Source organism: Staphylococcus sp. FSL W8-0304 (genome assembly GCF_038006565.1).
GTDB lineage: Bacteria > Bacillota > Bacilli > Staphylococcales > Staphylococcaceae > Staphylococcus > Staphylococcus epidermidis.
The window spans coordinates 1,557,131-2,018,503 of sequence record NZ_JBBOVL010000001.1 but is presented as its reverse complement, the minus strand read 5'-3'; the positions used below and the strand labels follow the sequence as shown (position 1 = coordinate 2,018,503).

At 32.0% G+C, this 461,373-nt stretch carries 448 protein-coding genes, 3 tRNA genes, 12 pseudogenes and 3 riboswitches (2 of these 466 only partly in view); of the genes and pseudogenes, 361 read left to right on the top strand and 102 right to left on the bottom strand.

What is annotated here, in order from left to right:
- The 3 genes from NST35_RS09575 to NST35_RS09565 form a co-directional block, all read left to right on the top strand.
- On the top strand, positions 1-309 hold the 3' portion of the coding sequence (locus NST35_RS09575; RefSeq protein WP_002490761.1) for a DUF1433 domain-containing protein. Its footprint begins 78 nt before the window's first position; the window shows 309 of its 387 coding nt (coding positions 79-387); its start codon lies beyond the left edge, outside the window; its stop codon occupies positions 307-309.
- Between the two features lie 170 nt (positions 310-479).
- Positions 480-542, top strand: coding sequence for a hypothetical protein (locus NST35_RS09570; protein WP_229378760.1), 63 nt, complete (start codon positions 480-482; stop codon positions 540-542).
- 173 nt (positions 543-715) lie between these two features.
- Positions 716-856: a hypothetical protein gene (locus tag NST35_RS09565; RefSeq protein WP_002457240.1), complete on the top strand. Its 141-nt coding sequence runs from the start codon at positions 716-718 to the stop codon at positions 854-856.
- A 98-nt stretch (positions 857-954) separates the two neighbouring features.
- Here NST35_RS09565 and NST35_RS09560 read toward each other — a convergent pair whose 3' ends face one another.
- On the bottom strand, positions 955-1,308 hold the full coding sequence (locus NST35_RS09560) for a hypothetical protein (RefSeq protein ID WP_002457239.1): 354 nt from the start codon (positions 1,306-1,308) through the stop codon (positions 955-957).
- An 11-nt stretch (positions 1,309-1,319) separates the two neighbouring features.
- On the bottom strand, positions 1,320-1,787 hold the full coding sequence (locus NST35_RS09555) for a hypothetical protein (protein WP_002457238.1): 468 nt from the start codon (positions 1,785-1,787) through the stop codon (positions 1,320-1,322).
- A gap of 484 nt (positions 1,788-2,271) precedes the next feature.
- Between NST35_RS09555 and NST35_RS09550 the strand changes: the two genes are divergently transcribed.
- Positions 2,272-3,009: an amidohydrolase family protein gene (locus NST35_RS09550; RefSeq protein ID WP_340747303.1), complete on the top strand. Its 738-nt coding sequence runs from the start codon at positions 2,272-2,274 to the stop codon at positions 3,007-3,009.
- A 416-nt stretch (positions 3,010-3,425) separates the two neighbouring features.
- Here NST35_RS09550 and NST35_RS09545 read toward each other — a convergent pair whose 3' ends face one another.
- On the bottom strand, positions 3,426-4,733 hold the full coding sequence (locus tag NST35_RS09545) for a TrkH family potassium uptake protein (RefSeq protein WP_325990453.1): 1,308 nt from the start codon (positions 4,731-4,733) through the stop codon (positions 3,426-3,428).
- Between the two features lie 225 nt (positions 4,734-4,958).
- On the opposite strand from NST35_RS09545, the gene NST35_RS09540 reads away from it, so the two are divergent.
- Positions 4,959-5,303, top strand: coding sequence for a DUF4260 domain-containing protein (locus NST35_RS09540; protein ID WP_002438947.1), 345 nt, complete (start codon positions 4,959-4,961; stop codon positions 5,301-5,303).
- Positions 5,304-5,522: 219 nt separating this feature from the next.
- Here NST35_RS09540 and NST35_RS09535 read toward each other — a convergent pair whose 3' ends face one another.
- The 3 genes from NST35_RS09535 to NST35_RS09525 form a co-directional block, all read right to left on the bottom strand.
- Complete coding sequence (locus tag NST35_RS09535; protein ID WP_002438949.1) at positions 5,523-5,939, bottom strand: hypothetical protein; 417 nt, start codon at positions 5,937-5,939, stop codon at positions 5,523-5,525.
- An 815-nt stretch (positions 5,940-6,754) separates the two neighbouring features.
- The gene (locus NST35_RS09530; RefSeq protein WP_002438952.1) at positions 6,755-6,931 is read right to left on the bottom strand and encodes a hypothetical protein; all 177 of its coding nucleotides are present in this window, start codon (positions 6,929-6,931) and stop codon (positions 6,755-6,757) included.
- 507 nt (positions 6,932-7,438) lie between these two features.
- Positions 7,439-7,942: a YagU family protein gene (locus NST35_RS09525; RefSeq protein ID WP_002438954.1), complete on the bottom strand. Its 504-nt coding sequence runs from the start codon at positions 7,940-7,942 to the stop codon at positions 7,439-7,441.
- Between the two features lie 286 nt (positions 7,943-8,228).
- Between NST35_RS09525 and NST35_RS09520 the strand changes: the two genes are divergently transcribed.
- On the top strand, positions 8,229-9,170 hold the full coding sequence (locus NST35_RS09520; protein WP_001829688.1) for a cation diffusion facilitator family transporter: 942 nt from the start codon (positions 8,229-8,231) through the stop codon (positions 9,168-9,170).
- Positions 9,171-9,567: 397 nt separating this feature from the next.
- Here the strand turns inward: NST35_RS09520 and NST35_RS12535 are convergent, their stop codons facing one another.
- Positions 9,568-9,642, bottom strand: coding sequence for an epsilon family phenol-soluble modulin (locus NST35_RS12535; protein ID WP_095658922.1), 75 nt, complete (start codon positions 9,640-9,642; stop codon positions 9,568-9,570).
- A gap of 893 nt (positions 9,643-10,535) precedes the next feature.
- Here NST35_RS12535 and NST35_RS09515 point away from each other — a divergent pair.
- Positions 10,536-10,736, top strand: coding sequence for a cold-shock protein (locus tag NST35_RS09515; RefSeq protein WP_001829681.1), 201 nt, complete (start codon positions 10,536-10,538; stop codon positions 10,734-10,736).
- Positions 10,737-11,356: 620 nt separating this feature from the next.
- Here NST35_RS09515 and NST35_RS09510 read toward each other — a convergent pair.
- The 3 genes from NST35_RS09510 to NST35_RS09500 form a co-directional block, all read right to left on the bottom strand.
- Positions 11,357-11,581 carry a hypothetical protein gene (locus NST35_RS09510; protein ID WP_001829613.1) on the bottom strand — a complete coding sequence of 75 codons (225 nt, stop codon included), beginning with the start codon at positions 11,579-11,581 and terminating at the stop codon, positions 11,357-11,359.
- A gap of 23 nt (positions 11,582-11,604) precedes the next feature.
- A complete protein-coding gene (locus NST35_RS09505; RefSeq protein WP_001829635.1) occupies positions 11,605-11,889 on the bottom strand; it encodes a hypothetical protein in 285 nt (94 codons plus the stop codon).
- Between the two features lie 98 nt (positions 11,890-11,987).
- Positions 11,988-12,734, bottom strand: a complete 747-nt coding sequence (locus NST35_RS09500) for a poly-gamma-glutamate hydrolase family protein (RefSeq protein ID WP_002438959.1) — start codon at positions 12,732-12,734, stop codon at positions 11,988-11,990.
- Positions 12,735-13,017: 283 nt separating this feature from the next.
- On the opposite strand from NST35_RS09500, the gene NST35_RS09495 reads away from it, so the two are divergent.
- On the top strand, positions 13,018-13,251 hold the full coding sequence (locus NST35_RS09495) for a hypothetical protein (protein WP_001829664.1): 234 nt from the start codon (positions 13,018-13,020) through the stop codon (positions 13,249-13,251).
- Between the two features lie 59 nt (positions 13,252-13,310).
- Here NST35_RS09495 and lnsA read toward each other — a convergent pair whose 3' ends face one another.
- From lnsA to tsaA, 3 genes are all read right to left on the bottom strand, one after another.
- The gene (gene lnsA / locus NST35_RS09490) at positions 13,311-13,865 is read right to left on the bottom strand and encodes a lipoprotein N-acylation protein LnsA (RefSeq protein WP_001829566.1); all 555 of its coding nucleotides are present in this window, start codon (positions 13,863-13,865) and stop codon (positions 13,311-13,313) included.
- 189 nt (positions 13,866-14,054) lie between these two features.
- Positions 14,055-14,243 (bottom strand): type II toxin-antitoxin system toxin TsaT, encoded by a 189-nt coding sequence (tsaT, locus tag NST35_RS09485; protein WP_001829569.1) that lies wholly within the window; start codon positions 14,241-14,243, stop codon positions 14,055-14,057.
- Positions 14,244-14,267: 24 nt separating this feature from the next.
- Positions 14,268-14,525, bottom strand: coding sequence for a type II toxin-antitoxin system antitoxin TsaA (tsaA, locus tag NST35_RS09480; RefSeq protein WP_002438963.1), 258 nt, complete (start codon positions 14,523-14,525; stop codon positions 14,268-14,270).
- 408 nt (positions 14,526-14,933) lie between these two features.
- Between tsaA and NST35_RS09475 the strand changes: the two genes are divergently transcribed.
- On the top strand, positions 14,934-15,137 hold the full coding sequence (locus NST35_RS09475) for a sterile alpha motif-like domain-containing protein (RefSeq protein WP_002438966.1): 204 nt from the start codon (positions 14,934-14,936) through the stop codon (positions 15,135-15,137).
- Here NST35_RS09475 and NST35_RS09470 read toward each other — a convergent pair.
- Positions 15,129-15,365 (bottom strand): hypothetical protein, encoded by a 237-nt coding sequence (locus NST35_RS09470; RefSeq protein WP_002457224.1) that lies wholly within the window; start codon positions 15,363-15,365, stop codon positions 15,129-15,131. The genes NST35_RS09475 and NST35_RS09470 overlap by 9 nt on opposite strands.
- Positions 15,366-15,578: 213 nt before the next feature.
- Here NST35_RS09470 and NST35_RS09465 point away from each other — a divergent pair, with 213 nt between their 5' ends.
- On the top strand, positions 15,579-16,166 hold the full coding sequence (locus NST35_RS09465; protein ID WP_001829615.1) for a histidine phosphatase family protein: 588 nt from the start codon (positions 15,579-15,581) through the stop codon (positions 16,164-16,166).
- Between the two features lie 270 nt (positions 16,167-16,436).
- Here the strand turns inward: NST35_RS09465 and NST35_RS09460 are convergent, their stop codons facing one another.
- Positions 16,437-16,937, bottom strand: a complete 501-nt coding sequence (locus NST35_RS09460; protein WP_001829623.1) for a GNAT family N-acetyltransferase — start codon at positions 16,935-16,937, stop codon at positions 16,437-16,439.
- A 386-nt stretch (positions 16,938-17,323) separates the two neighbouring features.
- Between NST35_RS09460 and NST35_RS09455 the strand changes: the two are divergent.
- Positions 17,324-17,511: pseudogene (locus NST35_RS09455) on the top strand (hypothetical protein).
- 29 nt (positions 17,512-17,540) lie between these two features.
- Entirely contained in the window at positions 17,541-17,678 is a 138-nt protein-coding gene (locus NST35_RS09450) for a hypothetical protein (RefSeq protein ID WP_162161215.1), read from the top strand.
- Positions 17,679-17,861: 183 nt separating this feature from the next.
- Here NST35_RS09450 and NST35_RS09445 read toward each other — a convergent pair whose 3' ends face one another.
- Positions 17,862-18,284, bottom strand: coding sequence for an organic hydroperoxide resistance protein (locus NST35_RS09445; RefSeq protein ID WP_002457221.1), 423 nt, complete (start codon positions 18,282-18,284; stop codon positions 17,862-17,864).
- A gap of 160 nt (positions 18,285-18,444) precedes the next feature.
- On the opposite strand from NST35_RS09445, the gene aroD reads away from it, so the two are divergent.
- The gene (aroD, locus tag NST35_RS09440; protein WP_001831974.1) at positions 18,445-19,161 is read left to right on the top strand and encodes a type I 3-dehydroquinate dehydratase; all 717 of its coding nucleotides are present in this window, start codon (positions 18,445-18,447) and stop codon (positions 19,159-19,161) included.
- 80 nt (positions 19,162-19,241) lie between these two features.
- Positions 19,242-19,784 carry a nitroreductase family protein gene (locus NST35_RS09435; RefSeq protein WP_001831981.1) on the top strand — a complete coding sequence of 181 codons (543 nt, stop codon included), beginning with the start codon at positions 19,242-19,244 and terminating at the stop codon, positions 19,782-19,784.
- A gap of 182 nt (positions 19,785-19,966) precedes the next feature.
- Here NST35_RS09435 and NST35_RS09430 read toward each other — a convergent pair whose 3' ends face one another.
- Complete coding sequence (locus NST35_RS09430) at positions 19,967-20,290, bottom strand: thioredoxin family protein (protein ID WP_001831907.1); 324 nt, start codon at positions 20,288-20,290, stop codon at positions 19,967-19,969.
- A 142-nt stretch (positions 20,291-20,432) separates the two neighbouring features.
- Between NST35_RS09430 and NST35_RS09425 the strand changes: the two genes are divergently transcribed.
- From NST35_RS09425 to NST35_RS09395, 7 genes are all read left to right on the top strand, one after another.
- Positions 20,433-20,786, top strand: coding sequence for an arsenate reductase family protein (locus tag NST35_RS09425; RefSeq protein WP_001831965.1), 354 nt, complete (start codon positions 20,433-20,435; stop codon positions 20,784-20,786).
- 173 nt (positions 20,787-20,959) lie between these two features.
- Positions 20,960-21,340 carry a glycine cleavage system protein GcvH gene (gene gcvH, locus NST35_RS09420; protein ID WP_002438979.1) on the top strand — a complete coding sequence of 127 codons (381 nt, stop codon included), beginning with the start codon at positions 20,960-20,962 and terminating at the stop codon, positions 21,338-21,340.
- A 259-nt stretch (positions 21,341-21,599) separates the two neighbouring features.
- Positions 21,600-21,986: a toprim domain-containing protein gene (locus NST35_RS09415; protein WP_001831968.1), complete on the top strand. Its 387-nt coding sequence runs from the start codon at positions 21,600-21,602 to the stop codon at positions 21,984-21,986.
- Entirely contained in the window at positions 21,979-22,275 is a 297-nt protein-coding gene (locus NST35_RS09410; protein WP_001831936.1) for a thioredoxin family protein, read from the top strand. The genes NST35_RS09415 and NST35_RS09410 overlap by 8 nt, the downstream gene beginning before the upstream one ends.
- Before the next feature lie 56 nt (positions 22,276-22,331).
- Positions 22,332-22,434, top strand: a riboswitch (SAM riboswitch).
- A gap of 93 nt (positions 22,435-22,527) precedes the next feature.
- On the top strand, positions 22,528-23,553 hold the full coding sequence (locus NST35_RS09405; RefSeq protein ID WP_002456122.1) for a methionine ABC transporter ATP-binding protein: 1,026 nt from the start codon (positions 22,528-22,530) through the stop codon (positions 23,551-23,553).
- Positions 23,546-24,241: a methionine ABC transporter permease gene (locus tag NST35_RS09400; protein WP_002438988.1), complete on the top strand. Its 696-nt coding sequence runs from the start codon at positions 23,546-23,548 to the stop codon at positions 24,239-24,241. Before NST35_RS09405 ends, NST35_RS09400 begins: the two co-directional genes overlap by 8 nt.
- Before the next feature lie 20 nt (positions 24,242-24,261).
- On the top strand, positions 24,262-25,074 hold the full coding sequence (locus tag NST35_RS09395) for a MetQ/NlpA family ABC transporter substrate-binding protein (RefSeq protein ID WP_002438990.1): 813 nt from the start codon (positions 24,262-24,264) through the stop codon (positions 25,072-25,074).
- Positions 25,075-25,343: 269 nt separating this feature from the next.
- On the opposite strand, the gene NST35_RS09390 is transcribed toward NST35_RS09395, so the two are convergent.
- Positions 25,344-25,502, bottom strand: a complete 159-nt coding sequence (locus tag NST35_RS09390; RefSeq protein ID WP_001831893.1) for a hypothetical protein — start codon at positions 25,500-25,502, stop codon at positions 25,344-25,346.
- Positions 25,503-25,676: 174 nt separating this feature from the next.
- Here NST35_RS09390 and NST35_RS09385 point away from each other — a divergent pair, with 174 nt between their 5' ends.
- Positions 25,677-25,868, top strand: coding sequence for a CsbD family protein (locus tag NST35_RS09385; protein ID WP_001831967.1), 192 nt, complete (start codon positions 25,677-25,679; stop codon positions 25,866-25,868).
- A gap of 65 nt (positions 25,869-25,933) precedes the next feature.
- Here the strand turns inward: NST35_RS09385 and NST35_RS09380 are convergent, their stop codons facing one another.
- Positions 25,934-26,794 carry a DUF368 domain-containing protein gene (locus tag NST35_RS09380; RefSeq protein ID WP_001831939.1) on the bottom strand — a complete coding sequence of 287 codons (861 nt, stop codon included), beginning with the start codon at positions 26,792-26,794 and terminating at the stop codon, positions 25,934-25,936.
- 321 nt (positions 26,795-27,115) lie between these two features.
- On the opposite strand from NST35_RS09380, the gene sufC reads away from it, so the two are divergent.
- The 13 genes from sufC (at position 27,116) to NST35_RS09315 (ending at position 40,255) form a co-directional block, all read left to right on the top strand.
- Entirely contained in the window at positions 27,116-27,877 is a 762-nt protein-coding gene (sufC, locus tag NST35_RS09375; RefSeq protein ID WP_001831944.1) for a Fe-S cluster assembly ATPase SufC, read from the top strand.
- A 94-nt stretch (positions 27,878-27,971) separates the two neighbouring features.
- Entirely contained in the window at positions 27,972-29,279 is a 1,308-nt protein-coding gene (gene sufD, locus NST35_RS09370) for a Fe-S cluster assembly protein SufD (RefSeq protein WP_002438995.1), read from the top strand.
- Between the two features lie 67 nt (positions 29,280-29,346).
- Positions 29,347-30,588, top strand: coding sequence for a cysteine desulfurase (locus tag NST35_RS09365; RefSeq protein WP_002438997.1), 1,242 nt, complete (start codon positions 29,347-29,349; stop codon positions 30,586-30,588).
- Complete coding sequence (gene sufU / locus NST35_RS09360; protein WP_001831954.1) at positions 30,578-31,042, top strand: Fe-S cluster assembly sulfur transfer protein SufU; 465 nt, start codon at positions 30,578-30,580, stop codon at positions 31,040-31,042. Before NST35_RS09365 ends, sufU begins: the two co-directional genes overlap by 11 nt.
- A gap of 205 nt (positions 31,043-31,247) precedes the next feature.
- The gene (gene sufB / locus NST35_RS09355; protein WP_001831980.1) at positions 31,248-32,645 is read left to right on the top strand and encodes a Fe-S cluster assembly protein SufB; all 1,398 of its coding nucleotides are present in this window, start codon (positions 31,248-31,250) and stop codon (positions 32,643-32,645) included.
- A gap of 549 nt (positions 32,646-33,194) precedes the next feature.
- Entirely contained in the window at positions 33,195-33,338 is a 144-nt protein-coding gene (locus NST35_RS09350) for a hypothetical protein (protein ID WP_172952458.1), read from the top strand.
- Positions 33,339-33,499: 161 nt separating this feature from the next.
- The gene (locus NST35_RS09345; protein WP_032594163.1) at positions 33,500-33,805 is read left to right on the top strand and encodes a hypothetical protein; all 306 of its coding nucleotides are present in this window, start codon (positions 33,500-33,502) and stop codon (positions 33,803-33,805) included.
- Between the two features lie 385 nt (positions 33,806-34,190).
- On the top strand, positions 34,191-35,216 hold the full coding sequence (locus tag NST35_RS09340; RefSeq protein ID WP_002457208.1) for a hemolysin family protein: 1,026 nt from the start codon (positions 34,191-34,193) through the stop codon (positions 35,214-35,216).
- Positions 35,217-35,582: 366 nt separating this feature from the next.
- Entirely contained in the window at positions 35,583-36,431 is an 849-nt protein-coding gene (locus tag NST35_RS09335; protein ID WP_002446022.1) for a DUF72 domain-containing protein, read from the top strand.
- Between the two features lie 12 nt (positions 36,432-36,443).
- Positions 36,444-37,271 carry a sulfite exporter TauE/SafE family protein gene (locus tag NST35_RS09330; RefSeq protein WP_340747302.1) on the top strand — a complete coding sequence of 276 codons (828 nt, stop codon included), beginning with the start codon at positions 36,444-36,446 and terminating at the stop codon, positions 37,269-37,271.
- Positions 37,272-37,356: 85 nt separating this feature from the next.
- A complete protein-coding gene (locus tag NST35_RS09325; protein ID WP_002457207.1) occupies positions 37,357-38,676 on the top strand; it encodes a bifunctional metallophosphatase/5'-nucleotidase in 1,320 nt (439 codons plus the stop codon).
- An 88-nt stretch (positions 38,677-38,764) separates the two neighbouring features.
- On the top strand, positions 38,765-39,679 hold the full coding sequence (gene lipA / locus NST35_RS09320) for a lipoyl synthase (RefSeq protein ID WP_001831979.1): 915 nt from the start codon (positions 38,765-38,767) through the stop codon (positions 39,677-39,679).
- A gap of 186 nt (positions 39,680-39,865) precedes the next feature.
- Positions 39,866-40,255, top strand: a complete 390-nt coding sequence (locus NST35_RS09315; RefSeq protein WP_001831895.1) for a YutD family protein — start codon at positions 39,866-39,868, stop codon at positions 40,253-40,255.
- Positions 40,256-40,314: 59 nt separating this feature from the next.
- Here NST35_RS09315 and NST35_RS09310 read toward each other — a convergent pair whose 3' ends face one another.
- Entirely contained in the window at positions 40,315-40,581 is a 267-nt protein-coding gene (locus NST35_RS09310) for a DUF3055 domain-containing protein (RefSeq protein WP_002439025.1), read from the bottom strand.
- Between the two features lie 118 nt (positions 40,582-40,699).
- Here NST35_RS09310 and NST35_RS09305 point away from each other — a divergent pair, with 118 nt between their 5' ends.
- From NST35_RS09305 to dltD, 8 genes are all read left to right on the top strand, one after another.
- Positions 40,700-41,134 carry a DUF86 domain-containing protein gene (locus tag NST35_RS09305; protein WP_002457204.1) on the top strand — a complete coding sequence of 145 codons (435 nt, stop codon included), beginning with the start codon at positions 40,700-40,702 and terminating at the stop codon, positions 41,132-41,134.
- Positions 41,134-41,913, top strand: coding sequence for a TIGR01457 family HAD-type hydrolase (locus NST35_RS09300; RefSeq protein ID WP_002457203.1), 780 nt, complete (start codon positions 41,134-41,136; stop codon positions 41,911-41,913). Before NST35_RS09305 ends, NST35_RS09300 begins: the two co-directional genes overlap by 1 nt.
- Before the next feature lie 41 nt (positions 41,914-41,954).
- The gene (locus NST35_RS09295) at positions 41,955-42,926 is read left to right on the top strand and encodes a 2-hydroxyacid dehydrogenase (protein ID WP_002457202.1); all 972 of its coding nucleotides are present in this window, start codon (positions 41,955-41,957) and stop codon (positions 42,924-42,926) included.
- Positions 42,927-43,330: 404 nt separating this feature from the next.
- Positions 43,331-43,477 carry a teichoic acid D-Ala incorporation-associated protein DltX gene (locus NST35_RS09290; RefSeq protein ID WP_001831913.1) on the top strand — a complete coding sequence of 49 codons (147 nt, stop codon included), beginning with the start codon at positions 43,331-43,333 and terminating at the stop codon, positions 43,475-43,477.
- 15 nt (positions 43,478-43,492) lie between these two features.
- Entirely contained in the window at positions 43,493-44,950 is a 1,458-nt protein-coding gene (gene dltA / locus NST35_RS09285; protein WP_002457201.1) for a D-alanine--poly(phosphoribitol) ligase subunit DltA, read from the top strand.
- Positions 44,947-46,161, top strand: coding sequence for a D-alanyl-lipoteichoic acid biosynthesis protein DltB (gene dltB, locus NST35_RS09280; RefSeq protein ID WP_002501086.1), 1,215 nt, complete (start codon positions 44,947-44,949; stop codon positions 46,159-46,161). Before dltA ends, dltB begins: the two co-directional genes overlap by 4 nt.
- 17 nt (positions 46,162-46,178) lie before the next feature.
- Entirely contained in the window at positions 46,179-46,415 is a 237-nt protein-coding gene (gene dltC, locus NST35_RS09275; RefSeq protein ID WP_001831996.1) for a D-alanine--poly(phosphoribitol) ligase subunit 2, read from the top strand.
- Entirely contained in the window at positions 46,412-47,650 is a 1,239-nt protein-coding gene (gene dltD / locus NST35_RS09270) for a D-alanyl-lipoteichoic acid biosynthesis protein DltD (RefSeq protein WP_002457200.1), read from the top strand. Before dltC ends, dltD begins: the two co-directional genes overlap by 4 nt.
- A gap of 296 nt (positions 47,651-47,946) precedes the next feature.
- Here the strand turns inward: dltD and NST35_RS09265 are convergent, their stop codons facing one another.
- Positions 47,947-48,189 (bottom strand): NifU family protein, encoded by a 243-nt coding sequence (locus NST35_RS09265; protein WP_001831958.1) that lies wholly within the window; start codon positions 48,187-48,189, stop codon positions 47,947-47,949.
- Positions 48,190-48,288: 99 nt separating this feature from the next.
- On the opposite strand from NST35_RS09265, the gene NST35_RS09260 reads away from it, so the two are divergent.
- Positions 48,289-48,609, top strand: a complete 321-nt coding sequence (locus tag NST35_RS09260) for a YuzD family protein (RefSeq protein WP_002446032.1) — start codon at positions 48,289-48,291, stop codon at positions 48,607-48,609.
- 193 nt (positions 48,610-48,802) lie between these two features.
- Here NST35_RS09260 and NST35_RS09255 read toward each other — a convergent pair whose 3' ends face one another.
- A complete protein-coding gene (locus NST35_RS09255; protein ID WP_002501085.1) occupies positions 48,803-49,867 on the bottom strand; it encodes an NAD(P)/FAD-dependent oxidoreductase in 1,065 nt (354 codons plus the stop codon).
- A gap of 286 nt (positions 49,868-50,153) precedes the next feature.
- Between NST35_RS09255 and NST35_RS09250 the strand changes: the two genes are divergently transcribed.
- The 6 genes from NST35_RS09250 to NST35_RS09225 all read left to right on the top strand — a co-directional run bounded on the left by NST35_RS09250 (position 50,154) and on the right by NST35_RS09225 (position 55,967).
- Entirely contained in the window at positions 50,154-50,399 is a 246-nt protein-coding gene (locus NST35_RS09250) for a YuzB family protein (RefSeq protein WP_001831896.1), read from the top strand.
- Positions 50,400-50,428: 29 nt separating this feature from the next.
- Positions 50,429-50,788, top strand: a complete 360-nt coding sequence (locus NST35_RS09245) for a HesB/IscA family protein (RefSeq protein ID WP_002446034.1) — start codon at positions 50,429-50,431, stop codon at positions 50,786-50,788.
- A 269-nt stretch (positions 50,789-51,057) separates the two neighbouring features.
- Entirely contained in the window at positions 51,058-52,266 is a 1,209-nt protein-coding gene (locus NST35_RS09240) for an NAD(P)/FAD-dependent oxidoreductase (protein ID WP_002457198.1), read from the top strand.
- Between the two features lie 320 nt (positions 52,267-52,586).
- A complete protein-coding gene (locus NST35_RS09235; protein WP_002457197.1) occupies positions 52,587-54,068 on the top strand; it encodes a M17 family metallopeptidase in 1,482 nt (493 codons plus the stop codon).
- Positions 54,069-54,253: 185 nt separating this feature from the next.
- On the top strand, positions 54,254-55,570 hold the full coding sequence (locus NST35_RS09230) for a Na+/H+ antiporter family protein (RefSeq protein WP_002446037.1): 1,317 nt from the start codon (positions 54,254-54,256) through the stop codon (positions 55,568-55,570).
- Positions 55,571-55,592: 22 nt separating this feature from the next.
- Positions 55,593-55,967: a hotdog fold thioesterase gene (locus NST35_RS09225; protein ID WP_001831899.1), complete on the top strand. Its 375-nt coding sequence runs from the start codon at positions 55,593-55,595 to the stop codon at positions 55,965-55,967.
- A gap of 58 nt (positions 55,968-56,025) precedes the next feature.
- Here the strand turns inward: NST35_RS09225 and NST35_RS09220 are convergent, their stop codons facing one another.
- From NST35_RS09220 to NST35_RS09180, 9 genes are all read right to left on the bottom strand, one after another.
- Entirely contained in the window at positions 56,026-57,180 is a 1,155-nt protein-coding gene (locus NST35_RS09220) for an NAD(P)-binding domain-containing protein (protein ID WP_002457196.1), read from the bottom strand.
- Between the two features lie 379 nt (positions 57,181-57,559).
- Positions 57,560-57,916: a Na+/H+ antiporter Mnh1 subunit G gene (gene mnhG1, locus NST35_RS09215; RefSeq protein ID WP_002446039.1), complete on the bottom strand. Its 357-nt coding sequence runs from the start codon at positions 57,914-57,916 to the stop codon at positions 57,560-57,562.
- Positions 57,894-58,187 carry a Na+/H+ antiporter Mnh1 subunit F gene (gene mnhF1, locus NST35_RS09210; protein ID WP_001831940.1) on the bottom strand — a complete coding sequence of 98 codons (294 nt, stop codon included), beginning with the start codon at positions 58,185-58,187 and terminating at the stop codon, positions 57,894-57,896. The genes mnhG1 and mnhF1 overlap by 23 nt, the downstream gene beginning before the upstream one ends.
- Positions 58,187-58,666, bottom strand: coding sequence for a Na+/H+ antiporter subunit E (locus NST35_RS09205; protein ID WP_002457195.1), 480 nt, complete (start codon positions 58,664-58,666; stop codon positions 58,187-58,189). Before NST35_RS09205 ends, mnhF1 begins: the two co-directional genes overlap by 1 nt.
- A gap of 1 nt (position 58,667) precedes the next feature.
- Positions 58,668-60,164 carry a Na+/H+ antiporter Mnh1 subunit D gene (mnhD1, locus tag NST35_RS09200; protein WP_002457194.1) on the bottom strand — a complete coding sequence of 499 codons (1,497 nt, stop codon included), beginning with the start codon at positions 60,162-60,164 and terminating at the stop codon, positions 58,668-58,670.
- On the bottom strand, positions 60,151-60,498 hold the full coding sequence (mnhC1, locus tag NST35_RS09195; protein ID WP_001831949.1) for a Na+/H+ antiporter Mnh1 subunit C: 348 nt from the start codon (positions 60,496-60,498) through the stop codon (positions 60,151-60,153). The genes mnhD1 and mnhC1 overlap by 14 nt, the downstream gene beginning before the upstream one ends.
- The gene (gene mnhB1 / locus NST35_RS09190) at positions 60,498-60,926 is read right to left on the bottom strand and encodes a Na+/H+ antiporter Mnh1 subunit B (protein ID WP_002446042.1); all 429 of its coding nucleotides are present in this window, start codon (positions 60,924-60,926) and stop codon (positions 60,498-60,500) included. Before mnhB1 ends, mnhC1 begins: the two co-directional genes overlap by 1 nt.
- Positions 60,919-63,324 carry a Na+/H+ antiporter subunit A gene (locus NST35_RS09185; RefSeq protein ID WP_002457193.1) on the bottom strand — a complete coding sequence of 802 codons (2,406 nt, stop codon included), beginning with the start codon at positions 63,322-63,324 and terminating at the stop codon, positions 60,919-60,921. Before NST35_RS09185 ends, mnhB1 begins: the two co-directional genes overlap by 8 nt.
- A gap of 193 nt (positions 63,325-63,517) precedes the next feature.
- Positions 63,518-63,898, bottom strand: a complete 381-nt coding sequence (locus tag NST35_RS09180; RefSeq protein ID WP_002446044.1) for a kinase-associated lipoprotein B — start codon at positions 63,896-63,898, stop codon at positions 63,518-63,520.
- A 65-nt stretch (positions 63,899-63,963) separates the two neighbouring features.
- Between NST35_RS09180 and NST35_RS09175 the strand changes: the two genes are divergently transcribed.
- From NST35_RS09175 to NST35_RS09155, 5 genes are all read left to right on the top strand, one after another.
- A complete protein-coding gene (locus tag NST35_RS09175; RefSeq protein ID WP_001831922.1) occupies positions 63,964-64,557 on the top strand; it encodes a peptidylprolyl isomerase in 594 nt (197 codons plus the stop codon).
- A 464-nt stretch (positions 64,558-65,021) separates the two neighbouring features.
- Entirely contained in the window at positions 65,022-65,402 is a 381-nt protein-coding gene (ygs, locus tag NST35_RS09170; protein WP_001831918.1) for a S1 domain-containing post-transcriptional regulator Ygs, read from the top strand.
- A gap of 321 nt (positions 65,403-65,723) precedes the next feature.
- Positions 65,724-66,851: an NADH-dependent flavin oxidoreductase gene (locus NST35_RS09165; protein WP_002457192.1), complete on the top strand. Its 1,128-nt coding sequence runs from the start codon at positions 65,724-65,726 to the stop codon at positions 66,849-66,851.
- A gap of 334 nt (positions 66,852-67,185) precedes the next feature.
- Positions 67,186-68,376, top strand: coding sequence for an ornithine--oxo-acid transaminase (locus NST35_RS09160; protein WP_002457191.1), 1,191 nt, complete (start codon positions 67,186-67,188; stop codon positions 68,374-68,376).
- Positions 68,377-68,484: 108 nt separating this feature from the next.
- Positions 68,485-69,729, top strand: coding sequence for a Glu/Leu/Phe/Val family dehydrogenase (locus NST35_RS09155; RefSeq protein WP_001831995.1), 1,245 nt, complete (start codon positions 68,485-68,487; stop codon positions 69,727-69,729).
- A gap of 191 nt (positions 69,730-69,920) precedes the next feature.
- Here the strand turns inward: NST35_RS09155 and NST35_RS09150 are convergent, their stop codons facing one another.
- The 3 genes from NST35_RS09150 to NST35_RS09140 all read right to left on the bottom strand — a co-directional run bounded on the left by NST35_RS09150 (position 69,921) and on the right by NST35_RS09140 (position 73,706).
- A complete protein-coding gene (locus NST35_RS09150; RefSeq protein ID WP_002457190.1) occupies positions 69,921-70,970 on the bottom strand; it encodes a glycerophosphodiester phosphodiesterase in 1,050 nt (349 codons plus the stop codon).
- 149 nt (positions 70,971-71,119) lie between these two features.
- Entirely contained in the window at positions 71,120-72,511 is a 1,392-nt protein-coding gene (gene argH, locus NST35_RS09145; RefSeq protein WP_002457189.1) for an argininosuccinate lyase, read from the bottom strand.
- Complete coding sequence (locus tag NST35_RS09140) at positions 72,501-73,706, bottom strand: argininosuccinate synthase (RefSeq protein ID WP_002457188.1); 1,206 nt, start codon at positions 73,704-73,706, stop codon at positions 72,501-72,503. Before NST35_RS09140 ends, argH begins: the two co-directional genes overlap by 11 nt.
- Before the next feature lie 345 nt (positions 73,707-74,051).
- Between NST35_RS09140 and NST35_RS09135 the strand changes: the two genes are divergently transcribed.
- The 9 genes and pseudogenes from NST35_RS09135 to NST35_RS09095 all read left to right on the top strand — a co-directional run bounded on the left by NST35_RS09135 (position 74,052) and on the right by NST35_RS09095 (position 87,239).
- Positions 74,052-75,383, top strand: coding sequence for a glucose-6-phosphate isomerase (locus tag NST35_RS09135; RefSeq protein ID WP_001831993.1), 1,332 nt, complete (start codon positions 74,052-74,054; stop codon positions 75,381-75,383).
- A gap of 276 nt (positions 75,384-75,659) precedes the next feature.
- Positions 75,660-76,147, top strand: a pseudogene (locus NST35_RS09130) (transposase); the annotation flags it as partial.
- 293 nt (positions 76,148-76,440) lie between these two features.
- Positions 76,441-77,016, top strand: a complete 576-nt coding sequence (locus tag NST35_RS09125; RefSeq protein WP_002446053.1) for a TVP38/TMEM64 family protein — start codon at positions 76,441-76,443, stop codon at positions 77,014-77,016.
- A gap of 3 nt (positions 77,017-77,019) precedes the next feature.
- Complete coding sequence (gene lepB / locus NST35_RS09120) at positions 77,020-77,541, top strand: signal peptidase I (protein ID WP_002457186.1); 522 nt, start codon at positions 77,020-77,022, stop codon at positions 77,539-77,541.
- Positions 77,542-77,559: 18 nt separating this feature from the next.
- Positions 77,560-78,135: a signal peptidase I gene (lepB, locus tag NST35_RS09115; RefSeq protein WP_002457185.1), complete on the top strand. Its 576-nt coding sequence runs from the start codon at positions 77,560-77,562 to the stop codon at positions 78,133-78,135.
- A 120-nt stretch (positions 78,136-78,255) separates the two neighbouring features.
- On the top strand, positions 78,256-81,726 hold the full coding sequence (addB, locus tag NST35_RS09110) for a helicase-exonuclease AddAB subunit AddB (RefSeq protein ID WP_002457184.1): 3,471 nt from the start codon (positions 78,256-78,258) through the stop codon (positions 81,724-81,726).
- Positions 81,723-85,379: a helicase-exonuclease AddAB subunit AddA gene (gene addA, locus NST35_RS09105; protein ID WP_002457183.1), complete on the top strand. Its 3,657-nt coding sequence runs from the start codon at positions 81,723-81,725 to the stop codon at positions 85,377-85,379. Before addB ends, addA begins: the two co-directional genes overlap by 4 nt.
- A gap of 198 nt (positions 85,380-85,577) precedes the next feature.
- Positions 85,578-86,483, top strand: a complete 906-nt coding sequence (locus NST35_RS09100) for a fumarylacetoacetate hydrolase family protein (protein WP_002446058.1) — start codon at positions 85,578-85,580, stop codon at positions 86,481-86,483.
- 354 nt (positions 86,484-86,837) lie between these two features.
- Positions 86,838-87,239, top strand: coding sequence for a YisL family protein (locus NST35_RS09095; protein WP_001831989.1), 402 nt, complete (start codon positions 86,838-86,840; stop codon positions 87,237-87,239).
- A 202-nt stretch (positions 87,240-87,441) separates the two neighbouring features.
- Here NST35_RS09095 and NST35_RS09090 read toward each other — a convergent pair whose 3' ends face one another.
- On the bottom strand, positions 87,442-88,758 hold the full coding sequence (locus tag NST35_RS09090) for a CoA-disulfide reductase (protein WP_002457182.1): 1,317 nt from the start codon (positions 88,756-88,758) through the stop codon (positions 87,442-87,444).
- Between the two features lie 77 nt (positions 88,759-88,835).
- Entirely contained in the window at positions 88,836-89,657 is an 822-nt protein-coding gene (locus tag NST35_RS09085) for a Cof-type HAD-IIB family hydrolase (protein WP_002457181.1), read from the bottom strand.
- Positions 89,658-89,769: 112 nt separating this feature from the next.
- On the opposite strand from NST35_RS09085, the gene NST35_RS09080 reads away from it, so the two are divergent.
- The 3 genes from NST35_RS09080 (at position 89,770) to clpB (ending at position 95,104) form a co-directional block, all read left to right on the top strand.
- Entirely contained in the window at positions 89,770-90,078 is a 309-nt protein-coding gene (locus tag NST35_RS09080) for a metal-sulfur cluster assembly factor (protein ID WP_001829290.1), read from the top strand.
- Positions 90,079-90,460: 382 nt separating this feature from the next.
- Entirely contained in the window at positions 90,461-92,284 is a 1,824-nt protein-coding gene (locus NST35_RS09075; RefSeq protein WP_002457180.1) for an acyltransferase family protein, read from the top strand.
- A gap of 210 nt (positions 92,285-92,494) precedes the next feature.
- Positions 92,495-95,104, top strand: a complete 2,610-nt coding sequence (gene clpB / locus NST35_RS09070; RefSeq protein ID WP_002457179.1) for an ATP-dependent chaperone ClpB — start codon at positions 92,495-92,497, stop codon at positions 95,102-95,104.
- 178 nt (positions 95,105-95,282) lie between these two features.
- Here the strand turns inward: clpB and NST35_RS09065 are convergent, their stop codons facing one another.
- On the bottom strand, positions 95,283-95,477 hold the full coding sequence (locus NST35_RS09065; protein ID WP_002457178.1) for a YjzD family protein: 195 nt from the start codon (positions 95,475-95,477) through the stop codon (positions 95,283-95,285).
- Between the two features lie 280 nt (positions 95,478-95,757).
- Between NST35_RS09065 and NST35_RS09060 the strand changes: the two genes are divergently transcribed.
- Positions 95,758-96,699 carry a beta-ketoacyl-ACP synthase III gene (locus tag NST35_RS09060; RefSeq protein ID WP_002457177.1) on the top strand — a complete coding sequence of 314 codons (942 nt, stop codon included), beginning with the start codon at positions 95,758-95,760 and terminating at the stop codon, positions 96,697-96,699.
- Between the two features lie 11 nt (positions 96,700-96,710).
- Complete coding sequence (fabF, locus tag NST35_RS09055) at positions 96,711-97,955, top strand: beta-ketoacyl-ACP synthase II (RefSeq protein ID WP_002457176.1); 1,245 nt, start codon at positions 96,711-96,713, stop codon at positions 97,953-97,955.
- 70 nt (positions 97,956-98,025) lie between these two features.
- Here fabF and NST35_RS09050 read toward each other — a convergent pair whose 3' ends face one another.
- The gene (locus NST35_RS09050) at positions 98,026-98,397 is read right to left on the bottom strand and encodes a DUF3899 domain-containing protein (RefSeq protein WP_002446065.1); all 372 of its coding nucleotides are present in this window, start codon (positions 98,395-98,397) and stop codon (positions 98,026-98,028) included.
- A 239-nt stretch (positions 98,398-98,636) separates the two neighbouring features.
- Between NST35_RS09050 and opp3b the strand changes: the two genes are divergently transcribed.
- From opp3b to NST35_RS09025, 5 genes are read left to right on the top strand one after another with little or no spacing between them, the layout of a single operon-like run.
- The gene (gene opp3b / locus NST35_RS09045; protein ID WP_001829338.1) at positions 98,637-99,563 is read left to right on the top strand and encodes an oligopeptide ABC transporter permease; all 927 of its coding nucleotides are present in this window, start codon (positions 98,637-98,639) and stop codon (positions 99,561-99,563) included.
- The gene (gene opp3C, locus NST35_RS09040) at positions 99,563-100,633 is read left to right on the top strand and encodes an oligopeptide ABC transporter permease (protein WP_002446066.1); all 1,071 of its coding nucleotides are present in this window, start codon (positions 99,563-99,565) and stop codon (positions 100,631-100,633) included. Before opp3b ends, opp3C begins: the two co-directional genes overlap by 1 nt.
- 14 nt (positions 100,634-100,647) lie before the next feature.
- Positions 100,648-101,727: an ABC transporter ATP-binding protein gene (locus NST35_RS09035; RefSeq protein ID WP_340747301.1), complete on the top strand. Its 1,080-nt coding sequence runs from the start codon at positions 100,648-100,650 to the stop codon at positions 101,725-101,727.
- Complete coding sequence (locus tag NST35_RS09030; RefSeq protein ID WP_032604437.1) at positions 101,720-102,661, top strand: ABC transporter ATP-binding protein; 942 nt, start codon at positions 101,720-101,722, stop codon at positions 102,659-102,661. Before NST35_RS09035 ends, NST35_RS09030 begins: the two co-directional genes overlap by 8 nt.
- Before the next feature lie 23 nt (positions 102,662-102,684).
- Positions 102,685-104,328 (top strand): peptide ABC transporter substrate-binding protein, encoded by a 1,644-nt coding sequence (locus NST35_RS09025; protein WP_002457174.1) that lies wholly within the window; start codon positions 102,685-102,687, stop codon positions 104,326-104,328.
- Between the two features lie 54 nt (positions 104,329-104,382).
- On the opposite strand, the gene trpS is transcribed toward NST35_RS09025, so the two are convergent.
- Complete coding sequence (gene trpS / locus NST35_RS09020) at positions 104,383-105,372, bottom strand: tryptophan--tRNA ligase (protein WP_002446070.1); 990 nt, start codon at positions 105,370-105,372, stop codon at positions 104,383-104,385.
- Between the two features lie 290 nt (positions 105,373-105,662).
- On the opposite strand from trpS, the gene spxA reads away from it, so the two are divergent.
- From spxA to pepF, 4 genes are all read left to right on the top strand, one after another.
- Positions 105,663-106,058, top strand: a complete 396-nt coding sequence (gene spxA, locus NST35_RS09015; RefSeq protein WP_001829294.1) for a transcriptional regulator SpxA — start codon at positions 105,663-105,665, stop codon at positions 106,056-106,058.
- A 353-nt stretch (positions 106,059-106,411) separates the two neighbouring features.
- Positions 106,412-107,134, top strand: coding sequence for an adaptor protein MecA (gene mecA, locus NST35_RS09010; RefSeq protein ID WP_002446071.1), 723 nt, complete (start codon positions 106,412-106,414; stop codon positions 107,132-107,134).
- Positions 107,135-107,229: 95 nt separating this feature from the next.
- The gene (locus NST35_RS09005) at positions 107,230-108,210 is read left to right on the top strand and encodes a competence protein CoiA (protein ID WP_002495796.1); all 981 of its coding nucleotides are present in this window, start codon (positions 107,230-107,232) and stop codon (positions 108,208-108,210) included.
- Positions 108,211-108,259: 49 nt separating this feature from the next.
- A complete protein-coding gene (gene pepF, locus NST35_RS09000) occupies positions 108,260-110,068 on the top strand; it encodes an oligoendopeptidase F (protein ID WP_002446073.1) in 1,809 nt (602 codons plus the stop codon).
- Positions 110,069-110,530: 462 nt separating this feature from the next.
- On the opposite strand, the gene yjbH is transcribed toward pepF, so the two are convergent.
- From yjbH to NST35_RS08985, 3 genes are all read right to left on the bottom strand, one after another.
- Positions 110,531-111,328 carry a protease adaptor protein YjbH gene (yjbH, locus tag NST35_RS08995; protein WP_002457172.1) on the bottom strand — a complete coding sequence of 266 codons (798 nt, stop codon included), beginning with the start codon at positions 111,326-111,328 and terminating at the stop codon, positions 110,531-110,533.
- Positions 111,329-111,350: 22 nt separating this feature from the next.
- On the bottom strand, positions 111,351-111,716 hold the full coding sequence (locus NST35_RS08990) for a truncated hemoglobin YjbI (protein ID WP_002457171.1): 366 nt from the start codon (positions 111,714-111,716) through the stop codon (positions 111,351-111,353).
- A gap of 81 nt (positions 111,717-111,797) precedes the next feature.
- Complete coding sequence (locus NST35_RS08985) at positions 111,798-112,388, bottom strand: CYTH domain-containing protein (RefSeq protein WP_002457170.1); 591 nt, start codon at positions 112,386-112,388, stop codon at positions 111,798-111,800.
- Between the two features lie 284 nt (positions 112,389-112,672).
- Between NST35_RS08985 and NST35_RS08980 the strand changes: the two genes are divergently transcribed.
- The 9 genes and pseudogenes from NST35_RS08980 to NST35_RS08940 all read left to right on the top strand — a co-directional run bounded on the left by NST35_RS08980 (position 112,673) and on the right by NST35_RS08940 (position 120,460).
- Positions 112,673-113,020, top strand: coding sequence for a UPF0738 family protein (locus NST35_RS08980; RefSeq protein WP_002457169.1), 348 nt, complete (start codon positions 112,673-112,675; stop codon positions 113,018-113,020).
- 16 nt (positions 113,021-113,036) lie between these two features.
- The gene (locus tag NST35_RS08975) at positions 113,037-113,672 is read left to right on the top strand and encodes a GTP pyrophosphokinase (protein WP_002457168.1); all 636 of its coding nucleotides are present in this window, start codon (positions 113,037-113,039) and stop codon (positions 113,670-113,672) included.
- A 13-nt stretch (positions 113,673-113,685) separates the two neighbouring features.
- Positions 113,686-114,495, top strand: coding sequence for an NAD kinase (locus NST35_RS08970; protein ID WP_001829306.1), 810 nt, complete (start codon positions 113,686-113,688; stop codon positions 114,493-114,495).
- Entirely contained in the window at positions 114,492-115,346 is an 855-nt protein-coding gene (locus NST35_RS08965; protein ID WP_002457167.1) for an RluA family pseudouridine synthase, read from the top strand. Before NST35_RS08970 ends, NST35_RS08965 begins: the two co-directional genes overlap by 4 nt.
- 24 nt (positions 115,347-115,370) lie before the next feature.
- A complete protein-coding gene (gene mgtE, locus NST35_RS08960) occupies positions 115,371-116,756 on the top strand; it encodes a magnesium transporter (RefSeq protein WP_002457166.1) in 1,386 nt (461 codons plus the stop codon).
- Between the two features lie 9 nt (positions 116,757-116,765).
- On the top strand, positions 116,766-118,610 hold the full coding sequence (locus NST35_RS08955) for a monovalent cation:proton antiporter family protein (protein WP_002457165.1): 1,845 nt from the start codon (positions 116,766-116,768) through the stop codon (positions 118,608-118,610).
- Between the two features lie 695 nt (positions 118,611-119,305).
- Positions 119,306-119,920 (top strand): DUF443 family protein, encoded by a 615-nt coding sequence (locus NST35_RS08950; protein ID WP_002457164.1) that lies wholly within the window; start codon positions 119,306-119,308, stop codon positions 119,918-119,920.
- A 69-nt stretch (positions 119,921-119,989) separates the two neighbouring features.
- A pseudogene (locus NST35_RS08945) lies at positions 119,990-120,238 on the top strand (DUF4176 domain-containing protein).
- A gap of 126 nt (positions 120,239-120,364) precedes the next feature.
- Complete coding sequence (locus NST35_RS08940; RefSeq protein WP_141562933.1) at positions 120,365-120,460, top strand: type I toxin-antitoxin system Fst family toxin; 96 nt, start codon at positions 120,365-120,367, stop codon at positions 120,458-120,460.
- A 189-nt stretch (positions 120,461-120,649) separates the two neighbouring features.
- Here the strand turns inward: NST35_RS08940 and NST35_RS08935 are convergent.
- Positions 120,650-120,766 (bottom strand): annotated as a pseudogene (locus tag NST35_RS08935) (IS3 family transposase); the annotation flags it as partial.
- Between NST35_RS08935 and zwf the strand changes: the two are divergent.
- From zwf to NST35_RS08900, 8 genes and pseudogenes are all read left to right on the top strand, one after another.
- Positions 120,755-122,200: pseudogene (zwf, locus tag NST35_RS08930) on the top strand (glucose-6-phosphate dehydrogenase). The pseudogenes NST35_RS08935 and zwf sit on opposite strands and share 12 nt — an antisense overlap.
- A gap of 98 nt (positions 122,201-122,298) precedes the next feature.
- Entirely contained in the window at positions 122,299-124,557 is a 2,259-nt protein-coding gene (locus tag NST35_RS08925; RefSeq protein WP_002457159.1) for an ATP-binding cassette domain-containing protein, read from the top strand.
- A gap of 236 nt (positions 124,558-124,793) precedes the next feature.
- The gene (locus tag NST35_RS12530) at positions 124,794-124,907 is read left to right on the top strand and encodes a winged helix-turn-helix transcriptional regulator (RefSeq protein WP_002457157.1); all 114 of its coding nucleotides are present in this window, start codon (positions 124,794-124,796) and stop codon (positions 124,905-124,907) included.
- 197 nt (positions 124,908-125,104) lie between these two features.
- Complete coding sequence (locus NST35_RS08920; protein ID WP_002457156.1) at positions 125,105-125,245, top strand: hypothetical protein; 141 nt, start codon at positions 125,105-125,107, stop codon at positions 125,243-125,245.
- A gap of 67 nt (positions 125,246-125,312) precedes the next feature.
- On the top strand, positions 125,313-125,750 hold the full coding sequence (locus NST35_RS08915; RefSeq protein ID WP_002457155.1) for a hypothetical protein: 438 nt from the start codon (positions 125,313-125,315) through the stop codon (positions 125,748-125,750).
- 176 nt (positions 125,751-125,926) lie between these two features.
- Positions 125,927-126,225 (top strand): annotated as a pseudogene (locus tag NST35_RS08910) (replication protein A); the annotation flags it as partial.
- A gap of 331 nt (positions 126,226-126,556) precedes the next feature.
- The gene (locus tag NST35_RS08905) at positions 126,557-127,015 is read left to right on the top strand and encodes a DUF1307 domain-containing protein (RefSeq protein WP_340747300.1); all 459 of its coding nucleotides are present in this window, start codon (positions 126,557-126,559) and stop codon (positions 127,013-127,015) included.
- Between the two features lie 291 nt (positions 127,016-127,306).
- The gene (locus tag NST35_RS08900; RefSeq protein WP_002457153.1) at positions 127,307-127,498 is read left to right on the top strand and encodes a hypothetical protein; all 192 of its coding nucleotides are present in this window, start codon (positions 127,307-127,309) and stop codon (positions 127,496-127,498) included.
- Positions 127,499-127,525: 27 nt separating this feature from the next.
- Here the strand turns inward: NST35_RS08900 and NST35_RS08895 are convergent.
- The 3 genes and pseudogenes from NST35_RS08895 to NST35_RS08885 all read right to left on the bottom strand — a co-directional run.
- A pseudogene (locus NST35_RS08895) lies at positions 127,526-127,753 on the bottom strand (plasmid mobilization protein); the annotation flags it as partial.
- Between the two features lie 411 nt (positions 127,754-128,164).
- A complete protein-coding gene (locus tag NST35_RS08890; protein ID WP_002457151.1) occupies positions 128,165-128,686 on the bottom strand; it encodes a hypothetical protein in 522 nt (173 codons plus the stop codon).
- A gap of 403 nt (positions 128,687-129,089) precedes the next feature.
- Positions 129,090-129,512: a DUF1433 domain-containing protein gene (locus tag NST35_RS08885; RefSeq protein WP_002457150.1), complete on the bottom strand. Its 423-nt coding sequence runs from the start codon at positions 129,510-129,512 to the stop codon at positions 129,090-129,092.
- Between the two features lie 191 nt (positions 129,513-129,703).
- Between NST35_RS08885 and NST35_RS08880 the strand changes: the two genes are divergently transcribed.
- The 11 genes and pseudogenes from NST35_RS08880 (at position 129,704) to fabI (ending at position 136,663) form a co-directional block, all read left to right on the top strand.
- Positions 129,704-130,660 carry a hypothetical protein gene (locus NST35_RS08880; protein ID WP_002457148.1) on the top strand — a complete coding sequence of 319 codons (957 nt, stop codon included), beginning with the start codon at positions 129,704-129,706 and terminating at the stop codon, positions 130,658-130,660.
- 96 nt (positions 130,661-130,756) lie between these two features.
- The gene (locus NST35_RS08875) at positions 130,757-131,068 is read left to right on the top strand and encodes a hypothetical protein (RefSeq protein WP_002457147.1); all 312 of its coding nucleotides are present in this window, start codon (positions 130,757-130,759) and stop codon (positions 131,066-131,068) included.
- Positions 131,069-131,902: 834 nt separating this feature from the next.
- Entirely contained in the window at positions 131,903-132,289 is a 387-nt protein-coding gene (locus NST35_RS08870; RefSeq protein ID WP_002457145.1) for a hypothetical protein, read from the top strand.
- 6 nt (positions 132,290-132,295) lie between these two features.
- Complete coding sequence (locus NST35_RS08865) at positions 132,296-132,922, top strand: DUF443 family protein (protein ID WP_002457144.1); 627 nt, start codon at positions 132,296-132,298, stop codon at positions 132,920-132,922.
- Positions 132,923-132,932: 10 nt separating this feature from the next.
- Positions 132,933-133,232, top strand: a pseudogene (locus NST35_RS08860) (DUF4176 domain-containing protein).
- A 128-nt stretch (positions 133,233-133,360) separates the two neighbouring features.
- Positions 133,361-133,462: a type I toxin-antitoxin system Fst family toxin gene (locus NST35_RS08855; protein ID WP_000228874.1), complete on the top strand. Its 102-nt coding sequence runs from the start codon at positions 133,361-133,363 to the stop codon at positions 133,460-133,462.
- Between the two features lie 149 nt (positions 133,463-133,611).
- Complete coding sequence (locus NST35_RS08850) at positions 133,612-134,028, top strand: hypothetical protein (protein ID WP_032604433.1); 417 nt, start codon at positions 133,612-133,614, stop codon at positions 134,026-134,028.
- Positions 133,992-134,672, top strand: coding sequence for a hypothetical protein (locus NST35_RS08845; protein ID WP_002457143.1), 681 nt, complete (start codon positions 133,992-133,994; stop codon positions 134,670-134,672). Before NST35_RS08850 ends, NST35_RS08845 begins: the two co-directional genes overlap by 37 nt.
- Before the next feature lie 59 nt (positions 134,673-134,731).
- Positions 134,732-135,364: a DUF443 family protein gene (locus NST35_RS08840; protein ID WP_002457142.1), complete on the top strand. Its 633-nt coding sequence runs from the start codon at positions 134,732-134,734 to the stop codon at positions 135,362-135,364.
- A gap of 1 nt (position 135,365) precedes the next feature.
- The gene (locus NST35_RS08835; protein ID WP_002457141.1) at positions 135,366-135,680 is read left to right on the top strand and encodes a DUF4176 domain-containing protein; all 315 of its coding nucleotides are present in this window, start codon (positions 135,366-135,368) and stop codon (positions 135,678-135,680) included.
- 212 nt (positions 135,681-135,892) lie between these two features.
- Positions 135,893-136,663 (top strand): enoyl-ACP reductase FabI, encoded by a 771-nt coding sequence (fabI, locus tag NST35_RS08830; RefSeq protein ID WP_002457140.1) that lies wholly within the window; start codon positions 135,893-135,895, stop codon positions 136,661-136,663.
- A 395-nt stretch (positions 136,664-137,058) separates the two neighbouring features.
- Here fabI and cozEa read toward each other — a convergent pair whose 3' ends face one another.
- Positions 137,059-138,144, bottom strand: a complete 1,086-nt coding sequence (cozEa, locus tag NST35_RS08825) for a lipoteichoic acid biosynthesis protein CozEa (RefSeq protein ID WP_002457139.1) — start codon at positions 138,142-138,144, stop codon at positions 137,059-137,061.
- A gap of 224 nt (positions 138,145-138,368) precedes the next feature.
- Here cozEa and NST35_RS08820 point away from each other — a divergent pair, with 224 nt between their 5' ends.
- Positions 138,369-139,124 (top strand): esterase family protein, encoded by a 756-nt coding sequence (locus tag NST35_RS08820; RefSeq protein ID WP_002457138.1) that lies wholly within the window; start codon positions 138,369-138,371, stop codon positions 139,122-139,124.
- Positions 139,125-139,277: 153 nt separating this feature from the next.
- Positions 139,278-139,787, top strand: a complete 510-nt coding sequence (locus NST35_RS08815) for a YjcG family protein (RefSeq protein WP_002457137.1) — start codon at positions 139,278-139,280, stop codon at positions 139,785-139,787.
- 263 nt (positions 139,788-140,050) lie between these two features.
- Here NST35_RS08815 and ltaA read toward each other — a convergent pair whose 3' ends face one another.
- The gene (ltaA, locus tag NST35_RS08810; protein WP_002490070.1) at positions 140,051-141,244 is read right to left on the bottom strand and encodes a lipoteichoic acid biosynthesis MFS flippase LtaA; all 1,194 of its coding nucleotides are present in this window, start codon (positions 141,242-141,244) and stop codon (positions 140,051-140,053) included.
- Complete coding sequence (locus NST35_RS08805; protein ID WP_002458034.1) at positions 141,222-142,397, bottom strand: diglucosyl diacylglycerol synthase; 1,176 nt, start codon at positions 142,395-142,397, stop codon at positions 141,222-141,224. The genes ltaA and NST35_RS08805 overlap by 23 nt, the downstream gene beginning before the upstream one ends.
- A 521-nt stretch (positions 142,398-142,918) precedes the next feature.
- Here NST35_RS08805 and NST35_RS08800 point away from each other — a divergent pair.
- The 7 genes from NST35_RS08800 to NST35_RS08770 all read left to right on the top strand — a co-directional run bounded on the left by NST35_RS08800 (position 142,919) and on the right by NST35_RS08770 (position 152,365).
- Positions 142,919-144,403, top strand: a complete 1,485-nt coding sequence (locus NST35_RS08800; protein ID WP_002458035.1) for a UDP-N-acetylmuramoyl-L-alanyl-D-glutamate--L-lysine ligase — start codon at positions 142,919-142,921, stop codon at positions 144,401-144,403.
- The gene (locus NST35_RS08795) at positions 144,393-144,638 is read left to right on the top strand and encodes a YueH family protein (RefSeq protein WP_002499277.1); all 246 of its coding nucleotides are present in this window, start codon (positions 144,393-144,395) and stop codon (positions 144,636-144,638) included. Before NST35_RS08800 ends, NST35_RS08795 begins: the two co-directional genes overlap by 11 nt.
- 3 nt (positions 144,639-144,641) lie before the next feature.
- The gene (locus tag NST35_RS08790) at positions 144,642-146,204 is read left to right on the top strand and encodes a peptide chain release factor 3 (protein ID WP_002446117.1); all 1,563 of its coding nucleotides are present in this window, start codon (positions 144,642-144,644) and stop codon (positions 146,202-146,204) included.
- A 113-nt stretch (positions 146,205-146,317) separates the two neighbouring features.
- A riboswitch (yybP-ykoY riboswitch) is annotated at positions 146,318-146,441 on the top strand.
- A gap of 71 nt (positions 146,442-146,512) precedes the next feature.
- Positions 146,513-147,319: a TerC family protein gene (locus NST35_RS08785; protein ID WP_002446118.1), complete on the top strand. Its 807-nt coding sequence runs from the start codon at positions 146,513-146,515 to the stop codon at positions 147,317-147,319.
- A 206-nt stretch (positions 147,320-147,525) separates the two neighbouring features.
- A complete protein-coding gene (locus NST35_RS08780; RefSeq protein ID WP_002458037.1) occupies positions 147,526-149,346 on the top strand; it encodes a S1C family serine protease in 1,821 nt (606 codons plus the stop codon).
- 17 nt (positions 149,347-149,363) lie between these two features.
- On the top strand, positions 149,364-150,722 hold the full coding sequence (locus NST35_RS08775; RefSeq protein ID WP_002446120.1) for a TrkH family potassium uptake protein: 1,359 nt from the start codon (positions 149,364-149,366) through the stop codon (positions 150,720-150,722).
- Positions 150,723-150,859: 137 nt separating this feature from the next.
- On the top strand, positions 150,860-152,365 hold the full coding sequence (locus NST35_RS08770) for a bifunctional metallophosphatase/5'-nucleotidase (RefSeq protein ID WP_002458038.1): 1,506 nt from the start codon (positions 150,860-150,862) through the stop codon (positions 152,363-152,365).
- Between the two features lie 102 nt (positions 152,366-152,467).
- Here the strand turns inward: NST35_RS08770 and NST35_RS08765 are convergent, their stop codons facing one another.
- A complete protein-coding gene (locus NST35_RS08765; RefSeq protein WP_002458039.1) occupies positions 152,468-153,070 on the bottom strand; it encodes a CPBP family glutamic-type intramembrane protease in 603 nt (200 codons plus the stop codon).
- 5 nt (positions 153,071-153,075) lie between these two features.
- Positions 153,076-153,261, bottom strand: a complete 186-nt coding sequence (locus NST35_RS08760) for a YkvS family protein (protein WP_001829339.1) — start codon at positions 153,259-153,261, stop codon at positions 153,076-153,078.
- Positions 153,262-153,465: 204 nt separating this feature from the next.
- Here NST35_RS08760 and NST35_RS08755 point away from each other — a divergent pair, with 204 nt between their 5' ends.
- The gene (locus NST35_RS08755; protein ID WP_002458040.1) at positions 153,466-154,452 is read left to right on the top strand and encodes a lipoate--protein ligase; all 987 of its coding nucleotides are present in this window, start codon (positions 153,466-153,468) and stop codon (positions 154,450-154,452) included.
- Positions 154,453-154,529: 77 nt separating this feature from the next.
- On the opposite strand, the gene NST35_RS08750 is transcribed toward NST35_RS08755, so the two are convergent.
- Positions 154,530-154,748, bottom strand: a complete 219-nt coding sequence (locus tag NST35_RS08750; protein ID WP_001829292.1) for an IDEAL domain-containing protein — start codon at positions 154,746-154,748, stop codon at positions 154,530-154,532.
- A gap of 214 nt (positions 154,749-154,962) precedes the next feature.
- Between NST35_RS08750 and NST35_RS08745 the strand changes: the two genes are divergently transcribed.
- From NST35_RS08745 to NST35_RS08710, 8 genes and pseudogenes are all read left to right on the top strand, one after another.
- Positions 154,963-155,538: a competence protein ComK gene (locus NST35_RS08745; RefSeq protein ID WP_001829272.1), complete on the top strand. Its 576-nt coding sequence runs from the start codon at positions 154,963-154,965 to the stop codon at positions 155,536-155,538.
- A gap of 181 nt (positions 155,539-155,719) precedes the next feature.
- A tRNA-Asn gene (locus tag NST35_RS08740) sits at positions 155,720-155,794 on the top strand.
- Between the two features lie 3 nt (positions 155,795-155,797).
- Positions 155,798-155,886 (top strand) — tRNA-Ser (locus NST35_RS08735).
- 721 nt (positions 155,887-156,607) lie between these two features.
- Positions 156,608-157,065, top strand: a pseudogene (mobV, locus tag NST35_RS08730) (MobV family relaxase).
- 81 nt (positions 157,066-157,146) lie between these two features.
- The gene (locus tag NST35_RS08725) at positions 157,147-157,263 is read left to right on the top strand and encodes a hypothetical protein (RefSeq protein WP_002458042.1); all 117 of its coding nucleotides are present in this window, start codon (positions 157,147-157,149) and stop codon (positions 157,261-157,263) included.
- 20 nt (positions 157,264-157,283) lie between these two features.
- Positions 157,284-157,505 (top strand): hypothetical protein, encoded by a 222-nt coding sequence (locus NST35_RS08720; protein WP_002446125.1) that lies wholly within the window; start codon positions 157,284-157,286, stop codon positions 157,503-157,505.
- A 224-nt stretch (positions 157,506-157,729) separates the two neighbouring features.
- On the top strand, positions 157,730-158,677 hold the full coding sequence (locus tag NST35_RS08715) for a fatty acid desaturase family protein (protein WP_002458043.1): 948 nt from the start codon (positions 157,730-157,732) through the stop codon (positions 158,675-158,677).
- A 3-nt stretch (positions 158,678-158,680) separates the two neighbouring features.
- The gene (locus NST35_RS08710; protein ID WP_151368292.1) at positions 158,681-159,298 is read left to right on the top strand and encodes a LysE/ArgO family amino acid transporter; all 618 of its coding nucleotides are present in this window, start codon (positions 158,681-158,683) and stop codon (positions 159,296-159,298) included.
- Positions 159,299-159,367: 69 nt separating this feature from the next.
- Here NST35_RS08710 and NST35_RS08705 read toward each other — a convergent pair whose 3' ends face one another.
- The 3 genes from NST35_RS08705 to NST35_RS08700 form a co-directional block, all read right to left on the bottom strand.
- The gene (locus tag NST35_RS08705) at positions 159,368-159,526 is read right to left on the bottom strand and encodes a replication/maintenance protein RepL (protein WP_002446129.1); all 159 of its coding nucleotides are present in this window, start codon (positions 159,524-159,526) and stop codon (positions 159,368-159,370) included.
- 431 nt (positions 159,527-159,957) lie between these two features.
- Positions 159,958-160,074, bottom strand: coding sequence for an SAR1012 family small protein (locus NST35_RS12525; protein WP_350481929.1), 117 nt, complete (start codon positions 160,072-160,074; stop codon positions 159,958-159,960).
- Between the two features lie 102 nt (positions 160,075-160,176).
- Positions 160,177-160,392 (bottom strand): TM2 domain-containing protein, encoded by a 216-nt coding sequence (locus tag NST35_RS08700; RefSeq protein ID WP_001831694.1) that lies wholly within the window; start codon positions 160,390-160,392, stop codon positions 160,177-160,179.
- A 230-nt stretch (positions 160,393-160,622) separates the two neighbouring features.
- On the opposite strand from NST35_RS08700, the gene NST35_RS08695 reads away from it, so the two are divergent.
- A complete protein-coding gene (locus NST35_RS08695; protein ID WP_002458045.1) occupies positions 160,623-161,180 on the top strand; it encodes a GNAT family N-acetyltransferase in 558 nt (185 codons plus the stop codon).
- A gap of 353 nt (positions 161,181-161,533) precedes the next feature.
- Here the strand turns inward: NST35_RS08695 and NST35_RS08690 are convergent, their stop codons facing one another.
- The gene (locus tag NST35_RS08690) at positions 161,534-162,472 is read right to left on the bottom strand and encodes a 1,4-dihydroxy-2-naphthoate polyprenyltransferase (RefSeq protein WP_002446131.1); all 939 of its coding nucleotides are present in this window, start codon (positions 162,470-162,472) and stop codon (positions 161,534-161,536) included.
- A gap of 178 nt (positions 162,473-162,650) precedes the next feature.
- Between NST35_RS08690 and NST35_RS08685 the strand changes: the two genes are divergently transcribed.
- The 6 genes from NST35_RS08685 to tnpA all read left to right on the top strand — a co-directional run bounded on the left by NST35_RS08685 (position 162,651) and on the right by tnpA (position 168,008).
- Positions 162,651-164,012, top strand: coding sequence for an isochorismate synthase (locus tag NST35_RS08685; protein WP_002458046.1), 1,362 nt, complete (start codon positions 162,651-162,653; stop codon positions 164,010-164,012).
- Positions 163,999-165,672, top strand: a complete 1,674-nt coding sequence (gene menD, locus NST35_RS08680) for a 2-succinyl-5-enolpyruvyl-6-hydroxy-3-cyclohexene-1-carboxylic-acid synthase (RefSeq protein WP_002458047.1) — start codon at positions 163,999-164,001, stop codon at positions 165,670-165,672. Before NST35_RS08685 ends, menD begins: the two co-directional genes overlap by 14 nt.
- Complete coding sequence (menH, locus tag NST35_RS08675) at positions 165,659-166,462, top strand: 2-succinyl-6-hydroxy-2,4-cyclohexadiene-1-carboxylate synthase (RefSeq protein ID WP_002458048.1); 804 nt, start codon at positions 165,659-165,661, stop codon at positions 166,460-166,462. The genes menD and menH overlap by 14 nt, the downstream gene beginning before the upstream one ends.
- Complete coding sequence (menB, locus tag NST35_RS08670; RefSeq protein ID WP_001831706.1) at positions 166,455-167,273, top strand: 1,4-dihydroxy-2-naphthoyl-CoA synthase; 819 nt, start codon at positions 166,455-166,457, stop codon at positions 167,271-167,273. The genes menH and menB overlap by 8 nt, the downstream gene beginning before the upstream one ends.
- Positions 167,274-167,410: 137 nt before the next feature.
- Positions 167,411-167,536, top strand: a complete 126-nt coding sequence (locus NST35_RS08665; RefSeq protein ID WP_002458049.1) for a hypothetical protein — start codon at positions 167,411-167,413, stop codon at positions 167,534-167,536.
- The gene (gene tnpA, locus NST35_RS08660; protein WP_002458050.1) at positions 167,526-168,008 is read left to right on the top strand and encodes an IS200/IS605-like element ISSep3 family transposase; all 483 of its coding nucleotides are present in this window, start codon (positions 167,526-167,528) and stop codon (positions 168,006-168,008) included. Before NST35_RS08665 ends, tnpA begins: the two co-directional genes overlap by 11 nt.
- A gap of 347 nt (positions 168,009-168,355) precedes the next feature.
- Here the strand turns inward: tnpA and NST35_RS08655 are convergent, their stop codons facing one another.
- A complete protein-coding gene (locus NST35_RS08655) occupies positions 168,356-169,540 on the bottom strand; it encodes an aminotransferase class I/II-fold pyridoxal phosphate-dependent enzyme (RefSeq protein WP_002458051.1) in 1,185 nt (394 codons plus the stop codon).
- A 142-nt stretch (positions 169,541-169,682) separates the two neighbouring features.
- The gene (locus tag NST35_RS08650) at positions 169,683-170,690 is read right to left on the bottom strand and encodes an acyltransferase family protein (RefSeq protein ID WP_002446136.1); all 1,008 of its coding nucleotides are present in this window, start codon (positions 170,688-170,690) and stop codon (positions 169,683-169,685) included.
- Positions 170,691-170,843: 153 nt separating this feature from the next.
- On the opposite strand from NST35_RS08650, the gene NST35_RS08645 reads away from it, so the two are divergent.
- Complete coding sequence (locus NST35_RS08645; RefSeq protein WP_001831691.1) at positions 170,844-171,263, top strand: MarR family transcriptional regulator; 420 nt, start codon at positions 170,844-170,846, stop codon at positions 171,261-171,263.
- Positions 171,264-171,501: 238 nt separating this feature from the next.
- Here the strand turns inward: NST35_RS08645 and NST35_RS08640 are convergent, their stop codons facing one another.
- From NST35_RS08640 to NST35_RS08625, 4 genes are all read right to left on the bottom strand, one after another.
- Positions 171,502-175,509: an N-acetylmuramoyl-L-alanine amidase gene (locus NST35_RS08640; protein WP_002458052.1), complete on the bottom strand. Its 4,008-nt coding sequence runs from the start codon at positions 175,507-175,509 to the stop codon at positions 171,502-171,504.
- Between the two features lie 239 nt (positions 175,510-175,748).
- Entirely contained in the window at positions 175,749-176,171 is a 423-nt protein-coding gene (locus NST35_RS08635) for a GNAT family N-acetyltransferase (protein WP_002458053.1), read from the bottom strand.
- A 556-nt stretch (positions 176,172-176,727) separates the two neighbouring features.
- Positions 176,728-177,198: a DUF2538 family protein gene (locus NST35_RS08630; protein ID WP_002458054.1), complete on the bottom strand. Its 471-nt coding sequence runs from the start codon at positions 177,196-177,198 to the stop codon at positions 176,728-176,730.
- Between the two features lie 47 nt (positions 177,199-177,245).
- Positions 177,246-178,484 carry an LCP family protein gene (locus NST35_RS08625; RefSeq protein ID WP_002446140.1) on the bottom strand — a complete coding sequence of 413 codons (1,239 nt, stop codon included), beginning with the start codon at positions 178,482-178,484 and terminating at the stop codon, positions 177,246-177,248.
- Positions 178,485-179,290: 806 nt separating this feature from the next.
- Between NST35_RS08625 and NST35_RS08620 the strand changes: the two genes are divergently transcribed.
- The gene (locus NST35_RS08620; RefSeq protein WP_002446141.1) at positions 179,291-180,493 is read left to right on the top strand and encodes a serine hydrolase domain-containing protein; all 1,203 of its coding nucleotides are present in this window, start codon (positions 179,291-179,293) and stop codon (positions 180,491-180,493) included.
- A 155-nt stretch (positions 180,494-180,648) separates the two neighbouring features.
- Here the strand turns inward: NST35_RS08620 and rihC are convergent, their stop codons facing one another.
- The 7 genes from rihC to folD all read right to left on the bottom strand — a co-directional run bounded on the left by rihC (position 180,649) and on the right by folD (position 187,820).
- Positions 180,649-181,557, bottom strand: coding sequence for a ribonucleoside hydrolase RihC (rihC, locus tag NST35_RS08615; protein WP_002446142.1), 909 nt, complete (start codon positions 181,555-181,557; stop codon positions 180,649-180,651).
- 180 nt (positions 181,558-181,737) lie between these two features.
- Positions 181,738-182,028 carry a cytochrome aa3 quinol oxidase subunit IV gene (gene qoxD, locus NST35_RS08610; protein ID WP_002446143.1) on the bottom strand — a complete coding sequence of 97 codons (291 nt, stop codon included), beginning with the start codon at positions 182,026-182,028 and terminating at the stop codon, positions 181,738-181,740.
- Entirely contained in the window at positions 182,025-182,630 is a 606-nt protein-coding gene (gene qoxC / locus NST35_RS08605) for a cytochrome aa3 quinol oxidase subunit III (protein WP_001831738.1), read from the bottom strand. The genes qoxD and qoxC overlap by 4 nt, the downstream gene beginning before the upstream one ends.
- Positions 182,620-184,608, bottom strand: a complete 1,989-nt coding sequence (gene qoxB / locus NST35_RS08600; RefSeq protein ID WP_002446144.1) for a cytochrome aa3 quinol oxidase subunit I — start codon at positions 184,606-184,608, stop codon at positions 182,620-182,622. The genes qoxC and qoxB overlap by 11 nt, the downstream gene beginning before the upstream one ends.
- Complete coding sequence (qoxA, locus tag NST35_RS08595; RefSeq protein ID WP_001831736.1) at positions 184,608-185,732, bottom strand: cytochrome aa3 quinol oxidase subunit II; 1,125 nt, start codon at positions 185,730-185,732, stop codon at positions 184,608-184,610. The genes qoxB and qoxA overlap by 1 nt, the downstream gene beginning before the upstream one ends.
- 536 nt (positions 185,733-186,268) lie before the next feature.
- On the bottom strand, positions 186,269-186,586 hold the full coding sequence (locus tag NST35_RS08590) for a DUF5011 domain-containing protein (protein WP_001831741.1): 318 nt from the start codon (positions 186,584-186,586) through the stop codon (positions 186,269-186,271).
- A 373-nt stretch (positions 186,587-186,959) separates the two neighbouring features.
- On the bottom strand, positions 186,960-187,820 hold the full coding sequence (folD, locus tag NST35_RS08585; protein WP_002457465.1) for a bifunctional methylenetetrahydrofolate dehydrogenase/methenyltetrahydrofolate cyclohydrolase FolD: 861 nt from the start codon (positions 187,818-187,820) through the stop codon (positions 186,960-186,962).
- Between the two features lie 204 nt (positions 187,821-188,024).
- Between folD and purE the strand changes: the two genes are divergently transcribed.
- Genes purE through purD form a run of 11 tightly spaced genes read left to right on the top strand, consistent with a single transcriptional unit; the run spans position 188,025 to position 199,256 of the window.
- Complete coding sequence (gene purE, locus NST35_RS08580; protein ID WP_002457464.1) at positions 188,025-188,507, top strand: 5-(carboxyamino)imidazole ribonucleotide mutase; 483 nt, start codon at positions 188,025-188,027, stop codon at positions 188,505-188,507.
- Positions 188,494-189,621: a 5-(carboxyamino)imidazole ribonucleotide synthase gene (purK, locus tag NST35_RS08575; protein ID WP_002457463.1), complete on the top strand. Its 1,128-nt coding sequence runs from the start codon at positions 188,494-188,496 to the stop codon at positions 189,619-189,621. Before purE ends, purK begins: the two co-directional genes overlap by 14 nt.
- Positions 189,622-190,326: a phosphoribosylaminoimidazolesuccinocarboxamide synthase gene (gene purC / locus NST35_RS08570; protein WP_002457462.1), complete on the top strand. Its 705-nt coding sequence runs from the start codon at positions 189,622-189,624 to the stop codon at positions 190,324-190,326.
- Positions 190,326-190,586 carry a phosphoribosylformylglycinamidine synthase subunit PurS gene (purS, locus tag NST35_RS08565; protein ID WP_001831728.1) on the top strand — a complete coding sequence of 87 codons (261 nt, stop codon included), beginning with the start codon at positions 190,326-190,328 and terminating at the stop codon, positions 190,584-190,586. The genes purC and purS overlap by 1 nt, the downstream gene beginning before the upstream one ends.
- Position 190,587: 1 nt before the next feature.
- The gene (gene purQ, locus NST35_RS08560; protein ID WP_002457461.1) at positions 190,588-191,259 is read left to right on the top strand and encodes a phosphoribosylformylglycinamidine synthase I; all 672 of its coding nucleotides are present in this window, start codon (positions 190,588-190,590) and stop codon (positions 191,257-191,259) included.
- Positions 191,252-193,441 carry a phosphoribosylformylglycinamidine synthase subunit PurL gene (purL, locus tag NST35_RS08555; protein WP_002457460.1) on the top strand — a complete coding sequence of 730 codons (2,190 nt, stop codon included), beginning with the start codon at positions 191,252-191,254 and terminating at the stop codon, positions 193,439-193,441. Before purQ ends, purL begins: the two co-directional genes overlap by 8 nt.
- The gene (gene purF, locus NST35_RS08550) at positions 193,420-194,904 is read left to right on the top strand and encodes an amidophosphoribosyltransferase (protein WP_340747299.1); all 1,485 of its coding nucleotides are present in this window, start codon (positions 193,420-193,422) and stop codon (positions 194,902-194,904) included. The genes purL and purF overlap by 22 nt, the downstream gene beginning before the upstream one ends.
- Positions 194,897-195,928 carry a phosphoribosylformylglycinamidine cyclo-ligase gene (purM, locus tag NST35_RS08545; protein ID WP_002457459.1) on the top strand — a complete coding sequence of 344 codons (1,032 nt, stop codon included), beginning with the start codon at positions 194,897-194,899 and terminating at the stop codon, positions 195,926-195,928. Before purF ends, purM begins: the two co-directional genes overlap by 8 nt.
- Complete coding sequence (gene purN, locus NST35_RS08540; RefSeq protein WP_032604452.1) at positions 195,928-196,494, top strand: phosphoribosylglycinamide formyltransferase; 567 nt, start codon at positions 195,928-195,930, stop codon at positions 196,492-196,494. The genes purM and purN overlap by 1 nt, the downstream gene beginning before the upstream one ends.
- 16 nt (positions 196,495-196,510) lie before the next feature.
- Positions 196,511-197,989 carry a bifunctional phosphoribosylaminoimidazolecarboxamide formyltransferase/IMP cyclohydrolase gene (gene purH / locus NST35_RS08535; RefSeq protein ID WP_002457458.1) on the top strand — a complete coding sequence of 493 codons (1,479 nt, stop codon included), beginning with the start codon at positions 196,511-196,513 and terminating at the stop codon, positions 197,987-197,989.
- A 25-nt stretch (positions 197,990-198,014) separates the two neighbouring features.
- Positions 198,015-199,256 (top strand): phosphoribosylamine--glycine ligase, encoded by a 1,242-nt coding sequence (purD, locus tag NST35_RS08530; protein WP_002457457.1) that lies wholly within the window; start codon positions 198,015-198,017, stop codon positions 199,254-199,256.
- A 133-nt stretch (positions 199,257-199,389) separates the two neighbouring features.
- Here the strand turns inward: purD and NST35_RS08525 are convergent, their stop codons facing one another.
- Genes NST35_RS08525 through NST35_RS08515 form a run of 3 tightly spaced genes read right to left on the bottom strand, consistent with a single transcriptional unit; the run spans position 199,390 to position 202,181 of the window.
- Positions 199,390-200,196, bottom strand: a complete 807-nt coding sequence (locus tag NST35_RS08525; RefSeq protein WP_002457456.1) for an energy-coupling factor transporter transmembrane component T family protein — start codon at positions 200,194-200,196, stop codon at positions 199,390-199,392.
- Positions 200,189-201,592, bottom strand: coding sequence for an ABC transporter ATP-binding protein (locus NST35_RS08520; protein WP_002457455.1), 1,404 nt, complete (start codon positions 201,590-201,592; stop codon positions 200,189-200,191). The genes NST35_RS08525 and NST35_RS08520 overlap by 8 nt, the downstream gene beginning before the upstream one ends.
- A 13-nt stretch (positions 201,593-201,605) precedes the next feature.
- Complete coding sequence (locus NST35_RS08515) at positions 201,606-202,181, bottom strand: ECF transporter S component (protein WP_001831663.1); 576 nt, start codon at positions 202,179-202,181, stop codon at positions 201,606-201,608.
- Between the two features lie 84 nt (positions 202,182-202,265).
- Positions 202,266-202,368, bottom strand: a riboswitch (TPP riboswitch).
- A 336-nt stretch (positions 202,369-202,704) separates the two neighbouring features.
- Here NST35_RS08515 and NST35_RS08510 point away from each other — a divergent pair.
- Entirely contained in the window at positions 202,705-204,480 is a 1,776-nt protein-coding gene (locus tag NST35_RS08510) for an oleate hydratase (protein WP_340747298.1), read from the top strand.
- A gap of 410 nt (positions 204,481-204,890) precedes the next feature.
- Here the strand turns inward: NST35_RS08510 and graF are convergent, their stop codons facing one another.
- Positions 204,891-205,025 (bottom strand): glycopeptide resistance-associated protein GraF, encoded by a 135-nt coding sequence (graF, locus tag NST35_RS08505; RefSeq protein ID WP_001831711.1) that lies wholly within the window; start codon positions 205,023-205,025, stop codon positions 204,891-204,893.
- Positions 205,026-205,176: 151 nt separating this feature from the next.
- On the opposite strand from graF, the gene auxA reads away from it, so the two are divergent.
- The 5 genes from auxA (at position 205,177) to ptsP (ending at position 210,689) form a co-directional block, all read left to right on the top strand.
- The gene (auxA, locus tag NST35_RS08500; protein WP_002457453.1) at positions 205,177-206,469 is read left to right on the top strand and encodes a lipoteichoic acid stability factor AuxA; all 1,293 of its coding nucleotides are present in this window, start codon (positions 205,177-205,179) and stop codon (positions 206,467-206,469) included.
- A 305-nt stretch (positions 206,470-206,774) separates the two neighbouring features.
- Positions 206,775-207,947, top strand: a complete 1,173-nt coding sequence (locus NST35_RS08495; RefSeq protein WP_002457452.1) for a class I SAM-dependent rRNA methyltransferase — start codon at positions 206,775-206,777, stop codon at positions 207,945-207,947.
- Between the two features lie 59 nt (positions 207,948-208,006).
- A complete protein-coding gene (locus NST35_RS08490; protein WP_001831644.1) occupies positions 208,007-208,546 on the top strand; it encodes a hypothetical protein in 540 nt (179 codons plus the stop codon).
- Positions 208,547-208,701: 155 nt separating this feature from the next.
- The gene (locus NST35_RS08485) at positions 208,702-208,968 is read left to right on the top strand and encodes a phosphocarrier protein HPr (RefSeq protein WP_001831726.1); all 267 of its coding nucleotides are present in this window, start codon (positions 208,702-208,704) and stop codon (positions 208,966-208,968) included.
- Positions 208,969-208,970: 2 nt separating this feature from the next.
- The gene (gene ptsP, locus NST35_RS08480) at positions 208,971-210,689 is read left to right on the top strand and encodes a phosphoenolpyruvate--protein phosphotransferase (RefSeq protein ID WP_002457451.1); all 1,719 of its coding nucleotides are present in this window, start codon (positions 208,971-208,973) and stop codon (positions 210,687-210,689) included.
- 273 nt (positions 210,690-210,962) lie between these two features.
- Here ptsP and NST35_RS08475 read toward each other — a convergent pair whose 3' ends face one another.
- Positions 210,963-211,199, bottom strand: coding sequence for a glutaredoxin family protein (locus tag NST35_RS08475; RefSeq protein ID WP_002457450.1), 237 nt, complete (start codon positions 211,197-211,199; stop codon positions 210,963-210,965).
- A 204-nt stretch (positions 211,200-211,403) separates the two neighbouring features.
- Between NST35_RS08475 and NST35_RS08470 the strand changes: the two genes are divergently transcribed.
- The 3 genes from NST35_RS08470 to NST35_RS08460 are packed head-to-tail and all read left to right on the top strand — an operon-like array spanning position 211,404 to position 214,487.
- Positions 211,404-212,759: a cytochrome ubiquinol oxidase subunit I gene (locus NST35_RS08470; protein ID WP_002457449.1), complete on the top strand. Its 1,356-nt coding sequence runs from the start codon at positions 211,404-211,406 to the stop codon at positions 212,757-212,759.
- Positions 212,756-213,772 carry a cytochrome d ubiquinol oxidase subunit II gene (locus tag NST35_RS08465; RefSeq protein ID WP_032604451.1) on the top strand — a complete coding sequence of 339 codons (1,017 nt, stop codon included), beginning with the start codon at positions 212,756-212,758 and terminating at the stop codon, positions 213,770-213,772. The genes NST35_RS08470 and NST35_RS08465 overlap by 4 nt, the downstream gene beginning before the upstream one ends.
- A gap of 55 nt (positions 213,773-213,827) precedes the next feature.
- Entirely contained in the window at positions 213,828-214,487 is a 660-nt protein-coding gene (locus tag NST35_RS08460) for a potassium channel family protein (RefSeq protein WP_001831652.1), read from the top strand.
- 970 nt (positions 214,488-215,457) lie between these two features.
- Here NST35_RS08460 and rnjA read toward each other — a convergent pair.
- The 3 genes from rnjA to def form a co-directional block, all read right to left on the bottom strand.
- Positions 215,458-217,140, bottom strand: coding sequence for a ribonuclease J1 (rnjA, locus tag NST35_RS08455; protein ID WP_001831649.1), 1,683 nt, complete (start codon positions 217,138-217,140; stop codon positions 215,458-215,460).
- Positions 217,140-217,358 carry a DNA-dependent RNA polymerase subunit epsilon gene (locus tag NST35_RS08450; protein WP_001831646.1) on the bottom strand — a complete coding sequence of 73 codons (219 nt, stop codon included), beginning with the start codon at positions 217,356-217,358 and terminating at the stop codon, positions 217,140-217,142. Before NST35_RS08450 ends, rnjA begins: the two co-directional genes overlap by 1 nt.
- A gap of 432 nt (positions 217,359-217,790) precedes the next feature.
- Positions 217,791-218,342 (bottom strand): peptide deformylase, encoded by a 552-nt coding sequence (gene def, locus NST35_RS08445; protein ID WP_002457448.1) that lies wholly within the window; start codon positions 218,340-218,342, stop codon positions 217,791-217,793.
- Positions 218,343-218,524: 182 nt separating this feature from the next.
- Between def and NST35_RS08440 the strand changes: the two genes are divergently transcribed.
- From NST35_RS08440 to NST35_RS08380, 13 genes are all read left to right on the top strand, one after another.
- Entirely contained in the window at positions 218,525-219,151 is a 627-nt protein-coding gene (locus tag NST35_RS08440) for a YkyA family protein (protein ID WP_002457447.1), read from the top strand.
- A 170-nt stretch (positions 219,152-219,321) separates the two neighbouring features.
- Positions 219,322-220,434, top strand: a complete 1,113-nt coding sequence (gene pdhA / locus NST35_RS08435; protein WP_001831653.1) for a pyruvate dehydrogenase (acetyl-transferring) E1 component subunit alpha — start codon at positions 219,322-219,324, stop codon at positions 220,432-220,434.
- 3 nt (positions 220,435-220,437) lie between these two features.
- Positions 220,438-221,415 carry an alpha-ketoacid dehydrogenase subunit beta gene (locus NST35_RS08430; RefSeq protein ID WP_002446171.1) on the top strand — a complete coding sequence of 326 codons (978 nt, stop codon included), beginning with the start codon at positions 220,438-220,440 and terminating at the stop codon, positions 221,413-221,415.
- A 130-nt stretch (positions 221,416-221,545) separates the two neighbouring features.
- A complete protein-coding gene (locus NST35_RS08425) occupies positions 221,546-222,847 on the top strand; it encodes a dihydrolipoamide acetyltransferase family protein (protein ID WP_002457446.1) in 1,302 nt (433 codons plus the stop codon).
- 4 nt (positions 222,848-222,851) lie between these two features.
- Positions 222,852-224,258: a dihydrolipoyl dehydrogenase gene (lpdA, locus tag NST35_RS08420; RefSeq protein WP_001831650.1), complete on the top strand. Its 1,407-nt coding sequence runs from the start codon at positions 222,852-222,854 to the stop codon at positions 224,256-224,258.
- A 311-nt stretch (positions 224,259-224,569) separates the two neighbouring features.
- Positions 224,570-224,848 (top strand): UPF0223 family protein, encoded by a 279-nt coding sequence (locus tag NST35_RS08415; RefSeq protein ID WP_002457445.1) that lies wholly within the window; start codon positions 224,570-224,572, stop codon positions 224,846-224,848.
- Between the two features lie 138 nt (positions 224,849-224,986).
- A complete protein-coding gene (locus NST35_RS08410; RefSeq protein ID WP_002446174.1) occupies positions 224,987-225,526 on the top strand; it encodes a helix-turn-helix domain-containing protein in 540 nt (179 codons plus the stop codon).
- 11 nt (positions 225,527-225,537) lie between these two features.
- The gene (locus NST35_RS08405) at positions 225,538-226,632 is read left to right on the top strand and encodes an ABC transporter ATP-binding protein (protein ID WP_002446175.1); all 1,095 of its coding nucleotides are present in this window, start codon (positions 225,538-225,540) and stop codon (positions 226,630-226,632) included.
- Positions 226,625-227,428, top strand: coding sequence for an ABC transporter permease (locus tag NST35_RS08400; protein WP_032604450.1), 804 nt, complete (start codon positions 226,625-226,627; stop codon positions 227,426-227,428). Before NST35_RS08405 ends, NST35_RS08400 begins: the two co-directional genes overlap by 8 nt.
- Before the next feature lie 5 nt (positions 227,429-227,433).
- Positions 227,434-228,246, top strand: a complete 813-nt coding sequence (locus tag NST35_RS08395) for an ABC transporter permease (protein ID WP_002457443.1) — start codon at positions 227,434-227,436, stop codon at positions 228,244-228,246.
- Complete coding sequence (locus NST35_RS08390) at positions 228,243-229,316, top strand: ABC transporter substrate-binding protein (protein ID WP_002457442.1); 1,074 nt, start codon at positions 228,243-228,245, stop codon at positions 229,314-229,316. Before NST35_RS08395 ends, NST35_RS08390 begins: the two co-directional genes overlap by 4 nt.
- 68 nt (positions 229,317-229,384) lie before the next feature.
- Entirely contained in the window at positions 229,385-230,536 is a 1,152-nt protein-coding gene (auxB, locus tag NST35_RS08385; protein ID WP_002446179.1) for a lipoteichoic acid stability factor AuxB, read from the top strand.
- Positions 230,537-230,842: 306 nt separating this feature from the next.
- On the top strand, positions 230,843-231,379 hold the full coding sequence (locus tag NST35_RS08380; RefSeq protein ID WP_002446180.1) for a DUF4064 domain-containing protein: 537 nt from the start codon (positions 230,843-230,845) through the stop codon (positions 231,377-231,379).
- A 283-nt stretch (positions 231,380-231,662) separates the two neighbouring features.
- On the opposite strand, the gene NST35_RS08375 is transcribed toward NST35_RS08380, so the two are convergent.
- Positions 231,663-233,024 carry an Nramp family divalent metal transporter gene (locus NST35_RS08375; protein ID WP_023474255.1) on the bottom strand — a complete coding sequence of 454 codons (1,362 nt, stop codon included), beginning with the start codon at positions 233,022-233,024 and terminating at the stop codon, positions 231,663-231,665.
- Positions 233,025-233,138: 114 nt separating this feature from the next.
- Positions 233,139-233,750: a YktB family protein gene (locus NST35_RS08370; RefSeq protein WP_002457440.1), complete on the bottom strand. Its 612-nt coding sequence runs from the start codon at positions 233,748-233,750 to the stop codon at positions 233,139-233,141.
- Between the two features lie 176 nt (positions 233,751-233,926).
- Here NST35_RS08370 and NST35_RS08365 point away from each other — a divergent pair, with 176 nt between their 5' ends.
- Positions 233,927-234,748, top strand: a complete 822-nt coding sequence (locus NST35_RS08365) for an inositol monophosphatase family protein (protein ID WP_002457439.1) — start codon at positions 233,927-233,929, stop codon at positions 234,746-234,748.
- 574 nt (positions 234,749-235,322) lie between these two features.
- On the opposite strand, the gene NST35_RS08360 is transcribed toward NST35_RS08365, so the two are convergent.
- The gene (locus tag NST35_RS08360) at positions 235,323-235,514 is read right to left on the bottom strand and encodes a DUF5325 family protein (RefSeq protein WP_002446184.1); all 192 of its coding nucleotides are present in this window, start codon (positions 235,512-235,514) and stop codon (positions 235,323-235,325) included.
- A 98-nt stretch (positions 235,515-235,612) separates the two neighbouring features.
- Here NST35_RS08360 and typA point away from each other — a divergent pair, with 98 nt between their 5' ends.
- Entirely contained in the window at positions 235,613-237,460 is a 1,848-nt protein-coding gene (typA, locus tag NST35_RS08355) for a translational GTPase TypA (protein ID WP_002446185.1), read from the top strand.
- Positions 237,461-237,559: 99 nt separating this feature from the next.
- Here the strand turns inward: typA and NST35_RS08350 are convergent, their stop codons facing one another.
- The gene (locus tag NST35_RS08350; protein ID WP_002446186.1) at positions 237,560-237,715 is read right to left on the bottom strand and encodes a DUF2197 domain-containing protein; all 156 of its coding nucleotides are present in this window, start codon (positions 237,713-237,715) and stop codon (positions 237,560-237,562) included.
- A gap of 1 nt (position 237,716) precedes the next feature.
- Positions 237,717-238,199 carry a hypothetical protein gene (locus NST35_RS08345; RefSeq protein ID WP_002457438.1) on the bottom strand — a complete coding sequence of 161 codons (483 nt, stop codon included), beginning with the start codon at positions 238,197-238,199 and terminating at the stop codon, positions 237,717-237,719.
- Between the two features lie 144 nt (positions 238,200-238,343).
- Between NST35_RS08345 and NST35_RS08340 the strand changes: the two genes are divergently transcribed.
- The 3 genes from NST35_RS08340 (at position 238,344) to NST35_RS08330 (ending at position 244,097) form a co-directional block, all read left to right on the top strand.
- Entirely contained in the window at positions 238,344-238,619 is a 276-nt protein-coding gene (locus tag NST35_RS08340) for a YlaN family protein (protein ID WP_001830079.1), read from the top strand.
- Between the two features lie 402 nt (positions 238,620-239,021).
- Positions 239,022-240,245: a cell division peptidoglycan polymerase FtsW gene (ftsW, locus tag NST35_RS08335; protein ID WP_002475923.1), complete on the top strand. Its 1,224-nt coding sequence runs from the start codon at positions 239,022-239,024 to the stop codon at positions 240,243-240,245.
- Between the two features lie 402 nt (positions 240,246-240,647).
- Complete coding sequence (locus NST35_RS08330) at positions 240,648-244,097, top strand: pyruvate carboxylase (RefSeq protein ID WP_002457436.1); 3,450 nt, start codon at positions 240,648-240,650, stop codon at positions 244,095-244,097.
- Positions 244,098-244,238: 141 nt separating this feature from the next.
- Here NST35_RS08330 and NST35_RS08325 read toward each other — a convergent pair whose 3' ends face one another.
- On the bottom strand, positions 244,239-245,147 hold the full coding sequence (locus NST35_RS08325; RefSeq protein ID WP_002457435.1) for a COX15/CtaA family protein: 909 nt from the start codon (positions 245,145-245,147) through the stop codon (positions 244,239-244,241).
- 302 nt (positions 245,148-245,449) lie between these two features.
- Here NST35_RS08325 and cyoE point away from each other — a divergent pair, with 302 nt between their 5' ends.
- The 4 genes from cyoE (at position 245,450) to NST35_RS08305 (ending at position 248,797) form a co-directional block, all read left to right on the top strand.
- Entirely contained in the window at positions 245,450-246,361 is a 912-nt protein-coding gene (gene cyoE / locus NST35_RS08320) for a heme o synthase (protein WP_002457434.1), read from the top strand.
- Positions 246,362-246,386: 25 nt separating this feature from the next.
- The gene (locus tag NST35_RS08315; RefSeq protein ID WP_002457433.1) at positions 246,387-246,848 is read left to right on the top strand and encodes a DUF420 domain-containing protein; all 462 of its coding nucleotides are present in this window, start codon (positions 246,387-246,389) and stop codon (positions 246,846-246,848) included.
- A gap of 441 nt (positions 246,849-247,289) precedes the next feature.
- On the top strand, positions 247,290-248,342 hold the full coding sequence (locus NST35_RS08310; protein WP_002456604.1) for a CAP-associated domain-containing protein: 1,053 nt from the start codon (positions 247,290-247,292) through the stop codon (positions 248,340-248,342).
- A gap of 20 nt (positions 248,343-248,362) precedes the next feature.
- Complete coding sequence (locus tag NST35_RS08305) at positions 248,363-248,797, top strand: YlbF family regulator (protein ID WP_001830091.1); 435 nt, start codon at positions 248,363-248,365, stop codon at positions 248,795-248,797.
- A gap of 514 nt (positions 248,798-249,311) precedes the next feature.
- On the opposite strand, the gene NST35_RS08300 is transcribed toward NST35_RS08305, so the two are convergent.
- Positions 249,312-250,238, bottom strand: a complete 927-nt coding sequence (locus tag NST35_RS08300) for a glycerophosphodiester phosphodiesterase (RefSeq protein WP_001830132.1) — start codon at positions 250,236-250,238, stop codon at positions 249,312-249,314.
- Positions 250,239-250,458: 220 nt separating this feature from the next.
- Between NST35_RS08300 and NST35_RS08295 the strand changes: the two genes are divergently transcribed.
- On the top strand, positions 250,459-250,710 hold the full coding sequence (locus NST35_RS08295) for a DUF2129 domain-containing protein (RefSeq protein WP_002439362.1): 252 nt from the start codon (positions 250,459-250,461) through the stop codon (positions 250,708-250,710).
- Between the two features lie 9 nt (positions 250,711-250,719).
- Here the strand turns inward: NST35_RS08295 and NST35_RS08290 are convergent, their stop codons facing one another.
- The gene (locus tag NST35_RS08290) at positions 250,720-251,109 is read right to left on the bottom strand and encodes a DUF7147 family protein (protein WP_001830114.1); all 390 of its coding nucleotides are present in this window, start codon (positions 251,107-251,109) and stop codon (positions 250,720-250,722) included.
- A 66-nt stretch (positions 251,110-251,175) separates the two neighbouring features.
- On the opposite strand from NST35_RS08290, the gene rsmD reads away from it, so the two are divergent.
- Positions 251,176-251,718, top strand: a complete 543-nt coding sequence (gene rsmD / locus NST35_RS08285; RefSeq protein WP_001830140.1) for a 16S rRNA (guanine(966)-N(2))-methyltransferase RsmD — start codon at positions 251,176-251,178, stop codon at positions 251,716-251,718.
- Between the two features lies 1 nt (position 251,719).
- Entirely contained in the window at positions 251,720-252,205 is a 486-nt protein-coding gene (gene coaD, locus NST35_RS08280) for a pantetheine-phosphate adenylyltransferase (protein WP_001830072.1), read from the top strand.
- 403 nt (positions 252,206-252,608) lie between these two features.
- On the opposite strand, the gene NST35_RS08275 is transcribed toward coaD, so the two are convergent.
- Positions 252,609-253,742, bottom strand: coding sequence for a nucleotidyltransferase (locus tag NST35_RS08275; protein WP_002486281.1), 1,134 nt, complete (start codon positions 253,740-253,742; stop codon positions 252,609-252,611).
- A 126-nt stretch (positions 253,743-253,868) separates the two neighbouring features.
- Between NST35_RS08275 and NST35_RS08270 the strand changes: the two genes are divergently transcribed.
- Complete coding sequence (locus tag NST35_RS08270; RefSeq protein ID WP_001830128.1) at positions 253,869-254,423, top strand: YceD family protein; 555 nt, start codon at positions 253,869-253,871, stop codon at positions 254,421-254,423.
- A 77-nt stretch (positions 254,424-254,500) separates the two neighbouring features.
- Positions 254,501-254,674 (top strand): 50S ribosomal protein L32, encoded by a 174-nt coding sequence (gene rpmF, locus NST35_RS08265; RefSeq protein WP_001830121.1) that lies wholly within the window; start codon positions 254,501-254,503, stop codon positions 254,672-254,674.
- 479 nt (positions 254,675-255,153) lie between these two features.
- Here rpmF and NST35_RS08260 read toward each other — a convergent pair whose 3' ends face one another.
- Positions 255,154-257,628 (bottom strand): YSIRK-type signal peptide-containing protein, encoded by a 2,475-nt coding sequence (locus NST35_RS08260; RefSeq protein WP_002486270.1) that lies wholly within the window; start codon positions 257,626-257,628, stop codon positions 255,154-255,156.
- A gap of 338 nt (positions 257,629-257,966) precedes the next feature.
- On the opposite strand from NST35_RS08260, the gene NST35_RS08255 reads away from it, so the two are divergent.
- From NST35_RS08255 to pheT, 3 genes are all read left to right on the top strand, one after another.
- Positions 257,967-258,707 carry a TrmH family RNA methyltransferase gene (locus NST35_RS08255; RefSeq protein WP_002446203.1) on the top strand — a complete coding sequence of 247 codons (741 nt, stop codon included), beginning with the start codon at positions 257,967-257,969 and terminating at the stop codon, positions 258,705-258,707.
- Positions 258,708-259,074: 367 nt separating this feature from the next.
- Complete coding sequence (gene pheS, locus NST35_RS08250) at positions 259,075-260,133, top strand: phenylalanine--tRNA ligase subunit alpha (RefSeq protein ID WP_002446204.1); 1,059 nt, start codon at positions 259,075-259,077, stop codon at positions 260,131-260,133.
- Positions 260,133-262,535, top strand: coding sequence for a phenylalanine--tRNA ligase subunit beta (pheT, locus tag NST35_RS08245; RefSeq protein ID WP_002446205.1), 2,403 nt, complete (start codon positions 260,133-260,135; stop codon positions 262,533-262,535). The genes pheS and pheT overlap by 1 nt, the downstream gene beginning before the upstream one ends.
- A 51-nt stretch (positions 262,536-262,586) precedes the next feature.
- Here pheT and rnhC read toward each other — a convergent pair whose 3' ends face one another.
- On the bottom strand, positions 262,587-263,513 hold the full coding sequence (gene rnhC / locus NST35_RS08240; protein WP_002446206.1) for a ribonuclease HIII: 927 nt from the start codon (positions 263,511-263,513) through the stop codon (positions 262,587-262,589).
- 258 nt (positions 263,514-263,771) lie between these two features.
- On the opposite strand from rnhC, the gene zapA reads away from it, so the two are divergent.
- The 13 genes and pseudogenes from zapA to NST35_RS08175 all read left to right on the top strand — a co-directional run bounded on the left by zapA (position 263,772) and on the right by NST35_RS08175 (position 276,969).
- The gene (gene zapA, locus NST35_RS08235) at positions 263,772-264,038 is read left to right on the top strand and encodes a cell division protein ZapA (RefSeq protein ID WP_001830081.1); all 267 of its coding nucleotides are present in this window, start codon (positions 263,772-263,774) and stop codon (positions 264,036-264,038) included.
- The gene (locus tag NST35_RS08230) at positions 264,039-264,560 is read left to right on the top strand and encodes a CvpA family protein (RefSeq protein WP_002446207.1); all 522 of its coding nucleotides are present in this window, start codon (positions 264,039-264,041) and stop codon (positions 264,558-264,560) included.
- A gap of 74 nt (positions 264,561-264,634) precedes the next feature.
- Entirely contained in the window at positions 264,635-266,344 is a 1,710-nt protein-coding gene (polX, locus tag NST35_RS08225) for a DNA polymerase/3'-5' exonuclease PolX (RefSeq protein ID WP_002486265.1), read from the top strand.
- 9 nt (positions 266,345-266,353) lie between these two features.
- On the top strand, positions 266,354-268,702 hold the full coding sequence (locus tag NST35_RS08220; RefSeq protein ID WP_002446210.1) for an endonuclease MutS2: 2,349 nt from the start codon (positions 266,354-266,356) through the stop codon (positions 268,700-268,702).
- A gap of 258 nt (positions 268,703-268,960) precedes the next feature.
- The gene (gene trxA / locus NST35_RS08215) at positions 268,961-269,275 is read left to right on the top strand and encodes a thioredoxin (RefSeq protein ID WP_001830148.1); all 315 of its coding nucleotides are present in this window, start codon (positions 268,961-268,963) and stop codon (positions 269,273-269,275) included.
- A gap of 97 nt (positions 269,276-269,372) precedes the next feature.
- Positions 269,373-271,157, top strand: a complete 1,785-nt coding sequence (gene uvrC, locus NST35_RS08210; protein WP_002486269.1) for an excinuclease ABC subunit UvrC — start codon at positions 269,373-269,375, stop codon at positions 271,155-271,157.
- Between the two features lie 31 nt (positions 271,158-271,188).
- Positions 271,189-271,382, top strand: a pseudogene (locus NST35_RS08205) (hypothetical protein).
- A 140-nt stretch (positions 271,383-271,522) separates the two neighbouring features.
- Positions 271,523-272,137: a succinate dehydrogenase cytochrome b558 subunit gene (locus NST35_RS08200; protein WP_002457415.1), complete on the top strand. Its 615-nt coding sequence runs from the start codon at positions 271,523-271,525 to the stop codon at positions 272,135-272,137.
- Between the two features lie 153 nt (positions 272,138-272,290).
- Positions 272,291-274,057, top strand: coding sequence for a succinate dehydrogenase flavoprotein subunit (gene sdhA, locus NST35_RS08195; protein ID WP_002446213.1), 1,767 nt, complete (start codon positions 272,291-272,293; stop codon positions 274,055-274,057).
- Positions 274,057-274,899, top strand: coding sequence for a succinate dehydrogenase iron-sulfur subunit (gene sdhB, locus NST35_RS08190; RefSeq protein WP_340747297.1), 843 nt, complete (start codon positions 274,057-274,059; stop codon positions 274,897-274,899). The genes sdhA and sdhB overlap by 1 nt, the downstream gene beginning before the upstream one ends.
- A gap of 162 nt (positions 274,900-275,061) precedes the next feature.
- On the top strand, positions 275,062-275,865 hold the full coding sequence (gene racE, locus NST35_RS08185; protein WP_002446215.1) for a glutamate racemase: 804 nt from the start codon (positions 275,062-275,064) through the stop codon (positions 275,863-275,865).
- Between the two features lie 14 nt (positions 275,866-275,879).
- The gene (locus NST35_RS08180) at positions 275,880-276,467 is read left to right on the top strand and encodes an XTP/dITP diphosphatase (RefSeq protein WP_002446216.1); all 588 of its coding nucleotides are present in this window, start codon (positions 275,880-275,882) and stop codon (positions 276,465-276,467) included.
- On the top strand, positions 276,460-276,969 hold the full coding sequence (locus NST35_RS08175; RefSeq protein WP_002446217.1) for a YfcE family phosphodiesterase: 510 nt from the start codon (positions 276,460-276,462) through the stop codon (positions 276,967-276,969). Before NST35_RS08180 ends, NST35_RS08175 begins: the two co-directional genes overlap by 8 nt.
- A 238-nt stretch (positions 276,970-277,207) precedes the next feature.
- Here NST35_RS08175 and NST35_RS08170 read toward each other — a convergent pair.
- A tRNA-Arg gene (locus NST35_RS08170) sits at positions 277,208-277,281 on the bottom strand.
- A gap of 351 nt (positions 277,282-277,632) precedes the next feature.
- On the opposite strand from NST35_RS08170, the gene NST35_RS08165 reads away from it, so the two are divergent.
- From NST35_RS08165 to NST35_RS08145, 5 genes are all read left to right on the top strand, one after another.
- Positions 277,633-277,764: a beta-class phenol-soluble modulin gene (locus tag NST35_RS08165; protein WP_001830076.1), complete on the top strand. Its 132-nt coding sequence runs from the start codon at positions 277,633-277,635 to the stop codon at positions 277,762-277,764.
- A gap of 55 nt (positions 277,765-277,819) precedes the next feature.
- Positions 277,820-277,954 carry a beta-class phenol-soluble modulin gene (locus NST35_RS08160; protein WP_002446218.1) on the top strand — a complete coding sequence of 45 codons (135 nt, stop codon included), beginning with the start codon at positions 277,820-277,822 and terminating at the stop codon, positions 277,952-277,954.
- Positions 277,955-278,005: 51 nt separating this feature from the next.
- Positions 278,006-278,140 (top strand): beta-class phenol-soluble modulin, encoded by a 135-nt coding sequence (locus tag NST35_RS08155; RefSeq protein ID WP_001830095.1) that lies wholly within the window; start codon positions 278,006-278,008, stop codon positions 278,138-278,140.
- A 55-nt stretch (positions 278,141-278,195) separates the two neighbouring features.
- Positions 278,196-278,330 carry a beta-class phenol-soluble modulin gene (locus NST35_RS08150; protein WP_001830095.1) on the top strand — a complete coding sequence of 45 codons (135 nt, stop codon included), beginning with the start codon at positions 278,196-278,198 and terminating at the stop codon, positions 278,328-278,330.
- 106 nt (positions 278,331-278,436) lie between these two features.
- Entirely contained in the window at positions 278,437-279,123 is a 687-nt protein-coding gene (locus NST35_RS08145; RefSeq protein WP_002446219.1) for a YjjG family noncanonical pyrimidine nucleotidase, read from the top strand.
- 106 nt (positions 279,124-279,229) lie between these two features.
- On the opposite strand, the gene NST35_RS08140 is transcribed toward NST35_RS08145, so the two are convergent.
- Positions 279,230-279,670, bottom strand: a complete 441-nt coding sequence (locus NST35_RS08140; RefSeq protein WP_002486263.1) for an N-acetyltransferase — start codon at positions 279,668-279,670, stop codon at positions 279,230-279,232.
- Between the two features lie 182 nt (positions 279,671-279,852).
- Between NST35_RS08140 and bshC the strand changes: the two genes are divergently transcribed.
- The 31 genes from bshC to NST35_RS07985 all read left to right on the top strand — a co-directional run bounded on the left by bshC (position 279,853) and on the right by NST35_RS07985 (position 314,705).
- Entirely contained in the window at positions 279,853-281,466 is a 1,614-nt protein-coding gene (gene bshC / locus NST35_RS08135) for a bacillithiol biosynthesis cysteine-adding enzyme BshC (RefSeq protein ID WP_002486271.1), read from the top strand.
- Between the two features lie 143 nt (positions 281,467-281,609).
- On the top strand, positions 281,610-282,041 hold the full coding sequence (mraZ, locus tag NST35_RS08130; protein WP_001830185.1) for a division/cell wall cluster transcriptional repressor MraZ: 432 nt from the start codon (positions 281,610-281,612) through the stop codon (positions 282,039-282,041).
- A gap of 14 nt (positions 282,042-282,055) precedes the next feature.
- A complete protein-coding gene (rsmH, locus tag NST35_RS08125) occupies positions 282,056-282,991 on the top strand; it encodes a 16S rRNA (cytosine(1402)-N(4))-methyltransferase RsmH (RefSeq protein WP_002446223.1) in 936 nt (311 codons plus the stop codon).
- Between the two features lie 12 nt (positions 282,992-283,003).
- A complete protein-coding gene (gene ftsL / locus NST35_RS08120) occupies positions 283,004-283,405 on the top strand; it encodes a cell division protein FtsL (protein ID WP_002446224.1) in 402 nt (133 codons plus the stop codon).
- The gene (locus NST35_RS08115; RefSeq protein WP_002446225.1) at positions 283,386-285,713 is read left to right on the top strand and encodes a penicillin-binding protein; all 2,328 of its coding nucleotides are present in this window, start codon (positions 283,386-283,388) and stop codon (positions 285,711-285,713) included. Before ftsL ends, NST35_RS08115 begins: the two co-directional genes overlap by 20 nt.
- Positions 285,714-285,901: 188 nt before the next feature.
- Positions 285,902-286,867, top strand: a complete 966-nt coding sequence (gene mraY / locus NST35_RS08110; RefSeq protein ID WP_002446226.1) for a phospho-N-acetylmuramoyl-pentapeptide-transferase — start codon at positions 285,902-285,904, stop codon at positions 286,865-286,867.
- Position 286,868: 1 nt separating this feature from the next.
- Entirely contained in the window at positions 286,869-288,218 is a 1,350-nt protein-coding gene (gene murD, locus NST35_RS08105) for a UDP-N-acetylmuramoyl-L-alanine--D-glutamate ligase (protein ID WP_002486280.1), read from the top strand.
- 15 nt (positions 288,219-288,233) lie between these two features.
- Positions 288,234-289,625 carry a cell division protein FtsQ/DivIB gene (locus tag NST35_RS08100; RefSeq protein ID WP_002486279.1) on the top strand — a complete coding sequence of 464 codons (1,392 nt, stop codon included), beginning with the start codon at positions 288,234-288,236 and terminating at the stop codon, positions 289,623-289,625.
- A gap of 105 nt (positions 289,626-289,730) precedes the next feature.
- Positions 289,731-291,125, top strand: coding sequence for a cell division protein FtsA (gene ftsA, locus NST35_RS08095; RefSeq protein WP_002446229.1), 1,395 nt, complete (start codon positions 289,731-289,733; stop codon positions 291,123-291,125).
- Positions 291,126-291,157: 32 nt separating this feature from the next.
- Positions 291,158-292,342: a cell division protein FtsZ gene (ftsZ, locus tag NST35_RS08090; protein WP_002446230.1), complete on the top strand. Its 1,185-nt coding sequence runs from the start codon at positions 291,158-291,160 to the stop codon at positions 292,340-292,342.
- Positions 292,343-292,757: 415 nt separating this feature from the next.
- A complete protein-coding gene (gene pgeF, locus NST35_RS08085; protein WP_002446231.1) occupies positions 292,758-293,549 on the top strand; it encodes a peptidoglycan editing factor PgeF in 792 nt (263 codons plus the stop codon).
- A gap of 25 nt (positions 293,550-293,574) precedes the next feature.
- Positions 293,575-294,243, top strand: a complete 669-nt coding sequence (locus tag NST35_RS08080) for a YggS family pyridoxal phosphate-dependent enzyme (protein ID WP_002486266.1) — start codon at positions 293,575-293,577, stop codon at positions 294,241-294,243.
- Between the two features lie 13 nt (positions 294,244-294,256).
- A complete protein-coding gene (locus NST35_RS08075; protein ID WP_002446233.1) occupies positions 294,257-294,850 on the top strand; it encodes a cell division protein SepF in 594 nt (197 codons plus the stop codon).
- A gap of 11 nt (positions 294,851-294,861) precedes the next feature.
- A complete protein-coding gene (locus tag NST35_RS08070; RefSeq protein ID WP_001830086.1) occupies positions 294,862-295,152 on the top strand; it encodes a YggT family protein in 291 nt (96 codons plus the stop codon).
- 141 nt (positions 295,153-295,293) lie between these two features.
- Positions 295,294-296,070, top strand: a complete 777-nt coding sequence (locus NST35_RS08065; protein ID WP_044555208.1) for a YlmH family RNA-binding protein — start codon at positions 295,294-295,296, stop codon at positions 296,068-296,070.
- Between the two features lie 22 nt (positions 296,071-296,092).
- Complete coding sequence (locus tag NST35_RS08060; protein WP_340747296.1) at positions 296,093-296,749, top strand: DivIVA domain-containing protein; 657 nt, start codon at positions 296,093-296,095, stop codon at positions 296,747-296,749.
- Between the two features lie 313 nt (positions 296,750-297,062).
- Complete coding sequence (ileS, locus tag NST35_RS08055; RefSeq protein ID WP_002490488.1) at positions 297,063-299,813, top strand: isoleucine--tRNA ligase; 2,751 nt, start codon at positions 297,063-297,065, stop codon at positions 299,811-299,813.
- Between the two features lie 768 nt (positions 299,814-300,581).
- Positions 300,582-301,379 carry a VOC family protein gene (locus NST35_RS08050; RefSeq protein ID WP_002446237.1) on the top strand — a complete coding sequence of 266 codons (798 nt, stop codon included), beginning with the start codon at positions 300,582-300,584 and terminating at the stop codon, positions 301,377-301,379.
- A 4-nt stretch (positions 301,380-301,383) separates the two neighbouring features.
- A complete protein-coding gene (locus NST35_RS08045; protein ID WP_340747295.1) occupies positions 301,384-301,854 on the top strand; it encodes a CHAP domain-containing protein in 471 nt (156 codons plus the stop codon).
- Positions 301,855-301,942: 88 nt separating this feature from the next.
- The gene (gene lspA, locus NST35_RS08040; protein ID WP_002457401.1) at positions 301,943-302,428 is read left to right on the top strand and encodes a signal peptidase II; all 486 of its coding nucleotides are present in this window, start codon (positions 301,943-301,945) and stop codon (positions 302,426-302,428) included.
- Positions 302,429-302,430: 2 nt separating this feature from the next.
- Positions 302,431-303,348 (top strand): RluA family pseudouridine synthase, encoded by a 918-nt coding sequence (locus NST35_RS08035; protein WP_002446240.1) that lies wholly within the window; start codon positions 302,431-302,433, stop codon positions 303,346-303,348.
- Between the two features lie 301 nt (positions 303,349-303,649).
- Positions 303,650-304,177: a bifunctional pyr operon transcriptional regulator/uracil phosphoribosyltransferase PyrR gene (gene pyrR, locus NST35_RS08030; RefSeq protein ID WP_002446241.1), complete on the top strand. Its 528-nt coding sequence runs from the start codon at positions 303,650-303,652 to the stop codon at positions 304,175-304,177.
- A 232-nt stretch (positions 304,178-304,409) separates the two neighbouring features.
- Positions 304,410-305,717 (top strand): uracil-xanthine permease family protein, encoded by a 1,308-nt coding sequence (locus tag NST35_RS08025; RefSeq protein ID WP_002446242.1) that lies wholly within the window; start codon positions 304,410-304,412, stop codon positions 305,715-305,717.
- Positions 305,718-305,742: 25 nt separating this feature from the next.
- Positions 305,743-306,624, top strand: coding sequence for an aspartate carbamoyltransferase catalytic subunit (locus NST35_RS08020; RefSeq protein WP_002475924.1), 882 nt, complete (start codon positions 305,743-305,745; stop codon positions 306,622-306,624).
- Positions 306,625-306,641: 17 nt separating this feature from the next.
- The gene (locus tag NST35_RS08015) at positions 306,642-307,919 is read left to right on the top strand and encodes a dihydroorotase (protein ID WP_002446243.1); all 1,278 of its coding nucleotides are present in this window, start codon (positions 306,642-306,644) and stop codon (positions 307,917-307,919) included.
- Positions 307,920-309,020: a carbamoyl phosphate synthase small subunit gene (locus NST35_RS08010; protein WP_002446244.1), complete on the top strand. Its 1,101-nt coding sequence runs from the start codon at positions 307,920-307,922 to the stop codon at positions 309,018-309,020. It begins immediately after the preceding gene.
- The gene (gene carB / locus NST35_RS08005; protein WP_002446245.1) at positions 309,013-312,186 is read left to right on the top strand and encodes a carbamoyl-phosphate synthase large subunit; all 3,174 of its coding nucleotides are present in this window, start codon (positions 309,013-309,015) and stop codon (positions 312,184-312,186) included. The genes NST35_RS08010 and carB overlap by 8 nt, the downstream gene beginning before the upstream one ends.
- 34 nt (positions 312,187-312,220) lie before the next feature.
- Positions 312,221-312,913 carry an orotidine-5'-phosphate decarboxylase gene (gene pyrF, locus NST35_RS08000; protein WP_002457397.1) on the top strand — a complete coding sequence of 231 codons (693 nt, stop codon included), beginning with the start codon at positions 312,221-312,223 and terminating at the stop codon, positions 312,911-312,913.
- Positions 312,914-313,525: an orotate phosphoribosyltransferase gene (gene pyrE, locus NST35_RS07995; RefSeq protein ID WP_002446247.1), complete on the top strand. Its 612-nt coding sequence runs from the start codon at positions 312,914-312,916 to the stop codon at positions 313,523-313,525. It begins immediately after the preceding gene.
- 25 nt (positions 313,526-313,550) lie between these two features.
- Positions 313,551-313,757, top strand: coding sequence for a hypothetical protein (locus NST35_RS07990; protein ID WP_002475937.1), 207 nt, complete (start codon positions 313,551-313,553; stop codon positions 313,755-313,757).
- 540 nt (positions 313,758-314,297) lie between these two features.
- Entirely contained in the window at positions 314,298-314,705 is a 408-nt protein-coding gene (locus NST35_RS07985; RefSeq protein ID WP_002446249.1) for a VOC family protein, read from the top strand.
- Between the two features lie 62 nt (positions 314,706-314,767).
- Here NST35_RS07985 and NST35_RS07980 read toward each other — a convergent pair whose 3' ends face one another.
- Entirely contained in the window at positions 314,768-316,465 is a 1,698-nt protein-coding gene (locus NST35_RS07980; RefSeq protein WP_002486276.1) for an Rqc2 family fibronectin-binding protein, read from the bottom strand.
- Positions 316,466-316,734: 269 nt separating this feature from the next.
- On the opposite strand from NST35_RS07980, the gene gmk reads away from it, so the two are divergent.
- The 4 genes from gmk (at position 316,735) to priA (ending at position 321,716) form a co-directional block, all read left to right on the top strand.
- Complete coding sequence (gene gmk, locus NST35_RS07975; RefSeq protein ID WP_002446251.1) at positions 316,735-317,358, top strand: guanylate kinase; 624 nt, start codon at positions 316,735-316,737, stop codon at positions 317,356-317,358.
- Positions 317,358-317,570, top strand: a complete 213-nt coding sequence (gene rpoZ / locus NST35_RS07970; protein WP_002446252.1) for a DNA-directed RNA polymerase subunit omega — start codon at positions 317,358-317,360, stop codon at positions 317,568-317,570. Before gmk ends, rpoZ begins: the two co-directional genes overlap by 1 nt.
- Before the next feature lie 538 nt (positions 317,571-318,108).
- Positions 318,109-319,308 (top strand): bifunctional phosphopantothenoylcysteine decarboxylase/phosphopantothenate--cysteine ligase CoaBC, encoded by a 1,200-nt coding sequence (coaBC, locus tag NST35_RS07965; RefSeq protein WP_002446253.1) that lies wholly within the window; start codon positions 318,109-318,111, stop codon positions 319,306-319,308.
- Positions 319,308-321,716, top strand: a complete 2,409-nt coding sequence (gene priA / locus NST35_RS07960; protein ID WP_002486278.1) for a primosomal protein N' — start codon at positions 319,308-319,310, stop codon at positions 321,714-321,716. The genes coaBC and priA overlap by 1 nt, the downstream gene beginning before the upstream one ends.
- A gap of 105 nt (positions 321,717-321,821) precedes the next feature.
- Here the strand turns inward: priA and NST35_RS07955 are convergent, their stop codons facing one another.
- Positions 321,822-322,025 (bottom strand): TM2 domain-containing protein, encoded by a 204-nt coding sequence (locus tag NST35_RS07955; RefSeq protein ID WP_001830141.1) that lies wholly within the window; start codon positions 322,023-322,025, stop codon positions 321,822-321,824.
- A gap of 221 nt (positions 322,026-322,246) precedes the next feature.
- Between NST35_RS07955 and NST35_RS07950 the strand changes: the two genes are divergently transcribed.
- The 9 genes from NST35_RS07950 (at position 322,247) to NST35_RS07910 (ending at position 331,277) form a co-directional block, all read left to right on the top strand.
- Positions 322,247-322,735, top strand: a complete 489-nt coding sequence (locus tag NST35_RS07950) for a peptide deformylase (protein WP_001830064.1) — start codon at positions 322,247-322,249, stop codon at positions 322,733-322,735.
- The gene (fmt, locus tag NST35_RS07945) at positions 322,728-323,660 is read left to right on the top strand and encodes a methionyl-tRNA formyltransferase (RefSeq protein ID WP_002446256.1); all 933 of its coding nucleotides are present in this window, start codon (positions 322,728-322,730) and stop codon (positions 323,658-323,660) included. The genes NST35_RS07950 and fmt overlap by 8 nt, the downstream gene beginning before the upstream one ends.
- Positions 323,657-324,964 carry a 16S rRNA (cytosine(967)-C(5))-methyltransferase RsmB gene (gene rsmB, locus NST35_RS07940; RefSeq protein ID WP_002446257.1) on the top strand — a complete coding sequence of 436 codons (1,308 nt, stop codon included), beginning with the start codon at positions 323,657-323,659 and terminating at the stop codon, positions 324,962-324,964. Before fmt ends, rsmB begins: the two co-directional genes overlap by 4 nt.
- Before the next feature lie 2 nt (positions 324,965-324,966).
- A complete protein-coding gene (gene rlmN, locus NST35_RS07935; protein WP_340747294.1) occupies positions 324,967-326,061 on the top strand; it encodes a 23S rRNA (adenine(2503)-C(2))-methyltransferase RlmN in 1,095 nt (364 codons plus the stop codon).
- 6 nt (positions 326,062-326,067) lie between these two features.
- Positions 326,068-326,811, top strand: coding sequence for a Stp1/IreP family PP2C-type Ser/Thr phosphatase (locus tag NST35_RS07930; RefSeq protein ID WP_002446259.1), 744 nt, complete (start codon positions 326,068-326,070; stop codon positions 326,809-326,811).
- The gene (pknB, locus tag NST35_RS07925) at positions 326,808-328,808 is read left to right on the top strand and encodes a Stk1 family PASTA domain-containing Ser/Thr kinase (protein ID WP_002486274.1); all 2,001 of its coding nucleotides are present in this window, start codon (positions 326,808-326,810) and stop codon (positions 328,806-328,808) included. The genes NST35_RS07930 and pknB overlap by 4 nt, the downstream gene beginning before the upstream one ends.
- Positions 328,809-329,116: 308 nt before the next feature.
- Positions 329,117-329,992: a ribosome small subunit-dependent GTPase A gene (gene rsgA, locus NST35_RS07920; protein WP_002486277.1), complete on the top strand. Its 876-nt coding sequence runs from the start codon at positions 329,117-329,119 to the stop codon at positions 329,990-329,992.
- Positions 329,993-330,637 (top strand): ribulose-phosphate 3-epimerase, encoded by a 645-nt coding sequence (gene rpe, locus NST35_RS07915; RefSeq protein WP_002446262.1) that lies wholly within the window; start codon positions 329,993-329,995, stop codon positions 330,635-330,637.
- 4 nt (positions 330,638-330,641) lie between these two features.
- The gene (locus tag NST35_RS07910; RefSeq protein WP_002446263.1) at positions 330,642-331,277 is read left to right on the top strand and encodes a thiamine diphosphokinase; all 636 of its coding nucleotides are present in this window, start codon (positions 330,642-330,644) and stop codon (positions 331,275-331,277) included.
- Between the two features lie 83 nt (positions 331,278-331,360).
- Here NST35_RS07910 and rpmB read toward each other — a convergent pair whose 3' ends face one another.
- Positions 331,361-331,549: a 50S ribosomal protein L28 gene (gene rpmB, locus NST35_RS07905; protein WP_001830107.1), complete on the bottom strand. Its 189-nt coding sequence runs from the start codon at positions 331,547-331,549 to the stop codon at positions 331,361-331,363.
- A 357-nt stretch (positions 331,550-331,906) separates the two neighbouring features.
- Here rpmB and NST35_RS07900 point away from each other — a divergent pair, with 357 nt between their 5' ends.
- The 17 genes from NST35_RS07900 to rplS all read left to right on the top strand — a co-directional run bounded on the left by NST35_RS07900 (position 331,907) and on the right by rplS (position 349,867).
- Positions 331,907-332,281, top strand: coding sequence for an Asp23/Gls24 family envelope stress response protein (locus tag NST35_RS07900; RefSeq protein WP_001830156.1), 375 nt, complete (start codon positions 331,907-331,909; stop codon positions 332,279-332,281).
- Between the two features lie 14 nt (positions 332,282-332,295).
- On the top strand, positions 332,296-333,954 hold the full coding sequence (gene fakA, locus NST35_RS07895) for a fatty acid kinase catalytic subunit FakA (protein ID WP_002457384.1): 1,659 nt from the start codon (positions 332,296-332,298) through the stop codon (positions 333,952-333,954).
- A gap of 203 nt (positions 333,955-334,157) precedes the next feature.
- Positions 334,158-336,206: an ATP-dependent DNA helicase RecG gene (gene recG / locus NST35_RS07890; RefSeq protein ID WP_002486268.1), complete on the top strand. Its 2,049-nt coding sequence runs from the start codon at positions 334,158-334,160 to the stop codon at positions 336,204-336,206.
- A 160-nt stretch (positions 336,207-336,366) separates the two neighbouring features.
- A complete protein-coding gene (gene fapR, locus NST35_RS07885) occupies positions 336,367-336,927 on the top strand; it encodes a transcription factor FapR (protein ID WP_001830099.1) in 561 nt (186 codons plus the stop codon).
- A gap of 1 nt (position 336,928) precedes the next feature.
- Positions 336,929-337,906 carry a phosphate acyltransferase PlsX gene (plsX, locus tag NST35_RS07880; RefSeq protein WP_002457382.1) on the top strand — a complete coding sequence of 326 codons (978 nt, stop codon included), beginning with the start codon at positions 336,929-336,931 and terminating at the stop codon, positions 337,904-337,906.
- Between the two features lies 1 nt (position 337,907).
- Positions 337,908-338,837, top strand: coding sequence for an ACP S-malonyltransferase (fabD, locus tag NST35_RS07875; protein WP_002486275.1), 930 nt, complete (start codon positions 337,908-337,910; stop codon positions 338,835-338,837).
- Positions 338,830-339,564 carry a 3-oxoacyl-[acyl-carrier-protein] reductase gene (gene fabG / locus NST35_RS07870; protein WP_001830161.1) on the top strand — a complete coding sequence of 245 codons (735 nt, stop codon included), beginning with the start codon at positions 338,830-338,832 and terminating at the stop codon, positions 339,562-339,564. Before fabD ends, fabG begins: the two co-directional genes overlap by 8 nt.
- Positions 339,565-339,726: 162 nt before the next feature.
- Complete coding sequence (locus tag NST35_RS07865; RefSeq protein ID WP_001830184.1) at positions 339,727-339,960, top strand: acyl carrier protein; 234 nt, start codon at positions 339,727-339,729, stop codon at positions 339,958-339,960.
- A gap of 114 nt (positions 339,961-340,074) precedes the next feature.
- Entirely contained in the window at positions 340,075-340,812 is a 738-nt protein-coding gene (rnc, locus tag NST35_RS07860; protein ID WP_002446271.1) for a ribonuclease III, read from the top strand.
- A gap of 126 nt (positions 340,813-340,938) precedes the next feature.
- On the top strand, positions 340,939-344,508 hold the full coding sequence (smc, locus tag NST35_RS07855; protein WP_002446272.1) for a chromosome segregation protein SMC: 3,570 nt from the start codon (positions 340,939-340,941) through the stop codon (positions 344,506-344,508).
- Entirely contained in the window at positions 344,505-345,731 is a 1,227-nt protein-coding gene (gene ftsY / locus NST35_RS07850; protein WP_002446273.1) for a signal recognition particle-docking protein FtsY, read from the top strand. Before smc ends, ftsY begins: the two co-directional genes overlap by 4 nt.
- Position 345,732: 1 nt before the next feature.
- Positions 345,733-346,065: a putative DNA-binding protein gene (locus tag NST35_RS07845; protein ID WP_002457379.1), complete on the top strand. Its 333-nt coding sequence runs from the start codon at positions 345,733-345,735 to the stop codon at positions 346,063-346,065.
- Positions 346,066-346,095: 30 nt separating this feature from the next.
- Positions 346,096-347,463 carry a signal recognition particle protein gene (gene ffh, locus NST35_RS07840; protein ID WP_002446275.1) on the top strand — a complete coding sequence of 456 codons (1,368 nt, stop codon included), beginning with the start codon at positions 346,096-346,098 and terminating at the stop codon, positions 347,461-347,463.
- 306 nt (positions 347,464-347,769) lie between these two features.
- Positions 347,770-348,045 carry a 30S ribosomal protein S16 gene (gene rpsP / locus NST35_RS07835; protein WP_002439483.1) on the top strand — a complete coding sequence of 92 codons (276 nt, stop codon included), beginning with the start codon at positions 347,770-347,772 and terminating at the stop codon, positions 348,043-348,045.
- 126 nt (positions 348,046-348,171) lie between these two features.
- The gene (gene rimM / locus NST35_RS07830; RefSeq protein WP_002446276.1) at positions 348,172-348,675 is read left to right on the top strand and encodes a ribosome maturation factor RimM; all 504 of its coding nucleotides are present in this window, start codon (positions 348,172-348,174) and stop codon (positions 348,673-348,675) included.
- Positions 348,675-349,412: a tRNA (guanosine(37)-N1)-methyltransferase TrmD gene (gene trmD, locus NST35_RS07825; RefSeq protein WP_002446277.1), complete on the top strand. Its 738-nt coding sequence runs from the start codon at positions 348,675-348,677 to the stop codon at positions 349,410-349,412. Before rimM ends, trmD begins: the two co-directional genes overlap by 1 nt.
- 104 nt (positions 349,413-349,516) lie before the next feature.
- The gene (gene rplS / locus NST35_RS07820) at positions 349,517-349,867 is read left to right on the top strand and encodes a 50S ribosomal protein L19 (protein WP_002436293.1); all 351 of its coding nucleotides are present in this window, start codon (positions 349,517-349,519) and stop codon (positions 349,865-349,867) included.
- 179 nt (positions 349,868-350,046) lie between these two features.
- Here rplS and NST35_RS07815 read toward each other — a convergent pair whose 3' ends face one another.
- Entirely contained in the window at positions 350,047-352,650 is a 2,604-nt protein-coding gene (locus tag NST35_RS07815) for a YfhO family protein (protein ID WP_340747293.1), read from the bottom strand.
- The gene (locus NST35_RS07810) at positions 352,643-355,243 is read right to left on the bottom strand and encodes a YfhO family protein (RefSeq protein ID WP_010959172.1); all 2,601 of its coding nucleotides are present in this window, start codon (positions 355,241-355,243) and stop codon (positions 352,643-352,645) included. The genes NST35_RS07815 and NST35_RS07810 overlap by 8 nt, the downstream gene beginning before the upstream one ends.
- Before the next feature lie 328 nt (positions 355,244-355,571).
- Between NST35_RS07810 and ylqF the strand changes: the two genes are divergently transcribed.
- The 42 genes and pseudogenes from ylqF to rny all read left to right on the top strand — a co-directional run bounded on the left by ylqF (position 355,572) and on the right by rny (position 407,097).
- Positions 355,572-356,435 (top strand): ribosome biogenesis GTPase YlqF, encoded by an 864-nt coding sequence (ylqF, locus tag NST35_RS07805; protein ID WP_002468554.1) that lies wholly within the window; start codon positions 355,572-355,574, stop codon positions 356,433-356,435.
- 4 nt (positions 356,436-356,439) lie between these two features.
- Complete coding sequence (locus NST35_RS07800) at positions 356,440-357,210, top strand: ribonuclease HII (RefSeq protein ID WP_340747292.1); 771 nt, start codon at positions 356,440-356,442, stop codon at positions 357,208-357,210.
- A 107-nt stretch (positions 357,211-357,317) separates the two neighbouring features.
- Positions 357,318-358,484 carry an ADP-forming succinate--CoA ligase subunit beta gene (gene sucC, locus NST35_RS07795; RefSeq protein ID WP_002439496.1) on the top strand — a complete coding sequence of 389 codons (1,167 nt, stop codon included), beginning with the start codon at positions 357,318-357,320 and terminating at the stop codon, positions 358,482-358,484.
- Between the two features lie 21 nt (positions 358,485-358,505).
- Positions 358,506-359,414 (top strand): succinate--CoA ligase subunit alpha, encoded by a 909-nt coding sequence (sucD, locus tag NST35_RS07790; RefSeq protein ID WP_002446283.1) that lies wholly within the window; start codon positions 358,506-358,508, stop codon positions 359,412-359,414.
- Between the two features lie 804 nt (positions 359,415-360,218).
- Positions 360,219-361,091, top strand: a complete 873-nt coding sequence (gene dprA, locus NST35_RS07780; protein WP_001829468.1) for a DNA-processing protein DprA — start codon at positions 360,219-360,221, stop codon at positions 361,089-361,091.
- Between the two features lie 182 nt (positions 361,092-361,273).
- Entirely contained in the window at positions 361,274-363,343 is a 2,070-nt protein-coding gene (gene topA / locus NST35_RS07775; RefSeq protein ID WP_340747291.1) for a type I DNA topoisomerase, read from the top strand.
- Positions 363,344-363,367: 24 nt separating this feature from the next.
- Positions 363,368-364,675, top strand: coding sequence for an FADH(2)-oxidizing methylenetetrahydrofolate--tRNA-(uracil(54)-C(5))-methyltransferase TrmFO (trmFO, locus tag NST35_RS07770; protein WP_001832560.1), 1,308 nt, complete (start codon positions 363,368-363,370; stop codon positions 364,673-364,675).
- A gap of 254 nt (positions 364,676-364,929) precedes the next feature.
- Positions 364,930-365,790 carry a tyrosine recombinase XerC gene (xerC, locus tag NST35_RS07765; RefSeq protein ID WP_002439503.1) on the top strand — a complete coding sequence of 287 codons (861 nt, stop codon included), beginning with the start codon at positions 364,930-364,932 and terminating at the stop codon, positions 365,788-365,790.
- A gap of 3 nt (positions 365,791-365,793) precedes the next feature.
- Complete coding sequence (gene hslV / locus NST35_RS07760) at positions 365,794-366,336, top strand: ATP-dependent protease subunit HslV (protein ID WP_002446288.1); 543 nt, start codon at positions 365,794-365,796, stop codon at positions 366,334-366,336.
- Positions 366,337-366,405: 69 nt separating this feature from the next.
- A complete protein-coding gene (gene hslU / locus NST35_RS07755; protein WP_002457367.1) occupies positions 366,406-367,809 on the top strand; it encodes an ATP-dependent protease ATPase subunit HslU in 1,404 nt (467 codons plus the stop codon).
- Between the two features lie 23 nt (positions 367,810-367,832).
- Positions 367,833-368,606 carry a GTP-sensing pleiotropic transcriptional regulator CodY gene (gene codY, locus NST35_RS07750; RefSeq protein ID WP_002446289.1) on the top strand — a complete coding sequence of 258 codons (774 nt, stop codon included), beginning with the start codon at positions 367,833-367,835 and terminating at the stop codon, positions 368,604-368,606.
- Between the two features lie 356 nt (positions 368,607-368,962).
- Positions 368,963-369,751 (top strand): 30S ribosomal protein S2, encoded by a 789-nt coding sequence (rpsB, locus tag NST35_RS07745; protein ID WP_002457366.1) that lies wholly within the window; start codon positions 368,963-368,965, stop codon positions 369,749-369,751.
- Positions 369,752-369,902: 151 nt separating this feature from the next.
- Positions 369,903-370,781: a translation elongation factor Ts gene (gene tsf / locus NST35_RS07740; protein ID WP_002446291.1), complete on the top strand. Its 879-nt coding sequence runs from the start codon at positions 369,903-369,905 to the stop codon at positions 370,779-370,781.
- Between the two features lie 140 nt (positions 370,782-370,921).
- Complete coding sequence (pyrH, locus tag NST35_RS07735) at positions 370,922-371,644, top strand: UMP kinase (protein WP_002439511.1); 723 nt, start codon at positions 370,922-370,924, stop codon at positions 371,642-371,644.
- 16 nt (positions 371,645-371,660) lie between these two features.
- Entirely contained in the window at positions 371,661-372,215 is a 555-nt protein-coding gene (frr, locus tag NST35_RS07730; RefSeq protein ID WP_002446292.1) for a ribosome recycling factor, read from the top strand.
- A gap of 220 nt (positions 372,216-372,435) precedes the next feature.
- Positions 372,436-373,206: an isoprenyl transferase gene (locus NST35_RS07725; protein WP_002457365.1), complete on the top strand. Its 771-nt coding sequence runs from the start codon at positions 372,436-372,438 to the stop codon at positions 373,204-373,206.
- Between the two features lie 3 nt (positions 373,207-373,209).
- Positions 373,210-373,992, top strand: a complete 783-nt coding sequence (locus tag NST35_RS07720; RefSeq protein ID WP_001829499.1) for a phosphatidate cytidylyltransferase — start codon at positions 373,210-373,212, stop codon at positions 373,990-373,992.
- 232 nt (positions 373,993-374,224) lie between these two features.
- Positions 374,225-375,511, top strand: coding sequence for an RIP metalloprotease RseP (rseP, locus tag NST35_RS07715; protein WP_002457364.1), 1,287 nt, complete (start codon positions 374,225-374,227; stop codon positions 375,509-375,511).
- 18 nt (positions 375,512-375,529) lie between these two features.
- Positions 375,530-377,233 carry a proline--tRNA ligase gene (locus tag NST35_RS07710; protein WP_002457363.1) on the top strand — a complete coding sequence of 568 codons (1,704 nt, stop codon included), beginning with the start codon at positions 375,530-375,532 and terminating at the stop codon, positions 377,231-377,233.
- Positions 377,234-377,482: 249 nt separating this feature from the next.
- A complete protein-coding gene (locus NST35_RS07705; RefSeq protein ID WP_100198935.1) occupies positions 377,483-381,793 on the top strand; it encodes a PolC-type DNA polymerase III in 4,311 nt (1,436 codons plus the stop codon).
- Positions 381,794-381,972: 179 nt separating this feature from the next.
- Entirely contained in the window at positions 381,973-382,440 is a 468-nt protein-coding gene (gene rimP / locus NST35_RS07700) for a ribosome maturation factor RimP (RefSeq protein ID WP_340747290.1), read from the top strand.
- Between the two features lie 21 nt (positions 382,441-382,461).
- Positions 382,462-383,685 (top strand): transcription termination factor NusA, encoded by a 1,224-nt coding sequence (nusA, locus tag NST35_RS07695; RefSeq protein WP_002457361.1) that lies wholly within the window; start codon positions 382,462-382,464, stop codon positions 383,683-383,685.
- A gap of 17 nt (positions 383,686-383,702) precedes the next feature.
- A complete protein-coding gene (gene rnpM / locus NST35_RS07690) occupies positions 383,703-383,987 on the top strand; it encodes an RNase P modulator RnpM (protein WP_002446299.1) in 285 nt (94 codons plus the stop codon).
- Positions 383,987-384,304: a YlxQ family RNA-binding protein gene (locus NST35_RS07685; RefSeq protein ID WP_002446300.1), complete on the top strand. Its 318-nt coding sequence runs from the start codon at positions 383,987-383,989 to the stop codon at positions 384,302-384,304. The genes rnpM and NST35_RS07685 overlap by 1 nt, the downstream gene beginning before the upstream one ends.
- 4 nt (positions 384,305-384,308) lie before the next feature.
- A complete protein-coding gene (gene infB, locus NST35_RS07680) occupies positions 384,309-386,471 on the top strand; it encodes a translation initiation factor IF-2 (RefSeq protein WP_002457360.1) in 2,163 nt (720 codons plus the stop codon).
- A 300-nt stretch (positions 386,472-386,771) separates the two neighbouring features.
- Positions 386,772-387,122: a 30S ribosome-binding factor RbfA gene (rbfA, locus tag NST35_RS07675; RefSeq protein WP_002457359.1), complete on the top strand. Its 351-nt coding sequence runs from the start codon at positions 386,772-386,774 to the stop codon at positions 387,120-387,122.
- Between the two features lie 137 nt (positions 387,123-387,259).
- The gene (truB, locus tag NST35_RS07670; protein WP_002446303.1) at positions 387,260-388,177 is read left to right on the top strand and encodes a tRNA pseudouridine(55) synthase TruB; all 918 of its coding nucleotides are present in this window, start codon (positions 387,260-387,262) and stop codon (positions 388,175-388,177) included.
- A gap of 15 nt (positions 388,178-388,192) precedes the next feature.
- A complete protein-coding gene (locus NST35_RS07665; protein ID WP_002457358.1) occupies positions 388,193-389,164 on the top strand; it encodes a bifunctional riboflavin kinase/FAD synthetase in 972 nt (323 codons plus the stop codon).
- 118 nt (positions 389,165-389,282) lie between these two features.
- Positions 389,283-389,552: a 30S ribosomal protein S15 gene (gene rpsO, locus NST35_RS07660; RefSeq protein WP_002439528.1), complete on the top strand. Its 270-nt coding sequence runs from the start codon at positions 389,283-389,285 to the stop codon at positions 389,550-389,552.
- Positions 389,553-389,683: 131 nt separating this feature from the next.
- Positions 389,684-391,789: a polyribonucleotide nucleotidyltransferase gene (gene pnp, locus NST35_RS07655; protein WP_002446305.1), complete on the top strand. Its 2,106-nt coding sequence runs from the start codon at positions 389,684-389,686 to the stop codon at positions 391,787-391,789.
- A 369-nt stretch (positions 391,790-392,158) separates the two neighbouring features.
- Entirely contained in the window at positions 392,159-393,832 is a 1,674-nt protein-coding gene (gene rnjB / locus NST35_RS07650; protein WP_002457357.1) for a ribonuclease J2, read from the top strand.
- A gap of 902 nt (positions 393,833-394,734) precedes the next feature.
- Positions 394,735-396,492 (top strand): annotated as a pseudogene (locus NST35_RS07645) (DNA translocase FtsK); the annotation flags it as partial.
- A 2-nt stretch (positions 396,493-396,494) separates the two neighbouring features.
- Complete coding sequence (locus NST35_RS07640; protein WP_002457355.1) at positions 396,495-397,208, top strand: GntR family transcriptional regulator; 714 nt, start codon at positions 396,495-396,497, stop codon at positions 397,206-397,208.
- A gap of 29 nt (positions 397,209-397,237) precedes the next feature.
- Positions 397,238-398,509: an EF-P 5-aminopentanol modification-associated protein YfmF gene (gene yfmF / locus NST35_RS07635; RefSeq protein WP_002457354.1), complete on the top strand. Its 1,272-nt coding sequence runs from the start codon at positions 397,238-397,240 to the stop codon at positions 398,507-398,509.
- Positions 398,509-399,798, top strand: coding sequence for an EF-P 5-aminopentanol modification-associated protein YfmH (gene yfmH / locus NST35_RS07630; protein WP_032604446.1), 1,290 nt, complete (start codon positions 398,509-398,511; stop codon positions 399,796-399,798). The genes yfmF and yfmH overlap by 1 nt, the downstream gene beginning before the upstream one ends.
- Positions 399,795-400,499 (top strand): elongation factor P 5-aminopentanone reductase, encoded by a 705-nt coding sequence (ymfI, locus tag NST35_RS07625; protein WP_002457353.1) that lies wholly within the window; start codon positions 399,795-399,797, stop codon positions 400,497-400,499. Before yfmH ends, ymfI begins: the two co-directional genes overlap by 4 nt.
- Positions 400,500-400,651: 152 nt before the next feature.
- On the top strand, positions 400,652-401,479 hold the full coding sequence (locus NST35_RS07620) for a YmfK family protein (RefSeq protein WP_002457352.1): 828 nt from the start codon (positions 400,652-400,654) through the stop codon (positions 401,477-401,479).
- An 18-nt stretch (positions 401,480-401,497) separates the two neighbouring features.
- Positions 401,498-401,890 (top strand): helix-turn-helix domain-containing protein, encoded by a 393-nt coding sequence (locus NST35_RS07615; protein WP_002457351.1) that lies wholly within the window; start codon positions 401,498-401,500, stop codon positions 401,888-401,890.
- A 28-nt stretch (positions 401,891-401,918) separates the two neighbouring features.
- Entirely contained in the window at positions 401,919-402,500 is a 582-nt protein-coding gene (gene pgsA, locus NST35_RS07610) for a CDP-diacylglycerol--glycerol-3-phosphate 3-phosphatidyltransferase (protein ID WP_002446313.1), read from the top strand.
- A gap of 447 nt (positions 402,501-402,947) precedes the next feature.
- On the top strand, positions 402,948-404,093 hold the full coding sequence (locus tag NST35_RS07605) for a CinA family nicotinamide mononucleotide deamidase-related protein (protein WP_002457350.1): 1,146 nt from the start codon (positions 402,948-402,950) through the stop codon (positions 404,091-404,093).
- Between the two features lie 170 nt (positions 404,094-404,263).
- Positions 404,264-405,313: a recombinase RecA gene (recA, locus tag NST35_RS07600; RefSeq protein WP_340747289.1), complete on the top strand. Its 1,050-nt coding sequence runs from the start codon at positions 404,264-404,266 to the stop codon at positions 405,311-405,313.
- Between the two features lie 224 nt (positions 405,314-405,537).
- Complete coding sequence (gene rny / locus NST35_RS07595) at positions 405,538-407,097, top strand: ribonuclease Y (protein ID WP_001829512.1); 1,560 nt, start codon at positions 405,538-405,540, stop codon at positions 407,095-407,097.
- Positions 407,098-407,185: 88 nt separating this feature from the next.
- Here rny and NST35_RS07590 read toward each other — a convergent pair whose 3' ends face one another.
- Positions 407,186-407,401 (bottom strand): hypothetical protein, encoded by a 216-nt coding sequence (locus NST35_RS07590; RefSeq protein WP_002457349.1) that lies wholly within the window; start codon positions 407,399-407,401, stop codon positions 407,186-407,188.
- Between the two features lie 162 nt (positions 407,402-407,563).
- Between NST35_RS07590 and NST35_RS07585 the strand changes: the two genes are divergently transcribed.
- The 17 genes from NST35_RS07585 (at position 407,564) to hfq (ending at position 427,802) form a co-directional block, all read left to right on the top strand.
- The gene (locus NST35_RS07585; RefSeq protein ID WP_002457348.1) at positions 407,564-408,358 is read left to right on the top strand and encodes a TIGR00282 family metallophosphoesterase; all 795 of its coding nucleotides are present in this window, start codon (positions 407,564-407,566) and stop codon (positions 408,356-408,358) included.
- Positions 408,359-408,470: 112 nt separating this feature from the next.
- The gene (locus NST35_RS07580) at positions 408,471-410,231 is read left to right on the top strand and encodes a 2-oxoacid:acceptor oxidoreductase subunit alpha (protein ID WP_002457347.1); all 1,761 of its coding nucleotides are present in this window, start codon (positions 408,471-408,473) and stop codon (positions 410,229-410,231) included.
- The gene (locus NST35_RS07575) at positions 410,232-411,098 is read left to right on the top strand and encodes a 2-oxoacid:ferredoxin oxidoreductase subunit beta (RefSeq protein WP_002457346.1); all 867 of its coding nucleotides are present in this window, start codon (positions 410,232-410,234) and stop codon (positions 411,096-411,098) included. It begins immediately after the preceding gene.
- A gap of 598 nt (positions 411,099-411,696) precedes the next feature.
- Positions 411,697-412,314 (top strand): poly-gamma-glutamate hydrolase family protein, encoded by a 618-nt coding sequence (locus tag NST35_RS07570; protein ID WP_002457345.1) that lies wholly within the window; start codon positions 411,697-411,699, stop codon positions 412,312-412,314.
- 56 nt (positions 412,315-412,370) lie between these two features.
- The gene (locus NST35_RS07565; protein ID WP_001829496.1) at positions 412,371-412,661 is read left to right on the top strand and encodes a thiamine-binding protein; all 291 of its coding nucleotides are present in this window, start codon (positions 412,371-412,373) and stop codon (positions 412,659-412,661) included.
- Positions 412,662-413,003: 342 nt separating this feature from the next.
- Entirely contained in the window at positions 413,004-414,557 is a 1,554-nt protein-coding gene (gene miaB, locus NST35_RS07560) for a tRNA (N6-isopentenyl adenosine(37)-C2)-methylthiotransferase MiaB (protein WP_002457344.1), read from the top strand.
- The gene (locus NST35_RS07555; RefSeq protein ID WP_032604445.1) at positions 414,550-414,915 is read left to right on the top strand and encodes a RicAFT regulatory complex protein RicA family protein; all 366 of its coding nucleotides are present in this window, start codon (positions 414,550-414,552) and stop codon (positions 414,913-414,915) included. Before miaB ends, NST35_RS07555 begins: the two co-directional genes overlap by 8 nt.
- A 23-nt stretch (positions 414,916-414,938) precedes the next feature.
- A complete protein-coding gene (gene thiW / locus NST35_RS07550; RefSeq protein WP_002457343.1) occupies positions 414,939-415,433 on the top strand; it encodes an energy coupling factor transporter S component ThiW in 495 nt (164 codons plus the stop codon).
- A gap of 197 nt (positions 415,434-415,630) precedes the next feature.
- Positions 415,631-418,252: a DNA mismatch repair protein MutS gene (gene mutS, locus NST35_RS07545; protein WP_002496220.1), complete on the top strand. Its 2,622-nt coding sequence runs from the start codon at positions 415,631-415,633 to the stop codon at positions 418,250-418,252.
- A gap of 14 nt (positions 418,253-418,266) precedes the next feature.
- Positions 418,267-420,204 carry a DNA mismatch repair endonuclease MutL gene (mutL, locus tag NST35_RS07540; RefSeq protein WP_340747288.1) on the top strand — a complete coding sequence of 646 codons (1,938 nt, stop codon included), beginning with the start codon at positions 418,267-418,269 and terminating at the stop codon, positions 420,202-420,204.
- 13 nt (positions 420,205-420,217) lie between these two features.
- Positions 420,218-420,751, top strand: coding sequence for a glycerol-3-phosphate responsive antiterminator (locus NST35_RS07535; RefSeq protein ID WP_002446323.1), 534 nt, complete (start codon positions 420,218-420,220; stop codon positions 420,749-420,751).
- A gap of 372 nt (positions 420,752-421,123) precedes the next feature.
- The gene (locus tag NST35_RS07530; RefSeq protein WP_002446324.1) at positions 421,124-421,948 is read left to right on the top strand and encodes an MIP/aquaporin family protein; all 825 of its coding nucleotides are present in this window, start codon (positions 421,124-421,126) and stop codon (positions 421,946-421,948) included.
- A 153-nt stretch (positions 421,949-422,101) separates the two neighbouring features.
- Entirely contained in the window at positions 422,102-423,601 is a 1,500-nt protein-coding gene (gene glpK / locus NST35_RS07525; protein ID WP_002446325.1) for a glycerol kinase GlpK, read from the top strand.
- A gap of 176 nt (positions 423,602-423,777) precedes the next feature.
- Positions 423,778-425,451 (top strand): glycerol-3-phosphate dehydrogenase/oxidase, encoded by a 1,674-nt coding sequence (locus tag NST35_RS07520; protein ID WP_002457340.1) that lies wholly within the window; start codon positions 423,778-423,780, stop codon positions 425,449-425,451.
- 221 nt (positions 425,452-425,672) lie between these two features.
- Complete coding sequence (locus tag NST35_RS07515) at positions 425,673-426,599, top strand: alpha/beta hydrolase (protein ID WP_002457339.1); 927 nt, start codon at positions 425,673-425,675, stop codon at positions 426,597-426,599.
- Between the two features lie 11 nt (positions 426,600-426,610).
- Entirely contained in the window at positions 426,611-427,609 is a 999-nt protein-coding gene (miaA, locus tag NST35_RS07510) for a tRNA (adenosine(37)-N6)-dimethylallyltransferase MiaA (RefSeq protein WP_002457338.1), read from the top strand.
- Complete coding sequence (gene hfq, locus NST35_RS07505) at positions 427,563-427,802, top strand: RNA chaperone Hfq (RefSeq protein ID WP_001829517.1); 240 nt, start codon at positions 427,563-427,565, stop codon at positions 427,800-427,802. Before miaA ends, hfq begins: the two co-directional genes overlap by 47 nt.
- A gap of 218 nt (positions 427,803-428,020) precedes the next feature.
- Here hfq and NST35_RS07500 read toward each other — a convergent pair whose 3' ends face one another.
- The gene (locus tag NST35_RS07500; protein WP_002446329.1) at positions 428,021-428,500 is read right to left on the bottom strand and encodes a glutathione peroxidase; all 480 of its coding nucleotides are present in this window, start codon (positions 428,498-428,500) and stop codon (positions 428,021-428,023) included.
- A 109-nt stretch (positions 428,501-428,609) separates the two neighbouring features.
- Between NST35_RS07500 and hflX the strand changes: the two genes are divergently transcribed.
- From hflX to glnA, 4 genes are all read left to right on the top strand, one after another.
- Entirely contained in the window at positions 428,610-429,851 is a 1,242-nt protein-coding gene (hflX, locus tag NST35_RS07495; protein ID WP_002457337.1) for a GTPase HflX, read from the top strand.
- Positions 429,852-429,866: 15 nt separating this feature from the next.
- Positions 429,867-431,105: a methionine gamma-lyase family protein gene (locus tag NST35_RS07490; RefSeq protein WP_002457336.1), complete on the top strand. Its 1,239-nt coding sequence runs from the start codon at positions 429,867-429,869 to the stop codon at positions 431,103-431,105.
- Between the two features lie 480 nt (positions 431,106-431,585).
- Positions 431,586-431,951 (top strand): MerR family transcriptional regulator, encoded by a 366-nt coding sequence (locus NST35_RS07485; protein WP_001829488.1) that lies wholly within the window; start codon positions 431,586-431,588, stop codon positions 431,949-431,951.
- 18 nt (positions 431,952-431,969) lie between these two features.
- Positions 431,970-433,310, top strand: a complete 1,341-nt coding sequence (glnA, locus tag NST35_RS07480; RefSeq protein WP_002457335.1) for a type I glutamate--ammonia ligase — start codon at positions 431,970-431,972, stop codon at positions 433,308-433,310.
- Positions 433,311-433,454: 144 nt separating this feature from the next.
- Here the strand turns inward: glnA and NST35_RS07475 are convergent, their stop codons facing one another.
- From NST35_RS07475 to NST35_RS07465, 3 genes are all read right to left on the bottom strand, one after another.
- The gene (locus NST35_RS07475; protein WP_002457334.1) at positions 433,455-434,579 is read right to left on the bottom strand and encodes a site-specific integrase; all 1,125 of its coding nucleotides are present in this window, start codon (positions 434,577-434,579) and stop codon (positions 433,455-433,457) included.
- A gap of 42 nt (positions 434,580-434,621) precedes the next feature.
- On the bottom strand, positions 434,622-434,993 hold the full coding sequence (locus NST35_RS07470; RefSeq protein ID WP_002457333.1) for a hypothetical protein: 372 nt from the start codon (positions 434,991-434,993) through the stop codon (positions 434,622-434,624).
- A gap of 169 nt (positions 434,994-435,162) precedes the next feature.
- Positions 435,163-435,513 (bottom strand): helix-turn-helix domain-containing protein, encoded by a 351-nt coding sequence (locus NST35_RS07465; RefSeq protein ID WP_002457332.1) that lies wholly within the window; start codon positions 435,511-435,513, stop codon positions 435,163-435,165.
- Positions 435,514-435,677: 164 nt separating this feature from the next.
- Here NST35_RS07465 and NST35_RS07460 point away from each other — a divergent pair, with 164 nt between their 5' ends.
- From NST35_RS07460 to NST35_RS07445, 4 genes are read left to right on the top strand one after another with little or no spacing between them, the layout of a single operon-like run.
- Positions 435,678-435,914, top strand: a complete 237-nt coding sequence (locus NST35_RS07460; protein ID WP_002457331.1) for a helix-turn-helix domain-containing protein — start codon at positions 435,678-435,680, stop codon at positions 435,912-435,914.
- Positions 435,915-435,941: 27 nt separating this feature from the next.
- A complete protein-coding gene (locus NST35_RS07455; RefSeq protein ID WP_002457330.1) occupies positions 435,942-436,220 on the top strand; it encodes a hypothetical protein in 279 nt (92 codons plus the stop codon).
- A gap of 21 nt (positions 436,221-436,241) precedes the next feature.
- Positions 436,242-436,397, top strand: a complete 156-nt coding sequence (locus NST35_RS07450) for a hypothetical protein (RefSeq protein ID WP_002457329.1) — start codon at positions 436,242-436,244, stop codon at positions 436,395-436,397.
- Positions 436,397-436,561: a hypothetical protein gene (locus tag NST35_RS07445; RefSeq protein ID WP_002457328.1), complete on the top strand. Its 165-nt coding sequence runs from the start codon at positions 436,397-436,399 to the stop codon at positions 436,559-436,561. Before NST35_RS07450 ends, NST35_RS07445 begins: the two co-directional genes overlap by 1 nt.
- Here the strand turns inward: NST35_RS07445 and NST35_RS07440 are convergent.
- Positions 436,550-436,753 carry a hypothetical protein gene (locus NST35_RS07440; protein WP_002457327.1) on the bottom strand — a complete coding sequence of 68 codons (204 nt, stop codon included), beginning with the start codon at positions 436,751-436,753 and terminating at the stop codon, positions 436,550-436,552. The genes NST35_RS07445 and NST35_RS07440 overlap by 12 nt on opposite strands.
- Before the next feature lie 65 nt (positions 436,754-436,818).
- Here NST35_RS07440 and NST35_RS07435 point away from each other — a divergent pair, with 65 nt between their 5' ends.
- From NST35_RS07435 to NST35_RS07400, 8 genes and pseudogenes are all read left to right on the top strand, one after another.
- A complete protein-coding gene (locus NST35_RS07435) occupies positions 436,819-437,028 on the top strand; it encodes a hypothetical protein (protein WP_002457326.1) in 210 nt (69 codons plus the stop codon).
- 14 nt (positions 437,029-437,042) lie between these two features.
- Positions 437,043-437,234, top strand: coding sequence for a DUF1270 family protein (locus NST35_RS07430; protein WP_002457325.1), 192 nt, complete (start codon positions 437,043-437,045; stop codon positions 437,232-437,234).
- Between the two features lie 62 nt (positions 437,235-437,296).
- Positions 437,297-437,563 (top strand): hypothetical protein, encoded by a 267-nt coding sequence (locus tag NST35_RS07425; protein WP_002457324.1) that lies wholly within the window; start codon positions 437,297-437,299, stop codon positions 437,561-437,563.
- Positions 437,564-437,576: 13 nt separating this feature from the next.
- The gene (locus tag NST35_RS07420; RefSeq protein ID WP_002457323.1) at positions 437,577-437,972 is read left to right on the top strand and encodes a single-stranded DNA-binding protein; all 396 of its coding nucleotides are present in this window, start codon (positions 437,577-437,579) and stop codon (positions 437,970-437,972) included.
- Positions 437,973-438,001: 29 nt separating this feature from the next.
- Positions 438,002-438,904 (top strand): DnaD domain protein, encoded by a 903-nt coding sequence (locus NST35_RS07415; RefSeq protein WP_002457322.1) that lies wholly within the window; start codon positions 438,002-438,004, stop codon positions 438,902-438,904.
- A gap of 5 nt (positions 438,905-438,909) precedes the next feature.
- A complete protein-coding gene (locus tag NST35_RS07410) occupies positions 438,910-439,257 on the top strand; it encodes an SA1788 family PVL leukocidin-associated protein (RefSeq protein ID WP_002504544.1) in 348 nt (115 codons plus the stop codon).
- A 50-nt stretch (positions 439,258-439,307) separates the two neighbouring features.
- Positions 439,308-439,607 carry a hypothetical protein gene (locus NST35_RS07405; RefSeq protein ID WP_002457320.1) on the top strand — a complete coding sequence of 100 codons (300 nt, stop codon included), beginning with the start codon at positions 439,308-439,310 and terminating at the stop codon, positions 439,605-439,607.
- A gap of 342 nt (positions 439,608-439,949) precedes the next feature.
- Positions 439,950-440,158: pseudogene (locus NST35_RS07400) on the top strand (MazG-like family protein); the annotation flags it as partial.
- A gap of 119 nt (positions 440,159-440,277) precedes the next feature.
- On the opposite strand, the gene NST35_RS07395 reads toward NST35_RS07400, so the two are convergent.
- Positions 440,278-440,502, bottom strand: a complete 225-nt coding sequence (locus NST35_RS07395; protein WP_002457319.1) for a hypothetical protein — start codon at positions 440,500-440,502, stop codon at positions 440,278-440,280.
- Between the two features lie 174 nt (positions 440,503-440,676).
- Between NST35_RS07395 and NST35_RS07390 the strand changes: the two genes are divergently transcribed.
- The 24 genes from NST35_RS07390 to NST35_RS07275 form a co-directional block, all read left to right on the top strand.
- Positions 440,677-441,177, top strand: coding sequence for a sigma factor-like helix-turn-helix DNA-binding protein (locus NST35_RS07390; RefSeq protein WP_002484781.1), 501 nt, complete (start codon positions 440,677-440,679; stop codon positions 441,175-441,177).
- 27 nt (positions 441,178-441,204) lie between these two features.
- Positions 441,205-442,047, top strand: a complete 843-nt coding sequence (locus tag NST35_RS07385) for a hypothetical protein (RefSeq protein ID WP_002458440.1) — start codon at positions 441,205-441,207, stop codon at positions 442,045-442,047.
- 54 nt (positions 442,048-442,101) lie between these two features.
- The gene (locus tag NST35_RS07380; RefSeq protein ID WP_002458439.1) at positions 442,102-442,458 is read left to right on the top strand and encodes an HNH endonuclease; all 357 of its coding nucleotides are present in this window, start codon (positions 442,102-442,104) and stop codon (positions 442,456-442,458) included.
- Positions 442,459-442,578: 120 nt separating this feature from the next.
- Positions 442,579-442,980, top strand: a complete 402-nt coding sequence (locus tag NST35_RS07375) for a hypothetical protein (RefSeq protein WP_002458438.1) — start codon at positions 442,579-442,581, stop codon at positions 442,978-442,980.
- Entirely contained in the window at positions 442,973-444,688 is a 1,716-nt protein-coding gene (locus NST35_RS07370; protein WP_002458437.1) for a terminase large subunit, read from the top strand. Before NST35_RS07375 ends, NST35_RS07370 begins: the two co-directional genes overlap by 8 nt.
- Before the next feature lie 14 nt (positions 444,689-444,702).
- Positions 444,703-445,929 (top strand): phage portal protein, encoded by a 1,227-nt coding sequence (locus tag NST35_RS07365; RefSeq protein ID WP_002458436.1) that lies wholly within the window; start codon positions 444,703-444,705, stop codon positions 445,927-445,929.
- Positions 445,919-446,563 carry an HK97 family phage prohead protease gene (locus tag NST35_RS07360; protein WP_002484782.1) on the top strand — a complete coding sequence of 215 codons (645 nt, stop codon included), beginning with the start codon at positions 445,919-445,921 and terminating at the stop codon, positions 446,561-446,563. Before NST35_RS07365 ends, NST35_RS07360 begins: the two co-directional genes overlap by 11 nt.
- Positions 446,556-447,806, top strand: coding sequence for a phage major capsid protein (locus NST35_RS07355; RefSeq protein ID WP_002458435.1), 1,251 nt, complete (start codon positions 446,556-446,558; stop codon positions 447,804-447,806). The genes NST35_RS07360 and NST35_RS07355 overlap by 8 nt, the downstream gene beginning before the upstream one ends.
- A gap of 13 nt (positions 447,807-447,819) precedes the next feature.
- The gene (locus NST35_RS07350) at positions 447,820-448,107 is read left to right on the top strand and encodes a hypothetical protein (protein WP_002458434.1); all 288 of its coding nucleotides are present in this window, start codon (positions 447,820-447,822) and stop codon (positions 448,105-448,107) included.
- Between the two features lie 9 nt (positions 448,108-448,116).
- Entirely contained in the window at positions 448,117-448,455 is a 339-nt protein-coding gene (locus NST35_RS07345; RefSeq protein ID WP_002458433.1) for a head-tail connector protein, read from the top strand.
- A gap of 52 nt (positions 448,456-448,507) precedes the next feature.
- Complete coding sequence (locus tag NST35_RS07340) at positions 448,508-448,804, top strand: phage head closure protein (RefSeq protein WP_002458432.1); 297 nt, start codon at positions 448,508-448,510, stop codon at positions 448,802-448,804.
- Positions 448,804-449,217, top strand: a complete 414-nt coding sequence (locus NST35_RS07335) for a hypothetical protein (protein ID WP_002484776.1) — start codon at positions 448,804-448,806, stop codon at positions 449,215-449,217. Before NST35_RS07340 ends, NST35_RS07335 begins: the two co-directional genes overlap by 1 nt.
- Complete coding sequence (locus NST35_RS07330) at positions 449,214-449,603, top strand: hypothetical protein (protein ID WP_002484779.1); 390 nt, start codon at positions 449,214-449,216, stop codon at positions 449,601-449,603. Before NST35_RS07335 ends, NST35_RS07330 begins: the two co-directional genes overlap by 4 nt.
- An 11-nt stretch (positions 449,604-449,614) precedes the next feature.
- On the top strand, positions 449,615-450,274 hold the full coding sequence (locus NST35_RS07325; RefSeq protein ID WP_002458430.1) for a major tail protein: 660 nt from the start codon (positions 449,615-449,617) through the stop codon (positions 450,272-450,274).
- Positions 450,275-450,297: 23 nt separating this feature from the next.
- Positions 450,298-450,648, top strand: coding sequence for a phage tail assembly chaperone G (gene gpG / locus NST35_RS07320; RefSeq protein ID WP_002458429.1), 351 nt, complete (start codon positions 450,298-450,300; stop codon positions 450,646-450,648).
- A gap of 172 nt (positions 450,649-450,820) precedes the next feature.
- Positions 450,821-455,311 (top strand): phage tail tape measure protein, encoded by a 4,491-nt coding sequence (locus tag NST35_RS07315; protein WP_002484786.1) that lies wholly within the window; start codon positions 450,821-450,823, stop codon positions 455,309-455,311.
- A gap of 1 nt (position 455,312) precedes the next feature.
- Positions 455,313-456,137, top strand: coding sequence for a phage tail domain-containing protein (locus NST35_RS07310; RefSeq protein ID WP_002458426.1), 825 nt, complete (start codon positions 455,313-455,315; stop codon positions 456,135-456,137).
- A 12-nt stretch (positions 456,138-456,149) separates the two neighbouring features.
- Positions 456,150-457,328, top strand: coding sequence for a phage tail protein (locus tag NST35_RS07305; protein WP_002458425.1), 1,179 nt, complete (start codon positions 456,150-456,152; stop codon positions 457,326-457,328).
- Positions 457,315-457,536: a hypothetical protein gene (locus tag NST35_RS07300; RefSeq protein WP_002484790.1), complete on the top strand. Its 222-nt coding sequence runs from the start codon at positions 457,315-457,317 to the stop codon at positions 457,534-457,536. The genes NST35_RS07305 and NST35_RS07300 overlap by 14 nt, the downstream gene beginning before the upstream one ends.
- A complete protein-coding gene (locus NST35_RS07295; RefSeq protein WP_002458424.1) occupies positions 457,520-458,116 on the top strand; it encodes a hypothetical protein in 597 nt (198 codons plus the stop codon). The genes NST35_RS07300 and NST35_RS07295 overlap by 17 nt, the downstream gene beginning before the upstream one ends.
- A gap of 12 nt (positions 458,117-458,128) precedes the next feature.
- Positions 458,129-459,145 (top strand): SGNH/GDSL hydrolase family protein, encoded by a 1,017-nt coding sequence (locus NST35_RS07290; RefSeq protein WP_002458423.1) that lies wholly within the window; start codon positions 458,129-458,131, stop codon positions 459,143-459,145.
- A 17-nt stretch (positions 459,146-459,162) separates the two neighbouring features.
- Entirely contained in the window at positions 459,163-460,440 is a 1,278-nt protein-coding gene (locus tag NST35_RS07285) for a BppU family phage baseplate upper protein (protein ID WP_002484785.1), read from the top strand.
- Between the two features lie 23 nt (positions 460,441-460,463).
- Complete coding sequence (locus NST35_RS07280; protein ID WP_002484783.1) at positions 460,464-460,859, top strand: phage holin family protein; 396 nt, start codon at positions 460,464-460,466, stop codon at positions 460,857-460,859.
- A 39-nt stretch (positions 460,860-460,898) separates the two neighbouring features.
- Positions 460,899-461,373, top strand: the 5' portion of a protein-coding gene (locus NST35_RS07275) for a peptidoglycan recognition protein family protein (RefSeq protein ID WP_002458419.1). Its footprint extends 443 nt past the window's final position; the window shows 475 of its 918 coding nt (coding positions 1-475); its start codon is at positions 460,899-460,901; its stop codon lies off the right edge, out of view.

Sequence of the window (461,373 nt, the reverse complement as noted above, 5' to 3'; positions counted from 1 at the left end):
GACAAACAAAAAGAACAAGAAGAGAAATACTATGATAAACAAAAAGAAAGAATTACTCTTTATATGAAGTATAACGTAAAAGACTTCAAAGCTATTAAATTCACAGAAATTAAGAAGAATCCAATGGATGGATATGCAATAATAGGTTACATAAACAACGATAAAGGTAAAATTTTCACTGCACACATAGGACAATTTGATAACTATCAATTTGAAGATGTGTTATCAACAAGTTCAGAATTGGAGTCAATGATGAAGTCTAAAGAAAAATCTGTTTCAGTAATCAAAAAAGAACAATCTAAAAATTGAACGAATAAAAATTGATTACACCACTTCTCATAGTGGTGTTTTCTACGCTGAGAAACGTATTGTGATGCATCGAGTTTTATTCTTGTGTAACCTATGTTTAAAGTGTAAATATAACTGCATGAAATACGAACAACATTGCTGGTCAATCGATATTTGAAATAGGTCGCAGATTGAAACATGTTAAAGAAAATGATTTAGCACATGGAGAATTTAGCAAGTGGTTAAAAATTTAAATTTAGATTGGAATACTGATAACAGATTTATGAAGGTTTCATCAGAATTACCAAATTCTGATACGTACCACAATTTAGGTTCAAGTGCTTTATATCTTATTACAACTCTCCCCGAACCAGAACGCACCAAAGAACACATAACGTCAAATTGAGAAACTAAAACACCAGACGAGATGACTGTTCGAGAATTGCGAGAGTTAAAGAAACAACTTAAACAACGAGATGAACAAAATGCTCAACTCCAATCACAAGTGGGACAAGCACAACGCTCTGAATCAATCGCACGTAAGAAAATAGAAGATGCTGAGAAATAAACGAAAAAAGTATCCTAATAGAACTAAAATTATAAATGATGTTCTATTAGAGGGTTAAAATTAAAAGAGCCTAGCAAATCAATGCTAAGCACTTATTTTTATACTCTTAAATCAAGATATAACTTTTCTGCATATGGTAATAATTCAGGTATATAATTTCTAGCGTAGCCTTCTATAAATCTTAAAGTTTGAGAGTCTGTTATTTCGTCATATTTACCCACATTTTCAATTAATATAGATTTAAATTCTTCAATGTTCATATCATCAGTACTTTTGTTATTAGACAACCTTATAAATGCCATAAATACTTTTTCAAATTCATCTAGAGTGATACCTAAATCTAAACATAAAAGACTTATTGATTTTGTATTGTAAGGATGATGTCCTACGATTTCAGCTAGTTCTGAAACTGCTTGATATAGTAACCTTATATCATCTTTATTTTCAAACATTATTTTCACTCCTAAACAAGTAATTTAATACCTTCTTTTACTGCAACTTTAACTTGACCAGCGAGGCCTTTTTTAACGCCAGCTTCTACTAATCCTCTATACACTGCATCAGCAACTGAGTTAGCTGGGACTTTAGATAATTTTAACAAAGGTCGTAGTTCTGCATCAATTGCGTCGAAATTTTTTGAAACAGCATTTGTTGCTTTTTGATTGCCAGTAAAAGTTTTAACTACACCTACTAATTTACCTTTATTATTTAATATACCCTTAATAGCTTTTTTAGTAAGATATGTCCCACCTACATAGGTTTGTACATCTTTTTTGTTTTCATTAGTTTGTTGATTTGTCTTGTTATCTAGAGGTTGTTGAACATTGCTATTTTGCGTTTGAACTTGTTCTTCTGCACTTGCTAAAGGTGAAACACATGTTAATAAAACAGCACTTAAGACTAGTGATCCAACAGTTTTTGTGATTTTCATTATACAGTGATCTCCTTTAATAGTGAATTTGCAAAAACAAAACTTTGCAATATAAGTATAAGACTAAGCAAACATAAAAAGTTTAATAATTTGTAAGTGTCTATGTTCTATGCCTAGTAGTCTAATGTAAAAAACACTACCATTAAATGAGAGAGTATGTCATTTTAAAAAGAAGTGCCCTAAAATTCTAATTGATCATTTACAGCAAGATAGATAACACCACTTAATTGTGGCGTTTTTTACGCTGAGAAACGTACTGTGTTGCATCGAGTTTTATTCTTGTGTAACTATGTGTTTTAAGTGATTGATAAACGCTCTGTAATATTCCTACAAACATCAATTTAAGCAACATTTTGCAGAGTTTTAGAAGTGGATGAAGTAAGGTGTAAACAACATTTAGATTTTTATTTGTATATTAAATAATTTTTTTTTCTATTAATATGATAGAGTTTTAATTAAGTAACTCTAAAAAAGGAGAAGAAAAATGAAAAAATTTGATGCTCATTTACATATAATAGATTATGAATATCAAATAAATGAAAATAACGGTTATATTCCACTTGAATATAAAAGCGAAGTTAATTCTTTAAATATTATAGGTGGCGCTATTGTTTCAGGATCTTTTCAAGGTTTTGACCAGTCATACTTAATTGATACATTAAATAAATTAAATGGTAATTATGTAGGAGTAACACAATTGCCTCATTCTGTTACTGATGATGAATTGATTTTTTTAAATAATCAAGGTGTTTCTGGCTTGAGGTTCAATGTAAAACGTGGTGGTTCAGAAGACTTATCAAAGCTTGAATATTTTGCAAAAAGAGTAAATGAAGTTGTTGGCTGGCATACAGAATTATATATTGATTCGAAGAAATTGTCTGATATTAAAACAACTATTAAAAAGTTACCTGCAGTTTCAATAGATCACTTAGGGCTGTCAAAAGAGGGATTACCACATATGCTTGATTTAGTTGAACAAGGTGTGAAAGTAAAGGCTACTGGCTTTAGCAGGACTGATTTAGATATTCCCCATACTTTGAGATCTATATATAATATTAATCCAGAAGCACTAATGTTTGGTACAGATTTACCATCGACCAGAGCACCATACAGGTTTAACGAGAATGATATTCAAATTATAGAAAATAATTTCACTAACGAAGAGTGTGAGAATATATTTTATAAAAATGCAACGAAGTGGTATAGGATAAAAGAAATTTAAGTTGATGTAAAATTATTGCTATTCTTTGCCCCAAATTACTTTTGTTTTTTCAATTTTACCATTTTACACACAACTGATTAGTCAATGTAAACGTTGATATGACAATACTTATAGCGATTATCATATCAATAGATAAACGGTTTAATGAATTCCCGCCGTCTCCACTATACAGAGGCTGGGACATAATTCCTAGCAAAATAGCCAGTAAATGAGTTTTTATAAATTCATTTACTGGCTTCTTTATATAATAAAAAAGAAGCGCTTTTGTAGGTTTATACTTAACAAATGCGCTTCTATATCCTTTCACAGTTAAAATTTTAGAACTTAAAATCCTTTCAATTACGCTTTAAATAACTTAGAAATTATGTACATATTTTTTAACCCTTGAATATTAACTCTACAGTAATTGGAACTCATTATAAGTGAATATGTCCTTTTGTATATCTATAGTTTTTAGGGTCTTTAGGTGGAACAAGCGCTCTACTAATATTCAGTAATCCAATTTTACCACATAACATTACGATAATAATAATAAACTCAGTCCAATTATAGTATTCGGAAGTTAAATCCATAGTGAGACCGACTGTACCGAATGCTGATACGACTTCGAAGAGTATTTTGATTAAAGGTATATTGGAATTGATTATGGTAAGTATAAACGTAACCATACCGATAAATGCAATAGAAATGAGAATAGTTACGAAAGACAACTGTATGTATCTTTCTGATATTTCTCGATTAAATATAGCGTTGTTTTTTTCTTTGCGTATTGTATTAAAAATAGCGATTGTTGCAACAACAAAAGTTGTAACTTTTATACCACCTGCAGCACTCAATGGTGCACCTCCAATAAACATGAGAGCCATAAGTAATAAAGCTGTCGGTGTTTTAATGTTTCCAACGTCAATTGTGTTAAATCCTGCAGTCCTTGTTGTCACCGATTGGAAAAATGCATTTCCTATTTTTTCAATTAATCCCATGTGTAACATAGAGTTTTGATTTTCTAGTAAAAAGAAGAAAACTGTGCCTATCAAAATTAATAAACCAGTGGTAGTTAACACGAGTTTAGAGTGTAGGGATAATTTTCTAAAACTTTTGGCGTTCCACAAATCAACCACAACTAAATGACCCAAGCCTCCCAAAATGATAAGTATTGGAATAGTGATAATGATTACCGGATCATTTGAAAAGTCGATTAAGTTGTTTTTAAAAAGGGCGAATCCTGCGTTGTTAAATGCGGAAACTGAAGTGAATAGACTTAAAAATAGACCTTTACCTATGCCAAATTTTGGAATAAACGATAAACATAGACTAAGTGTACCAAATAATTCAGTGGCGATGCTGTATATGGCTAGATGTTTAATAAGTTTAATTACACCACCGGGTTCGTCAATATTCCAAGTAATCATAAATAAAATTCTATTGTTAATTGATATTTTCTTATTTAAAAAGATGAGAGTTAGCATTGCTACTGTAACAATACCTAATCCACCAATTTGTATAAGTAATAAGATAATGATTTCTCCAAAAATATTAAATTGTGTTCCAACATCAACTGGTGATAGACCTGTTACTGTGAATGCGCTAGAAGCTACAAACAATGCGTCAATAAAGTTAATAGGTTTCTTCCCTGTATAGGGCAAATAGAGTAGAAAAGCACCAATTAAAGTTGTCAACAGAAATAACATAAGATAGAAATATAAAGGTTTATTTACTTTGCTCATAAATTTCCACCATTCTTTATATGAGTTATATAACAAAGATGATAATATCATAAGTGAATTTTAAAGTGTAATAACTTGTTAAACTTTTTAAATATTTACTATTCACAATGAGTATAACCACTATATCAGCTTTAAAAAGATGCTTAGCCTTAATAAGAGATAATTATTAAAATTGTAGTAGTAACTATTAAATTAAAATACTTCAAAGTAAAGTAGGGGGTTAATATGCGTAGTGTAATTAAGTTGGAAAATACATTTATATTCATAATCACAATCGCCGTTTATGTTAAATTAGAATTTTCTATATGGCTGTTTTTACTTTTACTATTAGTTCCAGATATATTTATGTTAGGATATGTGATTAATAGAAAAACAGGGAGTTATGTTTACAATATTGGACACACGTATATCACACCTATAATTATCGCGCTATTATATTTATACATTGATGAAAGGTTACTATTACAGATTGCTTTAATATGGTTAGCTCATATTAGTATGGATAGAACTTTAGGTTTCGGACTCAAATATTCATCAGATACTGATAAAACGATAATACAAAAGATGTAATCGTAGTTTCTGAATAGATATTTCAAGTTATACAAATCAATGGTATTAACAAATCTAATATAATCCAGTAATGGATAGTGATCATTAAATTTGTTGAATTACTTCATTAAATTAGAAATAAAGAGTGTGATATTATTATACTTTTAATTTAATTAAGGACTGTTAATAAATAAAATCCCCTAAATAATAATTATTGTCTAGGGGATTTATCTTAATAGTTTAAAATGTTTTTGAAGTATGTTGCATCAAAGCATTAAATTCTTCATTTTTTATGTTACTTTGTGTAAGCGTAATTAAATGATTATCTAAATCTTTAATTGTCATTTCAATAGAATTCCATGGTTTTTCTTCAAGATCTTCCACGATATATTGAGAAGGTATTCGTTGTTTTAAAATTCGAATATTTGGTACAAGTATATTTGTATAAACTGCATTACCGACTTCAAACTGTTTGCCAGAAATTAACATCAAATCTTGATATTTTGCTAATCGTAAATGCTCCATTAAAATTTGATTTTGTTCATTTTTAAATTTAAAAATACTTTTAAAACCTAAATTCTCTTGATACCATTCCGATGATTTATCTATGTCGTTAACTAAAAATTTATTAAACATAGGCATACTATATAATTCCATAGTTAATCCTCCTTTATTGGATTGGTAAGATTAACTTTAATCTATTACGTAACGTTAATGTCAAGGACGATAAAACAAATGAAGTCGGATAGTATTAACGGCTAATTTTAGTCTATTTCTAGGAGGTACTGTTGAAGTATCTTTAGTGATATTTTCAATACGATTATTCTAATAAATGTAGTTATGAGTGATTCATTATGGTTATATCTTTAATCCTTAAAAGTTGGGTATTAAAGGTAAGGCATATATAGTGACGTGACTACATTAGTAATAAATAATAACGTGTATGTTAAGATGACTAAATGAAAAAAAGCTATACATTAAATGATAGATTTTATCCGTCTATACATAAAACGTTAGCTCTTATTTTTTCGCTCAATTAAAAAATTTACGATTGTTGGTAAGTGTAATTGCTAGAGATAACTATATGCCTAAATAGTGTTTAGATACATAATGAACGAGATATCCCATTAAGCATAATACACCGAGTGATATAAAAACTGCAGAAAAATTTCTGCAATGACTTTTATAAGATAATCCTTGATTTTGTGCTAAAAAGAAACTAAAAATATATAGTCCGATTCCTATTATAAAAAAGCCTATAATTACGTATAACATATAAACCTCTTTCTATTTAGTTGAACTAAATTGTAAATTTTCAATTTTTATACTGATTTTTAGAATAATTATTTGCATCTAGAACTTTCTGTGCGTTATCTCTTCATAATTATCATTGAGAATTTCGTCACGAATTTGCATCTCACTAGATGATAGTCTATTCCTTGTTTTATTTCTCCATTCTTGATTTGACATGTTCAAATATTTGTTATTTGGATTGTAGTTAGGTTGTTATTGCGAATTGTTGAAGTTGTATTTGAATTTTGATTATATTGAGTATCTTTAGAATTATTACTTTCATCAATAGCTTGTTCTTGAGTTTGAATTGTATTTTGAGAGTTTTCAGAATCATAAGTCACTGTATTAATGTTCAATGAACTTATTCATTGCAATTCTTCTAGTTGAGATGCCTTGTTTTTAATTTGACTCCTCTTTTCAATATTTTTTGTGTTTTATTTAGAGTTTAGACCACATGCCGTTAAGAATAGTGATATTGATAAGAAAAACAACTAATGCTTTAACTTTCATTAGTAATTTTTCCCAATATTAAATTTATATAACTATTAATTTGAACATCGAACCGACAATAGCAAACGTATTCCATTTATTAATTCTTATATAAATACAGTATACAATTTAAATTTATAACCGACAATATTAGTACTAATTGCTACTATATTATAGAGAATATAAAATGTTGTCATTAACATATGATTTATCAAAGTAATTTAAAAAATAGTTTGATTGTTTATTGGTGTATGTAATAAGGGAAATTTAAAATCATAAAAGTATCTATACTATATTGTTTATAACGTTAGGAAATAAAATAGTTCCAAATGAATGCAAAAATGCAATTCTTTTGGAACTTTGTTTCTCATTGATTATTTATTTAATTGAATATTATAGAAATACCTTCTGACCATTTCTATAACCATCATCCAAACAATGTGTCCAAAAAATTCTGATAGGTGTTCTGAAAATGGTTGATCAAAAGCATTCGGTACGACATGCATAATTGGCATTAAGATTAAATGAAAAACAATCCAAATAACTATACCAAATAAAGCACCATAACCTAGTGTGATTTTTGTATATTTCTTTGCGATATAAATATAGATTATTGCAATAGCGATAGAAAAACTATAGTGTACGATAAAACTTATCCAAGGTAATGCATGCTCAGAAAAATTGTATGTGAGATGGGTAATATTTGACGGTATTCCTAGTAATTGTAAGAGTTGTTGAGGTGGGTTAGTGGCATCTCTACTAGGTGTTCGGGGTGGGAACATTACCTCCCAACCTAGTTTGACTACACCAGATAAAAGTCCTGCTATTATGCCAGCTATTAGTAGTTTAAACCTGCTCTGATTTTTTTGATGCTTCATTCTGCATGTCTCCTTATGTTCCTCCTATATATTTAAACACCATTAGCGTTGTTAAAAAGAGAAACTTTAATATAATTCAACCTAATTATATTACTTTTATGTTCTTTAAATGTTTAAATAATATGAGCTTTAATTTACAGGATATGTTAGTTTTATGACATATTAAAAAAATTGAGTTATAAAAAGTTAGAGAAGTTACAAACGAATACTCATTTAAGTTATTTAAATGGGATTAAGGGTATAATAACTTTAAAATTAAACAGACGTAAAAAGATGGAGGAAAGACATGGAAAATAAACCTGATTATTTTCACCACATTGAACATAGAAAGTTTCAAAGTAGCTCAAAAATTACATTATGGTTATCTTTAGTTATTACTATGATATTCACTGTAGTTGAGTTCGTAGGAGGTATTGTGTCGAATTCACTCGCGTTACTCTCTGACTCATTTCACATGCTAAGTGATGTTCTAGCATTAGGTTTATCAATGGTAGCGATTTATTTCTCGAGCAAGCCACCTACAAAGAACTATACATATGGTTTTTTACGCTTGGAAATTATCGTAGCTTTTCTCAATGGCTTAGCACTTATTGTTATTTCACTAGGAATTATGTATGAGGGTATCATGAGAATTATACACCCTAGACCTGTTGAAAGTGGCATTATGATTCTAATTGCGTTTATTGGTTTAATTGCCAATATCGTATTGACCATCATTTTAATGATTTCTCTAAAAAAAGAGAATAATATTAATATTCAAAGTGCATTATGGCATTTTATTGGTGATTTATTAAATTCTTTAGGTATTATTGTGGCGTTTGTGTTGATTCATTTTACTGGATGGAACATTGTTGACCCAATTATTAGTATTCTCATTTCATTGATTATTTTAAGAGGAGGATACAAAATTATTAAAAATGCTTCAAAAGTTCTGATGGAGCGTGTGCCGGATCGATATGATACAGATGAAATTATGGGAGCAATGAAAGATGTTGAAGGCGTGATAGATATTCATGAATTCCATTTATGGAGTGTTACAACGAATCAAAGTTCTTTAAGTGCACATGTTGTACTAAGTGATGACTACATTAAATCGCCTTATGCTACAATAAATAAAGTTTCGGATTTGTTAAAAACACAATACGGTTTAGAACATGTAACACTTCAAATTGAAAATATAAACCTCAATCATTTAGATGAGGAGTATTTCAAACAACTTCAAGAATAGGGGAATAGTATTTAACTTATTATGAGTTGTTTTGCATAAATAATGTATATGAAAAAGTTACTTACACTCTAATTATATAACTTTATCTTAATGAATTAAAAGGACTCCCAAATAAAGTTTGATGAGATTTATGTTATAGCTAATGGATACTAAATTTTATTATCCCAGTTTTATCTTTATGTCTTTTTGTGATGAAAGTTGATAACGTTGTAGAAATACTTTCACTAATACTATTTATAATTCTGCCGTTATGACTATAGTTCTACTTCATTTTTAAGAGTGCATTTTACACAGTTGAATTTTGAATAGTATTGATTGAGCTATGTTCAACGTCGTACAATCAATGACGTAAAAAACCCCTCTAACAGGAGGGGCGGAGTAGAGAATAGTTTAATTATTATTCGTTTTCGTTATTACCGAATAAACCTTTGATAAAAGAGATAACTTTTTTAACTAAGTTAATGATGAACATGTGACTCACCTCCTATGTATTTGTTAACTAAATTATAGTATTGAACTAAAGTAATTGGGTTTCTAGTTCTAAAGTAATCAAAAAATATTCTTAAGTGTAAAATGATTTCGAAAACAAAATAACTTTGAATTCATTTCTGTTGCAGAAAATATGATATAATTTATGTATTTTATAATTATTATATGTTTAGTAAGGATTAATATTTTAAAAGTAGGGAAAGAAAAAATTCTTGAAGAATTTTATTTCTTTCCCTAACTTTTTAACATGTAGAATATTCAAGTGAAATTCTATACGTTATGTCTAACAGTTGAAAAAGATTGATATAAATGTGTTTGTAATGTAGTCGTGTGCGACAAAATGCTTAAGGTTTAAGTATTAATTGTTCTCTTAAATGTTTTGATTATTTTTCATCAGTTTTAAAAACATCTTTAAAAAATTGAACACCTTTATTTAATAAATCAAAAATAAACATGAAATACACCTCCAATTCAATTGATTACAGTTACATTGTATTTGATTTATTTGGTTAAAAGTTTAAGTTTGCGTAGATAGAAATATTAATTGCCACGCTGTTAAAAAAATAAATGTAAGAAAAAATATAGTTCCTAATCGTTAAATGTATTTATGATTTTATGAAAAGTTCATTTTGATTATTAGTTTTAATAAACTATTAATCTATACAATGCCTTATTTAAATAGCTTTTGACATTATTAAGAGCTCTACAATTTATAAAATATAGAAAATCCTTTACTTTTCCAAAAATAAGCGTATAGTAGTGGTTAAGTAATAAAGTACGTGAAGTTGATTGTGGAATTATTTTTATAGAATATTCTCTTTTAATTAATGGATTTGTTACAAATATTTAGTGCAAAAGCACGTGGAGGTATTCTATATGAATAACGGTACAGTTAAATGGTTTAATGCAGAAAAAGGTTTTGGTTTCATCGAAAGAGAAAATGGCGGAGATGTATTCGTGCATTTCTCAGCAATCGTTGAAGATGGATATAAATCTTTAGAAGAAGGCCAAAGCGTTGAATTCGATATCGTCGAAGGTGAACGTGGTGAGCAAGCTGCAAACGTTGTTAAGATGTAATAATTATATATCTTTATTAAGTCTAGGACAGAAATAACTGTCTTAGGCTTTTTTGTTGATAACTAAATTAATATTAAGCCCTTTAGTCAGATTTTCAACTGGTAGTTCGAATACCAATTTATTATCTCTATAAAACATCTCTATTAAAATTCTCAATTTAGCTTTCTACGTTGCACTTTATAGAATTTCTTGTGTGTAATTATTTTTTTATTGTTGATGTATACTTATTAATATACTTTTATTTTGGTTTAGTTTTAGAGCAATTTTATCTATGATGATTATTGATGTATACCATAAGTTCATAAAATTAAATAAAAGATAACAATAAAAAGTGTATTTGTTTTATAACGATTACTATATTTCAAATGTTAATTCTATTATATTTGTAGTAAAAAATCTTTTTGAAATAAAAAAACGCCAATGCAGTTACTTTAATAATGACGAAAATTAAAGTCTGCACGGCGATAACAAGAAGTAATGTTAAACACTCACAGAGTGTAACATGTATAGGTTATCACAAAAATATATTTATATCTAACTAAATTGCTTTATAGTGATGTGTTTTTTAAAAATCTTCTAAATAATAATTGAAACAATTATAAATTAAATAGTTACTTACTTTAAATTGACTGTGAAGATCGATCAAACACACTAATCTCTTTCTCATGTATAGAAACAACAAGTGTGTGGTCATAAACTTGAATGTAATCTGTATTTAACGCATTAAATTCAGCAAGTATTTTAAAAGAACCATTTCGCAATGGTTCTATAATCGAAATATCATCATGATTACTTTGAATAATCAATTGTCGTTTGGAATGATTGTTAATTGTCCAGTCTTTCATATTCATCACCTTACTTGTACTTTTTAACCAAAGCTACGCTCAATTTCTGTAAAAGCTTTTGTTGTAACCTGAATATTATATATTTTGTTATCTTCAACCTCGCCATCTAAGTAACCTTCATTTATTAAGACTTTACAGTTATGAATGAAATCTTCATATTTTCTATCACAAAAATAATCATCTTGTGCCGTTACAGAATCTTTAAAATGATTAGCTTCTTCTTCTGGTTGCCCCGCATTAGATCTTTCCATATATAATTTATAAAATTTAGCTATTGTATATTTTTGTTCTTTTGTAAGGTTTTCCATCAAAATCTGCCTCCGACTATGTTAAATAAATATTATTCCACTTATTAGATTTTAAGTAAGTGCGATTTTTTTAAGTATTACAATATTTATTTTAAAATTTAATTTACCTTTTCGATACCTTTTTGCACTGCGTTCGCAAATTTGTAAAAATCTTTAGTATATTTATCTGAATCACTACGTGTATGTCGATCTAATTTATAATGTTTGAAAAACTGTTTTCGCAATGCAGTCGTGAGTTCTAATTGGACACCTGAGTTAGATTCATTTTTATTAGCTATGTTATCTGATGACTTTGCATCGATTTTGTTAGGACTTTCTTTTACAGTAAAGTCTTTTTTACGTAATTCTTTCGTGATAGAGTGAGACATCTCTTTATCTTTACCTCCGATATAAACAATAGGGTCATCTCCAGAGAATCCATGTATAGATAATGTTTCTTTAGTGTTTTTAAGTAACTTATCTAATATAGGTTCGTTAAAATGAGTGGATGTTACATGTAGTTGATCGTTATTAGACTTTCGAAGACCTTCAAAGGTATAAAAATTATATTTTCCAACATTGGAAATACGTCGTGCAATTTCAGTCGTACCTGGTTCGATACCTCCACCGTGAATTGCAGTGACTAAAATATCCTTATTTTTACGGTGTTTTGTTTTAATACGCCAATCTTTATTTTTTATCGTATCTTTTTTTAATTCAGTAAAATCTGCGTATCTATCGGTAGAATGAGAACGGTTTGTCTTTAAAGTATTAAAAAGTATTACAACAACAACGCAAATTGCGATAATAACGATTGTCAAAATAATATAATATAATCTCGAATGTTGATTGTCTTTGTCTCTCATAGTAACTCCTTTTTTATATAAACAATAAATGTTCTTAAATATTTAATAAGGTGATAAATTTAATTCCATTTAATTATTATATACTAACTTTTTACTATATATTTTCTATACCCATTTTAATAGATACTATTTAATAAATGAAAAGAATTCTTATAATAAAAGTAAAAAATTTATGAATCATCAAAAAGAAAGATTATAATCAAAAGGAATTAAAAGAATTCAAAATCTTCACATTGTTTTAACAATAATGTGGTAATTTATAGTAAAGGGATGTGATGTTGTGATGAATAAAAATCTATTAAAAAAATACTTGAATGATGATAGTTTCAAATCAGTTGTCGTTGTTATAGGGAATAAGAGAATCGTATTAGAGAATGATATTCATGTTGATTATGAAAACGAAGTTATTATTTATCCATGTAAAAATTGTACACGTATTATACCGTTTAGTTCAATTTCCTATTTAGAACTTATTGATAAGCAAGACCAATTTATTAACTATTTTAAAGAAGGATGACTATAAATCCCAATGGTGGTGTGAAATACGAGCATAAGTTCACATTACCATCGGGATTTTTAATATGTTTTTACTAATTTTAATTTATATTCATCTGTAAAATTATCTGTTAGCGCATAGGGTGAAATAATATATAAACCGTGATCACTTACGGAATTTTTATCTACGCCGTATTTATATGCTTGATATATAATTTTAGTGCAATATGTAAATGTTTCACTTTTTAAGTTGAATGTAACAAGATATTCGCTATCGCTATTCTCATAATGTTTCTTTGCCCATTGAGCTGCTTTTGTTCCAGCGTTAGGGTGTGAACATCGATAGACTTTTATCCATTCATTTTTACCTTTTCCATATCTGTCACGATAAGATTCAAAATCTTCCGTCATTGGTTTATCCCCTGGACCTTCAATTTGAAGTACAGTGTCATGATCAATTGCCAAACTACAGTGACCAAAAAAACCATTTAAAACAGGACCTTTTGTAACAATAATGTCACCTGGTTTTAGCTGAAAACGTTTATTATCATTAGCGAAACTTTGATTGGTAAATAACATGAGACTAAAAATAAAAAATATAAATGATAAGTATATGCTTTTAGATATTAATTTCATATATTTAAAGAAGCTCCTTGAATAATTCATAAAGCTAGTTGCAAAAATAATTGATTTACTTCAAATATAATCTAGTAAATCATAATCACGCTATTAAAAAGCATCTCAAAAAGAATACATTGTTTATCTCTTTGAGATGCATAATATAGTATAATGCCTTTTCATTAAAAGTGATTCTATTTCTACATATTATAAAATTCCGAATATAAAAGTATAAATTAAGATGGCAAAACCAAAGATTAAGAAAATTACAGTAAAGCCTAGATAAGATTCTTTTCGTTCTTCTTTTTTAGTTTTAAGCATTGTTACCAATAATATCGTTCCTGCGATGATAAATAAGATAGAAAGCCACAGCAAAATTTGGAAATGTAAGCTCATTGATATCCCTCCCTAGTCAAAAATTTAGACAAATTCATAAAAAATCGGATAAATGTAATACAGTGCTAAGATAATGTTGATAAAAAATAATATTTCACTGAATAAATCACTATAGATAATTACTAAGGTCAAGCTTGAAAAAAGAGCAAAACCACAAATTGCTAAACCAGGTATTAACCATAACTTATAATCTATATTTGCGTTATAGGTTATGAGAATGTTAAATGAAAAAAATAAAATGGTGAATATCAAATTGAATATATTTGCTTTGTTTAATTTCATAGGTGTTACACCTCAATAGATACTGCTTGATAGAACTAAGTTATTTATATACTATAATATCATTTATTTCGTACAGGTAAATATATTAACATTCATAAAAAATATTTTATTTGAGACATACACATCATTGTCGTTTTTATGGTGAAAATAAAAAAATTAGTAATACTTTATTATATGTGAATCAATTTAATGTTATAGTTATTTTTAAACCTCTAACAACTGTAATTTCATCACAAGAACAAAAATAAATGAAAATTATCATTATTAGCAAAAAAAGTTTATGTATATAGTGCAAAAAAGAATTTTTTGCACATAAAAACTCGAGCAATCTGGTATGATTAATAGGTGAAAGTATATAAGTAGGTGACTCAAGTGTTTTTAACACTTTAAAAAAGGGGCTGAAATCAAATGTCTTTTTATGATTTTATTTTAGGATTTATCAATGACGATACGCCACTAGGTCATTTAGCACAATACATTTTTAATGATGCTTGTTTCCCAAAGGAAGAGAAAAATAATAATTCTATAAGAACCTATGTGCTTCTTAATTATAATGATCGTCAGTTAATCGAAAGTACAAATCGTGCAATTAGTCTATATCAATTAATTTGAATAATACCAGTTATGGGTCTTAAGAGCATTCCAAACATCTTTAGTTTTAAAGTTTATTTCATTATTACGAACACAAAACGGCTCGATAACATTTTGATCTAACCAAGTATTAATTAATTCTTTAGGTACACCATCGAGTAGCATATCTGTTTTGCTTATAATTAAACATTCCCAATCTAAAGAAATTGAATTAGGATTGACATAGTTACATTGACTATGAGTAGACATCATTAATCCTCCTTTATTCCATGTAAATCTAATGTTAAGTTATACCCTAAACAAATTTTATTAAACAATTTGCTTTTAAATTGTATGATTTCTAATTTTTTAAATCATTGGTTTACTTTGTAATTTGGCAGTGATTAAATAAAAGTGTCATAAACAATGATGGGTGTATTCTTTGGTGAATATCTTAAATAATGAGTGAAGAGGTGTTTACAATTGGTTAAAACATTATATTTAATGAGACATGGTCAAACAGTATTTAACTTAAAAGGTAAAATACAAGGGGCTAGTGATTCTCCTTTGACTGCATTAGGTGTACAACAAGCGAATGCAGCACAACAATATTTTAAAACGAAAAATATTCATTTTGACTATCTTTATTCATCACCACAACAAAGAGCATGTGACACGTTAGAGAACGCTGTACCAAACCAACAATATTGGTGTGTAAAAGATCTTAAAGAGTGGGGGTTTGGATTATTTGAAGGGGAAAGTATCGAGTTATTAAGAGCTATTAAACAACCTAGATATTTGTATGGTGACGCTGTTGTACCATTTGGTGGAGAATCAAGATCTGAAGTTGAACACAGGGTTTATCGAGCACTCTATGAAATGATGGATACAACAGATGGAGAGACAATTCTAGCAGTGAGTCATGGTAGCACTATTGGTTTGTTTGTAAGAAATATATTAGGGTATGACAAGGGAAGTAAATTTGAAATAGGAAATTGTAACATTGTAAAATTTGAATACGATGGAGAAGAATTTATCTTTAAAGATTTAATTAATCCCATTAAAAAATAGTTTACTTACAAGATAGTTTTAATAATAAATGTACATTAATTGTTCAATAATTATAGAAAAATCAACATAGCCTCAAATGATTTGTGTAATTTCATTTGAGGCTAAATTTTTAACTTTTTTGTATATGGGAATCACTTAAATAATATATGTTTTGCTTTACTGATTTTTGAAATAGTCATTTTAAATATTCATATAAACTCATGATTAAAAAGCACTATATCGATGTATGAACATAATAATGAAAATGTTTAAAAGGTAAATATAAGCATTTTAATCTGATGACTCAGTTGTTGAATAAATGAGCCAATTTTCGTCAAAATATTCATTGCCAATTTTGCTAGCGTTTTTTTCAAAAGCAAGATTTTCAAAACCTATAGAACTAAAGAACACTTTAGCACTTATATTGTTTGATGCAATAGCAATCATCAATGTTTCAATATTTTGTTCTTTAGCGTATTGAATAATATGATTAATTAATTCTCGGTTAACAATTTCATCATTATTTTTAACAAAATTATTTTCAAGAATAGCTTTATGGCATTTACCTACATAATTCATTTGTTTTAAAGTGCATGTTGCAACAAGTTCATCATCTTCAAAAGCACCAAATATATTCCAATAATCAGTATGATTAGACAAGATAGTTTTGAGTCTATCAATGCTAACATTTTCTAAATAGTAACGATCCCATTCATAATTATGGTGACCAAATTTCATTAATTCAATATAGGAATCCAAATCGTTTTGATTCAATAAACGGATATTGTTCATGGTGACCTCCCATTAAAAGAAATAACATAAATAAAAATGATTTTTGAAATTAAGACTTATTAAATACATAATAAAAGAATTATTAAAAATACGCAATAATCGTTTTGTTACTATAAAAAACATTATTGACAACATATTTAAAAATTGTTTTTAAAATTAATTTTATATTTTTGTCAATTGGAAAATGATGACTTTGAAATGAATTTATCACATTTTATTTTATCAATATTTTGAAAAAACGAAAGGTATATTTTGAATCTTTACAAAAAATTATTGAAAAGTATGTTATAAAGGCCAATTAAACAAGTAAGATTGATAACATAAGAAATTTAAATTAAATAAAAAAACGAGGCTGGTACATAATTCCCTAGCATAATAGCCAGTAAATGAGTTTTCATAAATTCATTTACTAGCTATTTATTTATAATACTTCGTATTGTTGGCTCGCTTTCTTAGGGGACAGCTTCAGCCTGTAGTCTTCAGCTTGTCCTGTTCCCTCAAGAGTCTCGCCAAAATACTTTTAAAAAATAAAGCCCTTTCGTATAATGTAATAAATATCAATAAACTAAATTAACGAGGTGCCTTATGTATAAAGAATATAACTTGACTCAACATACTCTGCCAATGGAAACTTCAGTTCTTATCCCCACAAATGATATTTCACGACATGTAAATGATATTGTAGAAACAATTCCCGATACTGAATTCGATGAATTCAGACATCATTGTGGCTTAATATAAGAAAAGTAACAGCTCAACGAGCTGAAAATAATCAAAAAAATTATAAAAAAGACAATTTCTATATTTTTTCAATAGAAATTGTCTTTTTTACTTATCTTGAACCTTTTTGTCCCAGCCTCAAAAAACCACCCACAATTTGATAACACAAATTGTGGGTGGAGAATATAATTAATCGATAAAATGTTATTCTACTACTTCAACATTTAAGTTTACATCGATATTGCCACGTGTAGCTTTTGAATACGGACAAAAGTCGTGCGCATCTTGTAAATATTTTTCAGCATCTTCTTGTGATAAAACATTTTTAACTTTTGCATGAATATCAACGCTAAGTTTTGGGCTTTCGGCATCTGGATCGTCTTCCAAGCGTACCGTTAACGTTACTTCAGGTTCAGCATCGCGCACTTTATTTTGTTTTAAAATTAAATCAAATGCACCATTAAAGCATGAAGCGTAACCTGCAGCAAATAATTGTTCTGGATTAGTCGCTTTACCGTCAGCTTGTTGTGGTGGTAATACATCTACATTTATTGCATTATCGTCAGTATGGACATGACCTTTACGTCCACCTACGTTAGTCGCTTTAGTTTCATATTGAACTGCCATCATTATTACCTCCTCAAATTGTATGTATTTTATTGATACCCACCAGTAGATGTACTTAATCATTCGTTTTAAATTTTAATAATAAGTTTAGAGATATTTGTATGAATGAAAGAAAATCATATAAAATAAAATTACTATAGTGTACGAAATGAGGGATAGAATGACCCATGTAGATATTGCAGCGACAATTGCACCAGAAGACAAGCTTTCTAAAACTTTACTCAAAGATATAAAAGTAAACGAAGAATCAATAGATATCATTGAATTGCGCATTGACCAATGGCCATCATTTAATAAGGCATTATTAAATGAAGTGATTAAGCAATTAAAAATATTCCATTTGAAAATATTAGTAACATATAGAACTTCAGTTCAAGGAGGAAAAGGAGCTGTAAATGAGCAAGAGTATTTAAATATACTAGGTGAATTAATTGAGTGTCCACAATTTGATATGATTGATATTGAGTGGAGCAGTGCCGTCAAAATTGAAAAATATACGCATCTTGTTCAACGTGCACAACAAAAAGGGCTCGAAGTTGTTCTTTCGCATCATAATTTTCAAGAAACACCTGCTTTAGATGAACTTAAATTTATTTACTTTAAAATGCAAAAACTCAATCCTGAGTATTTAAAGCTTGCGGTTATGCCCAAATGTCAAGAGGACGTGTTACATTTATTAGAAGCCATGTCACTCACAGCGAAGCACACAACATGCCGAATTGTCGGTATATCGATGTCTAGTTTGGGTAAAGTCAGCCGAATTGCTCAAGGCGTATTTGGTGGAACGCTGTCTTATGGTTGCATAGAAGAACCACAAGCACCCGGACAGATACATGTCTCTAAGTTAAAATCCATGGTTTCTTTTTATGAGGATTAACTTGTAAGTTTGAATTCAATAACAATGTATCTTATAATTGATAATGGTTATCATGTATAAAATAAAGGGAGCGAAATACATTGGAATTACAAGAAGCTATATCTAATCGTAGAAGCGTCAAAAAATTTAAACACGATATGGTGGTTGATGATCAAACGGTTTACGATGCAATATATAAAGCTACTGACGCTCCAAATCATGGTATGAGAGAACCATGGAGATTGGTTCATATTTCAAAAGATAAACTCGGTGATTTTAGTAGGGATATCACAAGATTTGCTTTTCCAGATAGTCCGGATAAGCGAGAGGATCACTTTCATGCAGTAACAAATTTAGGTGGCATGTTGTTGTTGATTTTAAAAGATGATCCAAGACAACGTCAAAGTCGTGAAAATTATTTTGCATTTGGAGCTTTTGCTCAAAATTTAATGTTACTTTTATACGAAGCGGGTATTGGTACTTGTTGGAAGTCGCCACAATATATCTTTGATCCTAAAATACGAAAAGCTTTGGGTGTAAAGGATAATGAAATATTAGCAGGATTTTTGTATCTTACTGATTTAGAAGAAGTACCAACGAAGGCTAAACGTAAAAATAAAAATCTTATTACCGAATTTGAATAAATCATCCGTGATATTGAGCGTGTATTAAAATTTAAAATTAGGTGAGATGGAATTTGTGTTTATCGTTTCACCGATACAGTGAGTAACAGAGTTGAAAACATAAGTATTTACTTTAGTTACTGACGAATAATACAAGAAAAACCTGAGACGTTTGATGATGTCTCAGGTTTTTTAGTTAAATATTATTGATCTAAATGTTCAGTCAAGAATGATTCAACTTGTTCAGGTGATTTAGCATTTGCTGAATGCAAGTGTGCTAATTTTTTACCATTTTGGAATATTAAAATACTTGGGATACCCATAACATCATTTTCAGTTGTCACATCTTCTAATTCGTCACGATCGACCACATACCATTGATAATTATTATATTTTTCAACAATTGGATCTATCCACATATCCATCGCTTTACAATCTGGACACCAGTCGGCTTCAAACTTGATAATTACTGGATCAGTACTACCAATAGTAGAATTAAATTCTTCGGTTTGATGAATATTTTTCATCACTATCTACTCCTTTTGTAATTTGGTAAACTTATTATAACGAATGACTGCACATTAACAAAAATATTAGCTTGAAAATTAAAGCGTTCAATTAAATATCATGATATATTTAAGTTAATAGAGAGAAGGAGGTAAAAGGTAATTGATTAAATTTTATCAGTATCCGAAATGCACAACGTGCAAAAAGGCTGCAAAGTTTTTAGATGAGCACGATGTGAATTATGAATCCATTGATATTGTTCAACATACACCGACTAAAAAAGAATTCAAAAATATCGTAGATAAAACGGGTGTGAATATTAATAAGTTGTTTAATACACATGGTATCAAATATCGCGAATTAAATTTAAAAGAGAAACTTAAAAATATGTCTGATGATGAAAAACTAGAACTACTTGCTTCAGATGGAATGTTGGTTAAACGTCCATTAGCTATTTCTGGTAACCATTTGACTTTAGGATTTAAAGAAAATGAGTATCAACACCAATGGTTATAGGTGTGATATTAATTTAGAGAAAGTGAACATTAATAAAAAAATATAAATTAAAATGGTGTTTTGTATATTTAAAAACGAATTTTAATTCATTTATTCTTTGTAATAATAGTTGAATGAACAATATGTGTGTGGCATTATTAAATTGTAATTAAATTAATCAGGAGGGGATTCTCGTGGCAGTACCGAGCGAATTTAAATATTCTAAAGAGCATGAGTGGGTTAAAATTGAAAATAATGTAGCAACAATTGGTATTACAGAATACGCACAAAACGAATTAGGTGATATCGTATTTGTTGAGCTACCTGAAACTGACGATGAATTAAATGAAGGTGACACATTCGGTAGTGTGGAATCAGTAAAAACAGTATCAGAGTTGTATGCGCCAATTTCTGGGAAAATTGTTGAAGTTAATGAAGAATTGGAAGATAGCCCAGAATTTGTAAATGAATCGCCATACGAAAAAGCATGGATGGTTAAAATTGAAATTAGTGACGATAGTCAATTAGAAGAATTATTATCAGCAGATCAATACTCAGAAATGATTGGTGAATAATGATTGCAAACTCCTCGATTAGATTTAATCAAGGAGTTTTTTTATAAGGAACAACTTTAATCTGGAACGTAAGCCAAAGCCCATACATAAGTGACACTAGCAATTAAAAATTGCAGTGAAAAAGAGGAACGCCTGAGCAAAGCTCAAGCATAAGTGACACAAGCAATTAAAAATTGCAGTGTCACTAAATGTTTAGGTTTTGGGGATTTTGTGAATGATGATAGTGATAGTTACTTTGACGCTTAGAAGGTGGATTGACATGGCTATTGTAAATAAGGTTATTATTGTTGAAGGTAAATCGGATAAGAAAAGAGTACAACAAGTAATCGCTGAACCTGCAAATATCATTTGTACACATGGCACTATGAGTATAGATAAGATAGACAACATGATAGAAACACTTTATGACAAACAAGTTTATGTTCTTGCCGATTCTGATGATGAGGGTGAAAAAATTAGAAAATGGTTTAAACGTTATTTAAGCGAAAGTGAACATATTTATGTTGATAAAACGTTTTGTGAGGTTGCTAAGTGTCCTAAAAATTATTTAGCACATGTATTAAGTAGATATGGTTTTAATGTAAAAAAAGAAAAGAAACTTATGAATAATTTAAAAACTGAAAGGCTAGTTTTAGTAAATGAATAAATTGAAGGATATTGAAGACATAACTGTTAATTTTAATAAAGAAAAACATCTCATATTTGGTTATACACCAATGTGTGGAACATGTAAGATTTCTGAAAGGATGTTGGATATTGCTAATGAAATCTTACAATTGCCAATAAAAAAAATAGATCTTAATTTTTATCCTGAATGGAGTAAAGAGAAACAAATTATGTCTGTTCCTGTTTTGTTGCTTATGCGTAGAGAGGAAGAGATAAAAAGAATCTACGCATTTCAGTCAGTTACTTATTTGTTAGAAAATTTAAAATAATTATTGACGAAACATTAGTACGATGGTAGGATTAATACAAATTAAATATGCTTTAACTCTTATCGAGAGAGGTGGAGGGATGTGCCCTAAGAAACCCGGCAACCGTCTAAAATAGAAATGGTGCCAATTCACATAAAGTATAACTTTAGAAGATGAGAGAAAGAACATTTCAACAAATGCTTTCTCAAATTTTCTAAAAATTGAGAAAGCATTTTTAATTTGATTACTAAGCAACATAAGGAGGCTATTAACGTGATTAAGCTAAACCAAATTGTTAAACGCTATCATACCAAGGATAAAGATGTTCTTGCTGTTGATCACGTTGATTTAAACATTGAATCCGGCTCTATTTTTGGTGTGATTGGTTTCTCAGGAGCTGGCAAAAGTACGCTTATAAGAATGTTTAACAACTTAGAATCTCCAACGTCAGGTGAAATCATTATAGATGGTGACAATATAAGTCAATTATCTAAATCACAGTTACGAAAAAAACGACAAAAAGTGAGTATGATTTTTCAACATTTTAACCTGCTATGGTCAAGAAGTGTATTGAAAAATGTAACATTTCCATTAGAAATTGCTGGCGTTCCAAGTGGTCTAGCTAAACAAAAAGCATTGGAACTCATTGAACTTGTCGGCCTAAAAGGTCGAGAAAGTGCGTATCCGTCTGAATTATCAGGCGGACAAAAACAAAGAGTGGGTATTGCGAGAGCATTAGCTAATGATCCAGATGTATTGTTATGCGATGAGGCAACAAGTGCATTAGATCCACAAACTACAGATGAAATTCTAGATTTATTATTGAAGGTAAGGGAACAACAAAATTTAACTATTGTACTTATAACACATGAAATGCATGTTATACGAAGAATTTGTGATGAAGTTGCTGTAATGGAAAACGGTAAAGTTATTGAACAGGGAGCGGTAAGTAAAGTATTTGAGAATCCACAACATGAAGTAACAAAACGTTTTGTGAAAGATGATTTAAACGATGATTTTGAAGATTCTTTAGAGTATTTGGAGCCATTAGATCATGATGCATATATTGTGAGGTTAAACTTTACTGGTGAAAATACGACTGAGCCTATCATATCTTATATGACGACGACGCATAACATAGATGTGAATATTCTTGAAGCAGATATTAAGAATACTAAAAACGGTTCGTTTGGATTTTTAGTTATTCACATACCACATATAAGTGAAGAACATTTCAAGCAATTTAAACATAATCTTCACGAACAACACGTTAATGTGGAGGTGCTAAAACATGGGTAAATCTTACGGTGAAATATTTCACGAAATGGCGACAATGCCAAATGTTCAGTGGCCAGAGGTTTGGCAGGCAATTTTAGAAACTCTATATATGACTATTGTTTCGACGCTTTTTGCATTTGTCCTTGGACTTATATTAGGGGTATTACTCTTTTTATCTGCGAAAAGTAACTCATTGGCTGCTAAGATTTTCTACACGATTGTGTCATTCATTGTTAATTTATTTAGAGCAATTCCATTTATCATATTAATTTTACTGTTAATTCCATTTACAAGTATACTTCTCGGAACAATCAGTGGGCCAACTGGTGCATTACCAGCACTTATTATTGGTGCAGCACCATTCTACGCTAGATTGGTCGAGATTGCTTTTAAAGAAATTGATAAAGGTGTTATAGAGGCTGCTTGGTCAATGGGAGCGAACACTTCGATAGTTGTGAGAAAAGTGCTACTTCCTGAAGCAATGCCTGCTTTAGTTTCAGGTATTACCGTTACTGCAATTGCTTTGGTAGGTTCTACAGCTATTGCAGGTGTTATTGGCGCAGGCGGTTTAGGTAATTTAGCATATTTAACAGGATTTACTCGAAATCAAAATGATGTCATTTTAGTTTCAACAGTATTTATTTTAATTATTGTATTTATAATCCAGTTCCTAGGGGATTGGCTTACAAATAAAATCGATAAACGCTAAAGAAAAGGGGATTATATTCTATGAAAAAATTATTCGGAATTATTTTAGTATTGGCTTTAACGATTGCCTTAGCTGCATGTGGTGGAGGTAAAGATAAGGAAAAAACTATCACAGTAGGTGCATCTCCAGCACCACACGCTGAAATTTTAGAAAAAGCAAAACCATTATTGAAGAAAAAAGGTTATGATTTAAAAATCAAACCAATTAACGATTATACAACGCCTAATAAATTATTAGACAAAGGTGAAATCGATGCGAACTTCTTCCAACATACACCATACTTAAATACTGAAAGTAAAGAAAAAGGGTATAAAATTGAATCGGCTGGGAATGTTGAATTAGAACCTATGGCTGTATACTCAAAAAAATATAAAAGCTTAAAAGATCTTCCTAAAGGTGCAACAGTATATGTATCAAATAACCCAGCTGAACAAGGACGATTCTTAAAATTCTTTGTAGATGAAGGTCTTATTAAACTTAAAAAAGGCGTTAAAATTGAAAATGCTAAATTTGATGACATAACTGAAAACAAAAAAGATATTAAATTTAACAACAAACAATCAGCAGAATATTTACCAAAAATCTATCAAAATCAAGACGCTGACGCAGTAATCATTAATTCTAACTATGCGATTGACCAAAAATTAAGTCCTAAAAAAGATTCGATTGCTTTAGAATCTCCTAAAGATAACCCATATGCAAATTTAATTGCAGTTAAAAAAGGTCATAAAGATGATAAAAATATCAAAGTATTAATGGAAGTGCTACAATCTAAAGAAATTCAAGATTATATTAAAGATAAGTATGATGGAGCTGTCGTACCTGCTAAGTAAATAGCAAACAATTAATAATATTTAATCGCTTGTCACATGAATATACAAAAACACGTAGATGATTCAGTATAAAATCATCTACGTGTTTTTTGCTATTGAACCTTTAATTTTTAACTCACTTTTGTTATACGTTTTAACATCCATAAACATTTTTCTGTGATTATAGTTATCTAACAATGACTATAATTCACTAGCCATATTTTTTGAACAGGTAGTTTTGTAAAAGGTAAGATATATTGTCTTTATACGCACAACATATCTATAATTATTTAAATATTATCACGGTATAAAATACCAACACTTACACCGCTATATCCCATTTGGTAATCAAATTTGATAATTTCAATTTGTGGATGTGATTTTAAAAATTGATTTACTTTTTTATCTAACCCTTTCTCAGTAATCGCTTTAATAGTAATAAATTTCATAAAATATACCAACCCAACTTATAATTATTTTATATTCAATATACTATAATCTACTGTAAATTTATAGTTTCTTTCGTAAAATCATCTTTATGAGAAAAAAATTCATAAAAGATGTTTAGCTCATAAATAAGAGGGTAACAATATTAATAAGTTAAACATAAGGAGGAATTTTAAATGGCTGAAGATAAATTTGAACAAGCTAAAGGTAATATTAAAGAAACAGTAGGTAATGCTACTGATAATAAAGAATTAGAAAAAGATGGTAAAGGTGACAAAGCTTCTGGTAAAGCGAAAGAAGCTGTAGAAAACGTTAAAGAAAAAGCAAATGACGTTATTGATAAATTTAAAGGTAATAAAGGTGACTAATTAATAGTCCTTCTAATTTAGCCCTCATGTACTCTATGGTATATGAGGGCTTGTTTGTATATATATCAAAATGATGCTTCATTTTTTGCTGTAATTTTACCAAGAACATAACTTACTAAGAAGCCAGTGATCAATAGGAAAAATGATATGATCCATTGGATTAAGTCTTTCGGGAATCCAGGGAAAACTGCATACAACGATCCGATTACAAAGCCTATTATCAAAGCAAATGTCATTGTAGGGTGTTGATGTAGACAATATTGAATTAATCGACTTGAAATCATAAAACCAGTTACAATACCGAAACCTACTATTAATATGATAGGTAATGCATTTAAATTAAAATGAAGTAGTTCAGAAATAGCATACATTAGCGTCCCATATACTCCGAAGACAAGTAACATAAATGATCCAGAAATGCCTGGTAATAACATAGCACTTGAAGCGAAAACACCTGCGATAAAATATTTAATGATAAGACTGAAAGATAAAGTAAGTGTTTCACCTGAATGCTTGTCTCCATGATTAAGCAATGCGAAAACGACTATAATAGCAATACCTAATAATAGAATAAAATAATGTATTATACTGAAATTTTTTTTGAAATTTGAGATGGTTAATAAATAAGGGATGATACCGAGAATCAAACCTGTAAAAAATAACATAGTAGGAATATGATGTTGACTAAGCAAATAATTAAATAATTGACTTAATAGTCCTATAGCTATTAGCATCCCTACTAAAATAGGTAGTAAAAATTTTAAGCTAGGCCAAAATCGTCTTGAAAACAAACCACTAATTGAGCTAATAAAGTCATCATAAATTCCAAGTAATAAAGCGATAGTCCCTCCACTTACACCTGGGACGAGATCACTTGTACCCATACCAAAACCTTTAAATATATTTATCCATTTGAATTTTTTCATAATAATCTCCTTTCATGAAAATTTTAAAGGTTAAAGTGCATAATATCACATTATTTGAACTTCTTGGGATATTTTCTTTTTTGTCTAAAGATTGGCTATTGAGAAAGTGAGCTTTCCATTATCATTTAAAGAATTTCAGAACAATTACATAAAAATAATTATTGTTAAATAATAAATCTAAATAAGTGTTTTAAAAAGTTTATATTAGGGACCAAGTACGTTATAATGAAGTGGATTGAAATTCAATGAGTCTTTTTGACTATAGATTAAAATTATTATAAACTAGTTAAGAAAACTTTATATTTTACGGAGGGAATATAAATGTCATCAACATTAGAGATTAAGGACCTACATGTGTCTATCGAGGATAAAGAAATTTTAAAAGGTGTTAACTTAACAATTAACACTGGTGAAATACACGCAATTATGGGACCTAATGGTACTGGTAAATCAACATTATCGTCAGCAATTATGGGACATCCAAGTTATGAAGTTACACAAGGTGAAGTATTATTAGATGGCGTTAATATTTTAGAGTTAGACGTTGATGAGAGAGCTAAAGCAGGCTTATTTTTAGCTATGCAATATCCATCAGAAATTACAGGGGTAACAAACGCAGATTTTATGCGCTCAGCAATTAATGCGAAACGTGAAGAGGGACAAGAAATTAATTTAATGCAGTTCATCAAGAAATTGGATAAACAAATGGACTTTTTAGATATCGATAAAGATATGGCTCAACGTTATTTAAATGAAGGTTTCTCTGGTGGAGAGAAAAAACGAAATGAGATTTTACAATTAATGATGTTAGAACCGAAATTCGCTATTTTAGATGAAATTGACTCTGGTTTGGATATTGATGCTTTGAAAGTGGTTTCTAAAGGTATTAATCAAATGCGTGGTGAAGAGTTTGGAGCATTAATGATTACGCACTATCAACGACTTTTAAATTATATTACACCAGATAAAGTACATGTGATGTACGGTGGTAAAGTTGTGAAATCTGGAGGTCCAGAATTGGCTAAACGCCTTGAAGAAGAAGGCTATGAATGGGTTAAAGAAGAATTTGGTGCTGCTGAATAGTCATATTCCAAAATTAGCATTGAGATGTTCACATAAAATGATGAAACTGAACATTCGAAGTAAAATTTATTTCATCAAGTAGGAGGAAAAAGTGATGACAACTAAAACTTTGAACATTTCTGAAGAACAACTTGTTGATTATTCTAAAGCGCACAATGAACCTTCTTGGATGACAGAGTTACGTAAAAAAGCGTTGAAATTAACAGAAACTTTAGAAATGCCAAAACCTGATAAAACGAAATTAAGAAAATGGGATTTTGATACGTTTAAACAACACCATACAACAGGAGATGCATACACTCAGTTAACTGATTTACCAAAATCTGTTAAAGAAATCATTGATGTTGAAAACTCAGAAAACTTAATCATTCAACATAATAATGAATTGGCATATACACAAGTATCGGATCAAGCTAAACATGATGGTGTGATTATTGAAGGTCTATCTGAAGCACTAGTCAACCATAGTGATTTAGTTCAAAAGTACTTTATGACTAAAGCAGTAGATGTTGATGAACATCGTTTAACAGCATTGCATACTGCATTAGTAAACGGTGGTATTTTTGTTTATGTACCTAAAAATACTGTTGTAGAACATCCTATACAGTACGTTGTTTTACATGATGATGAACAAGCGAGCTTTTACAATCACGTCATCATTGTTACAGAAGAAAGTGCAGAAGTTACCTATGTAGAGAACTATCTTTCTACTACTAGTGGTGAAGATAACCAACTTAATATTGTGTCAGAGGTTATCGCTGGCGCAAACTCTAACGTCACATATGGTTCAGTTGATTATTTAGATAAAGGATTTACAGGTCATATAATTCGTCGTGGTTCTGCAGATGCAGATGCTTCTATCAATTGGGCACTAGGTTTGATGAATGAAGGTAGCCAAATTATAGATAATACTACAAATCTAAACGGTGATCGTTCAACAAGTGCATTGAAATCAGTTGTTGTTGGCACAGGTGATCAAAAAATAAATTTAACTTCCAAAATTGTTCAATACGGTAAAGAAACAGATGGGTATATATTGAAACATGGTGTTATGAAAGAAAATGCATCTTCTGTATTTAATGGAATTGGCTACATTAAACGTGGTGGTACGAAATCTATTGCGAACCAAGAGTCACGTGTATTGATGTTATCTGAAAATGCTCGTGGTGATGCTAACCCTATTCTTTTAATAGACGAAGATGATGTTGAAGCAGGACATGCAGCCTCAGTTGGTCGTGTCGATCCTGAGCAATTATATTATTTAATGAGCCGTGGTATTTCAAGAGCTGAAGCAGAGCGTCTAGTTATACATGGTTTCTTAGATCCAGTAGTACGTGAATTACCAATTGACGATGTAAAACGTCAACTTAGAGAAGTAATTGAGCGTAAAGTTTCAAAATAAAGTCAAAGATTAATTCAATTGATACCTCCTAGAGGGGAAACTCATATATAGAAAGGTCGTGACTATAATGGCCGAACATTCTTTTGATGTCAAGGCAGTCATTAAAGACTTTCCGATACTTGAGCAAAAGGTAAATAATAAACGTTTAGCATACCTTGATTCAACTGCGACTAGCCAAACACCTGTACAAGTTTTAAATGTACTAGATGATTACTACAAACGCTATAATTCTAATGTCCATCGTGGTGTACACACATTAGGGTCTTTAGCTACAGATGGCTATGAAAATGCAAGAGAAACAGTAAGACGTTTTATCAATGCGAAGTACTTTGAAGAAATTATTTTCACTCGAGGAACAACTGCATCAATAAATATAGTAGCACATAGTTATGGTGACGCTAATATTAGTGAGGGTGACGAAATTGTTGTAACAGAAATGGAACATCATGCTAATATTGTTCCATGGCAACAATTAGCTAAACGTAAAAATGCAACACTAAAATTTATTCCAATGACAAAAGATGGTGAATTGCAATTAGATGATATAAAAGCAACCATCAATGATAAAACTAAAATTGTTGCTATCGCACACGTTTCCAATGTTTTAGGAACAATTAATGATGTTAAAACTATCGCTAAAATTGCACATGAACATGGTGCAGTTATAAGTGTGGATGGTGCGCAATCAGCTCCACACATGGCTTTAGATATGCAAGATATCGATGCTGATTTTTATAGTTTTAGTGGACATAAAATGTTAGGTCCTACTGGCATTGGAGTTTTATATGGAAAAAGAGAATTATTACAAAATATGGAACCCGTTGAATTTGGTGGAGATATGATAGACTTCGTAAGTAAATATGACGCCACTTGGGCTGACCTACCAACTAAATTTGAGGCTGGCACACCACTTATTGCTCAAGCAATAGGTTTAGCAGAAGCTATACATTATATTGAAAATTTAGGTTTTAATGCGATTCATCAGCATGAAAAAGAATTGACAGAATATGCATATGAACAAATGTTAACTATAGATGGTCTTGAAATTTACGGTCCACCAAAAGATAGACGTGCAGGGGTCATTACTTTTAATTTAGCAGATATACATCCACATGATGTAGCTACAGCTGTTGATACAGAAGGTGTTGCAGTTCGTGCAGGCCATCACTGTGCGCAACCTTTGATGAAATGGTTAGGTGTCTCTTCAACAGCACGTGCAAGTTTTTACGTTTATAATACGAAAGAAGATGTAGATCAATTAGTTCAAGCATTGAAACAAACGAAGGAGTTTTTCTCTTATGAATTTTAATAATTTGGATCAATTATATAGATCTGTAATTATGGATCATTACAAAAACCCTAGAAACAAAGGTGTCTTAGACAATGGCTCAATGACTGTTGATATGAATAACCCTACATGTGGTGATCGCATACGTTTGACATTTGATATTGAAGACGGAATCATTAATGATGCTAAGTTTGAAGGAGAAGGATGTTCAATTTCAATGTCTAGTGCATCTATGATGACTGAAGCAGTTAAAGGTCATTCACTTGGTGAAGCAATGCAAATGAGCCAAGAGTTTACTAAAATGATGCTCGGTGAAGACTACGAGATTACAGAAGAAATGGGAGATATTGAGGCGCTTCAAGGTGTCTCACAATTCCCAGCTAGAATTAAATGTGCAACGCTTGCATGGAAAGCATTAGAAAAAGGGACAGTCGAAAAAGAAGGTAAGTCAGAAGGTACAACGGAAGAAGATTAAAACCAATACAATATATTACCTTTTGATGATGTAAATATATTGTTATACTGAATCAACATCCTCGTATGTTTAATTCAGTGATTTAATTACATCGTAAAAGTTTAAATCATAGTGATAGGACATAACAAAGTAGAGTAAACATAAATATAAATGAATTTTTTATACGCATGCCGTTTATTAATTATAAAATCAAGGAGTGATTAAAATGGCAAAACAAGCACCTGATGTTGGGGATTATAAATACGGATTCCATGACGAAGATGTTTCCATTTTTAGATCAGAGCGTGGTTTAACGGAAAATATAGTAACAGAAATCTCTAAAATGAAAGAAGAGCCACAATGGATGTTAGATTTCCGTTTGAAAGCATTAAAACTATTCTATAAAATGCCAATGCCACAATGGGGTGGAGATTTATCTGAATTAGATTTTGATGATATTACGTATTATGTTAAACCTTCTGAACATACTGAACGTTCATGGGATGAAGTGCCTGAAGAAATCAAACGTACTTTTGATAAATTAGGTATTCCAGAAGCTGAGCAGAAATACTTAGCTGGAGTTTCTGCTCAATATGAATCAGAAGTTGTTTATCATAATATGGAGAAAGAATTGGAAGAAAAGGGTATTATTTTCAAAGATACTGATAGTGCATTACGTGAAAATGAAGAGTTATTCAGAGAATATTTTGCGTCTGTAGTACCTGCTGCAGATAATAAATTTGCTGCATTAAATTCAGCAGTATGGTCTGGTGGTTCATTCATTTATGTTCCTAAGAATGTTAAATTAGATACACCACTACAAGCATATTTCCGTATTAACTCTGAGAATATGGGACAATTCGAACGTACATTAATTATTGCTGATGAAGGTGCATCAGTAAACTATGTAGAAGGTTGTACTGCACCTGTATACTCCACAAGTTCACTACATTCGGCAGTTGTTGAAATTATTGTACACAAAGATGCACATGTAAGATATACTACTATCCAAAACTGGGCCAACAACGTATATAATTTAGTAACTAAACGTACCTTTGTACATGAGAACGGTAATATGGAATGGGTAGATGGAAACTTAGGTTCTAAGTTGACGATGAAATATCCAAACTGTGTACTTTTAGGTGAGGGTGCTAAAGGTAGCACGCTATCCATTGCATTTGCTGGTAAAGGCCAAGTTCAAGATGCCGGTGCTAAAATGATTCATAAAGCACCTAATACATCTTCAACTATTGTTTCTAAATCTATCTCCAAAAATGGTGGTAAAGTCATTTATCGTGGTATCGTTCATTTTGGACGTAAAGCTAAGGGTGCACGTTCAAACATCGAATGTGATACATTAATTTTAGATAATGAATCAACTTCAGATACTATCCCTTATAATGAAGTGTTCAATGACAATATTTCATTAGAACATGAAGCTAAAGTTTCTAAAGTATCAGAAGAGCAATTATTCTATCTTATGAGTCGTGGTATTTCTGAAGAAGAAGCGACAGAAATGATTGTTATGGGATTCATTGAGCCGTTCACTAAAGAATTACCAATGGAATACGCAGTAGAAATGAACCGTTTAATTAAGTTTGAAATGGAAGGCTCAATTGGTTAATATTAAATCAACTATAATATGATTAACAACCAACGAATCATTTGTGATTCGCTGGTTGTTTTATTTTTATGTCAAACTCAGTTGGTGACATTGAAAAAATTAAATAGAAGTTAATACCTTATCCACTTATTTCATATTAGTTAATTTAGAAAAGTGAACATAATTCTTTTTACGAGTTCCATAATTTATTTAAGCTTTTTAAACAATATAATTATGATATTTCTTTTAATTTTATGATAAATAGTTGAAAGAAAATGGTTTTACTGATTCGTAAAAACTCTAAAAGAATAATTTTCTTTTCTAATAATACTTTATACTTGCACGAGTAGTTAATTTATGATTGTTGTAGCTCATATTGACTCTAATATCTATTTTTATTGGTTAATAACATCTTATATAAGAGTATCGGTCATGAGTCTATTTTATGAAATTTTTTTAGTATCTCATTTAATATTTCAATTCATTAAATAAAATGGATTCTACTGTAAAAACATTGAAGATATTACAGAAACACTAGCTATTGCAAATAATGAAGTTAATGGTAAAGATTTGAATAAGCATATCAAAATTACTTTGGGTGACTTCAAAGATTTTCAAGCTAAATATGATTTGGATGATGCAAATTTATTGGATATGATTACACCTGTAGCTACTATGGCTTCAAAAAAAGTGAAAGGTATACCGAGTGATTGATCACCAATAGCAGGAAAATCGGTCCTATAAAGCAGTTATACATTGCTTATTCGAAAAATAAACAATTCGTTCAATTGAAAAAAGAATTAGATGGATATAGCGATGCTTTATAGGGTGGTGGTAAAGCTACTACATTCCTGATGACTAAAAAAGATTTTAAGATGAGTAATAAAATTATCAATGCAATGAAAAAGTTAGAAAAGATTATAGATAACCCACATGAAAAATTGACGCCTGACCAATACGAGAGTATGTCAGTAAATATTCAATTATCCAGGGTCAAGTCGTACATATCAATAGTTGTCTTGATAATGTTATTTCTAGAATATATATTTATAACAGTGCCAGAAATTAAATGTAAAGAATTGCAAGGAATAGAAACTATTATCAAAATTGTTATGCTAGTTTCTATTGCTAACTTTATCATCGATTTCATTTTATGGATTAAAAGGAAAAATTTTCTTTAAGAACTATTAAACCACTTTTTATCATTATGTTATTTAACATTTTAATAATAATTACAACATGAATTTCATTTTACAAAATATTTAGCTGATTTTTACTTCTTATATTTTTACAAAGTATTTAAAGTGGAAGTTTTTAGAAGTCTGAACTCTTTACTTTAATAAATGAAATGAATTATCATAGCTAATCGTTTAATTTTTAACAAAAGGAATAGTTAAGTTACTGATATACTTTATGAGAGTAAGCCACGATAAACTATAAAAATGTTTTACATTAGTTCTTTCATATTCGTGCGTTGTGTTAATCCAATATAAATGATAAGTTTGATAACTCATTTCTCGGGAAATAATGTATTAATACGGACTAAATCTTAAGGAGAAATGCATCATGATTATTGCAATTATACTATTAATATTTGTTTCATTTTTCTTTTCAGGTAGTGAGACAGCATTAACAGCCGCGAATCGCACTAAGTTTCAAACTGAAGCTAAAAAGGGTGATCGTAAGGCGCAAGGTTTAACAAAGTTATTAGATAAACCAAGTGAGTTTATCACTGCTATATTAATCGGTAACAATGTAGCGAATATTATTTTACCTACACTCGTGACAATCTTAGCGATTGATATTGGAGTGAACGTGGGAATAGCATCAGCAATTGTAACAATTGTGATTATACTTATTTCTGAAGTGATTCCTAAATCAATTGCTGCAACATTTCCTGATAAAATTTCAAAACTTGTGTATCCTATCATTCATATATGTGTCATTGTACTCAAGCCCATTACAATTTTATTAAACAAGATGACAGATGGTATTAATCATTTACTATCTCGAGGCCAACCTGTTGAAAAAAGATTTTCTAAAGAAGAAATTCGCACATTATTAAATATTGCGGGTAGAGAAGGTGCATTTAATGAGATAGAAAATACTCGACTTCAAAACGTTATGGACTTTGGACAATTGAAGGTTAAGGATGTTGATACTACGCCTCGTATTAATGTTGTAGCTTTTTCAAAGGATGTAACATATGACGAAGCTTATGATACAGTGATGAATAATCCATATACTAGATATCCAGTATATGATGAAGATATAGATGATATCATTGGTGTATTCCACTCAAAATATTTATTAGCTTGGAGTAAACATAAAGAGGACGCAATTACAAATTATGCATCAAGCCCTTTATTTGTAAATGAACATAATAGGGCAGAATGGGTATTGCGTAAAATGACGGTTTCACGAAAACATCTAGCGATTGTATTAGATGAATATGGCGGTACGGATGCTATTGTATCGCACGAAGATTTAATAGAAGAGCTACTTGGTATGGATATTGAGGATGAAATGGATCGTGAAGAAGAAAATAAATTAAAACATCAAAAATTTCCGCAAAGCATGATGCATCGTTAATTTTGTTGTAAAATGATAGTGGCTATGAATGTCAAACAAGTTGCAGGGCAATTAAGATGTTGTATAATTTAGCTGTGATATAAATTGTAAAGGTAGAAAACCTGGGACATGATACAATGTTCCAGGTGTTTTTCTATTTTAGTAGGCAATAATAGAATGAAAAACTCGATAAATATAATTTTTATTAACCTTAGTTTTTATTGCTAAGGTTATACAAGATATTTGAAAGTGGTTGTATCTTCTTCTTACCATAAGAGGTGTTTTTGTTTAACTTTCAGATATGTGTATATTAAAGAATATGTAAATTTAATTTAACTCAAGTGAATCAATGAATTGTAATGTGGTATCATGTTGTTGGTGATAAATATGATAGAAATAGGTCTTACTGGTTGGGGTGACCATGATACATTATATGAGGATTTAGAGCGTAAAACAGATAAGTTAAAAACGTATGCTAGTCACTTCCCGATAGTAGAATTGGATGCTTCGTATTATGCGATACAGCCAGAACGAAATATAATTAAATGGATAAATGAAACGCCGAATAGATTTCAATTCGTCGTTAAAATTCATCAAGCATTAACATTACATGCTGACTATAGAGATTATGCAGAGTCGAGAGATGTATTATTTAAACAGTTTAAAGAAATGATCAATCCGTTAAAAGAGCATAATAAATTGGCGATGGTGCTTGTACAATTCCCACCTTGGTTTGATTGTAACGTTCAAAATATAAATTACATCTTATATGTGAGAAAACAATTAAGTGATATTCCGATGAGCATTGAATTTAGACATCAATCATGGTTCGACAATCAATATAAAGAACAAACTTTATCCTTCTTAACACAACATCAAATCATTCATGCAGTGGTAGATGAACCTCAAATTAAAGAGGGGAGCATTCCTCTAGTAAATAGGATTACTAGTGATATTGCTTTTGTACGTTATCATGGACGTAATCATTATGGTTGGACAAAAAAAGATATGACTGATCAAGAATGGCGAGATGTAAGATATTTATATGATTATAGCGAGGAAGAGTTAGCTGACTTGGCTCGTAAAGTCGAAATACTTAATCAAAAGGCTAAGAAAGTATACGTTATTTTTAATAATAATTCTGGCGGTCATGCAGCTAATAATGCTAAAAAGTATCAAAATATTTTAGACATTGATTATGAAGGTTTAGCACCACAACAATTAAAACTATTTTAAGAGGCGAATGTCATGTTATTAACAATTATTTTATTAATATTAATAGGGGGATTTTCAGCGATTTTAGGATCTATCGTTGGTATTGGTGGTGGAATCATCATCGTCCCCACACTTGTTTATTTAGGCGTAAACCATCATCTTCTACATGGTATTACGACGCAAATTGCAATAGGTACTTCTTCAGTTATTCTGATTGTTACTGGACTATCTTCCTCATTAGGATATTTAAAAACCAAACAAGTAGATATAAAAAACGGCTCGATATTTCTATTTGGGCTACTACCTGGATCTTTGGTTGGTTCTTTTTTAAGTAGATACCTTACACTTGATTCATTTAACTTATACTTTGGCGTGTTTATGATATTTGTGTCGATATTACTGATGATTCGTCACAAAATAAAACCTTTTAAAATTTTTGACAAACCTAAGTATGCGCGTACATATGTTGATGCTGAAGGGAAAACATACCGTTATAGTGTCCCTCCTCTGTTTGCTTTTATAATAACGTTATTTATTGGGATATTAACAGGGCTGTTTGGCATAGGTGGAGGTGCATTGATGACCCCTCTTATGCTCATCGTCTTTAGATTTCCACCACATGTTGCAGTAGGCACAAGTATGATGATGATTTTCTTTTCAAGTGTGATGAGTTCGATAGGGCATATCCTTCAAGGACATGTGGCTTGGGGATATTCCATCATTCTCATTATTTCAAGTGTGATAGGTGCACAAATAGGTGTAAGGGTCAATCGATCTATGAAATCCGACACAGTTGTGATGTTATTGAGAACAGTAATGCTTATCATGGGGGTATATTTAATCATTAAATCTTTTATTTAAAAGTGAAGTAGTTATGCTTTGAGACTTTGTTCTTTAATGCTAAAGTACAATTAAGTATATAAATTTTAAAGAGGGAGATCATGTTATGGAATTAACAATATATCACACGAATGATATTCATAGTCATTTAAATGAATATGCTCGTATTCAAGCTTATATGGCAAAACATAGACCGCAACTTGAACATCCCTCACTCTATATAGATATAGGTGACCATGTTGATTTATCAGCACCTGTGACAGAAGCTACGGTAGGACATAAAAATATAGAACTTTTAAATGAAGCACATTGTGATATTGCAACCATTGGAAATAATGAAGGAATGACAATTTCTCATGATGCTTTACAAAATCTATATAACGATGCGAATTTTAAAGTGATTTGCACGAATGTCATAGATGAAGAGGGACAACTTCCACATCATATTGCCTCTTCGTATATCAAAGAAATAAAAGGAACGCGTATTTTATTTGTTGCAGCAACGGCACCGTTCACACCTTTTTATCGGGCACTGGATTGGATTGTTACGGATCCACTAGCGGCAATCAAAGATGAAATCAATGCACATCAAGGTGAATATGATCTTTTGATGGTTATGAGCCATGTCGGTATCTTTTTTGATGAAAAGTTATGCCAAGAGATTCCGGAAATAGATGTTATCTTTGGTAGTCATACACACCATCATTTTGAACATGGAGAAATAAACAATGGTGTTTTGATGGCAGCTGCAGGAAAATATGGCTATTATTTAGGTGAAGTTAATATCACGATTGAAAATGGAAAAATCGTTGATAAAATCGCCAAAATTCATCCTATTGAAACACTTCCTTTAGTCGAGACACATTTTGAAGAAGAAGGAAGAGCACTTCTAAGTAAACCAGTAGTTAATCATCATGTGAACTTAGTCAAAAGAACAGATGTTATTACAAGAACATCCTATTTACTGGCTGAAAGTGTATATGAGTTTTCAAGGGCTGATTGTGCAATCGTAAATGCTGGACTTATAGTTAATGGCATTGAAGCTGATAAAGTGACGGAATATGATATACATCGCATGTTACCCCATCCAATCAATATTGTAAGGGTTCGATTAACTGGCAAACAATTAAAGCAAGTGATTCAAAAAAGCCAAAAGCAAGAATATATGCATGAACATGCACAAGGTCTTGGTTTTAGAGGGGATATCTTTGGAGGATATATTTTATATAATCTTGGCTTTATTGAGTCAGAAGAGCGTTATTTTATAGGCAATGAAGAGATTAAAAATGATAAACAATATACGTTAGGTACTGTTGATATGTATACTTTTGGAAGATATTTCCCACTGTTAAAGGGATTATCTACAGATTATATTATGCCTGAATTTTTACGTGATATTTTTAAAGAGAAATTACTAAAATTATAAGAGAAACGTATATTGAATTTTAATTTAATGTTAATACCGATATGTTATAATAAACGAAGATATATTAAACAGGAGGGTATGCGTTGTTATGGCGACTAGAAATGAAGAAATTTTACGTAAACCGGATTGGTTAAAGATTAAGCTTAACACAAACGATAATTATACTGGTCTTAAGAAAATGATGCGTGAGAAGAATTTACACACAGTGTGTGAAGAAGCTAAATGTCCGAATATTCACGAATGTTGGGGTGCGCGTCGTACAGCTACATTTATGATTTTAGGGGCAGTATGTACAAGAGCATGTCGATTCTGCGCAGTAAAAACGGGTTTGCCTAATGAATTAGATTTAAATGAACCAGAACGAGTTGCAGAATCAGTAGAATTAATGAATTTAAAACATGTTGTAATTACTGCTGTTGCACGTGATGATTTAAGAGATCAAGGTTCAAATGTGTATGCAGAAACAGTACGCAAAGTAAGAGAAAGAAATCCATTTACAACAATAGAAATTTTACCATCTGACATGGGTGGCGATTATGAAGCCCTTGAAACATTAATGGCTTCTAGACCAGACATTCTTAATCACAACATTGAAACGGTTCGTCGCTTAACACCAAGAGTTCGAGCTCGAGCAACTTACGATAGAACTTTACAATTTTTACGTCGTTCTAAAGAATTACAACCTGATATTCCAACAAAATCAAGTTTGATGGTTGGGTTAGGTGAAACGATGGAAGAAATTTATGAAACGATGGATGATTTACGCGCTAATGATGTTGATATCTTAACTATAGGTCAATATTTACAACCGTCTCGAAAACATTTGAAAGTTGAGAAATATTATACGCCATTAGAATTTGGTAAAATGAGAAAGATTGCAATGGAAAAAGGATTTAAACATTGTCAAGCAGGACCTTTAGTAAGAAGCTCATATCATGCTGATGAGCAAGTGAATGAAGCAGCTAAAGAGAAACAACGCCAAGGTGAAGAACAACTCAATTAAGTAATAATTTTTAAAAACTATTAAAAATAGAGGCATAAGTGCCTCGCTTATCGAGTATCTATAATTTATGTGATACATAAAATTTCATTATATTTTGATAAATGTGTGTATTGAAGATATCGGTAAGTGATTTATGGTATTTTTGATACTTAGTGCCTCTATTTCATTTTTTTGTAAGGTGAAAATATGATTAAAGTCGACCAACAATATTTTGAATTGATAGAAGAATATAGAGAATGTTTTGATGAGGAAATATTTTCAGCTAGGTATTCGGATATATTAGACAAATATGATTATGTCGTAGGTGACTATGGTTACGATCAATTACGCTTAAAAGGATTTTATAAAGATAGTAATAAAAAGGCAGAAATAAGTAAACGATTTTCAAGTATACAAGATTATATACTAGAATATTGTAATTTTGGTTGTCCTTATTTTGTAGTCAGACGATTGTCACCAAATGAATTTATTGAAGAAATAGATGATAAAGAAGATATCATTGATAAATTACATGATGTTAAGATTCAACCTACTATTCAAGACACAGAAAAACATACCCAAGCTATAGATCAATAGAAGTCCACTAAGTTGAGAGCGTCATCTCAATTTAAGTGGACTTTTATAACATAACGCTTCTATTGAATAACCTCATTTAAATATTCAATAATTTCATCCGCTTCTTCCTTTGATACTCCTAATATATGAGAAATGTAACCTTCTTCTTCTATATCATCTGAACCTATAATGCCAAATTGATTAGTCTGCATATTTAAAACTAAAGTTTTACCGTAGTGTCTATCTGTTTGTACAAGCATTAAGTCGTAGCGACTATGCTCACCAACAAAGCCGACGAACTGTACTTGGCTTTGTTCTTCATCATCATATAAATACATATCTATCATATCTCTGACGCTCCTTTACATTGCGAAAACTATTATATTTAAGTATAACGACAAATGATGATGACTGCAAAACTATGGTATGATTAACTTATTAGATGTATGAAGAGGTGACAAGCGAATGTATTTCGTAGATAAAGATAAACTAACTCAGAAAATCACTTACTTACAAAAGCTCACTGAAGATTACAATGATAATAAAAGGAATCCATATGCTTTTGAACGAATTGCCCAAATGTTAATTGAATCTTCTGTAGATATTGGCAATATGATTATAGATGGGTTTATTTTAAGAGATCCTGGTAATTATAAAGATGTAATAGATATTTTAGAATTGGAAAATGTTATTTCAAAAGAAACACAATCACATATCAATCGAACTATTGATGTTAGAAAACAGTTTGCACATCACTATATCGATTTAAATATGAATAAAATTGAGCCGTTATTTGATGATGCACTACCATACTATAAGCAATTTATTCAAGAAGTAGGACAATTTTTAGAAAATGAAAATGTACCAATTACCGCATTTGGAAAAGGAGAGAATAACTAGTGAAACATTATCAGGCATACTTAATCGATTTAGATGGGACAATGTATAAAGGCACAGAGGAAATTGACGGTGCCGCACAATTTATAGATTATTTAAATAATAATCGTATCTCTCATTTATATGTAACTAATAATTCTACAAAGACACCTGTTCAAGTTACTGAGAAATTACGTGAGATGCATATTGATGCTAAACCAGATGAAGTTGTAACGTCAGCATTGGCAACAGCGGATTATATCTCTGAACAGCATCCCAATGCAACTGTATATATGATTGGTGGCCATGGACTTAAAACTGCATTAACTGATGCAGGGCTTTCAATAAAAAACGATGAACATGTTGATTATGTAGTTATTGGTTTAGACGAAAAGGTCACATATGAAAAATTATCAATTGCAACATTAGCTGTACGTAATGGAGCTAAATTTATATCTACCAATCCAGATGTATCCATACCTAAAGAGAGAGGTTTTTTACCTGGTAATGGTGCTATTACGAGTGTGGTCAGTGTCTCTACCGGCATTCAGCCAGAGTTTATAGGTAAACCTGAACCAATTATAATGTCTAAGTCTTTAGATATACTTGGATTAGAAAAATCAGAAGTTGCAATGGTTGGAGATTTATATGACACAGACATTATGTCAGGTATTAACGTGGGTATTGATACGATACATGTTCAAACTGGTGTGAGTACGTATGAAGATATTCAATCTAAAGAAATACCGCCTACGTATTCATTTAAAGATTTAAATGTAGCTATTGCAGAATTAGAAAAATAAAATTATCATCTATCTGTTTTGAAATTATTAGAGGTGTGCATATGAATAAAATACTCGTTACACGTCAAATTCCACAACACTACGTTGAACAACTTAAAAAAATAGGACAAGTTGTCATGTGGGAACACGATTTAACGCCCATGTCTAGAGAGTCATTTCTTGCTAACGTTGAAGATGCAACAGCATGTGTGATCACATTGAGTGAGCATATTGATGAAGAAGTATTTCTCAGGGCACAACAACTTAAAGTGATTGCTAATATGGCTGTAGGTTTTGATAATATTGATATTACATTAGCAAAGAAACATGGTGTAGTTGTTACTAATACACCTCACGTACTGACAGAGACAACTGCCGAACTAGGGTTTACATTGATGCTTACTGTAGCCCGTAGAATCATAGAAGCGACTTCATATATTCAAGAGGGTAAGTGGAAAAGTTGGGGACCATACTTATTATCAGGAAAAGATGTATACGGTGCAACTGTTGGTATTTTTGGAATGGGTGATATAGGAAAAGCGTTTGCACGTCGCTTACAAGGGTTTGATGCACGGATAATATATCACAACCGCAAACGTGATTTAATTGCTGAAAGAGAGTTAAATGCTACATATGTAACATTTAGCTCTTTACTTGAACAAAGTGATTTTATTATTTGCACAGCACCTTTAACAAAGGAAACTGAGAATCAATTTGATAATCGAGCTTTTAATAAAATGAAAAATGATGCTGTCTTCATTAATATTGGAAGAGGTGCAATTGTAGATGAGGAAGCACTTTTAGAAGCATTAAAAAATCATGAGATACAAGCCTGTGGTTTAGATGTTATGCGTCAAGAACCTATTCAACCTGACCATCCAATACTGAAATTACCTAACGCTGTGGTGTTACCTCACATAGGAAGTTCATCTCAAGTCACTAGAAATCGAATGGTACAACTTTGTATAGATAATATTAAAGCAGTATTAAATAATGATGCACCACTAACCCCTGTAACCCCTTTACACATTTAAAATTTATTCACGTTAGTCATATTCCATCAATTGAATGTGATAACGTGAATTTTTTTATTTGATAAAACTAACAATTTTGTTATATCCACTGTAATTGTCTAATCATGGCTTTAGAATTAAAATAATGTTGTTCTTAAAAAGAGATAACCATTTCTAATTGAGTCGTTGACATATGATTTGAATATGTAAAATTCTCAATACAATTTTAATGAAGACATAAAATTTGAATTGAATTATATTTGAAACATAGATATAATGAATTGTAAAATTAAATTATAAAATGTATATTGTATTGCTTGATGTCTATTAGTAATGATTAAGGTTCATAGTACATGATTTAATATAAGAACATTGAGAAGATTTACGATTAATAATAGTTAGAGTTTGAGAGGTGCTATTTAAAAATGAAAGGAAAAGAGCCTTCTAACAAATATTTTGATAAAATGAAGCCTTACTTAATCACTTTGTTATATTTAGCTATTTTTATAGCGCTGTATTTAATTTATGGTAGTGGTGATACACAAAACAACTTCATTTATAATGAATTCTAATGAGGGAGAGTAGTTATGGCAGACTTAATTAATATTCTAAACCACTTTGTTCAGGAACAACCTGAAGCAGTTGCGGTTAGACATACAAATGATGAGCTAACATATAAGCAACTTGATGAAGAATCAAGTAAGTTAGCACATCTATTACAAGATAGTAAAAAACCAATGATTTTATATGGTCACATGTCACCTTACATGATTGTTGGTATGATTGGAGCGATTAAATCCGGTTGCGGTTATGTTCCTATCGATACTTCTGTTCCAAAAGAACGTGTCAATATGATTATTGATAAAGTACAACCGGAAATCATTTTCAATACTTCAGATGAGACTTTGGAACAGACAAATGCACAAGTGCTTAAGGTTAGCGATATTCAGGATTCACAATATCCAATTGTCTTTGATAGTCAAATGAAGCAAAACGATGTAGTATATACAATTTTTACTTCAGGGTCTACGGGAGAACCTAAAGGTGTACAAATTGAATATGCAAGTTTAAATGAATTCGCAGAATGGATGGTATCTTTAAATAAAACTGGTACTGGTAAAGAATGGTTAAATCAAGCGCCATTTTCGTTTGATTTATCAGTAATGGCAATCTATCCTTGTTTAACATCAGGTGGTACCTTAAATCTTGTTGATAAAGATATGATCAAAAAACCTAAACTATTGAACGAAATGTTAGTTCAAACACCGATGAATGTTTGGGTTTCTACGCCTTCTTTTATAGAAATGTGTTTATTATTACCTAATTTAAATGAACAACAATATAATAGCTTAAAGCAATTCTTTTTCTGTGGGGAAATCTTACCGCATAAAACAGCTAAAGCCTTAGTCGAAAGATTTCCGAATTCAATGATTTATAACACATATGGACCAACTGAAGCTACTGTTGCAGTCACAAGTATACAAATCACAGAAGAAATTTTAAATCAATATAATCCTTTACCAGTTGGTGTGGCTAGACCTGGTACAAGATTATTTGCTACTGAAGAAGGAGAACTTGTCATTGAGGGGCAAAGCGTCAGTTTAGGTTATTTAAAGAATGAAGAAAAGACAGCCGCAGTATTTAATTTTGAAGACGGTGTCAGAACATATCATACTGGGGATAAAGCTAAAATTGAAGATGGATTGTGGTTTATTCAAGGACGTATTGATTTCCAAATTAAACTAAATGGTTATCGTATGGAACTAGAGGAAATTGAAACACAATTACGCCAGTCAAAACATGTAAGAGAGGCTGTTGTTGTGCCGGTTTATAAAAATGGAAAGGTCGTACATTTAATAGGAGCAGTAGTACCTACTGAATCTGTAGAAGATAATTTAGCAATGACAACTCAAATTAAACACGAACTTAAATCACGCTTACCAGAATATATGATTCCTAGAAAGTTCGAATGGATGGAACGACTACCACTCACATTAAATGGTAAATTAGATCGTAAGAAAATTGCCGAGGTTGTAAACGGATGATACCTTATGGCACATTTACATTTTTCTTAATTGCATTTATCGTTCTTATACCTGTGATAATACTTGGATTCTTAGGTAAGCGAAGTTATATTTACAATGGTATAAGTACAGCAATCATGATTGTCATTATATTTGCATCAGATAAACATAATCTATTAGGGCAAAAATATCTAAGTGCACAACTTTTTTGTTTTATTATTTATGTCATATGGCAGGTTGCCCTCATTATGTACTACTATCAATCACGACAAAGGAAGAATACATTTACAAAATTTGTAACAATTATGGTGTTGTCTATTCTCCCTCTAGCAATTGTTAAAATATTACAGAGTTCATGGTTAGGTGGACATCAAATTCACTTCCATGAAAGTAAATTAATTGAATTTGTAGGATTTTTAGGTATCTCATACGTCACTTTCAAAAGTGTTCAATTAATTATGGAGATTCGTGATGGTTCTATTAAAGAAATCAAAGTAGGGAAATTGATACAATTCATTTCTTTCTTCCCAACCATTTCATCTGGACCTATTGATAGATATAAACGTTTTGTGAAAGATGATAAGAAAGTACCTAGTGGTGCAGAGTACAGAGAGCTTGTTATCAAAGCAATTCATATGATTATGTTAGGGTTCTTATATAAATATATTATTGCGTATTTGATTCAGACATACGCTGTTAATCCTTTACAACTTAACCTACATGGGTTTACTCATATGTGGCTATATATGTACGCTTATAGCTTATATTTATTCTTTGATTTTGCAGGATACAGTTTATTCGCGATTGCAGTGAGTTATTTATATGGTATTAAGACGCCGCCTAACTTTAAACAACCGTTTAAAGCCAAAAATATTAAAGATTTCTGGAATAGATGGCATATGACTTTATCTTTCTGGTTTAGAGATTGTATCTATATGAGATCTTTATTCTACATGTCACGTAAGAAGTTATTAAAAAGTCAATTTGCAATGTCAAATGTAGCGTTCTTTTTAAACTTTTTCATAATGGGAGTATGGCATGGTCTAGAAGTATATTACATTGTATATGGATTATACCACGCAGCGTTATTCATAGGTTATGGTTATTATGAGCGTTGGCGTAAAAAGCATCCACCACGTTGGCAAAATGGTTTCACTACAGCTATAAGTATTATCATTACCTTCCATTTTGTAACTTTCGGATTCTTAATTTTCTCAGGTAAATTTATTTAATAAAGGAGTAATTAATTATGGAATTTAGAGAACAAGTATTAGATTTATTAGCAGAAGTAGCTGAAAATAACATTGTGAAGGAAAACCCAGATGTAGAAATCTTTGAAGAAGGTATTATTGATTCATTTCAAACTGTAGGTTTACTTTTAGAAATTCAAAATAAATTGGATATTGAAGTGTCAATTATGGACTTTGATAGAGATGAGTGGGCAACTCCTAATAAAATTGTAGAAGCTTTAGAAGAGTTACGATGAAACTGAAACCATTCTTACCCATTATAATCAGTGGCGTCATATTTATTATATTTTTATTTTTACCAGCAAGTTGGTTTACTGGTCTTGTGACAAATAAGACGTTAGCTGATAATAGAATTTCTTTAACTGATCAAGTTTTAAAAGGCACGCTCATTCAAAATAAATTATTCGAGTCAAATAAGTATTACCCGATTTATGGTTCCAGTGAACTGGAAAAGGATGATCCTTTTAATCCAGGTATAGCGCTAAATAAACAAAATGCTAGTAAAGAAACGTTCCTTATTGGTGCGGGAGGTTCGACAGATTTAATTAATGCAGTTGAACTTGCAGCGCAATACGACAATTTAAAAGGAAAGAAATTTACATTTATTATTTCTCCACAATGGTTTACGAATCATGGATTAACAAATCAAAACTTTGATGCTCGTATGTCACAAAGTCAAATCAATCAGATGTTTAATCAAAAAGATATGCCAGCTAATTTGAAGAAACGGTATGCACAAAGATTGTTACAGTTTCCGCATGCACACAATAAGTCATACCTTAGAGAACAAGCAAAACGCCCTGATGATGTCTCTGGAAACTACATTTCTTCATTTAAAGAAAATCAATTAACTAAGATTGAAGCTATTAAATCCTTATTCTCATTCACTAAGCCACCTCTAGCAGAAGTAAAACCGGCAACAAGAGAAGATGCTTCATGGGATGAAATGAAACATAAAGCTGTCGATATAGGCAAAGCAAATACTCAATCTAATAAATATGATATAAGAGATCCATATTGGAAATTGATAAAACAAAACAAGCGTAAAATCAAAAGGGATTATGAGTTCAACATTAACTCACCTGAGTTCCAAGATTTAAAACTATTAGTGCAAACGCTACATGCTGCTGGAGCTGATGTACAATATGTTAGTATACCTTCAAATGGAAGATGGTATGATCATATAGGTATCAAAAAAGATAGACGTGAAGCTGTATATAAAAAGATTCATTCAACAGTAGTTGATAATGGTGGAAAAATTTATGATTTGACAAACAAGGACTATGAAAAGTACGTAATTAGTGATGCTGTTCATATTGGATGGAAAGGTTGGGTTTACGTCGACCAGCAAATCGCAAGACATATGGATGGTCATGCACCTAAAAATCATGAAGTCGATTATTCTAAAAATAAACCACCGTACAAACATCACAAAGGTCGTCAAGATGATCAACATCAAGGCAACAAATAATATTATTAACCGAAATAAAATTAGGTGAACTAGGTACAGAATTCGTTGTTCATCCCGTGTAACGAGATTTATAAGGGAAACACCTCGATGTAAAGTATTTTTCATTTCCATCTTTGATAGCCAGTATATAAAATGCTTAGGAACAATGTTTTGTATCCTAAGCATTTTATTGTTTATATAGCATCATAGGGTTAATATTAGTGCGCTATGATTTCATTTATTAATTTCTATCAAATTAAAAAAACCTAGGACGTTACTATGAGTCCTAGGTTTATAAATAATTATATAGGGATATATTAGAATACTTGTTCTACTTCTATTACACCTGGAACTTCTTCATGAAGCGCACGCTCGATGCCAGCTTTTAAGGTTATTGTAGAACTAGGACATGTTCCGCAAGCGCCATGTAATTGTAGCTTAACTATACCATCTTCAACATCTACAAGCGTACAATCGCCACCATCTCGTAATAAAAATGGACGCAAACGTTCTATAACTTCTGCTACTTGATCAAACATTGTTGGATTCTCAGTAGGCATGTGACATGTCTCCTTTCAGAGCAATTATTTCATAATCATTATTATTACATTATAATAGATAAAGTAGTAAAAATCTATAAAATAAGATAGGGGATTTTAATGACTAAAATTAGTGTTGTCGTATATGGAGCAGAAGTCGTTTGTGCGAGTTGTGTAAATGCACCTACTTCTATAGATACTTATCAATGGCTTCAAGCATTACTTTTAAGAAAGTTTCCTCAACATCATTTTGAATTTACATATATTGACATACGAAATGATACTGAAAATTTAACTGATCATGATATGCAATTTATAGAAAGAATTAATGAAGATGAGTTGTTTTACCCATTAGTTACGATGAATGATGAATATGTAGCAGATGGTTACATACAATATAAACAAATAACCCGTTTTATTGAATCATATTTTACCACGTAAGATTAAAAGAAGGGGGGACAATATTTATACTAACCATGTGCCTCAATTGACATTGTCTGTGTTATTTTCCGGTGAAATTCTTCATTTTCGGGCTACATCTTTTATTGAGAAGAATAACTTTTCAATTCTGTCATTGTTTGTGATTAATAATAAAGAACCTAGGAAAATGTAAGTGTCCTAGGTTCTTTGTTTATTAACCATTATGATATTTATAGCGCCACAGAACACCTGATTTTAAAATAGAAGCCAGTCGTCCGGTAACTGTTCGATCCATGATATAAGCAAAACCTTGTTTGTCACCTAAAGAGCCTAAAAAGCCTTGTACTTTAATTTCAGGCATTTTATCTGGAAGTGGTTCGTTATTCCATTGTTTCTTCAACACATCAGCAATCTGTTCACCCTGTAGTTCTGCTAGTTGAGCGCTGGGTGCATGTGGTAAATTAGCACAGTCACCTACGACATAGACATTTCTATAGGTTGGGACTTGATGGTACTGATTAATAATCACGCGTCCAGTGGTACTCATATCGATAGGAAGATTACGCACAATTTCAACAGGTTGTATGCCTGCTGTCCAAACGACTAAATCAATATTCTCTGGTTTACCATTATTATAAATTTTTCCAGGTTCAACTTTGTCGATGACTGAATTGGGTACTACAGTAACATTGTGTTTAGAAAACCAATTGGATATGTATTTACTTAGTTTCTCAGGAAAATTCCTTAAAATTCGAGGCCCTCTATCATATAATAAAATTTCCAAGTCTGATCGACTTTCACGTAGTTCGCTCGCTAATTCAATGCCACTTAAACCTGCTCCAACGATACCTACACGCGCCCCTTTAGGTAATTCGCTAATTCTATGGTACGTATCACGCGATTTAGATAATGTTTGAATGCTATGAGTATATGCTTCAGCACCAGGGACATTATGATATTTATCCTCACACCCTAGACCAATGATAAGTTCGTCATAATCTATTTTTGAATTTCCAACTGTTATCATTTGTTCGTCCAAATCTATATCATTGATTTCCCCATAAACCGTATTAATTTTACTGCTATCTGGAAATTGGATTCGCACCTCTTTGTCAGATTTAGTTCCTGCTGCAAGTGCATAAAATTCTGGTTTTAAACCGTGGAATGGCATGCGGTCGATTAAAGTTAAGTGATATCCCTCAGGAATTGAATGAGGTAAAATGCGCGACATAATTCGCATATTACCATAGCCCCCGCCTAGTAATACTAAGTTTTTCATTGATTTATACCCCTTTGTTAAAATTGTTTTATTGAAACCCTTTTCAAAAATTACTAGAATACTCTAAATGAAGATGATTCCTAGTCCCTGATAGTTATAATAAAATACTTGTATGCATGACTATTATATCTATTTTTCAAAATGACTACAAATAAATGTAGAATGCAATTTAATTATTATAAAATTTAAAAAGATAAACAAAATTAAAATCGTCATACCGACTGATAGTCAGGACATTGAATACTTTGTTATAATGTTTAAACTAATAAAGATAAGAAGGTGACTTATGTTTCCATTAGTGGAGTTCTGTATTTCAAATATGGCCAAAGGCAGTGATGTTGTATTTGAAAAATTAGAAAATGATCCTAATATAGATGTCCTTGAATACGGTTGTCTACAAAATTGTGGTCTATGCGCAAGTAGCTTGTATGCCCTTGTAGATGGTGATATTGTTGAAGGTAACACACCAGACGATTTATTAAAAAACATATATCAACATATCGAAGATAATGATATAACGAATTTGCTATAGAGATTAAAAAATTATGGGAGGTTTTTTATATGCCAACAGTCATTTTAACTGAAGCGGCAGCATTTGAAGTTAAAGACATGTTAAAAAATAACGACATGTCTGATGGTTATTTAAAAATTAAAGTAAATGGTGGAGGATGCACAGGATTAACCTATGGTATGTCAGCCGAAGCAGAACCTGGTGAAAATGATGAAATTCTCGAATATTATGGTTTGAAAGTTCTAGTAGACCAAAATGATGCTCCAGTATTAAATGGAACAACAATTGATTTTAAACAGTCACTTATGGGTGGAGGATTTCAAATAGACAATCCTAATGCTATTGCCTCATGTGGTTGTGGAAGTTCATTTAAAACAGCTAAAGTCGCTGGAAATCCAGAGCAATGTTAACTTCATATTGCCATCCGAAATTAAATTAAACTTTTCACAAACTATCCCTATTGTAGCTTGAAAATATAGGGTAAAAGCTATAAAATTAAAACTAGATTAAAAGTGTCTTTTATGTGAACAACTGAAGAGCAAAACCCAAAAAAGACTTGAAAATTTTAAATGTTGACTAAGACTATAAAGAAAGAGACAATTTGGCTTGTCATATGTTTATAGCCTTTATCTACATTGTTGGTTGGTTAAAATATTATGAAAGCTTAGGTGAATTAGAGATGGCTCAAGATCGTAAGAAAGTGCTCGTATTAGGTGCAGGTTATGCTGGTTTACAAACTGTAACTAAATTGCAAAAGGAACTTTCTGCTGATGCAGCGGAAATTACTTTAATTAATAAGAATGAATATCATTATGAATCAACTTGGTTGCATGAAGCTTCTGCCGGTACGATTAATTATGAAGATTTATTGTATCCTGTTGAGAAAACTGTCAACAAAGATAAAGTGAATTTTGTTGTTGCTGAGGTAACAAAAATTGATCGTAATGCTAAACGCGTAGAAACTGATAAGGGTGTTTATGACTTTGATATCTTAGTTGTTGCACTAGGTTTTGTTAGTGAAACATTTGGCATTGATGGTATGAAAGAACATGCTTTCCAAATTGAGAACGTTTTAACTTCTCGTAAGTTGTCTCGTCACATTGAAGATAAGTTCGCAAATTATGCTGCTTCTAAAGAAAAAGATGATAAAGATTTATCTATTTTAGTTGGGGGAGCTGGATTTACAGGTATTGAATTTCTAGGTGAATTAACTGATAGAATTCCTGAATTATGCAGTAAATATGGTGTTGATCAAAGTAAAGTGAAGTTAACATGTGTTGAAGCAGCACCTAAAATGTTACCGATGTTCTCAGACGACTTAGTTAGTTATGCAGTAAAATACTTAGAAGACCGTGGAGTAGAATTCAAAATTGCAACACCTATTGTCGCTTGTAATGAAAAAGGTTTCGTTGTTGAAGTCAATGGAGAAAAACAACAGTTAGAAGCTGGAACTTCTGTATGGACTGCTGGAGTGCGTGGAAGTCATTTAATGGAAGAATCATTTGAAGGTGTTAAACGTGGACGCATTATCAATAAACAAGATTTAACAATTGAAGGTCATAATGACATCTTCGTTATAGGAGATTGTTCAGCGTTTATTCCAGCTGGTGAAGAGCGTCCATTACCAACAACAGCTCAAATTGCTATGCAACAAGGTGAGCATACTGCTAGCAACATTAAACGTTTATTAAATGGTGAATCAACACAAGATTTCCAATATGTTAACCGTGGAACTGTATGTTCATTAGGTACTAATGATGGTGTTGGAATTGTATATGGTAGAGATATCGCTGGTAAAAAAGCAGCATTCTTGAAGAAAGTTATTGATACTCGTGCGATTTACAAACTTGGTGGCATAGGTTTAGCCTTTAAAAAAGGGAAATTTTAATCAAGTAATAGACATTAAAAATACAATAAAAAGGTACGAGACATAATTTATTGTCTCCCTTAGCAAAGATGACTAGAGTTAAAATATGTAAACAACTCAAATTAATTTTGTCATCGATTGTTTATATTTTAATTATACCTGGGACAAAATGATTGTCTCAGGTTATTTTTTATCAAAAAAATATGATGAAGAAGAATTTCACACTTAATTAAACAAAAATGCTTTTTATTTAGAGTTAGAGTAAAAAGTGGTTTTGTTTAATATTGTGGTGTTCATAACTTATAATTATTGTTATACATAATGAGGAACGGAGGATCTATATGCAATTTTTTATTAATCAAGATACGCCAACATCAATTGAAACGATTGTGGTGGGTGTGCCAGATCACCTCAACCAATTAGGTGAGATAAAATATCATAAGACGTTAATTAAAGAGCGATTAGAAACATTAAAACAATATCATGTCATCAATAGCTCAATCGGCAAAATATCATCAACGCTTATTTATATTGATGAAAAGCCCAAAAGATTATTAACTGTAGGACTAGGAAACTTAAAAATTTTATCATATCAACGTTTATTAAAAGTTTGGGGTCAGTTGTTTCAATATTTAAAAAACGTTCATGTAACGGATTGTGAATTATTGTTAGATACTTTCAAATCTAAATATGGTAACATTATTGAAATTTGTCAAACTTTAGGTTTACAAAGTGCACAATCTATCTTTGAATTTGACCATTATAAATCGGATAAAAAGCCTCCATACCAAGGTAGAGTCTATATACAAACGACAGAGCATAATATAGAAACGAAGATTAACGAAGGCCAACAATTGGGTGAATCTATAAACTATGCTCGTGAACTAAGTCAAATGCCTCCGAATATTTTAACACCCCAATATTTTGCCGAAGAAATAAAAAAGCATTTCGAAGGGAGTTCCGTTAGTGTAGATATCAAAGATCACCGACAAATTATAGATGAAGGATTTGGATTAATACATGCAGTAGGTAAAGGTTCTAATCATGGTCCGAGATTAATTACGGTATCATACTATGGTGCAGAAGCTGATGAACCACCTATTTCATTAGTGGGTAAGGGCATTACATATGACTCCGGTGGATATAGTATTAAGTCTAAGATAGGTATGCAAACTATGAAATATGATATGTGTGGTGCGGCCAATGTTATTGGTATGGTTGATGCGATCTCTAAGCAAAAGCTACCTGTAAATATTGTAGGAGTGATCGCTTCAGCTGAAAATATGATTGGTGAATCTTCAATGAAACCAGATGATGTATTTACTGCGCTTAATGGTGAAACGGTAGAAATGTTGAATAGTGATGCTGAAGGTAGAATGGTTTTAGGTGACGCAGTATTCTATGCAACACAATTTAAACCACAACTAATTCTTGATTTTGCTACATTAACGGGTGCAGCGATTGTAGCTTTAGGTGATGACAAGGCGGCTGCTTTCCAATCTCATGCTGAAAATGAACTTAAAAACTTATTAACAGTCGCACGTCATGTAGACGAAAAAGTATTCGAATTACCTATTACAGAGACTGAAAGACATTTAATTAAACAATCAGATGTAGCAGATTTAGTCAATCATACGAACGGTCAAGGAAAAGCATTGTTTGCAGCAGCATTTATTTCGCATTTTAGTGGTGACATCCCACACATTCACTTTGATATCGCGGGCCCTGCAACAATTAAAAGTGCTACATATAAAGGTCCAAAGGGTCCGACAGGTTACATGATACCTACAGTTGTAGAGTGGTTACAACAAAAATATAAATAAAGTTATATAGACTCAACTTATTACATTTTTAGGTGTTATATTTCAGTTATTGAAAATAATCAACTAAATATAACTAAATGTATATAATCGTTGAGTCTTTTTTAACATTGACATTAAATATATGTCTTGCTAGTATGTATTTTATAAATACTTTAGTTCGATAGAGTGATAAAGGGTGAGGCGGAATGATAAATGCTGTTGTAATCGCAGTCATATTAATGATCATACTCTGTTTATGTCGATTAAATGTGGTCATTAGCTTATTTATTAGTGCACTTGTCGGTGGATTAATATCAGGTATGAATTTAGAAAAAGTAATTAATGTTTTTGGAAAAAATATAGTAGATGGCGCAGAAGTCGCATTAAGTTATGCGTTACTCGGAGGTTTTGCTGCTTTGATTTCCTATAGTGGTATAACTGATTATCTTGTCGGTAAAATTATTGCAAGTATTCATGCTGAGAATAGTAGACTTTCCCGAGTTAAGGTTAAAATAATTATTATCATTGCATTGTTAGCAATGAGTATCATGAGTCAAAACTTAATTCCTGTACATATTGCCTTTATTCCAATTGTAATACCTCCGCTTGTGAGTTTGTTTAACGATTTAAGAATTGATCGCAGACTTATTGCTTTAGTAATAGGATTTGGTTTGTGTTTTCCTTACGTGCTATTACCTTATGGTTTCGGTCAAATTTTCCATCAAATCATTCAAAGTGGTTTTCAAAAAGCAAACCATCCAATTGAGATGAATATGATATGGAAGGCGATGTTAATACCTTCAATGGGATATGTTGTGGGTCTCATACTTGGATTTATTGTTTATAGAAAGCCACGCGTTTATGAACAACGTAATGTAAATGATCGAGAAACAATTTCGGAACTCAAACCTTATGTGCTAATTGTTACTGTCATTGCCATACTAGCTACGTTTTTAGTACAGACATTTACAGATTCTATGATTTTTGGTGCGTTAGCTGGGGTACTTGTTTTCTTTGTTTCAAGAGCTTATCGTTGGTATGAACTCGATGAACAATTTGTAGATGGAGTCAAATTAATGGCTTATATTGGTGTAGTGATACTAACAGCTAACGGGTTTGCTGGCGTGATGAATGCAACAGGTGATATAGATAGCTTAGTCAAGAGTTTAACAGGATTAACTGGAGATCATAAATTGATTAGTATTATCGTCATGTACCTCATTGGACTTATTGTAACATTAGGTATTGGTTCCTCTTTTGCAACAATACCTATTATTGCTTCATTATTTATACCTTTTGGAGTATCAATTGGTTTAGACACAATGGCTCTTATTGCTTTAATTGGTACAGCAAGTGCTTTAGGTGATTCAGGTTCTCCAGCAAGTGATTCTACACTTGGACCGACAGCCGGTTTGAATATGGATGGACAACATGATCATATTCGTGATACATGTATCCCGAATTTCTTATTTTATAATGTTCCCCTTATGGTTTTTGGTACGATAGCAGCTATGGTACTATAACTACTGAAATGAGGTGTGAACTATGACCAATCTTTTAGAAACATTTGAAATGAAGATTGAACAAAAAGAAGATGGTAAAGTAGTAGTGTCTATGCCTGTGACAGATAAAGTAAAGCAACCCTTTGGCTATTTACATGGTGGTGCGAGTTTAGCTTTAGGTGAAACAGCATGTTCGATAGGTGCTGCTCATTTGATTGATACGCAGCAATTCATTCCACTAGGTTTAGAAATGAATGCAAATCATATTCGCTCAACTCGACAAGGACATGTGAGAGCGTTTGCTTCTTTAATACATCAAGGAAAAACAACACAAGTTTGGAATATTGATATCAAAGATGACCATGACCAATTAATCAGTGTCATGCGCGGTACGATTGCTATTAAACCTATTCAATAATGTAACAGAACACCCCGATTAAATTGTGAATTCTACACAATCTAATCGGGGTGTTTGTTTATGAGATTTTCTTATTTAAACGTTTATATGCTTTACTTATGCGTTCAGCGCTTTCCTTACCGCCCATTATATTTCTTGCAAAAGGACCTAGTTCTAAATCTGCAAGTCCACCAGCTACGAATAATTGATTTAACCATTCTAGTTCGTTTGACAAAGAAGGATAACCTGAATGATTGAGTGGTGCTTGTTCGTTTTGAATAAGGTTTTTAATGAGTGGTTGTGTTAATAATTGATTATAAAATCCGGTAGCTAACAAAATATGCTTATATTCAAAATATTTTCCAGCAGCGATAATATAGGATTCTGTTACATCATCAATTTGACTCATATGTATGACGAGTCGACCACTTTGCACATATTTCTTTAACCTTAAAAATAATTCCATAGGCATTGAACCGCTATGACGCTCGTCTTCAATTAACTTCATTCTTGCATCTGAAGAGGATATAGATGCAAGAAGGTTCATTTTCTTTGGTCCTAACCAACCAGGATCAGCATCAAAATCGTGTATCTCAATATCTTTATTCATCCATAAATGAACAAGTTGGTGATTGTGTTCATTTAATAATTTTAAAGTGAGGTGGGCAGCAGATATACCTGAACCAACAACATGTTGAGTATCTTTATCTAAAGAGGCATGATAATTATCAGCAAATATGTGTTTTACATTCGCTTTATTTCTGAAAATTTCAGGTATGAATGGCGTTTGCGTATAACCATTTGCTATCACAACACAATCGGTAACCATTTTATCGCCTGTTGATAGTTTTATACACCATTTACCTCTTGATTTATTAATAGCTTCGACTTTACCTTGTATATGACAATCATTAAGTTTAAATTGATGTATCAAATCATGAACATGATGCATAAACATATCTCTTTGAGGACGTTTATACGGGCCGTAATAAGCTGAAGTATACTGATGATATCTAGCATATTGTTTGAGATGAAAAGGTTTAGGATGAATATGATGAACGAAAGGCGATCTTAAGTATGGCATACTAATACGTTGTGTATAAATATTAAAACGCTCACATAATGAGGAGTAAGGATCTATGATAGTAAGCTCCTCATTTTTTAGTCCTTCATTTTTTAATTTAAGTGCAATGGTGGTTCCTTGTAAGCCACCACCAATAATTGTCCAATGCATTGAATCGCCCCTCTACTTTCAAAACGTAATTATTACGATTTAAATCATACCACAACTTGCAAAGAGTTACAAAGTGTCATTTTTATTTAAAGAGGAGCAAAACAATTTTAATGTTAAATTACATATGAATACAAAGTATTTTGGCGAGACTCTTGAGGGAACAGGACAAGCTGAAGACTACAGGCTGAAGCTGTCCCCTAAGAAAAGGAGCCAACAATACGAAGTATTGTAAATAAAAAAGCCAGTAAATGAATTTATGAAAACTCATTTACTGGCTATTTTGCTAGGAATTATGTCCCAAGTATTAATCATATTATCGATTTAAAAAAATTAGTAAATATTGAATTTGATTTTGGTATAAAACTCTTAAAAGTATGAATTATAGCTTTGTATGCTTCATATCCTCTTTAATTTCATCAATTTTAGTATCTTTGGTATACGGTGTTTTAATGTTATAGGCAGCTTTCATGATTAAATGACTTGAAAGGGGACCAGTAATAAATACGAAAATAATTCCGATAATTAATTGCATATTTACATATCCTTCAGTGCCAATAAAGTATAAAAATGCTCCAAATAGTAAAAACATCGCACCCAGTGTGGCTGCTTTACCAGCTGCATGTGCTCTTGAGTAAACATCCCTTAATCGAATGAGACCCGTTGCAGCAAAGGCACTGATCAAAGCTCCAAGAAGAACAAATATGATAGAGACACTAGTGACGATCGTTGCTATCATGCTTGATCACCTTACCTTCATCCATAAATTTAGAAAAGACTGCAGTTCCTAGAAAAGCAAGAATACCGACCATTAAAATAACGACGAGCATGTATTTAATATTCAGTAAAATACTAAATAGCGCTATCACGGCCATTAACTGTAAACCAATTGCATCAAGTGCAACGACACGGTCTGCTAGAGAGGGTCCTAAAATAACACGTATTAACATTGCTAACATAGATAAGACCACAATAATTAAGGCTGTAATAATAAATATTTTAAAAGGCATTATTTCTCGCCTACCTTTCTAACGACCTTCTCTAATGAAGATTTGATACTTTGAATCTCTTCTTCCTTTGTACTGAAATCAATTGAGTGGATATAAATCTTTTTACGGTCATCACTAATACCTAAAACGACTGTGCCGGGTGTTAACGTAATCAAATTGGAAAGTAAAACAAGTTGCCAGTCACTTTCTAATTCCGTCTCGTACACAAAGAATCCGGGTTTATTCTCAATTCGTGGTTTGAGAATAATTTTGAGTACACCAAAGTTTGCTTTTATTAACTCAGTTAAAAATGTAATGATAAGCATCACAATTCTATATATTCTCACTAAATAAAACTGACCAGGCAAGACACGGTGCAGGAGATAAACTAGAAATAATCCTAGTATAAAACCCAATACAAAGTTATTTAAGGTATAGCTATTTGTTACAAGTAACCATATGACAGAAACAAGTAAATTAATTACAAACTGTATAGCCAAACTATTTACCTCCTAACACACTATGAATATATTGACTTGGATCGACAAACGTTTCAGCACCATCTTTGATGATTGGGAATAATGCGTCTGCAGATAATCCAAAGACTACAGTAATCACTGTAGATGCGACGGCGATAGTTGTTAGATATTTAACATTTACCTTTTTGGATAAAGTATATCCTTCAACTTCACCGAAAAATCCTCTTAAGAAAATACGTATGACTGAATATAACACGATTAAACTTGATAAAAGTACAATGATACCACTTAGATAAAATCCTTTTTCAAAGGTCGCTCGAACAATGTAGAATTTACCATAAAAACCACTAAAAGGTGGTATACCCGCTAAGCTTAGCGATGCAATAAAGAATGTCCAACCTAGAATAGGATATCCTTTAATCAAGCCACCAAAATGACGTAAGTCAGTCGTTTTAGTGATTTTGTACATGACGCCAATGAGTAAGAACAATGAAGCTTTAACTAACATATCATGTAGTGTGTAATATATTGCACCAGTCATGCCTGATTCGTTCATCATAGCAACACCAACTAATATGACACCGACTGCAATCATAATATTATAAAGGATGATTTTCTTCGTATCATAGTAAGCTATTGCACCTACACATCCAAAAATAATTGTAAGTAATGCTAAGAAAAGGATGACATAATGAGAAAAGCTTACTGTGTTATTAAAGAATAAACTTAGAGTTCTCGCAATTGCGTATACACCCACTTTAGTCAATAGTGCGCCAAAGAACGTGATGATCGCTACTGGAGGAGCATAATAAGCACCAGGTAGCCATACGTACATAGGAAAAACGCCTGCTTTAGTGGCAAAGACAAAGATAAATAAAATAAAAACAATATTGACTAAGCCGCTGTCATGTACAGAAAGTTGTGATAATCTTTCACTAATATGAGCGAGATTTAAAGTTCCTACTACTGAATATAAAACTGCAACACCCATGACAAAGAAAGATGATGAAACAACATTGACTAAAATATACTTAATTGTTTCTTGTAATTGTATTTTAGTAGTACCAATAACGAGTAAACAATATGAAGACATTAAAAAGACTTCAAAGAACACAAACAAGTTGAAAATATCTCCTGTTGTAAATGAGCCAATAATACCAATCAACATAAACATGATAGAGAAATAATAATAATGGCGTTCTCTATCTAAACCGATAGAACGATATGAGTATAAAATGACTAAAATGGTAATAATAATACTTGTGATGATGAGTAGAGCGCTAAAAATATCGACTACAAATACAATACTGTATGGGGCTTTCCAAGAGCCCAGTTCAACCTTGATTGGTCCGTCTCGTAGCACATTCTTTAAGTTAATCAATGCAACGACTAATGTTAACAATGTACCGACAAGTGCAACATATCTTTTTATTATTGGGCGCTTTCCAATAAATATGAGTAAAATTGCAGTTAGGATAGGTATGACTAAAGTTAAAACAAGCAAGTTACTCTCTATCATCTTCTGGCGCTCCTTTCATTAGCTCAACGTTATCTGTGCCTAGTTCTTTATATGTTCTAAATGCAAGAACTAGGAAGAAGGCTGTTGTAGCAAAGGCGATAACGATAGCTGTTAAAATCAATGCTTGAGGGATAGGGTCAACATAGCTTGATGTTCCTTTTTCAAATATTGGAACAGTTCCGTGTTTTAAACCTCCCATAGTAATTAAAAATAAATTTGCGGCATGAGTTAGTAGTGTAGTCCCCATAATGATACGTATCAAACTTTTAGACAAAACGAGATAGACACTTATAGATGTGAGAATACCACTAACAAAGATCATGATAATTTCCACTATTCGTTCTCTCCAATCGAAATAATTATAGTCATAATAGTTCCTACAACTGCACATAAAACACCAAAATCAAAAAACATCGCTGTCGTCATGTGCATAGGTTCAAGTAAAGGCAAAGGGATGTCAAAAGTGACATGTGTAAAAAAGTTTTTAGACATGAACCAACTTGTTAATGGTGTACCCACGCAAAATAATAAACCAATACCAATTAAGATTTTAAAATCTAAAGGAAAAATCTTTCTCATAGTTTTTACATCATATGCAATTGTAATAACTAATAATGCACTAGCGAAAAGCAAACCACCAACGAAACCGCCACCTGGTGTATAATGTCCGGCTAAAAATAGTGAAAAGCCGAACACAATGACCATGAAGAAAATAATCACGGCAGCGTATTGAAACATAAGGTTATTTTGTTGTCTATTCATGGTCATTCACCTCACTTGATTGATTTTTTTGTTTTAATCGTAATTTAATCATTGTATATACGCCTAAACCTGCAATACCTAGTACAGATGACTCGAATAAAGTATCCATACCACGGAAATCTACGAGAATGACATTTACCATATTTTTACCATGTGCTAAATCAAAAACATGTTCTTGGTAGAATTTAGTAATAGATTCAAAGTGTCTATTACCATAGCCAATTAATCCTAAAATAATCACTGATAATCCTACTCCAATTGAAATTACAGCATTTGTCAGTTTAAAAGTAGGTTTTTCATTGTAGCGATTTAAATTAGGTAGGTGGTAAAAGCATAGTAAGAATAATGCTGTAGAAATAGATTCCACTACAAATTGTGTTAATGCCAAGTCGGGCGCTTTAAAGAAAATAAATAATACTGATATAGCGTAACCCACAGCGCTTAACATAATAATGCTAAACAAACGTGATTTTGCAAATATAATGAAAGTTGAAGCAATCAGTAAAAACAATACTGTTGCACCTTCAAATACGCGTAAATGACTCACGTTTTTAAAGTCAATACTGAAGGGTACACTGATGACTGTAACAAAAGTTAAAGCAATGAGAATACCTAAGATAATCACCAAATTATTTCTAGAAAAACCTGTAACATAACTATTTGTTATATTTTCGGAATATCCTGGAATACGACGGCCTGAAGTGTCATACCAATGATTCAACGTTAACTGATATGGATGTGCTTGTAATAAACGAACCCAATAACTAAATGAAATTAATAATAAAATACCAATAATATAAATACCTATTGTTGATAAGAATGCTGGAGTTATACCATGGAATAAATGGAACTCAGCAGTGATATTTGACGTTTGACTAACTGCTTCAGATGCCGGCTCTATAATAGATTGCGTTAATATACTTGGGAATAAACCGAATACTATAACTAGTGATGTTAAAATGATAGGTGAAATAAGCATTAACATTGAAGATTCATGCGCTTGTTTTGGCAGTGCTTCAGGTTTATAAGAACCAAAGAATATATGCAATATAAATTTAATTGAATATACAAATGTGAAAATACTGCCAATAATGGCAATGATTGGTAAAAGAATACCTAAAGTATTTAGACTCATTAAATTTAAATGTGTAACATTAATCATCGCCTCTAAGAATTTCTCTTTTGATAGAAAGCCATTAAAAGGCGGTACACCAGCCATGCTTAATGTTGTAATAACTGTAAGCGTGAATGAGATAGGCATAATTGTAAGTAAACCGCCCAACTTTTTAACATCACGTGTACCAGTTGAATGATCAATACCACCTGTAATCATAAATAGTGCACCTTTAAATGTGGCATGATTAATTAAATGAAATATGGCAGCAACAAATCCAGCAACATAAAGTTGACTATTAGCGCCTTGATAATGATAACTTACAGCACCAATACCAAGCATAGACATAATCATCCCTAGTTGAGACACAGTTGAGAAAGCTAAAATACCTTTTAAATCATGTTGTTTTGTTGCATTAAGTGATGCCCAGAATAGGGTGATTAAACCAATAAGTGTAATTGTCCATACCCAACCTTCGGATATTGCAAAAATAGGTGTGATTCTTGCGATTAAATATAGTCCTGCTTTTACCATCGTTGCAGAGTGAAGGTATGCACTTACTGGCGTAGGCGCCTCCATAGCATCTGGCAACCAAATATAAAAAGGTACTTGTGCAGATTTTGTAAATGCACCAATCATAAAAAGTATCATTGCTAAGATAAAGAAAGGACTATTTTGAATGTCACTTGCTTTTGAAATCATAGCCTGAATACTAAAAGTATCAGTAGCTAGGGAAAGTAAAATGATACCGCCTAGCATGCTCAAGCCACCTAATACGGTAATGATTAAAGATTTTTGAGCACCATAAATTGAAGCTTTTTTCTCTCTCCAGAAAGAAATTAATAAAAAGCTAGAGAAAGAAGTTAACTCCCAAAATAAATATAAAATAATAAAATTATCAGAGAGTACAACTCCTAACATTGCACCCATAAATAGTAATAAATAACAGTAAAAATTCCCGAGTTGTTCTGATTTGCTTAAATATCCGATAGAATATAAAACCACTAGACTTCCTATGCCAGTGATAAGCAAACTGAATAATAATCCGAGACCATCCACATATAAATTGAAATTCATTCCAATATGTGGCATCCAATTTAAGTTTTTCATTACGTTATTACCTGACATCGTCATTGAAATCAATGATATGAAATATATAAATAAGACAATAGGAACAGGTAATACAAACCATCCTAAATGTATACGTTTAACGAACCGGTATAGGAATGGAATAATGAGTGCAAATATTAACGGTAATAGTACCGCAATATGTAACAAACTCACTATGTTTTCCTCCTTTAAAATTTATTTACGACACATATTATACATCAATGCGCTTCTTCTGAAAAACTATGTAACTGCTTGAAGCTCTTGAATTAAAGACTCTTTTAAATAAGAAGAAACACGTCAATATTTATTCAAAAATTTTAACTATATGAATAATTATTTCGCTTTATTACTAAAGTTTTAATATGGATTAGTCGAAGTGTCTTTTATATTGAATAGCGTAATCTTCTTTTAAACGATTTAAATTATTTAAAGACAATCGTGAATACGTTGTCTCCTCTTTTTTTAATTGATTCTCAAGATGTGTAATAGCATGTTGAAGTGAGTCTTCATAAGGTATGACCTCGACATTAAACTCACGAAGTTGAGAAGGTGTTGCGTAACGTTTCTCAAAATGGCTTAAAGCTTTACGTTCATGAAAAAAGACGCCTTCTGTTTCATTGGGATGGTGTAAATCACCTTGTTTGGGATGTTTGATTACTTGTTCAACTTGTACGAGTATTTGATTTCCAGTTTCCTCTTTGATACTTACACCATAAACGCCTGTCTTGTGAGAAAATCGATATAACATCCTATATTACTTCCTTTCATATATGTTAATATATGTTTATATCATAACACGAATGGAGAATTGAAATGACGAACTATCCTCAGTTAAATAAAGAGATTCAAGATAACGAAATTAAAGTAGTTATGCATACAAATAAAGGTGACATGACATTTAAATTATTTCCCGACATTGCTCCAAAGACAGTTGAAAACTTTGTGACACATTCAAAAAATGGGTACTACGATGGTGTAACGTTCCACCGTGTTATCAATGATTTTATGGTACAAGGTGGGGACCCAACTGCAACTGGTATGGGTGGAGAAAGCATTTATGGTAGTGCTTTTGAAGATGAATTTTCTCTAGAAGCTTTTAACCTTTACGGTGCATTATCAATGGCTAATGCAGGTCCTAATACAAATGGATCTCAATTCTTTATAGTCCAAATGAAGGAAGTGCCTGAAAATATGTTAAGTCAATTAGCAGATGGTGGATGGCCTCAACCTATTGTAGAAGCATATGGTGAAAAAGGTGGTACACCTTGGTTAGATCAAAAACATACAGTATTTGGTCAACTGATTGAGGGTGAATCAACTTTAGAAGATATTGCAAATACTAAAGTTGGTGCTCAAGACAAACCTGTTTATGATGTAGTCATTGAATCGATAGATGTAGAAGAATAATTTATTCATTAATTGCAACTATAAGTTTTGTTGTATTGTATAAAGTGTATGAAGTCAGTATTTATTTTCAGAGATAAAATCCAATCAATAATATATAACCTGAGGCAAATTTTGTCTCAGGTATTTTAATATAATGGTAATTGATAACTTGGTTAGAGAATGATACCCAAGTATTTTTAACTTTACCTTGATTCTCAGAATAAAATGCTATAGACAATGTAAAAGGGTTTGATGTAATATTTCACAATTCGAATTCCAATGCTCTTTACTCATTAAATCTAATAAAAAAATATATATTTGAATGATAATTTCAATCCATTAGTTTATAGATTCATTTGCAAAACAATACAATAAGGATCCAGTTTTTAAAATTTAATGAATTTTATTATGGTTATAGTTAGTCGAGATATTTGATTTATGCTATGATATGAGTGTTAAGAAAATCGAAATAAGGGGTTATCAAGTTGAATCATCACTACAAAGTAGGTCAACATATCAAGGTACGTGTGACTGGTATTCAACCGTATGGCGCATTTGTTGAGACCCCTGACCATACTGAAGGGCTTATCCATATCTCAGAAATTATGGATGATTATGTCCATAACTTAAAGAAATTTCTATCTGAAGGACAGGTTGTTAAAGCAAAAATATTATCAATTGATGATGAAGGTAAATTAAATTTGTCCTTAAAAGATAATGATTACTTTAAAAATTATGAGCGTAAAAAAGAAAAACAGTCTGTCTTAGATGAAATTAGAGAAACAGAAAAGTATGGGTTTCAAACACTTAAAGAACGCTTACCGGTCTGGATCAAACAGTCAAAACGTGCAATTCACAATGACTAAACGACTGTCAATTCGTGCCAACATGTGATGTTACGATATATGTAATCAATCACATGATAACGACAATCTTTAAACAACAATGTGTTGTTAGGATTGTCGTTTTTTATTAATTAAATTTAACAATTATTTTGGATAAACGATGATTTCAATAAGGGGAAATGAAAGAATTTTAGACAATTATTATTTATTTGTTGAATGTAATTAACTATGCTTAACATTTTTATAATTGGGGAATAAATAATTTGTAAGCAAATAATTAGAATAGTATGTAACTAGCATGCTATAGTCATAACATCATTAAGCAAGGAGAGTATTAAAAATATGAATAATAAATATGAACCTTTATTTAAATCTTTAACACTACCTAATGGTGTTGAGGTAAGAAATCGTTTTGTTTTAGCTCCTCTTACACATACTTCATCAAATGATGATGGAACAATTTCGGATATAGAATTACCTTACATTGAGAAACGTTCCAAAGATGTAGGGATTGCAATTAATGCCGCAAGTAATGTCAATGATGTAGGTAAAGCATTTCCTGGTCAACCTTCTGTTGCACATGACTCAGATATCGAAGGGTTAAAAGAACTTGCTCAAGTTATGAAGAAAAATGGTGCGAAAGCAATAGTCCAAATTCATCATGGAGGTGCTCAAGCTTTACCAGAGTTAACACCTGATGGAGATGTTGTTGCACCAAGTGCTATTTCTCTTAAAAGTTTTGGTCAGCAAGAAGAACATGATGCTCGTGAGATGACTGCTGAAGAAATTGAACAAACTATTAGAGACTTTGGTGAAGCAACTAGAAGAGCAATTGAAGCAGGTTTTGATGGCGTTGAAATTCATGGCGCAAACCATTATCTTATTCACCAATTTGTTTCTCCTTACTATAATAGAAGAAATGATGTTTGGGCTGATAACTATAAATTCCCTGTTGCTGTTATAGATGAAGTTATTAAAGCTAAAAAAGCTTATGCAAATGATGATTTTATTATTGGTTATAGATTGTCACCTGAAGAAGCGGAATCACCAGGTATTTCAATGGAGATAACTGAAGAATTAATTCACCAAATCGCAAATAAACCACTTGATTATATTCATGTGTCATTAATGGATGTTAACTCAGTGACGCGAGAAGGTAAATATAAAGGTGAAAATCGCTTGAAACTTATTCATCAATGGATAAATGGACGTATGCCACTTATTGGTATAGGTTCTGTCTTTACAGCTGAAGATGCACTAAATGCTGTTGAGAACATTGGAGTTGAATTTGTTGCGTTAGGTCGTGAAATTCTACTTGATTATGATTTTGTTGCTAAAATTAAAGAAGGACGAGAAGATGAAATTATAAATGCTTTTGATCCTAATCGTGAAGACCAACATTATCTAACACCAAATCTTTGGGAACAGTTTAATCAAGGATTCTACCCGTTACCTCGAAAAGACAAATAATTGAATGGTATATCTGAATGTATCTATTCCCCCTAATGTTAAACCAACATTAGGGGTTTTTATTATAGAGCATTTTATCATTTTTACTTTATTGAAATTAATTGTTTATTAACGATATAACTTGTCAATGATAGAGTCGTTATGTCATTATAAATGTAAGGGCTTACATATATGTTTTGCATCAAGATTTAGTCTGTTTCATACAATTCAATTTGTCGATTATGACGCTATTGGTTCATTTTATTGTTATATTAAAAAAATAAGTTTGAGAGTCGATAGAAATCAGTTATGATATTGTTAATAAGTTTTTATTCGAAAACGAAGGGGAGATTTTATGACTCAATCTGAAAAAATTATTAACTTAACAAATCACTATGGGGCGCATAACTACGTTCCACTTCCAATTGTTATTTCTGAAGCAGAGGGTGTATGGGTGAAAGATCCGGAAGGTAACACGTATATGGATATGCTTTCGGCATACTCGGCAGTGAATCAAGGTCATCGACACCCAAGAATTATTCAAGCATTGAAAGATCAAGCAGATAAAGTCACGTTAGTATCACGTGCTTTTCATAGTGATAATTTGGGTCAATGGTATGAGAAAATATGTAAACTCGCAGGTAAAGACAAAGCATTGCCTATGAATACAGGAGCAGAGGCGGTTGAAACAGCTTTAAAAGCTGCTCGTCGTTGGGCTTATGATGTTAAGGGTATTGAGCCGAACAAAGCTGAAATTATCGCCTTTAATGGTAATTTCCATGGACGTACGATGGCACCAGTATCATTGTCTTCAGAAGCTGAGTATCAACGAGGCTATGGTCCATTGTTAGATGGCTTTCGAAAAGTTGAGTTTGGTGACGTTAATCAATTAAAAGCAGCAATTAATAAAAATACAGCAGCAATTTTAGTAGAACCTATACAGGGAGAAGCGGGGATTAACGTACCACCAGAAGGATATTTGAAAACAATTAGAGAATTATGTGATGAACATCAAATTTTATTTATTGCTGATGAAATTCAAGCAGGATTAGGACGTTCAGGAAAATTATTTGCAACGGATTGGGATCATGTAAAACCGGATGTTTATATTTTAGGAAAAGCATTAGGTGGAGGGGTATTTCCTATCTCGGTAGTTCTTGCAGATAATGAGGTATTAGATGTATTTACTCCTGGCTCACATGGTTCTACATTTGGTGGAAATCCACTAGCGTGTGCAGTTTCTATTGCAGCTATAGATGTCATTATTGACGAGGATTTACCTGGTCGTTCATTAGAATTAGGAGAATATTTTAAGTCTGAATTGAAAAAAATTGAGCATCCATCTATTAAAGAAGTTAGGGGACGAGGATTATTTATCGGTATTGAATTACATGAAAGTGCCAGACCATATTGTGAAGCTTTGAAAGAACAAGGATTATTATGTAAAGAAACTCACGACACCGTTATTAGATTTGCACCTCCATTAGTGATAACGAAAGAAGAGTTAGACATGGCTTTAGAGAAGATTAAGAGTGTATTTGCATAGGTTCAAATAGTTGTAACAATTAATTTAGAAAATCTTTAAAATGCTTTCAATTGTGTTACAATTACGAATGAAAGCGAAATCATTTAGTAAAAAGAGGCGAATAGGATCATGACTGAGAATAATAATTTAGTAACTTCCACTCAAGGGATTATTAAAGAAGCATTACACAAATTGGGCTTTGATGATGGTATGTATGACCTTATAAAAGAACCAATTAGATTTTTACAAGTGCGCATTCCAGTACGAATGGACGATGGGACAGTTAAAACATTTACTGGATACCGTGCACAACATAATGATGCAGTTGGCCCTACTAAAGGTGGCGTTCGTTTCCATCCAGAAGTTGATGAAGAAGAAGTGAAGGCATTATCAATGTGGATGACTTTAAAATGTGGCATTGTTAATTTACCTTATGGTGGGGGTAAAGGCGGTATTGTTTGTGATCCGCGTCAAATGAGTATACACGAAGTTGAGCGTTTATCTCGAGGATATGTAAGGGCTATATCTCAATTTGTTGGCCCTAACAAAGATATTCCAGCACCAGATGTTTTTACAAACTCTCAAATTATGGCTTGGATGATGGATGAGTATAGTGCATTAGATAAATTTAATTCGCCAGGTTTTATAACAGGCAAACCTATTGTATTAGGTGGATCTCAAGGACGTGATCGCTCTACAGCTTTAGGTGTAGTCATTGCAATTGAACAAGCGGCAAAACGTCGTGGCATGGATATTAAAGATGCCAAAATTGTGATTCAAGGTTTCGGCAATGCAGGTAGTTTCTTAGCTAAATTCTTATACGATTTAGGTGCTAAAGTAGTTGGTATAAGTGATGCATATGGAGCCTTACATGACCCTAATGGACTTGATATAGATTATTTATTAGATCGACGTGATAGCTTCGGTACAGTTACAAATCTATTCGAAGATACAATTTCTAACAAAGAATTATTCGAATTGGATTGTGACATCCTTGTTCCTGCTGCAATTTCCAATCAAATCACTGAAGATAATGCGCACGATATTAAAGCAAGCATTGTTGTTGAAGCTGCTAATGGTCCTACGACACCTGAAGCAACACGTATTTTAACAGAAAGAGATATATTACTAGTGCCGGATGTACTTGCAAGTGCAGGGGGTGTGACTGTATCTTATTTCGAGTGGGTACAAAATAATCAAGGTTATTATTGGACTGAAGAAGAAGTCAATGACAAACTACGTGAAAAGTTAGTAACAGCATTTGATACGATTTATGAATTGTCACAAAATAGAAAAATTGATATGAGATTAGCAGCATATATAGTAGGTATTAAACGTACTGCTGAAGCGGCAAGATATAGAGGTTGGGCATAAGAAAAATATTATAAGTATATGATGAAAACCCTGAGACATCAGATGATAGTCCCAGGGTTTTTATCATGTTTATGCAATTGATAACTTTATTAATAGTAAGTTAATGTTAAAAGTAATGCTTTCTCAAATGTTCTTAAGTAAAATGCGATGATAAAATTAATATGAAGTCAGTTCAACTCAACGCTAATATTTTATTGTTGTGTTTCTGAAACTTTTTTATATCTATCAGCATAATTAGTGAATACACCATCAACACCATATTGATTTAAGTTTCTCATTTGATTTTCATCATCAACTGTATAAGGATGAACTAAAAATCCTAAATTTTTTAAATGTCTTGTGTTCTTAATATTTAAATCTGTGTATTCAGGACCTACTCCAATGGCATAAGATTTAATATTTTTTAAATCTTGATTAGAAGCTTTTTTAAGTTCAAATTTATTCATTAGTCTAATAAGTGGTATATTGGCGTTCATGTGATGTACCTTTTCTAAACTACTCCCTGAAAATGATTGGATCATCACATGTCCATGTTTAAGTGATTTTTGTGTTAACAAGTCATGTTTATCTAATGTATCTAATAATTGTTTTTCCATGCCAGGGTAAACATCTGGCGATTTAGTTTCAATATAATAGTTTGCATTTTTGCCGTAGCGATTTAAAATTTCGTCTAAAGTAGGAACTTTAGCATTTTTATATTTATTTTTGGCATATTCAGGATGCTTTCGATTAAACCAGCTTCCTGCATCAAGTTGTTTTAACTCTTTTAAAGTAAACTGGTCGACACGTCCATGGCCATTAGTCGTACGATTGACCTTTTCGTCGTGCATAGCAACCAAGTGACCATCTTTAGTACGTTGTAAATCGATTTCTATGTAAGATGCTCCTAATTCATTATGACTTTTATCATATGCTTTAAAAGTATGTTCTGGGGCGTAACCACTTGCGCCACGATGTGCAATGGTTGTAAATTTCTCCCCAGTTAAATTTTTAACCCAATGATTATGGGTATCGTTTGTTTTACCACTTACTGAGTCTGATTCAGCTTGTCGTTTAAATGTTTTAGCTGATGATTGATTCATATTAGATGGAATATTTGTTTGTTGTTGTATCGATTTCTCTGATTGGTTTGGTGCTGAGGAGTGGTTCGATGTTTCAGCTATCGTAGGGGAACTTAAACTAGCTAAACCTAGAGTAACGGAAGATAAAGTTGAAATGATCATTTTCTTAGACTTAAACATAAAAACATCCTTTCAAAAATAGTATGTCTACTTAAACGTACATCAATTTGAAAGGATGAAAGGGAATTTTACCATTTTTTTATATAAACTTTGATAACTTAATACAAAATTAAATTTTTGTAATTTTAGATAGCTATAATTTTTAATAACTATTTTGATCCGTTGTCTTTTAATAATGCTTTTGCGACTTTTAGTTGATGTTTTACAGATTCTTGACCAGTTGAACCATAGCTTTGACGACGCTTAAGACAATTTTCTGGTGTTAAATAATCATATATATCTTCCTCAATATTTTCATGATGTTCTTGATATTCGCTTAAAGGTACGTCTAATAGGTAAATACCTTTATGAATACAATTTAATACGATTTTACCAACGATTTCGTGAGCGGTTCTAAAAGGTATATTTTTACTGACTAAATAGTCTGCTAATTCTGTTGCATTTGAAAAGTCATTTTTTACTGTTTGATTTAAACGATTTGAATTAACTTTCATAGATGCAACCATACCTTCGAAGATTCTAAGAGATCCTTTAAGTGTGTGTACAGCATCAAATAAACCTTCTTTATCTTCTTGCATGTCCTTATTATAAGCTAACGGTAAGCCTTTAAGTGTTACTAACATACTCATCAAGTGTCCTGTAGTACGTCCTACTTTTCCTCTTATTAGTTCTGCCATATCAGGGTTTTTCTTTTGTGGCATAATAGATGAGCCAGTAGAAAACGCGTCTGATAAAGTGATGAATTTTGCTTCATCAGTCGACCAAAAAATGATTTCTTCTGCAAAGCGTGATAGATGAACCATAGTGAGTGAAATATGATGCAATGTTTCAACGATATAGTCACGATCACTGACCGCATCTAAACTATTTTCATACAGATTTGCGAATCCTAGAAGTTCTTGAGTCAGATGTCTATCTATAGGGTGTGTAGTTCCACTTAAAGCTGCAGCACCTAATGGTGAGATATCTATACGTTTAAGACTATCCACGAATCTACCTTTATCTCTTTCTAACATCCAAAAGTAAGTCATAATATGATGTGCGAACGAGATGGGTTGTGCGCGTTGTAAATGCGTATATCCAGGCATAATTGTGTCAACATGCTGGTCTGCTAATTGAACAATCGTTTGTTGAAACGACGTTATAAGTTCAATAATGTATTGAACTTGTTCTTTAGTATACAAATGCATATCTGTGGCAACTTGATCATTACGACTACGACCAGTATGCAGTTTTCCACCAGCTTCGCCAATACGTTGAATAAGCTCGTGTTCAATATTAAGATGAATATCTTCGAGAGAAGCTTTAAATTCAAGTTGACCTTCTTCAAAGTCACGTTGAATATTTTTAAGCTCATTAATGATGGATTGAGCTTCATCATCTGTAATAATATGTTGTTTAGCGAGCATAGTTGCATGTGCAATACTACCTTGAACATCTTGTTTAATTAAATTTTTATCAAAATCAATTGACGCATTGAAATCATCAACCCATTCTTCGGGTTGAGTTTCAAATCTGCCACCCCAAGCTTTATTGCTCATTACTATACCCCCCGTGAAGTAATGCATTAACTTGTGTAGGTAAACCATAAATATCAATGAAACCTACTGCTGCCTCTTGATTGAAAGCATCTTCTTTTGTATAAGTAGCTAATTTTTCATCGTATAAAGTGTAAGGAGATTGTCTGCCATTGACAATAGCGTTTCCTTTAAATAATTTAATTCTCACATCGCCCTCAACATATTGTTGAGTACTATCGATAAAGAGTTTTAAGCTATCTGTTAATGGTGAGAACCACAAACCATTGTATATTTGTTCTGAAAATTGTTTTTCAATGACAGGCTTAAAGTGCGCTACGTCTTTTGTTAATGTAATCGTTTCTAGTGCTTTGTGTGCTTTTAAAATCACTTCAGCACCTGGTGTTTCATATATCTCTCTAGATTTTATTCCGACCATTCTATTTTCAACATGATCAATTCTACCAATACCGTGTTTACCAGCAAGTTGATTTAAGTAAAGAATAAGATCATCTAATTGATACTCTTTGCCATCAACTTGTACTGGAATACCTTGCTTAAATGTAAGGATAATTTCGTCTGCTTCATCTGGAGTTTCTTCTAAAGGTGTAGTTAAATCAAATGCATCTTCTGGAGGAGCGGCATAAGGATCTTCTAAAATACCACATTCATTAGCTCTACCCCATAAGTTTTGGTCGATTGAGTATGGTGAGTCATGATTGATTGAAACAGGAATATTATGTTTAATTGCATAATCAATTTCCTCTTCTCTGCTCCAAGCCCATTCACGAACAGGTGCAAATGCTTTTAACTTAGGATTTAACGCTTTGATTGCCACTTCGAAACGCACTTGGTCATTCCCTTTACCAGTACATCCGTGTGCTATACCTATTGAATTTGTTTTTTCAGCAATTTCAACCAGTTTTTTTGCGATGAGTGGACGTGATAATGCTGAAACTAGAGGATATGCATTTTCATACATTAAATTTCCTTTAATAGCATAACTTACATAATCATCACTAAATTCTTTAGTTGCATCAATAATATGACATTCGACTGCACCCATGTCTAAAGCTTTTTGATATACAACGTCTAAATCTTTACCTTCGCCTACGTCAAGACAGCAAGCAACTACGTCATATCCTTTATCAATAAGCCATTGAACTGCAACACTTGTATCTAAACCACCTGAATATGCTAAAACGATTTTATCTTTCATATTTACACCTCAAATAATTTTTATGATTATCAATATGCATCTATCATAGCAGATTGATAATGAAAATAAAACCATTTTTCTACATAAATATTCATTTTTAAATCTAATTATCTTTGGCTTTTTAGTTTTAAACACTGTTATAAGGGCGTTCTTGTATATTTTAAAATTTCTGTAAATTGTATATTTGGAGTGGTGGTGCGACTTTTGATATTAAAAATAACTTTTTTTATGAATGGAAAGGTTAAATAAAAAAGCAATTTCCTTTGATAAGTTAGCCTTCAGAATTGAATAGCGCATCTAAACTTAGTAGAATTAGTATAAGTACTTATAACAGGAGGCAATAAGATGACTCACATTCAATTAGACTATGGCAAAACTTTAGAATTTTTTGACAAACATGAACTTGATCAGCAAAAGGATATTGTTAAAACTATCCACCAAACTATTCATAAAGGTACAGGAGCAGGTAATGACTTTTTAGGTTGGTTAGATTTACCTGTTGATTATGATAAAGAAGAATTTTCTAGAATCGTCGAAGCATCTAAACGTATCAAATCAAATTCCGATGTACTTGTTGTTATCGGTATTGGAGGTTCATACTTAGGTGCACGTGCTGCAATTGAGATGCTTACATCTTCATTTAGAACAAATACGGAATACCCTGAAATTGTATTTGTAGGTAATCATTTATCTTCAAGTTATACAAAAGAATTATTAGATTATTTACAAGGAAAAGATTTTTCAGTTAACGTTATTTCAAAATCAGGTACTACGACAGAACCAGCAGTTGCATTTAGATTATTTAAACAATTGGTTGAAGAAAAATATGGAAAAGATGAAGCTAAGAAACGTATTTTTGCAACGACAGATAAATCTAAAGGTGCACTTAAACAATTAGCAGACAATGAGGGTTATGAAACGTTTGTTGTACCTGATGATGTGGGAGGTCGTTATTCTGTTCTTACAGCTGTAGGATTACTACCAATTGCAACTGCAGGTATCAATATCGAATCAATCATGATTGGTGCGGCTAAGGCACGTGAAGAGTTATCTTCTGATGATCTAGATCAAAATATCGCATATCAATATGCAACTATTCGAAATATTCTATATAGCAAAGGTTATACTACTGAAATGTTAATTAATTACGAACCGTCTATGCAGTATTTCAACGAATGGTGGAAACAATTATACGGTGAATCAGAAGGGAAAGATTTCAAAGGTATTTATCCATCAAGTGCGAATTACACAACTGATTTACATTCCTTAGGACAATACGTTCAAGAGGGCCGTCGTTTCTTATTCGAGACAGTGGTTAAGGTCAACCATCCAAAACATGATATCAAAATTGAAGAAGATGCAGATGATTTAGACGGACTGAACTATCTTGCTGGCAAATCAATCGATGAAGTGAATACAAAAGCATTTGAAGGTACATTACTTGCACATACTGATGGTGGCGTTCCAAATATCGTTGTAAATATTCCTCAGTTAGATGAAGAAACATTTGGGTATGTTGTTTATTTCTTTGAATTAGCTTGTGCAATGAGTGGATATCAATTAGGTGTTAATCCATTTAATCAACCTGGAGTTGAAGCCTATAAACAAAACATGTTTGCGCTATTAGGTAAACCAGGCTTTGAAGATAAGAAAAAAGAATTAGAAAATCGTTTATAATTTCAAGTTGAACTTAAAAAATGAGTTTAGGACATAATTCCTAGCAAAATAGCCAGTAAATGAGTTTTTTATAAATTTATTTACTGGCTTCTTTATTTACAATACTACATATTGTTGGCTCGCTTTCTTAGGGGACAGCTTCAGCCTGTAGTCTTCAGCTTGTCCTGTTCCCTCAAGAGTCTCGCCAAAATACTTTGTGTTTATATGGAATTTTACACTAAAATACTTATAAAAATAAGGCACTTTCGTATAATTTAATAAACATTACTAAACTAAATTAACGATGAATTCATTTGTCCGAACAATCAAAGACTAGAATTTAAAAGATATGCCTATCACTATGATAAATATAGTTTTAAACGAGACTTTAAATTAATATGAATGTGATGATTGTTCCGAATGTCCTCTGAAACATCAATGAATGAACTTTAATTCAAAACAAATAAAAAATAATGAAGAATTATAATTGGGAATATTTTAAAGACAAAATTAATAAAAAGCTTTCAGAACCAAAAACAAAAACCATCTACAGTCAAAGAAAATTTAGTGTGGATCCTGTTTTTTGATTTATGAAGGCTATTTTTGGTTTCACTCGAATGTCCGTTCGAGGGATAAATAAAGCCAAAAGAGAACTAGGATTTGTGCTAATGGCACTTAATATGAGAAAAGTAACAGCTCAACGAGCTGAAAATGATCAAAAAATTTATAATAAAGACAATTTCTGTATTATTTCAATAGAAATTGTCTTTATTTACTTATCCTAGAACTTTATGTCTCGGACTCATTTTTATTATGTGTGTTAATAAGAGAAAATGAAAATTGAGTAACGTCAGACTAATAAAAAGTCAAATTCAGATAGGAAATAATAAATATTCACTTCATTAGATTTTTGATAAAGAATGAAATAGCAAAATTTGATGAATTAGATATCAATATATAAATTCTTAATTCCTACCTAAGTCTGATTTATGTTGTTGACCTAATTTTAATGTTTCAAAAAATATCATTTACAACTATAATGAATAAGTAATACAACCCTAAGAAAGGATTTGATGTATTGTCGCTTTCTCAATTAGAAGAATGGTTTGACGCATTTCGACAATTCGGATATATTCCTGGGTTCATTATGCTTTATTTAAGAGCCATTGTACCTGTGTTGCCTCTCACTTTGTACGTCGTGCTATTAATACATGCGTATGGATTGTTTCCAGGTATAATTATCAGTTGGCTAGGTATCGTCTCAGGTACTTTTACTGTTTTTCTTATTTGTAAAAAATTTGTGAATACAATAAGAATGAAAAAATTAAAAAGTAGAAAGTCTGTTCAAAGGCTTATTAGCTTCATAGATAGACAAGGGCTTATCCCTTTATTCATATTATTATGCTTTCCATTTACACCCAATACATTAATAAATATTATTGCGAGCTTATCTCACATCAAAATAAAATATTACTTTTTGGTATTAGTTATTTCTAAATTGATTTCAATTACTATTCTAGGAGTAATGGGAAAAGAAATTTTCACCATATTTACTAATCCTTTAAGAGCGCTTATTATGATAGTGTTACTCGTAGTATTGTGGTTTATTAGTAAAAAGGTAGAAAAGTATTTTATGGGTTCTACCAAGGAGTAAAACATGAAACAATTGATTAAATATTTGATTTCCTTTACTTTTGCAATTATTATTGTAATATTCATTCAATCATTTATAATCGTAGGCGCTGTGATATCAAATAATAGCATGACACCTACCTTGCAAACGGGAGATAGAGTAATAGTTAATAAAATTAAAGTCACGTTTGACCTAATACAACGTGGTGATATAATCATGTACAGGCATAATAACAAAACTTATTTTAGCAGAATTATAGGAAAGCCTGGTGAGTCTGTGAGTATTAAATCACAGCGTATTTATATCGATGATAGACAAGTAAATGAACCATATATGAAAGATAGGCATATTAAAGACATTACATTAAGAGAAATTAAAAATTCTGATGGTGATACGATTCCACCGGGAACATATTTTGTTTTAAATGATAATAATAACAAACATTCTGATTCAAGAACCTATGGTTTAATAGATAAGAAAGATATCATTGGAGATGTCAGTTTGAAATATTATCCATTTAAAGAATTTAACTATCAATTTAAATAACCAGAAGAGGTGTAGATTTTGAAAAAAGAAATTTTAGAGTGGGTTGTTGCCATAGCCGTTGCCATTGCACTTATAGCCTTAATCACTAAATTTGTTGGGAAGTCATATTCTATTAAAGGTGATTCAATGGATCCCACATTAAAAGATGGAGAGCGTGTAGTGGTAAATATTATTGGCTATAAATTAGGTGGCGTTGAAAAAGGAAATGTCATTGTATTTCATGCTAATAAAAAAGATGATTATGTTAAAAGAGTTATTGGAACTCCAGGTGATAGTGTTGAATATAAAAATGATACACTCTATGTTAATGGTAAAAAGCAATCAGAACCATACTTGAACTATAACGAGAAACGTAAGCAAACTGAGTATATCACAGGTAGTTTCAAAACAAAAAATTTACCAAATGCTAATCCTCAATCTAATATTATTCCTAAAGGTAAATATTTAGTTTTGGGAGATAACCGTGAGGTAAGTAAAGATAGTCGTTCATTTGGTTTAATTGACAAAGACCAAATTGTTGGAAAGGTATCGCTTAGATATTGGCCTTTCAGTGAATTTAAATCTAACTTCAATCCAAATAACACTAAAAATTAAATATCAATCAACTTTGGAGATTTCTATTCATGCTTTTTAAAAAATAGAAATCTCTTTTTTGTTTTTCTTAGAAGATACACCTGTGTGATATGATTAATATTAAAGGAGTGAGGGAATGTTATGGAATTTAATACATATATTGGTCGAGCAGGTACAGGAAAGTCAACAGCCATGCTTACTCAAATAAAAAATAAAATGAAGCAAGACCCGCTGGGTGATCCTATAGTATTAATTGCACCTACTCAGAGTACTTTTCAATTAGAGCAAGCATTTGTAAATGATTCCGAACTTCATGGTAGTTTGAGAACTGAAGTACTTCACTTTGAAAGATTGAGTCATCGTGTTTTTCAAGAAGTTGGTGGTTTAACAGAACAACGATTATCTAAGGCTGCTTTAGAAATGATGATTTTCCATATTGTTCAACAAAATGAGTCTGATTTGAAATTGTATGCTTCACAAGCTCAATACTATGGTTTAAGTGAAAAGTTAGCTGAGCAAATTCAAGATTTTAAAAAATATAATGTCACTCCTGAGCACTTAGATCAATTGATAGATAATCATTCAATGCAAACGAGAACAAAACATAAATTAGAAGACATTTCTCTTATTTATAAACAATTAGAATCACGAATGAATGGAGAATTTATAACAACAGAGGATAGTTTGCAACAATTCATTGAAATACTATCTCAATCTCAGTGGATAAAAAAGGCTGAAGTATTTATTGATGGGTTTCATAATTTTTCTACATTGGAATATAGAATTATAGAAGCACTTGTTCAACACGCCAAACAGGTGACTGTGTTATTAACGACTGATGGCAGCCACCATCCATTTAGTTTGTTTAGAAAGTCATCTGAAGTTTTATCACATTTGGAGGATATCGCTAATCGTTTAAATATAAATCTAAATAAAACTTATTTTAATACATTTTATCGCTATAAAAATGATGATTTAAAGAATCTTGAAAATGGGTTTGATGCATTACAATTTACGCCTAAACATCATCAAAATCATGTTAAAATATTTGAATCTTCAAGTATGAGAGAAGAAATAAATGAAGTAGCTCGACGTATTTTAAAAGATGTCAGAGAAGCAGATTATAAATTCAGGGACATTGCTATATTATACCGTGATGAATCGTATGCATATCTATTCGAGTCAATACTTCCTTCATATGATATACCATTTAACATTGATACTAAAAAATCTATGACACATCATCCCATCATGGAAATGTTACGTTCTTTATTAGAAGTGATACGTTCAAATTGGCATATTAATGCAATGTTACGATTATTTAAAACGAATGTATTAACGTCTCAATTTAAAAGAAGTAGCTATTTAATTGATTTACTGGAAAATTTCGTTTTAGAACGTGGTATTTATGGTAAACGTTGGTTAGACGAAGATATCTTTAGTATTGATCAGTTTAGTAGAATGGGACGTAAATCACATCAACTAACTGAAGAACATCAAGCATTATACAAAAAAGTAATTAAACTTAAAACGAATGTTATAGATAAAGTGTTATATTTCGAACAAGCTATGAATGAAGCACATACTGTTAAAGATTATGCTACGTCATTTTATGAAAGTTTAGAGTATTTTGAACTACCGAGTCAGTTAATGACTCAACGTGATGAATTAGAGTTGGCGGGTCTAACAGAAAAAGCCGAAGAAATTGACCAAGTATGGAACGGTTTAATACAAATTTTAGATGATTTAGTTACTGTATTTGATGATCAGGAAATGACACTTCAACAATTTTTAGATGTTTTTGATATAGGTTTAGAGCAATTAGAGTTTGTTATGATACCTCAAACTTTGGATCAAGTTAGTATAGGTACAATGGATTTAGCGAAAGTTGATAATAAAAAACATATTTATATGGTTGGGATGAATGATGGTATATTACCACAGACTGTATCTTCATCAAGTTTGATTACAGATGAAGAGAAGAAATATGTTGAGGACAATGCACATGTTGAGTTAAGTCCAACTTCAGATATACTGCAAATGGATGAAGCGTTTGTTTGTTACATCGCTATGACAAGGAGTCAACAAAGCGTTACTTTTTCTTATAGTTTAATGGGAAATTCTGGAGATGAGAAGGAAATTAGTCCTTTTTTAACGCAAATTAAAGAATTATTTTATGATTTAGAAATCACCAATCTACAAGATTTACATGAAGCGCAACCTTTATTAATGATGCAACATTCACATCAAACAAAAATTCAGCTTTTTGAATATTTAAGAGGTTGGTTAGACCATGAAGACATCGATATTCGTTGGTTGGATGCATATTTAGCTATTCGAGACGATGATCAATTAAATCAAGGTTTAGATTATCTTACTACGTCATTGACATATGATAACGAAACTGTCCAATTAAATGAAACTTTATCACAACAACTTTATGGTAAAACTATCAACGCCAGTGTGTCTCGTTTTGAAGGTTATCAACAATGTCCTTTTAAACATTATGCTTCGCATGGTTTACGATTAAATGAACGCACTAAATATGAATTACAAAATTTTGACTTAGGAGATATTTTCCATTCAGTTTTAAAATATATTTCCGATCGAATTTATGGTAACTTCAAGAATTTAGATACAAAGAATATTCAATCACTGACTAAAGAAGCATTAGAACTTATTTTACCTAAAGTACAGTTTAATTTGTTAAATTCATCTGCGTATTATAAATATTTATCTAAAAAGATTGGATCAATCGTTGAAACAACTTTAAAGGCACTTAAATATCAAGGGGATTACTCTAAATTTGTGCCCCAACGATTTGAAACAGGATTTAGAAAATCACCTAAAAACAAAGATGAACTTGTTGCACAACCACTGATTACCAATCAGGGAATTCCGATTAATATAAGAGGTCAAATCGATCGTATTGATACATATACAAAAGGTGATTATAGTTATGTCAATATCATTGATTATAAATCTTCAGAAAGTAGTGCAACACTCGATTTAACAAAAGTTTATTATGGTTTGCAAATGCAAATGATGACCTACATGGATATTGTTTTACAAAACAAAGAACGTTTAGGTCTTACAGATATTGTGAAACCAGGGGGTCTACTTTATTTCCATGTCCATGAACCGCGTATTAAATTTAAAAGTTGGGCAGATATAGATGAAGACGAATTTCAAAAAGACTATATCAAAAACTTTAAAATGAGCGGTTTACTTAATCGTGATCAAGAAGTGTTAGATGCTTTTGATATTAGACTTGAACCAAAGTATAATTCGGATATTGTTCCAATAGCATTAACAGCTAAAGGCGCTATAAATCAGCGTAGTAGTAAAGTAGCTGATGAAAACATCATTTATCAATTGATAGAACATAATAAGAAGAATTTTATCCAGACAGCCACCCACATTATGGATGGACATACTGAAGTGGCACCCTTGAAGTACAAACAAGTATTACCTTGTCAATTTTGTAATTATAAATCAGTTTGTCATGTAGACGGATTAATAGACAGTAAGCGTTATAGAACGGTAGATGAATCGATAAAACCATTAGATTTAATTCAACAATTAAGAACTGAAGGTGGTGAAAAGACATGATTCCAACTAAACCACAAGATGTGATTTGGACAGATGCACAATGGCAAAGTATTTATGCGAAAGGTCAGGACATTCTTGTTGCTGCTGCAGCAGGTTCCGGTAAAACAGCTGTTCTAGTTGAGCGTATTATACAACGTATACTAAGAGATGATGTAGATGTAGATCGGTTACTAGTTGTAACATTTACGAATTTAAGCGCACGTGAGATGAAGCACCGAGTTGATAAACGTATACAGGAAGCATCTTTTAAGGATCCCAACAATGAACATTTAAAGAATCAGCGCATCAAAATTCATCAAGCACAGATTTCGACTTTACACAGTTTCTGTTTGAAATTGATTCAACAGCATTATGATGTATTAGATATCGACCCTAATTTTAGAACAAGTAGTGAAGCGGAAAATATATTATTATTAGAACAAACTATTGATGATGTTTTAGAACAACACTATGATAAATTAGATCCTCACTTTATAGAATTAACCGAACAACTATCATCAGATAGGAATGATGATCAATTTAGAAGTATTATTAAGCAGTTATATTTTTTCAGTATTGCTAATCCACAACCATTTGAATGGCTCAATCAATTAGCGCAACCATACAAAGAAGAGAATAAACAGCAACAATTAATGCAGCTTATCAATGATTTAGCAATGATTTTTATGAAAGCAGGATATGAAGAATTACAAAAAAGTTATGATTTATTCTCAATGATGGAAAGTGTTGATAAGCAACTTGAAGTTGTTGAAACTGAACGTATGTTTATTACTAAAGCCATTGAAGGTAAAGTATTAAATACAGATGTTATCACACAACATGAATTTATGAGTCGTTTTCCCGCAATAAATAGCAAAATAAAAGAAGCAAATGAAGGCATGGAAGATGCTTTAAATGAAGCAAAACAACATTATGATAAATATAAATCTTTAGTTATGAAAGTAAAAAATGATTACTTTTCTAGAAATGCAGATGATTTGAAAAGAGATATGCAACAACTTGCTCCTCGAGTGGCTTATTTAGCGCAAATAGTTCAAGATGTGATACATTCATTTGGTGTTCAAAAACGAAGTCGTAATATTTTGGATTTCTCAGATTATGAACATTTTGCATTACGCATTCTTACTAACGAAGATGGCTCACCTTCGCGTATCGCTGAAACGTATCGTGAACATTTTAAAGAAATCCTAGTTGATGAGTATCAAGATACTAATAGGGTGCAAGAGAAAATATTATCTTGTATTAAAACTGGTGAAGAACACGACGGTAACTTGTTCATGGTTGGAGATGTGAAGCAGTCTATTTATAAATTTAGACAAGCTGATCCCAGTTTATTTATTGAAAAATATAATCGCTTTTCTAGTAGTGGAACTGACAGTGGCTTGCGCATTGACTTATCGCAAAACTTTCGTTCGAGACAGGAAGTGTTATCTACAACCAATTATTTGTTCAAACATATGATGGATGAACAAGTAGGAGAAATTTCATATGATGATGCAGCGCAATTGTATTTTGGTGCACCATATGACAAAGTTTCACATCCCGTTCAATTACGAGCACTTGTTGAGGAAAGTTCAGAAAATAGTGACTTAACTGGAAGTGAACAAGAAGCGAATTACATTGTTGAACAAGTTAAAGATATTATTAATCATCAAAACGTATACGATATGAAAACAGGTCAATACAGAAAAGCAACTTATAAAGATATCGTAATTTTGGAGAGAAGTTTTGGTCAAGCTCGTAATCTTCAACAAGCTTTTAAAAATAATGATATCCCTTTTCACGTAAATAGTAAGGAAGGGTATTTTGAGCAAACTGAAGTACGTCTTGTTCTTTCATTTTTAAGAACAATAGATAATCCACTTCAAGACATTTATTTAGTGGGATTGATGCGTTCTGTAATATATCAATTTACTGAAGAAGAATTAGCCAAAATAAGAGTTGTAAGCCCTCATGATGATTACTTTTATCAATCTATAAAAAATTATATGATTGATGAAAAAGCTGATTCTAGATTGGTTGACAAGTTAAATCGTTTTATTCAGGATATACAAAAATATCAAAATTATAGTCAAAGTCAACCGGTCTACCAATTAATTGATAAATTTTATAATGATCATTTTGTAATTCAGTACTTTAGCGGTCTCATTGGAGGTAAAGGTAGAAGAGCGAATCTATATGGGCTATTTAATAAAGCTGTTGAATTTGAAAATTCAAGTTTCAGAGGTTTATTCCAATTTATTCGTTTTATTGATGAGCTTATTGATCGTAAGAAAGATTTTGGTGAAGAAAATGTCGTAGGTCCTAACGATAATGTGGTTAGAATGATGACGATTCATAGTAGTAAAGGATTAGAATTTCCATTTGTAATTTACTCAGGATTATCTAAAAAATTCAACAAAGGTGACCTGAATGCACCAGTTATTCTAAATCAACAATATGGTTTAGGTATGGATTATTTTGATGTAAATAAAGATATGGCTTTTCCTTCGCTTGCTTCTGTGGCATATAGAGCAATAAATGAAAAAGAACTCATATCTGAAGAAATGCGCTTAGTCTATGTTGCGTTGACGCGAGCAAAAGAGCAACTTATTTTAGTTGGAAGAGTCAAAGATGAAAAATCATTAATTAAATATGAACAATTAGCTGTTTCAGACACACATATAGCAGTTAATGAACGCCTTACTGCTACAAATCCATTTGTTCTTATTTATGGTATTTTGGCTAAGCATCAATCGGCTTCATTGCCAAATGATCAAAGATTCGAAAGAGATATTGATCAATTAAATTCTGAAGTGAAGCCACGTGTATCAATAGTGATTGATCATTACGAGGATGTTTCAACTGAAGAAGTAGTTAATGATAATGAAATAAGAACTATCGAAGAATTAAAGGCCATAAATACTGGTAATGAAGATGTGAAAATTAAAATTCATCAACAGCTTTCTTATGACTACCCTTTTAAAGTTAACACGATGAAACCATCTAAACAGTCGGTATCAGAGTTAAAACGCCAGTTAGAAACTGAAGAAAGTAATACAAATTATGATAGAGTACGTCAATATCGTATTGGTGTTGCATCTTATGAAAGACCCAAGTTTCTTACTCAAACCAAAAAAAGAAAAGCAAATGAAATAGGAACTTTAATGCATACAGTCATGCAACATTTACCTTTTAGAGAACAACGTTTAACAAAAGACGAATTACTTCAATATATCGATGGATTGATTGACAAACAACTTATTGATGAAGATGCAAAAGAGGATATTAGAATAGATGAGATTATGCATTTCATTGATGGACCTCTCTATATGGAAATAGCTCAAGCTGACAATGTTTATACTGAATTACCTTTTGTGGTAAATCAAATTAAAGTTGATGGACTTACAAGTGAAGATGAAGATGTATCCATTATTCAAGGTATGATTGATTTAATATATGAAAGTGACGGACAATTTTACTTTGTTGATTACAAAACGGATGCCTTTAATAGAAGAAAAGGTATGAGTGATGAAGAAATAGGGAATCAGCTCAAAGAAAAATATCAGATACAAATGACATATTATCGAAATACTTTAGAAACAATACTTAAACGACCTGTTAAGGGTTATTTATATTTTTTCAAATTTGGTACATTAGAAATAGATAATTAAAATTCAAAGTTACTTTGATAAAGTGGGAAACAATAGGCCGTGCTTTCATCCTAACAAAGAAAACACGGCTTTACTGTATATATGTCTGTTATTAAGATTACAAATAAACTTTCTTAATTTTCTTACTTATATATTTGTTATTTGAACTTAGATATAGTTATAATATGTAATAAGATATAGATGAGGAGTTGATTATGAATGAAATTTCTATCATTCAAACATAATGACAGAACTTCATATGGTGTTAAAGTAAAACGTGAAGATGCTGTTTGGGATTTACCAATGGTTTTTGCTGAGTTTGGGGACAAAGACTTTAATCCTAAAACTTTAATTGCAGGTCTACAGCAAAATCAAACTTTAGACTTTCAAGAGCAAGTTCGAAAAGCAGTTGTCGCAGCTGAAGAAAGTGGAAGAGATGAGGAATTTAAATTTTTATTCACTGATATTGATTTTCTACCACCAGTGACACCTCCTAATAATGTGATTGCATTTGGTAGAAATTATGAAGATCATGCTAGTGAATTAAATCATGAAGTTGATAGTTTATATGTATTTACCAAAGCGGCTTCATCTTTAACTGGTGATGAAGCAACAATTCCTAATCATAAAGATATTACAGAACAATTGGACTATGAGGGAGAACTTGGAATTGTAATTGGAAAATCAGGCGAAAAGATTCCTAGAGGATTAGCTTTAGATTATATTTATGGGTACACAATTATCAATGATATTACAGATCGCACTGCGCAAAGTTCACATGATCAAGCATTCTTATCAAAAAGTTTAACTGGGGCATGCCCAATGGGTCCTTATATAGTAACCAAAGACGAATTACCTACGCCAGAGAATGTAAATATCGTAACAAAAGTGAATAACGAAATTCGACAAGATGGTAACACTGGAGAGATGATTTTAAAAATAGATGAACTCATCGAAAAGATTTCAAAATATGTGGCTTTACATCCAGGCGATATCATTGCAACTGGTACACCCGCTGGTGTGGGTGCTGGTTTACAACCACCACAATTTTTACAACCAGGTGATGAAGTCAAAGTAACTATAGATAATATTGGCACTTTAACAACATATATATCTAAAAATTAAGAGTTATACAATGATTTAAAAAGTTAAATGTGAGTGGAGTAAATATATTACTCCCCAAGCCCTAACTTGCTTTGTCTGTAAAATTTTAGTGTAATTCTATGTGTTGAGCGTTGGAATTCAATTTGCTTATTTTGAAATTTCTGTTCAAAAAATAGATATTAATACATTTTTAATTCAGTCATCGAATGACTATTCGTTAAGAAAGTCTGGGATATTATTTGTATCCTAGACTTTCTTGTATATTTATCAAAATATTTATTATTTTAATTATTGATAAAAATTAAAGTTATGGCATCATCAAAAATTTAGAAATATGTTATGATGATTTAGAAATAAAAAGATGGGGGGACAAACATGTTACATGTCCATATTTTAAGTTGGGTATTAGCAATTATTTTATTTATCGCAACTTATTTAAATTATTCAAAAACGCAAGGTGCATCACCTTATTATAAACCTTTACATATGGCATTAAGATTATTCATGCTATTAACATTAATTTCTGGTTTTTGGGAATTAATCGAAGAGTTTATGGCTGCCTCTAATGGTGAAGGTGGAAATCATATGCTACTTACTTTAAAAATGTTATGTGGTTTAGCTGTTATCGCATTTATGGAAATTTCCATTGCTAAAAGAAAAAAACAACAGACTAGCCATAAATTCTTTTGGATTACTATTATTTTAATCATAATTACAATGGCTATTGGTGTTATTTTACCTTGGGGTCCAATTTCTAAAATATTTGGAATAAGTTAAACATGCTTGGATACAATTGTGTATGATTTATATTTATTGAAGTATGAACATCATATTATTCCTAAATGAAAGACCAAAATGAATTCTTTTAAAATTCATTTTGGTTTTTTTATATGAAAATGATAGGTTTATTTTCTTTTCCTAAATAGTCACTCTTGTTATTTCTCTCATACTAATCATAAATTATGAATTGTGTGGAATGTTATTGTGCTTTATACCCAATTAAATTAATTAAATCTTTTGGATGACTATAGGGAGGGGCATATGCTACTTCAAATTCTGTTAAATCATCCACAGTAGCATGATTCATCATTGCCATTGATAATACGTCTATTCTTTTGTCGGCACCTTGTTTACCAACTGCTGCTGCGCGTAAAAGTTTTCTCGAATCTTTTTCAAAATAAACACGTAAATGTAGTGGTGAATTTCCTGGGTAATATCCTGCATGAGCGCCTTGCTTAACTTCAACCATATCATAATTGAAATTTTCAAGTTCATTTGGTTTGATGCCAACACTTGCTAATGTATAGTCAAAAAATTTCACTATATTATTTCCTAGATAACCTTTGAAGTGAATAGACGAATTTCCAGAAAGTTGTTCAGCTATAATACTTGCACCACGGTGTGCTCCCCAAGCAAGTGGAACCTGTGCCGGTAAATTCACATGACGATAATGTGAAGTAATAACATCACCTAATGCATAAATATTTGATATATTTGTTTGGAAATTATGATTTACTGGGATATAACCTTTATCATCTAGTATGACGTTAGATGATTTAATAAATTGTGAATTTGGATGCGTACCTACACCTTCGATAATAAGATCATAGTTTTCAACTTTACCAGATGTGAATGTTACTTCATGTCCATTGACTTGACTAATTTCTTCGTTAAATCTATAAGTGATATTTCTTTTTTCTATTTCCTCAATGATGGGTTGATTCATATCTTGATCCATCAGTTTATTAATATTTGTAGAGCGATGAATCCATGTGACATCCAAACCTCTATGGTGTAAATTTTCAATAATTTCTAAAGAGATGTACCCCGCGCCAACAACAAGTGCACGTTGTGCTTTAGTATTCGTAATAAAGGTATCAATTGCCTCAGTATCTTCGAGATTTCGCACAGTAAATGAGATATCACTATGAGTGTTTAATCGGTTTGCAGATGCGCCAGGACTTAAAATCAATGTATCGTAACTTTCTTCAAAAGTTTGATTAGTTTGATGATTTAAGACAGTAACTGTTTGTCTCTTACCATTGATTTGTATAACTTCATGGTATGTTTTTACTGTGATATGCTTTTTGTCATAAAATTGATTAGGCGTATATGCCAAAACTTTACGACGGTCCTCGATAACGTTGCCAATATAATAAGGTAATGCACAATTGGCAAAGCTCATATCTCTATCTTTTTCAAAAACAATGATTTCACTCTCTTTATCTAATCTTCGAATTTGACTTGCACAAGTCGCACCACCAGCAACTGCACCGACTATTATAATTTTATTCATAGCTGTCTCTCCTTTATATATGTATGATATTAGAAAACGTATACCTTTTTAATCATCACTTGGATTGTTTATTCAACTTAATAATAACGCATTTTTAAATTAAAAAAGTCATTTAAATAACGACCTATGCCGTCCTCATTATTACTATACGTAATATTATTTGCTATTTCTTTTAAGTCTTTTAAGCCATTATCCATTGCAATGCCATGGGTCGCATACTTTATCATTTCTATATCATTGTCCTCATCACCAAACGCAATGATATGATCGTCGGCGATATTTAAATAGTTTTGAACATGTTTAATTCCACGTGCTTTGTTGATTCCGCGTTTCACAATTTCTATGACTGGGAAAGGGGCACCCCAACGGCGATGTTCGATATTCTCTGCATAAAAATGGGTTAACATATCTTTAATTTCAGGAATATTTTCTTCTTCTGCTTCAACAAGTAGTGACGTAGGTGCCTCATTAAGATTTTCTAGTAAATTCCCCGTTTGAATTTTAGGATTCCCCATAGAAAAACCTTCAAAAAGTCTTGGATCATAACTATTGATAAAGACATAATCTTTTACTTCGGCAATGATATTTGTAATATGAGATTGTTGAAGCGCTGTAATAATATTTTTAGAAATTTCAACATCTAGTACTTCATGTATCACTTCGAAATTATTTGCTTTTGGGTGATGTACAAATGCGCCATTAAAATTAACCACAGGTGTGTTCATATTGAGTTCATGATAATACATCTGGCTCGCACGATAAGGTCTTCCAGTAGCAATCATAACGTAGTGTCCGCATTGTTGTAATTCGGTTAATACTTGTTTAGTGTAAGGTGAGATTTCTTTATTGTCATTTAATAATGTACCATCTAGATCTAGACAAATTAAATAAGGTTGCATATATTACTCCTTGTGTTGTTAATTATCATGTAACAGTATCATAGCATTTTATTGGCGTTTTGTCGGATATTTGATATATTGGTGTAAAGAAAATTTTAAAGAGGTGATACTGATGGAAGAAGCACTAAAAGATAGTATCTTAGGCGCTCTTGAAATGGTAATAGATCCTGAGTTAGGGATAGATATCGTTAATTTAGGTTTAGTATATAAAGTTGATGTTGATGATGAAGGTTTATGTACAGTTGAAATGACATTAACTTCGATGGGATGTCCATTAGGACCACAAATTATTGAACAAGTTAAGAGCGTTCTAGCTGAGATACCGGAAATTTCTGATACAGAAGTAATGATTGTATGGAGTCCACCATGGAATAAAGATATGATGTCTCGTTATGCCAAAATAGCTTTAGGCATCGGATAATTGAAAGGATAGCTACTCATTGTTTTGAGAAATGATGTAGCTATTCTTTTTATCTTTATAAAAGGAAATTCAAAATACAATATTGTATTTTCATTTAATATTTTTATAAATTAGCGCTACAATAAAATTGAATTAGTATTACAAATGTATTACAATATTTAAGACTTATAACCTTTTAACGAGGCATATCTTATAAAGTATATTCATTAATAACATTGATTACATAGCAGGGATGGTTGTAATCTAAAGAATGACCTTGTTAATTTAATAAGGATAAGATTTGTTTAAATAAATTGATTAGAAATAATAGCGTGCGTCTAATGAAAATGATTAAAAAATACGCGTCTTATAAAATTTATTATTATTAGGGAAGAATGTAACAATGAGAAAAAAATTAAATAATGAATATCGCTCTGCTAAAAAAATGCGATATATGCCTGGATTAGATGGTTTGCGAGCAATTGCAGTCATTGGTATTATTATTTATCACTTGAATAAACAATGGTTAACAGGTGGTTTTTTAGGCGTAGATACTTTTTTTGTTATTTCAGGTTATTTGATTACGAGCTTATTACTCAAAGAGTATGAAGATACTGGAACAATAAATCTTAAAAATTTCTGGATTCGTCGTATAAAAAGGTTATTACCAGCGGTATTCGCATTAATAGTAGTTGTTGGAATTGCAACTTTATTATTCCACCCTGAGCATATTGTAAGAGTTAAACATGATATGATAGCAGCAATATTTTACGTATCTAATTGGTGGTATATTGCTAAAGATGTCAATTATTTCGAGCAATTTTCTTTTATGCCTTTAAAGCATCTATGGTCACTAGCCATTGAAGAGCAGTTTTACCTCTTTTTCCCAGCAATACTCTTATTATTTATGGCTATAGTTAAGAAAAAGAAAAATGTCATACTGATGTTTTGGATTATATCTTTGGTTTCATTATTAATGATGGTTGTTATTTCTCAACCTCACTTGAACCATTCAAGAGTATATTTTGGAACTGATACAAGATTGCAGACACTGCTTTTAGGTGTACTTCTAGCATTTATCTGGCCACCTTTTAAATTAAATCCCAATCCACCTAAAGGATTAAAAACTGTGATTAATAGTGCGGGTATCATAGGACTTACATTTTTAATTCTATTATTCTTTACTGTTAGTGATGAAAGTGATTGGATTTATAATGGTGGATTTTATCTTATTTCAACAATGACTTTGCTAATTATTGCAAGTGTTGTTCATCCAACTACAATTTTAGCTAAGTTATTAGGAAATCCTGTATTTGTCTATATTGGAAAGCGATCGTACAGTTTGTACTTGTGGCATTTCCCAATAATAAGTTTTGTTCATAGCTATTTTATTGATGGTCAAATGCCAACATATGTTTATATTTTGGACATCATTCTTACAGTTTTATTTGCAGAATTATCATTTAAATATGTAGAAACACCATTGAGAAAGCAAGGTTTTAAGGCTTTTGCAATTAAAAAAACATACAAACCTCAATTTATTAGAACAATTGTAACGCTTGTTATACTTTTACCTACTATTTTCATTTTTATAGGCGCTTTCGATAAGTTTGGAAAAGATACCATATCGAACAAAGCGCAAACATTTAATACCGATGAGGCTGATCAATATCTTATTCACATGATACCGATTGATAATATTTCGTTAACAAGCGATGGTAAAACTAAAGCGAATACAAAAGATAATGATGTATATACGCAAATTAAGCCGTTATTAATTGGTGATTCAGTTATGGTAGATATAGGGGAACAATTTAAAACGAAAGTACCCAAAGCTAAAATCGATGGCAAAGTCGGTCGTCAACTCTATCAGGCCGAGAGCCTCGTTAATCAACAATATAAGCAATATCGTAAACCAACAGATCAAGTCATACTTGAGCTAGGTACAAATGGTGATTTTACTAAAGAACAATTAGATCAGTTGATTGGTAAATTTGGAAAGGCACAAGTATATCTTGTAAATACGAGAGTGCCACGATCATATGAAAACCATGTTAATACGTTGATGGCAGAAGCGGCTAAAGATAAAAAGAATGTAACTCTAATTGATTGGTATAGTCGCTCAAAAGGGCATACAGAGTATTTTGCTCCAGACGGCATCCATCTTGAAAATGATGGCGTAGAGGCATTGACAGATGAAATATTGAAAAGTATAAAAAAGAAATAATATATTAATTAAAGAGGAAGAACTCTATTCATTTGGAATTGAGTTCTTCCTCTTTTTTTACTTGATTATCATAATAAAATGAAAAACATGAGCAATTAATGTTGATTTAATGATGAGAAGGGTCTATAATATAATTAAGGTCAAAGAAAGTCAAAGTCAAATTTATTTTTCTATACTTTGACCCACTCTGAATGATAGAGGTGAAATAAATTGGATATTAATCAAATGACATATGCTGTACAAGGTGCCTTACAAAAAGCAGTCGCGTACAGTAAAGAATATGAATTACAAAATATTGAAATTGAAGCTTTATTAAAAGCTACGATGAATGAAAATGATAGTTTATTTAAAAGTATATTAGAAAGAGCAAATATTGATGTTAATCAACTAGAACAAGCATACGATAATCAATTAAGTCATTATCCAACTGTACAAGGAGACAATGTTCAGTATGGACAGTATATTAGTTCTAAAACAAATGAATTATTAGACAAAGCCGAGAAATATATGAAGTCCTATGAAGATGAGTTTATTTCTATGGAACATATATTACGTGCAGCCATAGATACTGATGAGACTACTCAAAAATGGGTCGGCAATAAAGCAGAAGTCATTAAAGAAATTATAACTAAAGTTAGAGGGGGAAATCATGTGACATCTCAAAATCCAGAAGTTAATTATGAAGCTTTAGAAAAATATGGTCGTGATCTTGTAGAAGAAGTACGTCAAGGTAAAATGGACCCTGTTATCGGTAGAGATGAAGAAATACGTAATACAATTCGTATTTTAAGTCGAAAAACAAAAAATAATCCGGTTTTAATCGGTGAACCAGGTGTAGGTAAAACTGCAATTGTTGAGGGTTTAGCACAACGAATTGTACGTAAAGACGTTCCAGAATCATTACTCGATAAAACAATTTTCGAGCTTGATTTAAGTGCATTAGTTGCAGGTGCAAAATATAGAGGTGAATTTGAAGAACGTTTAAAAGCAGTGTTGAAAGAAGTAAAAGAATCTGAAGGTCGAATCATTTTATTCATTGATGAAATTCATATGTTAGTAGGTGCTGGTAAAACAGATGGTGCTATGGACGCAGGAAACATGTTGAAACCAATGCTTGCGCGTGGTGAATTGCATTGTATAGGTGCTACGACATTAAATGAATATCGTGAATATATTGAAAAAGATTCAGCATTAGAACGTCGTTTCCAAAAAGTTGGTGTCAGTGAACCTGATGTTGAGGATACAATATCAATTTTACGTGGTCTAAAAGAACGTTATGAGGTCTACCATGGTGTACGTATACAAGACCGTGCACTTGTTGCAGCGGCTGAGTTATCTGATAGATATATTACTGATAGATTTTTGCCAGATAAAGCTATAGATTTAGTCGACCAAGCGTGTGCGACAATACGTACAGAAATGGGATCAAATCCAACAGAGTTAGACCAAGTAAATCGTCGAGTAATGCAATTAGAGATTGAAGAAAGTGCCTTGAAAAATGAATCTGATAACGCAAGTAAACATCGTTTAGAAGAACTTCAAGAGGAATTATCTAATGAAAAAGAAAAACAAGCCTCTTTAAAATCACGTGTTGAACAAGAAAAAGAAAAAATTGCTAAAGTACAAGAAAAACGTGCTGAACTAGATAGTAGTCGTCAAGCTCTTGAAGATGCACAAACAGAAGGTAATCTTGAAAAAGCAGCAGAATTACAATATGGTACAATTCCGCAATTAGAAAAAGAATTGCAAGAATTTGAGGAAGCCTTTCAAGATGAAACTGGCGAAGATAGTGAAAGAATGATTCGTGAAGTCGTTTCAGATGAAGAAATAGGCGACATAGTTAGTCAATGGACAGGTATACCCGTGTCTAAACTTGTGGAAACAGAAAGAGAAAAGCTATTAAGTTTAAGTGACATCTTACACAAACGTGTAGTAGGTCAAGATAAAGCAGTTGATTTAGTATCTGACGCAGTAGTTAGAGCACGTGCTGGGATTAAAGATCCGAATAGACCAATCGGAAGTTTCTTATTCTTAGGACCTACTGGAGTAGGTAAAACTGAATTAGCAAAATCGCTTGCTTCATCACTTTTCGATTCTGAAAAACATATGATTAGAATTGATATGAGTGAATATATGGAAAAACATGCTGTATCACGTTTAATTGGTGCACCTCCAGGCTATGTAGGTCATGATGAAGGTGGTCAATTAACTGAAGCAGTTAGACGTAATCCATACTCAGTTATTTTGTTAGACGAAGTTGAAAAAGCACATAGCGATGTTTTTAATGTATTACTTCAAATACTAGATGAAGGTCGTCTTACGGATTCTAAAGGTAGAAGTGTTGACTTTAAAAATACTATTATCATCATGACTAGTAATATTGGTTCACAAGTATTACTTGAAAATGTAAAAGATGCTGGTGAAATTAGTGATGATACAGAGAAAGCAGTTATGGACAGTCTACATGCATACTTCAAACCTGAAATATTAAATCGTATGGATGATATCGTGTTATTTAAACCATTATCAGTTAACGATATGAGTATGATTGTAGATAAAATTTTAACACAATTAAATATGAGATTATTAGATCAACATATCTCAATTGAAGTGACAGAAGAAGCGAAAAAATGGTTAGGTGAAGAAGCGTATGAACCACAATTTGGTGCAAGACCATTAAAACGCTTTGTTCAACGACAAATAGAAACTCCAATTGCACGTATGATGATTAAAGAAAGTCTACCTGAAGGTACAATCATTAAAGTAGATTTAAATGACAATAAAGAACTTGACTTTAAGGTTGTTAAACCTACGTCTTAATCTAGAACAATATTAATTTGTAAAATAAAAAGAGTCCGGGTCATAAAACTATGTCCCGGGCTCTTTTATAATATAAAGGCAGTTGATGATTGAATTAAAAATGCATTAATATCAATCTTTTCGACACACGTTATAGGAGGACAAGCATTCATGTCCTCCTACACTATTATTTAAAGGATTAAGATTCGTATTGACTTGAACCTTTTGACGGCTTAAGAATTGGATCTAAAATAGCTACAACAATAGTGAAGATGACAGCAATAATAATTGGATTAATTACATTTAGTGCCGGTCCACTATTTAAGCTATTCAATACGAAATTAACCATTTGAAGTAACAATACTGCCCAAATGAATGTCATGAGGTATCTCATATTATATAACCTCCACTTGTTTATTCGTTAACTCTATTTTAAGTGATAATATCTTATTTGTATAGTATAAATCTAAGACGTTGTTATCTCATACTTTTAATTAAAAGCAAAATAAGAAATTAGAGTATGTTGTAATTATAAAGATGTATTTAGTGAAGTTTGTTAAAATACTTAATGGAAATGTTTTGTATTAATTGGGAGGTTCTCTGCTTGAGTTTAAAAACATGAATATGTTAAATTAATACCTGGTATTAAAAAATTTTTAAGAAGGTGTACAACCATGAATGTGGGTATTAAAGGTTTTGGTGCATATGCACCTAAAAATATTATAGACAATGCCTATTTTGAGCAGTTTTTAGAAACTTCAGATGAATGGATTTCTAAAATGACTGGTATTAAAGAAAGACATTGGGCAGACGAAAATCAAGACACATCTGATTTAGCATACAATGCAAGTATTAAAGCGATAGAGGATGCTGGCATTCAACCAGAAGATATAGACATGATTATCGTTGCTACAGCTACTGGGGATATGCCTTTCCCAAGCGTAGCTAACATCTTACAAGAAAGACTAGGAACAGGTAAGGTTGCTACTATGGATCAACTTGCTGCATGTTCTGGCTTTATGTATTCAATGATTACTGCTAAACAATATATACAATCTGGTGATTACAAACATATTTTAGTTGTGGGTGCTGATAAATTATCTAAGATTACCGATATGACTGACCGTTCTACTGCTGTATTATTTGGCGACGGTGCTGGAGCTGTTGTCATGGGAGAAGTTGCTGAAGGTCGTGGTATCATTAGCTATGAAATGGGTTCAGACGGTAGTGGTGGTAAATACTTGTACTTAGATAGAGAAACTGGCAAACTCAAAATGAATGGTAGAGAAGTATTTAAATTTGCTGTGAGAATTATGGGTGATGCATCTACGCGTGTAGTTGAGAAAGCTGGTTTATCTTCTGAAGACATAGACTTATTTGTTCCACATCAGGCTAATATTAGAATTATGGAATCTGCGAGAGAGAGATTGGGAATAGAAAAAGAAAAAATGAGTGTCTCAGTAAATAAATATGGTAATACTTCGGCTGCCTCAATACCATTAAGTATTAATCAAGAATTGCAAAATGGAAAAATCAAAGATGACGATACATTAGTCTTAGTTGGCTTCGGTGGAGGTCTAACTTGGGGCGCAATCGTTATTAAATGGGGAAAATAGGAGGATAACGTATGAATAAAAATAATAGAGTTGTTATAACGGGTATCGGAGCCTTATCTCCAATTGGTAACGATGCTAAAACAACATGGGACAATGCACTAAAAGGTGTTAACGGTATAGGTAAAATCACAAGAATAGATACTGATGATTATAATGTACATCTTGCTGGTGAATTGAAAGATTTTAATATAGAAGACCACATTGATAGAAAAGAAGCTCGCCGTATGGATCGTTTTACACAATACGCGGTGGTTGCTGCAAGAGAAGCGGTTAAAGATGCACAATTAAATATTAATGAAAAAAATGCCGACCGTATTGGTGTATGGATTGGTTCTGGTATCGGTGGTATGGAAACTTTCGAAGTTGCACATACAACACTTGTAGAAAGAGGACCACGTCGAGTAAGTCCATTTTTCGTTCCAATGTTAATTCCTGATATGGCTACCGGTCAAGTTTCTATTGATTTAGGTGCTAAAGGGCCTAATGGTTCTACAGTAACAGCTTGTGCTACGGGGACTAATTCAATAGGTGAAGCATTTAAAATTATTCAACGTGGTGATGCAGATGCAATGGTGACTGGTGGAACAGAGGCACCTATTACACATATGGCAATCGCAGGGTTTAGTGCTAGTCGTGCATTATCTACAAACAATGACCCTGAAACGGCTTGTCGACCATTCCAAGAAGGCCGTGATGGCTTTGTTATGGGTGAAGGGGCAGGTATTGTTGTACTTGAATCATTAGATTCAGCTAAAGAGAGAGGCGCTGAAATTTACGCTGAAGTTGTAGGTTATGGTTCCTCTGGCGATGCACATCATATTACAGCACCTGCGCCTGAAGGTGAAGGTGGCTCAAGAGCTATGCAAGCTGCTTTAGATGATGCTGGAATCAAAGCTCAAGATGTACAGTATTTAAATGCACACGGCACAAGTACACCAGTTGGAGATTTATATGAAGTTCAAGCGATTAAAAATACATTCGGTGATGCTGCGAAGTCATTAAAAGTAAGTTCAACTAAATCAATGACTGGACATTTATTAGGTGCTACAGGTGGAATTGAAGCTATTTTTTCTGCTCTATCAATTCGTGATTCAAAGGTAGCCCCTACAATACATGCAATCACACCAGACGAAGAATGTGATTTGGACATTGTTCCGAATGTAGCCCAAGACTTAGACATTACCTATGCAATGAGTAATAGTTTAGGATTTGGTGGACATAATGCAGTGTTAGTATTTAAGAAATTTGAAGACTAAAATTAAATAAATGTAAACAGAAATCTTCAAGTGATGAGTTATTAATTTAGCTACTCACTTGAAGATTTTTTTATAATAATAGGGATACTCCGATACTCACAACTATATAAGTGAGGTTAACAATCAATGTTGGAACTACCCATGGGGAAATTATATAACTTTCTTTTTTAACTTTTTGTGGATTGAAAAAGTGGTCATTTTTCATCATACGTTTTCTCTTAGTTGAGGAAAGTTGATACTTTAAACGACGAAATCCAAAACTTGTAGCATCAAATATTCCTTCTTGAATGAGTAAAATAAGGAAAGCAACTATAAAAATAATGAATGATGTATAAAATAAGATATTGATTAAATTTATAAAGTGATTTGAATAAAATAACCATATAATTATTGATAAAACTGGCGTAAATAATGACGAAATCAAATAAGAATTTATGGACATTAATGAAACCTCCTATCTATGCTAGATGTATTTTAACTTAATATTAGAAAAGGGTGGATTTTTATATTGCAAAAGTAAGAGAATAAAACAAAAAGTCATTTATCTATATTTACTATAGTACTGTAATGCAAAATGATATTGCAATTGTATAAATATTATAGATATAATAAAGATTAATATTTCTGAAAATTATGAAGGGAATGTCAATTTTGAATATTCTTTAATTTAGGAGGGTGTATATGACTAAATATGTGTTGAAACGATTGTGTTATATGTTTGTGTCGTTATTTATTGTTATAACAATTACATTTTTCTTAATGAAATTAATGCCAGGATCTCCGTTTAATGACACAAAACTTAATGCGCAACAAAAAGAAATATTAAATGAAAAGTACGGTTTGAATGATCCAGTAGCATTACAATATGTTAATTATTTGAAAAATGTAGTAACAGGTGATTTTGGCAACTCATTTCAATATCATAATATGCCAGTGTGGGATTTAGTTAAACCACGATTGATACCTTCAATGGAGATGGGAATAACGGCTATGGTTATTGGTGTTGTTTTAGGTTTAGTATTAGGTGTTGCTGCTGCTACTAAACAAAATACATGGGTAGACTATACAACAACAATTATCTCTGTTATCGCAGTATCAGTGCCGTCATTTGTCTTAGCAGTTTTATTGCAGTATGTATTTGCAGTTAAGTTAGAATGGTTTCCAGTTGCAGGATGGGAAGGTTTTTCTACAGCTATTTTACCTTCTCTAGCACTATCAGCTACAGTTTTAGCAACTGTTGCAAGATATATTAGAGCTGAAATGATTGAAGTACTCAGTTCAGATTACATACTTTTAGCTCGAGCTAAAGGAAATTCTACTTTAAAAGTGCTCTTTGGACATGCATTACGAAATGCATTAATTCCTATTATTACAATCATTGTACCTATGTTAGCAGGTATATTAACAGGAACATTAACAATTGAAAATATCTTTGGTGTTCCAGGCTTAGGTGATCAATTTGTTCGTTCTATAACTACAAATGATTTTTCAGTCATCATGGCTACTACGATATTATTCAGTACTTTATTTATTGTTTCGATCTTTATTGTAGACATTTTATATGGTGTTATCGATCCAAGAATTCGTGTGCAAGGGGGCAAGAAATAATGAGTAATAAAGAAGATGTTACAAACATTAATGGCGATATTTCTAATGGCACGATGTCACATACAAGTAATGATATTTCGAATACAGATTTTATAATTAGAGATTTAGACTTGAATCAAGAGCCGGAAATGCCGCGTGAAAGTAAGAATTTTTGGCAAGATGCTTGGTCACAATTGAAACGTAATAAATTAGCAGTAATCGGAATGATAGGTTTGTTGCTTATAGTTATTATGGCATTTATAGGACCATTAATGAATAAACACGATTTTGCTGAGCAGAATGTTGATCATCGTAATCTCCCAGCAAAAATACCATTATTAGATCATGTTTCATTTTTACCTTTTGACGGTAAAGGTACGGACGGTAAAAATGCTTACAAAGAAGCAGGTGCGAAAGAAAACTATTGGTTTGGTACTGATCAACTTGGACGTGATTTATGGACACGTACTTGGAAAGGTGCGCAAATTTCACTTTATATTGGTGTAGTTGCTGCATTATTAGATATTTGTATTGGCGTTGTATATGGAGCCATTTCTGGATTCTTTGGAGGCAGGGTAGATGATGTGATGCAAAGAATTTTAGAAATTATTGCTTCTATACCCAATTTAATTGTCGTTATTTTATTCGTACTTATTTTTGAACCTTCAATTTGGACTATTATATTAGCTATGTCAATTACTGGCTGGCTGGGGATGAGTAGAGTGGTACGTGGAGAATTTTTAAAATTGAAAAATCAAGAATTTGTTTTGGCATCTCAAACATTGGGTGCTTCTAAATTCAAGTTAATCTTTAAACATATACTACCTAACACTTTAGGAGCTATTGTCGTTACATCAATGTTTACCGTTCCAAGTGCAATATTTTTCGAAGCATTTTTAAGCTTTATTGGAATAGGGGTGCCTGCACCTAAGACGTCATTAGGATCTCTTGTCAATGATGGACGTGCAATGTTGTTGATACATCCGCATGAATTATTTATTCCAGCAATCATTTTAAGTTTATTGATTTTATTCTTCTATCTATTTAGTGATGGACTACGTGATGCATTCGACCCAAAAATGCGAAAATAAAGGAGGTAAAAATAATGACAGAAACGGTATTAGAAGTAAATGATTTGCACGTTTCCTTTGATATTGCTGCAGGAGAAGTGCAAGCTGTCAGAGGCGTGGATTTTCATTTGAATAAAGGGAAAACGTTAGCCATTGTTGGAGAATCTGGATCTGGAAAATCTGTAACAACTAAGGCAATTACAAAACTTTTTCAAAAAGATACAGGAAGAATAAAAAAGGGAGAAATCTTATTTTTAGGTGAGGACTTAGCTCAGAAAAGTGAAAAAGAACTGATACAGCTAAGAGGTCGAGATATTTCAATGATATTTCAGGATCCTATGACTTCTTTAAATCCAACAATGCAAATCGGAAAGCAAGTCATGGAACCTCTGATTAAACATAAGAAATTAAGTAAAGCAAAGGCCAAGCAAAGAGCATTGGAAATTTTGAATTTAGTTGGGTTACCTCGTGCTGAAAAACGATTTAAAGCCTATCCACATCAATTTTCAGGAGGACAACGTCAGAGAATAGTTATTGCAATAGCATTGGCATGTGAGCCTAAAATATTAATTGCTGATGAGCCTACAACTGCTTTAGATGTGACAATGCAGGCTCAAATTTTAGATCTTATGAAAGAACTACAAAATAAGATTGAAACTTCAATTATCTTTATTACGCATGATTTAGGCGTTGTAGCAAATATTGCGGACAAAGTAGCCGTAATGTATGGGGGACAGATGGTTGAAACAGGGGATGTGAATGAAATATTTTATGATCCTAAACATCCCTATACATGGGGATTACTTTCTTCAATGCCTGATTTAACAACCAGTAATGACACGGATTTAATTGCAATTCCAGGTACACCACCAGATTTACTTCATCCACCTATTGGTGATGCTTTTGCACGTAGAAGTCGATATGCCTTAGATATTGATTTCAAGGAAGAACCGCCTTGGTATAAAGTGTCACCCACTCATTTTGTAAAATCTTGGTTGTTAGATGCAAGAGCTCCGAAAGTTACGCCACCATCAATGGTTCAAAAACGATTAAGAACAATGCCAAATAATTATAAACAACCACAAAGAGTAGAGAGGGTGGCTTTTAATGAGTAATGAAAATGTATTATTACAAGTTAAAAACTTAAAACAATATTTTAATCAAGGTAAACATAATGAAGTTAAAGCGATTGATAATATAAGTTTTGATGTTTATAAAGGGGAAACGTTAGGGCTTGTAGGAGAGTCTGGATGTGGTAAATCAACGACTGGAAAAGCCATTATCAAATTAAATGATATTACTGATGGTGCAATTGAGTATGATGGTAAAGATATTCATCAAATTAGAAAACGTAAAGAGCGATTGAAGTTTAATAAAAAAATTCAAATGATATTTCAAGATCCATATGCATCTCTAAATCCTCGGTTAAAGGTTATGGATATCGTAGCTGAAGGAATAGATATTCACAAACTTGCTAGTAGTCAGCGGGATCGAAAGAAACGTGTATACGACCTTTTAGAAACAGTCGGTTTAGGTAAAGAACACGCGAATCGTTATCCACATGAGTTTTCAGGCGGACAAAGACAACGTATTGGTATCGCACGTGCATTAGCTGTAGAGCCAGAATTTATTATTGCAGATGAACCGATATCAGCATTAGATGTATCGATTCAAGCTCAAGTCGTTAATCTTTTATTAAAGCTACAACGTGAACGTGATATTACTTTAATGTTTATTGCTCATGATTTATCAATGGTGAAATATATTTCCGATAGAATTGCAGTAATGCACTTCGGTAAAATTGTAGAAATTGGACCGGCTGATGATATTTATAAATATCCATTACATGATTATACTAAGTCATTATTAAGTGCCATTCCACAGCCTGATCCTGATGTTGAGAGAAATCGTCAACGTGTTTTATATCATGAAGATGTAAAGCTTAATGAACAAAGACAATTAAATGAAATTAGACCACAACATTATGTATTTTCTACTCAAAACGAAGCAATTAAATTGAAACAAAAGTATGGTTTGTCTGTTAAATAAGTTAAGAAAGGGGGAATTAAAAGATGAAAAGTTTGAAAGGCTTAATTATTTTATTAAGTGTATGCATAGTTTTATCTGCTTGTAGTAATAAGCAGAGTTTATATTCAGATCAGGGGCAAGTTTTTAGGAAGGTCATTTCACAAGATATGACGACACTTGATACTGCATTAATCACAGATGCTGTTTCTGGTGATATAGCAGCTCAAGCATTTGAAGGATTATATACTTTAAATAAAGAGGATAAAGCTGAGCCAGCCATTGCAACATCTTTTCCAAAGAAGAGTAATGGTGGCAAAACACTTACGATTAATTTAAGAAAAAATGCAAAATGGTCCAATGGAGATTCGGTAACTGCATATGACTTCGTATATGCGTGGAGAAAGGTAGTTAATCCTAAGACGGCTTCTGAGTTTGCATACATAATGAGCGATATAAAAAATGCAGATGAAGTTAATGCAGGTAAAAAATCAGTCAAAGATTTGGGTATCAAGGCTATAGGTAAATATCAATTACAAGTTGATTTAGAAAGACCTGTACCTTATATTAATGAACTATTAGCACTTAATACATTTAATCCTCAAAATGAGAAAGTTGCTAAAAGGTTTGGAGAACAATATGGTACAACTGCTGAAAAAGCAGTGTACAATGGACCATTTGAGGTAACAAATTGGAAAGTGGAAGATAAAATTCAATTAGTTAAAAATGAACAATATTGGGATAAAAAGAATGTAAAATTAGATAAAGTGAACTATAAAGTATTAAAAGATCAACAAGCAGGTGCATCGTTATATGATACTGGCTCGGTCGATGATACTATTATAACTTCTGAACAAGTTGATAAATATAGAGGAGAATCTGCATTGAATTATCGTTTAACAGCAGCAACATTCTTTATTAAAATGAATCAAAAAACAGTTCCTGAATTTAAAAATAAGCATTTAAGATTGGCTATAGCTCAAGCAATAAATAAAAAAGGATATGTCAATTCTGTTTTAAATGATGGTTCGCTACCATCAAATAATTTTACTGGTATAGGAACTGCCGATACTCCGGATGGCAAAGATTTTGCAAGAACCATCAAATCACCATTAAAATTCAACCCTGATTTAGCGAAAAAGAATTGGAGAGAAGCACAAAAAGAATTAGGAAAAAATAAATTTACTTTTACGATGAACACACAGGATACACCTGCTTCAAAAATTGCTGCAGAATATATAAAATCTCAAGTTGAGAAGAATTTACCAGGTGTGACACTCAAAATTAAACAAATGCCATTTAAACAAAAAACTACTTTAGAATTAGCAAATAACTATGAAGCAAGTTATTCAGGTTGGAGTCCTGATTATCCTGATCCAACAGCATTTCTTCAAACAATGACCAAAGATAATGCACAGAATAATACAGATTGGAGTAATAAAGAATACGATCAATTACTCAAAGAAGCCAACAGCAAGCTTTTACGAAAGCCAGGTGAACGTAATATCTCATTACAAAAAGCGGAATATATCTTATTACATGAAGCGCCAGTCGCTCCTGTTTATCAAAAAGGAGAGGCACACTTAACGAATCCGCAAGTAAAAGGATTACAATATCACAAAGTAGGGCCTGAAACGACGCTTAAACATGTCTATATTGATAAATCAATCAATAGGGAGACAGGTAAATAGGAGTATAAAAATGCCTCGAAAATTATTTCCGAGGCATTTTTATATTATATAGTATTATCTTTTTCGACCTAAGCCCATTGCTTTTTCCATTTTTTTCAATGTTTTAAATGAAGCTTTTTGAGCTTTTTCTTTACCTTTATCTAGAATATCATCTAGGTCATCAGAATTATAAAAGCTTGCATATTTTTCTTGGAAATTAATAAGAAAATCTTTAACGATTTCCGATAAGTCACCTTTAAATTTACCGTAACCTTCACCTTCATATTTAGATTCAATATTCTTAATAGAGTCATTAGTTAGACCAGAATAAATTGAAAGTAAATTTGAAATGCCTGGTTTATTCTCACGATCAAATTTTATTATACCGTCAGAGTCTGTTACAGCGCTTTTAATTTTTTTGGCAGCGACATGAGGTTCATCCAATAAAGAAATGAAATTCTTCTGATTATCATCACTTTTACTCATTTTTTTAGTAGGATCTTGTAAACTCATCACACGCCCACCAACTTTTGGCATTCGTACCTCTGGTTTTACTAATACATCGTTGTATCTACTATTGAAACGATCTACTAAATTTCGTGTCAGTTCCATATGTTGCTTTTGATCATCACCAACTGGAACAATGTTAGTGTTGTAAATCACGATATCAGCCGCCATCAATGGTGGGTAAGTGAGTAGACCGGCAGGTACGCCATCTGCGCGTTTCTGAGCTTTGTCTTTAAACTGCGTCATACGTTCCAATTCACCAATAGAAGCTATTGTTGTAAGCATCCAACCAGCTTGCACGTGTGCAGGGACTTCAGATTGAATAAATAAAGTCGATTTATCTGGATCAATACCTGATGCCAAATAAATTGCTGCGAGTTGACGTATTTGCTTGCGTAATTTTAAGCGGTCTTGTGGTACCGTTATAGCATGTTGGTCTACGATACAGAAAAAACATTCGTAGTCATCTTGAACATCTACAAATTGTTTTAATGCACCGATGTAGTTACCAATTGTTGGAATACCACTTGGCTGAATTCCTGAGAATAAAGTTTCCATATTAGATGCCTACTTTCTAATTAATATTGTTTATGTATCATTATAACAGTATTTCGTTAATTTGTAAGTTGTGTTAAAATATCTATATCTGGGTATATCATTAAAGAGAGGTATACATTTTTATTTATTTTTAAGATTTCTCAGAAAAATTAGGTTTTTCTCATTTAATTTTAATCTTAGTCATTTATAATAATAAGTGTAAGATTAAGAAAGCTAAAAACTTAATTTCTTTAATTAACAAATAATTTTAAAATAATGAATTAAATTCATTCTATAGGAGAGTGAGATGTATGGTAACATTATTTACTTCACCAAGTTGCACATCTTGCCGTAAAGCGAAAGCATGGTTACAAGAACATGATATTCCGTATACGGAGCGTAACATTTTTTCTGAACATTTAACAATTGATGAAATTAAACAAATTCTAAAAATGACTGAAGATGGAACTGACGAAATTATTTCAACACGTTCTAAGACATATCAAAAATTGAATGTGGATATAGATTCACTACCATTACAAGATTTATACTCAATCATTCAAGATAATCCTGGCTTGTTACGTCGTCCAATTATTTTAGATGACAAACGTTTACAAGTTGGATATAACGAAGATGAAATTCGTCGTTTCTTACCACGAAAAGTACGTACATTCCAATTACAAGAAGCGCAACGTCTAGTTGATTAACAATAATATTAACAACTTCTTTGAAAGATATTTGAGAGTGGAATAGAATTCTTGCTGATTTCATTCTTCCACTTTGATAACGAAGAATCGTGTTTAACAACGCTTAACATATGCGTACTAACAATTTAGTCATCGATTGCCATTCGTTAAAGTATGCCTAGGACTTTTTGGTCCTAGGCTCTTTTATATATAATCTTATTAAAAGTAAGTTTTTTGTTATTAAAACAGGGAATATGTTAAAATAGATGTCCAAATGAATAATAGTTAAATTTAATCAAACAAATAAATTGTAATTTAACCTCCGTTCTAATACAATATGGTTACTATTCATCGACTGTAAGGAGTGAGATGATATGAGAATAGAACGTGTTGATGATACAACAGTAAAATTGTTTATAACATATAGTGACATTGAAGCACGTGGTTTTAGTCGTGAAGACCTATGGAGTAACCGTAAACGTGGTGAAGAATTCTTCTGGTCAATGATGGATGAAATTAATGAAGAAGAGGATTTTGTAGTTGAAGGTCCACTTTGGATTCAAGTACACGCTTTTGAAAAGGGTGTGGAAGTGACAATTTCTAAATCAAAAAATGAAGATGCTATGAATATGTCAGACGATGATACAAATCATCAATTTGATGATCAGGTAAATGAATTATTGGCTCAAACACTTGAAGGTGAAGAAAGTTTAGAAGATTTATTTGAACAACGTAAACAACAAAAGAAAAACCATCAAGATAAACAACAAAGACGTGCGCATAAGCCATCAAATGTGAGAAATATTATAGTGAAATTTGACGATTTAGAGCAAGTTATCGACTATGCTTATCATAATAATCAAAATACTGATGAATATGAAGATTTATTATATATGATTGATAATAAATATTATTACTCAATTCATTTTGATGATTCGGTTTCACAAGAGATGATTAACGATAGTTATAGTCAGTTATTGGAGTTTGCTTATCCAACTGATAAAACAAATATATATTTAAACGACTACGCTAAGATTATTATGAGTCACAATGTTACTTCTCAAGTACGTAAATACTTTACTGATACAAATGAATAATAATGATTTAAAGGTGCCATTGAGCACCTTTTTTTTATTTTAAAAAGTAAAACTATGATGTACTCCGTTTTTAATAATGGGGTGAAGAAATGTTAATGGCAATTAATCATCAAGGTCAGAAAATTTTAGCGCAACATGCAAATAAATTTGATAAATACCAATGTCCTCATTGTAAGTCTGAGGTGATACTCAAGCAAGGAATGACTTTAATAGCCCACTTTGCCCATAAAACACGTTTTAATCACCACTGTTCAAAATCAGAATCAGTTGAACATTATGAAGCAAAGTTATATTTAGCAAGAATTTATGAAGCTTTGAATTTCAACGTGGAAATTGAACCTTATTGCAAAGAAGTTTTGCAATATCCAGATATTGTGATTAATCAAAAAAATGCAATTGAAGTTCAATTTTCTAAAATAAGTATCAGTAATATTATTCGTCGAACAACTGGTTTAAAGCGAATAGGTTTGAATGTGATTTGGATTATTAAAGATGTTCCTTTGAAAGATAAATACGTTAAATTATCACCATTTCAAAGTGCTTTTATTCATCCAATTAATAGAACATTAGTAACATGGGATTCAAAAAAGTTTGTATTAATATTATATAGTCATCTTCAACATGTAGGCGGTAAAAATTTTGTTGCACAAAGAAAAGTTTTAAAATTTGAGGATATAATAAATATGACTTTTCAATCAAATAATGTTCCCAATTTTAGGTTGTCTGCTTCTAATATACAACGTTATATAAACTATTGTAGAAAGCGCCACAGTGTTTTAGAACCTACACTCAGTGCCATGTATCAATTAAATATGTGTGATTCTGATGTAATTTCTAAATTAGGATATGTTGTACCACATCAAATATATTTAATAACGCATCCAATAGAATGGCAATTAAAATATCTGTTGCTAAGAAGAACATTAAATGATAATGAATTATGTAAACAACTTCTTAGTAAAGTTAAGTTTAGGGTGTTTGTAACGTTTCAATACGACAAACGTCAAATATTAAACACTATTTTGCGTGAATTTGATTATTTATATGAACATGAAGGCTTAAACGTGCAAAAGTAGTGCTAAAATGAGAAAATTAAGCTATTAGATTATTAAGGAGGTTTACATTATGAGTCAACAATTAACAAGAGAAGAACAGGAACGTAAATATCCTGAATATACATGGGATTTAACAACTATATTTAAAAGCGATGAAGCATTTGAAGAAGCTTTTAAAAGTATTGAAGCTAAAATAGGTGAAGAAGAAAAATTTAAAGGTCATCTTGGTGAAAGTGCCGAAACACTATATGAAGCGCTAAGTCTTGAAGACGAGCTAGGTACAAAATTAGAAAAGGTATATGTATACGCACATTTAAAACAAGATCAAGATACTGCAAATGATAAGTATACCGGTTTAGAAGCACGTGCACATCAACTTGTTATTAAATATAGCTCTGCATGGAGTTTTTTAGTACCTGAAATTTTACAACTAGATGAAGCTACTATTCAATCTTTTATCGATTCTAATGATGATTTAAAACGATATGAATTTGATTTGAAATTGATTAATGAGAAACGTCCGCATATATTAGATGCGAATACAGAAAAGTTATTAACAGAAGCACAAGACGCACTTTCTACGCCTTCTAATGTATATGGAATGTTTAGCAATGCAGATTTGGAATTTGAAGATGCTATAGATAAAGATGGTCAAGCTTATCCTTTAACACAAGGTACATTTATCAAGTATTTAGAGTCTGATGATCGTGAGTTAAGAGCTTCTGCATTTAGAAATGTTTATAAAGCATACGGTGCGCATAATAACACACTAGGTGCTACTTTAGCTGGTGAGGTTAAGAAAAATGTATTTAATGCTAGAACGCATCATTATCGTTCAGCACGTGAAAGAGCTTTAAGTAATAATCATATTCCAGAAGCTGTTTACGATAACTTAATCAAAACGGTCCATAAATACTTACCATTATTACACAGATACACGAAGCTTAGACAAGAGTTACTAGGTTTAGACGATTTAAAAATGTATGATCTTTATACACCACTTGTTAAAGATGTTAAATTTGAAATGCCATATGAAGAGGCAAAATCTTGGATGTTAAAAGCACTTGAGCCAATGGGAGAAGAATACTTAAACGTGGTTAAAGAAGGTCTAGATAACCGTTGGGTCGATGTATATGAAAATAAAGGTAAACGTTCAGGCGGATATTCATCCGGTGGGCATTTAACTAATCCTTTTATTTTACTTAACTGGTCTGACACTGTTTCTGATTTATATACTTTAGTACATGAATTTGGTCACTCTGCACATAGTTACTTTAGTAGACAAAATCAACCATCAAATTTAAGCGATTATACAATCTTTGTCGCTGAGGTTGCATCAACTTGTAATGAGGCTTTACTGAGTGACTACATGGATAAACATTTGGATGATGAACGACGTCTATTGTTACTTAACCAAGAATTAGAACGATTTAGAGCAACACTATTCCGTCAAACAATGTTTGCTGAATTTGAACATAAAATACATCAAATAGAAGAAGCTGGGGAGCCATTAACGCCAAATCGTATGAATGAAGAATATGCTAAACTTAATAAATTGTATTTCGGCGAAGCGGTAGAAACTGACGAAGATATCAGTAAAGAATGGTCACGTATTCCTCATTTCTATATGAATTATTATGTATATCAATACGCTACTGGTTATAGTGCTGCTCAAAGTTTAAGTCATCAAATTTTAACTGAGGGTCAACCTGCTGTTGAACGTTATATCAATGAATTCTTAAAAAAGGGTAGCTCAAACTATCCAATCGAAATATTAAAAAATGCAGGTGTTGACATGACAACTCCTCAACCAATAGAGGAAGCTTGTGAAGTATTTGAGCAGAAATTAGATGCTTTTGAAAAGTTAATGAAAGCTTAGCAGAATTGAATTCGCTTACAATATGAACAGATTGTGACAATTTGATTTTATGAATAAACAAGGGTTGAAAAGGATATTTTACCGTGTTATATTATGAACATGAAATTAATCACATAACAAACATACCCCTTTGTTTGAAGTGAAAATTTCTCCCATCCCCTTTGTTTAGCGTCGTGTAATCAGACACGGCGTTTTTTTATTTGAAAATTTTTAAATTGAATATAAAAATTGTTGCTATACATCATATATACATTATTGTGTATATTTTTAATGAAAAAATACATCAGTAAATATTAAAAAACGCCTATGACAACTATTCGTGTCATAGGCGATTTTTTAATTTATAGATAACTGAGTTAAAAACAAATGTGAAATATTCTTTTTATACTTGAGCGTCCACGCTATCGTAATTAAGATTTATTTTTCAAAATGAAATTTGTATAGCTCTCATCATATCTATCATTAACACTGAGGCACTTTAGACTTCCAAAATTCTCCCTCTGGATATTGCAACTTTTCAACTTTTTGTTGAAGTGTGAGTTTCTTTAATTCTTTGTTTAATAATTTTTCAGGCCATTCATAAATTGTTAAAAGTTCTTCCATTGTTACTAGTTGTTTCTTTTGAATGTAGTATTCTAATTTTGGAGGAAGATTTTTCTCTATAGGTTGTCCCATTAACTCATTAATAATGTAAGTATAGATATGATAAGGATATAATCCTTCGACTTTTAAACCTTCTTCATGAACATTTTCGCTGAAAAAAACAAGTGAGGGAGCTTGTTCTATTTCCATTTCTCTTGCAATGTGAAGATCAACTTTCAAGCTGTCAGTCAACTTGTCCTTTTGCAAGTCTTCTTTAAAAACTTGATAGTCAATACCGGCATTATTAATACAATCAGAAATCATATCTTCGGTAATAATATCACGTTTTGGAATGATTTCATTTTGCATTAAATGTATAAATCTTTCTGCTCTGATGCGACCTTGAAGTTCAGCGGCTTTATAGGCAAGTGCAATATTGTCAAAATCCGAAGTACTTTGAGCTTGACACTTAGTTAATACCTTTAAAGAAGGGTTTAAAATATGTCTTACCTTTATATATTTATTATATTCAATTCTTAATTTTGATAAGATTGCAGATAATTTAAAACAATCTTTACTAAAAGGATCAAAAAAAGAATAGATTTCTATTTTGCTAACAGGTGATAGATTAGTATCTTCACGACTCTTATTCTCCATGATTCTTAATTCTTCAGCCATGTATTTTCACCTACAATTAAATTTAGGAATTTACCATGTGATGTGCAGTAAGTCTTAATCGCTCAAACAAGTAATCGCCTACACCCGCAGGAAGTTCTGCGTGTTGAATAGCAGTATGCATGTTCTCAAGCCATGCATCACGTTCATACTCACTAATTGTAAATTCCATATGTCTTCGTTTTAACATGGGATGACCATGTTCTTGTGTATATAAGTCAGGACCTCCAAGAAACTGTGTCAAAAATTGTTTCTGCTTTCGACTGGTTTCTTTGAAATCGCCTGGGAATAAATGATTGATACGAGAATCTTTCTCGACAAGTTGATAGAAATGATCAATCATTTGATACAAGGCTTTTTGACCAATCAACTCATATGGTGTTTTAGACATAATATCACCGTGTTCCATTAATATATATCTAATATAACATGAATTTTTACATTTAAAAGTAATTTGCCTTATCGACAACTGTTACTTTTTATTGCTTACATTTTGTTTTTCTTGAAAAAAACGTTGCACCTTATTCAAAGGTTTTTGATGTTGAAGATTAAAATGTTGAAGTAAACTTTTAAATTTTGAATATCCCTCATCATAAGAATGAACTTCAAACTCTAATTCATAATCAGTTTTGCCGAGATATTCACTCTTATCTAATACTAGTAATTCATTTTGATAATCAGTTTCTAAACGATAGGTAGTTAAGTTTCCTAACACTTTAAGCTCATTTTCTAAAATATTAAAGTCGTGTTCTAAAATATTTTTAATATCTTTGGGTAATTGAGAGAGTTGAAGTGACATATCAAGTTTAGGTTCTATATTTACTGAGTGATTATATTCTGTTAATCCAACTTCAGCAGGGACTTTTAAAGTCATCTCATACATATAATCTTTGACTCTTATACGCAAAGCAGCCTGATGTTGCTTTAATTTAAAATTCTCTGTGTCGATATAGAAATTAGTTTGCTTAAAAGGTGATTGATTTTTGAAATAGAGTTCATAGATTTTTGAGTAAGTATCTTGATCTAGTATTTGTTTAAATTCAATCTCATTATTCGTAGACATAAAAGTCACCTCTATCAAGTTTTAGCTATTGTAAATTTAGCATGTCTTATTATGACGAATTTTGATTTATAATTAAAGTCAAACACTATAAGTAAAAGTTGAAACTTAAATAGGCTAGGTGAGTTAGAAGATAAAAAGATTGTGGTAATCACTAAATCATCATAAAAGAATGAGTAATGATAACAGTAAAAACATGAGAGACTAGAAGATTTTTTCTGTGAGTTGTAGCGTGTTTTGATAGGTTGTAATATGTTAAACTAGTATGGAATAAGGAGGAAACAAGCATGCGTATTTACATAAATGAAATTAAATTAAAAGATGATGGCGTTTATTGCTTCTCAGAGGAATCTACAGAAGGATTAGAAGAGGTAGGTCAAATGCTTGTTGATAGTGATAATTATGGTTTTGCTTATCTTTTAGATGATGGACAATCATATTCATATTTGATTTTTGTTCAGGAAACATGGTCGATGTTGCATGAGAATAGAGATAAAAAAATCATTATTAATAATCATTTAGAACTTAAGCATTTCCAAGAAGAATTAGATTATGTTTTGAATAACATAGAAGGAAACAATAACTATGGTAAGGAGTTTGTTTCAGCTGTTGAAAAAACTTTCGAACTAGAGTGAAGCGGAGTGAAACAAAATGAACCAGTGGGATCAATTTTTAACGCCATATAAGCAAGCTGTCGATGAGTTAAAAGTAAAACTTAAAGGATTAAGAAAACAATACGAAGTGGGAGAACATAATTCTCCAATTGAATTCGTGACTGGAAGGGTAAAACCTATTTCAAGTGTTATAGACAAAGCGAACAAAAGGGGTATCCCTTTTGATTGTTTACATGAAGAAATGTACGATATTGCTGGTCTTAGAATTATGTGTCAATTCGTGGATGACATTGACATAGTTGTTGATATATTAAGACAACGTCAAGATTTCAAGGTTATAGAAGAAAGAGATTACATTCGAAATACAAAAGAAAGTGGCTATCGTTCTTATCACGTGATAATCAAATATCCTATTGAAACACTCAGTGGACAAAAGCACATATTGGCTGAAATTCAAATCAGAACCTTAGCAATGAACTTCTGGGCTACAATCGAACATACATTAAGGTATAAATATGATGGGGCATATCCAGATGAGATTCAACATCGTTTAGAGAGAGCAGCAGAAGCGGCATATTTATTAGATGAAGAAATGTCCGAAATTAAAGATGAAATTCAAGAAGCGCAAAAGTATTACACGCAAAAGCGTGCTAAGAAACATGAAAATGACTAATGAGGTGTAAATCATGCGTTATACAATCCTTACTAAAGGTGATTCAAAATCAAATGCATTAAAGCATAAAATGATCAATCATATGAAAGATTTTCAAATGGTAGAAGATAGCGAAAATCCTGAAATTGTCATTTCAGTTGGGGGAGATGGAACGTTATTACAAGCTTTCCATCAATATAGTCATATGTTATCCAAAGTTGCTTTTGTCGGGATACACACCGGTCATTTAGGATTTTATGCAGATTGGTTACCTCATGAAGTTGAAAAGCTTATTATTGAAATTAATAATTCGGAGTTTCAAGTTATTGAATATCCACTCTTAGAATTAATAGTCAGGTATAACGATAATGGTTATGAAACGAGATACCTTGCTTTAAATGAAGCAACAATGAAAACTGAAAATGGCTCAACATTGGTTGTAGACGTCAATATAAGAGGTAAACATTTCGAACGATTTAGAGGAGATGGGTTGTGTATATCTACACCTTCGGGTTCGACAGCTTATAATAAAGCTTTAGGTGGTGCGCTCATACATCCATCACTTGAAGCGATGCAAATTGCTGAAATTGCATCTATTAATAATAGAGTGTTTAGAACGGTAGGCTCGCCATTAGTACTTCCTAAACATCATACGTGTTTAATTACGCCGGTAAATCACGATACGATTAGAACCACAATCGATCATGTTAGCATTAAGCACAAAAACGTCAATGCAATACAGTATAGAGTTGCTAATGAGAAAGTGCGTTTTGCTAGATTCCGTCCATTTCCGTTTTGGAAAAGGGTACATGACTCATTTATTTCTAGTGATGATGAACGATGATTTTAACATATCAAATTGTACAGTCAGAACCAGTGAAAACTTTTTTGAAAAATCAAGATTATTCTAAACGCACGTTGAGCGCCATTAAATTAAATGGCGCTTTACTATTAAACGGTTCACCTGTAACTGTCAGACATGTTATGGACAAAGGTGATAGATTAGAAGTTCATTTTCCAAGTGAAACACCAAGTGAGAATTTGATTCCCTACGATAAGGAATTAGAAGTCATTTATGAGGATGCGTATTTGATAATTGTAAACAAGCCACAAATGCAAAATTGTGCACCTTCTAGAGAACACCCCCATGGCAGTTTAGTAGAACAAGTGCTTGCTTATTATACAAAAAAAGGTGAAAAAATAAATCCTCATATTGTGACTCGACTTGATCGAAACACTTCAGGTTTAGTTGTATTTGCTAAATTTGGACATGTACACCATTTGTTTTCAAAGGTGAAATTTAAAAAAGAATATGTTGCCTTAGCCTATGGCCAAACACAATCTTCAGGTGTTATTGAAGCGCCTATTGCAAGGCTGAGTGATAGTATCATTAAGCGAGAAGTTAATGAAAAGGGAAAGTGTGCAAAAACTGTCTATCAAAAGCTTATGCAAAATGAGACTGCTAGTTTATGTAAGATTAAATTGCTTACTGGAAGAACGCATCAAATTCGAGTTCACTTTGAGTATATTGGTCATCCATTAATTGGTGATGATTTGTACGGTGGAAATCATCCTTGTGTTCATGGACAAGCGTTACATTGCTGTTCAGTCGAATTTATCCACCCCATATACAGGTCTCATTATCTGATAAATGTTGATTACAAACAATTAATTAAATTATTCAACATGGTATAATAAATATGTTTTGGAGGTGTTAACATGTCTAACGAAACTGAAATGAAAGACAACGTTCGTGAAGACGTATATGATAAAGAATTATTTGATCGATTATTAGATCAAAATGATATAGATGAATTCAGAAAAGAATTTTTAGAATTACATAACTATGAGCAAAGTGAATACTTTGAAGATACGGATGATGGAAATAGACAAAAAATATTCGAGTTTTTATCACCCAAAGAAGTAGCAAATTTCTTTGATCAATTAGACTTTGATGACGATGATTATGAGAGTCTTTTTGATAATATGGACGCTACCTATGCTAGTCATGTCTTAGAGGAAATGTCTTATGATAATGCGGTAGATATTTTAAATGAGTTATCTAAACCTAAAGTGGCGAGTTTGCTAACATTAATGAACAAAGATAATGCTAATGAAATCAAAGCTTTATTACATTATGAAGAAGATACTGCCGGCGGTATAATGACTACGGAGTTTATCTCTTTAAAATCAACTACACCTGTTAAAGAAGCGTTAATTCACGTAAAAGAACAAGCGCCTGATGCTGAAACAATATATGTTATATTCGCAGTAAATGAAGATGAACAACTTGTTGGTGTTCTATCACTTAGAGATCTTATTGTAGCTGAGAATGATGCATACATTGAAGATGTTATGAGTGAACGTGTCATCAGTGCTAATGTCGGTGATGACCAAGAAGATATCGCTCAATTAATGAGAGACTACGATTTTATAGCAGTTCCAGTTGTAGATTATCAAAATCATTTACTAGGTATTATTACCATTGATGATATCCTGGATGTTATGGATGAAGAAGCAAGTGAAGACTACTCACGATTAGCTGGGGTATCTGACATTGATTCTACAAGTGACTCAGTGTTTAAAACGGCGAGTAAAAGGTTACCATGGCTCATTGTGTTAACATTTTTGGGTATGATCACTGCTACTATATTAGGTAGTTTTGAAGATACATTATCTCAAGTAGCATTACTTGCAGCATTTATTCCAATTATAAGCGGTATGTCAGGAAATTCTGGTACACAATCATTAGCCGTTTCTGTCCGTAATATATCTACTGGTGAAATAAATGAACAGAGTAAATTTAAGATTGCATTGCGAGAAGCGGGAAGTGGTTTATTATCAGGTATTGTATGTGCAATTATCCTTTTCTTAATTATTGTGGTCATATTCAGACAACCGTTATTAGCTTTAATAGTAGGTGGAAGTTTGACATGCGCAATGACAGTAGGTACATTGGTTGGTTCAATGATTCCTTTAGTAATGAACAAATGTAAAATTGATCCTGCTGTTGCAAGTGGTCCTTTTATTACAACAATTAATGACATTGTGAGTATGCTTATTTATTTTGGATTAGCTACATCATTCATGTCATACCTAACATAAGGAGGTCATATGGAATTCTTATCTTTAGTTATAGTCGTCGTAGCTGCATTTATGACTCCAATCATTGTGCATCGTTTTAATATAAACTTTCTTCCTGTTGTTGTAGCTGAAATATTGATGGGGATTGTGATAGGACACTCTTTTCTCAATTTAGTGGAAAGAGATGCATTTCTTAATATTTTATCTACGCTTGGGTTTATCTTTTTAATGTTTTTAAGTGGTCTAGAAATTGACTTTAATGCATTTAAAAAGGATTCACGTCCAAGACAAGGAGAAGATAAACATGAAAAGGATGTACCTGGTCATCTTAAACTGGCACTGACAGTATTTGCATTTATTATGATGATTTCCGTTGTTTTAGCTTTTGCATTTAAATGGTTAGGATTAGTTAATGATGTCCTTTTAATGGTGATTATCATTTCTACAATTTCGTTAGGAGTTGTAGTACCAACCCTTAAAGAAATGAACATTATGCGTACAACGATAGGACAATTTATTTTACTAGTAGCTGTATTAGCAGATTTATTTACCATGATTTTACTAACTGTTTATGGTGCCATTTATGGTGAAGGTGGTAGTACGATATGGCTTACAGGTATTTTAGTTGTATTTACAGTTGTCTTTTATGTAATCGGTGTGTTATTTAAACGTATGTCCTTCTTACAAAAGTTAATGGATGGTACAACGCAAATAGGTATTAGAGCGGTATTTGCACTTATTATTTTATTAGTAGCACTTGCTGAAGGTGTTGGTGCTGAATACATATTAGGTGCATTCCTAGCCGGTGTTGTTGTTTCTTTACTTAAACCTAATGAAGAGATGGTAGAAAAATTAGATTCCTTTGGTTATGGTTTCTTTATTCCAATTTTCTTTATCATGGTAGGCGTCGATTTAGATATCCCGAGCTTAATTAAAGAACCGTCATTGTTACTCATTATACCTGTACTCATTTTTTCATTTATCATTTCAAAACTGATACCAGTATTTTATATTAGACGCTGGTTTGACACTAAAACTACCATTGCATCTGCTTTCTTGCTTACATCAACTTTATCACTTGTTATAGCTGCGGCTAAAATTGCTGAAAAATTAAAAGCGATTTCTCCGGAAACTTCTGGCATTTTAATTCTTAGTGCTGTAATCACATGTGTCTTCGTACCCGTGATATTCAAGAAGCTGTTCCCAATTCCTAATGAAGTGGGACGCCGCATAGAAATAAGTATGATTGGTAAGAATCAATTAACTATTCCAATAGCACAAAATTTAACTTCTCAGTTATATGATGTTTCTTTATACTATCGAAAAGATTTGAGTGATAGTAGAAAGCTCTCTGACGATATTACTATGATAGAAATAGCAGATTACGAGGAAGATTTACTAGAACGCTTGGGACTTTTCGAGCGAGATATTGTTGTATGTTCTACGAATGATGACAATATAAATAAAAGCGTTGCGTTAATGGCTAAAAACCACGGTGTTAAACGTGTTATATGTCGACTTGAAAGTACAAACGAAGATCCAACATTGAAACATCAAGGTATAGAGGTGTTTAGTAATTATTTAAGTAATAAAATCTTACTAAAAAGTTTAATAGAAACACCTAATATGCTGAATTTATTAAGTAATGTAGAAACATCTCTATATGAAATTCAAATGTTAAATTATCAATATGAAAATATTCAATTACGTAACTTCCCATTTGGTGGCGATATTATTTTTGTTCGTATTATAAGAGATAATGATTCAATCGTACCTCATGGTGATACACAGTTACGCTATAAAGATCGTTTGATTGTGACGGGAACTAAAGAATATGTAGATGAATTAAAGCAAGAATTGGAATTTTATTATTAAACATGGCATTGTTTGTGTTTTATAAGGTTTCGGTTATGTACGTTATTATTATTATTTATTTAAGATAAAAAGTTAAATGTATTTTAATAAGCATCATAACTTAGAATAAATTGTTTAAAAGTTTTGTTTCTATGTTGACGTCGCTTTTTCGATAACAAAAAGTATTAAGCACTTTTAGTCAGTTGCTTAATACTTTTTTTTCATCAAAATGCTACTCTTCTGATGTTGAAAATATAGTAAAAAGTATTTCAAGTAGATATGATTATCTTCAAAAAAGTATCATGTCATTGTGGAACGGGTGGGTCACAAGGATAAGCTTATGATTCTTGGATATAATTCTTTTCAGCCGTTTTTGTAACTAGTAAGGGGAACAAATTAGATTTAATATGCGAAAATTTGTTGGCGTTGACATAGTAAATTCAACTAAAGGATTAGGTACGAGTTAAAAAGTTGATTGGACTGGTCAATAAATTGACAAAAGAATTGTTTTTAAAACTTAGCAATTTATTTTAGAAGCAAAAGGTACATTGTATTATGAAAAAATTATAGGATAATTTTCTAGTAGTTGTAAAAAATGTTGAAAATAATGCCAGGTATTTTAGTAATAAAGCAGAATAAGTCGGAAAAATGTTAGAGAAGCTGTCAACAATATCAAAAAAGTAGCAAATCTAATGAAATGGAGTTGGTGAAACAAGATGGATTTTGTATACACAATTTATAAAAATCCTAGATATAAAATCATTCAAAAAGAAAATCGCTATTTAATGGTCGATTTAGAACAAAATTGGTATTCATATCTGTGTCCTATGTTGAACTGGTTTATACCTATTAAATGCACAGAATTGACTTATCAAGAGTTCAACAATTTAAATATATTTAATAATGGGGGACAAAACAGTCATGGTATGATGGCTGCCGGTATTGGTGTTACTATCAGTGTGTTATTAAGAAGTATTGTGGGTTTCATGGATATTAATATTAGTCGAATATGGGTAGCGATAATGTTTTTAATCGGATTTGTTGCAGTGATCACTTTACGTTTATCTATAAGAAAGAAATTGAATCATCCAGCATTTAATAAAAATAGTATACAAAAAGTCATGTTGATTCCTTCATTTAAAAATTTAGTGCTGGTGGTGTTTTGTTATTTTATGTTCCTATTTTTTTCAATTGCTCCTATTCAAATGATTTTTGATGATAATCAAAATATTTTTGGTTATATAGGTTGGTTAGTTACATTGTTTCTGTTTACTATTATGAACATAGTTTCGATTTCTGATAAAAAAGTGCATGCGAAATTAAAAATGTAGGAAGATAGGTGAAATAAAATGGAAACAATAGGAAGCATTATATATTTAAAAGAAGGTTCTTAAAAATTAATGATTATTAATCGTGGACCAATTGTAGAAATTGAGGGTCAAAAGTATTTGTTCGATTATTCAGCATGTAAGTATCCAGTTGGTGTTGTAGAAGATCAAATATACTATTTCAACTAAGAGAATTTTGATAACGTTATATTTGAAGGTTATTCTGATCAAGATGAAACAAGATTTCAAGAATTATTTAAAGAGATGATGGGTAATTTGGATGAAGATATTAAACGTGAGACTGTTCAACAAAAAAGATAGTTACGGACTGATTTAACTTAAGTCATGATTATCAGAAGTTATCTATAATCGAATATTCAGAGATGATATAATATATGAGTCGCCTATCTCTCAGGCGTCAATTGACGAAGAGAGGAGGTGCATTAATTGCTAATCATTTTCGTTCACATCACGACCATAGTCCTCAGTGGTTGTATTATTGCATTATTTACGCATTGGCTATGTAATTGCAATAATAAATAGGCAACCATAGACACACATAAAAACCCCCACACTATTGCAGTAGTGTGGGGGTTGGTACATTAATTGCTAATCATTTTCTAGATTATAACACTGGTTAGTAGAGAAATGCAAAGATAGATAAATAATTAATGACTGAGGATAAAGATATGAAACAAACATACTTTCCTCATTTTGATACCATAGCCATCAAGTTTTTACTTGTGTTCTATTTCTAACATTTAATACTTTCAAAATTTCTTTTGTTGAAAATCCTGCTGCTTTCATTTCAACGGCTTTATACTTTGTTTCTACTGAATAAGAAACTCTTTATTTGGAGCAACAGGTGATTTAAGCTATCGAAAATTTTTCCCATCTATTTATAATTTGTTTCAAAAAGGATACTTTGAAAATTCACTAACAATTATTGGCAGTGGTTTAAATGAGTTAACTACTGATGAATTTAGAGAAAAAGTCAAAAATGCTATTCAAAATAATATTGAAAACCCAAAGGAAATTAGTGCGTTTTTAAAACGTTTATTTTTTAAACAACAGGACGCTAATAGTAAAGATAGCTACCAAAAATTGTTGGAAATGAGTTTAGAACTAGATGATAAGTTTGACCTAAAAGGAAATCGATTGTTCTATCTTGCAATGTCCCCTAAATTTTTTGGAGTTGCAACAAACCACTTGAAAGAGTCTGGATGAACGAACGTAAAAGGGGTGATGCGAATAATTATAGAAAAACCATTTGGTGATGATTTAAAATCTGCAAAAAAATTAAATAATCAAATAAGAAAGTCTTTTAAGAAGAAATATTTGGAATTAATCACTATTTAGGTAAAGAAATGATTCAAAATATTGAACGTCTACGATTTTGAAACACTATATTTAAACCACTTTGGAATAATAAGTATATTTCCAATATACAAGCAACTTCTTCAGAAACGATTAGTATAGAAGATCGTGGTGCTTACTACGAATCAAGCGGCGCCCTAAAATTCATGGTTCAAAATCATTTATTACAAATGGTTTAATTACTTGCAATAGAACCTCCAATTAGTAGAAAAAGTAGTGATATAAGAAAAGAAAAAGTTCAAGTCTTAAAATCCTTGAAATGTTTTAATCCAAATGAAATTAAAGAAAGTTTCGTGCGTGGTCAATATGATGGGGGAATGATGAATAATGAGTTCGTTCCTGCATATAGAAATGAACCTAATGTAAATTCACAATCTAATACTGAAACTTTTGTAGCAGGTAAAATAGAAATTGAAAACTCTAAATGGGCTAGTGTTACATTTTATATTCGTACAGAAAAAAGAATGAAAAAAATCTATCCAAATCGTTATAGAGTTTAAAAAATCCAATGCAATTTTATTATAGTAATTGTGAACAGAATGCATCAAACTTATTAGTCATCAACGTACAACCTAATGAAGGATTTTCTTTATGTGTGAACGGTAAGATAAGTAATCAAAATAATGAAATGCAAAAAGTGAAGCTTTCTTATACTATGCCGATTAAAGATAAAATGAACACAGTTGATGCATATGAAAATCTTATTTACGATATATTAATTGGAGAACAAACAAAATTTACTTATTGGGAAGAATTAAAAATTCTTGGAAATTTATTGATGATATTGAAAATGTATGGAAACAAGACCAGCCACAGTTTCCTAATTATGCCTCTGGATGATATGGGCCTAAAGAAAGTGAAAAATTACTTAGTGAAGACGGATTGAATTGGTGGAATAATTTGTAATATAAAAGACCTAAAGTTGTCGTGTTTTGAATGAGTAGTTAATCCTTAATTAATATGCAATAATCAATGTTATAAAGTTTATAAAGGGAGGACAATTAATGGATTTTATTAATATTACAGGTGCTTCACAAAATAACTTGAAAAACATAGATGTAAATATCCCAAAACACTTAGTAACGGTATTTACAGGTCGTTCTGGTTCAGGGAAATCATCTTTAGTGTTTAATACTGTTGCTGCGGAGTCTGAACAGCTACTAAATGAAAGTTATTCTAGTTATATTCAATTTCATTTAAATCAACAACCCAGACCGAAAGTAAAGAAAATTAAAAATCTTCCTGTAGCAATGACGATTAATCAGAGAAGATTCAATGGGAATTCTCGCTCCACGGTAGGAACAGTTTCGGATATATATGCCTCTGTTAGATTACTGTGGTCTAGAATAGGCGAACCGTTTGTTGGTTATTCAGATGCATATTCCTTCAATAGTCCTAAGGGCATGTGTAAAACTTGTGAGGGATTAGGATATATTGAAGACATTAACTTAGATGAATTGCTAGATTGGGATAAGTCTTTAAATGAAGGTGCAATAGACTTTCCTTCTTTTGGACCAGACAAAGAGCGTGGTAAAGCCTATAGAGATAGTGGTTTATTTGATAATAATAAAAAATTGAAAGATTATACAAAAGATGAATTAGAATTGTTTTTATATCAAGAGCCAATGACATTAAAAAATCCTCCTAAAGAATGGAGAAAGTCAGCTAAATATGTAGGACTAATACATAGATTCAGTAGAATATTTTTAGGTGATAAAGAATTTAATAAGAAACGCTACGCCAAACATCTTAAAAATGTAGTAAATAATAAAATCTGTCCAACATGTAAAGGTCAACGTCTAAACTCGAAAATATTAAGTTCTAAAATTATGAGTAAAAATATTTCTGATTTCACACAAATGACAATTAAGGAAAATTTAGAGTTTCTTAATAAATTAGAGGATCCAACAGCCAAATATATTATTGATCCTCTCAAAAAGCAGTTAGAAGCACTAGAATATATTGGATTAAGTTATTTAACGCTTAACCGTGTAACAACGACATTATCAGGCGGTGAAGCGCAACGGCTTAAATTAATACGTCATTTAAATAGTTCTTTATCGGATTTAGTTTACATTATAGATGAACCAAGTGTTGGCTTGCATCCGGAAGATATAGCTAAAATCAATGAAATTTTAAAATCATTAAAAGAAAAAGGTAATACTGTGTTAATTGTTGAACATGATCCCGATGTCATTAAAGAAGGAGACTATATCATAGATATTGGGCCAGGTTCAGGAAAAAACGGCGGTGAAATCACATTTGAAGGAACATATAATGAATTACTATCTTCAAATACTTCGACAGGTAACGCATTACGTAACAAACATAATTTAAAAGAGAATATTCGTGAAGCTAACCACTTTTATAATATCGGTCCTGTGACACAAAACAATTTAAATAACGTAAAAACGTCTATACCTAAACACGTATTAACAGTCTTAACAGGTGTTGCTGGTTCAGGTAAGAGTACCCTTGTTAAAGCAGGTTTTGAAAATAATGACCATACCATCTTTATTGATCAAAAAGCAGTTCAAGGATCTAATAGATCTAATCTATTAACGTATTTAGGTGTTTTTGATAGTGTAAGAAGCTATTTCAGTAAAGAAACAGGCTTAAATAAAGCTATGTTTAGTTATAATTCAAAAGGTGCCTGTCCAAATTGTGGTGGAAAGGGCTATATTAAAACGGAACTTGCTTTTATGGGTGATTTTTCACAGACATGTGAAGTTTGTCATGGCAAACGTTATAAACAAGAAGTATTAGATGCTACCATAGACGGGTATTCAATCGCCGATGTTCTCAATTTGACGGTTGACGAAGGTATCATTTTCTTTGATAAAAAGAATGATATTAAGTCAAAATTACAATCTGTAAGTAAGACAGGTTTGAATTATATGTCACTTGGACAACCTTTATCCACTTTATCTGGTGGAGAGATTCAACGCGTGAAACTAGGACAACATTTAGATGAAGAGATAAACAATAGTATTTTTATTTTTGACGAACCAACTACAGGCCTACATGAATCGGATATCCCTATATTGATGGAGTGTTTTGATGATTTAATTGATCAAAACAATACTGTTATTTTGATTGAACATAATTTATCGATTATGTGTGAAGCAGATTGGATCATCGATGTCGGCCCAGGCCCAGGGTTGGATGGCGGAAAGGTCCAATTTAGTGGAACACCTAAAAACTTCATTGATAGTTCAGAAACATTGACATCTAAACACTTGAAACGCTATATCAATCAGTAAAAAAAGAAGAGTTGGATGAGTTTATATTTATTATATTCAATCAACTCTTTTCTCATCCTAGGTTCTTTCAATATAAAAATGTTGAATATCATAACAAGAAATTTTATACATCTAAAGATTTAGCTTTATCTGTTATTTGAGGAAAATGGAAAACACCTATCATATATCAGTTATTACAAACAGAAGTTTTACGACTTAGTGAGTTTGAAAAATTGTTGCCTGAGATTAATTAAAGAATGCTTATTAGACAGCTTAGAGAATTAGAGCATGATGAAATTATTGAAAGAATTGTCAATTCAGTAGTTCCACAAAAAGTTGAATATAAGTTAACGAACATAGGAAAACACTAGATAAAGTAGTTTATGCAATTTGTGATTGGGGGATGAATTTCTGGAAAAAATTTCTAAATATAAAAATGTTAAAATTTAAATATATATGTAAAAGACGCCTCAACTTTGAATGAGTTATTCAAAGTAAGGCGTCTTTATCTATATGTTATTGTGATTTGATAATAATATAACAAATAATTCCAAAGGTGGATATTCAAATGAAAAAATATGTTTTAAAAAGTTTGTTAGTTACTACAACTGCTTCAATGATTTTTGGATTTATAGGTGAAACATTTGTCCAAGCTCAAGAGACAAATTTTGAAAATGATATAAAGATACAACAAGATAAGGTAAGTTAATCTCAAATTAATAAAGAGGCAGATCAATTAGAACAAGGTCTTAACAGTTATTTTTTTAATTGAAAAAATGCCAGATAGTGTAGCAAACAATGGGATAGACTCAGGAGTTAAATGGTTAAATCAAAATAAAGGACAGGATTATAAGGGATATAAGTTTATAGCTACAGACAGAAATATTCAATTAGTTCCAAATGGTAAAACTATTGTTACATATGGTAAAGGAGCATGTGTTCTAGCTATTGGTAATGCTATTGCACAAAATGCAATACCTTGGGCTAAGATATTAAAAGTCAAAAAAGCAACTAAAGCTGTTGGTGGTATTCAAAAATTATCTGGGAAAATCAAAGTAGCATATAAACATCAAAGAAATCTTGGTAAATCAAGGAAAGTAACATTAAAATCTGGAACAAAAGTAGCTATGAAAGCTTTTCCTAAAGCTACTAGACAAGTTGTACTTGAATTATTTTCTTTAGGAAGAGTAGCCACAGCTTGTTTTGGTTGGTAAAGTAACAAAATATTCATTCAAGGTATATATTAGTGAACGACTTTTTAATTTGTTTTTAAGAAGTCATTTTTTAATTATAGAAACAATATTACGTATTTAATAGTACATATAGATGAAACTACGACGCATATACACTTTGATATAAAGATATTATTACTGTAGCGTTGGTTAATTATTTAAAATTTCAAATACTTGAAGAATTGCCATATCAAACAAAAAGTTATTTAAATAATTTTGAAGTTAAAGATATTTGTATCATTAAAAATTTTTACTAAAAGGAAAAAAGCTTTTTAATAATACAAATAATACATATTATCGTTTAGAAGATGTTGAATTTTAAATTATTAATGTTTTAAAAGGTTTTAAAGCGATGTTGCTACAAAAGAATGAAACAGTTGAAGCTATGCAAGGTTAGTTAATGTAATCGATTAAAACTGAACTAGAAGAAATACATGCGCTAAATATGCGTCGTTAAAACATACCTAAATATTATTTTTTATGAATAATTCAAATATTCTTTCATAAATTCAAAATATTTTGGTGTTTTTAAAGAAGAATACCCCTGTAAGAACTAAAAATCAGACCTACTTTTTGAATGATTTTATGCCAATTTTTAAATTTGCATGTAGATGGGCAGTGTTTAAAAAATTCGACACTGGTTTTGCTCAAATTTTGTTTTTGAAATTAAAATATATTTATTTAGCTCTCATTAAACTTAATATATTTTTAATTAGTTTAAGAGTCCTATATATAGGGAAAAAGATATGTAATGTTTTATATAATATTAAAATAAAGGAGATTAAATTATGAAAAAAATTATTGGTTTGGTAGCAAGTATTGTTGTTTTAATTACTTTATCTGCCTGCGGGATTGAAAAAACTAAAACATTTGTTGGGGAAAAAGATAATGTGAAAATGGAGGTAACTTATACATATAAAGGGGACAAAGTAATTAAACAAAAATCTGTAAATACTTTGAAATATAGTGATTTTGGTTTTAATGATGATACATCTAAAAAAATGCTTAAGAAAGAAATAAAGAGACAAAGTGAAAAAATGCAAGACATTAAAGGTGTAAAGGAATCTATTAAAGAGAATGATGAAGGGCTTTTAGAAACTACAACTATAGATTTAAAAAATGCTGATATGACTAATTTAGAAGCTGAAGGTATTATTAGTACTTCTGATAATAAAGGGAAAGGCTTTAGTATGAAGAAAACTGAGAAGAAAATGAAAAAAGATGGTTTTAAAGAAAAAGAAGACTAATTTTGACTTAATATATTTTATACACTTGGAATAACGTTAGCAAAAAGCTAGCGTTATTTTTTATTTTTAACCCCTTTGTAATTATAGTGTTCAACAGGAGTGATTGTTCAAATTTTTGTTTGTGAAACACATTTATATTTATTTGGCTCTCATTTGCGTTTTAAGGGCTAATTTAAAAATATATATAAATAACTTTAATTCTTTAAAATACCCACTTACAGTTAAGAAAAAAGGCATTTATGGTTCAAATAATATTTGTGATGAAGTTTTTTGACAAAGGAGAAGCTAATTTTGAAAGTTGTTTTATATTTCGTATATTATTTGATTGCGTTTTTTGTTTTGAAGTCATTATTAGATTTAGTACTTCAATTAATGTTTCCAATTGAACTTAAGTTATATACAAATTTGATTTCTGCATTGATTTTTTCAGTATTTATGACGCCACTCACTTTTGTATTAAAAAAGAATAAAATCAAGAAGTAGAACGTGCATTTATGCCGAGAAAGTTTCCTAATTTAGGATTTTACATATTGTTTTCAACCTTTCACGTAATTCGTTGATATCACGTTCTAATTCTTCATAATTGGGTGCGTCATATTGATGTTGGTCGTAATATCTGGCAATTTGATTGGCATTTGTGACCAACATACTCCAATCTTTAGTTATCGACTGTTTCTCGGATTCGCTCACACGAAAACTGATTTGTTTCGGATCTTTACGGTTGAGTTTATTTTGTCGCTAGCCACTGACGTGCCAGCTTGTTGGGGATTATCCCCAATCTCCTTATGGATTTTTGACTATCACTATTGTTATATTATATATAATAAATATAATATTAAATTTAAGGAGGTAATTATGTATATTATATAGAATAAAAAATTCTCGTGTATCAGTCTTTTTTAACTGTTGTCTTATTGTTTATAAGCTATTTTACAGATTCAAATATTTTCCGAGGGTTAATGTTTCTTTTCCTAGGGTTATCTTTTTTATTATTCTAAAATTACAGGATATATTTTAAGCTTTATAGCTTTAATTGTAATTATAGGGTCTTTTATTTTTTAGAATTTAAGAAGCATCCGGGAAATAAAGTTCTAGGATAAGTAAATAAAGAGGTTAGGAATTATGTCTCAGCCTCTTCTTAAATTCTATTTAATATCTTTTGATACTAGTTACTGTACCAACACGTTTACACTTTGGTAATTGATAAGGATTTTCTCTAACCATTCTGTTTTTTGAATATCCTTTAACGACAATACCTTTTCCTCCGGTCCAGCCGTTTATTCTAGCGCCAGCTAGAGCTATACTAGAACCAATAGAAATTGGTGTAGCGATTCTTTTTACCAATACATTTTTAACAAATCCTCCAACAGTTCCAATACCACCTATTCCAGCAGAGTTTTTAATTTGTTTATTTGAAAATTTGTACGAGAAATTTTTCTTTTTGGGCGAACATTTTTTAGCATATGTAGTTACTGTTTTACCATCTGCTGATCTAGAACTAGTTTTAACTGCTGTTTTTTCAAGAAAGTGTTTTTGTTCTTTAGGAGATAAAGAATTATAGTCGATACTCACTGGTTCTTTTGAATTAAGAAATTCATCTACAGTTTTAGCATCTTTATAACTTTCATTAGTATTAATGTTATCAAAAGTTCTTTCTTCTGACTTACTCATTGATGGGATAACTAAACTTATAATTAAAGAAAGAGCTAAAAAAATATTTTTTCATATAATAATTCTTCTTGTTTTTAATATTTATAATTTTACAATATCATACTTTCATAATAATAAAAGTATTAATATTATATTTATAAAATTATTATTATTGTGATTTTATTTTGAAAAAAATCAAGTATTAAGAAATAAGAAGTAAGTTATAAAATTTAACTACCCATAATCGTTAATTATGTTAACTAATCAAAAAGACCTAAAAGGTATTAAACCAATCTCAGAACCATAGTGGTTACACTGAAATCTTTAAGCTATCAAAATAGCTAATTATGGTCATTATCAAGTAGATAATTTTATTAAAAAATACATTATAAATAAACTGAAAGTTAAAAAAAGACCACTTAATTCAGTGATCTTTTTTATTATTATTTAGTTCTTTTTTGATTTCATCTGGTGATTTTCTTTCGTGTGCTATTTTTAAAAGTTTACTAATTCTTTCGCTTTTTATCATATCACCTTGAAATTGAAAGTTGTTTTCAGGAGTAGCGTATGCGTTAAAATCATCTTCTTTGTTATTGTTTATATAACCATCAATTACAGCACTTCCCATAGGACTTTTTTCTATGTTGTTAAAATGTACAGATTTGATGGAATTAGTTTTTTTAGTGTTATATTTGAGATAAAGAGTGATACGTTCTTGTTGTTCTTTGTAGTAGATTTCCTTTTGTTTTTCACGTTCGTCATGTTTCATTTTGAGATAGACGCCTCCAATAATGATTAATATAATAAATATAATACTAATAAATATTAAAATTTTCTTTTTCGACATAGATATATAACTCCTAAAATGAGGTGATTTTATGAATAGTTTACATGATAAAGATAATACATATAAACGATTAGCTAAAGAATCATATGGTATTGAGCCAAATCAAAAAAAAATAACAATAAAATATTCAAATAAAAAAAATAGATTTTAAAGTAGTAGGTTTTAGACAAAATAAGTTTAATGGCTTAAAGATGGCTGGTTTATCACCAATTGAAAAAGATGGAGAAGTGAATAAAAACGAGTTATATATGGTGTATGCGGGTACGAATGTGACTGAAGATTTTGGTTCTGATATAGTCGAGGATGGTAAGATAGCAGGAGCGAAATTTGGTGGTGGATTAAGAACGGCACCAACAAAAAAAGAACAAGAAATTTATGGTAATTTGAATAAAAAAGTGATTGGTTATGATACTGGTGTGGCTGATTTTTCACAGAATGTTATAAGTGATCCTATTTCTCAGAGTAAAGAATCGTATATTTTCACAGGTGCTTTAATTAATAAACAAAAGCCTAAACATATATATGGTGATGGGCATAGTTTGGGTGGCGGTTTAGCATTGATGAATGGTGTGATGTATAACTTTGATGGTGTACGTGTTTTTTCAGCACCGAATACATTTGATTGGTTACCGGATGATGTGAAAGAGAATTATCATGCTGAAAAATATGATGGTAAGTTTATTAATTATGTTCATCGTTCAGATATGATAGGTAATTCAGACTTGTTTGCAAAGCGTATTGGTATACAGATATATGCAAAAGACGTTGAACATCATAGTGTATTAGATTTTCTTAATCTGATTTTAGGTCATGGTATGGATACATTTGATTTTAAGGGGGATAATGTTCATATTAAAATGGACACAGAAGAAATAGGACGTATCGCAAGACAATTAAAAAATTCTTGTCATTTCGTAGATGATGCAATTAAATCGTATCAAGCATATATAGATGATACTAATGCAGCTGCGAAACGAATTGAAAGAAAATACGCAGAAAAAATAAGAACAGGTCATTATAAACATATAAAGCCCTCAGATATAGAGGGTTATATGCAAGAGTTATCTGTATCTAAAAAATATGAATTTTATGATAGTACTTCATTTGATAACGTAATGAGAGACTTACATCGAATTAAAAAAATTTGAATCGTTTGCGGATAAATTAATGAATGCTACAGAAAAGATGGAATCTCGAGATAAAGACTTAGGAGAATTATATAAAATATTTGAGAAGTAATGTGTATGAGTCTACTAGATGATATTGGAGAAAATATCGTTGAAAAAAATGATTTATATGGATTTAAACAGGATATGAAAAATAAATTACAAACAAAAATTGAAGAATCAAAAACAAAAATTAAAGATATTGATGATGATATTTGGGATTGGCAAATGACGGTCAAAAATACAATAGATGATATTGTAGAGCATTGCGAAGGTAAAATAGCAGAGCGTGCACGTGAAAATTTAAGTCAAGATAAGCGAGATATTTCAGGTATGAGATGGATAGCAGAAGAAGCAGAAAGAAGTTGTAAATTGGGAAGTTGGTTTTAGCAGATGTTAACAAAAGTTAATGTCTTTTTAATCCATTACATGGGCTTTGATTATACATAAAACATACAAAGTAACTACCTATAATTAACGAATTATGTTAACTAATAACAAAAAGGTAAACGTTGAAATGATAGCGTTTGCCCTTTTGTGTTTGTATTATAGGTTATGCGTATTTTATACAACGTTAATATGATACGTTTTCATATATTTTCATCAAAAATTTTGTATTTGTATTCAATCTTAAGCGTCTAAAAATAGATGATTTAATCCCGACTATTATTTAGACGTTCATCATATACTTATTTAACTTGTGACGATGTATTGTATTTAGCTGTTGCATACACTTGAAAAGTTTCTTAGCATAATCGCGAGTACGATTTTAAACTGAAATAGTAAATAATCTTGATAAAGTACAAAGAGGATTTGCAGTATATTTTTTTAATTATTCACATTTACTTTTTAAAGTTGATAAGCTTTTTTGAATAGAAATAATATTAGTCTCTCTTAAAATTAAAAAAGGATTTAAAATAACAAAAATATTTATGATAAATTTTTAAAGGGAGACATAAAAATTTTTGTAATTATTTTAGGTATTTTAGTAATTACTTCATGGCGTTTGTTTTAAGAGAATATGAAAATGGTAATCAAGATGGGACTAAAACTCAAACTGTTATTTTACGACGTATTTATGTCAATACAACAAAGTCTTTAATAGACTTAGAATTAAAAAGAGTTTTTGGATGACTTTAATGATTTTAATAATCTTTTTATTGATTAATGCTTTGCCAGCTTTTTATTTTAGAAGAAAGTATTTAAATTTAAATAGGTGCTAGTTTGGCAACAACTGCATTACTATCTTCTAATCTTATTGGTTGGGCTATACTCGGTGGAATCGCTGCTGGTACTCTTATTACAGCAGTTTCTGATTTAGCTTATCAAAATAATTGGTTTGGTACTAAAGATGGTGTTGATTGGGCTGGTCATCAAATTGACAAAGGAATTGATAAATATATTGATTTTAAAACTAAGGAAATTACTTTAGAAGCAAAGGGCGCATTATATATGAAAAACAAGTTGCAGCATGGTTCTCAGGAGGTTGTAGAAAGGGTTGAAAATGGTGCCAACTATTTTAGTAATAAAGCCCAAAAAGTCGAAAAAAAAGTTGGTGAAGCTGTCAATAATGTCAAAAAAGTTGTAAATCCAATGAAATGGAGTTGGTGAAAATAAATGAATAATATATACATGATATATAAAAATCCTCGATATAGAATCATTCAAAAAGATAATCGCTATTTAATGGTCGATTTAGAACAAAATTGGTATTCATATTTATGTCCAATGCTGAATTGGTTTATACCTATTAAATTCACAGAATTAACTTATCAAGAATTCAATAATATAAACATATTTCATAATGGAGGACAAAAGAGTCAAGGTATGCTAGCAGGTGGTATTGGTGTCACTATCAGTGTGTTATTAAGAAGTCTTGTGGGTTATATGGATATTAATATTAGTCGAATTTGGATAGTTTTTATGTTTTTAATTGGATTTGTTGCTGTGATCACACTTCGTTTATCTATAAGAAAGAAGTTAAATCATCCAGCATTTAATAAAAAGAGTAAACAAAAAGTAAGACTAATTCCAGTATTCAAAAACATGATAATTATGGTATTCAATTATTTTATTTTAATTTATCTAATAACTGGACTATTTGATATGATGGTCATTGAAAATATACAAAATATTTGGATTTATATATGTTGGTTAGGTATTGTTTTAGCATTTTTATTTATGAACATAGCTTCAATTTTTGATAGAAAAGTACATGCCAAAATTAAAAATATAAGAAGGTAGGTGGGGTAAAGTGGAAACATTAGGAAGTAGTATATATGTAAAAGAAGGTTCCCAAAAGTTAATGATTATCAATCGTGGGCCAATTGTAGAAATTGAGGGTTAAAAGTATTTGTTCGATTATTCAGCATGTAAGTATCCAGTTGGTGTTGTAGAAGATCAAATATACTATTTCAACTAAGAGAATTTTGATAACGTTATATTTGAAGGCTATTCTGATCAAGATGAAACAAGATTTCAAGAATTATTTAAAGAGATGATGGGTAATTTGGATGAAGATATTAAACGTGAGACTGTTCAACAAAAAAGATAGTTACGGACTGATTTAACTTAAGTCATGATTATCGGAAGTAGATATGTTTGTATATTCACAGATGGTATAATAATAGAGTCGCTTATCTCTCAGGCGTCAAGTTGACGTAGAGAGGAGGTGCATATCAGATGGTCGAAGCTCTTGTTCACATCACGACCACAGTCATCAGTGGTTGTATTGTTGCGTTATTTACGCATTGGCTACGTACACGTAACAATAAGAAAAAATAGGCGATATTAGTCAACACCTAAAAATCCCCTCACTACTCGCAATAGTGAGGGGATTGGTGCATATAATGCACGAAGCTCTTGTTGACTAAATTATAACACTGGTTAGTAGAAGAATGCAAAGATAGAAGTATAATTAAAGGATAAAGGTTATGAAAAGTAAACAAACCCTGAAAAAATTGTATTATGATTTATTTAGCACTAATTTTTTAATTAACTATGGTTATTTTGATATTACTCCAAAAAATAATCAAGATTTAACAGATTTAAATAACTATGGTAAAGCAGATGCATTTTACTTGAAAATATTTAACATGAGTAAATTAGCAGAATATATTTCTAGTAATCCATTTTATAATAAAAAATTTTTAGAGAATGAAAAAGTATATAGTACTGAACCATTAACATTTACTATTCCGATATATTTAAAGATGTCGAATCGTTCCAGAAAAACGTACAACAAGGCATTAACCAAGCTAAAACTGCATGGGATCCAGGAAAACAAGCATTTAATATTCCTGCAGGCAAAGATATGGAATGGGCTAAAGTCAGTCAGCAGAAAGCATTAGAAGTAAGAATGAATAAGATTAACCAGAAAACCAAGGATGGTAAGAAATTAAGTAAGAATGATTTACAGATAGTTATGGGATACGCACAAAGCCATCCCCAAGAAGATGTTCCTAAAAACTTAAAAGAATATATGATACAAAATAAAGATTCAATTACTAGAGACTTAGGACTTGATATTGCATCAAGTGGAGTAGAACAAGTTGGTTTTAATATGCAAAAGTTTGCTGGTGTATTAAATACTTACGGTGGATTTAAAGGACCCAAAGGTAAAAACAGCTTTGTTCAAGTTACCAATAAATCAGGAAATCAAATGATAAAGCATGGACGTTTAGTAAGTAATATTGGTAAAGCAGGTGGTTATACTACAATGGGCGTTGGCTTCGGTTTAGTTATGTATGATGATTTAGCTTATCAAAATAATTGGTTTGGTACTAGAGATGGTGTTGATTGGGCTGGTCATCAAATTGACAAAGGAATTGATAAATATATTGATTTTAAAACTAAGGAAATTACCTTGAAAGCAAAGGGTGCATTATATATGAAAAACAAGTTACAGGATAGTTCTCAAGAGATTGTCGAAGGTGTTGAAAATGGTGCCAACTATTTTAGTAATAAAGCAAAAAAGGTTAAAAAATGTTGGTGAAGCAGTCAACAATGTCAAAAAAAGTAGCAAATTCCATGAAATGGAGTTGGTGAAAATAAATGGATAATATATACACGATATATAAAAATCCTAGATATAAAATTATCCAAAAAGGTAATCGCTATTTAATGGTCGACTTAGAACAAAATTGGTATTCATACCTATGCCCTATGTTGAATTGGCTTATTCCTATTAAATACACCGAGTTGACTGATCAAGAATTTAATAATATAAATATTTTTAATAATCGTAGCCACAATAGTCAAGGTATGATGGTCGCTGGCATTGGTGTCACTATAAGTGTGCTTTTAAGAAGCGTAATAGGTTTCATGTATGTTAATATTAGTCAAATTTGGTTAGTAATAATGTTTTTACTCGGGTTTATCGCCGTGATTGCGTTACGTCTATCTATAAGTAAGAAATTGAATCATCCAGCATTTAATCAAAATAGCACACAAAAGGTAATGTTGATTCCATCGTTTAAAAATATGATACTGGTGGTGTTTTGTTATTTCATGTTCCTATTTTTTTCAATTGCTCCTATTCAAATGATTTTTGATGATAATCAAAATATTTTTGGTTATATAGGTTGGTTAGTTACGTTGTTTCTGTTTACTATTATGAACATAGTTTCGATTTCTGATAGAAAAGTACATGTCAAAACTAAAAACATAGGAAGACAGGCGAAATAGTGTGGAAACAATAGGAAGTATCGTATACCTAAAAGAAGGTTCTCAAAAATTAATGATTATTAATCGTGGACCAATTGTAGAAATTGAGGGTCAAAAGTATTTGTTCGATTATTCAGCATGTAAGTATCCAGTTGGTGTTGTAGAATATCAAATATACTATTTCAACGAAGAGAATATTGATAACGTTATATTTGAGGGCTATTGTGATCAAGATGAAACAAGATTTCAAGAATTATTTAAAGAGATGATGGATAATTTGGATGAAGATGTTCAACGTGGTACTGTTCAACAAAAAGATAGTTACGGATTGATTTAACATAAGTCATAATTATCATAAGTTACCTATAATAAAATAAATTTTGTTCGTAAATCGTTAAAAATATACAATGAATATGATTATTGTGGTCATTTTATTTTGCTTTATTATCAGGTACTAAAAATGTTAAACTATTAAGGGTATAAAGGGTTAGTAAACATAAAGTTAACCAGCCTGTAGTAATAATCAATTTAAATTAAGGAGACACTATCATGTTAAATCTAGAAAATAAAACCTACGTCATTATGGGTATTGCGAATAAACGTAGTATCGCATTTGGCGTCGCTAAAGTATTAGATCGATTAGGTGCTAAACTAGTATTTACATATCGTAAAGAGCGTAGTCGTAAAGAATTAGAAAAATTATTAGAACAATTAAATCAATCTGAACATTATCTCTATGAAATTGATGTTCAAAATGATGAGGATATCATTAATGGTTTTGCTCAAATCAGAAAAGATGTAGGCCAGATTGATGGTGTTTATCATTCAATCGCATTTGCCAACATGGAAGATTTACGAGGTCGATTTTCAGAAACATCTCGCGAAGGTTTCTTACTTGCACAAGAAATTAGTTCATATTCACTTACTCTCGTAGCTCATGAAGCCAAAAAACTTATGCCTGAAGGTGGAAGTATTGTTGCGACGACTTATATTGGTGGTGAGGCAGCAGTTCACAACTATAATGTTATGGGTGTAGCTAAAGCAAGTTTAGAGGCGAATGTTAAATATTTAGCTTTAGACTTAGGTGAAGATAATATTCGTGTCAACGCAATTTCTGCAGGGCCAATTCGTACTTTAAGCGCTAAAGGTGTAGGTGGATTTAATACAATTCTTAAAGAAATTGAAGCAAGAGCACCGTTAAAACGCAACGTTGACCAAGAAGAAGTAGGTAAGACAGCTGCATATTTGTTAAGTGATCTTTCAAGTGGCGTAACTGGAGAGAACATCCACGTGGATGGTGGATTCCACGCCATTAAATAATTATTGATAAATTAAAAAGTCAGATAGTATAATCTCACAATTGGTGCACAGGGATGATTTGAAATTAAAAATCATCCCTGTTTTTGTGTATAAGAATGCGTTTTGACATTTAATTATTCAAAAAATAAATTGACAATCGCAATTCTACTTTGATATTTATAATATATTTAATGTATAATTATTAATTTTAGATGCACTATTTATTTTGTTGTTAGGAATGTATCGGGGGTTAAAAATTTTATTAAATGCATAATTCCATATAAACAGTAGAAATGACGGAGCTCTATAAGATGATATGTTTCATTGCTTACGTGTATAAAAAAACCAAAGACATCTAATTATGTCCTTGGCTTGAATTGGTGGTATAATTTTCAATCTTATGATTATAGCTATTATTAATCTTTAACATTACTATTTGCTTTATCGACAATACGTTGACGATATTTAAAAATGTTGCTCACTAATGTTTTGATTACAGCGTATAATGGAACTGCAACAAGAATGAGTGTGAATCCACCTAAATCTCCAGCTGCAAGTATAACTACAATAATAGTTAATGGGTGAATGCTTAATGATTTACCCATTACATTAGGAGTAATCACGTTACCTTCAAGTTGTTGTGCGATTAATGTTACGACACATACCCAAATAAAAGTTGAAGGACCATCAATGATACCTAGTATCGCTGCCGGTGCAAAAGATAACCATGGACCTAAAAATGGTATTAAGTTAGCTACGCCGGCGAATAATACTAATAAAGGCGTATATGGTAATCCTATAATCGTATAACCTATATATAAAATAATACCTAAGATGATACTAACTGTCACTTGACCTTGAATATATGATTTTAAAGTGAAGTTTAAGTCTTTTAATAAATCTACAACAAAAACTTTACGTTCTCCTTTGAAAAATTTACCGATTGCTGGGATAAATTTTTCATGATCTTTTAGCATATATATCAGGAAGAAAGGCACCATTATTAATAAAAATACAGTTGAGATGAAAGACGTAATATATGACACTGAATTAGATAAAATAGACGTTGCGCCATCTCCCATGGATTTAACTGCTTTATTAATACGATGTGTGACATCATCTGGTAATTTATCCATTTGTCTTAACGAGAAATTAATTAATTGTTCGGCTTCTCTTTGTAATGATGGTGTTTGTTTAATTAAGTTATTAATATTGGAAATAATGATAGGTGCTATAAATGATACCACAATAGCGATGATAGCTATTAATCCTATGAATATTGTTGTTATACTAGCCCAACGTGGAAAACCCCACTTTTCTAATATGTTTTGAAAAGGTAAACATATGTAAAAGAGAAATCCACTAATTAAAAATGGAAGGAAGACTGAACCAATGATAGTAGCTATTGGAGCAAATACTTCATGTACTTCCATAAATAGTTTGATGAGTATGAACAGCATAATAAAAAATATTCCTGTTCTAAACCAAACCTTATTGAACATAGATTGTGATCCTCCTATTTTATTCTTTTTCATACTCAATAAGTATATATCAAAACTCAGTCATTAAAAAGAGTAAATACTTTTACAATATAACTGAATGCACTGTATTTTTAATAAAATGAAAAAACTAGTATGAAATTAATTTGTATACGAGCTTGCTATAAATTTAAAAGTATTATAAGTATTGATACAATAGTATTAACATTACAAGGGAGCATCGGTTTATGTCGGAGTTTAAAGTAGGTAAGATTAATAAAAAAATAATACATAGTGATATTTTAAATAGGGATATAACATTATCGATTTATTTACCTGAGGATTATACAAATTTATTTAAATATCAGTTGATTTTTTGCTTTGATGGTTTAGATTTTTTTAGATTTGGTAGAATTCAACGTATATATGAACAGTTACGTGAAGAGCAATCAATACAACGTGCAATTATAGTAGGATTCCATTACGAAGATATTGAAAAACGTAGGGAAGAATTTCATCCTTCAGGAAGTCGTTCTAATTTAACCATTAAAGCAATGGGAAAAGAAATTCTTCCTTATATCGATGCGACATTTCCAACTTATAAAGTAGGTAATACAAGGTTACTTATTGGAGATAGTTTAGCAGGAAGTATCGCTTTGATGACTGCAATGACTTATCCAACTATATTTAGTCAAGTTGCGTTATTGAGCCCAATGTATAATGAAAATATTAAGCAAAAATTTGATACATGTATGAATAAAGATCAATTGACGATATGGCATGCCATTGGTTTAGAAGAAGAAGATTTTATTTTACCAACTAATGGTAAAAGAGCTAACTTTTTAACACCTAACCGCGAATTGAACCAACTGATTAAAGAAGGTAATACTGAATATTTCTATAAAGAATTTAAGGGTGGACATCATTGGAAATCATGGAAACCACTGCTAGGAGATATTCTCTTGAAATTTCTAAGTAATCAAATAAATGGAAAATATGTTTAATAAAGTAATATAAATAAAATAGTATGTTAGCGAAGGGTTATTAAATACGATAAATCTATTAATTTCAGAAATGTAATTGTTTTCATGATAAAAGTAACGGTTTTCAAAAAGTTTTGATATAATAGGAATAAGTTAAACAAAGGAGGAATTTAAATGATTTTAGGATTAGCATTGGTTCCGTCAAAGTCATTTCAAGATGAGGTGAATGCTTACCGCAAGCGATATGACAATCATTATGCTCAAATAATGCCTCATATCACGATTAAACCTCAATTTGAAATCGATGATCATGATTTTAATTTAATTAAAGATGAAGTGAAAAATCGAATTTCTAGTATAAAACCAGTAGAAGTACATGCTACAAAGGCATCTAATTTTGCTCCAATCAGTAATGTTATATACTTCAAAGTTGCTAAAACAGAACCATTAGAGCAATTATTTAATCAATTTAATACAGAAGATTTTTACGGTACTGCTGAACATCCTTTTGTACCTCATTTTACAATTGCCCAAGGTCTAACAAGTCAAGAGTTTGAAGATATATATGGTCAAGTAAAATTAGCAGGGGTAGACCATAGAGAAATAATCGAAGAACTATCGTTACTTCAATATAGTGAAGAAGAAGACAAATGGACTATTATTGAAACTTTTACATTGGGATAAGAAATCCAAAATTGTAAAGTGAAATTGAATTTACAGAATCATATTGTTAAATACAAGAAGAGCGCTTAAATCAACTAAAAACGCCAAATCCTATTGTGTTTCAGTAGGATTTGGCGTTTTTATATGAAACATAATTATATTGTATAGTTAATCATTCAAAAAGATTAATGTACGCTTTATATTGAATATTCATATTTCAAATGCATATCAATGACGTTTCATTAATATATACAACTCATCTTTATATAAATGATTTATAGATTTTAAGGTTTAACCCTTCTGTTTGTTTTAATAAAGTAATATCCGTAAAATACTGCAAGTGCAAGAAAAATCATCGCTGAAAAATAAAAAGTATTATTTAAATTATTAGTAAATTGAGTAATTAGACCTCCGACTAGTGGACCTATCATTGAACCGAAGCCTTGAACACTGTTGAACACGCCCCACGTTTCTTCCTGTTCGTTAGGATTAATATGACCAGCCATAAAGGTATTCCAAGCCGGTAAGAGGATACCATACATAAGCCCAATAAACAGCCCTATGGTCCAAACTATATATATATTTGTAATTGTAGATAGCCCGAATATAAGAATTGTATATAGTATAAAGCCACTAAAAATAACTCCATACATAAAACCTTTGCTATTATTATCGATGATTTTTGATAAAAATAACATAGAGAAAGCACACCCTATGCCACCAATAATGATTGCTATTGTATATTCAACGGTTGATACTTTCACAACTTGCGTTGCATATTTTGGGAGAATAGGTACAAGTGCTGCTATAGCTGCTCCTTGTAACAAGATACCTGGAAATAGGATAAGATGACGTTGTGTAACATCTACAATTTGTTTTAATTGTGCTTTCACAGGTTTAGTATTGTAATTTGTTAAGTTGATATTAACAAAATAGTATAGAATCCATGCAATAAGCACAACCAAGGCCATCAAAAATGCAAAACGAGTAGGATGGAATTTAATAAGTAAGTTCATGATAACCATACCTACCAATAAACCTAGCAACCATGAAAAGTATACATAACCCATTTGTTTGCCGCGGTTTCTTTCATCTACACTAGATAGCATAATAACCCAAATCGGACTAACAGCAATTCCTAACATAATAGCACTGAAAATAATTATGAATGGTGATGCCGGGAACCATATCACTAAAAACAAGCTTATAAAAGCAAGTAAGAATCCAGATGTAAGTACTAATTTTGAACCAAACTTTTTAAGTAAAAAGCCGATGACAAAATTTGTTGCAGCATCTGCGATAAAGTGAATGGAAAAAGCAAATGATGTGATTGCTATTGCGATAGAGGTCACTGTAGGTAAAAAGTTTATATAACTTAATATGTACATACCTCTTGCAAATTCCATCAGAAACAGAATTACCAACATCATAACAAAGTTTCTGTTACTTGAGTAATTACTTGACGAAGAATCTTGCATACAAAGGAACCTTTCCATAGATTTCATCAGGTTGAGATGAGTGACCTATTAAATCTAATAAATCTTTACAAATCTTTCTAGTAGAATACCCTACCTTTGATTCTAGCATTTTAGATGACATAACCTTTAAAGTCTCTTCGTTATTTGTTAAGTCAGAAACAATATCAATTGCTTCATTTGGAGTATCTGCTATTTTTCCAAATCCTTTACTTTCAAAGTAATATGCATTTTCAAGTTCTTGACCAGGTGCAGGGTTTAAAAAAATCATAGGAATACAACGACTAAGTCCTTCGGAAATTGTGATACCACCAGGTTTGGTAATCATTAGTTGGCTTGATGCCATCCACTCATTCATGTGATTTGTATATCCTAATATTTTTACACTTGGATTATCTTTGAACTTAGATTTTAATGAACGTTTAAGTTCTTTACTACGTCCACAAATCATGACCACTTGCGAATTTGGACTTTTTTCTAAAATATTATTAATCATATAGTCAAAGCCTTTTGAAACGCCAAATGCACCTGCTGACATTAATATAGTAGGTTTGGAAGGATCTAAATGTTGTTGCGATAACCATTCTTCTTTATCAATAGATTCTTCAAATTTATCAGCAATAGGAATGCCTGTCACTTTAATATATGAAGCAGGAACACCAGCTTCAATGAAATCATCTTTAGTATCTTTTGTTGCTACATAATATCTTTGTGAATAGGGTGTAATCCAATTTTTATGCATGCGATAATCTGTCATAACTGTCGCAATAGGGATATTTATATTAAATTGTTCGGTCAACACTGACATCACAGGTGTTGGAAATGTTAATAATATGAGATCAGGCTTTTCTTTAATAAGTAAGTTGATGAGTTTATTTAATCCATAATATTTATAAAAACATTTATCGAGCTCATTAGGGCGACTATAATAAAATCGTTTATATGTATTTCTAAAATATTTAAAGCTATTGATATACCATTTCTTACATATAGAAGTCATAATTGGATGAGCTTCCATAAACAAATCATGTTGAATGACTGATAAATGATTGAGATTCATCTCATTCAATTGGTTGACAATACTTTGCGTGACTTGCATATGACCGTTACCAAATGATCCAGTAATAATCAATATCTTTTTATTTTGAGTAACCATTTATAGCCACCCTCCGTTAATTTCTAAAATTTATAATAATTGTAACGTATTTTCATACATTGTAAAAGGAAAAGAAGTGTACCATTTATTGTATTTAAATACTATAAATACGGCGTGCAATACAATGCTTTGTCGTAAATTTGCTTTATAAAGTGTTCATTATTTATTAAGTATGGTTGCAAGATAACGAAACTAAATTTGAACACATTCTGCATGATTTTAGTATTATCTTCAAAAAATCTTAGTATTTGCTATATATTATGTTAATACATGTATATCTTAGCATTATTTAAATAAGGAATGAATTATTTAAAGGTGAGCGCAACAAAATTTTAAGTATATTTTAACACTACCTTAACAGTCTTTAATGAATGATTTTATCGCTATCTAATAGAACGTGATTTGGATATATTACGTCAATTATGATTAAAAATAAATTAATAAGACTTATAATTATAAATTTATCAACGATAATAAAACGTGTATAATAGACTTATTGTAAAAAAAAGGAGCGATACATTTTGAATGCAAGTGCGTTGTTCAAAAAAATTAGAGTAAAAAATGTAATTGGTACATTAGATATACAGGTGGACGATATTACCACTGACTCACGTACAGCTAAAGAGGGAAGTCTATTTGTAGCATCTAAAGGATATACGGTAGATAGTCATAAGTTTTGTCAAAATGTAGTAGATCAAGGTTGTAGTATTGTTGTTGTCAATAGAGAACTCAAACTTAAAGGTAATGTGACGCAAGTCGTTGTTCCAGACACTTTACGTGTTGCAAGTCTATTGGCACATGAATTATATGAGTTTCCAAGTCACCAACTGACGACATATGGTGTTACGGGGACGAACGGGAAAACATCGATTGCAACTATGATTCATTTAATTTATAGAAAATTGAATAAAAATAGTGCATATCTAGGTACGAATGGATTTCAAGTTAATGAAACAAAAACAAAAGGTGCGAATACAACACCAGAAACAGTAGCATTAACAAAAAAGATTAAAGAAGCAGTTGATGCCAATGCAGAAGCAATGACCATGGAAGTTTCTAGTCATGGATTGGCCTTAGGACGACTTAGAGGCGTAGAATTTGACGTTGCTATCTTTTCAAATTTGACTCAAGATCATTTAGACTTTCATGGAACGATGGAAGCTTATGGACATGCTAAATCGTTATTATTTAGCCAGCTTGGTGAAGATTTATCTAAAGAAAAATATGTTGTATTAAATAATGATGATGACTTCTCCGATTATTTAGCAAGTGTGACCCCCTATGAAGTATTTACATATGGTATTACACACGAAGCGCAATTTATGGCTAAAAACATTAAAGAATCTTTGCAAGGTGTAGAATTTGAATTTTTTACTCCTTTTGGAAGTTTTCCAGTTAGATCTCCTTATGTAGGTAGATTTAACATTTCAAATATTATGGCTGCTATGATTGCGGTTTGGAGTAAGGGAACAAATTTAAATGAAATTATTAATGCTGTTACTGAACTTGAACCTGTAGAGGGTCGCTTAGAAGTACTCGACCCATCACTTCCTATAGATTTGATTATAGATTATGCACATACTGCAGATGGTATGAATAAACTGATTGATGCTGTACAACCATTTGTTAAACAAAAGCTGATCTTTTTAGTAGGTATGGCTGGGGAAAGAGATTTAACGAAAACACCTGAGATGGGGAGAGTAGCATGTCGAGCAGATTATGTTATTTTTACTCCAGATAATCCTGCTAACGATGACCCTAAAATGTTGACAGCTGAATTAGCTAAAGGCGCAACGCATGAGAATTATATAGAGTTTGATGACCGTGCAGAAGGTATTAGACACGCGATTGATATTGCTGAACCAGGAGATACAGTTGTTTTGGCCTCAAAAGGTAGAGAGCCTTATCAAATTATGCCTGGTCATGTTAAAGTCCCACATCGCGATGACTTAATTGGTTTAAAAGCAGCATATCAAAAATTTGGTGGTGGACCTGTTGAAGATTAAATCACTTCAGTTTCATGGAATGATGATGAACGTATATCACCATCAGTCTAATGATTCAATCATGTTAGCTATTCCAGAACTTTTTTGGTCCATTGAATTATCCAAAGAGTTAGATACAGATCAACTATATGAAGAATTAGTGATGCAATTATTCAATTTGTTGACTGAAGTTGAAGCAGATACATTGGCACGTAATATAACTGATTTGATTAGAAATGAATCCAAAGGAGAATGATAAATGAATTTAAAAGAAGAAATAGAGTCAAGAAAGACATTTGCCATCATTTCACACCCTGATGCTGGTAAAACCACTTTAACTGAAAAATTGTTGTATTTCAGTGGAGCGATTCGTGAAGCTGGGACAGTTAAAGGGAAAAAGACGGGTAAATTTGCAACAAGTGATTGGATGAAGGTAGAACAAGAACGTGGTATCTCAGTTACAAGCTCTGTAATGCAATTTGATTATGATGATTATAAGATAAATATTTTAGATACGCCGGGACATGAAGATTTTTCAGAGGATACGTATCGTACATTAATGGCAGTAGATAGTGCGGTTATGGTTATTGACTGTGCTAAAGGTATAGAACCACAAACATTAAAATTATTTAAAGTTTGTAAAATGCGAGGTATCCCTATTTTTACATTCATCAATAAATTGGATAGAGTAGGGAAAGAGCCATTTGAATTACTTGATGAAATAGAAGAAACACTTAATATTGACACTTATCCAATGAATTGGCCTGTTGGTATGGGACAAAATTTCTTTGGTATTATTGATAGACACTCTAAAACGATTGAGCCATTTAGAGATGAAGAAAATTTATTACATTTAAACGAAGATTACGAACTTAAAGAAGAACACGCGATAAAAAATGATAGTGCATTTGAACAAGCAATTGAAGAAATGATGCTTGTCGATGAAGCGGGTGAAGCATTTGATAATGAAGCGTTACTGAACGGTGAATTAACACCTGTTTTCTTTGGATCGGCATTAGCAAACTTTGGCGTACAAAATTTCTTAAATGCATACGTTGATCATGCACCAATGCCTAATGCGAGACAAACTAAAGAAGAGGTTGATGTTAGTCCATTCGACACAGATTTTTCTGGGTTTATCTTTAAAATCCAAGCCAATATGGATCCGAAGCATCGTGACAGAATTGCATTTATGCGCGTAGTAAGTGGTGCGTTTGAAAGAGGAATGGATGTAACCTTACAAAGAACAAATAAAAAACAAAAAATAACTCGTTCCACATCATTTATGGCTGATGATAAAGAAACTGTTAATCATGCTGTAGCAGGCGATATTATTGGTTTGTATGATACAGGTAACTATCAAATAGGTGATACCTTAGTTGGCGGTAAGCAGAAATATAGCTTCCAAGAGTTACCACAATTTACTCCAGAAATATTTATGAAGGTTTCTGCCAAAAATGTAATGAAACAAAAGCATTTTCATAAAGGAATTGAACAGCTTGTTCAAGAAGGTGCAATTCAATATTATAAAACGTTGCACACTAATCAAATTATCTTAGGTGCTGTGGGTCAATTACAATTTGAGGTTTTTGAACACCGTATGAATAATGAATATAATGTAGATGTGGTTATGGAACCAGTCGGACGTAAAATTGCGCGTTGGATTGAAAATGAAGAAGATATTAAAGATAATATGAATACCTCTAGATCAATTTTAGTAAAAGATAGATACGACAATTATGTATTCCTATTTGAAAATGAATTTGCAACGCGTTGGTTTGAAGAAAAATTCTCTGATATTAAACTGTATAGCTTATTATAATTGAATGTTTAAACTTATCACTATTCGGGCACACCGTAGTATATGAAAAATGTTTATATTGCTATGCGGTGTCATAGTATGTATACTGAAAATAACAAATAAATACCTATGACAAAACTGTCAGAGGGGAGTAACTTGAGAATAGTTATTCAATGCATTTAAACTGCTAATAACTATTCAACACTTTATCGTCATTACGAAGATAAGTCTTCCGGTAAAGTGGGCAAAACTATTGCTAAGTGAGACCTTTGCTATTTAATTAGCATAGGTCTCTTTATTTGTATTTAAACTAAAAGGAGTTGTCCACAATGGATCCGAGTTTGATTTTACCTTATTTATGGGTACTTTTAGTACTTGTATTTTTAGAAGGATTATTAGCAGCTGATAATGCAATTGTAATGGCGGTAATGGTTAAACACCTACCACCTAAACAACGAAAAAAAGCACTTTTTTATGGCCTATTAGGTGCATTTATTTTTAGATTTATTGCTTTATTCTTAATAAGTATTATTGCAAACTTCTGGTGGATTCAAGCAGCTGGTGCTGTTTACTTAATCTATATGTCTATTAAAAATTTATGGCAATTTTTCCATCAGTCAAATGAAAAACATCATAAAGAAACAGGAGACGAACATCACTTCGATGAAACAGGTAACGAAAAAGAAGTGGGCCCTAAATCTTTTTGGGGAACAGTATTTAAAGTTGAGTTCGCCGATATCGCGTTTGCAATTGATTCGATGCTTGCCGCATTAGCTATAGCCGTTACATTACCAAAAGTTGGCATACATTTTGGTGGTATGGACTTAGGTCAATTTATTGTTATGTTCCTCGGTGGAATGATAGGTGTCATCCTGATGAGATTTGCTGCAACTTGGTTTGTAGAATTGTTGAATAAATATCCAGGACTAGAAGGTGCTGCGTTTGCAATTGTAGGTTGGGTAGGTATTAAACTTGTTGTAATGGTACTTGCACATCCTGATATTGGCGTTTTACCAGAAGCATTTCCACATAGTGCTTTATGGCAAACAATCTTCTGGGTAGTATTAGTTGGCTTAGTATTAATAGGATGGTTAACTTCAGCAATTGGCAACAAGAAAAAAGGTAACCAAAAATAATTTGATTGATACGCTAGAACTTTGCTTAATAATAAATTAAGTGGAGGTTCTTTTTATTTTAATTTTTATTAGAACATTGCAGTTTTATAGTTAAAATATTAAACTTTAGTTTATAAACGAATTTAAAATGATGATATATAGTATTAAAATAACTTAAATTTAACAGATAAAGAATGAGTTAAAGAAACTATAGGAGTGGTCTTCTAGTGGATAACGATAAAAAACAAGTCATACCACGCAGTCAATATCGCCGTAAAAGACGTGAGTACTTTCATAACGAAGAGCGAGAAGAGCGCATTAGACGCGAGAAAATAGAGAAGGAGAATCAAGCTAAAAGAGAACAGCATCAAACTAAAGTCAATGAGGAACGTGTTAAAGATAATTTGAGAAAAGCAAGAATAGAAAAACTGACTCAAGAGGAAATACATCAACAACGTGATGATAAAAGTTATAAACAAAATAATCAAATGAGTAAATCAAAAGACGACGATAATAAAATTCGAGAAGAAAGTCTACATGATGTTCGAGTTTTAAGTGACACCTCCACGTTACCGCATCAAAGTAAGTCAAAACAGTTGAATGATAATCAATCAAAGGAAAATCAATATCATAATAAAGTAATTGAATCCTCAGAAAATAAATCAATAAAAGAGCATGATAATACTTCTGGAAACGAAAGTAAACAACATACTAAATTGACTTCAAAGGACTCCATGTTAGGTGTAAATTCTAATCATACAGAGCAAGATTCAAGAGGTACACAACCATATTCTTCAAAACATAGCTATTCACAACCAGAAGATAAAGACAACGATAATACTCAACAAGCGCAATTTCTTAAAAAAGAAGGCGAACAAGATAGCAGAGCCGAAAATATTAAAAAAATTAATGAATTTAAACAATTGGTAATAGCTTTCTTTAAAGAACACTGGCCTAAAATGTTAATTATTATAGGTATTATAGTATTACTTTTAATATTAAATGCCATATTCACTACAGTTAATAAAAATGATCATACAAATGATAGTGCATTTAACGGTACAACTAAAGATGAAACAACAGCGATGAAAATTGCTAAAAACTCTGTTAAGTCAGTTGTAACAGTCGAGAATGATTTGTCTAATGACACGACTGTGTCTGATAACAAAAATGAATCTGATAATGAGATAGGTTCAGGTGTCGTCTACAAAAAAGTGGGCGACTCTATTTATATTTTTACTAATGCACACGTCGTTGGTGATCAAGAAAAACAAAAAGTAACATATGGTAATGATAAATCTGTGACAGGTAAGGTGATTGGTAAAGATAAATGGTCTGATTTAGCAGTTGTAAAAGCTAAAGTTGCTGACGAAAATATTAAACCAATGACTATGGGGGATTCTAATAATATTAAATTGGCTGAACCTATTTTAGTTATAGGAAATCCTCTAGGCACAGACTTTAAAGGAAGTGTTTCTCAAGGTATTGTGTCTGGACTCAATCGTCATGTACCTGTTGACATTGATAAAAATGATAACTATGATGCTCTGATGAAAGCTTTTCAAATTGATGCGCCTGTGAACCCGGGAAATTCAGGTGGTGCTGTAGTCGATAGAGATGGTAGACTCATAGGTATAGTTTCTTTAAAAATTGATATGCATAATGTAGAAGGAATGGCTTTTGCGATACCTATTAATGATGTACGTAAGATTGCGAAAGAATTAGAGCATAAAGGTAAAGTGAACTATCCAAATACTGAAATCAAAATCAAAAATGTTGGTGATCTTGACGATTCTGAACGTAATGCAATCAACTTACCAACTAAAGTGAATCATGGTGTATTAATCGGTGAAGTGAAAGAAAATGGTTTAGGAGACAAGTCAGGTTTAAAAAAAGGTGATGTAATAGTAGAATTAGATGGTAAGAAGATTGAAGATAACTTACGATATAGACAAGTCATATATAGTCATTATGATGATCAGAAAACAATCACTGCTAAAATTTATCGAAATGGTGCGGAGAAAAATATTAAAATCAAATTGAAATAAATGTTGAGGTGAAAATCATGTCAGTTTTAAGTCAGCTGCTTAAAAAATCTAGCCCTCAACAAGGGATTATACTCTATTATCTATTTGCCATAGTCGTTGCATTTTTATTATTAAATTTGCCATATGTCCATAAGCAAGGGGTTGAGGTTAATCCAATTGATACACTTTTTGTAGCTGTATCAGGTATTAGTGTTACGGGATTATCACCAATTACTATAGTCGACACATATTCAACCTTTGGTCAAATTATCATACTTATTATTTTGAACATCGGTGGTATAGGTGTTATGGCTATTGGAACCATGCTTTGGGTTGTTTTAGGCAAACATATTGGAATTAGAGAGCGACAACTCATTATGTTAGATAATAATAGAGATACTATGAGTGGAACGGTTAAACTAATTTTAGAAATTGTAAGAACAATTTTTATTATTGAGTTTATAGGTGCACTCTTACTCGCGTTCTACTTTTATCGGGATAATCCTGATTTAAAAAACGCATTAATGCAAGGCGTTTTTGTGTCAGTATCTGCTACGACTAACGGTGGTCTTGATATTACTGGTGAATCTTTAGTTCCCTATGCAAAAGACTATTTTGTACAAACGATAGTAATGTTCTTAATTGTGTTAGGATCTATAGGATTTCCAGTTTTGTTGGAGTTAAAAGCATATATTAAGAATCGAGTAACTAATTTTAGATTCTCATTATTCACAAAAATAACGACAACAACGTACTTATTCTTATTTTTATTTGGCGTTATTGTTGTATTAATATTAGAACATAGCAATGCATTTAAAGGATTGAGTTGGCATCAATCACTATTTTATGCATTGTTCCAATCATCAACGACCAGAAGTGCAGGTTTGCAAACGATAGATGTGTCACATTTTAGCGACGCAACAAATATTGTAATGGGATTATTGATGTTTATAGGGTCATCTCCTAGTTCTGTAGGAGGCGGAATTAGAACAACAACATTTGCTATTTTAATTTTGTTTGTTATTAACTTTAATAATACTGGTGACAAAACAGGTATTAAAATTTTCAACAGAGAAGTACATATTATGGATGTACAAAGATCATTTGCCGTATTTACTATGGCGTCATTAATTACATTTATTAGCATGATTATTATATCTGCCACTGAACAAGGCAAGTTGTCCTTTCTACAAATTTTCTTTGAAGTAATGTCTGCGTTTGGTACATGTGGTTTAAGCTTAGGTGTGACAAGCGATATCAACGATATTACCAAGGTTGTATTAATGATATTAATGTTTATAGGTCGTGTAGGCCTCATTTCATTCATCATTATGTTAGCTGGACGTAAAGAACCCGAAAAATATAGCTATCCTAAAGAACGTATACAAATTGGATAATCATTACACTATTAGCAAAGGCATACATACACCTTTGCTAATAGTTTTTTATTTAGAATGATATCAATGCGATAATAGTTTTATAACATTTAATGAATGGTACATGTTACACTAAATTTAAGGAGAGGAGTGGCTCTATGGAAAAAAATGAAAATAAAATAGTTGATGTGATTGCAACTTCTGATATGCATAGTCACTTCTTAAATGGTGATTATGGCTCAAATATTTATCGAGCTGGTACTTATGTTAATGAAGCTCGAAAAAATAATGAAAATGTCATATTACTAGATAGTGGGGGAAGTTTGGCGGGATCACTTGCAGCATTTTATTACGCTGTTGTTGCACCATATAAACGTCATCCTATGATTAAGTTGATGAATGCAATGCAGTATGATGCTAGTGGAATTAGCCCTAATGAATTTAAATTTGGATTATCTTTTTTGACACGTTCAGTTGCACTCTCAAGGTTTCCCTGGCTATCAGCAAATATAGAGTATACTGTTACTAGAGAGCCATATTTTTCTACGCCTTATACAATCAAAATGTATTCAGATTTGAAAATTGCTATCGTAGGTTTAACCTCAGATGGATTAATGAAGAACGAGTACGCAGAAATGGAAGAAGATGTCTGTATTGAGAAGACTTTGGTTTCAGCTAAACGTTGGATTAGATACATACATGAAGTTGAAGAGCCAGACTTCCTTATTGTTATTTATCATGGTGGGTTAAATAAAATAAGTAGTACCAATAAAAGAAATGAAAAAAATGCAAATGAAGCTGAAAAAATTATGGAAGAACTTGGTGTTATTGATGTAATTATTACCGCTCATCAACATCAAACAGTTGTTGGAAAAGATCATGAAACTATATATGTTCAAGCAGGTCAAAATGCTGAGGAATTAGTACATCTTTCAATTAAATTTAAGAAACGGACAACTTCTTATGAAATTGAGCACATCGATTCAAAAGTTATCGACTTAAATGATTACCATGAAGATGAACAATTATTGAAAGAAACATATTATGACCGTAAGGCAGTTAAACACTGGGCAAATTCAGTTGTTTCAAACAAAAACAATGGCTTAACAGTTCAATGTATTGAAGATATTATTTGTAAGCCGCATCCTTTTACTCAGTTATTACATGATGCAATTCGATTAGCCTATAATTACGATATTTCTTGTGTGCATATACCTAAGAATGGTGAAGAAGGGTTAAAAGGAACTATAAGAAATAGAGATATATACGATGCATATCCTCATCCAGATAAACCTATAGATATCACTGTCAAAGGTAAAAATATCAAAGATATACTTGAATACAGTTATGCGCATATTGATTTTAATAAGCGACAATTAAGTATGACAATGATAGATGAAACGTTATTTACAGTTTGGCAAGGGTTTGATTATTGTATAGACATGTCACAATCACCGTTTAATAGAGTGAAATTAAATGGTCTAAATGAAGAAGATTCGTATAGAATAACAATGACTGATTATTGTTATAGAAACTACAAAATGTATTTACAAGAAGCTATCGTTCACGACACATATTCGGAAACGATGGGTGGATTGATTAGAAAAAATTTAAAATGTGACACGTATTCTGTGAAATTAAATCATAATTTTAAAGTTTATTAATCTTCCTCGTACTATTTATAACGGTGTATGTGTCACTTTTTCTTTAATTAATTTAAAAAAGCATTTCTTAGCTCAAATTCATGAGTCTAAGAAATGCTTTTTTTATCCGTGGAATATCAATAATAAAATGATAGCCACAATTTGACCAATTGTAGTTGTAGCAATACGTCTCGTATATTCATAGCTAAGAGATAGAATGAATTGAGCTACAAAAATAAAGAATACAATCCACCAATTATCTAAGTATATAAATAATGAACTTGAACATATTGCAACAATTAAAATGCTAGCCCATTTCGGTAAGTTATATTTTATTAATTCCTTTTGTAAAACAGTTCTCATATATAGTTCATGACAAGGTATCACAAATAATAAAGTAACGAGCATTTGCCATTTAAAGTAGACACCCGTTCGTGATAATTCTTTGATTAAAGATGCGTATGATAATTCTGTTGAAATAAGTGAAAAAATCAATTGTATAATAATGAGTGCGACACTCGTTATTATACCCATGCCTATGGAAGTTAATAATCGTTTAGATGCAATGTCTCTTTGGTAAAAAACATAACTTATTCCAGCTATTAACATAATGCCAGTATATAAATACCAGTATTCCTGATGTTCTCCCCACATCACAAATAATATTGCGTGAAAGATGATGAAGCTTATAACAAACCAAATCAAAGCTTTAGAAACATTTTTCATTTTAATTAACCTTCTTGATCAACGATTTTGTATCGCTTATGATTGATAACTGTCTTTTCCGGTAAATCTAATTCATTAAAATTATCCATAATAGTTAAATCTACAATAACAGAGTTATCATTAATCTTCTCGACACGGCCTCTTAAACCGTCATAAAATTCTACTATATTACCTACTTCTGCAACAGTCATTACGAGTCCTCCCTTAAATCATAGCTAGATTATATTGTACTAAAATTTACTTGACAAATAAACTAATTTCTATGAAAAAGAAGTGAACTAAAAGAAAATTATAAAATATCATTCATAAATGAGTAAAAGAGTGGCATTTTTCTTATAAATCATTCATAACTAGGGTAAGGGCATATAGAGAGACTTATTTAAGGAGAGAATGTTATGAAATTTATTAGCAACAATAATATTAATGATCCTTCCCTCAATTTAGCAATGGAAGAGTATGTTCTTAAAAATTTACCTTCTGAAGAAAGTTATTTTTTATTTTATATTAACAGACCTTCAATTATTGTTGGAAAGAATCAGAATACAATTGAAGAAGTTAACCAAGCGTATATTGATAAACATCAAATTGATGTAGTAAGACGTATTTCTGGAGGTGGGGCTGTCTATCATGATACTGGAAACTTAAATTTTAGCTTTATCACAGATGATGATGGTCATAGCTTTCATAATTTTAAAAAGTTTACAATCCCCATTGTACAAGCCTTACAATCAATGGGGGTTAATGCTGAAATGACTGGACGGAATGATATACAAGTTGGGCAAGCTAAGATATCTGGTAATGCTATGGTTAAAGTAAAAAATAGAATGTTTAGTCACGGTACATTAATGCTAAATTGTGATTTAAATGAAGTTCAAAATGCATTAAAAGTGAATCCAGCTAAAATTAAATCTAAAGGCGTTAAATCTGTTAGAAAAAGAGTTGCCAATATTGAAGAATTTCTAGAACAGCCAATAGATATAGAAGAATTCAAACAAATTATTCTTAAAACTATTTTTGGTGAAAATGAAGTTGAAGAATATGTACTAACAGAAGAAGATTGGAAGAATATTAAGCAATTAAGTAATGAGAAGTATCGTACGTGGGAATGGAATTATGGCAGCAATCCAAAATATAATATTGAGCGTGAAGAGAAATTTGAGAAAGGTTTTATTCAAATAAAATTAGATGTAAAAAAAGGAAGAATTGAACGGGCAAAACTATTTGGAGATTTCTTCGGCGAAGGTGATGTAACCGAACTTGAACATGCGTTAATAGGTTGTTTACATGATTTTGAACATATCGAAGAGGCACTTCAAAATTATGATTTCTATCACTACTTTGGGGATATAGATAAGTATGAAATTATAAGATTGATGTCCTAAGTATGATAAAAAGGTCTATTCTCAACTTGTTTTAAAGTAGGGAATAGACCTTTTATGATGAGTGACTCGAGTCTAATTTATTCACTTAAAAATGCCTCCAATTGTTTAAATTCGTTAGTATATTGAATAAAATCGTTCTCGTTTTTATTGATGAGCGCTTCGTCAATTAAGAGTTTAAGTTTAGCTTTTCTTGCATTTCTGAGTGCTTCTTCAATGACGAGTTCAACGCCTAAATCGTTCACTGTCATTACAAAATCTTCTAATGTAGTGTACTTGACCTCAGTATTGTGATTCATAAAGACCACGACCTTTCAATTATTTAATATATAAGTATTATACTGATTTTAAATTTTGAAATCAATGAATATTCTGACATTTTAAAAGAAATATGTGTAAAAAGAAAACAAAAGTAGAACTTGACTTTATTTTGGGCTCGGATAAAATATTATTAGGTTATTATTTTTTAGTTTTAATAACCATCTAAGTAATTGAATAAAGTGAGGTTTTTTAATGACACATTTACCCGAAACGATTTATGTTATACGAAAAGGTGATATGGTAATACGACCTAAATATGATGAATATCAGCAGACAAATGGTACTGAGATTATCAGATTTGATCAAACCCGAAAAGAAAGTCCATTTAAAGTACAGAGAATTATCGAAAGATCATGTAAGTTTTATGGCAATAATTATATTAGTAAAAAAGCAGAAACGAATCGTATTACTGGAATTTCTAGTAAACCACCTATTTTACTTACACCTCTTTTTCCTACTTACTTTTTTCCAACTCACTCGGACCGTCAAGAAGAAAATATATGGATTAATATGCATTATATTGAAAATGTTAAAGAACTTAAAAATCGTAAGAGTAAAATAATTTTTGCGAATGGTGATTCTTTAACACTCAATGTATCATTTCATAGTTTGTGGCATCAATACACCAATGCAATCATCTATTATTACATGGTAGATAAGCAATCACGAATGAAATCTAACAACCCTGAACAACCTATTGACTATAATCAGTCCTCCTTAAATATTTTCGAGGCGCTTTCACGCTACTCTCTTTTTGAAGAAAATTAGCTTTTTTCCCAAACTATTGATTTTAAAAATTGATGACAGTGTTTCAATTTAAAATATGCGGGACGTTAATATTAAATAAGTGTAAATGTTCCGTATATTTTTTTAATATAACTCTTGAAAAATTCAACAAGATTGATATAATAATACTTGTGCTTGATAGAGATAGTTTACTTATTATTTATCCGCAGTAGCTCAGTGGTAGAGCTATCGGCTGTTAACCGATCGGTCGTAGGTTCGAATCCTACCTGCGGAGCCATATGGAAACGTACTCAAGTTGGCTGAAGAGGCGCCCCTGCTAAGGGTGTAGGTCGCGAGAGCGGCGCGAGGGTTCGAATCCCTCCGTTTCCGTTATTTGTTTATACCTCGTTAAATCTCGTGAAACAAAACGTTGATTTGACGGGGTTTTGTTATATCTTGTTATCTATCGTTAAACCTCGTAAGTTAAACTAAACGTTCCTCTATATTGTTAAATTGATAAAAACGCCCCTCGCAATATTAAATTACGTTTCCGTTCATTAATAAAAATCAGTTTAATTCTGATTAACTAAATTACGCTAGAACGTTGATATATCAGCGTTCTTTTTTATTTTGTTGAAAATCTGTAAAAGTCTATTTTAAATATTTTGATTAATGCGTAGTCAATATTGATTAAATTAAAGACAAGTTGTCTGGTTCGTTGAGCACTTAAAAATATATTATACTATCGGGCATTGCAACTTCTTCACCTTTTAATACTTCTAATAAATGACTATAAACACGCCAAGTAATTTCAATATTTGCATGACCTAGTCTTTTCTGTAATGACGCTTATAATGGTTTAAATCCATTATAAGCGATATTTTTTGCTCTCGGCAGAGCACATGTATTAATGACTTATTGAAAATAAGTCTTGTCTGTTAGACTTTTAATTATAAAATACACGTAAAACCTTTATGTATAGGAGCGATTTTAATATGTCTTATTCGATTATCAAAGTAGAAAAATTTAATTATGAAAATGAAGATATAGACCATTCAAAAAACATCTAAATTATGATTTGATAAATGACTAAAAACAAAATTTTAATGATTTGATTGATGAAAAAATTGAGCGGAACTATACAGGCAAAAGAAAAATTAGAAAAGACGCAGTAAAACATATAGACGGTATGATTACATCAGATAATAAATTTTTTAGTAATCAGACACTAGCAAATAAAAAATTTTTTGAACAGGCTAAAGAATTTTTAGAACAAGAATACGGGAAAGATAATTTGTTATACGCAAAGCTTCATATGGACAAACGCCTCACGTGCACTTTGAAATTGTACCAATTACAGAAGATGGACGATTAAGTGCTAAAGATGTTGTAGGTAATAAAAAAGCATTAGCAAGCTTTCAAGATAAATTTAATGAGTATGTAAATGAACGTGGTTATGAATTAGAAAGAGGAACTTCAATAGAATTAACAAATAGACAACACAATCAAGTTAATAGTTATAAACAAAAAACAGAATATCATAAGAAAGAATATGAACGTGAGGGATAAAATTTAGCCCATATAAAACAAAATAACGAAGAATTGATACAATAAGACTACTTAAAATCACTAGAAACGCTTAGAAAGTCTTTGAACGATCCATATGAGGTTGAAACAGAAAAAGTAGGCGGTTTGTTTGATAAAGAATTACAAGAGACTGCGAATGTTGTTATAAACAAAGATGAATTTAATCAGTTTCAAGAGTAATAAAAATAGCACAAAGAATTATGGAAGATTACGAATGTATAAAATCTGTAAGCGCCTTAGAAGATAAAGAGAAGGAAATACGAGAGAAAGATGATTTATTAAATAAAGCAGTTGAGTGTATTGAAAATATAGACGATAATTTCAACCGACTTTACGAAATGGCAAAGCCATTTAAAGAGAATGTAGAAATAGTGTTAAAGCTTTTAAAAATCTTACTAAAAGAGCTAGAAAGAGTTTTATGAAGAAACACATTTGAGGAAAGAGTTAATAAGTTAACAGAAGATGAACCAAAACTAAATGGGTTAGCAGGACACTTAGATAAACAAATGAACCCAGAATTCTATTCAGAGCTAGAACAAATACAAGAACAAAAGAATCAAAAACGGATAGAGGTATGCATTTATAACATGCACATATAGTTGTTTAAAATTCTGAATTTTGTTAATATTACGATAAATAAAAAGCAGTGTTTTCAAAAGAGATAAGGAAAGAGTTAAAACCTTTAATAAAAAAGAACAATTATAATAACGTGATTGCGTTATTATTTGATTGGTTTGTTATTTTTAGTAGTATTTTAATTTCTGTAACTTTTAATAACATTTTGATCTATCTTGTAGCTATTATATTAATTGGTAGTAGAATGAGAGCATTTGATAATTTAATGCATGAAGCTTGTCATCGATCTTTATTTACAAATAAGTTTTGGAATAAATGGATAGCTTGTTTATTCGTTGCATTTTCAGTATTTACTAGTTATACAGCATATTGTAATTCACATTTTCAACATCATAGAAATTTATGGGATGAAGAGAATGATCCTGACACTAAAAGATATAGATTGGTTGGTTTAGATAAGCCACAGAAGAGTACAAAAATGTTTGTAAAGAATCACATAGTAAAAGTTCTCTTGTTATTTCATGTACCTAAATACATAGTCGGTACTGTATCAGCTAACCTATATACTAAAGAGGTTCCAAAATCTGAAATTTGGGTTAAAAATATTTTCTGGATTGCTATTATTACTTCATCAGTTATTTTTAATTTTTGGCTGTATCTTATATTGTATTGGCTAATTCCAATTTTAACAACGTTTCAGATTATAAGATATTGGGCAGAAATGGCAGAACATTCAGGTTTAAATAATAAAAGTGAGTTAACTGCTAGTAGGAATACTTTTGGTATGCCATGGACTATTTTTATTTTTCACCCACATCATGATAATTATCATTTAGTTCATCATTTATTCCCGGCTATACCTCACTATAATTTAAAAAAGGCACATGAAATTTTGATGAAAGATACAGCATATCGAAATGCTCATCATTGTACTGGCTTTTTTAAAACAACATTGCCTGGCTTTTATAGTGTAGTTAAAGATATTTGTACACCGAACTATGAAAGGAAAGAGAGTTAGAATATGTTGCAACCTTTGATACATGGACTATTATTAGCTTTAGGTTTAATTTTACCTTTAGGGGCTCAAAATGTATTTGTATTTAATCAAGGAGCTAACCAAAAAAAAATTAGTAAAGCATTACCTGTAATTATAACAGCCGGACTGTGTGATACTTTTTTAATTGTAATAGCTATTTTAGGAGTATCTTTAATACTTATATCTATGCCAACTTTACAACTTTTTATTTACATCATCGGGTTTTTGTTTTTGATGTATATGGCATGGTCTTTATGGACAGAAAAGCCTTCAAATATCGAAGAAATAGAACCTATGTCAGCTAAAAAGCAGATTTTATTTGCTTTATCTGTTTCTTTATTAAATCCTCATGCAATAATGGATACTGTTGGTGTCATTGGAACGAGTGCTTCAGTTTATGATGGTTATGACAAAGTCGTTTTTTCATTGGCTACAATTTCTGTATCTTGGATTTGGTTTGTCTTTTTAGCTATTTTAGGAAGAATTACAGGAAAAATTGATAAAAGTGGTAAGTATATCGTTATTTTAAATAAAGTTTCAAGCGTTATTGTTATTATTGTAGGATTAATTATATTAAAAAATATTGTTGGAATTTTAAGTTAGAGCTAAGGCAAACTGATGGATGTACATAACACGTAAAGCACTGTTCAAAATAGGGCAGTGCTTTACGTGTTATAATGTATCTGTTTTATTTTTAAAACTATGATATTCAACTTTTGCGTGTTTTTCTTCATTTGCTCTGTCGAACTCCTCAAATTCTACAAGCAAATGTCTATGTTTATTATCATCACCACGTAAAAGTATTAACGATAATACTGAAAGTTTCTCCACACTGCAATATTTTCATCAAGATTTAAATCTTGATGAAAGTATTATGAGTAAAAGAAAATCTGTTTTAATAAATAAACTAGAAAAATGGGGAGAGTAAGTTTTTTAAAAACTATCTAGTACTGTCGAAAACACTGAGAAAATCACAAAACTATATAACTATAAATCTCTTTTGGAAATAGACGGTCGTTTAGACCCAAAAAAGTAATTTTGATAATCCTAAACTAATATTGAATACTAAAGTTAATAATAAAAGTTTAAATCAATATTTAATATTTTAGTAAATTAAGAATGAAGAAAATAAGAGAAACGTACCAAAGATGTAGTTCGATAAGTTGAGCAATTGGCATGTGCATAACAATACAAAAAGAATATTTTTGGCAACGGACAATATAAAAAAACGGAATTGCTAATCAATTCCGTTTCTAATATTTCTATTTGTGACTGTTTTTATTTCTATCGTTAGAATTTTTGGAAATAAGGTTTCGTATCATTTTGACAATATAACCGGAAACTAAAATTCTAATCACTCTTTTAACAATATTCTGCATGTTAACTCCCCTTATATTTTGTTTGATATCTTATACCCAGTTTTTGTAGGAGCTAAAAGTAAAATTTGTTTTTTGGAAAATATGAAGAAATATTTTTAGATCTTATTTTTTATCAAAAGTTATGTAGCCGTATTCATCTGCTTTTTTAGTAAAAATAACAATGATAGCGTGAATGATTGCGACAACACTTGGAATGCCAGTCCAGAAAAAGACGAGATGTAGAATACCTTGTCCAACTTGGTCGGCATAAAATTTATGCACGCCCAGACCACCTAAAATCAATGCTACTATAATATAAATTGTTTTGTTAACTTTCATTATGTCTGCCTCCGTATGGTTAATTTAGTTTTTAGTCTTATCTTTATTTTTACAGATAATTATTTAGTTTATCAAAGTAAAAGTATTAAAGAAGATGTTATGATATAAAGTGAAGGTTTCAATTTATAGTGATTGTTTAATTTTAAGATGTCAACATCATGTCGTATTTATTTTTTTATTTAGAAATTGAGTATAAACTTAGTTATCAATATCTAAAAGGGGAGTCAAAAGTGATTAGAAAAGCGAAAACGAGTGATAATCGACAGATTGCAGAGTTATGTTATCTTATTTGGAGAGATATGGAATTAGATATTACCAAGGAAATAACTAAAGATCGTATTATTGAAGCGATAGAATTAAGTATTGTGAATGTAAGATATCGGTCGTTTTATGAGCATATTTGGGTATATGAGAAAGACGGGGTTGTTGCTGGATGTGTAATTGCATATCCTGGGAAAGAGGAAATGGATTATGAACAACAATGGCTTAAGTTACCACTTGAAGAAGATATTCTTCAGTTAGGTACACCATTACCTGAAAAAGAATCATATGATGATGAAATATATATAGAAACAGTAGTAACGTCTCCAAAATATCGAGGACAAGGTATTGCAACACAACTTTTAAAGTATGTAATTTCCACTCATGCACATGAAAAATGGGGATTGAATTGTGATTATGATAATAATAAAGCACGCCATCTATATCACAAATTAGGGTTCAAAGAGGATGCGACAATTCATTTATATGGCCATCAATATTTTCATATGACATTGAATAATAAGTAACATCACATCATAATGAAAGGTGTGTGGTGTATATAAATGAGTACCCATCAATTTTGTTTACAGATTGAATTTTTATAAATGGTTTCAGTGGGTTATAAGTTATAAGCGCGTTGTCTAAACTTACTCCGAACCCCAACTTGCCTTGTCTGTAGAATTTCTGTTTGAAATTCTCTATGTTGGGGCCCCGAACCCCAACTTGCCTTGTCTGTAGAATTTCTGTTTGAAATTCTGGGTTTAGACCAATGCTGAAATAACTTGATATTTAGTGTGTTTTTAAATTAAATTGTTGTCTGTGTTTGCAATAAAAAAGCCTGGGGCATTGATTAATGTCCCAGACTCATTCGTGTGAAAGTTTAGATTGCACCTAAAAGTGCACTAATATAGATTCCTAATGCATACAATAAACCAAAGAATGTATTCGTTTTACCTGTCGCAGCCATCGCAGGCATCATTGTTTCAGGCGTATCATTTTTATTAAAACGTCTCACCGCTTTTATAGGCATTGGGAATGATAATAAGACTAACAAGTAAAATAATGATCCCGCAGGTTTAAAAAAGGCTGTAATGATGACAATGATATATGCGACGGCATACATCATTGCCATAAAAATAACTGAAGCACGTTTACCTAAAAGTATAGGCAAAGTTTTTCTACCGCTAGCCTTGTCTTTAATACGGTCACGAATATTGTTACCCATATTGATTAAACCAATTGTGATGACTATTGGAATACTTAACCAAACGGCATATCCTTGAACATTACCGGTTTGTATGAAAAATGAAAGTAGTATGATAATCATACCCATAAATAATCCTGAAAATAGTTCACCAAAAGGTGTCCATGAAATTGGAATAGGGCCACCGGTATATAGATAGCCAATTGCCATACAAACAATGCCTACTGGAATAATCCAGAATGAGCTTTGTATTGCTAAAAAGATACCTAAAAGTGCTGCAATGATGTAAAAAGCAATTGCTAAATTCATTACTTGTTTTGGACTCATACCATTACGTACAATAGCACCACCAATACCCACAGAGGTATGATCATCAAGACCTTTTTTAAAGTCATAGTATTCATTAAACATGTTTGTTGCAGCTTGAATTAACAAACATGCAACTAACATAGCTAAGAAAAGACTAAATTTTAGATGGTCTTCGCTACCGAGTAAATATATTTTAGCTGCTGCAGTACCAACGAGTACAGGGACAACAGCGGCTGTTAAAGTATGAGGTCTCATCAATTGCCAGTACTTCTTAACAGTGGAATATTGTTGATATTGATCTGACATGATATGCACAACCTCTTATTTATATAGTTTTATCATCAACATTTTAAATGAAACACCAGTAAAGGTCAATCAACGTGAAAAATTGCATGTTTTGTTTAAGCATTAATAACTACATAAAAGATTAAAAATGATACAATGTAATAATGAGTAAAATTCGGAGGAGAAAGAAGTGAAAAAAATGGATGTGAATGTAGACGAACAGGCAATCCTCGATAAGTTATATGAAAGTACAAAAGATTGGGTTTCAGTTGAAGTTGAATTAAATAAAACTATGAAACCTAGTGTGTTGTTTCATTTAACTGAAAAAGATGCTGGGGACCGTTTTTACATGCGCTTAAATGATAATTATTCTTCGTATTTTGGATATCATGCTATTCATAGGTTTAAAAACGACTTTGAGAATAAGCAATCCATTTTTAGGGACTGGGAAAAATTAAAAAATAATATTGAACTCGTTCATCCACATAATAGATATCATCATCTTAGATTGTGTGGCGGTTTTCAATTTTCGAGTCACAAATCAGATGATGAATGGAGAGAATATGGTTTAAACCATTTTGTTTTACCTAAAGTATTAATTTCTAATGAAGGTACGCGTACTTATCTAACTTATACTACAGAGCGACAAGATTTCGATTTACAAGCATTTAAAACTTTAGTGGCACATTTTGAACAAACAACCATGGATAATCCAGAGGAAACACTTGGAGATGTGACGCGTATGGAAGATATTTATAAGGATGATTGGCGTGAGCTTGTGAAAGAAGCGATTGATACGATTGACGACAATAAAAAAATCGTTCTCGCGCGTCGTCGTTTAGTTAAATTTGATAAAAAAATCAATATTCCATATGTTTTAAACCGAGCTCTTGAAAATGAAAAAAATAGTTATATATTTTTATTAGAAGCTAATCAGTCAATATTCTTTTCTCAAACGCCTGAGCAATTAATCAAAGTTGAAGATGGTGTTTTATCTACAAAAGCTGTAGCAGGTACCATTAAACGTACACATAATGAGCAAATAGATAATAAGAATATAGAAGCATTTCTTAAAGATAAGAAAAATTTAGGAGAACATCGTTTTGTTGTAGAGAGTATCTTAAATGATATTGAGCCTTTTGTACAGGATGTAGAGTACAATGAAACACCTAATATTTTAAAAAATGATCATATGTATCATTTATATACGGAAATCAAAGCTAATTTAAATGACGAATCATACATTGGTTTAATCGATCGTTTACATCCTACACCTGCGCTAGGTGGCTATCCTAAAGAAGAAGCACTTGATTTTATTGAGAATAAAGAGTTTGGTACTCGAGGTTTATATGGCGCACCGGTGGGCTATATTGATGTTTATGATGATTGTGAATTCATTGTTGCTATACGTTCTATGCTAATTAAAGAGCAACAAGCAACTTTATACGCTGGATGTGGCATTGTTAAAAATTCGAATCCTGATAGTGAAGTTGCTGAAACTGCAGTTAAATTCTCACCAATGATGAACGCCTTAGGAGTAGATAATAATGATGAATCATAGTGAAGCTTTAACTGAACAAGTATTTTCATTTGCTTCAGAGCTTTATGCTTATGGTGTAAGAGAAGTAGTAATTAGTCCAGGTTCACGTTCAACACCATTAGCACTTGCTTTCGAAGCACATCCAAGTATTAAAACGTGGATTCACCCTGATGAGCGAAGTGCTGCATTTTTTGCTTTAGGTCTTATTAAAGGTAGCGAAAAACCTGTAGCAATTCTTTGTACATCTGGAACAGCTGCTGCGAACTACACGCCCGCTATAGCTGAAAGTCAAATTAGTCGTTTGCCACTCGTTGTTTTAACGAGCGACAGACCGCATGAACTGCGCAGTGTGGGTGCACCTCAAGCAATTAATCAGGTAAATATGTTTAGTAATTATGTGAACTTTCAATTTGATTTGCCGATTGCTGATGGAAGTGAACATACAATTGATACAATTAATTATCAAATGCAAATTGCAAGTCAATATTTATATGGACCACACCGAGGACCGATTCATTTTAATTTACCATTTAGAGAACCACTAACACCAGATTTAGATCGTGTCGATTTATTAACATCTGTAACTAAAACGTTACCTCATTATCAGAAATCGATTTCGGTAGATGATATAAAAGACATATTACAAGAAAAAAATGGTCTTATCATTGTCGGAGATATGCAACACCAAGCCATTGATCAAATATTAACGTATTCAACTATATATGATCTGCCAATCTTAGCAGATCCCCTTAGTCAGCTTCGTAAGGAGAAACATCCTAATGTTATAACCACTTATGATTTATTGTATCGAGCTGGTTTAAATTTAGAAGTAGATTATGTCATACGTGTAGGTAAGCCAGTTATTTCTAAAAAATTAAATCAATGGTTGAAGAAAACCGATGCGTATCAAATTATTGTGCAGAATAATGATCAAATTGATGTATTTCCAACACCTCCTCATATTTCTTATGAGATTTCAGCAAATGATTTTTTCCGTTCATTAATGGAAGAACCGCTTGTTGAACGAAAAAAATGGTTACAACAATGGCAATCGCTTGAACAACAAGCACGCATTGAGATAAGTGATTACTTAAAGCATGCGACAGATGAAGCGGCATATGTGGGGAGTTTAATTCAAAAACTTACAAAAGAAGACACATTATTTGTCGGAAATAGTATGCCAATTAGAGATGTCGATAATTTACTGTTTGATAGTGAGGCATCTGTATACGCTAATCGGGGTGCCAATGGAATTGACGGAGTAGTTTCAACTGCGCTAGGTATGGCGGCACATAAGAATGTGACCTTGCTTATTGGTGATTTATCTTTTTATCATGACATGAACGGTTTATTAATGGCCAAATTAAATGAACTTCATATTAACATTGTATTAGTTAACAACGATGGGGGAGGTATCTTTTCATATTTACCTCAAAAACGTTCGGCTACAAAATATTTTGAGCGATTATTTGGAACACCAACAGGCTTAAACTTTGAATATACTGCACTTTTATATGATTTTACATTTAAGCGTTTTGATAATTTGACTGACTTTAAATATGCTGAATTATCCAAAATGGGTTCTCACATGTATGAAGTTATGACCAATAGAGACGAAAATTTGCATCAACATCAATATTTATATCAGAAATTGAGTGAGATTGTTAATGTTACATTATAATTTTTATGAATCTAAGAACCAAAGTAAGCAACTATTGGTGATGTTGCATGGTTTCATAAGTGATGCTACTACTTATCATTCACATATAGAACGCCTCGTAGAACATACGAACGTGCTAACAATTGACTTACCTGGCCATGGCTTAGATACCTCAAGTATGGATGATGTGTGGGATTTCCCGTTTATTACACGTCAACTTGATGAGGTTTTAATACAATATCAAACATATGATGTGTTTCTTCTAGGTTACTCTATGGGTGGCCGGGTAGCGCTTTATTATGCCATACATGGTAATGAAACGCTATCAGGGTTGCTCTTAGAGAGTACTTCAGCAGGTATTCAAGATGAGACGGATAAAGTGGAACGTGCCCAAGTGGATGCTGCACGTGCGAAAGTACTTGAAATTGCTGGTTTAGATATTTTTGTGAATGATTGGGAAAAGTTGCCACTTTTTCGTTCGCAGTATAATCTAGCTCCTGAGATACGCCAAAGTATTCGCAATAATCGCATGAATCAAGATGCTCATAGATTGGCCAAAGCACTTCGTGATTATGGTACAGGTCATATGCCTAATTTATGGCCACATCTATCATCGATACGCATTCCTACTTTAATTATAGTAGGAGAAAAAGATAAAAAGTTTGTTCAAATAGGACAACAATTAGAGAATCACTTACAAGATAGTCATAAAGTTCAAATTTCTAATGTCGGACATACAATTCATGTGGAAGATAGCACGGAATTTGATACAATAATATTAGGTTTTTTAAAGGAGGAGCAAAATGACTAGACAGTGGGAAACACTTAGAGAATATGATGAAATTAAATATGAATTTTTCGAAGGGATTGCCAAAGTAACGATTAATCGTCCAGAAGTAAGAAATGCATTTACTCCTAAAACAGTTGCTGAAATGATTGATGCATTTTCACGTGCGCGTGATGACCAAAATGTATCAGTAATTGTATTAACTGGTGAAGGGGACAAAGCATTTTGTTCAGGTGGAGATCAAAAAAAACGTGGACACGGTGGTTACGTAGGTGAAGATGATATTCCTCGTTTAAATGTATTAGATTTACAACGTTTAATTCGTGTGATTCCTAAACCAGTAATAGCAATGGTTAGAGGCTATGCAATTGGTGGAGGAAATGTACTTAATGTTGTTTGTGATTTAACAATCGCTGCAGACAATGCTATTTTTGGGCAAACTGGACCAAAAGTAGGCTCATTTGATGCTGGGTACGGTTCTGGCTACCTAGCTCGTATAGTTGGCCATAAAAAAGCAAGAGAAATCTGGTACTTATGCCGTCAATACAATGCACAGGAAGCTTTGGATATGGGATTAGTGAATACTGTAGTTCCATTAGAACAAGTTGAAGACGAAACAGTTAAATGGTGTAAAGACATCATGCAACATTCACCAACTGCTTTACGTTTCTTAAAAGCAGCAATGAATGCTGATACTGATGGTTTAGCTGGTTTACAACAAATGGCTGGAGATGCGACTTTACTTTACTATACTACTGATGAAGCGAAAGAAGGACGTGATGCGTTTAAAGAAAAACGTAATCCTGATTTTGACCAATTCCCTAAATTCCCATAAGCAATAGTTGAATAATAGACTGGTTTTGAAAATGCATATTATAATTACAATTCCAATCTAGTTAATGAATAGCAATTATTTAAAATCGCCTAAGATACGAATTGTGTCTTAGACGATTTTATTGTATAAAGAAAACCATGCGCTATGCGTATGGTTCAGAAAAGGTTTTACCGTTATCTAAAAAAACATCTCATCATGCTAGAATATATTGGTCAGCCAACCAAAATATTCAACACGAGGAGATGCTTTTTAATGTCATCTGACACAAATAGTTTAGCACATACAAAATGGAATTGTAAGTATCACATAGTCTTTGCACCAAAATATAGAAGACAAGTGATATATGGAAAAATCAAAAGAGATATTGGAGTTATTTTACGTCAACTATGTGAAAGAAAAGGCGTAGAAATTATAGAAGCAGAAGCATGTAAAGATCATATTCATATGTTAGTTAGTATTCCACCTAAATTAGGAGTATCATCATTTGTTGGATATTTAAAAGGTAAAAGTAGTTTAATGATTTTTGATAGACATGCTAATTTAAAATATAGATATGGAAATAGAAAGTTTTGGTGTAAAGGATTTTATGTAGATACAGTAGGTAGAAATAAAAAGGTAATTGAAAATTACATTCGTAATCAATTACAAGAAGATATCGTTGCAGATCAAATTTCAATGGAAGAATACCTAGATCCCTTTACAGGAGAAGAAATTAAAAAAAGACGAAAAAAATAGTACCTCTTTAGGGGTGCTGGGAAAGTAGTGCAGTTGGCTGACCTATCAGTGCCCTTTTAGGGCTGGCCAGTAAGAAAGGCTTATAGCCGTAGAACAAACCACCCGTTCATACGGGTGGTTTTGATTATTTCATTGGAATTAATAAGTATAAGTAACTGTTAGCAACATTGGTAGATATAAGTAATCACCAATGGTAAAAATGAAAATGTACTATTTAAAGTGAATGCTCTCGATTTGCAAGTGTAAATCTCAGATTAGCGCACACACTTGACACATTTAAACCTATTGTTATGTGGGCTTGTTACACTCATAAATTTCACTTCAGAAATAAACGTTTTCCAGACTATTTATTTAGTTGGAGTGGTCATTTGATCTGGATAATGTTGCCGTAAATAATTTTCTAATCGATGCATTCCTTTTTTTAATGTTTCCATATCATAAGCATATGAAATTCGAATATACCCTTTGCCAATATCGGTGAAGGAGGAACCAGGAACCATAGCTAAGTGTGCTTTCTCCAACACATCAACACAAAATTCAAAATCATTTTCCGTGAATCTTTTAATGCTAGGGAAGATGTAAAATGCACCTTCAGGTTGAGCAGTTAATTCGAAGCCTAATGATTCTAATTTTTCTTTCAGGTAATTACGACGTTCGATATAATCACGATTCATGTATAGGGGGGCATTTATCCCTTCATTTAAAGCGGTAGTACAAGCAATTTGAGCTGGTACATTTGCACAAATACAATTGTAAGCGTGCATAAAGGTTAATTTTTCAATTAAATATTCAGGACCAAGTAAAAAGCCGATTCGAATACCTGTTGCAGAATGGGACTTACTCAAACCACCTATCAGTAATAATTGATCACGAATTTCTGGAAATTCAGCAAAAGATGTATGTTGTCCTTTAAACGTATTTTCAGCATAAATCTCATCACTGATTATAAAAATTTGTTTGTTTACAAGTGTGTCTACTATATTTTTGACCTCAGAGCGTTCGAGTATTACGCCTGTTGGGTTGGTAGGGTAATTTAGAAGTATCGCTTTAGTTTTATGCGTTAGATGCGACTCAATCAGTTCAGGTGTTACTTTAAAATCTGATTGTGTAGTATCTATATATACTGGATTTCCACCTAGAGTTTCAACTAATGGGATATAACCAGCGTATATCGGTCCTGGAATAAGGATATCATCGCCAGGTTCAATAATGCTTCTTAACGATGTATCTAATGCTTCACTCGCACCATTAGTAACGATGATTTCTTCCTCACTATAAAAGAAATCATATTTTCGTTTAAAATATTGGCTAATAGCTTGTCGTGTTTCAAATAAACCTTTGTTATGAGAATAACTTGTTTTATCGTTTTTGATTGCTTTGATATAAGCATTTTTGACCACATCTGGCATAGGAAAATCGGGTTGTCCAATTGTTAAATTAACACAATCGTCAATCGCTTTAATTCTATTAGAAAATTGACGAATACTAGGGGCTCTTAAAAATTTTGAACTTGAATTTAATGATAATTTCATTTGCTAAAACCTCTCTATATAAAAATACCAAAATGTAGTATTTAAATTGTTTAAATAGTCTCATAATTCTTTCAAATTATTACTATCATAACATATTTTAATCTCTACATTTTGGTGATTTACTGAATTGTTTTATGAAATTTTAATTTTTAAATTGAGAAGGCCTTTTTAAATTAATGAACGGATTCGTCCATTTGCAAACCCATTTTGAAGATAATATTAATACAATCACACTCGCACTGATAAATAAATAAAGATAGGTAAAGATAGAAATCTGATCCTTAAATGGATATAGACCAAACCCGCGAATGACTCCTATAACGATACCGTGTAATAAATAAACAAACATTGTGCGCTGTCCTATATAGGTATAAATACGCTTAGTTTGTGGCATTAGATTTAGAAATGCACACATAGTTAAAAGTATAATGACATAGAGTAATAAGCGTTTAAGAGGACTATAAACATCCTCTCCGTTACTTTCTAAAGAAGTATAAGGTGTACTTCCTAATAACCAATCTCCATTAATAGGATGGATTGTATATCCTATAAAGAAGGTAATCAAAATGATAATAGAAATGGGAATCCATTTTTTATTTCTAAGTTTTTCGGTATGTGATTGTGTAACCAAATGTCCTATAAAGAAGATAGGGAAGAACACAATGGTTCTTGATATACTCATATAACTGTCGATATTGCCAGAGAAACCAGCTAATACAGAAACAAGTACGGATATGAATAGTACAATATACGGATTATACCTTCTCACTATAACTAAAACAACGTGAAAGAAAAAAAGGGTGAGTAAAAACCATAATGCAAAAACTGGATTAAATGGATCTAATTGAATTGCATCTTCTTTACCAGTGAAATAGTAATAAAGTGAGAAAAACGCAAAAAATATTACATAAGGAAGAAGTAATTTTTTTGCAATTTTTTCTAAATAGTTAGGTTTATCTAAATTCTTAGCAAAGTAGCCTGAGATAAATAGAAAGGTAGGCATATGAAAGCTATATATTAATAAATATAAAGCTTGTAAAAATTTATCTTCAGATGTATAAGGTTGTAATAAATGTCCTAATACGACTAGAAATATCAATATTGCTCGAGCATTATCGAAAAAATAATCCCTATCTTTGATGGCTGTCATAAACGCTCTCCTTTTTTACAATTTAGACATACTCTAATGTAGTATAAAAATAGGTAATGATGCAACGAATTTGTGTAATGTGTATATTTGTATTGTATAATTTATAAATAAGGCATATAATATTATTAACTTAATATAGTGGAGTAGAACAACATGTATAAACAACTTGAAAAACTTATCACACTAACAAATAATGATTTGAATTTAGTTAATAGACGCTTTGGTCAACGAACTGACATTACTTCTGAACAATTAGAGTTACTACGTATTTTATATAATTATGATCGTTTATCTCAATACGATTTAACTATGAAGATTAGTAGGGAACAATCAATTGTATCAAGATGGATTAAAAAGTTAGTCCAAAAAGGTTATATCATGAGTCAACAATCTCATGAAGATTTACGATGTAAAGAACTGATATTAACTGAAGAAGCAAGGGCTTTAATTCAGCAAATCAACACGGCGAGATGCGAGTTAATTGAAGCGAGATGTCAATGTTTATCTTCAGACGAAATTGCAAGTTTAAATCAATTATTAAACAAACTTAATAGTAGACACATTTTCATCTGATATATATCGGTTTTTAATTATGATGTTAAGTGTAAAATACATTCAATTATATATAAACATATAAAGCTAAGCAACTGAATTGTAATATTAAATTACATATAAGTGTGCTTAGCTTTTTTTATTTGAAAAAGTTTAATATTTAGCATCTGTCATATTCGAAGCAGTGACATGATAAATAATCATCAAAAAAGTAGGCAGCTCTACTTTCATTAACTATGAGAGCTGCCTTACTTCATATTTATTTGTATGTTGGAATTTCGAAGTACTTACCGACTTCACCAATTTTATCATAAAATTGTTTTAATACTTGTGCGTTGACATTTGCCCAATTAATATCAGTTGCATATTGATGCGTACCGGGGCTTGCAGGATTCCAACGCATTTTATATAGCGTATTTTGTCCTGCTTTCACGTATGAATTTCCAATGAATTTAGCGCCACCAATGATTGCTTTAGAGACAGAAGTCCATCCAGCATTTTTAGCGTATTTAATACCATCTACAAGTGCATTTTTGTCGAATGCACCAATTCCAAAGACATTATGGTATTTGTGACCTGTTTTAGTTGTGAATTTACCTTTTGAAACATCTCCGCCTTTAGCAAGTTGTGAAGTTCCATTACCTGTTTCTACTAAAGCATGTGAGATAAGATAAATTTCATTTAGACCATACTTACGTGCTGCTTGGCTAAATGCAGCACCTTGGTTTTCAAGTACACCTTTGCCTTTTAATAATTTATTGAGAGCTTGTGCTGACAAGTATTGTGGTTGATCTAAACGTAAGAATTGATATTTTAAGGATGAATCATTAGCTAAACGCTTTGTATCCATAGCATTTTTAATTTGACTATAATTGGCATTTGACCATTTCCAAGCCTCATTTTGTACTTGTGGTTTATATTTAAGACGAGATTGGATATTTATCGCGTTATTTAAAGTCATTCCAGTATATGCATATTTAATTTTTTCTTTAACTAAGTCAGTTGATTTTATCCAAACATATTTACCGTCTAAAAGTTGTCCATAGTACCATTTTACGCCATTAATATTTTTTTGCTTAATGACTGTGAAAGTTTGCTCATAATATGGTTTTAAAGAATATCGGTTTGCTTTTGTTGGATCCATATAGAAATAACTTTTACTATTATTGATAACAAAAGTATAGTTATATGGTGTTGCCTGAGCGTCAGTACTGTTTTGGATTAAATCCTTAGCAGCAATCCATCCTGTTCTGTTATTGACTGTTCCGTAAAGATATAAATCTTTGCCAACGTAAACGGCTTTGGAAGCATTAAATGCTTGATTGGCTAGCGTATTAGGTGCTAGTAATTGTTGGTTTTTAGTACCCCAAGCAATAGAATATAGACCATTATTTGTAGGTTTTACTGAATATTTACCTATAGACTGAGTTTGTTTTCCAATATTTTGAGTTGTCACATCATTAATGTTTACCCATCCTAATGGCGTATTACTTGTTCCATCTTGAAGTAGTACATACGTGTTATTACCTTCAGTACGTTGTTTATTGATAAGGAATGTACGGTTTGCGTATTTCGTACCACTTTTGGCTGTTTTATCATATACGGATGCTCTTATTCCAGAATTATTAGCTTTCACTTGAGCAATTTGATTTACAGTTTGTGTAGATGATTGTACTTGTTTAGGTGCTGGTGTTGATTGAGTAGACAAAGTTTGAACTTTTGATGGTGTAGTTAAATAGTATTTACTAATCCAACCAGATTTACCGTTCACTGTACCATAAAGATATGTTGCTTTATCAATTTGTTGTTGTTTAGTTGCTTTAAAAGTTTGATCGCCTTTACCTGAAACTGTTCCAGCCACTTGATTATATGTGCCCCAAGGTACTGTGTGGAATTTAACACCAGGTTTAACGTTGTATGTTTGATTGATTTTCACAGGTGATTTAGCTGTATTGTAAATGACCTCATCTTGTTTTACCCAACCATAATTTGTACCAGTATTATAATCACCAACAAGATAGAATTTTTTATCACCAAGTGTGGCAGCTTTTGTTACTGACAATGTACGTTGGATTTGATCTGTTGTCTTTCCTTTAGTGTCATAAACTGTAGTGTATAAGCCACTATTTTTTGCATTGATTTGAGCAACACCACTATTGTTAGTCACTGTTAATTGGTTATTTGTTGAAGGTTTAGTTGGATTGCTAGGTTTAGATGCTGAAGTTAAGTAGTATTTACTAATCCAACCAGATTTACCATTCACTGTACCATAAAGATACGTCGCTTTATCAATTTGTTGCAGTTTAGTTGCTTTAAAAGTTTGATTTCCAGTACCAGATACTTTGCTAGCAACTTGTTTTGGTGTACCCCAAGGAACTGTGTAAAGTGTTGACCCTGCTTTAACATTATATGTTTGATTCACTTTTACTGGTGCCTTAGCAGTGTTATAAACAACATCACCTTGTTTAACCCAACCGTATTTTTTTCCGCTATTGTAGTCTTCAACTAAATAGAATTTGTTATTTCCTAATGTTGCAGTTTTAGTAACGGATAGTGTTTTTTGTACTTGATCAGTCTTATGACCTTTACTGTCATAAACAGTTGTATATAAGCCATTATTTGTTGGTTTAATTTGAGCAACACCACGATTAGCAGATACAGTTAACTTATTATTAGTTCCTCCTGATGGTTTAGAAGGTTGTGACGGTTTTGTAGATGTTGTGCCCCAAGGTGCTACTTGACCCGTTTTAATTAAATATTTTTCATAAATTAAGTCATATAATTCTGCATAGCTATAATTGTGGCTTCTTAAATATTGGTGAGGGTCAGCGTGGTCAGTACCTCCTAAGAAGTTAGAGATAGCAGCATGTGTCCAAACTGTTCCTCTTCCATCGTTTTCAGCGCTATCAGGTTTTAAATTATAATATTGCAATTGTGTTGCAGCATAATCAGCGTAGTTGTTCATTGAACGTGCAAATGAATCATAATCATGTGTATGGACGATTTCAACATTGATAAAACGTTGATTTCCGTAAGGACCTGCACCCCAAGATAAATAGTCTGTCGGAGCTGTTTCTATAATTCTATTGCCATCAACAAATGCGTGTACGAATGCACTGTTGTAATTACGTTTCATGAAGGCAATCTCGCCATCGATTGTTGAGTTATCATTTGCAGTATCATGAACAACGATACCTTCAGGACGTCCTACGCCGTTTCTATAGCCATATTTAGGGAAATATGACGTATAATCTTCTTCAATTCTTGGTGCTTTCATATTCTTTTTACGAATATAGTTATTTATTGAAGAATTAACCTTTGGTGTGTATTTCGGTAATGATGATGTTTTTTGACTAGATACAGAATAAACTGTTCTCGGTTGAGCAGTTGCACTAAATGGGGTGAATTGCTTTGTATCTACAGTCGCTTGATTAGATGCCGTTTCTTTTGTTGCAGTATTAGTTGTTACACGTTGAGATGGCTCTTTATATTTATATGAAGTAGTTTGTTTAGATGTAGCATTCACATTATTTAATGATACAGGCTCTAAATGGTCTGTTGAGCTATCATCGTCTTCATCATCGTAATCAAAATTATAACCAGATGCGTTTGTATTTGATACTTTAGGTGTAACAGTTTCATTTTGTTCAGAAGTTACTTGCTGACTTTTTTGTTGGCTTTCATTATCATTAGAAGCAGTTTGAGTTTCAATTGCTTCATTTTCGGAAGGTTGACTTGCTGTCATCTTCTTGTCTTGTTGTTCAGTACCCGCGTTAGCTTCTAAATCTTTCTCATTTTCATCTGCTACAGATTGTGTCTCCTGTAATTGATTCGTATCAGTGGATGTTTTATCTTCTTGTGTCAAATCATTTGTTTCTTCTTGTTGATTTTTTGTAGAAGAATTCGTTTGATTTTGATTCGCATCATTTATTGATGAAGATTGTTGATTTTGATTTGATGAAATTTCATTATAAGTACTCATTTCATCTAATGATGCATCATATGTAGTACTTTGTGTATCTTGTTCAGGTTGAACTTGGGTAGGGTCTTGATATGTTTGTGTACCAGATACATTTGTAGTTGATTGTGTAACTTCGCTTTTAGCTTTTTCTGCTTGTTTTAGGGCAGTTTGATCATCTAATACATTTTTATGATTAGACTGATCCTGTGGTTGTTCAGCAGCATTTGCTTGATGTGCAGTAAAAGCTGTGCCAAATAACGTTAAAGCAACCATAGACGGTAATTTGTAATTGAATTTCTTCGCCATTTATTTCTTACTCCTCGCATTAATATGATTTGTTTCAATTATAATCTTTAAGGCTTAACACTGTATGGCTTTTAACATATTTGTAATGTAATTTTAACCTGTGCCTCAAACAGAAATATTGTTTTTTATGCTGTGAACATTGCCAAATCACTATTTACGTTTATTATAAGCTTGTAAGCTACATAAAGATTATTACAATTTTTAAAATTGCTAAGTTTGTATATAGAATGTAAATCGATTTATAAAAACTTATTCATACTAATATGTTTTATATTTTCTTCTAAGAATACTTTGCCAAAAGGTGAGTAACCTAGTTTTAAGTAAAAGTCTCGAGCTTGTAATTGAGCATTCATAGTGAGTTTATTATATTGGTGTTTTTTTGCAATTGTTTCAATAGCATGTATTAATTTTTTACCGTAGCCAAGACCGCGATACCACTTGATGATTGCTACGCGTTCAATTTTGCAAACATGAGTATTCAAAGGTCTAATTCTAGCAGTTGCCATAGGAACTCTATTTATATATCCCACTATATGGAATGAGTAATCTTCATATTGATCAAATTCATTTTCGAGTGGTACGCCTTGTTCTTCGACGAAAACACACTTTCTTATTTCAAAGCAATCCTCTAGCATCGTTTCGTTTTTTGCTATTTGAAACACAGTATCACCTCCATTTTCACTGGTTTTCCCTTTAAAAATTATTTTAACCATATTGAAAATGAAATAAAGCAGGTTCATTATAAATTCATAATTAGTTCATCACCAAAAAAAGAATGAGTCCGGTACATATCGTGAAATATCATTTGCGGGGATAAGTACTGAAGTTTCCTTGGTAAATTAAGTTGAGTCATATTATAGTCTTTATACATTAGGTATCTTATTAATTTTGTTTAATGGTATTTATTAAATTATACGAAAGGGCCTTATTTTTTAAGTATTTCAATGTTAAATTACATGGTAAAGGCAAAATATTTTGGCGAGACTCTTGAGGGAACAAGACAAGTTGAAGACTACAGACTGAAGCTGTCCCCTAAGAAAGAGAGCCAACAATACGAAGTATTATAAATAAAGAAGCCAGTAAATGAATTTACAAAAAACTCATTTACTGGCTATTTTGTTAGGAATTATGTCCTAACCTCACTCTGATAATTAGAAAAATATATAATTTATAAACCAAAGAATTAAAAAACGATACGTTTATTACTAATTGATAGTATTATAAAGCCTCTTTTCTAACGATAGCGCAGTATTGCCAAAAAATACGTAATTGGGCAATATTCCAATTGTTCATGCCCATAGTAAAACCTGAAGGCTTAAATATATTTACATCAGTCACTTCCAAAGCGGCTGCAATAAGATATTGAAGGGGTACACTGATACTCTTCATGGTATCAGTGAGCCCATTTTCATCATAAACCCAGGTAAAAGGTAAATCAGACTCAAACACATCAACCTTATTAAATATTTCAGGTAAAGCAAGAATGTAGCATGCGCCATCTACAACGGGATTATCTAAACTATCCTTGTAGTAGATCAAAAGCGCTTCATAATTTTCTCTGTGTTCATGGTTTACATAGAAAAATTCATTCCTGAATAATGCCATATCTTTACTATGAATGATTTGTTGTTCAAGTACGTTGAACATACCATTTATACTAGCAATTTTTTCATATGTTTTACGACTCATATTTGCGCTCCTTTTAAGTATATTTACCACATAAGTTTATATAGCTTTTATTGTGCGTAAGGATAATTGTCATTATTTATCATACCATTTTCACCATTGTCCTGATTGTTGTATTGTTGATTTGGATACTGCTCGTTCCCGTTTAAAGTATTTTGGTCTGTTTGTTCGTTAGTTTGATCTTCTTCATCATTATTTTGTGATGAAGAAGAAGACTCTTTCTGACTATCAGTCGATTCCTTTTGGTTCTTACGCAATAAGTCTTCATCTAATTCTGTTAGGGGTACGAGTGAACCATATCGTTTAATGACTCTTTGATCTAAGAAATCGTTTTTGTTTGTTATTTTAGATAAACCTAAATCATTACGTAAAAGATTTGAATATTCCATAATACTTTTTACGCTTGGGTGGTAATAGTATATATCATTTAAGTAGTCATCCTTACCTTTAAGTTGTGATGTTTTAATTTCAGTGTTACCACCAAGATACATTTTTGCTAGAGACTTAATTTCTTTCTGAGTTAAATTATGTTTAGCATTTTTCCCTACAATACTAATAACATTGTCAAGTTTATCTATAGAATTTAAATTTTGAGCTTTTTGGAACAATATTTTAATAAGTTCCATTTGTCTTTGACCACGTTTAAGGTCTGAATCATGATGTCGAGTTCGAGCTACAGCTAATGCTTGGTCGCCGTTTAGCTTTTGGTATCCTTTTTTGATTTTAATTCTACCAGTATCATCACTGTTAGGTTCATTTAGATTATACGGTACGTCATAATATATACCACCTAATTCATCAACTGCTTCAACAAAGGCTTTCATATTAATACGCACATAATAATCTACCGGTACATTCATTGTTGCTTCAACTGAATCCATAGCAGCAAGAGGTCCACCATATGCATGCGCATGTGTTATTTTATCGTAATAGCCAACTTTAGGTATATAACTGATTGTATCTCTAGGTATGCTTAGCATTCTTATTTGATGCTTTTTCTGATTAAAAGTAGATAATATCATAGCATCTGACCTAGAATGTTCTACACTTTGCCCGTTTTTTTCTCTACCTTCATTATCGTCTATACCTAAGAATAAAATTGATATAGGTTGTTTTTCAGGATCAACTTTTGTATCTCTTAAAGTAGACTTTCGTTGAGAATCTTTAGTGTTTTGAGATGACTCAAATGCAGATTCTGAACTTTGATATAATTGAGTAGCAAAAATAATTGGAACAACGAGGAGACCAAAAGATAATAATATTAAAAAATATTTTAAAAATTTGTTCATTGTTAGTACTCCTAGTTAAATTTTAAATATTTCACAAATGATTGATACATAAAAAGTTATGATTTATTAAGTACACTATAGCCTTAAATTGTATTACTTTATTAATCAAATTACAACTCTCATCAACATTTTATTATTACAAAATATTATTGATGAATGATTATAACATTGAGTTAAACAACTTATTGCTTAACTTAATTTTCATATAGTACCAAAGTACTATAGATTTATTTTTAAATAAGTGTATTATCTAATTAAAGTGATTTGTTTATGGCTTTAAGTTATAATAAACTTTAGCTTAATAGCTATAAACATTGTTATAACAAAGCGCAGACGGATTAGTTGTTCATAAAATATATCTGTAAGTAATATTCTTTAATTACGAATCTTAAATCTGATGATCAAAAAAGTATTTATTAATTAATATAGTAGTTAGATATATTATAACGTTCTTGAACAAGTATGTGTATTCATTGACGTTATGAATATCATAATATTAGTTGCATTGTAATTATTAAAAGTAACTGGATATGTCAAAGATAACCAGAGCATTATGAATTTACAGTTAAAATATTTAAAACTTTCTAATCGGTTAAGTGTAGTCGTGTAATTAAATAAAAAAGTCATTACCATTTTAGCTAGCAAAATATATAAGCATTTATTTTAGATATCTCATCAGGTAATTATTTATTCAAGTGTTTTGGGGTTTAACCTTAAAAATGATAACGAATAATATAATATATTGACATATGATGTGAATAGTCAACAAAATTTTAAGACATTAAAGTGTGAGGCAAACAATAAAGATGAAATTAAATAAATTTAAAATCGTATTTTTTATTATCGTATTATTAACTTTAGTCGTGTCAATAGGTATATTAGGTGTTGAATGGACAAGACACCTAGAATTAAAAAAACAAACGTTAAGTCAAGAAAGTGGAAATACGAATTATATTGAAAAGAGAGATAAGACTGCTGAGAAGCCTAAAAAACTAAAAACTAAATATGATAAAAAAGATCCCATTTCTAAATCGATAAACAAATATTTAGAAAAAACGCAATTTAATGGAACTGTAGCTGTATTTGATAATGGAAAAGTGAAAATGAATAAAGGATACGGTTATCAAGATATAGAGAAAGGTAAAAAGAACACTGCAAATACAATGTATTTAATAGGATCAGCGCAAAAATTTACAACAGGTTTAATGCTAAAGCAACTTGAAGTCGAAAATAAAGTGAATTTGCAAGATTCAGTCACTAAATATATTCCTTGGTTTAAAACAAATAAAGAAATTACAATTAAAGATTTAATGTTACATAAAAGTGGACTATATAAATATGAAGCTTCAACTAATATCAAAAATTTAGAACAAGCTGTTAGAGCAATTCAAGCTCGAGGTATTGATGATACAGTTTATCATAAGCATCAGTATAATGATGCTAATTATTTAGTTTTAGCTAAAGTTATTGAAAATGTTACTGGAAAACCATATGTTAAAAATTATTATGAACGATTAGGTAATAAATATAATCTCAAACATACTGCTTTTTATGACGAAAAACCTCTTCAAAGTGAGATGGCAAAAGGTTATAAGTTTAAAAATAATACTTTTTCATTCCTTAAACCTAATATATTAGATCAATATTATGGAGCTGGTAATTTATATATGACGCCACATGATATGGGCAAATTAATTTATACATTGCAACAAAATAAAATCTTTAATGCGCGTCAAACTCGACCTATTTTACATGAATTTGGGACTCAAGAATATCCAGAAGAATATAGATATGGTTTTTACATAACTCCGTATTTAAATAGAGTCAACGGGGTATTCTTTGGTCAAATATTTACTGTTTACTTTAATGATCGTTATATTGTCATTTTAGGGACGAATGTAAGTAATACACCTGGATTAGTAAGTAATGAAAACAAAATGAGACATATTTTCTATAATATTCTTGACCAGAAAAAGCCTTATAATACAGCAGGTGTTAAAGTTGAGTAATTGTAATTTTGTTAATAATGGATTAGACTCGTTATTTTTTATTTACAAGGTTAGTCTTCAATAAATTATATATAACGAATGCCCGGGACTTCAATGTGAAGGTAACCGGGCATTTGTTATATGATTAATAAAATAACATTCAAATTGCAATTTAATTATTTACAATAAGAAAGGGCGTTTAAGAATAAATCCTCATACTGTCTTTCAACAGGACTTAAAACAACTGTACAATTGGGATACTCCGTATTAAAATCTACCACTGTGGCTCCTCTTGTAAAGTTGCCACTTAATTCTATTTGAGTATACGCCTCCTTGACATTAAAGGCTTCTGGATCCAACAAATATAATATAGTGAATACATCGTATAATTTGAATCCTATATCAAAATCTTCACTCTTATAGTGCTGAAATAAATTATATAACATGCTTGAAGTTGCATTTGTATCTTTGAAGTCTTTTACAAAATGGTGAGTAAACAATGCTTCACGAGCCAAATCAAGACCAATCATAGTCAAAGGTAATCCAGAGTTAAATACAATTTGAGCAGCTTCTGGATCACAATATATATTAAATTCAGCTAAAGGCGTTACATTGCCTCTACCGGTACTACCACCCATTAAAACAATTTCCTTAATAAATGGTTGAACTTCAGGATAACTAGTTAAAAGAATAGCGATATTTGTAAGTGGACCTATGGCAATCAAGGTTAAAGGTTCTTGAGTATTTACTAATAGATTTCTCATTGCTTCAACTGCATGAATCGATGTTAAATCATCTTGATTTATTTGTGGAAAATTGTAACCATCCATACCAGACTCACCATGAATTGATGTAGCTCCAAAAATGTCATTAATCAATGGTTGGGATGCGCCTCTATGTACAGGAACAGAACTATTAAAAAACTTTTTAAGCTTTAGTGCATTTGCTGTCGTTTTCTCAATACCTACATTACCATTCACAGTTGATATCATTTTAACGTCAAATTGAGGGTGTGACAGTGCGATACTAATTGCTGTAGCATCATCTATACCAGGATCTGTATCAATTATAATGGGAATAGACATATCATCATCTCCGTATATCGTAATAATTAAAGCATAACATGGTATGGGATTGTTACGATATAAAAAGAGCCTGAGACTTAAAAGTCTCAGGCTCTTTGCATATAAGGTGGAAATGAATCAATAAAGAACAAATATATTCAAATTCATTCTTTATTGAAATCAACCTTGGGAAACTCATCTTTATAAGTGAGAAGAGTGTCCACCTTGCATTACCCAATATGTTCCAATAACAGTTATTAAAGTAATGATAATTGCAAAGATAACTTTGAACGATTGTAAACGTCCATCTTTACCTTCAGTTAAATGCATGAACATTAATAATTGAAGGGCAGCTTGAATGAAAGCAAAACCAAAGATGATAGTTACCTTAGCATGGAATGTCATATTAGTGTATAGAGTTACAAAAACTGCTAAAAGCGTTAGTACGATAGAAGCAATAAAACCTACTGTATGTTTTACGATTGTATTCATCCGCTATACACCATCCCTATCATATATACGGCAGTAAAGATGAAGACCCAAACAACATCTAAGAAGTGCCAGTATAAACTTACTATAAATAATTTAGGAGCATTGTATGAATCCAAACCACGAGTTCCGATTTGAATTAACAAACAAATAACCCAAACAATACCTAATGATACGTGTGCACCGTGCGTACCTAGTAATATAAAGAAACTAGACCAGAAGGAGCCAATAGTTGGGTTAACACCTTCAGAAGCATAGTGTGCGAATTCGTAAATTTCAAAACCTACGAATACAAGACCTAGGATAACTGTGATAATCATCCAAAACATCATTAAGTTTTGCTTTTCTTGTCGCATGTAGTAAATTGCAATACCACAAGTATATGAACTAATTAATAATGCAAAAGTCATTATTAAAATCAAATGTAATTCGAATAAGTCGGTAGTTAATTTACCACCATATCCGCCACCATGTTGTAACGTTAATAACGTTGCAAATAGGGTACCGAATAACGCAAATTCAGCTGTAAGGAAAATCCAAAAGCCAAGTTTATTTAATTCGCCTTCGTGTGTACGAGAATCAATAGTATTTGCATCATGACTCATGACTTACAGCCTCCCTTTCTTTAATTCGAGCTTCTCTTAAACGAGCTTCAGTTTCTGCAACTTCTGAAGCAGGGATGTGGTAACCATGATCAATTTGGAAACTTCTCCAAATCATAGTAATGAAAATACCTGCTAAACAGATAAGTGCTGGAACAATAGATTCGAAGATTAAGAAGAAACCACCAATAGTCATAAATATACCCATCCAAAATCCTACTGGAGTATTGTTTGGCATATGAATATCTTTGTAGTTATGGTTGTCTAAATAATGACGACCATGTTCCTTCATATCAACGAATGTATCGTAGTCATTCCAATCAGGAGTGATAGCAAAGTTGTATTTAGGTGGAATAGCTGATGCTGTAGACCACTCTAAAGTACGACCAAGTCCATCCCAGTTATCTCCAGTAGCTTCACGTGGAGCTTTGATATGACTATAAACGATACTTGCAACTAGGAATAAGAATCCAATTGCCATCAATAATGCACCGATAGTTGAGATGAAGTTTAGTAACCACCAACCATCAGAAGGCATGTAAGTGTATAGACGACGTGGCATACCATCTAAACCTAGAATGAATTGTGGTAAGAAACAAACGTTAAATCCGATCATGAAGAACCAGAAGCACCATTTGTTTAATGTTTCATTTAACTTGTAGCCCATCATTTTTGGATACCAGAAGATTAAACCAGCTAAGCAGGCAAATACTACACCAGTAACCAATGTATAGTGGAAGTGAGCTACTAAGAAATAAGTATTGTGATATTGATAGTCAGCTGATGCCATTGCAAGCATTACACCAGTAACCCCTCCTAATAAGAAGTTAGGGATGAATGCTAATGAGAATAGCATTGGTGACTCAAATGTAATTCTACCTTTATACAATGTGAGCAACCAGTTAAATAGTTTAACTCCGGTTGGAACACCGATTAACATTGTTGAGATAGAGAAGAATGAGTTAATTAACGCACCATTACCCATAGTGAAGAAATGGTGAACCCAAACTAAGAAACTTAAGAATGCGATACCTGCAGTTGCCCAAATCATACTTTGATGACCGAATAAACGTTTACGGGCAAAAGTAGGGATGATTTCTGAGTACATACCGAATGCTGGCAAAATAACGATATAAACTTCAGGGTGCCCCCATACCCAGAAGAAGTTTGCCCAAAGCATTGGCATACCGCCATTTGCTACAGTGAAGAACTGAGTTCCAAAAATTCTATCAGCAGTCATTAAAGCAAGTGCTACAGTGAACACTGGGAATGCTAATATAACGATTAATGTTGTAATGAATGTTGTTACACTGAACATTGGCATTTGCATAAACTTCATTGTTGGCGTTTTACATCTTAGAATCGTAACAAAGAAGTTGATACCAGTCATTAACGATCCGATACCAGATATTTGAATTGCAATTAAATAATAGTTAACACCTGGACCTGGACTGAATTCACCAGCAAGTGGTGCGTAGTTAGTCCAACCAGCAGCTGGTGATCCACCTACAATAAATGATAGGTTGAATAAAATCATACCAGCGAAGAATAGCCAGAAACTAACGTTATTCATTACAGGAAAGGCAACATCGCGTGCACCAAGTTGTAATGGAATAACAACATTCCATAAACCAAAGATAAATGGCATAGCCATAAATATAATCATAATTACGCCGTGCGTAGTAAATACTTCATTATAGTGGTTTGCTTCCAAGAATTTATTATCTGGAATTGTTAATTGAGTACGTAACATCAACGCATCGATACCACCACGAACGAACATTAATACGGCAGAAATTAAATACATGATACCGATTTTTTTATGGTCTACGGATGTGAACCATTCTTTATATAGATATTTCCATAATTTGAAATAAGATATAACTGCTATAAGGCCGATGACTAAGAATGGCGCAGCAATTTGTGCTGAGATAATCATCCAATTTCCTTTAACTAGTAGTTGATCCCATGGAAAATTCATTAATGTCCACCTCCATGATCATCGTGTTCTTTTTTGTGAAGTTTAGACGCATTTTCGTCTTTTGCTCCCTTAGAAATTTTTTCCATTTCTTTAGAGTTATGATCCTCTTCTTTTTTGAACTCATTATCGTATTTTTCATTGTTGCCGAGAATCATAGGTTTCATACCATGACGTTCATAGTTAGGGTTTGTTATATGAACCTTACGTGCAGGTTTGATTGGTTTATCTTTTACATCTTTGTATAAATCCTCTTCAGCTGTGAAGTTAGGATCTTTTTGTTCAAAGTTGTAACGTTTGTAAGCGTAGAAGATATACTCTGGATCAGCCGCAGGGTCAACAAACGCCATATGAGTACCACTGAATGTTAATTCTTTGTTAGAAGTGCTTGGTAAGAGTTGCTTATCAAAAGTATCTTGACTTAAAGTTTTCTTACCTTTAGCTTCTTTTACCCACTTATCAAAATCATTTTGACTTACAGAGTGAACTTTAAATGTTTGACGAGAGAATCCCTCACCATTGAAGTTTGAGTTACGACCTCTGAAAGTACCTAATTGATCAGCTGTTAAAGTCCAATTCATAGTCATACCAGTCATGGCATATTTCTGACCACCTAATTGTGGAATCCAGAAACTTGTCATTGTATCCATAGATTGAAGCTTGAATACAACTGGTCGATCTTTAGGAATTGTTAATGTGTTAACAGTTTCAATATGTTGATCAGGGTAGGCAAAGAACCATTTATAGCCAGCACTTACTGCATAAACGACAAGTGGATCTTTGTCTTTTTCTGGTGGTTTTTCATAATCGTATAAAGTTTTAACTGTAGGAATAGCTAAAGCAATTACGATTAAAATAGGTACCACAAACCAAATTGTTTCAATTAAAGAATTGTGGTGCATCTTACCAGATTCGCTATTCTTTTTGTAGCTATATTTAAAAATAAAAATAGCGAACATGGAAAGCACTACAGCAACAATAACAAGCATGAAGATTATTGAATAGATAATCAAGAATTTCTGACTGCTTGCTACTGGCCCTTTTGCATTAAAAACTTCTATATTTGAACAACCACTAAGTAAAATTAGTGTGCCAAATAATAGAAGCAAAGACTTAAATTTTGACACTTTTTTTGACCTCCTAATACTACAAATGTAGGGCTTACCAATAATTTTAGTTTATTACACAATATTTACAAGAGTATGTTCAAAAAAAATTACTTATTAATATAATTGATGTCTGTTAGTCCTAGATATGACGGGGTTTGTAAGATTTGTTAAAATTATGTGTACATTTTGTGAAAATAGACAAATTTAGCAAAATTACATGTAATACAACACATTATTGATAAATCTTATCAATTAGATACAAAAAAGGAATATTACTTATAGAAAAATATAATCTTATATAGAAAGAATTAAGTAGAAGAATTTGTCTATAAGATGTATCTGATTTTAGGTAGGCTAATATTTGGATATATCGTTTTAGTTTATTGATTGAATGTTCTCTTAAGTGATGCATAGTCATATGAAATAATTTCTAATTACAAAAATAAACGCTTATACAATTCATTTTTGTATAAACGTTTTCGTAATTTATATTTCATTAAAATGTATAATAGGTAGAAATTAAACAAAGATTATGTGTGATTAAGAGGAGAGGTTCATTTTACTTCAATATTTCTTATAGAAGTTTTTTCAGCACCATCAGAATCGGTAACTTGGTATTTCACTTTATACTTACCTGCTTTGGATGTATCAACTTGACCATCAATTTTGATTTTATGAGTAAGATCGCCGTCTTCTTTATCGTAAGCACTTATGCCTTTAAGTAAATTATATTCTTGTCCTTTTTCAATAACGATATCGTTAACACCTTTTAATTGAGGTTCAGTATTAGTAGTGGCTTCTGCATTTAAATTGGGTGTCACTAATGTAGCTGAAACTCCAAGTGCTGATAATGACTGTAGTAATTTGTTCATAACTTAACCTCCGTGTATTGAATCATCTATAATTTAAGTTTAATATACCCTATTTTTATTTTGCCGACATCATACTATGGTCTTAATATAACTTAATCAACATAAAAATTAAATCCTTTTTTATGAAAATTTGATAAAGATTATGTAAATTGTGAATTGTTTGAAAACATTTACTGAAATTGAATTCGAAGTTTAGTGCTCAATTAATAAGTATTGTGAATTAGACGAAAATTCGTTGTTATATTAAATGATTGATAAAGAAAAAATAGAATAAAATTAACTCATAAACTTATGTTCAACACATTTATGAGTTGGAAGTAAGACAGAAAAAGTCCATGACTACGTATTCATGTCACGGGCTTTTTCACTGATATTATTTTGTTAAGCCACGTCTTAATTTCTCTGCAAGAAGGGTATTATTAAGTACCATTGTAATAGTTAAAGGACCAACACCACCTGGTACCGGAGTAATTGCACTAGCTATTTCTTTTACTTCATCATATGCTACATCTCCTTTTAATTTACCATTTTCATCAGGTGTATTACCAACATCTATAATTACTGCGCCTGCTTTAACATTTTCTTTAGTAACTAAACCAGGTTGTCCTACTGCGCTAACAATCACATCTGCTTGTTTTAAGTGTGCATTCATATTTTTTGTACGTGAATGTAAAATCGTAACAGTTGCGTTAGCTTGCAACAATAACTTTGAAACAGGTTGGCCAACAATATGACTACGACCAATAACAACTGCATTTTTTCCTTCTAAATTAATATCTGCGTGTTTTAAAATTTCCATAATACCTAGGGGTGTACATGGTACAAAGGTTTGCTCATCAATATACAATTTTCCAATATTTATTGGATGGAAACCATCTACATCTTTGTTCGGATTGATAGTTTCAAGTACTTTTTGTTCGCTTACCTGTTTAGGTAATGGCACTTGAACTAAAATACCACTAACAGTATCGTCATTGTTTAATCGATTAAGTTCGCTTAAAACTTCTTCTTCTGACGTGGATTCATCTAAGTGAACAATTTCAGATATCATTCCAATTTTTTCTGCTGCTTTTTTCTTTGATTTTACATAACTTTGGCTTGCACCATCATTACCAACTAATATGACTGATAATTTTGGAGTAAAACCATGTTCTTTTAATTCATTGACTTGATTTTTAAGTCTCTGTCTATATTCTTTTGCTATTTGCTTACCATCTAAAATTTTAGCAACCACCTTAAATTCCTCCTAATTGTTAATTAATATCTTAACTTTAACATTAATCAAAAAGAAAATGATAGTCAAAATACGTAAATTAATATTTAAATAAGTGTTAAAGTTCGATTTTTGATTGAAAAATACCGAATGGATTGTTATGCTATATGTGTAATATACAACTATTCCTAATAACAATCCAAAAGTTTCGAAAGGGTGTACAAAGTGAAAGTAGCAGTCATTATGGGCAGTTCCTCAGATTGGAAAATTATGAAAGAAAGTTGTTCGATGCTTGAAGAATTTGAAATACCGTACGAAAAGAAAGTCGTTTCAGCTCATCGTACGCCTCAAATGATGTTCAATTTCGCTCGTCAAGCACGTCAAAATGGTTTTGATATCATCATTGCCGGTGCAGGGGGAGCAGCACACTTACCTGGAATGGTAGCTTCCATGACAACATTGCCTGTGATTGGTGTACCAATTGAATCTAAAAGTCTAAAAGGTTTAGATTCATTACTATCTATCGTCCAAATGCCTGGTGGTATACCAGTTGCAACCACAGCAATTGGAAAATCAGGTGCTAAAAATGCTGGGATATTAGCGGCAAGAATGTTAGGAATAACAAATGAATCAGTTCAAAATAATTTGGAAAATTATGAAAAATCTCTAGTCGCAAAAGTGGAGGAAATGCAAAATGAACTTCAGTAAACTTAAATTTGGCGCGACAATAGGAATCATTGGCGGAGGGCAGTTAGGAAAAATGATGGCTCAGTCTGCTCAAAAAATGGGTTATAAGGTGATTGTCTTAGATCCTAATGAAGACTGTCCTTGTCGTTATGTCGCACATCAGTTTATTCATGCAAATTATGATGATGAGCAAGCTTTAAATCAGTTAGGTAAAAATTCTGATGTTGTTACTTATGAGTTTGAAAATATTTCGTCTGAACAATTAAAAAAACTCACTCAGTTATATCATATTCCCCAAGGGTACCAAGCTATTGAACTATTACAAGATAGGCTAACCGAGAAGCAAACATTACTAGAAGCAAATACTCAAATTGTTCCTTTTGTACAAATTCAAACAAATCAAGACTTATTAAAAGCCATAGAAAAATTAGGCTTTCCGTTCATAGTGAAAACACGTTTTGGTGGATATGATGGTAAAGGACAAATTTTGGTAAGAAATGATTCGGAATTAGACGAAGCATACCAGCTAGTTGAGAAGCAAGAATGTGTTGCTGAACAATATCTTGATATTAAAAAGGAAGTATCTCTTACAGTAACAATTGGAAATGAACAACAAACAACATACTTTCCTCTTCAAGAAAATGAGCATCAAAATCAAATATTATTTAAAACAGTCGTTCCGGCAAGAACTGATAAAGAATATGAAGCACGTAAGGAAGTTGAGAAAATCACTCGCGCAATACATTTTGTTGGAACCTTTACAGTAGAATTCTTTATTGATAAAGAAGATAACTTATATGTAAATGAAATTGCGCCTAGACCACATAATTCTGGACACTATTCTATAGAAGCTTGTGATTACTCACAGTTTGATACACATATTCTAGCCATAACTGGTCAAAAACTTCCGCAAGCCATTGAATTATTAAAGCCAACAGTAATGATGAATTTATTAGGTCGGGATTTGGATTTGCTTGAAAATGAATTTAGCAGACATCCAGATTGGCATATTCACATTTACGGTAAGAAAGAAAGAAAACCTGATAGAAAAATGGGACATATGACTTTACTGACCGATGATGTCAATCAAACAGAACAATATATGTTAATGAAATTTGAAGGGAGAGACAAGTAAGTGTCATTGTTATATGAAGGTAAAGCTAAAAGAGTATTCACGACAAATATTGATGGTCAATTACGAGTTGAATATAAAGATGAAGTAACAGCAGGAAACGGTGCAAAAAAAGATACTATGATTGGCAAAGGTAAGTTAAATAATCAAATTACTTCTATTATATTTGATTATTTAACTCATAATCATATAGACAATCACTTTATTAAACAACTATCACAAACAGAACAACTCGTCCAACAAGTTGATATTATACCTTTAGAAGTAGTTGTTAGAAACATTGCCACTGGTTCGATAACAAAGCGTCTTGGTTTTAAAAAAGGGCATAAATTTGAAGAACCTTTAGTAGAATTCTTCTACAAAAAAGATGAACTTAATGATCCGCTTATTACTGATGACCATGTAAAATTACTCGGCATAGCGAACGATGAAGAAATAACACAACTTAAACAAATGGCAAAAGATATTAATCAAGTACTGATTCAATTGATGAATGAAATGAGTTTGAGACTTGTAGATTTTAAGATTGAATTTGGTAAAACCAATGGTGGAAAAATTTTACTTGCAGATGAAATCTCTCCTGACACTTGTAGAATATGGGATAAAAATACGGATACTAACTTTGATAAAGATGTATATAGAAACAACACTGGCTCGCTGATTGAAACTTATCAAACATTTTTAAATAAATTGGAGGATCTTAAATAATGAAAACGATTGAACTACATATCACTTTACAACCACAGGTTTTAGATACACAAGGACAAGCTTTAAACCGAGCAGTTCACGATCTTGGTTATGAACAAGTGAATGACATTCGAGTAGGTAAAGTTTTATATATGACAGTTAATGAACCAACTGATGAGGCTGTTGATAATATTATTACGACATTAAGTGAAAAGTTATTTGCTAATACAGTCATTGAAGAATATAGCTATAAAGTTATCGATGAAAAGGAGAAAGCATAATATGAAATTTGCAGTTCTTGTGTTCCCTGGTTCAAACTGCGATAGAGACATGTATAATGCAGCTATTAAATCAGGTGTTGATACAGCGTATGTCGATTATCGTGAAACGACTTTAGATGGTTTTGATGGTGTTTTAATACCTGGTGGTTTTTCATTTGGCGATTATTTGAGATCAGGAGCTATGGCAAGTGTTGCTCCGATTATTAAAGAAGTTAAGCGATTTGCGAAAGAAGGTAAGCCTGTTTTAGGAGTATGTAATGGGTTTCAAATTTTAACTGAGATTGGATTGTTACCAGGCGCATTACTTCATAATGACTCACATTTATTTATTAGTAGAAACGAAAATTTAAAAATTACTAATAATCAAACTCCTTTTACGCATTTATATATGAAAAATGAGAATGTTGTTTATCCTGTAGCACACGGTGAAGGTCATTATTATTGTACTGATGAAATATATCGTGAACTCAACGACAACAATCAAATTATCCTTAAATATACGAATAACCCTAATGGCTCTTATGAAGATATTGCAGGAATAGTTAATAAAGAGGGTAACGTTTGTGGGATGATGCCACATCCTGAACGCGCACTTGAAACATTGTTAGGAACAAATAGCGGTGTGAAATTGTTTGAATCAATGGTGAAAAGTTGGAGGGAACAAAATGTCTAAATTTATCGAACCAAGTAATGAAGAGATTAAACTTGAAAAACTTTATCAAGATATGGGATTAAGTGATAAAGAATATGACAAAGTGGTTGAAATTCTTGGTAGAGAACCCAACTTCACAGAAGTAGGAATTTTCTCAGTGATGTGGAGCGAACATTGCTCATATAAACATTCTAAACCATTTTTAAAACAATTTCCTACGACAGGAGAGCACGTATTAATGGGACCAGGAGAAGGTGCAGGTGTTGTAGATATAGGCGATAATCAAGCCGTAGTATTTAAAGTCGAGTCTCACAATCATCCATCTGCAATTGAACCTTATCAAGGTGCGGCAACTGGAGTTGGAGGTATTATTAGAGATATTGTTTCAATTGGTGCTCGTCCAATTAATTTATTAAATAGTCTTCGTTTTGGTGAGTTAACTGTAAAACAAAATCAACGATTACTTAAAGGTGTTGTAAGTGGTATTGGGGGATATGGAAACTGTATTGGCATTCCTACTACGGCTGGTGAGATTGAATTTGATGAACGCTATGATGGTAATCCATTAGTCAATGCTATGTGTGTAGGAATCATTGATCATGATATGGTCCAAAAAGGAACAGCTAAGGGTGTTGGTAATTCCGTTATATATGTAGGTTTAAAAACTGGGCGTGACGGTATTCATGGCGCAACATTTGCATCTGAAGAACTTACTGAGGAAAGTGAAAGTAAAAGACCTTCAGTACAAATTGGTGATCCATTTGTAGGCAAAAAGCTCATGGAAGCAACATTAGAAGCAATTACCTTTGATGAACTAGTAGGTATACAAGATATGGGAGCAGCTGGTTTAACTTCATCTTCATCTGAAATGGCAGCTAAAGGTGGTAGTGGTTTACATTTAAGACTTGATCAAGTTCCAACAAGAGAACCAGGAATTTCCCCATATGAAATGATGCTTTCTGAAACACAAGAAAGAATGCTGTTAGTTGTAGAAAAAGGTACAGAACAAAAGTTTTTAGATTTATTCAATAAACACGAACTAGATAGTGCAGTAATAGGCGAAGTAACAGACACTGATAGATTCGTGCTTACATACGATGATGAAGTGTATGCAGACATTCCTGTGCAACCTCTTGCTGATGAGGCACCAGTGTATATTTTAGAAGGAGAAGAAAAGGAATATAATACATCTAAAAACGATTACAGCAATATAGATGTACATGATACGTTTATCAAGTTATTACAACACCCTACAATAGCATCTAAACATCATTTATATGAACAATACGATCAACAAGTAGGAGCAAATACAATTATTAAGCCAGGTTTACAAGCTTCAGTTGTGCGCGTAGAAGGAACACAAAAAGCTATTGCTTCAACTATAGATGGTGAAGCACGTTATGTTTTCAACCAACCTTATGAAGGTGGGAAAATGGTTGTTGCTGAAGCCTATCGAAATTTAATTGCAGTCGGGGCGACACCATTAGCTATGACTGATTGTCTAAACTATGGTTCTCCAGAGAAGAAAGAAATCTATCAACAATTAATAGATTCCACTAAAGGGATGTCAGAAGCGTGTAAAGTGCTTCAAACTCCTGTAGTTTCAGGAAATGTTTCATTATATAACGAGACACGTGGAACCTCTATCTTCCCTACACCTGTCGTAGGAATGGTTGGTCTTATTGAAGACGTGAGCTATCTAAAAGAGTTTAAACCTAAAGCAGGAGATAAAATTTATTTAGTTGGTGAAACACGTGATGACTTTGGTGGTAGTCAATTGGAAAAATTGTTGTATGGATCAGTTAATCATGAGTTCGAATCTATTGATTTAAGTGATGAAGTTTCAAAAGGAAAATCAATCAAACAGGCTATTCGTAAAGGCATTGCATCTCATGTACAAACGGTTGGTAAGGGAGGCTTATTAGTTACTTTAGCTAAAATTAGTGCCCATTATCATTTAGGTATGCAAGCTCAATTAGATGTGACCAATGCACAATTATTTAGTGAAACTCAAGGACGATATATTGTGATTGTTAAAGAAGGGCAAACGTTGGATATAGATCAAGCTCAAGAAATTGGGCAATTAACTCATCAGCAGTCATTTGATATATCAAACTCAGACGTAAAAATAAAAGAAAACGTTTCAGATATCAAACAAAAATGGGAAGGGGCTATAGTTCAATGTCTAACTACTCAGGATTAAATGAAGAATGTGGCGTTTTCGGTATTTGGAATCATCCTGAAGCAGCACAGTTAACATATATGGGTCTACATAGTTTGCAACACAGAGGTCAAGAGGGTGCAGGTATTGTAGTTTCAAATCACGAAACGCTAAAAGGTGAACGAGGATTAGGCTTATTAACTGAAGCAATTAAAGACGAACATATGTCAAATATAAAAGGTTATCCACATGCGATAGGACATGTTCGTTACGCAACCTCTGGTAATAAAGGCATTGAAAATATCCAACCATTTTTATATCACTTTTATGATATGAGCGTAGGTATATGTCACAACGGTAATTTAATTAATGCTAAATCACTACGTCAAAATATAGAAGAACAAGGTGCGATTTTCCATTCTTCTTCTGACACTGAAGTCATTATGCACTTAATTCGTCGCAGTAAGGCGCCGACATTTGAAGAAGCATTGAAAGAGAGTTTGCGACTCATTAAGGGTGGATTTACTTTTGCAATCCTAACAAAAGATGCATTGTACGGTGCAGTAGATCCTAATGCTATTCGACCATTAGTAGTTGGAAAAATGGAGAACGGTGCTTATATTTTAGCAAGTGAAACATGCGCGATTGATGTTTTAGGTGCTGAATTTGTACAAGATATCCATGCAGGTGAGTATGTAGTTATTACGGATGAAGGTATAGAAGTTAAGACATACACAAGACAAACGACAACTGCAATATCAGCTATGGAATATATTTATTTTGCGAGACCTGATTCAACGATTGCTGGAAAAAATGTTCATGCAGTACGAAAAGCATCAGGTAAACGTTTAGCACAGGAAAACCCAGCAAAAGCAGATATGGTAATAGGCGTACCTAATTCATCATTATCTGCAGCAAGTGGCTATGCTGAAGAAATAGGACTGCCATATGAAATGGGACTAGTTAAAAATCAATATGTTGCTCGAACTTTTATACAACCTACTCAGGAATTAAGAGAGCAAGGTGTACGTGTAAAACTGTCGGCTGTTAAGGATATTGTTGATGGTAAAGATATCGTACTTGTAGATGATTCGATTGTTCGAGGTACAACGATTAAACGCATAGTTAAAATGCTTAAGGATTCAGGAGCTAACCGTATTCACGTAAGAATTGCTTCTCCCGAATTTATGTTCCCTAGTTTTTATGGTATTGACGTATCTACAACAGCTGAACTCATCTCAGCAAGTAAGTCTCCAGAGGAAATTAAAAATCATATTGGTGCAGATTCTCTTGCTTATTTAAGTGTTGATGGCTTAATCGAGTCTATAGGACTTGATTATGATGCGCCATATCATGGCTTGTGTGTAGAAAGTTTTACAGGTGATTATCCAGCAGGACTTTACGATTATGAAAAAAATTATAAAAAGCATTTAAGTGAACGTCAAAAATCATATATAGCTAATAATAAACATTATTTTGATAGTGAGGGAAATTTGCATGTCTAAAGCATATGAGGAATCTGGTGTAAATATTCAAGCAGGATATGAAGCAGTTGAGAGAATAACAAGTCATGTTGAACGTACATTGCGTAAAGAAGTATTAGGTGGTTTAGGTGGATTTGGTGCAACATTTGATTTGTCCCAATTAAATATGAAAGCGCCAGTTCTGGTATCAGGTACTGACGGTGTGGGTACAAAGTTAAAATTAGCAATTGACTATGGAAAGCATGACACAATTGGTATTGATGCTGTCGCAATGTGTGTAAATGATATTTTAACAACAGGTGCTGAGCCTTTATACTTTTTAGACTATATTGCCACGAATAAAGTAGTGCCAAGTACCATAGAGCAAATCGTTAAAGGTATAAGTGACGGTTGTGAACAAACCAATACGGCACTTATAGGCGGTGAAACTGCTGAAATGGGAGAAATGTATCATGAAGGTGAATATGATATTGCTGGTTTTGCAGTAGGCGCTGTAGAGAAAGAGGACTATATTGATGGTTCGAATGTTGAAGAAGGACAAGCAATTATTGGTTTAGCTTCAAATGGTATTCATTCAAATGGTTATAGTCTAGTCAGAAAAATGATAAAAGAGTCAGGAGTTCAATTACATGATCAATTTAATGGTCAAACCTTTTTAGAAACCTTCCTTGCACCAACAAAATTGTATGTAAAGCCTATTCTTGAATTAAAGGAACATGTTGATATCAAAGCGATGAGCCATATTACCGGTGGAGGTTTTTATGAAAATATTCCGCGTGCCCTTCCTAAAGGTTTATCAGCAAAAATAGATACACAATCATTCCCAACGTTAGAAGTCTTCGATTGGCTTCAAAAACAGGGCAACATTTCAACGAATGAAATGTATAACATATTTAATATGGGCATTGGATATATAATTATTGTTGACAAAAAAGATGTTCAAACAACATTAACAACATTACGTGCAATGGATACAACTGCATATGAAATTGGTGAAATTATAAAAGATGATGATACACCTATTCATTTATTGGAGGTAGAATAGTGACCAATATCGCGATTTTTGCCTCAGGATCAGGTAGTAACTTTGAAAATATCGTAAAACATATTCAATCAGGGCAATTGTCTGGTATCAATGTAACGGCAATGTATACAGATAATGAAGGGGTACCCTGTATTGATAGAGCTAAAAATTTAAATATTCCAATTCATATTAACAAGCCAAAAGACTTTTCATCCAAATCTTTATATGAACAGCATCTACTTAAATTATTATCCAGTGAGGAAGTTCAGTGGATTGTATTAGCTGGTTATATGAGATTAATTGGACAAGACTTATTACAAGCTTATGAAGGACGGATATTAAATATACATCCCTCATTATTACCTAAATTCAAAGGTTTAGATGCCATAGGACAAGCGTTAGAGAGTGGAGATACTGTCACTGGATCAACTGTCCATTATGTAGATAGTGGGATGGATACGGGAGAAATTATTGAACAACAGCAATGTGATATAAAACCGGACGATACTAAAGAACAATTAGAAGATAGAGTAAAACATTTAGAATATGAACTTTATCCAAGAGTTATAGCTAAAATCATTAAATAGAGGAGTATCTTATAGAATGAAAAAAGCAATATTAAGCGTTTCTAATAAAAGTGGAATTGTCGAGTTTGCAAAAGCATTAACTAACTTAGACTATGAACTGTATTCTACGGGTGGTACAAAACGTGTATTGGAAGATGCGAATATCAATATTAAGTCCGTGTCAGAGTTAACACAATTTCCAGAAATTATGGATGGTCGTGTTAAAACACTACATCCAGCTGTCCATGGTGGTATTTTAGCTGATCGAGATAAGGAACGTCATTTAGAGCAATTACGAGAACAACATATTGATTTAATTGATATGGTAGTGGTCAACCTATATCCTTTCCAACAGACTGTTGCTCAACCTGAGGTAACAGAAACTGATGCAATAGAAAATATTGATATTGGTGGACCTACAATGTTAAGAGCAGCTGCTAAAAACTTTAAACATGTTACAACTATCGTACATCCTTCCGATTACAACGAGGTTATTGAGAGAATTAAAAATCAACAATTGGACGAAGCATATAGAAAATCGCTAATGGTTAAAGTTTTCCAACATACAAATGAATATGATTATGCTATTGTTAACTATTTCAAAGATAATAAAGAAACACTAAGATATGGTGAAAACCCTCAGCAATCTGCATATTTTGTTAGAACATCTGATAGCAAACATACGATTGCTGGTGCAAAACAATTACATGGTAAACAATTGAGTTTTAATAATATTAAAGACGCAGATGCAGCGCTCAGTTTAGTAAAAAAATTCAACGAGCCAACTGCTGTAGCAGTAAAACATATGAACCCGTGTGGAGTAGGAATTGGACAGTCGATTGATGAAGCATTTCAACATGCTTATGAAGCGGATAATCAATCAATATTTGGTGGTATTATAGCATTGAATAGAACAGTAGATGTTAAATTAGCTGAAGCATTACATTCTATCTTTTTAGAAGTAATTATTGCACCTCAATTTACTGAGGAAGCTTTAAAAATATTGACACAAAAGAAAAATATTCGTTTATTACAAATAGATATGACAATTGATAATGCTGAACAAGAATTTGTTTCCGTTTCAGGTGGTTACTTAGTACAAGATAAAGATAATAAAGATGTGACTCGAAACGACATGACTGTTGCTACCGACACTCAACCTACAGAAGCACAGTGGGAAGCTATGCTCCTAGGTTGGAAAGTTGTAAGTGCCGTTAAGAGTAATGCAGTGATATTGAGTAACAACAAACAAACAGTTGGTATAGGTGCAGGACAAATGAATCGTGTAGGTTCCGCTAAAATTGCAATCGAAAGAGCAATAGAAATTAACGATAATGTTGCGCTTGTTTCAGATGGTTTCTTCCCAATGGGAGATACAGTTGAATATGCGGCCGAACATGGTATTAAGGCAATTATTCAACCAGGTGGTTCAATTAAAGATCAAGATTCTATTGATATGGCTAATAAATACGGCATTACAATGGTTATGACAGGGATGCGTCATTTTAAACATTAATTTTTGAAAAGAAAGGGGTAATCTATTGAAAGTTTTAATAGTTGGAGCTGGTGGACGTGAACATGCATTAGCTTCTAAGATCAATCAATCTTCAATAGTAGATAAGGTTTACGCGATTCCAGGAAATGATGCAATGGTCAATATTGCTGAAGTGCACGGTGAAATTGCTGAATCAGATCATCAAGCTATTTTACATTTTGCTCAGCATAACGCAATTGATTGGGTAATCATTGGCCCTGAACAACCTTTAATAGACGGATTATCTGATTTATTAAGAAATGCAAATATTAAAGTGTTTGGCCCAGGACAAGATGCGGCTCAAATTGAAGGTTCAAAATTATTTGCCAAGCAATTAATGGACAAATATCATATTCCTACAGCAGAATATAAAGAAGTAAGTTCACGTAACGAGGCGTTGCAATATGTTGAAACTTGTGATTTACCAATCGTAATAAAGAAAGACGGTTTAGCAGCAGGTAAAGGGGTTATTATTGCTTTTACAAGAGAAGACGCATTAGAAGGGGTCAAAACAATTTATAAAGAAGAAAAAGGGAAAGTCGTTTTCGAAAGTTATTTAGAAGGAGAAGAGTTTTCTTTAATGACTTTTGTAAATGGAGATTATGCGGTTCCTTTCGACTGTATTGCTCAAGATCATAAGCGAGCATTTGATAATGATCAAGGACCAAATACTGGTGGAATGGGCGCATATTGCCCAGTACCACACATTGATGCATCTGTTCTTGAGCAAACTAATAAGGAGATTGCTCAACCTATTGCTAAAGCTATGGCACAAGAAGGTCATGACTTCTTTGGATTACTATACATTGGTGCAATTTTAACAAAAGATGGACCTAAAGTTATCGAGTTTAATGCACGTTTTGGTGATCCTGAAGCACAAGTATTATTAACACGTTTAGAAAGTGACTTAATGCAACTCATTATCGATTTGGAAAATTGTAAACCTATTCATTTTAACTGGAAAGATGAAGCTGTTGTAGGAGTAATGCTAGCATCTAAAGGATACCCTGGTACATATGAAAAAGGGCATGAAATAAGTGGTTTTAATCTAGATTCTCATTATTATGTGAGTGGATTAAAGAAAGAAGGTCAATGTTTTGTGAATTCTGGCGGACGAGTTATCCTAGCTATAGGGGAAGGTCCAACAGTTGAAAAAGCACAAGCAAACGCATATGAACATGCACGACAAATAAAAAGTGACAATCTTTTTTATCGTAATGATATTGGGAATAAAGCCATTACTAAGTAAAATTGGTTGTTCAATTCGAAATAAAGTCCTTCGTTGATTGGATATGATCAACGAAGGACATTTTTTTATGATTTCTATTTACATTGGAATAAAATGAATAGTTACTTTTAATTAAATATTGGGTGTGTAATTATTAGTCTAATTGTCCAAAACGGACATCATGAATACCGGTAATTGGAAGGTATGATGATAAGACAAATGACAAAGTAATGATAATTAATATACAAGCAACAAAGATGATATCTTTATATGAAAATGGAACCCGATAGTAGTATGTTCTTGGACCATCTTTAAAGCCTTTAGACTCCATTGCAACAGAAAGTTGATGTGCACGTCGAATATTTTGACTTAATAAAGGTATGACCAAGTGGTTAAGACGCTTGATTCCTTTATAGTTAGATGCATCTATCATTTGATAACGCATTTTTAGGGAACGTCTTAATTGAATAAGAGAACTTATTATAAGTGGAATCATTCTAATCGCTGCCATAAAAGCATAAGCAAATTTAGGCTTCACCTTTAAATGTTGCATTAAACTATAAAAAATCATTACAATTTGTGAAGTTAGTGCGATTAGTATACCAAACATTGAAACGGTAATTGTTCTCATAGATAGATGAAGACCTCGTACAATACTTTCTGTACTTATTTGCAAAATACCAAATTTTACAAGCATATGTTCTCCATCACCATATAAAATCATAAATAATGACGACATCAAGGCAAAGAGTGTTGTGACTAATATAAATATTGCAGTTATTTTAAATTCTGTACCGTTAAATAAAAGTAAGAACATAAACATTAATATGACGATATAAATCATAAAGTCGAAGTTATGGATAAATATAATGAAAAAGAATAATGCGATACCTAAAAGTAACTTAGTAATGATATTTACATCATCAACGAAGGTGTGGCGTTTTTTCCATCTTTCAAACAATGCGTTCACCTTCCATTTCTTTAAGATACCCATCTTCCACGCGTAATCGTCTTGTTGGATATCGTTTAATAATTTCTGGATCATGTGTCACCATGATAATTGTTTGACCTTGATTAACGCGTTCTTGAAATAACTTGATAAGTTGAAATGTATTATGACTATCTAGGCCGAATGTTGGCTCATCTAATAAAATAATCTCTGCCTTTGAACTTAATGCTGTTGCAACACTTAAACGACGCTTTTGACCTGTTGATATTTCAAAAGGATGATGATCCTTAACTTGATCTAAATGTAATAATTTTAATAGATCCATAGTTTCATCATTCGCATGCTTAGGATCTAAGTGATTATAATGAATATACACTTCATCATAAACAGAATTCGTAATAAATTGTAATTCAGGATTCTGATATACCAAATACATATGCTTTGCCGCTTGTTTAATTTTAGATAATAATTGGTCGCGATAAAACATGTTACCTTCATATTTAATCAGTTGTAACATAGCTTCTAGTAAAGAGGTTTTACCAGCGCCATTTTTACCAGTGATTGTTAACCATTCACCTGAATACAGTTTAAGCTCCTTGGATGAAAAAAGTGTCTTTTTACCTCTAATAATTTGCCCGTCGTCAAAATGAAATAAGAGATTCTTTGTTTGATTAGGTAATGGGATGGGGCGTGGTGCACTCTGCCATGCTCTAGGGTGCCAAACTCCGTATTCAGTTAATAACGCTTCATAATGATCTAAGATTTGTTCAGGGGTGTCGTCAGCAACAATTTGACCATCATAGTTTAATAACAATACGCGGTCAACATGTTGCCAAATATGTTCAACCTTATGCTCAACAATTAAAACTGTTTGATCTTCCCAAAGATTGATTAATTTCTTCCATAAATCTTCAGTTGCTTTTACGTCGAGCATTGCAGTAGGCTCATCTAAAAAAAGTGTCTTTGATTTTTGTAGTATTGTTTCAACAATAGCTAACTTCTGTTTCATACCACCACTAAGATTGTTGACATATGTTTTATGAGTAACATTGAGGTCTACAGACTTTAACGCGTCTTCGATTTCTTGATCCATCTCACTTCTAGGAATATTTCTATTTTCTAAAACAAATGCAAGTTCTTCATATACTTTTGGCATACAAAATTGATTATCTGGATCTTGAAATATAACGCCACTATCATAATCAATATTCAATTCATCATATTTCATCGGAAGTTCAATTAAATTAGGTACTATTCCACTTAATACATTAAGTAATGTGCTTTTACCTGATCCGGAAGGACCGAGTAAAAGCACTTTTTCTTTATTTTTAATCTCAAGATTTAAGTTATCGAATATTTTCCTATCACCATTCGGATACTTTAAACGTAAATTTTTAACACGTAACAATTAAAAAATCCCCTTATAGGTTATCGTAATCTTGTTGTGATGCTGGTCTAAAGAATTTAGTTACACCGGTTTTATCTAATGCTTTGACAATCCAGTATGAAACTAAACCAGCTAATACAATTCCGCTAATTGAACGGAAAACTATAAATAGTAGTAAGTTCCATCCAGCAACTTCGTTTAAGTAACCATAGAAGTAATCCACTGGGAAAGAGATTAAAGCAGTTGCTAACCCAGCAAGCATTGCTACAGCAGCAGAACGTGATTTGTATTTAAAAATAGCAAATATAATTTCACAAGCCAATCCCTGTAATATCGCATATATGATAGTAGGTATATCAAATTTTCCCATAACAATCGTTTCACCAGCTCCAGCTGCGATTTCTGCTAATAATGCTATACCTGGCTTAGGAATGATTAAGTAACAAACGACTGCTGCCATAAACCATACACCATATGTAAGTTGTTCTAAGTGAATACCCGCAACTTGTACAATATTGTAAACAAACCACCATAAGTTATAAATGATGGCAAATACTACTGAAATTAAAACTGTCACAAGAATTTCAGATAGTTTCAAACCTTTTGACATAAAAAACATCCTCCTAAAAAACGCACAACCTTCTCTAGGAAAGTTGTGCGTCAGAAGTTACATCTAATCATAATCCATTAGATTAGATGTATAACAACACTTTCCTACGCTAGTAACTAGCTAGATCAGGTTCGAAGGGTTTGAGGTTGGCCTCATCTCAGTAAAGAATACACCCCTAGTGCGTTCAATTATTTAATTAATTTAAATGTATGATTTTTATCATATATTGTCAAGGTTCTTTCGAGTATTGTTATTTAAATGAGAAATATATTTACTATTTTAGAGATGAATTGCAATAAATGTGTATCGAAGTAAAATTTATAGAATTAATGATTTAAATTTTTCTAACCAGTCTTTAATTTGATATTAAAAATAGCTAAATAAAAATGATTAGTATAGTTTTAAGTAAACTAAATTAAAAAAATAACCAATTGTTTGTTTTATTACACAAAGAGGAGTAAAATACAATTAAAAGCGATATCATATAGATTTTCAAACTTTATCTAATTGGAGTGATGTTTCTATGTATTATACAAATAGTAATTATGAAGCGTTTGCTCGGCCTAAAAAACCTGAAAATGTTGATAATAAATCAGCCTATTTGATAGGGTCTGGATTAGCTTCTTTAGCTGCAGCATGTTTTTTAATTAGAGATGGGCAAATGAAAGGCGAGAATATCCATATTTTAGAAGAGTTAGATATCTCAGGAGGAAGTTTAGATGGCATCAATATGGAGCATCATGGCTATGTAGTACGTGGTGGCAGAGAAATGGAAAATCATTTTGAATGCTTATGGGATTTATTCAGAAGTATACCATCACTTGAGCAAACTAATGCTTCTGTGTTAGACGAGTTTTATTGGTTAAATAAAGAAGACCCTAATTATTCTAAATGTAGAGCGATTGAAAGTGGAGGTAAGCGTATTGATACTGATGGTGATTTTACATTAACAAAAAAAGCAATTAAAGAAATTTTAAATTTATGTTTGATGAAAGAAGAAGATTTAGACGATGTTAAAATCACTGATGTCTTTTCAAGAGACTTTTTAAATTCTAATTTTTGGCTTTATTGGAAAACAATGTTTGCATTCGAGCCATGGCATTCAGCGATGGAGATGCGTAGATATCTTATGCGTTTTGTGCATCATATTGGTGGTTTAGCAGATTTTAGTGCATTAAAATTTACTAAGTATAATCAATATGAATCTTTAGTATTACCGATGATAGAATATCTAAAATCACATAGCGTGAACTTTGAATTTGGAGTACAAGTGAATAATATTTTAGTTGATGCAACACCATCTACTAAAATTGCTAGAGAAATCATTTTAACTAGAGATGATAAAGAAGAATCTATCCCGTTAACAGTTAATGACTTGGTATTTGTTACTAATGGAAGTATTACCGAAAGTTCAACCTATGGTGATAATGACCACCCTGCTCCTATAACACATTCTTTAGGTGGTAGTTGGACATTATGGAAAAACTTAGCTAATCAAAGTCCTGAATTCGGAAGACCTGAGAAATTCTGTGATCACATTCCAGCTAAAAGTTGGTTCGTATCAGCAACGGCAACAACAGATAATAAAAAAATAATCTCATATATCGAACAATTATGTAAAAGAGATGTTTTATCAGGTCGGACAGTCACAGGCGGTATCATTTCTGTCGCTAATTCGAGTTGGCAACTTAGTTTTACAGTGAACCGTCAGCAACAATTTAAGAAACAACCTAAAAATCAAGTTAGTGTATGGATTTACGCATTATACTCTGACGAAAAAGGAGACTTCATTAAAAAACCAATCATGGAATGTACTGGTAGTGAAATCTGTCAAGAATGGTTATATCATATGGGTGTTCCACAAGAGGAAATTGTTGAATTAGCTCAATCAGAATGTAACACGATTCCTGTTTATATGCCATATGTAACTGCATATTTCATGCCTAGAGCATACAAAGATCGACCGTTAGTAGTACCGAATGGCTCTAAAAATTTAGCATTTATTGGAAACTTTGCAGAAACAGCACGGGATACTGTATTCACTACAGAATATTCAGTTAGAACAGCTATGGAAGCTGTTTATCAATTATTGGATGTTGATAGAGGTGTACCTGAAGTTTATGCCTCTGAATTTGATGCACGCGTACTGATGGATGCATTTTATGAATTAAATGATCGTAAATCTTTACATGAACTTGTTAATAAAAACTTTATTAAAAGATCAGTATTAAATACAGTGCTGAAGAAAATACGTGGTACTTTCATTGAAGAATTGTTACGTAAACATAAATTACTATAGTGTAATTAAATGATAAATATAACTGTCGTCCAAGATTAGAATTTTGGCGACAGTTTTTTCTATCATTGATATTAATAATGATTTAAGAGCTATGACGCAAATCTTTCGAAAAAGTAGTCGTAAAATTGTTGTGTAATTTCTTTTGGATAAATAAATATTCTGCTGAATTTTACATAAATGTCAACTGTGAAATAAAAAAGGTTAAATAATAACGTAGATTTGTATTAAAAGAAATGATTATAATGATAATCATAGATGAACGCCTTTATTAGTACAGAAAAAAGACAATTTCTATCAAAATTTTAATAGAAATTGTCTTTTTATATTACTTATGAACTCAATGATTCAACGATTTAAATGCTAATAAATCATCTTATTATCTAGCATAAACACTTATATCATTAGTGAAATTAATCTAGTGTATCTTGAATATCTTTCTTTGTTTGTTCGATATCATCTGTTTTTTCTTCGTTTTGTTCTTTAAGTTTTTCTTCTACTTCTTTGGCTTTTTCTGCTGATTTTTTTTCGAATTCTTTATTTGTCATAAAAATTCACCTCTTTAATAGGATTTCTGTTTACACAAATGTTTTACCCCGTTATTCTATTAATAAACGTTTGTAGGACTATAGATGTATTTCATGATATTTTAAAGACAATTAAACAATCTTCATATATAATAATTTTGAGGTGAACAGTATGTCTTTTCTTAGGAAACACACCGAAATTATATTTAGTTATATCATCGGTATCGTTTCACTTTTTACAGGTCTCATTATTTTTATTAACTTACCTTTAATCAAACAATTTAAAGGTGACAAAAAGGTTGATACGCATGTGCATAACGTATGGGAATTCCTAAATGCCTTTTTTGCCGAGATTATAAAAGTGATGAGTAAATTTATTGGTGGCTTTCCAATTACAAGTGCCATAGTAATCATCGTATTTGGTATTCTAGTGATGCTGTTAGGTCACACTTTATTTAGAACTATTAAATACGATTATGACATTTCAATTTTCTTTTTAGTTATTGGCATTATGTACTTTATCATTACATTATTGCTAATGACACAAGTGTATGGCTTTTTTGCTATCGTCTTTATTATTCCTTTTACAGTTCATATTGGTTACATAGTTTATAAAGATGAGTTGAACCAAGACAATCGAAAGAACCATTATATGTGGATTATTGTAACTTATGGAATGAGTTATCTTATTACCCAAATTTCGCTATATGGACGTATTGACGCAAATGAAATTGAATCAATTGATATTTTAAGTGTAAATACATTCTTCATTATTATGTGGCTATTAGGTCAGATGGCTATATGGAATTTCTTATTCCTAAGACGTTCATTACCACTCACTAAAGAAGAATTAGGCGAAGAGGAACCTGAACTTTCAAGAACTAATAAAGGCAATGTATCTAATCAAACTAAAGTTCACTTAAAACAACTACAAGATAAGACAACCGAGTATGCACGTAAGACTAGAAGAAGTGTTGATTTAGATAAAATTAGAGCCAAAAGGGACAAATTTAAGCAAAAAATTAACAGCATAGTAGATATACAAGAGGACGATATTCCAAGTTGGATGAAAAAACCTAAATGGGTTAAACCTATGTATGTTCAATTGTTTTGTGGTGTAATTATTCTGTTTTTTGCTTTTCTAGAATTTAATAATAGAAACGCATTATTCTTAACTGGTGAATGGGAGTTATCACAAACGCAATATGTAGTTGAATGGGTAACATTATTATTGCTACTTTTCATTATTATTATTTATATTGCAACTACATTAACTTATTATTTAAGGGATAAATATTATTATTTACAACTCTTTATGGGCAGTATTTTATTCTTTAAATTTCTTACAGAATTTATCAATATTATGGTACATGGATTATTATTATCAATTTTCATTACGCCAATTTTATTATTAATGCTTATTGCAATGATTGTTGCTTATTCTTTACAGTTGAGAGAAAAATAAATAGGTTAAATTTGATTTATAACAACTAATCATTGGTGAAAATACTTAACTTTTCAAATCAATAATTGTATTTATCTAACTTTATATTCAATGACCAGTAAGAAATATCACAGAAAGGTTTCTATGTGAGCAATACATTTCATGGGTGGGATAGTGAATTCAGAATGAATTTCGTCCCACTCTTTTTCTGTGTGATTCACTAAAGTTATTTGTTAAAATGATGTTGAAATTATATGGTGTTAACTGATTTACGAAACAAAATTATCATAACTAACAGTGATAAAAATTAAGAGAGGTATTCATTTATGAAACTTGCTACGCTAAATAAAGGCAAAGAAACAAAGTATTTAAACCACTATCCATTAATAGATGAAGAAGATTTATTTGAACATGATCATCTTAAAGAAGGTGATTTGATAACACTGGTGACAGAGCAACAACAATATATAGCTACTGGATATATTGGAAGACAACATAAAGGATTAGGATGGGTATTGAGTTATAATCAAAATGAAGAGATTAACACTTTGTTTTTTAAACGTTTATTTGAAGCTGCATTAGAAGAGCGACAATACTATTTCAACATAGAAGGTACAAATGCATTTAGATTATTTAATGCTGAAGGTGACGGTGTAGGTGGTCTGACAATTGATAATTATAACGGACATCTTTTAATTCAATGGTATTCGAAAGGAATATATAAATTTAGATTTCCTATCTTAGAAGCAATCAAAGAGGTATATGAATACATTTCAATTTTTGAGAAAATGCGTTTTAAAGGTACTTCCTACACTGGTGGCTTTGTAGAAGGTAATGCTCCTGAATTTCCTATCGTTGTAGAAGAAAATTTTACCTTTTATAATGTAGACCTAAACGATGGTCTTATGACTGGTATATTTTTAGATCAAAAAGAAGTTAGAAAAAAATTAAGAGATCAGTTTTCAGAAAGACGACACGTACTTAACTTATTCAGTTACACTGGAGCGTTTTCAGTAATAGCAGCTGAAAATGCAAACTCAACAACAAGTGTAGACTTAGCAAATCGCTCTAGAGGGCTAACTGAAGAAAATTTTGGTTTAAATGGTATTAATCCTAAATCTCAATATATTTATGTTATGGATACGTTTGATTTTTATAATTATGCAGGACGACATGGACATCAATACGATACAATTGTTATTGATCCACCTAGCTTTGCGAGAAATAAGAAAAAAACATTCTCTGTTCAAAAAGATTATAATTTATTAATTGAAGGAGCCCTTAACATTTTATCGCCAGGAGGTACATTACTATTATGTACGAATTCAAGTGCATTTTCTCTTAAGGCATTTAAAAACGTAATAAAGAAAACATTAGCCCAAAATAATATTGAATATGAAATAAATGAAGTAATGGGGTTACCTAAAGATTTTAAAACTCATCCTCACTACAAACCTTCAAAATATTTAAAAGCAGTATTTGTAACAATAAAACATTAATTTTCTATAAATATGGGTATAAATCACTGTTGAAATTTTATTTGAAAGGATGTCATTATATGGGAATTAGAAGTAAACTAACTAATAATATTACAAATAAAGTAGGGAACTCATTATTGAACATAGAGGAAATTAAAGAGAAAGGTGATTTGCCAACTACACAGGAAGAACTTAGACAACGCAGAGAAAGAGCTGAAACTTTAGTTAAAAAGAAATCGCTACTTTCCTCCGGTGCTAGTATTGTCCCTATTCCAGGACTTGATTTTGGAGTAGATCTTAAATTAATGAGAGATATTATAGAGGATGTAAATAAAATTTATGGTTTAGATCACGATCAAGTTAATTCATTGAGTGATCAAGTGAAAGAAAGAATTATGTCTGCAGCGGCAATTCAAGGAAGTCAATTTATTGGACGTAAGGTATCTGAGGCGTTGCTTAAAGTTGTGATTAAAGATGTAGCTAAACGAGCAGCTGCCAAACAAACAAAATGGTTCCCGTTTGTTGGGCAAGCTGTATCTGCATCCATTAGCTATTATTTTATGAGCAAATTGGGTAAAGATCATATTAATAAATGTGAAAAAGTTATCAATAACTTATAGAAGTGTTATAATCGTCTCGAGGTGCAAAATTTATATGTTGAAAACGATTTTAAACGAATTGAATTTAGCTATAGGTTTTGGTAAAGTTAAGTTGTAAATATTTTGTTAGATTGTAATAATATTGAAGATTCTAACTGTACAAAGGAGAGTTTAATATGGAACAAAAATCATATGTAATCACAGACGAAACAGGGATTCATGCTCGCCCTGCTACAATGCTAGTACAAACTGCATCAAAATTTGATTCAGATATTCAATTAGAATATAACGGGAAGAAAGTTAATTTAAAATCAATCATGGGTGTAATGAGCTTAGGTGTAGGTAAAGATGCTGAAATAACTATTTATGCTGACGGTAGCGATGAAACTGACGCAATTCAATCTATCACTGATGTCTTATCAAAAGAAGGTTTAGCTGAATAATTATGTCTAAATTAATTAAAGGGATTGCTGCATCAGATGGTGTGGCAATCGCAAAAGCTTACTTAATTGTAGAGCCAGACTTATCCTATGACAGTAACGAAAAAGTTACTGACACAGAAAGTGAAGTTGAAAAGTTTAATGACGCTATCGAAGCTTCAAAAATCGAATTAACTAAAATAAGAAATAATGCCGAAGCTCAATTAGGTGCTGATAAAGCAGCGATTTTTGATGCACATTTACTTGTTTTAGATGATCCAGAATTAATACAACCCATTCAAGACAAAATTAGAAATGACAAAGTCAATGCTGCAACTGGTTTGGATGAAGTAACGACACAATTTATTTCTATTTTTGAGTCAATGGATAATGAATACATGAAAGAACGTGCAGCTGATATCAGAGATGTTTCTAAACGTGTATTGGCTCATATTCTAGGTGTAGATTTACCTAATCCTAGTTTAATCAATGAAAGTGCTGTCATTGTAGGTAATGACCTCACACCTTCAGATACAGCACAGTTAAATAAAGAATTTGTTCAAGGTTTTGTAACTAATATCGGTGGTAGAACAAGCCACTCTGCAATTATGAGTCGTTCATTAGAGATTGCAGCTGTTGTCGGTACTAAATCTATCACTGAAGAAGTTAAGCAAGGTGATATGATTATTGTAGATGGTATGTCCGGAGATGTTATCATAGATCCTACAGAAGATGAGTTAATTGCTTATCAAAATAAACGTGAGCGTTTCTTTGAAGATAAGAAAGAACTTCAAAAATTGCGCGATGCTGATACAGTAACAGTTGACGGTGTTCATGCTGAACTAGCTGCTAATATTGGTACTCCAGATGACTTATCAGGAGTTATTGATAACGGTGCACAGGGGATAGGTTTATACCGTACAGAATTCTTGTACATGGGTAGAGACCAAATGCCTACTGAGGAAGAACAATTCGAGGCTTATAAAAAGGTACTTGAAACTATGGACGGTAAACGTGTAGTTGTACGTACTTTAGATATTGGCGGAGATAAGGAGCTTCCATACTTAGATTTGCCTAAAGAAATGAATCCATTCTTAGGTTATCGTGCGATACGTTTATGTTTAGCACAGCCGGAAATCTTTAGACCACAATTACGTGCATTACTACGTGCTTCAGTCTATGGGAAATTGAATATTATGTTCCCAATGGTAGCAACAATTAAAGAATTCCGTGACGCTAAATCAATGCTTCTTGAAGAGAAAGAAAATCTTCTTCGCGAAGGTTACGAAGTTTCAGATGATATTGAATTAGGTATTATGGTTGAAATTCCAGCTACCGCGGCACTTGCTGATGTATTTGCTAAAGAAGTAGATTTCTTTAGTATAGGAACGAATGACTTAATTCAATACACATTAGCTGCTGACCGTATGTCTGAACGAGTTTCATACTTATATCAACCATATAATCCTTCAATTTTACGATTAGTTAAACAAGTTATTGAAGCTTCTCATAAAGAAGGTAAATGGACTGGTATGTGTGGTGAAATGGCTGGAGATCAAACAGCTGTGCCTTTATTATTAGGTTTAGGTTTAGATGAGTTCTCAATGAGTGCGACTTCTATCCTAAAAGCTAGAAGACAAATCAATGGTTTAAGTAAAAATGAAATGGCTGAACTCGCTAATAGAGCTGTTGAATGCTCAACGCAAGAGGAAGTCGTTGATTTAGTTAACCAATTAGCTAAATAATTGACTTTAAAAAGAATATTTTAAGAGTCTAGGACATAAAGTTCTTAGATAAGAAAAAGACAATTTCTATTGAAATAATATAGAAATTGTCTTTTTATAATTGTTTAAATCATATTCGTTTGTTGAATTGCTATTTTTCTACAAAATATGCCCTGGAATTTTTTTATTTTGTTAATATATTATATTTATTTAATAAATTATTTAAAGACAATAATTTTGTTTAGCTAGTCTGAAAATTTGAAATTAAACACGCATAAAAATAATAAATAGAAATTAAGGTGTAATATTCAATTCATCATTCAATTTTTCCATATCTACTTGATACATTGGCATCCCTTTAAGCAAAATAAAAGGTGTTGCAAAAGCATCGTAATCCATCATTTCATTTTTATAGTTTTGGTTTTTGATATTTTTTTCTGTAAATTTTATATTTTTATTTACTAAATAATTTTTAATAAAAGCACAAGGTGGACAGTCATCTTGTGTATAAATAATCACTGTATCAGTCATACATTACATCCTCTCATGATTTATCTTACAACACTATATAAAAAATGAGACGTCATTTCAACTTTGTGAACGTTGTGTGAAAAGACATAAAATCGTCACAGTGATTTAAAGCAATTTAATTTAGTTCAATAGTACTAAGGACTTATAATTCTAATCACTTGTCACTCCAATAACTAAAAAATAAAAATGAAGGGTGATTAATAGATGGATTCAGTAGAAATAGCTCGATTGTTGACGGGTATGACACTTGCAGTGCATATTATATTTGCAACAATTGGTGTTGGTATGCCACTTATGTTTGCAATAGCAGAGTTTATTGGCATAAAGAAAAATGATGCGAATTATATCACATTGGCCAAAAGATGGTCGAAAGGCTACACAATAACCGTCGCTGTTGGAGTCGTTACAGGTACTATTATTGGTTTACAACTTTCACTTGTCTGGCCGACATTTATGAAAATGGGCGGTCATGTTATCGCTTTACCACTATTCATGGAAACTTTTGCATTCTTTTTTGAAGCAATCTTTTTAAGTATTTATTTATACACTTGGGAAAGATTTAAAAATAAATGGACACATTTTTTCATATCTATACCCGTTATTATAGGAGGTTCATTCTCAGCATTCTTTATTACATCAGTCAATTCATTTATGAATACCCCAGCTGGTTTTGAAATTAAAAATGGTCGTATGGTAAATGTTCAGCCATTAGAAGCAATGTTTAATTCATCGTTTATGGTTCGTGCTTTACATGTAGTTGCAACTGCAGGTATGACGATGGCGTTTATATTAGCAGCCATCGCAGCGTTTAAATTATTACGTCATAATCATACAGAAGATAGAACATACCATACAAAAGCTCTTAATTTAAGCATGATTGTTGGATTCATCAATACCGTTCTTTCGATGATTGCAGGAGATTTATCTGCTAAATTTTTACACAAAGTTCAACCAGATAAGCTTGCAGCATATGAATGGCATTATGATACGCAATCTCATGCGAATTTAGTTCTTTTCGGTGTATTAAATGAAAAAACACATGAAGTTTCAGGAGCACTAGAGATTCCTGGATTACTTAGTTTTTTAGCAGATAATAGTTTTAATACAAAAGTTAAAGGTTTAAATGAATTTCCTAAAAATGAATTACCTCCTATGATAGTTCATTACTTTTTCGATTTGATGGTATCAATGGGAATATTCTGTTTTATCATTTCAGGACTCTATATGTTATTTTTAATTGTTAAAAAGTTACGTAAATATGTAACTAGTAGTGTGATGTTATACGCTATCTTGTTAACTGGTCCCGCATCAATGTTAGCGATAGAATTTGGTTGGTTCTTAACTGAAATGGGTCGTCAACCGTGGATTATACGAGGATATATGCGCGTATCAGAAGCTGCTACCCAGGCGGGGGGAATCACATTAGTAACGACGCTATTCGGTTTACTATATCTTTTATTACTAGTTACTTCGGCTTATGTACTAATTAGAATGTTTAAAAATCAACCTGCTTATAAAGATGTAGAAAAAGTGATTGAAGAGAGAGGTGAAACAAAATGATTTACGCTTATATTGGTATAACAGTATTATGGGTATTTTTATTTTGTTATATTATTATTGCCTCCATTGATTTTGGTGCAGGATTTTTCGCATTGCATTCTAAAATGACAGGTAATGAGAAAAAGGTTAATCATTTAATCCATAGATACCTCAATCCAGTTTGGGAAGTTACAAATGTCTTTTTCGTTTTCTTTTTTGTAGGATTTATAGGTTTTTTTCCTGATTCTGCTAAATACTTAGGAACAGTTTTATTAGTACCCGGATCAATAGCTTTAATTCTTATTTCTATACGAAGTAGTTTTTATGCTTTTGAAAATTATGGTCAAGATACTAAACTGCCCTGGATTGTATTATATGGTTTAACAGGTCTATTAATTCCAGCCTCTCTAGCAACTGCTCTAACAATTTCAGAAGGTGGTTATATCTATGAGCATGGCACACATGTTGATTTAGATTGGATACAATTATTATTAAGTCCATTTGCATGGTCTGTAGTATTCTTAGCCATAATTTCAGTGCTCTATATTTCATCAGGTTTTTTAACATATTATGCTCATAAAGCAAATGATCAACCAGCTTATGATATGACACGACAATGGCATATTTTTTGGGGGCCACCTATGATTGTGATTTCATTATTTGTTTTCTTATCTCTTAGAATTCAAAATTCTGATCACTTTAGAACTGCTATTTTTAATTATTGGTGGATGTTTGCCATCAGCTTTATATTTTTTATAATAGCTGGATTACTGACTATATTTAAAAAGAAACATGGTTTAGCTTTTATCATGGTTATATTGCAAATGTTATTTGCATTCTTTGGCTACGGAATGAGTAAACTTCCATATTTACTTTATCCGTTTATTAAAATTACAGACTCTCATGTCAATCCGGAAATGGGATTATCATTAGTTATTGTTTTTGTTTTAGGTTTACTTTTATTAATTCCATCGTTAATATTATTATTAAGATTATTTGTTTTCGACAAAGCATATGTGGAAGGAAAGAAATAATAAGACTCTGAGGAATGTTAGTAATCATTCCTCTTTTATATAGTGGAGGACGAATATGGATAAAGAGTATGTCGTAATTGGACTAGGGCGTTTTGGCGGTAGTATTGTTAGAGAACTTAACGCATTAGACATGGATGTTATGGCTATTGATAGAGACGAAAATCGTGTTAACGAATATAGTGATATAGCAACACATGCTGTTGTTGCTGATACAACTGATGAAGCAGTAATGAAGAGTTTAGGAATACGTAATTTCGATCATGTTATTGTCGCTATTGGTGAGAATATACAATCTAGTACACTAACGACGTTAATTCTTAAAGAGTTAGGTGTCAAAAAGGTTACTGCTAAAGCTCAAAATGATTATCATGCTAAGATTTTAAATAAAATAGGTGCTGACACTGTTGTGCACCCTGAAAGAGATATGGGAAGACGTATTGCTCATAACGTTGCTAGTGCTAGTGTACTTGATTACTTAGAACTTGCTGATGAGCATTCAATCGTTGAATTAAAATCTACAGAAAAAATGGCAGGTCAAACAATTATTGAATTAGATATTCGAGCTCAATATGGTATTAACATTATAGCAATTAAAAGAGCTAAAGAATTTATAGTTTCTCCGGATCCTAACATCAATATTGAAATAGGGGACATTTTAATTATGATTGGTCATGATAATGACTTAGGTCGCTTTGAAAAAAATATAAGCAAGTAAATGTTTGCATAATCCAATTTTAAATTGATGTATGTGTACAGCATAAGTGAATTGTTGAAAAGTGAAATTTGTTTCTTTTTGTTTTTAGAATATCGTAAATGAAAATCTAGTTTATAATGTTGAATCTTTTTAAGTATTTAAATAGATTAATAAAATTGTATTATTTTAGGCTTAAACATAATAAAGTACACTTAATTATTTGTACTTCTATTAAATGTTATTCCTGTAAATAAATATTTCAAAATTATAAAAAGTAAACTGGGACATTAATCCCAAAAAAGCAGTAAGATATTTTCTGATTGAAAATTACCTTACTGCTTTTCTCTATTTATACAATACTAAGTATTGTATGACATACTTTGTGAATAAAGGTTATAACATGACTCAATTTACCATACTAATAGAAACTTCAGTACTCATCTCCATAAATGATATGTTTAGCATGTGAATGATATTATTGAAACAATTATAGATCCCGAGTTAAATGAAATTGAACACTATTGTGATACAATCCATTATATCATCGCAAAATGTTGTTAAACGTTGTTTTATATGTTCTATACATAATCAGTATTTTCTGATTGGAATATAGAGACATTACTTTAAGAAATTTTCTTAACCTAAACCATAAAACAATTAGCTAGTCAAAGAAGGAATAGGATTTGTATTAAAGGAACTTATATAAGTAAGATAGTATCTCAACAAGCTTGTTATAGTTTGAAAATTATAAAAGAGACAATTGCTATATGAAATAATATAGCAATTGCCTCTTTTTACTAGTTTAAGAACTTTAAGTTCTAAACTTCCTTTTTTATAAGAAATTCAAAGTTAGAAGATATAATCTCAAATCGTATTAAATGAATAACTCAAAATAATTAATTACTACTAAAAATATCTAATATTATTAGAGTAATGGAAACATTTAAAGTAGTATAAATTCATTGTAACTTGACTAAATATATTTAAGTGTTTATTTATCTTCATTTACTTTCATTATCACAGGTAAAATCATAGGTTTTCGAGCTGTTTTTTCATAAAGATAAGGATGTAATGTTTCGATAATTGAAGATTTAATTTGATGCCATTGAATATCTTTATTGCTGTTAAGTTTAGAAATGACATCGCCTTTAATTTTACGTTGAGCATCATAAATTAATTGACCAGATTCACGCATATAAACAAAACCACGTGAAATAATATCAGGGCCAGATAGTAATTTGTTAGTATTAAAGTCAATGCTCACAACAACAATAACTAACCCTTCTTCTGAAAGTAATTTACGATCTCTGATGACAACATTGCCAATATCACCTATACCACTGCCATCAACGAGTACATTGCCGGAAGGAATTCTTCCTGCTTTTCGTGCAGAATCATGAGTTAGGGCAAGTACATCACCGATATCGAAAATAAATACATTATCTTCATCAACACCGCATTGAACACCAGTCTCGCCATGAGCTTTAAGCATACGATATTCACCGTGAATTGGCAGGAAGTATTTAGGTTGAATCAGACGTAACATTAATTGTTGATCACCTTGAGAACCGTGTCCAGAAGTGTGAATGTTTGATATTTTACTATGAATCACATCTGCACCAGCTTTGTACAACGCATTAATTGTACGATTGATACTCTTAGTGTTACCTGGAATAGGTGAAGAACTAAATACTACAGTGTCTTCCGGTATAATTTTTATTTGCTTATGTGTACCATTTGCAATTCTTGATAATGCAGCCATAGGTTCACCTTGAGAACCAGTACAAAGAATGAGTAACTCGTGTTTAGGTACACTATTTATTTTATTAGGTTCTATAAACGTTTCTGGTGGCGCTTTGATATATCCTAGTTCCATACCAATTTTGATATTGTTTTCCATTGAACGTCCAAATGTAACGATTTTACGATTATATTTAATTGCTGCTTCAACGGCTTGTTGAACACGATAAATATTAGAAGCAAAAGTTGCAAAGATAATACGACCCTTACAATTTCTGAAAATTTTATCGACATTTTGTCCAACTTCACGTTCACTTAAAGTGAAATCTGGAACTAGTGCATTTGTTGAGTCTGATAGTAAGCACAACACACCTTCATGACCTAATTGGGCCATTTTAGCTATGTTAGCAGGCTCACCTACAGGAGTAAAGTCAAATTTGAAGTCTCCCGTATGAACAATTTTACCTTCAGGTGTATCGACTATAACGCCATATGCTTCTGGAATACTATGTGTGGTTAGATAGAAAGAAATTTCAAAATGCTTAGACTTAATTACGCTACTTTCATCTATTTCATGTAATTCAGTCGTTCTAAGCAAATGATGTTCTTCTAGTTTATTGCGAATGAGACCTAACGCTAATGGACCACCGTAAATAGGTACATTAATTTGTTTTAATAGGAAGGGCACACCACCTATATGGTCTTCGTGTCCATGAGTAATAAACAGACCGACAATCTTATCTTGGTTCTGTTCTAAGTAAGTGTAATCAGGAATTACATAATCAATTCCTAAAAGATTATCGTCAGGGAATTTGATTCCAGCATCAATGATTACAATTTCATCTTTGTACTCAACAGCATAGGTATTTTTTCCAACTTCACCTAAACCACCAAGTGCATATACACCTACTTCATTTGAATGTAGTTGTTTCATTATTCGGCGTTCTCCACATTAAAGTGTGTTGAATGTTCTTTTTCATATTCTAAGTGTGCGCCCTCTAATTTAGTAATAAATTCAATATTAAAATTTCGGTCTTTCAAATAACGTCTTACTTGTTCCTCAGTTTGTCCCTCAACATAAATTGTTTGAGTATTTTCACGAACGATGACTTCATCTTTATTATGTTGATAAAATACTTTAAATACTGCCATTATTGTATTGTCCTCCTATAAATTATAATTGTTATATTTTACGACCCTAGTTGTGAATACTCGGGTTATTAAAGATTTTTTACATATCCATTAGAGTATTATTCTTCAATAATTTTTGTGTTCTAAATTTAATTTGTTAGAAACATACCAGCTCAATCTAAACGTAATTTTTATACTTGTTTAATCTCACTGCCCAGTATGTTCTCTAGGGTAATAATGTCGTTCAAAATTTGAAATTAGTATCAATTTACTAAGATTTCAGTTAAGTAATATTTTACATGATGTTTTTGAATAAATAAAGCAGTTTTATTTCGCTATGTACTTTCTTGTTTTTAAATTAATCTTAATAACATTTGAATTACTTTTAAAAAAACACTTCATCAAGTAAGTATAAAATACAACTTAATGAAGTGTTTTAATATAGTTCATGATTTAGACTTCTACGGCCTCTTCATGTGGTTTTAGAGGTTCATTGGCATCAATATAATCATAAAACATAATGCCATTTAGATGATCAATTTCGTGTTGAAATACAATCGCAGGATAGCCTTTGAGACGTAATTTAACATCATTTCCATCAATATCTTGAGCTTTAATAGTGACTCTATGATGACGATGCACTAAACCTGGGATGTTTTCATCAACACTAAGGCAACCTTCGCCAGTTGGTAAATAAGCTTCTTGTACACTGTAACTTACTATTTTAGGATTTACGAGCATATAATCATACGATTTACCGTTTCCATCATCAGGTAAGTAGACAGCAATCATACGCTTTGGTTCATTAATTTGTGGAGCAGCTAAACCTACACCAGAACGTAGACCATAACGTTTTGCCGTTTCTTCATCCTGACTATTGATTAGAAATTCACGCATTGCGCGCAACGTTTCTTTATCATTGTTAGAAAGTGGGAAGCTTAATTCTTTCGCTTTTTCACGAAGTGTTGGATGACCATCTCTTATAATATCTTTCATTGTTATCATGTCATACACCTTCCTTATTAAATAATATATCAGATAAGATAGACACAAGTACATTAATAGATACTCAAAGATTTTATTGCTTTAAATGCTTGCACTAGAATATAGAATGATAGCTTTATATTGATTTATTATAATTTATTATTTAATATTACAAGCGAACAACTTTGAGGAGGTAACAGTTCATGAATTTTAAAAAGACTGTAGCAATTGTCCTAACGTCAGCAGTGTTATTAGCTGGATGTACTATAGATAAAAAAGAAATTAAAAAATATGATGATCAAGTACAAAAAGCTATGGACCAAGAGAAAACCGTTAATCAAGTAAGTAAAAAAATAAACGAATTAGAAGAGAAAAAACAAAAATTATTTAAAAAGGTAAATGATAAAGATCAAAGCACACGTAAAAAAGCAGCTGAAGATATCGTTGAAAATGTAGAACAAAGACAAAAAGAATTTAAAAAAGAAGAGAAGGCTCTAGATAATTCTGAAAAAGAATTTAAACAAGCCAAGCAATATCTTGAACATGTAGAAAACAAAGCAAAGAAAAAAGAAGTTGAACAACTTGATAGTGCTATTAAAGAAAAATATAAATCACATGATGCTTATGCAAAGGCTTACAAAAAAGCACTTAATAAGGAAAAAGAACTGTTTTCTTATTTGAATGAAGATAATGCAACACAATCGGAAGTAGACGGAAAATCGAAAGATCTTTCTAAAGCATATAAAGAAATGAATAATAAGTTTAATGCATACTCAAAAGCCATTGAGAAAGTAAAAAGAGAAAAACAGGATGTAGACCAATTAAAATAAATAATGAGTTAATACAGTTGCGTGATTTTTAATATAACAGGTCATGTAACTGTATTATTTTTATGTGGAACAGAACTTTATGAAATCGTTTAACAGAGATTTTTATTTGTGATACAATTAAGGAGGATAAAATGAATTTCTATTTACATGGGAAAGGTATGGTGAATTGAATGGCTCCTAAGTTACAAGCCCAATTCGATGCAGTTAAAGTTTTAAATGAGACTCAATCGAAATTTGAAATGGTTCAAATTTTGGATGAAGACGGAAATGTCGTTAATGAAGACTTAGTACCTGATTTAACAGACGAACAATTAGTGGAATTAATGGAAAGAATGGTATGGACTAGAATTCTTGATCAACGTTCTATTTCATTAAATAGACAAGGACGTTTAGGTTTCTATGCACCAACAGCAGGTCAAGAAGCTTCACAATTAGCATCTCAGTATGCTTTAGAAAGTGAAGACTTCATTTTACCTGGTTATCGTGATGTGCCTCAGATTATTTGGCATGGCTTACCTCTTACAGACGCGTTCTTATTCTCAAGAGGGCACTTCAAAGGTAACCAATTCCCTGAGGGAGTTAATGCACTTAGCCCACAAATCATTATCGGAGCACAATATATTCAAACTGCCGGTGTAGCATTTGGACTTAAAAAACGTGGCAAAAATGCAGTGGCAATTACTTATACTGGTGATGGTGGTTCATCACAAGGTGACTTCTATGAAGGAATTAACTTTGCATCTGCATATAAAGCACCTGCAATTTTTGTAATTCAAAACAATAACTATGCCATCTCTACACCACGTAGTAAACAAACAGCTGCAGAAACATTAGCACAAAAGGCTATTTCAGTTGGTATCCCTGGAATTCAAGTTGATGGAATGGATGCTTTAGCTGTTTATCAAGCAACATTAGAAGCACGTGAACGTGCAGTAGCAGGAGAAGGTCCAACTGTTATCGAAACTTTAACTTATCGTTATGGACCACATACTATGGCTGGTGATGATCCTACTCGTTATAGAACTTCAGATGAAGATGCCGAATGGGAGAAAAAAGACCCATTAGTACGTTTCAGAAAATATTTAGAAGCTAAAGGTCTTTGGAATGAAGACAAAGAGAATGAAGTGGTTGAACGTGCAAAATCTGAAATAAAAGCAGCTATTAAAGAGGCTGACAATACAGAAAAACAAACTGTTACTTCTCTAATGGATATCATGTATGAAGAAATGCCTCAAAATTTAGCAGAACAATATGAAATTTACAAAGAGAAGGAGTCGAAGTAAGCCATGGCACAAATGACAATGGTTCAAGCGATTAACGATGCGCTTAAAAGTGAACTCAAAAGAGACGAAGACGTTTTAGTTTTCGGTGAAGACGTTGGTGTTAACGGTGGTGTATTCCGTGTTACTGAAGGTTTACAAAAAGAATTTGGCGAAGATCGAGTGTTTGATACACCATTAGCAGAGTCTGGAATTGGTGGGCTTGCACTAGGCTTAGCAGTGACTGGCTTCCGTCCAGTTATGGAAATTCAATTCTTAGGATTCGTTTATGAGGTGTTTGACGAAGTAGCTGGTCAAATTGCTCGTACTCGTTTCCGTTCAGGTGGAACTAAACCAGCGCCAGTTACAATTCGTGCACCTTTTGGTGGTGGCGTTCACACTCCAGAGTTGCATGCTGATAATTTAGAAGGTATCTTAGCTCAATCACCTGGTTTGAAAGTAGTTATTCCATCAGGACCATATGATGCTAAAGGATTATTAATTTCTTCTATTCAAAGTAATGATCCAGTTGTGTATCTAGAACATATGAAATTATATCGTTCTTTCCGTGAAGAGGTTCCTGAAGAAGAATACACAATTGACATCGGAAAAGCCAATGTTAAAAAAGAAGGTAATGATATTACTTTAATATCTTACGGGGCAATGGTACAAGAATCACTAAAAGCTGCTGAAGAGTTAGAAAAAGATGGTTATTCAGTTGAAGTTATTGACTTACGTACTGTACAACCAATTGATATCGATACTCTAGTAGCGTCTGTTGAGAAAACTGGTCGTGCTGTAGTTGTACAAGAAGCTCAACGCCAAGCTGGTGTAGGTGCACAAGTGGCAGCAGAATTAGCAGAGCGAGCAATTCTTTCATTAGAAGCTCCAATAGCTCGAGTAGCCGCATCAGATACTATTTATCCATTTACTCAAGCTGAAAACGTTTGGTTACCAAATAAAAAAGATATTATAGAGCAGGCTAAGGCAACTTTAGAATTCTAATTATTAAAAAAGCAAACGTAAAAATATCAATCAAATAAAGTTTACATTTAGTTGTAAGGTCTTCCTTACCTTATAACTTTTGTATAAATTTTCAATAATTTAAATACGTAAATCTTAGGAGGACAAGAACGTGGCATTTGAATTTAGATTACCCGATATCGGGGAAGGTATCCACGAAGGTGAAATTGTTAAATGGTTTATTAAAGCCGGCGACACAATTGAAGAAGATGATGTATTAGCAGAAGTTCAAAATGATAAGTCTGTAGTAGAAATTCCTTCTCCAGTAAGTGGTACTGTTGAAGAAGTGTTAGTAGATGAAGGAACAGTGGCAGTTGTAGGAGATGTCATCGTTAAAATTGATGCACCTGATGCAGAAGAAATGCAATTTAAAGGTCATGGCGATGATGAGGATTCTAAGAAAGAAGAAAAAGAACAAGAATCAACTGTGCAAGAAGAAGCTTCATCAACTCAATCACAAGAAAAGACAGAAGTAGATGAAAATAAAACTGTTAAAGCGATGCCGTCAGTGCGTAAGTATGCACGTGAGAATGGTGTCAATATTAAAGCTGTAAATGGTTCTGGTAAAAATGGACGAATTACAAAAGAAGACATTGATGCATACTTAAATGGTGGTAGTTCCGAAGAAGGTTCAAACACTAGCGCAGCATCTGAATCAACTTCTAGTGATGTCGATAATGCTTCAGCAACACAAGCTTTACCAGAAGGTGACTTCCCTGAAACTACAGAAAAAATACCTGCAATGCGCAAAGCAATTGCTAAAGCAATGATTAATTCTAAACACACTGCACCTCATGTTACATTAATGGATGAAATTGATGTGCAAGAACTATGGGATCACCGTAAGAAATTTAAAGAAATTGCTGCTGAACAAGGTACAAAACTTACTTTCTTACCATATGTTGTTAAAGCACTAGTTTCTGCACTTAAAAAATATCCAGCACTTAATACTTCTTTCAATGAAGAAGCTGGAGAGGTTGTGCACAAACATTACTGGAATATTGGTATTGCTGCAGATACGGATAAAGGATTATTAGTACCAGTAGTTAAACATGCTGATCGTAAATCAATATTCGAAATTTCTGATGAAATTAATGAACTAGCTGTAAAAGCACGTGATGGTAAATTAACTTCAGAAGAAATGAAAGGTGCAACATGCACAATTAGTAATATCGGTTCCGCTGGTGGTCAATGGTTCACACCAGTTATCAATCACCCAGAAGTAGCTATCTTAGGAATTGGCCGTATCGCTCAAAAACCTATCGTTAAAGATGGAGAAATTGTAGCTGCACCAGTATTAGCTTTATCATTAAGCTTTGACCATAGACAAATCGATGGTGCTACTGGACAAAATGCTATGAATCACATTAAACGCTTATTAAATAATCCAGAATTATTATTAATGGAGGGGTAAAAACATGGTAGTTGGAGATTTCCCAATTGAAACAGATACTATTGTAATAGGAGCAGGTCCAGGTGGATATGTCGCAGCCATTCGTGCGGCTCAATTAGGACAAAAGGTAACAATCGTTGAGAAAGGTAATTTAGGTGGTGTGTGCTTAAACGTAGGTTGTATACCTTCAAAAGCATTACTTCATGCTTCTCATCGCTTTGTTGAAGCGCAAAATTCAGAAAACTTAGGGGTAATTGCTGAAAGCGTTTCTTTAAACTATCAAAAAGTTCAAGAATTCAAGACTTCTGTAGTTAATAAATTAACTGGCGGTGTTGAAGGACTTTTAAAAGGTAACAAAGTAGAGATTGTTAGAGGTGAAGCTTATTTCGTTGATAACAATAGTTTACGTGTCATGGACGAAAAGAGTGCTCAAACTTACAATTTCAAACATGCGATTATAGCTACAGGTTCAAGACCGATTGAAATTCCAAATTTTGAATTCGGTAAACGTGTTATCGATTCAACAGGAGCTTTAAATCTACAAGAAGTACCTAACAAACTAGTTGTAGTTGGTGGCGGATATATCGGTTCTGAATTAGGTACTGCTTTTGCAAACTTTGGCTCTGAAGTTACAATCCTTGAAGGTGCAAAAGATATTCTAGGCGGATTTGAAAAGCAAATGACGCAACCTGTTAAAAAAGGTATGAAGGAAAAAGGTATCGAAATCGTTACTGAAGCAATGGCAAAATCTGCTGAAGAAACTGAAAATGGTGTCAAAGTAACTTATGAAGCAAAAGGTGAGGAACAAACTATCGAAGCTGATTATGTTTTAGTTACAGTTGGCCGTCGCCCTAATACTGATGAATTAGGATTAGAAGAACTTGGTCTAAAATTTGCTGATCGTGGATTACTAGAAGTGGACAAACAAAGTCGTACTTCTATTGAAAATATCTTTGCGATTGGAGATATTGTACCTGGATTACCATTAGCTCACAAAGCTAGTTACGAAGGTAAAGTTGCTGCTGAAGCGATAGATGGTCAAGCCGCAGAGGTAGATTATATTGGTATGCCAGCAGTTTGCTTTACAGAACCAGAATTAGCACAAGTTGGTTATACTGAAGCTCAAGCAAAAGAAGAAGGTTTATCAATTAAAGCTTCTAAATTCCCTTATGCAGCTAATGGACGAGCTTTATCTTTAGATGATACAAATGGTTTTGTTAAGTTAATCACGCTTAAAGAAGATGATACGCTTATTGGAGCACAAGTTGTAGGTACTGGTGCATCTGATATTATCTCTGAATTAGGTTTAGCTATCGAGTCAGGTATGAATGCTGAAGATATCGCATTAACTGTACATGCACACCCAACTTTAGGTGAAATGACAATGGAAGCTGCTGAAAAAGCAATTGGTTATCCAATTCATACTATGTAATTACAAGTTAATAATGATAAATGTATTCAAATTAATATGATTTATTTATGATTTGTACGTATATTACTTTTTCGTATGTATAGTCACAGACTGGCATAGTCATACGTATCATAAATCATTTCACAATATTACCCTCAGCATTTAGCTATTCTAAATCATAGCGATCTGTTGGGGGTATTTATTCATGGTGGGATAGAATTCAAAAATGGATTTTATCCCATCTTTTTATGCCAATAAAGGTATACTGTGTTATTTTTAATATATCTAAATTTGAAAAATAAAAGTATAAAGTATATAAAGGAGAGGATACTATGGAATATCAATATCCATTAGATTTAGATTGGACTAATGATGAAATGATGAAAGTGATTCATTTCTTTAATAAAATCGAAAATTATTATGAGTTATCTGTAAAGGGTGACGAAGTTTTAAATGCTTATAAAAATTTTAAACATATTGTGCCCGGAAAAGCTGATGAAAAACAGGTTTTTAAAGAATTTGAAAATAAAAGTGGTTATAATAGTTACAAAGTAATTCAAGAAATTAAAAAAAATCCAAATCAAACTATTTTTAGTAAAGATATCGACTAACTTTTTCTATTAAATCCGCAATAATAAGTTAATATAAAACTATTGATTACGTAGCTATATTTTGTTATTTTTATTAAGCATTAAACAAAATGTTTGATATAAGTAAACATGATATAGCTTTTTTAGGTGGTCAGAAAGATGGATATTGGATATAAATTACGTAATTTAAGAAGAATAAAAAATTTGACACAAGAGGAATTAGCAGAGCGAACTGATCTATCAAAAGGATATATATCGCAAATTGAAAGTAATCATGCTTCACCTAGTATGGAAACATTTTTAAATTTAATAGAAGTACTTGGTACTTCTGCAAGCGACTTTTTTAAAGAATCGTCAGATGAGAAGGTACTTTATAAGAAGAACGAACAGACTATTTATGATGAGTATGATAAAGGTTATATCTTGAACTGGCTTGTAACGAATTCTAATGAGTTTGACATGGAACCATTGATTCTAACTTTACGACCAAATGCCTCATATAAAAACTTTAAACCATCTGAATCAGATACTTTTATCTATTGTTTAAATGGTGAAGTATCACTTCAACTAGGAAATCAAGTATATAAAGCTTGTAAAGAAGATGTACTTTATTTTAAAGCGAAAGATAAACATCGCTTATATAACGAAACAAATAAAGAAGTTAAGGTTTTAATCGTTGCCACAGCTTCATATTTATAGGAGGAAACTTTATGAATCCATTGCTTTCTTTTAAAGATGTCAGTAAGGGCTTTGAAGATGTACAAATACTAAACGAAATTAATATTGATATTGAACCAGGCTATTTTTATACACTTTTAGGTCCTTCGGGTTGTGGAAAAACAACAATTTTAAAACTCATAGCAGGATTTGAATATCCCGATAGTGGAGATATTATATATAAAGATAAACCTATTGGTAAAATGCCGCCGAATAAGCGTAAGGTAAATACTGTATTCCAAGATTATGCATTATTTCCACATTTAAATGTATTCGACAATATAGCATATGGTTTAAAATTAAAAAAATTAAGTAAGTCAGAAATTAAGCGTAAAGTTACTGAGGCACTTCAGTTGGTGAAATTAAGTGGGTATGAACATAGGCAAATACAAGGTATGAGTGGTGGACAAAAACAACGTGTAGCCATAGCACGAGCAATTGTTAATGAGCCTGAAATATTATTATTAGATGAGTCTTTATCCGCCTTAGATTTAAAATTACGAACAGAAATGCAATATTTATTGAGAGAACTTCAATCCCGTTTAGGTATAACCTTTATATTTGTAACTCATGATCAAGAAGAGGCCTTAGCATTAAGTGATTATATTTTTGTTATGAAAGATGGCAAAATTCAACAATTCGGGACACCAATAGATATATACGATGAACCAGTTAACCGATTTGTTGCTGATTTTATAGGAGAGTCCAATATAGTTGAAGGTACAATGGTTGAAGATTTTGTCGTCAATATTTATGGTCAAAATTTTGATTGTGTAGATATGGGAATAACAGAAAATAAAAAAGTTGAAGTTGTAATTAGACCCGAAGACATTTCACTTGTTTCAAAAAATGATGGGCTATTTAAAGCCAAAGTTGATTCTATGCTATTTAGAGGTGTACATTATGAAATTTGTTGCAAAGACAGAAAAGGGTATGAATGGGTAATACAATCAACAAAAAAAGCTAATGTAGGTAGTGAAGTAGGGCTGTATTTTGAACCAGAAGCAATACACATCATGGTACCAGGTGAAACTGAAGAAGAATTTGATAAGCGAATTGAAAGTTATGAGGACTATCATCATGCGTAATGTCAATAAATGGTTACTGGTTCCTTACTTATTATGGATGGTTATATTTATTATCATTCCAGTCATTTTACTTGTTTACTTTTCTTTTATAGATATTTATGGTCACTTTAGTTTTACAAATTATGAGCAGGTATTTTCAACTAGATATTTAAAAATGTTTATTGATTCAATATGGTATGCCGCTTTAATTACAATGATTACCTTAGTAATAAGTTACCCAGCTGCGTACTTTATTTCTTATTCAAGATTACAAAATATACTGCTCATGTTGTTAATTATACCTACTTGGATTAACTTACTTCTCAAGACCTATGCATTTATTGGTTTGTTAGGGCATGATGGATTTATTGACCAAGCTCTACATGTATTTCAAATACCTAAATTAAACTTGTTGTTTACAAGTGGTGCATTTTTATTGGTGGCGAGTTATATATATATTCCATTTATGATTTTGCCTATATTTAATAGCATGAAAGCAATTCCTAACAATATTTTGCAAGCCTCTAATGATTTAGGTGCTAGTACATTTACTACGTTTCGTAAAGTCATCGTTCCGTTAACAAGAGAAGGTATTAAAACTGGTGTGCAAGTAACGTTTATACCAGCTCTTTCACTGTTTATGATTACCAGGTTGATTGCTGGGAACAAAGTAATCAATGTAGGTACAGCAATTGAAGAACAGTTCTTAACTATACAAAATTATGGATTAGGTTCCACTATAGCACTTTTTCTTATTATTTTTATGGCCTTTTTACTCATTATTACAAAATCAAAATCATCTAATGGGAAGGGGTGATTAGTGTGAAATGGTATGGAAAATTATATATAGCTCTATTAATAAGTGTGCTTTATATTCCTATTTTCTTTTTAATGATTTATTCTTTTAATTCTGCGGGGAATATGAGTCACTTCGAACATTTTACTTTAGAACATTACCACTCCCTTTTTCATAATGATCGGTTGATGTCGGTGATTTTTAATACTGTTGCAGTGGCACTTTTATCTGCATCGATTGCTACAGTTATAGGTACATTTGGTGCAATCGCTTTATATTATTTACGCAACAAACGGTTTAAGATTACGCTATTAACGATGAATAATGTATTAATGGTATCTTCGGACGTAGTCATTGGTGCTTCTTTTTTAATTATGTTCACTGCAATAGGACATTTCACAGGTTTAGGTTTAGGGTTTTCAACAGTGCTAGCATCTCATATAGCGTTCTGTATTCCAATTGTTGTTATCATCGTCTTACCCCAATTATATGAAATGAATGATAACATGTTAAATGCAGCAAGAGATTTAGGTGCTAATGAATCACAATTATTAAGTAGCATTATTATACCTAATATTATGCCCTCGATTATAGGAGGATTCTTTATGGCATTAACATATTCTTTAGATGATTTTACAGTAAGCTTCTTTGTTACCGGAAACGGATTTAGTGTATTGTCTGTAGAAGTTTATGCTATGGCTCGCAAAGGTATAAGTATGGAGATTAATGCCATTTCTACAATAATATTTATTGCTATTATGTTTGGAGTATTTGGATATTACTTTATTCAACATATCGTTAATCGTCAGAAAAAGATGAAACGAGGTGTCAATGAATGAAGCGATTTTTTCAACTTATCATTTCTGCTATGGTTATTGGTATTTTATGTTTAATGATTAGTCATTGGTTTAAATCAAAAGATAATACCCACGCAAATGAGAAGTTATATGTTTACAATTGGGGAGAATATATTGATCCTAGCTTAATTAAGAAGTTTGAAAAAGAAACAGGTATACAAGTCGTATATGAAACCTTTGATTCAAATGAAGCAATGGAAGCGAAAATTCGAAATGGAGGCACACACTATGATGTAGCTTTTCCAAGTGAATATACTGTTCAAAAACTAAAAAAAGCTAAATTGCTTGAGACTTTAAATCATGACAAAATTCCAAATATCAGAAATTTAGACAATGATTATATGAACTTGTCATATGACCCAAACAATCGATATTCAATTCCATATTTCTTTGGAACCGTAGGCATTTTATATGATAAAGAGAAATATCCTAATGAAACGTTTGATAGTTGGGGCGATTTGTATCATTCTCAACTCAAAAATGATATTTTATTAGTAGACGGTGCACGTGAAATAATTGGAATGGGATTAAATAAATTAGGGTATAGCCTTAATGACAAAAATCCGACCCATATTCATCAAGCAGAAAAAGATTTGCATAATTTAGCACCACAAGTTAGAGGTATAGTAGGCGACGAAATTACCATGATGCTTCAACAAAACGAAGGACATGTTGCAGTAGTTTGGAGTGGCGTTGCTGCACCACTTGTACAGGAAAATACTCGTTATAATTACGTGATACCTAAAGAAGGCTCCAATCTTTGGTTTGATAATATGGTGATACCTAAAACTGCACAAAATAAAGAAGGTGCGTATAAGTTTATGAATTTCTTACTAGACGCGCAAAATAGTGCCCAGAATACAGAATGGGTAGGATATGCAACACCTAATAAAGCAGCTCGAAGTAAGTTGCCTAAAGAGGTAAGAAACGATCATAGATTCTACCCATCAAAGCAAGAACAGCAACGGTTAGAAGTCTATAAAGATTTAGGTCAATCGTCTCTCAGTGATTATAATGAAAGCTTTTTAAATTTTAAAATGTCTTTAAAATAGCAAATGGTAGTTATTTTTAGAATTTTTTAATATAATAATGTGATAAGTAAGTTAAGGAGTTGTAACGAATGTTAGGAGAGCAATATACACAAATTAAGCGTCCAGCAAATCGGCTAACTGAAAAAATATTAGGTTGGTTTAGTTGGGTATTCTTACTCATATTAACTATTGTTTCAATGTTTATTGCGCTCGTATCTTTTAGTAATGATACGTCAATTGCCAATTTAGAAAACACACTTAATAATAATGAACTCGTACAACAAATTTTAGCCAATAATGATTTAAGTACAACTCAATTTGTGATTTGGTTACAAAATGGAGTTTGGGCAATTATTGTTTATTTTATTGTTTGTTTGCTCATCTCGTTTTTAGCGTTAATTTCTATGAATATAAGAATTTTGTCTGGTTTTCTTTTTTTAATAGCTGCTATAGTCACAATTCCACTTGTATTGTTGATTGTAACTCTAATCATTCCTATCCTATTCTTTATCATTGCAATGATGATGTTTGCAAGAAGAGATAGAATAGAAACAGTGCCATCTTATTATAATGATTATGATCAAACATACTATGATGAGAGAGGTTTTTATGAACCAGAGTCAAGAAATGAACATGGATATAATGATGATGTGTATGAACCTATGCACACTAAAAAGGAAGATAGAAATACAAGACGTCAATTCAATAGAAATGCTCAGCAACAAGATTCCTATAATGGTATAACTGATAATCAACCTGATGAAGATATATCTTCCAATCAACTTTATTCAGACGAATATGTAGACAATGAAGATAAATATTCTCAATTTCCAAAAAGAGCAGTTGAAAGTGAATATGCGTCTCAACAAACTGAAGATGAACCAACAGTCATGTCAAGACAAGCTAAGTACAATAAAAAATCTAAAAATACGGATTTTGAAGATGTACAACAGGAACATATGGAAGGTAATCAACTCGATGACGTAGGAGTTGTTGAACCACAAATTGATCCTAAAGAACTAAAAGCGCAAAGAAAAAGAGAAAAAGCAGAAATACGTGCTAAGAAAAAAGAAAAGAGAAAAGCATATAATAAACGTATGAAAGAACGAAGAAAAAACCAGCCAAGTGCTGTTAATCAACGACGTATGAATTATGAAGAACGTCGACAAATGATTAATAATGAACATGAAGATGCAGATAATAACTTAAACCAAGAGGAAGATTCAAAAAAAGAAAATTAATATTTATGCCTAGGACATTTATTGCTGTCCTAGGCATTTTAAAAAAATTCATCCTCTGTAACTAGATTTTATATAGGATGAATTCAATATTTTTAATTTTAGATTAACCGTATTACTTAATAAAAGTGGGGATACCTATATCGCTATTTCAAAGAAAGTGAGTTGGACTCTGGATAAATCAACTTGACACCTTAGCAACTTATTTACTTCTTAATCAATATGGGAAACGAACTTATTCGCGATAAAGATAAATTTTTAGTATGATTAAATTAACCATAGTTTTAAGAGTTAGGAGGCACATATTAATTGAATAGAAAAGTAGAAAAAAGATTAGCGTGGATTGCTAATATCTTAAGCCTATTATTTTTAATTTTTGGTATTCTATCGATATTTGTTATTAATAATGCATCAAATCAACAACAATATAATGAATTAATGAAGCAGTTTTCAGGTAATAATCAAGATATGTCATCTGAAATGTTTTTAGTTTCTCTTATTGCATCATTAGTCATTTTAGGTTTTTCAACGCTATTAGGTTTTGTTGGTGCAATGGTAATTGAAGGAAGAAAAAACCTTGCTGCTAGTTTACTCATAGCAGCGGCTATCGTAGGTTTATTTACAACTAATTTAATCGCGATGGTTTTATGGATGATTGCTGCGATTAGACTTTTTGCAAAAAAAGATAAAACATATGTAAATGAAAATGATACAGATCAACTTCGTCAAAACCATTCAAAGGACCAAAGTGATCTGAATCATCAACAAAATCAACAACAGAAAGATGTTTGGGATCCTGAACAAGAAATCAACAAACAAAAAAAGGACGATCCATATATATATTAATAGGTTTAGAATTGATATTTGACTAATAAATGTTGAATACAGTCCATAAAAATACGCCCTATCAGTAAAAATAATTGATAGGGCGTATTTTTTAATAAAGTAAGAAAGGGACTATACAACTTGAAGTTAAGTATGTGCATAAATGGCGAAAAATAATGACTTTTTTAATAAAATATAACGTCACTATCTAAATTGAATTTTATTATGTACTTTTTCAACAGTAGCTATATTTCTAATTCATCATTTCAAAATAGAGGATACTTATTCTTTGTTATTCATTTAATCATAATTCTTGAAATGTTTGAATGATAAGATATACGTTAAGTCCACTTAAGATAATTATGAGTAACCAGGAAATGATGTTAATCCATGTTTTATTCTTAAAAGTTCCCATAAGATTTTGATTACTTGTAGCTAATTGAAGCGGTATTAACGAAAATGGCAAAGCAATACTCAAAAACACTTGAGAAAAGACAAGTAATTGTTCAATTTTTTCAGTATTTCCTTTAAATACTATAAGACAAATGATAACAGGTATCACTGCTAAAGACCGAGTGATAAGACGACGTAACCAGTTTGGAATGGATAATTTAAGAAATCCTTCCATCACAATTTGGCCTGCTAACGTTCCCGTTATAGTTGAATTTTGACCAGAAGCTAAAAGGGCAACAGCAAATAAAGTACTCATAATACCGCCAAGCGATGCACCTAAAGCAGGTTCTGTTTTTAGAGCCGAATAAAGATCATAAAAACCACCCAAATCTTCAGTTTTTGTTCCAAAGAATAGCGCAGCGCCAAGTGTAAGTAATAAGCAATTGACTACAAAAGCGATGGATAGCTGTATATTAGAGTCGATGGTAGCATACTTAATCGCTTGTGCTTTTTCATGAATACTGTGTCTATCATATTTTCGCGATTGTACAATAGAAGAATGTAAATATAAGTTATGTGGCATAATAGTAGCACCTATGATACCTAGTGCAATATAAAGTATCCCTTGGTTTGTAACAATTTCTTTATGGGGCACAAAACCATTAAGCATATCCATTACTTGTGGAGAAGAAATATAAACTTCAAATACAAAAATAGCCAATACGGTAAAGATTAACGTTCCCACGATAGCTTCAATCTTTCTGAAGCCAAATTTCATGATGAATAATAATAAGAATACATCAAATACAGTGATTAATGCACCTACAATTAATGGTATACCAAAGATTAAATCTAATGCGATAGCACTTCCTATAACTTCTGCAATATCAGTAGCGATAATTGCTAATTCTGCAATAATCCAGAACATAATTGCTACAGGCTTATTTAAAAAATGACGTGTCATTTGTGCTAAATCCATACCAGTTGCTATTCCTAATCTCACAGTCATACTTTGTAACAACATAGCAGACAAGCTAGAGATTAAGATTACGAATAACAAGGTATAGCCATATTGTGCTCCTCCTTGCATGGATGTAATCCAATTTCCGGGATCCATGTAACCAACAGCGACAAGCAATCCTGGTCCTAAAAAAGCCAGAAATTTTTGACTTGCACTATCATTATGATTGAAGTTGATGGTGTTATTGATTTCATCTAAACTTCGTTGTTGTTCCTGATTGTTACTATTGATATTCAATAAAATCACCCCCATTAATATATGAGAATATATTAACCTAAATAAAATATTAGGTCAACCTAAAAATATTGGGGCAATAAAAATGCTTGAATGACTTTTCATAATTTAAATCACTCAAGCATTTTAAATTTATTGATAAAATTTTAAAAATTCATCAAAAGTTTCCTCAACAAATTTTAGGAAAGACTTATCAGATTGTAATCTTTTATCGGTAGGTGATAATGTTCTGGCAACAAAAAATTCACCTTTTTTAACATTTTTGACTCTATCGATAGCAGCATGCAACTCTTCATTACTCATATCGTTGATATAGTGCTTTTCAGATTTCATATGATCTAGAGAAACACTATAATCACTAGGTAATGATGTCAGTTTATCAAAATGTTTATCAAATATTTTCACTTTTTCTTCTTTATTTCTACCTTCGTGCATGATACCGAACATAATGAAAAGCTGATTTCTAAACAATCCGATTTGAAAGTGTGGTAACATTTTATAACCACGTTTATTAGGAGCAAAAGCTACCCATGTATCGATAGGTGGATTGACACTTCTACGTGCGTGTTTAGCTACGTGAGCATAAAATGTTTCACCTGTTTGTGTAGTAAAATATTCTTCAAAATAAGATCCTAATTGATGAAGTTGAGGTCTGACATAGTCATTAAGTGCTTCCATTCTTTGATCTAATCCTTCGACTTCAAAAGCTTTAAAATCTTTAGGTGAAAAAGTATATTGAGTCATCATATGCCTCCTTTTAATATGATTAGGAATATTGTAGCATAAACTTTTAAAGTTTATCTAAAATAAGGATGGTCATTCTCTTGATTTACGAAGTCTTTTTAAAGGTAAAATAGTGTGTATTCATATAAATTTACATAGTTATTCATGTATAATATGTAGTAATAGGAGATGATACGATGGCTTTATATGATTTTGCAAAAGGATTGATACTAGAAGCAGGAAATAAGGTAAGATTGATGATGCAAGAAGAATTAGACATTAAGACTAAATCAAATCCTAATGATTTAGTTACAAATGTGGATAAGGCGACAGAGAATTATCTATATGAAACGATTCTTCATAATTATCCAGATCATCAGGTTATTGGCGAAGAGGGGCATGGTCATAATCTCGAGTATTTAAATGGGGTTATTTGGGTTATTGATCCGATTGATGGAACGCTTAATTTTGTTCACCAAAAAGAAAATTTTGCCATCTCTATTGGTATTTATCATGATGGGAAGCCTTATGCAGGTTTTGTTTATGATGTCATGAAAGATGTTTTATATCATGCAAAGGTTGGACAGGGTGCATTTGAAAACACACATAAACTTGAAATGATTCAAAACACCGAACTTAAAAGAAGTATTATAGGTATTAATCCTAATTGGCTTACGAAACCAATACTTAGTGATATTTTTAGTTCAATAGTGAATGAGGCAAGAAGTGCACGAGCATATGGTAGTGCAGCATTAGAAATTATTAGTGTAGCGAAAGGTCAATTGGCGGCTTACGTTACACCTAGATTACAACCGTGGGATTTTGCAGGTGGATTGTTGATTTTGAACGAAGTAGGCGGGATAGGAACCAACTTATTAGGCGATAAATTAGACTTCAATCAACCGAATTCAATATTAATAGCAAATCCTAGCCTTCATCGTGAAATATTAAACCATCATTTAAATCAGCAAAGAGATACGCTTATTACACTCCATGAAAAAAGATTTGGAAAGAGATAGAAAGACGGAATCAATAGAGTTAAAGAATTATCTATTTTCTTTAAATATGAAAATTTCAAATTTCTTTGTTCTTCAAACCTTAATTTGAAGAATGTCTTATAAGGAGTTTAGAACCACTAAACATTTGATATAAGTATTGTTGAGTTATCTCTTTATAAAAAATATAAAAGCCTAGGGCATAGTTGTTGTCCTAGGCTTTCATAATGTGTAGACGGTCAATGACTGAATTGAAAATGTACTGATATGAGGGTTATTTCATAATGAATTGTAGGTCACATCAGAGAGAATTTCACTCAGTTCATTCTACGAATCATCTAGGTGAAGAATCTTTACCCGAGTGAAACGACGAATTCAAGTAAAATTCCGTCTACTCTACCTCGATTGATTATGTTCATCATAAATAACTCACTGTTATGAAAAGTGTTAGATTTAAAATTTAGTAAATCAAAAATTGATAGTGTCCAAGACTTATAATATTTGATTTAAAGATGCAAGTTCATATCAGTATTATAATTACGTTCAATAACTGTCTTTGCGTGCTTTTAATGAAATCAATATAATGATAAATAAATTTTTAAAGCCAATTGTTTTTGCGATATTTCTTTTTCACACTGAACCCAACACCAAATGTTGCAATGAGAAGTATAAATGTTAAAATCATCATTGGAACATTAGCAGCACCTAATGCGAAACTAAATAATGTTAAAAAAACGACAGCCAATATTGAGAAGATCCAGAAAATGCCTTTAGATTTTTTTTGTTGCATCCCATACCCCACCTTTTACTTATCTTTTCAATAATATATGATATAATAAAACAGTTGCAATTAAAAGTGGGAGTATACAAAAGAAAGGAATTTATAAAATGACTAATTTAAGAGAAGATGTTCGTAATATAGCGATTATTGCGCATGTCGACCATGGTAAAACAACATTAGTAGACCAGTTGCTTAAACAATCAGGTATATTTCGTGAAAACGAACATGTCGACGAGCGTGCAATGGACTCTAATGATTTAGAAAGAGAACGTGGTATTACGATTCTTGCTAAAAATACAGCGATAGATTATAAAGGTACGCGTATCAATATATTAGACACACCTGGACACGCCGATTTTGGTGGTGAAGTTGAACGTATCATGAAAATGGTTGACGGTGTAGTACTAGTGGTTGACGCATATGAAGGTACAATGCCTCAAACTCGTTTTGTTCTTAAAAAAGCTTTAGAACAAAACCTAAAACCGGTTGTAGTTGTGAATAAAATTGATAAACCAGCAGCTAGACCTGAGGGAGTTGTAGATGAAGTATTAGACTTATTCATTGAATTGGAAGCGAATGATGAGCAATTAGACTTCCCAGTTGTTTATGCTTCAGCTGTGAATGGAACAGCAAGTCTAGACTCTGAAAACCAGGACGAAAATATGCAATCCCTATATGAGACGATTATTGACTATGTACCGGCACCAGTAGATAATTCGGATGAACCATTACAATTCCAAATTGCTTTACTAGACTATAATGATTATGTTGGTCGTATAGGCGTTGGACGTGTGTTTAGAGGTAAAATGCGTGTAGGTGATAATGTATCACTAATTAAATTAGATGGTACAGTTAAGAACTTTCGTGTGACGAAAATATTTGGTTACTTTGGTCTTAAACGTGAAGAAATTGAAGAAGCACAAGCAGGAGACTTAATAGCTGTTTCAGGTATGGAAGATATTAACGTTGGTGAAACAGTTACACCACATGATCATCGTGACCCATTACCTGTGTTACGTATTGATGAACCAACCCTAGAAATGACTTTTAAAGTAAATAACTCTCCATTTGCTGGACGTGAAGGTGATTATGTAACAGCTCGACAAATTCAAGAAAGATTAGATCAACAACTTGAAACAGATGTTTCTTTAAAAGTTACACCGACTGATCAACCAGATTCATGGGTTGTTGCTGGTCGTGGTGAACTACACTTGTCTATTCTTATTGAAAACATGAGACGAGAAGGCTTTGAATTACAGGTTTCTAAACCTCAAGTTATTTTAAGAGAAATCGATGGTGTGTTAAGTGAACCTTTTGAGCGTGTACAATGTGAAGTGCCTTCTGAAAATGCCGGGGCAGTGATTGAATCATTAGGTGCACGAAAAGGTGAAATGTTAGATATGATGACAACCGACAATGGTTTGACGCGTTTAATCTTTATGGTACCTGCACGCGGTATGATTGGTTATACTACTGAATTTATGTCTATGACACGTGGTTATGGAATTATTAACCATACATTTGAAGAATTTAGGCCACGAGTTAAAGCTCAAATCGGTGGTAGACGTAATGGTGCGTTGATTTCTATGGACCAAGGTCAAGCAACTTCCTATGCGATTATTAACTTAGAAGATCGTGGTGTTAACTTTATGGAACCAGGTACTGAAGTATATGAAGGTATGATTGTTGGTGAACATAACCGTGAAAACGATTTAACAGTAAATATTACTAAAGCAAAGCATCAAACAAACGTACGTTCAGCTACTAAAGATCAAACGCAAACGATGAATCGTCCTAGAATTTTAACGTTAGAAGAAGCGTTACAATTTATTAATGATGATGAATTGGTGGAAGTAACTCCTGAAAGTATTCGCTTAAGAAAGAAAATACTTAATAAATCTGCTCGTGAAAAAGAAGCTAAAAGAGTTAAACAATTAATGCAAGACGAACAATAATTTAGTTATATAACAAATGGTGCAACCTTAATAATTTTCATTATTAAGGTTGCACCATTTATTTATGTTAGATACTTTGAAATTTTCAAATATATCATTTTAATCTCGTTTGCTTTGTTTAGGTGTATCGAGTCTACTTTTACAATCATCACACATGAAAGTGCGTATAGGATTATTTCTTAAGCGTTTAGCCTCGACTGTATGTTCATCAATAAAAACCTTAGTATCGCAAATAATACATTGAACCTTTCTCATATTAAAGCACCTCTATATGTGTGACATACTTAAATTGATGAGAGTATCCTTCCTCAGGTATATATATAAAACTATCAACGGCATTATCACTATATAAACGTTTGCCATTCCTAGAAAATTGAAAGAACAAATAAGGTAATAAGTCCATGGGTACATTGATAGAGTAATCTTTATTAGAAAGTTTTATTGTGCTAGCATTCTCCATGGGTTCAGCATTTTTGAAAAATGGTGTCATATTTATCACAAATGTCTCATCTAAAACCGAACGTTTTTTATATTTAATTTCAGAATCAAGCGTTGGTGGATTTGTTTGTCCTTCTAAAATAGCACGGTTCCATTCCTTGTTATCATCAAAGTTGATGGGTCTACTACCATCAAATACCCCACGTTCTAAATCATCAATAGTAACTTTTCTATCGTCAAATATCCAAGTCGTACTATCCAATGAAATAGGGAAATTGACTGCTCCTTTTATTTGAATCATAAATGCCCACTCCCTAAATTTTTATCTTTTATTATTTTAACACAAAATCGCTTTCATTTAATTTAAATTCGCTTGCTTTTTAACTTTCAGTAGGATAAACTTCTATTGTGAAGATATTAATTGAAACGATAGGGGGAATATGTCATGTCTAACCAATCGAAGTTAAATAGTGCGGCATATGACCAATTGAATAAAGATGCAGACAGAATATTACATCTAATTAAAGTTCAAATGGATAACTTAACTTTACCTTCTTGTCCACTTTATGAAGAGGTTTTAGATACTCAAATGTTTGGTTTACAAAAGGAAGTTGATTTCGCAGTTCAACTTGGATTAGTTGATAAAGAAGATGGTAAGCAATTAATGCTAAGACTTGAAAAAGAACTTTCTAAATTGCACGAAGCATTTACGAATGTTTAAACTTTTTATTTGTAATTAATTGTAAAAATAATGTATTCGCTAAGTTGAGAGTATGCATAATGTCTTATGTTTAAAGAAAATATTGATAGATGATTAATTGTGCGAGTCAATCATCTCATAAATGACTGAGTTGATATTAATTCTGATATCTTTCTCGGTCTTTTTTGTTATAAGCTTTAAAAGTGAAATTGATTTGAAAGCAGACTAAAAAACGCTCACTTCTCTCAAATATTGTTAAAGTAAATTTAAATCATGGATTTTAATGGTAGATGTATTTGTTTATATTTGTTTAATATATACGTTGAAGTATATAATAGATAAGAACGCTTTTTAGTAGCGATGTGTTTTACTAAGTCAACAAAGAGATAAATTTTAATCATTTAGTATTGGAAGATCTAGTATATGAAAAACTTTAAAAATATAATGCGATATATTGGAAAGACTTCTAAATTTATCGATTATCCATTGTTAATAACTTATGTTGTCCTCTGTTTGATTGGATTAGTAATGGTTTATAGCGCAAGCATGGTTGCAGCTACAAAAGGTACTTTAACCGGGGGAGTACCAGTTTCTGGTACATACTTTTACAATCGACAACTTTTATACGTTATCATGAGCTTTATTATCGTATTTTTTATGGCTTTTATTATGAATGTTAAAATATTAAAAAAACCTAATGTTCAAAAAGGTATGATGATTGGAATTTTTATACTTTTACTACTAACTTTAGTAATAGGGAAAAATATCAATGGTTCTAAAAGTTGGATTAACTTAGGATTCATGAACTTACAAGCTTCGGAGTTATTGAAGATTGCAATAATTCTATACATACCATTTATGATTGAAAAGAAGATGCCTGCGGTGAGACATAATATTAAATTAATATTAGGACCAATTTTGTTTGTTGTAACATGTTTGATACTTGTTCTTTTTCAAAAAGATGTTGGTCAAACAATGCTGATTGTAATCATATTCTTCTCAATTATTTTTTACTCAGGTATCGGTGTGCAGAATATGCTAAAATGGGGTACTTTGGTAGCTATTGGTTTTATCATCGTAGCTACATTTATGTTCATGTTAGACATGGTTCCAAGTTATTTGCAGGCACGTTTTAGTACGTTAACCAATCCATTTAGTCAAGAATCAGGTACAGGATATCATATTTCTAATTCTCTTTTGGCAATTGGTAATGGTGGGTTGTTCGGACGTGGTCTAGGAAATAGTATTATGAAGCTTGGTTATTTGCCAGAGCCACATACAGACTTCATATTTGCTATTATTTGTGAAGAGATGGGATTAATCGGTGGCTTAATCGTTTTAATTTTAGAGTACTTTATTGTATATCGTGCTTTCCAACTTGCTAATAAAACGCAATCGTATTTTTATAAATTGGTTTGCGTGGGGATAGCCAGTTATATCGGAAGCCAAACATTCGTAAATATCGGTGGTATTTCTGCCACAATTCCACTTACTGGTGTACCGTTACCATTTATTAGTTTTGGTGGTTCATCGATGATCAGTTTAAGTATAGCCATGGGATTACTGCTTATTACAGCAAAACAGATAAAACAAGATGATAAACGACTGAAACAACGTAAGGTAGATATTAAACGTCGATATAATTAATTAAATAGTATATAAAATTTATAATATCAAGTTAAGACTATAGCCCAAGATGAATGTAAATTATTCCTCTTGGGTTTTTCATATCATAATATTTGGTATAGTTAGTCACTACTCATGATCACAATTTAAGATTCTGTAAATCTGCATACTTTAACTAGCGTCATTCTTATATAGATGATAATATTAAATTATTAACATTTATAAGTTTTCTAGTAATTGACTGACAACTTAACTTACACATAGTGTAGTCAGTTTGAACTAATTTATTTAATTAAATGTTACAAATTGATAAATGATATGATTCTTTCATGAATAACTATAGAATTATTCAATCATTTGAGATAAAATTTTATTATCTAATTATTTAGAAAATTCGTAACATTCTAAGGGGTGTCTTGGCTTTTGAAACAAATAAAGAAATTACTTGTTGCTAACCGTGGTGAAATCGCTATTAGAATTTTTAGAGCGGCAGCAGAATTAAATATTAGTACAGTAGCAATTTATTCTAATGAAGATAAAAGTTCGTTACATAGATATAAAGCAGATGAATCCTATTTAGTGGGAAGTGACTTAGGACCTGCTGAAAGTTATTTGAATATCGAACGTATCATCGAAGTAGCTCTTCGCGCGGGTGTCGATGCAATTCATCCTGGGTATGGTTTTTTAAGTGAAAATGAGCAATTTGCACGCCGATGTGCTGAGGAAGGCATTAAATTTATAGGTCCGCATCTAGAACATCTAGACATGTTCGGAGATAAGGTTAAGGCAAGAACAACTGCTATTAACGCTAACTTACCTGTAATCCCAGGTACAGATGGTCCTATTGAAAGTTTTGAAGCTGCAGAACAGTTTGCTAATGAAGCAGGTTACCCACTTATGATTAAGGCCACTAGCGGTGGCGGCGGTAAAGGTATGCGAATCGTTCGTGAATCAAGCGAGTTAGAAGACGCTTTCCATCGTGCGAAATCAGAAGCCGAAAAGTCATTTGGTAATAGCGAAGTTTATATTGAAAGATATATTGATAATCCAAAGCATATAGAAGTTCAAGTTATTGGTGACGAATTCGGGAATATCATTCATTTGTATGAAAGGGATTGCTCCGTGCAAAGACGTCATCAAAAGGTCGTTGAAGTTGCACCTTCAGTAGGTCTTTCTAACAAATTAAGAGAGCGAATTTGTGATGCCGCGATTCAACTGATGAAAAATATTAAATATGTCAACGCTGGAACAGTGGAATTTTTAGTTTCTGGAGATGAATTTTTCTTCATTGAGGTTAATCCACGTGTTCAAGTTGAGCATACAATTACTGAAATGATTACTGGTATAGACATTGTAAAAACGCAAATTTTAGTTGCTGATGGAGAATCGTTATTTGGAGATAAAATCTCTATGCCACACCAAAATGAAATACAAACTTTAGGATATGCGATACAATGTCGTATAACAACTGAAGATCCTACTAATGATTTTATGCCAGATTCTGGCACAATTATTGCATATCGATCAAGTGGCGGTTTTGGAGTGAGACTTGATGCAGGTGATGGATTCCAAGGTGCAGAAATTTCACCTTACTACGATTCACTATTAGTTAAGCTTTCTACACATGCCGTTTCATTTAAACAAGCTGAAGAGAAAATGGAACGTTCATTACGCGAAATGCGAATTCGTGGTGTAAAAACGAATATTCCATTTCTCATCAATGTTATGCGTAATGATAAATTTAGAAGTGGTGATTATACAACTAAATTTATTGAAGAAACACCTGAACTTTTCGATATTGCACCGACATTGGATAGAGGTACCAAGACTTTAGAGTATATTGGTAATGTGACGATAAACGGATTTCCTAATGTAGAAAAGCGTCCAAAACCAGAATATGAATCTACCAAAATCCCAAAAATTTCTCAAAAGAAAATCAATCAGTTATCTGGAACAAAACAAATCCTTGAGCAACATGGACCAACAGGTGTTGCAAATTGGGTGAGAGAACAAGAAGATGTTTTAATTACCGATACTACATTTAGAGATGCACACCAATCTTTACTTGCAACACGAGTAAGAACAAAAGATATGATGAACATTGCATCTAAAACTGCTGAAGTGTTTAAAGATAGTTTTTCATTAGAAATGTGGGGTGGTGCAACATTTGATGTCGCTTATAATTTCTTGAAAGAGAATCCATGGGAACGTTTAGAAAGATTGCGCAAAGCCATTCCGAATGTGTTATTCCAAATGTTATTACGCGCTTCGAACGCAGTAGGTTATAAAAACTATCCTGATAACGTAATTAAGAAATTCGTTCATGAAAGTGCAAAAGCTGGTGTAGATGTTTTCCGTATTTTCGACTCATTGAACTGGGTTGATCAAATGAAAGTAGCAAATGAAGCTGTTCAAGAAGCGGGAATGGTATCTGAGGGTACAATTTGCTATACAGGTGATATTTTAAATGCTGAACGTTCTAATATTTATACTTTAGATTATTACGTTAAAATGGCTAAAGAGCTGGAAAGAGAAGGATTCCATATTTTAGCAATTAAAGATATGGCTGGTTTATTGAAACCGAAGGCAGCTTTTGAATTAATTGGTGAACTACGTGAGGCAACACATCTTCCAATTCATTTACATACACATGATACAAGTGGAAATGGATTGTTGACATATAAACAAGCCATTGATGCTGGCGTAGATATTATAGATACTGCTGTTGCATCTATGAGTGGTTTAACGAGTCAACCAAGTGCAAACTCATTATATTATGCACTAAATGGATTCCCACGTAATTTAAGAACTGATATTGATGGTTTAGAAGAATTAAGTCATTACTGGTCTGTAGTCAGACCTTACTATGCAGACTTTGAGAGTGATATCAAATCACCAAATACAGAAATTTATCAACATGAAATGCCGGGTGGCCAATATTCAAACTTAAGTCAACAAGCTAAAAGTTTAGGATTGGGTGAACGTTTTGATGAAGTCAAAGAGATGTATCGTCGTGTCAACTTCCTGTTTGGAGATCTTGTAAAAGTAACACCATCTTCAAAGGTAGTTGGAGATATGGCACTATATATGGTGCAAAATGATCTTGATGAAGATACTGTCATCAATGATGGTTATAAATTAGATTTTCCAGAATCTGTTGTGTCATTCTTTAAAGGTGATATTGGACAACCTGTCAATGGATTCAACAAGAAATTGCAAGATGTTATTTTAAAAGGACAGCAACCAATTACTGAAAGACCAGGGGAATACTTGGAGCCAGTCGATTTTGAAGCAATCCGTCAAGAATTAAGCGACATACAACAAGACGAGGTAACAGAACAAGATATAATTAGTTATGTACTTTATCCGAAGGTATATAAACAATATATTCAAACTAAAGAGCAATTTGGTAATGTATCTTTACTGGATACACCGACATTCTTATTTGGCATGCGTAATGGTGAAACAGTTGAAATCGAAATTGATACTGGTAAACGTCTAATTATTAAATTAGAAACAATCAGTGAACCAGATGAGAATGGTAAACGTACAATTTATTACGCTATGAATGGTCAAGCAAGACGTATTTATATTCAAGATGAAAATGTAAAAACGAATGCTAATGTTAAACCAAAGGCGGATAAATCAAATCCAAATCATATTGGTGCTCAAATGCCTGGTTCTGTAACTGAAGTTAAAGTGTCTGTAGGCGATGAAGTTCAAGCTAATCAACCATTATTAATCACTGAAGCAATGAAGATGGAAACGACGATTCAGGCGCCATTTGATGGAATTATTAAGCAAATAAATGTTGCTAATGGAGATGCCATTGCCACAGGAGATTTATTAGTGGAAATTGAAAAACAATCATAGTTAATATGACCATCTAGATTAGTAAGATATTTAGATGGTCTATTTTTACTTAAATATATTAAAACACGCCACTTATCTTACCGTTATGGTATTTTGAGTGGCGTGTCTTTTTAATTGTTATAAATTTATGAAAAAAATAAATTATTTTAGACTTCTCGTAGTTCTTAACATTAGTAAAATAAAGTAAGCAATCATTCCGAATAAGTATGTGATAAACAAAGCATGGAATAACGCAATAATTAAATTGACATTAGTTATGACTGATAAAGCACCTGTAATAACTTGAAGGATAACAAGTATAAATGATGCAGTATAACCATAGCGTACAGTTCGATTATCTGAATAATTCTTAATAGCGTGTATAAATGTAATCATAATCCAGATAAAAGTGATGAGGGCCATACCTCTGTGCGAGAATTGTACCCAATCATGCGCATTATGAGGAACGATATCATCAAATGGAATAGGCCAAGCACCATAAGCAAGACTTGATTTAGTATGTCTAACTAAAGCACCAGTATAAATAGTTAAGTATACTATGATAGCCATCAACCAAGTTAAGATACGTAAAGGTTTGTGAATAAATAAAATGTCAGCTTCATATTTTTTGTCAATTGAGAAAATAATTAATGTCATTAAGAAAACAGAAGAGAAACTGATAAGTGATATACCAAAATGTAGTGCTAATACATAAGGATTTTGTTGCCATATCACAGCAGCAGCACCCACAAGTGCTTGAACTAATAAAAAACCAACACTAATAATAGAGAGTGGTTTGATTTCTTTAATATATCCAATATTTTTCCAAGCTGTAATTACAAGCCATAATACAACTATAAGTGAAATGGCTGATACTGCGCGATGACTCAGTTCTATAATTGTTTGTATTGGTAAATTTTCTGGAAGTAGAGCGCCGTTACATAAAGGCCAAGACGAGCCACAACCATCTTCTGATCCTGTTTTAGTTACGAGGGCGCCACCTAATTGTACAAAGGTCATAATAATCGTAGCTAAAACACCTAACCATTTAAGGTTTTGCTTTCTAAACAATGATAAACACCCCATCATTAATTTAAAGTATTAAATTATAATATTACATAATAGAATAAAGTCATTGAAAGACTCGTTAATTGATACTTCATTTAATACGACACTTGAAGAAAAATGACTTTAAATTAATGTACATATTTTTATTTTTAACTTATTATATCAAGAATAACATTTTTAAGTGTGTCACAAAATTGACGATTTATAATGTCGTAAAAGTGTCACAATTTAATTTTATAAAACCTAGTCTTTTTATGTGATTTACTATATCATTATACTATATGAGAAATTTAAGGAGGGGAATTATGAACAAAGATCAAACTTTGTCACATACTACGGGCCGTGTATCCTTCAAAGAATTACAACAAATTATTAAAATGGGCCTTGTTCAAGGTAATTTAATACCTGCTTTTGCAGGCGCATGGCTTGCAATAGTAATGACAAACCATTCCTTCCTATCTTCCATTCCACAAATACTATTGATGCTAGTTGGCTCTACGCTTATTATGGGGGGCGCTTGTGCTTTAAATAATTATTATGATCAAGATATTGATCGCATTATGCCAAGTAAGCAAAGTAGACCAACAGTAAATGATAGAATATCTGATAGAAACTTATTAATGTTAAGTTTTGGGATGATGTTAATAGGTGAAGCATGTTTATTCTTATTAAATATACCTTCTGGTGTTTTAGGATTAATTGGTATTGTTGGATATGTATCTTACTATTCAATTTGGTCTAAGCGTCACACAACTTGGAATACTGTTGTTGGAAGTTTTCCTGGAGCTGTACCGCCATTAATTGGTTGGGTAGCTATCGATGGATCATTAAGTTTACCAGCAGTAGCACTCTTCTTAGTTGTCTTTTGTTGGCAACCCATCCATTTCTACGCTCTTGCAATTAAACGTAGTGATGAGTATGCGCTTGCAAATATTCCTATGTTACCATCAGTGAAAGGTTTCAAACGGACAAGAGTAAGCATGTTTATTTGGTTAGTGTTATTATTACCATTACCATTCTTATTATCTAATTTAGGTGTAACTTTTGTTGTTATTGCTACACTACTTAATTTAGGATGGTTAGCTTTAGGTTTTACAACGTTCAGAAAAGAATCTAATCAAACTAAATGGGCAACGCAAATGTTCATTTATTCATTGAACTACTTAGTAGTATTCTTTGCGCTCGTTGTAGTTGTTTCATTAATCAAGATGATATAAATTAACTTAAGTAAGGATGAAACTTATGAACGTACCCATTTTACCAACGATAAGTACATCGTGTATTGTTATTAGTGCGATTTTAGTCGCTATTGGTTGGACATTGATTTGGAAACGTCAAGTTCATAAGCATAAAAACATTATGCTATGGGCTGCCTTTTTCGCTTTAACATTCTTTATTATTTATGCAGCAAGAACTATTTTTATCGGTAATACAGCTTTCGGTGGACCAAGTTCTATTAAAGTTTATTACACTATTTTCTTAGTTTTCCATATCATTCTTGCAACAGTTGGTGGCGTTTTAGGCTTAATTCAAATCATTTTAGCCTTCAAAGATAAACTTCATATTCACAGAAAGATTGGGCCTTGGGCTTCAATAATTTGGTTCTTTACCGCAATTACTGGTGTTGCAGTTTATGTATTGTTATATATATTGTATCCAGGTGGAGAAACAACATCATTGCTTAAAGCTACATTAGGTCTATAAATTTTCTTTATAAGAGCCTGAGACACAAATGGTTGTCTCAGGTATTTTTATGTACTGAACGAAGATAACTTAGTTGTCAGGTTGTCATAAATTATACAATAAACAAATTTTTTATTCCTAATCATTATCTACTATTTCTACAGTTACATACATATCACATATGACTCAAATCCTATCTAAATATTTTAAATAAATTGAAGCGAGATCTGTAATCATACTGAAGTCGTTTTTTACTGATACGATATATATCTTTTCAATATTTATCTTTTAAGATGTTTGAAAATTCATTCATGTTTACTTTGGTATAAATAACGAATACAAAAGTATTTAAAATTTGTTTTATACGAATAATGATGGGAAATGTTTACACGTTTCACTTATGTTGAAAAAGGTTAGTACATTTTTGTACAATATATATAATTATTAAGAGGTGGGTGAAAGATGAAGAAGTTAATAATTAAAGTTATTGGTGTTATATTATTAGTGACATTTTTAATTTATCTCTTTTACTCACCACGTTTAAAGTTTGATGTTCTAGAGAATCCAAATAAAAATAGCAAAACGACTAAGACGGAGCAATTTAAACAGGTGAATAAGGATGCTGAGAACCCTAAACCTAAAGAAGGGATAGGGACTTGGATTGGAAAAGATATTAAAACACTAACGCATCATTATGGACAAGCTGATCGGTCTTATCCATATAAAAATGGGTTAAAAAATTATGTCTTTAAACAGAAAGATGAATATTATATTGTAAGTACTAATAAAGGAACAATCACATCAGTTTATGCCACAGGTAAAGGTGTGAAAGTGAGCCCACTTAAAATAGGTGAAAGTTCATCTCATATTTTTGAAGATACTAGTATTAATCCAGAACCAACTGTCAAAACGAAAGGTAAAACTTATAAATTTGAAATGTCTGATGAAGACTTAAAGACACAGACGTTAATTAAATATGGAGATGTTTATGCTCAAATATATTCTGATCAACAAACTAATAAAATTTTGGCAGTGAGATTTTTAGATGCAAATACATTGGCAACACTACAACCATATAAGTTAAATAGAGCAGAAGATGAGGGACAAATTAGTGAAAGTTCCGACGATAAAATTCCACATGAACAAAACCCTAATCAATTGATTACACTCTATGAAGTAACGAATAAAATGAGAGAAATGAAAAATTTAAAATCACTTAAAGTTAACAACGATATTGCTCGTATTGCTGCTATCAATCTGTATGAAGCAACGGATAAAGGATCAAACAGTGTGGAGTTTACTGAGAATGCTTTAACACAACAACTGGATGAACGCCATGTAAGTTATAAGTCAGCAAGTCAAAATGTAGGTTATGATTTTGACGATGTGCCTACACTTATTCATAGTTGGATTAATTCTGATATTCATCGCTCACGCTTGTTAAGTAATAAATATGATGAAATGGGTGGAGAAGTGATGAGTGATTATTATTCATTAATATTTGTAGAAAAGTAAAATAAATAAAGGATGATTCTGTGATTACTGAAGAAACATTAGACATTTTAGATGATATTGAGGATATCTCGGATATGATTGTACAATCTGATATTTATGTCTCATACCGACGAGCTAAAATGCAATTAGATGCTGATGATGAAGCAAGTCTACTTTATCAAGCTTTTCTAAAAGTGAAAGATAAGTATGATGATGTGATGAGATTTGGAAAATATCATCCCGATTACAAAGATATTATGTTAGAAACTCGAAAACGAAAACGTGCTTATGAAATGCTTCCAGTAGTAATGGAGTATAAAGCAAAGGAAGTGGCATTACAAAATTTAATTGACGAAGTGATGTCCAAAATCGCATTTGCTGTTTCTGAGCATGTAAAAATTGAAACAGGTAATCCTTTCTTCCAAACTGGACATGATGGATGTGCATCTGGTGGCACATGTAACTGTTCATTGTAATTAAAAGGCATGATCAAAGCATTAATTAATCAGTAATAACAAAGACTTATGTTTGTTTAATTAATGTTATACAGAAGGTAAATCTATGTAATCAAGAATTTGTTACTTTGAAGGAAGCGGTTGGTATCATTTAGAAGAGAAGTGAAATGGATTAATAAACTATTTCACACCTCTTTTTATCCATTATATTTTTTGAAAGGGTAAGTCTACTGTATATACATTCTATAAAACAAAATGTTAGATTCGCACTCTATCAAAGTCATTTCTATCTTTAACGATGATTATTTATAAAAATATATTTATACCGTGCAAACTATATACAAAGTTAAATAATGATATCGTAAATATCGCATTATTTAGTCAAAGATAAATTAATGTTATAAGACTAAAAATGAATGTACTTTCACTTCAGAAACGCGCGGATAATACGTTAAATACCTAGGACAAGTTGGATGTCCTAGGTATTTTTAGTTAAATTAATCATAAGTAATCATTACGAAACTTATATTTCAATTTATTTTAAAGTTTCTTTAAATTGTTGACCTAAATCTGGGCGATCTGTAACTAAAGTATGAACACCTTTATGATATAAATCTGTCATTAAATCTATACTATTCACACCATAGTAACCGGGTACAATATTATTTAAGTTAAGCCATTGAATGAAACGCTTAGAAGTTAATGAAATTCCTTTATATGCAACTGGCATTTGGAATGTGTCTGCTTGTGGTTTAAATGTGTGACCTAACATGCCGTTAAATTTAATAAAACCTTCAGCAACTTCGCCTTCACTAGCACCGATAGCAATGTCAGCTTGGTTATACTCAGTGAAACGTTGAATTTGTTTTTTATGGAAGCTTGTAACGAGCACTCGATGTTGCGCCCCATGTTTGATGATATTATCGTAAATCACTTTTGGTGCGATACGACCTTCATATGTGTCTGGCGCATCTTTTAAATCCACATTGATATACATATTAGGGTACAATTCAAGCAGTTCCTCGAATGATAAAATCTTAGCTTTATCGTGCCCGCGATAAGGTGTTTGATTATTGATGTCAGTAAAATGATATCCCGCATCTAATCGTTTTAGTTCAGCTAGAGTATGTTCACTCACTTTACCTGAACCATTAGTTGTACGGTCGACAAGTGCATCGTGAAAAACAATGAGTTGTTCATCTTTAGTTAGTCGTACATCTGTTTCAAAGCCATCCAATCCATATTCAACAGCATTATCAAATGCCAACTGTGTTTGCTCTGGTCGCATTGCCATGCCACCTCTATGTGCAAATATGTAAGGTGCTTGTCCTGAGAAGAAAGGTGGAATAGATTTTAATTGTTGCGGTGATTTATTTTTATTTTTTAAAAAGTAAAATAGACTGCTTATAATACCGGCTGTTGCCAACGTACCATTAATAAACCATTTTTTTGAATGAGCCATAATCGAATCCTCCTAGTGATAGTTAGAGTGTGTGTACCCCAACATTATTGTTGGGTACGATGGTTATGATTCCTTTTACTCATTATCATTTTAAGATAGATAAGTTTAAAGTCATAGAGTTTCAATATAACTTTTATCATTTAGGTTAATCCTTAGTCATTTCATTACTTATAAAGTCATGATATGATAACAAATGTATAAATAATGGAGTGAGTAAGAAATGAATATAATTCCTAGAACGAGTTTAATTATTTATTTAAAACATATGAAACATGAGCGACAAATTAGAAAATATGGACACATCGTGCACTCAAACCGTCAACGAAAATATGTTGTGATGTATATAAATGAAGCAGATGCTGACAATATTGTTCATAAACTTATGCAACTCAAGTACGTTCACGACATTCAAGGTTCCCCATATAAATATTTGAAAAAAACATATGAAAAAGAAAAACATGAAATACAATAGAGTATCAATTTATTGCAAAGGTGGTATCCATCTTTGAAGACGCAAAACACTGATAAGGTAGTTAAAATATAATTCTAAGTCTGGATATACATCAGGAGGTTGTACGTCGATACCTACAACTGGTATGTCATAATTTTCTGCAGCTGAATTAATCATATTGAATTTTTTGTTGCCCTCTGGATAGGGATATTTTAAGGCATTTGTCATGATATACATAGCCTGGAAATGTTTTTCAGCAGTAGGGTTCATTATTATTGCAACGGACGATAATTGTTTCTCAGAATGAGGTGTATGGAAATACACAATACGATTGATTCGCTTATGATTATATTCTATAAGAGTTGTAAATTCGAATAAATCGGTTAAACCTTCACCAATTTTAATAAATGATTGTTTCATAAATAAATCAAACTCCTTTATCTTCAAATTATATTAAATAAATGAATGAAATGGAAGTGTGAGTCAATGCGTGTAATTGCGGGTAAGCATAAAAGTAAAGCGCTAGAAAGTTTAGAGGGGCGAAATACTCGTCCAACTATGGATAAAGTTAAAGAAGGTATTTTTAATAGTTTATATGATGTTTCTGGTTTAGGATTAGACTTATTTGCCGGTAGTGGTGCACTTGGCATTGAAGCATTATCCCGTGGTATGGATAAAATGATTTTTGTAGATCAAAATTTTAAAGCGGTCAAGGTTATAAAAGCTAATCTTAATCAATTAGATTTAATGTCACAAGCTGAAGTCTATAAAAATAATGCTGACAGAGCACTTAAAGCACTTGCTAAACGAGAAATACAATTCGATGTTATCTTTTTAGACCCACCTTATAATAAAGGGCTTATAAATGAGGCGATTTCTCGTATAGCAGAGTTTAACTTATTAAAAGAAAATGGTATTATCGTTTGTGAGTTTAGTCATAATGAAGAAATAACAATTGCGCCATTTCAAATGATTAAGCGTTATCATTATGGTTTGACAGATACTTTGTTACTTGAAAAAGGAGAATAATATGAGTAAGACAAGAGCAGTTATTCCCGGTAGTTTTGATCCAATTACATATGGTCACTTAGATATCATTGAAAGAAGCGCCGACCGCTTTGATGAAATCCATGTTTGTGTACTAAAAAATAGTAGTAAAGGTGGAACGTTTGACTCAGAAGAACGCATGACGTTGATTGAAGAGTCGGTTAAACATTTGCCTAATATACAAGTGCATCATTTTAATGGATTGCTTGTTGATTTTTGTGATCAAGTAGGTGCAAAGACAATTATTCGAGGTTTAAGAGCTGTAAGTGACTTTGAATATGAACTACGACTTACTTCTATGAACAAAAAGTTAAATAGTAATATTGAAACAATGTACATGATGACAAGTGCAAACTATTCATTTATAAGTTCAAGTATTGTTAAAGAAGTAGCTGCATATCAAGCGGACATTTCACCTTTTGTACCACCTCATGTCGAAAGAGCATTAAAAAAGAAATTTAATGTCTAAGGCAACTGTACATATAGAGGTGTATAACAGTCATTTAGTTCTATATATGAAATAGGCTGCCACCTCTTAATCATCCAGTCAAAAAATCCCTCAATAGGGTATCTAATTGTAAGATACTCTATTGAGGGATTTTAGTCATAATGAACAACAAAATTACAATAAAGATGTTATAGTTTTTGTTCATAATGATTACAGCAAGATATAGATAATATGAAGCGATACACCCATAAGAGCAGAGTCTTTTATTATAAAGTTGATAGAAAGGTGACTCTTTATACGAAATATGACAAAAAAGTTCAGGTCAGTGAAAGAATAACGTTGACTACAATGGGATTAAACTACAATTTATGTTTTGTATCTAACACTATGATTGAGCTGTAAGATTTCGGGTCTTTTATAACATTTAAATGCGTACTAAAGGTGTGTTAAAGTCTGTCTGTGATTGATTACTTAATAGATTATATACATGAGTCGCTTTAATTTCATTTTTAAAATAGTGTGCAGTCTTTTGATTTACATTAGTAATGTAGTGACGATTTGGATAATTAGCTTTTAAATATTTTAAATATGAGCGTCCTTTTTCACTCATTCCTAAAACTCTAACAGCGTTAATTTCCTTGTTAACATCATCTTTTGTTATATTTAATAACACATTCATTAATACACGTTGAATATATGTCTGCGTATAACGTTTTGTATTAAGGTTTGATAATAGAGACTCAAAGGAATCGCTTCGATGAATCATTGTTTGCAAGCGATTTTCAAACCCCTCATTTATTGTGTAAATAGAATGAAGGCTCTCTTTTGGTTGTGTAATTAATTGGTGTTTGATAAAAGGAAATGTATCCTCAACCGTAGTATGAGGTTTACAATATAAAGATTGTATTTGATTTGGGACCACATTTTTCCAGTCTACATTATCATTCATTAGCGAACGCCTAATAGATGTTCCACTTGCAAAATGATGGTGATCAATTACTTTTTGATGATGAAGTGAACCTTCTCTTTTAATAGTCAATGCTGACATGTGAGGCGCAAATTGCTGCATTGCTTTAAGGTAGCTTATTCCTAAAATATTGTTTGGAGATTGTAAAAGTGTGTCGTTATGTGTTAACTCACTTAAGATTCGTGGATAGCTTTTACCTTGTTTTAATTTCTCTTTAAAATCTGGATGTTTTTCATAGTCAATCATTTGTGTTGCAAGATATTGTAAATCTTTTAAGGATGCACTTTCACTGCCAAAAGATATAATATCTATATCGAGATACTGAGCTGTTTTAATAGCTATTTCCGCAAAGGTATCACTAGAAGATAGGCTACCTATCAATGGTAGCTCAACGACCAAATCTACAGCGGATAAAGCCATTTCAGTGCGTTTAAATTTATGGTAGATTGCTGGTTCTCCACGCATCACAAAATTGCCACTCATAATAGCAATAGTTACATTAGTTTCAGAGCGTTGTTTTGACAATGTAGCGTGAAATAAGTGCCCGTTATGAAAAGGATTATATTCAGTTATCAGTCCAACACTTTTCATTTGCATTTCTCCTTTTCAGTATTCATCATTAGTATTGTAACAGAACGAGGTATGTTAAGAAAAAATCTTGACAACTTTTGTTTAGAAAGTTAAAATAAATTTTGTGCTTGTTAGAGGTGAAGCCATATGAAATGGTCAATAACACAATTGAGAAAATATCAAGGTAAGCCATTTGAATTTAATCAAACGGTTAATTTTGAGCATTTAAGAGAATCATTAGATTTAATTGATCTTTCAGATATCAATGTTGAAGGACAGTTGACAGTCAAATCAAATGAAGTGATTGCAGACATGCATGTTACTGGAACTTACACGATGCCTTGTGCTCGTACTTTAGTACCAGTTGATGTGCCTCTTGATGTATCTACTTCAGAAGTATTTGATTTAGAAGGCTATGATGGTTATACCGATAGTGACGATCAAGAAGATGAGCATTATCATCTTGTAACTGACGGTATGATTAATATTAAAGACATTGCTGAAGAACTTGTAATTATTGAAAAACCTATGCGTGCTTATTCTGAACATAGTGATCAAATGTTAACAGAAGGCAATGGTTGGGAAGTCATTGATGAAGATCAATTGACTGAAGTTCAAAAAGAGCAAGATAGTGATTCTGAACAAAGAAAAGTTGATCCAAGGCTTCAAAAATTACAACAATTATACGATAAAGATCAATAGCAGTTGAATTAATGATATAATAGTTATTAATTGAGCTGACATTTTGAATTAAGTGTCTATTCTAAGGAGGATTAATCATGGCAGTACCAAAAAGAAGAACGTCTAAAACAAGAAAAAATAAACGCCGTACACATTTTAAAATTTCAGTACCTGGTATGACTGAATGCCCTAACTGTGGCGAATACAAATTATCTCACCGCGTATGTAAAAACTGTGGTTCATACAATGGTGAAGAAGTAGTTTCTAAATAATAGAACACAAGAAATAAATCCAACAATCTCATGTGAGGTTGTTGGATTTTTTGTTTTGAACTAGAGTAGCTAGAATAATTTTTTTATAGGAATTTAGTGCAATAATAAAGTATTTATCTTGTCTTACCAATACAATGCATGCCTATATTTTAGGAATCTCTTTTTTGAGTATATATAATAAAATTAAGCTAATTTAAATGTGTCTCTTAAAATTTATAGAAATTTAGTTAATTTTGAAGCAGAATATTGATTTATGTGTGACCGAATGTAAAAAATATTTAACAATTGAATAGAGCAATTTAATACTTTATATTATGAATAATCAACCTTGTCACCGAGCATGTTCTCGTTTTGTCTTATTCAGTTTATTCGTCTTTTGTAGTTATTCAATATTTAATATTGTGATAAATTAATTTTTAAGAAATTAAAAAATCGAGTAAATCACAATATCGATTTACTCGTTTTAAAGATGTTAAGTATTATTTAGATTCTTTTCTTTGTCGTCTTAGTAATAAAAGTGAAGATATTAAAGCGATAGAACCAAATACTGTAGTTGTATAATCATATTCATTACTTAGTCCTGTTTCAGGTAATTCAGTATCATTTTTAACATCTGTTTTTGTTTCATCATCATTAGTATTTACTTTAGCATCTTTATCTGTACCGCCTGTATTACCTTGTTCAGCATTTTGGTTATTTTGTTCAGTATTGCCTTGTTGCGTATTTTGATCACCAGTGGCACCTTGAGTACCAGTAGCAGTCTGATCTGGATTAGGTTTTACTTGAGTACCTTGACCTGTATGATCCCCGTCTTGACCATTAGTTGGTGTATTATTTTGATCTGGATTAGGGGTTGCTTCAGTATCTTGATTTGGAGCAGATCCAGGTTTAACCGTAGCACCTAACTGACCACTTTGATTAGGATTAGAACCCTCTTGCCCAGTATTACCTTGTTCAGCATTTTGATTGTTTTGTTCAGTATTTCCTTGTTGTGTATTTTGATTATCAGTACCAGCTGGAGTACCAGTTGTCGTTTGATCGTTATTAGGTTTTACTTGAGTACCTTGACCTGTTTGATTCGCGTCTTGCCCAGTAGTTGGGTTATTATTTTGATCTGGATTAGGTTTTACCTCAGTATCTTGATTTGGAGCAGATCCAGGTTTAACCGTAGCACCTAACTGACCACTTTGATTAGGATTAGAACCCTCTTGCCCAGTATTACCTTGTTCAGCATTTTGGTTATTTTGTTCAGTATTACCTTGTTCAGCATTTTGATCACCAGTGGCACCTTGAGTACCAGTAGCAGTCTGATCTGTATTAGGTTTAACTTCAGCGTCTTGGTTAGGTGTAGTACCAGGTTTAACCGTAGCACCGGCTTGATCAGTTGTACCAGGTGCTGATGGTTCAGCATTTTGGTTATTTTGTTCAGTATTACCTTGTTCAGCATTTTGATTACCAGTGGCACCTTGAGTACCAGTTGCCGTTTGATCGTTATTAGGTTTTACTTGAGTACCTTGACCTGTTTGATTCCCGTCTTGACCATTAGTTGGTGTATTATTTTGATCTGGATTAGGTTTAACTTCAGCGTCTTGATTAGGTGTAGTACTAGGTTTAACTTCAGCGTCTTGATTAGGTGTAGTACTAGGTTTAACCGTAGCACCGGATTGATCAGTTGTTCCAGGTGCTGATGGTTGAGCATTTTGGTTATTTTGTTCAGTATTGCCTTGTTGCGTATTTTGATTATCAGTACCAGCTGGAGTACCAGTAGCAGTCTGATCTGTATTAGGTTTTACTTGTGTGTCTTGATTAGTATTCCCAGGTGCAGTTGTACCAGGTTCAGTGGCAGTTGGATTGTTTTCTTCAGGTTTCGGAGACACTTCTCCAGGTTTACTAGCTCCGTTAATCTCTTCATTACCTTGTCCTGGTGTTACTGTTGCATTAGGTTGTCCAGTTTGTTCTCCATTAGTATTTGGCGTACCAGTCGCAGCTGGGTCATTATTAGGTTTTAATTGAGTACCATCATTAGGCGTGTTCTCAGTATTACCTGTTTGACCACTTGGTTTTTGATTTCCAGTTTCATTAGTTGTTGCTGTAGTACCTTGGTTACTTGTAGGTTTAATTTGTGTACCTTGATCGTCTGCTTTGTTTGGCTCACCGGTAGGCGTAGAATCACCGGATGGTTTTACTTGTCCAGCTTGTGTTGCTGTAGTACCTCCTGTTTGCGGTGAAGGTTGAGCGTGATTTTCATCAGCATTATTAGGCGCTGGCGCAGTTTCTGCACTGGCACCTTCAGGTTTCGTTGCAGCAGGCTTACCACCAGCTTGCTCACCAGTAGTTACAGCAGGTTGGCCTTCTGTATTATGAGTACCAGCATCAGCTTGAGGTGTATCATGACCTTGGCTAGAAGCATCATTACCAGGTTGGGCTACTGAAGTACCTTGAGGTCCATTGGATTGCGCGGCATCTTGACCAGTTGTTGACGTAGCTGGTTTACCACCATTTTGTTCCCCATTAGTACCTGCTGAAGTTACTGCAGTATCTTGATTATGACTTTCACCACCGGCTTGTGGTGTGTTCTCAGCGCCAGGAGTACCAGCCCCAACTTGAGGTGCATTATTTTCTTGATTAGCCGGATGTGTTACTGCAGCATTTTGGTCACCAGCATGATTTTCATTTGGTGCATCTTGACCTGTAGCACCAGGTTGACTTGCTGTATTGTGCGTATCCGCGCCTGCTTGTGGTCCTTCTTGTCCTTGATCTGCTCTAGCAGGCTGTCCACCTGTGTCAACTGTACCAGTAGTTACTCTTTCGAATTCTTCAGCATGAGCTTGTGTTTGTCCGAAAAATAAGAATGATCCTACGATAATCGAAGCAGTGCCCACTGTGAATTTTCTAATTGCGTAATGATTTTTTCTAGTAGGGAAATCTTTTGAAAATTTACTAGATTTTTTCATAATGTAATCTCTCCTTTGAATGTAGTTGTCTCAGTTGCGTTTGAGATTTTTGAAACTAGATTGAAATAAATCTATCTAAGTTTGTATTAGATGTCAATATATTAACATATTTTTCTAACTTCAAACAACTATATAAAATAATTATTGAATATTTTTTCTGTTTTCAAAACAATCATCATACGTGTTAAAATTAAAATCGCTTAAATGAAAGAACTACAAAATTGATTGATTTTCAAGGGACATATCAATTTTAAAGAATACATTATTATTGACTTTGAAAATGATACATATTCACTTACAATAGAATTATAAACTTTTGAAGATGGAGACATATTTTAATGGAACAAATTACTTCTGCTCAAAATAGTAAAATAAAAAATGCGAATAAATTAAAAAAGAAACGTGAAAGAGATAAAACAGGTCTTGCTTTAATAGAGGGGATTCATCTCATAGAAGAAGCTTATCAAAGTCAAATTGAAGTAATACAATTGTTTATCGTTGATCCCGATAGAATGTCATCTTCAATAGTTGATTATGCGAAAGAAGTGTATCAAATTAATCTAAAAGTTGCTGAAGCACTTTCTGGAACTGTTACACCGCAAGGTTTCTTTGCCATTATAAAAAAACCAACTTATGATAAGACACAAGCCAAACAAGTGTTATTAATTGACCGTATTCAAGATCCTGGTAATCTAGGAACTTTAATTAGGACAGCTGATGCTGCTGGATTAGATTTGATAGTTATGGAGAAGGGGACGGCTGACCCTTTTCAAGATAAGGTGATACGTGCTAGTCAAGGAAGTATTTTTCATATACCAGTCATTTTTGATGACATCTATAATTATATTCATCAATTTAATGGTCCAGTGTATGGTACGGCACTTGAAAACGCAGTGAGCTTCAATGATGTTGAAGCACAAGCCAATTTTGCGCTTGTATTAGGTAATGAAGGAGAGGGTGTCAACCCAGATTTATTAAAAGAAACAACGCAAAATCTTACTATTCCTATTTATGGCAAAGCTGAGAGTTTAAATGTAGCTATTGCTGGAAGTATCTTAATGTATCAGCTGAAAGGTTGACCTTTGATGTTATCATCGACTATAATAATGAATGAAATTTCAAAATTACTATCGCTTTAACATATTAATAATAACCTATAAAAAGACATAAATTATTTAGAAAGTTGAAAAGGGAGAATGATCGAGACTGAAAGTCATTCCAACTTGTAATAATTTTTTCATCTTTTTGGTAACTTAAAGAAATTTAAGTCGGAATAGTCATTCCGTTATCAATAGATTTACAAGTGTATGCGCATGCATAAATTTGGGTGGTACCACGGAAAGCTTTCGTCCCTTTTGAACAGGGGATGAAAGCTTTTTTGTTATTAACAAGTGGCGGTATTGATTTGTAAATAATTGAAGGGACTATATAAGGAGGAATTCAGTCATGACTCAAAATGATCTAATGTCTGAGTTGAAGCAACAAGCTTTAGTTGATATTAATGAAGCAAATGATGCGCAAGCGTTACAAGAAGTAAAGGTGAAATATTTAGGTAAAAAAGGTTCTGTTAGCGCCTTAATGAAAAATATGAAAGATTTACCTAATGAAGAAAAACCAGCGTACGGTCAAAAGGTAAATGAATTAAGACAAACTATTCAGAGTGAATTAGATGAAAGACAAAAGCTAATCAAAGAAGAGAAATTAAATCAACAGCTTTCTGAAGAAACAATTGATGTCACATTGCCAAGTCGTCATATTGAAATAGGATCAAAGCATCCTTTAACACGTACAGTTGAAGAGATTGAAGACTTGTTCTTAGGGTTAGGTTATGAAATTGTTGATGGTTATGAAGTTGAACAAGATTACTATAATTTTGAAGCTTTAAATTTACCTAAATCGCATCCAGCACGTGATATGCAAGATAGCTTTTATATCACAGAAGAAATTTTAATGCGTACACATACTTCACCAGTACAAGCACGTACTATGGAAAAACGTAAAGGACAAGGACCAGTCAAAATTATTTGTCCTGGTAAAGTTTATCGACGTGACTCAGATGATGCAACGCATAGCCACCAATTTACACAAATTGAAGGTTTAGTAGTTGATAAAAATATTAAAATGAGCGATTTAAAAGGGACTTTAGAGTTAGTTGCCAAAAAATTATTCGGTGCAGATCGTGAGATTCGTTTACGCCCAAGTTATTTCCCGTTTACTGAACCATCAGTTGAAGTAGATGTATCATGTTTCAAATGTAAAGGACAGGGTTGTAATGTTTGTAAACACACAGGTTGGATTGAAATTTTAGGAGCAGGCATGGTTCACCCAAATGTATTAGAAATGGCCGGATTCGATTCTAAGGAATATTCTGGCTTCGCATTTGGTATGGGACCAGATCGAATTGCAATGTTAAAGTATGGTATTGAAGATATTCGTCACTTTTATACCAATGATGTCCGTTTCTTAGATCAATTTAAAGCTGTAGAAGATAGAGGTGAACAATAATGTTAATTTCAAACGAATGGCTAAAAGATTATGTGAATGTTGACCAGTCAGTTCAAGCGTTAGCAGAGAGAATTACAAGAACTGGAATTGAAGTCGATGATATTATTGACTATACAAAAGATATAAAAAAATTAGTAGTTGGACATGTCTTGTCGAAGACGCCACATCCCAATGCTGATAAATTAAATATTTGTCAAGTAGACTTAGGTGAAGAAGAACCAGTTCAAATTGTTTGTGGTGCACCAAATGTAGATGAAGGGCAACATGTGATTGTTGCTAAAGTTGGTGGTCGTTTACCTGGTGGAGTTAAAATTAAACGTGCCAAATTACGTGGCGAACGCTCTGAAGGTATGATTTGCTCATTACAAGAAATAGGTATTTCAAGTCATGTAACTCCTAAAAATTATGAATCAGGTATATATGTATTTCCAGAAGCAGTAAAACCTGGAACAGATGCGCTAGAAGCACTATATCTTAATGACCAAGTGATGGAATTTGATTTAACACCTAATCGTGCTGATGCATTAAGTATGATAGGTACTGCGTATGAAGTCGCAGCTTTATATCAAACTAAAATGAATAAACCTCAGTTAACAAGCAATGAAAGTCAAGAGTCTGCTAAAGATGAACTAACAATAGAAGTTAAAAACGAAGATAAAGTACCTTACTATAGTGCACGTGTTGTTCATGACGTGACTATTGGTCCTTCTCCAGTATGGATGCAGTTCCGATTAATTAAAGCGGGAATACGTCCAATTAATAATGTGGTAGATATTTCCAATTATGTACTTTTAGAATATGGCCAACCTCTACACATGTTTGATCAAGAGCAAATTGGTTCGCAATCTATTGAAGTTAGACAGGCTAAAAAAGATGAGACAATGAGAACTTTAGATGGTGAAGAACGTCGATTGTTAGATACTGACATTGTCATTACAAATGGGAAAGACCCTATAGCATTAGGAGGTGTTATGGGAGGAGATTTCTCTGAAGTCACTGAACAAACACGACATGTTGTAGTAGAAGGGGCTATCTTTGATCCTGTATCTATTCGACATACATCACGCCGTTTAAATTTAAGAAGCGAATCATCGAGTCGATTTGAAAAGGGGATTGCAACTGAATTCGTCGATGAAGCTGTAGACAGAGCTTGTTATTTACTTGAAACATATGCTTCAGCAACAGTTTTAAAAGATCGAATTTCATATGGAGATTTAGGATCATTTGTGACTCCAATAAAAATCACTGCTGACAAAGTTAACCGTACAATTGGTTTTAATTTAACTGATGAAGAAATCATTGATATTTTTGAGCAATTAGGATTTAAAACTGAAAATAAAAATGGTGACATTATCGTGAATGTTCCATCAAGACGTAAAGATATTTCTATTAAAGAAGATTTAATAGAAGAAGTAGCGCGTATATATGGATACGATGACATACCATCAACGCTACCTGTATTTAAAGATGTTACAAGTGGAGAACTAACAGATCGACAGTTTAAAACGCGTACTGTTAAAGAAACACTTGAGGGCGCTGGGCTAGACCAAGCTATTACTTATTCATTGGTATCAAAAAATCATGCTACAGATTTTGCATTACAAAATCGTTCTACAATTGAATTACTTATGCCTATGAGTGAAGCACATTCCACATTACGTCAAAGTTTATTGCCGCATTTAATTGATGCAGTATCATACAATGTTGCTCGTAAAAATACAAATGTTAAGTTATATGAAATCGGACGTGTCTTCTTTGGTAACGGTGAAGGTGAGTTACCAGATGAAGTAGAATACTTGAGCGGTATATTAACTGGAGACTTTGTTAATAACAAATGGCAAGGCAAGAAAGAGCCCGTTGATTTCTATTTAACTAAGGGTATTGTTGAACGTGTTGCTGAAAAGCTTAATCTTCAATTCGATTTTAGAGCTGGTCAAATAGATGGGTTACATCCAGGAAGAACAGCAATTGTGTCACTTAATGGTAAAGATATTGGCTTCATAGGTGAGCTACACCCTACGTTGGCTGCTAACAATGATTTAAAGCGCACGTATGTATTTGAACTTAATTATGATGCAATGATGGAAGTTTCTGTAGGATATATTAATTATGAGCCTATACCTAGATTTCCAGGTGTAACACGTGATATTGCATTAGAAGTTAATCATGAAGTTACTTCTTCTGAATTGTTATCCATTATTCATGAGAATGGTGAAGATATTTTAAATGATACACTCGTATTTGATGTATACGAGGGTGAACATTTAGAAAAAGGGAAAAAATCTATTGCAATTAGACTTAGTTATCTAGATACAGAAAACACACTTACCGATGAACGTGTAAATGCTGTGCATGATAAAATTTTAGAAGCACTTAAAAAGCATGGTGCTATTATTAGATAATTATCATAAAGGACTTACGCATTAGTAATAAATACTAGTGCGTAAGTCCTTTTATTTATTGTATTTTTGATTTATTAGATGAATTGCTTTATCTCTGTTTTTAAAATGTTTTTTTGAAATAGTATCAAGTTGTTGAATATCATATTTTTGAATGACTTTAGCGGCAATTAAATCTACTTTATTACTTGCGCCTTTTGGGATTTCCATATGTAGTTTTTTAGAGATGTGGTCCATGTGTTTAACAAATGCATAGCGAGAAATAATGCTTGCTGTCGCGATTGCTAGTGATTTAGACTCACCTTTTGTTTCAAATTTTGTTTTGTCAGGAAAAGGTAATGCTGATAATGCGTAATGTTGATAAACTTCTCGTTTTGCAAATTGATCAATAACAATATAATCCAGTTGATCTTGCTCAATTTTTTGAATCACATTTTTGATAGCCTCATTATGTAAGACAGCTTTCATTTTAACTTGAGACCATCCTAGACTTTGTCGTTCGTTATACTTAACATTATCTAATGTTAATAAAGAATGCGGGATAAAGGTAATGAGCTGTTCTGCAAGATCGACGATTTTAGTATCGTTTAGTTTTTTTGAATCATCTACACCAAGTTCTTTTAAGATTTTGATATGTGATTGGCTCACATAAGCTGCACACACAGTCAATGGACCAAAATAGTCGCCACTGCCTGCTTCATCGCTACCAATACAATGAAAATGATTATATTGAATACTAGTTGTATTTGATGATGTATGTTTGCCAGTTGTTGATTGCTTATCTGGTAGCAATTGACTCGCTACTTGCTCAGCATTCTTACCTTGAAACATTACTTTGCCAGAACTATAGATATTGATAACAGTATTTTGATATCTCGTACGAGCTTTCATACCTTGAGGCAACTTCGTCGTCTCAAAAGTAGTTTGAGCCATCAATGATTGAATTTCTTTTGACGTGAGTTTGTATACTACATTTCCCATTAATTGAATCCTCTCTTTTTTGTACTCTTTTATATTTTATCAAATTTTAATATTGAAGATAGTCTTAAATGATATTGTTGAATATGTCATCTGTATTATCTTTTAATAACAGACGTTTACATTGGTATTTACACTCATGTATAATATTTGATGATAAGTAAAATTATGTAAAATACTACAATTTACAATTTAATAAATTGGAATTTGAATAATTGTTTAAGTTAAAATCATTTTAATCCAAGGTCAGGAGAAATTAGTATGGGTGAATTTAAAAATAGAATAAATGTTACGATTAATGATCAACATTTCACAATCATTGGCGAAGATAGCCCTGAACATATTCGTTATGTAGCACATCTTGTTGATGAAAAAATGCAAGAATTAGGTCAAAAATCAGCAGGTTTAGATACAACTCGAAAAGCGATTTTAACATCTGTGAATATTATGCATGAGAAAGTTATTTTAGAAGAAGAGAACAGACGATTACAGCAAGAAATAAATCAATTAAAACAAAGAGATGAATAAATGCTCATTGATATAGTTGTTCTTATTATTATTTGTTACTTTATAGTGATAGGGTTTCGTAGAGGTATTTGGTTATCGATATTGCATTTTGCTTCTTCAATTGTATCTTTATTTATTGCGTCACAATATTATCAATCTATTGCGCAACGTTTAGTTGTTTTTGTGCCATTTCCTAAAACAGTGGCGTTTGATATGGTCTATACTATACCTTATGATCATTTGCAATACAGATTTGAAAAAGTGATAGCATTTATTATAATATTTGGTATGTGTAAGCTTATTTTGTATCTAGTTGTTGTTACATTTGATAATATAATAACGTATAAAAAGATACATTTAGTAAGTCGGATATCGAGTGTCGTTTTGAGTATCATAGCGGTTTTTATATATTTACAAATTGGACTTTATTTATTATCGCTATATCCGCATTCATTTATACAGTACCAATTATCTCAATCGCTATTAAGTCGAGTTGTGATTGAACAAATTCCTTATTTATCACAATTTATTTTAAATTTATAAAGTAATGACATGAGGTCAGGACAAGTTCGAACGTTAATGTTATGTCCTGGTCTTCTTTTTATGGAGTGATATTGATGACAAAAAAAGATGTAATTCAATTATTAGAAAAAATAGCTATATATATGGAGCTAAAAGGAGAAAATACATTTAAAGTTTCAGCCTATAGAAAAGCTGCACAAAGTTTAGAGGTTGATGAGCGTACATTAGAAGAGATTGATGATGTAAAAGAACTTAAAGGCATTGGAAAAGGCGTAGGAGAAGTTATTAATGAATTTAAAACAAAAGGTCAATCATCGACTCTTCAAGCACTTCAAGATGAAGTACCTGAAGGGTTAGTGCCACTGTTGAAAATACAGGGATTAGGCAGTAAAAAAATAGCAAAACTATATCAAGAACTTCAAATTACTGATAAAGAAACACTTCAAAAAGCCTGTGAAGAAGGTAAAGTCAGTGCTTTAAACGGTTTTGCAAAAAAGACAGAGCAAAACATTTTAGAAGCAGTGAAGGCGATAGGTGCTAAAAAGGATCGTTATCCTATAGAGCTAATGAGAGGTCTCAACCAAGAAATTGTAAAATTTATTGAACAGCTAGAAGGAGTTAAACAATATTCAACTGCTGGTAGTTTTAGAAGATATAAGGAAATGAGTAAAGATTTAGATTTCATAATTAGTACATCAGAGCCTAAAAAAGTTCAACAACAATTACTCCGTATTCCGAATAAAGTCAAAGATGTTGCTGTTGGGGATACTAAAATTTCTCTGGAATTAGCTTATGATGATGAGACGATTGGTGTTGATTTTAGATTGATAGAACCTGCTGCTTTTTACCATACTTTACAACACTTCACCGGTTCGAAGGATCATAATATTAGAATAAGACAATTAGCAAAAGCACGTGACGAAAAGGTTAGTGAGTATGGTATCGAACAACAAGATGGTAAGCTATTACAATTACAAAGTGAAGAAGCGATCTATCATCATTTTGGTGTAGATTGGATTGCGCCTGCCATGCGTGAAGACGGTAGTGAGTTTGATAAAGATCTGAGTCAAATCATTCAATTAGGTGACATCAATGGAGATTTGCATATGCACACAACATATAGTGATGGTGCCTTTTCGATTAAAGAAATGATTGAGGCAAATATTGCAAAAGGTTATGAATTTATGGTCATTACAGATCACTCACAAAGTTTAAAAGTAGCTCATGGATTACAAGTCGACCGTCTGCTAAGACAAAATGAAGAAATAAAGCAATTAAATGAAGAGTATAAGGAAATAGATATATATTCAGGAACAGAAATGGACATTCTACCTGATGGAACATTAGATTACGATGACGAAGTATTGGCACAGCTTGATTATGTTATCGCAGCTATTCATCAAAGCTTTAATCAATCTGAAGACGAAATCATGAAACGTTTGGAAACAGCATGTAGAAATCCATATGTGCGTCACATTGCTCATCCAACCGGCCGTATTATTGGACGTAGAAAAGGTTATAAAGCTAATATTGAAAAGTTAATGAATTTAGCCGAAGAAACAAATACAATTTTAGAGATTAACGCAAATCCACATCGTTTAGATTTAAATGCAGAAATCGTTCGTAAATATCCAAAGGTTAAGTTAACAATTAATACGGATGCTCATCATACAAATCATCTTGATTTCATGAAATATGGTGTTGCTACTGCACAAAAAGGATTTGTCAATAAAGAGAGGGTCATTAATACAATGACGAAGGAAGCCTTTCGCTCATTTGTTGAAACGAATAAATATAAGAAATAGAGGGATTGCATGAGACAAAAAACATTAGATGTCTTGGAATTTGAAAAGATTAAATCATTTGTGGCAGATGAAACTATAAGTGATCTAGGTCGTGAAAAAGTACAAGAGATGGCTCCCGCTAGTAATTTTGATACAGTAGAATTTCAAATGAATGAAACAGACGAAATTTCACAAATCTATAACAAGCATCGATTACCAAGTTTAAGTGGTCTAGCAAAAGTGTCTCCACTTGTTCATAGGGCCAGCATAGGAGGCGTTTTAAATGTGGCAGAATTAAACAGAATTAAACGCCTAGTTCAAGTGCAAAATCAATTTAAAACATTTTACAATCAAATGCTAGAAGAAGATGAAGAGGTTAAGTATCCTATACTGCATGATAAAATGAATCATCTACCGATACTTACAGATTTATTTAAAGAAATTAATGAAACATGTGATGCACACGATTTATTTGACCATGCAAGTTATACTTTACAAAGTATTAGAAGTAAAATTTCAAGAACAAACCAACGAATTCGTCAAAATTTAGATAGAATAGTGAAAAATCAAGGGAATCAAAAAAAACTATCTGATGCAATTGTAACAGTAAGAAATGATCGCAATGTTATTCCGGTGAAAGCTGAATATAGACAAGATTTCAATGGTATTGTTCATGATCAATCGGCATCAGGACAAACACTATATATTGAACCGAATTCTGTTGTAGAGATGAATAATCAAATCAGTCGTTTGCGTAATGATGAAGCAGTTGAACGTGAACGTATATTGACTGAATTGACGGGATTTGTTTCGGCGGAAGCTGACGCATTACTCATTGCTGAATCGGTTATGGGTCAAATTGATTTTTTAATTGCTAAAGCTCGTTATGCGCGCACTATAAAAGGGACAAAACCTACATTTAAAGAGGATCGAACTATATATTTACCTAATGCATTTCACCCTTTATTAGACAAAGATACTGTTGTAGCAAATACAATTGAATTTATTGACGATGTAGAAACAGTCATAATTACTGGACCAAACACGGGTGGTAAGACGGTTACTTTAAAAACACTAGGATTGATAATTGTCATGGCACAATCAGGATTGTTAATTCCTACACTGGATGGAAGTCAATTAAGTATCTTTGAAAATGTATATTGTGATATTGGAGATGAACAATCTATAGAACAATCATTATCAACATTTTCATCTCACATGAAAAATATAGTAGAAATATTACAAGATGCAGATCAAAATAGTCTCATTTTATTTGATGAACTAGGCGCAGGTACAGATCCAAGTGAAGGTGCGGCACTCGCAATGAGTATCTTAGATTATGTACGCCGTTTAGGGTCTTTAGTTATGGCAACAACACATTACCCTGAATTAAAAGCTTATAGTTATAATCGTGAAGGTGTCATGAATGCAAGCGTTGAATTTGACGTTGAAACACTGAGCCCGACTTATAAATTATTAATGGGTGTTCCAGGGAGATCTAATGCCTTTGATATATCGAAAAAACTTGGTCTAAGTCTCAACATCATTAATAAAGCTAAGACAATGATAGGGACAGACGAGCAAGAGATCAATGCCATGATTGAATCATTAGAACAAAATTCAAAACGTGTTGATCAACAACGTATAGAATTAGATCGACTTGTGAGGGAAGCACAGCAAACCCACGATGCTTTGTCTAAACAATACCAACAGTATCAAAATTATGAGACATCATTGATGGATGAAGCTAAAGAAAAAGCTAATCAGCGTGTGAAATCTGCGACTAAAGAAGCGGACGAAATTCTTAAAGAACTTAGAAATCTAAGAGATCATAAGGGCGCTGAGGTAAAAGAACATGAATTAATTGATAAAAAGAAACAACTTGATGATCAATATGAGGTAAAATCAATTAAGCAACATGTTCAAAAGAAAAAGTATGATACGATTCATACTGGAGATGAAGTGAAAGTTCTATCTTACGGTCAAAAAGGTGAAGTGCTTGAACTTGTAGGTGACGAAGAAGCAGTTGTACAAATGGGAATCATTAAAATGAAATTACCTATTGAAGATTTAGAAAAAACGAAAAAGAAAAAAGAAAAACCTACAAAAATGGTAACAAGACAAAATAGACAAACTATTAAAACAGAACTAGATTTAAGAGGATATCGTTACGAAGAAGCTTTAAATGAATTAGATCAATATCTTGATCAGGCGGTTTTAAGCAATTACGAACAAGTTTATATTATTCATGGTAAAGGTACGGGGGCACTTCAAAAAGGTGTTCAACAACATTTGAAAAAACATAAAAGCGTTAGACAATTTAGGGGAGGTATGCCTAGTGAAGGTGGATTTGGTGTCACTGTGGCAGAACTCAAGTAACCTTTAGATATGAGTAATGTGACTATATCTGAATAATTAAATGAACGATTTTATAGAACTCAGTATTAAAAATATTTAATAACAGTGCTTAACTTAAAGTATAAAGTTTAACGAAAGGACAAGGGCGCACATTACCATAATAACTAATGTGTTAAGTCGCTCTAAACTCGCTATGTTTGTTAAGAGCATCTATAATGCAAAGGTGATTAATCTCTGTTATAATTTGTTCATCATTGAAAATTAAGGAGGATTGGCATTATGGCAATCGTAAAAGTAACTGATTCTGATTTTGATAGCAAAATTGAATCTGGTGTTAAATTAGTTGATTTCTGGGCGACTTGGTGTGGACCTTGTAAAATGATTGCACCAGTTTTAGAAGAACTAGCAGGAGACTATGATGGTAAAGCTGACATCTTAAAATTAGATGTTGATGAAAACCCATCAACTGCAGCGAAATATGAAGTAATGAGTATCCCAACTTTAATTGTATTTAAAGATGGCGAACCAGTTGATAAAGTTGTAGGTTTCCAACCTAAAGAAAACTTAGCAGAAGTATTAGATAAACATCTATAAGATTAACATAAATAAAGACTGGGGCATTACATTGAGTAATTGCTCCAGCTTTATTTTGTTTTCATTAATTAATTTGATAATGGAAAGGAGGAGCCCTTTGGAGGAATATCAAAAGAAAATAAAAGAAAAATTAAACGTAGTCCCTTTAGAGCCGGGTTGTTACTTAATGAAAGATAGAAATGATCAGGTTATATATGTGGGGAAGGCAAAACGTTTAAGAAATCGTCTACGTTCTTATTTTACGGGCGCACATGATGCTAAAACAACCCGTTTAGTTGGAGAAATACGTAACTTTGAATTTATCGTGACATCAAGTGAGACAGAATCGCTACTGCTAGAGCTTAATCTTATAAAACAGTATCAACCCCGATATAATATTTTATTAAAAGATGATAAAAGTTATCCTTTTATTAAAATTACCAAAGAAAAGCACCCACGATTACTTGTTACTCGTACTGTAAAAAAGAATTCAGGTAAATACTTTGGTCCATATCCTAATGCGTATTCTGCACAAGAAACAAAGAAATTACTTGATCGTATCTATCCATTTAGAAAATGCGATAATATGCCAGATAAGCTGTGTCTTTATTACCATATTGGACAATGCATGGGACCGTGTGTCTATGATGTTGATTTAGAGAAGTATGCTCAAATGACAAAAGAAATTACGGACTTTCTAAATGGGGAAGATAAAACAATTTTGAATCATTTAGAAGAACGCATGAATAAAGCGAGTGAACAGTTAGATTTTGAACAAGCAAAAGAATATAGGGATATGATTCAACACATTCACAATTTAACTAAAAAACAAAAGATTATGTCTTCGGATAATACAATTAGAGATGTTTTTGGTTATAGTGTTTCTAAAGGCTGGATGTGTGTTCAAGTCTTCTTCGTTAGACAAGGTAATATGATTAAACGTGATGCTACAATGATACCAATACAACAAACAGAGGAAGAAGAATTTTATACTTTTATAGGTCAATTTTATAGTTTAAATCAGCATCTAATACCTAAAGAAGTTCATGTACCTAAAAATCTTGATAAGGATATCATTCAGTCGGTGGTAGATACTAAGATTGTTCAACCAGTACGAGGAGCTAAAAAAGACATGATTAATTTAGCGAATCACAATGCTGAAGTGCAACTCGATAATAAATTTGAATTAATTGCTAGAGATGAGTCAAGAACCATCAAAGCAATTGAAGAACTAGGAGAGCGTATGGGTATCCAAACACCAATAAGAATTGAAGCTTTTGATAATTCAAATATTCAAGGTGTTGATCCAGTTTCAGCAATGGTTACATTTGTAGATGGCAAACCTCATAAAAAAGATTATCGAAAATATAAGATTAAAACAGTGGAAGGACCTGATGATTATAAATCTATGAGAGAGGTCGTTCGTAGACGCTATACTCGTGTACTTAACGAAGGGCTACCTCTACCAGATTTAATAATAGTTGATGGTGGGAAAGGTCATATGAATGGTGTGATGGATGTACTCGAAAATGAGCTTGGGCTAGATATACCAGTTGCTGGTTTACAAAAAAATGATAAACACCAAACATCTGAACTACTTTATGGAGCAAGTGCTGAAATAGTACCTTTAAAAAAGAATAGTCAAGCATTTTATCTATTACACCGCATACAAGATGAGGTTCATCGATTTGCAATTACATTCCACCGACAAACACGTCAAAAAACAGGTCTGAAATCTGTTCTTGATGACATTGATGGTATTGGAACTAAGAGAAAAACTTCATTATTACGTACGTTTGGATCGATTAAGAAAATGAAAGAAGCGTCTTTTGATGAATTAAGACAAGCAGGATTGCCTGAAAAGGTTGCTAAAAACCTTCAAAACGCGTTACAAAACAAATAATTATTAAAAAGTGGGCATGAGAATCATTCTCATGCCCAAAAATTGTGAAATTAATGTTACAATGTACGTATCAAAAGCTAATTTTTTTAAAGTTGTATGGAAGCGTTTTCTAAATGAGAAAAGTTATCACTTCATGTTAATTGTCACAACTAATAGATTTCCAAATCTTTAAACTTACTGCTCAATGACTGGCTTTTTACTTTTTTAAGTCCTACTTGTGTATAGGTCGATATTAATTATAAAGACAAGTACTAAATAAAAAAGTAAATCAACGCTGGTCTTTTATGTAAAACTTTAGGGCATTTTGCATACAAGTTTCTAAGAATTAGCAATTTAAATTATAAGTTTCGCAGGGGGGACTCTTTTTGGCTCAATCAAAGAATGAATTTTACCTTAGAAGATTACATTCGTTATTAGGGGTTATTCCGATAGGTGCATTTTTAATTGTACACTTAATGGTAAACCATCAAGCAACGCAAGGTGCTGAAGCTTTTAATAGAGCGTCAGGATTTATGGAATCTTTACCATTCCTTATTGTGATGGAATTTATACTTATTTATATACCATTGTTATACCATGGTTTGTTCGGTTTACACATCGCTTTCACTGCTAAGGAGAACATCGGACATTACTCATTATTTAGAAACTGGATGTTTTTCTTCCAACGTGTAAGTGGTATTTTAGCATTTATTTTTATTGCAATGCACTTATGGCAAACACGTTTGCAGAAAGCTTTTTATGGTAAATCTGTGGACTATAATCTAATGCATGAAACATTACAACATCCGTTATGGGCAATCTTTTACATTATTTGTGTCATTGCTGTTGTTTTCCATTTTGCTAATGGTTTATGGTCATTTTGTGTAACATGGGGCTTTTTACAATCTAAAAAATCACAACGTGTTTTTACTTGGATTTCACTCATAGTATTTTTAGTGATTTCTTATATTGGTGTTGCAGCTGTTATTGCGTTTATATAAGTATACGAATTTTCATTTTGAAATAAGTGAGTATAGATAAATTTACTACTAAGAAATTATGAAACGTTAAAGATTAACTGTTTAGTAGTTAGTTTATATCTGAAAATTAAAAGTAGGGCTTGAGATTTAAATATTCAGGGGAGTGACATTTCTATGGCAGAGAAAAAAATTATTGTTGTCGGTGGAGGACTAGCCGGTCTGATGTCAACAATTAAAGCGGCAGAACAAGGTGCACATGTAGATTTATTTTCCATTGTACCGGTAAAGCGTTCGCACTCTGTTTGTGCACAAGGTGGCATAAATGGTGCTGTTAATACTAAAGGTGAGGGAGATTCACCGTGGATTCACTTTGATGATACTGTTTATGGTGGAGACTTCCTGGCCAATCAACCACCAGTCAAAGCAATGGCTGATGCTGCACCTAAAATCATCCATCTGTTAGATCGCATGGGGGTTATGTTTAACAGAACGAAAGAAGGTTTATTAGACTTTAGACGTTTTGGCGGTACACTACATCATAGAACAGCATTTGCTGGCGCAACGACAGGTCAACAGTTACTCTATGCATTAGATGAGCAAGTTCGTTCATTTGAGGTGGATGGTTTAGTAACTAAATACGAAGGATGGGAATTTCTAGGTATTGTTAAAGACGAAGAAGATGCTGCAAGAGGTATTGTCGCTCAAAATATGACAACATCAGAAATTCAATCATTCGGTTCAGACGCTGTTATCATGGCAACAGGTGGTCCTGGTATTATCTTTGGTAAAACGACGAACTCAATGATTAATACAGGTTCAGCGGCGTCCATCGTTTATCAGCAAGGTGCGATTTATGCAAATGGTGAATTCATTCAAATACATCCGACTGCGATTCCAGGTGATGACAAATTACGTCTTATGAGTGAATCAGCTCGTGGTGAAGGTGGCCGTATTTGGACGTATAAAGATGGTAAACCTTGGTACTTCTTAGAAGAAAAATATCCAGACTATGGTAACTTGGTTCCACGTGATATAGCGACACGTGAAATTTTCGATGTTTGTATTAACCAAAAGTTAGGCATCAATGGAGAAAACATGGTATACCTTGATTTATCTCATAAAGATCCACACGAATTAGATGTTAAATTAGGTGGTATTATTGAAATTTATGAAAAATTCACAGGTGATGATCCACGTAAAGTTCCAATGAAGATTTTCCCAGCAGTACATTATTCAATGGGTGGTTTATACGTAGATTATGATCAAATGACTAATATCAAAGGGTTATTTGCAGCTGGAGAATGCGATTTCTCACAACATGGTGGTAACCGTTTAGGTGCTAATTCTTTACTTTCAGCTATTTATGGAGGTACAGTAGCAGGTCCTAACGCTATCAAATATGTTGAAAATGTTGAAAAATCGTATACAGATTTAGATGACAGTATTTTCGAAGCTCGTGTTAAAGAAGAGAAAGAAAAATTTGATCATTTATTAAATATGCGTGGTACTGAAAATGCTTATAAACTTCACCGTGAATTAGGTGAAATTATGACAGCTAACGTAACTGTGGTTCGTGAAAATGAAAAGTTACTTGAAACAGATAAAAAAATTCAAGAACTTATGAAACGTTATGAAGATATTGATATGGAAGATACGCAAACATGGAGCAACCAAGCAGTATTCTTCACACGACAATTATGGAATATGTTGGTTCTTGCTCGTGTGATTACGATTGGTGCGTATAATCGTAACGAATCTAGAGGTGCACATTACAAACCTGAATTCCCAGAACGTAATGATGAAGAATGGTTAAAAACAACCATGGCTCGTTATAAAGGTAGAAGTGAAAAGCCAGAATTTACTTATGAGCCAGTAGATGTAAGTTTAATTCCACCTCGTAAGCGTGACTACACAAGTAAGTCTAAAGGAGGTAATAAATAATGGCTGATCAATCATTAAAAGAAACTCCAAAAACTCAAAGTAATCCACAAACTCAAGTACAAGGTCAAAATCAACAACCAAAACAAAAAACAGTAAAATTGATAATTAAACGTCAAGATAATAGCGAATCAAAACCTTATGAAGAATCATTTGAAATTCCTTATAAGGAAAATTTAAACGTAATCGCATGTTTGATGGAAATCAGACGAAATCCAGTCAACTCTAAAGGTGAAAAAACGACACCAGTCACATGGGATATGAATTGCCTCGAAGAAGTATGTGGCGCTTGTTCAATGGTAATCAACGGCCGTGCACGACAATCATGTTCAGCTATTGTTGATCAATTAGAACAACCTATTCGTCTTGAACCTATGAGTACTTTCCCTGTCATTCGAGATTTACAAGTTGATCGCTCAAGAATGTTCGATTACTTAAAACGAATGAAAGCATGGATTCCTATTGATGGAACATATGACTTAGGACCTGGACCACGTATGCCAGAGAAAAAACGTCAAACTGCATATGAGTTGTCTAAATGTATGACTTGTGGTGTATGTTTAGAAGTATGTCCAAATGTCACAAAAAACAATAAATTTGTTGGTGCACAAGCTATTTCTCAAGTACGTTTGTTCGATTTACATCCAACAGGTTCTATGACTAAAGATGAGCGTTTAGATGCATTGATGAGTGCAGGTGGACTGCAAGAATGTGGTAATTCTCAAAACTGTGTGAATGCATGTCCTAAAGGTATACCATTGACAACGTCAATTGCCGCAATGAATAGAGAAACCTCTTTCCATATGTTTAAATCATTCTTTGGTTCAGACCATCAAGTAGATTAATATAGCTTATAGTGACCAAGGCAACTTCGCCTTGGTCATTTTTTGCTGATTGTAGAATAAATATAGGAATTTCACTTTACAAGAACTATAAACGTAAATATCTACAGTTATATGATACTGTGATACAATGTAAGGTAATTGTAAAAATAAGGGTGAAGAAGTATGAATAAACCTATTGGAGTCATTGATTCAGGTGTTGGTGGTCTTACTGTTGCTAAAGAAATTATGAGACAGTTACCAAATGAAACTATTTATTATTTAGGTGATATAGCACGTTGTCCATATGGTCCAAGACCAGGAGAAGAAGTTAAAAAATTCACAACGGAACTAGCTCAAAAATTGATGGAATTTGATATAAAAATGCTGGTTATTGCTTGCAATACTGCTACGGCAGTTGCGTTAGATTATTTACAAAACATATTACCTATTCCTGTCATTGGTGTTATCGAACCTGGAGCAAGAACTGCGATAATGACTACAAAAAATCAAAATGTATTAGTTTTAGGAACCGAAGGAACAATTAAATCAGAAGCGTATCGCACACATATAAAAAAGATAAATCCAAATGTGAATGTCTATAGTGTTGCATGCCCGGGCTTTGTTCCTCTAGTTGAACAAATGCGCTATAAAGACCCTACAATCACTAATATTGTGATTCATCAAACGTTGAAGCAATGGAGAAACAGTGATGCGGACACGGTTATTTTAGGATGTACACACTATCCGTTGTTATATCAGCCTATTTATGAATATTTTAGTGGTACTAAAACAGTTATCTCATCTGGCTTAGAAACAGCAAGAGAAGTAAGTGCATTACTCACGTTTAGCAATGAGCATGCCAGTTACACAGAACATCCCCAACATCGATTTTTTGCGACTGGTGACACCACACATATTAAAAATATTATTGATGAATGGTTAAATATGAAAGTTGAAGTCAAAAGAATAACTGTAAATGATTCATAGAAGGAGAGAATGATATGGAAGATATTGTTATTGCAACTAATAATCAAGGTAAGATAAACGATTTTAAAGCTATTTTTAAAAATCAAAATGTTATTGGAATTTCTGAGTTGATTGAAGATTTTGATGTAGAAGAAACAGGTGCCACATTTGAAGAAAACGCTAAGTTAAAATCCGAAGCGGCAGCACATGCATTAAATAAGCGTGTCATTGCAGATGATAGTGGACTTGAAGTGTTCGCATTAAATGGGGAACCAGGCGTATATTCAGCGCGCTATGCAGGATTAGGTAAGAATGATGAAGATAATATTGAAAAGTTGTTAACGAACTTAGAAGATGTTCAAGACCGTCGTGCTCAATTTGTTTGTGTGATTAGTATGAGTGCGCCTAATGAAAAAACAAAAACATTTAAAGGAACAGTTTCCGGAGTGATAACAACTGAACGACATGGAAAAAATGGTTTTGGTTATGATCCAATATTTTTCGTTCCAGAATTAAATAAAACGATGGCGGAAATTACAAATGATGAAAAAGGTAAAATCAGTCATCGTGGAAATGCTATTCTATTGTTAAAAGAATATTTAGAGGGTGAACAACATGTCTAAGTGGATTATTCTTAGTGATAATCACAAAGAAACAGGTATTTTATATCATATTTATGATCTACATAAAGATGCAGATAAATTTTTACATTTAGGGGATTCTGAATTTAGTTATAATGACACAGAACTTAGTTTGTATCAGCGTGTGAAAGGTAATTGTGATTTTTATCCAGAGTTTTTAGAAGAAGCAATCACTGAAGAAAACGGAGTTCGTGCCTTTTATACTCATGGTCATCTTTATCAAGTAAACCAAACACGAATGAAACTTGCTGAAAAGGCAAAAGAATTAGGATGTTTGTTTGCTTTCTATGGACATACACATGTGGCAAAATATGAGCAAATAGGTGGCATCCATGTAATTAATCCTGGTAGTATTTCTCAATCACGTAGTCAAATCGAAGAAACTTTTGCTGAGCTCGTATACAAGGATCATGAAAATACCATCATTTTGAATTTTAGAAATAGAGAAAATCAGGTCATCGAAACAGTTAAGATTGAATATTAGACAGTTAGGAATAATAAGAGCAAAACTTTTATATAAAGAATAAACCTGGGACATTAAAATGTTTCAGGTTTATTAATGATGTGGTCATCGATGGCTAAATTAAACTTACGTGATGTTTACGCCTTATTAAGTTTGCTCTTTTGTAATATATAGCGGGTTTTAATCTCTGTTGAATTATATTATTGTATTTTACATAATAAAAAAGGAGCCTCATTCAATGAGACTCCTTTTTTTATAGCGTCCTGGGAGGGATTCGAACCCCCGACCGATGGCTTAGAAGGCCATTGCTCTATCCAGCTGAGCTACCAGGACATTTTCAACACAAGAATTATTATATCTAAATATATGTCTTTTAGCAATAGGTACCTAATAAAAATTATTTATATTTTTCACTATAATAGAGGTTTTTATACATAAATGTTAATTTGATATAAAATCCTATATGTTTATATCAATAAAATAGAGTGCAATACAGTTGTGCATGCCTAACTGTTGTAAAACCTAAGAAAATTAACAGTTAGGAACTCTTAATTATTTAGTATGAAAAATGCAACAAATTGAGTCAAATTAACTTTATAGTAAAGGTAACAAAACGATAGAGATAACGAATCGCAATCGTATCCAATCGTTTTGGAGTTATTAACTCATTTAGGAGTGTTAATAATGAAATTATTTAACGCTTTTAAAGACATCTTAGAAGCAGCCATCACTAACGATGGCACTCAATTAGGGGCAAGTATTGTTAACATCATAGAAAGTAGCGTTGATATGGTGAATCGATTTTTGGGAAATTAGTTCATCATCAACGATCTCGCATAATAATAAAATTTATTTAAAGGAGTTTTGAATAATGGAACAATTATTTGACGCAATTAGAAGTGTAGTAGATGCAGGAATCAACCAAGATTGGTCTCAATTAGCTTCAGGCATCGCTGGTATTGTTGAAAATGGTATTAGTGTTATTTCTAAATTATTAGGTCAATAATTTAAAAATTAAAACTTTAAAATTTAAATAATTAATTAGGGAGAGATAAACATGTCAAAATTAGCAGAAGCTATTGCAAATACAGTAAAAGCAGCACAAGATCAAGATTGGACTAAATTAGGAACTAGTATCGTTGACATCGTAGAAAGCGGCGTTAGCGTATTAGGTAAAATCTTCGGATTTTAATTAATCATAGTCTTTTAAAATATAAATTTAAATAATTAATTAGGGAGAGATAAACATGTCAAAATTAGCAGAAGCTATTGCAAATACAGTAAAAGCAGCACAAGATCAAGATTGGACTAAATTAGGAACTAGTATCGTTGACATCGTAGAAAGTGGCGTTAGCGTATTAGGTAAAATCTTCGGTTTCTAATACACAATTAATTATTGGCCAGAGCGAATGCTCTGGTCTTTTTTTGTGCCATTTTATTTGTTACTATTTTATTAAAAAAGATTGTTAATAAATAGGAGATTTGAATATGAAATTCAAAAATATATTATTTGATTTCGACGATACATTAGTGGATTTTTATGATGCTGAGAAAAAAGCGTTTTATAATTTAGCACAGAAATATAATCATCAGCCAAGTCAACAGGATTTCGAACATTTTAGGAAAGTGAACCAAGCCCATTGGGAAGCATTTCAACAAAATAAATTGACTAAAGATGAAGTGCTGTCACAACGATTTATTAATTATTTTAATGACTATCATATTCATGTAAATGGAAAAGAAGCTGATGAGTGCTTTAGAGATGAATTGGCAAAGGCACCGGTTAAATTATTTGATCATACATTAGAAGTTATACAACAATTAAAATTAAATCATTCTCTATATATAGTAACCAATGGTGTAACAGAAACACAGCTACGACGAATTGCTCAGACACAATTTAATGAAATATTTCAAGACGTCTTTATATCTGAACAAACTGGATTTCAAAAACCGATGACAGAGTTCTTCGATTTTGTGTTTGAACATATCGGAGAGAATAACAGGAATCAAACTCTGATTGTGGGAGATTCTTTAACGTCTGACATTTTAGGTGGTAAAAATGCTAATATATCAACATGTTGGTTTAATATCAGACAAAAAGAAAACCATACGTCTATTCAACCGGATTATATCATTAATGACTTATCAGAAATGGTTCACATTGTTGAGTGAATAGGAGAGAAAAAGACAATTGAAGAAGTGTAAGTTGAGCCAACGCTTGTAAAATTTATCACTACAAGTGTTGGCTCAGTTTAATTGATATATTATTGTTACGACATTATGGATTCCATATTAGGATGTCGTGCCCCTCAGGATTTTTGGTTGCTACATCTTTAAAACCTTGTGTTAAAAAGAACGCTTTTGAGTTATTTCTAGCAATAGCTTTAATTGGTTTTTTATTTTCTTTAGCAAAGTTTAATAGTTGCTTAGCATATCCACGTCTTTGGTAAGTATCTAATACTTCTAATTTCCAAAGTAGAATATAGTAATTGCTATTAGGAAAATAAGTTTCTTCTACTTCTCCTTTATCAAGTAGTGCCATTCTCGCAACTAATTTATTACCAACAAAAATTCCATAAAAAGGAGAATCGGAACTTGCATCAATCATTTGTCCCTTTAGCTCCTCAATCATATATAGGTTCTTGTTACCAAATTCTCTGAAATCAGCGAAAAGCTCATCAGTTTTGTAGTTGATTTGTAAATGTTTAACTTCACCCATATCGTTTCCCCCTTTGTTTCTTTATTTTATTATACCCTCTTTAAAATGCTTTTTCATTTAATAATCATACTTAGTTGTTTTGTCAAAAATTTAGATAAATTAATGTATAAGCCGTTAAATTGTCAATAAGAAATATAATCTTTATACTATATGAGGAATAGTGATAATGAAGGAGTAAAAACATGAAGTGTAATACGTTAAAGTTAACTGAACAAGATCAGTTCATTAATAAAATAAAAAATAGTGAATCTCAAATTACATCTTTTTATGAATATGATGCATCGCAAAAAGAAAGCTTTGATAGAAGATTAAAAACACCTAATAACGGAAGGGAATTTCATTTATCACGAGTGATTAAATCTTACATGAATGAATTAAATTTAACACATCAGCAACTGAATAACATAGATGCTTTAGCTGATGGTGCAAAAGTAGTGATTGGTGGACAACAAGCTGGTCTTTTTGGGGGTCCACTGTATACGTTTCATAAGATTTTCTCAATTATAATTTTAAGTCGTCAACTTTCTGAGAAATACGATACGCCTATTGTACCTGTGTTTTGGATTGCTGGTGAGGACCATGATTTTGAAGAGGTAAATCATACGTATGCATTCAATAATAAAGAAACTACTTTGAAAAAAGTAAAGTATCATACGATGACACCACCAGATAGTAATGTTTCAAGATATACTCCTGATAAGAACGAATTAAAAGCATCATTAAATCACTTTTTTAAAGAAATAAAGGAAACTGTACATACTCAAGATGTTTATCAAATGTGCGTCAATATTATTAATCAATATGATTCATGGACTGATATTTTTAAGGGATTGATACATGAAGTGTTTAAGGACTATGGCATTCTACTCATTGATGCTCAATACCCTGAATTAAGACAGATGGAGAAACCGTTGTTTAAAGAGATATTAGAAAAGAGGGATCAAGTCGATCAATCTTTTCGTGAAACTCAGATACGAACAACTCAACAACAACTTCCATCAATGATACAAACAGAGACAAACACGCATTTGTTTATCCATGAAGACGGAATGAGACAGCTTTTAAATTTTGATGGCACTTATTTTAAACTGAATAAAACTGAGAAACGTTACACGAAACAAAATTTGTTAGATATCATAGAAAGAGAGCCTGAAAGAATTTCTAATAATGTTGTTACACGTCCAGTTGTAGAGGAATGGTTGTTTAACACAGTAGCATTTATCGGAGGTCCAAGCGAAATCAAATATTGGGCAGAATTAAAAGGTGTTTTTGATACGTTAAATGTAGAAATGCCTATTGTTATGCCGAGATTAAGAATCACGTATTTGTATGCTAGAACTAAAAAGTTATTAAAACAATATAATTTATCAATAGAGTCTGTCATTGCAAATGGAGTAGAACAGGAACGTCAACGTTTTGTTCGTGAAAAAGCGTCAAATAATTTTATAAATGAAGTAGAAGAAATGAAAACTCAGCAACAAGAACTTTATAATAATTTATTAACTTATGTGGAAAATAACCATGACAACCAACTTCTTTTAGAAAAAAATAATCAAATTCATCTCAATCAATACGATTATTTAATCAAACGATACCTTCTGAATATTGAAAGAGAAAATGATATAAGTATGCGACAGTTTAGAGAAATCAGTGAAACACTCCATCCAATGGGTGGTCTACAAGAAAGAGTTTGGAATCCACTTCAAATTATGAATGATTTTGGGATAGATGTGTTCAGTCCCTCCACCTATCCACCACTTTCTTACTCGTTTGATCATTTGATTATAAAACATTGATATGACAGTGTTTTTACCCGTTTTATCTTAAAGATAAAACGGGTTTTTTTGTGTTTGAGCAAATTATTTGCACCTTTTTTGTATAATTAGTGGAGGATAGTGGGGAGATGTGGTAAATTATAAATAAGGTGAGGTGATAAAAAATGTTCATGGGAGAATTCGATCATCAATTGGATACAAAAGGACGTATGATTATACCGTCCAAGTTTCGTTATGATCTAAATGAACGTTTTATTATCACAAGAGGCCTTGATAAATGTTTATTTGGTTACACTCTAGAAGAATGGCAGCAAATTGAAGAGAAGATGAAAACCTTACCTATGACAAAAAAAGACGCGCGTAAATTTATGCGTATGTTCTTCTCAGGTGCTGTAGAAGTAGAATTAGATAAACAAGGGCGTATTAATATTCCGCAAAATTTAAGAAAATACGCCAATTTAAGTAAGGAATGTACAGTAATTGGTGTTTCAAATCGTATTGAGATTTGGGACAGAGAAACTTGGAATGATTTCTATGATGAATCTGAAGAAAGTTTCGAAGACATTGCTGAAGATTTAATAGATTTTGATTTTTAAATGGAGGAATTTAAATGTTTCATCATGTGAGCGTCATGTTAAACGAAACCATTGATTATTTAAATATTAAAGAAGATGGTGTGTATGTTGACTGTACGTTAGGTGGAGCAGGACATGCCCTCTATTTACTTAATCAATTAAATGATAAAGGTAGACTTATTGCGATTGATCAAGATTTAACAGCCATAGAAAATGCGAAAGAAGTTTTAAAAGAACATTTGCACAAAGTCACTTTTGTTCATAACAACTTTCGAGAATTAACAAATATTTTAAATGAATTAGAAATTGATAAAGTAGATGGTATTTATTATGACTTAGGTGTTTCAAGTCCTCAATTGGATGTGCCTGAAAGAGGTTTCAGTTATCACAATGATGCGAAACTTGATATGCGAATGGATCAAACACAATCACTTTCTGCATATGAAGTAGTTAATCAATGGTCTTATGAAGCATTAGTTAAGATTTTCTATCGTTACGGCGAAGAGAAATTTTCTAAACAAATTGCACGTAGAATTGAAGCCCACCGAGAACAACAACCGATTGAAACAACTTTAGAACTAGTTGATGTCATTAAAGAAGGCATACCAGCGAAAGCAAGACGGAAAGGGGGACATCCTGCAAAACGCGTGTTCCAAGCTATTCGAATTGCTGTGAATGATGAGTTGTCAGCTTTTGAAGATTCAGTTGAGCAAGCCATTGAATGTGTGAAGGTCGGAGGTAGAATATCAGTAATTACTTTCCACTCTTTGGAAGATCGTTTGTGTAAACAAATTTTCCAAGAGTTTGAGAAAGGTCCAGATGTACCAAGAGGTCTACCTGTTATTCCTGAAGCATATACACCTAAGTTAAAACGAGTGAATCGTAAACCGATTACCGCTACTGATGACGATTTAAACGAAAACAATCGAGCACGTAGCGCCAAGTTACGCGTAGCAGAAATATTAAAATAAGGAGTAAGTATAATGGCTGTAGAAAAAATTTATCAACCTTATGATGAAGCGACACAAACCAGTATCCCACAAAGACAACCACAATCGAGTCCTGAAAAACAAACCGTTAAAAGAAAAGTTGTTGTTCAACTTACTAGATTTGAAAAAATTTTATACATAGCATTAATAACTGTAATTGCTCTAATAAGTATTTATATGCTATCTTTAAAAATGGATGCGTACGATACGCGAGGAAAAATTGCAGATTTGGATCAAAAAATAGAGAAACAATCTAGTGAAAACAGCGCATTAAAGTCTGAAATTAAGAAAAATTCTTCATATGAACGCATTTACGACAAGGCTAAGAAGCAGGGCATGAGCCTAGAGAACGACAATGTAAAGGTAGTGCGTAATAATGGCGAAGCGAAAAATTAAAATTAAAAAAAATAAAATAGGAGCAGTCCTACTTGTTGGTTTATTCGGACTGCTCTTTTTTATATTGGTGCTAAGGTTTTCTTATATAATGATTACTGGCCACTCCAATGGTCAAGATTTAATTATGAAAGCCAATGAGAAATATTTAGTCAAAAATTCTCAACAACCAGAACGAGGTAAGATTTATGATCGTAATGGTAAAGTTTTAGCAGAAGATGTAGAAAGATATAAACTTGTTGCAGTTGTGGATAAAAAAGCAAGTAAAGAAAGTAAAAAGCCTCGACACGTGGTTGATAAAAAAAAGACAGCAAAAAAATTAGCTGAAATCATAGATATGGATGCTGATGAAATAGAAAAACGACTTAATAATAAGAAAGCCTTTCAAATCGAATTTGGTCAGAAAGGTACTAATTTAACTTATCAAGAAAAAGAAAAAATAGAGAAAATGAAATTACCTGGTATAGCACTTTACCCAGAAACTGAGCGCTTTTATCCTAATGGTAATTTTGCTTCCCATTTAATAGGGATGGCACAGAAAGACCCTGATACTGGTGAATTAAATGGTGCATTAGGTGTTGAAAAAATATTTAATAGTTATTTAAATGGATCAAGAGGTGCACTTAAATATATTCATGATATATGGGGCTACATTGCACCTAATACGAAGAAAGAGCAACAACCTAAACGTGGAGACGATGTACACTTAACAATTGATTCTAATATCCAAGTTTTTGTGGAAGAAGCGCTTGATGACATGGTTGAACGTTATGCTCCAAAAGATTTATTTGCAGTAGTAATGGACGCAAAAACTGGTGAAATACTTGCATATAGCCAACGTCCGACTTTTAATCCTGAAACAGGTAAAGATTTTGGCAAAAAGTGGGCGAACGATTTATATCAAAATACATATGAACCGGGCTCTACTTTTAAAACATACGGCTTAGCTGCAGCAATTCAAGAAGGTAAGTTCAAACCGGATGAAAAGTATAAATCAGGTCAAAGAAATATTATGGGCTCTGAAATTTCCGATTGGAATAAAACTGGTTGGGGACGTATACCCATGTCGTTAGGTTTTACTTATTCATCAAATACATTGATGATGCACTTACAAGATTTGGTTGGTGCTGATAAAATGAAATCTTGGTATGAACGCTTTGGATTTGGCAAAAAAACGGGTGGTATGTTTGATGGAGAAGCTGCAGGTAATATTGGTTGGGCAAATGAATTACAACAAAAAACGTCAGCATTTGGTCAATCAACAACTGTTACTCCTGCTCAAATGATTCAAGCACAATCGGCATTCTTTAATAAAGGAAATATGCTTAAACCATGGTTTGTAAGTAGTATCGATAATCCAATAACTAAAAAGAATTATTACTCTGGTAAAAAAGAGTTTGCCGGTAAACCAGTAACGCAAGAAACAGCCAATAAAGTTGAAGAAGAACTTGATAAAGTAGTAAATAGTAAGAAGAGTCATGCCATGAATTATCGCGTAAAAGGTTATGATATTGAAGGTAAGACAGGAACAGCACAAGTAGCTGATTCAAATGGAGGCGGTTATGTTAAAGGTGAAAATCCTTACTTTGTAAGTTTCATGGGGGATGCACCTAAGAAAGATCCTAAAGTCATTGTCTATGCAGGTATGAGTCTTGCTCAAAAAAATGATCAAGAAGCATATGAAATGGGTGTGAGCAAAGCATTTAAACCAATTATGGAGAATACGCTGAAATATTTAAATGTTGGAAAATCTAGTGATACTTCATCAAAAACTGACTATAGTAAAGTGCCTAACGTGCAAGGAGATGAAGTTCAAAAAGCAGAGGATAGCGTCAATGCTCAATCTCTTAAACCTATTACGATTGGTAATGGCAAACAAATTAAACAACAATCAGTTAAGTCAGGTACCAAAGTCCTACCGCACAGTAAAGTAATGTTAATGACAGACGGGGAATTAACAATGCCGGATATGACCGGATGGACAAAAGAAGATGTACTTGCTTTTGAAGATTTAACGAAAATTAAAGTTTCTACTAAAGGTAATGGATTTGTCACGAATCAAAGTATCTCAAAAGGTCAAATCATTAAAAATAAAGATAAGATAGAAGTATCATTATCTGCTGAAGATACGGATGATGACCAAGAGAAAACTGATGAGGACTCTTCGGATAAAAAATCAAAGAAAGATAAAGTTGATGAGGATAATTCAAATGCGTCTTCATCAAGTAAGAATGAAAAGTCGAACGCCGACTCGAAAAATGATTCTGATGACAGCACAAATGAAACATCAGGTTCTGAGAGAAATAATTAATTTAAGAGAACTTGATATCAACAACAGGTTGGGATTAACATTTTAGGGATTAGCTCACGAATGGTCCCAACCTTATTTAATAAATAGATAATGTCGTATATTAAAATAAAACAAAAACTGATAAAATATTAAAGGTTATTTACAAATAAAAAGAACTAAAATTAGAAAGTGAAGAAAAGGAGATTTATATGATCTTTATATACGCGATCATCGCATTACTGATAACATTTATTTTAGTCCCAATACTTATTCCAACATTGAAACGTATGAAATTTGGACAAAGTATCCGTGAAGAAGGGCCTCAAAGCCATATGAAAAAAACAGGTACACCTACTATGGGTGGGCTTACATTTTTAATTAGTATTATAATTACCTCCATCATTGCAATTATCTTTGTAGACCATTCCAATCCTATTATTTTGTTACTATTTGTAACAATCGGTTTTGGTCTTATTGGATTTATTGATGACTATATTATTGTAGTTAAAAAGAATAACCAAGGATTAACTAGTAAACAAAAGTTTCTAGCACAAATAATTATTGCAGTTATATTTTTTGTGCTAAGTGATGTTTTTCACCTTGTACATTTTACGACAGATTTGCATATTCCATTTGTGAATTTTGATATTCCGTTGTCATTTGCTTATGTGATATTTATTGTCTTTTGGCAAGTTGGTTTCTCAAATGCTGTAAACTTAACAGATGGCTTAGATGGATTGGCAACTGGTTTGTCAATAATAGGTTTTGCTATGTATGCTGTAATGAGTTACATGTTAGATTCACCGGCTATTGGCATATTTTGTATTATAATGATTTTCGCTTTACTAGGTTTCTTACCTTACAATTTAAATCCAGCGAAAGTTTTCATGGGAGACACAGGAAGTCTTGCTTTAGGTGGTATTTTTGCGACGATTTCAATCATGTTGAATCAAGAATTATCATTAATATTAATTGGTTTTGTGTTTGTAGTTGAGACATTATCTGTAATGTTACAAGTAGCCTCATATAAATTAACGAAGAAACGTATTTTCAAGATGAGTCCTATACATCACCACTTTGAATTAAGTGGTTGGGGTGAATGGAAGGTAGTAACAGTATTTTGGACGGTAGGTTTAATTACAGGATTAATAGGTTTATGGATTGGAGTGCATTAAATTGCTAAATTACACTGAATTAGAAAATAAAAATGTTTTAGTAGTAGGCTTAGCAAAAAGTGGATATGAAGCGGCGAAACTTCTCCTTAAATTAGGTGCTAACGTTAAAGTCAATGATGGAAAGGATCTTTCACAGGATGCACATGCTAAAGATTTAGAATCTATGGGCATTGAGGTAATTAGCGGTAGTCATCCTTTTTCTTTATTAGATGATAATCCCATCATTGTGAAAAATCCAGGTATTCCATATACTGTATCAATTATTGAAGAAGCAGCAAAAAGAGGGCTTAAAATCTTAACAGAGGTTGAACTTAGCTATTTAATTTCTGAGGCACCAATCATAGCAGTTACTGGAACTAACGGTAAAACAACTGTCACTTCACTAATCGGTGATATGTTCCAAAAAAGCGTGTTAACTGGACGGCTTTCTGGAAATATTGGTTATGTAGCCTCAAACGTTGCACAAGAAGTTAAATCAGATGAGTATTTAATAACAGAATTATCATCTTTTCAATTATTAGGTATTGAGAAATATAAACCACATATCGCTATCATTACAAATATTTATTCTGCACATTTGGATTACCATGAAACGTTAGAGAACTATCAAAATGCTAAAAAGCAAATATATAAAAATCAAACTAAAGATGATTATCTTATTTGTAATTATCACCAAAGACACCTAATTGAATCAGAAAATCTAGAAGCAAAAACATTTTATTTTTCAACACAGCAAGAAGTTGATGGGATATACATTAAAGATGGTTTCATCGTTTTTAACGGCATTCGCATTATTAACACTAAAGACTTAGTACTACCGGGAGAACATAACCTGGAAAATATTTTAGCAGCTGTATTAGCATCGATCATTGCTGGTGTGCCAGTCAAAGCTATTGTAGATAGTCTTGTTACTTTTTCTGGTATTGATCATAGACTTCAGTATATTGGTACAAATCGCACAAATAAATATTATAATGATTCAAAAGCAACTAATACTTTAGCTACTCAATTTGCGCTTAACTCTTTTGATCAACCAATTATTTGGTTGTGTGGTGGATTAGATCGTGGTAATGAATTCGATGAACTTATTCCTTATATGGAAAATGTACGTGTGATGGTTGTTTTTGGAGAAACACAAGATAAATTTGCTAAATTGGGAAATAGTCAAGGTAAGTATGTGATTAAAGCAACAGACGTAGAGGATGCTGTTGATAAAATTCAAGATATAGTCGAGCCCAATGATGTTGTTTTATTATCACCAGCTTGTGCAAGTTGGGATCAGTATCATACATTTGAAGAACGTGGTGAGAAGTTTATCGATAGATTCCGAGCGCACTTGCCATCATACTAAGGAGTGTGAATGCTCATGGAAGAGAATAAAAATCAACCTAATAATGAGAATATGTCGAATAAAGACGATAATACAATCCATTTGAATGATAGTCAAAGTAATGAAGACTTAGAGCTTTTTAGACGGAATAAAAACGCTCGCCAACGCAGAAGACGTCGCATAGATAACCAAAGTAAAGAAAAAGATGCTACGTCTACACAATCACAGTTAGAAACTAAACCAATGGATAAATTTATTGATAATCACAAGTCGCATAATCAAGATAAAGAAATAAAAAGTGATTTAATTGAGGATAATGTTAATGATGAAGATGACAATCAAAAATATAATAATGATAAATTAAATGATCGTAGTGTTCAACAAACAAGCGAAACGCGTCAAAGTAATGAAGACGAAGAGGAATTTCTAACTGATCATCAGAGCGAAAAACAAACTAAAGACTCTCGTCATTCTAAAAAACATAAATTACTAAGTAAATTTACTTCTAAAAAAGAAAAGGAAACATTTACATCGTTCAATAGTAATGAGAAGGTAACTCAAATTAAACCGCTTAGTTTAGAAGAAAAAAGAGCCATAAGACGTAAAAAGCAAAAAAGAATCCAATATACAATTATCACACTACTCATTCTTATCATTGTTCTCATTTTACTCTATATGTTTACACCACTAAGTAAAATATCAAATGTAAATATTAAAGGTAATAACAACGTAAGTACGAGTAAAATAAAGAAAGAACTTAACGTTACTTCACGTTCACGAATGTATACTTTTAGTAAAAATAAAGCGATTAGGAACTTAAAACAGAATCCTTTAATCAAAGAAGTTGATATTCATAAACAATTACCAAACACGTTAACTGTTAACGTGACTGAGTACCAAATTGTTGGTTTAGAAAAAAATAAAGATAAATATGTGCCAATTATAGAAGATGGTAAAGAATTAACAGAATACAAAGATGAAGTTTCACATGATGGACCTATCATTGATGGGTTCAAAGGAGACAAAAAAACACGAATTATAAAAGCTTTATCTGAAATGTCACCTAAAGTGAGAAACTTAATAGCAGAGGTGAGTTACGCACCAACTAAAAATAAACAAAGTCGCATAAAGATTTTTACCAAAGATAATATGCAAGTCATTGGTGACATTACAACGATTGCAGACAAAATGCAATATTATCCTCAAATGTCACAATCATTAAGCAGAGATGATTCTGGCGAACTTAAGACAAATGGGTATATTGATTTATCGGTTGGAGCGTCATTTATTCCTTATCAAGGTTCATCAACTGTTCAATCGGGTACTGAACAAAATGTAACCAAGTCAACACAAGAAGAAAATGATGCAAAAGAAGAACTTCAAAATGTGTTGAATAAAATTAATAAACAATCTAAAGAAAATAATTAAAAAATTTCGATAATAGTATGTGTTTATAGTTCACAAGCTATTCAACGTATTGTACACTAAACATAGTGTACTTAAATAGTATAATTTGTCAGGAGGTGCCTATCTATGGAGGAACATTACTATGTGAGCATAGATATAGGTTCATCAAGCGTAAAAACAATAGTAGGCGAAAAATTTCACAACGGAATTAATGTGATAGGTACAGGGCAAACCTACACAAGTGGTATCAAGAATGGTTTAATTGATGATTTTGATATTGCAAGACAAGCAATTAAAGATACAATTAAGAAGGCTTCAATTGCCTCTGGTGTAGATATAAAAGATGTATTTTTAAAACTACCTATCATCGGTACCGAAGTATATGATGAATCAAATGAAATTGAATTTTACGAGGATACTGAAATTGATGGCACGCATATTGAATCAGTTTTAGAAGGTATCCGGGATAAAAATGATGTACCTGAAACTGAAGTGATAAATGTATTCCCAATTCGTTTTGTAGTTGACAAAGACAATGAAGTTTCAGATCCAAAAGAATTAATTGCAAGACATTCATTAAAAGTAGATGCAGGTGTCATCGCAATCCAAAAATCTATTTTAATCAATATGATTAAATGTGTTGAGGCATGTGGTGTTGACGTGTTAGATGTTTATTCTGATGCGTATAATTATGGTTCTATTCTTACACCAACGGAGAAAGAATTAGGCGCTTGTGTCATTGATATCGGTGAAGATTTAACGCAAGTTGCTTTCTATGAACGAGGAGAACTTGTAGATGCTGAATCTATAGAAATGGCCGGTCGAGACATTACGGATGATATTGCTCAAGGACTAAATACTACATATGACACAGCTGAAAAGGTAAAACATCAATATGGTCATGCATTTTATGACTCTGCTTCAGATCAAGATGTCTTTTCAGTAGATCAAGTTGATTCAGATGAACATGTTCAATATACTCAAAAAGATTTAAGTGACTTTATTGAACAAAGAGTCGAAGATATATTCTTTGAAGTCTTTGATGTTTTACAAGAACTAGGACTTACAAAAGTAAACGGAGGATTTGTAGTTACTGGCGGATCTGCAAATTTACTAGGTGTAAAAGAATTACTACAAGATATGGTTAGTGAAAAAGTGAGAATTCATACACCGTCACAAATGGGTATCAGAAAACCGGAATTTTCTTCTGCTATTTCTACAATTTCTAGTAGTATCGCTTTTGACGAGTTATTAGATTATGTTACAATTAGTTATCAAGATAATGAAGAATTTGAAGAAGAAGTTATCGAATCTGATAAAGATAGTGAAACAAAATCAAGCGGTTTTGATTGGTTTAAGCGTAAATCAAACAAAAAAGAAAATGACGAGGTAGCACCAGAAGCGCCTCGTGAAGAGTCTTATGAAGACCGTGAAAATCATCTAGAAGATGAACAACAAACAGAAGGCAAAGCCAAAGAAGAAAGTAAGTTTAAAAAATTAATGAAATCTCTATTTGAATGATTATTGGCCATAAAGACTAGGAGGAAAATTAAATGTTAGAATTTGAACAAGGATTTAATCATTTAGCCACATTGAAAGTCATCGGTGTAGGTGGCGGCGGAAATAATGCCGTTAACCGTATGATTGACCATGGTATGAATAATGTGGAATTTATTGCTATCAACACTGATGGACAAGCTTTAAACTTATCAAAAGCTGAATCAAAAATTCAAATTGGTGAAAAATTAACACGTGGATTAGGTGCTGGTGCTAATCCTGAAATTGGGAAGAAAGCAGCAGAAGAATCAAGAGAACAAATTGAAGATGCTATCCAAGGTGCTGATATGGTATTCGTAACTGCTGGTATGGGTGGCGGTACTGGAACAGGTGCTGCGCCGGTTGTTGCTAAAATTGCAAAAGAAATGGGTGCTTTAACTGTAGGTGTTGTTACGCGTCCATTCGGTTTCGAAGGTCGTAAGCGCCAAACACAAGCGGCAGCTGGTGTAGAATCTATGAAAGCAGCAGTGGATACATTAATTGTTATTCCAAATGATCGCTTATTAGATATCGTTGACAAATCTACGCCGATGATGGAAGCATTTAAAGAAGCGGATAATGTATTACGTCAAGGTGTACAAGGTATTTCAGATTTAATTGCAGTATCAGGTGAAGTGAACTTAGACTTTGCAGACGTTAAAACAATTATGTCTAATCAAGGTTCTGCGTTAATGGGTATCGGTGTGTCATCTGGTGAAAACAGAGCAGTCGAAGCCGCTAAAAAAGCAATTTCTTCTCCATTATTAGAAACATCAATTGTAGGTGCTCAAGGTGTACTTATGAACATTACAGGTGGAGAATCACTGTCTTTATTTGAAGCGCAAGAAGCAGCTGATATTGTTCAAGATGCTGCAGATGAAGATGTGAATATGATTTTCGGTACAGTTATTAACCCAGAGCTCCAAGATGAAATTGTAGTTACTGTTATCGCAACTGGTTTTGAAGATAAACCTTCTTCACAAGGTCGTAAAGCTACAAGTACTGGTTTTGGTTCAAGTGTAAATAGTAGTTCTAATCATCAATCTGGTGCTAGTGCTAAAGAAGATTCATTCTCTGCACACACTTCTCATTCACAATCAAGTGAAAGTGTAAGTGAAAGAAGCCACACTACTAAAGATGATGATATTCCTAGCTTTATTAGAAATAGAGAAGAAAGACGTTCTAGAAGAACTAGACGCTAATCGTCAGTATATATAATCACTGTATTTTAAATAGCCTGAGACATTTTATAGTCTCAGGCATTTTTTTCGTGTTGGAGTATCTAACTAACCTGAAAACCTATTTAAATCAATGTTTAACTAAATTTTTCTGTTTTGAAGGATAAGACAACACTTTATATAAATTTTTGCTGCTAATTCTCAAAATAACATTCATATATCGATAGAACTATTAATATAAATAATTAATGTATTTATTATCTTATGTGCATCATTTAGGTAACCATTGCAAGTTAGTAATTGATACAAGTTTAAATAAATTTAAGTATGATATATAATTGTTTTATAATTGGTTACTTAATACTTAGATTATTTGTAGAACATTTCGATTTGAAATTAAGTGTACAGTGGAATGTATATATAGGGGTGGTGAAATATTTTGAAAGAGAGATTTATTAAGAAAACTCATTATTTAGACTATCAATTTGATGAGCATACTGATATTAAGTTAGGTTTCACTACTCGAGAAAATGGTTTAAGTCCTTATCCTAATCATAGTTTTAATATGGCGAGATATATCAGCGACAGTGCACATCATATTACACATCATCAAGATATCTTAGCGAATCTTATTGGTTATCCAAGAGATGAATGGGTTTTTCCTATACAAACACATGATAATCGCATCGTTGAAGTTACAAGTGAACATAAAGGAACAAATATTGATAAACTAACTGATGATTTACATGGCATAGATGGAATGTATACTTTCGATTCTCACATTCTCCTTACTATGTGTTATGCGGATTGTGTACCGGTATATTTTTATAGTGAATCACATGGCTATATTGGATTAGCACATGCAGGTTGGCGAGGAACATATGGTCAAATAGTAAAAGAAATGCTAAAAAAAGTGGATTTTGATTATGAAGACTTAAAGATTGTAATCGGTCCAGCAACTTCAAATTCTTATGAAATCAATGATGATATAAAAAATAAATTTGAGGAATTAACCATTGATTCAACTTTATATATTGAGAGCAGAGGCAAAAATAAACATGGTATTGATTTAAAAAAGGCTAACGCACTTCTTCTAGAAGAAGCTGGAGTTCCATCAAAAAACATATACATTACCGAATATTCAACTTCAGAAAACTTAGATTTATTCTTTTCATATCGTGTTGAAAAAGGACAGACGGGACGTATGTTAGCATTTATTGGACGAAAGTAAAGTGTATAAAGTAGGTGAATAATTTATGGATGTTAAAGAGAATCTTGCTAAGATTGAAACGGAAATTGATGCAAGCGTTAAAAAAAGTGCCCATTCAGCACAACCTCACGTGATTGCAGTAACAAAATATGTTACAATAGAGCGAGCTAGAGAAGCATATAAAGCAGGAATAAGACATTTCGGTGAAAATCGATTAGATGGATTCAAAGAGAAGAAAGAATCTCTACCAAGCGATATTAAATTACATTTCATTGGTTCTTTACAATCAAGGAAAGTTAAAGATATTATAAATGAAGTCGATTATTTTCATGCTTTAGATCGTTTGAGTCTAGCTAAGGAGATTAATAAAAGAGCAAATCATGTTATAAAATGTTTCTTACAAGTAAATGTTTCTGGAGAAAAATCTAAACATGGCATAGCTCTTGAAGAAGTGAATCAATTTATAAATCAAATCAAAGAATACGAAAATATCCAAATTATTGGATTAATGACGATGGCACCATTGACTGATGATCTATCGTACATAAAAAATTTATTTAAAGAGTTAAGACATAAAAGAAATGAAATACAACAATTCAATTTAGCACATGCGCCTTGTACAGAATTATCTATGGGAATGAGTAATGATTATCAAATGGCAGTCGAAGAAGGTGCAACCTTTGTCAGAATTGGGACTAAACTTGTAGGAGAATAGGAGTGAGCCCCCCTTGGCTTTAAAGGATTTATTTAATAATTTTTTTGTAGTTGAAGAAGAAGAGGAAGTTGAAGGACCTGAAGAGCGAGAATCTTCTAGATCACGTGAACGTGTTCAAGAGCGCGAAGATTACAATCGTAATGAGAATCAAGCGACACCACAAACTTTTAACAATAAGCAACAAGCGATTAAATCTGTACCTCAAAAGAACACTTTGAGATCGAATACAACTTCTGAAGAAAGGAATTATCGTATGAATAATAATTCAAAAAATAATTCTAGAAACGTTGTAACAATGAATCAAGCATCACAATCATATACTGCTCAGGAAAGTTCAAAAATGTGTCTGTTTGAACCACGTGTCTTTTCAGATACTCAAGATATTGCCGACGAATTAAAAAATAGACGTGCAACTTTAGTAAATTTACAACGCATTGATCAAGTATCAGCAAAGCGTATTATTGATTTTTTAAGTGGTACGGTATACGCAATTGGTGGAGATATTCAGCGCGTGGGTACTGATATTTTCTTATGCACACCTGATAATGTTGAAGTAGCCGGCAGTATAACTGATCACATCGAGAATATGGAGCAACATTACGAATAAGGAGTTCAGCTATGGATATTGGTTTGCTAAGTACAATTTTCCGATTTATTATATTTTTAGTTCAAATATATTATTTTGGAATGATTATATATTTCTTTACTTCTTGGGTTCCGAGTATAAGAGAGTCTAAGTTTGGAGAATTTTTAGGAAAGTTATATGAACCTTTCTTAGAACCTTTCCGTAAAATTATTCCTCCTATTGGCTTTATAGACATTTCTTCTATCGCGGCAATCTTCGTTCTAGTTTTATTCCAAAGTGGTTTAGTAAAAATATTTAATTTAATTCTTGCATATTTATCTTAAAATATGACACGCACTAACTTTATATTATTCAACATAACGAGGCAAAGTAGCTAGACTTTGACCTCGTTTTATCATATAACTTATTGTTGACAGTATTATAGTCGTAGTGTTTTTAAAAATTTTTCAACATAAAAGGAGTAGATAACCATCGATATATATCAGCATTTTAGAAAGGAAGAACAAGATGCTATCGATCAATTCATCGATAAATGTAAGCAGGCTGATGCTAATTATGCTCCGGTTCTAACCCATTTCTTGGACCCGCGAGGCCAATATATACTTGAGGTCATTACGCGTAGTTATCAAGATTTACATGTCACATTTTTTGGTGGACCACATGCAGAAAGGAAACGTGCAATCATCGCACCATTATATTTTAAGCCACAGCCTGAGGACTTTGAACTGACTTTATTTGAACTTCAATATCCTAAGAAATTTGTAACAATACAACATCAGCACGTTCTTGGAACACTCATGTCACTGGGAATACAAAGAGATCAACTCGGTGATATTATAGTTGGAGAAGATATACAGTTTGTTTTGACAAAACAATTAGAATCATATATTATATCTGAACTAACGCGTATTAAGGGAGCCACAGTTAAACTTAATTCTATTCCTACTGAAGATATGATACAATCAGAAGAGAATTGGAAAGTTCATAGTACAACTGTGAGCGCTTTGAGATTAGATGTAGTTTTGAAAGAGATAATTCATAAATCTCGAAATATTGCACAACAATTAATTATAAAAAAAAGAGTCAAAGTTAACCATACTGTAATAGATTCTACAGATTTTCAATTAGAGCAGAATGATTTATTGTCAATTCAAGGTTATGGTAGAGCTCAAATTGTTGAAATAGGTGGAAAAACGAAAAAGAACAAGTTACACATTCATTATCAAACACTATTTAAATAGCTATTAATCAAGGAGGATTATCATGCCTTTTACACCAAGTGAGATTAAGAATAAAGAATTTACACGAGTAAAAAATGGTTTAGAACCTACAGAAGTTGCAAATTACTTAGAGCAACTAAGTAATGAAATCGAACGTTTAAAAGAAGATAAAAAGCAACTTGAAAAAGTCATTGAAGATAGAGATTCCAATATTAAATCATATAAAGATGTTCACCAATCAGTAAGTGATGCACTTATTCAAGCACAAAAAGTAGGAGAAGAGACAAAACAAGCAGCAACTAAAGAAGCTGAAGCCGTTTTATCAAAAGCACAAGTACAAGCTGACAGTATTGTGAATGATGCAATTGAAAAAGCACGTCGTCTAGCTTTCCAAACTGAAGACATGAAACGACAATCTAAAGTTTTCCGCTCTCGTTTTCGTATGCTTGTTGAAGCACAACTTGACTTACTCAAAAGTGAAGATTGGGATTACTTACTCAATTATGATTTAGACGCCGAGCAAGTGACATTAGAAGATATTCATCATCTTAATGAAAATGATTTGACACCTGAAGAACGTGCAATGAAACAAAAGCAAAATCAAGAATTATCGGCTAATCAACCTTTTACATCAAGTTCAGAATCTGTGAGTCAATCAAATACAAATAGCGAATCATCACAATCAACATCAAATAATTAAAAACGAATCACAAATTAACCATTTGATGTAAAAATAAAGAAGAAATTTCATTGTTTATTAAAAATGCATTTTCTAAATAACAATTTATTGATATGATATAAAGACAGACGCGTAAGAAACAGTGAACATAGTACAGCGAGCTAGGAATGGTGTGAGCCTAGCATATTGTTTGTTTCTTATATCACTGGCTTTTCAATTTTATAAATATTCTTAAGAGAACTCTAAGTTGAGTTAAGTAGGGTGGTACCGCGGATTAACCGTCCCTTTTAATTGAACTTAGAGTTCTTTTTTATCATTACAAGGAGTGAATATAATGAATTACAAAGATACCCTATTAATGCCGAAAACTGATTTTCCTATGAGAGGTGGCTTACCAAATAAAGAACCTCAAATTCAAGAAATGTGGGATAATGATGACCAATATCGCAAAGCGTTAGAAAAAAATAAAAATAATCCATCATTCATTTTGCATGACGGACCACCATATGCTAATGGTAATTTACATATGGGACATGCATTAAATAAAATCATAAAGGATTTTATTGTTCGTTATAAAACAATGCAAGGTTTTTATGCACCGTATGTGCCGGGTTGGGATACTCATGGTTTACCAATTGAACAGGCTTTAACTAAAAAAGGCGTTGATCGCAAAAAAATGTCAGTTGCAGAATTTAGAGAGAAATGTAAAGAATTTGCATTAAAACAAATCGACATTCAAAAGAAAGATTTTAAGCGCCTTGGTGTACGTGGTGATTTTAATAATCCTTACATTACATTAACACCTGAATATGAAGCCGCACAAATAAGATTATTTGGAGAAATGGCAGATAAAGGTTTGATTTATAAAGGAAAAAAACCTGTGTATTGGTCACCTTCAAGTGAATCATCACTTGCAGAAGCTGAGATAGAATATCATGACAAACGTTCTGCATCAATTTACGTTGCTTTTGACGTAAAAGACAGTAAAGGTAAAGTTGATTCTGATGCACAATTTATTATTTGGACAACTACACCATGGACAATTCCATCAAATGTCGCAATTACAGTTCATCCAGAGCTAAAATATGGTCAGTATAATGTTGATGGACATAAATACATTGTTGCCCAAGCATTATCAGAAGAAGTCGCAGAAGCATTAGGTTGGGATAAAGATTCTATACAATTAGAGAAAGAATTCACAGGTAAAGAATTGGAATTTGTAGAGGCACAACATCCATTCCTAGATCGTGTATCGTTAGTAATTAATGGTGAACATGTTACGACAGACGCTGGTACGGGATGTGTCCATACAGCTCCCGGTCACGGGGAAGATGACTATATTGTAGGTCAAAAATATGATTTACCAGTAATTAGTCCTTTAAATGATAAAGGTGTATTCACTGAAGAAGGTGGACCATTTGAAGGAATGTTCTACGACAAAGCAAACAAAGCCGTAACCGATCTTTTAAAAGAAAAAGACGCACTACTTAAACTTGACTTTATTACACATAGTTATCCTCATGATTGGCGTACGAAAAAACCTGTTATCTTTAGAGCTACACCACAATGGTTTGCTTCCATTAATAAAGTAAGACAGGATATTCTTGATGCAATTGAAGACACGAACTTTAAAGTAGACTGGGGTAAAACACGAATTTACAATATGATTCGTGATCGTGGCGAATGGGTAATTTCTCGTCAACGTGTATGGGGTGTTCCTTTACCGGTATTTTATGCTGAAAATGGCGATATCATTATGACTAAAGAGACAGTAAATCACGTTGCAGATTTATTTGAAAAACACGGTTCAAATATTTGGTTTGAAAAAGAAGCTAAAGAATTACTTCCTGAAGGATTTAGTCATCCTGGAAGCCCTAACGGTGAATTTACTAAAGAAACTGATATTATGGATGTTTGGTTTGATTCTGGTTCATCACACCGTGGTGTATTAGAAACGAGACCTGAACTTTCATTCCCAGCAGACCTTTATTTTGAGGGTAGTGATCAGTACCGCGGTTGGTTTAACTCTTCAATTACAACTGCTGTAGCTACACGTGGTCAAGCACCATATAAATTCTTGTTATCACATGGCTTCGTCATGGACGGTGAAGGTAAGAAGATGAGTAAGTCATTAGGTAACGTTATAGTTCCTGATCAAGTTGTTAAACAAAAAGGCGCTGATATTGCACGTTTATGGGTAAGCAGTACTGATTACCTTTCTGATGTGCGTATTTCCGATGAAATTCTTAAACAAACGTCTGATGTATATCGTAAAATTCGAAACACTTTAAGATTTATGTTAGGTAATATTAACGATTTCAATCCTGAAACGGATAGTATTGCTGAAACAAATCTACTTGAAGTAGATCGCTATTTACTAAATCGTTTACGTGAATTCACTGCGAGTACGATTAATAACTATGAGAATTTTGATTATTTGAATATTTATCAAGAAGTTCAAAACTTTATCAATGTTGAACTAAGTAACTTCTATTTAGATTACGGTAAAGATATACTTTATATTGAGAAAAAAGATTCTCATAAACGCCGTAGCATGCAAACCGTTTTATATCAAATACTTGTTGACATGACTAAATTACTAGCACCAATTTTAGTGCATACAGCTGAAGAGGTTTGGTCTCATACACCTCATGTAAAAGAAGAAAGTGTACACCTTTCAGATATGCCTAAAGTTGTTGATGTAGACGAAGAATTGTTAGAAAAATGGAATACATTTATGAATTTACGTGATGATGTTAATCGTGCATTAGAACAAGCACGTAATGAAAAAGTAATTGGTAAGTCATTAGAAGCTAAAGTGGTTATTGGAAGCAATGAATCATTTAATACAGCGGAATTTTTACAACAATTTAATGACTTACAACAATTATTCATCGTTTCACAAGTTGAAGTTAAAGATAAAGTGAATGATGGTGTATCATATCAATATGGAGATATCCATATTAAACATGCTGAAGGCGAAAAATGTGAAAGATGCTGGAACTATACAGAAGAATTAGGTTCAGTAGGTGAACTTGAACATTTATGCCCTCGATGTCAAGAAGTAGTAAAAACTTTGGTATAATAAAACGTATTTACAAGTGAGCGTGTATTTCAAGAAAATAAATTTTAAATGATTGTTTAAATACTATAAGAAAGCCCAAAATGAAATTCATTTTGGGCTTATTTTATAGTTATTATTGTGAAGTTATAAGATTTCAAATAAAGAAATTTCACTAGCTTTTTAAAGGTAAGTTGATAAAGCAGACTTTTCTATTTAATGTTTGATTTTAATGAACTTGAACAAGTTTCGTAAATTCACATTCATTACATCTTTTGTCATAGAATATTTTTCTCATTATAAGCACAGTGATTGTATTGAATCTTCAGGCATAAAATGATAACAATATTAATAAGGTATAAATCAATCATTTGAGTTCAATTTAATTTTTAGTCATAATATATAAAATACAAAGTGTTGGATAGTGTAGTAATTGTTCACATTACTGATTGAACTCATTAGGCTTTAATAATAAAAGTATCAATATAATAATTTTATCTAAATGTATTAAATTTTTGTATAGATACAATTCATAATCAAACGTCTTGGACAAAAATATTTAATTTTTAATAAAACACAGGCATATGTTTTTTTAATAAACATTGTTGCTAAATTTAGATAGCATTTAGATTGTCAATTCTCTTTATTATGTGAATGATAAACAAAGAGAAATGTTAAGAGAAGAAACACATACATATTTTTTATTACTGCGCTTAAAAGATAAACATACACTTTCAACAAAGTAATCATTTAATTATTTAAAAGAAAAGTAATCATTGAAAGGAAAATAAGATGTTTCATAACAAAAATGCAAATTTTGTAAATGGTGTAACTATCAATATTAAAGATAAAGAAACTATTAAAACATTTTATGAGAATGTTTTAGGATTTAATCTTATCAATGAATCTAAAACTGCTGTACAATTTGAAGTTGGCGATTCAAATCAATTTATTACTTTTATTGAAATACAGAATGGACGAGAACCGTTAATGTCTGAAGCAGGTCTTTTCCATATTGGTATATTGTTGCCTACATTGACTACATTAGCTGATTTACTCGTACATTTAAGTGATTTTGAAGTACCAGTGAACGGTGGACAACAAAGTGTTGCAACATGTTTATTTATTGAGGATCCAGAGGGCAATGCCATAAAGTTTTATGTCGATCGTGAGACAGAATCATGGATTGATGAGAAAGAAGGCAGAATTAGAATGGATATTGCGCCAATTAATGTACCTCGATTATTGCAAAACGTCTCTCATACTCAATGGCAAGGCATACCAGATGAAACTAAATTAGGTTCATTGCATATTAAGTCCATTCGAATTTCTGATGTTAAATCATATTATTTACATTATTTTGGGTTAGAAGAATCAGCATATATGGACGATTATTCTCTATTTTTATCTTCAAACGATTATTATAATCATTTGGCTGTTAATCAATGGTTATCTGCGACAAAACGAGTAGATAATGAACATACCTATGGTTTAGCTATGATAGATTTTCACTATCCAAAAACAACACATAAAAATCTTAAAGGACCTGATGGTATTTATTTTAGATTTAATAGAATAAAAGAAGTGTGATGATATGAAAAAAGCAATCATAGTAATGGTTTTTGTTAGTGTTATCTTGACAATAGCAGCCGTCATTGACGAGTTTATGATTCAAGATATGAAGCGTGTTCAAAGTCGTTTTACGTCACATCATCCTATGCAAATCAATACATATAAAAAGGGTCAGTGTACATATTATGTCTTTGAACGTGTTAAAAATGATGGAAATAAGATAAACAATACTTGGAGCGACGCCAAGCATTGGGATAAAAAAGCAATTGATGATGGATACATTGTTGACCGTAACCCTAAAAAAGGATCAATATTACAATCTTCTAAAGGGAAATACGGTCATGTTGCATATATAGAAACAATAAATGAAGATGGTTCTATACAAGTTTCAGAAATGAACTATACACAACCTTATGAAATCACAAAACGTACAATTCATACCTATGAAATTAAAAATTATTATTATATTCATCCTCAAAATATAAAAACATAATAGACAAGATAGCTTTTTCAAAATTACGTTCTAGGATATAATGTTAAGTGTTGCTTTAGATGACATTAAAAAGAATGGAGGCACTTCTTTGAAAAAGAAATACTATATTAGCATCTCTTTACTTATGACATTCATTGTACTAGTTTTCGATCAAGTTTCTAAATGGCTTATTACAATCTCAATGAAGGTTGGAGATTCATATGAAATTATCCCTAACTTTTTAAATATTACATCCCATAGAAACAACGGTGCAGCATGGGGGATTTTGAGTGGTAAAATGCTATTTTTCTATATTATTACTATCATTATTTTAATCGTTTTAGTTATTTTTTATATTAAAGAAGCACAATTTAATTTATTTATGCAGGTTGCAATAAGCCTATTATTCGCTGGAGCCTTAGGAAATTTTATTGACCGCGTATTACATGGTGAAGTTGTGGATTTTATTGATACGAATATATTCGGTTACGATTTTCCTATCTTTAATATTGCGGATTCAAGCTTAACAATTGGGGTTATATTCGTAATCATCACACTCATTAAAGATGCAATCATAAATAAGAAGGAGGTCTAGTTATGGGAAATTATAATTTTAATATTATTGAACAATCACAAGTTGGACAACGTATAGATAAACTTGTTTCAGATTTAAATAAAGATTGGTCACGTAGTCAACTTCAAGATTGGATTAAAGAAGGTTTAGTCAAGGTAAATGGTAAAGTAATCAAATCGAACTATAAGGTCAAGTTAAATGACAAAATTGTTGTAACCGAGAAAGAAGTCGTAGAGGCAGATATCAAACCTGAAAACTTAAATTTAGATATTTATTATGAAGACGAAGATGTTGCTATTGTATATAAGCCAAAAGGTATGGTTGTACATCCATCTCCAGGCCATTATAGCGGGACATTAGTAAATGGATTAATGTATCAAATTAAAGATTTATCAGGAATTAATGGCGAAATACGTCCTGGCATAGTTCATAGAATAGATAAAGATACGTCTGGTTTATTAATGGTTGCTAAAAATGATGTTGCCCATCGTCATTTAGTTGAACAACTTATGTCTAAAACTGTTAAACGAAAATACACGGCGTTAGTTCATGGTAATATACCTCATGATTATGGCACAATTGACGCGCCAATTGGTCGAAATAAAAACGATAGACAAGCTATGGCTGTGGTTGATGACGGTAAAGAAGCTGTGACACACTTTAATGTATTAGAGCATTTTAAAGATTATACATTGATAGAATGTCAATTAGAAACAGGGCGTACACATCAAATTCGTGTACATATGAAATATATTGGTTATCCTCTTGTAGGGGATCCGAAGTATGGACCTAAAAAAACGTTAGATATCGGTGGACAAGCTTTACATGCTGGTATCATTGGTTTCGAACATCCTGTAACACATAAATACATTGAGAAGCATGCAACATTACCTAACGATTTTGAAAAATTACTAGATGATATAAGACGTAGAGATGCTTAAACGAATGTGACATCGTTTTTTATTATAAATACTAACTTTGCCATTGACTTATACTATTAAAAGATTTAAACTTATAACAGTATAAATATAAAAACGTCATCTTTAATTGAGGGTCCAGAGAGGCTCCGAAGATATGAATAATTAGGATAATAATATTTTGATGATTAAGTTACTAATACTTTTGCTGTGTTTATAACTTAAGAATGTGAATATGATAGGGAATATTGCTTATTCTCTTTAACTTTTTGTCTCATATCTTTATTAAAGATATGAGTTTTTTTATATTAAAAGAGGTGAAACAATGTCTGAACGAATTATTTTAGATGATGCAGCGATACAACGTACAATTACACGAATTGCTCATGAAATTCTAGAATATAACAAGGGAACCAAAGATTTAGTTCTATTAGGCATTAAAACTAGGGGTGCTTTTTTAGCACATCGTATACAAGATAAAATAAATTCAATTGAACAACAATTAGTACCAACAGGTACTATCGATATTACACATTTTCGAGATGACGTTGATAAGGTAGTGCAACAAGCTGATCAACGCGCTTTTGATATTAATGTAGATATTAATAACAAAGTGGTTGTTATCATTGATGATGTTTTGTATACCGGACGTACAGTAAGAGCCTCATTAGATGCGATTTTATTACATACAAGACCTATTAAAATAGGGCTTGCAGCACTTGTGGATCGCGGTCATCGTGAACTCCCTATACGCGCAGATTTTGTAGGAAAAAATATACCTACTGCACGAGATGAATCTGTTTCAGTTTATTTAGAAGAAATTGACGACAGAAATGCAGTCGTCATTGAATAATTATCCTTTTAAAACAGTACGAGAGACTGAAAAAGGTGAAGTAATTCATATGGATAGATGAACATATGACTATAAAAAGATTATGTAAACTATAAATATCCAATGGAAGCTTCATTGATAAATGTGATGATAAAAGCTTAACTTAACATTACACTTAGATATATTTCATTTTAGTCTCTTTACACTCTACTGATTGTGAAGAGACTTTTTTTATGAAAGGAAATGAATCAACATGGAAAATGAGCAAATGTTTGAGCGTACCGTTCAGCCAGTTCTTGATGTAAAAGATAAACCAAAACCAGCACAATGGGCATTTCTAAGCCTTCAACATTTATTTGCAATGTTTGGATCAACTGTACTTGTACCATTTTTAACACATCTGCCTATATCAGCAGCTTTATTGGCATCAGGTATTGGTACACTTTTATACATATTAATCACAAAAGCAAAAATTCCTGCCTACCTAGGATCAAGTTTTGCCTTTATTACACCTATCATCACAGGGTTAAGTACACATAGTCTTGGAGATATGCTGGTTGCATTATTTATGAGTGGATTAATGTACGTGATTATAGGTATTTTCATTAAATTGAGTGGAACACATTGGTTAATGCACTTGTTACCACCAGTAGTTGTCGGACCAGTAATAATGGTTATTGGGTTAAGTTTAGCTCCTACAGCAGTAAACATGGCTATGTTTGAAAATTCTGCTGAGATGAAAGGGTATAACTTAAGTTACTTAATTGTTGCTTTGATTACATTAGCAGTAACCATCATCGTCCAAGGATTCTTCAAAGGGTTTTTATCACTTATACCTGTACTTATAGGTATTATAGTGGGATATATTGTATCTATTTTCATGGGCATAGTTAAATTTGCTCCAATAGCACAAGCGAAATGGATAGATTTTCCTCATATTTATCTACCATTTAAAGATTACACACCATCTTTTCATTTAGGACTCATTCTCGTGATGATACCCGTGGTGTTTGTGACGGTAAGTGAACATATTGGTCATCAAATGGTAATTAACAAAATAGTAGGACGAAATTTCTTTGAAAATCCAGGTTTAGATAAATCAATCATTGGTGATGGTGTTTCAACTATGTTTGCAAGTATGATAGGAGGGCCTCCTAGTACAACTTATGGTGAAAATATAGGTGTACTAGCGATTACCAAAATATACAGTATTTACGTAATTGGTGGTGCGGCAGTTATAGCTATTATTCTTGCATTTATTGGTAAGTTCACTGCTTTAATATCTTCAATACCTACGCCAGTGATGGGTGGTGTCTCAATTTTATTATTCGGTATTATAGCAGCTAGTGGTTTAAGAATGCTTGTTGAAAGTCAAGTAGATTTCTCAAGCAATCGCAACTTAGTTATAGCATCAGTTGTGCTTGTTGTCGGGATTGGTAATCTTCTTATCAATTTAAAAGGCATAGGTATCAATTTACAAATTGAAGGAATGGCATTATCAGCACTTTCAGGAATAATATTAAATTTAATTTTGCCAAAAGAGAAAAACCAAATAAATTAAGCTTTATTTCTATAGGAGGCGCTTTATGGAACACTTATTATCAATGGAGCATTTATCTAATTCAGAAATTTATGATTTAATTACTATTGCTTGCCAATTCAAATCTGGTGAGCGACCATTACCTCAATTTAACGGTCAATACGTATCAAACTTATTCTTCGAAAATTCAACGCGAACAAAGTGTAGCTTTGAGATGGCAGAACAAAAATTAGGATTAAAACTTATTAATTTTGAAACAAGTACATCATCTGTAAAAAAGGGTGAGTCACTTTATGACACATGTAAAACACTTGAAAGCATAGGTGTTGATTTACTTGTCATACGTCACTCCCAAAATTCTTATTACGAAGAACTGAATCAATTAAATATTCCAATTGCTAATGCAGGTGATGGAAGTGGACAACATCCTACTCAGAGTTTATTAGACATAATGACAATATATGAAGAATATGGTTCGTTTGAAGGATTGAATATTCTAATATGTGGTGACATTAAAAATTCTCGTGTCGCAAGAAGTAATTATCATAGTTTAACATCATTAGGTGCCAACGTAATGTTCTCAAGTCCAAAAGAATGGGTAGATAATACATTAGAGGCGCCTTATGTTGAAATTGATGAAGTCATTGATAAAGTAGATATTGTTATGTTGCTTAGAGTTCAACATGAAAGACATGGAATTTCAGGTGAAGCTAACTTTGCTGCTGAGGAATATCATCAACAATTTGGTTTAACACAGGCTAGATATGATAAATTAAAAGAGGAAGCCATTGTAATGCATCCAGCTCCTGTAAATAGAGGTGTTGAAATTAAAAGTGAGCTAGTTGAAGCACCTAAGTCTCGAATATTTAAGCAGATGGAAAATGGAATGTATTTAAGAATGGCAGTAATAAGTGCGCTTTTACAATAGAAAGGGGTTAATTCTACATGAAATTAATTAAAAACGGAAAAATCTTAAAAAACGGTATCCTAAAAGACACAGAAATATTAATCGATGGTAAACGTATTAAACAAATTAGTAGTAAGATAAATGCTTCATCTTCAAATATTGAAGTTATTGATGCAAAAGGAAATTTAATTGCTCCAGGTTTTGTAGATGTTCATGTGCACCTACGTGAACCAGGTGGTGAACATAAAGAAACAATTGAAAGTGGTACAAAAGCCGCTGCAAGAGGTGGTTTTACTACAGTATGTCCTATGCCTAATACAAGACCTGTACCAGATACAGTTGAACATGTTAGAGAATTAAGACAACGAATTTCTGAAACAGCACAAGTTAGGGTGTTGCCTTATGCTGCTATTACTAAGAGACAAGCAGGTACTGAACTTGTTGATTTTGAAAAATTAGCACTAGAAGGTGTGTTTGCATTTACAGATGATGGTGTGGGTGTTCAAACAGCAAGTATGATGTATGCTGCTATGAAGCAAGCTGCAAAAGTTAAAAAACCGATTGTCGCACACTGCGAAGATAATAGCTTAATCTATGGTGGTGCAATGCATAAAGGTAAACGTAGTGAAGAATTAGGCATACCTGGTATTCCAAATATTGCTGAATCTGTACAAATTGCTAGAGATGTACTATTAGCTGAAGCAACTGGTTGTCACTATCATGTGTGCCATGTTTCAACTAAGGAAAGTGTTCGAGTAATCAGAGACGCTAAAAAAGCTGGTATCCATGTAACAGCAGAAGTTACACCACATCATTTATTATTAACTGAAAATGATGTTCCTGGTGATGATTCAAACTACAAAATGAATCCACCATTAAGAAGTAATGAAGATAGAGAAGCACTTTTAGAAGGCTTATTAGATGGAACAATTGATTGTATTGCAACGGATCATGCACCTCACGCTAAAGAAGAAAAAGAACAACCTATGACAAAAGCACCTTTCGGTATCGTAGGTAGTGAAACAGCATTCCCATTACTTTATACACACTTTGTAAGACGAGGTAATTGGTCACTGCAACAATTAGTTGATTATTTCACTATTAAACCAGCTACTATTTTCAACTTAAATTATGGAAAATTACACAAAGATAGTTACGCTGATTTAACAATTATTGATCTAAATACTGAAAAAGAAATCAAAAGTGAAGATTTCTTATCTAAAGCTGATAACACTCCATTTATTGGTGAAAAAGTTTATGGAAATCCAACACTAACAATGCTTAAAGGTGAAGTAGTATTCGAGGAGGAAAAGTAGATGCTTGAAAAACGTTATCTTGTACTGGAAGATGGCTCTTATTACGAAGGATATCGCTTAGGGTCAGATGACTTATCTATAGGCGAAATTGTATTCAACACTGCTATGACGGGGTACCAAGAAACAATCTCTGACCCGTCTTACACAGGTCAAATCATAACTTTTACGTACCCACTAATTGGAAACTATGGTATCAATCGCGATGATTTTGAATCATTAACACCTAAATTAAATGGGGTAGTAGTAAAGGAAGCAAGTACACACCCTAGTAACTTTAGACACCAAAAAACATTACACGAAACACTTGCTCAATATCATATTCCTGGTATATCGGGTGTAGATACTAGAAGTATTACTCGTAAAATTAGAAATCATGGTGTTTTGAGAGCTGGATTTACAGATAATAAAGATAACATTCAGGAACTTGTTGAACAGTTGAAAACTGCTGAGTTACCTAGAGATGAAGTTCAAACGGTTTCTACAAAAACACCATATGTATCAACAGGTTCCGATTTAAGTGTCGTTTTACTCGACTTTGGTAAAAAGCAAAATATCGTTCGTGAATTAAATTTACGTGGTTGCAACGTCACAGTTGTACCATATGATACGTCAGCTGAAGAGATTTTAAGCATGTCTCCAGATGGTGTCATGCTATCAAACGGCCCTGGTGATCCAGACGAAGTTGACGTTGCTTTAGATATGATCAGAGGCATATTAGGAAAGATACCATTCTTTGGTATCTGCCTTGGTCATCAACTTTTTGCATTATCGCAAGGCGCAACTTCATTCAAAATGAAATTTGGACATCGTGGTGCGAACCATCCCGTTAAAGATTTAAGAACAGGTAAAATAGATATCACGAGCCAAAATCACGGCTATTCTATTGACCGTGACTCGCTTAAAAATACTGACCTTGAAGTTACACATATTGCTTTAAACGATGGTACTGTTGAAGGACTAAGACATAAAGAACTTCCAGCGTTTTCAGTCCAATATCATCCTGAAGCAAGACCAGGTCCAAGTGATTCTAATTACTTATTTGATGAGTTCATAACAATGATGAAGGATTTCAAAGAAAAGGAGCGTCAAATCAATGCCTAAAAGAGATGATATTCAGACAATTTTAGTAGTCGGTTCAGGCCCAATTATTATTGGACAAGCTGCAGAATTTGACTATGCAGGAACACAAGCTTGTCTAGCATTAAAAGAAGAAGGCTACAGAGTTATTTTAGTTAATTCTAATCCTGCAACAATAATGACAGATAAAGAAATTGCCGATAAGGTGTACATAGAACCATTAACGCACGATTTTATTGCTCGTATTATTAGAAAAGAACAACCAGATGCATTATTACCTACTTTAGGTGGTCAAACTGGGTTGAACATGGCGATTCAACTTCATGATAGTGGCGTGTTAGAAGCTAATAATGTAAAGTTGTTGGGGACAGAGCTAGAGTCTATTCAACAAGCAGAAGATCGTGAAATGTTTAGAACATTAATGAATGATTTAAATGTACCTGTACCAGAAAGCGATATCGTTAATACAGTAGAACAAGCATTTGAATTTAAAGAACAAGTTGGATATCCGTTAATTGTACGTCCTGCATTTACGATGGGGGGTACTGGCGGTGGTATTTGCCATAATGATGCTGAATTAAAAGAAGTTGTTAGTAATGGTTTGCATTATAGCCCTGCTACACAATGTTTAATAGAAAAATCAATTGCAGGTTATAAAGAAATTGAATATGAAGTTATGCGTGATAAAAATGATAACGCCATCGTAGTATGTAATATGGAGAACATAGATCCTGTAGGCATTCATACTGGAGATTCAATCGTTGTTGCACCGAGTCAAACACTATCAGATGTAGAATATCAAATGCTACGAGACGTATCCTTAAAGGTAATTCGTGCTTTAGGTATTGAAGGTGGATGTAATGTGCAACTCGCACTTGACCCGCATTCATTGAATTATTACATCATTGAGGTCAACCCACGTGTGTCTCGTTCATCAGCGTTAGCTTCCAAAGCAACGGGTTATCCTATTGCAAAATTAGCCGCTAAGATTGCCGTAGGTTTAACACTAGATGAAATGCTTAACCCTATTACAGGAACTTCATATGCTGCATTTGAACCCACTTTAGACTATGTTATTTCTAAAATTCCACGTTTCCCATTCGATAAATTCGAAAAAGGTGAACGTGAACTTGGAACTCAAATGAAAGCGACAGGCGAAGTCATGGCAATCGGTCGTACATATGAAGAATCTTTACTGAAAGCCATTCGCTCACTTGAATATGGTGTTCATCATTTAGGTTTACCAAATGGAGAAAGTTATGAATTAGATTACATTAAAGAGCGTATCGGACATCAAGATGATGAAAGATTGTTCTTTATCGGAGAAGCAATTCGTAGAGGAACATCTCTTGAAGAACTTCATAATATGACAAAAATTGACTATTTCTTCCTAAATAAGTTCCAAAACATTATTGACATTGAGCATGAACTTAAAAATCATCAAGGCGATTTAGAGTATTTAAAATACGCTAAAGATTATGGCTTTAGTGACAAAGTGATTGCTCATCGATGGGATATGGAAGAAAAAGATATATATGAACTACGTATGAGTCAAAATATTAAACCAGTTTATAAAATGGTTGATACATGTGCAGCTGAATTTGAATCCACAACGCCGTACTATTATGGTACGTATGAAGATGAAAATGAATCTATAGTAACTGATAAAGAGAAAATTCTAGTACTAGGTTCAGGACCAATTAGAATTGGCCAAGGTGTTGAATTCGATTATGCAACTGTACATGCAGTATGGGCGATTCAAAATGCTGGTTACGAAGCTATTATTGTGAATAATAATCCGGAGACTGTATCTACTGACTTTTCAATTTCTGACAAATTATATTTTGAACCACTTACAGAAGAAGATGTCATGAATATCATTAACTTAGAACAACCTAAAGGTGTTGTAGTACAATTTGGTGGTCAAACAGCAATAAACTTAGCCGATAAATTAGCACAGCATGGTGTTAAAATTCTTGGAACATCATTAGAAGATTTAAATCGAGCTGAGGATAGAAAAGAATTTGAAGCGCTATTACGTGAAATATCTGTACCTCAGCCACAAGGGAAAACTGCTACATCACCTAAAGAAGCTCTTAAAAATGCAAGAGAAATAGGTTATCCGGTTGTAGTTCGTCCTTCATACGTGCTTGGTGGCCGTGCAATGGAGATTGTTGATAATGATCAAGAGCTTGAAAATTATATGACTCAAGCTGTTAAAGCAAGTCCAGAACATCCTGTATTGGTAGACCGCTATTTAACAGGAAAAGAGATAGAAGTGGATGCTATTTCAGATGGGGAGACTGTCGTAATTCCAGGAATTATGGAACATATAGAGCGTGCAGGTGTTCACAGTGGAGATTCTATTGCAGTTTATCCGCCACAAACACTGACTCAAGACGAAATTAATACACTTGAAGACTACACAATTAAATTGGCAAAAGGTTTAAATATTAAAGGTCTTATTAACATTCAATTTGTCATAGCTCACGACGGTGTCTATGTGTTAGAAGTTAATCCGCGCTCAAGCCGTACGGTACCATTCTTAAGTAAAATTACTGATATTCAAATGGCTCAATTAGCGATGCGTGCAATTATGGGTGAAACGCTTGCTGAAATGGGGTACAAGCAAGGTATCCAACCTTATTCTGAAGGCGTATATGTTAAAGCACCCGTATTTAGTTTTAATAAATTAAAAAATGTAGATATTACGCTTGGACCAGAGATGAAGTCTACAGGTGAAGTTATGGGTAAAGACCTTACACTTGAAAAAGCGCTATACAAAGGTCTCACTGGTAGCGGATTTGAAGTGAAAGATCATGGTACAGTATTGATGACTGTAAGTGATAAAGATAAAGATGAAATAGTCAAGATTGCACATCGATTAAATGAAATAGGCTACAAAATATTGGCGACTCGTGGAACAGCACAAAAGTTAAAAGATCATAATATTCCAGTTGAGGTCGTAGGTAAAATCGGTGGCGAGGATGATCTACTGACACGAATTCAAAATGGAGAAGTGCAAATTGTCATTAATACTATGACAAAAGGAAAAGAAATCGAACGAGATGGTTTCCAAATTCGACGTACAACAGTTGAAAATGGTGTGCCTTGTTTAACATCATTAGATACTGCCAGTGCTTTAACAAATGTCATTGAAAGCATGACGTTTACTATGAGAAATGTATAATCTTAATGATAGAAGTTAAAAGGAGAAGATGAGTGTGAGAAATCTACCCATTATAGCATTAGATTTTAAATCAGCAGACGAGGTTCATACATTTTTAAATAAGTTTAATGAACCGTTATGCGTCAAAATTGGGATGGAGTTATTTTATCAAACAGGGCCAGCTTTAATTAAATCCATTAAAAAAAGAGGTCATGATATCTTTTTAGATTTAAAATTACATGACATACCTAATACTGTGAGCAAAGCAATGGAAGGCTTAGCACGTTTAGACATTGATTTAGTCAATGTTCATGCTGCCGGTGGTATTAAAATGATGGAAGAAGCTAAAAAAGGGTTAAGAAAACATAATGCTGATATTAAAATCATTGCAGTTACTCAATTAACTTCAACTACTGAAAGACAATTACATGAAGAACAAAATATTCAAACCTCTATAGAGGAGGCAGTTCTAAATTATGCGCGTCTTACTAAAAAAGCTGGATTAGACGGTGTCGTATGTTCTCCTCTTGAGGCTAAGATGATTTCTAAAGAACTAGGTTCTGACTTTTTAAAAGTGACACCAGGTATTCGCCCGAAAGGCGCAGCTCGTAATGATCAACAACGAATTACAACACCTGAGGAAGCTAAAACTTTGGGGTCAACACATATCGTAGTAGGTCGACCTATCACTCAAAGTGAGCATCCAATTGACAGTTATCATAAAATAAAAGAAAGTTGGTTAAGTTAAATGGCTAAAAATATTGCTAAAGCATTATTAGACATAGAGGCAGTTTCATTATCTCCAAATGATTTATTTACTTGGAGCTCAGGAATTAAATCGCCTATTTATTGTGATAATCGAATAACTTTAGGGTACCCTGAAGTGCGTAATGCGATTAGAGATGGGTTAATTCAATTAATTAAAGAACATTTTTCTAACGTTGAAATTATCTCGGGTACGGCCACTGCTGGTATCCCTCATGCAGCTTACATTTCAGAAAAAATGGAATTACCTATGAATTACGTTAGATCAAAAAGTAAAAGCCATGGTAAACAAAACCAAATAGAAGGTGCAAAAAGCGAGAATAAAAATGTCGTTGTAGTCGAGGATTTAATTTCTACTGGAGGTTCTTCGATTACAGCTGTCGAAGCATTGGAAGAAGCGGGAGCTAATGTGCTTGGAGTCGTTGCTATATTCACATATGGTCTTGCAAAAGCAGACGAGACATTTAATAAGGCTCATATTCCGTTTTATACTTTAAGTGATTATAATGAGCTTATAGAAGTTGCGAAAGATGATGGGAAAATCTCTTTAAATGACATCCAAACATTAGTTGATTGGCGAGATAACTTATCGTAATATATGAATGGTGAGGGGGCGTCTAATGGAACAAAACAATGATAATAATCATCTTTATACTTTAATAAAACATTGTAATGAGTTTCTTTATAGACGAGATGATTATAGAATTCCATCTTATTCTCAATCAGACCATTCTAGTAAAGAAAATATTTCAAAAACAATGAATGATGAAGTATTTAAACATTCAATTGAAATTTTTAAACGTGCCAAGAAAAATTTAAATCATTAACTATAAATCGATATTGTAAAAACACTCCAAAAGTGATGAATCAATTAACTTTTGGAGTGTTTTTTATGAATTAACTGCGAAATCATAGTAAATTTTTTATTAAAAAGTCAGAATGAATTGTGGAAATAAGCTGAGAAGAAAAATCACGAGAGTATTCTAATTCATCGTACAATTGTACTTTACCTTCAATGCATATTTGAAATAATGATATTCAAATCAAGAAATTCTACACGCATCATTTACGATAAAACAAAGGTTATAATAATTTCCCAAAATTAACGTATAAACATCTTAGTCATTAGCCATCCTATTAATAGAACTAATGCAAATATTAATAATGGTACACCATAATGTATGAGCATAACAACGCCTCCAATCTTAATCGAACTATCAATCAAATTAAGAATCAAACTATATTAAAGTTCTAATTTTTTACATCCTATATAACTACATTCTACAATGAAAGTATATACATGTTAAAATAATAAGTAAGATTGATTTTTAAATAACAAGAATACGATATAAAAGAAGGAGTAGCATATGGACATACCAAAAATTACGACGTTTTTAATGTTTAATGATGAAGCTGAAGAAGCAATTCAATTATACACAAGTTTATTTGAAGATAGTGAAATTATTACAATGGTGAAGTATGGCGAAGAAGGACCGGGCACGCCTGGCTCAGTGCAACACTCCATCTTTACGTTAAATGGCCAAGTATTTATGGCGATAGATGCAAATAGTGGGGAAGAGTTGCCTATGAATCCGGCAATGTCACTATATGTCACTGTTAAGGATACTATGGAGATGGAACGTTTATTTAATGGTTTGAAAAGTGAGGGTGCCATTTTAATGCCTAAAACAGAAATGCCACCATTTAGAGAGTTTGCATGGGTTCAAGATAAATTTGGCGTGAGTTTTCAACTTGCTTTACCAGAAAACAAATAGATTAAAAAGGACAGCAGAATGTTGAATGATATGTGCATTCAATTCTGCTGTCTTTTTTTATGTTATGATTCTTTCATTTGTTGAATATGATCATAATCAGGTGTTGCAAATAGGGTCTTTTGGTTGTCATATGTCACGAATCCAGGTTTTGCCCCAGAAGGTTTATGAACGTGTCTAATTTCCGTATAATCTACAGGAATTTGAGCTGAACTACCAGCTTTAGAGAAATACCCAGCTAGCATTGCCGCTTCTTTAATCGTTGTTTCGCTTGGACTCTCATTGAGTATGACAACATGAGATCCTGGAATATCTTTTGTATGGAACCATAAATGATTTTTATGTGCCTTTTTATTGGTAAGATAATCATTTTGTTTATTATTTTTACCTACTAATATCGTATCTCCATCAGTAGAATGATACGTTTGAAGTTGAATTTTAGACTGCTTTTTCTTTTTACTCTGTTTTCTTTGCTTCATGAATCCCTGTTCAGCAAGTTCGTCGCGAATATCATCGATATCATCAACGGTAATGTGCTTTAACTGTTGCTCAATATTATCAAAGTAATCAATATTCTCTTTAGTCAGTTTAATCTGATGAGTCAATTCGTGCTCTCGTGTTTTCATACGGTTATATTGTTTATAATAGTATTGAGCGTTAGTTGATGGCGATTTTGTAGGGTTAAGTGGAATCTTTACTTCTTCACCAGTATAGTAATTCAACGCTATAACAGAATCGTCACCTTGTTGAATACGATATATATTAGCTGTGATCAACTCTCCATATAATTGCTGAGTTTCTTTGTTTTTAGCACTTTCATACTCATCGATAAGTTTACTCAATTTATTTTGTTGTTTTTGCAGTTGCTGTTGTACAAATCTGACTAAATCATTTGCACGTTGTTTTACTCTTTCTCTCTCACCACGTGCATCATAAAAGCGATCCAATAGTTCATGAAGTGAATGATACTCAACTATATCATCATAGAATTGATTAAGTTTCATGAAATAGAAATCCTCTTTACCTGTTTCATGATTTTTATGAAAGACAGGAGTAGATGCCGATTTGGTTTCGGCCATGACTTCATCAAAAGCATCAGGTAATGTTTTTTGAGTCATAAATTGACGACGATTCACAATTTCATTAGCGATTAGTGGACTAAAGCCCTCACATATATTAAGTAATTGCTTGGCAATCTTTCCAGCATTAAAGTCAATATATTTTAATACCTCTTGCCCTGTTAATTCATAAGGATTGATTTTATTTTGATTTGGTGGTGCTTCATATTTGAAGCCAGGCATAACGGTTCTGTACTGATTTGTGTTAGGAGTTAGATGTTTAAACCCTTCGATGATTTTACGTTGATCATCGACAAGGATAAGGTTACTATGTTTACCCATTATTTCCAATATAATAGTTCTATATATTGTATCACCAATTTCATCTTTACTTTCGATATCAATCTCTATACGTCTATCGTTACCAACCTGTCGAATTGCTTTTATGAAGCCTCCCTCAAGGTGTTTACGGAAAACTCTTGCAAACATTGGTGGTGTAAATGGATTGTCGTATTTCTTAGTAGTTAATTGTAAACGAGAGAAACTAGGATGAATCGATAGAAGTAGTTGATGATTTTTACGATTTTGTCTAATTACAATAATTATTGTGTCATTTTCTGGTTGATTTATTTTATGAATTCGGCCTGAGACTAAACCCTGTAATGATTCAATCATTTTTTTAGTAAATAAGCCATCATATGCCATAATTATCTGCCACCTTATACTTTTTCATTCATCATATTGTAACATGCGTAAAGTGAGAGGTCATGATTAAAGACTGTAAATTATTTTAAAGTTGAATATTCTTAATTTTTAAAGCAATTTATAAAGGTGAAATGAAGTGCATAAAAATTTTAAAAATATGACGAAATAAGATGAATTTGACTCTATAACAAAGTACGGCTATACATATATCGTAGCAATATGATATTATATTTAAATAATAGAAGAATAGCTTAGAGAGGTCGTAAGGCATGGATAAGGAAAAAGGACTGTTAATTGTTCTTTCAGGCCCTTCAGGTGTTGGAAAGGGAACTGTTAGAAAAAAGATATTTGAAGACCCAACTACTTCATATAAGTATTCTATATCAATGACAACACGTCATATGCGTGAAGGTGAAATTGATGGTGTAGATTACTTCTTCAAAACAAAGGAAGAATTTGAGGCGTTAATTAAAGATGACCAGTTTATTGAGTATGCACAATATGTAGGTAATTATTATGGTACACCTGTACAATATGTAAAGGATACTATGGAAGAAGGTCATGACGTCTTTTTAGAAATCGAAGTTGAAGGTGCTAAGCAAGTAAGAAAGAAATTTCCAGATGCTTTGTTCATATTTTTAGCGCCTCCAAGTTTAGATGACTTGAGAGAACGTCTTGTTGGTAGAGGAACTGAATCAGATGAAAAGATTCAAAGCCGTGTGAACGAGGCGCGAAAAGAAGTAGAAATGATGAATTTATACGACTACGTTGTAGTTAACGACGAGGTTGAACTCGCTAAGAATCGAATTCAGTCAATTGTTGAAGCTGAGCATTTAAAAAGAGAGCGAATCGAAGCTAAATATAGAAAAATGTTACTGGAGGTCAAAAAATAATGTTAAATCCACCGTTAAACCAACTTACTGCAAAGGTGAATTCAAAATATCTTATTGCCACTACGGCGGCTAAAAGAGCACGTGAATTAGATGAAAGACGCGAAACAGCGCTTTTAGATCAGTACCAATCAGCTAAACCTGTTGGAAAAGCTTTAGAAGAAATTGCTGATGGTAAAATAGAACCTGTTGTACCGAAAGAATATTTAGGATAAAGTTTTATTTATATTGGTAGAGCCTGGGACATAAAAATTGTCCTAGGTTTTTTAATTACTAGTAACATACAAAATAGTTGAATAGCGCTTAAAACAAGCTTGAAATCTGACTAAAATTCTTTGTCCAACTTGAAAGTTATATTTAGTAATAGTCACTTTTTTAATTTAATGATTAATTTGTGTATAATAATTATAAATATGTCGTCAATGAATCTGAAACATAAATGACTAGTTTTAGCCATTAAATCTCTTCGCAGTAGATTGACTACCCTGAAAATATACTTAAAATAAAACGTGTCAGGGTCTGAGTTTCTGTTATGAAAATTTTGTTAGATTCTCTATTTAAGGTCATATTGCGACAGGGTGGGATAATGAATTTATTATGAATTCTATTCCGCTCTCTTTTTACGAAGGATGCGCTTTTGCATAGCCAAAGTTGCCTTTAAATTTGATAATTAATAGATAACACATAACTAAATTATTCCGTTCCATTTCTAATTTAGGCGTATCGATAAAGTATTAAAGGAGAATATAAATAATGAAACATATTTTATTAGCTGTTACAGGCGGTATCGCAGCATATAAAGCAATTGATTTAACAAGTAAATTAATACAATCCGGCTATGATGTAAGAGTTATGCTATCTGATCATGCTCAAGAGTTTGTTACTCCACTAGCTTTTCAAGCAATCAGTAGAAATCCTGTTTACACAAATACATTTAAAGAAGAAAATCCTGAAGAGATTCAACATGTATCATTAGGAGACTGGGCAGATGCGATTATAGTCGCGCCAGCAACTGCTAATACTATCGCAAAATTAAGTGTTGGAATTGCTGATGATTTAATTACTTCTACATTACTTGCTACAACAACACCAAAATTCGTTGCACCCGCAATGAATGTAAATATGTATAACAATCCGCGTACTAAGCATAATATGAAAGTGCTAAGTCAAGACGGATATTATTTTATTGAACCTGGTAGTGGCTATTTAGCATGCGGTTATGTAGCAAAAGGGCGAATGGAAGAACCCATGCAAATCCTATCTGTTATTAATAAATTTTTTACTCAACAGGAGAATGTTGTAAAAAGCTCTTTTTCCGGAAAGCACGCATTAGTTACCGCTGGACCTACAGTTGAAGTTATTGATCCAGTTCGATACGTATCAAATCGTTCATCAGGAAAAATGGGATATGCTATAGCTGAAGCATTACGAGATAAGGGGGCAATCGTAACTTTAATTAGTGGTCCTACCCACTTATCTCTACCTGAAGGGATTAATGTTGTTAAAGTTGAGAGTGCAGAGGATATGTTTCAAGCTGTAACCGAACGCTTTGCGAAACAAGATATAGTGATTAAAGCAGCGGCGGTGTCTGACTATACACCAATGGACATACTTGAACATAAATTAAAAAAACAAGAAGGAGGATTATCTGTTCAATTTAAGCGTACTAAGGATATTTTAAAATACTTAGGAGAAAATAAAACGCACCAATATCTTGTTGGTTTTGCTGCTGAAACACAAAATATTGAACAGTATGCTCTAGACAAACTCAAAAGAAAAAATGCAGATGTTATCATTTCGAACAATGTAGGTGATACATCAATAGGCTTTAGTTCAGATGACAATGAATTAACTATGCATTTTAAAAATAATGAAAAAGTAAATATTAAGAAAGGGAAAAAATCAGCTTTAGCACATCAAATTATAGAAATTTTAGAAACTAGGTGGCAGTAATGATTGCAAAAGTAATTGTTGATATTCCGTCGAAAAGTGTCGATTTTAAATTTGATTATATTGTTCCTAAAAATTTAGAACGTGTGATTCAAATAGGCGTTCGTGTTGTGGTACCTTTTGGTCCTAGAACTATACAAGGATACGTCATGAATATTCAACAAGAACCAGATGGAAATATGGATATATCAAAACTAAAAGAAATAAAAGAAGTGCGTGATATTAAACCTGAATTAACATCCGAACTGATTCAATTAAGCGAATGGATGAGCCATTATCATGTGATGAAACGTATTTCTGTTTTAGAAGCGATGTTGCCAAGTGCCATTAAAGCAAAGTATAAGAAAGCTTTTTCAATTATCGATACAAAAAATATATCTTCAAAAACCAGAGCGCTATTTAACAATGACGGTTATTACTTATATAAAGAAGCTCAGCAAAACAATGATTTAGAAGAAATGTTGACTTTGTTAAATCAAGGATTGATTGAAGAGATCACGATACTTTCTCAAAACACAAAAAAGAAAACTCAAAAAGCTGTTGGCGTAGTTAATACGTTGAATGGTGATGAAGTACTTGCAAAACTCGAGAAATATACAAAACAATATGATTTGTATGCATTTTTATTAGAAGAGTCTCATCGAACAGTGTTTTTAAAAGAAATCAATGATATGGGTTTCTCTCACTCGAGTTTAGATTCTTTAATCAAAAAAGGTTATATTGAAAAATATACCGCCGAGGTTTTTAGAGATCCTTATGCAAATCGTATATTTGAACAAGAACAAAAGAGGATATTAACTAAAGAACAGCAAGATGCATTTGAAGCTATTAAACATTATATTCATGATGAAAAAGAAAGAACATTTTTATTACACGGAGTCACAGGTTCAGGTAAAACCGAAGTCTATCTTCAAACAATAGAGGAAGTTCTTAATAAAGGTAAAGAAGCCATGATGTTAGTGCCGGAAATCGCCTTAACACCTCAGATGGTGCTAAGATTTAAACGTCGATTTGGAGATGATGTAGCGGTATTACATTCCGGACTTTCAAAAGGTGAACGTTATGATGAGTGGCAAAAAATTAGAGACGGTCGAGCTCGAGTGAGTGTAGGTGCTCGTTCAAGTATTTTCGCACCGTTTAAAAATTTAGGCATCATTATTATTGATGAAGAACATGAATCTACATATAAACAAGAAGATTATCCCAGATATCATGCGCGTGATATTGCACAATGGAGAAGTCAATTTCATCATTGTCCTGTCGTTTTAGGTAGCGCAACACCTAGCCTTGAATCATATGCTAGAGCAGAAAAAAATGTTTATGAATTGTTGTCATTGCCACATAGAGTCAATCAACAAGCGTTACCGCATATTGATATTATAGATATGAGAGAAGAATTGAGTGAGGGTAACCGTTCCATGTTTTCTATAGCACTAAGACAAGAGATACAAGAACGGTTGGATAAAAAAGAACAAATAGTACTATTCTTAAATAGAAGGGGATATGCTTCATTTATGTTATGCAGAGATTGTGGATACGTTCCCCAATGCCCCCATTGTGATATTTCGTTAACATATCATAAAACAACCGATCAATTAAAATGTCATTACTGTGGTTATCAAGAAAATCCACCTTCTCGATGTCCAAATTGTGAAAGTGATCATATCAGACAAGTCGGAACTGGAACGCAACGTGTAGAAGAATTATTACAACAAGAATTCCCTCAAGCTCGTATTATAAGGATGGATGTTGATACAACTTCAAGAAAAGGTGCACATGAGAAATTGTTAAATGACTTTGAAGCAGGAAAAGGAGATATCTTATTAGGTACGCAAATGATTGCTAAAGGTTTGGATTATCCTAACATTACTCTAGTTGGTGTGCTCAATGCTGACACTATGTTAAATTTACCTGACTTTCGTGCCAGTGAACGAACATACCAACTTTTAACTCAGGTATCTGGACGCGCAGGTCGTCATGAAAAAGAAGGCCAAGTTATCATACAAACGTACAATCCTGATCATTATTCAATAAAGGATGTGAAATTAAACGATTATCTCTCTTTTTATCAAAAAGAAATGAATTATCGAAAATTAGGAAAATATCCACCTTACTATTTCTTGATTAACTTTACCATTTCACATACAGATATAAAAAAGGTCATGGTGGCTTCTAAGCATATTCATCAAATTTTAGTACAGCACTTAAGTGAAAAAGCATTCGTGCTAGGTCCTTCACCAGCAGCACTAGCAAGAATTAACAATGAATATCGTTTTCAAATACTAGTAAAATATAAGAGTGAGCCTCAATTACATCAAGCGTTACAATATTTAGATGATTATTATCATGATCAATATGTAAAGGATAAACTATCATTAAAAATTGATATTAATCCACAAATGATGATGTGAATGAAGTGTCAAACATCAAAAAGCCTCAAAATCCATCACTTTAGATGTTTTTTGAGGCTGTTCTTATAAATCAAACTAAGTGCGCCATATGGATATTCAATTGATTTACATTCTGACATTCCCGTTAGCATCGGCAGGTTTGAATAATGTTAAAACTGCACTAATAATTGCTAACACATGCGGGATAGCAGTCCAACAAAATAGAATATGCAATAATCCTTGAATTGGTTTGCCAGCATAAAATTTATGGATGCCAAAACTACCAAGAAAGACTGCTAATAAAATATAAATGACTTTATTAACTTCCATTTATATCAACTCCTTTAGCATAATGCTTTATATATCTTACATTTCTTATTTTATAATTTAATCAAAATTAAGCAATTGTTTTACTTTATAACTTTGATATTTCATTCTAAAGTATGAGGTGAACGAAGAGGAGATAAAGATATAAGCTTACTTTGAAAGGTCGCAATTTCATACTAAGTAAGTTATAATGATATGATGAATTTTAATGAGGAGCCTAAGTGATGACTGTAAAGAAATTAGTAAAATCAACACATCCTATTTTGAATAAAACGATTCAACCTGTAAGCACGTATGATCAAAAACTAAAAGTGTTATTGGAAGATTTGGAAGATACATTATATCATGAGGAAGCCGCTGCAATTAGTGCACCTCAAATTGGAGTAGATCAAAGTGTTGCACTCATCGATATGGAACAAGAAGGGTTATTACAACTTATTAATCCTGTCGTTAAAAGTCAATCTCAAGAGACTGTTTCTGACTTAGAAGGCTCAATCAGTTTACCTCATATATATGGAGAAGTTAAACGTAGCAAAATGATCACTGTACAAAGCTATGATATCAATGGAAATGCAGTTGAATTAACTGCATATGATGATATCGCACGCATGATTTTACATATGATTGATCATCTTAATGGAATTCAATTTACCAAAAGAGCACATCATATATTAAATGAAACTGAAGTGGAGGCGTATTTTGACAATGAGTAAAATCATTTTTATGGGAACACCTGATTTTTCAACGAAAGTTTTAGAGATGTTAATTGCTGAGCATGAAGTTATCGCTGTAGTGACACAACCTGATAGACCAGTAGGACGTAAGAAAGTGATGACACCACCACCAGTAAAAAGAGTAGCTACAAAGCATCAAATACCGGTATACCAGCCTGAAAAACTTAAAGATTCTCAAGAATTAGACGTGTTACTTTCTTTAGAATCAGATTTAATAGTAACGGCTGCGTTCGGTCAACTATTACCAGAGTCCTTACTCAATGCACCTAAATTAGGAGCTATTAACGTCCATGCATCATTGTTACCTAAGTATAGAGGAGGAGCACCTATACATCAGGCTATCATTGATGGTGAGGAAGAAACTGGAATCACGATTATGTATATGGTTAAAAAACTTGATGCAGGTAATATCATCTCGCAACAATCAATTCGTATTGAAGAAGAAGATAATGTTGGTACAATGCATGATAAATTAAGCTTTTTAGGTGCCGAATTATTAAAGAAGACACTTCCTAGTATCATTGATAATACCAATGACAGCATCCCCCAAGATGATGCACTTGCAACATTTGCATCTAATATTCGTCGTGAAGACGAGAGAATTGATTGGAATATGAGTGCACAAGCAATTCATAACCATATTAGAGGACTATCTCCTTGGCCAGTAGCTTATACAACTATGAACGAAAAGAATCTCAAATTATTTAGCGCTTTCATTGTGAAAGGGAAAAAAGGTAATCCAGGAACAATTATTGAAGCTACTAAGCATGAACTCATCATAGCTACTGGTTCTGATGATGCGATCGCACTTACTGAGATTCAACCTGCAGGAAAAAAACGCATGAAAGTTACTGATTATTTAAGTGGTGTACAAGAGTCGTTAGTTGGGAAAGTTCTATTATGATGAAATCAGTGCGAACATATGCATTAGAAACAATCAATGACGTCTTAAATAAAGGTGCTTATAGTAATTTAAAAATTAATGAGGTTCTATCTACAAATAACATTAATACAGTAGATAAAAATTTGTTCACAGAATTAGTATATGGAACACTAAAAAGAAAATACACATTAGATTATCTACTTAAGCCTTTTATCAAAACTAAAATCAAATCATGGGTACGACAATTACTGTGGATGAGTTTATATCAATATTTATATTTAGATAAAATACCTAACCATGCTATTATTCATGAAGCGGTAGATATAGCAAAGAAACGCGGTGGCTATCACACAGGGAATATAGTCAATGGTATATTACGAACAGTAATGCGCACTGAATTACCAAGCTTTGAAGATATAGATGATACTAAAAAAAGAATTGCAATTCAATACAGTCTTCCCAAATGGATTGTTGATCATTGGGTGACGCATTTTGGAATAGAAAAAACTGAAAACATTGCACAATCTTTTTTAGAGCCTGTAGCTACAACCGTGCGTGCCAATATATCTCGTGGTTCTATTGATTCAATTATCTCTAAGTTAGAACAGGAAGGTTACCATGTTAAAAAAGACGATATGTTACCATTTTGTCTTCATATATCAGGCTTGCCTGTGGTTAATTCAAACGCTTTTAAAGAAGGTTATATCTCTATTCAAGATAAAAGTTCAATGATGGTAGCTTATGTAATGAACCTAGGGCGTGATGATAAAGTTTTAGATGCGTGTAGCGCACCTGGTGGTAAAGCTTGTCATATGGCAGAAATTCTGTCACCAGAAGGTCACGTCGATGCAACAGATATTCATGAACATAAAATAAATCTTATTAAACAAAATATTAAAAAATTGAAATTGAATAATATCAAGGCTTTTCAACATGATGCCACAGAAGTATACGATAAAATGTATGATAAGATTCTTGTTGATGCACCGTGTAGTGGTTTAGGTGTTCTTAGACACAAACCTGAAATTAAATATAGTCAATCACAAAATAGTATTAAGTCTTTAGTAGAATTACAATTACAAATTTTAGAAAATGTTAAAGATAATATTAAACCTGGTGGTACAATAGTGTATTCAACATGTACAATAGAACAAATGGAAAACGAAAATGTCATCTATACTTTTTTAAAGAGACATAAAGATTTTGAATTTGAACCAATCCAAAATCCAGTAACTGGTGAACAAGTTAAAACGTTACAGATACTTCCACAAGATTTTAATTCTGATGGATTCTTTATTAGCAAGATAAAAAGAAAGGAAAGTTAGAAATGATAACTGCAGAAAAAAAGAAGAAAAACAAATTCTTGCCTAATTTCGAAAAACAATCAATCTACTCCTTAAGGTATGACGAGATGCAACAATGGCTTATTGATCATGGACAACAAAAATTTAGAGCAAAACAAATTTTTGAATGGTTATACCAAAAGCGTGTAAATACTATTGATGAAATGACTAACCTGTCTAAAGAGTTACGTCAAATTCTTAAAGATCATTTTGCAATGACGACATTGACCACTGTTGTTAAACAAGAAAGCAAAGATGGAACAATCAAGTTTTTATTTGAATTACAAGATGATTATACTATTGAAACTGTTTTAATGAGACATGAATATGGAAATTCTGTCTGTGTTACAACACAAGTAGGATGTAGAATTGGTTGTACGTTTTGTGCTTCTACTTTGGGCGGATTAAAGCGTAATTTAGAAGCAGGAGAGATTGTCTCCCAAGTATTAACTGTACAAAAGGCACTAGACGAAACGAATGAGCGTGTATCACAAATTGTCATTATGGGCATAGGTGAACCTTTCGAGAATTACGATGAAATGATGGATTTCTTAAGAATTGTTAATGATGATAACAGTTTAAATATTGGTGCACGTCATATTACTGTATCTACATCAGGAATTATTCCAAGAATTTATGATTTTGCCGAAGAAGATATACAAATAAATTTTGCTGTGAGTCTTCATGGCGCTAAAGACGAAATAAGATCAAGATTAATGCCTATCAATCGTGCTTATAATGTTGATAAGTTAATGGAAGCTATTCGTTATTATCAAGAAAAGACAAATCGCCGTGTTACTTTTGAATATGGATTATTTGGTGGTGTTAATGACCAACTTGAACATGCGAGGGATTTGGCACATTTAATTAAGGATCTCAATTGCCACGTTAATTTAATACCAGTTAACCATGTCCCTGAAAGAAATTATGTAAAGACACCAAAAGATGATATTTTTAAATTCGAGAAGGAATTAAAGAGATTAGGAATTAATGCTACAATTAGACGTGAGCAAGGGTCAGATATTGATGCTGCATGTGGACAATTAAGAGCGAAGGAACGACAAGTAGAAACGAGGTAAAGACATATGTTAAACGCACAATTTTTCACTGATACTGGGCAACATCGTGAGAAAAACGAGGACGCTGGCGGTATATTTTACAATCAAACACAGCAACAAATGCTAGTATTATGCGATGGCATGGGTGGACATCAAGCTGGAGAAATAGCTAGTCAGTTTGTCACTTATGAACTTCAAAAGCGTTTTGAAGAAGAAAATCTAATTGAAATAAATCGTGCTGAATCGTGGTTGCGTTCGAACATTAAAGAAATCAATTTTCAGCTGTACAACTATGCTCAAGAAAATGAAGAGTACAGAGGTATGGGTACAACGCTCGTTTGTGCCATCATTTATGATAAACAAGTTGTTGTAGCAAATGTAGGAGATTCGCGCGCTTATGTAATTAATCAGAGACAGATGGATCAAATTACGAGCGACCATTCATTTGTTAATCACTTAGTAATGACGGGGCAAATTACTAAAGATGAAGCATTTCATCATCCACAACGTAATATTATTACTAAAGTCATGGGAACAGATAAACGTGTTTCTCCAGATTTGTTTATCAAGAGAACTCATTTTTATGATTATCTTCTTTTGAACTCTGACGGACTTACTGATTATGTCAGAGATTATGAAATCCAAGAATTACTAAGTTCAAATAGTTCATTAGACGTACATGGTAATGAGTTATTGGACTTAGCGCTTGCTCATGATTCAAAAGATAATGTCAGCTTTATCCTTTTAAAGTTAGAAGGTGATAAAGTATGATAGGTAAAGTCATAAATGAACGCTATACTATAACCGATAAACTCGGTGGTGGTGGGATGAGTATTGTCTACTTAGCTGAAGATTCAATACTTAACAGAAAAGTTGCTATTAAAGCGATTTCGATTCCTCCAAGTGAAAAAGAAGAGACATTTAAACGTTTTGAAAGAGAAGTACATAATTCTTCTCAACTTTCTCATGAGAATATAGTCAGTATGATTGATGTAGATGAGGAAGATGATTGTTTTTATATTGTTATGGAATACATAGAAGGTCCTACTTTAGCGGAATATATACACAGTCATGGTCCACTTAGTGTAGAAACTGCTATTCAGTTTACAGAACAAATTTTGAGTGGAATCAAACATGCGCATGACATGAGAATTGTTCATCGAGATATTAAACCACAGAATATATTAATTGATAAGAATAAAAAATTACAAATTTTTGATTTTGGTATTGCTAAAGCATTGAGTGAAACGTCGCTGACTCAAACGAATCATGTTCTAGGAACCGTTCAATATTTATCACCTGAACAGGCTAAAGGCGAAGCTACTGATGAAAGTACTGACATATATTCAATTGGTATTGTATTATATGAGATGTTAGTTGGAGAGCCACCATTCAATGGAGAGACTGCAGTGAGTATTGCTATAAAGCATATTCAAGATAGCATCCCAAATATTACAACGGATAAAAGAGATGATGTACCTCAATCATTGAGTAATGTCGTTTTACGTGCAACAGAGAAAGATAAATATCATCGCTATCATACTGTTCAAGAAATGTGTGACGATTTAACAAGTGCGTTACATGAGAATCGTTTGAATGAAGAAAAATACGAACTAGATAAAACTAAAACTGTACCACTCACTAAAGATGATTTGAATCATAAAATCTATGATGAACAAAATCAAAATGACCTTAATAAAACCATGCAAATACCTATTGTTAATGATTCAATAAAACAACAAGAATTTCAATCGTCTGAACCACGTTATTATCAAAAAAGCGACAAAAAACGTTCTAAAATGAAAATTGCAATTTTATCAATCATTTTTGTAATATTATTAATTGGTTTATTTTCTTTTGTAGCTATGGCTGTTTTTGGAAATAAATATGAAGAAATGCCTGATCTTAAAGGGAAAACTGAAAAACAAGCTGAAAAGGTATTAGATAGTCATCATCTAAAAGTAGGTGACATATCAAGAAATTATAGTGATAAATATCCTGAAAACCAAATTATTAAAACAAATCCAGATAGTGGAGAACGCGTCGAACAAGGGGATAGAATTGATATCGTTCTATCCAAAGGACCAGAGAAGGTTAAGATGCCAAATGTTTTAGGTATGTCGAAAAATGATGCGCTAAAAAAATTAAAGGCTATCGGATTTAAAGATATTCACGTTGAGCAAGCTTATAGTCAAACATATGAAAAAGGATTAATTTCTGAACAAAGTGTTGTAGCTAATAGTGAAGTTTCCGTTAATAATCATCATATTACAATTTATGAATCATTAGGTGTTCGACAAGTATATGTCAACAATTATGAAAATAAGTCATACGAGTCAGCAAAAAAAGAACTTGAAGATAAAGGATTTAAAGTTCAAGTGACAAAAGAAAACAACGATGATGTCGAAAAAGGTAATGTCATTTCTCAATCTCCAAAGGATAAAACTGTTGATGAAGGTTCTACTATACTATTAGTAGTTTCTAAAGGAGAAAAGTCTGATGAAGATGATGATGAGGACAAGGATACAACGACTAAAAATGAGACTGTTAAAGTACCGTATACCGGTAAAAAAAATAAAAGTCAAAAAGTAGAAGTATTTATTCGTGATATTGATAACAAAGGTGATTCAGCAGTTCAAACGTTTAATATTAAAAGTGATAAGACAATTAATATTCCTTTAAAAATTAAAAAAGGAAGTGACGCTGGCTACACCATAAGAGTTGATAATAAAATTGTAGCTGATAAAGATGTGAGCTATGATGGCTAAATGAGTAACAACTAATGGGAAGTAGATAATAAATTTGTAGTGTAACTTTTCAATGATGATTATAATAGAGATAATTTTGAATGATTATCTAATTAAAATGAAAAAATTCTTAAAAAAGATGAAGAGTCTGTACATATGAATACATATGTTGCAGGCTCGTTTTATTAATGTGAGACAATTTGTCTTTAAAAATTTATTGAAAACAATATACTAGTAAGTAAATAATGAGCTTGAATTGAGTTGTTATATTATAAGTACTAGTATTTTGATATAATATGAATAATAAAACATAAATGAGAGGTGTCTTTTTGAAGACTGGTCGAATCGTTAAACTAATCAGTGGTGTGTATCAAGTAGATGTAGAAGGTGAGAGATTTGATACCAAACCACGTGGTTTATTCAGAAAAAAGAAGTTTTCACCTGTGGTGGGCGATATCGTAGATTTTGAAGTTCAAAATACGAAAGAGGGCTATATTCATCATGTACATGACCGAAATAATGAACTAAAACGACCACCAGTAAGTAATATTGACGAGTTAGTGATAGTAATGAGTGCAGTCGAGCCTGAATTTTCAACACAATTATTAGATCGCTATTTAGTGATTGCTCATTCTTATCATCTCAAACCTAGAATTTTAATCACTAAACATGATATAGCTTCTGAACAAGAAATTCTAAAAATCAAAGATACAATAAAACTATATCAAAAAATAGGATATGCTACGCAGTTTATTGGAAAAGATAGTAATTATACTGCTACTGTTGATGAATGGTCTGACGGTTTAATAGTATTAAGTGGCCAATCTGGAGTGGGGAAATCTACTTTTTTAAATAGTTATCAGCCTCAGTTGAAATTAGAAACTAATGATATTTCTAAGTCATTGAATAGGGGTAAACACACTACAAGACATGTCGAATTATACGATAGAAAAGGTGGTTACATCGCTGATACACCGGGGTTTAGCGCGTTAGATTTTAATCATATTGAAAAAGAGCAACTAAAAGATTTTTTTATAGATATTCATGAAGCAGGAGAGCAATGTAAGTTTCGTAATTGTAATCATATAAAAGAACCACAGTGTCATGTTAAGACACTCGTTGAAAAAGGAGAAATTCCACAATTTAGATATGATCATTATCAGCAATTATATAATGAAATTTCCAATAGAAAGGTTCGATACTAAATGGTTAAAATTTTACCATCACTTTTATCTATAGATTTTTTAAATTTAAAAGAAGAACTTCAATTGTTAGAAGCAGCCAAGGTAGACGGATTACACTTTGATGTGATGGACGGTAAATTTGTCCCTAATATTTCAATTGGTATTCCAATATTGGATGCTGTTAGACAACAATCTCATTTGCCAATAGATGTTCATTTAATGATTGAACAACCTGAAAATTATATTAATCTTTTTGCTGAACATGGTGCTGATATGATTTCAGTCCATGTTGAGGCGACAACACATATACATAGGGCAATTGAACAAATTAAACAATTAGGGAAAAAAGCAGGTGTCGTCATCAATCCCGGAACATCTGTAGAAACAATTTTACCTATATTGAGTATTGTTGATTATGTTTTAGTAATGACTGTAAATCCTGGTTTTGGCGGACAAACATTCATAGAACAATGCGTGACTAAGATTGAGCAATTAAATCAACTCAAACATGAAAATCATTTAACTTTTGATATTGAGGTAGATGGAGGAATTAACGATCAAACGAGTAAACGATGTGTAGAACAGGGTGCTACAATGTTAGTCACTGGTTCATACTTCTTTAAACAAGAGGATTATGCAAAAGTAACATCTTTATTAAAGGAATGATAATGTGAAGATTAATTTATTATGTTCTCAGCGTTTGTTACCTAATCATATTTTCGAAAAAGAAAAAGATTCTAATTGGGCAGGTATTGATAGAGGTGCGCTTATACTCGTAAAACAAGGTATTCAACCTATATTTTCTGTAGGTGATTTTGACTCAGTGAATGACGAAGAACGTTTGATGTTGATGCAAAATCTTCATATCGAACCGGTTGAAGCTGAAAAAGATGATACTGATTTAGCTTTAGGAGTAGCTCAAGCAGTTGAAAGAGGATACACAGAAATTACTATTTATGGTGCAACAGGCGGTCGGTTAGATCACTTTATGGGTGTGCTTCAAATTTTACAAAAACCTCAATACTTACATCAGTCTATAAAAATAAAAGTCATTGATCAACAAAATCATATTCAATTATTAGGTGAAGGTAAGTATGTAATCAACAGAGATAGTAATTATCCATATATATCGTTTATCCCTCTCAACGATAAAGCTATATTAACTTTACAGGGGTTCAAATATAATTTAAATCAAGAACACTTAAATTTAGGCTCTACACTCACAATTTCAAATGAGGTAATGGATAATGAAGCAATCATTCGAGTTGAACAAGGATCAATTTTAAAAATACGTAGTCGTGACTAAAAAAAGACCTTAAAGGGCTCACCTTTAAGGTCTTAAAATTTATCCTCCACATAAGGATATTTTTATTATGTGCATTATATTTATTAAACTCTAGTAACTTTACCAGATTTTAAAGCACGTGCAGAAACCCAAACTTTCTTAGGTTTGCCGTCTACAAGGATTCTAACTTTTTGAAGGTTAGCGTTCCATCTGCGTTTATTCGCATTTAAAGCGTGTGAACGATGATTACCAGTCGAAGCTTTACGACCTGTTACGAAACATTGTTTACCCATGAAAGTACCTCCTTTAATAAATATAAATACACACTACTACTTATATACTTTAATAAGATAACACATAATGAGATTGTCGGCAATAAAGACTTTTATAAATTATAAAAATTACAATAAAATGCAATTTATTATGCTATAATTGTGTGATGTGGAGTTATATAGTATGATACTGTAAAGAAACAGTTAAATTAATTAGATAAATTTACAAACAAAGTAAACCTAATTTTTAAAAATACAAATTTTATTAATTTAAAGCATCAACAATGATTTGATTTTTAAAGTATTTAAGGCATTAATAAAATAACCTAGGCACAACGCTTTAAAAATAAAATTCTGAAATTTTCAGGAGGAACAGATATGACATTAGAAATTTCAAATGACTACGGTAAAATTGATATTTCAAATGATGTAATTGCATCAGTAGTTGGTGGCAAAGCCGTTGAAAGTTATGGAATTGTTGGTATGGCATCAAGACAACAAGTTAGAGATGGTATCGCTGAAATCCTTGGACACGATAACTATGCTAAAGGCATTAAAGTTAGAGAAGACAACGGAATTATTGATGTAGATATGTATATCATCGTGAGCTATGGTGTGAAAATTTCTGAAGTAGCAAGCAATCTTCAATCAACTGTTAAATATACTTTAGAAAAAACACTAAATGTGAAAGTAAATTCAATAAATATTTTCGTACAAGGTGTACGTGTAAATGAGACAGTGAAAAAGGTTTAGGAGGACAACGTGAAATGATTAGCAAAATAAATGGTAAATTATTTGCCGATATGATTATACAAGGGGCACAAAATTTATCAAATAATGCAGACTTAGTGGATTCATTAAACGTCTATCCTGTTCCAGATGGAGATACAGGGACAAATATGAATTTAACTATTACTTCTGGTCGTGAGGAAGTCGAAAATAATTTATCTCAAAATATTGGAGAGTTAGGTAAAACATTTTCAAAAGGATTACTTATGGGAGCTCGTGGTAATTCAGGTGTTATTCTTTCTCAATTATTCAGAGGTTTTTGTAAGAATATTGAAGGAGAAAAAGAAATAAGCGTGCAACAGTTTGCTGAGAGTTTTCAAGCTGGAGTTGAAACAGCTTATAAGGCAGTTATGAAACCGGTAGAGGGGACGATTTTAACAGTAGCCAAAGATGCAGCAAAAGCCGCAATGGATTACGTGGATCAAGCTGAAGATTGCGTTGATTTAATGGTACACGTGATTGAAGCTGCAAGCGAGTCTTTAGATAATACGCCTAATTTATTAGCAGTACTTAAAGAAGTAGGCGTTGTTGATAGTGGTGGTAAAGGTTTATTATGCGTTTATGAAGGCTTCTTAAAGGGTCTCAAAGGCGAAAAAGTAGAAGCACAAGCACCTAAACTTGATACTGAATCATTTGTTAATGACGATCATGATTTTCATGGGGTTATTAATACAGAGGACATTGTTTACGGTTATTGTACGGAAATGATGGTTCGATTTGGTAAAAATAAAAAAGCATTTGACGAGCAAGAATTTCGTAATGATATGAGTGAATTCGGTGATTCGTTATTAGTAATTAATGATGATGAAATTGTTAAAGTGCACGTACATACAGAACATCCGGGTGATGTATTTAATTATGGTCAAAAATATGGTGAGTTAATTAAACTTAAAGTAGAAAACATGCGTGAACAACATCGTGAAGTTATTCGTAAGGAACAAGATGGAATTCAAAATAAAGCAACTAATGAATCCAAAACAGTTGAAACAGCCATTGTTACAATTTCTGTAGGCGATGGTATTGCTGAATTATTTAAATCTATGGGAGCAACGCACATTATTAGTGGTGGGCAAACAATGAACCCTTCTACTGAAGATATAGTTAAGGTTATTGAACAATCAAAATGTAAACGTGCAATTATCTTACCAAACAATAAAAATATTATGATGGCCAGTGAACAAGCGGCTAGTATAGTAGAAGCTGAAACTGTAGTGATTCCTACTAAATCGATTCCACAGGGAATATCAGCCTTATTCCAATATGATCAAGAATCTAATTTAGAAGATAATAAAAGCCACATGAATGATGCTTTGGAAACTGTTCAATCTGGTTCAATTACTTTTGCAGTTAGAGATACTAAAATAGACGGTATTGAAATCAAGAAAGATGAATTCATGGGTCTAGCTGAAGATAAAATTGTGATAAGTGACTTTAATCAATTTCATGCAGTTAAAGGTCTACTCAGCAAACTACTTAATGAAGATAGCGAAATTTTAACAATGATTTCAGGCGAAGATGCCGATAATTCAATTACAAACCAAATCATTGATTGGATTGAATCGGAGTACCCTGATGTAGAAGTAGAACAACACGAAGGTGGACAGCCTATTTATCAGTATTTCTTCGCAGTAGAATAAATGAAATACTATTTACCTTTTGATAATAAATAGTCGGAATAACGGTTAGTGAATTTAAATCACTAATCGTTATTTTTATATATAATGAGAATTTTAATAGTGAAGTGTTGATATAATTAACCCGTGAAACGCAAATTAATCAATTGAACATGGTAAAATAGATGTTGAGATTAAAGATAATGAAAAATAATAGGTGATTCATCATGTCAAAAGTTCATCTTATTGAGAGCCCGTATGCATTAGATAAAATTAAAGGTATAGGTCCAAAACGTTTAGCGTTGTTAGAAGAATTAAATATTAAATCAGTTGAAGATTTAGTATTATACTTACCGACACGTTATGAAGATAATACTGTTATTGATTTAAATCAAGCAGACGATCAAGCAACTGTAACAGTTCAAGGTGAGGTTTATTCCAGTCCAACTGTTGCTTTTTTTGGTCGTAATAAATCGAAATTAACTGTCCATCTTATGATAAATCATATCGCTGTTAAATGCGTATTTTTTAATCAACCATATTTAAAAAAGAAACTTGAACTAAATAGTATTGTCACTATAAAAGGGAAATGGAATCGTAATAAACAAGAGATTAATGGTAATCGTATTTTTTTTAATGATCAAAAAAATCAAGAGGATGCCCATTTAGAACCAGTATATCGAGTTAAAGAAGGAATAAAACAAAAGCAGTTACGAGATAACATTAGACAGGCACTTAGTGATGTTACAATTCATGAATGGTTGACTGATGACCTCAGAGAAAAGTATAAATTAGAAACTTTAGCATATACAATTCAAACATTACATCATCCTATTGATAAACAAAACTTGCTAAGAGCTAGACGAACTTATGCATTTACAGAGCTATTTATGTTTGAGCTACGTATGCAATGGTTAAATCGCTTAGAAAAGACATCAGATGAAGCTATTGAAATTAATTACGATATAAATAAAGTAAAACAATTTATTGATAGTTTGCCATTTGAGTTAACTGATGCTCAAAAAGTTAGTGTCAATGAAATATTTCGTGATTTAAAGGCGCCTATTCGTATGCATCGGTTGTTACAAGGTGATGTTGGATCCGGCAAAACTATAGTAGCAGCAATTTGTATGTACGCCTTAAAAACTGCAGGATATCAATCTGCATTAATGGTTCCAACGGAGATTTTAGCTGAACAGCACGCTGAAAGTTTGATGCAACTATTTGGTAATACAATGAACGTAGCTTTATTAACTGGTTCTGTTAAAGGGAAAAAAAGACGACTTCTTCTAGAACAATTAGAAAATGGAACTATCGATTGTTTGATTGGTACACACGCCTTGATACAAGATGATGTTGTCTTCAATAATGTTGGATTAGTCATTACAGATGAACAGCACCGATTTGGTGTTAACCAACGACAAATTCTAAGAGAAAAAGGTGCGATGACCAATGTGTTGTTTATGACAGCGACACCAATCCCTAGAACACTCGCTATTTCTGTTTTCGGTGAAATGGATGTATCTTCAATTAAACAATTACCAAAAGGCAGAAAACCTATAAAAACAAGTTGGGCAAAACATGAGCAATATGATCAAGTACTTGCACAAATGTCGAATGAATTAAAAAAGGGTAGACAAGCCTATGTGATCTGTCCATTAATTGAAAGCTCTGAGCATTTAGAAGATGTACAAAATGTTGTGGAACTTTATGAATCCTTACAAAGTGATTACGGTAATGAAAAAGTTGGATTATTACATGGGAAAATGACTGCTGAAGATAAAGATCAAGTCATGCAAAAATTCAGTGAACATGAAATAGATATTTTAGTTTCTACTACTGTAGTTGAGGTGGGTGTAAATGTACCTAATGCAACGTTTATGATGATTTATGATGCAGATCGATTTGGTTTATCTACATTACATCAATTACGTGGGCGTGTTGGTCGTAGTGAACATCAAAGTTATTGTGTATTAATTGCATCTCCCAAGACTGAAACAGGTATTGAACGTATGACCATTATGACTCAAACTACTGATGGATTCGAATTAAGTGAAAGAGATTTAGAAATGAGAGGTCCAGGAGATTTCTTTGGAGTAAAACAAAGCGGTCTTCCAGACTTTCTTGTAGCAAATGTAGTAGAAGATTATCGTATGCTTGAAGTTGCTAGAGATGAAGCAGCAGAACTTATACAATCTGGCCAATTTTTCGAACAACAATATAGTCATTTAAGAGAGTTTATTAAACAAAACTTACGCCACATTCGTTTTGATTAGAAAAAAATATTATACTATTCAAAGATATATTTTGATTTTATAAAAAGATACGATCAGCTGAATATAGATTGATACAGTTTATTGTTGAGTAATAGATAAAGAAAGTGTTATGATATTTAAGGAATATTTAAGACTTGGTACTAAAATGAGGGGTGAGCGTGTGAAATTAAAGAAAAACGATAGACGAGTAGCCATTAAAGAGGCTATCGAATTAAACCCCTTCATCACTGATTATGAATTGTGTGAGAAGTTTGATGTAAGTATTCAAACCATACGTTTAGATCGCACACATTTAAATATTCCTGAGTTACGTAAAAGAATTAAATTAGTCGCTGAACAGAATTATGGCCGAATCAAATCAATAGAGGCCAATGAAATTATAGGTGATTTGATTCAAGTGAATCCTGATGTTAGCGCGCAATCTCTAATTGAAATTACAATTGATTCTGTTTTTGCAAAAAGTGAGATTGCTAGAGGGCATGTCTTATTTGCACAAGCTAACTCATTATGTGTAGCTCTTATACATAAACCAATAGTATTGACACATGAAAGTCAAGTTGAATTTAAAGAAAAAGTAAAATTAAATGACACAGTTCGAGCAGATGCCCGTGTCATAGATATAACAGATAAACATTATATTATTGAAGTGAATTCTTATGTTTCAGATATGTTAGTTTTTAAAGGGAAATTCAAAATGTACTATACAAGTGAGGATGAATGAAATGGTTAAAATTGCTGTAGATATGATGGGTGGAGATGATGCGCCTGGTATTGTATTAGATGCAGTTAAAAAAGCTGTCGAAGACTTTAAAGATTTGGAAATTATTCTTTTTGGTGACGAATCACAATACAATTTAAGTCATGAGCGTATAGAGTTTCGACATTGTACCGAAAAGATTGAAATGGAAGATGAACCAGTACGTGCAATTAAACGTAAAAAAGATAGCTCCATGGTTAAGATGGCTGAGGCGGTAAAATCAGGTGAAGCTGATGGTTGTGTATCAGCGGGAAATACAGGTGCTTTAATGTCAGCTGGGTTATTTATTGTTGGACGTATTAAAGGCGTAGCAAGACCTGCGTTAGTTGTAACATTGCCCACTACTGATGGCAAAGGGTTTGTGTTCTTAGATGTTGGTGCCAATGCTGACGCTAAAGCAGAACATTTACTACAATATGCGCAATTAGGAAATATTTACGCTCAAAAAATTCGCGGTATTCAAAATCCTTCAGTGTCACTTCTTAATATTGGCACTGAAGCAGCTAAAGGAAATTCTTTAACTAAAAAAGCATATGATTTATTTGAGAAAAATCAATCATTTAACTTTACAGGTAATATTGAAGCAAAAACACTTATGGATGGAAATGTTGATGTCGTAGTAACAGATGGTTATACAGGTAACATGGTCCTTAAAAATCTTGAAGGCACTGCAAAGTCTATAGGTAAAATGTTGAAAGAAACAATAATGAGTAGCTTCAAAAATAAATTAGCTGGTGCAGTGTTGAAAAAAGATTTAGACACATTTGCTAAGAAAATGGACTACTCAGAATATGGTGGATCAGTATTATTAGGTTTAGATGGTACGGTTGTAAAAGCTCACGGTAGTTCAAACGCTAAAGCATTTTATTCTGCAATTAGACAAGCAAAAATTGCTGGTGAAGAGAATATCGTTCAAATTATGAAAGATACAGTAGGTGAGTAAAATGGGTAAAATAGCAGTTGTATTCCCTGGTCAAGGTGCACAAAAAGTAGGGATGGCTAGTGATTTATATAACGAAGAAGAACGCTCGACTCGAGTATTAAATTTAGCTCAAGAGACAGTAGACTTTGATTTGTTAGAAACGATGTTTAATGATAATGATGGGAAATTAGGAGAAACAGAAAATACACAACCTGCACTATTAACACATAGTATTGCGTTACTAGAATCTTTAAATCATTTAAAAGTAGATTATACTATGGGACATAGCTTAGGAGAATATTCAAGTTTAGTTGCTAGTGGTGTATTAGCTTTTGAAGATGCAGTTAGAATTGTACGTAAACGTGGCCAACTTATGGCTCAAGCGTTTCCTAACGGTGTTGGAGGTATGGCAGCAGTATTAGGTTTGGACTATGATGATGTTGATAAGATATGTCAAACGTTATCTACAAATGAACAGTTAATTGAACCTGCTAATATTAACTCACCAGGTCAAATCGTGGTGTCTGGACATAAACCTTTAATTGATGAATTAGTAGAAAAGGGCAAAGAACTTGGAGCTAAACGCGTTCTTCCGTTAGCTGTTTCCGGTCCTTTTCACTCTTCAATGATGAAAGTTATTGAAGAGGATTTTGCTAATTTCATTAATCAATTTGAGTGGCATAATGCTAATTATCCAATTGTTCAGAATGTTAATGCAAAGGGAGAAACCGATGCCGAAGTAATTAAACGCAATATGGTTAAACAATTATATTTACCTGTTCAATTTATTCAATCAACGGAGTGGTTGATTAATCAAGGTGTCGATCACTTTATTGAAATTGGACCTGGAAAAGTATTATCTGGGCTCATCAAAAAAATTAATCGAGATGTAAAAATCACTTCAATTCAAACACTTGAAGATGTGAAAGGATGGAATAATAATCATGAATAAAAGTGCTTTAGTTACAGGTGCTTCTCGTGGTATAGGTAGAAGCATTGCATTGCAATTAGCAGAAGAAGGATATAATGTAGCTGTCAATTATGCTGGAAGTAAAGATAAAGCAGAAGCAGTTGTTGAAGAAATTAAAGCTAAAGGTGTAGAAAGTTTTGCAATACAAGCCAATGTTGCAAAAGGCGATGAAGTTAAAGAAATGATTAAAGAAGTGGTAAGTCAATTTGGTTCTGTAGACGTATTAGTTAACAATGCAGGAATAACTAAAGACAACTTACTTATGCGCATGAAAGAACAAGAGTGGGATGACGTGATTGATACGAACTTAAAAGGCGTGTTTAACTGTATTCAAAAAGTAACGCCACAAATGTTACGTCAACGTAGTGGTGCAATCATTAATTTAACTAGTATTGTTGGTGCAATGGGTAATCCTGGACAAGCAAACTATGTTGCAACAAAAGCAGGTGTTATTGGATTAACTAAAACTGCAGCACGAGAACTAGCATCACGAGGTATTACAGTGAACGCTGTAGCACCTGGCTTTATCGTTTCAGATATGACAAATGCTTTAAGTGATGATTTGAAGGATCAAATGTTAGAGCAAATTCCTTTAAAACGTTTTGGAGAAGATACAGATATAGCTAATACTGTTGCCTTCCTAGCTTCTGATAAAGCTAAATATATTACAGGCCAAACAATTCATGTTAACGGCGGAATGTATATGTAATGTTCGAAAAGAAGCAAACGAACACATGAGCTGAGGCTCATGTATAAGAAACACTAAATACACATGTATTAAGTGTTTCTAAAATTCTACTTGTATTTTAGAAAGTAAAATGGGAAAATAAAATAGTCTATCAAAAGACTCTTTAAAAGGAGGTGAAGCGACGTGGAAAACTTCGATAAAGTAAAAGACATCATCGTTGATCGTTTAGGCGTAGATGCTGACAAGGTAACTGAAGACGCATCATTCAAAGATGATTTAGGCGCTGACTCACTTGATATCGCTGAATTAGTAATGGAATTAGAAGACGAATTTGGTACTGAAATTCCTGATGAAGAAGCAGAAAAAATCAACACTGTTGGTGATGCTGTTAAATACATCAACAGCCTTGAAAAATAAAATGATTAATATCTGAGTCGTCTTCTCGTCGGCTCAGATTTTTTCTTTAGTTTTAGTCTGTTTTCACGTAAAATTAAATTAAGCTTTTAAACTTTATAGTTAGGAGGTTAGGTTGTGGCTAACCAGAAAAAGAAAGAAATGGTACATGATTTTCAACAAAAATTTACTGATAAAATGAAGTCGTTAGGATTACATTTTAAAAATATTGATTTATATCAACAAGCTTTCTCTCATTCAAGTTTTATTAATGACTTTAATATGAATCGTTTAGAACACAACGAACGTTTAGAATTTTTAGGTGATGCGGTATTAGAATTGACGGTTTCACGCTATCTTTTTGACAGACATCCTCATTTACCAGAAGGTAATTTGACAAAGATGCGCGCAACAATTGTTTGTGAACCTTCACTTGTGATATTTGCGAATAAAATTAAATTAAACGAACTGATTTTATTAGGTAAAGGTGAAGAGAAGACAGGAGGCAGAACAAGACCTTCCCTTATTTCAGATGCTTTTGAAGCTTTTGTAGGTGCACTATATTTAGATCAAGGTTTAGACACAGTATGGACATTTGCTGAAAAAGTTATCTTTCCGTATGTAGAAGATGACGAGCTCGTTGGTGTCGTAGACTTTAAAACACAATTTCAAGAATATGTGCATAGCCAAAATAAAGGAGATGTGACATACCAATTAATTAAAGAAGAGGGTCCCGCACATCATAGACTATTTACATCGGAAGTGATTTTAGAAAATAAAGCAGTTGCAGAGGGTAAAGGAAAGACAAAGAAGGAATCCGAACAAAAGGCAGCAGAACAAGCGTATAAACTAATGAAAAATAAAAAATCATTATAATTATAAAAATATGATAATCTATGATTGATCATCATATAAAGCTTCAATCTATATTGATAATTTTGAATAATTGTTAATATAGCCCCAAGCTTATCAACTCAACACGACTGTGATAAGGAGAATACAATGGTTTATTTAAAATCAATTGATGCCATAGGATTTAAATCTTTTGCCGACCATACCAATGTTCAATTTGATAAAGGTGTGACAGCTATTGTTGGTCCTAATGGAAGTGGTAAAAGTAATATTACTGATGCAATTAAATGGGTACTAGGTGAACAATCTGCCAAATCACTACGTGGTGCTAAAATGGAAGATATCATTTTTTCAGGTGCTGAACATAGAAAAGCTCAAAATTTTGCTGAAGTAAAACTTAAATTAGATAATCATTCACAAAAATTACAAATTGATTCTGAGGAATTAGTTGTCACACGCCGTCTCTATCGAAGTGGTGAGAGTGAATATTATTTAAATAATGATCGTGCACGGTTAAAGGATATTATAGATTTATTTCTCGATTCAGGACTTGGAAAGGAAGCATTTAGTATTATTTCTCAAGGACGAGTAGATGAAATATTGAATGCAAAACCAATCAATCGTCGACAAATTATTGAAGAATCTGCTGGAGTACTTAAATATAAAAAGCGTAAAGCTGAATCGATTCAAAAACTTGACCATACTGAAGATAATCTTAATCGGGTCGAAGATATCTTATATGATTTAGAGGGACGAGTGGAACCGTTAAAAGAAGAGGCGGCCATTGCTAAAGAATATAAGCAATTATCTAAAGAAATGGAGCAAAGTGATGTCATCGTTACAGTATCTGACATTGATCATTATACCGAAGATAATCAACGATTAGATGAGCGTTTAAATCACCTAAAGAGTCAACAGGCTGAGAAAGAAGGTCAACAAGCTCAAATCAATCAGTTACTACAACGATATAAAGGTAAACGCCAACAAAACGATTATGACATTGAAAAGTTAAATTATGAATTAGTTAAAGCAACTGAGAATTATGAGCAATTATCAGGTAAGCTAAATGTATTAGAAGAACGAAAGAAAAACCAATCAGAAACAAATGCAAGATATGAGGAAGAATTAGATAATTTAGAATCACAAATTGATTCTATTAAAAATGAAAAAGCTCAAAATGAAAAATTATTAGCCGATTTGAAAAATAAGCAAAAGCAATTAAACAAGGAAGTTCAAGAATTAGAGTCACTTCTTTATGTATCTGATGAACAACACGACGAAAAACTGGAAGAAATTAAAAATAGTTATTATACATTGATGTCAGAACAATCAGATGTTAATAATGATATAAGATTTTTAGAACATACAATCAATGAAAATGAAGCAAAAAAATCACGATTAGATTCGCGTTTAGTAGAGGCTTTCAATCAACTTAAGGACATTCAACAAAATATTACTCAAACAAACAAGGCATATCAAAGTTCTAAGAAATCTATGCAAAAAGTAGAACAAAATATTCAACAATTAGAACGACAGTTGACAGATTCTAAAAGACTTCTTTCTGAATATGAAAATAAACTATATCAAGCCTATCGTTATAATGAAAAGTTAAAATCAAGAATTGATAGTTTAGCTACTCAAGAGGAAGATTACACGTATTTCTTTAATGGTGTAAAGCACATTTTGAAAGCAAAAGATAAAGAACTAAGAGGGATTCATGGTGCGGTTGCAGAAGTAATTAACGTTCCTTCAGAAATGACGCAAGCAATTGAAACAGCCTTAGGTGCATCGTTACAGCACGTTATTGTTGATAATGAAAAAGACGGTCGTCAAGCAATCCAGTACTTGAAGCAAAGAGGTCTAGGTCGTGCTACTTTTTTACCATTAAACGTGATTCAACCAAGACATGTAGCTGCTGAGATTAAAGATGTAGCTCGTAGTTCACAAGGATTTATTAATATTGCATCTGATGCTATAAATGTATCTGCTAAATATCAAAACATCATTGAAAATTTATTAGGTAATACCATCATTGTAGAAAATTTAAAACATGCAAATGAACTTGCACGTGCCATTCGATATCGGACAAGAATAGTAACTTTAGAAGGTGATGTTGTAAATCCTGGTGGTTCCATGACAGGAGGAGGAGCACGTAAAACAAAAAGTATATTGTCACAAAAAGATGAATTATCAACAATGCGAAATCAACTTGAAGATTATCAACGACAAACAGCAGAATTTGAACGTCAGTTTAAAGAACAAAAAACACAAGCTGAACAATTAAGTGAACAATATTTTAGTGCAAGTCAGCAGTACAACAATTTAAAAGAACAAGTACATCATCACGAATTAGAACTAGATAGACTAAAAACACAAGAAGCACATCTTAAAAATGAACATGAAGAGTTCGAATTTGAAAAAAATGATGGATATCAAAGTGATAAAAGTAAAGAAACTTTAAAAGAAAAGCAAAATCATTTAACTGAGATACAACAACAATTGAAGCAACTAGAAAATGATATTGAAAGATATACACAATTATCAAAAGAGGGAAAAGCTTCGACACATCAAACACAACAGCAACTACATCAAAAACAATCTGATTTAGCTGTTGTTAAAGAGAGAATTAAATCGCAAAAGCAAGTACACGAACATTTAGATAAACAACTTAGCGATTCAGAACGTCAAAAACTTGAAGTAAATGAAAAAATCAAATTGTTTAATTCAGATGAAATGATGGGTGAAGATGCTTTTGAAAAGTTGAAAGAGCAAATTCAGCAACAAGAAAATGTAAGACAAAATTTAAATCAACAACTTAGTGAGATTAAACAGCAACGTAAAGATTTTAATGAGAAAATCGAAATGAATGAAGGTCAGCTTCAAAAATGTCATCAAGATATACTTTCTATAGAAAATCATTATCAAGATATTAAAGCAAAACAATCAAAGCTAGATGTATTAATTAATCATGCAATAGATCATTTAAATGACACGTATCAACTCACAGTAGAACGTGCAAGAATGGAATATGATTCTGATGAAACTATTGACAATTTGCGTAAAAAAGTAAAATTAACGAAGATGTCGATCGATGAATTAGGTCCTGTAAATTTAAATGCAATAGAACAATTTGAAGAGTTGAATGAGCGATACACATTTTTAAATGAGCAACGAACAGATTTAAGAGAAGCAAAAGAAACCTTAGAACAAATCATTCATGAAATGGATAAAGAAGTAGAAGGACGTTTTAAAACAACATTTCATGCAGTTCAAGATCATTTTACGACAGTGTTTAAGCAATTATTTGGTGGTGGACAAGCAGAACTTCGTTTAACTGAAGATGACTATTTGTCTGCTGGCGTTGATATCATCGTGCAACCGCCAGGAAAGAAATTACAACATCTTTCATTATTAAGCGGTGGTGAACGTGCTTTAAGTGCTATAGCGCTATTGTTCGCCATTCTCAAAGTTCGATCAGCACCTTTTGTTATACTAGATGAAGTAGAAGCGGCATTAGATGAAGCTAATGTGATACGATATGCTCAATATTTAAATGAATTATCTACGGAAACACAATTCATTGTAATTACACACCGGAAGGGAACGATGGAGTTTTCTGATCGTTTATATGGTGTAACAATGCAAGAGTCTGGTGTTTCTAAGTTAGTTAGCGTCAACCTAAATACAATAGATGAGGTTATGAAGGAGGAACAAGCATGAGTTTTTTTAAACGTCTGAAAGATAAATTTTCTAGTAAAAATGAAGATGATATTCAAAAAGACCTGGATGAATCTGTAGATTCAAATGTTAACAGTGATTCAGATTCAATGGATCCGAATGATTCTGATGAACAAGTTAAACCCAAAAAGAAACCTAAAAAATTAAGTGAAGCTGATTTTGACGAAGATGGCTTGATATCGATTGAAGATTTTGAAGAAATAGAAGCTCAAAAAATTGGAGCAAAATTCAAGGCCGGTTTGGAAAAATCACGTCAAAACTTCCAAGAACAGTTAAATAATTTAATTGCTCGATATAGAAAAGTTGACGAAGATTTCTTCGAAGCTCTGGAAGAAATGCTTATTACTGCGGACGTTGGTTTTAATACTGTTATGAAATTAACTGATGAGCTACGTACAGAAGCACAAAGACGTAATATACAAGAAACAGAAGACTTAAGAGAGGTTATAGTTGAGAAGATTGTAGAAATCTATCATCAAGAGGACGATCATTCTGAAGCAATGAATATTGAAGATGGACGTTTAAATGTCATACTGATGGTTGGTGTGAATGGTGTCGGCAAAACAACAACAATTGGTAAATTAGCTTATCGTTATCAACAAGAAGGTAAAAAAGTAATGTTAGCTGCTGGTGATACTTTTAGAGCTGGAGCAATTCAACAATTAAACGTCTGGGGAGAACGTGTTGGCGTTGAAGTTGTGAGTCAAAACGAAGGTTCTGACCCTGCAGCAGTAGTATATGATGCGATTAATGCAGCAAAAAATAAAGACGTAGATATTTTAATTTGTGACACTGCAGGACGCTTGCAAAATAAATCTAATTTAATGCAAGAGTTAGATAAAATGAAACGTGTGATTAATCGAGCAATACCTGATGCCCCCCATGAAGCTTTATTATGCTTAGATGCAACAACTGGTCAAAATGCACTTTCACAAGCACGTTCATTTAAGGAAGTTACAAATGTCTCAGGTATAGTTTTAACTAAATTAGACGGTACTGCTAAAGGGGGTATTGTATTAGCAATTCGAAATGAGTTACACATTCCAGTTAAATATGTTGGTTTAGGTGAAAAAATGGATGACTTACAACCGTTTAGTCCTGAAAGCTATGTATATGGATTATTTGCTGATATGATAGAACAAAATGAAGATATTCCTGAAGAAATCTCTAGAAATTCATCCGTTGAATCTGAAGAAGGTAACTAAAATGGGACAAAATGATTTAGTTAAAACATTGCGTATGAATTATCTATTTGATTTTTATCAAAGTTTGCTTACAAATAAACAGAAAAATTATCTCGAATTATTTTATTTACAAGATTATTCTTTAAGTGAAATTGCTGATACATTTGAAGTGAGTAGACAAGCAGTTTATGATAATATAAGAAGAACTGGCGATTTAGTAGAAGATTATGAATCGAAATTACGACTATACCAAAGATTCGAGAAACGTCGTGAATTATATAACTTAATGAAACAATCACTTAATCAACCTGAGTTGCTTAAACAATATATCACTCAATTAGAAGAATTAGAGTAGTGATCATTATAATAAAGGAGGGCAAACGTTATGGCATTTGAAGGATTATCCGATCGCTTACAAGCCACGATGCAAAAAATGCGTGGTAAAGGGAAAGTAACAGAAGCAGACATTAAAACGATGATGCGTGAAGTGAGATTAGCGTTATTGGAAGCCGATGTTAACTTCAAAGTTGTTAAGGAATTTGTTAAGACTGTTTCAGAACGTGCGCTAGGTTCTGATGTCATGCAATCTTTAACACCTGGCCAACAGGTTATTAAAATCGTACAAGAAGAACTTACTAGCTTAATGGGTGGAGAAAATACATCCATTAAGATGGCAAACAAACCACCAACTGTTGTTATGATGGTAGGCTTACAAGGTGCAGGTAAAACGACGACAGCAGGTAAGTTGGCATTATTAATGCGTAAAAAATATAACAAGAAACCTTTACTTGTGGCAGGAGATATTTATCGTCCAGCTGCTATTGATCAATTACAAACAGTAGGTAAACAAATTGATATCCCTGTGTATAGTGAAGGTGATCAAGTATCACCACAACAAATTGTTGAAAATGCTTTAAAACATGCTAAAGAAGAACATCTAGATTTCGTTATCATTGATACAGCTGGTCGTTTGCATATTGATGAAACACTTATGAATGAGCTTCAAGAAGTTAAAGAAATTTCTAAACCAGATGAAATTATGCTTGTTGTTGATGCAATGACAGGTCAAGATGCTGTGAATGTGGCACAATCATTTGATGAACAATTAGATGTTTCAGGTGTAACATTGACTAAATTAGATGGTGATACACGTGGTGGTGCAGCACTTTCAATCCGTTCCGTTACCCAAAAACCTATTAAATTTGTAGGTATGAGTGAGAAATTGGATGGTTTAGAATTATTCCACCCTGAACGAATGGCTTCGCGTATTTTAGGTATGGGTGATGTTTTAAGTCTCATTGAAAAAGCGCAACAAGATGTAGATCAAGAAAAGGCTAAAGATCTAGAGAAGAAGATGCGAGAGTCATCATTTACATTAGATGATTTCTTAGAACAGTTAGATCAAGTTAAGAATTTAGGTCCTTTAGATGATATAATGAAAATGATTCCTGGTATGAATAAAATGAAAGGTTTAGATAAGCTTAATATGAGTGATAAACAAATTGATCATATTAAAGCGATTATACAATCTATGACACCTAAAGAGCGTTCAAACCCTGAAACATTAAATGTATCGCGTAAAAAACGTATTGCAAAAGGATCAGGCCGATCTTTACAAGAAGTTAATCGACTAATGAAACAATTTAATGATATGAAGAAAATGATGAAACAATTTACTGGTGGCGGTAAAGGTAAAAAAGCTAAACGAAACCAAATGCAAAATATGTTAAAGGGTATGAACTTACCGTTTTAATTTATGAAATCAAGCATCGAAACTTGAGAGTGTCTTCGATGCTTGATTTTTTTGAACCTTAATAAGGATTGTTAACAAAATTAACAGAAACGCTTGATTTAAAGCACATGCATAACCAAAAGTACGATTTACTTCGTAAAAGAGCAGTGGAACGCTTGAGCTAAAGCTCATGCATAACCAAAAGTACGATTTACTTCGTAAATCTACTTTTGGTAAAGAAAAAAGTCTTTACAAAAATTTGTGTAACTGTTATTATTTATTCTTGTAGAAAATAAAATCATAAACACATAAAGGAGAGTAATTTAAATGGCAGTTAAAATTCGTTTAACTCGTTTAGGTTCTAAAAGAAACCCATTCTATCGTATCGTAGTTGCAGATGCACGTTCACCACGTGATGGTCGTATCATTGAGCAATTAGGTACTTACAACCCAGCACACGTTAATGCACCAGAAGTTAAAATCGACGAAGAATTAGCTTTAAAATGGTTACACGACGGTGCTAAACCAACTGATACAGTTCACAATATCTTATCTAGAGAAGGTATTTTGAAAAAATTTGATGAACAAAAGAATGCTAAATAATTAGCTCATGTTTTTGTGGGACGCCAATATGGCGTCCTTTTTTAATCATATTTATTTGTTACATACATACGTGTTAATATATATTTGATTCAGTTTAATAAACTTTATTTAGAAGGAGGGTCATATATGGAAGTAGAGGTTGGACAAATAGTCAATACCCATGGTATTAAAGGGGAAGTAAAGGTGAAATCCAACTCTGATTTTACTGAAACACGATTTCAACCTGGTGAACAATTACTTGTAAAACATAATAATACTGAAATTGTTTATACGGTCGATTCTTATCGTATACATAAAGGGTTTCACATGTTAAGGTTTGAAGGAATCAACAACATAAATGATATTGAACATTTGAAAGGTGATTATATTTATCAAGAACGTGATCACCAAGATATAGAATTAGGAGAGCATGAATATTATTATTCGGATATAATTGGTTGTACAGTTTTTAAAGATGATGATACGCCAATTGGCCGGGTGATTAATATTTTTGAAACAGGTGCTAATGACGTTTGGATTGTGAAAGGTGAAAAAGAGTATCTCATTCCTTATATTGAAGATGTTGTGAAGGATATTGATATAGAAAATAAAACGATTAAAATTACACCGATGGAAGGATTGTTAGATTAATGAAGATAGATTATTTAACGCTATTTCCTGAAATGTTTGAAGGTGTTTTAAACCACTCAATACTAAAACGTGCGCAAGATAAGGGAATCATCAATGTTAATACTATCAATTTCCGAGATTATTCTATTAATAAGCATAATCAAGTTGATGATTACCCATTTGGTGGTGGCCAAGGTATGGTATTAAAGCCTGAACCTGTTTTTAATGCTATGGAAGACATAAATCGTAATGAACATACTCGAGTGATACTTATGTGTCCACAAGGTCGTCCCTTTACTCAAGAGATTGCACAAGAATTAAGTGAAGCAAAACATATTGTCTTTATTTGCGGACACTATGAAGGATATGATGAGCGCATACGTAAGCATCTTGTAACTGACGAAATATCAATGGGTGATTATGTCCTAACTGGTGGAGAGTTACCAGCAATGACGATGACGGATGCAATAGTGAGGCTTATTCCAGGCGTCTTAGGTAATCAAGCATCACATCAAGATGATTCATTTTCAGATGGATTGTTAGAATTTCCTCAATATACACGTCCTCGTGAATATAAAAATATGAGCGTACCTGAAGTATTATTATCTGGCAATCATGCGCACATTGATCAGTGGAGACATGAGCAAAAGCTCATTCGTACTTATGAAAAGCGACCAGATTTATTAGAACAATATCCATTAACTGAAAAAGATAGAGAAATTTTAGAAACCTATAAAAAGAAATTGAAAAATGATTAACGTTATGCTATTATAATTCAAGTGTGAAAAACACTAATAATCACTATGATCCGCTGCTATACTTTTGTCTAGGCAAGAACATAGGTTGAAGGAGAGAATTTATAATGAGTAATCATAAGTTAATCGAAGCAGTAACTAAATCACAATTACGTACTGATTTACCCACTTTCCGTTCAGGAGACACTTTACGTGTACACGTAAGAATCGTTGAAGGTTCTCGCGAACGTATCCAAGTTTTCGAAGGTGTTGTAATTAAACGCCGTGGTGGAGGAATTTCAGAAACTTTCACAGTTCGTAAAATTTCTTCTGGTGTAGGTGTGGAAAGAACTTTCCCATTACACACGCCTAAAATCGAAAAAATTGAAGTTAAACGTCGTGGTAAAGTACGTCGTGCTAAATTATATTACCTACGTAGTTTACGTGGTAAAGCTGCTAGAATTCAAGAAATTCGCTAATCAGTATATTCGACAATTTATAAAAGGCTAGTCTATAAGCACTATAGTTGCCAATTTCAACATATTGCTTAAGATGTGCCACAATGAAAATAAAGCTTTCAAACTTCTGTTTTATCAGAGTTTGAAAGCTTTTTTATTTTATTAAAACTATTTAGTTATGAAAATCATTAATAATTAATTTATTTTCTTTTTACGTAATGAGTGAAAAGAATGCTCAAAATGATTCCAATACAACTGACAGTGATTAATAAATAAAAATAAGGAGGGGTATAACTTAATTTTATCTTTGTTTGTCCCTCTTTTACAGGAATAGTAGTCATAATACCGTTTCCTTGTTGAACCTTTAGAGGCTTTCCATTTGCCATTGCATGCATTCCTTTAGCATATACCATTGGCAAGACGAGATAACCGTGGTCCTTTTTCTTTTTAATAATTGTGAAACCATTTCTTTCTTTTTTTACTTTAACTGGCTGGAGCTGTTGAGAAGCTTTTTTTAATGTTTGATAGTTTTCACCATAAATTCCTTTTACTTTAAAACGATAAACTCCTTTTGACATCTTGATGTTAAGTTGATTTGAAGCTTTAGCACGCATCGTCACTGGCGAAACAAAACGACGATATTTGTATGATAAACGGTTTCTTTCTTGTGAATATTCATTAACTCCTACTTTATGTTCTTTGTCAGGAGATAGTAATTCAACATCCATTTCAATATACATATCTTTATAATTTTTAACTATATTGCGTGGTAAATTGAGAGTGACGCCACCATTATTCTGTTTAACTTTTAAATGTTTACTATCAATCCAATTCGCATGATTTAAGTTTTGTTTTGCATTAGAAAGTAAATTAGGATTAGGTTTAAAATCAGTATTGGCTTGGGATTTATGATTCAATACGACACCTTTAAGCATAGCTTGCTCTCTATCAAGGGGAGATTTTAGTTTTCTTGCATCATAAATTTTATTAGTAATGTGTGCACTAGGATAATTTATTGTATTAACAGAGTGAATCCATTGATCTTTTTTATCAGTTATAAGTTCTTTCTTTTTAAAACCATAAGGCATATTTAAATCATCAGGATGTCGTAATCGATCTTGAACATCCCAAAGAGACATTAAGTTTGCACGATTATTTAAATATCGATAAGTACTATTTTTATCTACAGGCATATTAATTTGTAACGTCTGGTCATAGTATTTCAATATATCTCCATCGAAAATACTGGAATACAATGATGTGCCGTTGTAGTGATATATCAAAGGTGAGTTTAATGCATAGTATGAAAAATAATCTAATCTTTTCAATGGATCTGTAGAGCTTTGATGCATATACTTAATTTTTTTATTTAGGACAGGGCTTCTATAGCTCGAATCATTAATTGTTTTGATAGTCGTTTGATAAGGTTCGATAGTAATTTTTCTGGAATCATTAGTCATTAAGACTTGTTGAGCTAAAAATAAGACAACGAGTAATACCATCATTGAGGTACGTGTTAACAACGATTTATATTTAATAAATATAAATAACACTATGATTAAAATCAATGCAACAAACATCCACTTTACTGATCTTTCCGACAGTGCGATAAATATGAAACCGTATATGAATACTGGTATAGCAACAAAGGTGTATTCTTTAATTGATATTTCACTTAAATGTTGTATAAACAATGCAATTAATACACTTGTTGATAATGCTAAGAAGTAAACCCAACGTCTTTGGGGCAATGAAAAGCCGTTAAATGCACTATCGAACCATTGAAAAAAAGAACCGATGAGTAAGATCCAAGTTGCAATTGCGAACAATTTATAATAATAGTGTTGATATAATTTAAAACAAAATAATGCAATGATAGCAATAAAAGAAATTGTAATGTAAAAGCCATCAGCAAAAATATTATAATTGGTTTCAAATAAATTTGTGAAAAAAGTAATTTTGAAATTAGGATTTTGCGCTCGGTCATTATCTAAAAAAGAAGATACACCAGTATATAGTCCGTAAATACTTACTAATACACTTAACAAAGTGGCACATACGAGTATGTAAAATTTCTGCCAACGATTCACGATATCTGTCTCATGAGGAATAGCGACTCGATAAATAAAATAGAAACCAATGACAATTGCTTCATAGTAACTAAAATAAAAGTTTGAGAATAACGTATAAGCAATCGCGAAAATAAACCATCCTATTTTACGTTCTTTAAAGAATCTTTCTATAGCCCAAATTGACATAGGTAACATAATTAAAAGATTGCCGTAAAATGACCAAGTAAAATTATAATATGTAACAACAGTAGACATACCATATAATATAGTTGCTATAAACAATGGTGCAGGTTTAAGTCGCAAATAATTAAATAAATAAAATGAAAAAATAAATGTGATTACAGTGCGCACATATGCCATGATTAATTGGTTTATTGGCCAAAAACTGATATCATGAGGATTCACATTGATAGTTTGTTCTAATATCCATATCATAGAGAAGTTGATCCACATCAATGGAGATAGTGAATAATAATATGCCAGTGATTTAACATAGTCGCCTCCCAATCCAAATGAAGCATCATAAAATCCTTTTAATGATGTGAAGTGTTCATAAAGGTACATTTGAAAAGGCATCATTTGTCTGAAGCCATCTCCACTACCACTAAATACTATACCTTTAGTTATAAATTGATAGAGAAAAGGGCCATATAGAATAAATGACAATATACAACTAACTAAAACGATTAGTGTAAAACGTTTCATAGGTTTATTCCATATATTTTTAATCATGGCGAATCCTCATCTTTCTTTTCCTTATATTCTTTAATCTAATGAATACAATACTCACCACTATACTAAATATTGAGATAGAAAACATCGTTTTTAGAAAAGGTGGTCGATATTGAATCGTAATTGTTTTATTATTTTTATTAACCGGAACACCTGTCATCATATAATTCACCTTTTTGATATTGCTTTGTCGGTCATCCACGTATGCACGCATACCTTTACGATATGGAATATTAATGACTGCAAGTCCTTTAGAATGGTGATCTAAGTTAACTTTTACCCCGTTTTTTATATCTTTATAACGCATATTAAAGTTAGCATGATGGTGTGCTTGTTTTAGCGTATCATAATTTTCACCGTTTAATTCTAACAGTTCCAAATTGAACTTACCTTTTGGTGATAGTTGAATCGTAATATCACCATTTTTGTCTGGTAAACTTCGATAAAGCACTTTGCTTATTCCCGTGCGATATATAGAATCATTGTATAGACGATGATTATGATATTGATTGATGCTCACAGTGTAATTACTGTCAGGATCGCCTCGTTTAATATTCATAGTGAGATAAAAATCTTTGTATTTGTCTCTTATATTCTTAGGTAAATGTAATTTGATTATTCCGCTCTCTTTATTAACGGTTAGTTCATTGTTTGAATATCGTGTTATATTTTGTGTTGATACACGTGTTTGGTCTAACAAATTTTTAACTTTTGAGTGATACGCTGTACCTTTTGATGTCACAATAGCACCATTAATCATTGCATGTTCTCTATCTATAGGTTTTTTTAAACTTTTATGATTATAAATGTTTTGTGTTACTTTTACACTTGGTAGTGGAAGTTGATTTTTATAAATAATATATTGTCCACGTGACTTAACTTTCTTAAAATAAGATGGAATAAAATTTTGATAATCTTTCATCATTAAATATTTTACTGAAAACAGACTCTCGATATTTTGCCGAGCATTCGTAGACTGGTATCGACTGACAGATTCTTCAGCTAAATTAATTTTTAAGGCATCATAATAGAAATCGAGAATGTTGTGATGAAATATACTAGAGTAAATACTAAGTCCTTTAAAATTTTGATACATAGGGGTATTATCTTGTTCATCGACACGCCAATTTATTCGTTGATCGTCATTCTTAGTTTGGTTCATTTCTTTTACTAACGATCTTTGTATAGTCGAGCTATAGAAACTTGAATTAATGTATCGCTTGTTCGCACGATTGATATGATCTTGAAAGAAAATTTGATTTTTTATGAATACGAAAGTAATCATAAGACTGAGAGCAGCGATTGAAATACTATAAAGGTAAGTAAGATAATAACGTACTTTTTTCTCTTTTATTAATAAAATTAATAGTCCAATCACTGACACTACTGGAACTAAAGAGAGCCAAGGTAAAAAAGTATTGTAGCTAATTGAACTTATGTAGATGACACTTTGAGCTATCAGATTAGTATAAATATAAGTCTTTGGTCGAATTGTTTTAAAATATTTTACAAATAACCCAATTAAAATTGAACTATTAAAAGCTAAGATAAAATGCCATCGTTTTTGAGGTGCTGAAAACCCATTAAATAGTTGGTCAACAAATGGGAGAAATGCAAAAATAATTGTTGCCAATAATAACAATGCAAATAATTTATAATAAAAATGTTTGTATAATTTGATTGTCAAAAGAGCTTGAATAGATAAAAATATCACAACAATCAAGTAATTATCGAAAAATATATTGGTATCTTTATTTAAATGTTCAATCCAATTCACTTGTCCTGTAAATGATTGTCGACGATTATTAAGAAAACTTTGAACACCATGAAAGAACACAAACATACTATTTCCTAAAGCGAGCAGAGCACTACATATAATTGTAAGAGAAGCTTGCCAACGAGTTAAACTATCTTTAGGATGTCTGTAAATAATTCTAATCAAGGTATAACCTATACCAATAATGAGGAAATAATATGCAAAATAAAAGTTATTAATTAGAATTAGACTTACAGTTAGTATAAATAAACCTACTTTAAAATCCCTTAATAAACGTTCAATCCCTAATAATAAGAGTGGTAACCAAATGAAAGTATCACTAAAGAATGGCCAGTAAATTGTAAATCTAAAGTACAAAGGTGAAATAACAAAGATAAATGAAATCAATAAACCGATTATTTTATTTTTAGAAATATAATAACTAAATAAATAAGTGCAAAACAGAGCAATAGTTGATTTAATAATTGAAACAATTAGTGCGTTGTACATCCAAAGAAGAATTTGATTTGTGTTCAATGAAAAGAATATTTCACATAATTTGATGATAGGGACATTTAAAATAAATATTAAATTTGTTGAAAAATAATAACTTAAGTCAGTGAAAAAATCTCCGCCAAGACCCAAATGTGTTGAATAAAATAAGTTCCCTTGAGTCCATTGATGATAAAGATACATTTGAATAGGAATCATCTGTTCCATACCATCATTTGGGCCAGTTGAAAGAACACCATCATGATGGAAGCGAAAAATAATATAACTATGACCAATTAATGATAATGTAATTAATAATATAATGAAACATGCTTTTCTTCTCATTTACTTCTCCTAAAATGCATCATATTGACCTAAAAATTTTGTTAGCTTAGTCAAATTGTAGGTTATTATGGCAATGAATGAAAGTATTAGTGGCATTATTTAAATCTATTTACATTAAATTTAATGTTATTTAATAAAGTTAATTGATTTTAATAGTTTTGAATAAGTTTACAAATAGTCATCGTAGATTTTTTATGAATAGAAAAATGATTTTTATACTAAATGATGCACGTGTTAAACTTAAAGTGGTTGGGGTAGCTATTATAAAGTATAATTATGAAGTTATAGATAAAAGTTTAAGAAAATAATAAGAATAGGATGATGACTCATGGCGATACAATGGTATCCAGGTCATATGGCTAAAGCCAAAAGACAAGTTAGTGAACAACTGAAAAAGGTAGATGTAGTTTTTGAACTCGTCGATGCACGTATTCCATACAGTTCGAGAAACCCTATGATTGATGATGTCATTAAACAAAAACCTCGAGTAGTAATTTTAAATAAAAAAGATATGACGAATTTAAAAGAATTAGAAAAATGGGAAACTTATTTTAAAGATGAAGGTTTCTATCCGGTAGCTGTAGATGCAAAACATGGCAAGAATCTTAAAAATGTTGAAGTTGAAGCTATAAAAGCAACTCAAGAAAAATTTGATCGTGAAAAAGCTAAAGGTTTAAAACCTAGAGCGATAAGAGCTATGATTGTAGGCATTCCTAATGTAGGAAAATCAACACTTATCAATAAGTTAGCAAAACGTAGTATCGCCGAAACTGGAAATAAACCAGGAGTAACAAAACAGCAACAATGGATTAAAGTTGGAAAGTCTCTTCAATTACTAGATACACCAGGTATTTTATGGCCTAAATTCGAAGATGAAGAAGTCGGTAAAAAATTAAGTTTAACTGGTGCAATTAAGGATAGTATCGTTCATTTAGATGAGGTAGCTATTTATGGTTTGAATTTTATGATTAAACATGATGTTTCAGCTTTAAAGAGACATTATAATATTGATACACATGAAGACGCTGAGATACTCGATTGGTTTGATGCAATTGGAAGAAGAAGGGGATTGTTACAAAAAGGAAATGAAGTAGATTATGAATCTGTCATTGAGTTGATCATCAATGATATGAGAAATGCAAAAATTGGAACTTATTGTTTTGATATTTTAAAAGAAATGAAGAGTGAATGATAGTATGTCTCTAACAATTAAAGAAATCAAAGAAAAACTATCTCGAATTGAAACGTTGGAAGAGTTACATAAACATGAAGCAAATAATGATTCACGTAAAGGTGTTATAAATGCGATTAAGTCTAGGGAAAAAAATATTCTTAAGCAACAAGCATTAGAAGAGCACTATTTATCCATGAATCAATACGAAAACAACATTATGTCCTCTAACAGGGATGCATTAATTTGTGGAATTGATGAGGTAGGGCGTGGGCCCTTGGCTGGACCAGTTGTGGCTTGTGCAGTTATTTTAGAGAAGAATCATCATTATATTGGTTTAGATGACTCTAAAAAAGTGTCTCCCAAAAATAGAGCACGACTTAATCAAAATTTAAAAGAAAATGTCTATCAATATGCATATGGCATAGCGTCCTCAGTTGAAATAGATGAATTGAACATTTATCGGGCAACTCAATTAGCTATGCTACGTGCTATAAATCAATTAGATGTTACACCTACACATTTATTAATAGACGCAATGACACTAGATATTGATATTCCACAAACCTCAATTATTAAAGGTGATGCTAAAAGTGTGTCTATCGCAGCAGCAAGTATCATGACTAAAGAATACCGTGATCAATATATGAGACAACTATCTAAACAGTTTCCAGAATATGGTTTTGATAAAAATGCAGGTTATGGAACTAAGCAACATTTAAAGGCTATTGATCAAGTGGGCATAATCAATGAACATCGTCAATCATTTGAACCAATTAAATCAATGATGAAATAATTTGAATTTTGCTTAAATTGCAATAAATACTGTCAATCAGTTTACAATAGCGCTTACATTTTTTATAATTAAAGGGCAACTTAACCTAAGAAACAGGAGGATGGAAGATGAATATCCACGAGTATCAAGGGAAAGAAATATTTCGTTCAATGGGCGTTGCAGTTCCAGAGGGACGAGTAGCATTTACTGCTGAAGAAGCAGTGGAAAAAGCGAAAGAATTAAATTCAGACGTATATGTGGTTAAAGCGCAAATTCACGCTGGGGGTAGAGGTAAAGCAGGCGGCGTGAAAATTGCTAAATCATTATCTGAAGTCGAAACGTACGCAAATGAACTGCTAGGTAAACAATTGGTCACACATCAAACTGGGCCAGAGGGCAAAGAGGTCAAACGTTTATATATCGAAGAAGGATGCGATATCCAAAAAGAATATTATGTTGGTTTTGTTATTGATCGTGCTACTGATAAAGTGACTTTGATGGCATCAGAAGAAGGTGGAACTGAAATTGAAGAGGTTGCAGCTCAAACACCTGAAAAGATTTTCAAAGAAACAATTGATCCAGTAGTAGGATTATCACCTTACCAAGCGCGACGTATCGCTTTTAATATTAACATTCCAAAAGAATCAGTTGGAAAAGCAACTAAATTTTTATTAGCACTATATAATGTCTTTATCGAAAAAGATTGTTCTATTGTTGAAATTAACCCACTTGTTACAACTGGAGACGGTCAGGTATTGGCTTTAGATGCTAAATTAAACTTTGATGATAATGCATTATTTAGACATAAAGATATTTTAGAATTACGAGATTTAGAAGAAGAAGATCCTAAGGAAATAGAAGCTTCTAAATATGATTTATCATACATCGCTTTAGATGGAGATATTGGTTGTATGGTTAATGGCGCAGGTTTAGCCATGGCAACTATGGATACAATTAATCATTTTGGTGGAAATCCAGCCAACTTCTTAGATGTAGGTGGCGGTGCTACAAAAGAAAAGGTAACTGAAGCATTTAAAATTATTTTAGGTGATGACAATGTTAAAGGTATCTTTGTAAATATTTTTGGTGGAATTATGAAATGTGATGTTATTGCCGAAGGTATTGTAGCAGCGGTTAAAGAAGTTGAACTAACATTACCATTAGTTGTTCGTTTAGAAGGAACTAATGTCGAACGTGGTAAAGCAATATTAAACGAATCAGGTTTAGCTATTGAGCCAGCAGCAACTATGGCTGAAGGTGCTCAAAAAATTGTGAAACTTGTTAAAGAAGCATAAGGAAAGGATGGGAGCACTAAGATGAGTGTATTTATTGATAAAAATACGAAAGTAATGGTACAAGGTATCACAGGGTCTACTGCCCTTTTCCATACAAAACAAATGCTTGATTATGGGACACAAATTGTTGCAGGGGTAACACCTGGTAAAGGTGGACAAGTTGTAGAAGGTGTTCCAGTATATAACACTGTTGAAGAAGCTAAAAATGAAACAGGAGCTAATGTATCTGTTGTATACGTACCAGCACCATTCGCTGCTGATTCAATTATTGAAGCAGCTGATGCCGATTTAGACATGGTTATTTGTATTACTGAACATATACCTGTTGTTGATATGGTTAAAGTAAAAAGATATTTACAAGGTCGTAAAACACGTTTAGTAGGACCAAACTGTCCTGGTGTGATAACTGCCGACGAGTGTAAAATCGGTATTATGCCGGGATATATCCATAAAAAAGGCCATGTCGGTGTCGTGTCTCGTTCTGGTACATTAACGTATGAGGCAGTGCATCAATTAACTGAAGAAGGTATCGGTCAAACAACTGCTGTAGGTATCGGCGGTGATCCAGTAAATGGGACTAACTTTATTGATGTTTTAAAGGCGTTCAATGAAGATTCTGAAACTAAAGCCGTTGTAATGATTGGAGAAATTGGTGGTACCGCAGAAGAAGAAGCGGCACAATGGATTAAAGAAAATATGAACAAACCTGTAGTAGGTTTTATCGGCGGTCAGACAGCACCTCCAGGTAAACGTATGGGTCATGCTGGAGCTATTATTTCAGGAGGTAAGGGTACAGCATCTGAAAAGATTAAAACATTAAACGATTGTGGTGTTGAAACTGCAGATACACCTTCTGAAATAGGAACAACCCTTATTGATGCAGCTAAAAAAGCAGGCATTTATGAAGAGTTATTAACTATTAAAAAATAATATATATTAGTATTGATTTCAACGAACCTTGAACATTAAACCTTTGTTCAGGTTCGTTGTTTTTTGTATAAAGAACACCATACGTTATGCGTATGATTCACAAAAGTTTAGCTTTATCTAAAAAAAGCATCTCTATATGCTAGAATATACATCGGTCAGCCAACCAAAATATTCAACACGAAGAGATGCTTTTTAATGTCATCCGACACAAACAGTTTAGCACATACATAATGAAATTGTAAGTAGCACATTGTTTTTGAGCCCAGATATAGCAGGCTAGTGATATATGGAAAAGAAATAAGGTATAAGAAATCCCTTGTGTCAATGATGTGAGTGGAAAATTGTAAAATAATTGAAGCAAAGGTATATACATATGTTGGTAAGTATTCCATCCCATATAGGTGTATCATCATTTGTTGAATACTTAAATAGAAGAATAGTTTAATTTTTGATAGATATTTCAATTGAAAATATAAATATGGGAACAGAATGGTAACGGAAAATTTTAGTGCAGAGAATTTGGTGAGGAACCAGGTAGGTTGATTTAAATAAAAATCAAAATAATGGATTAAGTATTAGCATGATTTTATTTAAAAAAATTAGTTATCTTTTTTTGATACGTTGATTTATATATAATAGTAGAAACATGAAATTCGACAATTTTACAATACACTATGACACATTAAACCTTTGTCATTAAATTACTCCTTACAAATACATGATATTTAAAAAATAAATGTCTTTAAACAGTAAACTAAAATATTTGAATTTGAAGGTATAATAAGGACAAAGGAGTAATGATAATTGATACAACATACGATGTTAAAACTATATTGGGCAAATTTCACTACGGCACAACTTCATCATCTTACAAGTACATATCCTGACTTTCTATCAGAAAACGTATTTCATCAACATGACATGATAAAAAGGTGGCTTACAGAGCGTAATTCTGAAAGGCTATGGAACAAATATGAACGTTTCAAAGAATTAAAGCTGATGGACATTATTAAAGAAATGAAAAAAGCAAATGTTAGTTTTACAACATACTTTGATGATAACTACCCTTCTCTTTGCAAAGAAATGTATGATTATCCTTATGTGATATTCTACAAAGGAAATCCACAGTTCTTTAATCATTCTCACTCTTTAGCTGTAATTGGCTCACGTAATGCCACACAATATACAAGTCAATCTTTAAACTATCTTTTTCCTTCATTTAGACAATTAAATATGGCGATTGTTTCTGGATTAGCGCGCGGTGCAGATAGTGTAGCACATCAAACCGCACTTAAATACCTATTACCAACTATTGGCGTACTTGGATTTGGCCATTGTTATCATTATCCTAAAGCAACCTTAAATTTAAGAACTAAAGTTGAAAGGAATGGCTTAGTGATAAGTGAATATCCACCATTTTCTCCTATAAGTAAGCATAAATTTCCTGAAAGAAACAGGCTTATAAGTGGTCTGTCCAGAGGGGTACTTATAACTGAGGCTGAAGAAAGAAGTGGTAGTCAAATCACTATCGATTGTGCTTTAGAGCAAAATAGAAATGTTTATGTTCTACCTGGTTCAATGTTCAACAAAATGACTAAAGGTAATTTAAGAAGGATAAATGAAGGTGCTCAAGTTGTTATAGATGAAAGTAGTATATTATATGATTATCTATTTTAGTAAATGATAGATTTACTTTCTGAATTAATTATTTATATCCTTTAATTTAGTTAAAGTTTAATGAATCAAAAATAATAACAATTCTTACAAAATTGGAAATTAAAAATTAAAACGTTGACAAATACAAAATTAACCGTTTATCATTTATCTTTAGTAATTCAATTTGCAAGGGGGAATAAACTTTGGCAGATAATTTAGTCATTGTTGAATCGCCTGCAAAAGCTAAAACCATTGAAAAATATTTAGGCAAAAGATATAAAGTTATTGCTTCAATGGGACATGTTCGTGACTTACCAAGAAGTCAAATGGGTGTCGACACTGAAGATAACTATGAACCAAAATATATTACAATTCGTGGCAAAGGTCCTGTAGTTAAAGATTTAAAAAAACATGCGAAAAAAGCAAAAAAAATATTTTTAGCTAGTGACCCTGACCGTGAAGGTGAAGCGATTGCTTGGCATTTATCAAAAATTTTAGAATTAGAAGATAGCAAAGAAAATAGAGTAGTATTTAATGAAATTACAAAAGATGCTGTTAAAGATAGTTTTAAGCATCCTCGTGGTATTGAAATGGATTTAGTTGAGGCGCAACAAGCACGTCGTATTTTAGATAGACTCGTTGGTTATAATATTTCTCCAGTATTATGGAAGAAAGTTAAAAAAGGGCTGTCTGCTGGGAGAGTTCAGTCAGTTGCTTTACGTTTAGTCATTGATCGTGAAAATGAAATTCGTAATTTTAAACCTGAAGAGTATTGGTCCATTGAAGGTGAATTTAGATACAAGAAATCTAAATTTACAGCTAAATTTCTACACTATAAAAATAAACCTTATAAGCTAAACAACAAAGACGATGTTCAAAGGATTACTGAAGCATTAAATGGTGATCAATTTGAAATCACAAATGTGAATCGTAAAGAAAAAACACGTTATCCTGCTCATCCATTTACTACATCAACCTTACAACAAGAAGCTGCACGTAAACTAAATTTTAAAGCACGCAAGACAATGATGTTAGCACAACAATTATACGAAGGTATTGACTTAAAGCGTCAAGGTACAGTAGGTTTAATTACGTATATGCGTACCGATTCTACTCGTATATCAACTTCTGCAAAATCAGAAGCGCAGCAATATATAAATGATAAATATGGTGAACAGTACGTGTCTCAGCGTAAATCATCGGGTAAACAGGGCGATCAAGATGCTCACGAAGCTATTAGACCTACTAGTACAATGCGAACTCCTGATGACATGAAAGCTTTTCTTACTAGAGATCAACACCGTCTATACAAATTAATTTGGGAAAGATTTGTAGCAAGTCAGATGGCTCCAGCTATTTTGGATACAGTAGCTTTAGATGTAACTCAAAACGACATTAAATTTAGAGCTAATGGTCAAACTATTAAATTTAAAGGTTTTATGACACTATATGTAGAAGCAAAAGATGATAAAGAGAATGATAAAGAAAATAAGCTTCCTCAACTAGATAAAGGAGATAAGGTAACTGCGACAAAGATTGAACCGGCACAACACTTTACACAACCTCCTCCTCGTTATACTGAGGCGCGTTTAGTTAAAACGCTTGAGGAACTTAAAATTGGAAGACCTTCAACATATGCTCCAACCATTGATACGATTCAAAAGCGGAACTACGTCAAGTTAGAAAGTAAACGCTTCATCCCAACTGAATTAGGAGAAATTGTTTATGAGCAAGTTAAAGAATACTTCCCAGAAATTATTGATGTAGAATTCACTGTAAACATGGAAACATTACTTGATAAAATTGCCGAAGGTGACATGAATTGGCGTAAAGTAATAGGAGACTTCTACAACAGTTTTAAACAAGATGTTGAACGCGCAGAATCTGAAATGGAAAAGATTGAGATTAAAGACGAGCCAGCTGGTGAAGATTGTGAAGTCTGTGGTTCTCCAATGGTTATTAAAATGGGAAGATATGGTAAGTTTATGGCATGTTCGAACTTTCCGGACTGTCGTAACACCAAAGCAATTGTCAAAACGATTGGTGTCACATGTCCGAAGTGTAATGAAGGAGATGTCGTAGAACGTAAATCAAAGAAAAATAGAATTTTCTATGGTTGTTCTAGATATCCAGAATGTGATTTTATTTCTTGGGATAAACCTGTTGGAAGAGATTGTCCTAAGTGTCATCATTACCTTGTGAACAAGAAAAAAGGTAAAAGTAGTCAAGTTGTGTGCTCCAACTGTGATTATGAAGAAGAAGTTCAAAAATAGATGAGTGATTTTAGGAGGGGCAAAATGACGCAAAAAGTAAACGTTGTAGGAGCTGGTTTAGCTGGCTCTGAAGCTGCATATCAATTAGCTCAACGTGGAATTAAAGTGAATTTAATTGAGATGCGTCCAGTTAAACAGACACCGGCGCACCATACAGATAAATTTGCTGAATTGGTATGTTCAAATTCATTGAGAGGTAATGCACTTACAAATGCTGTTGGTGTTCTTAAAGAGGAAATGAGACATTTAGACTCGTTAATTATCACATCAGCAGATAAAGCACGTGTGCCAGCGGGTGGTGCTTTAGCAGTGGATAGACATGATTTTGCTGGCTATATTACAGATACCTTAAGAAACCACCCTAACATCACTGTATTAAATGAAGAAGTTAATCATATACCAGAAGGTTATACGATTATTGCAACTGGCCCTCTAACTACTGAGCATTTAGCTCAAGAAATTGTTGATATTACTGGTAAAGATCAATTGTATTTTTACGATGCTGCCGCACCAATAATAGAAAAAGATTCAATTAATATGGATAAAGTATATTTGAAATCACGTTATGATAAAGGTGAAGCAGCGTATCTTAATTGTCCTATGACTGAAGAAGAGTTTAACCGGTTTTATGATGCAGTATTAGAAGCTGAAGTTGCACCAGTCAATGAGTTTGAAAAAGAAAAATATTTTGAAGGGTGTATGCCTTTTGAAGTCATGGCTGAAAGAGGGCGAAAAACTTTGTTATTTGGTCCGATGAAACCTGTTGGACTTGAAGATCCTAAGACTGGGAAACGCCCTTATGCAGTTGTTCAATTAAGACAAGATGATGCAGCTGGAACATTATATAATATTGTTGGCTTTCAAACACATTTAAAATGGGGTGCGCAAAAAGAAGTCATTCGTTTAATTCCAGGATTAGAAAATGTTGATATTGTAAGATATGGTGTGATGCACCGAAATACCTTTATTAATTCACCTGATGTTTTAAACGAAAAATATGAATTAAAAGGACATGATAATTTATATTTTGCTGGACAAATGACTGGCGTTGAAGGTTATGTTGAAAGTGCTGCCAGTGGATTAGTTGCAGGTATTAATCTTGCGCATAAAATTTTAGACAAAGGGGAAGTTATTTTCCCTAGAGAGACAATGATAGGTAGTATGGCTTACTACATATCACATGCCAAAAATGAGAAGAATTTTCAACCTATGAATGCCAATTTTGGTCTTTTACCATCTCTCGAAAAACGTATTAAAGATAAAAAAGAAAGATATGAAACACAAGCCAAAAGAGCGTTAGAGTATTTAGATAATTACAAACAAACGCTGTAATTTACAAATAGGTTAACTAGGTAGTGGGTAACTACCTGGTTTTTTTGTGATGAATATTATTTAAAACTAACTTAAATTAAGTAAGACAAGTGAGTTAGAGAAAATTATGACTAATTTTGGATAAAGTTTGAAATTAATTCTCTAAAGATTTTGAATTGATTATCAAATTATTGTATGCGTTTTTACACATATGCTACAATGCAATATGATGGAGGGGATTGATTTTGGATAAAATCCAAGAAACATTTTTATATATGTTAAAGGTTGAAAGAAACTTTTCAGAGTATACGTTAAAATCTTATCATGATGATTTAGTTCAATTTAACAACTTTTTAGAAAGAGAACATTTACAACTTGAGACTTTTGAATATAAAGATGCTAGAAACTATTTGGCTTTTTTATATTCTAATCAATTAAAAAGAACTACGGTGTCAAGAAAGATATCAACTTTACGTACCTTCTATGAATTTTGGATGACTCAAGATAATTCAATTATTAATCCCTTTGTTCAACTAGTGCATCCTAAAAAAGAGAAGTATTTACCTCAATTCTTTTATGAAGAAGAAATGGAAGCACTTTTTCAAACTGTAGAGCATGATAATAAAAAAGGCATACGAGACAAAGTTATTATTGAATTGTTATATGCAACAGGAATACGTGTGTCTGAATTAATAAATATTAAACTAAAAGATATAGATATGAACTTACCAGGTGTAAAAGTTTTAGGTAAAGGAAATAAGGAAAGGTTTATCCCTTTTGGAGAGTTCTGTAGACAGAGTATAGAAAGATACTTAGAAGAATTTCAACCTAAACAATTAGCTAATCATGATTATTTAATTGTAAATATGAAAGGTGATCCTATCACCGAAAGAGGAGTAAGGTATGTACTTAATGATGTCGTTAAAAGAACCGCTGGGGTCAATGACATACATCCTCATAAATTAAGACATACTTTTGCTACACATTTATTAAATCAAGGTGCTGATTTAAGGACTGTACAGTCTTTACTTGGTCACGTCAATTTATCGACCACTGGACGTTATACACATGTTTCGAATCAACAATTGAGAAAGGTGTATTTAAACGCACATCCTCGAGCAAAAAAAGGAGAGTAATTTATGGATAATTCTTTACACGCTACAACAATTTACGCTGTACGCCATAATGGTGAAGCAGCTATGGCTGGTGATGGTCAAGTCACATTAGGTCAACAAGTTATTATGAAACAAACTGCGAGAAAAGTGAGACGTTTATACGAAGGAAAAGTATTGGCTGGTTTTGCTGGTAGTGTTGCTGATGCCTTCACACTTTTTGAAAAATTTGAAACAAAACTTCAGCAATTTAGTGGTAATTTAGAGCGCGCAGCTGTTGAACTAGCACAAGAATGGCGTGGAGATAAACAATTACGACAACTAGAGGCGATGCTTATCGTAATGGATAAAGATGCCATACTTATTGTTAGTGGTACAGGTGAAGTTATTGCACCTGATGATGATTTAATTGCCATTGGGTCAGGTGGTAACTACGCACTTAGCGCAGGTCGAGCTTTAAAAAGACATGCAACACAACTTTCTGCTAGTGAAATGGCATACGAAAGTTTAAAAGTTGCAGCTGATATTTGTGTGTTTACAAATGATAATATAATTGTAGAAACGCTTTAAAAACAGCATTGCTCAAATTAAGGAAATGAATCTCATAAAACAAAGTAGCAATATGGAGGAATGTTAAATATGGATACAAATGGAATTAAATTAACCCCAAAAGACATCGTATCTAAATTGAATGAGTATATTGTAGGACAAAATGATGCAAAACGTAAGGTGGCTATTGCATTAAGAAATCGTTATCGTAGAAGTCTTTTAAAAGAAGAAGAGAAACAAGAGATTGCGCCTAAAAATATTTTAATGATTGGTCCAACGGGAGTTGGTAAAACTGAAATAGCTCGACGCATGGCAAAAATTGTTGGAGCACCGTTTATTAAAGTCGAGGCAACTAAATTTACAGAAGTCGGTTACGTTGGTAGAGATGTTGAAAGCATGGTTAGAGATTTAGTTGATGTTGCTGTACGTTTAGTAAAAGAAGAGAAAAAGTCATTAGTTAAAGATGAGGCAACTAAGAAAGCAAACGACAAATTAGTTAAATTACTTGTTCCGAGTTTAAAAAAGAAGGCAGCACAAGGTAACAATCCTTTGGAAAATTTATTCGGTGGAGCAATTCCAAACTTCGGTCAAAATCAAGATGAAGAGGAAGAACCGCCAACTGAGGAAATTAAAACGAAACGTTCTGAAATAAAAAAACAACTTGAACAGGGCAAACTTGAAAATGAAAAAGTAAGAATAAAAGTAGAACAAGATCCTGCATCAATGGGAATGTTAGGGACTAATCAAAATCAACAGATTCAAGATATGATGAATCAATTGATGCCCAAGAAAAAAGTCGAAAGAGAAGTTTCGGTTGAGACAGCTAGAAAAATATTAGCTGATGATTTTGCTGACGAATTAATCGACCAAGAAACTGCGAATCAACAAGCATTAGAGCTTGCAGAACAAATGGGTATCATATTTATTGATGAAATAGACAAGGTTGCTACTAACAATCAAAATAGCGGTCAAGATGTGTCAAGACAAGGTGTACAACGAGATATTCTTCCTATACTTGAAGGTAGCATGATTCAGACAAAATATGGTACTGTAAATACTGAACATATGCTATTTATAGGTGCTGGTGCATTCCACGTATCAAAACCTAGTGATTTAATTCCTGAATTACAAGGTCGATTTCCAATTAGAGTAGAATTAGAAAGTCTTTCAGTAGAAGATTTCGTGAGAATTCTGACAGAACCAAAATTATCGCTTGTCAAACAATATGAAGCATTGCTTCAAACTGAAGAAGTTACAGTTAACTTCTCAGAAGATGCCATTCAAAGATTAGCTGAAATTGCTTATCAAGTTAATCAAGATACTGATAATATTGGTGCTCGTAGATTACACACTATTCTAGAAAAAATGCTTGAAGATTTATCATTTGAAGCACCAAGCATGCCGAATGCTGTTGTGGATATTACCCCACAATATGTAGATGACAAATTAAAATCAATCTCAACAAATAAAGATTTAAGTGCATTTATTTTATAAATATATATAGAAGGAGAAAAAATATGAGCTTATTATCTAAAACAAGAGAATTAAACACTTTATTACAAAAACATAAAGGCATTGCAGTAGATTTTAAAGATGTTGCTCAAACAATTAGTAATGTTACAGTTACTAATGTATTTATTGTGTCGAGAAGAGGTAAAATCTTAGGATCTTGTTTGAATGAATTATTAAAAAGTGAACGTATTAAAGATATGTTAGAAGATCGACATATACCGCGCGAATATACTGAAGAGTTGATGAATGTTAAACAAACAGAATCAAATATCGATATTGATAATGAATTAACTGTATTTCCACCAGAGAATAGAGAGGTATTTTTAAATAGTAGAACAACTATTTTTCCAATTTTAGGTGGTGGCGAAAGACTTGGTACGCTAGTCTTAGGTCGAGTTCAAGACGACTTCAATGAAAATGACTTAGTATTAGGAGAATATGCAGCCACTGTAATAGGAATGGAAATATTACGAGAAAAACATAATGAAGTCGAAAAAGAAGCTAGAGATAAAGCTGCTATAACAATGGCAATCAACTCACTTTCATACTCAGAAAAAGAAGCAATCGAACATATATTTGAAGAACTTGGTGGTACAGAAGGTTTACTTATAGCTTCAAAAGTAGCTGACAGAGTGGGCATTACACGATCAGTCATAGTGAATGCTTTACGCAAACTTGAAAGTGCTGGTGTCATAGAATCACGTTCTCTTGGAATGAAAGGGACATTTATTAAAGTGAAAAAAGATAAATTCCTTGATGAGCTTGAAAAAAATAAGTAAAAGTTGAATATGAAATGTTTTTTTGAAATATTAGTAAATTAAGATTAATCTGTGAATAATGAATGGACTGATTTTTACTTTTTCAGAAACCTATTATTTTATATGTTAATTATCGACTATAAAATGTTTAGAGAAATTAAGAATGTTATTAAATAATCTCCATCTTTATTGTTATTAAAACAGAAATTCAATAATACAAATCATGTTATTGCTTTTATGTATTAAATATGATATATTAATTGACGGCTATAAAGCCAATACGCACATAATCAATTTAAATATAAAGGGTGCAAATTAAATATTTGTCTTTATATCAGTTGATTATGGAGGTAAATAACCACTAGGAGGAATTTAAAATGGCAGTAATTTCTATGAAACAATTACTTGAAGCCGGTGTTCACTTCGGTCACCAAACACGCCGTTGGAACCCAAAAATGAAAAAATATATCTTCACTGAAAGAAATGGTATTTATATCATTGATTTACAAAAAACAGTGAAAAAAGTTGAAGAAGCATACAACTTTGTTAAACAAATCTCTGAAGAAGGCGGAAAAGTCTTATTCGTAGGTACAAAAAAACAAGCGCAAGAATCAGTTAAAGCTGAGGCAGAGCGTGCTGGTCAATTCTACGTTAACCAAAGATGGTTAGGTGGGATTTTAACTAACTACAAAACAATCTCAAAACGAATTAAACGTATTTCTGAAATTGAAAAAATGGAAGAAGACGGATTATTTGAAGTATTACCTAAAAAAGAAGTTGTTGAACTTAAAAAAGAATACGACCGTTTAATTAAGTTCTTAGGCGGTATTCGCGATATGAAATCAATGCCTCAAGCATTATTCGTTGTTGATCCTCGTAAAGAGCGCAACGCTATTGCTGAAGCTCGCAAACTAAATATTCCTATCGTAGGTATTGTTGACACTAACTGTGATCCTGATGAAATTGATTACGTTATCCCAGCAAACGATGATGCTATTCGTGCCGTTAAATTATTAACTGGTAAAATGGCAGACGCTATCTTAGAAGGTCAACAAGGTGTATCTAATGAAGAAGTAGCTGCAGAACAAAACATCAATTTAGATGAAAAAGAAGAATCTGAACAAGCAGAAACAACTGAAGAAAACACTTCTGTTGAATCAAACTAAGAGATAGTTTAAATGGGTGATAAGATACTAATGCTTATCACCTTTTTTTAAAAATAAAATTAAATCATAATACTGTAATGGAAATATAACCTAAAATAATGCTAAAATCTAGGTATATCAATAATTACTATTTATATTGGAGGAATAATGAATGGCAATTTCAGCAAAACTTGTTAAAGAATTACGTGAAAAAACTGGCGCAGGAATGATGGATTGTAAAAAAGCGTTAACTGAAACTGATGGTGACATCGATAAAGCGATTGACTACTTACGTGAAAAAGGTATTGCAAAAGCAGCTAAAAAAGCTGACCGTATCGCAGCAGAAGGTCTTGTACACGTTGAAGTAAAAGGTAATGAAGCTGCAATCGTTGAAATTAATTCAGAAACAGACTTCGTAGCACGTAACGAAGGTTTCCAAGAATTAGTTAAAGAAATTGCTAACCATATTTTAGATAGCAAGGTAGAAACAGTAGACGCTTTGATGGAATCTAAATTATCTAGCGGTAAAACTGTTGATGAAAGAATGAAAGAAGCTATCTCAACAATTGGTGAAAAATTAAGCATCCGTCGTTTCTCTATCAGAACAAAAACTGATAATGATGCATTTGGTGCATATTTACACATGGGTGGACGTATTGGTGTGTTAACTGTAGTTGAAGGTACTACTGATGAAGAAGCTGCTAAAGACGTAGCAATGCACATTGCGGCAATCAATCCTAAATATGTTTCTTCTGAACAAGTAAGCGAAGAAGAAATCAATCATGAAAGAGAAGTATTAAAACAACAAGCATTAAACGAAGGTAAACCAGAAAAAATCGTTGAAAAAATGGTTGAAGGTCGTTTACGTAAATATTTACAAGAAATTTGTGCTGTAGATCAAAACTTCGTTAAAAATCCAGACGAAACTGTTGAAGCTTTCTTAAAAGCTAAAGGTGGTAAACTTACTGATTTCGTTCGTTATGAAGTTGGAGAAGGTATGGAAAAACGTGAAGAAAACTTTGCTGAAGAAGTTAAAGGACAAATGAAATAATCTGTCATAAAGTTTAACAAGGAAGAAGACACCTCACACGTTTCCTTTTTATAAGCCTATTGTTAAGATAGCTAAAAGGAGACATTCGTGTCTTCTTTACTTATATATTTACATATTTTTACGATAGAGAGGATAAGAAAATGGCGCAAACTTCTAAATATAAACGTGTAGTATTAAAATTGAGTGGTGAAGCTTTAGCAGGTGATAAAGGATTCGGCATAAATCCTATTATTATCAAAAGCGTTGCACAGCAAGTTGCTGAAGTTGCCAAAATGGATTGTGAAATTGCTGTCATTGTCGGCGGTGGAAATATTTGGAGAGGCAAAACTGGTAGCGACCTAGGTATGGATCGTGGTACGGCTGATTACATGGGGATGCTTGCTACTGTAATGAATGCTTTAGCATTACAAGACAGTTTAGAACAATTAGATTGTGATACACGTGTTTTAACTTCTATTGAAATGAAACAAGTTGCTGAACCATATATTCGTCGACGTGCAATTAGACATTTGGAGAAAAAACGTGTTGTTATATTTGCCGCTGGAATTGGTAATCCTTACTTCTCAACTGACACAACTGCTGCTTTACGTGCGGCTGAAGTAGAAGCAGATGTAATTTTAATGGGTAAAAATAATGTAGATGGTGTTTATTCAGCTGATCCAAAAGTTGATGCAAATGCAATTAAATATGAACATTTGACACATATTCAAATGCTTCAAGAAGGTTTACAAGTGATGGATTCAACAGCTTCATCGTTCTGCATGGATAATAATATTCCATTAAATGTTTTCTCTATTATGGAAGAAGGTAATATTAAGCGTGCTGTAATGGGTGAAAAAATCGGAACATTAATTACAAAATAATTTTGAGGTGTAAAAAATGAGTGACATAATCAAAGATACAAAGTCTAGAATGCAAAAATCAATTGATAACTTATCTCGTGAACTTGCTAACATTAGTGCTGGTAGAGCAAACTCCAATTTACTTAATGGTGTTACAGTTGACTACTATGGTGCTCCTACACCAGTACAACAATTAGCAAGTATCAATGTGCCTGAAGCACGTCTATTAGTTATTTCACCATATGATAAGACATCAGTTGCTGATATTGAAAAAGCAATTATCGCAGCTAATCTTGGGGTTAATCCAACGAGTGATGGTGAGGTTATTCGTATCTCTGTACCAGCTTTAACTGAAGAAAGACGTAAAGAATTAGTTAAAGAAGTTAAAAAAATTGGTGAAGATGCTAAAGTCTCAATTAGAAATATTCGTCGTGATATTAATGATCAGCTTAAAAAAGACGAAAAAAATGGTGATATTACTGAAGACGACTTAAGAAGTCAAACTGATGATGTACAAAAAGCTACAGATAATTCGATTAAAGATATAGATCAATTGGTTGCCGACAAAGAAAAAGATATTATGTCAGTATAGGTATTTTATTATCGCAAACACATTCATATTAGTATATTATCTAAAATGAAACATCCGTCAGACATTGAATATCTTTATAGTCTAAACTGTACCAACTAAGACTTTGGTACAGTTTTTTTATTTGCTTATTCAATGGAATAAATGAGTATGATAAAATGATAGATGATTGTTTAATTAACTAATATTATAAACAGAGACGATCAGGCTCGGAGGAAAGACCATGTTTAAAAAGCTGAAAAATAAAAATAAAACTGAGACAAACCATAATAATGAATTAGACATACATAATATACCTGAACATGTGGCTATTATCATGGATGGAAATGGGCGTTGGGCAAAAAAACGTAAAATGCCTAGAATTAAAGGACATTATGAAGGTATGCAAACAATCAAAAAAATTACTCGCGAAGCGAGTGATTTGGGTATTAAGTACTTAACATTATACGCATTTTCAACAGAGAATTGGTCTAGACCTGAAAGTGAAGTTAATTACATTATGAATCTTCCTGTGAATTTCCTTAAAACATTTCTACCAGAATTAATTGAAAAGAATGTTAAAATTGAAACAATAGGCTTTTATGAAGGTTTACCACAATCGACAATTAATGCTATTGATTTTGCTAAAGCTAAAACTCAGCAAAATACTGGGTTAACTCTTGTGTTTGCTATAAATTATGGTGGACGAGCTGAGATTATTCAGAGTATGAAAACAATATATAACGAATTACAATTAAACGGACAAGGATCTGAAGTGATTGATGAGGCGTTAATAAAGCGTCATTTAATGACTCATAGTTATCCAGATCCAGACTTATTAATACGCACTTCAGGAGAACAAAGAATAAGCAATTTCTTAATATGGCAAGTTTCATATAGTGAATTTATTTTTAATGAAAAGCTATGGCCAGATTTTGATGAAAAAGAGTTAAGAGAGTGTTTGAAAATATATCAATCACGCCAAAGACGTTTTGGAGGATTAAGTGAGGAGTAAAAAATGAAAGTAAGAACATTAACCGCGATTATAGCTTTATTAATATTCTTGCCTATCTTGCTCAAGGGTGGCTTAATATTAATGCTTTTCGCATTCTTATTAGCTTTGATAGCCTTAAAAGAATTACTTAATATGAATATGATTAAATTTTTATCTATACCTGGTCTGATTAGTGCTTTAGCCCTAATTATTATCATGTTACCTCAAGATGCAGGTGAATGGGTTCAAGTTATCCAACTTAAAGGTTTAATTGCTATGAGTTTCATAGTTTTAAGTTATACAGTGCTATCTAAAAACAGATTTAGTTTTATGGATGCTGCATTTTGTTTGATGTCTGTAGCATATGTAGGAATTGGTTTCATGTATTTTTATGAGACACGTTCTGAGGGCTTGAGATATATTTTATTTGCATTTTTAATCGTTTGGCTAACAGATACGGGTGCTTATATTTTTGGTCGTCTTATGGGTAAACATAAGTTATGGCCAGTTATTAGCCCTAATAAAACAATAGAAGGTTTCTTTGGTGGTATTTTATGTAGCATTTTAGTACCATTAGTGATGCAAATGTTTGTAGATTTACATATGAATATTTGGCTTTTATTATTAGTCACAATTGTGTTAAGTATGTTTGGTCAATTAGGTGATTTAGTAGAATCTGGGTTTAAACGTCATTTTGGTGTTAAAGATTCGGGACGTATACTACCAGGGCATGGCGGTATATTAGATAGATTTGATAGCTTCATGTTTGTATTACCGCTATTAAATATTTTACTGATACAAACTTAAATTTATGAATTGTAAAATGGAATAGATGTTATAATGAAGGAGTTATTGAGATGTTGATGAGTGGTGAATATCTCTTAACTCCTTTTCAGCACTTATTGATAAATTGTTAAGATACAATAACACAAAATAATATGATATTAAGTATTAACATATTATAATATTTAATATTATCTTCGATTTAATTACTTAGATGATTTTTTAATTAAACATAAATTCATTAGAGGTGTAGAACATGAGCATTTTAATTACGATTATTTCATTTATCATCGTATTTGGTGTCCTCGTAACTGTTCACGAATATGGACACATGTTTTTTGCTAAGCGAGCAGGAATTATGTGTCCTGAATTTGCGATTGGTATGGGCCCTAAAATTTTTAGTTTTCGTAAAGATGAAACATTATATACAATTCGTCTATTACCGGTGGGTGGTTATGTAAGAATGGCTGGTGATGGTCTTGAAGAACCCCCAGTTCAACCAGGTATGAACGTAAAAATAAAGTTAAATAACCAAGATGAAATCACACATATAATTCTAGATGATCAACATAAATTTCAACAAATTGAAGCTATAGAAGTTAAGAAATGTGATTTTAAAGATGACCTATATATTGAAGGTATTACTTCTTATGATGACGAAAGGCATCACTTCACTATAGCGAAAAAGGCATTTTTTGTCGAAAATGGAAGCCTTGTACAAATTGCTCCAAGAGATAGACAGTTTGCACATAAGAAACCATTGCCTAAGTTTTTAACATTGTTTGCAGGTCCATTATTTAATTTTATTTTAGCTTTAGTACTATTTATTGGATTAGCATACTACCAAGGTACGCCAACCAATGTCATAGGAGAAGTTGTGAAGAAGTCTCCGGCTGATGAAGCTGGATTGCACAAAGGTGATAAAATAGTTCAGGTAGGTAATCATAAAATTAAAAATTTTGATGATATCAAACATGTTCTTGACCAAAATAGAACGGCTGAAACAACTGTAAAAATTAAAAGGGATGGCCAAACCAAGTCTGTAGATCTCCAACCTAAAAAAGTAGAAAGAAAGATAACTAAAACTAAAACTCAAACAACTTATCAAATTGGTTTTGCTCCTACTACAGAACACAGCGTTTTTAAACCAATAAGCTACGGTATTTATAACTTTTTCGACAAAGGTAAGCTTATTTTTACAGCTGTTGTTGGTATGTTAGCCAGTATATTTACAGGAGAATTTTCATTTGATATGTTAAATGGCCCTGTTGGTATTTATCACAGTGTTGATTCTGTTGTTAAATCTGGAATTATTAATTTAGTAGGATACACCGCTTTATTAAGTGTTAACTTAGGAATAATGAATTTGTTACCTATTCCAGCGCTTGATGGTGGTCGCATATTATTTGTACTATATGAGGCTATTTTTAGAAAACCAGTGAATAAAAAAGCGGAAACAGGAATTATTGCTGTAGGCGCACTTTTTGTGGTTATTATAATGATTTTAGTTACATGGAATGATATACAACGGTATTTCTTATAAATAGGGAGGAAAAAGAGAATGAAACAATCTAAAGTATTTATACCAACGATGAGAGAAGTCCCTGCAGAGGCGGAAGCATTAAGTCATCGTTTATTATTAAAAGCAGGGTTAATTAAACAGAGTACAAGTGGTATATATAGTTACTTACCACTAGCTACACGTGTCCTAAATAATATATCTAAAATCATACGTGAAGAAATGGAAAGTATAGATGCTGTAGAAATTCTTATGCCAGCTTTACAACAAGCAGAATTATGGGAAGAATCAGGTCGTTGGAGTGCATATGGTCCAGAACTAATGCGTTTAAAAGACAGAAACGGACGTGAATTTGCATTAGGACCGACTCATGAGGAAGTAGTCACTTCTTTAGTAAGAGATGAATTAAAATCGTATAAACAGTTACCCCTTACTTTATTTCAAATTCAATCCAAATATAGAGATGAGAAAAGGCCACGCTTTGGATTATTACGAGGACGCGAATTTCTTATGAAAGATGCATATTCTTTCCATTTTGATGAAGCTTCATTAGATGCAACTTATCAAGATATGTATCAAGCATATAGTCGCATATTCAAACGTGTAGGCATCAATGCAAGACCGGTTGTGGCAGATTCAGGTGCAATAGGGGGAAGTCATACACACGAGTTTATGGCATTAAGTGAAATTGGAGAAGATACAATAGTTTATAGTAATGAGAGTGACTACGCAGCTAATATTGAAAAGGCCGAAGTTGTTTATCATCCTTCTCATAAGCATTCTGCACTTGCAGAATTGACTAAAGTTGAGACGCCAAATGTTAAAACAGCTCAAGAAGTTGCAGAATATTTAGAGAGACCATTAGATGAAATTGTAAAAGCGATGATCTTTAAAATAGATGGCGAATTTATTATGTTTCTAGTTCGTGGACATCACGAATTAAATGAAGTGAAATTAAAATCATATTTCGGCACGGAACATGTTGAAATGGCTTCTCAAGATGAAATTGTTAATCTTGTAGATGCCAATCCAGGGTCTATTGGTCCTATTTTTGAAAAAGATATTAAAATTTATGCCGATAATTACTTACAAGATTTAAATAACTTTGTTGTAGGAGCTAATGAAGATCATTATCACTATATAAATGTCAATATTGGTAGAGACTTTGACGTAACAGAATACGGTGACTTTAGATTCATTACACAAGGTGAGATGTTAAGTGATGGCTCGGGAGTAGCACAATTTGCTGAAGGCATTGAAGTAGGACAAGTTTTCAAATTAGGAACAAAATATTCTGAATCAATGAATGCAACTTTTCTAGATAATCAGGGAAAAGCACAACCACTCATTATGGGGTGTTATGGTATTGGAGTATCAAGAACATTAAGTGCAATTGTTGAACAAAACAATGATGAGAATGGAATTATTTGGCCAAAATCAGTAACGCCTTTCGATATCCATCTAATCACTATCAATCCTAAAAAGGATGATCAACGTACTTTAGGTGATCAACTTTATCAAAAATTAATGGATTCATACGATGTTTTATATGATGATCGAAAAGAACGTGCTGGTGTTAAATTTAATGATTCAGACCTAATTGGGTTACCGGTACGAGTTGTTGTTGGTAAAAGAGCTGAAGAAGGTATTGTTGAGGTAAAACAACGCATTAACGGTTTAAGTGAAGAAGTGCAAGTTGATGAATTAGAGACTTACTTACAAGAATTATTTAAGAATATTAAGTAAGTTGTAATATAATTGTTGATAGTTAAATTGATATTAATAAAGAGCAGGAAAGATGATGAAACATAATCTTAAATCTAACCTGCTCTTCTTTATTGTATTATTTACTATTTGTTTTTCATGAAAATACGTCCAATCAGTAGTATAATATGAAACGAATTTATTAAGTAACTTTATGAACAGTTGTAATATATCCAATGATGTTTAATAGTTTTAAATTTAGTATTAATTAAGGTGGTTATTATTTTGGCAATGACAAATCGAGAAAAGTTTAAAGTGCTTGCCGATCAAATAAAAATATCAAATCAACTAGAACAAGATATTCTTGAACAAGGTGAACTCACGCGTATAGATGTTTCAAATAAAAACAGAACATGGACTTTCCAAATATCACTCCCACATTTTTTATCTCATGAAGATTATCTTCTTTTTACACATGCAATTGAAGAAGAATTTAAAGAAATAGCTACAGTAGCAATTGATTTTTCAATTAAAGATACCAACAATCAAGATGAGTTTGCTTTAAAATATTTCGGACATTGTATTGATCAAACACGATTGTCGCCAAAAGTGAAAGGTCAATTGAAACAAAAAAAACTCATTATGAGTGGAAATATTTTAAAAGTCTTAGTTTCAAATGATATTGAGAGAAATCATTTTGATAAGGCATGTAATGGTAGTTTAATTAAAGCATTTAGACAGTGTGGCTTTGAAATTGATAAAATCGTTTTTGAAACAGATACAACAAATCACGATGATGACCTTGCATCTTTAGAAGCACATATTCAACAAGAAGATGAACAAAGTGCAAGAGAAGCAACTGAAAAATTAGAAAAAATGAAAGCAGAAAAAGCGAAACAACAAGATAATAATGAAAGTACAGTGGAAAAATGTCAGATTGGAAAACCAATCCAAATTGAAAATATAAAACCAATTGAATCAATTATTGAAGAAGAATTCAAAGTAGCTATTGAGGGTGTTATATTTGATATTAACCTAAAAGAACTTAAGAGTGGACGTCATATAGTTGAGCTTAAAGTTACTGATTACACAGATTCACTTGTATTAAAAATGTTTACAAGAAAAAATAAAGATGACTTGGAGCACTTTAAGGCACTTAGCGTTGGTAAATGGGTTAGAGCTCAAGGTCGTATTGAAGAAGATACTTTTGTTAGAGATCTTGTCATGATGATGTCAGATATTGAAGAAATTAAAAAGACACCTAAACAAGATAAAGCAGAAAATAAGCGTGTAGAGTTTCATTTACATACGTCTATGAGTCAGATGGATGGTATTCCTAATATTAGTGCATATGTTGAACAAGCTGCTAAATGGGGACACCGAGCCTTAGCAGTAACAGATCACAACGTAGTACAAGCTTTTCCCGATGCACACAATGCTGCCGAAAAACATGGTATTAAGATGATTTATGGTATGGAAGGTATGCTAGTAGACGATGGTGTTCCTATAGCTTATAAACCAACAGACCGTAATTTAAAAGATGCAACATATGTGGTGTTTGACGTAGAGACAACAGGTCTTTCTAATCAATATGATAAAATTATTGAATTAGCTGCAGTAAAAGTGCATAACGGTGAAATTATAGATAAGTTTGAACGTTTTAGTAATCCACACGAAAGATTATCTGAAACCATTATCAATCTTACACATATCACGGATGATATGTTAACTGATGCTCCTGAAATTGAAGAAGTGTTAACTGAATTTAAAGAGTGGGTTGGAGATGCGATATTTGTAGCTCATAATGCTTCATTTGATATGGGATTTATTGACACAGGGTATGAAAGGTTAGGCTTTGGACCTTCTACAAACGGTGTCATTGATACACTTGAGCTTTCACGTACAATTAATACCGAATATGGGAAACATGGTTTGAATTTCCTTGCCAAAAAATATGGTGTCGAATTAACGCAACATCATAGAGCGATTTATGATACAGAAGCAACAGCTTATATTTTTATAAAAATGGTTCAACAAATGAAAGAACTAGGTGTGAACAACCATCTAGAAATTAATAAAAAATTAACTAATGAAGATGCATATAAAAGAGCTCGTCCATCTCACGTTACACTCATTGTTCAAAATCAAGAAGGTCTTAAAAATTTATTTAAAATAGTTAGTGCTTCATTAGTTAAGTATTATTACCGTACGCCAAGAATTCCACGTTCTCTTTTAAATGAATATCGAGAAGGGATCTTGATTGGTACAGCTTGTGATGAGGGTGAATTATTCACAGCAGTAATGCAGAAGGATCAGTCGGAAGTAGAAAAAATAGCAAAGTTCTATGATTTTATAGAAGTTCAACCGCCTGCGCTTTATCAAGATTTAATGGATAGAGAATTAATACGAGATAATGAAACGTTAACACAAATTTACAAGCGATTAATAGATGCTGGTAAAAGTGCCAATATCCCAGTGATTGCTACTGGTAATGCGCATTATCTATTTGAACATGATGCTATAGCCAGAAAAATTTTAATTGCATCCCAACCAGGAAATCCATTAAATCGTTCAACATTACCAGAAGCTCACTTTAGAACCACTGATGAAATGTTAGATGATTTTCACTTCTTAGGTGAAGAAAAAGCATATGAAATCGTTGTGACAAATACAAATGAGCTCGCTGATAAAATTGAAAAAGTGGTACCTATAAAAGATAAACTATTTACGCCGAGAATGGATGGAGCTAATGAAGAAATTCGTGAGTTGAGTTATTCTAATGCGAAAAAACTATATGGTGAAGATCTACCACAAATTGTTATAGATCGACTTGAAAAAGAATTAGATAGTATTATTGGTAATGGCTTTTCTGTTATTTATCTCATATCTCAACGTTTGGTGAAAAAATCGCTAGATGATGGTTATTTAGTTGGATCGCGAGGTTCAGTAGGTTCTAGTTTCGTAGCAACAATGACCGAAATTACAGAAGTTAATCCGCTTCCACCACATTACATTTGTTCACATTGTAAGACAAGTGAGTTCTTTGATGATGGTTCGGTTGGATCTGGATTCGATTTACCAGATAAAAAATGTCCCACTTGTGGTAATGAATTAATTAAAGAAGGGCAAGATATCCCCTTTGAGACATTCCTTGGATTTAAAGGAGATAAAGTTCCAGATATTGACTTGAACTTTAGTGGTGAATACCAACCTAACGCGCATAATTACACAAAAGTATTGTTTGGTGAAGATAAAGTATTTCGTGCTGGAACAATAGGTACTGTTGCTGAAAAAACAGCTTTTGGTTTCGTTAAAGGTTACTTAAATGATCAAGGTATTCACAAACGTGGTGCTGAAATTGATCGGTTGGTTAAAGGTTGTACAGGGGTTAAACGTACGACTGGTCAACATCCTGGGGGAATTATTGTTGTACCGGATTACATGGATATTTATGATTTTACTCCGATTCAATTTCCAGCAGACGACCAAAGTGCAGCGTGGATGACAACCCATTTTGACTTCCATTCAATACACGATAATGTCTTAAAATTAGATATATTAGGACATGATGATCCAACGATGATTCGTATGTTACAAGACTTATCAGGAATTGACCCGAAAACTATACCAGTAGATGATAAAGAAACAATGCAAATATTTAGTGGCCCTGAGAGTTTAGGTGTTACAGAAGACGAAATATTATGTAAGACAGGTACATTTGGTGTGCCAGAATTTGGTACTGGATTTGTACGTCAAATGCTTGAAGATACTAAGCCAACGACATTCTCAGAATTAGTTCAAATTTCAGGTTTATCTCACGGAACGGACGTTTGGTTAGGTAATGCTCAAGAGTTAATTCGTCAAGGGATATGTGATTTATCTAGTGTGATAGGCTGTCGTGATGATATCATGGTATATCTAATGTATGCTGGACTTGAACCGTCAATGGCTTTTAAAACGATGGAATTTGTACGTAAAGGTCGCGGTTTAACAGATGAAATGGTTGAAGCGATGAAGGAGAATAACGTACCAGATTGGTATTTAGATTCTTGTCGTAAAATTAAATATATGTTCCCTAAAGCTCATGCTGCGGCTTATGTACTAATGGCTGTAAGAATTGCATACTTTAAAGTACATCATCCACTATATTATTATGCAGCATATTTTACTATAAGAGCTTCCGATTTTGATCTTATAACGATGATTAAAGATAAAACGAGTATTCGTAATACAGTTAAAGATATGTATTCACGATATATGGATTTAGGAAAAAAAGAGAAAGATGTATTAACTGTATTAGAAATAATGAATGAAATGGCGCATCGAGGTTTTCGATTGCAACCGATTAGTTTAGAAAAAAGCCAGGCTTTTGACTTCATCATTGAAGGGGATACATTGATTCCTCCATTCATTTCAGTGCCAGGACTTGGAGAAAACGTTGCGCAAAGAATTGTTGAAGCGAGAGAAGAGGGACCATTTTTATCAAAAGAAGATTTAAATAAAAAAGCCGGCTTATCTCAAAAGGTTATTGACTATTTAGATGAATTAGGCTCATTGCCAGATTTACCTGACAAGGCACAATTGTCGATATTTGATATGTAAGCATTTCTTATTACTAAATTGATATCATATACGTTCAGTCATCTTTATTAGTAAACCTATATCAGTTTGTTTACTTATTAGACTTATGATATACTAAATATGCGTAAAAAAATGATTAACTCAGGCAGAAGAGTGGGCATAAACCCGCTCTTTTCTATTTGCCAAAAAAGGAGGCCTGTATGAGTAAAATTACTGAGCAAGTTGAAGCATTGATTCAACCAGTTTTAAATGATTTGGACTTTGAATTAGTAGACATTGAGTATGTTAAAGAAGGTAAAGACCATTTTTTAAGGATTTCTATTGATAAAGAAGGTGGCGTAGATCTTAATGATTGCACTTTAGCTTCAGAAAAAATTAGTGAAGTTATGGATGAAAATGATCCAATATCTGAAATGTATTATCTTGATGTTGCATCGCCAGGGGCAGAAAGACCAATAAAAAAAGAGAAAGATTTTTATAATGCTATCAATCAGCCCATTTTTGTATCTCTTTATGCACCAATTGAAGGAGATAAAGAATGGTTAGGTATTTTAAAATCTGTAAATGATGAATCAATTAATATGGAAGTTAAAGAAAAGGCAAAAACAAAAGAAATTGAAATTCCAAGGAATAAAATCGCAAAAGCACGTCACGCTGTAATGATTTAACGTGATGAGGAGGAAAAAAACGTGTCAAGTAATGAATTATTATTAGCTACTGAATATTTAGAAAAGGAAAAGAAAATTCCTAGAGAAGTTTTAATTGATGCAATTGAAGCAGCTTTAATTACTGCGTACAAGAAAAACTATGATAGTGCTAGAAATGTAAGAGTAGAATTAAATATGGACGAAGGTTCATTTAGAGTGATTGCACGTAAAGAAGTCGTTGAAGAAGTGTTTGATGATAGAGATGAAGTTGATTTAAGTACTGCTTTAGTCAAAAATCCTGCCTATGAAGTAGGAGATATTTATGAACAAGATGTAACACCGAAAGACTTCGGACGTGTAGGAGCTCAAGCAGCTAAGCAAGCTGTGATGCAACGACTTAGAGACGCAGAAAGAGAAATTCTATATGATGAATTTATCGATAAAGAAGAAGATATTCTAACAGGTGTGATTGACCGTGTAGACCATCGCTATGTATATGTGAATTTAGGAAGAATTGAAGCTGTGCTGTCAGAAGCTGAAAGAAGTCCTAATGAGAAATATATTCCTAATGAACGTATCAAGGTATACGTAAATAAAGTTGAACAGACTACAAAAGGTCCACAAATATACGTATCAAGAAGTCATCCTGGATTATTAAAACGCTTATTCGAACAAGAAGTTCCAGAAATTTATGATGGTACTGTTATTGTTAAATCAGTAGCGCGTGAAGCTGGAGATCGTTCTAAAATTAGCGTGTATTCTGATAATCCTGATATAGATGCTGTTGGAGCATGTGTAGGTTCTAAAGGAGCACGAGTAGAAGCGGTTGTTGAAGAACTTGGTGGCGAAAAAATAGATATCGTCCAATGGGATGAAGATCCGAAAGTATTTGTTCGTAATGCTTTAAGTCCATCACAAGTTTTAGAAGTAATTGTTGATGAAGAGAATCAATCAACTGTAGTGGTAGTTCCTGATTACCAATTATCCTTAGCTATAGGTAAACGAGGACAAAACGCACGTTTAGCTGCTAAATTAACAAGTTGGAAGATAGATATTAAATCAGAATCTGATGCTCGAGAAGCTGGAATTTATCCTGTTATTGAAACAGAAGAAGTTGCAGATGAAATTGTTAATTCGGGTGACGAAGATGTTGAGTTTGATAATGTTAACTTGGAAGAGACAAACTTAACTAGTACAGAATTAGCTGCTGAAACTGATAAAGAAAAAACAGCTAAAACAGAAGAAGATAATGACACAGAATCATAGGTTGGAGTGATAAATTAATGAGAAAGAAAAAAATTCCAATGAGAAAATGTATTATATCTAATGAAATGCGTCCCAAAAAAGATATGATTCGAGTGGTTATTAATAAAGAAGGCGAAATCTTTGCAGATGCGACAGGAAAAAAACAAGGGCGCGGTGCATATGTGTCTAAAGATGTAGCTTTAGTTGAAAAGGCTCAACAAAAAGAAGTTTTAGAAAAATATTTTAATGCTGCTAAAGATACACTTGACCCTGTTTATAAAGAAATAATAAGACTGATTTATAGAGAAGAGATTCCAAAATAATGACTAAAATGAAAATTTTTAATTTACTTGGTTTAGCTATGAGAGCTGGTAAAATCAAAAGTGGTGAATCGGTCATATTAAACGAGCTTAAAAAGAAGCAAATAAAACTTGTCATATTAGCTAGCGATGCATCTAGTAATACTCTAAAACAGATGAATGATAAATGTAATAGTTACCAAGTGCCATTAAGAGTGTTTGGTACTAGAAATGAATTAGGGTTAGCAATAGGTAAAAGCGATAGAGTTAATATTGGTATAACAGATAATGGTTTTGCAAAAAAATTGTTATCAATGATAGATGAATATGGTAAGGAGTGATTATATGAGTAAAAAAAGAATTTACGAATATGCGAAAGAGTTAAATCTAAAGAGTAAAGAGATTATAGATGAGTTAAAAAGTATGAATGTTGAAGTGTCAAATCATATGCAAGCTTTAGAAGAAGAACAAATCAAAGCATTAGATAAAAAATTTAAAGCCTCTCAAGCGAAAGACACTAATAAACAAAATACTCAAAATAATCACCAAAAATCTAATAATAAACAAAATTCTAACGATAAAGAAAAACAACAAAGTAAGAATAATAGTAAATCAACGAAGAAAAAAGAACAAAACAACAAAGGAAAACAGCAAAATAAAAACAATAAAACTAATAAGAATCAAAAAAACAATAAAAATAAAAAGAATAATAAAAATAATAAACCTCAAAATGAGGTAGCAGAAACAAAAGAAATGCCCTCTAAAATCACTTATCAAGAAGGCATAACTGTCGGTGAGTTAGCTGAAAAGCTAAATGTAGAATCAGCTGGTATTATTAAAAAATTGTTCTTATTAGGTATTATGGCTAATATTAACCAATCATTGGATGAAGAAACATTAGAATTAATTGCAGACGACTATGGCGTTGAAATAGAGAAAGAAGTAGTCGTTGATGAAGAAGATTTATCAATTTATTTTGATGATGAGACGGATGATTCTGATGCAATTGAACGTCCAGCAGTTGTTACAATCATGGGTCACGTGGACCATGGTAAAACGACTTTATTAGATTCTATTCGTAATACTAAAGTTACCGAAGGAGAAGCTGGCGGAATCACTCAACATATTGGTGCTTATCAAATTGAAAATTCAGGTAAAAAAATTACGTTCTTAGATACTCCTGGACATGCTGCATTTACGACTATGCGTGCACGTGGTGCTCAAGTTACTGATATTACAATTTTAGTTGTGGCTGCTGATGATGGTGTGATGCCTCAAACAATTGAAGCTATAAATCACGCTAAAGAAGCAGAAGTACCAACGATTGTTGCAGTAAACAAAATTGATAAACCAACTGCTAACCCTGATCGTGTTATGCAAGAACTCACTGAGTATGGATTAATTCCAGAAGACTGGGGCGGTGACACAATCTTTGTACCACTATCTGCATTGAGTGGAGACGGTATTGATGATTTATTAGAAATGATTGGCTTAGTAGCGGAGGTACAAGAACTTAAAGCTAATCCTAATAAACAAGCTGTAGGTACTGTGATTGAGGCTGAATTAGATAAATCACGAGGTCCAGCTGCATCTTTACTTGTTCAAAATGGTACTTTAAACGTTGGAGATGCAATTGTTGTAGGTAATACTTATGGACGTATACGTGCAATGGTTAATGATTTAGGAAAAAGAATCAAATCTGCCGGTCCTTCAACGCCTGTAGAAATTACTGGTATTAACGATGTTCCACTTGCAGGTGATCGTTTTGTTGTATTTGGTGATGAAAAACAAGCACGTCGAATTGGTGAAGCACGTCATGAGGCAAGTGTCATACAGCAACGTCAAGAAAGTAAAAATGTTTCATTAGACAATTTATTTGAGCAAATGAAACAAGGTGAAATGAAAGATTTAAATGTCATCATTAAAGGTGATGTACAAGGTTCGGTTGAAGCATTGGCTGCATCACTAATGAAAATAGATGTTGAAGGTGTGAATGTACGAATTATTCATACAGCTGTTGGTGCTATCAATGAATCAGATGTTACTTTAGCTAATGCATCAAATGGTATTATTATTGGTTTTAATGTACGCCCAGATGCTGGTGCGAAACGCGCGGCTGAAGCTGAAAATGTAGATATGCGATTACACAGAGTTATTTATAACGTTATTGAAGAGATAGAATCAGCTATGAAAGGTTTACTTGACCCAGAATTTGAAGAGCAAGTCATCGGACAAGCTGAAGTGCGTCAAACATTTAAAGTTTCTAAAGTTGGCACAATTGCTGGTAGTTATGTGACTGAAGGTAAAATCACTCGTAACGCGGGTGTACGCGTAATTAGAGATGGTATCGTGTTATTTGAAGGTGAACTTGATACATTAAAACGTTTCAAAGATGATGCTAAAGAGGTAGCTCAAGGCTATGAATGTGGTATTACAATTGAAAAATATAATGATCTCAAAGAAGGAGACATTATTGAAGCGTTTGAAATGGTAGAAATTCAAAGATAATTTTGAAACTTATGGAGAGGCTATATGCTAAGTTAACTACTTTAAGATATTTCATAAACCTAATATCTTAAAGTAGAGTATGACATACTTTGCTTAACCAACAATCAAAGTGAAGATATAAATTTTGATTTGGAAAAGCATAATGTTGTGCTATCAATACTTTAGTTATGGTCTCTCATTTAATATTATTTTATTGATTCATTGTTGATAATTTAATAAAATGAACATCAAAAGTTAATCATTAACTCTGATATTTCACAGTTATTTGTGAGTAAAGTAAAAATGAAGAGAGGTGAGATGATGAATAATATAAGAGCAGAACGTGTAGGAGAACAAATGAAACAAGAAATCATGGATATTGTTAATAATAAAGTTAAAGATCCTAGAGTTGGTTTTTTAACAATTACTGATGTTGAATTAACAAATGACCTTTCACAAGCAAAAGTATATTTAACAGTGTTAGGGAATGATAAAGAAGTTGATAATACATTTAAAGCTTTGCATAAAGCAACTGGATTTATAAAATCTGAACTTGGTTCTCGAATGCGCCTAAGAATTATACCTGAGTTAACATTCGAATATGATGAATCTATCGAATACGGTAATAAAATAGAACGCATGATTCAAGATTTACACAAAAATGATAAATAATATATTTTATAGTAGGCACAGTCATTCATAAAGCATATTTTTGATATTGCCTACTATTTTTATGTAAAACGCTAATTAAAGAATTAAAATATCGTGTTATAATAATAAACGTTATTAAAAGTTAAAGGTGTGACAACATGTATAATGGCATACTACCGGTATTTAAGGAACGAGGTTTAACAAGTCATGACGTCGTTTTTAAATTACGTAAAATTTTAAAAATGAAAAAAATTGGTCATACAGGAACATTAGACCCTGAAGTAAATGGTGTGTTACCAATTTGTTTAGGTGATGCGACAAAAGTCAGTGATTATATCATGGAAATGGGAAAAACTTATCACGCTACGGTAACGTTAGGAATGAGTACGACTACTGAAGACCAAACCGGAGATATTTTAGAAACTAGAGCTGTTGATAAGAATGATATCAATGAAGATACGATTGACCAAGTGTTGCAGCAATTTGAGGGGCATATTCAACAAATTCCGCCTATGTATTCTTCTGTTAAAGTAAATGGAAGAAAATTATATGAATATGCGAGAAATAATGAAACTGTCGAACGCCCTAAACGGCAAGTATTTATTAAAGATATACATAGAATATCTGAAGTTACTTTTCAGGAGCAGACATGTCATTTTGAAGTTGAAGTAACATGTGGTAAAGGAACTTATATTAGAACTTTAGCTACAGATATTGGACTTAAACTTGGTTTTCCAGCTCATATGTCACGTCTAACTAGAATAGCTTCAGGCGGTTTTCAATTAGAAAGTAGTTTAACGATTGATCAAATTAAAGAATTACATGAGCATGATTCATTACATAATGAATTGTTTCCTATAGAATATGGCTTGAAAGGTTTGAAATCATTCCAAGTGAAAGATTCAAATTTTAAAAAGAAAATCTGTAATGGTCAAAAATTTCATAAAAAAGTGTTAAGTCAAGATGTTAAAGAACCTTTTATATTTGTCGATAATAGTACTCAAAAAGTTTTAGCAATATATATAGTTCATCCAGACAAACCTTATGAAATAAAACCTAAAAAAGTTTTTAATTAAAGGAGAAATAATATTATGAAAGTGATAGAAGTTACTCATCCCATACAAAGTAATCAATTCATAACTGAAAATGTTGCTATGGCTTTTGGTTTCTTCGATGGTATGCATAGAGGTCACGATAAGGTGTTTCAAGTGCTGGATGAAAAGGCAAAAGAGCATCAACTTAAAAAAGCTGTTATGACGTTTGATCCACACCCCTCAGTCGTATTAAACCCTGAGCGTAAACGTACAACCTACCTTACACCACTTTCAGATAAGTTAGAAATGATAGCAGAACACGGTATAGACTATTGTATCGTTATCAATTTTTCATCAAGATTTGCTAGTGTGACATCTGATGATTTCATAAAAAATTATATTATTAATAATAATGTTAAAGAAGTGATTGCAGGGTTTGATTTCACCTTTGGTAAATTTGGAAAAGGAAATATGACGGTACTTCAGGAATCTAAAGCTTTTAATACGACTATTGTAGGAAAGCAAGAGATGGATTCTGAAAAAATTTCTACAACTGCAATACGCCAAGCGCTTACAGATGGTCATTTACAGAAGGCAAATGACGAATTGGGATATATATATAGAATTAAAGGAACTGTAGTACAAGGTGAAAAACGTGGAAGAACAATTGGTTTTCCAACAGCTAATGTGCAACCCAGTGATGATTATGTACTACCAAAAAAAGGTGTTTACGCGGTGAGTATGGAAATTGGTCCTGAGAGTAAATTACATCGTGGTGTAGCTAACGTTGGAGTTAAACCTACATTTCACGATCCAGCTAGGGCTGAGTTAGTTATTGAAGTGAATATATTTGATTTTAATGAAAATATTTACGGTGAACGTGTGACTGTGTATTGGCATCACTTTTTAAGACCAGAAGTTAAATTTGATGGTATCGATCCACTAGTTAAACAAATGAATGAAGATAAAGCGAAGGCTAAACATTTATTATCTATTGATTTCGATGATGATATATCATATAATATATAAAGTTGACAGAGATACAAGATTATTCTTATTCTCTAGATATACCTTTTTCTTAGTAGGTCGATTCTCCGACGCCTCACTCAGATTAAGGAGTTAAATATAATTAAGGAGGAAATTGATAATGGCAATTTCACAACAACGTAAAGATGAATTAATTAAAGAATATCGTGTGCACGAAACTGATACTGGTTCACCAGAAGTTCAAATCGCTGTATTAACTGCAGAAATTACTGCATTAAATGAGCATTTACGTGAACACAAGAAAGACCACCATTCACGTCGTGGTTTATTGAAAATGGTAGGTCGTCGTCGTCACTTACTAAACTACTTACGTAGTAAAGATATTCAACGTTACCGTGAATTAATTAAATCATTAGGTATTCGTCGTTAATCTTAATATAGAACTAGGAAAGCACCATGGATGGTACTTTCCTTTTTTTATTATGATACATAATAAAAAATATAAAATCAGTTAAATAAATGATATGATATAAATATTAGAATTAAGAGAGGAGATTCATAATGTCTCAAGAGAAGAAAGTTTTTAAAACTGAATGGGCTGGGCGTTCTTTAACTATTGAGACAGGACAATTAGCAAAGCAAGCTAATGGTGCTGTTTTAGTGCGTTATGGAGATACAGTTGTCCTATCAACTGCAACTGCTTCTAAAGAACCTAGAGATGGCGATTTTTTCCCATTAACTGTAAATTACGAAGAAAAAATGTATGCTGCTGGTAAAATACCAGGAGGATTCAAAAAAAGAGAAGGTCGCCCTGGTGATGAAGCAACGTTAACAGCTCGTCTCATTGATAGACCTATTCGTCCACTGTTTCCAAAGGGATATAGACATGACGTACAAATCATGAATATTGTCTTAAGTGCTGATCCAGATTGCTCACCAGAAATGGCAGCAATGATTGGTTCTTCGATGGCGTTAAGTGTTTCAGATATTCCATTCCAAGGTCCCATCGCAGGTGTAAATGTAGGTTATATCGATGGTAAATATGTCATTAATCCTTCCGTCGCTGATAAAGAAATTTCTAGATTAGATTTAGAAGTTGCTGGTCATAAAGATGCGGTAAACATGGTTGAAGCAGGCGCAAGTGAAATTACTGAGAGTGAGATGCTTGAGGCTATTTTCTTCGGACACGAGGAAATCAAACGACTTGTTGCATTCCAACAAGAAATCATCGACCACATTCAACCGATCAAACAAGAATTTGTACCGGTGGAAAGAGACGAAGATTTAGTTGAAAAAGTAAAACGTCTAACTGAAGATAAAGGACTTAAAGAGACGGTTTTAACTTTCGATAAGCAACAACGAGATGAAAACTTAGATGTTCTGAAAGAAGAAGTTGTTGGTCATTTTCTAGATGAAGAAGATCCAGAAAATGAAACGCTTGTTAAAGAAGTTTATGCAATTCTAAATGACTTAATTAAAGAAGAAGTAAGACGTCTAATTGCTGATGAAAAAATACGACCTGATGGACGTAAAGTAGATGAAATAAGACCTCTTGAATCAGAAGTTGGTTTGTTGCCAAGAGCTCATGGGTCAGGTTTATTTACTCGTGGTCAGACACAAGCACTTTCAGTTTTAACTTTAGGCGCACTTGGAGATTATCAATTAATTGATGGTTTAGGACCTGAGGTAGAGAAACGATTTATGCATCATTATAACTTTCCTAATTTCTCTGTAGGAGAAACTGGCCCTGTACGTGCACCTGGTAGACGTGAGATTGGCCATGGTGCGCTTGGTGAAAGAGCATTACGATACATTATACCTGATACTCAAGATTTCCCTTACACAATTCGTATTGTAAGTGAAGTACTAGAGTCTAACGGTTCATCATCTCAAGCATCGATTTGTGGTTCAACATTAGCATTAATGGATGCTGGTGTACCAATTAAAGCGCCAGTCGCAGGGATTGCAATGGGACTAGTAACGCGTGACGATAGCTATACAATTTTAACTGATATTCAAGGTATGGAAGATGCATTAGGTGATATGGACTTCAAAGTAGCAGGTACTAAAGACGGTATTACTGCGATTCAAATGGATATTAAAATTGATGGTTTAACTCGAGAAGTTATCGAAGAAGCACTAGAACAAGCGCGTCAAGGACGATTAGCTATTATGGATCATATGCTTCACACGATTGAGCAACCACGCGAAGAATTAAGTGCTTACGCACCAAAAGTGGTAACTATGAGTATTAATCCAGATAAAATTCGAGACGTGATTGGACCAGGTGGTAAGAAAATCAATGAAATCATCGACGAAACTGGAGTTAAATTAGATATTGAACAAGATGGTACAATCTTTATAGGTGCTGTAGATCAAGCGATGATTAACCGTGCAAAAGAAATTATCGAAGATATTACACGCGAAGCGGAAGTTGGACAAGTATATCATGCTAAAGTAAAACGTATTGAAAAGTATGGTGCTTTCGTTGAATTGTTCCCTGGTAAAGACGCATTATTACACATTTCTCAAATTTCACAAGAAAGAATTAATAAAGTAGAAGATGTTCTTAAAATTGGTGATACAATTGAAGTGAAAATTACTGAAATCGATAAACAAGGTCGCGTTAATGCGTCACATAAAGTATTAGAGCAATCTAAAAATTAAAATGTATCATATATACGAACCTAATGTATGTGTTCTGTAAAAAGCTGCCGACAAAGCTAAATGCTTTGCGAGCAGTTTTTTTATTTTAATATGACTATTCAGTGAGATAAATGTGTTTTGTTAGTGATGTTATAGGGTGACTGAAAAACATACATTCAATTAAAATCATTTAATAAGTAAAAGTAATATTTAGTATGTACATGCGACAATTGCTTTATTAAATATGATAAAAATATTAATCTTAAAAAATATAATCTCAATAATCAAATGGTATAACAGTGCAATAATAGTGTACATCAAGGTCGTTTTAACTTATAATAAATAGTGAGTTTGTATATGGACGGGTCACTATTTATAGGAGGTAACATTTTGAGTTTAATAAAGAAAAAAAATAAAGATATTCGTATTATTCCACTCGGTGGAGTAGGCGAAATCGCTAAAAATATGTACATCGTTGAAGTAGACGATGAAATGTTTATGTTGGATGCAGGATTAATGTTCCCAGAAGATGAAATGCTTGGGGTAGATATTGTTATTCCTGACATTCAATATGTCATTGAAAACAAAGAAAGATTAAAAGGAATATTTCTTACACACGGTCATGAACATGCTATAGGCGCAGTAAGTTATGTGTTAGAACAAATCGATGCACCAGTTTATGGTTCTAAATTGACAATTGCACTTGTTAAAGAAGCAATGAAGGCCCGAAATATTAAAAAGAAAGTACGTTACTATACTGTAAACCATGATTCAATTATGAGATTTAAAAATGTTAACGTTAGTTTCTTTAATACAACACATAGCATTCCCGATAGCTTAGGCGTATGTATTCATACTTCTTATGGTTCTATAGTTTATACTGGAGAGTTTAAGTTTGATCAAAGTTTGCATGGACATTATGCTCCAGATTTGAAACGCATGGCAGAAATTGGTGATGAGGGCGTGTTCGCATTAATCAGTGATTCAACAGAAGCTGAAAAGCCAGGATATAACACGCCTGAAAATATTATTGAACATCACATGTATGATGCTTTTGCCAAGGTTAAAGGTAGACTTATTGTATCATGCTATGCTTCAAACTTCGTTCGTATTCAACAAGTGCTTAACATTGCAAGTCAACTTAATCGTAAAGTGTCATTTTTAGGTCGTTCACTTGAAAGTTCGTTTAACATAGCACGTAAAATGGGATACTTTGATATACCAAAAGATTTATTAATACCTATTAATGAAGTAGAAAATTATCCTAAAAATGAAGTGATTATTATTGCTACAGGTATGCAAGGTGAACCAGTAGAAGCATTAAGTCAAATGGCTCGCAAGAAGCATAAAATTATGAACATAGAAGAAGGGGATTCAATATTCCTAGCAATTACTGCTTCAGCTAATATGGAAGTTATTATTGCAGATACATTAAATGAGTTAGTGCGTGCTGGAGCACATATAATTCCAAACAACAAGAAAATTCATGCGTCAAGTCATGGTTGTATGGAAGAATTGAAAATGATGTTAAATATCATGAAACCTGAATATTTTGTACCTGTTCAAGGTGAATTTAAAATGCAGATTGCACATGCCAAATTAGCAGCAGAAACAGGTGTAGCACCTGAGAAAATTTTCTTAGTTGAAAAAGGCGACGTGATTAGTTATAACGGTAAAGATATGATTTTAAATGAAAAAGTTCAATCAGGTAATATACTTATTGATGGGATTGGCGTTGGTGACGTAGGTAATATCGTATTAAGAGATCGACATCTATTAGCCGAAGACGGTATTTTTATTGCGGTTGTGACATTAGACCCTAAAAATCGACGTATTGCTGCAGGACCTGAAATTCAATCAAGAGGCTTCGTCTATGTTAGAGAAAGTGAAGAACTTTTGAAAGAGGCTGAAGAAAAAGTACGTAAAATTGTAGAGGAAGGTCTTCAAGAAAAACGAATAGAATGGTCAGAAATCAAGCAAAATATGAGAGATCAAATCAGTAAGTTACTATTTGAGAGTACAAAACGCCGTCCAATGATTATTCCAGTCATATCGGAAATCTAATCTTAATAGAATAATATTTAAAGAGGTTGGAACAATTTAGCAAAGCAAAATCATGTTTAATGACTTTGTTCAACAATTAGTTTTTCTTTTAAATATTTATCAGTTTCTAATATCTTAGAGTTTGGTAAATATGAGAGTGAATCTAAATAATCTAAGTTGTTCTTGCCTCTTTCATCTTATTAAAAATACATATAAATTATATATTCAAATGGGATGAATACTCTAAATATAGTAATGATGAGAGATTAAAAAAGAAGGTGTAGGTATTGCCACAAGCAAAAAAAAGAACATCGACGAAGAGAAAGGGTAATAAAAAAACGAATAAAAAAAAGCAAAATGAAACGCCTTTAAGATATATATTCTCAATAATTGTAGTAATTCTTATTATACTAGGCGCTTTTCAATTAGGAATCATTGGTAGAATGATTGATAGCTTTTTTAATTATCTTTTTGGAATGAGTCGATACTTAACTTATATTTTAGTACTTATTGCAACAATCTTTATAACATACTCTAAGCAAATACCTAGAACTCGACGTAGTATCGGTGCAATAGTTTTACAATTAGCTTTGTTATTTATAACGCAATTGTATTTTCATTTTTCACATAATATTACTTCACAAAGAGAGCCTGTACTGTCCTTTGTTTATAAAGCTTATGAACAAACACATTTTCCAAATTTTGGGGGCGGCTTAATAGGTTTTTATTTACTTAAACTATTTATACCTCTCATATCTATTGTAGGTGTAATAATAATTACTATCCTGTTACTAGCTTCGAGTTTCATTTTATTACTTAATTTAAGACATAGAGATGTTACAAAAAGTTTATTCGACAACCTCAAGTCATCAAGTAATCATGCATCTGAGTCAATAAAACAAAAAAGAGAACAAAATAAGATTAAAAAAGAAGAAAAAGCTCAATTAAAAGAGGAAAAAATTGAACGGAAAAAACAAAAAAAATCACGTCAAAATAATAATGTCATTAAAGATGTTAGTGATTTTCCAGAGATTTCCCAGTCAGACGATATTCCAATATATGGTCATAATGAGCAAGAAGATAAAAGACAAAATACTACTAACCAACGTCAAAAACGTGTTTTGGATAATGAACAATTTCAACAATCATTACCAAGTACCAAAAATCAATCAATAAATAATAATCAGTTATCTACAACTGCTGAAAACAATCATCAACAAAGTCAGGCTGAAGGCTCAATATCTGAAGCTGGTGAAGAAGCCAATATTGAGTATACGGTGCCACCTTTATCTTTATTAAAACAGCCTACCAAACAAAAAACTACTTCAAAAGCTGAAGTCCAACGTAAAGGTCAGGTTTTAGAATCTACACTAAAAAACTTTGGTGTTAATGCTAAAGTAACACAAATTAAAATCGGTCCCGCAGTGACACAATATGAAATTCAACCAGCACAAGGTGTTAAAGTAAGTAAAATAGTCAATCTCCATAATGACATTGCATTAGCTTTGGCTGCGAAAGATGTACGAATAGAAGCACCTATTCCAGGTCGCTCTGCGGTAGGAATTGAGGTTCCTAATGATAAAATCTCACTTGTCACTCTAAAAGAAGTTTTAGAAGATAAGTTCCCATCTAAGTATAAATTAGAAGTCGGCATTGGTAGAGATATTTCTGGTGATCCAATATCAATTCAATTAAATGAAATGCCTCACTTACTCGTTGCTGGTTCAACAGGAAGCGGTAAATCAGTTTGTATTAACGGTATTATAACGAGTATATTGCTCAATACAAAACCGCACGAAGTTAAACTTATGTTAATCGATCCTAAAATGGTAGAGTTAAATGTTTACAATGGTATTCCTCATTTACTTATACCGGTTGTAACAAATCCACATAAAGCGTCTCAAGCTTTAGAAAAAATTGTTTCAGAAATGGAACGTCGTTATGATTTGTTTCAACATTCATCGACACGAAATATTGAAGGATATAACCAATATATACGCAAACAGAATGAGGAACTTGATGAAAAACAATCTGAGTTACCATATATCGTCGTAATAGTGGATGAATTGGCTGATTTAATGATGGTTGCAGGTAAAGAAGTAGAAAATGCTATCCAACGTATTACTCAAATGGCTAGAGCTGCGGGTATACACTTAATTGTAGCTACCCAAAGACCTTCAGTTGATGTTATTACTGGTATTATTAAAAATAACATTCCATCAAGAATTGCGTTCGCTGTAAGTTCTCAAACTGACTCTAGAACAATAATTGGTGCTGGTGGAGCTGAAAAGCTACTTGGTAAAGGTGATATGCTATATGTTGGTAACGGAGAATCTACCACAACCCGAATTCAAGGTGCTTTTTTAAGCGATCAAGAAGTGCAAGATGTTGTTAATTATGTTGTAGAGCAACAGAAAGCAAATTATGTTAAAGAAATGGAACCAGATGCACCTGTAGATAAATCAGAAATGAAGAGTGAGGACGCTTTATATGATGAAGCTTATTTATTTGTAATAGAAAAGCAAAAAGCTAGTACTTCTTTATTACAACGACAATTTAGAATCGGTTATAATCGAGCTTCAAGGCTCATGGATGATTTGGAACGTAACCAAGTTATTGGTCCACAAAAAGGAAGTAAACCTAGACAAATTTTAGTTGATTTAGAAAATGACGAGGTGTAAAAATGTCGGAAATGAGTGCAATCTATAGAGTAAAACAATACATTTTAAATTTAATTAAAGATGGTGAACTTACTAATGGAAGTAAATTACCTAGTAATTTGTCAATTGCGAGAGCATTAAATGTTAAAACAGATGATGTTTACGATGGTATAGATGAGTTGATTACTGAACAAGTAGTAACGGATAATTTTGAAGAGGGGACTAGCGTAAAAGTAAAGCCCCCTTTCTATTACCCGTTAAATAAAATTATTAGTATAGGGACTATGATTAAAGAAGCAGGTTATGAAGCAGGAACAGAATATCTGAATCTTGACGAGCAACCTGCAACTATTTTAGATGCTGAACATTTAGGTATAGAAACAAAAGAACCTATAACAATTATTGAGAGACTAAGGACTGCTAATCATAAGCCGGTCGTATATTGTTTAGACAAAATAGCAAAAACTTATCTAACTTGCACAGATTATCAACAGAGTAGTGGTTCAATGTTAGAAGCTATTAAAGCATCTACAAATCATGTAATCATGCATGCAGAAATGGATTTAGAAGCAATTAGTTACGAACCTCATATCTCAGAAGTACTTAATGCTTCACCTCACGAAGGGCTTATGTTACTTAAAGTAGTACATTATGACGAAAAGCATCAACCAATTTTGTATTCTTTAAATTATATTAAGAGTAGTTTAGTTAAATTCACTATTACTAAAAGTGAATAAATTGTCATATTAAACCAGGAGGTTAGATTTTGGAGAGATTCAATCAAGATAACACAAAAGTTCGAGTCAATGTTTTGCCTACCGATAAATTTAAAACAACGACAATTACCTTTAAATTTATGGCACCATTAAACTATAAAACAATTACTTCACGTTCAATTTTAAGTAAAGTATTAGTTCGTGCAACACAACAATGGCCCACCGATAAAACTTTAAATAAACAGTTATCAGAATTGTATGGTGCCTATGTTAATAGTTTTGTTTCAAAGTTTAAAGATAGGCATGTTATTACAATCTCATTAGAAGTAGTTAATGAAAAATTCTTAAAAGATAAAACCCCTTTATTTGAAAAGGGATTAGATACGTTAAAAGAAATAATTTGGAATCCATTAATCAAAGATGGATGTTTTGATCATACATATGTAGCTCAAGAAAAGTCTTTACTTAGCAAAAAACTTGAAGCAATGGAAGATAATAAAGCACAGTATTCATTTCTTCAGTTAATGAATTATATGTTTAAACAGGAGCCTTATCGATATATAGCGACAGGTCAATTAGAACAAATTCCACAAGTGACTTCTGAAAGTCTATACGATACATATCTATCCATGATACAAAATGATGATTGTGCCATTTACGTTGTAGGAAATATTAACAAAGAGGAAGTTACACAACTAATTCTAGATAAGTTTGCAATTAAGCCTTTCTATTTAGAAAATAGAGAAACTACTGAAATCACACCTTCTTTTGATCAACCGCAATATATAATTGAAAAAGACGATGTTGACCAAGCTAAATTGAATTTGGGATATCGCTTTCCATCTTATTATGGAAAAAGTAATTACTATGCATTTATAGTATTAAATATTATGTTTGGAGGAGATCCTTCCTCAGTACTATTTAACGAAGTCAGAGAAAAGCAAAGTTTGGCATACTCTATACATTCACAAATTGATGGTAAAAACGGATTTTTATTTGTTTTAAGTGGTGTTTCTGCTGAGAAATATGAGCAAGCAAAAGAAACTGTTATCAAAGAGTTTGATAAGATAAAAAGTGGAGATTTCGATTCTAATAAAATTGAATTAGCTAAAAAAATCATTATTTCTCATAGACACGAAGCATCAGATAGACCCAAAAGTATAATTGAAATACTGCATAATCAATTATTATTAAACCACCAGCAAACAGATCAAGATTTTATAAATGCAGTGAATCGAGTGACGAAGACAGATGTTATTAAATTGGCAAATGAAGCTGTTCTAGATACAATTTATGTACTAACGAAAGGAGACCAACACTGATGAAAACACATCAATATGAACTTATAGATGAGAAAGTTTTCGAACATGAGTTTGATAATGGGTTGAAATTATTTGTCATACCTAAGCCTGGTTTTCAAAAAACGTATGTGACCTACACAACACAGTTTGGTTCATTGGACAATCATTTTAAGCCCATAGGTAGTCAGCAATTTGTAGAAGTTCCTGACGGTGTGGCACACTTTTTAGAACATAAATTGTTTGAAAAAGAAGATGAAGATTTATTTACTGCATTTGCCGAAGAGAATGCGCAAGCTAATGCTTTTACAAGCTTTGATCGTACGAGTTATTTATTTAGCGCAACAAGTAATATTGAAAGTAACATAAAACGTCTCCTCAATATGGTAGAAACACCTTATTTTACTGAAGAAACAGTTAATAAAGAAAAGGGGATTATAGCTGAGGAAATTAAAATGTACCAGGAACAACCAGGATATAAATTAATGTTTAATACTTTAAGGGCTATGTATTCCAAGCACCCGATACGGGTGGATATTGCTGGTAGTGTTGAAAGCATTTATGAAATAACTAAAGATGATTTATACTTATGTTATGAAACATTTTATCATCCCTCTAATATGGTGTTGTTTGTGGTAGGCGATGTTAGTCCTCAATCGATAATTAAACTTGTGGAAAAGCATGAAAATCAAAGAGATAAAACTTATCAACCACGTATTGAACGTGCGCAAATTGATGAGCCTAGAGAGGTAAATCAACGGTTTGTTTCCGAGAAAATGAAATTACAGTCACCACGATTGATGTTAGGTTTTAAAAATGAACCATTAGATGAAAGTGCAACGAAATTTGTTCAAAGAGATTTGGAAATGACATTTTTCTACGAATTAGTTTTTGGAGAGGAAACAGAGTTTTATCAACAACTTTTAAATAAAGATTTAATAGATGAAACATTCGGTTATCAATTTGTATTGGAACCAAGTTACAGTTTTTCAATTATTACTAGTGCAACACAACAGCCTGATCTATTTAAACAACTAATAATGGATGAATTAAGAAAATATAAAGGAAACCTTAAAGATCAAGAAGCATTTCATTTATTGAAAAAGCAATTTATTGGAGAATTCATATCAAGTTTAAATTCTCCAGAATATATAGCTAATCAATATGCAAAACTCTATTTCGAAGGAGTAAGTGTATTTGATATGCTAGATATCGTAGAAAATATTACGTTAGAGAGTGTAAATGAAACTTCCGAATTATTCTTGAACTTTGACCAACTTGTTGATAGTCGTCTGGAGATGGAAAATAGATGAAAGCGCTAGTCATAGGTGGTTCTGGAACAATAGGACGTGCCATTGTAAAACGACTGCTATTTGAAGGTTATGAAGTCTTCTTACATTATCATTCAGCTCAATATTCTGATTTAAGTAATCAATTTAAAAATAGCAAAATTACATTTATTCAATGTGATTTAACCAAAGATATAAAACTCGAAGATTACTTTGGACACATTGACGAGCTAGATTGTCTAATTTATACCAGTGGGACAGCATTATATGGCATGTTACAAGATATGAGTGATTGTGACATCGATAATAGTTATGCATTAAATGTAAGACAATTTATACGTTTGACTCGCTACTTTATTGATATTTTAAGGCAGAGTAACAATGGACGCATCATTGTTATTTCATCAATTTGGGGAGAAACTGGTGCTAGTTTAGAGACAATCTATTCAGCAATGAAAAGTGCTCAAATTGGTTTTGTTAAAGCATTAAGTCAAGAATTAGCTTTAACTTCAGTAACTGTAAATGCTATTACACCAGGCATGGTAAAAGGAAAAATGAGCGATGTATGGTCGAAAGATGAGTTATCGAATATAGTATCAGAGTTACCTCAGCAAAGAATGATTGATCCCTCTGAAGTGGCACATGCTTGTGCATACTTATGTAGTACTATGTCAAAAAGTATTACGGGAACGGTCCACAAAGTGAATGGCGGATGGTATATTTAATGTTTTGTCAGTAAAAGGTAAGTTTTCTTGTTTCAATTGTTATAGGAGCTACATATAAGTAATAATAAAAGAAGTATCTTTTTATTATTGGTGTTATAATATGATAAACAAAGATTTCATGTGCTTCGTTATTAACAAGGGGTGATCAAGAGATGACTTTTGCAAAAAGGAAAGAGTGGTACTTAGAATATGAGATAACTGTAAATCGTGCTGGCTTACTCGGTGATATTTCAAGTTTGCTTGGAATGCTCGGTATTAGTATTGTTACAATTAATGGTGTTGATCAGGGAAAAAGGGGATTGTTAATCAAAACAGATCAACTAGAAAAGGTCGAAAGGTTCGAACAAATTGTAAAAGAAATTAATGAAATAGAAATTACAAAGTTAAGAGTTCCTGAATTACGAGATAGACTCGCTGTACGACACGGTAGATATATTGAACAGGATGCTGATGATAAAAAGACTTTTAAATTTGAACGAGAAGATTTAGGATTACTTGTTGATTTTTTAGCTGAATTATTTAAAGAAGAGGGACATAAATTAATCGGAATACGTGGAATGCCTAGAGTTGGTAAAACTGAATCTATTGTAGCTGGAAGTGTTTGTGCACATAAAAGATGGTTATTCATTAGCTCAACTTTAATTAAACAAACAGTAAGGCGTTCACTATTTAAAGGTGAATATGATTCTAATCACGTATATATCATTGATGGTGCGGTAACAGCACGTGAATTGAACCCTGAACACCAAGAATTGGTGAGAGAGGTTATGACGTTACCCTCAATAAAAGTTGTTGAACATCCAGATTTATTTGTAGAGTCGTGCAATTATAATATGGAAGATTTTGACTATATTATTGAATTGAGAGAAAATGAAAATCAAGAGATTCGATATGAAGAAATGAAGAAACATACGGTTCAAAGTAAGAATAATTTAGATTTTGGAGATCCATTTGGTGGAGGGTTTGGTTTCTTTGAATAATGTCTAGGAGGACTTTGAGTGAAAACGATTGGTGAAGTGTTGAAAAGTAGACGTGAAAGATTGGGTATGACACTAAATGAATTAGAACAAAGAACTCAGTTAAAGCGTCAAACGTTAATACATATAGAAAATAATGATTTTAATGAACTAGCCAAGAGTGATTATACTGAAGGTTTTATTAGAAAATACGCTAAAGTTGTAAATATCGAACCAAATCAACTTATTGAAGCACATCAAGATGAGATTCCTGAAACACAATATCAAATTGATGATGTGATACAAACATTTTCTAATGGGTATGAACCCCCTTACCGACGTCAATCTAAAGAAGTGTTTCAATTGTTGATGTGGATGGGTTTCATTATTTTAATATCTTTAATCGTTTGGATACTCGCAATATTAATTATATAAATATATGTTTTAGAAATGAGGATTTAATATGAATATACCGAATCAAATAACGGTATTTAGAGTTATTTTAATACCATTTTTTATTTTATTTGCTTTAGTTGATTTTGGTTTTGGGCAAATTTCAATTTTAGGTGGAAATCATATCAGAATTGAAATATTAATTAGTGCTATCATATTTGTGGTTGCATCATTAAGTGATTTTGCTGATGGTTATCTTGCCCGCAAATGGCAATTAGTTACTAATATGGGGAAATTCTTAGATCCACTTGCAGACAAATTATTGGTCGCGAGTGCATTAATTGTTATGGTGCAACTTGGTTTTACTAATTCTGTCGTTGCTATCATTATTATTGCTCGAGAATTTGCCGTTACAGGATTACGATTACTACAAATTGAACAAGGGTTTGTAAGTGCTGCAGGGCAACTTGGAAAAATAAAAACTGCAGTGACAATGGTTGCAATTATATGGATTTTATTCGGCGATCCTTTCATGCACTATGTACATTTCCCAATTGGAGTGTGGTTATTATACATTGGAGTATTCTTTACTATTCTTTCAGGTATTGAATATTTTTATAAAGGAAGAGATGTATTTAAACATTCTAAATAAATGTGTAATTTAAAAATTGAGCTTGTAAATTTATTTCATCTATAAAGTACCATATCAATTTGTTATATAATCATACTCTCTAAAAATATATACATTTTGATTTAGTTATCTTTTTCAAAGGTTTGTTTCCTACTCTAGATGGGTTGCAAACCTTTTATTTTTTTAATTGATCTATTGTGACAAAGAAGATAAAACATTTACTAGAATTGATTTAATATTTCACTTTTCAGATGTAATATTGATATACATCTGGTAAATCTTTTATATAAATGTAATTTCAGCATCTTATAAAAAATGTGATGTTATGTTTAAGTTATATTAGATGACAGTTCTGTGATACATATATAAACTGTTTCTATAAAGATTCTTATTTTCGATTTATATTACAAAAAAATATATAATGGACTTATTGAAAAGACAATATAAATATTAGGGAGTATATCATTGATGAATATTTCAATAGTAGCTGTTGGCTCTGAACTATTACTAGGTCAAATAGCTAATACAAACGGGCAATATCTTTCAAAACTTTTTAATAGTATTGGTAAAAGTGTAGTAGAACACACAGTTATTGGTGATAACCCTCAAAGGTTAGAATATGTAATAAAGCAATGTCTATCTAGATTTGATACCATTGTTTTAACAGGTGGCTTAGGGCCAACAAAAGATGATTTAACTAAACATACTGTAGCTAAAGTATTAGGAAAAAATCTAGTGACGGATGAAACATCGTTAAACTTTATCAAAAACTATTTTAAAGAACAAGGTCAAGATATGACCTCTAATAATAAGCAACAAGCATTAGTGATTGAAGATGCCATAGTTTTACCAAATAAACATGGTATGGCTCCTGGTATGCTTGTAGAATTAGATAAACAAAAAATAATTCTACTACCAGGTCCACCGAAAGAAATGCAACCTATGGCGAAGAATGAATTATTACCTTATCTTATGGATAAAGATGAAGTTATCTTTTCTGAATTACTTAGATTTGCTGGTATAGGAGAGTCAAAATTAGAAACACTATTAATTGATCTTATAGATGAACAAACTAATCCGACAATCGCACCTCTTGCAGGTACGCATGAAGTATATGTTAGATTAACAGCCAATGCCGAAAGTAAGGAACGATGTCAACTGCTTATTAAGCCTATTCGAGATGAAATTTTAAATAGGATTGGTACTTATTATTTTGGTTCAGACGAAGTTAGCATTGAAGAATCAGTTATAAATAGTGCAAAACAGAATTTTGCTATTTATGACGGTGTAACTAATGGAGCTTTGTTTACTCGATTAAAAAATGCTGACAGTAAAAATCTAGTTAAAGGTATGCTACCACATTCTAACCAATTTATTGATATAACTTGTGAGTTTAATACCGTTTTATTCAATGCTGCTCAATATGTCAGGGATTTGTACCAAACAGATTTGGGTATTGTACTTTTAAATAAAGATAATATTGTATATTTAGGAATTTATGATGGAAATAATTTCGATATCGAAACATTTAAGATGTCTCAAAGTCGTAATTTATTGAGAAGCAGAAGTCAAAATTATGCGATGATTAGATTATTAAATTGGCTTAATAAATAGTAAATTTTAAATTTTCGCTAAAAATATAAGTACGTTTGTTCGTTTTTGTATCAGCTAAAACACAATAAATGCGAACAAATATTCGCAAAAGACTTGTGTTTTGCTTAAAATACTTGTATAGTAAGTATAAGATATTATACAGATAACTTTCTGTAGTAGGAGGTCTCGTTTTGGATAATGAACGTCAAAAAGCTTTAGATACAGTCATTAAAAATATGGAAAAATCTTTTGGTAAAGGTGCCGTTATGAAGTTAGGCGATAATAAAGGTCGCAGAATATCAAGTACTTCAAGTGGTTCTGTCACAGTTGATAATGCATTAGGGGTTGGAGGTTATCCTAAAGGAAGAATTATCGAAATATATGGACCTGAAAGTTCGGGTAAGACGACAGTAGCTTTACATGCTATCGCTGAAGTACAAAAAAACGGCGGTGTAGCAGCATTTATCGATGCCGAACACGCTCTCGATCCAGTATATGCACAAGCATTAGGTGTAGATATTGACAATTTATACTTATCTCAACCAGATCATGGTGAGCAAGGTCTTGAAATCGCCGAAGCTTTTGTTCGTAGTGGTGCTGTGGACATTGTTGTTGTCGATTCAGTAGCAGCCTTAACACCTAAAGCTGAAATTGAAGGTGAAATGGGAGATACTCATGTTGGTTTACAAGCAAGATTAATGTCTCAAGCATTAAGAAAGTTATCAGGGGCTATTTCTAAATCTAATACTACAGCTATATTTATTAACCAAATTCGTGAAAAGGTTGGCGTGATGTTCGGGAACCCTGAAACAACGCCCGGTGGTAGAGCCCTAAAATTCTATAGTTCTGTACGTTTAGAGGTAAGAAGAGCAGAGCAGTTAAAACAAGGTCAAGACATTGTAGGTAACAGAACTAAAATAAAAGTTGTGAAAAATAAAGTTGCACCTCCATTTAGAGTTGCAGAAGTAGATATTATGTATGGTCAAGGTATCTCTAAGGAAGGAGAGCTCATTGATTTAGGTGTAGAGAACGATATCGTTGATAAATCAGGTGCCTGGTATTCTTATAATGGAGATAGAATGGGGCAAGGTAAAGAAAATGTCAAAAATTATCTAAAGGAAAATCCACAAATCAAAGAAGAAATTGACCGTAAGTTACGTGAAAAGTTAGGTATTTTCGATGGTGATGTGGATGAAAATGAAAATGAAGACGATTCACCAAAAACTTTATTTGATGAATAGTTTTTAGTTGATTAATTAAAAGGATGGCTCAATTAGCCATCTTTTTTTGTAGTTTTTGATTTGTTCTTTAAGAAAAGCAATTTAAAGTGAGTGTAGTGCAATTTCATATCTTGACACATATCTGTCGATAAACGTACAATTAGTATGTATGATTCTTATATAATTTCATATAATCATATTGATTTTGATATACAAAGCAAACCCTAGATAAAGGAGGTGTTTATGTGAATTTATTAAGCCTCCTACTCATTTTGCTGGGGATTATTCTAGGCGTTGTTGTAGGGTATATTGTTGCCCGAAATTTATTACACCAAAAACAAGTTCAAGCAAGACAAACTGCCGATGATATTGTTAGCTATGCTAATAAAGAAGCAGACAATATTAAAAAAGAAAAATTACTTGAGGCAAAAGAAGAGAACCAAATTTTAAAAGAACAAGCTGAGAATGAACTGCGTGAAAGACGTGGTGAACTTCAAAGACAAGAAACCCGACTTCTTCAAAAAGAAGAAAATTTGGATCGGAAATCTGATCTTTTAGATAAAAAAGATGAGATTTTGGAACAAAAAGAATCAAAACTTGAAGAAAGACAACAACAAGTAGATGCAAAAGAGAGTAGTGTTCAAACATTAATAATGAAGCATGAACAAGAATTAGAACGCATCTCCGGTCTCACTCAAGAAGAAGCTGTGAAAGAACAGCTTCAAAGAGTTGAAGAAGAACTGTCACAAGATATTGCAATACTTGTTAAAGAAAAAGAAAAAGAAGCGAAAGAAAAAGTTGATAAAACAGCTAAAGAATTACTTGCTACAACTGTACAAAGATTAGCAGCAGAACATACAACTGAATCAACTGTTTCAGTCGTAAATCTGCCTAATGATGAAATGAAAGGTCGTATCATAGGTAGAGAAGGTAGAAATATACGTACGTTAGAAACACTTACTGGCATTGATTTAATCATTGATGACACACCAGAAGCAGTTATTTTATCAGGCTTTGATCCAATTAGACGTGAAATTGCTAGAACTGCACTAGTTAATTTAGTTTCTGATGGACGTATTCATCCTGGACGTATTGAAGATATGGTCGAAAAAGCTAGAAAGGAAGTAGACGATATCATAAGAGATGCTGGAGAACAAGCTACTTTTGAAATAAATGTACACAATATGCATCCTGATTTAGTGAAAATTTTGGGTCGATTAAATTATCGAACTAGTTATGGTCAGAATGTACTTAAACATTCAATTGAAGTTGCCCACCTCTCAGGTATGCTTGCAGCAGAACTAGGAGAGGATGTTACTCTAGCTAAACGTGCAGGATTATTACATGATGTTGGTAAAGCTATTGATCATGAAGTTGAAGGTAGTCACGTAGAAATAGGTGTTGAATTAGCCAAGAAATATAATGAAAATAACATAATTATTAATGCTATTCACTCACATCATGGTGATGTTGAACCAACCTCTATCATTTCTATTTTAGTTGCAGCAGCAGATGCATTATCAGCTGCGCGACCAGGTGCACGTAAAGAGACACTTGAAAATTATATTAGAAGACTTGAGAGACTCGAAACGTTATCTGAAAGTTATGATGGGGTAGAAAAAGCATTTGCTATACAAGCTGGTAGAGAGATTCGTGTAGTCGTCTCACCTGAAGAAATTGATGATTTAAAATCATATAGATTGGCAAGAGATATTAAGAACCAAATTGAAGAAGAGTTACAATATCCTGGACATATCAAAGTGACAGTTGTTCGAGAGACTAGAGCAATAGAATATGCTAAATAATTCCATAAGCCACTGACCGTATCTACGGCCAGTGGCTTATTAAATATAATATAAAAAACCGAGCGTATAAACGCTCGGATATAATGATTTATTTTAATTGTAAATCAACTTCATTAATTTCTTTTAAAATTTCAGCTGTATCATAGCAATTTGTAGAGATGTTTGCATATTTTTCTGCTAAACGATAAGCATTAATGTATAAAATTAAACTTTCTTTAGCGATATCTTCAGCTTCATCAGATTTGGCTGGATTTGAAGTTACAACTAATTCAGCAAATTTTTCAGGATCAATATTAATAGACATGAATGAATAAACAACTCCTATATTTTTATTAATTTTATATTAACACAATACATAAATACAAAAAAGTAAAGTCTTTTAATTTTCAGAATAATTAATTTGTTGATGAGACTTTTATTATAGTACAGTATCCATTAAACTTAATTTATGAGAGGATGAACAGAAATGAGAATATTGTTTATAGGTGACATCGTTGGTAAAGTGGGCAGGAAAATGATTACTACTTATTTACCTAAAATTAAACAAGCTTATCACCCAACAGTTTCTATAGTAAACGCTGAAAATGCCGCACACGGCAAAGGATTAACAGAAAAAATTTACAAACAACTTCTAAGAGAAGGCGTGGATTTCATGACTATGGGTAATCATACATATGGTCAAAGAGAAATTTACGATTTTATTGATGATGCTCATCGAATGGTTAGACCTGCAAATTTTCCTGATGAAGCTCCAGGAACAGGTATGAGAATAATAAAAATTAACGATATTAAATTGGCTATTATTAATTTACAAGGGCGTTCATTTATGCAAGATATTGATGATCCATTTAAAAAGGCCGACCAGTTAATCGAGGAAGCTCAAAGATCTACACCATACATATTTGTAGATTTTCACGCTGAAACTACATCTGAAAAAAATGCTATGGGTTGGTATTTAGATGGCAGAGTGAGCGCTGTTGTTGGTACTCATACACATATTCAAACTTCTGACGATCGTATATTACCTCATGGCACAGGATATATCACAGATGTCGGAATGACAGGTTATTACGATGGTATTTTAGGTATCAATAGAGATGAAGTTATTCAACGTTTTATTACCAGTTTGCCACAAAGGCATGTTGTTCCAGATGATGGGAGAGGCGTATTATCAGGAGTTATCATAGATTTAAATAAAGAAGGTAAAACGATTCAAATAAAGAGACTGTTAATAAATGAGGACCATCCTTTCCAAATTTAAAAGGATATAGTCCATTAGTATGAATTTAAACTTGTACCACTGTTGAAATAGTAAAACAGTGGTTTATTTTGTTATCATAGAGAGTGAATTAATACCACAGGAGGCATGTGATATGAAATCACAAATATCATGGAAAGTGGGCGGTCAGCAAGGCGAAGGTATTGAATCTACCGGTGAAATCTTTGCTACTGCAATGAATAGAAAAGGTTATTTTTTGTATGGATATAGACACTTTTCTAGTCGTATAAAAGGTGGCCATACTAATAATAAGATAAGAGTTTCAACATCGCCTGTGCATGCGATTAGTGATGATTTGGATATACTCATTGCTTTTGACCAGGAAACGATTGAATTAAATCATCATGAAATGAGAGAAGATAGTATTATAATTGCAGATGCTAAAGCAAAACCCAAAAAGCCAGAGAACTGTGTGGCTCAATTAATTGAGTTACCATTCACTAGCACGGCAAAGGAACTTGGAACAGCATTAATGAAGAATATGGTGGCAATTGGTGCGACATCTGCACTGATGGATTTAAACACATCAACTTTTGAAACTTTAATCGATAACATGTTTTCAAAAAAAGGTAATAAAGTTGTTGATATGAATATACAAGCTCTTAATATCGGTTATGATCTAATGAAGCAACAAGTTACCAACGTTAATGGAGACTTTACGTTAGAGAATGGTAGCGGTCATCCTCATTTATATATGATAGGTAATGACGCAATTGGATTAGGAGCAATAGCAGCTGGATCAAGATTTATGTCCGCTTATCCAATTACGCCAGCTTCTGAAATTATGGAATACATGATTGCCAATCTACCTAAAGTTGATGGTACTGTTGTTCAAACTGAAGATGAAATAGCAGCAGCAACGATGGCGATTGGTGCTAACTATGCAGGCGTACGAGGATTTACAGCAAGTGCAGGTCCAGGTCTTTCTTTAATGATGGAATCTATTGGATTGTCTGGTATGACTGAAACGCCGTTAGTCATTATTAATACTCAAAGAGGTGGTCCTTCTACTGGCTTACCAACAAAGCAAGAGCAATCAGATTTATTACAAATGATTTATGGTACCCATGGTGATATTCCGAAAATTGTCGTTGCTCCTACAGATGCTGAAGATGCGTTTTATCTTACTATGGAAGCATTTAATTTAGCTGAAGAATACCAATGTCCAGTCATTCTGTTAAGTGATTTACAATTATCATTAGGAAAACAAACTGTTAAAACACTCGATTATAATAAAATCGATATTCGTCGTGGAGAAATAATACAGTCAGATATCGAGAGAGCTGAAGATGATAAAGCATACTTTAAAAGATATGCATTAACAGCTAGTGGCGTATCACCACGACCAATACCAGGTGTTAAAGGTGGTATACATCATGTAACAGGTGTTGAACATAATGAAGAAGGGAAGCCAAGTGAGGCGCCTATGAATCGTCAGAATCAGATGGAAAAACGAATGCGCAAAACTGAAAGCTTGGTTATCAATAATCCTGTGTTACTCAATGAACATGATGACAAAGCAGATATACTGTACATAGGATTTATATCTACTAAAGGTGCTATTGGAGAAGGTGCAGAAAGACTAGAACGACAAGGTGTAAAAGTGAATACGATGCATATTCGACAATTACATCCTTTCCCTAAAGATATTGTTCAACAAGCTATTAATAAAGCTTCGAAAGTAATAGTTGCAGAACATAATTATCAAGGACAATTATCAAGTATTTTAAAAATGAACACACAAGTTGATGATAAATTAGTTAATCAAACAAAATACGATGGGAAACCTTTCTTACCTTATGAAATTGAAGAAAAAGGTTTAGAAATTGCTAAAGAGTTAAAGGAGTTGGTGTAATTGGCTACATTTAAAGATTTTAGAAATAATGTGAAGCCAAACTGGTGCCCTGGTTGCGGTGACTTTTCAGTTCAAGCTGCTATACAAAAAGCGACAGCGAATATTGGTTTAGAACCAGAAGATGTAGCAATCATTACAGGGATTGGTTGTTCTGGTAGACTATCAGGTTATATTAATTCTTATGGCGTGCATTCTATCCATGGTCGTGCATTGCCTCTAGCGCAAGGCGTTAAAATGGCAAACAAAGATTTAACAGTTATCGCTTCTGGTGGCGATGGAGACGGCTATGCAATAGGAATGGGACATACTATTCATGCTCTTAGACGTAATATGAATATGACGTATATTGTCATGGACAATCAAATATATGGATTAACTAAAGGACAAACATCACCTTCCTCAGCTAAAGGATTTGTAACTAAATCAACACCTAAAGGAAATATAGAAAAGAATGTAGCTCCATTGGAATTGGCACTATCCTCTGGTGCAACTTTTGTAGCACAAGGATTCTCAAGTGATATAAAGGCATTAACTAAAATGATTGAAGATGCGATTCATCATGATGGTTTTTCTTTTGTTAATGTTTTCTCACCTTGTGTTACTTACAATAAAGTGAATACTTATGACTGGTTTAAAGAACATTTAACAAGTATCGATGATATTGAGGGCTATGACAACACAGATAAACAACTTGCTATGAAAACTGTGTTGGATCATGAGTCATTGGTTAAAGGTATCGTTTATCAAGATACAACAACACCTTCTTATGAATCGCAAATTTCAGAACTAGAACATGAGGCGTTAGCTAAAAGAGACATTCATATTACAGAAGAAACTTTTAACGACTTAACTGCACAATTTTTATAAAGGATACTCATTCATAATAACTAGAATTGCGTCAAAATAAGTAGGTAAAATAAAAACGAAGGTGCACTTTTAATGTGATACGATATATCATGACTATCCAATTTTACTGAAATTTCTTATCTAATAACTTTAATGATTACGATAGAAAATCAAGAAGTACGGTTCAATTTAAAAAGTATTATAGAGCATGCATATAGGGAAATAACATATTTAAAGAGTGGGTCAGAATAACATTTTAATTCTGCTCACTCTTATTTTATATCTATATTGCTTATCAATAGCATAACGATTCAATAATGTAATTCTCAGTTAACATTTTTTACACGATTAATCATCCATCTCATCTAAAGGTAAATGATATAAGAATGACATAATTTATTCCAAATTATTTTAAAAATATAGGTAAAGTAATTAACAGATGAAATTTTTCTCAGAGTTATTATTAAATATATAAATAATGCGAACAGTTAAATGAACAGTCCTAATCAATGCAATAATTTTATTTTTTTAATAAATATGTAAAAGATTTTGTAAAAAGATTTTAAGAATATGAATTTTGGGAATAATAAAAATATAAGATGATTTTTCGGAGGTTAATATGGACAAATTCAAATCTATGACGGAATTAAAAGAATTAACTAAAGAAGGAAAAGATTGGGAAATAGAGTTTGAAAATCGTTCTAGCATGGTCACTATATTAGCAATACATGGCGGTGGAATTGAACCTGCCACAACTGAATTAGCATATACGATTGCACATCGTGGCGACTATAACTATTTTTCTTTTAAAGGTATGAGAAGTGAGGGAAATAATGAGTTACATGTGACTTCTACACACTATGATGACCAAATTGCACTAGATTTAGTGAGAGGTAGTCAAAGAACTGTAGCCATACATGGTTGTGAAGGGAATGAAAGCGTGGCTTATATAGGAGGTAGTGATGACCGACTCATTGAGTTAATCACTGAATCCCTTGAAGATATAGGAATTAGTGTGCAAGAAGCACCACACCATATTTCTGGAACTCAAGAAAATAATATTGTTAATATGACTCAAACCCAAGGAGGAGTTCAATTAGAACTGACAGCTCAGTTAAGAAAAGAGCTGTTTAAAAATAGAAAAAGTTCACGCAAAAACCGTGAAAATAAAGATAATTGGGATGATTTAATGTACGACTTTGCAGATGCAATGAAAAAAGCTATAGAACGTGCATAATTAAATTCTAACGCGTGTTAAAATAATATTATAAAACTTAATTGGAGAGATGAAACATGCAAGATACATTAATGAGTATTCAAATTATTCCAAAAACACCGAACAATAACGATGTTATTCCATATGTTGATGAGGCAATTAAAATTATTGATGATTCAGGTTTGCATTTCAGAGTAGGCCCGTTAGAAACAACAGTTCAAGGTGAAATGAGTGAATGTCTTATTTTAATTCAAAAATTAAATGATAGAATGGTTGAATTAGAATGTCCAAGTATTATTAGTCAAGTTAAGTTTTATCACGTACCTGAAGGAATAGAAATTGAAACGCTTACAGGAAAATACGACTAAGTGTAAATTAGAATAATATTTCTTATCTTGTCTATTTAAGAGCCTAACATGCTATAGTGTTGAAGGCTCTTAAAATTTTGTAAGAAAATATCGGTATGCTTCAGACGCTATGCATTGTCACACAGAAAATATGATATAAAAGACTTTTATCAACTGATATATTATAAATAAATGATGTCCAAATAAACATTTAGATATGATTTACATCGATTACTGTAATAAAAAGCTAATAATTTAATTATAAAAGATAGCTGTAACATCATATACATGTCTTTTTGCACTTTGACTATAAATTTAATATAATGAAGTAATGATTATGGGCATATAGAAAGGATTTTCAAAGTGAATGAAGAGCAAAGAAAGGCTGGAACGATAAATATTCTAGCAGAACGTGATCGTAAAGCTGAGAAAGATTATAGTAAATACTTTGAACAAGTGTATCAGCCACCTAGCTTAAAAGAAGCTAAAAAACGAGGAAAACAAGAAGTTCAATATAACAGAGATTTTCATATAGATGAAAAATACAAAGGTATGGGTAAAGGTCGTACTTTTTTAATTAAAACATATGGATGTCAAATGAATGCACATGACACTGAAGTTATGGCAGGAATATTAAATGCACTAGGTTATAGTGCGACATCAGATATTAATGAAGCGGATGTGATTTTAATTAATACATGCGCCATTAGAGAAAATGCTGAAAATAAAGTCTTTAGTGAAATAGGAAATTTAAAACATTTAAAAAAAGAACGCCCAGATTGTTTAATTGGGGTGTGCGGTTGCATGTCTCAAGAAGAATCAGTCGTAAATAAAATATTAAAATCTTATCAAAATGTAGATATGGTCTTTGGGACACACAACATTCATCATTTACCTGAAATTTTAGAAGAGGCATACTTATCAAAAGCGATGGTAGTTGAAGTATGGTCTAAAGAGGGAGACATCATCGAAAATTTACCTAAAGTGCGTGATGGTCACATTAAAGCTTGGGTTAATATTATGTATGGTTGCGACAAGTTTTGTACTTATTGTATTGTTCCGTTTACTAGAGGAAAAGAACGTAGTCGTCGTCCAGAGGACATCATTGATGAAGTTAGAGAATTAGCAAGAGAAGGTTATCAAGAAATTACCTTATTAGGTCAAAATGTAAATTCATATGGTAAAGATATCGAAGGTCTGGATTATGAATTAGGTGACTTATTGGAAGATATTTCTAAAATTGATATACCTCGAGTTCGTTTTACAACAAGTCATCCTTGGGACTTTACAGATCGAATGATTGAAGTTATAGCTAAAGGTGGGAACATAGTACCGCATATCCATTTACCGGTACAATCAGGTAATAACCAAGTACTAAAGATAATGGGTCGTAAATATACAAGAGAGAGTTATCTTGATTTAGTTTCAAGAATAAAGGAAGCTATCCCTAACGTAGCTTTAACTACTGATATTATAGTAGGTTATCCAAATGAAACTGAAGAACAATTTGAAGAAACATTAACATTATATGATGACGTTCAATTTGAGCATGCGTACACATATTTATATTCACAAAGAGATGGAACACCAGCAGCTAAAATGAAGGATAATGTACCTTTAGAAGTGAAAAAAGAACGTTTGCAAAGACTTAATAAGAAGGTTGGAATGTATTCTCAACAAGCAATGAGTCAGTATGAAGGTAAGATTGTTACCGTATTATGTGAAGGTTCTAGTAAAAAAGATGAGAATGTTCTAGCAGGTTATACTGATAAAAATAAACTTGTGAATTTTAAAGGACCAAGAGAGAGCATTGGTAAACTCGTTGATGTCAAAATTGACGAGGCAAAACAATATTCTTTAAATGGAACATTTATACAAGAACATCAACGTTCAATGGTGACACAATCGTATGTATAGTGAAAAAGAAATCATACAAAAAGTCGAATGTTTGGCAGAGAAAATCGGAAAACTAGAAGTTGTTCAAGATTATCATAATGTAGAAAAACAAATTCATAATAATCAAGCAATAAAACAAAAGATGAATCGTTTGAAAGCCCAACAAAAACAATCGGTTAATTTTCAAAATTATGGAAAACAAAATGCACTCGAGCAATCTGAAGCTAAAATTCAGTATCTAAAAGATGAAATTAATGAATTACCTATTGTTGAAGAATTTCGTTCAGCACAATATGAGGCGAATGATTTACTACAAATGATGGTCAAAACAATGGAAGATAGACTCAATGAATATAATAAAAAAGAACATAATGAATAATTATTTTAGAGGAGTTAAGTACAATGAATATTAGAAAGTTGACCATCACAGCATTTTTAATAGCTATTAATGTCGTGTTAAGTAGTTTAATTGTTATTCCTTTAGGTCCAATTAAAGCCGCACCCGTTCAACATTTTGTAAATGTATTATGTGCTGTATTCGTTGGACCATGGTATGGTTTAGCACAAGCTTTTATTTCTTCTGTACTACGAATTTCATTTGGAACTGGAAGTGCATTTGCTTTTCCAGGAAGTATGATAGGTGTCTTATTTTCCAGTCTGTTTTATATGTATAGGAAGCATATTTTTATGGCTTCAGTTGGTGAAGTATTAGGGACTGGTGTTATTGGTAGTTTAATGTGTATACCTTTAGCATGGTTTTTAGGACTTCAAGATTTCTTTATTAAACCATTAATGCTTATGTTCATAGTATCAAGCTTTATTGGAGCTTTAATTAGTTATATATTGCTTATTATGTTGAAAAGAAGAGGTTTACTAGATAGATTTAACAAAAATTAATATTTATTTTAAGTACGCTTGATGAATAGGGGATTATAAGTAAAATGTTGATATCTGTTCATATGAAAGCGTACTTTTTGTATCTATTACACAAAAGCGTTTCAAAAACATATATGTTAAAATGAATGAGTTAAAAACCATAAATTTATACATATAATATAAATAAAGATATAAGAATAAGGGTTGTGAAAATAGAAATGGCTAACATTACACCAATGATGCAACAATATTTAAAGATAAAATCTGAATATGATGATTGTTTGCTATTTTTTAGACTTGGAGATTTCTATGAAATGTTCTTTGATGATGCTAAAGAAGCATCAAGAGTACTTGAAATAACATTGACGAAAAGAGATGCTAAAAAAGAAAATCCTATTCCGATGTGTGGCGTACCATATCATTCTGCTGATAATTACATTGAAACATTGATTAATAATGGGTATAAGGTCGCTATATGTGAACAAATGGAAGATCCAAAGCAAACAAAAGGAATGGTTAGAAGAGAAGTTGTAAGAATCGTCACACCAGGAACTGTTATGGATCAAAGTGGTATGGATGAAAAGAAAAATAATTATATTTTAAGTTTTATCGAAAATGAAGAATTTGGATTATGCTATTGTGATGTTTCTACAGGAGAACTCAAAGTAACTCATTTCAAAGATACAGCAACCTTGCTTAATGAGATTACAACAATTAATCCCAATGAAATTGTCATAAAGCAAGCTCTATCTGAAGAATTAAAAAGACAAATCAACATGATAACTGAGACGATTACTGTTCGTGAAGATATATCTGATGAAGATTATGATATGAATCAGTTGACACATCAGTTAATGCATGACACAACTCAATTATTGCTAGATTATATTCATCACACACAAAAGCGAGACTTATCTCACATTGAGGAAGTGATTGAATATGCTGCAGTTGATTATATGAAGATGGATTATTATGCAAAGAGAAATTTAGAGCTGACAGAAAGCATACGATTAAAATCAAAAAAAGGGACCTTGTTATGGTTAATGGATGAGACAAAAACACCAATGGGTGCTAGACGTTTAAAGCAGTGGATTGATCGCCCATTAATTAATAAACAACAAATCAACGACAGATTAAATATTGTTGAAGAGTTTATGGACCGTTTTATTGAAAGAGATACATTACGTAATCATTTAAATCAAGTGTATGACATAGAACGACTTGTAGGAAGAGTGAGTTACGGAAACGTAAATGCAAGAGATTTAATACAACTAAAGCATTCTATATCCGAAATACCTCATATAAAAGCATTACTCAATGAATTGGATGCACAAACTACCACGCAATTTAAAGAATTGGAACCTTTAGATGACTTGTTACAAATTTTAGAAGAAAGTTTAGTTGAAGAGCCGCCTATTTCCATCAAAGATGGTGGTTTATTTAAAAAAGGATTCAACACGCAACTAGATGAATATTTAGAAGCTTCAAAAAATGGTAAAACTTGGCTTGCAGAATTACAAGCAAAAGAACGTGAACGTACAGGTATTAAGTCATTGAAGATTAGTTTTAATAAAGTGTTTGGTTATTTTATAGAAATTACACGTGCAAACTTAAATAATTTTCAACCTGAAGCGTTTGGCTATGATCGAAAACAAACATTATCTAATGCTGAACGATTTATTACGGATGAATTAAAAGAAAAAGAAGATATAATACTTGGTGCTGAAGATAAAGCAGTAGAGTTAGAATATGAATTATTTGTTAAATTACGAGAACACATTAAAACGTACACGGAACGTTTACAAAAGCAAGCGAAAATCATTTCAGAACTTGATTGTTTACAAAGTTTTGCTGAAATTGCTCAAAAATATAATTATGTCAAACCTACATTTAGTGATGATAAAGTTTTACATTTAGAAAACTCAAGACATCCTGTTGTTGAGAGAGTGATGGATCATAATGATTATGTACCTAATGATTGCCATCTTGATGATGAAACGTTTATTTATCTCATTACGGGACCTAATATGTCAGGTAAGTCAACATATATGAGACAAGTTGCTATAATAAGTATCATGGCTCAAATGGGAGCATATGTACCATGTGATTCAGCAACATTACCTATATTTGATCAAATTTTTACTAGGATTGGTGCAGCAGATGACCTTGTATCAGGTAAAAGTACATTTATGGTAGAAATGTTAGAAGCTCAAAAAGCTTTAACTTATGCTACTGAAAATAGTTTAATTATCTTTGACGAAATAGGAAGAGGTACATCCACTTATGATGGTCTTGCGTTAGCGCAAGCGATGATTGAATATGTCGCTCAAACTAGCCATGCTAAGACACTTTTCTCAACACATTATCATGAATTGACTTCACTTGATCAAATGCTTAACTGTTTAAAAAATGTACATGTTGCTGCAAACGAGTATCAAGGTGAACTGATATTTTTGCATAAAGTCAAAGATGGCGCTGTGGATGATAGCTATGGTATTCAAGTGGCAAAATTAGCGGATTTACCTAATGAAGTCATTGATAGAGCGCAAGTTATTTTAAATGCATTTGAGCAAAAACCTTCGTATCAACTTTCTCATCAGGATACTGACGATCAACGTACGGTTCCGTCGTATAACGATTATGGTCGAATAGAAGAAGAACAATCAGTTATAGAAACGCATACATCAAATCACAATTATGAGCAAGCGACCTTTGATTTATTTGATGGTTACAATCAACAAAGTGAGGTTGAATGTCAAATTCGAGAATTAAATCTATCCAATATGACACCATTGGAAGCCTTAATCAAGCTGAATGAATTACAAAGTCAATTAAAGTAGAAGAGGTGTAAACGATGGGGAAAATAAAAGAACTTGAGACGTCTCTAGCTAATAAAATAGCTGCGGGTGAAGTAGTTGAAAGACCAAGTTCCGTAGTTAAAGAGCTCTTAGAGAATGCAATTGATGCACAAGCGACAGAGATTAATATTGAGGTTGAACAATCTGGAGTTTCATCAATAAGGGTTGTAGATAATGGCACAGGTATTGCTCAGGAAGATTTAGGGTTAGTATTTCATAGACACGCAACGAGTAAAATAGTCGCAGATGATGATTTGTTCCATATTCGTACTTTAGGGTTTAGGGGAGAAGCTTTAGCTAGTATTTCATCAGTAGCAAAGGTGACATTAAAGACCTGTACTGATAATGAAAATGGACATGAAATATATGCTGAAGATGGTAAAATTATTCATCAAAAACCTGCAAAAGCTAAAAAGGGTACAGATATACAAGTGGAGTCATTATTCTACAATACACCTGCACGTTTAAAATATATAAAAAGTTTGTATACCGAACTAGGTAAAATTACGGACATTGTAAATAGAATGGCTATGAGTCATCCCAAAATTAGAATTGCTTTAGTTTCAGATGGTAAAACACTTTTAAGTACGAATGGTTCAGGAAGAACAAATGAAGTAATGGCTGAAATTTATGGAATGAAAGTAGCAAAGGATTTAGTGCATATTTCGGGTGATACTAGTGATTATCATCTTGAAGGATTTGTAGCTAAGCCTGAACATTCTAGAAGTAATAAACATTACATTTCTATTTTCATCAATGGTAGATACATCAAAAACTTTGTACTCAATAAAGCAATTTTAGAAGGTTATCACACATTGCTTACAATAGGAAGATTTCCTATATGCTATATTAATATCCAAATGGATCCTATTTTGGTTGATGTAAATGTTCACCCAACAAAATTAGAAGTGAGACTTTCTAAAGAAGATCAACTTTACGATCTTATCGTAACCAAAATCAGAGAGGCTTTTAAAGACAAAATCCTCATCCCACAAAACGATTTAAATCGTACGCCCAAAAAGAATAAGGTTTTAGAAACATTTGAACAACAAAAGATTAATTTCGAGAAGAAACAATCACAAATTGGAAAAACATCTGCACCATATGTACATGATCAAAAAGATAAAAATCATGATGTTGAGTCGCATAGGAATGATTTAGATTCAACTTCATCGACAAATAATGAAAGTACAGAAGTTTCTAATGAATTACACAATCACATTGATGATAGTTACTTACAAAGTCAAAAAGAAGTATTGTTTGATATGGAACAAGACACATCTAACGAATATAAGACATTAAATCAGCAATCAAATGATATTAAAGGAACAGTGAGTCAGACACCTCATCGTAGGGTGCCTTATATGGAAATTGTAGGTCAAGTACACGGTACGTATATCATTGCACAAAATGAAAATGGAATGTTTATGATTGACCAACATGCTGCTCAGGAAAGAATTAAATATGAATACTTTAGAGAAAAAATTGGGGAAGTGACAAATGAAGTACAAAACTTATTAATACCACTCACCTTCCATTTCTCTAAAGATGAACAAATGATTATTGACCAGTACAAAGATGAATTAGATAAAGTAGGAGTACATCTTGAACATTTTGGTGGGCATGATTATATTGTAAATAGCTACCCAGTATGGTTTCCAAAAGTAGAAGCGGAAGAAATTATTAAAGATATGATTGAACTTGTCTTAAAACACAAAAGTGTTGATGTGAAGAAAATAAGAGAAGATGCAGCAATCATGATGTCTTGTAAGAAATCAATTAAGGCTAATCACTATTTAAAAAATAATGAAATGGCAGATTTAATTGATCAACTAAGAGAAGCAGAAGATCCTTTTACTTGTCCTCATGGCAGACCGATTATTATCAATTTTTCAAATTACGAATTAGAAAAGTTATTTAAAAGAGTAATGTAGAGGAGTTTTAATTATGAAAGAGAATATTTTGCCAGCTATTAGAAATATGAGAGATTTAGAAAAGTTAATTAAAACAGACTACAAGGCATGTGTTGTGTTAGATATGCATATAGGTCATTTGAAAAGCATTATGGAGTTACTTAAAAGTCATTCGATTGAATGTTATGTACATATCGATTTAATCAAAGGACTCAGTCATGATGAATTTGCTTGTGAGTATATTATTCAACAATATAAACCTAAAGGTATTGTTTCTACAAAAGCAAAAGTCATCAAAAAAGCTAAAATGTTAAATACATTGACGATATTTAGAGTGTTTATTATAGATAGTCAAGCGTTAACAAGAAGTATTGAACTGATTAAAAAAGTAGAGCCTGACTATGTTGAAGTTTTACCTGGTGTTGCAAGTAAAGCAGTGAGTAAAATTCAACAAGAAACATCAGCATCAGTAATAGCTGGTGGTCTTATTGATGAACCATCGGAAATTAGTGAAGCAATTTCCAATGGTGCTAAGTACGTTACTACAAGTTACGAAAAACTTTGGTAATTCATATACTGTTAATGAGAATGCATTTAAGTTTGTTAATCAGCGTATTATCACTTTTTCATGGAATGAGTGGATTTGAATACCGGATGATTAATAACTTAAAGTGCATTCTTTTTTATATGTAAAAAAGAAAAATGCACTTTTAATAAAATTGTTAAAATTTTTATTTAGTGCATCAAAAATAAATGCTCACTATATCAATAAAAACTTTAATCAAATATGACAATTTTTTTACAAAATTGTTGACAACGCTTACAACATAATAGTAAACTTATAACAAGTTTAAAAGTTAATATTAGAAGAGAGACGCGGAGATTTCTACAAGTAATATATTTGACGTAGGGGTCTCCCTGTTTTTTGGGAGGAATGTATATGAATGCTTATTTAGCAGAATTTTTAGGTACTGCAATCCTTATTCTTTTTGGTGGTGGCGTTTGTGCAAACGTTAACTTAAAGAGAAGTGCTGGTAACGGTGCAGATTGGATTGTTATTGCATTTGGTTGGGGTTTGGCAGTAACAATGGGCGTTTATGCTGTTGGAACGTTTTCTGGTGCACATTTAAATCCAGCTGTAACAGTTGCTTTAGCCATGGATGGTGGATTTAGCTGGGCACAAGTACCGGGCTATATTGTTTGTCAAATGCTTGGCGGTATTGTTGGTGGAGCTTTAGTATGGTTAATGTATTTACCACACTGGAAAGTTACAGAAGATCCAGCGGTCAAATTAGGTGTATTTTCAACAGCACCAGCTATTAAAAATTATTTTGCTAACTTTTTAAGTGAGATTATCGGGACTATGGCTTTAACATTAGGAATTTTATTTATCGGGGTTAATAAAATTGCTGATGGTTTAAATCCAATTATTGTTGGTAGTCTTATCATAGCAATTGGTTTAAGCTTAGGAGGTACTACTGGTTACGCTATTAATCCAGCCCGTGACCTAGCACCACGTATTGCGCATGCTATTTTGCCAATTCATGGTAAAGGTAAATCTAACTGGTCTTACGCAATTGTACCCGTTCTGGGACCAATGGCAGGCGGTATGTTAGGTGCGATTGTTTACGAAGTATTTTATAAACAAACATTCAATTTTAGTTGTTTCATTGGTTTAATTGTACTTATATTCACACTTATACTTGGTGTGATACTAAATAAGATATCTCAAAATAAAAACAACGATATTGAATCAATTTATTAACATATGGCATTCGTATATATAACCGTATGATTAACGTGATATGTTCATGTGTGTTGAACAATCACATTTAAAAGTCTATTTAATTATCATTTTAGAATGTTTAATTGTTTAGATAATGAATTCATTATTCACTTTTGAAGGAGTCATATACCTATGGAAAAATATATTTTATCAATTGATCAAGGAACTACGAGTTCACGTGCGATACTTTTTAATAAAGAAGGAGAAATTAAAGGTGTTTCTCAAAGAGAATTTAAACAACACTTTCCACATCCAGGCTGGGTAGAACATGATGCTAATGAAATATGGACATCTGTTCTATCAGTTATGGCTGAGTTACTTAATGAAAACAATATTAATGCAAATCAAATTGAAGGTATTGGTATTACAAACCAACGTGAAACGACAGTTGTATGGGATAAAAATACAGGTCGTCCAATCTATCACGCTATTGTTTGGCAATCACGTCAGACACAGGATATTTGTACAAATTTAAAGGAACAAGGCTATGAAGAAACATTTAGAGAAAAAACAGGTTTACTTTTAGACCCGTACTTTGCGGGAACTAAAGTAAAATGGATTCTTGATCATGTTGAAGGTGCTAGAGAAAAAGCTGAAAATGGTGATTTACTCTTCGGAACAATCGATTCATGGTTAGTATGGAAATTGTCAGGGCGTACTGCTCATATTACAGATTACACAAATGCAAGTCGTACATTAATGTTTAATATTTATGACCTAAAATGGGATGATGAGTTGTTAGAACTCTTAGATATTCCTAAACAAATGTTACCTGAAGTTAAAGAATCAAGTGAAATTTACGGGAAAACTATCGACTATCACTTCTTTGGTCAAGAAGTACCTATTGCTGGTATTGCCGGTGACCAACAAGCAGCATTATTTGGTCAAGCATGTTTCGACCGTGGTGATGTAAAAAATACATACGGCACAGGTGGATTTATGCTAATGAATACTGGTGAAGAAGCAGTTAAGTCTGAAAGTGGCTTGTTAACAACCATTGCATACGGTTTAGATGGAAAAGTTAATTATGCACTTGAAGGTTCAATTTTCGTATCTGGTTCTGCTATCCAATGGCTACGAGATGGTTTGAGAATGATTAATTCTGCGCCACAAACCGAAAACTATGCTTCAAGAGTAGAGTCAACTGAGGGTGTTTATATGGTTCCAGCATTTGTTGGTTTAGGTACACCTTATTGGGATTCAGAAGCAAGAGGTGCTATTTTCGGATTATCTCGTGGTACGGAAAAAGAACATTTCATTCGTGCTACATTAGAATCTTTATGTTATCAAACAAGAGATGTTATGGAAGCTATGTCTAAGGACTCAGGTATTGAAGTTCAAAATTTACGCGTTGATGGTGGTGCTGTAAAAAATAACTTCATTATGCAGTTCCAAGCAGATATCGTAAATTCATCTGTTGAAAGACCTGAAATCCAAGAAACAACAGCACTTGGTGCTGCATATTTAGCTGGATTAGCTGTTGGATTCTGGGATGATAAAGAGGATATCCGTGAACGTTGGAAACTTCAAACTGAGTTCAAACCAGAAATGGATGAAGATCAACGTCATAAACTTTATAGTGGTTGGAAAAAAGCTGTTAAGGCGACTCAAGTATTTAAATTAGAAGATTAAGCTATGTTTTAGACTTTTTAAATCTTTAAATGGACTTGATTTTCTTAACTGTGTTATAATTTAGATAAGTTAATAAGAAAATCGAGAAACGAGAGATTTGTTCGTACAAAACAATTTAATGTTATTGTGGGGATAAATTTCTCGTTTTTTATTTATAACTAGGAGGCGTTTAGATAATGTCATTATCTACATTGAAAAGGGATCATATTAAAAAGAATTTAAGAGACACTGAATACGATGTTGTTATCGTAGGTGGCGGTATTACAGGTGCAGGTATTGCTTTAGATGCAAGCAATCGTGGCATGAAAGTAGCTTTAGTAGAGATGCAAGACTTTGCACAAGGTACAAGTTCACGCTCAACTAAACTTGTACATGGTGGTTTAAGATATTTAAAACAACTGCAAGTAGGGGTAGTTGCAGAAACAGGTAAAGAACGTGCTATTGTTTATGAAAATGGTCCGCATGTGACAACACCAGAATGGATGCTTTTACCTATGCATAAAGGTGGTACATTTGGTAAGTTCTCAACTTCTATTGGACTAGCTATGTACGATCGTCTAGCTGGTGTCAAAAAATCTGAACGTAAAAAAATGTTATCTAAGCAAGAAACGTTAAATAAAGAACCTTTAGTTAAACGTGATGGATTAAAAGGCGGTGGCTACTATGTAGAATACCGTACTGATGATGCGCGTTTAACTATTGAAGTTATGAAAAAAGCTGCTGAAAATGGAGCAGAAATCCTTAATTATACAAAATCAGAACACTTCACTTATGATTCTAATAAGAAAGTAAATGGTATTGAAGTATTGGATATGATTGATGGCGAAACGTATGCGATTAAAGCTAAAAAAGTTATTAATGCTTCAGGTCCATGGGTTGATGAAGTGAGAAGTGGCGATTATGCTCGTAACAATAAGCAATTAAGATTAACTAAAGGTGTGCACGTTGTTATAGATCAATCTAAATTCCCATTAGGTCAAGCAGTATACTTTGATACTGAAAAAGACGGACGTATGATTTTCGCAATTCCACGTGAAGGAAAAGCTTATGTAGGAACAACTGACACATTTTATGATAATGAAAAAGCAACTCCTTTAACAACACAAGAAGATAGAGATTATTTAATTAATGCAATTAACTACATGTTCCCTACAGTTAATGTTAAAGATGAAGATATTGAATCAACATGGGCAGGTATTCGTCCGTTAATTCTTGAAAAAGGTAAAGATCCTTCTGAAATCTCACGTAAAGATGAAGTTTGGGAAGGTGAATCTGGATTATTAACAATAGCAGGCGGTAAATTAACTGGTTATCGTCATATGGCACTAGAAATTGTTGATTTATTAGCTAAACGTTTGAAACAAGAATACGGGTTGAAATTTGAATCATGTGCCACAAAAAATCTAAAAATTTCCGGTGGTGACGTTGGCGGAAGCAAAAACTTTGAACACTTTGTTGAACAAAAAGTTGATGCAGCTAAAGGTTTTGGAATTGATGAAGATGTGGCACGTCGCTTAGCAAGTAAATATGGTTCAAATGTTGATCAACTATTTAATATTGCTCAAACGGCACCATACCATGATAGTAAGTTACCATTAGAAATTTATGTTGAATTAGTTTATAGCATTCAACAAGAAATGGTTTACAAACCAACTGACTTCTTAGTACGTCGTTCTGGCAAATTATACTTTAATATTCAAGATGTGTTAGATTATAAAAATGCTGTGATAGATGTTATGGCAGATATGCTTAATTATAGTGAAACTCAAAAAGAGGCTTATACTAAAGAAGTAGAAGTTGCGATTGATGAGGCACGTACAGGAAATGATCAACCCGCAACTAAAGCTTAATCATTCCTATTGATTGTATATCTAATAGATTATAATAAACTACTTGTAGATGGAGGAGACCTTTTTATCTGCAAGTAGTTTTTTATTTTAATACTATAAGCTTCTAAAAACTCACTGTGCGTACGATTTGATATGATATCTCACACACGGTATATTAAATATGATATAGGTTGATGTACTATAAATGACATAACAAATAAAAAGGAATGGGGGCATATGTTGTGAGTCAAAGTCATTTTAAAATAACAGTTGAAGATGGAACAATGATAGAGGTGAAAATTGATAAAGCAAAAAAGAGTACTATTGGTATTGTTCATCTTTTCCATGGCATGGCTGAACATATGGACCGTTATCAAGAGTTAGTTGAAGCTTTAAATACACAAGGTTATGATGTTGTCAGACATAATCACCGTGGACATGGTAAAGAAATAGACGAGAATGAACGTGGTCATTTTAATAGCATGAATCAAATTGTAGATGACGCTTATGAAATCATTGAGACATTATATCTTGAAGAGCTCAATGTACCCTATATTATCATAGGTCATTCAATGGGCTCCATTATTGCTAGATTATTTGTTGAAAAGTATCCTGACATTGCTCAAGGTTTAATTCTTACAGGAACAGGTATGTTCCCCAAGTGGAAAGGCGTTCCAATACGTTTAGCGATGAAGATAGTTACATTTATTTTTGGAAAACGACGTCGACTCAAATGGGTGAATCAATTATTGAATAAAACTTTCAATAAAAAAATCACTCAACCTCGAACAGAAAGTGATTGGATTTCTACACGTCAAGATGAAGTTGATAAATTTGTGGAAGATGAATTTTGTGGATTCAAGGTATCAAATCAGCTCATTTATCAAACTTTAAAGACCATGATGAAAACAGCAGAACGACAACAATTAAAAAGAACGGACAAAAATCTACCTATACTATTTATTTCTGGGAAAGATGATCCGTTTGGTGAATATGGTAAAGGTATAAAGCATTTAGCTAGATTATATAAAAGGGCAGGTATTAAACATATAACAGTACAACTATATAAACATAAGCGTCATGAAATATTATTTGAGGAAGATTATTTGAAAACTTGGCAACACATGTTTGAATGGATGGAAAAGCAAATTTTGAAAAAACAAAAGTGAGTGAATCTTAAATGACTGAAATGACAAAGCCTTTTTTAATCGTTATTGTAGGTCCAACGGCTTCAGGTAAAACTGAGTTAAGTATTGAAGTTGCTAAAAAATTTAACGGAGAAATTATTAGCGGAGATTCAATGCAGGTCTACCAAGGAATGGATATTGGTACAGCAAAAGTTACAACTGAAGAAATGGAAGGTATACCACATTATATGATAGATATCTTGCCCCCGGATGCTTCTTTTTCTGCATATGAATTTAAAAAAAGGGCAGAAAAATATATTAAAGATATTACTGGAAGAGGCAAGGTGCCTATTATAGCAGGAGGAACAGGACTATATATACAATCTCTCTTATATAACTATGCTTTTGAAGATGAATCCATATCTGATGATAAAATGAAGCAAGTTAAATTAAAGTTAACAGAACTTGAGCAGCTTAATAATAATAAGCTTCACGAATATTTAGCTTCATTCGACAAAGAATCAGCCAAGGATATACATCCTAATAACAGAAAAAGAGTGTTGCGAGCAATAGAATATTATTTGAAAACAAAAAAACTTTTAAGTTCTCGCAAGAAAGTGCAACAATTTACTGAAAATTATGATACATTATTAATAGGGATTGAAATGTCGCGTGAAACATTATATTTAAGAATAAATAAACGTGTTGATATTATGTTGGGCCACGGATTATTTAATGAAGTGAAACATCTCGTTGAACAAGGTTTTGAAGCGAGTCAAAGTATGCAAGCCATCGGGTATAAAGAGCTTGTACCCGTTATAAAGGGAAATATAAGCATGGAAAGTGCTGTAGAGAAACTAAAACAGCATTCTCGACAATATGCTAAAAGACAGTTGACTTGGTTTAAAAATAAAATGAATGTTCATTGGTTAAATAAAGAAAGGATGTCACTTCAAATGATGTTAGATGAGATTACAACCCAAATAAATAAAAGGAGTTCTAACCATGATTGCAAACGAAAACATCCAAGACCAAGCACTAGAGAACTTTAAATCGGAAAAAACTGAAGTCACAATTTTCTTTTTAAACGGCTTTCAAATGAAAGGTGTCGTTGAAAATTATGACAAATATGTTGTAAGTTTAAATTCTCAAGGTAAGCAACATCTGATTTACAAACATGCGATCAGCACTTTCACTGTAGACAATGAATCGTCTGAAGCAACTGAAGTGAATAGTGAAGAATAAAAAGTTGTAATCAAAGTGCATTCATAATGCATCAACTCAATAGAAGTCATATTTTGACTTATTTAAGAATGTTATTAAATATTGAAGCACATGTTTTAAACGTAGCACTTTAACACAAACCAAGGAATGTTTGTAATAAAAAATGCTTCATCTAATGTAAATATTGAATTTATTAATTCAGTTCAAAAACATTAGATGAAGCATTTTCTTTTTAAAATTTAAGATAGTAATTTTTCAATTTCAGACTTTATTTGTTCCGGTTTCTTTTGAGGGGAAAAACGTTTAATCACATTACCTTCACGGTCAATTAAGAATTTAGTGAAGTTCCATTTGATTTTTTCGTTTATCATACCTTTAGCAGCGTCTGTTAAAAATCGGAATAATGGATGTTGATTATCACCTTTAACATCAACTTTTTCATGAATAGGGAAAGTCACACCATAGTTAATTTTGCAATTTTGAGCAGCTTCTTCCCCCGAGCCTGGTTCTTGACCACCAAATTGGTTACATGGAAATCCTAAAATAATAAATCCTTGATCCTTATACTCATCATATAACTTCTGTAAACCCTCGAATTGAGGTGTAAAACCACATTCGCTAGCAGTGTTGACAATAAGCATAACGTCACCCTTATACTGCTCTAATTTATAACTTTCACCATTGTTTTTTTCTACAACGAAATCATAAATACTTTCCATTTTATCACCCTTTCGATATACATCTAATTTAACACAATTTGTGTAGTTAGTCTTTGTTCACACTCTATGATAAAATGTCTTGAGTAACTTTTAAAAGGAGATGTATAACGTGACACAGCATGCGACCTATGAAACAAAAAATAATCGAGAAACTGCTGTATTAATCGGTGTACATGCTCAAACGGATCGTCAATTTAATTTTGAATCTACTATGGAAGAGCTTGATGCTTTATCACAAACTTGCCAACTTAATGTTAAAGGACAAATCACTCAAAATAGAGAGCAATTTGACCATAAATATTATGTTGGAAAAGGAAAAATTGATGAAATAAAATCTTTCATAGAATTCCATGATATAGATGTTGTCGTAACCAATGATGAATTAACGACGGCACAGTCTAAAACGTTAAATGATAATTTGGGCATTAAAATCATCGATAGAACCCAATTAATTTTAGAGATATTCGCGTTGCGAGCGAGAAGTAGAGAGGGAAAGCTACAAGTTGAACTTGCACAACTCGACTATTTGTTACCAAGACTACAAGGTCATGGTAAAAGTCTATCTCGTCTTGGTGGTGGCATAGGAACAAGAGGTCCAGGTGAAACAAAGTTAGAAATGGATCGTCGCCATATTAGAACACGTATGAATGAGATTAAACATCAATTAAAAACGGTCGTGGATCATCGGGAAAGATATAGAAATAAACGTGAGCAAAATCAAGTTTTTCAAATCGCTTTAGTTGGTTATACAAATGCGGGTAAATCGTCATGGTTTAATGTTTTAGCTAATGAGGAGACCTATGAAAAAAATATTTTGTTTGCAACATTAGATCCCAAAACACGACAAATACAAGTGAATGAAGGATTTAATTTAATTATTTCTGATACGGTAGGATTTATTCAAAAATTACCAACGACTTTGGTGGCTGCGTTTAAATCTACACTAGAAGAAGCTAAAGGTGCAGACATACTTATGCATGTCGTCGATGCAAGTCATTCGGAATACCGTACTCAAATTGACACTGTAAATCAAATCATTAATGATTTAGAAATGGATCATATTCCACAAGTAGTTATTTTTAATAAAAAAGACTTATGTAACGAACAGATGGATGTACCTGTATCTAAATCTGCGCATGTTTTTGTATCTAGTCGTGATGAAAATGATAAAGAAAAGGTAAAAAATTTAGTAATTCAAGAAATAAAAAATAGTCTCAGCCCATACGAAGAAATTGTAGACAGTGCTGATGCAGATAGATTATATTTTCTTAAACAACATACGCTTGTTACTGAATTAATATTTGACGAAACGCAAGCATCTTATCGTATCAAAGGATTTAAAAAATTATAAAAAGGAAGACAGATTATGCAAGATTTTAGCAATTTAGTTGAAGAAGTTGAAAACACACTTATTCCTTACTTTAAGAAAATTGAAAAGCGTGCATTATTTAATCAAGAAAAGGTCTTAAATGCTTTTCACCATGTTAAAGCTAGCGAAAGTGATTTACACGGGTCTACGGGTTATGGATATGATGATTTTGGGAGAGACCATTTAGAAGAAATTTATGCGTACACATTTAAAGCAGATGACGCACTTGTTAGACCTCAAATTATATCAGGTACCCACGCTATTACTTTAGCCTTACAAAGTACGTTAAAAAACAATGATGAACTACTTTATATTACAGGTAGTCCATATGATACACTTCTTGAAGTCATTGGCATAAATGGCAATGGTGTTGAAAGTCTTAAAGAATATGGTGTTCGCTATAATGAAGTCGAATTACGTGACGGTCGAATTGATATTCCTAAAGTCATCACTGAAATTAATGACAATACAAAAGTTGTAGCAATTCAGCGATCAAAAGGATATGATCAACGTCCATCAATTACAATAAATGAAATTGAACAAGCAATAAAATCAATTAAAGAGGTTTATCCCAATATCATTATTTTTGTTGATAATTGTTATGGGGAATTTGTAGAAGAAAAAGAACCAATTGAAGTAGGTGCTGATTTAATCGCCGGATCATTAATTAAAAATCCAGGTGGAGGTTTAGCTAAAATTGGAGGATATATTGCTGGTAGACAAGATTTAATTGAACGCTGTGGTTATCGTTTAACAGCACCAGGCATTGGTAAGGAAGCAGGTGCCTCACTTAATTCTCTACAAGAAATGTATCAAGGATTCTTTCTAGCACCACATGTGGTTAGCCAAAGTTTAAAAGGTGCACTGTTTACTAGTTTGTTATTAGAAAAACTAAACATGAAGACCTCCCCTAAATATAATGTTTATCGTACAGACTTAATTCAAACGGTTCAATTTGAAACGAAAGAGCAAATGATTTCATTTTGTCAAAGTATACAACACGCTTCACCAATTAACGCACATTTTAGTCCAGAACCTAGCTATATGCCTGGATACGAAGATGATGTCATCATGGCTGCAGGTACATTTATTCAGGGCTCATCTATTGAATTATCTGCAGACGGACCTATACGCCCGCCTTATGAAGCATATGTTCAAGGTGGTTTAACTTATGAACATGTCAAATTAGCTGTTACGCGTGCGGTGCAAGATATGCAAGATAACAATTTACTATAATTTTTAAGAGATTGAGATCAAAGTATAAAAGATTAGGCTCAATATAAGGATATAGCATAAAAGCATTCCCGTATGATTCATTAAATCATCAAAGAAAGATCATATAAATGATAACGATGTTATAAGGAGTTTGTTTTCGATAAGATTTTCGACTCCCCAAAAGTAATAGATATAAAGAGAATGGACGATGTTCTAGCCTTATTCTTAGAGTTGTTACGCCTAAGATAAAAGTTATTAAGCTTAGTTATACTTTGAAAAGCAATCTCTTTTTATTTCAAATATTATAAAATGTCAGAAAATTTTTAAATTTTTTGTGTTATAAGCTATTTTCATTTCTAATTTTAATTAATTACTAATAAATAAACATTGATATAATAAGGTTTAGAGGGTTTATGTCAGAAAACCTTACATACTTTTGTAATTAAAGTAAAACTATGCTAAATTAATAACAAGTTCAAAAGTAGAGGAGAGGTTCAAGGAATGTCTAATGATTCAATCAGACGAAACATGGCCGTTTTCTCTATGAGTGTGGTTAGTAAATTGACAGATTTATCACCAAGACAAATTCGTTACTATGAAACACATGAACTTGTGATGCCCGAAAGAACAGATGGAAATAAGAGATTGTTTTCTATGAACGATTTAGAGAGGTTGTTAGAAATAAAGTCTCTTATCGAAAAGGGATTTAATATTAGAGGTATTAAACAAATTATATTCGATGAGCAAGGGCATTTAACTACTGATGAACAAGAGACAAGAAAGAGAATGATTGTTGACGCAACGCAGAAACCACGTAGTGAAACATTACCAATAAATCGCGGTGATTTATCACGATTTATTAAATGAAATTGGAGGATTTATACCATGCCAAAACGTAGTTTTACAAAAGATGATATTCGTAAATTTGCTGAAGAAGAAAACGTAAGATATTTAAGATTACAATTCACTGATATTTTAGGAACTATTAAAAATGTTGAAGTTCCAGTAAGTCAATTAGAAAAAGTATTAGATAATGAAATGATGTTTGATGGTTCATCTATTGAAGGTTTCGTTCGTATCGAAGAATCAGATATGTACTTACATCCTGATTTAGATACTTGGGTTATTTTCCCTTGGACTGCTGGACAAGGAAAAGTTGCACGACTAATCTGTGATGTATTTAAAACAGATGGTACACCATTTGAAGGTGATCCACGAGCTAACTTGAAGCGTGTATTAAGAAGAATGGAAAACATGGGCTTTACTGATTTTAATCTAGGGCCTGAACCAGAATTTTTCTTATTTAAATTAGACGAAAAAGGCGAACCTACATTAGAATTAAACGATGATGGTGGTTATTTCGATTTAGCTCCTACAGATTTAGGTGAAAATTGTCGCCGTGACATCGTATTAGAATTAGAAGATATGGGCTTTGATATTGAAGCAAGCCACCATGAAGTAGCGCCAGGTCAACATGAAATTGACTTTAAATATGCAGACGCTGTTACAGCATGTGATAATATCCAAACATTTAAACTAGTTGTTAAAACAATTGCACGTAAGCATAATTTACATGCTACATTTATGCCAAAACCATTATTTGGTGTAAATGGAAGTGGTATGCACTTCAACGTATCACTATTTAAAGGAAAAGAGAATGCGTTCTTTGATCCTGAAGGTGATTTACAATTGACTGATACTGCTTATCAATTTACAGCTGGTGTCCTTAAAAACGCTAGAGGATTCACTGCAGTATGTAATCCAATCGTCAACTCATATAAACGTCTTGTACCAGGTTACGAGGCACCATGTTATATTGCATGGAGTGGTAAAAACCGTTCTCCTTTAGTACGTGTTCCAACATCTAGAGGTCTATCAACTCGTATTGAAGTACGTTCAGTTGATCCTGCAGCTAACCCATACATGGCATTAGCAGCAATTTTAGAAGCAGGATTAGATGGCATTGAGAATAAACTTGAGGTTCCAGAACCAGTAAACCAAAATATCTACGAAATGAATCGTGAAGAACGAGAAGCAGTTGGTATCCAAGACTTACCTTCAACTTTATACACTGCGTTAAAAGCAATGCGTGAAAATAAATCAATTAAAAACGCTTTAGGTAATCATATTTACAATCAATTTATTAACTCAAAATCGATTGAATGGGATTACTATAGAACTCAAGTATCCGAATGGGAAAGAGAACAGTATATTAAGCAATACTAAGCGCTAAACAATTTCAGGGGAAACCTAATAGGGGTAAGGAGTTAAGGCATTTTGCCTTAGCTTCTTTTTTATATAAAAGTGGGCAACTTATATATAAAATGATTCTAAATTTTACTTGAATGGGCAACTATTGGGCAACTAATTTTAAAATACATTCTTAATATACTTCTCAAAGTTTTCTTTAGCATTATCATTCATTTTTTTAGTAACGTGACTATAAACTTCACTAGTAATAGCTTCAGATTTATGACCTAAACGTTCTTGAATTACTTTCATAGGTACATTGCTTTCTAGAAGTAAGGTAGCGTGTGTGTGTCTTAGTTTGTGAATACTTAATTCATTTCCTTTACCAAGTAATTTTTTAGTGACATACATCATAGTATTATGTGTAGTTGAACGTGGAAGCGGCTCACCAAATTCATTGCAAAATATGTAATCATAGGAATTATTATAGAAGTCTGAATTAGCTATCTTATTACCATTTTGTAATGTTTTAAGCTTAAATAATTCATTAGCTAATTCATTTGATATAAATATAATTCTGTTTTCCTTATTTTTAGTAGGGCCGAATTTATTTCTTTTTTGATTATAAGATTTTGTGATTGAAATTGTTTTTAATTTTCTATCATAATCTTTCCAACATAATGCACTAGCTTCACCAATACGCATACCTGTTTCTATTAAAGTTCTAAATAAAAAATATTGATATACATCTCTTTTTTTAACCATTGCTAAAAAAGGCTTAACTTTATCTTTAGGTAAGTATTTTGCTTTATCCTTAATTTTTAAATCTTTATGATTCAGTGTAATTCCTTCGCAAGGATTGAAGTATATTAATCTATCATACTTAGCTCTTTCAAGGCTACGCTTTAGCAAATTGTGAGTTTTAGATAAAGTAGATTTACTATAACCTTTTTCTATTAAATGATTGATAAAACTTTGGTGCATAGATGGTGTAATATCTTTAATATTAATATCATTATAGAAATCTAATATTCTTTTTTTTGAAAATTGTTCAATTTCAAAACTACTATCACTAATTTTATTTTTACGCCAAGTATTTAGATAGTATTCAAGCCATGAAGTTAAAGTGTAGCTTTTTTCTTCTTTATAACCCTTATTTAACTTACTTTCAATTTCAATAGCTGCTTTTTTGGCTTCAGTCTTCGTTCTATAACCAGATTTAGTTATATATTTTTTATCTCCATTATGGTCTTTAAAATGTACTTTAAAACGCCATTTATTTCCTCTTTTTTCAAATGATGCCATTTTACCACTCCCTAGATGTGTATGTCTTAAGTTGAAAATAAGCTAATTATCAATAGCATTAATTAGATTTAAATTAGGATATTTGATTTTGTAAAAAGTTAGAGTTTGTTTAATATAAATTGAAGTAGTATTAAAGTAGATTGCTAATTTTGAGTATGAATTTAATTGAGGATTTTTAATAGCTTCGATGAGTTGATCAAGAGGAATAAATTCACTTACAGAACTGATGGCTAGAGAGTTAAGTTTATTTATCTGTCGAGTACTATACGAAACTACTTTTTCATTTACTGTTAAATCAGGAATAATAGATTTACTTATATATAAATTATTACCACATATAAAGCCATTTAATTTTTCGGGGCAGTCTATATATTTTACTTCAATTTTATTTATCATCTCCTTGCAATTATGCATAGTAGATCACTTCCTTTTCAGTTTATTTTTATAAAATTGAAATTTTAAATTTTTATGTTTATCATCACTAATCGCTAGAAAAGTAAACTATATGCTAAAAATATATATAATAAAAAAGAGACACAATTATACTAATCAATAGGTATTAGTAATAAATTAGCGTCTCTTTTTATTTATCGCTTTTATTATCTTTTATAAAGTTTATAAAATTTATTATCTGTTTCATTTCTTCATCTGTTACATCATCATCAATATGTGCTGCAATAATTTCTCCATTATGACTTAATCTTTTATCGTCATCACTGAGGCGTTCAGGGTTAACATCATAGCCTAAAAGCCAAGCTTCACTTACATCAAGTACTTTCGCTAAAATATAAATTTTATCTTGTTTAGCTTCGTATTTTCCATTTAAATAATCACTAATTGAATTACGTCCAATACCTGTCAACCTTGATAATTCAGATTGCGAATATTTTTTAGAATCAATAGCTTCGCGTAATCTGTTTTTAAAACAGTTCATATTTCTGAACACCTCCTTTAAGTATAATACTATTAAATTAGAGAACTTACAATTATATTCAACAAATTTTGTACAAAAAAATGAAAAATATATGTTGACTATTTTAAACTACAATGCTTTAATAAAAATGTACGGAAAACCGAACGAGTAAGGAGGTGATTTAGATGAGTTATACATTTGATTATAGTTTGCTTTGTGAAAGAATGTCAGAATATAGACATAGTCAAAGCTCATTAGCTAACGCTATTCCGATATCACGGACTTCAATAAATCATAAATTGAAAGGGAAAAATTCATTCACTCAATGGGAAATCAAAAGAATTTGCGAACTACTTGAAATTTCACCTAATAAAGTGGGATTATATTTTTTTAATCAAAATGTTCGGAAAACTGAACAATAGCAAATTTTAATTACGGAGGAAGAACTTATGAGCAATATTGCAATCGAAATTAAAGATGATTTTATTAATGAGTTAGTGCAGTCAAAGGTGGAAAGTATTTTAGAAAATTACAAACGTCAATACGCTTCAATTGATATTAAAGATCTAGTAACAATTACAGGGCTAAGTAAGTCAACTCTACAAAATAAAATTGTTTGTGAGCCTGAAATCGTAGAAGTTACAAGGCGTTTAGGTACACGAGTTTTATATCTTTATCCGCAAGTTTTAGACGCATATCAAACTGTAATTAATCGATTAGGTTCATAAATATTTAGAGGAGGAACATGCATGATCAAACAGTTATTAAATGACAAATCATTATTAGAAAAATTTAAAGATAGAGATGAATTGAATGAATGTGTAAAAAAGCTAATGCAAGAACAAGTGAAATTAAAAAATGAGAATAATAAAGTAATTCATTTTAGTGATTTAAGAGGTGCGTAATGGAAAGAATTAAAATATTAAAAATAGCACTCTTAATCGTCATCTTGGTGGAAGAGATTAGGAATGCTAAAAGAAATACAAAATTTAATTCAGATATTAATATTGAAAAATTAGTCGAATCAATAAATGAAAGAAATGCTAGAAATTGCTCGTTATTTTTCTAACATATCTAATTTTTCTAGTAACTGAATAAACATTTCATCTTGTGATTCAACTAGTGACTTAAGATAGATATTAATCATTGTGTTTTGAGAATTATCTTTTCTATTAGCGTGATATTCATTAAATTTTTGTTTAATAAGTGTATTACGTTCTTTAAATAATTGATTTAATTCATTTTTAGTAATCTTACTCATATTTTCCACCACCTACTATCGCAGTAGCGATAACTATAATTATACATGAAGGGAGTTATGCGCGTATGGAATACATTGGCTTTGCAGATGTCGGAAAATTTGTACAAATTAGTGGGATATCTAAAGATGATTTTGAAAAGAAGATAGCACCTAATAAAGAGTTTCAGGCAAATTGTATGTACCGCTTCGGTAAAGGAAACAAAAGATATATCAAGATAACTAAAGCGATTGATTTTATTGAGAATAATTTAATGGTTAAAGAAAGTGACATATAAGGAGGTGAGTTTATATGGACAAAATATTTTTATCATTTGTTATTGCGAATTTAGTTTTTATAACAATGTCTATAGCATTACAAATATTAGGATTTTATTTTACAACTGCAATTGGTAGTGCAGCATTATTAGCAATGGTAACATTCATATACCTTGACAAATATTTCTTTCAAGAAATAAAAAAACTGACTGCTAACGGCAATTAGCAATCAGAATAAATAGAAAAATATTTACATGTGAATTATAACAACTTTGGAGGATAACTACAATGAAAAATGAATCTAAGCAAAAAATGTTTGATTTATATTATGCTCTTTTTAGTGAATTTAAAGAAACAAGTCAAACATGTTTATTAGAAATTGAAAAGACCTCAAGAAATGAAATTATAATTAATTTTTTACATTACCATAATAGATATATGACGAATAATAAATTACTACAAATTTTTGAAATATATCCCGAAAGTCACGAGAGACTTAAGAATCATATTATTTCTGTGATGCGTGGCCAAGTCTTAATTAGTAAGGGAGCATAGGAGTTGATTATAAATGAATGTAACTGTATTAATTGGACGTTTAACACGTAATCCTGAATTAAAGCACACACCAAATGGTATTGCTGTTGCTTATTTAAATATAGCAGTGAATAGGGATTATACGAATTCTAAAGGTGAATATGAAGCGGATTTTATTAATTGTATTGCTTTTCGTAATCAAGCAGAACATGTAACTAATTATCTATCAAAGGGGAGTAAAGTCTCCATAAGAGGACGAATTCAAACACGAAATTATAAAACATCTGATGATAAAAAAATATATGTGACGGAAGTTGTGGCCGATAAAATAGAATTTTTAGAAACTAAAAATAAAGATACTTCTAACAATAATCCTTTTGTTAACGTAAATCAAAATACCCAATCAAATGATGATATATTTCCATTTTAAACTAATGAATAAGAAAGTGAGGAGTATTTATGACCGGGTGGATAAAACTACATCGTCAAATTATGGAGCATTGGATATGGGAAGATTCTAAACGTTTTAAATGGTGGATGGAAATACTTCTTTTAACAAATCATACAGATAAAAAAGTATTTGTTGGCGGAAAGATACAAATGATAAAAAGAGGCTCTTTTCATACTTCTGAAGTGAAATTATCTGAACGTTGGAATGTATCAAGAAACACTGTAAGAAAATTTTTAAAGTTACTTCAAAATGACAATATGATTACTACAAAAAAGACAGGTAACGGAACAACTATTGAAGTGCATAACTATGATGTTTATCAAGGAAATAATGAAGTAAAAAAACACGAAAATGAACAACAAAATAAACAAGAAACTGAACATCAGCATGAACATGTGAGAGACAACGAACAGAACACAACTAAGAATGTAAAGAAAGAGAAGAATTATAAGAATGTAAAGAATGAGAAGAAGGAAAAAAATCATAGTGCCTTCGACTTCTTTCAAAATAATGGATTTGGTTTTATCACTCAATATACAGCTGAAGATATTAATTATTACTTAGACTCTTTTGAAAATGATTCAGATGAAATAGTCATTGCAGCATTAAAACTGGCTAAAGATAGAAATAAGGTTAGTTGGGGATATACAAAAGGGATTTTAAATACATGGTTACAAACTAACTTAAATTCTATTGATCAGGTAAAATTTTTTGAATTACAACTAAAAGAAATGCGAAAAAATAGAAATACATCAAATCAATTTCAAAAAAAAGAGTTAACACCAGAATGGCTTGAAAATAGACAATACAAAAAGCCTAATATTTTAAAAAGCAACATTATTGAAAATGATGAAAATTTTAATAAGGAAGTAGCAGCATTCAAGGATAAACTTAATAAAAAGTGGGATTAATCATTTTGACTGAAATTAGAAAAATTCTTACATACAATAACATGAAAATAAAGTTTACTGATGATGAATTAGCAAAAATGAATGAGTTAAATATTACAGAAGCAACTATAATTAGTAGATTAAAAAAAGGTTGGCCAAAGTTTTATATAGTTCATCAACCGAAAAAAATGAGTAGCGAAGAATTTAAAGAAATGCTTTTAGTAAGACAACTAGCTGATGAAAATAGAAGATGTAGAGAAGCCTACAAACTACAAAAATTAATAGAAATTAAAAAGAAAAAGCTCCATCTAAAGATGTATCCTCAAAAAGTTAGAGCAAGTAAATATTACAAAACCTTCTTGAATTTACTTTAAAGCCATTTTTAGGGAATAGTTAAAAAATTGAATTTAGGAGAATGAAATATATGAATAATTTATTAATTCCAATTTTATTTATTGTTATGTGCATAACTTATTATTTAGTACCATTTATATTGAACAAGTTGATTAGAATTATGTTAGGTCTAGTTATGTGTATTTCTTTATCAGCAAGTGTCACATTAGCTTTTATCTATAGTTATGAAGAGTATATTATTCCTATGATTATTGGAATAATATTAATTGAAATCATAGATATAAAAACTGATAAATATGATATTAACCGTAAAATTAAAAAAATTTTTAAACAACAAAATAAAGAACTAAGAGACAGAGATATTAATTAAAAAATTTTTACTAATAAAATCAGGTGAACCAACTCTAAATAGTTATTTATCAGAAAGTAGTATAAATAAATCCTCTGAGAAGAAGGAGTATAATTAATTATGGTTAAAATTAAAACAGTTATGAAACTGAGCTTTATTGAATTGATTAATGGGCATGGAAAAACAATATAAAGAATGAAACATTTTACGGTAAAAATGCTGAAAGGATAAAATTTGATAAATTTGGTTGGCTTCAATGTGAAGAAGTAGAAGAAAACACATTATTTAAAGTTGAAATGGCAAAAGAAATAACTGAGGAAGCCAAGTTGAAATAAATCATTTTAATTGTAAACGATATAGTCTTATGAAGAGACTGATGAAGTTGTTGCAGCATTATTATCTGGAAATAAAGAAGCTTTAAGGGTATAGGCGATATTGTAGTTACTTTAATTTTTTTAGTTCAGCAATTTGGTTGGAACTTAGAAGAGTGACTACAAAACGCCTATAGTGAAATCAAAAATAGAAAAGGAAAAACTATAAACGGTACTTTTGTAAAACAAAGTGATTTATAGAATTATGTTATTTATTAAACTACTAGAATTGTATTATCACCAATTAAAAATACTAGTAGTTTTTCACAAAGAACAAAATATATGACTTCAGTTGGTTTATAATTTAAATTCATATCATATTAATCATTTAAATAACCTGGATGTTTTTTACTACTTAGAATAATTGATATACTCTTAAATTTCACTTCTACTTCACTGTCATCGATTAATAAAAGCATTATTGTATCTTCGTCTTTAATTTGATAGCCCTTAGATAAATAAGAATGATCATTAGTTATAACTTCCGAGAAAATATTCTTTTCATAATCACTCTCTAAATGTTTAATTACATTTTCTTTATTCATTTTGTTCACCTCCGTTTATTTAAGTAATACCCAATACTTAACTTTTTAAAGATATTACTTAAAATTAAAATATTATAAGAGTATTGGTATTAAGCTATCAAAAGATAATTTTACGTCAGTAAGTTGGATTTAAGGGCAAGAAATATAAATACAAACATCAGGAGTGTAATCATCATGAAAGATTTATTAATAGAATATAGAAAGACTAGGTTAAATGTATTAAATAAAATTAAAGATTTAGAAAATAAAGATTCTTTTAGAATGGATGATTTATTAGTCTATAAAGATATTTTAAAAGATTTAGATTATACAATAGAATGGTTAAAATATGGACATCAACCTGGGATTTATAAAGCTATTGATAGATCACAATGTTATTTAGTAGATCAACAAGTTTTAGCAAAAGCTTGTGATGAATCTATGTATAAAAAAATTTCTAATGAAGAATATAAAAATATTATTGAAGATATAAATAATCCAATTAGTTATGCTTTGATGAAATTAACTCCTATTGAATTAGAATGTTTTATAATGGTTAAATGTGAAGGATTAAGTTATAGTGAAGTTGCTAATTTATTAGGAGTAAAAAGAGGAACAATACAAAAACACTTAGAAAGAGCCAAATGTAAAATAAATTTAGAGATAGATAAAAATCTTTTTATTAATATAGATTAAAAGTTTAAAAGGAGAGATATAAACGAAATGGGATCAATAATAAGTGCTTTGATAAGCATGTTGGGTGTTTTAATTGTATTTTATAAAACTAGAGAGTACCAGTCTAATATACATAAGGAAAAACTAGAAGAAGACGCAAAAAATAATCAACCAGTCTTCATATTCGATCCTCTTGAAATATATTACCAATTTAAAGGTTATAAAAAGAAATATATTGATAAGAACTGGATATATCCTGATTCAAATTTATATAATGACAATTTAAACAATGACTTTAATAATGATTATTTTCATAAATCGATATTAAGGTTTAGAAATATAGGTAACGGCGTAGCCAAAAACGTTACGATTACATGCAAACATATAGACGGATTAAATTTTTTGAATCAAGTGAACGGTGATTCATATTATCCTTTAAATCATGATTTTAAATTAGGTAAAGTAAATGATGATAATAATGAAGCAACAATTTCAGTGGAGTTAGATGAAAATGGTGATAAGGGATATTCTTTCAGAGTCCGAATGAAAGAAAAATATTCAGAGAAAAAATATAGATTTATTAATAATAATGGTTATATTGAATTTCCTTTCAATCTTTTTGATATGCGTATCTTTAATTATAGATTATATCATTCTGATCCGCGAGAAATAAGAGAACCAATGCTTCAATTTACATTTGAATATTATGATCTATATGATAATCCATATAAAGATACTATTTATATTTCAATTAATAATATGTCGTTGAAACACAATCATCGAGATGAAATAACTGTTATGGCTAAATTAGATGAAGTTAATGAAGAATATAAAGTTAAAGCAGATGAAAATATTCAAAGTAAGTTAGGCCATCCGAAATATTTTAATTAAATATATGTCTTACACAGTATACATATGTATAAGAAACAATTTTGAGGATAACTTATGAGTAAAAGAAAGCAACAACAATTTGATTGGTTCTACCGTAAGAAAGCTTGGTTAAATATTAGAGAAATAGCATTAGATAGAGATAACTATTTATGTAGAAGATGTGTTAGATTAAGCAAGGTTAGACCTAATCCTGCAGTAATTGTACATCACATTATTCCTATTACTAAAGATTTTACTAAAGCGTTAAAATTAGATAATTTAGAATCTCTTTGTTTAGAATGTCACAATAAAGTACATCCTGAAAAAGGGAAAAACCGTCTTTCGAAAGACGGTTTTTTTGTTGGTAATGTGAGGAAAGAAATGATGTTTGATGAATATGGAAATTTAATTGAAAGGGTCCCCCCGGGTTAAACATTGCCGGGCCACTTTGGGGGACCGGCTTAGGAGGAGGTACATTTAACGGATTGTTTCACGTATGACCCCCCTCCCCATTTAATTTTATAAATACACTCAAATATAGGTTGTGATTTGATGGTTAAAATAGGCGAAGATAACATGGATTTAATTAAACAAAAAAGAATAAAGAAAGAGTTGTCTAAACTTAAAAAGGTTTATAAAGACATACCAAAAGATAAGATGATTATTGTAGATGGATTAATAAATAGAGCTGCTTTTATGAGGATTTCATTAGAAGATATGGAACTTGATATTCACAAAGATGGATTTGTAGAAATGTTTAGTCAATCAGAAACACAAACACCATATGAGAGAGAAAGACCAGTAGCAAGACTTTATAATTCAATGAATAAAAACTATCAATCAATCATTAAAGAATTAACATCACATTTAAAATATTTAGATGAAGACCACGATGAAGTTCAAAATAATTCAGTTATAGAAGCTTTTGCGAAAAGACGTGATAGAAGTGGTTAATAAAGTTGAAGATTACTACTTTAAAAGTTATCCAATTCAATACAATCCAATAATTGAATATTTTAACCAAATTAAAAATAAAAAAGTAATTGTGTCATTAAAAATATATAAGGTTTATAAAAAAATTGTGGAAAATATTCATGATACTGAAAGTCAATGGATATATTCTCCTGAACATGCATTACACCCAATAGAATTTATAGAATCATTTTGTAAACATATAAAGGGAAAGTATGCTGGAACACCAATTGAATTAGAATTATGGCAAAAAGCAGGAATAGCAACTATTTTTGGTTTCATTAATAAAAAAACTAAAGAAAGAAAATATCAAGAAATCTTTTGGGTGGTGGCTCGTAAAAATGGTAAGTCAACTATATCTAGTGGAATAGCGTTATATTTGCTCGGTGCTGATGGTGAAGGTGGCCCAGAAGTATACACAGTGGCTACCAAAAAAGATCAAGCAAAAATAGTATGGAACGATGCTAAAAAGATGGTGAATAAATCGCCGTTATTAAAACTCGATTTCGTAACTAAAGTAGCTGAGATATTAACACCTTTTAATGATGGACAATTAATTCCCCTTGGTCGAGATAGTGATACTACAGATGGGTTAAATGTACATGGTGCTATTATGGATGAAGTGCATGCTTGGAAAACAATGCAAATGTACGATGTGGTTTTTGACGGAATATCTGCACGTGATAATCCTTTAATTCTAGCAATAACTACTGCGGGAACAATAAGAAACTCTGTGTATGATATAAAATATGAAGAATCAGAAAATATAATCAATGGGTTATGGGAAGATGAAGGATATAAAAATGAACGATTTTTACCTTTGATATATGAATTAGATTCACGAGAAGAATGGATAGATGAAAGTTGTTGGCTAAAAGCCAATCCAGGATTAGGTTCAATAAAGAAAATAGATGCTATCAAAACTAAAGTAAATAGAGCTAAGAAGAATGCTTTATTAAGAGCAAACCTACTAACAAAAGATTTTAATATTCGGTCAAATGCAAATGAAGCATGGCTATCTTTTGAAGATTTAAATAATACTAATAAATTTGAATTAAGTGAATTGAATCCTTCCTATGCTATTGGCGGTAGTGACTTATCAAGCAGTATTGATTTAACAGCAGCGTGTATTGCTTTTATGCTTCCAAATGACAAAAATGTTTATTTCAAACATATGTATTGGATACCAGAAGATCTAGTAGAAGATAAAGTAAATGAAGATAAAGTACCTTATGACAAATGGATAGAATTAGGATATGTAAGGACAACACCTGGCAATAAGGTTCATTATAAGTTTGTTGAAGAATGGTTTGATGAATTGCGTGACGAATTTGATATTTATATACCATGGCATGGTTACGATGCTTGGTCTGCTGAATATTATGTTGAGAGTATGAAAGATAAACATGGAAGCGAATCAATGATTAAAGTATATCAAGGTAAAAAAACTTTATCAGGACCAATGGAAAATTTAGGTGCAGATTTAAAGAAAAAACACATTAATTATAATAACAATCCAGTAACAAAATGGTGTTTATCTAACACTATTGTTGATATAGATAAAAATGGAAATATCCAGCCAGATAAAAGTAATAAAAGAAGACGTATAGACGGATTAGCTTGTATGCTTAACGCTTATGTAATTTTAAATGAAAAAATGGATGATTATATTAATTTGATAGGTGCATAACTGGAGGTGATTATATGTTTAATAGAGCAAAGGCTTTTTGGAATAAACTATTCTTAGATCCATTAGCAGATGCGAGAGAACAAAGCATTTTTAAAATGATGAATAACTATACACCTACATTTAACTATGTAGAAAATCCATATGATACAAAAATAGTACGCAAAGCTGTACACACTATAGCTACTAATGGTGCTAAGTTACGTGCAAAACACATTAGGAAGAAAGATGGGAAACTTGAAGTTCAAAGTACAAACTTTGAATATTTGCTTAATATACGACCTAATTATTTTATGAGTGCATTTGATTTTTTGTATAAAATTATTACTCAATTATTATTAAAAAATAATGCCTTTGTTTATATCGAAAGAGATGAAAGAGGTAACATAAAAGGATATCATCCAATAAATTCAAGATACACAGAATTAATTGAATATAAGGAAGATTTATTTATTAGATTCTATTTTCCCAATGGTAATAAGCTATCAGCGTCTTATGATGATGTTATTCATCTAAGACGTTATTTTAATAATAACGATATTTATGGTGAATCTAACAAATGTATAATAAATGGATTAAATGTTATTCAGGCTGCAGATGATTCAATTATTAATGCAACAAAACAGTCAGCTTTTTTAAGAGGTTTATTAAAATACAATCAAATTTTAAAGCCAGAAGATATAAAGAGCCATAGAAATAATTTTGTTAAGGACTATTTAAATATTAATGATTCTTCGGGTATCGCAGCATTAGACCAAAAGGCTGATTATATTGAATTGAAAAATGACCCTAAAATGGTTGATTCTAACCAAATGAAATTTCTTTCAGAAGATATGCTAGCTTATTTTGGTACTAATGAGGACATTGTTTCATCAAATTATACTGAGGATCAATGGAATGCATTTTATGAAAGTGTATTAGAACCAATTAGTATACAAATGTCTCAAGAATTTACTTATAAATCATTTACAGAACGTGAAATGGGTCATGGTAATGAAATTATGTTTGAACCAAATAGAATTCAATATGCTTCTATAAAAACAAAAATTGAATTAATTAAGACAATGGGACCAATGGCAGTTATTAAAAAAGATGAAATGAGAGAAATATTTAATCTCCCGTCTATGGACGAAGGCGGAAATGATTATGTACAAACATTAAATTATATAGTCGCCTCAGATGCACAAGAATATCAAATAGGTAAAAAAAATAATGATAAAGGAGTTGATGAAAATGGGGACTAAGAGAAAAGAAATTATTAAAAGAGAAAAGCAAATAAGAAGTATGCCTGTAAGTATATCTAAAAGAAATGAAGATGAAAAAGAAAAAATGGTAGTTGAAGGGTATGCAGTAAGGTTTAATGAACCCACTGTTTTATTTAAATTTGATGGTTTAGAGTACAAAGAGATTATTAAACCTGAAGCTCTAAATCATGCAGACTTATCGGATGTACCATTTAAATATAATCATTCAGATAATGTAATGATAATGGCACGTACTAGAAGTAAGACGCTCACACTTAATATAGATAGTGAGGGTCTTTTTATTAGGGCTGAATTAGCAAATACGACGGCAGGTCGTGATTTATATGAATTAATTAAACGTGGTGATGTCGATAGAATGTCATTTGCTTTCACTATAGAAGATGAAGATTATGATATTGAAACACATACTTATACAATAAGATCTATTGATAAATTGTTTGATGTTGCCGCAGTTGATTTTCCAGCATATGACAATACTTCTATAAGTGCTAGAAAAAGTTCTGCTCTTGAGCTGGAGAGGTCTAGAGAAATTGATTTGGAGAAGTCGGCAGACGAAAAGCGTAAAAAAGAATTGTTATTAAAATTGAGATTAGGAGGAGTTTTTAATGAATAAACGATTAAAGGAAATTTTAGAAAGAAAGCAAGAATTACGTAAGTTAATTGAACAAGATGACAACGCAGACTTAAACGCTATTTCTACAGAATTAGATGAAATTGAAGCGGAAGAGCGTCAAATTAAAGATAAACAAAATATCATTGAGCGCATGTCTAAAGGAGAAACTATTGGCAATGTCATTAGTCAGAATTTCGATAAAAAAGAAATAGACATGAGAAGTATGAATTGGGAGCAAGCAATTGAAACACCTGAATATCGTTCAGCATGGTTAAATGATATCGCAGGTAGAAAAGTTACAGAAGAACAGAGAAACTTAATTTCGAAAGTAAATGAACAGTATCGTAGTGATTTTGTACATTCGACTGAAAATAAGGGCGTTTTAATTCCCAAATCAGTAGCAGATGGTATTTGGGAGAAAGCTGAACAAACTTCTAGTTTATGGGCAGATGTTAATAAGTTTAAAGTTAAAGGCATATTAACGTTAGTTACTGGTGAAAAAAATAAAAATGCAACTTGGTATGAAGAAAGTACAGTTGTTGAATCTGAAGAATTAAAATTTGGAACTGTTGAGTTATCGGGTTATGAATTAGCTAAATCTATTACTGTATCGTGGAAGCTTAAAACCATGGCAATTAATGAACTTGAAACTTATATAATTAATGAATTAGGAAAAAGAATTGGTGCAGCATTATCATACGGTGTTTATCGTGGCAAAGGTCCTAAAACAGCACAAACCAATTCAAAATCGGAACCATTAGGTATTAGAACGATATTGAAAAATACTAATAAATATTATGACAATGCTGTATTGAGTTATAACGTATTATGTCAATATTTAGGTGAAATTCCGACAAATTATTCTAAAAATACAAAGATTTATGCTAGCAGGAGAACAATTTGGACTTCGTTAGCTACTCTTACAGAGAGTGGTGGAAAACCATTATTTATAGCTGATCCAACTAATAACGGAATTCATAGATTGTTTGGAATTGAAGTTAAAGAAGATGCAGGTATCAAATATGGTGAAATTTTAATTGGGAATTTAAAGGATGGTTATGTAGCAAATATACAAGAAGATATTTCTATTTATACTGAAGACCATATTAAAGAACGGAAAACAGACTATATGAGTTATGCTATAGTTGACGGTAAACCTATTGATGAAAATGCATTTGTTATTTTGAAGGTAATAGACGGTGTGGATTTAGATGAGCCAGAAAATACAGTACAGGCTCTTTAAATAGGTGATCTAAATGACTGAAAAAATAATAGCTCTATGTAGTGAAGATTTTAAAGACAAATCAAATAATTTAACTTTGGTAAGTAAAGGTGACCTATATGTAGGGACAGTAGAAAGAATTCAATTTTTAGTTGATAGAGGAGTGTGCGAGTATATTGATAATAGTCAATTAGACGTAATGCTATTATCAAAATATGCAAAACATACTGGTGGACCTAATTTTATAACTAGTGATGGTAAAAAATTTATTGGTAAGGCAAAAACATTAGACTATATAAAAGAAAATATATTATATAAGTAGGTGGTTGTAGTGATAACCGAAAATCTAGCAGTATCACTTGAAGAAATGAAAAAATACTTACTTATTGATTTTGACGATCAAGATAATGAGATTAAAGATTTAATTTATGCTGCTCAATCCGAATTAGCAACTTCAGGTGTACCATTTCCTAAGGTTGTTAATCCTTTATATAATCTAGCTGTTAAAATGCTAGTTTCCAACTTTTATGAAGATAGAAATAGTTTAGGTACTAGAGGTTATAAAGTAGATGCAATTATTACTAAATTGGCTATGAATCAGCATCAAGATTTTATTAATTATGAAGTAGTCAGCAGTAGTAATAATCAAAATAAAGAAGTTGCGAAGTGATTCTATGAGAAATTTTAATAAACTTAAAATAAGAATAGGATTTATAAATACATTGTCAAGAGTTGGTGGGAAACCTGGAAAAGAATACAGTGAAGATACTTTGTTTAACTGCTGGGCTTCAATTGAAAATGTATGGCTTAAAGATATACAACAAGCTAAAGCAAATAATACTGAAACAGATTTAACTATTACTATAAGAGATCCATTAAACACCTTTGAAATTAAAAAAACTCATGCAGTAAAAATATTAAATGGTAGATTTAAAGATAAAATTTATGATATAAGTTTGATTCAAAAAGATTTTCAAGATTCAAGATTTGTTACATTAATTTGTAAGCAGGTGATCTAATGAGCGTTAAAATCAAAGGAATTGAAGGTGTGACAGATAAAGTTCATCAAGAAATTCAAAATCTTATTAGCAAAACTGAAACTGAATGCTTATTAAAGGGTGCTGAAGTAGTAAAGACGGCAATAATTAAAGAGTTTGGAAAATTTAAAGATACTGGTGCTAGTATAAATGAAATTAAAATTAGTAAACCAATTAAATTTAATAATAAGAGTAAAGTTACACTTTATTGGGACGGGCCAAATAAAAGATATAAAATAATTCACTTAAATGAATATGGTTATACCAAACACGGTAAAAAGAAGGCTTCTAAGATTAAGCCGAGAGGATTTGGAGCAATTCAAAGGGCTTTACTTTTAAGTCGTAATAATTATAAAGATGCAGTTTCAAATGGATTTAGGAGTAATATAAAATGATTAGTGATATTTTTGAATATATAGAAAAAGTATTAAACTCAAATGCGATTGTTAACGAACATGTTGGCAATCGTATATTTTTTTATCAAGTTGAAGAAACCGATGAAGAATCAATAAATTTACCATTTATAGTAATTAATAGTTTAGATCCATATAGTCCACGCTCATTTGCTAGTAATAATTATTTTAATCAAAATTTTGTTGTTCAAATTGATGTAGAAAGTAAAGAGGATTCTATTACTAAATTAGTTGCTAATGAGATTACTAAAGAATTATTTAAGCATTATTTATTCAAATTAGATGGAGGACTTGATGAGTTTTTTATTGAAACTCAAAGGTTTGTTGATTCTAGAAGATATGAAGGAATACCAAAAAATATTAATTAGGAGTGTTAATTATGACAGAAACAGTTAAAACTAGTTCTACTTTGATTGGCTTTGAAAAGGTTTATGTAGGAATTTATAACAACAATGGAGATTTACAGGAAATTTTAGAATGGAAAGATGATCATGGTGGAACTGTAAACATGAAAATTGCAGGTTTAGACGCTGATGAATTAAGAGTTAGAGCATCAAATAAATTTGTATGGATTTCTAAAAAAGGGACAGGAGATGTGAAAGTTGAATTTGAAACATTCAATCCACCTTATGAGGATATGATGACTATTTTAGGAAGAACTAAAGACCAACATAATATTCATTGGGCAGGAGAAGATACTAATCCACCTTATGTATCATTATTAGCTGTATCTTCAAATCTAGTGGGAGAAAAAGCTTATTTAGGATTGCCTAAAGGTAAATTAGGTGTGAATGATACGGAGTTTGCTACAACCGAAGCAAAACAAAAAGAGCCTAAAAATACTAAATTATCTGGAACATTTGTTGATAAAGTGATTGAAGGTAAATCAAGAGTATTTGGTTCATGTTTTGGAGAAGATAAGTTTGATAAATTTAAAGAATTAATTATTGGAACAGTAGATAGTAAAAGTAGTAAAGCAGTAGGTTCATCACTTTCGTCTACATCATCAAGTACTGGTTCACAAAGTGTTTCTAGATAATATAACAATAAAGGAGTAATTAAATGACAAATATTAAAGGTACTTACATTGAACTCTATAATTCTGAAAAGGGAGAATACGAAAAGATTATACAACCTTTTATTTCTTCCAAAAAGTTATATGACGCATTAGACATGCAAGAAAAAGCCCAAAAAGCAAAAACTGAAAAGGAAGAGTTAGATTTAGCTTTACATTACATTGAACAATTATTTGATTCACCAAAAGTTACATTTGAATCTATTCTAAACGGTGTTGCCAGTGCTGACTTATCTGAAACATTACAAAGAATTATGAGTGATGTAGTGGGAAAGAAACCTCAGAATCGTCAAGAACGACGCAACCAAAAACATATCAAGAAGCAAAACAAGAATTAAATAAGATTTTTCAGCATTTTATGAAAGAATTAGGTTGGTCATATAATGATGTGGCCAACGCCGATTTTTATCATTTAATTGAAATTTTAGAAACAAATGATACAAATTCAAATCAAGTAGTTAATGGCTATGAGTTTATAGCTTCTCTATAGAGAAATGGAGGGATTGCATTATGTCAGAAAAAATTGAAGGTTTATCACTATCTTTAGATTTAGATTATTCGCGAATTGACGAAGGAATGAAAGGGCTAAAAAGAGAGCTTAGTGTAGTTAATAGTGAATTTAATGCCAATCTTTCAGCATTTCAGAGAGGCGAAGAATCTATTGAAAGATATCAAGTAACCATAGAAGGGCTTAATAAAAAATTAGAAATACAATCAAAAATTGTTGAACAAGCAAAAGAAAAATTTTCTAATTTGAAAAAAACTCACGAAGAGCAGAGTGAAGCTTTAACAAGAGCAAACAGAAGGGTAGAAGAGGCCAACGATCGTTATGAACGATTAAGTAAAACTACAAATGTAAGTAAAAAAGAATTAGATGAAGCTAGAAAAGAAGTACAAGAATCTGAAAAAGCATTTGAAAAATTAAGTAAACAAGCTTTGGTAACTCAAAAAGAGTTAGATAATTCTGCAAAATCTGCTAATAATGAAGTAAGAATTTTAAATAATTTACAACACAGTATTGAAAATACTAGTAAAAAGTTTGAAGAATTTAAAAATAATCAACATGACGTTGATGAAGGCAATCATAAACTTAGTAAATCCTTTGATGCAGTTGCAGAACATGCAGCAAAAGCTTCAGAAAAATTCAAGACTATAGGTAAAGGAATGACAGCTAGTATAACAGCGCCTTTAACTGGAATTGGCATAGTTTCTAAAAATGCATTTTATGAAGTGGATGAAGGTTTAGATATTGTAACTACTGCTACAGGTGCAACAGGAAAAGAGTTAGATAATTTACAAAATAATTTCAAAAATGTTTTTAGTACATTCCCAGGAGATGCTCAACAAGTAGGGGGCGTACTAGGTGAAGTTAATACACGTTTAGGACTTACCGGAAAAGATTTAGAAAATGCGACTAAAGAATTTTTAGAGTTCAGCGATATTACTAAGACTGATGGAGTTCAAGCAGTTCAATTAATTACTAGGGCTATGGGAGATGCAGGAGTAAGTGCAAATGATTATTCTAAAGTATTAGATAGCATGGCCAGAGCATCCCAAGTAAGTGGAATTTCAATAGATAAATTAGCGGAAAATGTCACTAAATATGGTGCACCTATGCGTAGCTTAGGCTTTGAAATGAAAGAATCAATTTCTTTATTTTCTCAATGGGAAAAAGCGGGGGTAAACACTGAAATCGCGTTTAGTGGTCTAAAAAAAGCAATATCTAATTGGGGTGCTGCTGGAAAAAATCCTAGAGTAGAGTTCAAAAAGACTTTAGATCAAATTAAAAAAGCACCTGATATTTCTACAGCTACTAGTTTAGCAATTAAGGCATTTGGAGCCAAAGCGGGTCCAGATTTAGCTGATGCAATCAAACAGGGTAGATTTTCAATTGAAGATATGAACAAAGCTTTAAAAACATCATCAGGTACAGTTGATAAGACTTTTAAAAGTACACAAGATGGAGCAGAAAAATTTAAAGTAGCAAATAATAACTTAAAATTAGGTTTATCTGAGATATGGGCATCTATAGAAGATGCATTTGGTCCAGTTTTACAAAGTTTATCTAATCATATTAAAGATGTATCAAAATGGTTTGGTGGTTTATCATCTAATACTAGGAGATTGATTGTTATATTTGGCGTTGTTGCAGCTGCAATAGGTCCTACATTATGGGCCTTAGGTTCATTTATAGGTGCTCTAAAAAAAATAAAAGATGTATTTGGTTTATTGAGTGGAATAGGTAAAGTAGGAAAAATATTTAGTTTATTCACTAATCCAATAGGAATAGCTATATTAGCAATTGGAGCATTAGTAACAGCATTTGTTGTAGCTTATAAAAAATCTGAAACATTTAGAAATTTTGTTGATAAAGCATTTGAAGGTATAAAAAAAGCCGCAAATAGCTTTGGTAAATTTATAGGTCCAGTTATAAAAAAATCTTTTAATGGATTAATTAATCTGGGTAAATCAATTGGAAACTTTCTAAAAGGATTTTGGAATGAAAATGGAAATACTATAATTCAAAATTTGAAAAATATAGCTACTGTTATTTCTAAAATAATAAAGTTTATATTTTCGATTTTTTATTTGGTATTTCCAAAAATAAAGATAATTGTTAAAACTGTTTTTGGTAGCCTAGTAGGTATTATAAAAGGATTTATTACCATTGTTAGTGGCTTAATAAAAGTATTCTCGGGTCTATTTACTGGAAACTGGAAAAAATTGTTCCAAGGTTTGAAACAAATTTTTAAAGGAGCATTTCAAGTTTTATGGAATATTATAAAAATAAGCTTTTTTGGTCTAATAGTAAAAGGCCTCATAAGTTTTGTGAAATTATTTACCTTTAAAATCAAAAATTTATGGCTTAAAATATCATCATTTTTTAGTCAGTACACCAAAAATATTTATAATTCTACAGTCGGTAGATTTAAAGCAATATATAATGTTATATCAAAAATTATTGTTAGTTTAATAACATTTATCATTACTAAATCGTTATCTTTTTATAAAGGTATAGTAACTATATTTAAAAGGATTTATGAAAAAATATCTAATATTATCGGTAATTTAAGAGACTGGTTAGTAAATACATGGCAATTAATAAAGGAAAAAACTATAGAAGCAGTTTTTAATTTAAAAGATAGAATGATATCCACTTTTTCAAATTTGAAAGATAAAGTTTTGAATTTTACTGAAAAAATTAAAAATGGATTTGTAGGAATGAAAGATAAAGTTATAGATACCGCAAAAGAATTAGCAGAGGGACTTAAAAAGTATGCTATTGGTGGTATCAATAAAATGATTGATGGTATTAACTGGATAGGCGATAAACTAGGAATGGGTAAAGAGATAATTAAACCAATCAAACTCTCTACTGGGACAGCTTCAATTGATGATGGTGTTCTTAGCGAGTCTACTTTAGCAATAGTAAATGATAAAGGGCCAGGTAACGGACCTAATGGATATTATCAAGAATTACTACAATCTCCCAGCGGTGATTTATATGCGCCTCAAGGTGAAAATGTACCAGTTTATATTCCTAAAGGCTGGGGAGTGTACAATGGTGCACAAACATATGCTATGCAACAATCCGGAGTAATACCTAGACTTTCTATAGGTTCAGGTATTATGGATACATTTAATAAAGCAGTTGAATTTGGTTCCAACATAAAAGATAAAGTAGTTGAAACGGCGTCTAATGTATACGAATGGGCGTCAGAAAAAATAGGCGATGTAATGGATTATATTAGTGATCCTGGAAAATTAATAGATAAAATTATAGATGTTTTTGGCGTTAATTTTAAAGGAATCAAAGAAATACCTTCTAAACTGATTAATGGTATGTTTAAAAAAATTAAAGCTGGTGCGGTTGATTTTGTAAAAAAATGGTTTGAAGAAGTTGGCAATGCTGATGGATCATCATTTACTAAATTTGGTATTAATATGGGCTATTATCCCAATGGTGGTGCACCAAATTATAGCTTTGCAAATGGTCATCATTATGGTATCGACTATGCAACTCCATATGGAACTCTTATTACAGCGCCTACATCTGGCACAGTCTCAAGACAATATAATCAATATGGTGGTTTAATTGCTAGATTAGTTAGTGGTATATATGCTCAATACTTCTTACATTTAAGTGAAGTATTAAAAACTGGACGTGTTGAACAAGGAGAACCAATTGCTAGAACTGGTAATAGTGGACAGTGGACAACTGGGCCACATCTTCACTATCAAGTTGAGTCACCTTTTGGCGCAGAACTTACTAATAGAAACACTATTAATCCTGCAAAGTTTTTATCAGAACATGCTGGCGGTGGTAGTGGTGCAGAATATGCAAGAAAATCAATATTAAGAGCTCAATCTATATTGGGGGGACAATATAATTCTAGCTATATAACTGAACAAATGATGCGAGTTGCTAAACGTGAATCTAATTATACTGCTAATGCAGTAAATGACTGGGATGTTAATGCACAAAATGGAACTCCATCAAAAGGTATGTTTCAAATGATTGAACCATCATTCAGAACTTATGCTATTAAAGGACATAGTAACATCATGAATCCAGTTGACGAAGCAATATCTGCAATGCGTTATATTGTTGGTACATATGGATGGAATGGTTTTAAACGTGCTGGTGATTATGCGTATGCAAATGGTGGTTTAGTAACACATCATCAAATTGCAGAAATTGGTGAGGGTAATAAGCCAGAAATGATTATTCCTTTAACAAAACCTCAAAGAGCATTACAGTTAATTAGGAAATCACAAGAAATAATAGGACATAAACCTGAAAATAAAACTTCTATTTATTCAAATGATAATACTTCAATGGTAATGCTATTAGAAGAGAATAATGAATTACTTAAGTTATTAATTACAACTATAAAAAATAAAGATTTTAACGTTGATATAGAAAAAATGGAAAAAGCAATTAGTGAAAAACAAATGGACAGATATAGATTAATAAAATTAATGGGGGGAGGTGCTTAAAATGAATGATTGGTTTAAATTTATTTTTAAAGAAACAATAATCAATTTAAATAATATACCAGGAGTTATTTTCAAAGATATAGAAATAGGTGATGTTAATGTAGATAATACATCACAAAAAATAGATGCTAATGACGGAGTTATTCCTGGTAGTAATACATTTTCACCTTTTACATTAAAAGCTACATTTTATTATGATGGTGTTGATGAAAGTGACTTATTCTTAATGGAACAAAAATTGAGAAATGTTATATATCAACGAGAGCCATATTATATATCGCATAGTAAATTACCTAGAGTTAAATACGCTGTAAATGATGCGAGTTTAAAAAAAACACGTTATTTTCATTCTGATATGGAATTTGAAATAGAGTTTACAGTATATAAGGGCTATTCAGAATCTTTATTATATACAAACGAAGTTGATAGTCTAGAAGATGGGTTTATGCTTACTGAAACATTACCAACTGATTATGTACCTAGATATCAATTTAATACAAACAATTTCACTGTATATAATGGTTCAAGTGAAGTTATAGATCCTATTAAAAGACACACTTTAAAAATAAAGATTATAGCTGATTCGCCATCTAACTTTTATTTAACAAATTTAAATAATCAATCTAAATTCACTTACACTAAACCACTAAAAACTGCTGATACTTTAATTTTAGATGGTGAGGCACCATTTTTGAATGATAAAAGATGTGGGGTAGATACAGATAATGGTATTATTAAGTTAGAAAAAGGTACAAATAATTTTAAAGTTAATGGAAATGCAAAAATTCAATCAATTGAATTTGCATTTCCATTTATTTATAGGTAAAAGGTGAATTTTATGGATTATATTGTTATAGGTAATATGAATGAAACTAAAAAAGAAATTTTTATTGATATAGATTATGGATCATTTAAATATGATTATGAAAAAAATAATAACCGCTCTTTAAGGTTTACAGTTATCAAAACAAATAGAAACAAAGATATCTATGATTTAATTCAATGCGAATCTATAGTGTACTATCAAGGTCAAAAATATATTATTAAAGCTCCCACATTTAACAATAAATCTAAAATACAGACAGTGGATGTTACTGCTATTCATATTATGTATGGTTTTCAAGATCATTACGTTTATTCAAATTCTAAAAAAGAAAATGATAAAAATACAAAATCCTATACTTTAGAAGAGATACTTAAATATGGTTTCAAAGACAATACTTTAGGTTATGAATATGAAATCATAGGTCGCTTTAAAACGACTAAACTTGATGAATTAGGTAATGCCCCAGGTTTTGATTTTTGCAAAGCTATTGCTGAGAAATTTAATGCAATAATTTTTGCGGATAATAAGAAAATTACGTTCTATTCTGAAAAAGAATTCTATAAAAAAAGAAATTTAGTTATAAGATATAAATATAATACTGATGAAATTGCGGTGGATGTTAATACTAATAATTTGAAGACAGAAATAAAAGCATATGGTAAAAAACAGGATAGTTCAGCTAAAAGCGATGATAGAAAAAGTAAAGGTAAGGATCAAAGTATTGAATACTTATATAAATCACCAAATATTAATAAGTGGGGGAGAAAAGTTGCTCCACCTATAAATAATGATGAAATAAGTGATTTAGAAGAATTGAAAAAATGGGTAAAAACGCAAATTCAAGATGAACCAGAAACGAGTTTGAAGCTTGTTTATAAGGATAAAGAACCCTTAAGTGAGAACGATATTATTAAATTTATTCACCAAAGTATGGGATTTAATGTAGATTTAAAAATTGTATCATTAAGTAAAAATCATCCTTTTGTAAATAGACCCGATGAAGTAACTTTTTCAAATGAAAAAAAAGATATCATCAATTTACAAAATTCTATTCAAAAACGTATTTATAAAATAAACGCTTATACCAAAAAAGCTATTTCAGATACAGAGAAACGATTAGAAACTATTAAAACTAATACTCCTATATTTACTGCCAAAGATGTTGGGAGCGTTGTAGATGACGAAAATTAAGTTAAAGGAATTATATGAAAGTGGACTGATTTTTTATCCAATTACACATGTAAAAGCAATTCGTGGGCTATCCATAGCAACAGAAACTGAAGATGGATTAATGTCAAAAAAAGACAAAATAAAACTTAATAATTTTAATTCAACAGGCCCTAATAGATTAGGGTCTGTTTTTTATAAGGAAGTGAACAACTATGACTCAAATTACTAAAGCTAGAACATTAACTTATGATGGGGAAGAAGTTTATGTTAGAACACACATTGATGTTATTGATGGTTTCGATAAAAATTTACTTTTAACACCTGAAGAAAAACAAAAGTTAAATAGTTTTTCGCAAGACAATCTGACAGTAGCAACTTCAGAAAAAGCAGGTTTAATGTCAGCCGAAGATAAAAAACGTTTAGATAAATTAAAAACAAATTCAAATGAATACTCAACAAGGTTAAGCAATGTTTCAACAAATAATACTTTAATTAAACAAGATATTAATTTATGGCCAAGTAATCAACAGACGGTTAATTTAAACAAAAGTATTTCATCTTGTAATAACGGAATTATTTTAGTTTGGCGTTTAGATGAATCTGATGATTTATATCATTACCAATACTTACCTAAATCACATGTTCAATTGCATAGAAATGCAAAAGTGACTGAAGTCATATCTATAAATTCTTCTGGACAAACATGTACTAAAACTGTAGTGGTGAGTGATCAATTAATTAAGGGTACAGATGATAATTTTAGAAACAATGCTAATAAGATTCGATTACATGAAATTTTAGAATACTGAGGTGATTGATTTATGAATTTAAATAAAAGTCTTATTGATTCAGACGGTGTCACATTTAGACGTCAAATGATAGAAAATTTAAAGATAATTGAAGATACGTTTAATAAAGTATTTGGATATAAAGATTTAAGTACTCAAGAAAGAAAGGAATTAAGTGAGTTTAAAAATGCTTTAGAAAAAGAAATAAGAGCAATTGTTATGCCAGAGATGTCACCTTTAGAAGTTACTGAAGAAGTATCTAAAAGTAAAATTGATTTAACTGGTGTAAAACATGAGACACTGTCGCAGCGTATTGATGCGGATATAAATAATATTATTAAAAAAGATAAATATAGTAATTTAGTAGTAACTCAAAACGGTACATTAGTATATGATTATTCAAAACTTTCACAAACAATTAAACAAGTTAGAAATATTTATTGTATTGGTGATTCTGTAGCACGTGGTTTACATGCCAAAAAGAATTATGGCCAATATTTATCTGAGAAATTAAATATACCAGTGAATAATTTTGCTGTTAGTGGTGCAACTTTTTCTACAGCTAGTAATAACAATATATATAAACAAGCTAATCAAATACAAAATGCTGATTTAGTCATAATACAAGGCACAGATGATGATTGGCTCTATGGTAACGGTGTGAAAATTGGAAAAGATAAAACCGATATATCTACTTTTTATGGAGCTTTTTATCAAATTATAAAGCTTATCAGATTACAAAATAAAGGCGTAAAAATTATATGTATGACTGCCACACGTCAGTTACCTGTTAATGGCAATCAAATTAGAAGAAAAGACACTGATAAAAATTCATTAGGCTTAACTTTGGAGGATTATGTAAATGCTCAAATACTAGCTTGCACAGAATTAAAAATACCAGTTTTTGATGCATATCATTCAAATATTATTGACTCATACAATCCTGCTTTTAGAAATAAATGCATGGTTGATGGCTTACATCCGAATGAATTAGTACACGAAGTTATTACCTATGAGTTATTAAAAAACTATTATTACTTTTATGGTTAAGAGGGGAGAAATAATAAATGGCTAATCAAGAACTATCATTTGATATTACAAAATTAGGTAATCAACAAGAAAAGCAACAATATATTGTTAGTAGGGTTGGAGACGGAGGGCTTAAAGCTATTACAATTTCAGTTACATCTAATGGAACACCATATAATATTACGGACTTAACACCAATTTTTGAAGGAGTAAAACCAGATGGTGAACGTATTATTGATACGACTGGTGGTATTGTATTAAATGCAAAGGGAGGTATTTTTAGGTATATATTACCGCAACAAGCTAGTACTGCAGAAGGTGATTATCAACAAGCTTTCTTTAAATTAAAGAGAGGGGAGCAAACTGATTCTACAATTGAAGTCCAAATGCGAGTATTAAAAAATAAAGTAGAATTTGGCATTAATTCAGAAAGCTATTTTACTGAATATCAAAAAGAGTTAGAGAGATTAAGAAAAACAGTTGAAGCTGGTATAAAAGAAATAAATAATTCTGCTGATGGTACAAAGAATAAAGTTCAAAATTTAGTTGATACAGCAAATATGCTGGATTTACAAATTAAATCGCTTAAATCATCTATTGGAAGCAATCAATTAGTAACTAAAAGTGAATTGAATAATCAAATTAATCAACTTACTGAGCAAGTTTCAGATTTTTCATCATCACTAATAACAACCAAACAGAATTTAACTCAAAATATTAGAGATTTAGTTAGTAAGAAATTAGATGCTGGAGTTAGAGAAGGAGTTCTAGATAACCCAGCAAATATTACTAGTACAGGTTATTATTATTTCGATTCTACCACTCAAGGAATGCCAGTTAGAAATGGCAACAATACAACAGGAATTATACAAGCTATTATGCAGGATGATGGGAACGGTATTTTGACTATATTAGGTTCAGGGTTATCAATTGAAAAATATAGAGGGCAATTATATGATCGATGGAAATCATCTCTACCAATTCTTTTATGGAAAGGTAGAGGTCAAAGAGGAAATACTCTTGAATTAAAAGATAAAATACAGAATTACGGCCAGTTAATTATTAAATTAGTCTTTTTCACTAATCGTCTTGCTACTCAATTTATTACAGTACCAGATATAGGGCAAACAGTTTATTTGAATAACATTGGTATGAGAGCGTTAAATGATGAATTTAAAAACGGATACTTAGACGAGATTTCACTATCTGTGAAAGACGAGAGACATATTCAAATATTAAAAACTTTAACCTCTACTGATAATGCAATTGCTACTAATTCAGATGCAATTATAACTGCAATTTATGGTATATATTAACAATCGAAAGAGAGTGAATAAAATTGGGAACAGTACAAAATTATAATACAGAAGTAGACGATTTTATGAGTCTAATATATTCAGGTAATTCAGTTTTTATTGATTTACTTTTAATTATGATTTTAATTGATATAGTTACGGGAATATTAAAGGCATTTTCAGAAGGAAAGTTATGGAGTCACAAAGCAATAACTGGATATATAAAAAAAATAGCTTATCTATGCGTTGTGCTAGTAGCTAATACATTGGATATAGTATTTCAATTAGACGGAATTTTAGTTAATGGTTCAGTTATCTTTTTAATTTTATCAGAAGCAACTAGTATTATTGAGAATGCTGCAATCTTGGGTGTGCCGATACCGGATCAAATAACAAAAAGGTTAAATATTTTTAGTAAAGATAACAATGCGACTAAATAAGTCGTTTTTATAGATTAATTTTATTGGAGTTGATTAATTATGTCAAAAGAATATTTGGGTGAATGGAATGGCGTACCAGTGTATACCGACTTTTTACCATATGGAACGAGACGTACAGGGCAATCTTTAGACACTGGTAGCCCAATTTTTGCGGTATATCATGACACAGGTAATCCTGGAAGTACAGCACAACAAAACGTTGACTATTATAAAAATACTTATGATATAGATTGGGCTACTACCGCTTCGGCTCATTTCTTTGTAGATGATAAAGAATGTATTATTTGTGTGCCATTAGACGAAAAAGCATGGCACGTTATTTATGATACGCCAACAGACAATTATTATTTTGGTGATGATGCCAATGACGCTGCTTTTGGTGGCGAGCTATGTTATTTTGAAGATGATAGAGAACGATCATTAAAAGCACTTGATAACTTTGCTAGAGTGTATGCAGTACTGTGTCCTTCATGGAATATCGATCACTATAATAAAGCACCAGGTCATCAAGATA

Excerpts from the sequence above, each read along its gene's own strand:
- NST35_RS09565 (WP_002457240.1), top strand. The coding sequence starts at position 716 with ATGACTGTTCGAGAATTGCGAGAGTTAAAGAAACAACTTAAACAACGA.
- NST35_RS09560 (WP_002457239.1), bottom strand. The coding sequence starts at position 1,308 with ATGTTTGAAAATAAAGATGATATAAGGTTACTATATCAAGCAGTTTCA.
- NST35_RS09555 (WP_002457238.1), bottom strand. The coding sequence starts at position 1,787 with ATGAAAATCACAAAAACTGTTGGATCACTAGTCTTAAGTGCTGTTTTA.
- NST35_RS09550 (WP_340747303.1), top strand. The coding sequence starts at position 2,272 with ATGAAAAAATTTGATGCTCATTTACATATAATAGATTATGAATATCAA.
- NST35_RS09545 (WP_325990453.1), bottom strand. The coding sequence starts at position 4,733 with ATGAGCAAAGTAAATAAACCTTTATATTTCTATCTTATGTTATTTCTG.
- NST35_RS09540 (WP_002438947.1), top strand. The coding sequence starts at position 4,959 with ATGCGTAGTGTAATTAAGTTGGAAAATACATTTATATTCATAATCACA.
- NST35_RS09535 (WP_002438949.1), bottom strand. The coding sequence starts at position 5,939 with ATGGAATTATATAGTATGCCTATGTTTAATAAATTTTTAGTTAACGAC.
- NST35_RS09525 (WP_002438954.1), bottom strand. The coding sequence starts at position 7,942 with ATGAAGCATCAAAAAAATCAGAGCAGGTTTAAACTACTAATAGCTGGC.
- NST35_RS09520 (WP_001829688.1), top strand. The coding sequence starts at position 8,229 with ATGGAAAATAAACCTGATTATTTTCACCACATTGAACATAGAAAGTTT.
- NST35_RS09515 (WP_001829681.1), top strand. The coding sequence starts at position 10,536 with ATGAATAACGGTACAGTTAAATGGTTTAATGCAGAAAAAGGTTTTGGT.
- NST35_RS09510 (WP_001829613.1), bottom strand. The coding sequence starts at position 11,581 with ATGAAAGACTGGACAATTAACAATCATTCCAAACGACAATTGATTATT.
- NST35_RS09505 (WP_001829635.1), bottom strand. The coding sequence starts at position 11,889 with ATGGAAAACCTTACAAAAGAACAAAAATATACAATAGCTAAATTTTAT.
- NST35_RS09500 (WP_002438959.1), bottom strand. The coding sequence starts at position 12,734 with ATGAGAGACAAAGACAATCAACATTCGAGATTATATTATATTATTTTG.
- NST35_RS09495 (WP_001829664.1), top strand. The coding sequence starts at position 13,018 with ATGAATAAAAATCTATTAAAAAAATACTTGAATGATGATAGTTTCAAA.
- lnsA (WP_001829566.1), bottom strand. The coding sequence starts at position 13,865 with ATGAAATTAATATCTAAAAGCATATACTTATCATTTATATTTTTTATT.
- tsaT (WP_001829569.1), bottom strand. The coding sequence starts at position 14,243 with ATGAGCTTACATTTCCAAATTTTGCTGTGGCTTTCTATCTTATTTATC.
- tsaA (WP_002438963.1), bottom strand. The coding sequence starts at position 14,525 with ATGAAATTAAACAAAGCAAATATATTCAATTTGATATTCACCATTTTA.
- NST35_RS09475 (WP_002438966.1), top strand. The coding sequence starts at position 14,934 with ATGTCTTTTTATGATTTTATTTTAGGATTTATCAATGACGATACGCCA.
- NST35_RS09470 (WP_002457224.1), bottom strand. The coding sequence starts at position 15,365 with ATGTCTACTCATAGTCAATGTAACTATGTCAATCCTAATTCAATTTCT.
- NST35_RS09460 (WP_001829623.1), bottom strand. The coding sequence starts at position 16,937 with ATGAACAATATCCGTTTATTGAATCAAAACGATTTGGATTCCTATATT.
- NST35_RS09445 (WP_002457221.1), bottom strand. The coding sequence starts at position 18,284 with ATGGCAGTTCAATATGAAACTAAAGCGACTAACGTAGGTGGACGTAAA.
- aroD (WP_001831974.1), top strand. The coding sequence starts at position 18,445 with ATGACCCATGTAGATATTGCAGCGACAATTGCACCAGAAGACAAGCTT.
- NST35_RS09430 (WP_001831907.1), bottom strand. The coding sequence starts at position 20,290 with ATGAAAAATATTCATCAAACCGAAGAATTTAATTCTACTATTGGTAGT.
- NST35_RS09415 (WP_001831968.1), top strand. The coding sequence starts at position 21,600 with ATGGCTATTGTAAATAAGGTTATTATTGTTGAAGGTAAATCGGATAAG.
- NST35_RS09410 (WP_001831936.1), top strand. The coding sequence starts at position 21,979 with ATGAATAAATTGAAGGATATTGAAGACATAACTGTTAATTTTAATAAA.
- NST35_RS09400 (WP_002438988.1), top strand. The coding sequence starts at position 23,546 with ATGGGTAAATCTTACGGTGAAATATTTCACGAAATGGCGACAATGCCA.
- NST35_RS09395 (WP_002438990.1), top strand. The coding sequence starts at position 24,262 with ATGAAAAAATTATTCGGAATTATTTTAGTATTGGCTTTAACGATTGCC.
- NST35_RS09390 (WP_001831893.1), bottom strand. The coding sequence starts at position 25,502 with ATGAAATTTATTACTATTAAAGCGATTACTGAGAAAGGGTTAGATAAA.
- NST35_RS09385 (WP_001831967.1), top strand. The coding sequence starts at position 25,677 with ATGGCTGAAGATAAATTTGAACAAGCTAAAGGTAATATTAAAGAAACA.
- NST35_RS09380 (WP_001831939.1), bottom strand. The coding sequence starts at position 26,794 with ATGAAAAAATTCAAATGGATAAATATATTTAAAGGTTTTGGTATGGGT.
- sufC (WP_001831944.1), top strand. The coding sequence starts at position 27,116 with ATGTCATCAACATTAGAGATTAAGGACCTACATGTGTCTATCGAGGAT.
- sufD (WP_002438995.1), top strand. The coding sequence starts at position 27,972 with ATGACAACTAAAACTTTGAACATTTCTGAAGAACAACTTGTTGATTAT.
- NST35_RS09365 (WP_002438997.1), top strand. The coding sequence starts at position 29,347 with ATGGCCGAACATTCTTTTGATGTCAAGGCAGTCATTAAAGACTTTCCG.
- sufU (WP_001831954.1), top strand. The coding sequence starts at position 30,578 with ATGAATTTTAATAATTTGGATCAATTATATAGATCTGTAATTATGGAT.
- sufB (WP_001831980.1), top strand. The coding sequence starts at position 31,248 with ATGGCAAAACAAGCACCTGATGTTGGGGATTATAAATACGGATTCCAT.
- NST35_RS09345 (WP_032594163.1), top strand. The coding sequence starts at position 33,500 with ATGAGTAATAAAATTATCAATGCAATGAAAAAGTTAGAAAAGATTATA.
- NST35_RS09340 (WP_002457208.1), top strand. The coding sequence starts at position 34,191 with ATGATTATTGCAATTATACTATTAATATTTGTTTCATTTTTCTTTTCA.
- NST35_RS09335 (WP_002446022.1), top strand. The coding sequence starts at position 35,583 with ATGATAGAAATAGGTCTTACTGGTTGGGGTGACCATGATACATTATAT.
- NST35_RS09330 (WP_340747302.1), top strand. The coding sequence starts at position 36,444 with ATGTTATTAACAATTATTTTATTAATATTAATAGGGGGATTTTCAGCG.
- NST35_RS09325 (WP_002457207.1), top strand. The coding sequence starts at position 37,357 with ATGGAATTAACAATATATCACACGAATGATATTCATAGTCATTTAAAT.
- lipA (WP_001831979.1), top strand. The coding sequence starts at position 38,765 with ATGGCGACTAGAAATGAAGAAATTTTACGTAAACCGGATTGGTTAAAG.
- NST35_RS09315 (WP_001831895.1), top strand. The coding sequence starts at position 39,866 with ATGATTAAAGTCGACCAACAATATTTTGAATTGATAGAAGAATATAGA.
- NST35_RS09310 (WP_002439025.1), bottom strand. The coding sequence starts at position 40,581 with ATGATAGATATGTATTTATATGATGATGAAGAACAAAGCCAAGTACAG.
- NST35_RS09305 (WP_002457204.1), top strand. The coding sequence starts at position 40,700 with ATGTATTTCGTAGATAAAGATAAACTAACTCAGAAAATCACTTACTTA.
- NST35_RS09295 (WP_002457202.1), top strand. The coding sequence starts at position 41,955 with ATGAATAAAATACTCGTTACACGTCAAATTCCACAACACTACGTTGAA.
- NST35_RS09290 (WP_001831913.1), top strand. The coding sequence starts at position 43,331 with ATGAAAGGAAAAGAGCCTTCTAACAAATATTTTGATAAAATGAAGCCT.
- dltA (WP_002457201.1), top strand. The coding sequence starts at position 43,493 with ATGGCAGACTTAATTAATATTCTAAACCACTTTGTTCAGGAACAACCT.
- dltB (WP_002501086.1), top strand. The coding sequence starts at position 44,947 with ATGATACCTTATGGCACATTTACATTTTTCTTAATTGCATTTATCGTT.
- dltC (WP_001831996.1), top strand. The coding sequence starts at position 46,179 with ATGGAATTTAGAGAACAAGTATTAGATTTATTAGCAGAAGTAGCTGAA.
- dltD (WP_002457200.1), top strand. The coding sequence starts at position 46,412 with ATGAAACTGAAACCATTCTTACCCATTATAATCAGTGGCGTCATATTT.
- NST35_RS09265 (WP_001831958.1), bottom strand. The coding sequence starts at position 48,189 with ATGCCTACTGAGAATCCAACAATGTTTGATCAAGTAGCAGAAGTTATA.
- NST35_RS09260 (WP_002446032.1), top strand. The coding sequence starts at position 48,289 with ATGACTAAAATTAGTGTTGTCGTATATGGAGCAGAAGTCGTTTGTGCG.
- NST35_RS09255 (WP_002501085.1), bottom strand. The coding sequence starts at position 49,867 with ATGAAAAACTTAGTATTACTAGGCGGGGGCTATGGTAATATGCGAATT.
- NST35_RS09250 (WP_001831896.1), top strand. The coding sequence starts at position 50,154 with ATGTTTCCATTAGTGGAGTTCTGTATTTCAAATATGGCCAAAGGCAGT.
- NST35_RS09245 (WP_002446034.1), top strand. The coding sequence starts at position 50,429 with ATGCCAACAGTCATTTTAACTGAAGCGGCAGCATTTGAAGTTAAAGAC.
- NST35_RS09240 (WP_002457198.1), top strand. The coding sequence starts at position 51,058 with ATGGCTCAAGATCGTAAGAAAGTGCTCGTATTAGGTGCAGGTTATGCT.
- NST35_RS09235 (WP_002457197.1), top strand. The coding sequence starts at position 52,587 with ATGCAATTTTTTATTAATCAAGATACGCCAACATCAATTGAAACGATT.
- NST35_RS09230 (WP_002446037.1), top strand. The coding sequence starts at position 54,254 with ATGATAAATGCTGTTGTAATCGCAGTCATATTAATGATCATACTCTGT.
- NST35_RS09225 (WP_001831899.1), top strand. The coding sequence starts at position 55,593 with ATGACCAATCTTTTAGAAACATTTGAAATGAAGATTGAACAAAAAGAA.
- NST35_RS09220 (WP_002457196.1), bottom strand. The coding sequence starts at position 57,180 with ATGCATTGGACAATTATTGGTGGTGGCTTACAAGGAACCACCATTGCA.
- mnhG1 (WP_002446039.1), bottom strand. The coding sequence starts at position 57,916 with ATGATAGCAACGATCGTCACTAGTGTCTCTATCATATTTGTTCTTCTT.
- mnhF1 (WP_001831940.1), bottom strand. The coding sequence starts at position 58,187 with ATGCCTTTTAAAATATTTATTATTACAGCCTTAATTATTGTGGTCTTA.
- mnhD1 (WP_002457194.1), bottom strand. The coding sequence starts at position 60,164 with ATGATAGAGAGTAACTTGCTTGTTTTAACTTTAGTCATACCTATCCTA.
- mnhB1 (WP_002446042.1), bottom strand. The coding sequence starts at position 60,926 with ATGAATAGACAACAAAATAACCTTATGTTTCAATACGCTGCCGTGATT.
- NST35_RS09180 (WP_002446044.1), bottom strand. The coding sequence starts at position 63,898 with ATGTTATATCGATTTTCTCACAAGACAGGCGTTTATGGTGTAAGTATC.
- NST35_RS09175 (WP_001831922.1), top strand. The coding sequence starts at position 63,964 with ATGACGAACTATCCTCAGTTAAATAAAGAGATTCAAGATAACGAAATT.
- NST35_RS09165 (WP_002457192.1), top strand. The coding sequence starts at position 65,724 with ATGAATAATAAATATGAACCTTTATTTAAATCTTTAACACTACCTAAT.
- NST35_RS09160 (WP_002457191.1), top strand. The coding sequence starts at position 67,186 with ATGACTCAATCTGAAAAAATTATTAACTTAACAAATCACTATGGGGCG.
- NST35_RS09155 (WP_001831995.1), top strand. The coding sequence starts at position 68,485 with ATGACTGAGAATAATAATTTAGTAACTTCCACTCAAGGGATTATTAAA.
- NST35_RS09150 (WP_002457190.1), bottom strand. The coding sequence starts at position 70,970 with ATGTTTAAGTCTAAGAAAATGATCATTTCAACTTTATCTTCCGTTACT.
- argH (WP_002457189.1), bottom strand. The coding sequence starts at position 72,511 with ATGAGCAATAAAGCTTGGGGTGGCAGATTTGAAACTCAACCCGAAGAA.
- NST35_RS09140 (WP_002457188.1), bottom strand. The coding sequence starts at position 73,706 with ATGAAAGATAAAATCGTTTTAGCATATTCAGGTGGTTTAGATACAAGT.
- NST35_RS09135 (WP_001831993.1), top strand. The coding sequence starts at position 74,052 with ATGACTCACATTCAATTAGACTATGGCAAAACTTTAGAATTTTTTGAC.
- lepB (WP_002457186.1), top strand. The coding sequence starts at position 77,020 with ATGAAACAATTGATTAAATATTTGATTTCCTTTACTTTTGCAATTATT.
- addB (WP_002457184.1), top strand. The coding sequence starts at position 78,256 with ATGGAATTTAATACATATATTGGTCGAGCAGGTACAGGAAAGTCAACA.
- addA (WP_002457183.1), top strand. The coding sequence starts at position 81,723 with ATGATTCCAACTAAACCACAAGATGTGATTTGGACAGATGCACAATGG.
- NST35_RS09100 (WP_002446058.1), top strand. The coding sequence starts at position 85,578 with ATGAAATTTCTATCATTCAAACATAATGACAGAACTTCATATGGTGTT.
- NST35_RS09095 (WP_001831989.1), top strand. The coding sequence starts at position 86,838 with ATGTTACATGTCCATATTTTAAGTTGGGTATTAGCAATTATTTTATTT.
- NST35_RS09090 (WP_002457182.1), bottom strand. The coding sequence starts at position 88,758 with ATGAATAAAATTATAATAGTCGGTGCAGTTGCTGGTGGTGCGACTTGT.
- NST35_RS09085 (WP_002457181.1), bottom strand. The coding sequence starts at position 89,657 with ATGCAACCTTATTTAATTTGTCTAGATCTAGATGGTACATTATTAAAT.
- NST35_RS09080 (WP_001829290.1), top strand. The coding sequence starts at position 89,770 with ATGGAAGAAGCACTAAAAGATAGTATCTTAGGCGCTCTTGAAATGGTA.
- NST35_RS09075 (WP_002457180.1), top strand. The coding sequence starts at position 90,461 with ATGAGAAAAAAATTAAATAATGAATATCGCTCTGCTAAAAAAATGCGA.
- NST35_RS09065 (WP_002457178.1), bottom strand. The coding sequence starts at position 95,477 with ATGAGATACCTCATGACATTCATTTGGGCAGTATTGTTACTTCAAATG.
- NST35_RS09060 (WP_002457177.1), top strand. The coding sequence starts at position 95,758 with ATGAATGTGGGTATTAAAGGTTTTGGTGCATATGCACCTAAAAATATT.
- fabF (WP_002457176.1), top strand. The coding sequence starts at position 96,711 with ATGAATAAAAATAATAGAGTTGTTATAACGGGTATCGGAGCCTTATCT.
- NST35_RS09050 (WP_002446065.1), bottom strand. The coding sequence starts at position 98,397 with ATGTCCATAAATTCTTATTTGATTTCGTCATTATTTACGCCAGTTTTA.
- opp3b (WP_001829338.1), top strand. The coding sequence starts at position 98,637 with ATGACTAAATATGTGTTGAAACGATTGTGTTATATGTTTGTGTCGTTA.
- opp3C (WP_002446066.1), top strand. The coding sequence starts at position 99,563 with ATGAGTAATAAAGAAGATGTTACAAACATTAATGGCGATATTTCTAAT.
- NST35_RS09035 (WP_340747301.1), top strand. The coding sequence starts at position 100,648 with ATGACAGAAACGGTATTAGAAGTAAATGATTTGCACGTTTCCTTTGAT.
- NST35_RS09030 (WP_032604437.1), top strand. The coding sequence starts at position 101,720 with ATGAGTAATGAAAATGTATTATTACAAGTTAAAAACTTAAAACAATAT.
- NST35_RS09025 (WP_002457174.1), top strand. The coding sequence starts at position 102,685 with ATGAAAAGTTTGAAAGGCTTAATTATTTTATTAAGTGTATGCATAGTT.
- trpS (WP_002446070.1), bottom strand. The coding sequence starts at position 105,372 with ATGGAAACTTTATTCTCAGGAATTCAGCCAAGTGGTATTCCAACAATT.
- spxA (WP_001829294.1), top strand. The coding sequence starts at position 105,663 with ATGGTAACATTATTTACTTCACCAAGTTGCACATCTTGCCGTAAAGCG.
- mecA (WP_002446071.1), top strand. The coding sequence starts at position 106,412 with ATGAGAATAGAACGTGTTGATGATACAACAGTAAAATTGTTTATAACA.
- NST35_RS09005 (WP_002495796.1), top strand. The coding sequence starts at position 107,230 with ATGGCAATTAATCATCAAGGTCAGAAAATTTTAGCGCAACATGCAAAT.
- pepF (WP_002446073.1), top strand. The coding sequence starts at position 108,260 with ATGAGTCAACAATTAACAAGAGAAGAACAGGAACGTAAATATCCTGAA.
- yjbH (WP_002457172.1), bottom strand. The coding sequence starts at position 111,328 with ATGGCTGAAGAATTAAGAATCATGGAGAATAAGAGTCGTGAAGATACT.
- NST35_RS08990 (WP_002457171.1), bottom strand. The coding sequence starts at position 111,716 with ATGTCTAAAACACCATATGAGTTGATTGGTCAAAAAGCCTTGTATCAA.
- NST35_RS08985 (WP_002457170.1), bottom strand. The coding sequence starts at position 112,388 with ATGTCTACGAATAATGAGATTGAATTTAAACAAATACTAGATCAAGAT.
- NST35_RS08980 (WP_002457169.1), top strand. The coding sequence starts at position 112,673 with ATGCGTATTTACATAAATGAAATTAAATTAAAAGATGATGGCGTTTAT.
- NST35_RS08975 (WP_002457168.1), top strand. The coding sequence starts at position 113,037 with ATGAACCAGTGGGATCAATTTTTAACGCCATATAAGCAAGCTGTCGAT.
- NST35_RS08970 (WP_001829306.1), top strand. The coding sequence starts at position 113,686 with ATGCGTTATACAATCCTTACTAAAGGTGATTCAAAATCAAATGCATTA.
- NST35_RS08965 (WP_002457167.1), top strand. The coding sequence starts at position 114,492 with ATGATTTTAACATATCAAATTGTACAGTCAGAACCAGTGAAAACTTTT.
- mgtE (WP_002457166.1), top strand. The coding sequence starts at position 115,371 with ATGTCTAACGAAACTGAAATGAAAGACAACGTTCGTGAAGACGTATAT.
- NST35_RS08955 (WP_002457165.1), top strand. The coding sequence starts at position 116,766 with ATGGAATTCTTATCTTTAGTTATAGTCGTCGTAGCTGCATTTATGACT.
- NST35_RS08950 (WP_002457164.1), top strand. The coding sequence starts at position 119,306 with ATGGATTTTGTATACACAATTTATAAAAATCCTAGATATAAAATCATT.
- NST35_RS08925 (WP_002457159.1), top strand. The coding sequence starts at position 122,299 with ATGGATTTTATTAATATTACAGGTGCTTCACAAAATAACTTGAAAAAC.
- NST35_RS12530 (WP_002457157.1), top strand. The coding sequence starts at position 124,794 with ATGCTTATTAGACAGCTTAGAGAATTAGAGCATGATGAAATTATTGAA.
- NST35_RS08920 (WP_002457156.1), top strand. The coding sequence starts at position 125,105 with ATGAAAAAATATGTTTTAAAAAGTTTGTTAGTTACTACAACTGCTTCA.
- NST35_RS08915 (WP_002457155.1), top strand. The coding sequence starts at position 125,313 with ATGCCAGATAGTGTAGCAAACAATGGGATAGACTCAGGAGTTAAATGG.
- NST35_RS08905 (WP_340747300.1), top strand. The coding sequence starts at position 126,557 with ATGAAAAAAATTATTGGTTTGGTAGCAAGTATTGTTGTTTTAATTACT.
- NST35_RS08890 (WP_002457151.1), bottom strand. The coding sequence starts at position 128,686 with ATGAGTAAGTCAGAAGAAAGAACTTTTGATAACATTAATACTAATGAA.
- NST35_RS08885 (WP_002457150.1), bottom strand. The coding sequence starts at position 129,512 with ATGTCGAAAAAGAAAATTTTAATATTTATTAGTATTATATTTATTATA.
- NST35_RS08880 (WP_002457148.1), top strand. The coding sequence starts at position 129,704 with ATGGCTGGTTTATCACCAATTGAAAAAGATGGAGAAGTGAATAAAAAC.
- NST35_RS08875 (WP_002457147.1), top strand. The coding sequence starts at position 130,757 with ATGAGTCTACTAGATGATATTGGAGAAAATATCGTTGAAAAAAATGAT.
- NST35_RS08865 (WP_002457144.1), top strand. The coding sequence starts at position 132,296 with ATGAATAATATATACATGATATATAAAAATCCTCGATATAGAATCATT.
- NST35_RS08855 (WP_000228874.1), top strand. The coding sequence starts at position 133,361 with ATGGTCGAAGCTCTTGTTCACATCACGACCACAGTCATCAGTGGTTGT.
- NST35_RS08850 (WP_032604433.1), top strand. The coding sequence starts at position 133,612 with ATGAAAAGTAAACAAACCCTGAAAAAATTGTATTATGATTTATTTAGC.
- NST35_RS08845 (WP_002457143.1), top strand. The coding sequence starts at position 133,992 with ATGGAATGGGCTAAAGTCAGTCAGCAGAAAGCATTAGAAGTAAGAATG.
- NST35_RS08840 (WP_002457142.1), top strand. The coding sequence starts at position 134,732 with ATGGATAATATATACACGATATATAAAAATCCTAGATATAAAATTATC.
- fabI (WP_002457140.1), top strand. The coding sequence starts at position 135,893 with ATGTTAAATCTAGAAAATAAAACCTACGTCATTATGGGTATTGCGAAT.
- cozEa (WP_002457139.1), bottom strand. The coding sequence starts at position 138,144 with ATGTTCAATAAGGTTTGGTTTAGAACAGGAATATTTTTTATTATGCTG.
- NST35_RS08820 (WP_002457138.1), top strand. The coding sequence starts at position 138,369 with ATGTCGGAGTTTAAAGTAGGTAAGATTAATAAAAAAATAATACATAGT.
- NST35_RS08815 (WP_002457137.1), top strand. The coding sequence starts at position 139,278 with ATGATTTTAGGATTAGCATTGGTTCCGTCAAAGTCATTTCAAGATGAG.
- ltaA (WP_002490070.1), bottom strand. The coding sequence starts at position 141,244 with ATGCAAGATTCTTCGTCAAGTAATTACTCAAGTAACAGAAACTTTGTT.
- NST35_RS08805 (WP_002458034.1), bottom strand. The coding sequence starts at position 142,397 with ATGGTTACTCAAAATAAAAAGATATTGATTATTACTGGATCATTTGGT.
- NST35_RS08790 (WP_002446117.1), top strand. The coding sequence starts at position 144,642 with ATGAATTTAAAAGAAGAAATAGAGTCAAGAAAGACATTTGCCATCATT.
- NST35_RS08785 (WP_002446118.1), top strand. The coding sequence starts at position 146,513 with ATGGATCCGAGTTTGATTTTACCTTATTTATGGGTACTTTTAGTACTT.
- NST35_RS08775 (WP_002446120.1), top strand. The coding sequence starts at position 149,364 with ATGTCAGTTTTAAGTCAGCTGCTTAAAAAATCTAGCCCTCAACAAGGG.
- NST35_RS08770 (WP_002458038.1), top strand. The coding sequence starts at position 150,860 with ATGGAAAAAAATGAAAATAAAATAGTTGATGTGATTGCAACTTCTGAT.
- NST35_RS08765 (WP_002458039.1), bottom strand. The coding sequence starts at position 153,070 with ATGAAAAATGTTTCTAAAGCTTTGATTTGGTTTGTTATAAGCTTCATC.
- NST35_RS08760 (WP_001829339.1), bottom strand. The coding sequence starts at position 153,261 with ATGACTGTTGCAGAAGTAGGTAATATAGTAGAATTTTATGACGGTTTA.
- NST35_RS08755 (WP_002458040.1), top strand. The coding sequence starts at position 153,466 with ATGAAATTTATTAGCAACAATAATATTAATGATCCTTCCCTCAATTTA.
- NST35_RS08750 (WP_001829292.1), bottom strand. The coding sequence starts at position 154,748 with ATGAATCACAATACTGAGGTCAAGTACACTACATTAGAAGATTTTGTA.
- NST35_RS08745 (WP_001829272.1), top strand. The coding sequence starts at position 154,963 with ATGACACATTTACCCGAAACGATTTATGTTATACGAAAAGGTGATATG.
- NST35_RS08720 (WP_002446125.1), top strand. The coding sequence starts at position 157,284 with ATGGAAGATTACGAATGTATAAAATCTGTAAGCGCCTTAGAAGATAAA.
- NST35_RS08710 (WP_151368292.1), top strand. The coding sequence starts at position 158,681 with ATGTTGCAACCTTTGATACATGGACTATTATTAGCTTTAGGTTTAATT.
- NST35_RS12525 (WP_350481929.1), bottom strand. The coding sequence starts at position 160,074 with ATGCAGAATATTGTTAAAAGAGTGATTAGAATTTTAGTTTCCGGTTAT.
- NST35_RS08700 (WP_001831694.1), bottom strand. The coding sequence starts at position 160,392 with ATGAAAGTTAACAAAACAATTTATATTATAGTAGCATTGATTTTAGGT.
- NST35_RS08690 (WP_002446131.1), bottom strand. The coding sequence starts at position 162,472 with ATGTCAGATCAATATCAACAATATTCCACTGTTAAGAAGTACTGGCAA.
- NST35_RS08685 (WP_002458046.1), top strand. The coding sequence starts at position 162,651 with ATGGATGTGAATGTAGACGAACAGGCAATCCTCGATAAGTTATATGAA.
- menD (WP_002458047.1), top strand. The coding sequence starts at position 163,999 with ATGATGAATCATAGTGAAGCTTTAACTGAACAAGTATTTTCATTTGCT.
- menH (WP_002458048.1), top strand. The coding sequence starts at position 165,659 with ATGTTACATTATAATTTTTATGAATCTAAGAACCAAAGTAAGCAACTA.
- menB (WP_001831706.1), top strand. The coding sequence starts at position 166,455 with ATGACTAGACAGTGGGAAACACTTAGAGAATATGATGAAATTAAATAT.
- NST35_RS08665 (WP_002458049.1), top strand. The coding sequence starts at position 167,411 with ATGCGCTATGCGTATGGTTCAGAAAAGGTTTTACCGTTATCTAAAAAA.
- tnpA (WP_002458050.1), top strand. The coding sequence starts at position 167,526 with ATGTCATCTGACACAAATAGTTTAGCACATACAAAATGGAATTGTAAG.
- NST35_RS08655 (WP_002458051.1), bottom strand. The coding sequence starts at position 169,540 with ATGAAATTATCATTAAATTCAAGTTCAAAATTTTTAAGAGCCCCTAGT.
- NST35_RS08650 (WP_002446136.1), bottom strand. The coding sequence starts at position 170,690 with ATGACAGCCATCAAAGATAGGGATTATTTTTTCGATAATGCTCGAGCA.
- NST35_RS08645 (WP_001831691.1), top strand. The coding sequence starts at position 170,844 with ATGTATAAACAACTTGAAAAACTTATCACACTAACAAATAATGATTTG.
- NST35_RS08640 (WP_002458052.1), bottom strand. The coding sequence starts at position 175,509 with ATGGCGAAGAAATTCAATTACAAATTACCGTCTATGGTTGCTTTAACG.
- NST35_RS08630 (WP_002458054.1), bottom strand. The coding sequence starts at position 177,198 with ATGAGTCGTAAAACATATGAAAAAATTGCTAGTATAAATGGTATGTTC.
- NST35_RS08625 (WP_002446140.1), bottom strand. The coding sequence starts at position 178,484 with ATGAACAAATTTTTAAAATATTTTTTAATATTATTATCTTTTGGTCTC.
- NST35_RS08620 (WP_002446141.1), top strand. The coding sequence starts at position 179,291 with ATGAAATTAAATAAATTTAAAATCGTATTTTTTATTATCGTATTATTA.
- rihC (WP_002446142.1), bottom strand. The coding sequence starts at position 181,557 with ATGTCTATTCCCATTATAATTGATACAGATCCTGGTATAGATGATGCT.
- qoxD (WP_002446143.1), bottom strand. The coding sequence starts at position 182,028 with ATGAATACAATCGTAAAACATACAGTAGGTTTTATTGCTTCTATCGTA.
- qoxC (WP_001831738.1), bottom strand. The coding sequence starts at position 182,630 with ATGAGTCATGATGCAAATACTATTGATTCTCGTACACACGAAGGCGAA.
- qoxB (WP_002446144.1), bottom strand. The coding sequence starts at position 184,608 with ATGAATTTTCCATGGGATCAACTACTAGTTAAAGGAAATTGGATGATT.
- NST35_RS08590 (WP_001831741.1), bottom strand. The coding sequence starts at position 186,586 with ATGAACAAATTACTACAGTCATTATCAGCACTTGGAGTTTCAGCTACA.
- purK (WP_002457463.1), top strand. The coding sequence starts at position 188,494 with ATGAACTTCAGTAAACTTAAATTTGGCGCGACAATAGGAATCATTGGC.
- purS (WP_001831728.1), top strand. The coding sequence starts at position 190,326 with ATGAAAACGATTGAACTACATATCACTTTACAACCACAGGTTTTAGAT.
- purQ (WP_002457461.1), top strand. The coding sequence starts at position 190,588 with ATGAAATTTGCAGTTCTTGTGTTCCCTGGTTCAAACTGCGATAGAGAC.
- purL (WP_002457460.1), top strand. The coding sequence starts at position 191,252 with ATGTCTAAATTTATCGAACCAAGTAATGAAGAGATTAAACTTGAAAAA.
- purF (WP_340747299.1), top strand. The coding sequence starts at position 193,420 with ATGTCTAACTACTCAGGATTAAATGAAGAATGTGGCGTTTTCGGTATT.
- purM (WP_002457459.1), top strand. The coding sequence starts at position 194,897 with ATGTCTAAAGCATATGAGGAATCTGGTGTAAATATTCAAGCAGGATAT.
- purH (WP_002457458.1), top strand. The coding sequence starts at position 196,511 with ATGAAAAAAGCAATATTAAGCGTTTCTAATAAAAGTGGAATTGTCGAG.
- NST35_RS08515 (WP_001831663.1), bottom strand. The coding sequence starts at position 202,181 with ATGTCAAAAGGTTTGAAACTATCTGAAATTCTTGTGACAGTTTTAATT.
- NST35_RS08510 (WP_340747298.1), top strand. The coding sequence starts at position 202,705 with ATGTATTATACAAATAGTAATTATGAAGCGTTTGCTCGGCCTAAAAAA.
- graF (WP_001831711.1), bottom strand. The coding sequence starts at position 205,025 with ATGACAAATAAAGAATTCGAAAAAAAATCAGCAGAAAAAGCCAAAGAA.
- auxA (WP_002457453.1), top strand. The coding sequence starts at position 205,177 with ATGTCTTTTCTTAGGAAACACACCGAAATTATATTTAGTTATATCATC.
- NST35_RS08495 (WP_002457452.1), top strand. The coding sequence starts at position 206,775 with ATGAAACTTGCTACGCTAAATAAAGGCAAAGAAACAAAGTATTTAAAC.
- NST35_RS08490 (WP_001831644.1), top strand. The coding sequence starts at position 208,007 with ATGGGAATTAGAAGTAAACTAACTAATAATATTACAAATAAAGTAGGG.
- NST35_RS08485 (WP_001831726.1), top strand. The coding sequence starts at position 208,702 with ATGGAACAAAAATCATATGTAATCACAGACGAAACAGGGATTCATGCT.
- ptsP (WP_002457451.1), top strand. The coding sequence starts at position 208,971 with ATGTCTAAATTAATTAAAGGGATTGCTGCATCAGATGGTGTGGCAATC.
- NST35_RS08475 (WP_002457450.1), bottom strand. The coding sequence starts at position 211,199 with ATGACTGATACAGTGATTATTTATACACAAGATGACTGTCCACCTTGT.
- NST35_RS08470 (WP_002457449.1), top strand. The coding sequence starts at position 211,404 with ATGGATTCAGTAGAAATAGCTCGATTGTTGACGGGTATGACACTTGCA.
- NST35_RS08465 (WP_032604451.1), top strand. The coding sequence starts at position 212,756 with ATGATTTACGCTTATATTGGTATAACAGTATTATGGGTATTTTTATTT.
- NST35_RS08460 (WP_001831652.1), top strand. The coding sequence starts at position 213,828 with ATGGATAAAGAGTATGTCGTAATTGGACTAGGGCGTTTTGGCGGTAGT.
- rnjA (WP_001831649.1), bottom strand. The coding sequence starts at position 217,140 with ATGAAACAACTACATTCAAATGAAGTAGGTGTATATGCACTTGGTGGT.
- NST35_RS08450 (WP_001831646.1), bottom strand. The coding sequence starts at position 217,358 with ATGGCAGTATTTAAAGTATTTTATCAACATAATAAAGATGAAGTCATC.
- def (WP_002457448.1), bottom strand. The coding sequence starts at position 218,342 with ATGATAACAATGAAAGATATTATAAGAGATGGTCATCCAACACTTCGT.
- NST35_RS08440 (WP_002457447.1), top strand. The coding sequence starts at position 218,525 with ATGAATTTTAAAAAGACTGTAGCAATTGTCCTAACGTCAGCAGTGTTA.
- pdhA (WP_001831653.1), top strand. The coding sequence starts at position 219,322 with ATGGCTCCTAAGTTACAAGCCCAATTCGATGCAGTTAAAGTTTTAAAT.
- NST35_RS08430 (WP_002446171.1), top strand. The coding sequence starts at position 220,438 with ATGGCACAAATGACAATGGTTCAAGCGATTAACGATGCGCTTAAAAGT.
- lpdA (WP_001831650.1), top strand. The coding sequence starts at position 222,852 with ATGGTAGTTGGAGATTTCCCAATTGAAACAGATACTATTGTAATAGGA.
- NST35_RS08415 (WP_002457445.1), top strand. The coding sequence starts at position 224,570 with ATGGAATATCAATATCCATTAGATTTAGATTGGACTAATGATGAAATG.
- NST35_RS08410 (WP_002446174.1), top strand. The coding sequence starts at position 224,987 with ATGGATATTGGATATAAATTACGTAATTTAAGAAGAATAAAAAATTTG.
- NST35_RS08405 (WP_002446175.1), top strand. The coding sequence starts at position 225,538 with ATGAATCCATTGCTTTCTTTTAAAGATGTCAGTAAGGGCTTTGAAGAT.
- NST35_RS08400 (WP_032604450.1), top strand. The coding sequence starts at position 226,625 with ATGCGTAATGTCAATAAATGGTTACTGGTTCCTTACTTATTATGGATG.
- NST35_RS08390 (WP_002457442.1), top strand. The coding sequence starts at position 228,243 with ATGAAGCGATTTTTTCAACTTATCATTTCTGCTATGGTTATTGGTATT.
- auxB (WP_002446179.1), top strand. The coding sequence starts at position 229,385 with ATGTTAGGAGAGCAATATACACAAATTAAGCGTCCAGCAAATCGGCTA.
- NST35_RS08375 (WP_023474255.1), bottom strand. The coding sequence starts at position 233,024 with ATGGGGGTGATTTTATTGAATATCAATAGTAACAATCAGGAACAACAA.
- NST35_RS08370 (WP_002457440.1), bottom strand. The coding sequence starts at position 233,750 with ATGACTCAATATACTTTTTCACCTAAAGATTTTAAAGCTTTTGAAGTC.
- NST35_RS08365 (WP_002457439.1), top strand. The coding sequence starts at position 233,927 with ATGGCTTTATATGATTTTGCAAAAGGATTGATACTAGAAGCAGGAAAT.
- NST35_RS08360 (WP_002446184.1), bottom strand. The coding sequence starts at position 235,514 with ATGCAACAAAAAAAATCTAAAGGCATTTTCTGGATCTTCTCAATATTG.
- typA (WP_002446185.1), top strand. The coding sequence starts at position 235,613 with ATGACTAATTTAAGAGAAGATGTTCGTAATATAGCGATTATTGCGCAT.
- NST35_RS08350 (WP_002446186.1), bottom strand. The coding sequence starts at position 237,715 with ATGAGAAAGGTTCAATGTATTATTTGCGATACTAAGGTTTTTATTGAT.
- NST35_RS08345 (WP_002457438.1), bottom strand. The coding sequence starts at position 238,199 with ATGATTCAAATAAAAGGAGCAGTCAATTTCCCTATTTCATTGGATAGT.
- NST35_RS08340 (WP_001830079.1), top strand. The coding sequence starts at position 238,344 with ATGTCTAACCAATCGAAGTTAAATAGTGCGGCATATGACCAATTGAAT.
- ftsW (WP_002475923.1), top strand. The coding sequence starts at position 239,022 with ATGAAAAACTTTAAAAATATAATGCGATATATTGGAAAGACTTCTAAA.
- cyoE (WP_002457434.1), top strand. The coding sequence starts at position 245,450 with ATGAACAAAGATCAAACTTTGTCACATACTACGGGCCGTGTATCCTTC.
- NST35_RS08315 (WP_002457433.1), top strand. The coding sequence starts at position 246,387 with ATGAACGTACCCATTTTACCAACGATAAGTACATCGTGTATTGTTATT.
- NST35_RS08310 (WP_002456604.1), top strand. The coding sequence starts at position 247,290 with ATGAAGAAGTTAATAATTAAAGTTATTGGTGTTATATTATTAGTGACA.
- NST35_RS08300 (WP_001830132.1), bottom strand. The coding sequence starts at position 250,238 with ATGGCTCATTCAAAAAAATGGTTTATTAATGGTACGTTGGCAACAGCC.
- NST35_RS08295 (WP_002439362.1), top strand. The coding sequence starts at position 250,459 with ATGAATATAATTCCTAGAACGAGTTTAATTATTTATTTAAAACATATG.
- NST35_RS08290 (WP_001830114.1), bottom strand. The coding sequence starts at position 251,109 with ATGAAACAATCATTTATTAAAATTGGTGAAGGTTTAACCGATTTATTC.
- rsmD (WP_001830140.1), top strand. The coding sequence starts at position 251,176 with ATGCGTGTAATTGCGGGTAAGCATAAAAGTAAAGCGCTAGAAAGTTTA.
- coaD (WP_001830072.1), top strand. The coding sequence starts at position 251,720 with ATGAGTAAGACAAGAGCAGTTATTCCCGGTAGTTTTGATCCAATTACA.
- NST35_RS08275 (WP_002486281.1), bottom strand. The coding sequence starts at position 253,742 with ATGAAAAGTGTTGGACTGATAACTGAATATAATCCTTTTCATAACGGG.
- NST35_RS08270 (WP_001830128.1), top strand. The coding sequence starts at position 253,869 with ATGAAATGGTCAATAACACAATTGAGAAAATATCAAGGTAAGCCATTT.
- rpmF (WP_001830121.1), top strand. The coding sequence starts at position 254,501 with ATGGCAGTACCAAAAAGAAGAACGTCTAAAACAAGAAAAAATAAACGC.
- NST35_RS08260 (WP_002486270.1), bottom strand. The coding sequence starts at position 257,628 with ATGAAAAAATCTAGTAAATTTTCAAAAGATTTCCCTACTAGAAAAAAT.
- NST35_RS08255 (WP_002446203.1), top strand. The coding sequence starts at position 257,967 with ATGGAACAAATTACTTCTGCTCAAAATAGTAAAATAAAAAATGCGAAT.
- pheS (WP_002446204.1), top strand. The coding sequence starts at position 259,075 with ATGACTCAAAATGATCTAATGTCTGAGTTGAAGCAACAAGCTTTAGTT.
- pheT (WP_002446205.1), top strand. The coding sequence starts at position 260,133 with ATGTTAATTTCAAACGAATGGCTAAAAGATTATGTGAATGTTGACCAG.
- rnhC (WP_002446206.1), bottom strand. The coding sequence starts at position 263,513 with ATGGGAAATGTAGTATACAAACTCACGTCAAAAGAAATTCAATCATTG.
- zapA (WP_001830081.1), top strand. The coding sequence starts at position 263,772 with ATGGGTGAATTTAAAAATAGAATAAATGTTACGATTAATGATCAACAT.
- NST35_RS08230 (WP_002446207.1), top strand. The coding sequence starts at position 264,039 with ATGCTCATTGATATAGTTGTTCTTATTATTATTTGTTACTTTATAGTG.
- polX (WP_002486265.1), top strand. The coding sequence starts at position 264,635 with ATGACAAAAAAAGATGTAATTCAATTATTAGAAAAAATAGCTATATAT.
- NST35_RS08220 (WP_002446210.1), top strand. The coding sequence starts at position 266,354 with ATGAGACAAAAAACATTAGATGTCTTGGAATTTGAAAAGATTAAATCA.
- trxA (WP_001830148.1), top strand. The coding sequence starts at position 268,961 with ATGGCAATCGTAAAAGTAACTGATTCTGATTTTGATAGCAAAATTGAA.
- sdhA (WP_002446213.1), top strand. The coding sequence starts at position 272,291 with ATGGCAGAGAAAAAAATTATTGTTGTCGGTGGAGGACTAGCCGGTCTG.
- sdhB (WP_340747297.1), top strand. The coding sequence starts at position 274,057 with ATGGCTGATCAATCATTAAAAGAAACTCCAAAAACTCAAAGTAATCCA.
- racE (WP_002446215.1), top strand. The coding sequence starts at position 275,062 with ATGAATAAACCTATTGGAGTCATTGATTCAGGTGTTGGTGGTCTTACT.
- NST35_RS08180 (WP_002446216.1), top strand. The coding sequence starts at position 275,880 with ATGGAAGATATTGTTATTGCAACTAATAATCAAGGTAAGATAAACGAT.
- NST35_RS08175 (WP_002446217.1), top strand. The coding sequence starts at position 276,460 with ATGTCTAAGTGGATTATTCTTAGTGATAATCACAAAGAAACAGGTATT.
- NST35_RS08165 (WP_001830076.1), top strand. The coding sequence starts at position 277,633 with ATGAAATTATTTAACGCTTTTAAAGACATCTTAGAAGCAGCCATCACT.
- NST35_RS08160 (WP_002446218.1), top strand. The coding sequence starts at position 277,820 with ATGGAACAATTATTTGACGCAATTAGAAGTGTAGTAGATGCAGGAATC.
- NST35_RS08155 (WP_001830095.1), top strand. The coding sequence starts at position 278,006 with ATGTCAAAATTAGCAGAAGCTATTGCAAATACAGTAAAAGCAGCACAA.
- NST35_RS08150 (WP_001830095.1), top strand. The coding sequence starts at position 278,196 with ATGTCAAAATTAGCAGAAGCTATTGCAAATACAGTAAAAGCAGCACAA.
- NST35_RS08145 (WP_002446219.1), top strand. The coding sequence starts at position 278,437 with ATGAAATTCAAAAATATATTATTTGATTTCGACGATACATTAGTGGAT.
- NST35_RS08140 (WP_002486263.1), bottom strand. The coding sequence starts at position 279,670 with ATGGGTGAAGTTAAACATTTACAAATCAACTACAAAACTGATGAGCTT.
- bshC (WP_002486271.1), top strand. The coding sequence starts at position 279,853 with ATGAAGTGTAATACGTTAAAGTTAACTGAACAAGATCAGTTCATTAAT.
- mraZ (WP_001830185.1), top strand. The coding sequence starts at position 281,610 with ATGTTCATGGGAGAATTCGATCATCAATTGGATACAAAAGGACGTATG.
- rsmH (WP_002446223.1), top strand. The coding sequence starts at position 282,056 with ATGTTTCATCATGTGAGCGTCATGTTAAACGAAACCATTGATTATTTA.
- ftsL (WP_002446224.1), top strand. The coding sequence starts at position 283,004 with ATGGCTGTAGAAAAAATTTATCAACCTTATGATGAAGCGACACAAACC.
- NST35_RS08115 (WP_002446225.1), top strand. The coding sequence starts at position 283,386 with ATGGCGAAGCGAAAAATTAAAATTAAAAAAAATAAAATAGGAGCAGTC.
- mraY (WP_002446226.1), top strand. The coding sequence starts at position 285,902 with ATGATCTTTATATACGCGATCATCGCATTACTGATAACATTTATTTTA.
- NST35_RS08100 (WP_002486279.1), top strand. The coding sequence starts at position 288,234 with ATGGAAGAGAATAAAAATCAACCTAATAATGAGAATATGTCGAATAAA.
- ftsA (WP_002446229.1), top strand. The coding sequence starts at position 289,731 with ATGGAGGAACATTACTATGTGAGCATAGATATAGGTTCATCAAGCGTA.
- ftsZ (WP_002446230.1), top strand. The coding sequence starts at position 291,158 with ATGTTAGAATTTGAACAAGGATTTAATCATTTAGCCACATTGAAAGTC.
- NST35_RS08080 (WP_002486266.1), top strand. The coding sequence starts at position 293,575 with ATGGATGTTAAAGAGAATCTTGCTAAGATTGAAACGGAAATTGATGCA.
- NST35_RS08070 (WP_001830086.1), top strand. The coding sequence starts at position 294,862 with ATGGATATTGGTTTGCTAAGTACAATTTTCCGATTTATTATATTTTTA.
- NST35_RS08060 (WP_340747296.1), top strand. The coding sequence starts at position 296,093 with ATGCCTTTTACACCAAGTGAGATTAAGAATAAAGAATTTACACGAGTA.
- ileS (WP_002490488.1), top strand. The coding sequence starts at position 297,063 with ATGAATTACAAAGATACCCTATTAATGCCGAAAACTGATTTTCCTATG.
- NST35_RS08050 (WP_002446237.1), top strand. The coding sequence starts at position 300,582 with ATGTTTCATAACAAAAATGCAAATTTTGTAAATGGTGTAACTATCAAT.
- NST35_RS08045 (WP_340747295.1), top strand. The coding sequence starts at position 301,384 with ATGAAAAAAGCAATCATAGTAATGGTTTTTGTTAGTGTTATCTTGACA.
- NST35_RS08035 (WP_002446240.1), top strand. The coding sequence starts at position 302,431 with ATGGGAAATTATAATTTTAATATTATTGAACAATCACAAGTTGGACAA.
- pyrR (WP_002446241.1), top strand. The coding sequence starts at position 303,650 with ATGTCTGAACGAATTATTTTAGATGATGCAGCGATACAACGTACAATT.
- NST35_RS08025 (WP_002446242.1), top strand. The coding sequence starts at position 304,410 with ATGGAAAATGAGCAAATGTTTGAGCGTACCGTTCAGCCAGTTCTTGAT.
- NST35_RS08020 (WP_002475924.1), top strand. The coding sequence starts at position 305,743 with ATGGAACACTTATTATCAATGGAGCATTTATCTAATTCAGAAATTTAT.
- NST35_RS08015 (WP_002446243.1), top strand. The coding sequence starts at position 306,642 with ATGAAATTAATTAAAAACGGAAAAATCTTAAAAAACGGTATCCTAAAA.
- NST35_RS08010 (WP_002446244.1), top strand. The coding sequence starts at position 307,920 with ATGCTTGAAAAACGTTATCTTGTACTGGAAGATGGCTCTTATTACGAA.
- carB (WP_002446245.1), top strand. The coding sequence starts at position 309,013 with ATGCCTAAAAGAGATGATATTCAGACAATTTTAGTAGTCGGTTCAGGC.
- pyrE (WP_002446247.1), top strand. The coding sequence starts at position 312,914 with ATGGCTAAAAATATTGCTAAAGCATTATTAGACATAGAGGCAGTTTCA.
- NST35_RS07990 (WP_002475937.1), top strand. The coding sequence starts at position 313,551 with ATGGAACAAAACAATGATAATAATCATCTTTATACTTTAATAAAACAT.
- NST35_RS07985 (WP_002446249.1), top strand. The coding sequence starts at position 314,298 with ATGGACATACCAAAAATTACGACGTTTTTAATGTTTAATGATGAAGCT.
- NST35_RS07980 (WP_002486276.1), bottom strand. The coding sequence starts at position 316,465 with ATGGCATATGATGGCTTATTTACTAAAAAAATGATTGAATCATTACAG.
- gmk (WP_002446251.1), top strand. The coding sequence starts at position 316,735 with ATGGATAAGGAAAAAGGACTGTTAATTGTTCTTTCAGGCCCTTCAGGT.
- rpoZ (WP_002446252.1), top strand. The coding sequence starts at position 317,358 with ATGTTAAATCCACCGTTAAACCAACTTACTGCAAAGGTGAATTCAAAA.
- coaBC (WP_002446253.1), top strand. The coding sequence starts at position 318,109 with ATGAAACATATTTTATTAGCTGTTACAGGCGGTATCGCAGCATATAAA.
- priA (WP_002486278.1), top strand. The coding sequence starts at position 319,308 with ATGATTGCAAAAGTAATTGTTGATATTCCGTCGAAAAGTGTCGATTTT.
- NST35_RS07955 (WP_001830141.1), bottom strand. The coding sequence starts at position 322,025 with ATGGAAGTTAATAAAGTCATTTATATTTTATTAGCAGTCTTTCTTGGT.
- NST35_RS07950 (WP_001830064.1), top strand. The coding sequence starts at position 322,247 with ATGACTGTAAAGAAATTAGTAAAATCAACACATCCTATTTTGAATAAA.
- fmt (WP_002446256.1), top strand. The coding sequence starts at position 322,728 with ATGAGTAAAATCATTTTTATGGGAACACCTGATTTTTCAACGAAAGTT.
- rsmB (WP_002446257.1), top strand. The coding sequence starts at position 323,657 with ATGATGAAATCAGTGCGAACATATGCATTAGAAACAATCAATGACGTC.
- rlmN (WP_340747294.1), top strand. The coding sequence starts at position 324,967 with ATGATAACTGCAGAAAAAAAGAAGAAAAACAAATTCTTGCCTAATTTC.
- NST35_RS07930 (WP_002446259.1), top strand. The coding sequence starts at position 326,068 with ATGTTAAACGCACAATTTTTCACTGATACTGGGCAACATCGTGAGAAA.
- pknB (WP_002486274.1), top strand. The coding sequence starts at position 326,808 with ATGATAGGTAAAGTCATAAATGAACGCTATACTATAACCGATAAACTC.
- rpe (WP_002446262.1), top strand. The coding sequence starts at position 329,993 with ATGGTTAAAATTTTACCATCACTTTTATCTATAGATTTTTTAAATTTA.
- rpmB (WP_001830107.1), bottom strand. The coding sequence starts at position 331,549 with ATGGGTAAACAATGTTTCGTAACAGGTCGTAAAGCTTCGACTGGTAAT.
- NST35_RS07900 (WP_001830156.1), top strand. The coding sequence starts at position 331,907 with ATGACATTAGAAATTTCAAATGACTACGGTAAAATTGATATTTCAAAT.
- fakA (WP_002457384.1), top strand. The coding sequence starts at position 332,296 with ATGATTAGCAAAATAAATGGTAAATTATTTGCCGATATGATTATACAA.
- recG (WP_002486268.1), top strand. The coding sequence starts at position 334,158 with ATGTCAAAAGTTCATCTTATTGAGAGCCCGTATGCATTAGATAAAATT.
- plsX (WP_002457382.1), top strand. The coding sequence starts at position 336,929 with ATGGTTAAAATTGCTGTAGATATGATGGGTGGAGATGATGCGCCTGGT.
- fabD (WP_002486275.1), top strand. The coding sequence starts at position 337,908 with ATGGGTAAAATAGCAGTTGTATTCCCTGGTCAAGGTGCACAAAAAGTA.
- fabG (WP_001830161.1), top strand. The coding sequence starts at position 338,830 with ATGAATAAAAGTGCTTTAGTTACAGGTGCTTCTCGTGGTATAGGTAGA.
- smc (WP_002446272.1), top strand. The coding sequence starts at position 340,939 with ATGGTTTATTTAAAATCAATTGATGCCATAGGATTTAAATCTTTTGCC.
- ftsY (WP_002446273.1), top strand. The coding sequence starts at position 344,505 with ATGAGTTTTTTTAAACGTCTGAAAGATAAATTTTCTAGTAAAAATGAA.
- NST35_RS07845 (WP_002457379.1), top strand. The coding sequence starts at position 345,733 with ATGGGACAAAATGATTTAGTTAAAACATTGCGTATGAATTATCTATTT.
- ffh (WP_002446275.1), top strand. The coding sequence starts at position 346,096 with ATGGCATTTGAAGGATTATCCGATCGCTTACAAGCCACGATGCAAAAA.
- rpsP (WP_002439483.1), top strand. The coding sequence starts at position 347,770 with ATGGCAGTTAAAATTCGTTTAACTCGTTTAGGTTCTAAAAGAAACCCA.
- rimM (WP_002446276.1), top strand. The coding sequence starts at position 348,172 with ATGGAAGTAGAGGTTGGACAAATAGTCAATACCCATGGTATTAAAGGG.
- trmD (WP_002446277.1), top strand. The coding sequence starts at position 348,675 with ATGAAGATAGATTATTTAACGCTATTTCCTGAAATGTTTGAAGGTGTT.
- rplS (WP_002436293.1), top strand. The coding sequence starts at position 349,517 with ATGAGTAATCATAAGTTAATCGAAGCAGTAACTAAATCACAATTACGT.
- NST35_RS07815 (WP_340747293.1), bottom strand. The coding sequence starts at position 352,650 with ATGATTAAAAATATATGGAATAAACCTATGAAACGTTTTACACTAATC.
- NST35_RS07810 (WP_010959172.1), bottom strand. The coding sequence starts at position 355,243 with ATGAGAAGAAAAGCATGTTTCATTATATTATTAATTACATTATCATTA.
- ylqF (WP_002468554.1), top strand. The coding sequence starts at position 355,572 with ATGGCGATACAATGGTATCCAGGTCATATGGCTAAAGCCAAAAGACAA.
- NST35_RS07800 (WP_340747292.1), top strand. The coding sequence starts at position 356,440 with ATGTCTCTAACAATTAAAGAAATCAAAGAAAAACTATCTCGAATTGAA.
- sucC (WP_002439496.1), top strand. The coding sequence starts at position 357,318 with ATGAATATCCACGAGTATCAAGGGAAAGAAATATTTCGTTCAATGGGC.
- sucD (WP_002446283.1), top strand. The coding sequence starts at position 358,506 with ATGAGTGTATTTATTGATAAAAATACGAAAGTAATGGTACAAGGTATC.
- trmFO (WP_001832560.1), top strand. The coding sequence starts at position 363,368 with ATGACGCAAAAAGTAAACGTTGTAGGAGCTGGTTTAGCTGGCTCTGAA.
- xerC (WP_002439503.1), top strand. The coding sequence starts at position 364,930 with ATGTTAAAGGTTGAAAGAAACTTTTCAGAGTATACGTTAAAATCTTAT.
- hslV (WP_002446288.1), top strand. The coding sequence starts at position 365,794 with ATGGATAATTCTTTACACGCTACAACAATTTACGCTGTACGCCATAAT.
- hslU (WP_002457367.1), top strand. The coding sequence starts at position 366,406 with ATGGATACAAATGGAATTAAATTAACCCCAAAAGACATCGTATCTAAA.
- codY (WP_002446289.1), top strand. The coding sequence starts at position 367,833 with ATGAGCTTATTATCTAAAACAAGAGAATTAAACACTTTATTACAAAAA.
- rpsB (WP_002457366.1), top strand. The coding sequence starts at position 368,963 with ATGGCAGTAATTTCTATGAAACAATTACTTGAAGCCGGTGTTCACTTC.
- tsf (WP_002446291.1), top strand. The coding sequence starts at position 369,903 with ATGGCAATTTCAGCAAAACTTGTTAAAGAATTACGTGAAAAAACTGGC.
- pyrH (WP_002439511.1), top strand. The coding sequence starts at position 370,922 with ATGGCGCAAACTTCTAAATATAAACGTGTAGTATTAAAATTGAGTGGT.
- frr (WP_002446292.1), top strand. The coding sequence starts at position 371,661 with ATGAGTGACATAATCAAAGATACAAAGTCTAGAATGCAAAAATCAATT.
- NST35_RS07725 (WP_002457365.1), top strand. The coding sequence starts at position 372,436 with ATGTTTAAAAAGCTGAAAAATAAAAATAAAACTGAGACAAACCATAAT.
- NST35_RS07720 (WP_001829499.1), top strand. The coding sequence starts at position 373,210 with ATGAAAGTAAGAACATTAACCGCGATTATAGCTTTATTAATATTCTTG.
- rseP (WP_002457364.1), top strand. The coding sequence starts at position 374,225 with ATGAGCATTTTAATTACGATTATTTCATTTATCATCGTATTTGGTGTC.
- NST35_RS07710 (WP_002457363.1), top strand. The coding sequence starts at position 375,530 with ATGAAACAATCTAAAGTATTTATACCAACGATGAGAGAAGTCCCTGCA.
- NST35_RS07705 (WP_100198935.1), top strand. The coding sequence starts at position 377,483 with ATGACAAATCGAGAAAAGTTTAAAGTGCTTGCCGATCAAATAAAAATA.
- rimP (WP_340747290.1), top strand. The coding sequence starts at position 381,973 with ATGAGTAAAATTACTGAGCAAGTTGAAGCATTGATTCAACCAGTTTTA.
- rnpM (WP_002446299.1), top strand. The coding sequence starts at position 383,703 with ATGAGAAAGAAAAAAATTCCAATGAGAAAATGTATTATATCTAATGAA.
- NST35_RS07685 (WP_002446300.1), top strand. The coding sequence starts at position 383,987 with ATGACTAAAATGAAAATTTTTAATTTACTTGGTTTAGCTATGAGAGCT.
- infB (WP_002457360.1), top strand. The coding sequence starts at position 384,309 with ATGAGTAAAAAAAGAATTTACGAATATGCGAAAGAGTTAAATCTAAAG.
- rbfA (WP_002457359.1), top strand. The coding sequence starts at position 386,772 with ATGAATAATATAAGAGCAGAACGTGTAGGAGAACAAATGAAACAAGAA.
- truB (WP_002446303.1), top strand. The coding sequence starts at position 387,260 with ATGTATAATGGCATACTACCGGTATTTAAGGAACGAGGTTTAACAAGT.
- NST35_RS07665 (WP_002457358.1), top strand. The coding sequence starts at position 388,193 with ATGAAAGTGATAGAAGTTACTCATCCCATACAAAGTAATCAATTCATA.
- rpsO (WP_002439528.1), top strand. The coding sequence starts at position 389,283 with ATGGCAATTTCACAACAACGTAAAGATGAATTAATTAAAGAATATCGT.
- pnp (WP_002446305.1), top strand. The coding sequence starts at position 389,684 with ATGTCTCAAGAGAAGAAAGTTTTTAAAACTGAATGGGCTGGGCGTTCT.
- NST35_RS07640 (WP_002457355.1), top strand. The coding sequence starts at position 396,495 with ATGTCGGAAATGAGTGCAATCTATAGAGTAAAACAATACATTTTAAAT.
- yfmH (WP_032604446.1), top strand. The coding sequence starts at position 398,509 with ATGAAAACACATCAATATGAACTTATAGATGAGAAAGTTTTCGAACAT.
- ymfI (WP_002457353.1), top strand. The coding sequence starts at position 399,795 with ATGAAAGCGCTAGTCATAGGTGGTTCTGGAACAATAGGACGTGCCATT.
- NST35_RS07620 (WP_002457352.1), top strand. The coding sequence starts at position 400,652 with ATGACTTTTGCAAAAAGGAAAGAGTGGTACTTAGAATATGAGATAACT.
- pgsA (WP_002446313.1), top strand. The coding sequence starts at position 401,919 with ATGAATATACCGAATCAAATAACGGTATTTAGAGTTATTTTAATACCA.
- NST35_RS07605 (WP_002457350.1), top strand. The coding sequence starts at position 402,948 with ATGAATATTTCAATAGTAGCTGTTGGCTCTGAACTATTACTAGGTCAA.
- NST35_RS07590 (WP_002457349.1), bottom strand. The coding sequence starts at position 407,401 with ATGTCTATTAATATTGATCCTGAAAAATTTGCTGAATTAGTTGTAACT.
- NST35_RS07585 (WP_002457348.1), top strand. The coding sequence starts at position 407,564 with ATGAGAATATTGTTTATAGGTGACATCGTTGGTAAAGTGGGCAGGAAA.
- NST35_RS07580 (WP_002457347.1), top strand. The coding sequence starts at position 408,471 with ATGAAATCACAAATATCATGGAAAGTGGGCGGTCAGCAAGGCGAAGGT.
- NST35_RS07570 (WP_002457345.1), top strand. The coding sequence starts at position 411,697 with ATGGACAAATTCAAATCTATGACGGAATTAAAAGAATTAACTAAAGAA.
- NST35_RS07565 (WP_001829496.1), top strand. The coding sequence starts at position 412,371 with ATGCAAGATACATTAATGAGTATTCAAATTATTCCAAAAACACCGAAC.
- NST35_RS07555 (WP_032604445.1), top strand. The coding sequence starts at position 414,550 with ATGTATAGTGAAAAAGAAATCATACAAAAAGTCGAATGTTTGGCAGAG.
- thiW (WP_002457343.1), top strand. The coding sequence starts at position 414,939 with ATGAATATTAGAAAGTTGACCATCACAGCATTTTTAATAGCTATTAAT.
- mutS (WP_002496220.1), top strand. The coding sequence starts at position 415,631 with ATGGCTAACATTACACCAATGATGCAACAATATTTAAAGATAAAATCT.
- mutL (WP_340747288.1), top strand. The coding sequence starts at position 418,267 with ATGGGGAAAATAAAAGAACTTGAGACGTCTCTAGCTAATAAAATAGCT.
- NST35_RS07535 (WP_002446323.1), top strand. The coding sequence starts at position 420,218 with ATGAAAGAGAATATTTTGCCAGCTATTAGAAATATGAGAGATTTAGAA.
- NST35_RS07530 (WP_002446324.1), top strand. The coding sequence starts at position 421,124 with ATGAATGCTTATTTAGCAGAATTTTTAGGTACTGCAATCCTTATTCTT.
- glpK (WP_002446325.1), top strand. The coding sequence starts at position 422,102 with ATGGAAAAATATATTTTATCAATTGATCAAGGAACTACGAGTTCACGT.
- NST35_RS07520 (WP_002457340.1), top strand. The coding sequence starts at position 423,778 with ATGTCATTATCTACATTGAAAAGGGATCATATTAAAAAGAATTTAAGA.
- miaA (WP_002457338.1), top strand. The coding sequence starts at position 426,611 with ATGACTGAAATGACAAAGCCTTTTTTAATCGTTATTGTAGGTCCAACG.
- hfq (WP_001829517.1), top strand. The coding sequence starts at position 427,563 with ATGATTGCAAACGAAAACATCCAAGACCAAGCACTAGAGAACTTTAAA.
- NST35_RS07500 (WP_002446329.1), bottom strand. The coding sequence starts at position 428,500 with ATGGAAAGTATTTATGATTTCGTTGTAGAAAAAAACAATGGTGAAAGT.
- NST35_RS07490 (WP_002457336.1), top strand. The coding sequence starts at position 429,867 with ATGCAAGATTTTAGCAATTTAGTTGAAGAAGTTGAAAACACACTTATT.
- NST35_RS07485 (WP_001829488.1), top strand. The coding sequence starts at position 431,586 with ATGTCTAATGATTCAATCAGACGAAACATGGCCGTTTTCTCTATGAGT.
- glnA (WP_002457335.1), top strand. The coding sequence starts at position 431,970 with ATGCCAAAACGTAGTTTTACAAAAGATGATATTCGTAAATTTGCTGAA.
- NST35_RS07475 (WP_002457334.1), bottom strand. The coding sequence starts at position 434,579 with ATGGCATCATTTGAAAAAAGAGGAAATAAATGGCGTTTTAAAGTACAT.
- NST35_RS07470 (WP_002457333.1), bottom strand. The coding sequence starts at position 434,993 with ATGCATAATTGCAAGGAGATGATAAATAAAATTGAAGTAAAATATATA.
- NST35_RS07465 (WP_002457332.1), bottom strand. The coding sequence starts at position 435,513 with ATGAACTGTTTTAAAAACAGATTACGCGAAGCTATTGATTCTAAAAAA.
- NST35_RS07460 (WP_002457331.1), top strand. The coding sequence starts at position 435,678 with ATGAGTTATACATTTGATTATAGTTTGCTTTGTGAAAGAATGTCAGAA.
- NST35_RS07455 (WP_002457330.1), top strand. The coding sequence starts at position 435,942 with ATGAGCAATATTGCAATCGAAATTAAAGATGATTTTATTAATGAGTTA.
- NST35_RS07450 (WP_002457329.1), top strand. The coding sequence starts at position 436,242 with ATGATCAAACAGTTATTAAATGACAAATCATTATTAGAAAAATTTAAA.
- NST35_RS07445 (WP_002457328.1), top strand. The coding sequence starts at position 436,397 with ATGGAAAGAATTAAAATATTAAAAATAGCACTCTTAATCGTCATCTTG.
- NST35_RS07440 (WP_002457327.1), bottom strand. The coding sequence starts at position 436,753 with ATGAGTAAGATTACTAAAAATGAATTAAATCAATTATTTAAAGAACGT.
- NST35_RS07435 (WP_002457326.1), top strand. The coding sequence starts at position 436,819 with ATGGAATACATTGGCTTTGCAGATGTCGGAAAATTTGTACAAATTAGT.
- NST35_RS07430 (WP_002457325.1), top strand. The coding sequence starts at position 437,043 with ATGGACAAAATATTTTTATCATTTGTTATTGCGAATTTAGTTTTTATA.
- NST35_RS07425 (WP_002457324.1), top strand. The coding sequence starts at position 437,297 with ATGAAAAATGAATCTAAGCAAAAAATGTTTGATTTATATTATGCTCTT.
- NST35_RS07420 (WP_002457323.1), top strand. The coding sequence starts at position 437,577 with ATGAATGTAACTGTATTAATTGGACGTTTAACACGTAATCCTGAATTA.
- NST35_RS07415 (WP_002457322.1), top strand. The coding sequence starts at position 438,002 with ATGACCGGGTGGATAAAACTACATCGTCAAATTATGGAGCATTGGATA.
- NST35_RS07405 (WP_002457320.1), top strand. The coding sequence starts at position 439,308 with ATGAATAATTTATTAATTCCAATTTTATTTATTGTTATGTGCATAACT.
- NST35_RS07395 (WP_002457319.1), bottom strand. The coding sequence starts at position 440,502 with ATGAATAAAGAAAATGTAATTAAACATTTAGAGAGTGATTATGAAAAG.
- NST35_RS07390 (WP_002484781.1), top strand. The coding sequence starts at position 440,677 with ATGAAAGATTTATTAATAGAATATAGAAAGACTAGGTTAAATGTATTA.
- NST35_RS07385 (WP_002458440.1), top strand. The coding sequence starts at position 441,205 with ATGGGATCAATAATAAGTGCTTTGATAAGCATGTTGGGTGTTTTAATT.
- NST35_RS07380 (WP_002458439.1), top strand. The coding sequence starts at position 442,102 with ATGAGTAAAAGAAAGCAACAACAATTTGATTGGTTCTACCGTAAGAAA.
- NST35_RS07375 (WP_002458438.1), top strand. The coding sequence starts at position 442,579 with ATGGTTAAAATAGGCGAAGATAACATGGATTTAATTAAACAAAAAAGA.
- NST35_RS07365 (WP_002458436.1), top strand. The coding sequence starts at position 444,703 with ATGTTTAATAGAGCAAAGGCTTTTTGGAATAAACTATTCTTAGATCCA.
- NST35_RS07360 (WP_002484782.1), top strand. The coding sequence starts at position 445,919 with ATGGGGACTAAGAGAAAAGAAATTATTAAAAGAGAAAAGCAAATAAGA.
- NST35_RS07355 (WP_002458435.1), top strand. The coding sequence starts at position 446,556 with ATGAATAAACGATTAAAGGAAATTTTAGAAAGAAAGCAAGAATTACGT.
- NST35_RS07350 (WP_002458434.1), top strand. The coding sequence starts at position 447,820 with ATGACTGAAAAAATAATAGCTCTATGTAGTGAAGATTTTAAAGACAAA.
- NST35_RS07335 (WP_002484776.1), top strand. The coding sequence starts at position 448,804 with ATGAGCGTTAAAATCAAAGGAATTGAAGGTGTGACAGATAAAGTTCAT.
- NST35_RS07330 (WP_002484779.1), top strand. The coding sequence starts at position 449,214 with ATGATTAGTGATATTTTTGAATATATAGAAAAAGTATTAAACTCAAAT.
- NST35_RS07325 (WP_002458430.1), top strand. The coding sequence starts at position 449,615 with ATGACAGAAACAGTTAAAACTAGTTCTACTTTGATTGGCTTTGAAAAG.
- gpG (WP_002458429.1), top strand. The coding sequence starts at position 450,298 with ATGACAAATATTAAAGGTACTTACATTGAACTCTATAATTCTGAAAAG.
- NST35_RS07315 (WP_002484786.1), top strand. The coding sequence starts at position 450,821 with ATGTCAGAAAAAATTGAAGGTTTATCACTATCTTTAGATTTAGATTAT.
- NST35_RS07310 (WP_002458426.1), top strand. The coding sequence starts at position 455,313 with ATGAATGATTGGTTTAAATTTATTTTTAAAGAAACAATAATCAATTTA.
- NST35_RS07305 (WP_002458425.1), top strand. The coding sequence starts at position 456,150 with ATGGATTATATTGTTATAGGTAATATGAATGAAACTAAAAAAGAAATT.
- NST35_RS07300 (WP_002484790.1), top strand. The coding sequence starts at position 457,315 with ATGACGAAAATTAAGTTAAAGGAATTATATGAAAGTGGACTGATTTTT.
- NST35_RS07295 (WP_002458424.1), top strand. The coding sequence starts at position 457,520 with ATGACTCAAATTACTAAAGCTAGAACATTAACTTATGATGGGGAAGAA.
- NST35_RS07290 (WP_002458423.1), top strand. The coding sequence starts at position 458,129 with ATGAATTTAAATAAAAGTCTTATTGATTCAGACGGTGTCACATTTAGA.
- NST35_RS07285 (WP_002484785.1), top strand. The coding sequence starts at position 459,163 with ATGGCTAATCAAGAACTATCATTTGATATTACAAAATTAGGTAATCAA.